General features: G+C 65.3%; 451 protein-coding genes, 6 tRNA genes and 12 pseudogenes (1 of these 469 cut by a window edge). 208 read left to right on the top strand and 261 right to left on the bottom strand.

Annotation, left to right across the window (positions count from 1 at the left end; all coding sequences use genetic code 11):
- Positions 1–152: 152 nt before the first annotated feature.
- Positions 153–1,151, bottom strand: coding sequence for an IS5-like element ISNpe2 family transposase (locus tag NATPE_RS05270; RefSeq protein WP_015298795.1), 999 nt, complete (start codon positions 1,149–1,151; stop codon positions 153–155).
- Positions 1,152–1,204: 53 nt separating this feature from the next.
- Between NATPE_RS05270 and NATPE_RS05265 the strand changes: the two genes are divergently transcribed.
- Entirely contained in the window at positions 1,205–1,429 is a 225-nt protein-coding gene (locus NATPE_RS05265) for a hypothetical protein (protein ID WP_006179800.1), read from the top strand.
- 132 nt (positions 1,430–1,561) lie between these two features.
- Here NATPE_RS05265 and NATPE_RS05260 read toward each other — a convergent pair whose 3' ends face one another.
- The gene (locus NATPE_RS05260; protein WP_006179801.1) at positions 1,562–1,801 is read right to left on the bottom strand and encodes a hypothetical protein; all 240 of its coding nucleotides are present in this window, start codon (positions 1,799–1,801) and stop codon (positions 1,562–1,564) included.
- 221 nt (positions 1,802–2,022) lie between these two features.
- Here NATPE_RS05260 and NATPE_RS05255 point away from each other — a divergent pair, with 221 nt between their 5' ends.
- The 3 genes from NATPE_RS05255 (at position 2,023) to NATPE_RS05245 (ending at position 4,002) form a co-directional block, all read left to right on the top strand.
- Positions 2,023–2,781, top strand: a complete 759-nt coding sequence (locus NATPE_RS05255) for a fumarylacetoacetate hydrolase family protein (protein WP_006179802.1) — start codon at positions 2,023–2,025, stop codon at positions 2,779–2,781.
- A 286-nt stretch (positions 2,782–3,067) separates the two neighbouring features.
- Positions 3,068–3,577 carry a YkgJ family cysteine cluster protein gene (locus tag NATPE_RS05250; RefSeq protein WP_006179803.1) on the top strand — a complete coding sequence of 170 codons (510 nt, stop codon included), beginning with the start codon at positions 3,068–3,070 and terminating at the stop codon, positions 3,575–3,577.
- Positions 3,578–3,717: 140 nt separating this feature from the next.
- Positions 3,718–4,002, top strand: coding sequence for a translation initiation factor eIF-1A (locus NATPE_RS05245; protein ID WP_076580984.1), 285 nt, complete (start codon positions 3,718–3,720; stop codon positions 4,000–4,002).
- Positions 4,003–4,109: 107 nt separating this feature from the next.
- On the opposite strand, the gene NATPE_RS22580 is transcribed toward NATPE_RS05245, so the two are convergent.
- Complete coding sequence (locus tag NATPE_RS22580) at positions 4,110–4,283, bottom strand: hypothetical protein (RefSeq protein ID WP_006179805.1); 174 nt, start codon at positions 4,281–4,283, stop codon at positions 4,110–4,112.
- Positions 4,284–4,560: 277 nt separating this feature from the next.
- Complete coding sequence (locus tag NATPE_RS05240) at positions 4,561–5,259, bottom strand: SDR family NAD(P)-dependent oxidoreductase (protein WP_006179806.1); 699 nt, start codon at positions 5,257–5,259, stop codon at positions 4,561–4,563.
- Between the two features lie 154 nt (positions 5,260–5,413).
- Between NATPE_RS05240 and NATPE_RS05235 the strand changes: the two genes are divergently transcribed.
- The 4 genes from NATPE_RS05235 to NATPE_RS22575 all read left to right on the top strand — a co-directional run bounded on the left by NATPE_RS05235 (position 5,414) and on the right by NATPE_RS22575 (position 9,077).
- Positions 5,414–6,910, top strand: coding sequence for a phytoene desaturase family protein (locus tag NATPE_RS05235; protein ID WP_015298793.1), 1,497 nt, complete (start codon positions 5,414–5,416; stop codon positions 6,908–6,910).
- Between the two features lie 112 nt (positions 6,911–7,022).
- Complete coding sequence (locus tag NATPE_RS05230) at positions 7,023–7,895, top strand: prenyltransferase (protein ID WP_015298792.1); 873 nt, start codon at positions 7,023–7,025, stop codon at positions 7,893–7,895.
- Positions 7,888–8,820, top strand: coding sequence for a bisanhydrobacterioruberin hydratase (gene cruF, locus NATPE_RS05225; RefSeq protein WP_006179809.1), 933 nt, complete (start codon positions 7,888–7,890; stop codon positions 8,818–8,820). Before NATPE_RS05230 ends, cruF begins: the two co-directional genes overlap by 8 nt.
- 95 nt (positions 8,821–8,915) lie before the next feature.
- A complete protein-coding gene (locus tag NATPE_RS22575; protein ID WP_006179810.1) occupies positions 8,916–9,077 on the top strand; it encodes a hypothetical protein in 162 nt (53 codons plus the stop codon).
- Here NATPE_RS22575 and NATPE_RS22570 read toward each other — a convergent pair whose 3' ends face one another.
- The 3 genes from NATPE_RS22570 to NATPE_RS05215 all read right to left on the bottom strand — a co-directional run bounded on the left by NATPE_RS22570 (position 9,078) and on the right by NATPE_RS05215 (position 12,146).
- A complete protein-coding gene (locus NATPE_RS22570) occupies positions 9,078–9,230 on the bottom strand; it encodes a hypothetical protein (RefSeq protein ID WP_006179811.1) in 153 nt (50 codons plus the stop codon).
- A 62-nt stretch (positions 9,231–9,292) separates the two neighbouring features.
- Entirely contained in the window at positions 9,293–10,243 is a 951-nt protein-coding gene (locus NATPE_RS05220) for a phytoene/squalene synthase family protein (protein ID WP_006179812.1), read from the bottom strand.
- Positions 10,244–10,544: 301 nt separating this feature from the next.
- On the bottom strand, positions 10,545–12,146 hold the full coding sequence (locus NATPE_RS05215; protein ID WP_006179813.1) for a bacterio-opsin activator domain-containing protein: 1,602 nt from the start codon (positions 12,144–12,146) through the stop codon (positions 10,545–10,547).
- 490 nt (positions 12,147–12,636) lie between these two features.
- On the opposite strand from NATPE_RS05215, the gene NATPE_RS22565 reads away from it, so the two are divergent.
- The 6 genes from NATPE_RS22565 (at position 12,637) to gdhB (NATPE_RS05190) (ending at position 18,511) form a co-directional block, all read left to right on the top strand.
- Positions 12,637–12,798, top strand: coding sequence for a hypothetical protein (locus NATPE_RS22565; protein ID WP_006179815.1), 162 nt, complete (start codon positions 12,637–12,639; stop codon positions 12,796–12,798).
- Positions 12,799–12,947: 149 nt separating this feature from the next.
- Entirely contained in the window at positions 12,948–13,349 is a 402-nt protein-coding gene (gene msrB, locus NATPE_RS05205; protein WP_006179816.1) for a peptide-methionine (R)-S-oxide reductase MsrB, read from the top strand.
- 244 nt (positions 13,350–13,593) lie between these two features.
- Positions 13,594–13,767 carry a DUF7556 family protein gene (locus tag NATPE_RS22560; protein WP_006179817.1) on the top strand — a complete coding sequence of 58 codons (174 nt, stop codon included), beginning with the start codon at positions 13,594–13,596 and terminating at the stop codon, positions 13,765–13,767.
- Between the two features lie 196 nt (positions 13,768–13,963).
- On the top strand, positions 13,964–16,927 hold the full coding sequence (locus NATPE_RS05195) for a bacterio-opsin activator domain-containing protein (RefSeq protein WP_006179818.1): 2,964 nt from the start codon (positions 13,964–13,966) through the stop codon (positions 16,925–16,927).
- Between the two features lie 112 nt (positions 16,928–17,039).
- Positions 17,040–17,186 carry a rubrerythrin-like domain-containing protein gene (locus NATPE_RS22120; protein WP_006179819.1) on the top strand — a complete coding sequence of 49 codons (147 nt, stop codon included), beginning with the start codon at positions 17,040–17,042 and terminating at the stop codon, positions 17,184–17,186.
- A 2-nt stretch (positions 17,187–17,188) separates the two neighbouring features.
- Positions 17,189–18,511, top strand: a complete 1,323-nt coding sequence (gene gdhB / locus NATPE_RS05190) for a glutamate dehydrogenase GdhB (protein ID WP_006179820.1) — start codon at positions 17,189–17,191, stop codon at positions 18,509–18,511.
- A 119-nt stretch (positions 18,512–18,630) separates the two neighbouring features.
- On the opposite strand, the gene NATPE_RS05185 is transcribed toward gdhB (NATPE_RS05190), so the two are convergent.
- On the bottom strand, positions 18,631–19,251 hold the full coding sequence (locus tag NATPE_RS05185) for a phosphoribosyltransferase (protein ID WP_006179821.1): 621 nt from the start codon (positions 19,249–19,251) through the stop codon (positions 18,631–18,633).
- Positions 19,252–19,357: 106 nt separating this feature from the next.
- Between NATPE_RS05185 and NATPE_RS05180 the strand changes: the two genes are divergently transcribed.
- The gene (locus tag NATPE_RS05180; RefSeq protein WP_006179822.1) at positions 19,358–20,134 is read left to right on the top strand and encodes an NAD(P)H-hydrate dehydratase; all 777 of its coding nucleotides are present in this window, start codon (positions 19,358–19,360) and stop codon (positions 20,132–20,134) included.
- Between the two features lie 17 nt (positions 20,135–20,151).
- Here the strand turns inward: NATPE_RS05180 and NATPE_RS05175 are convergent, their stop codons facing one another.
- Positions 20,152–20,790, bottom strand: coding sequence for a class I SAM-dependent methyltransferase (locus NATPE_RS05175; protein ID WP_006179823.1), 639 nt, complete (start codon positions 20,788–20,790; stop codon positions 20,152–20,154).
- A 150-nt stretch (positions 20,791–20,940) separates the two neighbouring features.
- On the opposite strand from NATPE_RS05175, the gene NATPE_RS05170 reads away from it, so the two are divergent.
- Positions 20,941–22,011 carry a pyridoxal-phosphate-dependent aminotransferase family protein gene (locus tag NATPE_RS05170; RefSeq protein WP_015298791.1) on the top strand — a complete coding sequence of 357 codons (1,071 nt, stop codon included), beginning with the start codon at positions 20,941–20,943 and terminating at the stop codon, positions 22,009–22,011.
- A gap of 213 nt (positions 22,012–22,224) precedes the next feature.
- On the top strand, positions 22,225–24,075 hold the full coding sequence (locus tag NATPE_RS05165; protein WP_006179825.1) for a carbon starvation CstA family protein: 1,851 nt from the start codon (positions 22,225–22,227) through the stop codon (positions 24,073–24,075).
- Positions 24,076–24,292: 217 nt separating this feature from the next.
- Here NATPE_RS05165 and NATPE_RS05160 read toward each other — a convergent pair whose 3' ends face one another.
- Entirely contained in the window at positions 24,293–24,901 is a 609-nt protein-coding gene (locus tag NATPE_RS05160) for a hypothetical protein (RefSeq protein WP_006179826.1), read from the bottom strand.
- Between the two features lie 198 nt (positions 24,902–25,099).
- On the opposite strand from NATPE_RS05160, the gene NATPE_RS05155 reads away from it, so the two are divergent.
- Positions 25,100–25,324 carry a hypothetical protein gene (locus NATPE_RS05155; protein WP_006179827.1) on the top strand — a complete coding sequence of 75 codons (225 nt, stop codon included), beginning with the start codon at positions 25,100–25,102 and terminating at the stop codon, positions 25,322–25,324.
- A gap of 37 nt (positions 25,325–25,361) precedes the next feature.
- Here NATPE_RS05155 and NATPE_RS05150 read toward each other — a convergent pair whose 3' ends face one another.
- Positions 25,362–25,586, bottom strand: coding sequence for a hypothetical protein (locus NATPE_RS05150; RefSeq protein WP_006179828.1), 225 nt, complete (start codon positions 25,584–25,586; stop codon positions 25,362–25,364).
- A gap of 107 nt (positions 25,587–25,693) precedes the next feature.
- Here NATPE_RS05150 and NATPE_RS05145 point away from each other — a divergent pair, with 107 nt between their 5' ends.
- Positions 25,694–26,014 carry a hypothetical protein gene (locus NATPE_RS05145; RefSeq protein WP_006179829.1) on the top strand — a complete coding sequence of 107 codons (321 nt, stop codon included), beginning with the start codon at positions 25,694–25,696 and terminating at the stop codon, positions 26,012–26,014.
- Between the two features lie 90 nt (positions 26,015–26,104).
- A complete protein-coding gene (locus tag NATPE_RS05140; RefSeq protein WP_006179830.1) occupies positions 26,105–26,308 on the top strand; it encodes a hypothetical protein in 204 nt (67 codons plus the stop codon).
- A gap of 12 nt (positions 26,309–26,320) precedes the next feature.
- Here NATPE_RS05140 and NATPE_RS05135 read toward each other — a convergent pair whose 3' ends face one another.
- The gene (locus tag NATPE_RS05135; protein WP_006179831.1) at positions 26,321–27,547 is read right to left on the bottom strand and encodes a CobW family GTP-binding protein; all 1,227 of its coding nucleotides are present in this window, start codon (positions 27,545–27,547) and stop codon (positions 26,321–26,323) included.
- Positions 27,548–27,622: 75 nt separating this feature from the next.
- Here NATPE_RS05135 and NATPE_RS05130 point away from each other — a divergent pair, with 75 nt between their 5' ends.
- The 3 genes from NATPE_RS05130 (at position 27,623) to NATPE_RS05120 (ending at position 30,191) form a co-directional block, all read left to right on the top strand.
- Complete coding sequence (locus NATPE_RS05130; protein ID WP_006179832.1) at positions 27,623–27,919, top strand: hypothetical protein; 297 nt, start codon at positions 27,623–27,625, stop codon at positions 27,917–27,919.
- Entirely contained in the window at positions 27,919–28,893 is a 975-nt protein-coding gene (locus tag NATPE_RS05125) for an ArsA family ATPase (RefSeq protein ID WP_006179833.1), read from the top strand. Before NATPE_RS05130 ends, NATPE_RS05125 begins: the two co-directional genes overlap by 1 nt.
- Positions 28,894–28,991: 98 nt before the next feature.
- Positions 28,992–30,191, top strand: coding sequence for a redox-regulated ATPase YchF (locus NATPE_RS05120; RefSeq protein ID WP_006179834.1), 1,200 nt, complete (start codon positions 28,992–28,994; stop codon positions 30,189–30,191).
- Between the two features lie 38 nt (positions 30,192–30,229).
- Here NATPE_RS05120 and NATPE_RS05115 read toward each other — a convergent pair whose 3' ends face one another.
- Both NATPE_RS05115 and NATPE_RS05110 read right to left on the bottom strand, forming a co-directional pair.
- Positions 30,230–32,170, bottom strand: a complete 1,941-nt coding sequence (locus tag NATPE_RS05115; RefSeq protein ID WP_006179835.1) for a hypothetical protein — start codon at positions 32,168–32,170, stop codon at positions 30,230–30,232.
- A 106-nt stretch (positions 32,171–32,276) separates the two neighbouring features.
- The gene (locus tag NATPE_RS05110) at positions 32,277–32,687 is read right to left on the bottom strand and encodes a hypothetical protein (RefSeq protein WP_006179836.1); all 411 of its coding nucleotides are present in this window, start codon (positions 32,685–32,687) and stop codon (positions 32,277–32,279) included.
- A gap of 118 nt (positions 32,688–32,805) precedes the next feature.
- Here NATPE_RS05110 and NATPE_RS05105 point away from each other — a divergent pair, with 118 nt between their 5' ends.
- A complete protein-coding gene (locus tag NATPE_RS05105) occupies positions 32,806–34,488 on the top strand; it encodes a spermidine synthase (RefSeq protein WP_006179837.1) in 1,683 nt (560 codons plus the stop codon).
- A 49-nt stretch (positions 34,489–34,537) separates the two neighbouring features.
- Here the strand turns inward: NATPE_RS05105 and NATPE_RS05100 are convergent, their stop codons facing one another.
- The gene (locus tag NATPE_RS05100) at positions 34,538–35,332 is read right to left on the bottom strand and encodes a helix-turn-helix transcriptional regulator (RefSeq protein ID WP_006179838.1); all 795 of its coding nucleotides are present in this window, start codon (positions 35,330–35,332) and stop codon (positions 34,538–34,540) included.
- A gap of 237 nt (positions 35,333–35,569) precedes the next feature.
- On the opposite strand from NATPE_RS05100, the gene NATPE_RS05095 reads away from it, so the two are divergent.
- Entirely contained in the window at positions 35,570–36,550 is a 981-nt protein-coding gene (locus NATPE_RS05095) for a DMT family transporter (protein ID WP_006179839.1), read from the top strand.
- Between the two features lie 3 nt (positions 36,551–36,553).
- Here NATPE_RS05095 and pth2 read toward each other — a convergent pair whose 3' ends face one another.
- Both pth2 and NATPE_RS05085 read right to left on the bottom strand, forming a co-directional pair.
- Positions 36,554–36,892, bottom strand: coding sequence for a peptidyl-tRNA hydrolase Pth2 (pth2, locus tag NATPE_RS05090; RefSeq protein ID WP_006179840.1), 339 nt, complete (start codon positions 36,890–36,892; stop codon positions 36,554–36,556).
- A 68-nt stretch (positions 36,893–36,960) separates the two neighbouring features.
- Positions 36,961–37,776, bottom strand: coding sequence for a hypothetical protein (locus NATPE_RS05085; RefSeq protein ID WP_006179841.1), 816 nt, complete (start codon positions 37,774–37,776; stop codon positions 36,961–36,963).
- Between the two features lie 203 nt (positions 37,777–37,979).
- Here NATPE_RS05085 and dcd point away from each other — a divergent pair, with 203 nt between their 5' ends.
- From dcd to NATPE_RS05070, 3 genes are all read left to right on the top strand, one after another.
- Positions 37,980–38,594: a dCTP deaminase gene (dcd, locus tag NATPE_RS05080; RefSeq protein ID WP_006179842.1), complete on the top strand. Its 615-nt coding sequence runs from the start codon at positions 37,980–37,982 to the stop codon at positions 38,592–38,594.
- A gap of 158 nt (positions 38,595–38,752) precedes the next feature.
- Complete coding sequence (locus NATPE_RS05075; RefSeq protein WP_015298790.1) at positions 38,753–39,064, top strand: hypothetical protein; 312 nt, start codon at positions 38,753–38,755, stop codon at positions 39,062–39,064.
- Between the two features lie 75 nt (positions 39,065–39,139).
- A complete protein-coding gene (locus tag NATPE_RS05070) occupies positions 39,140–39,934 on the top strand; it encodes an alpha/beta fold hydrolase (protein WP_006179844.1) in 795 nt (264 codons plus the stop codon).
- Here NATPE_RS05070 and NATPE_RS05065 read toward each other — a convergent pair whose 3' ends face one another.
- Complete coding sequence (locus NATPE_RS05065; RefSeq protein WP_006179845.1) at positions 39,935–41,221, bottom strand: YihY/virulence factor BrkB family protein; 1,287 nt, start codon at positions 41,219–41,221, stop codon at positions 39,935–39,937.
- 221 nt (positions 41,222–41,442) lie between these two features.
- Here NATPE_RS05065 and NATPE_RS05060 point away from each other — a divergent pair, with 221 nt between their 5' ends.
- On the top strand, positions 41,443–41,643 hold the full coding sequence (locus NATPE_RS05060; RefSeq protein WP_006179846.1) for a hypothetical protein: 201 nt from the start codon (positions 41,443–41,445) through the stop codon (positions 41,641–41,643).
- A 38-nt stretch (positions 41,644–41,681) separates the two neighbouring features.
- Here the strand turns inward: NATPE_RS05060 and NATPE_RS05055 are convergent, their stop codons facing one another.
- Positions 41,682–42,797, bottom strand: a complete 1,116-nt coding sequence (locus tag NATPE_RS05055) for a tRNA (guanine(26)-N(2))-dimethyltransferase (protein ID WP_006179847.1) — start codon at positions 42,795–42,797, stop codon at positions 41,682–41,684.
- Positions 42,798–42,918: 121 nt separating this feature from the next.
- Here NATPE_RS05055 and NATPE_RS05050 point away from each other — a divergent pair, with 121 nt between their 5' ends.
- Positions 42,919–43,275, top strand: a complete 357-nt coding sequence (locus NATPE_RS05050; RefSeq protein WP_006179848.1) for a hypothetical protein — start codon at positions 42,919–42,921, stop codon at positions 43,273–43,275.
- Positions 43,276–43,398: 123 nt separating this feature from the next.
- Here NATPE_RS05050 and NATPE_RS05045 read toward each other — a convergent pair whose 3' ends face one another.
- The 6 genes from NATPE_RS05045 to NATPE_RS05020 form a co-directional block, all read right to left on the bottom strand.
- Positions 43,399–44,598 carry a Cdc6/Cdc18 family protein gene (locus NATPE_RS05045; protein ID WP_006179849.1) on the bottom strand — a complete coding sequence of 400 codons (1,200 nt, stop codon included), beginning with the start codon at positions 44,596–44,598 and terminating at the stop codon, positions 43,399–43,401.
- Between the two features lie 1,283 nt (positions 44,599–45,881).
- Positions 45,882–46,544: an imidazole glycerol phosphate synthase subunit HisH gene (gene hisH, locus NATPE_RS05040; RefSeq protein ID WP_015298787.1), complete on the bottom strand. Its 663-nt coding sequence runs from the start codon at positions 46,542–46,544 to the stop codon at positions 45,882–45,884.
- A 95-nt stretch (positions 46,545–46,639) separates the two neighbouring features.
- Positions 46,640–47,068: a hypothetical protein gene (locus tag NATPE_RS05035; RefSeq protein WP_006179851.1), complete on the bottom strand. Its 429-nt coding sequence runs from the start codon at positions 47,066–47,068 to the stop codon at positions 46,640–46,642.
- 115 nt (positions 47,069–47,183) lie between these two features.
- Positions 47,184–47,771 carry a uracil-DNA glycosylase gene (locus tag NATPE_RS05030; RefSeq protein ID WP_006179852.1) on the bottom strand — a complete coding sequence of 196 codons (588 nt, stop codon included), beginning with the start codon at positions 47,769–47,771 and terminating at the stop codon, positions 47,184–47,186.
- A gap of 109 nt (positions 47,772–47,880) precedes the next feature.
- Positions 47,881–48,471: an endonuclease dU gene (locus tag NATPE_RS05025; RefSeq protein ID WP_006179853.1), complete on the bottom strand. Its 591-nt coding sequence runs from the start codon at positions 48,469–48,471 to the stop codon at positions 47,881–47,883.
- Positions 48,472–48,474: 3 nt separating this feature from the next.
- Complete coding sequence (locus tag NATPE_RS05020) at positions 48,475–48,651, bottom strand: DUF5786 family protein (RefSeq protein ID WP_006179854.1); 177 nt, start codon at positions 48,649–48,651, stop codon at positions 48,475–48,477.
- A gap of 197 nt (positions 48,652–48,848) precedes the next feature.
- On the opposite strand from NATPE_RS05020, the gene NATPE_RS05015 reads away from it, so the two are divergent.
- Together NATPE_RS05015 and NATPE_RS05010 are read left to right on the top strand one after the other, a co-directional pair.
- Positions 48,849–49,466 carry an MBL fold metallo-hydrolase gene (locus NATPE_RS05015; RefSeq protein WP_006179855.1) on the top strand — a complete coding sequence of 206 codons (618 nt, stop codon included), beginning with the start codon at positions 48,849–48,851 and terminating at the stop codon, positions 49,464–49,466.
- Positions 49,467–49,807: 341 nt separating this feature from the next.
- Positions 49,808–50,653 carry a bacteriorhodopsin gene (locus tag NATPE_RS05010; protein WP_006179856.1) on the top strand — a complete coding sequence of 282 codons (846 nt, stop codon included), beginning with the start codon at positions 49,808–49,810 and terminating at the stop codon, positions 50,651–50,653.
- Positions 50,654–50,801: 148 nt separating this feature from the next.
- Here the strand turns inward: NATPE_RS05010 and NATPE_RS05005 are convergent, their stop codons facing one another.
- On the bottom strand, positions 50,802–50,951 hold the full coding sequence (locus tag NATPE_RS05005) for a 50S ribosomal protein L40e (protein ID WP_006179857.1): 150 nt from the start codon (positions 50,949–50,951) through the stop codon (positions 50,802–50,804).
- Between the two features lie 117 nt (positions 50,952–51,068).
- On the opposite strand from NATPE_RS05005, the gene NATPE_RS05000 reads away from it, so the two are divergent.
- Complete coding sequence (locus NATPE_RS05000) at positions 51,069–51,986, top strand: hypothetical protein (protein WP_006179858.1); 918 nt, start codon at positions 51,069–51,071, stop codon at positions 51,984–51,986.
- An 18-nt stretch (positions 51,987–52,004) separates the two neighbouring features.
- Here NATPE_RS05000 and NATPE_RS04995 read toward each other — a convergent pair whose 3' ends face one another.
- Positions 52,005–52,511 carry a DUF367 family protein gene (locus NATPE_RS04995; protein WP_006179859.1) on the bottom strand — a complete coding sequence of 169 codons (507 nt, stop codon included), beginning with the start codon at positions 52,509–52,511 and terminating at the stop codon, positions 52,005–52,007.
- A gap of 184 nt (positions 52,512–52,695) precedes the next feature.
- On the opposite strand from NATPE_RS04995, the gene NATPE_RS04990 reads away from it, so the two are divergent.
- From NATPE_RS04990 to NATPE_RS04980, 3 genes are all read left to right on the top strand, one after another.
- Complete coding sequence (locus NATPE_RS04990) at positions 52,696–53,598, top strand: redoxin domain-containing protein (RefSeq protein ID WP_006179860.1); 903 nt, start codon at positions 52,696–52,698, stop codon at positions 53,596–53,598.
- Positions 53,599–53,641: 43 nt separating this feature from the next.
- Positions 53,642–53,965 (top strand): nuclear transport factor 2 family protein, encoded by a 324-nt coding sequence (locus NATPE_RS04985; RefSeq protein ID WP_006179861.1) that lies wholly within the window; start codon positions 53,642–53,644, stop codon positions 53,963–53,965.
- 94 nt (positions 53,966–54,059) lie between these two features.
- Positions 54,060–55,589, top strand: a complete 1,530-nt coding sequence (locus NATPE_RS04980; protein WP_006179862.1) for a stage II sporulation protein M — start codon at positions 54,060–54,062, stop codon at positions 55,587–55,589.
- 101 nt (positions 55,590–55,690) lie between these two features.
- Here the strand turns inward: NATPE_RS04980 and NATPE_RS04975 are convergent, their stop codons facing one another.
- The gene (locus NATPE_RS04975) at positions 55,691–57,064 is read right to left on the bottom strand and encodes an MFS transporter (protein WP_006179863.1); all 1,374 of its coding nucleotides are present in this window, start codon (positions 57,062–57,064) and stop codon (positions 55,691–55,693) included.
- A gap of 147 nt (positions 57,065–57,211) precedes the next feature.
- Here NATPE_RS04975 and NATPE_RS04970 point away from each other — a divergent pair, with 147 nt between their 5' ends.
- Entirely contained in the window at positions 57,212–57,901 is a 690-nt protein-coding gene (locus tag NATPE_RS04970) for a DUF502 domain-containing protein (RefSeq protein ID WP_006179864.1), read from the top strand.
- Positions 57,902–58,210: 309 nt separating this feature from the next.
- Here the strand turns inward: NATPE_RS04970 and NATPE_RS04965 are convergent, their stop codons facing one another.
- From NATPE_RS04965 to NATPE_RS04940, 6 genes are all read right to left on the bottom strand, one after another.
- Complete coding sequence (locus NATPE_RS04965; protein ID WP_006179865.1) at positions 58,211–59,149, bottom strand: branched-chain amino acid transaminase; 939 nt, start codon at positions 59,147–59,149, stop codon at positions 58,211–58,213.
- Between the two features lie 141 nt (positions 59,150–59,290).
- A complete protein-coding gene (gene ribB, locus NATPE_RS04960; protein WP_006179866.1) occupies positions 59,291–60,010 on the bottom strand; it encodes a 3,4-dihydroxy-2-butanone-4-phosphate synthase in 720 nt (239 codons plus the stop codon).
- Entirely contained in the window at positions 60,007–60,714 is a 708-nt protein-coding gene (locus NATPE_RS04955; RefSeq protein ID WP_006179867.1) for a DUF120 domain-containing protein, read from the bottom strand. Before NATPE_RS04955 ends, ribB begins: the two co-directional genes overlap by 4 nt.
- A gap of 144 nt (positions 60,715–60,858) precedes the next feature.
- Positions 60,859–61,662 carry a DICT sensory domain-containing protein gene (locus NATPE_RS04950; RefSeq protein WP_006179868.1) on the bottom strand — a complete coding sequence of 268 codons (804 nt, stop codon included), beginning with the start codon at positions 61,660–61,662 and terminating at the stop codon, positions 60,859–60,861.
- Positions 61,663–61,911: 249 nt separating this feature from the next.
- A complete protein-coding gene (gene twy1 / locus NATPE_RS04945) occupies positions 61,912–62,940 on the bottom strand; it encodes a 4-demethylwyosine synthase TYW1 (protein WP_006179869.1) in 1,029 nt (342 codons plus the stop codon).
- Between the two features lie 63 nt (positions 62,941–63,003).
- On the bottom strand, positions 63,004–63,339 hold the full coding sequence (locus NATPE_RS04940; RefSeq protein ID WP_006179870.1) for a hypothetical protein: 336 nt from the start codon (positions 63,337–63,339) through the stop codon (positions 63,004–63,006).
- Positions 63,340–63,477: 138 nt separating this feature from the next.
- On the opposite strand from NATPE_RS04940, the gene NATPE_RS04935 reads away from it, so the two are divergent.
- A complete protein-coding gene (locus NATPE_RS04935) occupies positions 63,478–63,840 on the top strand; it encodes a hypothetical protein (protein WP_172637285.1) in 363 nt (120 codons plus the stop codon).
- 29 nt (positions 63,841–63,869) lie between these two features.
- Positions 63,870–64,790, top strand: a complete 921-nt coding sequence (locus NATPE_RS04930) for a hypothetical protein (protein ID WP_006179872.1) — start codon at positions 63,870–63,872, stop codon at positions 64,788–64,790.
- 41 nt (positions 64,791–64,831) lie between these two features.
- Here NATPE_RS04930 and NATPE_RS04925 read toward each other — a convergent pair whose 3' ends face one another.
- The 3 genes from NATPE_RS04925 to glpK all read right to left on the bottom strand — a co-directional run bounded on the left by NATPE_RS04925 (position 64,832) and on the right by glpK (position 68,269).
- Positions 64,832–65,512, bottom strand: coding sequence for an HAD-IIB family hydrolase (locus tag NATPE_RS04925; RefSeq protein ID WP_006179873.1), 681 nt, complete (start codon positions 65,510–65,512; stop codon positions 64,832–64,834).
- Between the two features lie 136 nt (positions 65,513–65,648).
- Complete coding sequence (locus tag NATPE_RS04920; RefSeq protein WP_006179874.1) at positions 65,649–66,725, bottom strand: hypothetical protein; 1,077 nt, start codon at positions 66,723–66,725, stop codon at positions 65,649–65,651.
- A gap of 2 nt (positions 66,726–66,727) precedes the next feature.
- The gene (glpK, locus tag NATPE_RS04915) at positions 66,728–68,269 is read right to left on the bottom strand and encodes a glycerol kinase GlpK (RefSeq protein WP_006179875.1); all 1,542 of its coding nucleotides are present in this window, start codon (positions 68,267–68,269) and stop codon (positions 66,728–66,730) included.
- 240 nt (positions 68,270–68,509) lie between these two features.
- Here glpK and glpA point away from each other — a divergent pair, with 240 nt between their 5' ends.
- Genes glpA through NATPE_RS04895 form a run of 4 tightly spaced genes read left to right on the top strand, consistent with a single transcriptional unit; the run spans position 68,510 to position 74,056 of the window.
- Positions 68,510–70,210 (top strand): anaerobic glycerol-3-phosphate dehydrogenase subunit GlpA, encoded by a 1,701-nt coding sequence (gene glpA, locus NATPE_RS04910; RefSeq protein WP_006179876.1) that lies wholly within the window; start codon positions 68,510–68,512, stop codon positions 70,208–70,210.
- A complete protein-coding gene (gene glpB / locus NATPE_RS04905) occupies positions 70,211–71,515 on the top strand; it encodes a glycerol-3-phosphate dehydrogenase subunit GlpB (RefSeq protein ID WP_006179877.1) in 1,305 nt (434 codons plus the stop codon).
- 40 nt (positions 71,516–71,555) lie between these two features.
- Complete coding sequence (locus tag NATPE_RS04900) at positions 71,556–72,896, top strand: anaerobic glycerol-3-phosphate dehydrogenase subunit C (protein ID WP_006179878.1); 1,341 nt, start codon at positions 71,556–71,558, stop codon at positions 72,894–72,896.
- Complete coding sequence (locus tag NATPE_RS04895) at positions 72,896–74,056, top strand: Cdc6/Cdc18 family protein (RefSeq protein ID WP_006179879.1); 1,161 nt, start codon at positions 72,896–72,898, stop codon at positions 74,054–74,056. Before NATPE_RS04900 ends, NATPE_RS04895 begins: the two co-directional genes overlap by 1 nt.
- Before the next feature lie 8 nt (positions 74,057–74,064).
- Here the strand turns inward: NATPE_RS04895 and NATPE_RS04890 are convergent, their stop codons facing one another.
- Together NATPE_RS04890 and NATPE_RS04885 are read right to left on the bottom strand one after the other, a co-directional pair.
- Positions 74,065–75,006: a DUF368 domain-containing protein gene (locus NATPE_RS04890; RefSeq protein ID WP_006179880.1), complete on the bottom strand. Its 942-nt coding sequence runs from the start codon at positions 75,004–75,006 to the stop codon at positions 74,065–74,067.
- A 66-nt stretch (positions 75,007–75,072) separates the two neighbouring features.
- Entirely contained in the window at positions 75,073–78,012 is a 2,940-nt protein-coding gene (locus NATPE_RS04885) for an oligosaccharyl transferase, archaeosortase A system-associated (RefSeq protein WP_015298785.1), read from the bottom strand.
- A 173-nt stretch (positions 78,013–78,185) separates the two neighbouring features.
- On the opposite strand from NATPE_RS04885, the gene aglG reads away from it, so the two are divergent.
- A complete protein-coding gene (gene aglG / locus NATPE_RS04880; RefSeq protein ID WP_006179882.1) occupies positions 78,186–79,145 on the top strand; it encodes a glucosyl-dolichyl phosphate glucuronosyltransferase in 960 nt (319 codons plus the stop codon).
- Between the two features lie 15 nt (positions 79,146–79,160).
- On the opposite strand, the gene NATPE_RS04875 is transcribed toward aglG, so the two are convergent.
- The 3 genes from NATPE_RS04875 to NATPE_RS22945 form a co-directional block, all read right to left on the bottom strand.
- Positions 79,161–80,327 (bottom strand): glycosyltransferase, encoded by a 1,167-nt coding sequence (locus tag NATPE_RS04875; RefSeq protein ID WP_006179883.1) that lies wholly within the window; start codon positions 80,325–80,327, stop codon positions 79,161–79,163.
- Between the two features lie 73 nt (positions 80,328–80,400).
- Positions 80,401–81,531 (bottom strand): glycosyltransferase family 4 protein, encoded by a 1,131-nt coding sequence (locus NATPE_RS04870; protein WP_006179884.1) that lies wholly within the window; start codon positions 81,529–81,531, stop codon positions 80,401–80,403.
- On the bottom strand, positions 81,532–81,837 hold the full coding sequence (locus NATPE_RS22945; RefSeq protein ID WP_241432724.1) for an FkbM family methyltransferase: 306 nt from the start codon (positions 81,835–81,837) through the stop codon (positions 81,532–81,534). It lies immediately after the preceding gene.
- Between the two features lie 1,115 nt (positions 81,838–82,952).
- Between NATPE_RS22945 and NATPE_RS21015 the strand changes: the two genes are divergently transcribed.
- The 10 genes from NATPE_RS21015 to aglJ all read left to right on the top strand — a co-directional run bounded on the left by NATPE_RS21015 (position 82,953) and on the right by aglJ (position 97,025).
- A complete protein-coding gene (locus tag NATPE_RS21015; RefSeq protein ID WP_006179886.1) occupies positions 82,953–83,852 on the top strand; it encodes an alkaline phosphatase family protein in 900 nt (299 codons plus the stop codon).
- 1 nt (position 83,853) lies between these two features.
- On the top strand, positions 83,854–85,062 hold the full coding sequence (locus tag NATPE_RS21010) for a glycosyltransferase family 61 protein (RefSeq protein WP_015298783.1): 1,209 nt from the start codon (positions 83,854–83,856) through the stop codon (positions 85,060–85,062).
- Positions 85,063–85,644: 582 nt separating this feature from the next.
- A complete protein-coding gene (locus tag NATPE_RS04860) occupies positions 85,645–86,637 on the top strand; it encodes an IS5-like element ISNpe16 family transposase (protein ID WP_015298782.1) in 993 nt (330 codons plus the stop codon).
- Positions 86,638–87,816: 1,179 nt separating this feature from the next.
- Complete coding sequence (locus NATPE_RS21005) at positions 87,817–88,902, top strand: glycosyltransferase family 61 protein (protein ID WP_157557349.1); 1,086 nt, start codon at positions 87,817–87,819, stop codon at positions 88,900–88,902.
- Positions 88,903–88,979: 77 nt separating this feature from the next.
- Positions 88,980–90,428, top strand: coding sequence for a sulfatase (locus NATPE_RS21000; protein ID WP_006179888.1), 1,449 nt, complete (start codon positions 88,980–88,982; stop codon positions 90,426–90,428).
- A gap of 331 nt (positions 90,429–90,759) precedes the next feature.
- Positions 90,760–91,695 (top strand): UDP-glucuronic acid decarboxylase family protein, encoded by a 936-nt coding sequence (locus NATPE_RS20995; RefSeq protein WP_015298780.1) that lies wholly within the window; start codon positions 90,760–90,762, stop codon positions 91,693–91,695.
- A gap of 36 nt (positions 91,696–91,731) precedes the next feature.
- Positions 91,732–93,183: a flippase gene (locus NATPE_RS04845; RefSeq protein ID WP_006179890.1), complete on the top strand. Its 1,452-nt coding sequence runs from the start codon at positions 91,732–91,734 to the stop codon at positions 93,181–93,183.
- Positions 93,184–93,689: 506 nt separating this feature from the next.
- Positions 93,690–94,421: a UTP--glucose-1-phosphate uridylyltransferase AglF gene (gene aglF / locus NATPE_RS04840; RefSeq protein WP_015298779.1), complete on the top strand. Its 732-nt coding sequence runs from the start codon at positions 93,690–93,692 to the stop codon at positions 94,419–94,421.
- Between the two features lie 75 nt (positions 94,422–94,496).
- Positions 94,497–95,786: a UDP-glucose 6-dehydrogenase AglM gene (gene aglM / locus NATPE_RS04835; RefSeq protein ID WP_006179892.1), complete on the top strand. Its 1,290-nt coding sequence runs from the start codon at positions 94,497–94,499 to the stop codon at positions 95,784–95,786.
- Positions 95,787–96,017: 231 nt separating this feature from the next.
- Positions 96,018–97,025 carry an S-layer glycoprotein N-glycosyltransferase AglJ gene (aglJ, locus tag NATPE_RS04830; protein ID WP_006179893.1) on the top strand — a complete coding sequence of 336 codons (1,008 nt, stop codon included), beginning with the start codon at positions 96,018–96,020 and terminating at the stop codon, positions 97,023–97,025.
- A gap of 94 nt (positions 97,026–97,119) precedes the next feature.
- Here aglJ and NATPE_RS04825 read toward each other — a convergent pair whose 3' ends face one another.
- Positions 97,120–97,449, bottom strand: coding sequence for a DUF5789 family protein (locus NATPE_RS04825; protein ID WP_006179894.1), 330 nt, complete (start codon positions 97,447–97,449; stop codon positions 97,120–97,122).
- A 149-nt stretch (positions 97,450–97,598) separates the two neighbouring features.
- On the opposite strand from NATPE_RS04825, the gene NATPE_RS04820 reads away from it, so the two are divergent.
- Both NATPE_RS04820 and NATPE_RS23200 read left to right on the top strand, forming a co-directional pair.
- Positions 97,599–97,808: a ribbon-helix-helix domain-containing protein gene (locus NATPE_RS04820; RefSeq protein WP_006179895.1), complete on the top strand. Its 210-nt coding sequence runs from the start codon at positions 97,599–97,601 to the stop codon at positions 97,806–97,808.
- A 126-nt stretch (positions 97,809–97,934) separates the two neighbouring features.
- Complete coding sequence (locus NATPE_RS23200; RefSeq protein WP_275040160.1) at positions 97,935–98,066, top strand: hypothetical protein; 132 nt, start codon at positions 97,935–97,937, stop codon at positions 98,064–98,066.
- Between the two features lie 69 nt (positions 98,067–98,135).
- Here the strand turns inward: NATPE_RS23200 and NATPE_RS04815 are convergent, their stop codons facing one another.
- Together NATPE_RS04815 and NATPE_RS04810 are read right to left on the bottom strand one after the other, a co-directional pair.
- Positions 98,136–98,558, bottom strand: coding sequence for a hypothetical protein (locus NATPE_RS04815; RefSeq protein WP_006179896.1), 423 nt, complete (start codon positions 98,556–98,558; stop codon positions 98,136–98,138).
- Positions 98,559–98,611: 53 nt separating this feature from the next.
- Complete coding sequence (locus NATPE_RS04810; protein WP_006179897.1) at positions 98,612–99,295, bottom strand: hypothetical protein; 684 nt, start codon at positions 99,293–99,295, stop codon at positions 98,612–98,614.
- Between the two features lie 123 nt (positions 99,296–99,418).
- On the opposite strand from NATPE_RS04810, the gene NATPE_RS04805 reads away from it, so the two are divergent.
- A complete protein-coding gene (locus tag NATPE_RS04805) occupies positions 99,419–100,105 on the top strand; it encodes a VOC family protein (RefSeq protein ID WP_006179898.1) in 687 nt (228 codons plus the stop codon).
- A 31-nt stretch (positions 100,106–100,136) separates the two neighbouring features.
- Here NATPE_RS04805 and NATPE_RS04800 read toward each other — a convergent pair whose 3' ends face one another.
- Positions 100,137–100,427, bottom strand: a complete 291-nt coding sequence (locus tag NATPE_RS04800; protein WP_006179899.1) for a DUF5779 family protein — start codon at positions 100,425–100,427, stop codon at positions 100,137–100,139.
- Between the two features lie 536 nt (positions 100,428–100,963).
- Positions 100,964–101,419, bottom strand: coding sequence for a ferritin-like domain-containing protein (locus tag NATPE_RS04790; protein ID WP_006179902.1), 456 nt, complete (start codon positions 101,417–101,419; stop codon positions 100,964–100,966).
- Between the two features lie 411 nt (positions 101,420–101,830).
- Here NATPE_RS04790 and NATPE_RS04785 point away from each other — a divergent pair, with 411 nt between their 5' ends.
- The 11 genes from NATPE_RS04785 to NATPE_RS04735 all read left to right on the top strand — a co-directional run bounded on the left by NATPE_RS04785 (position 101,831) and on the right by NATPE_RS04735 (position 113,968).
- A complete protein-coding gene (locus NATPE_RS04785) occupies positions 101,831–103,087 on the top strand; it encodes a LeuA family protein (protein ID WP_169331127.1) in 1,257 nt (418 codons plus the stop codon).
- Positions 103,088–103,404: 317 nt separating this feature from the next.
- Positions 103,405–105,219 carry a biosynthetic-type acetolactate synthase large subunit gene (gene ilvB, locus NATPE_RS04780; protein WP_006179904.1) on the top strand — a complete coding sequence of 605 codons (1,815 nt, stop codon included), beginning with the start codon at positions 103,405–103,407 and terminating at the stop codon, positions 105,217–105,219.
- On the top strand, positions 105,216–105,875 hold the full coding sequence (ilvN, locus tag NATPE_RS04775) for an acetolactate synthase small subunit (protein WP_006179905.1): 660 nt from the start codon (positions 105,216–105,218) through the stop codon (positions 105,873–105,875). The genes ilvB and ilvN overlap by 4 nt, the downstream gene beginning before the upstream one ends.
- Positions 105,868–106,914, top strand: a complete 1,047-nt coding sequence (gene ilvC / locus NATPE_RS04770; protein WP_006179906.1) for a ketol-acid reductoisomerase — start codon at positions 105,868–105,870, stop codon at positions 106,912–106,914. Before ilvN ends, ilvC begins: the two co-directional genes overlap by 8 nt.
- 10 nt (positions 106,915–106,924) lie before the next feature.
- Entirely contained in the window at positions 106,925–107,203 is a 279-nt protein-coding gene (locus NATPE_RS04765) for a hypothetical protein (RefSeq protein WP_015298776.1), read from the top strand.
- Positions 107,200–108,624, top strand: coding sequence for a 3-isopropylmalate dehydratase large subunit (leuC, locus tag NATPE_RS04760; protein WP_006179907.1), 1,425 nt, complete (start codon positions 107,200–107,202; stop codon positions 108,622–108,624). Before NATPE_RS04765 ends, leuC begins: the two co-directional genes overlap by 4 nt.
- Entirely contained in the window at positions 108,624–109,259 is a 636-nt protein-coding gene (gene leuD, locus NATPE_RS04755; RefSeq protein ID WP_006179908.1) for a 3-isopropylmalate dehydratase small subunit, read from the top strand. The genes leuC and leuD overlap by 1 nt, the downstream gene beginning before the upstream one ends.
- Before the next feature lie 174 nt (positions 109,260–109,433).
- Complete coding sequence (locus tag NATPE_RS04750; RefSeq protein ID WP_006179909.1) at positions 109,434–110,348, top strand: DMT family transporter; 915 nt, start codon at positions 109,434–109,436, stop codon at positions 110,346–110,348.
- Between the two features lie 92 nt (positions 110,349–110,440).
- Entirely contained in the window at positions 110,441–111,421 is a 981-nt protein-coding gene (gene leuB / locus NATPE_RS04745) for a 3-isopropylmalate dehydrogenase (RefSeq protein ID WP_006179910.1), read from the top strand.
- Positions 111,422–111,469: 48 nt separating this feature from the next.
- Complete coding sequence (locus NATPE_RS04740; RefSeq protein WP_006179911.1) at positions 111,470–112,729, top strand: MFS transporter; 1,260 nt, start codon at positions 111,470–111,472, stop codon at positions 112,727–112,729.
- 153 nt (positions 112,730–112,882) lie between these two features.
- On the top strand, positions 112,883–113,968 hold the full coding sequence (locus NATPE_RS04735) for an alpha/beta fold hydrolase (RefSeq protein ID WP_006179912.1): 1,086 nt from the start codon (positions 112,883–112,885) through the stop codon (positions 113,966–113,968).
- A 21-nt stretch (positions 113,969–113,989) separates the two neighbouring features.
- Here NATPE_RS04735 and NATPE_RS04730 read toward each other — a convergent pair whose 3' ends face one another.
- The 3 genes from NATPE_RS04730 to NATPE_RS04720 form a co-directional block, all read right to left on the bottom strand.
- Positions 113,990–114,826: a hypothetical protein gene (locus NATPE_RS04730; RefSeq protein WP_006179913.1), complete on the bottom strand. Its 837-nt coding sequence runs from the start codon at positions 114,824–114,826 to the stop codon at positions 113,990–113,992.
- Between the two features lie 59 nt (positions 114,827–114,885).
- Entirely contained in the window at positions 114,886–115,674 is a 789-nt protein-coding gene (gene dph5, locus NATPE_RS04725) for a diphthine synthase (RefSeq protein ID WP_006179914.1), read from the bottom strand.
- Positions 115,675–115,746: 72 nt separating this feature from the next.
- Positions 115,747–116,163, bottom strand: coding sequence for a Rieske (2Fe-2S) protein (locus NATPE_RS04720; RefSeq protein WP_006179915.1), 417 nt, complete (start codon positions 116,161–116,163; stop codon positions 115,747–115,749).
- Between the two features lie 143 nt (positions 116,164–116,306).
- On the opposite strand from NATPE_RS04720, the gene NATPE_RS04715 reads away from it, so the two are divergent.
- Together NATPE_RS04715 and NATPE_RS04710 are read left to right on the top strand one after the other, a co-directional pair.
- Entirely contained in the window at positions 116,307–117,296 is a 990-nt protein-coding gene (locus NATPE_RS04715) for a class I SAM-dependent methyltransferase (protein WP_006179916.1), read from the top strand.
- Between the two features lie 92 nt (positions 117,297–117,388).
- A tRNA-Thr gene (locus tag NATPE_RS04710) sits at positions 117,389–117,462 on the top strand.
- Positions 117,463–117,719: 257 nt separating this feature from the next.
- Here NATPE_RS04710 and NATPE_RS04705 read toward each other — a convergent pair.
- On the bottom strand, positions 117,720–119,006 hold the full coding sequence (locus NATPE_RS04705) for a polysaccharide deacetylase family protein (protein WP_006179917.1): 1,287 nt from the start codon (positions 119,004–119,006) through the stop codon (positions 117,720–117,722).
- Positions 119,007–119,287: 281 nt separating this feature from the next.
- Positions 119,288–119,635 (bottom strand): hypothetical protein, encoded by a 348-nt coding sequence (locus tag NATPE_RS04700; RefSeq protein ID WP_015298774.1) that lies wholly within the window; start codon positions 119,633–119,635, stop codon positions 119,288–119,290.
- A 105-nt stretch (positions 119,636–119,740) separates the two neighbouring features.
- Between NATPE_RS04700 and NATPE_RS04695 the strand changes: the two genes are divergently transcribed.
- On the top strand, positions 119,741–121,495 hold the full coding sequence (locus tag NATPE_RS04695) for a transposase (RefSeq protein WP_081597626.1): 1,755 nt from the start codon (positions 119,741–119,743) through the stop codon (positions 121,493–121,495).
- A 318-nt stretch (positions 121,496–121,813) separates the two neighbouring features.
- Here NATPE_RS04695 and NATPE_RS04690 read toward each other — a convergent pair whose 3' ends face one another.
- From NATPE_RS04690 to NATPE_RS04680, 3 genes are read right to left on the bottom strand one after another with little or no spacing between them, the layout of a single operon-like run.
- Positions 121,814–122,518, bottom strand: a complete 705-nt coding sequence (locus tag NATPE_RS04690) for an energy-coupling factor transporter transmembrane component T family protein (RefSeq protein WP_006179920.1) — start codon at positions 122,516–122,518, stop codon at positions 121,814–121,816.
- A 49-nt stretch (positions 122,519–122,567) separates the two neighbouring features.
- A complete protein-coding gene (locus NATPE_RS04685; protein WP_006179921.1) occupies positions 122,568–123,272 on the bottom strand; it encodes an energy-coupling factor ABC transporter ATP-binding protein in 705 nt (234 codons plus the stop codon).
- 19 nt (positions 123,273–123,291) lie between these two features.
- Complete coding sequence (locus NATPE_RS04680; RefSeq protein WP_006179922.1) at positions 123,292–123,876, bottom strand: biotin transporter BioY; 585 nt, start codon at positions 123,874–123,876, stop codon at positions 123,292–123,294.
- Positions 123,877–124,286: 410 nt separating this feature from the next.
- On the opposite strand from NATPE_RS04680, the gene NATPE_RS04675 reads away from it, so the two are divergent.
- Complete coding sequence (locus NATPE_RS04675; RefSeq protein WP_006179923.1) at positions 124,287–128,555, top strand: DUF7282 domain-containing protein; 4,269 nt, start codon at positions 124,287–124,289, stop codon at positions 128,553–128,555.
- Positions 128,556–128,638: 83 nt separating this feature from the next.
- On the opposite strand, the gene NATPE_RS04670 is transcribed toward NATPE_RS04675, so the two are convergent.
- Positions 128,639–128,929: a DUF7545 family protein gene (locus NATPE_RS04670; RefSeq protein ID WP_006179924.1), complete on the bottom strand. Its 291-nt coding sequence runs from the start codon at positions 128,927–128,929 to the stop codon at positions 128,639–128,641.
- Positions 128,930–129,053: 124 nt separating this feature from the next.
- Here NATPE_RS04670 and NATPE_RS22555 point away from each other — a divergent pair, with 124 nt between their 5' ends.
- Complete coding sequence (locus NATPE_RS22555) at positions 129,054–129,197, top strand: DUF7557 family protein (protein ID WP_006179925.1); 144 nt, start codon at positions 129,054–129,056, stop codon at positions 129,195–129,197.
- Positions 129,198–129,221: 24 nt separating this feature from the next.
- Here the strand turns inward: NATPE_RS22555 and NATPE_RS04665 are convergent, their stop codons facing one another.
- Complete coding sequence (locus tag NATPE_RS04665) at positions 129,222–129,689, bottom strand: DUF5799 family protein (protein ID WP_006179926.1); 468 nt, start codon at positions 129,687–129,689, stop codon at positions 129,222–129,224.
- A 156-nt stretch (positions 129,690–129,845) separates the two neighbouring features.
- Here NATPE_RS04665 and NATPE_RS04660 point away from each other — a divergent pair, with 156 nt between their 5' ends.
- Positions 129,846–130,322 carry a universal stress protein gene (locus NATPE_RS04660; RefSeq protein ID WP_006179927.1) on the top strand — a complete coding sequence of 159 codons (477 nt, stop codon included), beginning with the start codon at positions 129,846–129,848 and terminating at the stop codon, positions 130,320–130,322.
- Between the two features lie 57 nt (positions 130,323–130,379).
- Here the strand turns inward: NATPE_RS04660 and NATPE_RS04655 are convergent, their stop codons facing one another.
- The 5 genes from NATPE_RS04655 to NATPE_RS04635 form a co-directional block, all read right to left on the bottom strand.
- Positions 130,380–131,318: a biotin--[acetyl-CoA-carboxylase] ligase gene (locus tag NATPE_RS04655; protein ID WP_006179928.1), complete on the bottom strand. Its 939-nt coding sequence runs from the start codon at positions 131,316–131,318 to the stop codon at positions 130,380–130,382.
- Positions 131,319–131,415: 97 nt separating this feature from the next.
- Entirely contained in the window at positions 131,416–132,411 is a 996-nt protein-coding gene (locus NATPE_RS04650) for a tyrosine--tRNA ligase (RefSeq protein WP_006179929.1), read from the bottom strand.
- Positions 132,412–132,637: 226 nt separating this feature from the next.
- Positions 132,638–133,417 carry a 4-phosphopantoate--beta-alanine ligase gene (locus tag NATPE_RS04645; protein ID WP_006179930.1) on the bottom strand — a complete coding sequence of 260 codons (780 nt, stop codon included), beginning with the start codon at positions 133,415–133,417 and terminating at the stop codon, positions 132,638–132,640.
- Positions 133,418–133,539: 122 nt separating this feature from the next.
- Positions 133,540–136,443 (bottom strand): YegP family protein, encoded by a 2,904-nt coding sequence (locus NATPE_RS04640; protein ID WP_006179931.1) that lies wholly within the window; start codon positions 136,441–136,443, stop codon positions 133,540–133,542.
- 449 nt (positions 136,444–136,892) lie between these two features.
- Positions 136,893–137,720 (bottom strand): pantoate kinase, encoded by an 828-nt coding sequence (locus NATPE_RS04635; protein WP_006179932.1) that lies wholly within the window; start codon positions 137,718–137,720, stop codon positions 136,893–136,895.
- Positions 137,721–138,044: 324 nt separating this feature from the next.
- Between NATPE_RS04635 and NATPE_RS04630 the strand changes: the two are divergent.
- Positions 138,045–138,877: pseudogene (locus tag NATPE_RS04630) on the top strand (alpha/beta fold hydrolase).
- 346 nt (positions 138,878–139,223) lie between these two features.
- Here NATPE_RS04630 and aspS read toward each other — a convergent pair.
- Entirely contained in the window at positions 139,224–140,528 is a 1,305-nt protein-coding gene (gene aspS / locus NATPE_RS04625) for an aspartate--tRNA(Asn) ligase (RefSeq protein WP_006179935.1), read from the bottom strand.
- Between the two features lie 86 nt (positions 140,529–140,614).
- Here aspS and NATPE_RS04620 point away from each other — a divergent pair, with 86 nt between their 5' ends.
- Complete coding sequence (locus NATPE_RS04620; protein ID WP_006179936.1) at positions 140,615–141,424, top strand: SIR2 family NAD-dependent protein deacylase; 810 nt, start codon at positions 140,615–140,617, stop codon at positions 141,422–141,424.
- A gap of 17 nt (positions 141,425–141,441) precedes the next feature.
- On the opposite strand, the gene NATPE_RS04615 is transcribed toward NATPE_RS04620, so the two are convergent.
- The 6 genes from NATPE_RS04615 to NATPE_RS04600 form a co-directional block, all read right to left on the bottom strand.
- Positions 141,442–142,092 (bottom strand): helix-turn-helix domain-containing protein, encoded by a 651-nt coding sequence (locus tag NATPE_RS04615; RefSeq protein ID WP_006179937.1) that lies wholly within the window; start codon positions 142,090–142,092, stop codon positions 141,442–141,444.
- 73 nt (positions 142,093–142,165) lie between these two features.
- Complete coding sequence (locus NATPE_RS04610) at positions 142,166–142,867, bottom strand: phosphoglycerol geranylgeranyltransferase (protein ID WP_006179938.1); 702 nt, start codon at positions 142,865–142,867, stop codon at positions 142,166–142,168.
- A gap of 235 nt (positions 142,868–143,102) precedes the next feature.
- A complete protein-coding gene (locus NATPE_RS22550; protein ID WP_006179939.1) occupies positions 143,103–143,276 on the bottom strand; it encodes a hypothetical protein in 174 nt (57 codons plus the stop codon).
- 134 nt (positions 143,277–143,410) lie between these two features.
- Positions 143,411–144,604, bottom strand: coding sequence for a threonine synthase (locus NATPE_RS04605; protein ID WP_006179940.1), 1,194 nt, complete (start codon positions 144,602–144,604; stop codon positions 143,411–143,413).
- Positions 144,605–144,734: 130 nt separating this feature from the next.
- On the bottom strand, positions 144,735–144,911 hold the full coding sequence (locus NATPE_RS20990; protein ID WP_006179941.1) for a 50S ribosomal protein L37e: 177 nt from the start codon (positions 144,909–144,911) through the stop codon (positions 144,735–144,737).
- Positions 144,908–145,132 (bottom strand): LSM domain-containing protein, encoded by a 225-nt coding sequence (locus NATPE_RS04600; protein ID WP_006179942.1) that lies wholly within the window; start codon positions 145,130–145,132, stop codon positions 144,908–144,910. The genes NATPE_RS20990 and NATPE_RS04600 overlap by 4 nt, the downstream gene beginning before the upstream one ends.
- A 260-nt stretch (positions 145,133–145,392) precedes the next feature.
- Between NATPE_RS04600 and NATPE_RS04595 the strand changes: the two genes are divergently transcribed.
- A complete protein-coding gene (locus NATPE_RS04595; protein ID WP_006179943.1) occupies positions 145,393–145,689 on the top strand; it encodes a hypothetical protein in 297 nt (98 codons plus the stop codon).
- Between the two features lie 98 nt (positions 145,690–145,787).
- Positions 145,788–146,744 (top strand): zinc-dependent metalloprotease, encoded by a 957-nt coding sequence (locus tag NATPE_RS04590; protein ID WP_006179944.1) that lies wholly within the window; start codon positions 145,788–145,790, stop codon positions 146,742–146,744.
- Positions 146,745–146,787: 43 nt separating this feature from the next.
- Here NATPE_RS04590 and NATPE_RS04585 read toward each other — a convergent pair whose 3' ends face one another.
- Together NATPE_RS04585 and NATPE_RS04580 are read right to left on the bottom strand one after the other, a co-directional pair.
- Positions 146,788–147,003: a hypothetical protein gene (locus NATPE_RS04585; RefSeq protein ID WP_006179945.1), complete on the bottom strand. Its 216-nt coding sequence runs from the start codon at positions 147,001–147,003 to the stop codon at positions 146,788–146,790.
- Positions 147,000–147,398 carry a nuclear transport factor 2 family protein gene (locus NATPE_RS04580; RefSeq protein WP_006179946.1) on the bottom strand — a complete coding sequence of 133 codons (399 nt, stop codon included), beginning with the start codon at positions 147,396–147,398 and terminating at the stop codon, positions 147,000–147,002. Before NATPE_RS04580 ends, NATPE_RS04585 begins: the two co-directional genes overlap by 4 nt.
- Before the next feature lie 103 nt (positions 147,399–147,501).
- On the opposite strand from NATPE_RS04580, the gene NATPE_RS04575 reads away from it, so the two are divergent.
- Together NATPE_RS04575 and NATPE_RS04570 are read left to right on the top strand one after the other, a co-directional pair.
- Positions 147,502–147,729, top strand: a complete 228-nt coding sequence (locus tag NATPE_RS04575) for a DUF7557 family protein (RefSeq protein ID WP_006179947.1) — start codon at positions 147,502–147,504, stop codon at positions 147,727–147,729.
- Complete coding sequence (locus NATPE_RS04570; protein WP_006179948.1) at positions 147,730–148,134, top strand: PIN domain-containing protein; 405 nt, start codon at positions 147,730–147,732, stop codon at positions 148,132–148,134. It begins immediately after the preceding gene.
- A 30-nt stretch (positions 148,135–148,164) separates the two neighbouring features.
- Here NATPE_RS04570 and NATPE_RS04565 read toward each other — a convergent pair whose 3' ends face one another.
- Positions 148,165–148,716, bottom strand: a complete 552-nt coding sequence (locus NATPE_RS04565) for a hypothetical protein (RefSeq protein WP_006179953.1) — start codon at positions 148,714–148,716, stop codon at positions 148,165–148,167.
- 148 nt (positions 148,717–148,864) lie between these two features.
- On the opposite strand from NATPE_RS04565, the gene NATPE_RS04560 reads away from it, so the two are divergent.
- Positions 148,865–149,104, top strand: coding sequence for a hypothetical protein (locus tag NATPE_RS04560; RefSeq protein WP_006179955.1), 240 nt, complete (start codon positions 148,865–148,867; stop codon positions 149,102–149,104).
- Here the strand turns inward: NATPE_RS04560 and NATPE_RS04555 are convergent.
- On the bottom strand, positions 149,101–149,673 hold the full coding sequence (locus tag NATPE_RS04555) for an SPW repeat domain-containing protein (protein WP_006179956.1): 573 nt from the start codon (positions 149,671–149,673) through the stop codon (positions 149,101–149,103). The genes NATPE_RS04560 and NATPE_RS04555 overlap by 4 nt on opposite strands.
- Positions 149,674–149,860: 187 nt before the next feature.
- Here NATPE_RS04555 and NATPE_RS04550 point away from each other — a divergent pair, with 187 nt between their 5' ends.
- The gene (locus tag NATPE_RS04550) at positions 149,861–152,638 is read left to right on the top strand and encodes an AAA domain-containing protein (RefSeq protein ID WP_015298771.1); all 2,778 of its coding nucleotides are present in this window, start codon (positions 149,861–149,863) and stop codon (positions 152,636–152,638) included.
- Positions 152,639–152,744: 106 nt separating this feature from the next.
- Positions 152,745–153,056, top strand: a complete 312-nt coding sequence (locus NATPE_RS04545) for a HalOD1 output domain-containing protein (protein ID WP_006179958.1) — start codon at positions 152,745–152,747, stop codon at positions 153,054–153,056.
- Positions 153,057–153,089: 33 nt separating this feature from the next.
- On the opposite strand, the gene NATPE_RS04540 is transcribed toward NATPE_RS04545, so the two are convergent.
- A complete protein-coding gene (locus tag NATPE_RS04540) occupies positions 153,090–153,803 on the bottom strand; it encodes a helix-turn-helix domain-containing protein (RefSeq protein WP_006179959.1) in 714 nt (237 codons plus the stop codon).
- 238 nt (positions 153,804–154,041) lie between these two features.
- Between NATPE_RS04540 and NATPE_RS04535 the strand changes: the two genes are divergently transcribed.
- Together NATPE_RS04535 and NATPE_RS04530 are read left to right on the top strand one after the other, a co-directional pair.
- Entirely contained in the window at positions 154,042–154,815 is a 774-nt protein-coding gene (locus NATPE_RS04535) for a phosphatase PAP2 family protein (protein WP_006179960.1), read from the top strand.
- Between the two features lie 141 nt (positions 154,816–154,956).
- Positions 154,957–156,126, top strand: a complete 1,170-nt coding sequence (locus NATPE_RS04530) for an ion channel (protein WP_006179961.1) — start codon at positions 154,957–154,959, stop codon at positions 156,124–156,126.
- Here the strand turns inward: NATPE_RS04530 and NATPE_RS04525 are convergent.
- Positions 156,090–157,103, bottom strand: coding sequence for an AIR synthase family protein (locus tag NATPE_RS04525; RefSeq protein WP_006179962.1), 1,014 nt, complete (start codon positions 157,101–157,103; stop codon positions 156,090–156,092). The genes NATPE_RS04530 and NATPE_RS04525 overlap by 37 nt on opposite strands.
- Positions 157,104–157,311: 208 nt before the next feature.
- Positions 157,312–157,998, bottom strand: coding sequence for a helix-turn-helix domain-containing protein (locus NATPE_RS04520; protein ID WP_006179963.1), 687 nt, complete (start codon positions 157,996–157,998; stop codon positions 157,312–157,314).
- A 120-nt stretch (positions 157,999–158,118) separates the two neighbouring features.
- On the opposite strand from NATPE_RS04520, the gene NATPE_RS04515 reads away from it, so the two are divergent.
- The gene (locus NATPE_RS04515; RefSeq protein WP_006179964.1) at positions 158,119–158,913 is read left to right on the top strand and encodes an alpha/beta fold hydrolase; all 795 of its coding nucleotides are present in this window, start codon (positions 158,119–158,121) and stop codon (positions 158,911–158,913) included.
- 55 nt (positions 158,914–158,968) lie between these two features.
- On the opposite strand, the gene NATPE_RS04510 is transcribed toward NATPE_RS04515, so the two are convergent.
- From NATPE_RS04510 to NATPE_RS04500, 3 genes and pseudogenes are all read right to left on the bottom strand, one after another.
- On the bottom strand, positions 158,969–159,970 hold the full coding sequence (locus NATPE_RS04510; RefSeq protein WP_006179965.1) for a TIGR04024 family LLM class F420-dependent oxidoreductase: 1,002 nt from the start codon (positions 159,968–159,970) through the stop codon (positions 158,969–158,971).
- 130 nt (positions 159,971–160,100) lie between these two features.
- A pseudogene (locus NATPE_RS04505) lies at positions 160,101–160,786 on the bottom strand (ferritin-like domain-containing protein).
- 290 nt (positions 160,787–161,076) lie between these two features.
- Entirely contained in the window at positions 161,077–161,856 is a 780-nt protein-coding gene (locus tag NATPE_RS04500; protein WP_006179967.1) for an SDR family NAD(P)-dependent oxidoreductase, read from the bottom strand.
- Positions 161,857–162,124: 268 nt separating this feature from the next.
- Here NATPE_RS04500 and NATPE_RS04495 point away from each other — a divergent pair, with 268 nt between their 5' ends.
- From NATPE_RS04495 to NATPE_RS04480, 4 genes are all read left to right on the top strand, one after another.
- Positions 162,125–162,856 carry an HAD family hydrolase gene (locus tag NATPE_RS04495; RefSeq protein ID WP_006179968.1) on the top strand — a complete coding sequence of 244 codons (732 nt, stop codon included), beginning with the start codon at positions 162,125–162,127 and terminating at the stop codon, positions 162,854–162,856.
- Between the two features lie 274 nt (positions 162,857–163,130).
- On the top strand, positions 163,131–164,192 hold the full coding sequence (locus tag NATPE_RS04490; RefSeq protein WP_006179969.1) for a phosphotransferase family protein: 1,062 nt from the start codon (positions 163,131–163,133) through the stop codon (positions 164,190–164,192).
- Between the two features lie 309 nt (positions 164,193–164,501).
- The gene (locus NATPE_RS04485; protein WP_015298770.1) at positions 164,502–166,454 is read left to right on the top strand and encodes a 3-hydroxyacyl-CoA dehydrogenase/enoyl-CoA hydratase family protein; all 1,953 of its coding nucleotides are present in this window, start codon (positions 164,502–164,504) and stop codon (positions 166,452–166,454) included.
- Between the two features lies 1 nt (position 166,455).
- Positions 166,456–166,911: a PaaI family thioesterase gene (locus NATPE_RS04480; protein WP_006179971.1), complete on the top strand. Its 456-nt coding sequence runs from the start codon at positions 166,456–166,458 to the stop codon at positions 166,909–166,911.
- A 115-nt stretch (positions 166,912–167,026) separates the two neighbouring features.
- On the opposite strand, the gene NATPE_RS04475 is transcribed toward NATPE_RS04480, so the two are convergent.
- The 3 genes from NATPE_RS04475 to NATPE_RS04465 all read right to left on the bottom strand — a co-directional run bounded on the left by NATPE_RS04475 (position 167,027) and on the right by NATPE_RS04465 (position 171,469).
- Positions 167,027–167,548 carry an Lrp/AsnC family transcriptional regulator gene (locus NATPE_RS04475; RefSeq protein WP_006179972.1) on the bottom strand — a complete coding sequence of 174 codons (522 nt, stop codon included), beginning with the start codon at positions 167,546–167,548 and terminating at the stop codon, positions 167,027–167,029.
- A gap of 30 nt (positions 167,549–167,578) precedes the next feature.
- Entirely contained in the window at positions 167,579–168,433 is an 855-nt protein-coding gene (locus NATPE_RS04470) for an alpha/beta fold hydrolase (RefSeq protein ID WP_006179973.1), read from the bottom strand.
- 213 nt (positions 168,434–168,646) lie between these two features.
- On the bottom strand, positions 168,647–171,469 hold the full coding sequence (locus tag NATPE_RS04465) for an ATP-dependent helicase (RefSeq protein ID WP_006179974.1): 2,823 nt from the start codon (positions 171,467–171,469) through the stop codon (positions 168,647–168,649).
- Positions 171,470–171,634: 165 nt separating this feature from the next.
- Here NATPE_RS04465 and NATPE_RS04460 point away from each other — a divergent pair, with 165 nt between their 5' ends.
- Entirely contained in the window at positions 171,635–172,918 is a 1,284-nt protein-coding gene (locus tag NATPE_RS04460; RefSeq protein WP_006179975.1) for a zinc metalloprotease, read from the top strand.
- A gap of 59 nt (positions 172,919–172,977) precedes the next feature.
- On the opposite strand, the gene NATPE_RS04455 is transcribed toward NATPE_RS04460, so the two are convergent.
- The 4 genes and pseudogenes from NATPE_RS04455 to NATPE_RS04440 form a co-directional block, all read right to left on the bottom strand.
- Positions 172,978–173,253 (bottom strand): HalOD1 output domain-containing protein, encoded by a 276-nt coding sequence (locus tag NATPE_RS04455; protein ID WP_015298769.1) that lies wholly within the window; start codon positions 173,251–173,253, stop codon positions 172,978–172,980.
- Between the two features lie 357 nt (positions 173,254–173,610).
- A pseudogene (locus NATPE_RS04450) lies at positions 173,611–174,006 on the bottom strand (type IV pilin); the annotation flags it as partial.
- Between the two features lie 598 nt (positions 174,007–174,604).
- Positions 174,605–175,066 (bottom strand): type IV pilin, encoded by a 462-nt coding sequence (locus tag NATPE_RS04445; protein ID WP_006179978.1) that lies wholly within the window; start codon positions 175,064–175,066, stop codon positions 174,605–174,607.
- A gap of 3 nt (positions 175,067–175,069) precedes the next feature.
- Entirely contained in the window at positions 175,070–175,483 is a 414-nt protein-coding gene (locus NATPE_RS04440) for a type IV pilin (protein ID WP_006179979.1), read from the bottom strand.
- A gap of 609 nt (positions 175,484–176,092) precedes the next feature.
- On the opposite strand from NATPE_RS04440, the gene NATPE_RS20985 reads away from it, so the two are divergent.
- Entirely contained in the window at positions 176,093–176,308 is a 216-nt protein-coding gene (locus tag NATPE_RS20985) for a hypothetical protein (RefSeq protein ID WP_081597625.1), read from the top strand.
- 72 nt (positions 176,309–176,380) lie between these two features.
- On the opposite strand, the gene NATPE_RS20980 is transcribed toward NATPE_RS20985, so the two are convergent.
- From NATPE_RS20980 to NATPE_RS04415, 6 genes and pseudogenes are all read right to left on the bottom strand, one after another.
- Positions 176,381–176,824 carry a hypothetical protein gene (locus NATPE_RS20980; protein WP_006179981.1) on the bottom strand — a complete coding sequence of 148 codons (444 nt, stop codon included), beginning with the start codon at positions 176,822–176,824 and terminating at the stop codon, positions 176,381–176,383.
- 42 nt (positions 176,825–176,866) lie between these two features.
- Positions 176,867–177,147, bottom strand: a pseudogene (locus NATPE_RS22940) (DUF7563 family protein).
- Between the two features lie 208 nt (positions 177,148–177,355).
- Positions 177,356–177,426: transfer RNA gene (locus NATPE_RS04430), tRNA-Pro, on the bottom strand.
- 71 nt (positions 177,427–177,497) lie between these two features.
- Positions 177,498–178,403: an RNA-guided pseudouridylation complex pseudouridine synthase subunit Cbf5 gene (locus NATPE_RS04425; RefSeq protein WP_006179982.1), complete on the bottom strand. Its 906-nt coding sequence runs from the start codon at positions 178,401–178,403 to the stop codon at positions 177,498–177,500.
- A complete protein-coding gene (cmk, locus tag NATPE_RS04420) occupies positions 178,400–178,978 on the bottom strand; it encodes a (d)CMP kinase (RefSeq protein ID WP_006179983.1) in 579 nt (192 codons plus the stop codon). The genes NATPE_RS04425 and cmk overlap by 4 nt, the downstream gene beginning before the upstream one ends.
- A gap of 101 nt (positions 178,979–179,079) precedes the next feature.
- Positions 179,080–180,018 (bottom strand): DUF106 domain-containing protein, encoded by a 939-nt coding sequence (locus NATPE_RS04415; protein WP_006179984.1) that lies wholly within the window; start codon positions 180,016–180,018, stop codon positions 179,080–179,082.
- A gap of 209 nt (positions 180,019–180,227) precedes the next feature.
- Here NATPE_RS04415 and NATPE_RS04410 point away from each other — a divergent pair, with 209 nt between their 5' ends.
- On the top strand, positions 180,228–181,778 hold the full coding sequence (locus NATPE_RS04410; protein WP_006179985.1) for a DUF7289 family protein: 1,551 nt from the start codon (positions 180,228–180,230) through the stop codon (positions 181,776–181,778).
- A gap of 13 nt (positions 181,779–181,791) precedes the next feature.
- On the opposite strand, the gene NATPE_RS04405 is transcribed toward NATPE_RS04410, so the two are convergent.
- Complete coding sequence (locus tag NATPE_RS04405) at positions 181,792–182,427, bottom strand: adenylate kinase (protein ID WP_006179986.1); 636 nt, start codon at positions 182,425–182,427, stop codon at positions 181,792–181,794.
- Positions 182,428–182,486: 59 nt separating this feature from the next.
- Between NATPE_RS04405 and NATPE_RS04400 the strand changes: the two genes are divergently transcribed.
- From NATPE_RS04400 to NATPE_RS04385, 4 genes are all read left to right on the top strand, one after another.
- Positions 182,487–182,921 (top strand): hypothetical protein, encoded by a 435-nt coding sequence (locus NATPE_RS04400; RefSeq protein WP_006179987.1) that lies wholly within the window; start codon positions 182,487–182,489, stop codon positions 182,919–182,921.
- A 327-nt stretch (positions 182,922–183,248) separates the two neighbouring features.
- Positions 183,249–184,238, top strand: a complete 990-nt coding sequence (coxB, locus tag NATPE_RS04395) for a cytochrome c oxidase subunit II (RefSeq protein ID WP_006179988.1) — start codon at positions 183,249–183,251, stop codon at positions 184,236–184,238.
- Entirely contained in the window at positions 184,238–186,718 is a 2,481-nt protein-coding gene (locus NATPE_RS04390) for a cbb3-type cytochrome c oxidase subunit I (protein ID WP_006179989.1), read from the top strand. The genes coxB and NATPE_RS04390 overlap by 1 nt, the downstream gene beginning before the upstream one ends.
- A gap of 157 nt (positions 186,719–186,875) precedes the next feature.
- The gene (locus NATPE_RS04385) at positions 186,876–187,220 is read left to right on the top strand and encodes a 2Fe-2S iron-sulfur cluster-binding protein (RefSeq protein ID WP_006179990.1); all 345 of its coding nucleotides are present in this window, start codon (positions 186,876–186,878) and stop codon (positions 187,218–187,220) included.
- Positions 187,221–187,251: 31 nt separating this feature from the next.
- Here NATPE_RS04385 and NATPE_RS04380 read toward each other — a convergent pair whose 3' ends face one another.
- The 3 genes from NATPE_RS04380 to NATPE_RS04370 form a co-directional block, all read right to left on the bottom strand.
- On the bottom strand, positions 187,252–188,865 hold the full coding sequence (locus tag NATPE_RS04380; protein ID WP_006179991.1) for a S8 family serine peptidase: 1,614 nt from the start codon (positions 188,863–188,865) through the stop codon (positions 187,252–187,254).
- A gap of 69 nt (positions 188,866–188,934) precedes the next feature.
- On the bottom strand, positions 188,935–189,219 hold the full coding sequence (locus tag NATPE_RS04375) for a DUF7410 domain-containing protein (protein ID WP_006179992.1): 285 nt from the start codon (positions 189,217–189,219) through the stop codon (positions 188,935–188,937).
- Positions 189,220–189,317: 98 nt separating this feature from the next.
- The gene (locus tag NATPE_RS04370; RefSeq protein WP_006179993.1) at positions 189,318–190,718 is read right to left on the bottom strand and encodes a hypothetical protein; all 1,401 of its coding nucleotides are present in this window, start codon (positions 190,716–190,718) and stop codon (positions 189,318–189,320) included.
- Positions 190,719–190,867: 149 nt separating this feature from the next.
- On the opposite strand from NATPE_RS04370, the gene NATPE_RS04365 reads away from it, so the two are divergent.
- Positions 190,868–191,134, top strand: coding sequence for a cytochrome C oxidase subunit IV family protein (locus tag NATPE_RS04365; RefSeq protein ID WP_006179994.1), 267 nt, complete (start codon positions 190,868–190,870; stop codon positions 191,132–191,134).
- A 677-nt stretch (positions 191,135–191,811) separates the two neighbouring features.
- Here the strand turns inward: NATPE_RS04365 and secY are convergent.
- Genes secY through NATPE_RS04240 form a run of 25 tightly spaced genes read right to left on the bottom strand, consistent with a single transcriptional unit; the run spans position 191,812 to position 206,286 of the window.
- Positions 191,812–193,272 carry a preprotein translocase subunit SecY gene (gene secY, locus NATPE_RS04360; RefSeq protein WP_015298766.1) on the bottom strand — a complete coding sequence of 487 codons (1,461 nt, stop codon included), beginning with the start codon at positions 193,270–193,272 and terminating at the stop codon, positions 191,812–191,814.
- A gap of 3 nt (positions 193,273–193,275) precedes the next feature.
- Positions 193,276–193,755 carry an uL15m family ribosomal protein gene (locus NATPE_RS04355; protein ID WP_006179996.1) on the bottom strand — a complete coding sequence of 160 codons (480 nt, stop codon included), beginning with the start codon at positions 193,753–193,755 and terminating at the stop codon, positions 193,276–193,278.
- A 2-nt stretch (positions 193,756–193,757) separates the two neighbouring features.
- Entirely contained in the window at positions 193,758–194,225 is a 468-nt protein-coding gene (locus NATPE_RS04350) for a 50S ribosomal protein L30 (RefSeq protein WP_006179997.1), read from the bottom strand.
- Positions 194,225–194,881 carry a 30S ribosomal protein S5 gene (locus NATPE_RS04345; protein ID WP_006179999.1) on the bottom strand — a complete coding sequence of 219 codons (657 nt, stop codon included), beginning with the start codon at positions 194,879–194,881 and terminating at the stop codon, positions 194,225–194,227. Before NATPE_RS04345 ends, NATPE_RS04350 begins: the two co-directional genes overlap by 1 nt.
- Positions 194,878–195,426: a 50S ribosomal protein L18 gene (locus NATPE_RS04340; protein WP_006180000.1), complete on the bottom strand. Its 549-nt coding sequence runs from the start codon at positions 195,424–195,426 to the stop codon at positions 194,878–194,880. Before NATPE_RS04340 ends, NATPE_RS04345 begins: the two co-directional genes overlap by 4 nt.
- The gene (locus NATPE_RS04335; RefSeq protein WP_006180001.1) at positions 195,426–195,875 is read right to left on the bottom strand and encodes a 50S ribosomal protein L19e; all 450 of its coding nucleotides are present in this window, start codon (positions 195,873–195,875) and stop codon (positions 195,426–195,428) included. The genes NATPE_RS04340 and NATPE_RS04335 overlap by 1 nt, the downstream gene beginning before the upstream one ends.
- Positions 195,868–196,578 (bottom strand): 50S ribosomal protein L32e, encoded by a 711-nt coding sequence (locus NATPE_RS04330; RefSeq protein ID WP_006180003.1) that lies wholly within the window; start codon positions 196,576–196,578, stop codon positions 195,868–195,870. Before NATPE_RS04330 ends, NATPE_RS04335 begins: the two co-directional genes overlap by 8 nt.
- Before the next feature lie 3 nt (positions 196,579–196,581).
- Positions 196,582–197,115 (bottom strand): 50S ribosomal protein L6, encoded by a 534-nt coding sequence (locus tag NATPE_RS04325; RefSeq protein WP_006180005.1) that lies wholly within the window; start codon positions 197,113–197,115, stop codon positions 196,582–196,584.
- A gap of 2 nt (positions 197,116–197,117) precedes the next feature.
- Positions 197,118–197,510, bottom strand: coding sequence for a 30S ribosomal protein S8 (locus NATPE_RS04320; protein ID WP_006180007.1), 393 nt, complete (start codon positions 197,508–197,510; stop codon positions 197,118–197,120).
- A gap of 1 nt (position 197,511) precedes the next feature.
- Positions 197,512–197,700 (bottom strand): 30S ribosomal protein S14, encoded by a 189-nt coding sequence (locus NATPE_RS04315; RefSeq protein WP_006180008.1) that lies wholly within the window; start codon positions 197,698–197,700, stop codon positions 197,512–197,514.
- Positions 197,693–198,226, bottom strand: a complete 534-nt coding sequence (locus NATPE_RS04310; protein ID WP_006180009.1) for a 50S ribosomal protein L5 — start codon at positions 198,224–198,226, stop codon at positions 197,693–197,695. Before NATPE_RS04310 ends, NATPE_RS04315 begins: the two co-directional genes overlap by 8 nt.
- The gene (locus NATPE_RS04305) at positions 198,223–198,921 is read right to left on the bottom strand and encodes a 30S ribosomal protein S4e (RefSeq protein ID WP_006180010.1); all 699 of its coding nucleotides are present in this window, start codon (positions 198,919–198,921) and stop codon (positions 198,223–198,225) included. The genes NATPE_RS04310 and NATPE_RS04305 overlap by 4 nt, the downstream gene beginning before the upstream one ends.
- The gene (gene rplX, locus NATPE_RS04300) at positions 198,918–199,274 is read right to left on the bottom strand and encodes a 50S ribosomal protein L24 (protein WP_006180011.1); all 357 of its coding nucleotides are present in this window, start codon (positions 199,272–199,274) and stop codon (positions 198,918–198,920) included. Before rplX ends, NATPE_RS04305 begins: the two co-directional genes overlap by 4 nt.
- 2 nt (positions 199,275–199,276) lie before the next feature.
- Positions 199,277–199,675, bottom strand: a complete 399-nt coding sequence (locus NATPE_RS04295; protein WP_006180012.1) for a 50S ribosomal protein L14 — start codon at positions 199,673–199,675, stop codon at positions 199,277–199,279.
- Complete coding sequence (locus NATPE_RS04290; protein ID WP_006180013.1) at positions 199,675–200,109, bottom strand: 30S ribosomal protein S17; 435 nt, start codon at positions 200,107–200,109, stop codon at positions 199,675–199,677. The genes NATPE_RS04295 and NATPE_RS04290 overlap by 1 nt, the downstream gene beginning before the upstream one ends.
- The gene (locus tag NATPE_RS04285; RefSeq protein ID WP_006180014.1) at positions 200,100–200,558 is read right to left on the bottom strand and encodes a ribonuclease P protein component 1; all 459 of its coding nucleotides are present in this window, start codon (positions 200,556–200,558) and stop codon (positions 200,100–200,102) included. Before NATPE_RS04285 ends, NATPE_RS04290 begins: the two co-directional genes overlap by 10 nt.
- Before the next feature lie 10 nt (positions 200,559–200,568).
- On the bottom strand, positions 200,569–200,799 hold the full coding sequence (gene rpmC, locus NATPE_RS04280) for a 50S ribosomal protein L29 (RefSeq protein WP_006180015.1): 231 nt from the start codon (positions 200,797–200,799) through the stop codon (positions 200,569–200,571).
- Positions 200,799–201,749 (bottom strand): 30S ribosomal protein S3, encoded by a 951-nt coding sequence (locus NATPE_RS04275; RefSeq protein WP_006180016.1) that lies wholly within the window; start codon positions 201,747–201,749, stop codon positions 200,799–200,801. Before NATPE_RS04275 ends, rpmC begins: the two co-directional genes overlap by 1 nt.
- Positions 201,749–202,228 carry a 50S ribosomal protein L22 gene (locus NATPE_RS04270; protein WP_006180017.1) on the bottom strand — a complete coding sequence of 160 codons (480 nt, stop codon included), beginning with the start codon at positions 202,226–202,228 and terminating at the stop codon, positions 201,749–201,751. Before NATPE_RS04270 ends, NATPE_RS04275 begins: the two co-directional genes overlap by 1 nt.
- A gap of 7 nt (positions 202,229–202,235) precedes the next feature.
- The gene (locus NATPE_RS04265; RefSeq protein WP_006180018.1) at positions 202,236–202,658 is read right to left on the bottom strand and encodes a 30S ribosomal protein S19; all 423 of its coding nucleotides are present in this window, start codon (positions 202,656–202,658) and stop codon (positions 202,236–202,238) included.
- On the bottom strand, positions 202,655–203,377 hold the full coding sequence (locus NATPE_RS04260; protein ID WP_006180019.1) for a 50S ribosomal protein L2: 723 nt from the start codon (positions 203,375–203,377) through the stop codon (positions 202,655–202,657). The genes NATPE_RS04265 and NATPE_RS04260 overlap by 4 nt, the downstream gene beginning before the upstream one ends.
- A gap of 2 nt (positions 203,378–203,379) precedes the next feature.
- The gene (locus tag NATPE_RS04255) at positions 203,380–203,634 is read right to left on the bottom strand and encodes a 50S ribosomal protein L23 (RefSeq protein WP_006180020.1); all 255 of its coding nucleotides are present in this window, start codon (positions 203,632–203,634) and stop codon (positions 203,380–203,382) included.
- Positions 203,631–204,383: a 50S ribosomal protein L4 gene (gene rpl4p, locus NATPE_RS04250; protein ID WP_006180021.1), complete on the bottom strand. Its 753-nt coding sequence runs from the start codon at positions 204,381–204,383 to the stop codon at positions 203,631–203,633. Before rpl4p ends, NATPE_RS04255 begins: the two co-directional genes overlap by 4 nt.
- Before the next feature lie 3 nt (positions 204,384–204,386).
- Positions 204,387–205,406, bottom strand: a complete 1,020-nt coding sequence (locus NATPE_RS04245) for a 50S ribosomal protein L3 (protein WP_006180022.1) — start codon at positions 205,404–205,406, stop codon at positions 204,387–204,389.
- 4 nt (positions 205,407–205,410) lie between these two features.
- Positions 205,411–206,286 (bottom strand): putative RNA uridine N3 methyltransferase, encoded by an 876-nt coding sequence (locus NATPE_RS04240; RefSeq protein ID WP_006180023.1) that lies wholly within the window; start codon positions 206,284–206,286, stop codon positions 205,411–205,413.
- 312 nt (positions 206,287–206,598) lie between these two features.
- Between NATPE_RS04240 and NATPE_RS04235 the strand changes: the two genes are divergently transcribed.
- A tRNA-Gly gene (locus tag NATPE_RS04235) sits at positions 206,599–206,669 on the top strand.
- A gap of 260 nt (positions 206,670–206,929) precedes the next feature.
- Here NATPE_RS04235 and NATPE_RS04230 read toward each other — a convergent pair.
- On the bottom strand, positions 206,930–207,373 hold the full coding sequence (locus tag NATPE_RS04230; protein ID WP_006180024.1) for a DUF4112 domain-containing protein: 444 nt from the start codon (positions 207,371–207,373) through the stop codon (positions 206,930–206,932).
- Between the two features lie 434 nt (positions 207,374–207,807).
- On the opposite strand from NATPE_RS04230, the gene NATPE_RS04225 reads away from it, so the two are divergent.
- The 4 genes from NATPE_RS04225 (at position 207,808) to NATPE_RS04210 (ending at position 210,275) form a co-directional block, all read left to right on the top strand.
- A complete protein-coding gene (locus NATPE_RS04225; RefSeq protein ID WP_006180025.1) occupies positions 207,808–208,161 on the top strand; it encodes a HalOD1 output domain-containing protein in 354 nt (117 codons plus the stop codon).
- Positions 208,162–208,329: 168 nt separating this feature from the next.
- On the top strand, positions 208,330–208,644 hold the full coding sequence (locus NATPE_RS04220; RefSeq protein WP_006180026.1) for an MTH1187 family thiamine-binding protein: 315 nt from the start codon (positions 208,330–208,332) through the stop codon (positions 208,642–208,644).
- A 126-nt stretch (positions 208,645–208,770) separates the two neighbouring features.
- Positions 208,771–209,703 (top strand): methenyltetrahydromethanopterin cyclohydrolase, encoded by a 933-nt coding sequence (gene mch, locus NATPE_RS04215; RefSeq protein ID WP_006180027.1) that lies wholly within the window; start codon positions 208,771–208,773, stop codon positions 209,701–209,703.
- A 2-nt stretch (positions 209,704–209,705) separates the two neighbouring features.
- Positions 209,706–210,275, top strand: a complete 570-nt coding sequence (locus tag NATPE_RS04210) for a hypothetical protein (RefSeq protein WP_006180028.1) — start codon at positions 209,706–209,708, stop codon at positions 210,273–210,275.
- Between the two features lie 18 nt (positions 210,276–210,293).
- Here the strand turns inward: NATPE_RS04210 and NATPE_RS04205 are convergent, their stop codons facing one another.
- From NATPE_RS04205 to NATPE_RS04185, 5 genes are all read right to left on the bottom strand, one after another.
- The gene (locus tag NATPE_RS04205) at positions 210,294–211,631 is read right to left on the bottom strand and encodes a glutamate-5-semialdehyde dehydrogenase (RefSeq protein WP_006180029.1); all 1,338 of its coding nucleotides are present in this window, start codon (positions 211,629–211,631) and stop codon (positions 210,294–210,296) included.
- Positions 211,624–212,457 (bottom strand): glutamate 5-kinase, encoded by an 834-nt coding sequence (gene proB, locus NATPE_RS04200; protein ID WP_006180030.1) that lies wholly within the window; start codon positions 212,455–212,457, stop codon positions 211,624–211,626. Before proB ends, NATPE_RS04205 begins: the two co-directional genes overlap by 8 nt.
- Positions 212,450–213,238, bottom strand: coding sequence for a pyrroline-5-carboxylate reductase (proC, locus tag NATPE_RS04195; RefSeq protein ID WP_015298764.1), 789 nt, complete (start codon positions 213,236–213,238; stop codon positions 212,450–212,452). Before proC ends, proB begins: the two co-directional genes overlap by 8 nt.
- A 107-nt stretch (positions 213,239–213,345) precedes the next feature.
- Positions 213,346–214,041, bottom strand: coding sequence for a TMEM165/GDT1 family protein (locus tag NATPE_RS04190; RefSeq protein WP_006180032.1), 696 nt, complete (start codon positions 214,039–214,041; stop codon positions 213,346–213,348).
- Positions 214,042–214,218: 177 nt separating this feature from the next.
- Positions 214,219–215,820, bottom strand: coding sequence for a GTPBP1 family GTP-binding protein (locus tag NATPE_RS04185; RefSeq protein ID WP_006180033.1), 1,602 nt, complete (start codon positions 215,818–215,820; stop codon positions 214,219–214,221).
- 146 nt (positions 215,821–215,966) lie between these two features.
- Here NATPE_RS04185 and NATPE_RS04180 point away from each other — a divergent pair, with 146 nt between their 5' ends.
- The gene (locus tag NATPE_RS04180) at positions 215,967–216,146 is read left to right on the top strand and encodes a hypothetical protein (RefSeq protein ID WP_015298763.1); all 180 of its coding nucleotides are present in this window, start codon (positions 215,967–215,969) and stop codon (positions 216,144–216,146) included.
- 2 nt (positions 216,147–216,148) lie between these two features.
- Positions 216,149–216,406, top strand: coding sequence for a hypothetical protein (locus tag NATPE_RS04175; RefSeq protein WP_006180035.1), 258 nt, complete (start codon positions 216,149–216,151; stop codon positions 216,404–216,406).
- Positions 216,407–216,607: 201 nt separating this feature from the next.
- On the opposite strand, the gene NATPE_RS04165 is transcribed toward NATPE_RS04175, so the two are convergent.
- From NATPE_RS04165 to pyrF, 3 genes are all read right to left on the bottom strand, one after another.
- Positions 216,608–217,003 carry a PIN domain-containing protein gene (locus tag NATPE_RS04165; RefSeq protein ID WP_006185678.1) on the bottom strand — a complete coding sequence of 132 codons (396 nt, stop codon included), beginning with the start codon at positions 217,001–217,003 and terminating at the stop codon, positions 216,608–216,610.
- Complete coding sequence (locus NATPE_RS20975; protein WP_015298762.1) at positions 217,000–217,197, bottom strand: DUF7557 family protein; 198 nt, start codon at positions 217,195–217,197, stop codon at positions 217,000–217,002. Before NATPE_RS20975 ends, NATPE_RS04165 begins: the two co-directional genes overlap by 4 nt.
- 123 nt (positions 217,198–217,320) lie before the next feature.
- Positions 217,321–218,118, bottom strand: coding sequence for an orotidine-5'-phosphate decarboxylase (pyrF, locus tag NATPE_RS04160; protein ID WP_006180038.1), 798 nt, complete (start codon positions 218,116–218,118; stop codon positions 217,321–217,323).
- Positions 218,119–218,273: 155 nt separating this feature from the next.
- Here pyrF and NATPE_RS04155 point away from each other — a divergent pair, with 155 nt between their 5' ends.
- Positions 218,274–218,555: a hypothetical protein gene (locus NATPE_RS04155; protein ID WP_006180039.1), complete on the top strand. Its 282-nt coding sequence runs from the start codon at positions 218,274–218,276 to the stop codon at positions 218,553–218,555.
- A 104-nt stretch (positions 218,556–218,659) separates the two neighbouring features.
- On the opposite strand, the gene NATPE_RS04150 is transcribed toward NATPE_RS04155, so the two are convergent.
- Complete coding sequence (locus NATPE_RS04150; protein WP_049804847.1) at positions 218,660–219,079, bottom strand: VOC family protein; 420 nt, start codon at positions 219,077–219,079, stop codon at positions 218,660–218,662.
- Positions 219,080–219,297: 218 nt separating this feature from the next.
- A complete protein-coding gene (locus tag NATPE_RS04145) occupies positions 219,298–220,344 on the bottom strand; it encodes an NAD(P)/FAD-dependent oxidoreductase (RefSeq protein WP_006180041.1) in 1,047 nt (348 codons plus the stop codon).
- Positions 220,345–220,513: 169 nt separating this feature from the next.
- Between NATPE_RS04145 and NATPE_RS04140 the strand changes: the two genes are divergently transcribed.
- Positions 220,514–220,888, top strand: a complete 375-nt coding sequence (locus NATPE_RS04140) for a winged helix-turn-helix transcriptional regulator (RefSeq protein WP_006180042.1) — start codon at positions 220,514–220,516, stop codon at positions 220,886–220,888.
- 163 nt (positions 220,889–221,051) lie between these two features.
- Positions 221,052–222,470 (top strand): FAD-dependent oxidoreductase, encoded by a 1,419-nt coding sequence (locus tag NATPE_RS04135; RefSeq protein WP_006180043.1) that lies wholly within the window; start codon positions 221,052–221,054, stop codon positions 222,468–222,470.
- A gap of 75 nt (positions 222,471–222,545) precedes the next feature.
- On the opposite strand, the gene NATPE_RS04130 is transcribed toward NATPE_RS04135, so the two are convergent.
- Both NATPE_RS04130 and NATPE_RS04125 read right to left on the bottom strand, forming a co-directional pair.
- On the bottom strand, positions 222,546–223,229 hold the full coding sequence (locus tag NATPE_RS04130) for a haloacid dehalogenase type II (protein ID WP_006180044.1): 684 nt from the start codon (positions 223,227–223,229) through the stop codon (positions 222,546–222,548).
- Between the two features lie 54 nt (positions 223,230–223,283).
- Entirely contained in the window at positions 223,284–224,084 is an 801-nt protein-coding gene (locus tag NATPE_RS04125; protein WP_006180045.1) for a class I SAM-dependent methyltransferase, read from the bottom strand.
- A 296-nt stretch (positions 224,085–224,380) separates the two neighbouring features.
- Here NATPE_RS04125 and NATPE_RS04120 point away from each other — a divergent pair, with 296 nt between their 5' ends.
- Entirely contained in the window at positions 224,381–225,040 is a 660-nt protein-coding gene (locus tag NATPE_RS04120) for an HAD family hydrolase (RefSeq protein ID WP_006180046.1), read from the top strand.
- Between the two features lie 333 nt (positions 225,041–225,373).
- Here NATPE_RS04120 and NATPE_RS04115 read toward each other — a convergent pair whose 3' ends face one another.
- The 4 genes from NATPE_RS04115 to NATPE_RS04100 all read right to left on the bottom strand — a co-directional run bounded on the left by NATPE_RS04115 (position 225,374) and on the right by NATPE_RS04100 (position 228,640).
- On the bottom strand, positions 225,374–225,763 hold the full coding sequence (locus NATPE_RS04115) for a hypothetical protein (protein ID WP_006180047.1): 390 nt from the start codon (positions 225,761–225,763) through the stop codon (positions 225,374–225,376).
- Positions 225,764–225,787: 24 nt separating this feature from the next.
- Positions 225,788–226,246: a DUF2240 family protein gene (locus NATPE_RS04110; RefSeq protein ID WP_006180048.1), complete on the bottom strand. Its 459-nt coding sequence runs from the start codon at positions 226,244–226,246 to the stop codon at positions 225,788–225,790.
- 82 nt (positions 226,247–226,328) lie between these two features.
- Complete coding sequence (locus NATPE_RS04105) at positions 226,329–226,967, bottom strand: ribonuclease H family protein (RefSeq protein WP_006180049.1); 639 nt, start codon at positions 226,965–226,967, stop codon at positions 226,329–226,331.
- A gap of 194 nt (positions 226,968–227,161) precedes the next feature.
- On the bottom strand, positions 227,162–228,640 hold the full coding sequence (locus NATPE_RS04100) for an IS66-like element ISNpe8 family transposase (protein WP_015298760.1): 1,479 nt from the start codon (positions 228,638–228,640) through the stop codon (positions 227,162–227,164).
- Positions 228,641–228,828: 188 nt separating this feature from the next.
- Here NATPE_RS04100 and NATPE_RS04095 point away from each other — a divergent pair, with 188 nt between their 5' ends.
- The 7 genes from NATPE_RS04095 to NATPE_RS04065 all read left to right on the top strand — a co-directional run bounded on the left by NATPE_RS04095 (position 228,829) and on the right by NATPE_RS04065 (position 236,752).
- Entirely contained in the window at positions 228,829–230,424 is a 1,596-nt protein-coding gene (locus tag NATPE_RS04095; RefSeq protein ID WP_006180050.1) for an ABC transporter substrate-binding protein, read from the top strand.
- A 64-nt stretch (positions 230,425–230,488) separates the two neighbouring features.
- A complete protein-coding gene (locus NATPE_RS04090) occupies positions 230,489–231,556 on the top strand; it encodes an ABC transporter permease (RefSeq protein ID WP_049804845.1) in 1,068 nt (355 codons plus the stop codon).
- Positions 231,553–232,548, top strand: coding sequence for an ABC transporter permease (locus NATPE_RS04085; protein ID WP_006180052.1), 996 nt, complete (start codon positions 231,553–231,555; stop codon positions 232,546–232,548). Before NATPE_RS04090 ends, NATPE_RS04085 begins: the two co-directional genes overlap by 4 nt.
- Positions 232,545–233,879, top strand: coding sequence for an ABC transporter ATP-binding protein (locus tag NATPE_RS04080; protein WP_006180053.1), 1,335 nt, complete (start codon positions 232,545–232,547; stop codon positions 233,877–233,879). Before NATPE_RS04085 ends, NATPE_RS04080 begins: the two co-directional genes overlap by 4 nt.
- Entirely contained in the window at positions 233,876–235,192 is a 1,317-nt protein-coding gene (locus NATPE_RS04075; RefSeq protein WP_006180054.1) for an ABC transporter ATP-binding protein, read from the top strand. Before NATPE_RS04080 ends, NATPE_RS04075 begins: the two co-directional genes overlap by 4 nt.
- Positions 235,193–235,367: 175 nt before the next feature.
- Entirely contained in the window at positions 235,368–235,733 is a 366-nt protein-coding gene (locus NATPE_RS04070) for a DUF7344 domain-containing protein (RefSeq protein WP_006180055.1), read from the top strand.
- A gap of 95 nt (positions 235,734–235,828) precedes the next feature.
- A complete protein-coding gene (locus NATPE_RS04065) occupies positions 235,829–236,752 on the top strand; it encodes a DMT family transporter (RefSeq protein WP_006180056.1) in 924 nt (307 codons plus the stop codon).
- Between the two features lie 7 nt (positions 236,753–236,759).
- On the opposite strand, the gene NATPE_RS04060 is transcribed toward NATPE_RS04065, so the two are convergent.
- A complete protein-coding gene (locus tag NATPE_RS04060) occupies positions 236,760–237,035 on the bottom strand; it encodes a hypothetical protein (RefSeq protein WP_015298758.1) in 276 nt (91 codons plus the stop codon).
- 196 nt (positions 237,036–237,231) lie between these two features.
- Here NATPE_RS04060 and NATPE_RS04055 point away from each other — a divergent pair, with 196 nt between their 5' ends.
- The 8 genes from NATPE_RS04055 to NATPE_RS04020 all read left to right on the top strand — a co-directional run bounded on the left by NATPE_RS04055 (position 237,232) and on the right by NATPE_RS04020 (position 247,543).
- The gene (locus NATPE_RS04055; protein WP_006180059.1) at positions 237,232–237,861 is read left to right on the top strand and encodes a DUF7310 family coiled-coil domain-containing protein; all 630 of its coding nucleotides are present in this window, start codon (positions 237,232–237,234) and stop codon (positions 237,859–237,861) included.
- Positions 237,858–238,322 (top strand): DUF7311 family protein, encoded by a 465-nt coding sequence (locus NATPE_RS04050; protein ID WP_006180060.1) that lies wholly within the window; start codon positions 237,858–237,860, stop codon positions 238,320–238,322. Before NATPE_RS04055 ends, NATPE_RS04050 begins: the two co-directional genes overlap by 4 nt.
- Positions 238,323–238,353: 31 nt before the next feature.
- Entirely contained in the window at positions 238,354–240,297 is a 1,944-nt protein-coding gene (locus tag NATPE_RS04045) for an ATPase, T2SS/T4P/T4SS family (RefSeq protein WP_006180061.1), read from the top strand.
- A gap of 7 nt (positions 240,298–240,304) precedes the next feature.
- Positions 240,305–242,017 carry a hypothetical protein gene (locus NATPE_RS04040; RefSeq protein ID WP_006180062.1) on the top strand — a complete coding sequence of 571 codons (1,713 nt, stop codon included), beginning with the start codon at positions 240,305–240,307 and terminating at the stop codon, positions 242,015–242,017.
- 83 nt (positions 242,018–242,100) lie between these two features.
- The gene (locus NATPE_RS04035; RefSeq protein WP_006180063.1) at positions 242,101–242,988 is read left to right on the top strand and encodes a DUF7283 family protein; all 888 of its coding nucleotides are present in this window, start codon (positions 242,101–242,103) and stop codon (positions 242,986–242,988) included.
- Entirely contained in the window at positions 242,966–243,442 is a 477-nt protein-coding gene (locus tag NATPE_RS04030; protein ID WP_015298757.1) for a DUF7285 family protein, read from the top strand. Before NATPE_RS04035 ends, NATPE_RS04030 begins: the two co-directional genes overlap by 23 nt.
- Positions 243,439–244,488 carry a DUF7284 family protein gene (locus NATPE_RS04025; RefSeq protein WP_015298756.1) on the top strand — a complete coding sequence of 350 codons (1,050 nt, stop codon included), beginning with the start codon at positions 243,439–243,441 and terminating at the stop codon, positions 244,486–244,488. Before NATPE_RS04030 ends, NATPE_RS04025 begins: the two co-directional genes overlap by 4 nt.
- 1 nt (position 244,489) lies before the next feature.
- The gene (locus NATPE_RS04020; protein ID WP_006180066.1) at positions 244,490–247,543 is read left to right on the top strand and encodes a DUF7286 family protein; all 3,054 of its coding nucleotides are present in this window, start codon (positions 244,490–244,492) and stop codon (positions 247,541–247,543) included.
- 18 nt (positions 247,544–247,561) lie between these two features.
- Here NATPE_RS04020 and NATPE_RS20970 read toward each other — a convergent pair whose 3' ends face one another.
- Positions 247,562–248,611 carry an outer membrane protein assembly factor BamB family protein gene (locus tag NATPE_RS20970; RefSeq protein WP_157557348.1) on the bottom strand — a complete coding sequence of 350 codons (1,050 nt, stop codon included), beginning with the start codon at positions 248,609–248,611 and terminating at the stop codon, positions 247,562–247,564.
- A 360-nt stretch (positions 248,612–248,971) separates the two neighbouring features.
- On the opposite strand from NATPE_RS20970, the gene NATPE_RS04015 reads away from it, so the two are divergent.
- Positions 248,972–250,261, top strand: a complete 1,290-nt coding sequence (locus tag NATPE_RS04015) for a DUF7125 family protein (RefSeq protein WP_006180067.1) — start codon at positions 248,972–248,974, stop codon at positions 250,259–250,261.
- A 44-nt stretch (positions 250,262–250,305) separates the two neighbouring features.
- Here NATPE_RS04015 and NATPE_RS04010 read toward each other — a convergent pair whose 3' ends face one another.
- The 8 genes from NATPE_RS04010 to NATPE_RS03975 form a co-directional block, all read right to left on the bottom strand.
- Positions 250,306–251,028, bottom strand: coding sequence for a MinD/ParA family ATP-binding protein (locus tag NATPE_RS04010; RefSeq protein ID WP_006180068.1), 723 nt, complete (start codon positions 251,026–251,028; stop codon positions 250,306–250,308).
- A complete protein-coding gene (locus NATPE_RS04005; protein WP_006180069.1) occupies positions 251,025–251,387 on the bottom strand; it encodes a DUF7857 domain-containing protein in 363 nt (120 codons plus the stop codon). Before NATPE_RS04005 ends, NATPE_RS04010 begins: the two co-directional genes overlap by 4 nt.
- Positions 251,388–251,472: 85 nt before the next feature.
- The gene (locus NATPE_RS04000) at positions 251,473–252,225 is read right to left on the bottom strand and encodes a protein sorting system archaetidylserine decarboxylase (protein ID WP_006180070.1); all 753 of its coding nucleotides are present in this window, start codon (positions 252,223–252,225) and stop codon (positions 251,473–251,475) included.
- 76 nt (positions 252,226–252,301) lie between these two features.
- The gene (locus NATPE_RS03995) at positions 252,302–255,136 is read right to left on the bottom strand and encodes a DEAD/DEAH box helicase (RefSeq protein ID WP_006180071.1); all 2,835 of its coding nucleotides are present in this window, start codon (positions 255,134–255,136) and stop codon (positions 252,302–252,304) included.
- A gap of 73 nt (positions 255,137–255,209) precedes the next feature.
- Complete coding sequence (locus NATPE_RS03990; protein ID WP_006180072.1) at positions 255,210–255,854, bottom strand: hypothetical protein; 645 nt, start codon at positions 255,852–255,854, stop codon at positions 255,210–255,212.
- Positions 255,855–255,932: 78 nt separating this feature from the next.
- Positions 255,933–257,165: an ABC transporter permease gene (locus tag NATPE_RS03985; protein WP_015298754.1), complete on the bottom strand. Its 1,233-nt coding sequence runs from the start codon at positions 257,163–257,165 to the stop codon at positions 255,933–255,935.
- The gene (locus NATPE_RS03980; RefSeq protein WP_006180075.1) at positions 257,162–258,445 is read right to left on the bottom strand and encodes an ABC transporter permease; all 1,284 of its coding nucleotides are present in this window, start codon (positions 258,443–258,445) and stop codon (positions 257,162–257,164) included. The genes NATPE_RS03985 and NATPE_RS03980 overlap by 4 nt, the downstream gene beginning before the upstream one ends.
- Positions 258,435–259,196: an ABC transporter ATP-binding protein gene (locus NATPE_RS03975; protein ID WP_015298753.1), complete on the bottom strand. Its 762-nt coding sequence runs from the start codon at positions 259,194–259,196 to the stop codon at positions 258,435–258,437. The genes NATPE_RS03980 and NATPE_RS03975 overlap by 11 nt, the downstream gene beginning before the upstream one ends.
- 583 nt (positions 259,197–259,779) lie before the next feature.
- Between NATPE_RS03975 and NATPE_RS03970 the strand changes: the two genes are divergently transcribed.
- Positions 259,780–260,358, top strand: coding sequence for a FixH family protein (locus tag NATPE_RS03970; protein ID WP_006180077.1), 579 nt, complete (start codon positions 259,780–259,782; stop codon positions 260,356–260,358).
- 354 nt (positions 260,359–260,712) lie between these two features.
- On the opposite strand, the gene NATPE_RS03965 is transcribed toward NATPE_RS03970, so the two are convergent.
- Positions 260,713–260,786 (bottom strand) — tRNA-Tyr (locus NATPE_RS03965).
- Between the two features lie 124 nt (positions 260,787–260,910).
- Between NATPE_RS03965 and NATPE_RS03960 the strand changes: the two genes are divergently transcribed.
- From NATPE_RS03960 to ftsZ, 3 genes are all read left to right on the top strand, one after another.
- Entirely contained in the window at positions 260,911–261,495 is a 585-nt protein-coding gene (locus tag NATPE_RS03960) for a double zinc ribbon domain-containing protein (RefSeq protein WP_006180078.1), read from the top strand.
- A 197-nt stretch (positions 261,496–261,692) separates the two neighbouring features.
- Positions 261,693–261,872, top strand: a complete 180-nt coding sequence (locus NATPE_RS03955; protein WP_006180079.1) for a ribbon-helix-helix domain-containing protein — start codon at positions 261,693–261,695, stop codon at positions 261,870–261,872.
- Between the two features lie 2 nt (positions 261,873–261,874).
- On the top strand, positions 261,875–263,062 hold the full coding sequence (gene ftsZ / locus NATPE_RS03950) for a cell division protein FtsZ (protein ID WP_006180080.1): 1,188 nt from the start codon (positions 261,875–261,877) through the stop codon (positions 263,060–263,062).
- Positions 263,063–263,250: 188 nt separating this feature from the next.
- Here ftsZ and ncsA read toward each other — a convergent pair whose 3' ends face one another.
- Together ncsA and NATPE_RS03940 are read right to left on the bottom strand one after the other, a co-directional pair.
- Positions 263,251–264,210 carry a tRNA 2-thiolation protein NcsA gene (gene ncsA, locus NATPE_RS03945; RefSeq protein WP_006180081.1) on the bottom strand — a complete coding sequence of 320 codons (960 nt, stop codon included), beginning with the start codon at positions 264,208–264,210 and terminating at the stop codon, positions 263,251–263,253.
- 156 nt (positions 264,211–264,366) lie between these two features.
- The gene (locus NATPE_RS03940; protein WP_006180082.1) at positions 264,367–265,086 is read right to left on the bottom strand and encodes an alpha/beta fold hydrolase; all 720 of its coding nucleotides are present in this window, start codon (positions 265,084–265,086) and stop codon (positions 264,367–264,369) included.
- A gap of 156 nt (positions 265,087–265,242) precedes the next feature.
- Here NATPE_RS03940 and NATPE_RS03935 point away from each other — a divergent pair, with 156 nt between their 5' ends.
- Entirely contained in the window at positions 265,243–265,908 is a 666-nt protein-coding gene (locus tag NATPE_RS03935) for a DUF7095 family protein (protein WP_006180083.1), read from the top strand.
- 6 nt (positions 265,909–265,914) lie between these two features.
- Here the strand turns inward: NATPE_RS03935 and NATPE_RS03930 are convergent, their stop codons facing one another.
- Complete coding sequence (locus NATPE_RS03930) at positions 265,915–266,280, bottom strand: DUF7344 domain-containing protein (protein WP_006180084.1); 366 nt, start codon at positions 266,278–266,280, stop codon at positions 265,915–265,917.
- A gap of 124 nt (positions 266,281–266,404) precedes the next feature.
- On the opposite strand from NATPE_RS03930, the pseudogene NATPE_RS20965 reads away from it, so the two are divergent.
- Positions 266,405–267,031: pseudogene (locus NATPE_RS20965) on the top strand (helix-turn-helix domain-containing protein); the annotation flags it as partial.
- 93 nt (positions 267,032–267,124) lie between these two features.
- On the opposite strand, the gene NATPE_RS03920 reads toward NATPE_RS20965, so the two are convergent.
- The 4 genes from NATPE_RS03920 to NATPE_RS03905 form a co-directional block, all read right to left on the bottom strand.
- A complete protein-coding gene (locus NATPE_RS03920; protein ID WP_006180087.1) occupies positions 267,125–268,123 on the bottom strand; it encodes an arsenic resistance protein in 999 nt (332 codons plus the stop codon).
- A 97-nt stretch (positions 268,124–268,220) separates the two neighbouring features.
- Entirely contained in the window at positions 268,221–269,006 is a 786-nt protein-coding gene (locus NATPE_RS03915; protein WP_006180088.1) for an ABC transporter permease subunit, read from the bottom strand.
- On the bottom strand, positions 268,999–269,964 hold the full coding sequence (locus NATPE_RS03910) for an ABC transporter ATP-binding protein (RefSeq protein ID WP_049804848.1): 966 nt from the start codon (positions 269,962–269,964) through the stop codon (positions 268,999–269,001). Before NATPE_RS03910 ends, NATPE_RS03915 begins: the two co-directional genes overlap by 8 nt.
- Before the next feature lie 113 nt (positions 269,965–270,077).
- Positions 270,078–270,728 carry a helix-turn-helix domain-containing protein gene (locus tag NATPE_RS03905; RefSeq protein ID WP_006180090.1) on the bottom strand — a complete coding sequence of 217 codons (651 nt, stop codon included), beginning with the start codon at positions 270,726–270,728 and terminating at the stop codon, positions 270,078–270,080.
- 535 nt (positions 270,729–271,263) lie between these two features.
- Here NATPE_RS03905 and NATPE_RS03900 point away from each other — a divergent pair.
- From NATPE_RS03900 to NATPE_RS03885, 4 genes are read left to right on the top strand one after another with little or no spacing between them, the layout of a single operon-like run.
- Positions 271,264–271,875: a DUF6230 family protein gene (locus NATPE_RS03900; protein WP_006180091.1), complete on the top strand. Its 612-nt coding sequence runs from the start codon at positions 271,264–271,266 to the stop codon at positions 271,873–271,875.
- Positions 271,876–271,881: 6 nt separating this feature from the next.
- Complete coding sequence (locus NATPE_RS03895) at positions 271,882–272,469, top strand: DUF6114 domain-containing protein (RefSeq protein WP_006180092.1); 588 nt, start codon at positions 271,882–271,884, stop codon at positions 272,467–272,469.
- A gap of 37 nt (positions 272,470–272,506) precedes the next feature.
- Positions 272,507–273,451 carry a hypothetical protein gene (locus NATPE_RS03890; RefSeq protein ID WP_006180093.1) on the top strand — a complete coding sequence of 315 codons (945 nt, stop codon included), beginning with the start codon at positions 272,507–272,509 and terminating at the stop codon, positions 273,449–273,451.
- On the top strand, positions 273,448–273,909 hold the full coding sequence (locus tag NATPE_RS03885; RefSeq protein ID WP_015298752.1) for a hypothetical protein: 462 nt from the start codon (positions 273,448–273,450) through the stop codon (positions 273,907–273,909). Before NATPE_RS03890 ends, NATPE_RS03885 begins: the two co-directional genes overlap by 4 nt.
- Before the next feature lie 131 nt (positions 273,910–274,040).
- Here the strand turns inward: NATPE_RS03885 and NATPE_RS03880 are convergent, their stop codons facing one another.
- The 3 genes from NATPE_RS03880 to NATPE_RS03870 form a co-directional block, all read right to left on the bottom strand.
- On the bottom strand, positions 274,041–274,844 hold the full coding sequence (locus NATPE_RS03880) for a class I SAM-dependent methyltransferase (protein ID WP_006180095.1): 804 nt from the start codon (positions 274,842–274,844) through the stop codon (positions 274,041–274,043).
- Positions 274,845–274,903: 59 nt separating this feature from the next.
- Positions 274,904–275,773: a deoxyribonuclease IV gene (locus tag NATPE_RS03875; protein ID WP_006180096.1), complete on the bottom strand. Its 870-nt coding sequence runs from the start codon at positions 275,771–275,773 to the stop codon at positions 274,904–274,906.
- Between the two features lie 231 nt (positions 275,774–276,004).
- Positions 276,005–276,841 carry a lipoate--protein ligase family protein gene (locus NATPE_RS03870; RefSeq protein WP_006180097.1) on the bottom strand — a complete coding sequence of 279 codons (837 nt, stop codon included), beginning with the start codon at positions 276,839–276,841 and terminating at the stop codon, positions 276,005–276,007.
- A gap of 229 nt (positions 276,842–277,070) precedes the next feature.
- On the opposite strand from NATPE_RS03870, the gene NATPE_RS03865 reads away from it, so the two are divergent.
- The 3 genes from NATPE_RS03865 (at position 277,071) to NATPE_RS03855 (ending at position 279,780) form a co-directional block, all read left to right on the top strand.
- On the top strand, positions 277,071–277,979 hold the full coding sequence (locus NATPE_RS03865) for a serine/threonine-protein kinase RIO2 (protein WP_006180098.1): 909 nt from the start codon (positions 277,071–277,073) through the stop codon (positions 277,977–277,979).
- 569 nt (positions 277,980–278,548) lie between these two features.
- The gene (locus NATPE_RS03860; protein ID WP_006180099.1) at positions 278,549–279,139 is read left to right on the top strand and encodes a 50S ribosomal protein L15e; all 591 of its coding nucleotides are present in this window, start codon (positions 278,549–278,551) and stop codon (positions 279,137–279,139) included.
- Between the two features lie 206 nt (positions 279,140–279,345).
- The gene (locus NATPE_RS03855) at positions 279,346–279,780 is read left to right on the top strand and encodes a universal stress protein (RefSeq protein WP_006180100.1); all 435 of its coding nucleotides are present in this window, start codon (positions 279,346–279,348) and stop codon (positions 279,778–279,780) included.
- 110 nt (positions 279,781–279,890) lie between these two features.
- On the opposite strand, the gene glmS is transcribed toward NATPE_RS03855, so the two are convergent.
- The 3 genes from glmS to thrS all read right to left on the bottom strand — a co-directional run bounded on the left by glmS (position 279,891) and on the right by thrS (position 283,383).
- The gene (gene glmS / locus NATPE_RS03850) at positions 279,891–280,337 is read right to left on the bottom strand and encodes a methylaspartate mutase subunit S (protein ID WP_006180101.1); all 447 of its coding nucleotides are present in this window, start codon (positions 280,335–280,337) and stop codon (positions 279,891–279,893) included.
- A 192-nt stretch (positions 280,338–280,529) separates the two neighbouring features.
- A complete protein-coding gene (locus NATPE_RS03845; protein ID WP_006180102.1) occupies positions 280,530–281,270 on the bottom strand; it encodes a phosphoribosyltransferase family protein in 741 nt (246 codons plus the stop codon).
- A gap of 160 nt (positions 281,271–281,430) precedes the next feature.
- Positions 281,431–283,383, bottom strand: coding sequence for a threonine--tRNA ligase (thrS, locus tag NATPE_RS03840; protein ID WP_006180103.1), 1,953 nt, complete (start codon positions 283,381–283,383; stop codon positions 281,431–281,433).
- A gap of 368 nt (positions 283,384–283,751) precedes the next feature.
- Here thrS and NATPE_RS03835 point away from each other — a divergent pair, with 368 nt between their 5' ends.
- Both NATPE_RS03835 and NATPE_RS03830 read left to right on the top strand, forming a co-directional pair.
- Complete coding sequence (locus NATPE_RS03835) at positions 283,752–284,462, top strand: HAD family hydrolase (RefSeq protein WP_006180104.1); 711 nt, start codon at positions 283,752–283,754, stop codon at positions 284,460–284,462.
- Positions 284,459–285,100: a class II aldolase/adducin family protein gene (locus tag NATPE_RS03830; RefSeq protein WP_006180105.1), complete on the top strand. Its 642-nt coding sequence runs from the start codon at positions 284,459–284,461 to the stop codon at positions 285,098–285,100. The genes NATPE_RS03835 and NATPE_RS03830 overlap by 4 nt, the downstream gene beginning before the upstream one ends.
- 19 nt (positions 285,101–285,119) lie before the next feature.
- Here the strand turns inward: NATPE_RS03830 and pyrE are convergent, their stop codons facing one another.
- Positions 285,120–285,644, bottom strand: coding sequence for an orotate phosphoribosyltransferase (pyrE, locus tag NATPE_RS03825; protein ID WP_006180106.1), 525 nt, complete (start codon positions 285,642–285,644; stop codon positions 285,120–285,122).
- Between the two features lie 152 nt (positions 285,645–285,796).
- Between pyrE and NATPE_RS03820 the strand changes: the two genes are divergently transcribed.
- Positions 285,797–286,756, top strand: a complete 960-nt coding sequence (locus NATPE_RS03820; protein WP_015298750.1) for an alpha/beta hydrolase — start codon at positions 285,797–285,799, stop codon at positions 286,754–286,756.
- A 53-nt stretch (positions 286,757–286,809) separates the two neighbouring features.
- On the opposite strand, the gene ilvA (NATPE_RS03815) is transcribed toward NATPE_RS03820, so the two are convergent.
- Both ilvA (NATPE_RS03815) and NATPE_RS03810 read right to left on the bottom strand, forming a co-directional pair.
- Positions 286,810–288,069 carry a threonine ammonia-lyase gene (ilvA, locus tag NATPE_RS03815; protein ID WP_006180108.1) on the bottom strand — a complete coding sequence of 420 codons (1,260 nt, stop codon included), beginning with the start codon at positions 288,067–288,069 and terminating at the stop codon, positions 286,810–286,812.
- Entirely contained in the window at positions 288,066–289,406 is a 1,341-nt protein-coding gene (locus NATPE_RS03810) for an amidohydrolase (RefSeq protein ID WP_006180109.1), read from the bottom strand. The genes ilvA (NATPE_RS03815) and NATPE_RS03810 overlap by 4 nt, the downstream gene beginning before the upstream one ends.
- Before the next feature lie 98 nt (positions 289,407–289,504).
- On the opposite strand from NATPE_RS03810, the gene NATPE_RS03805 reads away from it, so the two are divergent.
- On the top strand, positions 289,505–290,479 hold the full coding sequence (locus tag NATPE_RS03805) for an NAD(P)-dependent oxidoreductase (protein WP_006180110.1): 975 nt from the start codon (positions 289,505–289,507) through the stop codon (positions 290,477–290,479).
- A gap of 4 nt (positions 290,480–290,483) precedes the next feature.
- Here NATPE_RS03805 and NATPE_RS03800 read toward each other — a convergent pair whose 3' ends face one another.
- The 3 genes from NATPE_RS03800 to NATPE_RS03790 all read right to left on the bottom strand — a co-directional run bounded on the left by NATPE_RS03800 (position 290,484) and on the right by NATPE_RS03790 (position 293,793).
- The gene (locus tag NATPE_RS03800; RefSeq protein ID WP_006180111.1) at positions 290,484–291,143 is read right to left on the bottom strand and encodes a DUF502 domain-containing protein; all 660 of its coding nucleotides are present in this window, start codon (positions 291,141–291,143) and stop codon (positions 290,484–290,486) included.
- Positions 291,144–291,240: 97 nt separating this feature from the next.
- On the bottom strand, positions 291,241–292,548 hold the full coding sequence (gene gdhB, locus NATPE_RS03795; protein WP_006180112.1) for a glutamate dehydrogenase GdhB: 1,308 nt from the start codon (positions 292,546–292,548) through the stop codon (positions 291,241–291,243).
- Between the two features lie 63 nt (positions 292,549–292,611).
- Complete coding sequence (locus NATPE_RS03790; RefSeq protein ID WP_006180113.1) at positions 292,612–293,793, bottom strand: M24 family metallopeptidase; 1,182 nt, start codon at positions 293,791–293,793, stop codon at positions 292,612–292,614.
- Positions 293,794–294,012: 219 nt separating this feature from the next.
- On the opposite strand from NATPE_RS03790, the gene NATPE_RS03785 reads away from it, so the two are divergent.
- Positions 294,013–294,558, top strand: coding sequence for a CDP-2,3-bis-(O-geranylgeranyl)-sn-glycerol synthase (locus NATPE_RS03785; RefSeq protein WP_006180114.1), 546 nt, complete (start codon positions 294,013–294,015; stop codon positions 294,556–294,558).
- Positions 294,559–294,592: 34 nt separating this feature from the next.
- Here the strand turns inward: NATPE_RS03785 and NATPE_RS03780 are convergent, their stop codons facing one another.
- From NATPE_RS03780 to NATPE_RS03745, 7 genes and pseudogenes are all read right to left on the bottom strand, one after another.
- Positions 294,593–295,954: an aminotransferase class III-fold pyridoxal phosphate-dependent enzyme gene (locus NATPE_RS03780; RefSeq protein ID WP_006180115.1), complete on the bottom strand. Its 1,362-nt coding sequence runs from the start codon at positions 295,952–295,954 to the stop codon at positions 294,593–294,595.
- A 134-nt stretch (positions 295,955–296,088) separates the two neighbouring features.
- Positions 296,089–296,778: pseudogene (locus tag NATPE_RS03775) on the bottom strand (BCCT family transporter); the annotation flags it as partial.
- Positions 296,779–296,843: 65 nt separating this feature from the next.
- Positions 296,844–298,301, bottom strand: coding sequence for an IS66 family transposase (gene tnpC, locus NATPE_RS20960; RefSeq protein ID WP_015298749.1), 1,458 nt, complete (start codon positions 298,299–298,301; stop codon positions 296,844–296,846).
- Between the two features lie 80 nt (positions 298,302–298,381).
- Positions 298,382–299,338 (bottom strand): annotated as a pseudogene (locus tag NATPE_RS03760) (BCCT family transporter); the annotation flags it as partial.
- A 456-nt stretch (positions 299,339–299,794) separates the two neighbouring features.
- The gene (locus tag NATPE_RS03755) at positions 299,795–300,442 is read right to left on the bottom strand and encodes a hypothetical protein (RefSeq protein WP_006180119.1); all 648 of its coding nucleotides are present in this window, start codon (positions 300,440–300,442) and stop codon (positions 299,795–299,797) included.
- Between the two features lie 154 nt (positions 300,443–300,596).
- Positions 300,597–300,926, bottom strand: a complete 330-nt coding sequence (locus tag NATPE_RS03750; RefSeq protein ID WP_006180120.1) for a hypothetical protein — start codon at positions 300,924–300,926, stop codon at positions 300,597–300,599.
- 98 nt (positions 300,927–301,024) lie between these two features.
- Positions 301,025–302,305 carry an amidohydrolase gene (locus NATPE_RS03745; RefSeq protein ID WP_015298748.1) on the bottom strand — a complete coding sequence of 427 codons (1,281 nt, stop codon included), beginning with the start codon at positions 302,303–302,305 and terminating at the stop codon, positions 301,025–301,027.
- Positions 302,306–302,564: 259 nt separating this feature from the next.
- On the opposite strand from NATPE_RS03745, the gene NATPE_RS03740 reads away from it, so the two are divergent.
- Both NATPE_RS03740 and NATPE_RS03735 read left to right on the top strand, forming a co-directional pair.
- Positions 302,565–303,167: a hypothetical protein gene (locus tag NATPE_RS03740; RefSeq protein ID WP_006180122.1), complete on the top strand. Its 603-nt coding sequence runs from the start codon at positions 302,565–302,567 to the stop codon at positions 303,165–303,167.
- Positions 303,168–303,187: 20 nt separating this feature from the next.
- The gene (locus NATPE_RS03735) at positions 303,188–303,640 is read left to right on the top strand and encodes a DUF4870 domain-containing protein (RefSeq protein WP_006180123.1); all 453 of its coding nucleotides are present in this window, start codon (positions 303,188–303,190) and stop codon (positions 303,638–303,640) included.
- Here NATPE_RS03735 and NATPE_RS03730 read toward each other — a convergent pair.
- The gene (locus NATPE_RS03730) at positions 303,637–304,026 is read right to left on the bottom strand and encodes a Rid family detoxifying hydrolase (RefSeq protein ID WP_006180124.1); all 390 of its coding nucleotides are present in this window, start codon (positions 304,024–304,026) and stop codon (positions 303,637–303,639) included. The two genes, NATPE_RS03735 and NATPE_RS03730, sit on opposite strands and share 4 nt — an antisense overlap.
- A gap of 21 nt (positions 304,027–304,047) precedes the next feature.
- The gene (locus NATPE_RS03725; RefSeq protein WP_006180125.1) at positions 304,048–305,430 is read right to left on the bottom strand and encodes an aspartate aminotransferase family protein; all 1,383 of its coding nucleotides are present in this window, start codon (positions 305,428–305,430) and stop codon (positions 304,048–304,050) included.
- A gap of 432 nt (positions 305,431–305,862) precedes the next feature.
- On the opposite strand from NATPE_RS03725, the pseudogene NATPE_RS03715 reads away from it, so the two are divergent.
- A pseudogene (locus tag NATPE_RS03715) lies at positions 305,863–306,141 on the top strand (amino acid permease); the annotation flags it as partial.
- A gap of 21 nt (positions 306,142–306,162) precedes the next feature.
- Here the strand turns inward: NATPE_RS03715 and NATPE_RS03710 are convergent.
- Entirely contained in the window at positions 306,163–307,161 is a 999-nt protein-coding gene (locus NATPE_RS03710; RefSeq protein ID WP_015298795.1) for an IS5-like element ISNpe2 family transposase, read from the bottom strand.
- Between NATPE_RS03710 and NATPE_RS03705 the strand changes: the two genes are divergently transcribed.
- From NATPE_RS03705 to NATPE_RS03680, 7 genes are all read left to right on the top strand, one after another.
- Complete coding sequence (locus tag NATPE_RS03705; RefSeq protein WP_006180128.1) at positions 307,151–309,235, top strand: amino acid permease; 2,085 nt, start codon at positions 307,151–307,153, stop codon at positions 309,233–309,235. The genes NATPE_RS03710 and NATPE_RS03705 overlap by 11 nt on opposite strands.
- 90 nt (positions 309,236–309,325) lie before the next feature.
- A complete protein-coding gene (locus NATPE_RS03700) occupies positions 309,326–310,198 on the top strand; it encodes a proline dehydrogenase family protein (protein ID WP_006180129.1) in 873 nt (290 codons plus the stop codon).
- A 236-nt stretch (positions 310,199–310,434) separates the two neighbouring features.
- Positions 310,435–311,394, top strand: a complete 960-nt coding sequence (locus NATPE_RS03695; protein WP_006180130.1) for a succinylglutamate desuccinylase/aspartoacylase family protein — start codon at positions 310,435–310,437, stop codon at positions 311,392–311,394.
- Between the two features lies 1 nt (position 311,395).
- Positions 311,396–312,529, top strand: a complete 1,134-nt coding sequence (locus NATPE_RS03690) for a threonine synthase (protein WP_006180131.1) — start codon at positions 311,396–311,398, stop codon at positions 312,527–312,529.
- A gap of 108 nt (positions 312,530–312,637) precedes the next feature.
- Positions 312,638–313,174 (top strand): NUDIX hydrolase, encoded by a 537-nt coding sequence (locus NATPE_RS03685; protein ID WP_006180132.1) that lies wholly within the window; start codon positions 312,638–312,640, stop codon positions 313,172–313,174.
- A 145-nt stretch (positions 313,175–313,319) separates the two neighbouring features.
- Complete coding sequence (locus NATPE_RS22115; protein WP_015298746.1) at positions 313,320–313,967, top strand: hypothetical protein; 648 nt, start codon at positions 313,320–313,322, stop codon at positions 313,965–313,967.
- Between the two features lie 641 nt (positions 313,968–314,608).
- Positions 314,609–315,610, top strand: coding sequence for an IS5-like element ISNpe18 family transposase (locus NATPE_RS03680; RefSeq protein ID WP_015298676.1), 1,002 nt, complete (start codon positions 314,609–314,611; stop codon positions 315,608–315,610).
- On the opposite strand, the gene NATPE_RS22110 is transcribed toward NATPE_RS03680, so the two are convergent.
- Positions 315,597–315,992: a hypothetical protein gene (locus NATPE_RS22110; RefSeq protein ID WP_152422582.1), complete on the bottom strand. Its 396-nt coding sequence runs from the start codon at positions 315,990–315,992 to the stop codon at positions 315,597–315,599. The two genes, NATPE_RS03680 and NATPE_RS22110, sit on opposite strands and share 14 nt — an antisense overlap.
- A 172-nt stretch (positions 315,993–316,164) precedes the next feature.
- On the opposite strand from NATPE_RS22110, the gene argS reads away from it, so the two are divergent.
- Positions 316,165–317,952, top strand: a complete 1,788-nt coding sequence (argS, locus tag NATPE_RS03675; RefSeq protein WP_015298745.1) for an arginine--tRNA ligase — start codon at positions 316,165–316,167, stop codon at positions 317,950–317,952.
- 108 nt (positions 317,953–318,060) lie between these two features.
- On the opposite strand, the gene NATPE_RS03670 is transcribed toward argS, so the two are convergent.
- Both NATPE_RS03670 and minD read right to left on the bottom strand, forming a co-directional pair.
- Positions 318,061–318,582 carry a hypothetical protein gene (locus NATPE_RS03670; protein WP_006181446.1) on the bottom strand — a complete coding sequence of 174 codons (522 nt, stop codon included), beginning with the start codon at positions 318,580–318,582 and terminating at the stop codon, positions 318,061–318,063.
- A gap of 290 nt (positions 318,583–318,872) precedes the next feature.
- Entirely contained in the window at positions 318,873–319,757 is an 885-nt protein-coding gene (minD, locus tag NATPE_RS03665; RefSeq protein ID WP_006181447.1) for a cell division ATPase MinD, read from the bottom strand.
- Between the two features lie 185 nt (positions 319,758–319,942).
- Between minD and prf1 the strand changes: the two genes are divergently transcribed.
- From prf1 to NATPE_RS03630, 7 genes are all read left to right on the top strand, one after another.
- Entirely contained in the window at positions 319,943–321,202 is a 1,260-nt protein-coding gene (gene prf1 / locus NATPE_RS03660; protein ID WP_006181448.1) for a peptide chain release factor aRF-1, read from the top strand.
- Between the two features lie 98 nt (positions 321,203–321,300).
- Complete coding sequence (locus NATPE_RS03655; protein WP_006181449.1) at positions 321,301–322,230, top strand: NAD-dependent epimerase/dehydratase family protein; 930 nt, start codon at positions 321,301–321,303, stop codon at positions 322,228–322,230.
- Between the two features lie 111 nt (positions 322,231–322,341).
- Positions 322,342–323,493, top strand: coding sequence for a lysylphosphatidylglycerol synthase transmembrane domain-containing protein (locus tag NATPE_RS03650; RefSeq protein WP_006181450.1), 1,152 nt, complete (start codon positions 322,342–322,344; stop codon positions 323,491–323,493).
- Positions 323,494–323,500: 7 nt separating this feature from the next.
- Positions 323,501–324,682, top strand: a complete 1,182-nt coding sequence (locus tag NATPE_RS03645) for a hypothetical protein (RefSeq protein ID WP_006181451.1) — start codon at positions 323,501–323,503, stop codon at positions 324,680–324,682.
- A 39-nt stretch (positions 324,683–324,721) separates the two neighbouring features.
- Positions 324,722–325,882, top strand: coding sequence for an extracellular solute-binding protein (locus tag NATPE_RS03640; protein WP_006181452.1), 1,161 nt, complete (start codon positions 324,722–324,724; stop codon positions 325,880–325,882).
- Between the two features lie 4 nt (positions 325,883–325,886).
- Positions 325,887–327,503: an ABC transporter permease gene (locus tag NATPE_RS03635; RefSeq protein ID WP_006181453.1), complete on the top strand. Its 1,617-nt coding sequence runs from the start codon at positions 325,887–325,889 to the stop codon at positions 327,501–327,503.
- A gap of 43 nt (positions 327,504–327,546) precedes the next feature.
- On the top strand, positions 327,547–329,562 hold the full coding sequence (locus tag NATPE_RS03630; protein ID WP_006181454.1) for an ArnT family glycosyltransferase: 2,016 nt from the start codon (positions 327,547–327,549) through the stop codon (positions 329,560–329,562).
- Between the two features lie 27 nt (positions 329,563–329,589).
- On the opposite strand, the gene NATPE_RS03625 is transcribed toward NATPE_RS03630, so the two are convergent.
- From NATPE_RS03625 to NATPE_RS03575, 12 genes are all read right to left on the bottom strand, one after another.
- Positions 329,590–330,336, bottom strand: a complete 747-nt coding sequence (locus NATPE_RS03625; RefSeq protein WP_006181455.1) for a dolichyl-phosphate hexose transferase — start codon at positions 330,334–330,336, stop codon at positions 329,590–329,592.
- An 87-nt stretch (positions 330,337–330,423) separates the two neighbouring features.
- On the bottom strand, positions 330,424–331,395 hold the full coding sequence (gene corA / locus NATPE_RS03620) for a magnesium/cobalt transporter CorA (RefSeq protein WP_006181456.1): 972 nt from the start codon (positions 331,393–331,395) through the stop codon (positions 330,424–330,426).
- A gap of 11 nt (positions 331,396–331,406) precedes the next feature.
- The gene (locus tag NATPE_RS22545) at positions 331,407–331,577 is read right to left on the bottom strand and encodes a hypothetical protein (RefSeq protein WP_006181457.1); all 171 of its coding nucleotides are present in this window, start codon (positions 331,575–331,577) and stop codon (positions 331,407–331,409) included.
- A gap of 85 nt (positions 331,578–331,662) precedes the next feature.
- The gene (locus NATPE_RS03615) at positions 331,663–333,297 is read right to left on the bottom strand and encodes a GMC family oxidoreductase (RefSeq protein ID WP_006181458.1); all 1,635 of its coding nucleotides are present in this window, start codon (positions 333,295–333,297) and stop codon (positions 331,663–331,665) included.
- Complete coding sequence (locus NATPE_RS03610; protein WP_006181459.1) at positions 333,294–333,812, bottom strand: gluconate 2-dehydrogenase subunit 3 family protein; 519 nt, start codon at positions 333,810–333,812, stop codon at positions 333,294–333,296. Before NATPE_RS03610 ends, NATPE_RS03615 begins: the two co-directional genes overlap by 4 nt.
- A gap of 65 nt (positions 333,813–333,877) precedes the next feature.
- Positions 333,878–334,630, bottom strand: coding sequence for an SOS response-associated peptidase (locus NATPE_RS03605; protein ID WP_006181460.1), 753 nt, complete (start codon positions 334,628–334,630; stop codon positions 333,878–333,880).
- A gap of 546 nt (positions 334,631–335,176) precedes the next feature.
- A tRNA-Ser gene (locus NATPE_RS03600) sits at positions 335,177–335,257 on the bottom strand.
- Between the two features lie 27 nt (positions 335,258–335,284).
- Entirely contained in the window at positions 335,285–335,548 is a 264-nt protein-coding gene (locus NATPE_RS03595) for a hypothetical protein (RefSeq protein WP_006181462.1), read from the bottom strand.
- A gap of 16 nt (positions 335,549–335,564) precedes the next feature.
- Complete coding sequence (locus tag NATPE_RS03590; RefSeq protein WP_006181463.1) at positions 335,565–335,945, bottom strand: Rid family detoxifying hydrolase; 381 nt, start codon at positions 335,943–335,945, stop codon at positions 335,565–335,567.
- A gap of 117 nt (positions 335,946–336,062) precedes the next feature.
- Positions 336,063–337,262: an outer membrane protein assembly factor BamB family protein gene (locus NATPE_RS03585; protein ID WP_081597624.1), complete on the bottom strand. Its 1,200-nt coding sequence runs from the start codon at positions 337,260–337,262 to the stop codon at positions 336,063–336,065.
- Between the two features lie 63 nt (positions 337,263–337,325).
- Positions 337,326–338,537 (bottom strand): threonine ammonia-lyase, encoded by a 1,212-nt coding sequence (gene ilvA, locus NATPE_RS03580; RefSeq protein WP_015298742.1) that lies wholly within the window; start codon positions 338,535–338,537, stop codon positions 337,326–337,328.
- Between the two features lie 249 nt (positions 338,538–338,786).
- Positions 338,787–339,260: a gamma-glutamylcyclotransferase family protein gene (locus tag NATPE_RS03575; RefSeq protein ID WP_006181466.1), complete on the bottom strand. Its 474-nt coding sequence runs from the start codon at positions 339,258–339,260 to the stop codon at positions 338,787–338,789.
- Between the two features lie 119 nt (positions 339,261–339,379).
- Here NATPE_RS03575 and NATPE_RS03570 point away from each other — a divergent pair, with 119 nt between their 5' ends.
- Together NATPE_RS03570 and NATPE_RS03565 are read left to right on the top strand one after the other, a co-directional pair.
- The gene (locus NATPE_RS03570) at positions 339,380–340,447 is read left to right on the top strand and encodes a DUF7490 domain-containing protein (protein ID WP_006181467.1); all 1,068 of its coding nucleotides are present in this window, start codon (positions 339,380–339,382) and stop codon (positions 340,445–340,447) included.
- Positions 340,444–340,788, top strand: coding sequence for a hypothetical protein (locus NATPE_RS03565; protein ID WP_006181468.1), 345 nt, complete (start codon positions 340,444–340,446; stop codon positions 340,786–340,788). The genes NATPE_RS03570 and NATPE_RS03565 overlap by 4 nt, the downstream gene beginning before the upstream one ends.
- A gap of 55 nt (positions 340,789–340,843) precedes the next feature.
- Here the strand turns inward: NATPE_RS03565 and citZ are convergent, their stop codons facing one another.
- Positions 340,844–341,992, bottom strand: a complete 1,149-nt coding sequence (gene citZ / locus NATPE_RS03560) for a citrate synthase (protein ID WP_006181469.1) — start codon at positions 341,990–341,992, stop codon at positions 340,844–340,846.
- Positions 341,993–342,295: 303 nt separating this feature from the next.
- On the opposite strand from citZ, the gene NATPE_RS03555 reads away from it, so the two are divergent.
- Positions 342,296–343,501: an MFS transporter gene (locus tag NATPE_RS03555; protein WP_006181470.1), complete on the top strand. Its 1,206-nt coding sequence runs from the start codon at positions 342,296–342,298 to the stop codon at positions 343,499–343,501.
- Here NATPE_RS03555 and NATPE_RS03550 read toward each other — a convergent pair.
- On the bottom strand, positions 343,498–343,875 hold the full coding sequence (locus NATPE_RS03550; protein ID WP_006181471.1) for a VOC family protein: 378 nt from the start codon (positions 343,873–343,875) through the stop codon (positions 343,498–343,500). The two genes, NATPE_RS03555 and NATPE_RS03550, sit on opposite strands and share 4 nt — an antisense overlap.
- Positions 343,876–344,036: 161 nt before the next feature.
- Between NATPE_RS03550 and NATPE_RS03545 the strand changes: the two genes are divergently transcribed.
- On the top strand, positions 344,037–344,474 hold the full coding sequence (locus NATPE_RS03545; protein WP_006181472.1) for a universal stress protein: 438 nt from the start codon (positions 344,037–344,039) through the stop codon (positions 344,472–344,474).
- Positions 344,475–344,511: 37 nt separating this feature from the next.
- Here NATPE_RS03545 and NATPE_RS03540 read toward each other — a convergent pair whose 3' ends face one another.
- From NATPE_RS03540 to NATPE_RS03520, 4 genes are all read right to left on the bottom strand, one after another.
- The gene (locus NATPE_RS03540) at positions 344,512–345,171 is read right to left on the bottom strand and encodes a helix-turn-helix domain-containing protein (protein ID WP_006181473.1); all 660 of its coding nucleotides are present in this window, start codon (positions 345,169–345,171) and stop codon (positions 344,512–344,514) included.
- Between the two features lie 111 nt (positions 345,172–345,282).
- Positions 345,283–346,545 carry a Coenzyme F420 hydrogenase/dehydrogenase, beta subunit C-terminal domain gene (locus NATPE_RS03535; protein WP_006181474.1) on the bottom strand — a complete coding sequence of 421 codons (1,263 nt, stop codon included), beginning with the start codon at positions 346,543–346,545 and terminating at the stop codon, positions 345,283–345,285.
- Positions 346,546–348,948 (bottom strand): rhodanese-like domain-containing protein, encoded by a 2,403-nt coding sequence (locus NATPE_RS03530; RefSeq protein WP_241432751.1) that lies wholly within the window; start codon positions 348,946–348,948, stop codon positions 346,546–346,548.
- 542 nt (positions 348,949–349,490) lie between these two features.
- Positions 349,491–349,853 (bottom strand): cell division protein SepF, encoded by a 363-nt coding sequence (locus tag NATPE_RS03520; protein ID WP_006181477.1) that lies wholly within the window; start codon positions 349,851–349,853, stop codon positions 349,491–349,493.
- A 214-nt stretch (positions 349,854–350,067) separates the two neighbouring features.
- On the opposite strand from NATPE_RS03520, the gene NATPE_RS03515 reads away from it, so the two are divergent.
- On the top strand, positions 350,068–350,832 hold the full coding sequence (locus NATPE_RS03515) for a DUF1028 domain-containing protein (protein WP_006181478.1): 765 nt from the start codon (positions 350,068–350,070) through the stop codon (positions 350,830–350,832).
- Positions 350,833–350,860: 28 nt separating this feature from the next.
- On the opposite strand, the gene NATPE_RS03510 is transcribed toward NATPE_RS03515, so the two are convergent.
- Both NATPE_RS03510 and NATPE_RS03505 read right to left on the bottom strand, forming a co-directional pair.
- Positions 350,861–351,310 carry a CBS domain-containing protein gene (locus NATPE_RS03510; RefSeq protein WP_006181479.1) on the bottom strand — a complete coding sequence of 150 codons (450 nt, stop codon included), beginning with the start codon at positions 351,308–351,310 and terminating at the stop codon, positions 350,861–350,863.
- A 167-nt stretch (positions 351,311–351,477) separates the two neighbouring features.
- Positions 351,478–351,957, bottom strand: coding sequence for an RNA-binding protein (locus NATPE_RS03505; protein WP_006181480.1), 480 nt, complete (start codon positions 351,955–351,957; stop codon positions 351,478–351,480).
- Between the two features lie 113 nt (positions 351,958–352,070).
- Between NATPE_RS03505 and NATPE_RS03500 the strand changes: the two genes are divergently transcribed.
- On the top strand, positions 352,071–352,364 hold the full coding sequence (locus NATPE_RS03500; protein ID WP_006181481.1) for a DUF7562 family protein: 294 nt from the start codon (positions 352,071–352,073) through the stop codon (positions 352,362–352,364).
- Positions 352,365–352,387: 23 nt separating this feature from the next.
- Here NATPE_RS03500 and NATPE_RS03495 read toward each other — a convergent pair whose 3' ends face one another.
- Positions 352,388–353,032: a helix-turn-helix domain-containing protein gene (locus tag NATPE_RS03495; RefSeq protein ID WP_015298741.1), complete on the bottom strand. Its 645-nt coding sequence runs from the start codon at positions 353,030–353,032 to the stop codon at positions 352,388–352,390.
- Positions 353,033–353,117: 85 nt separating this feature from the next.
- Between NATPE_RS03495 and NATPE_RS03490 the strand changes: the two genes are divergently transcribed.
- Together NATPE_RS03490 and NATPE_RS03485 are read left to right on the top strand one after the other, a co-directional pair.
- The gene (locus tag NATPE_RS03490) at positions 353,118–354,011 is read left to right on the top strand and encodes an alpha/beta fold hydrolase (RefSeq protein WP_006181483.1); all 894 of its coding nucleotides are present in this window, start codon (positions 353,118–353,120) and stop codon (positions 354,009–354,011) included.
- Positions 354,012–354,111: 100 nt separating this feature from the next.
- Positions 354,112–355,410, top strand: a complete 1,299-nt coding sequence (locus NATPE_RS03485) for an RNB domain-containing ribonuclease (RefSeq protein ID WP_006181484.1) — start codon at positions 354,112–354,114, stop codon at positions 355,408–355,410.
- Positions 355,411–355,603: 193 nt separating this feature from the next.
- Here NATPE_RS03485 and NATPE_RS03480 read toward each other — a convergent pair whose 3' ends face one another.
- Positions 355,604–355,891, bottom strand: a complete 288-nt coding sequence (locus tag NATPE_RS03480) for a hypothetical protein (RefSeq protein ID WP_006181485.1) — start codon at positions 355,889–355,891, stop codon at positions 355,604–355,606.
- A 359-nt stretch (positions 355,892–356,250) separates the two neighbouring features.
- On the opposite strand from NATPE_RS03480, the gene NATPE_RS22105 reads away from it, so the two are divergent.
- A complete protein-coding gene (locus NATPE_RS22105; RefSeq protein ID WP_015298740.1) occupies positions 356,251–357,192 on the top strand; it encodes a hypothetical protein in 942 nt (313 codons plus the stop codon).
- Between the two features lie 180 nt (positions 357,193–357,372).
- Positions 357,373–357,696, top strand: a pseudogene (locus NATPE_RS03475) (RNB domain-containing ribonuclease); the annotation flags it as partial.
- Positions 357,697–357,917: 221 nt separating this feature from the next.
- Here the strand turns inward: NATPE_RS03475 and NATPE_RS03470 are convergent.
- From NATPE_RS03470 to rtcA, 4 genes are all read right to left on the bottom strand, one after another.
- Positions 357,918–358,697, bottom strand: a complete 780-nt coding sequence (locus NATPE_RS03470; protein WP_006181487.1) for an alpha/beta fold hydrolase — start codon at positions 358,695–358,697, stop codon at positions 357,918–357,920.
- A 56-nt stretch (positions 358,698–358,753) separates the two neighbouring features.
- Positions 358,754–359,305: a GNAT family N-acetyltransferase gene (locus NATPE_RS03465; protein ID WP_006181488.1), complete on the bottom strand. Its 552-nt coding sequence runs from the start codon at positions 359,303–359,305 to the stop codon at positions 358,754–358,756.
- Between the two features lie 105 nt (positions 359,306–359,410).
- Complete coding sequence (kdgK1, locus tag NATPE_RS03460) at positions 359,411–360,364, bottom strand: bifunctional 2-dehydro-3-deoxygluconokinase/2-dehydro-3-deoxygalactonokinase (RefSeq protein ID WP_006181489.1); 954 nt, start codon at positions 360,362–360,364, stop codon at positions 359,411–359,413.
- Positions 360,365–360,922: 558 nt separating this feature from the next.
- Positions 360,923–361,978, bottom strand: a complete 1,056-nt coding sequence (rtcA, locus tag NATPE_RS03450) for an RNA 3'-terminal phosphate cyclase (RefSeq protein ID WP_015298739.1) — start codon at positions 361,976–361,978, stop codon at positions 360,923–360,925.
- 147 nt (positions 361,979–362,125) lie between these two features.
- On the opposite strand from rtcA, the pseudogene NATPE_RS03445 reads away from it, so the two are divergent.
- Positions 362,126–363,521 (top strand): annotated as a pseudogene (locus tag NATPE_RS03445) (MFS transporter).
- Between the two features lie 14 nt (positions 363,522–363,535).
- Here NATPE_RS03445 and NATPE_RS03440 read toward each other — a convergent pair.
- Positions 363,536–364,477 carry a DUF7351 domain-containing protein gene (locus tag NATPE_RS03440; protein ID WP_006181492.1) on the bottom strand — a complete coding sequence of 314 codons (942 nt, stop codon included), beginning with the start codon at positions 364,475–364,477 and terminating at the stop codon, positions 363,536–363,538.
- A 126-nt stretch (positions 364,478–364,603) separates the two neighbouring features.
- On the opposite strand from NATPE_RS03440, the gene NATPE_RS03435 reads away from it, so the two are divergent.
- A complete protein-coding gene (locus NATPE_RS03435) occupies positions 364,604–365,899 on the top strand; it encodes an MFS transporter (protein WP_006181493.1) in 1,296 nt (431 codons plus the stop codon).
- Positions 365,900–365,908: 9 nt separating this feature from the next.
- On the opposite strand, the gene mutL is transcribed toward NATPE_RS03435, so the two are convergent.
- From mutL to NATPE_RS03420, 3 genes are all read right to left on the bottom strand, one after another.
- Positions 365,909–368,083 (bottom strand): DNA mismatch repair endonuclease MutL, encoded by a 2,175-nt coding sequence (mutL, locus tag NATPE_RS03430; RefSeq protein WP_006181494.1) that lies wholly within the window; start codon positions 368,081–368,083, stop codon positions 365,909–365,911.
- A gap of 135 nt (positions 368,084–368,218) precedes the next feature.
- Positions 368,219–369,121, bottom strand: coding sequence for a hypothetical protein (locus NATPE_RS03425; RefSeq protein WP_015298738.1), 903 nt, complete (start codon positions 369,119–369,121; stop codon positions 368,219–368,221).
- A 111-nt stretch (positions 369,122–369,232) separates the two neighbouring features.
- Positions 369,233–370,033: an SDR family NAD(P)-dependent oxidoreductase gene (locus tag NATPE_RS03420; protein WP_006181496.1), complete on the bottom strand. Its 801-nt coding sequence runs from the start codon at positions 370,031–370,033 to the stop codon at positions 369,233–369,235.
- Positions 370,034–370,277: 244 nt separating this feature from the next.
- On the opposite strand from NATPE_RS03420, the gene NATPE_RS03415 reads away from it, so the two are divergent.
- Positions 370,278–370,484 carry a DUF7534 family protein gene (locus NATPE_RS03415; RefSeq protein ID WP_006181497.1) on the top strand — a complete coding sequence of 69 codons (207 nt, stop codon included), beginning with the start codon at positions 370,278–370,280 and terminating at the stop codon, positions 370,482–370,484.
- A gap of 383 nt (positions 370,485–370,867) precedes the next feature.
- Here the strand turns inward: NATPE_RS03415 and mutS are convergent, their stop codons facing one another.
- From mutS to NATPE_RS03380, 7 genes are all read right to left on the bottom strand, one after another.
- Positions 370,868–373,537, bottom strand: coding sequence for a DNA mismatch repair protein MutS (gene mutS, locus NATPE_RS03410; RefSeq protein WP_006181498.1), 2,670 nt, complete (start codon positions 373,535–373,537; stop codon positions 370,868–370,870).
- 76 nt (positions 373,538–373,613) lie between these two features.
- Positions 373,614–374,003: a hypothetical protein gene (locus NATPE_RS03405; RefSeq protein ID WP_006181499.1), complete on the bottom strand. Its 390-nt coding sequence runs from the start codon at positions 374,001–374,003 to the stop codon at positions 373,614–373,616.
- On the bottom strand, positions 373,987–374,235 hold the full coding sequence (locus NATPE_RS03400; protein WP_006181500.1) for a hypothetical protein: 249 nt from the start codon (positions 374,233–374,235) through the stop codon (positions 373,987–373,989). The genes NATPE_RS03405 and NATPE_RS03400 overlap by 17 nt, the downstream gene beginning before the upstream one ends.
- 50 nt (positions 374,236–374,285) lie before the next feature.
- Entirely contained in the window at positions 374,286–374,609 is a 324-nt protein-coding gene (locus NATPE_RS03395) for a hypothetical protein (protein ID WP_006181501.1), read from the bottom strand.
- A 48-nt stretch (positions 374,610–374,657) separates the two neighbouring features.
- Positions 374,658–374,903, bottom strand: a complete 246-nt coding sequence (locus tag NATPE_RS03390; protein ID WP_006181502.1) for a DUF7861 family protein — start codon at positions 374,901–374,903, stop codon at positions 374,658–374,660.
- Between the two features lie 83 nt (positions 374,904–374,986).
- Positions 374,987–375,805 carry a hypothetical protein gene (locus NATPE_RS03385; RefSeq protein ID WP_006181503.1) on the bottom strand — a complete coding sequence of 273 codons (819 nt, stop codon included), beginning with the start codon at positions 375,803–375,805 and terminating at the stop codon, positions 374,987–374,989.
- Positions 375,802–376,935: an ABC transporter ATP-binding protein gene (locus NATPE_RS03380; RefSeq protein ID WP_006181504.1), complete on the bottom strand. Its 1,134-nt coding sequence runs from the start codon at positions 376,933–376,935 to the stop codon at positions 375,802–375,804. The genes NATPE_RS03385 and NATPE_RS03380 overlap by 4 nt, the downstream gene beginning before the upstream one ends.
- Positions 376,936–377,054: 119 nt before the next feature.
- Here NATPE_RS03380 and NATPE_RS03375 point away from each other — a divergent pair, with 119 nt between their 5' ends.
- Positions 377,055–377,819 carry a universal stress protein gene (locus NATPE_RS03375; protein WP_006181505.1) on the top strand — a complete coding sequence of 255 codons (765 nt, stop codon included), beginning with the start codon at positions 377,055–377,057 and terminating at the stop codon, positions 377,817–377,819.
- Between the two features lie 29 nt (positions 377,820–377,848).
- On the opposite strand, the gene NATPE_RS03370 is transcribed toward NATPE_RS03375, so the two are convergent.
- The 5 genes from NATPE_RS03370 to NATPE_RS03350 all read right to left on the bottom strand — a co-directional run bounded on the left by NATPE_RS03370 (position 377,849) and on the right by NATPE_RS03350 (position 382,693).
- Positions 377,849–378,541 carry a universal stress protein gene (locus NATPE_RS03370; RefSeq protein ID WP_006181506.1) on the bottom strand — a complete coding sequence of 231 codons (693 nt, stop codon included), beginning with the start codon at positions 378,539–378,541 and terminating at the stop codon, positions 377,849–377,851.
- A complete protein-coding gene (locus tag NATPE_RS03365) occupies positions 378,538–379,959 on the bottom strand; it encodes an APC family permease (protein ID WP_006181507.1) in 1,422 nt (473 codons plus the stop codon). The genes NATPE_RS03370 and NATPE_RS03365 overlap by 4 nt, the downstream gene beginning before the upstream one ends.
- A gap of 74 nt (positions 379,960–380,033) precedes the next feature.
- Entirely contained in the window at positions 380,034–381,026 is a 993-nt protein-coding gene (locus NATPE_RS03360) for a TIGR03560 family F420-dependent LLM class oxidoreductase (RefSeq protein ID WP_006181508.1), read from the bottom strand.
- A complete protein-coding gene (gene thiD / locus NATPE_RS03355) occupies positions 381,023–382,384 on the bottom strand; it encodes a bifunctional hydroxymethylpyrimidine kinase/phosphomethylpyrimidine kinase (protein WP_006181509.1) in 1,362 nt (453 codons plus the stop codon). The genes NATPE_RS03360 and thiD overlap by 4 nt, the downstream gene beginning before the upstream one ends.
- 111 nt (positions 382,385–382,495) lie before the next feature.
- The gene (locus tag NATPE_RS03350; RefSeq protein ID WP_006181510.1) at positions 382,496–382,693 is read right to left on the bottom strand and encodes a hypothetical protein; all 198 of its coding nucleotides are present in this window, start codon (positions 382,691–382,693) and stop codon (positions 382,496–382,498) included.
- A 167-nt stretch (positions 382,694–382,860) separates the two neighbouring features.
- On the opposite strand from NATPE_RS03350, the gene NATPE_RS03345 reads away from it, so the two are divergent.
- Both NATPE_RS03345 and NATPE_RS03340 read left to right on the top strand, forming a co-directional pair.
- The gene (locus tag NATPE_RS03345; RefSeq protein WP_006181511.1) at positions 382,861–383,133 is read left to right on the top strand and encodes an AbrB/MazE/SpoVT family DNA-binding domain-containing protein; all 273 of its coding nucleotides are present in this window, start codon (positions 382,861–382,863) and stop codon (positions 383,131–383,133) included.
- Between the two features lie 2 nt (positions 383,134–383,135).
- Positions 383,136–383,489, top strand: a complete 354-nt coding sequence (locus NATPE_RS03340) for a type II toxin-antitoxin system PemK/MazF family toxin (RefSeq protein WP_006181512.1) — start codon at positions 383,136–383,138, stop codon at positions 383,487–383,489.
- Between the two features lie 38 nt (positions 383,490–383,527).
- Here the strand turns inward: NATPE_RS03340 and NATPE_RS03335 are convergent, their stop codons facing one another.
- Complete coding sequence (locus NATPE_RS03335) at positions 383,528–384,565, bottom strand: AIR synthase family protein (RefSeq protein ID WP_006181513.1); 1,038 nt, start codon at positions 384,563–384,565, stop codon at positions 383,528–383,530.
- A 247-nt stretch (positions 384,566–384,812) separates the two neighbouring features.
- Between NATPE_RS03335 and NATPE_RS03330 the strand changes: the two genes are divergently transcribed.
- The 5 genes from NATPE_RS03330 (at position 384,813) to NATPE_RS03310 (ending at position 390,102) form a co-directional block, all read left to right on the top strand.
- Entirely contained in the window at positions 384,813–385,403 is a 591-nt protein-coding gene (locus tag NATPE_RS03330) for a heme NO-binding domain-containing protein (protein WP_006181514.1), read from the top strand.
- Entirely contained in the window at positions 385,396–387,021 is a 1,626-nt protein-coding gene (locus NATPE_RS03325) for a methyl-accepting chemotaxis protein (RefSeq protein ID WP_006181515.1), read from the top strand. Before NATPE_RS03330 ends, NATPE_RS03325 begins: the two co-directional genes overlap by 8 nt.
- Before the next feature lie 147 nt (positions 387,022–387,168).
- The gene (locus NATPE_RS03320; protein ID WP_006181516.1) at positions 387,169–388,272 is read left to right on the top strand and encodes a putative sulfate/molybdate transporter; all 1,104 of its coding nucleotides are present in this window, start codon (positions 387,169–387,171) and stop codon (positions 388,270–388,272) included.
- Positions 388,273–388,420: 148 nt separating this feature from the next.
- Positions 388,421–388,894 carry a DUF7384 family protein gene (locus NATPE_RS03315; protein ID WP_006181518.1) on the top strand — a complete coding sequence of 158 codons (474 nt, stop codon included), beginning with the start codon at positions 388,421–388,423 and terminating at the stop codon, positions 388,892–388,894.
- A gap of 71 nt (positions 388,895–388,965) precedes the next feature.
- Complete coding sequence (locus NATPE_RS03310; protein WP_006181519.1) at positions 388,966–390,102, top strand: guanosine monophosphate reductase; 1,137 nt, start codon at positions 388,966–388,968, stop codon at positions 390,100–390,102.
- Between the two features lie 42 nt (positions 390,103–390,144).
- Here NATPE_RS03310 and NATPE_RS03305 read toward each other — a convergent pair whose 3' ends face one another.
- Positions 390,145–390,696 carry an XTP/dITP diphosphatase gene (locus tag NATPE_RS03305; RefSeq protein ID WP_006181520.1) on the bottom strand — a complete coding sequence of 184 codons (552 nt, stop codon included), beginning with the start codon at positions 390,694–390,696 and terminating at the stop codon, positions 390,145–390,147.
- A gap of 94 nt (positions 390,697–390,790) precedes the next feature.
- Positions 390,791–391,444, bottom strand: coding sequence for a helix-turn-helix domain-containing protein (locus NATPE_RS03300; RefSeq protein WP_006181521.1), 654 nt, complete (start codon positions 391,442–391,444; stop codon positions 390,791–390,793).
- A gap of 83 nt (positions 391,445–391,527) precedes the next feature.
- Here NATPE_RS03300 and NATPE_RS03295 point away from each other — a divergent pair, with 83 nt between their 5' ends.
- Positions 391,528–393,198, top strand: a complete 1,671-nt coding sequence (locus NATPE_RS03295; RefSeq protein WP_006181522.1) for an NADH-quinone oxidoreductase subunit D — start codon at positions 391,528–391,530, stop codon at positions 393,196–393,198.
- A 140-nt stretch (positions 393,199–393,338) separates the two neighbouring features.
- Here the strand turns inward: NATPE_RS03295 and NATPE_RS03290 are convergent, their stop codons facing one another.
- The 4 genes from NATPE_RS03290 to NATPE_RS03275 form a co-directional block, all read right to left on the bottom strand.
- Entirely contained in the window at positions 393,339–393,623 is a 285-nt protein-coding gene (locus NATPE_RS03290; RefSeq protein ID WP_006181523.1) for a DUF5808 domain-containing protein, read from the bottom strand.
- Between the two features lie 86 nt (positions 393,624–393,709).
- Positions 393,710–395,347, bottom strand: coding sequence for a bifunctional N(6)-L-threonylcarbamoyladenine synthase/serine/threonine protein kinase (locus tag NATPE_RS03285; protein ID WP_006181524.1), 1,638 nt, complete (start codon positions 395,345–395,347; stop codon positions 393,710–393,712).
- 124 nt (positions 395,348–395,471) lie between these two features.
- Entirely contained in the window at positions 395,472–395,606 is a 135-nt protein-coding gene (locus NATPE_RS03280; RefSeq protein ID WP_006181525.1) for a 30S ribosomal protein S27ae, read from the bottom strand.
- On the bottom strand, positions 395,607–395,927 hold the full coding sequence (locus tag NATPE_RS03275) for a 30S ribosomal protein S24e (protein ID WP_006181526.1): 321 nt from the start codon (positions 395,925–395,927) through the stop codon (positions 395,607–395,609).
- 172 nt (positions 395,928–396,099) lie between these two features.
- On the opposite strand from NATPE_RS03275, the gene NATPE_RS03270 reads away from it, so the two are divergent.
- Together NATPE_RS03270 and NATPE_RS03265 are read left to right on the top strand one after the other, a co-directional pair.
- The gene (locus NATPE_RS03270; protein WP_006181527.1) at positions 396,100–397,302 is read left to right on the top strand and encodes a PQQ-binding-like beta-propeller repeat protein; all 1,203 of its coding nucleotides are present in this window, start codon (positions 396,100–396,102) and stop codon (positions 397,300–397,302) included.
- Positions 397,295–398,152 carry a hypothetical protein gene (locus tag NATPE_RS03265; protein ID WP_006181528.1) on the top strand — a complete coding sequence of 286 codons (858 nt, stop codon included), beginning with the start codon at positions 397,295–397,297 and terminating at the stop codon, positions 398,150–398,152. Before NATPE_RS03270 ends, NATPE_RS03265 begins: the two co-directional genes overlap by 8 nt.
- Before the next feature lie 103 nt (positions 398,153–398,255).
- On the opposite strand, the gene NATPE_RS03260 is transcribed toward NATPE_RS03265, so the two are convergent.
- The 14 genes from NATPE_RS03260 to NATPE_RS03195 form a co-directional block, all read right to left on the bottom strand.
- Positions 398,256–398,978: a helix-turn-helix domain-containing protein gene (locus NATPE_RS03260; protein ID WP_006181529.1), complete on the bottom strand. Its 723-nt coding sequence runs from the start codon at positions 398,976–398,978 to the stop codon at positions 398,256–398,258.
- A gap of 147 nt (positions 398,979–399,125) precedes the next feature.
- The gene (locus tag NATPE_RS03255) at positions 399,126–400,238 is read right to left on the bottom strand and encodes a lipid II:glycine glycyltransferase FemX (protein WP_006181530.1); all 1,113 of its coding nucleotides are present in this window, start codon (positions 400,236–400,238) and stop codon (positions 399,126–399,128) included.
- Between the two features lie 323 nt (positions 400,239–400,561).
- Entirely contained in the window at positions 400,562–401,101 is a 540-nt protein-coding gene (locus NATPE_RS03250; RefSeq protein ID WP_241432752.1) for a hypothetical protein, read from the bottom strand.
- 514 nt (positions 401,102–401,615) lie between these two features.
- On the bottom strand, positions 401,616–401,813 hold the full coding sequence (locus NATPE_RS03245) for a hypothetical protein (protein ID WP_241432753.1): 198 nt from the start codon (positions 401,811–401,813) through the stop codon (positions 401,616–401,618).
- Positions 401,814–401,988: 175 nt separating this feature from the next.
- Positions 401,989–402,060: transfer RNA gene (locus tag NATPE_RS03240), tRNA-Ala, on the bottom strand.
- 199 nt (positions 402,061–402,259) lie between these two features.
- The gene (locus tag NATPE_RS03235) at positions 402,260–402,955 is read right to left on the bottom strand and encodes a rhomboid family intramembrane serine protease (RefSeq protein WP_006181533.1); all 696 of its coding nucleotides are present in this window, start codon (positions 402,953–402,955) and stop codon (positions 402,260–402,262) included.
- A gap of 158 nt (positions 402,956–403,113) precedes the next feature.
- Positions 403,114–403,422 (bottom strand): 30S ribosomal protein S10, encoded by a 309-nt coding sequence (gene rpsJ, locus NATPE_RS03230; RefSeq protein ID WP_004215311.1) that lies wholly within the window; start codon positions 403,420–403,422, stop codon positions 403,114–403,116.
- Positions 403,423–404,688 (bottom strand): translation elongation factor EF-1 subunit alpha, encoded by a 1,266-nt coding sequence (tuf, locus tag NATPE_RS03225; RefSeq protein ID WP_006181534.1) that lies wholly within the window; start codon positions 404,686–404,688, stop codon positions 403,423–403,425.
- A gap of 235 nt (positions 404,689–404,923) precedes the next feature.
- On the bottom strand, positions 404,924–405,871 hold the full coding sequence (locus tag NATPE_RS03220; protein WP_006181535.1) for a homoserine dehydrogenase: 948 nt from the start codon (positions 405,869–405,871) through the stop codon (positions 404,924–404,926).
- Positions 405,871–406,437 (bottom strand): hypothetical protein, encoded by a 567-nt coding sequence (locus NATPE_RS03215; protein ID WP_006647757.1) that lies wholly within the window; start codon positions 406,435–406,437, stop codon positions 405,871–405,873. The genes NATPE_RS03220 and NATPE_RS03215 overlap by 1 nt, the downstream gene beginning before the upstream one ends.
- A 151-nt stretch (positions 406,438–406,588) precedes the next feature.
- Positions 406,589–406,954 (bottom strand): NifU family protein, encoded by a 366-nt coding sequence (locus NATPE_RS03210; RefSeq protein WP_006181537.1) that lies wholly within the window; start codon positions 406,952–406,954, stop codon positions 406,589–406,591.
- Between the two features lie 60 nt (positions 406,955–407,014).
- Positions 407,015–408,412 (bottom strand): LVIVD repeat-containing protein, encoded by a 1,398-nt coding sequence (locus tag NATPE_RS03205; RefSeq protein ID WP_015298735.1) that lies wholly within the window; start codon positions 408,410–408,412, stop codon positions 407,015–407,017.
- Positions 408,413–408,476: 64 nt separating this feature from the next.
- A complete protein-coding gene (locus NATPE_RS03200) occupies positions 408,477–409,748 on the bottom strand; it encodes an RNA-guided endonuclease TnpB family protein (protein ID WP_006181539.1) in 1,272 nt (423 codons plus the stop codon).
- 214 nt (positions 409,749–409,962) lie between these two features.
- On the bottom strand, positions 409,963–410,940 hold the full coding sequence (locus NATPE_RS03195; protein ID WP_006181540.1) for an ROK family protein: 978 nt from the start codon (positions 410,938–410,940) through the stop codon (positions 409,963–409,965).
- A 164-nt stretch (positions 410,941–411,104) separates the two neighbouring features.
- On the opposite strand from NATPE_RS03195, the gene NATPE_RS03190 reads away from it, so the two are divergent.
- Complete coding sequence (locus NATPE_RS03190) at positions 411,105–411,527, top strand: hypothetical protein (protein WP_006181541.1); 423 nt, start codon at positions 411,105–411,107, stop codon at positions 411,525–411,527.
- A 101-nt stretch (positions 411,528–411,628) separates the two neighbouring features.
- Here NATPE_RS03190 and NATPE_RS03185 read toward each other — a convergent pair whose 3' ends face one another.
- On the bottom strand, positions 411,629–412,093 hold the full coding sequence (locus NATPE_RS03185) for a universal stress protein (RefSeq protein ID WP_015298734.1): 465 nt from the start codon (positions 412,091–412,093) through the stop codon (positions 411,629–411,631).
- A 97-nt stretch (positions 412,094–412,190) separates the two neighbouring features.
- Positions 412,191–412,652 carry a universal stress protein gene (locus NATPE_RS03180; RefSeq protein WP_006181543.1) on the bottom strand — a complete coding sequence of 154 codons (462 nt, stop codon included), beginning with the start codon at positions 412,650–412,652 and terminating at the stop codon, positions 412,191–412,193.
- 105 nt (positions 412,653–412,757) lie between these two features.
- On the opposite strand from NATPE_RS03180, the gene NATPE_RS03175 reads away from it, so the two are divergent.
- The 5 genes from NATPE_RS03175 (at position 412,758) to NATPE_RS03155 (ending at position 416,485) form a co-directional block, all read left to right on the top strand.
- Complete coding sequence (locus tag NATPE_RS03175; RefSeq protein WP_006181544.1) at positions 412,758–413,498, top strand: SDR family NAD(P)-dependent oxidoreductase; 741 nt, start codon at positions 412,758–412,760, stop codon at positions 413,496–413,498.
- A 277-nt stretch (positions 413,499–413,775) separates the two neighbouring features.
- The gene (locus NATPE_RS03170; RefSeq protein WP_006181545.1) at positions 413,776–414,468 is read left to right on the top strand and encodes a YqjF family protein; all 693 of its coding nucleotides are present in this window, start codon (positions 413,776–413,778) and stop codon (positions 414,466–414,468) included.
- A gap of 120 nt (positions 414,469–414,588) precedes the next feature.
- On the top strand, positions 414,589–415,386 hold the full coding sequence (locus NATPE_RS03165; protein ID WP_006181546.1) for a YqcI/YcgG family protein: 798 nt from the start codon (positions 414,589–414,591) through the stop codon (positions 415,384–415,386).
- Complete coding sequence (locus tag NATPE_RS03160; protein ID WP_006181547.1) at positions 415,383–415,964, top strand: cysteine hydrolase family protein; 582 nt, start codon at positions 415,383–415,385, stop codon at positions 415,962–415,964. Before NATPE_RS03165 ends, NATPE_RS03160 begins: the two co-directional genes overlap by 4 nt.
- A 116-nt stretch (positions 415,965–416,080) precedes the next feature.
- Positions 416,081–416,485, top strand: coding sequence for a hypothetical protein (locus tag NATPE_RS03155; RefSeq protein WP_006181548.1), 405 nt, complete (start codon positions 416,081–416,083; stop codon positions 416,483–416,485).
- Positions 416,486–416,517: 32 nt separating this feature from the next.
- Here NATPE_RS03155 and NATPE_RS03150 read toward each other — a convergent pair whose 3' ends face one another.
- Both NATPE_RS03150 and NATPE_RS03145 read right to left on the bottom strand, forming a co-directional pair.
- Positions 416,518–416,961, bottom strand: coding sequence for a universal stress protein (locus tag NATPE_RS03150; RefSeq protein ID WP_006181549.1), 444 nt, complete (start codon positions 416,959–416,961; stop codon positions 416,518–416,520).
- Positions 416,962–417,027: 66 nt separating this feature from the next.
- On the bottom strand, positions 417,028–417,825 hold the full coding sequence (locus tag NATPE_RS03145) for a ZIP family metal transporter (protein WP_006181550.1): 798 nt from the start codon (positions 417,823–417,825) through the stop codon (positions 417,028–417,030).
- Positions 417,826–417,983: 158 nt separating this feature from the next.
- Here NATPE_RS03145 and NATPE_RS03140 point away from each other — a divergent pair, with 158 nt between their 5' ends.
- Complete coding sequence (locus tag NATPE_RS03140) at positions 417,984–419,624, top strand: potassium channel family protein (RefSeq protein ID WP_006181551.1); 1,641 nt, start codon at positions 417,984–417,986, stop codon at positions 419,622–419,624.
- Between the two features lie 62 nt (positions 419,625–419,686).
- On the opposite strand, the gene NATPE_RS03135 is transcribed toward NATPE_RS03140, so the two are convergent.
- The 4 genes from NATPE_RS03135 to NATPE_RS22540 all read right to left on the bottom strand — a co-directional run bounded on the left by NATPE_RS03135 (position 419,687) and on the right by NATPE_RS22540 (position 422,563).
- Positions 419,687–420,937 (bottom strand): digeranylgeranylglycerophospholipid reductase, encoded by a 1,251-nt coding sequence (locus NATPE_RS03135; protein WP_006181552.1) that lies wholly within the window; start codon positions 420,935–420,937, stop codon positions 419,687–419,689.
- Positions 420,938–421,189: 252 nt separating this feature from the next.
- Complete coding sequence (locus tag NATPE_RS03130; RefSeq protein WP_006181553.1) at positions 421,190–421,606, bottom strand: universal stress protein; 417 nt, start codon at positions 421,604–421,606, stop codon at positions 421,190–421,192.
- Positions 421,607–421,715: 109 nt separating this feature from the next.
- Positions 421,716–422,408 (bottom strand): triose-phosphate isomerase, encoded by a 693-nt coding sequence (locus NATPE_RS03125; protein ID WP_006181554.1) that lies wholly within the window; start codon positions 422,406–422,408, stop codon positions 421,716–421,718.
- Between the two features lie 5 nt (positions 422,409–422,413).
- Positions 422,414–422,563 (bottom strand): DUF7557 family protein, encoded by a 150-nt coding sequence (locus NATPE_RS22540; protein ID WP_006181555.1) that lies wholly within the window; start codon positions 422,561–422,563, stop codon positions 422,414–422,416.
- Positions 422,564–422,743: 180 nt separating this feature from the next.
- Between NATPE_RS22540 and NATPE_RS03120 the strand changes: the two genes are divergently transcribed.
- Positions 422,744–422,983, top strand: coding sequence for a hypothetical protein (locus tag NATPE_RS03120; protein WP_006181556.1), 240 nt, complete (start codon positions 422,744–422,746; stop codon positions 422,981–422,983).
- Between the two features lie 27 nt (positions 422,984–423,010).
- Here NATPE_RS03120 and NATPE_RS03115 read toward each other — a convergent pair whose 3' ends face one another.
- Together NATPE_RS03115 and nirK are read right to left on the bottom strand one after the other, a co-directional pair.
- On the bottom strand, positions 423,011–423,802 hold the full coding sequence (locus tag NATPE_RS03115) for a hypothetical protein (protein WP_006181557.1): 792 nt from the start codon (positions 423,800–423,802) through the stop codon (positions 423,011–423,013).
- 215 nt (positions 423,803–424,017) lie between these two features.
- A complete protein-coding gene (nirK, locus tag NATPE_RS03110) occupies positions 424,018–425,076 on the bottom strand; it encodes a copper-containing nitrite reductase (RefSeq protein ID WP_015298733.1) in 1,059 nt (352 codons plus the stop codon).
- Between the two features lie 341 nt (positions 425,077–425,417).
- Here nirK and NATPE_RS03105 point away from each other — a divergent pair, with 341 nt between their 5' ends.
- The gene (locus NATPE_RS03105) at positions 425,418–426,596 is read left to right on the top strand and encodes an aminotransferase class V-fold PLP-dependent enzyme (RefSeq protein ID WP_006180827.1); all 1,179 of its coding nucleotides are present in this window, start codon (positions 425,418–425,420) and stop codon (positions 426,594–426,596) included.
- A 28-nt stretch (positions 426,597–426,624) separates the two neighbouring features.
- On the opposite strand, the gene NATPE_RS03100 is transcribed toward NATPE_RS03105, so the two are convergent.
- The 3 genes from NATPE_RS03100 to NATPE_RS03090 all read right to left on the bottom strand — a co-directional run bounded on the left by NATPE_RS03100 (position 426,625) and on the right by NATPE_RS03090 (position 429,032).
- Complete coding sequence (locus tag NATPE_RS03100) at positions 426,625–427,554, bottom strand: ferritin family protein (protein ID WP_006180826.1); 930 nt, start codon at positions 427,552–427,554, stop codon at positions 426,625–426,627.
- Positions 427,555–427,684: 130 nt separating this feature from the next.
- Positions 427,685–428,188: a hypothetical protein gene (locus tag NATPE_RS03095; protein WP_006180825.1), complete on the bottom strand. Its 504-nt coding sequence runs from the start codon at positions 428,186–428,188 to the stop codon at positions 427,685–427,687.
- Between the two features lie 100 nt (positions 428,189–428,288).
- Positions 428,289–429,032 (bottom strand): Lrp/AsnC family transcriptional regulator, encoded by a 744-nt coding sequence (locus tag NATPE_RS03090; RefSeq protein WP_006180824.1) that lies wholly within the window; start codon positions 429,030–429,032, stop codon positions 428,289–428,291.
- Between the two features lie 428 nt (positions 429,033–429,460).
- On the opposite strand from NATPE_RS03090, the gene NATPE_RS03085 reads away from it, so the two are divergent.
- From NATPE_RS03085 to NATPE_RS03060, 6 genes are all read left to right on the top strand, one after another.
- Entirely contained in the window at positions 429,461–429,820 is a 360-nt protein-coding gene (locus NATPE_RS03085) for a hypothetical protein (RefSeq protein WP_015298732.1), read from the top strand.
- Positions 429,813–430,286 (top strand): universal stress protein, encoded by a 474-nt coding sequence (locus NATPE_RS03080; protein WP_006180823.1) that lies wholly within the window; start codon positions 429,813–429,815, stop codon positions 430,284–430,286. The genes NATPE_RS03085 and NATPE_RS03080 overlap by 8 nt, the downstream gene beginning before the upstream one ends.
- 24 nt (positions 430,287–430,310) lie before the next feature.
- On the top strand, positions 430,311–430,997 hold the full coding sequence (locus NATPE_RS03075; protein WP_006180822.1) for a potassium channel family protein: 687 nt from the start codon (positions 430,311–430,313) through the stop codon (positions 430,995–430,997).
- A gap of 101 nt (positions 430,998–431,098) precedes the next feature.
- Positions 431,099–432,628: a potassium transporter TrkG gene (locus NATPE_RS03070; RefSeq protein ID WP_049804869.1), complete on the top strand. Its 1,530-nt coding sequence runs from the start codon at positions 431,099–431,101 to the stop codon at positions 432,626–432,628.
- Between the two features lie 118 nt (positions 432,629–432,746).
- Entirely contained in the window at positions 432,747–433,412 is a 666-nt protein-coding gene (locus tag NATPE_RS03065; RefSeq protein WP_006180820.1) for a potassium channel family protein, read from the top strand.
- Between the two features lie 2 nt (positions 433,413–433,414).
- On the top strand, positions 433,415–434,554 hold the full coding sequence (locus tag NATPE_RS03060; RefSeq protein WP_006180819.1) for a universal stress protein: 1,140 nt from the start codon (positions 433,415–433,417) through the stop codon (positions 434,552–434,554).
- A 247-nt stretch (positions 434,555–434,801) separates the two neighbouring features.
- On the opposite strand, the gene NATPE_RS03055 is transcribed toward NATPE_RS03060, so the two are convergent.
- Positions 434,802–435,008, bottom strand: a complete 207-nt coding sequence (locus tag NATPE_RS03055; protein WP_006180818.1) for a cold-shock protein — start codon at positions 435,006–435,008, stop codon at positions 434,802–434,804.
- Between the two features lie 204 nt (positions 435,009–435,212).
- Between NATPE_RS03055 and NATPE_RS03050 the strand changes: the two genes are divergently transcribed.
- Positions 435,213–435,482, top strand: coding sequence for a DUF7571 family protein (locus tag NATPE_RS03050; RefSeq protein WP_006180817.1), 270 nt, complete (start codon positions 435,213–435,215; stop codon positions 435,480–435,482).
- 132 nt (positions 435,483–435,614) lie between these two features.
- On the opposite strand, the pseudogene NATPE_RS23530 reads toward NATPE_RS03050, so the two are convergent.
- Positions 435,615–435,719: pseudogene (locus NATPE_RS23530) on the bottom strand (DUF7385 family protein); the annotation flags it as partial.
- 74 nt (positions 435,720–435,793) lie between these two features.
- Between NATPE_RS23530 and NATPE_RS03045 the strand changes: the two are divergent.
- On the top strand, positions 435,794–437,128 hold the full coding sequence (locus NATPE_RS03045) for an IS4-like element ISH32 family transposase (RefSeq protein WP_012289608.1): 1,335 nt from the start codon (positions 435,794–435,796) through the stop codon (positions 437,126–437,128).
- A gap of 217 nt (positions 437,129–437,345) precedes the next feature.
- Here the strand turns inward: NATPE_RS03045 and NATPE_RS22095 are convergent.
- Positions 437,346–437,483, bottom strand: a pseudogene (locus tag NATPE_RS22095) (DUF7385 family protein); the annotation flags it as partial.
- A 226-nt stretch (positions 437,484–437,709) separates the two neighbouring features.
- On the opposite strand from NATPE_RS22095, the gene uvrA reads away from it, so the two are divergent.
- The 3 genes from uvrA to NATPE_RS03030 all read left to right on the top strand — a co-directional run bounded on the left by uvrA (position 437,710) and on the right by NATPE_RS03030 (position 441,698).
- Positions 437,710–440,673, top strand: coding sequence for an excinuclease ABC subunit UvrA (gene uvrA, locus NATPE_RS03040; RefSeq protein WP_006180815.1), 2,964 nt, complete (start codon positions 437,710–437,712; stop codon positions 440,671–440,673).
- A 100-nt stretch (positions 440,674–440,773) separates the two neighbouring features.
- Positions 440,774–441,190 carry a hypothetical protein gene (locus tag NATPE_RS03035; RefSeq protein WP_006180814.1) on the top strand — a complete coding sequence of 139 codons (417 nt, stop codon included), beginning with the start codon at positions 440,774–440,776 and terminating at the stop codon, positions 441,188–441,190.
- A 148-nt stretch (positions 441,191–441,338) separates the two neighbouring features.
- Positions 441,339–441,698, top strand: a complete 360-nt coding sequence (locus NATPE_RS03030) for a hypothetical protein (RefSeq protein WP_006180813.1) — start codon at positions 441,339–441,341, stop codon at positions 441,696–441,698.
- 159 nt (positions 441,699–441,857) lie between these two features.
- Here NATPE_RS03030 and NATPE_RS03025 read toward each other — a convergent pair whose 3' ends face one another.
- Positions 441,858–442,262: a CBS domain-containing protein gene (locus tag NATPE_RS03025; protein ID WP_006180811.1), complete on the bottom strand. Its 405-nt coding sequence runs from the start codon at positions 442,260–442,262 to the stop codon at positions 441,858–441,860.
- Positions 442,263–442,400: 138 nt separating this feature from the next.
- Here NATPE_RS03025 and NATPE_RS03020 point away from each other — a divergent pair, with 138 nt between their 5' ends.
- The 3 genes in view from NATPE_RS03020 to NATPE_RS03010 are tightly spaced (each overlapping or abutting the next) and all read left to right on the top strand, a layout consistent with a single transcriptional unit that may run on beyond the window.
- Positions 442,401–444,659, top strand: a complete 2,259-nt coding sequence (locus tag NATPE_RS03020) for a hypothetical protein (RefSeq protein WP_006180810.1) — start codon at positions 442,401–442,403, stop codon at positions 444,657–444,659.
- Entirely contained in the window at positions 444,652–445,704 is a 1,053-nt protein-coding gene (locus NATPE_RS03015; protein WP_006180808.1) for a PD-(D/E)XK nuclease family protein, read from the top strand. Before NATPE_RS03020 ends, NATPE_RS03015 begins: the two co-directional genes overlap by 8 nt.
- Positions 445,697–446,459, top strand: partial view of a UvrD-helicase domain-containing protein gene (locus tag NATPE_RS03010; protein ID WP_006180806.1) — the 5' end (the start) only. Its footprint extends 2,996 nt past the window's final position; 763 of the gene's 3,759 nt are visible here — the first part of the coding sequence; its start codon is at positions 445,697–445,699; its stop codon lies beyond the right edge, outside the window. The genes NATPE_RS03015 and NATPE_RS03010 overlap by 8 nt, the downstream gene beginning before the upstream one ends.

Below are 446,459 nucleotides of genomic sequence, written 5' to 3'. Positions count from 1 at the left end.
CACGGCGCGACGAACCACCGACTGTTTCGAACCGAGACGTGGTTCTCAGCCTCGAGCGTCGCTCCGTCCCGCACTTTCACTTTCACTCCGCACGGATCGGTTTGATAGACAGTCGGTCCAACTGGAAGGTAGAGCGTGTCATAGAATCCAACTCATAGCTTGAGCATCTCACGTCCTGGATCGTGTCCTCGCTCGTAGTTGGTGATTGCAATGACGATCCGAAGACATAGCGCAACGAACACTTCTGTTCGTGCGTGGACGCGGCCTCGGGCGCGGACGTGCCCGAGGCCGCAGTCCTTGACTGCGTCGTTGGTTCGTTCGATTCCTGTCCGGTTGTTGAACGTCTCGTCCAAGATGGATCGTTTCAGCTGAACGTCCTCGCTGTGTTCCTCAATGCGGTCTTCGACCCTGTACTCGATGTCTTTCGGGTCGTCAGTGTTTCGCGGGTTGTACGGAGCGATTGGCACGACTCCTGCGGTCAGCAGGTAGTCGTGCCAATCGAGGATGTCGTAGGCGCTGTCTCCAAGCATCCAGATCGGTGTATCGACGGCGAGCGCGTCACCCGTGACGCGCATCGCCGTCTCTTGGTCTGCTTGTTTGGCCTGTGTGAACTCCGCTGCTATCGGGATCTTTGCACCGGTTGAAACGATCGTACAGCCGAAGCCGTAGTAGTACTCTTCGGCTGTTGGATCGTAGTTCCATGAGGCAGCGTCGTTGTACTGGATCGCCTCGATGTGCGTCGAATCGATAGAGTACGTCGAGTCGAGCAGGCCGCGGACGGCGGCCTGCTCGACGAGCCTGTCGAAGACATCGTTGATAATGTGTTCGAGATCAGTGAGAAACCGGTCAATGGTGTCTCTCGATGGCGGTTTGTCGAGTCCGCAGTAGTACCAGACAAGGCCGTGCTGGAGTTCTCGCGTGACTGGGCGTGTTCCGTAGATGTTCTTGTAGTAGCAATGGAGAAAGGCGCGAAAGAGATCAGGTGGCTGGTGAACTCGTGTTCGCCCCCGGCGAGCGGGGGCGAACACGTCGTACTCCAGTAGAAACTCGAACTCAAGATACTCAAACAGCGGAACTGTTTCCGTAGCCGCTGCATTCAAAAACTCATCGACCGAAGCAACGTCTTGCAGGGTCGCGGTTGTGCTGGACACACTTTCCGCACCCTGCTGCTTCGTACGTGACGCTTTCTATGACACGCTCAGGTATGCAACTGACAGTCGAGCGGACCGACGACCGAGCCGAGTGCAGCGAGGACGACGATGCCGCCGTCACTGCGGCCGCGGAGCCGGCCGGACGACAGCGACGCCGCATCGACGTCACCGACCTCCACGCGGCGGGGCTCGAGGCATTCGTCCGGACGAACGTCGATACCGACGCCGTCTCGCTCGAACACCGCGGCGGTCGGACCTACCTGCTGCTCGAGGACTGACCCGTCTGCGTCGCGATCCGTCACCGCTCGAGCGGCGCTGGCCGCTGTCCCGATACGTCGCTGGCGGTCGTCCCTATAAAAAAGCGATCGTTCGGGAGTCCGTTCGTCTCGCCGTGACCGGAAGAGGACCGCTCAGAGGCGCTGCAGGCGGACCTCGTCGTCGGAAATCGACTCGACGTGGTCGTCGTCGAGCGGGTAGGTATCCTCGTCGCGGTCGCCCCAACCGAGTTTCGATTTGATCGTGTCGGTCATTCCCGGATCCGGGTCGATGTGGGCGGTCCCGCCGCTGACGGACTGGACGATCCCGATCTCGTCGCCGTTGGCATTGACGACCCGTTTCCCCTCGTCGTCGTCGGTGAAGTGTGCGGACATGCAAGTCTCCCTCCGCCGGGCGGAAGGGTATAGACTGGCCCTGCATCTGCCCGGCAGTCGCGGGAACTCGCTGGCGGTGGATTCTCGGCCGGGAACTGCGCTCGAGTCCGCAGTTCCCGGCCCGGGAGCGCCGACCCGTCGGGCCTCGCCGAGTCGATCGACCCGACCCGATCCGCAATGGAACCGGTACGACTAATCGGCAGGAACCGACACCGCCGGTAATGAAACTCGCGCGGATCGCGACCGACGACGGACCGGTATCGGGACGGTACGAGGACGGCGTCGTTCACGCCGACGACGGGGTCTACGAGGTGGGGACCGACGCCGACTTCCTGCCGCCCTGCGAGCCCTCGGCGCTGTACTGTATCGGCCGAAACTTCGCGGCGACCATCGATCAGATGGAGTACGAACGCCCCGAGGAACCGGACTTCTTCATCAAGCCGCCGGCATCGCTGGTCGGCCACCGGGATCCGGTTCCCTATCCGTCGTTCAGCGACGAGGTGACCTACGCCGGCGAACTCGCGGCCGTCATCGACGAACCCTGCCGGAACCTCTCCGAGGACGAGGTCCCCGAAGTCGTCCGGGGCTACACGATCATGAACGATGTGGACGCGCTCGATCAGGGTGGGCGCACACCCAGGAAGGCCTTCGACGCCTCTGGCCCGCTGGGCCCGTGGATCGAAACCGCCGTCGACCCGACCGGGATCGACATGTACACCGACGTGGCCGGCGAGCGCCGCCAGGAGGCCAACACCGAACTGATGCTGTTCGATCCCGACGAGATCATCGCGTATCTCTCCCAACGGGTCACCTTCCGGCCCGGCGACGTGGTCTCGTTCGGCAGCCCGGCCAATCCCGGCCTCGTCGACCCCGGCGACACCGTCGAGATCACCTACGAGGGCGTCGGCACGCTCCGGAATACCGTCGTGAACTCGAGCGAGCGCGAGACCCTGCCGCTCGAGGAACCCGCTCGCCCGTAGGGACTTCGATCGTGACGAGACCCCACCGCACTGCAACCCGGTTTCTGCTCCCCTCGCGTCCCACCGCCGGGCGGGAATGAAAGGGGCTGGGGCTCTCGGGGATGTCCCGCGACGCAAGCACTGGACCGCCGTGAGCGGAGCGAACGGCGGGAAGCGCACAGCGAGCGAGACGACTCGAGAGCGCCAGGGGCTTTCAGGATCGCGGTGATCGCCACGGGCTGCTGTGTGAACTCGACCGAGGAGACGGGTAGAAAGGCACTTCACGGCGACCGCCCACCGACGACACGTGAGCGCCGACACCCGACGCGTCGAGGTCTACCCCGGCCGCGAGGTCGTCGTCGAGTTCGACCCCGACCTCACCTTCGAGTGCGTCGACGACTGCACGTGGTGTTGTCACCACGGCGTGTTGCTGTACGATCGGGACCTCCTCGAGTTGGCCCAGCGGGCGAACCTCTCGGAGACGACGACCGACTTCCGCGGCGAGAAGTTCGTCACTCGCGAGAACAAGGACCGCGACGACCACGTCGCCGAGGACGGCCACGCCTGCGCCTTCCTGCGCGAGGACGGCCTCTGTACGCTCCATCTCGAGGAGGACTGGAAACCCACCCGGTGTTCGGTCTTTCCGCTTGCCGTCCACCTCGAGGACGGCGACCTCCACGTCGACATTCGGGACTCGGCCCACGACCACTGCGAGGGACTGAACGTCAGCGAGCGGTCGGTCATCGACAACCTCGAAGCGTTCCTCCCGGAAGTGCTGTGGGACCTCGAGAACCCCGACTCGGACCGAGAACTGTAGCGGTGCCCCCACCGAACCTCCCGTAAATGTCAAACGCCCGTCAGCCATTTTCCCGTGACAGATAAATAGATGAACAGTATCGTGGGGAGAGCTACCACGACTCTCCAAGCGTTTAAAGGGCTGCCGCACGTAGTTAAACTGTGACAGAAGACTCCGGGCGACGGAACCTCCGTATGCCCAACAGCGACGAAGTATTCGCCGTCGTAACCGAACACCTCGGTGGCAATCACGTCCAACTGCGGTGTGAAGACGGCAAGGAACGGCTCGGCCGCATCCCCGGGCGCATGAAATACCGCACCTGGATCGAGCAAGACGACATCGTCGTCGCCGAGCCGTGGGACTGGCAGGACGAGAAAGCCACGATCGAGTGGCGCTACACCGGCCAGGACGCGGATCAACTGCGTCGCGAAGGCCACATCGATTGAACCACGCGACCGGGTCCGACAACTACTAGCTTTCTCTCGAGACGACGACCTCCCTAGCAACAGCGCCCGCTCGAGCCGTGAAAAATCGGACGACGAGGCCGACTGTGTTAACAGAAGTACACCCAGTAGGTGTGGCCGTCCGAACAGGTAACCGTCGTGTGGTCGCCAAACGCCGCGACCGACTGCCGTACCTTCACATCGACCTCCTCACGTGGAAGGGAGATCGTCGCGCTCTCTCCGCAGTGCGGACAGGTGACCGCTTTCGTCGCGATTGCTTGCATTGTCGTTCCCCGTGGCACAGTATGTCACGAGGTAGCATAACTGTTCGTCGCGGTCCGATCGCTCGCGGTCGACGCGTGTCGCGGCGAAACTGATCTACCGGACGGCGAACGCCGTTACGTTCGACCGTCGGTCCGTGCCTCGACGCGCATTTCGACGTACCGATCCGCCCACGTCCGGACGTGTCGCTCGAGGGACTCACGGACGGTCGGGATGAGTCCGTCCCTCGTGCCGGCCTCGAGGCCCGGACGACCCCGAACCGCCAACCGACACACCGTGTCACCGCGTCGCGCCCTTCCACTCCCGGAGTCCGACGATCTCCCCATCGATAGTCTCCGGTTCGGCCTCGGTCGCCGCCCAGACGAACATCGGCGCGACGGATTCCGGATCGCGACCGGTCCCGCCCGAGAGGTCCGTCGCGACGGTACCGGGATCCAGACAGCCGACGACGTACTCGGTGTCCGCGGCGAACCCGCGAGCCACCGCCTCCGCCGTCGCCTTCGAGATGGCGTAGGAGCCATAGCCCGCGTCCCCGTCTCGAGCGACCGCACCCGTCGGGACGAGGGCCCGCGCGCCGTCGTTCAGATGGGGTAGCGACTCGCGGATCGTCGCGTACGCGCCGCGCCCGTTCGTCCGCCAGTGGTCGTCGAACGCCGAGTACGACTCGTCGTCCATCGGCGTCTGCCCCGGTTCGCCGTGATAGACCCCCGCCGCGGGAACGACGACGTCGATCCCGCCCTCCGAGCCCGCTCGCGCGGCGGTCTCGGTCAGCCGCTCCACGTCGTACTCGTCCCGGACATCGGTCCGGTGCCCGTCGGCGGTCCCGCCCGCCCGCTCGAGGTCGTCGATGGTCGCCGCGACGTCGTCGGCGTCTCGAGCGCCGATGACGACGGTCGCTCCCTCGGTCGCGAACGCTTCGGCGACGGCACGGCCGATGCCGCGCGTGCCGCCGGTCACGACGGCTGTCGTTCCGTCCATACGTCCGCTACGCGAGCCGGACACAGGAATCCCCGGGGAACGCACGGCTGCCGGCGGACGGAAGCCGTCCATCGCTCACCCTCCCTGATAACGGGTCGGGTTCCCTACCTATGTGTGAACCACGTTTAACACGGGTCAGCTACTCATGTCGACTATGCAATCGCTGGCCGGTGAGTCGGTCGTCGTGATCGGGAGCGGGATCGGTGGGCTCTCGACGGCCTGTTATCTCGCCGATGCGGGTGCCGACGTACGCGTCATCGAAAAGAACGAACAGCTCGGCGGCCGGGCAAGCCGGCTGGAGAAAGACGGGTTCCGGTTCGATATGGGGCCCTCGTGGTATCTGATGCCCGACGTCTTCGAGCGCTTTTTCGCCGAGTTCGGCCGGACCCCGAGTGACTATTACGACCTCGAACACCTCGATCCACACTACCGGATCTTCTTCAAGGACGGCGACCGGGTCGACGTCACGCCGGACTTGGAGCGGACGAAAGCCGTCTTCGAGGAGTACGAACAGGGGGCGGGCGAGGCTCTGGAACGCTACCTCGAGAAGTCCAAGGAGAACTACGAGGTCGGGATGGAACACTTCGTCTACGAGGACCGGCCGCGGCTGCGGGACTACCTCGATCTCGACGTCGCCCGACAGGCGCGCGGCCTCTCCCTGCTGGGTTCGATGCAGGGCCACGTCGAGGGCTACTTCGACCACCCGAAGCTCCAGCAGATCATGCAGTACACGCTCGTCTTCCTCGGCGGCTCGCCGACGAACACGCCGGCGCTGTACAACCTGATGAGCCACGTCGATTTCAACCTCGGCGTCTGGTACCCCGAGGGCGGGATCGGCGCGGTCGTCGACGGGGTCACGGACCTCGGCCGGGAACTCGGCGTCGAGTACGAGACAGGTCGCCCGGCGACGGAGATCAAGGGCCGGACGGGCGGGTTCGAGGTCGAGACCGCCTCGGGACCGATCCCGGCGGATCTGGTCGTCAGCAACGCCGACTACGCCCACACCGAACAGGAACTGCTCACCCCCGAACGGCGCGGCTACGACGCCGACTACTGGGAGGACCGTACCTACGCGCCCTCCGCTTTTCTGCTCTATCTGGGTGTCGAGGGCGAGGTCGACGAACTCGCACATCACACGCTCGTGCTGCCGACCGACTGGCAGGACCACTTCGATCAGATCTTCGAGGACCCACAGTGGCCCGACGATCCCGCCTACTACCTGTGTGTCCCCTCCGAAACGGACGACACCGTCGCGCCCGAGGGCCATAGCACCCTCTTTGCCCTCGTCCCGATCGCGCCCGGCCTCGAGGACACCCCCGAGATCCGCGACGAGTACCGCGATCGGGTCCTCGACGACATCGCCGCGAACACGGGCACCGACCTCCGGGACCGGATCGTCCTCGAGGAACGGTTCACCGTTTCCGACTTCGCGAGCCGGTACAACAGCCACGACGGGACGGCACTGGGGATGGCCCACACCCTCCGCCAGACGGCGCTTTTCAGGCCCCCACACCGCTCGAAGGAAGTCGACGGACTCTACTTCGTGGGCGGCGATACCACACCCGGAATCGGCATGCCCATGTGTCTCATCAGCGGCGAACTGACCGCCGACGCGGTCCTCGACGATCACGGGACCGCACACACGCCGTGACGGCCGCTCGAGCGGTCCGGCGGATCGAACGCATCGGGCGACGCGTCCGCTCGGAGCGAGACGACCGACCGCGCCGCGGAAGTCGGTGCGGGACAGCCTCGAGAGCCGATCGATGACCTCGAAACCGACCGCAGCGGGCGAGACCGACCGCGGCGAGCAGCTGTCGTACCTGCTGTCGCTCTCGCGGCCGCGGTTCTGGCTCTATCTCGCGGGGCCGGTCGTCGTCGGCGTCGCCTACGCCGCCGACGCCCCCGACGAGCTGCTCACGCCGGCCACGGTCGCCCTGTTCGTCTACTTTCTCCTGCCGGCGAACGTCTTCCTCTACGGCATCAACGACGTCTACGACCGGGATATCGACGCCGCGAACCCGAAAAAGGAGGATCGGGAGACGCGCTATCGAGGACAGGGGTACGTCCCAGCGGCCGTCGGGCTCTGTGCGGCGCTGGCGATCCTGCTCGTCCCGCTGGTCGGGGCGGCCGCGGTGCCCTGGCTCGCGGCCTTCCTCGTCCTCGGGGCGGCCTACAGCGCCCCGCCGGCGCGGCTCAAGACGACGCCGCTGCTCGATTCGGTCTCGAACGGGCTCTACGTCACGCCCGGGATCGCCGCGTACGCGGCCGTCGCCGGGACGGCACCGCCCCTCCTCGCGATCGTCGGCGGCTGGCTCTGGGCTATGGGGATGCACACCTTCTCCGCGATCCCCGACATCGAGCCCGACCGCGAGACGGGGATCCGCACGACTGCGACGGTACTGGGCGAAACTCGGACCTACGCCTACTGTGGCGCGTGCTGGCTCGCCAGCGCGGCCGCCTTCGGCGCGATCGACGTTCGGATGGGAGTCCTCCTGCTCGTCTATCCCGTACTCGTGGTCGCAATCACGACCGCGAGCGTCGCCGTCGACCGTGCGTACTGGTGGTTCCCGGCGATCAACACCGTCGTCGGCGCAGCGTTGACCATGGGCGGACTCTGGAGGCTGCTGTATGGATAGCGGCGAACCGACCGCGCCGGGGTCAGAGGCCGAAGCTGACGCCTCGAGTCGCGACTCGAACACGGCCACCTCGAGTCCGCGTTCCGGCGATGCGACCCTCGATGATTCCACCCGGGCGACCGTCCAGCGCCGCCTCGAAGCCCTGATCCGCGAGAACCGGTTTACCATCGCGGTCGTCTTCCCCGTGATCGGTGCGGTGACGCTGGTCGCCAGCGCCGAGGGATTGCTCCCGCCGGCGCTGTCGTACAACCCGCTGCTGATCCTGTTCGGGACGCTGGTGATGCGCTCGCCGTTGGTCGTCGCCCTGTTACCGCAGGTCGACAGACGGGCGACCCTGCCACTGGCCGTCCTGATCGCCTACACCTACGGGATCGAACTGCTGGGCGTTCGGACCGGCTGGCCCTACGGGACCTTCGAATACGGGATCAGCCTCGGGCCGATGCTCGGCGGCGAGGTGCCGCTTGCCCTGCCGCTGTTTTTCGTTCCGTTAGTACTGAACGCGTACCTGCTGACGTTGCTGGCGCTTGGCGACCGGGTTGCTCGGCTCGTCCCCCGACTGCTCGGCGCGATCGCCGCCGTAGTGGCAGTCGATCTGGTCCTCGATCCGGCGGCCGTCGCCATCGGTTTCTGGTCGTACGTGCCACCCGGCGGCTACTACGGCGTTCCCCTCTCGAACTACCGGGGCTGGCTCCTCTCTGGGACCGTCGCCGTCGTCCTCGTCGAACTCGCCTTTGACCGGCGGGCGCTCGTCGACCGCGTCCGGGCCTGTGAGTTCGCGCTGGACGACCTGGTGAGTTTCGTCCTCCTGTGGGGGGCGATCAACCTCCTCTATACGAACTGGCTGGCGGCCGGGGTGGCCGGCGCGTTCTGTCTCGGCCTGCTCCGGACCGACCGCTACGACCTCGGGATGGTCCGGGGAACGTAACGGTCCGACGAACGCGACCGCGGATCCCGGCCGGCGTCGAACGCAGTCAAGTATGCCGGCCACTCGCTTTTGCTCGTGGCCCTCGTGGGCCCCGTATGGCGACCAAAGAACCCCTCGAGTGTCCCGTCTGCCGCGAGCCGCCCGGGGCCGATCGGCAACTCGAGGACCATCTGGTCGACGAACACGAAAAGCGCAAACTGGCGAAGTTCATCGTCGCCGAGACGGCGGCGCTGACGACCGACGACGTCTCGGAGTGATCAGATGAACAGGCTCGAGATGGCGTCGCCCAGTAGGAGTAGTACCACGACTGCGGCGACGGTTATCGCGAGCCAGACGCCGAGACCGATCGCCGTTGTCCGGGCCATGCGTTTGTCGTTGCCGGTGATATCGGACCCTGTGTCCGTGGACATACCGTCGGTTACGGAACCGGTCACAACGAAGGAATAGCCACCATATCGAGGGGTTTCAAAAGCTACCGCGTCGGGATACCGTCGCCGTGTTCGGGCCCGTGACGGCTGGGCTCGCGGGTCGGCACTGCCGACACCCGCTGGAACACCGCTTCCGGATCCCGGTTCCAGTGCCAGTGCCAGCGCGTCTTCGCGAGACACCACAGCTTCCGAGCCGTCGACAGCGACGGCTCGGCGGAGAGGACATCGTACTCCTGGGCGCGGATGAGCGAGTGGTGTTCCGCATAGAGGACCGCCGCCAGCAACACGGGCAGCTGGCAGTCCTCGGGGAGATACCGGATGCCGGCGACCCCTTCACGGTAGAGGTCCTCGGTTCGTTTGAGTTCGGCCTCCATCGCCGCCGCGAACGACTCGGAGTGTTCGAGGCGTTCGACCTGCGCCGGATCGACGCCGTGTTCGCGAAGCGTCTCCTGTGGGATGTAGATCCGATCCCGCTCGATGACGTCTTCCCGAACGTCCCGCAGGAAGTTCGTCATCTGGAACGCCTCGCCGAGTGTTACCGCGTGGGGGATCGCCGTCTCCTCGGCCTCGGGCTCCATGATGGCGGTCATCATCACGCCGACCGCAGCCGCCGACCCGCGCATGTACGACTCCAGGTCCGCGTAGGTCTCGTACCGGTGGGTGTCGATGTCCGTCGCCATCGCGTCGATGAAGACGTCGACCTCGTGGTCGCTGATGCCGTATCGCTCCCGAAGCTCGACGAACGCCTCGAGGACCGGACCGTCAGGCTCGCGGTCGCCCAGTGCCTGTTCCCGGAGTTCCTCGAGTTGTGCGCGCTGTTGGGCCGGGTCGACGCCCGCGGCGTCGTCGACGACCTCGTCGGCGATCCGAAAGAACGCGTAGAGGACGTGCGTGGCGTGTCGCACTCGCTCGGGGAGAAACCGCGTCGCGAGATAGAACGTCTTCCCGGTCCGCTTCTGTATCGCCTTGCCTGCGTCGATGTGTTCCTGTTGCATTCTCTGTTGCTGACCCTACCCGCCGGCGAACGGATGTATACGGTACGACAGGAGAGTATAAAGTAGCATACCCTCACTATGTTCAGAATCGTTGTCGGAGGACGGTCACGATCCCGACACAGTCCCGTCGACCGACGGGTCGGACGGATCGTCGTCGGTCAGTTCCGGCGCCACCGCGCCCACCCTGCGGTCGCTTCGGTAACTCGGTACAATATAGTCGCTCTTGAAAGTCACTGTACACCCGATCGCAGGACAGCGTTGCGATTGGTGTGGCGTCGTTCCAAGAGCTACTATCGTCCGTCTAATCGAACAGTTCCTCGAGGACCTTCCGCTGGGCGGTCCGGAGGTGCTGGTGGAACGTCGATCGGGAGATGTCCATCGAATCGGCCAGTTCCTCGCCGGAGATGTCGCGGGGCCACTCGAAGTAATTCGCGTGGTACGCCTTTCGCAACGCCAGCAACTGTCGGTCGGTCAGCGACGACTCGAGCCGCGCCGAGACGTCGTGTGGCCGTTGGCTCGGCTCCTCCTGTTCGTGGTAGCTGATCAGTTCGACCCGATCGTACCGGCGTTCGAGGAGGTCGTACGCGGAGCGAGCGGACCGGCTGTCGGGAAACTCGACGGCGAGGTCGGCGACGCCGTCGCTGACCGACAACTCCTGTACCACCGCGCCGTGTTCGTTCAGCGCCGTTACTGGGCCATCCCCGGCGGTGACCTCGAGGAGGGTCCCGCCGTCGTTTTTCGAGAGGACCGAGAGGTCGCGGACGTCCGCGTCCGGTGCGAGGACCGCCTCCTGGTCGATCTCGCGATCGGCATACAGGAGCAACTGCGGCGTCTCGTCGGCGTCGTAGGTCAGCCCGCGGTAGCTGATCGTCGCGTCGACGCGCTCGGACAGCGACGTGACGAACAGCGACGGGTCCTCGACGGCGACCTCGATCGAGACGACGGCCTCGCTCGTGAGCATCCGCCTGGCCTCGAGGGCGTTCATCGCGGTCGCGACCGTCCCGGCGAGCGACTCGAGGACCAGCGACTCCCGCTCGTCGAAGGCATCCGTTTCGTCGGCAAACACCACGAGGACGCCGTAGGTCACGTCGCCGTAGGCAAGCGGTAACGCGGCGACCGACTGGAACCGCTCGCCGGCTCCCACGGGCCACCAGCGGTCGGCGTCGTCGAACGCGTCGATATCGTCGATCACCTGCGGCTCGTGGTCGACGAACGCCCGAACCGCGGGGTGGGATTCGTCGCTCTCGAGAACGAGTTCGTCGTCCTCGAGCGGAACGTCATCGCGACTGTCCCACTCGCGAGGCGAGAGCCGCCGTCTCGTGACGTCGACCCGGCCGGTCCAGGCGAGGACGTACGGCTCGGTGTCGGTCAACCGCGTACAGACGTCGCGCTCGAGGGCCGCCCGGGTCTCCGCACCGACCGCCGCATCGGTGATCTCGGTGACGAGCCCATCGACCCGCTCGAGGACGTGTTCGACGGTTTTCCGTTCCTCACGGATTCGGCGTTCGTTCTCCTCGGCGGCGATCTCGGCCAGTTTCCGGTCGGTGATCTCGAGGTGAACCAGCGACGCCAGCCGTCGGCCCTCGTGTGAAAACTGGGTGACACGCATCAGGAACCAGCGCTGCTGATCGGGCGAGTGACACGGGTACTCCATCGAAAACGCGTCCCGGTCGCCCGCGAGGACGGCCTCGATCCCCTCGACCGCCCGCCGGGCGTGTTCGTCCTCGGCCGTCGTGGCGTTCGCGAGGTAGTCGACGCCGACGTGGTCCGTGGGGCCGTCCGCGGGACCGAACTCGCGCCAGGAACGGTTGGTCAACAGGATCTCTCCGTTCTCATCGATGAGTGCGACGGTGATCGGGAGGTCCTCGAGCGCCGACGCAGCGAGTTCGTGCCGAGTTCCCATCGGTCCGACGTACGGGATTGGCCCTCTTAACACGATTGGACGGTCGTGCGTGCTGGACCGAACCGCTTGGCCCCAGCATCTCGGCGATCTTCGCCCCACCGATGTCCGACGAGCCGACCACTGTGAGCGACGTCATCGAAGCGACAGCGACGATCGTACTCTCATCGAGACGCCTGGTTGGCTACCTGACAGTTTCGACAACGCTTTTATTACTGTTCGTGGACGGCTCCCACGGAGATCCGGCGTCCCGGACCGCCGAACCGACGACTCGAGCGCTGAACCGGGCGTCCCGCTGCACGCGGTTCGCCCGTCGACGGGCGCTCGAGGAGGTGGCCGATCCGTCGAGCCGATCTCCGAACTCGTCCACGCGTTCCCCTGTCAGACGCGGTCGCGGCCGATCGTCGCGATCGGCCGCTCGACCCGTCGGAACCGGTGAGAGATCTTCGAATGTGAACAAATACCTATGTATGGCCATGACATAGAGTAGCCCATGGCACAGGATCAAGCGACGCGCGGACGGTCACGGTGTCGCAACTGCGGCTTCGAAGCGCCCGGCGGAGACGACGACTGGCGGCGGATCGAGGTCCCGAAACTGGGCCGGATGACCCAGTGTCCGGACTGTGAGAGTACGGACGTCATCACCACCCGCTGATCGGTTTACTGTCACTGTTTCCCGTGTCCTCGCGACCGTCCTGCGGGGACACCAGTACTGATTGACAGTAGACCGTATGGGTGCCCGTCCGACGAGCGTCGGGCCGTGGCCACGAACAGACTCTTCAACGGCTCGCCCCTACTGCGGGTATGAGCAACGAACCAGCGGAAACCCCATCGGCCGACGAGGAGTGGCGCGACCGACTGAGCGACGAAGAGTACCGAATCCTCCGGGAAGCGGGAACCGAGCCGGCGTTCAGCGGCGAGTACGTCGACCACAAGGAAGACGGCACCTACGCCTGTGCCGGCTGCGGTGCCGAACTGTTCGACTCCGAGACGAAGTTCGAGTCCGGCTGTGGCTGGCCCAGCTTCTACGACACCGACAGCGACCGGGTCGAAACCCGCCTCGATACGAGCCACGGGATGCGACGGACGGAAGTGGTGTGTGCGAACTGCGGCGGCCACCTGGGTCACGTCTTCGACGACGGCCCCGAACCGACCGGCAAGCGATACTGCATCAACTCCGTCGCGCTGGATTTCGACGACGAGTGATGGCCCGACTCGAGGGAGTGCTGTGCCGGCGACTGCACATGGACGGGCCACCGGCCGTCGGTCGGACGGGCTGCGGCGGGAGCGACTGCACGGCCGACCGGTAGCGACCGCCGAGTTCCGAGGTTCAACCCGAGCGGCAAATAGGGCCGGTATCTAAACGAAATTAGTCCATTATGTCCAATATTCAACCACCAATCGATCTCCTTCCGGAACATTCATACTTCACGTGGTGGAACGGTCGACCATGACGCCCGAAGCGACACCGGTCGGACGAGAGGCGGACAGGGCGAGCGACGTCGTCGGCGCGGTCGACGAGATCGACGGTCGGCCGCATCTCGTCGTCGCCGACATCGCTCGAGACGACGCCTGGATCGCGATGGCCGAGTCGGCGGCCGTCGCCGTCGAAGACCACCGGTAGGCCGCTCGGGAGTTTTCTCACGCCGTCGCGGGCTTCGCCAGCGACCGCTCTCGCCCTCGCGACACGCCGTACGGATCGTCGACGGTAACGGCGACACGGACGTCGTCCGGCGGGACTCGAGCGGCGAACGCGTGTCGATTCCAGCGAGCGCGACCGGACCGATGGGTTCTATCGGCCGGAGGTCGTATCGGGAACGATGGCTTCCGAACGGCCGCTCGATGGCGCTCGACTCCTCGTCGTCGTACCCACCGAAGCGAGACCCGAGCCGCTGGCGAGCGTCCTCGACGACGACGCGCTCGACGCGACCGCGGTGTCGACCGCCACGGCGGCGCTCGAGCGCCTCGAAACGACGTCCGTCGACTGTCTGTTGACCGTCCAGTCGCTCCCGGATCGGAGCGGGCTTGCCCTCCTCGAGGCGGTCAGGGAGCGCGAGCCCGACCTGCCGGTCGTTCTCGCGCCGGTCGACGGCGACGAGTCGGTCGCCAGCGCGGCGATCGCCGCGGACGTCTCGGCGTACGTCCCCCTCGACGGCTCCGCCGACGGACCGGCCGAGGGCCTCCGACCGGCGATCGAACGGGCGATGTCGGCCGCTCGCGATCGCCGATGGCGGCGGGACCGCGCTCGAGCGTTCGACGCCGTCTTCGACGATCCGGAGGCGTACGGCTGGCTGCTCGCGCCGGACGGGACCGTGCGGCGGGCCAACGAGCCCGCGCTCAAGGCGATCGCCGCGACCCCGACCGACGTCCGCGGCCGCCCCTTCGCGGAACTCCCGTGGTGGGAGTCGGCCGTCGACGGGGAAGCGGTTCTCCGGGACGCGATCGACGCGGCCGCGAGCGGGGAGATCACACACCGAGAGCTGACGTGTGTCCGTGCCGACGGCGACGGCACGACCGCTCGAGACGGGAGCGACGCCGCGGCGGAGACCGACGATTCCGATCGGCGTCGAACGTTCGAGGTGACCGTCCGCCCGATCCGCGACGAGTCCGGGACCGTCATCTCGCTGTTCGCGCGGGCGGACGACGTCACCGAGCGCGCCCGCCTCGAGCGGGAGTTACGCGAGTCCGAGCAGCTGCACCGCGTAACGCTCAACAACATGACCGACACGGTCCTCATCACCGACGACGACGGGGCGTTTACCTACGTCTGTCCGAACGTCCACTTCGTCTTCGGCTACTCCGACGACGAGATCCACGAGATGGGGACCATCGACGAGCTGCTCGGACCGGACCTCTTCGACCGCGACGAACTCGAGGCGGCCGGCGTCCTGACCAACATCGAGTGTACCGCTACTGACAGGGCGGGCCGGGAACACACCCTGCTGGTCAACGTCCGGGAAGTCTCGATTCAGGGCGGGACGACCCTCTACAGTTGCCGCGACGTGACGACGCGGAAACGCCGCGAGGAGGCGCTGACGGCGCTGCACCGAACCACGCGGGAGCTGCTGTACGCCGAGACGGACCGCGAGATCGCCGATATCGTCGTCGACGACGCGGCGGACGTCCTCGATCTCGAGGCCAGCGCCGCGTACCTGTTCGATACGGACGAGAACGTCCTGCGGCCGGTCGCGTCCTCGCCGGCCATGGAGCGGTTACACGGACCGGTCCGGGACCATCGGGCGACGGAGGATAGCGTTCCCGGACGGGTCTTCGTCGACGGCGAGAGCCGGTTCTTCGCGGACGTCCACGAGTCGCCGTCGCTCTCGAATCCCGGAACCGAACTGCGAAGCGTCGCGTACGTTCCGCTCGGGGACCACGGCGTCTTCGTCGCGGGCTCGAGCGAGCCCGATGCCTTCGACGACGTCGCTCGCGAGTTGACGGACCTGCTGGCCACGACCGCCGAGGCCGCGCTCGACCGCGTCGGGCGCGAGCGAACGCTTCGCGAACGCGACCGCGAACTCGAGCGGCGCAACCGCCAGCTCACTCGGCTCAACGGGATCAACGAGATCATCAGGGACCTCGATCAGGCGCTGGTCGGCGCTGAGACCCGCGACGAGATCGAACGCGCCGTCTGCGACCGCCTCACGACCGCCGACCGGTTTTCGTTCGCCTGGATCGGGGCGGCCGACGCCGGCGACGATCGGCTCGCGGTCCGCGCCGACGGCGGCGCGACCGAGGGCGAGTCGTATCTCGACAGCGTGTCGCTCTCGCTGGCCGGGGGTACCGAACCCGCGGTCAGGACCGCGACCGACCGGGCGGTAACCGGCGTCGCGAACGTTGCCGACGGGCTCCGCGAGGAACCGTGGCGGTCGGAAGCGCTCGCCTGTGAGTTCCAGTCCGCCGTGAGCGTCCCGCTGTCATACGACGACTTCACGTACGGCGTCCTGACCGTCTACGCCGATCGGCCCGATGCGTTCGACGAGATGGTCCGGACCGTCCTCGCCGAACTCGGGGAGACGATCGCCGCCGCGATCGCCGCCGTCGAGCGCAAGCGCGCGCTCCTCTCGGACTCGAGTACGCGCCTCGAGTTCGCGGTGGGCGACGAGACGGTCCTCTTTACCCGCCTCGCCCGACGGACCGATTGCACCGTCTCGTTCGACGGCGGCGTTCGCCACCGCGAGGACGGTGCGACCGTCGTCGCGACGGTCGAGGGCGCATCGCCCGACGCCGTCGCCGCCGCGGCTACGGACCTCGTCACCGTCGAGGGGGCGCGGGTCATCGGCCGTGACGGCGCCGATGACGACGGCTCCGACGAGGACGCCGGCGGGGCGGTCCTGCTGGATCTCTCGCGGCCGGTTCTCGCACTGCAACTCGCGGACCACGGGGTACTGCTTCGCGGCGTGGAGGCGACCCCCACCGACACGCGGGTCGTCGTTGACGTCCCCAGTTCCGTCGACGCGCGGGGCGGTGCCGACGTCGTCTCGACGGTGTTCTCCGAGGTCGAACTCCGGTCGAAACGATCCGTCGAACGGACGACGCCGCGTGACTTCCACGCGAGCCTCCGCGACCGGCTTACCGACCGCCAACTCGAGGTCGTGCGGCTCGCATATTACGGCGGCTACTTCGAGTCACCCCGCGCGCAGTCCGGCGAATCGATCGCTGAGACACTCGATATCTCGCCCGCGGCGTTTTACCGGCACGTCCGGACCGTCCAGCGGAAACTCTTCGCGATCGTGTTCGACGAGATCGGACTGCCGGCAAACCCGTCTCGAGGGGTTGAATAGTGAACCCCCACTAACCGCCGACGCTAGCTATCTGACGAATAGGTTCATCCTAATATCCCTATTATTCCTAAGTGCGACGAACGCACGATCAGCCGCGCTCGTCATCTCTCACATGCAACACAAAGACGCCGAACTCGACCCCGAGACGGAATCGACCTACGAGTGTTTTGAATGCGGTACTGTCGTCCGCGCTGCCGCGCCGGACGCCTGTCCCGAGTGCGGGGCCGAAATGCGAAACCGGCGCACACCGATCGAGTAACGATGTCATCACAAAAGCGTTCTTCGCCGTCGAACCGGGAAGCAACGGCTGAATCGTCCGACCCGGAAACCGCACTCGAGACGGCACGCCGGCAACTCGATCGTGCCGCCGCCCGACTGGACGTCGACGACGCGGCCCTCGAGCGGCTGCGCCACCCCGCGTCGGTCCACGAGGTAACGGTACCCCTCGAGCGCGACGACGGATCGGTCGAGGTCTTCACCGGCTACCGGGCCAAACACGACAGCGTTCGTGGCCCCTTCAAGGGCGGGCTGCGCTATCATCCCGACGTGACCCGCGACGAGTGTGTCGGGCTCTCGATGTGGATGACCTGGAAGTGTGCGGTGATGGATCTGCCCTTCGGCGGCGCGAAAGGCGGGATCGTCGTCGACCCCAAGCGCCTGAGCGACGACGAGACCGAACGGCTCACACGGCGGTTCGCACAGGAACTGCGCGACGTGATCGGGCCGAAGACGGACATCCCCGCGCCGGACATGGGGACCGATCCGCAGACGATGGCGTGGCTGATGGACGCCTACAGTATGCAGGAAGGCGAGACCATCCCCGGCGTCGTCACCGGCAAACCCCCCGTCATCGGCGGCAGTTACGGCCGCGAGGAAGCGCCGGGACGAAGCGTCGCCATCGTCACCCGGGAGACCTGCGAGTACTACGACTACCCCCTCTCCGAGACGACCGTCGCCGTTCAGGGCTTCGGCAGCGTCGGTGCTAACGCCGCCCGCCTGCTCGCCGACTGGGGCGCGACCGTCGTCGCCGTCAGCGACGTCAACGGCGGGGTCTACGACCCCGACGGGATCGACGTCGCGGCGATCCCCTCCCACGACGAGGAGCCCGAAGCCGTCACCCGGTTCGCGGCCGGCCTCACCGAGGACGACAGTCCGCGCCGGCTCTCGAACGAAGAATTGCTCGAGCTAGACGTCGACGTTCTGGTCCCAGCCGCGATCGGCAACGTCATCACCGCCGACAACGCCGACGCCATCGCCGCGGACATCGTCGTCGAAGGTGCCAACGGCCCGACGACGTTCGCGGCCGACACCATCCTCGAGGAACGCGGGATCCACGTAATCCCGGACATCCTCGCGAACGCGGGCGGCGTCACCGTCTCCTACTTCGAGTGGCTCCAGGACATCAACCGCCGCGCGTGGGCGCTCGAGCGGGTCAACGAGGAACTCGAGACCGAGATGGTCCGGGCCTGGACCGCCCTGAAAGACGAGGTCGAACGGGCGGACGTCTCGTGGCGCGACGCCGCCTACGCCGTCGCGCTCGAACGGGTCGCCGAGGCCCACGAGGCGCGCGGCCTGTGGCCGTAACACGACCGTAGAAACGGCCCACTGTCGCCGAATCTCGAGACTCGTTGCCCCGTGATTTCGGCCCTCTATCGTTTCCGCGTGGCTCGGAATTCGTTCCGATCGATCGCTGTTTGGCCGTCTCACTCGAGGTATTCGATCGCTTCGTCGTCACTGACCTGGCCGAAGGTCCGGTAGTACTGGCCGACGGCGCGGAAATCGGCCGGCGTCTCCAGCGCGATGATCTCGTCGGCCTCCCGCTCGAGGTCGTCGATCGCGCGCGGGGAGCCGACGGGGACGGCGAGCCCGACCCACTCCGGGCCGGCCTCGCGGACCTGTCGGAGGCAGGCGGTCGCGGTCGCGCCGGTCGCGACGCCATCGTCGACGACCAGCACGCGTTTTCCCGCCAGCTCCGGCAGCCCGTCACCCTCGCGGTAGCGGTCGGCCTTCTCGCGGGCGTTCGCGGCTTCCTCGGTTCGGATCTCCTCGAGGTAGGCGTCGTCGGGATCGAGCCGCTCGAGCAGGCCGTCGTTGTACCAGACGCTGCCGTCGCTGGCGACGGCACCCAGGGCCACCTCGGGGTTTTCCGGCGCACCCAATTTACGAGCGACGACCACGTCGATGTCGGCCGCGAGCGCGTCGGCGACCGGCCGCGCGACGGGCAAGGCACCGCGAGGGATCCCGAGGACGACGTCGACGTCGAGGCCACGATCCACGAGCGCTGCGGCGAGGCGGTCGCCGGCGTCGGTTCTGTCCTCGAACATGGCTCGAGCTACGACGGCGATCCATATTAGCTTCCGGCGTCGGTGCTGGCCACAAACCGGAACTCGCCTGCCGAACGGCTACACGGGACCGCTCGGGAGGGAAGATATGGGTCGCCTCCAGCAAACGCTCTCGAACGTCAGCGACGACACTGGACGGGACAACGGCTGCGTCGGTATCGTCGGCGGCAGCGTCGCGTATCCGAACCAGCCCGCGCTGGCCGGGCGTGCGGCGCTGCGGACCGGCTCCGACCACGTCCGGGCGGTCGTCCCCGAACCGATCTACGAGGTCGTCGCGGGTCACTCACCGAACCTGCTCGTCGACCGCTACGGACACGACGCCTTCTCCGACGGCGCGATCGAACGGACGCTCGAGATGGCCGAGTGGGCCGACGCCGTCGTGATCGGCCCCGGCCTCGTCGACGCCGATCCCGACGCGGTCCGAGAGGCGGTCGACCGCATGGAGACGCCGACTGTCGTCGATGCGCTGGCGATCGAACCCGCCCTCGAGGCCGACCTCTCGAACGTGATCCTGACGCCCAGTGACTCCGAAGATGACCCGATCTATGAGGCCTACGGCTCACTCGAGGCATTTTCCGAGGAGACCGGTGCGGTCGTCACGCTCACGGGCGGGGTCGACGAGATCGTCGCCGCCGGCGAGCGGATCAAAAATGAGACCGGTACGTCGGCCATGACCGTCGCCGGCACCGGCGATACGATGGCCGGAATCACGGCCTCGCTGCTCGGGCAGGGGACCGACCGCCGGGAGGCCGCCGAGTTGGGCGCGTGGATCCTCGGCAAGACCGGCGAACTCGCGACCGCGGAGTACGGCCCCGGCGTCGTGGCGACCGACGTCATCGAGCGCATCCCCAAGGCGATCCGGTAGCCGCGAGTGCCGCTCGATCAGGACTCCCGCCGTCTTCGGAGCCGGCCCCGTACGATCGGCGTCGCCGGAAGGACACCGACCCGGGTGCGTTCGATCTCGAGGACGTCGAACGCGTCGTGGCCGACGAACCGCTCGACGGTCTCGCGGTTCAGTTGACAGCCGCCTGCAGCCCGCTCCCAGATGGGGTTCAGTCGGTCCTGTACCCGCGCGCGCCAGCCGTCGTTACGGACGTGTTCGAGAAAGCGCAGCTCCCCGCCCGGCGCCAGCACGCGGGCGACCTCGTCCAGCGCTCGGTCCGGCTCCCCGATCGTACAGAAGACCAGACTCGAGATCACGGTCTCGAACGCATCGTCGACGTACGGCAGCGACTCCGCGCGGTCGTCCCGGAGATGGGTCCGCAGGGCCGATCGGTCGGCCGTCGCCGCCGCCCGACGGCGCATGTTCGGGTCCGGCTCGACGGCATGGTACTCGAGGTCGTCGTCGCCGCCCGCGGCGACGTAGGGAATCATCGCGCCCGTCCCCGCGCCGAGGTCGAGGACCCGTCCCGAGAGATCGGCCGCGAGATACTCACGGTGAGGGCCGACCAGCAGCCGGTCCGGCATACACCGGTCATAGAGGGCCGCAAAGCAGGGGTGGTCGATTCGCCGTTCACCCATTGTGCGCGAAGAGAGACCGCTTCCCATTGTGACTCGGTCCAACCGACGAGGGCCCGACTGATACCCGTTTTCCCGCCCGCTCGAGACTCCCCGGGGGTGTTCCGGACCACTCTCGAGCGGTTTATGACCGAACGTGCCGGTAGTCCCGATATGAGCGACGACCGACTCCGCATGACGCCGGGGCCGACCGCGGTGCCGGCCGCTGTCCGCGACCGGATGGCCGAACCGACGCCCAACCCCGACGTCGAGCCCGAATTCTTCGAGTTCTATCGAGAACTGACCGACGACCTCGGGGCGATCTACGGCGACGACGATATCGTGATCCTTGGCGGCGAGGGCATCCTCGGCCTCGAGGCCGCGGTCGCCTCGCTGGTCGAACCCGGCGACCGGGTACTGTGTATCGCCAACGGCCCCTACGGCGAGGGCTTCGCGGACTTCGTCGAGAGCTACGACGGCGAGGCCGTCGTCTGTGACTCCTCGTGGCGCGATCCGATCGATCTCGCGGCCGTCGAGTCCCGCCTCGAGGAGGGCTCGTTCGACGTGGCGACGATGGTCCACTGCGAGACGCCGACCGGCGTCCTGAACGACCTCGAGCCGGTGCTGGCCCTGCTCGAGGACCACGGCGTCATCAGCGTCGTCGACGCCGTCTCCTCGCTTGGTGGCACGGCGGTACCGACCGACCGGATGGACGTTTGTCTCGGAGCCTCCCAGAAGTGTTTCAGCGCGCCGCCGGGCCTAACCGTCGCCTCGGTCAGCGACCGCGCCTGGGCGAAGATCGAATCGTTCGAGACCCGCGGCTTCTACACCGATCTCGAGCCCTGGCGCGACGCCGCCGACGAGGAGTGGTTCCCCTACACGCACCTGTCGTCGAACCTCTACGGACTCGGTGCTGCAATCGACCTGCTGCTCGAAGAGGGACTCGAGACCGTCTTCGAGCGCCACGAGCGGGCCGCACAACGGTGTCGCGAGCGAGCCGCCGACCTCGGGCTGTCGATTTACCCCGACGGCGCACAGTCGTCGCCGACGGTGACCGCACTCGAGGTCCCCGGTCGGGCCGAGGAACTGCAACGGACGCTGGCCGACGATCACGATATCGTCCTCGCGACCGGGCTCGGCGACCTTGCTGCCGACGTCCTCCGGGTCGGCCACATGGGACACAACGCCCGGGTCGACCGGGTCGAGCGAACGATGGACGCGCTCGAGGCCGTCCTCGAGGAGTGACGCGGTCGGGCCCGTTACCTGCGACACGAGGCTGCGTTACGGGACGACCCGTCACCGATCTCGCGTATCAACGTTCCACTTCGATATTTGTCTATGACTCCGACAATATCACCAGCAATATATGCTGTATAAGGTTACAGATGCGGAGTATATCGGGACGTAAACAAACAACAATTAAGATCATACATCACACTGTATTTGTCTAGAGGTACCATGACACAGGTCATATGGATCATCGCGGCAGTGCTGGTAACGTTCACTGTGGGGTACGTGGGTTATTCCCGATATTTGACGCGTTTCGTCGAACTCGACGAAGACGCGGAGACACCGGCACACAAGTACGAGGACGGACAGGAGTACGTCCCGTCGAAGAAACCGGTTCTGTTGGGACATCACTACTCGAGTATCGCCGGTGGGGCACCGATCGTGGGACCGATCACGGCCGGAGCGATCTGGGGCTGGGTGCCCGCGCTGCTGTGGATCGCCATCGGGAACCCGCTGATGGGCGCCGTCCACGACTTCGTCTCGCTGTCGGGCAGTCTGCGCCACGAGGGGAAGTCGATCGGCTACATGATCGGGGAGTACGTCGGCGAGAGCGGGAAGAACATGCTGCTGTGGTTCGCGTTCCTGACGATCATCCTCGTCGTCGCCGTCTTCGCACTGGTCGTCGGGATCGTCTTCAACGCCTATCCACAGGTCGTGACGGCGTCGCTGCTGTATATCGGGCTGGCGCTGGCCTTCGGGGTCTACCTCTACCAGTTCAACGGCCCGTTCATCCCGGGGACGATACTGTTCGTCGCCGGGGTCTTCGCGGCCGTCTGGGTCGGCCTCGAGTACCCGCTCGCGCTCTTCGCCGGCGACTATTCCTCGGGCACCATCGTGCTGTTCGGCGGTGACGGGAGCTGGGTGCCCGGTGCCGCGGCGCTCGAGGGAATCGGCGGCGGCAACACCGCCGGCTGGGTGCCGATAATTCTGGTCTACGCGGCGGTCGCGAGCGCGCTTCCGGTGTGGGTGTTGCTCCAGCCGCGTGACTACCTGTCGTCGTTCCTGCTGTACGCCGGTGTCGGTGGTGCGACCCTCGCGGTCATCGTCGGCACGTTCTTCGGGACGGCCAATCAGGACCTCGTCATCGACAGCTCGATCGCCGCGTTCGAAGGGTTCTGGGGCGCGGAAGCGGCCGGCTACGCGCCGCTGTTCCCGCTGCTTTTCATCACGATCGCCTGTGGGACGATCAGCGGGTTCCATTCGCTGGTCTCCTCGGGGACCACGGCCAAACAGCTCGACAAGGAGACCGACGCCCGCCTGATCGGCTACGGCGGCATGCTCGGTGAGGGCCTGCTGGCCGCGGTCGCGCTCTCGACGCTCGCCGTGTGGGGCGCGCCCGACGTCGGCGGCGGCATCGGTGCCGCTCTGCCGAACTTCGCCTCGGGCGGCGGCATCATCCTCACGAGTTTCGGCGTCCCCGAGACCGCCGGCGCCGTGTTCATGGCGCTGGTCCTCTGTAGCTTCCTGCTGACCTCGACCGACACGGCCGTCCGCCTCGGCCGGTACATGATGGAAGAGATCGTCGGCACGCCCGCCGGACGGACCGACACGGGCCTGAACGCGGACCCGCGATCGTTCGTCCGCGGCCGGTACACCAACCCGATCGTCCAGGCCGTCCCGGCGTACCTGCTGGTTATCTCCGGGCAGTGGGTCGTCCTCTGGCAGCTGTTCGGCGGTGCGAACCAGCTGCTGGCCGCGCTTGCCCTGCTGACCGCGACCGTCTGGCTGGCCAACTGGGACGACAGCAAACAGCTCGTCTCGACCGGCGTCCCGATGGCCGTCATGGTCACGATCACCGTCCTCGGGCTCTCGATTCTGGTGTTCTACGAGAACCTCTATCTGAACCTGATCGAGGGCGGTGCAGGAACTCTCAGCGAGCAACTCTCCGCGGTCGTGCAGATGGCGCTTGGCCTCGTTCTCATCGGCCTCGCGCTCGCGCTCGTCAGGCTGGGCTACCGGAACATCAGTCGCGTCCGTCGCGGCCCCGAGACGCCCGCCGCCGAACCCGGCGACGACTGACGTCGTCCTCGCCGATCCGTTCTTTCGCCGTGTCTCGTAGACCGACAGTACCGCGTCTCGAGTCACTCGGGACTCGCAGCCGTCTGCGACCCGTACATCCGTCGGCGACTCACACCGCCGACTGTGGGTTCGAACGATCGCTCCGAAATCGTCGCGGACGGCGGTGACTGATCTCGTGTCGTCGACGTTGCCGTCCGAGCGAAAACGGGCCCGCCGGTTACTGCCAGAACCGCTTCGCGAACCGCGAGAGAAGGCCCTCGTCGGGCGTCGTCACGTCGTCCCAGAGGGTAAACGCCTCGGCCACGTCGGCGGCCTCGCTGGCGACGTGGTCCTCCTTCTCGGGGACCACGACGACGAGGTTCACCTCGTAGTGGCCGTGATAGCCGAACTTCAGGAGAGTCCGATCGCGAAAGCCCGAAACGAACTCCCGGACGTCGTCGGAAATCTCGTCCGCGACGAGGACGAACGAGAAGTCCGTGCCGAAGTGTTCCTCGTCGGGGACGACCCGCTCGTCCGCGAGGTCGTGGCCCAGATCGACGAGTCGCTCGAGTTCCGCGACCGTCGGCCGGGACTCCCGACGGGCGAAGAGGTACTCCTCGGCCTCGTGGTCGGCGTAGGACAGCGCCGGGTGGAAGAACTGTTTCTGACTTCGGACCCGCAGCTTCCCGTAGAGGTCCCAGCGCTCGCCGCCGGCCCGGTGGTCCTTCTCGAGGTCGTAGTTGTACAGCAGTCGGTCGGACACCCGGTCGAGGTACTCGTCCTCCCAGTCGGGGACCGCCTCGCGGATTTCGGCCGGTAGTTCCGCCGGCGCCCGCTCGTCGCTCATCGCGCGGCGACGGGCCGCGGGCTGGTTCGGTCGCGATCCGGCGTCGGCTCGGTTCCGGTCGGGTCCGTGACGGGGTTTCGCATACCACTCGTTGCGCTCGGAATATCAAATACCCGTCGGTGGACGGCGAGCCGGCGCTGCGGCGCTCGAGCGGTAGGCTTTAGCCGCCGGAGCTGTTTCTTCGTGTAAGGCGTTACCATGGGGAGCAAACGGACCGAAGCCTGTGGCCGGTGTTCGATGTCGACGGTCGTCGACGTCGCCTCGAGCGACGAGGATGACGGGGACGACGCTCGCGACCCGTTCGGCGAGGACGCGATCGAGGTCGACGACGAGACACTCCGGCGCGTCTCGCCGGGCGCGTGGATCGGCCGCGTGACCGATCGGATCGACGACCTCGGCCACCGGCTCATTTACGGCCGCTGACCAGCCCCGCCGGTTCCGCGAGCGAACGGACCGACGGTCAGGACATCGTCACGAGATACGTCAGCGCGAACAGCAGTATCGCCGCCGTGGCGACATTGATAGGACTGAACTCGAGGACGTCCAGAAAGGACAGTCCCCAGACGACCGTCCAACCGAACAGCGTCGAGAGGACGGCGTTCATCACGAGCAGGACCCGCGGATCTCCCTGCGAGGATGACACGCCGGCCTCGAACCCCTCGCGGTCGGAGTCCTCGTCGTTCATACAGGGAGACGGCGGCACCGCCACTTATAGCTTCGCCGGCGCGGTCGGTCGGACGGCCCGGAAACCGCACGGTCTAGCTCTTTGCCACTCGAGTCCGAACGGCGGGTATGCAACTCCGTAATCGCGACGGCACGCCCGTCGATCCGGTCCCGTTCGGCGTCGTGGTCGGACTCGCGTTCATGGCCCTGCTGTCGTTCGGGCCGCTGTACGGACAGGCGCTGGGCCTGTCCCTCGAGGCGGCGATCTGGCTCTCGACGGCGGTGTTCGTCGTCACCGCCGCCGGCGCCTTCTACCGGCAGATCTGGACCGCCCGACCCGAGCTCGATCACGAAGTGGCGGCCGCGGTCCGCGCACAGCGGGTGTTCTATCTCATTCCGATCCTCGGGGCCCTGCTCGTCGCGCTCGCCGTGCCGCTCGTGGTCGGCTGAGATGAACGGTTCTCCCGGTTCCCGTTTACCGTCGTGCGCCTGTGGTATACAGTCGCACGATATTAGTGACCGCCGACCGAACGACCCCGTATGGGACTCATCGACTCGGTCAAAACGGCCCTCAGCTCGCCCGCGCCGAAAGAGCGGCCCGACGACGGCTCCACGGGAGCCTACTGGTGTGACGACTGCGCCGTCCGCATCAGGGACGTCGACCTCGAGGGGGAGCCGGTCTGCCCGGACTGCGGTTCGGAGATGCGCTTCGAGCGCGCGACCGGTCGCGACTGTGCGTGTTGAGACGGGGCCCGGTCACGGCTCACGGATGACGACGTCCGCCCCCTGCTCGTCGGGGAACGGCCCCTCGAGGGCGTCCTCCCACTCCGCGTCGGTGACCAATGCGTCCTCAAGGCCCTTCCGCAGCGCCGCCTCGTCGTAGTCGGTGCCGATGAACACCAGTTCTGTCCGCCGGTCGCCGTGTTCGTCGTGCCACTCGAGATCGGGACGATTCGACCGGTACATGTCCCGTTCGACCGCGGGTAAGCTGGCGATCCAAGGGCCCTGTGCGGTGGCCCGGATAGAGGGACCCGCCCCCGCGATCGACACTCGCATTTCGTTGTCCGCGAGCCACGCGGTCCCCTTCGAGCGGACGATCGACCGCGGCAACTCGCGGAGGACGGCGGCGAACCGCTCGGGGTGGAACGGCCGCCGGGCCCGGTAGACGAACGAGGAGACGCCGTAGACCTCGTCGGGGTGGTGATGGCCGTGGTGGTCGTCGTGACGGCCGTCGCCCTCGTGATCGGTGCCCTCTCTGTCGGTCGACTCGAGTGCGCGCTTCCAGCCCGGTAGGTCGGTCACCCGATCCGGGTCGAATAGGCCGGCACCGAGCAGTCGGTCGGGATCGACCGCCGCAAACTCCGTGCGGATCGTCTCCGCGTCGGGCTGGAGCGCACCGACGAGTTCTTCGGCCTCCTCGAGTTCCGCCTCGCTACAGCGATCGGCCTTGTTGAGCAACACCAGATTCGAGACCTCGACCTGCTCGACGAGCAGGTCAGAAAGGGGGCGGTCGTCCTCGTCGCCGCGGCGTTCGGGAGCGCCCTCGCCCGCGAAGGCCTCGAGGAAGGCGGGGGTGTCGAGGACGGTCACGAGGGTGTCGACGTCGTACAGCGCCGCGACCCGGGACTCGGTCGTGAACAGCCGCGCGACCGGCGCGGGCTCGGAGATGCCCGACGACTCGACGATCAGATGGTCGAACGAGCGATCGCGGGCCAACCTGACTACGGCGGTCTCGAGGTCGTCCTGCAGTTCACAGCAGATACAGCCGTTCGAGAGTTCCGCGACGCCGTCGTCGAGTTCGAGTTCCGATCCTTCGGCGACGAGATCGGCGTCGACGTTGACCTCGCCCATGTCGTTGACCAACACTGCAAGCGACCGGTCGCCGGCGTTCGACAGCAGATGGTTCAAAAGCGTCGTCTTCCCCGCCCCGAGACTGCCCGAGAGGATCGTGACAGGACGTCCGTCGTCCGTAGCCGTTCTCATAGCCGGATACCAGACGCCGGAACGTCTTGAAAGCGAGCCACGAGGGTTTTTAGCGTTCGATACACAGATACAGGCATGGACCTGGCCGACCGGATCGACGCGTTTCGCGAGACGCTCGAGGAGTGGCTCCGGGGGCTCTATCACGGGATGATCTCGCACCCGGCCTACGAGAAGATCGAGAAGGAAGCCGAGGACGCGGAGGACGCGTTCATCCTGGCGTGTTTCCCCGACGCCTTCGGCATTCCCTCGCCCGTCTCCTACTACACCGCCGAACTGCTGCCCTATCTCGAGGACGAGTTCGAGGCCTGGGAGCGGCGGCTGTGGGACCGCGGCACGTATCTCGAACGAAAGGGCCAGCAGTACCACTTCTGATGGAGCCGTTCGTCTTCTTCGGCGGCAAGGGCGGCGTTGGCAAAACGACAGTGTCGTGTGCCTACGGGCTCAAGTGCGCCCGCGACGGCCACCGCACCCTCGTCGTCTCGACCGACCCCGCCCACTCCGTCACGGACGTCTTCGACCAGCCGTTCGGGGACTCGCCGCGACCGGTCGAGGGGGTCGAGGGGTTAGAGGCCATGCAGATCGACCCCGAGGACGAAGTCACCCGACATCTCGACGAGATCCGGCAGGACCTCTCCGAACAGGTGTCGGCCTCGATGGTCAACGAGATCAACCGCCAGCTCGAGAAGGCCCACGGGACGCCGGGGGCCTACGAGTCCGCGCTGTTCGACCGGTTCATCGAGGTGATGCGCAACGCCGACGACTACGACCGGGTCGTCTTCGACACTGCGCCGTCGGGCAGCACCCTCCGCCTGCTCGGCCTGCCCGACCTGCTCGAGGACTGGATCGACCGGCTGATGTACAAGCGCCGGACCAGCATCGACCTCTTCGAGAAGGCCGCCGTCGGCAACAACGAGCCCCGCCGCGTGATGGAGGGCGACCCCGTTCTAGCGCGACTCGAGGAGCGCAAGTCCTTCTTCGAGTTCGCCGGGTCGGCGCTACACGACGATGCCGCGTTCTTCCTCGTCCTCAACCCCGACGAACTGTCGGTCAACGAAACCCGCCGCTCGATCGCCGACATCCGCGAAAAGGACCTCGCCGTCCGTGGACTCGTCGCCAACAAGCTCACGCCGTCGCCGGACCCCGACGAGAACGGCCGGGGCGCACGCTACCTCCGCGAGCGGGTCGCCACGGAAGACGAACGGCTCGAGACGATTCGATCCGAGTTCGAGCCGCCGCTGGTCGCCGAAATCGGCTGGCGAAGTTCGGAGGTCAAAGGCGACCTGCTCGACGACGTCGCCGCCGAACTCGATATCGCGACCGCGGTCGAGCCGCCGACGCACGTCTAGCCCCCGCTCGAGTCTACTGCGCGAATCTGCTACGCCCATACATACCACCCCAGCGACGGAGGGAAACCCGTTTACGCTGGCCGCGCCACGGACGGATAATGAGTACGAGTTACCGGATCGGACTGGTCGGCAAACCGTCCGTCGGCAAGTCCTCTTTCTTCAACGCCGCGACGATGAACGACGTGCCCGAGGGGGCCTACCCGTTCACGACGATCGACCCCAGCGTGGGCGAGGCCTACGTCCGCGTCGACTGTGCGGCCCCCGAATTCGACGAGGAGTGTACGCCCAACGTCGGCTACTGCGACGACGGAACCCGTTTCGTTCCGACGAAACTCGTCGACGTCGCCGGGCTCATCCCCGGCGCACACGAGGGCAACGGGCTGGGCAATCAGTTCCTTTCGGATCTGAACGAGACCGACGTCCTCGTCCACGTCGTCGACTTCTCCGGGCAAACCGACGCCGAAGGTGAACCCACCGAGGGCCACGACCCCCGTGACGACATCGACTTCCTCGAGGTGGAACTCGATCAGTGGTATCTCGACGTCCTCGAGAAGGGGATCGAACGCTACGAGTCGGGCTACACGACCGAGGACGACGCCATCGAGGAGGAACTCGCCGAGCAGATGAGCGCGTTCAAAACCAGCGACGACGAGATCAAGCGCCTGATCCGGCGGGTCGATGTCGGTTTCGAACCCGAGGCCTGGGACGACGAGGACAAACTCGAGCTGGCCCGCGAGATCCGCAAGGAGACCAAGCCGATGGTCATCGCGGCGAACAAGATGGACACACCCGAGGCACAGGAAAACTACGAGGCGATCGCGAACGATCCGGACTACGATCACCTGACGATCGTGCCCTGTAGTGCCCACGCCGAGAAGGCGCTGAAATCGGCCGACAAGGCCGGCGTCGTCGACTACCGGCCCGGCGACGACGACTTTGAAATCACGGGCGACGTCTCCGGCGACCAGGAACAGGGACTCGAGCAGATCCGAGACTTCCTCGAGCAGTTCGGTGCGACGGGCGTCCAGGCGGCACTCGAGACCGCGCTCTTCGACGTGCTGGGCGTGACGCCGGTGTTCCCCGGCGGTGCGAACGGGCTGGGCAACGAACGCGGCGAGGTGTTGCCCGACTGCTATCTGATCCCGCCGAACTCGACCGCGGAGGACTTCGCTTACAGCCTCCACTCCGATATCGGCGACGGGTTCCTGCACGCGATCGACTGTCGGAGCAATCGCCAGCTCGGGAAGGACTACGAAGTCGAGTCGCGGGACGTGATCGAAGTTATCACGACCAACTGAACCTCGGCCGAGACGCCGACCGGGGAGCGAAACCCGGCCTAGGCCGTGTGGGCGTAGCCGATGTGGTACTGTCCTTCGTAGATCAGGGACAGTCCGTGCGTCGCCGACGCGTCGACGGGGATCGTGTCGCCCTTCTCGAAGTCACCGTCGATCTCGTCCGCGAGGTCGATTTCGACGTTGTCGCCCTCGGTCCACACGCGAGCTTCGAGCGCCGATGCGTCCACCGAATCGCCGCCGACGTGTTCGACCGCGGTTCCGTCGTCGGTGAACGCGAGGTCGATCGTCGGTTGCGGGTACGCGCTGCCGACACGGACGTCGTCTTCGCCCCAGACGACCTCGACGTCGGCACCGACCGGGACGGCGTCGACCTCGATCGTCGTACCCGAGGCGACGGTGTCGGCCGCGTCGGCCCACTGCGTGTCGGCCGGCTCGCCGTCGATCAGGAGTTCGTAGGCCGAGGCGGACCGTTCGGTGTCGTCGTCCAGTTCGAGGGTCGCCGCAAGCGATTGCTCCTCGTAGTCGTACTCGAACACAACGGTTCCCGGCGGCTGGGCGCGATGGGTCGAGAGACTTTCCCGGAAACTCGGCTCGCCCCAGCAGACGGAGACCACGTCGCCCGGGTCGACGTCCGCGATCGTCGCGTCGTCACCGGACTCCATCGTCGTTCCCGTCCACGGCTGAGCGGTCGCCGTCGGCTCGGCGTCGTCCCCACGGAAGCCGTAGGTTGGCCGGTCCTCGTGGACCGCGAGCCACACCTCGTCGCCGTCGAGCGGGAACTCGTCGGCGTACTCGACGGTGAGTTCCGTCGCGTCGGGGTCGTACGCGAACTCGAACCGGAAGTGACTGAGCAGCGTCGTCGAACTCGAACTCGAGCCGTACTCGTGATCGTGAGTGAGCGTCACCGAGCAGTTCGGTTCGACGTCGTCGGTCTCGATCACGATCGTGTCGCCTTCCTCGAGGGTACCGTGCCCGTTGGTCCAGACGTCGCGATCGTACTCCTCGTCGCCGACTTCCAGCGTGAGGTCCTCGATCGGGGTCGGATCGCCGTGGCCGATCTCGATCTCGAGGAGGTCGTCGTCGAGGTCGAGATCGCGCGCGACGTGAAGCGCGCCGGGGCTGTCGTGTTCCTGGGCGGCCCGTTCGGCCGCGAGGTCGCGCTCCACGGTGATGGTGACGAGACTGCCGTCGACCTCGGTCGTCGGCTCGTTGGTCGTCGCCATATAGGCGAACTCCCCTTCGAGGCGTTCGACGAGTTCGTCGGTCACGTCGTCCGCGTCGGTAAAGGAGACCCCGAAGTCCATCGCCATCGTGTCCGGACCGAGGACGGTCATCGCCCGGACGACGTATTCGGCGGTCGCGTCGATCTCCGGCGGCTGGAAGTCGTCACCGACGCTGACGCTGTATCCGTCGGCGTCCTCGTAGCTGTCGAACGCCTCCGCGAGCAGAGGCATCGAATCGAGGAGTCGATCGGCATCGCCCGCACCCGCGGCGACGGCGTCGGAGAGGACGGCCGCCTCCTGCGCGATAACGACGGCCTCGTCCGTGACCGCGGCGACCTGCTCGCCAGCTTCGTAACGGTCGTACGCGATCCCGTCGTCGGTTTCGCGGGACTCGCCGTCGCCGTCGAGGTCGATCTCGCCGGTAAGGACCGTCACCGACTGGGTGAACTCGTCACCCGTCGCGTAGACGGTCGCCTGTTTCGCGACGGTCTCGTCGTCGATCTCGAACGCGCCGGTGGTGGCGTTTGGCCCGTAGGGTTCGTTTGCCTCGCGCCGGCGCTCGAGGTCCATCACCGACATCGTCAACTGATCGGCCGCGACCGAGGCCGGGAGCCGATCGAGGAGGGTGTCGAAACTCGGTGCATCGGCGGAATCGCGCGTACCGTTCGCGGCGGTCGAGCTGGCAGTAGTACCTGCCAATCCGAGCGCCATCGTCGTCCCGATACCACCGAGGAGGGTTCGGCGGGGATACTGCGGCATACGATCCGATTTCGTTTCCCTCTTCACAAGTAGGTTTTCATTACATTCTGTATCAGAAACAGGACAGTGATCGTCGACCCCACGACTCAGCGCCCCGTTTCGACCGCTACCCGACGGCGGTCTCGGCCGACTCGAGCAGATTCGTGAGTTCGCCCCGCCGTTTCCAGGCGGCGATCCGATCGCCGAACGGCAGGGGTGCGGCGAGTTCGACCGTCGAGCGGGCGGTGAGTCGGGTCCGTCCGTGGTCGACGGACTCGACCTCGAGCCGTGTTCCCATCGCCGAGAAGGGGCCGCGCTCGCTTTCCTGCGTGTAGTAGATCGACCCGTCGCGATCCTCGAACCGCAGCGGCAACTGGATCCCCGGGCCGCTGGCGACGACGACCGTCGCATCGCCCCGTTCCTCGACGCGTTCGACCGCGAAACTCCCCTCGGCCTCGACGATGGTCGCCGGCTCGAGCCACGCCGACAGCTCGGTCGGAGCCGCAGCGACGACTCGGGAGACCGTCACCTCGCGCATACCGGTCCGCACGCACGGAGCCGGGATAAAACGCCGGACCGGCGCTCGACTCGGGTGACTCCCGGCGAATCCGTACCGAGGCGACAAGTTCTCCTGCCGGGCCCGCTATGTCCCGGTAATGAGTCTGGGGCAGCCCTCCGCGTACCGCCCGACGAAACCCGACGTCGCGGTGTTCGTCTCCGGCGTCACCAGTATGGGTCTCGAGATCCTCGCGGGCCGGATCATCGCCCCGCAGTTCGGGAACAGCATCTACACGTGGGGGAGCATCATCACCGTCTTCCTCGCCGCACTGAGCCTGGGTTACTGGCAAGGTGGCAAACGTGCCGATACCGCCTCGAACGCGCGGATGAGCTGGATCCTGCTGGGGACGGCCGGCTACGTCGCGATCGTCGTCTATGCCAGCGATCAACTCCTGCTGTCAGCGTCGACGATGCCGCTGCCGGCCCGCTACGCCTCGCTGCCGGCTGTCCTGATCCTGTTCGGCCCGCCGACCTATCTGCTCGGTTTTATCAGTCCCTACTCGGCCGAACTCTCCGAGAAAGAAGGCACCGGCGAGGCGTCGGGCCACGTCTACGCGCTGGGCACCATCGGCAGCATCGTCGGCGCGGGCGCGACCACGTACTTCCTGATTCCGACGCTGGGAATCGACGCGATCGGGCTACTGTTCGGCTTTATTCTCGTCGGCACCGCGTTCGCGCTGACCCTGCCGCGGGTCGCTCCCCGGCCCGCGGCCGCCAGCATCGGCATCGCCCTGCTGTTGGTCGTCGCCGGCGGCCTCGGCCCCGTCGCCTTTGACCACCGCGGCGACGTCGTCTACGAGACCCAGACGGCCTATCAGGAACTCGAGGTCATCGACGACGGCGACGTGCGAACGCTGTATCTCGACGGCGCACGCCACAGCGCGATGGACCTCGAGGATCCAAACCGACACGTCTTCGAGTACACGCGGTATTTCCACTTGCCGATGCTGATGACCGACGACCCCGACGAGGTCGACGACGTGTTGTTCATCGGCGGGGGTGGCTACACCGGCCCGAAGGACTTCGAGCGGCGCTACGATGTCGACGTCGACGTCGTCGAACTCGACCCCGAGGTGACGCAGGCGGCCAAGGAGTACTTCCGTCTCGAGGAGGGCGAGAACATGACTACCCACACCGAGGACGGCCGGATCTTCCTGCAGGAGACCGACGAGACCTACGACCTGATCGTCCTCGACGCCTACCAGAAGGACCAGGTGCCGATCCACCTCACGCAACTGGAATTCATGGAACTCGTCGAGGACCGACTCTCCGACGACGGGGTCTTCCTCGCGAACGTCATCGCCGCGCCCAGCGGGGCCGGCTCGGCGTTCTACCGGGCCCAGTACAAGACGATCGACGAGGCGTTCCCCTCGACCTACAGCTTCCGGACCTCGAGTCTGGGCTCGGTCCAGAACATCGAGGTCGCCGCGACGAAGGCCGACACCGAGTTCACCGAAGACGACCTCGCGGCCCGCAACGAGCGCCGCGACCTGCCGATCGACCTGAGCGGCGAGGTCGACGCGTACATGGACGACCCGAACACCGACGACGTGCCGGTGTTGACCGAGGATCACGCGCCCGTCGACAACTTGCAGGCGTCGACGATCGGCCAGGAGTACGTCATCGAGGAGACCGGCGAGGAGGAGACGGAGCCCGAGCCCGCTTCGATCGCGGTCGGGCCGGACCCGCTCGCGGCGGCGCGGCCTGCGGCGGGGCTCGAATTCCCGACGCCGATCTCACCGAACCACGAGGCGACGGCGGCCGAGTCGGCCTCGCCGTAGGAGAGAGAGGGCCGACTCGAGCGACATCGCCTCGCGTTCTTCGCTCCCGTCAGTCGGTGAGATCCTCGACCGCGAGCGGCGTCGCGGTCCGCCAGTAATGATCCAGCGAGTCTTCGGCCCACGCCCGGACGGCGTCGTCGTCGGTATCGACGGAGGCCCGCAGGATGCCGTCCTCGTCACGCAGGAGGAGATAGACCAGGTCGTCGACGATCATGATCGCGATCGGAACGCCCTCCTCGCGGACCCTGATCTCGGCGTCCTCGGCCGTGAGCAGGGCCTCGAGCCGGTCGCGAAGCTCCGACTCCTCGGCGAGCGCCTCGATCGCGTTGCGGCCGAAGACGCCCCGAAAGCGCTGGTCGCCGCCGGTTACACGGTCGCTGACGACCTGTAGCGCCTGTCCGTTGAACGTGTGTGAAAACGTCCTGATTTCGTCGCCATCGCGGACGAACTCGAGCAGTCGCGAGAGCGGTGCGTTCGGCCGCGTCGCCGTCGGGACGGTGATCGTCGCATCCGAGAGCCGCCGGAGATCGAAGTCCATCGCATGGGTCGGCAGGTAATCGACGATGTCACGGAGCCGCCCCTCAGTCTCGAGGATCTCCTGGAGGTCGGTGAATCCCTCCGCGACGAGTCGGCCAGTCGCTGTCGCGACGTACTCGCTGCCGTCGTGTCTGACCCACGACCGGTCCTCGAAGTCCCCGAGGATTCGGCCCAGCGTCGCCTGGGAGGCCCCCGTTTCGTCGGCCAGTTCCCTTCGGGTGTGTCGCCCCGCCGAGAGCAGGTCCAGCACCGCGACGCGGTTCTCCGAGAGCGCCAGGAACTCGATCTCCTCGAGCGCCGATTCCATACGTCACCTCTCCGGGCCGAGACCAAACCGTTTTCGCACCGTGAAAGGGTTTCACGGCCCGCGCGGGTGTCGCGTCGCCGGTCCCTTTCCCGGCCCGCCCATATTTCTTGCTCTGGAATCGTTTCTGAACGAAACTATATGCTACCGGCACCTACCTGAGAGTACGATGATCTTCGCTCTTCCCGCGTCGCCCGCGTTCGGGTCGCCGCACGCGATTCCGACGGTGGTGACGGCGTCGTGGTAGCGCGTCGCACCGCGGTCTTCTTCGCCCTCTCGAGCCTGTTCTTCGGCGGCACGTTCGTCGCCGCGAAAGCCGGGCTTGCGTACTTTCCGCCCCTGCTGTTCGTCGCGTTCCGGTTCGACGTGGCCGCCGTCATCATGCTTGCCTACGTCGGGCTGACGACCCCACGGGCCGACCTGCTGCCCCGGACTCGCAGCGACGTCGGGGCCGTCCTCGCGACCGGCGTCCTCGCAATCGGGCTGACCAACGCCTTGCTGTTCGTCGGTCAGCAGTACGTCACCAGCGCGGTAGCTTCGATCATGTACAGTCTCAACCCCATCATGACGCCGATCTTCGCCGCGTTCTTCCTCTCGGACGAGCGGCTCTCCGCCCGCGGCGCGGCCGGGATGGGACTCGGCCTGCTCGGCGTCGGTCTCGTGGTCAGTCCCGACCCCGCGAACCTGCTGGGCGGTGCCGTCGGCAAGGGGATCCTCTTCGTCGGCGCGATCGCCGCCGCGCTCGGGGCCGTGCTGATCCGTCGGGCGGACAGCGACCTCTCGAGTACGGTCCGAGTCGCCTGGGGACTGCCCTTCGCCGCAGTGCTGTGTCACCTGCTGGCGTGGACGGGCGGCGAGTCGGCGGCCGCGATCGACTGGACCGTCGAAGCGGTCGCGGCACTGGGGTACGTCAGCGTCTTCGCGGGCGTCCTCGCCTACATCGCCTACTTCGGCCTGATCGACGCGGCCGGCGCGATCCGCGCGAACCTGATCTTCTACGTCGTGCCCGTCGTCTCGACGCTGGGTGGCTGGGCGCTGCTTGGTGAGACGATCGACGCGCTGGCGGTCGCCGGCTTCCTGACGATCTTCGCCGGCTTCGCGGTGCTGGGCAGCAAGTCGGTCGATCTCGAGGCGCTGCGCGATCGGGTCACCCCCGATCCGCCGCTGCCCGACGACGAACCCGCAGTCAGGGACGACCCCCGCGGCTACCGGTCGGACTGACGGTTAAAACAGCGACAGCTCGCCGGTCACGCTGTCGACGCGGTCGTCGGCCGCCGGGCCGACTGCCAGCGCGGTGACGGTCCCCGGCTCGAGTTGGGTGTGACCGGCGTCTCGGATGAGTCCGGTGGGAATCCCCTTTCGCTCGGCGATCTCGGAGAGTTCGTGAAGCTGGCGCTCGCTCTCGCCTTTCAGGACGACCTTCTTTTGGCCCCCTTCCTTCCACTGGTCTCGCAGTTGCCGGTCGGCGTTCTCGTAGGCCGACAGCGACGCGTGAGCGACCTGTGCGGCGAGCTTTCCCTGTCCCATCCCGATATCCGTGCGAGCGACGATGGCCTGTTTCATGGCCGATTCGAAGACGTCGATGCCTTTAGCGGTACCTATCGATCGCTGCGACGGACGCCGGCGAGCCGTCAGTGAACGACTTCGCTCTCGCGGAAGTACTCCCGTTCCGTTCGTCTGGCCTCGGGCCCCGCCTCGACTAGCGTCGGTTCGTCGATCGGCCCCTCGAACCGGTCGGGATCGGGCTCGACCCGTTCGATCATCGCCGAGAATACCGATCCCCGGCGGCCGCTCGCCGAGACGAAACCGCCGTACTCCCGCTCTTCCCGGGCGGTCTCGTCGGGGTCGGGGAACTCCTCGCGGATGATCTCGGCACCCGCTTCGAGATACGTCGCCGCCCGCCGCTGGGAGTAGTAACTCTCGTCGTAGTAGGTTTCGGCGTACTCCTCGTCGAGGTCGTCCGTGGAGTGTTCGGGCGACTCGTATCGGATCGCCTCGGCCGTCTTGTGCCCGCTGGCAAAGCGGATGTTGACCGTGAAACTGTCCGGATACCGGATGACCAGCGGGACGTACAGCATGTCCGTGATCGTGGCCTGCTGTTGGGCCCGCCAGGCCCCCTCGAGGTAGTACGCGGCGATCGCGCCGATGCGGTCGTCACGATCCCCGCGATGATACGCCCGCGCGACCGCCTTGTAATCGTCGCCGACGATCCGTCGGAGTCGCCGCTCGAAGCTCTCGGCGGCGTGATCGAACTGTGCTTCGTAGGCGTCTAACACCGTTACTTCGGGATCGGCGAGCAGGTCCGCCTTCCGCTCCAACGCGGCCGCGATCGTCAGCATGTTCTCGTGGAACAGCCGCTCGGCCTCGAGATCGGGGAGCGGAACCCTGACCGCCCGCTGGTGTAGCACTTCCGTGTCCCCGTTGAATCGGCCCTGCCTCCCACTCATGGACCCACCTTCATCGTACAGCGTTATAATCGGTTAGGCCGTCCATCCACGGGTTACAGGCGCTTGAATTGTATCAACATTATAAATGATGTAAACCGTTGGCTCGACCGAGGGTCGCCGGTCACCCGTGGATCGAACCGGGACCGCGCCGTGAGCGACGGCGGACCGAGGACTTTAGGGTGCCGTGTTCGCTCCCTCTCGATATGATCCTCTCCGACGCGGACATCCTCGACCGACTCGAGGCCGGCGACCTCGTCGTCGAGCCGTTAGACGACCCGGAACTGCAGATCCAGCCCGCGAGCGTCGACCTCCGACTGGGCCGGGAGTTTCTCGAGTTCCAGCGGACGAACATCCCCTGTATTCACCCCAACTCCGAGGACGAAGTCGACGATTACGTCTCCGAGACCGTCGTCGACGAGGACGACGACTTCATCCTCCACCCGGGCGATTTCGTGCTTGGGACGACTCACGAACGCGTCGAGATTCCCGCGGACCTGATCGCTCACGTCGAGGGGCGGTCCTCGCTGGGCCGACTCGCGGTCGTCGTCCACGCCACAGCCGGCCTCTGTGATCCCGGCTATCGCGGCCAGATCACCCTCGAGCTGTCGAACTTGGGCTCTGCACCCGTCGCGCTCACGCCGGGGATGCGGATCTCGCAGCTCACCTTCACCGAACTCAAGACCGAAGCCGACCGCCCCTACGGGAGCGAGCGGGGCTCGAAGTATCAAGACCAGAGCGGACCGCAGGCCTCCCGGATCGAGAGCGACGACGAGTTCGGCGGCGACCAACTCGAGCGCGGGGACGCGGACGGCGAGTGAACCCGGGGCTGGAACTCGATCCGCTCTCGAGACGTCGGCGCGCCGTTTCGATCCCGATCGACCGGCCGGCGAACCGTCTCCCGGTCGCTTCCCCCGCCGATCACCGCCCGGCCATCGCAGGCACGACCGACTTGTCCCGAGTTGCGGTAGCCGACGGTATGTGCGCCGTTTTTTCCGACGACGATATCGACAAACCCGTCGAGAACGCCACCGGCGAGACCGTCGGCGTCGTCGCGGCGGTCGCGGGCGACGTCGCTCACGTTCGGCCCGACCCGTCGGCCGTCGAGTCGATCAAATCCTCGCTCGGGTGGGAGAAAGGAGCCCGGTATCGCGTCACACTGGATCGAGACTCGGTCCGTGAGATCACCCGCGATGCGGTCCGGCTCGAGGGTGGGCTGCCGACGGAACCGGCCGCGACGCCCGACGCGGACGCCGACTCCGGAAGCGACGGCGGCCGGGGACTCGAGTAGCGGTCGTCTCGGCCGCCGTCGCCGTAATGGGCCGGGCGGACCACTAAGGTCGCTCTCGTGATACTCCCACCGGCTATGGACTGGACAGGCGAGGGACCCGACGAGACCGGCATCGACGTCGCCGGCCCGTCGGACGCCGACTCGATCGTGTTCGTACACGGCGCGATGTTCACCCGGAAGATGTGGCTCCCCCAGACACGGGCGCTTTCCGGGGAGTATCACACCGTCGCGCCCGATTTACCCGGCCACGGCACCCGCGCGGGGAAGCCGTTCCGGATGGAGCCGGCGATCGACGTCCTCGAGTCGGTCGTGGACCGCCACACCGACGGCTCCGCGACGCTCGTCGGGCTCTCGCTGGGGGGCTACGCGGCGACGGAGTACGCCTACCGGCATCCCGACGAGGTCGACGCGCTGGTGCTGTCGGGCAGTAGCGTCAACCCGGTCAATACGATGGAACTCGGCACGCGGCTGACCGGCGGGATGTCGCGACTCCTTACCAAGCCCGACATCGGGAAGCGGGCCGTCGAGAAACTCGCTGCCCGCTGGGTTCGACAGCGCGATCTCGCGCCCGATATCGAGCGCGAGATCATCGACGCCGGCTTCTATCCCAAGCAGTTCGGCGACGCGGGACCGGACATCGCCGGTCGCGATTTCCGGGCCGCACTCTCGACGTACCCGGACTCGACGCTGATACTCAACGGCGAGAACGACAAACTCATGCGCCGCGGCGAGCGCGACCACGCCGCCGCGGCCCGGGACGGCCGGGTCGAAGTGCTGGCGGGAGCCGGCCACATCTGTAACCTCCACCGACCCGAGACGTACACGGATCGGGTACGGCGGTTCGTCAGCCAGACTGCTCGCGTTCGGTAGCTATCGGCGGTCGCCGACCGCATCGCGGAGCCGACCGGGGAGTCCAAGCAGGGAGATGCCGAAGCCGAGCAGGACCATCAGGACGTAGAGACCGAGCGTCGAGGTCCAGACCACGAGCATCGCGAGGATCGCCCAGCCTCCGTTGAGGAAGTAGAACGCGCCGATCGACATCGCCGTGCCGTAGAGCAAGACGAGATACGGCCCCCAGTCGCGGGCGTGGCCGCGTCGGACCCGACGGCGGACGTAGCGTTTCAACTCGCTCTCGAGGGACTCTTTCCGAACGGTGCGCTCTTCGACGTCGGACTCGAAGTCGTCGACGCGATCGCGAAGCCGCTCGATTTCCTCGCGAAGCGCCGCCGGATCGTCGGCTCGATCGCGGGTTCGGGCGCTCGCGCTCGATTCGCGTGCGCGGTCGCTGGCGCGGTCCTCCGTGGCTCCCTCGTCGGCGCCCGTGGCGTCGTCGGTCATCGCTTCTGTCGGAATCTGTCGTCGGCCGGGACTTTGTAGCTGCCGATCCAGTTCACGGTCGGCCAGCACCGCGTTGACCACCGCCGCGAAAACGAGGATGATCGCACCGACGTACAGCCAGATGAGGACGAGAAAGACGGCCCCAAGCGCACCGTAGACCGCGTAATCGGAGAGTAACCCGGCGTATAGCGAGAACGTGCGGCTCAGAACGAACCAGCCGACTGCGGCGATGACCGTTCCAGGTGCCGCCTCGCGGATCCCGACGTTCGCGTCCGGGAAGATCACGTACAGCGGCAGGAAGGTGACGAACAGCCCCAGCACGACGAACAGTTGGCCGACGACCGCCACTGCGAACGACACCTCGAGCCCCGGCGGGAACCGAACGACCAGCTCGAGCGCCCCCAGCAGCGCGAGGCCGGCCGTGATGGCGATCGAGACGATCATCGCGTCCCAGATCGTATCGAGTAGCGACTTCTCTCCGACCGTGTCGTAGACCTGCGAGAAGGCCCGATCGAGGCCACGGAGGACGCGGCTCGAGCCCCACAGCAGGCCGAGGATGCCGGCGACGGTCGCCCCGCGACGACCCGTTTCGTCAGTGACGGCGTCGGCCAGCAGCGTCTGGGCCTGAACGGTGAGAATGTCGGTCGCGGCCGCGGAGAGCCGGTCCGCGAGCGCTTCGCCCCCCACTGACGCCGCGAGGCCGAGCGCCAGCAACATCAGCGGTACCAGCGACAGAAAGCCATAGAAGGCGACCCCGGCCGCCAGCAGCGTCAACTGTTGGTCCTTCGCGAGCCGAAGGACCCGTCCCGTCAGATCCACCCCTCGTCCCCGATCGATCACGGCCCGCCGTTCGAGGTCCCACCCAATATGTAATCGCACGACACAGGGATCCAACGGGCTGTTACGCCGGACGGCCCCGACAGTACCATCGGGCTGATCCGGGTCGGCGTCCCGTAGCGGTCGGTTTCGACCGCCGATCGGAGACCGGCGACGGCGGCTCGAGCGCGAACTTCTTTCTGTCGGGAATATAACCCCATCGCATGGAGCAACGACGCTGTCCCGACTGCGGCGTGACGATGAAAGAGACCACCGTCCGCGACACCGAGGGAATGCGCCTGTCGATCACGACCGGGAAACGTAACGGGCTGTTAGGCAAGGTAGGAGTCCAGAACACGGCGAAAGTACAGGGCGTCTGCTGTCCCGAGTGCGGACTCGTTCGCCTCTATGCCGACCTCGAGTAACGGGCTCGACGGCCGGCCGACATCTCGATCCCCGTCGATCAGTCGAGGTTCCCTTCCGTCGCCGCCCTGATCTCACCGACGGTCGCGTCGGTTTTGAACGTCGTCCCGCCGTAGTGGGCCCGGGAAGCGGCGTGGCCCGCCTCGCGCAGGTCGGCGAGGAACTCGTCCATCGCGTTGGCCGGCAGCCCCCAGTTCCGACAGAGTTTGTGCTGATCGTAGTGGGTCGGCGTGTCGAGTTCCGCCGCGAGCGTGTCACAGAGTTCCCGGGCCTCGGGCGCGGTATCGAACGTGTAGGGGATCTCGTCGCGAACCGCCCCGATGAACGACGAGTCCTGCACGGGGCCGAGCCAGACCGGGCCGGCCGCGAGGACGCGGTTCCCGTCGCAGTGGGGACAGCGCTCGAGCGGGTCGGCGATCAGCCCGGGGTCGGCCTCGCGGTAGAGGCAGTCTTCGCAGTGATAGAGGTGGCCTAACTCGTCGATCGCGGCGTCGGCCGCGGTGGCTTTGTGGGTCAGCTCGAGGTAGGTCCGGACGTAGTGGCTGGTCGCGTGGGTAAGCAGCGGTTCGACGCCGACGTCGAACCGGGCCGCGCTGCGGGCCAGCGCCGACATGAGGGTCCGGACGCCCATCTCCGCGTGATAGTCGGTGTTACGGGGGATCGCGGAGTAGGAACGCACGCCGCTGTTGAAGTGTGCGCCACACATCGGCGCGGTATCGGTCGCGGTGACACAGACCAGATCCCGGCAGTTCGCGAACGCGGCGTCGGCAAACGGCATCGGCGTCCCGTAGGGATCCAGATCGATCACGTCGAACGGCTCCTCGTGCATCAGCGCGTTGACGTTGCGGTGTTCGACCCGCCCCTCGCAGTCGTTTCGCTCGAGGTTGTCCCGGGCGAGGGAAACCGCTTCCTCGTCGACGTCACAGCAGGTCACGTCCCAGCCGTCGGCCGCGGCTCGAACTCCGCGGACGCCGCTTGCGGTCATCGCGTCGAGATACGTCTCGGCGCGATCCTCGCGCTCGCGGTAGGCCCGCAGCGTCGCGATCGTCAAGTCCCGGTTCAGCTCCTGTCGCGGGTTGTAGAAGACCGCCTCCTCGATGCCCTCGGTCTGCTCGCCGGGGACCTCGAGTTCGACCCCGCCCTCGGTGACGCGCATACCACGTCTCGTGGGTAGCGGGCGAAAAGCGGTGTGGTCTCCCGCCGGCGGCCGATGGGGAGACGGCGGGCCGGCGGCGGACAACCAAACCGATTTTACAGTTCGGCGCACAGTCACGGACGTGTCGGAGGCCAATCCCGTCGAGCGATGGCAGGCGAGTCTCGAGGAGGCCGGCGAGCTGACGCCGGAGATCGTCGGGGCGATCACGCGAGTCCACGGCGACCGCGGGGCCCGGGCCATCGAGGCGGTCGGCGAGAACCGCGTGAAGTCCTACCGGGATTTCACCATCGTCGTCGGCTACGAGGACGAGTATATCGTCGAGGACGGCGGCTGTACCTGCAAGGACAGCGAGTACAACTTAGACGCCGACGACCCCACCGAGAAGTGCTGGCACTCCCTTGCGGTCGCCATCGCTCGCCGGGTCGGCCACGTCGACTACCACGATATGTGGTACTCCGAGGTCCGCGAACTGCTCTGAGGGCGTCGGTCTCCGTTCCTACAGAACCAGACGGAGTGAGCGAATCGACGAGAAGTGTCACTCTCCTCGTCGCCACGATGGCAGCACGCTCGCGACCGATATCGTTCACCGTGATCGAGAACGCTACTCGGACTCGTTACAGGCGGCGATGATGACCTCGGGATCATCGATCAGCCGATTCTCCATGTAGTTGCCTTTCCCCTTTCCGGCCCACTTGCGCTCCTGATCGATGATCGAGAGGAACTCGAGTTCCGAGAGGATATCGCGAACCCGGCGGAGCTTCAGGTGTTCCGAGCCGTCCCGATCGCAGAGACGTTTGTAGAGGTCGTACGCCTCGTTGGTCGTCACCGGCGCGTCGTCGCCCTCCTTTTGCTGGGTCAACAGCGCCATCGCCTCGAGGACGAGTTTCGCGTGACTGGGGCTTTTGGATATCAGCTCGGCCAGTCGGCTGGTTTCCTCGCGCTCGTGTGCCTGATCGACGCAATCCTCAGTGACCGTCTCGAGGGCGTTCTCCTCGGCGATCTCACCCGCAAAGCGGAGGATATCGATCGCCTTCCGTGCGTCACCGTGTTCGCGGGCCGCGAGCGCTGCCACGCGGGGAACGACGCCGTCCTCGAGGACGCCCTCGTGAAACGCGTCGGACCGTGAGCGCAAGATTTCCCGGATCTGGGTCGCATCGTACGGCGAGAAGACGTACTCGCGTTCACAGAGGCTCGATTTGATGCGCTCGTCCAGCGAGTCCTTGTACCGGACCTTGTTCGAGATTCCGATAACGCCGACGGTACTCTCGGTGAGTTTGCCGGATTCGACCGCTCGAGAGAGTTGCATCAGGATGTCGTCGTCCTCGATCTTGTCGACTTCGTCTAAGATGATCAGGGCGACGTCGTAGCAGGTGTCGACGATGTGCCAGAGGCGACGGTAGTATTCGGCCGTACTCAGTCCCGAGTGTGGAATCGAGACGTCGGTCTTGGACTGGTCGTTGAGTTGATGGCCCGTGGACTGCACTGCCTGCGTTTCCGTCGACTCCTGGAGGCAGTCGACGTACGCGACGCCGATCGAGACGTCGTTGCCCTCCGCGCGCTCGATCGCCTGATTCGTGATGAACTTCGAACACAGTGACTTCCCGGTTCCTGTCTTCCCGTACACGAGGACGTTGTTCGGCGTGTTTCCTCGAGTCGCCGGTTTGATCGCGTTCGCGAGGTTGGTCAGTTCGTCCTCGCGGCCGATGATTCGATCGCCGTCCGGGAGGTGTGAAACCTGCAGCAGCTCCTTGTTCCGAAAGATTTCGTTCTCACTGCCGAAGTAGTCCGTCGAATCCGACATTCGGGTGCCAGCTCCTTTCGGCGTCGACTACTTAACCGTTCGGAACCGGACTGCCGCTGTATGCCTCGAGTTCCGCGGTTTGAGTCGCTAAATTCTGCGAACACACACCCCAGAGTGCCGCTGTATAGGTGAATAACCACCCCTCGGTGCCGCTGTATACGTGGGCCGATTGCGCTGGGCTGCCGTCGGAGAACTGCCACCGGACTGGGGCCGAGATCCATCGGAACCCCGGACTGCCGCTGTATAGCATGGCGGTTCCGCCGACAGAAGCGAACCGAACGGCGATGAGCCGCCAGTGGTATCCGTGGGCTCAGACGACCGTTATCGGTAGATTCGGGTTCGGTCCGGGGAACCGAACGGATACCGTCCTTCCGCTGTATCGGATAAAAAGAGTTTCCATTAGGCGTGAGTCGGTCGGTTTTCACCCCTCGGTGCCGCTGTATACGGCGGACACACACCCCGCGTTGCCGCTGTATAGCTGTGATGGTGGCTGTCGACTCGAAGTGGCGGTCCGGTGTTGACTCACAGATCGGGCTGACCGATAGACAGCGTGGCACCGTGGACAGAACTCGTACCGGCACGCAGTGACCCCGACGGAGACCGAACGACTCGGCCGAAACCGTACCGATGATAGCCGAAATCGGCACCGATGGTAGCCGAAAGTGACACCGATAATAGCCGAAAAGGAGCCGATGACAGCCAAAAGCGACGGGGAGTTTCGTCTCGAGCGACGAACCCATGTCCAATCGCCATTGGACGCTACTGTAGCCAATTCACTCAATGGACGGTCACACAGCACTAGTATATATTGTTGGTTATTCTGTTTGGTAACCGTCGGTAACGCATCTACTGTCTAGCAGTCCTACAGCGATCCGTGAACCGAAATTCAAGGGGGGCCCTCCGGAGAGGCAAAACGTCGCGGCTGATACAGCGGCAACGCGGGGTGTGTCTCTTCGCCACCTACTCATGTATTCATCTATGAGCAGACAGAAGCGTGCGGCAGCAAACGAGCGGCACATCGCGGTGAACTACTTCGTTTCGGCCGGCAACTATCGTTTCGGTCGCTGGTAGCGTCCTGGCGGGACGACTCGCCGGCGCAGACCTCCGCGAGGTCCCGCAGGATAAATCTCCACAAGATTGCAGGATCTGCAGCCCCGTCTCGCACGCCACCCCGTCTCGCGCGCTACCTTTTTCCGCTCGAGTTCGGCCGCGTCGCTCTCTCACCGATCACGCAAAAATCCGGATCAAAACCCGCTCACTCCCGATGGTCGCTCGCGCTCGCCTTACTCGTCGGCACAAATCTCTACGAAGTTCCGCAGGATCTGCAGCCCCGTCTCGCCGCTCTTCTCCGGGTGGAACTGCGTGCCGAAGACGTTCCCTGCCTCGTTCGCGACGATCGAGGGGAACTCGCGTTCGTAGTCGGTCGTCGCGACCGTCGCCGCTTCGTCGTCGGGAGCCGCGTAGTAGGAGTGAACGAAGTAGGCGTACTGGCCGTCTACCCCCTCGACGAGCGGGTGATCGCGCTCGACCGAGAGTTCGTTCCAGCCCATGTGGGGGACCTTCTGACCCTCGTCGAAGCGAACGTTGGTCCCGGGGATCAGATCCAGTCCCTGGACGGCCGACTCGCCGTCGGTCTCGCCCTCCTCACTCGAGGTCAGCAGCATCTGCATCCCAAGGCAGATGCCGAAGAGGGGGGTCCCGCGCTCGGCGACTGCGAGGAGATCCTCGCGGAGCGGGTCGGCGTTCTCGACACCTTCGCGGAACGCGCCGACACCAGGCAGGACCACCCCGTCGGCCGCCTCGAATGCGGCCGGATCGTCGGTGATCTCGACGTCGGCACCCGCACGTTCCAACCCGCGGGTGACACTGCGGAGGTTCCCGAGTCCGTAGTCGACGACGACCACGGACGCGAGGGATTGCTCGGTCGAAGACGAAACGGCGCTCATACGTTCACTCGGAGCGGCGCGTTGAAGTGAATTACCCTTCGGGCAACCGGCCGCACCTCAGGGGAGAGACGGCCACTCGAACGCCGGTCGATCACTCACAGGGTCCCCGCTCTTCCACGGCCCTCGCTACCGTGGAGACGCTGCCGTCGTCGGTACACGTAGTACCCGATCGCTGGGACCGAAAACAGGTACGCAACCGCCAGTTCCGCCCCGGCGACGTGAACGAGTCCGAGCGCGCCTACAAGCCACGGGTTCGGATTCCATCCCGGCCGGTCTCGAAGCGCGAGTGCGTCCATGAGCAGCGCGACCGCTACGACAGCGGCGAACAGGAACGACAGCCAGCCGGCGAGGACGGTCACGGCGAAAGAAACCAGTCCGGCACCGAGGGCCTCTCTGTCGGCAGCTACGACGAAGAAACGGAGTGCAGCGGTGGAAATCAGCGTCAAAAGCGGTGCGATAGGAAACAGGTACACACCGTACCGCCACACGGGATCAGCGGGGGCGAATTCAGAGGCGGAGGACATCCGTCCCAGTTCTTGACAGCCGACACTAATATACTCAGTGAACGGTATCGTCTCCGCTCGACTACTCGCCGCCTGTTCTCACGGCGAGTATTCGCCGATCTGTCATGCCGGTCGCTCAGAACCCGTCGAGCCGGGACTGTCCGCCCTCGCTCTCGCTGATCCCTGCCAATTCGGCCGCCTGCCGGATCGCGTCCTCGAACGTCTCCTCCTGACTGCGGTCGTACAGCGTCGCCGCGGGATGGACACAGAGCAACACGCGCCGCGGCATTCCGTCGATCCGGACCTCCTCGAGCGAGCCAGCCTCCTTGGTCACCGCGACGGATCGCTCGAGCAGGTGTTCGCTGGGGACTTTCCCCAGCGTGACGACGACTTCGGGGTCGACGGCCGCGATCTCGCGCTCGAGATAGCCCCGGCAGTTCTCGAGTTCCTCAGTCGTCGGGTCGCGGTTCTCCGGCGGCCGACAGCGCACGCAGTTGGTGATGCGGACGTCGATCCGGTCGAGGCCAGCGGTCCGGAGGGCGTCGTCGAGGACCGTCCCGCTGCGGCCGACGAACGGTTCGCCCTGTTCGTCCTCGTTGGCACCCGGCCCCTCGCCGACGAACAGTAAGTCGGCGTCCGTGGGACCGGTTCCGTTGACGATCCGGCTCCGCGAGTCGACCAGCGCCGGACAGCGCGTACACTCCGTGACCCGACAGTCCTCCATTTCCATACCGGTGGCTGTGACGGGCGGCTACTACGTCTTTCGGGTCGCAGTTGCCGCCGATCGTCGGCCACACCCCGGGCCACACCTCCGCTACACCCCGAGCCGCACTTCAGCCATCCTCCCGTACCAACTCGAGCGATCGGGCGTACGCGTCCGCGGCGCGAGCCGCCTCGCGCGCGACCCGGATCGGCTCCGGGCGGCCGCCCTCGGGCGTGAACCCGCGGACGACCGCCGCAGCCTCGGCCGGCTCGAGGCCGACCGCTCTGACGTAGACCGTCTCGTCGTTGACCGACACCGCGTGGCGCTCGGGCAGCGACCGGCAGGTCTCGAGTCGCGTCTCGAGGTCCGGTCCCGAGAAGGCATCCCGGAGGCCGGCCTCGAGGCCGTCGCTGGCCTCGAAGGTCACTGCGATGACCGGTCGGTCGACTGCTTCGAAAAGACGCGTGAGATCGAGCAGGTTGTACCACGCGGGGGCAACGGTGCCGAGCAGCACGTACCGGGCGTCCGGTCGGCCGAGGTCGTCGACCAGCCCGGCAACGGCGTCGGTGCCATCGGTGCCGCCGACGCGACAGGAGCCGTACGCGAACCCATCACAGACGCGGTCGGCGCGGACGACGGCACCGGCGATCGTGCTTCGGTTCCGATCGTGATCACCGCGGTACGATTCGGCGATGCCCAGCGCCCGTACCCCGGCTTTCATCTCTCACCTGTCGTCGTCTTTGATCTCCTTGAGCCGGTCGAGCAACTCGTCGCTCGAGGCACCGTTCTCGAACTCGATGGTTCCGTCGTGGCTGTTCGCTCCCGACTTCACTGCGTCATCGTCGTCAAAATCGGCGTCGACTTCCTGCTGTTCGGATTCGTCGTAGCTCCCGAATCCCATACGAGTAATCCTATGGGATACCGATTGAAAAATTCAGTGGTCACCAGTTTATGAGGGTTTCCGAACCACTGTAGCCACGCGTGAACGGGATCAGCCCCGACAGTTAGCTACCGTTATATAAGAAAGAAAGGACGATAGGACGAGGTCGTTCCGCAGCGATGACACCGTTTTTGCCGTCGGCCCTCGAGTGATCGAGTATGGAAGTCGTTCACGTCACCGAGGGCGCGGAAACGTTCACTTGTAACGCATTCCTCGCGATCGGCGAGGACGGGCACACGACGCTGGTCGACGCCGGCGCGTGGGACGGCGTCATCGACGAGGTTCGGAGCCACACCGACGATGTCGACGCCGTGGTCATGACCCACCAGCACGGCGATCACGTCGAGCGACTCGAGGCCGTCGTCGACGCCTTCGACCCCGAGGTCTACGCCTACGCGGACCATCCGACCAGGACCCACGCCCTCGAGGACGGCGACACCGTCCGGATCGGCGACGAGGAGTTCGACGTGGTCTACACGCCCGGCCACGCCGACGATCACGTTTCCGTCGTCTCGGAGTCGTCGTTGTTCTCCGGCGACGTCGTCGTCCACGACGACGGGGCCTTCGACTACGGCAGCTTCGGCCGGACCGACATGGCCGGGCAGTCCCGCGAGCGGCTCATCGAGAGCATCCGGGACCTGCTCGAGCGCATGCCCGAGGGCGTCGAACACATGTACGCTGGCCACGGTAGCGTCTTCCACGGGGATGTTCACGACGTGGTGGAAACGGCGCTCGAGCGGGCGGAGAAGCGCGAACCGAAGTATCCCGACGAGTAGGGCCGCGAGCGAACGGGCAGCGCCCGTGAGCGAGCGGTCTTTTTGATCCAGATTTTTGCCGTGAGCGGTCGGCAACGCCGACCCGAGCGGGAAAAAGGTGGGTGCGAGATGGCGCTCGAGCGGGGGAGCTACCCTGTCGAGTAGCCGGACCACGCGGTCGGGTTCGGTCCCGGCATCTGGGGGCACTCGTAGCTCCTGCAGTTACGGATCCGTGTCATGCTGGGTCGGTACGTATTGCGGGCTTGCCTCGGATCGCCGAAAAAGATCACGAAAATAAAGCATTAATCGAACAATACGACGCCTAGAACTTAGCCCGCGCAGCGATTGGCTCGGAACGCACGATGTTCGACGAACTGGTCGCGAGTGCGACAGGGGCACTGGTCCAGATGCAATCGGGACAGAGCGGGGCGGTGACACGGATCCAGAACGACGCGCTGTTGAGTGCGTCGCTATGGGTAAACGTTGCACTGGCGGGCCTGTCGGTACTGCTTTTCGTGTACATGTCCCGCAACGTTCGAGCGCATCGGGCACGGCTGATCTTCGCCGCGACGGTTCTGATCCCGTTAGTCTCGATAGCGAGTTATCTGGGGATGCTATCCGGGCTCACGGCCGGACTGGTGGAGATGCCGGCCGGCCACGCGCTCGCGGGCGAGGAAGTCCTCAGCCAGTGGGGGCGGTATCTCACGTGGACGCTGTCGACGCCGCTGATCCTGTTGGCGCTCGGGCTGCTGGCGGGGGTCGACACCGCTGACCTGTTCGTCGTCATCGCCGCCGACGTCGGGATGTGCGTGACCGGTCTCGCGGCGGCACTGATCACCTCGTCGTACGCGTTCCGATGGGTGTTCTACGCCGTCAGTTGCGCCTTCTTCCTCGTGGTCCTGTATGCACTACTCGTGGAGTGGCCGGTGGACGCCGAAGCTTCCGGAAGCGGCGAAATATTTGCCACCTTGCGGGCGTTGACCGTGGTGCTGTGGCTCGGGTACCCGATCGTCTGGGCGCTCGGGGTCGAGGGGATCGCACTCGTCGAATCGACCGCGCTTACCTCGTGGGGGTACTCGCTGCTCGACATCGGCGCGAAGTACGTCTTCGCGTACCTGCTCTTGCGCTGGGTCGCCAGCAACGAACGCGTGATCGCGGGGGTCACCCACGCCACTGCGGTCGATACCGGAACGTCCGCCGACGACTGATCACGATCCGACCTCCTTCCGTGTCGTCTTCGACCCGTCGACCGACCAGCGGACTCGGTTACGGATGTGACTCGCCGACCTGAACATCGAAAATACGCCGTAAGGTGCGGAGGCGATCCCGAAACGGTCGCCTCCGAGACCGAGCCGGTTATGCCGCGCGCGGTTCCTTCGCCTTGGGGCGAAGCTTCTCGTAGCCACACTTGCGACAGCGCTGGGCTCGCTTGGAGTTGCGAGCGTTACAGCGCATGCAGATCATCTTCTCGAGCGTCCGTTTCTCAGCGGCGTCGAAACTGGCCATACCCCGGCTTCGCCCGTGGCCCATTTAACGGCTGTGATTGGGGTCGCCGTGGGAAGGCAGCCGCAAAACGGGTTGCCGAGGCAACATTTAGGGCCGGCCAGCGTGTCCGCTCGAGTAATGGCTACGGAATCGATCCGGTGGACGATGGGCCCGCACAACAGCTGGCTCTCGCGGCTCGCCGCGTACGCCCCTTATGGGATCGGTGGTGGGCTCGGGCTCGTCGTGCTACTGAGTCTCGCTGTTTTCACGCTAGTCGGCGCGGTCACCGGATCGACGCTGGCGCTCGTCGTGGTCCTCGGGCTCGTCGGCGGTCCGATGTCCCTGCTGTACTGTTGGCTACTCGTTCAGTACGGGACGAACGGCTCCAAGTGGATCGCTCAGTACGCGGGAACCGACCGGCTCACGAAACGCGGAATCGTCGTCGCGACGGCCGTCGGTACCGTCCTCATTGCGGGCACGATCGCCACTGTACCCGAGCTAACGCTTGCGTTGTTCGTCCTCGGGTTCCTGTCGATGGTGTTTCTCGGCCCGCTGACGGCGACGGTCACGCTCGAGCGAGACGAACGATGGCTGCAACTGGGTGAGGACGACGATTTCGGCGGGCCAACGGTGATCGACCTCGAGAACGTGATCGGCGTCCGGCGGCTCTCCCTGGGGCCGCTCTCACGGTGGCAGTTCGTCGTGATCCGGCGAGTCCACGGTCCGCCGCGTTTCGTCCCGGTGCCGGATCGACATGCTGCGGCCGTCGACCGCGCCCTCGAGTGGGGGCTCGCGGCGACGCCGACGACGCCACCGAAGACGGCCGGCACGACCCGTCCGATGCGGATCGTCCTGGCGGCCATCGGGATCGGCTTCCTCGCGTTCGCCGTCGGGTTCGCCGCCCTCGTCACCCGAAGCGGCGACTCCGCTGGCGGTCGAGCGGTCGTTCCAGTCGTCCTCCTCGTATCGTTCGCCGCCGTCGCGCTCGGGTACGCCGGGTACGAGTCGTGGCTCGCACGGCGGTCGGCACCGCCGAGCGACGAGAACACCGGGTGAGCCGCCTCGCGTCGGGTGTCACTCCTCCTCGTCGGCCAGATAGTCTTCCTGGACCGCGACGACCTCGCTCGAGTCGGCACACTCGCTGTAGCGACGCAGCGGTTCCTCGTTTAACGTCAGGAAGGTCTCGCCCCAGCGGAACGGCTCGAGCAGTTCCTCGGCGCGGTCGTACTCGTCGAAAATACAGCAGGCCGCGGCCAGCGCCTCGACGGTGGTCAGCCGGAACGGCCGGCCGTAGTTGATCGGATTCGCGGCGACGAGGAAGGGCAGCGCCCGGTGGACGCCGCGCATCTGGAACGACGCCTCCTCGGCGGACTCCCACGAGCAATCGAGGGCGACCAGCGTCCCCAGCCCCTCCTCGCGGTCGGCCGGCGAGAGCGCCTGCTCGGCGTGGGGGTTGAGAACGACCCCGTAGGGCACCTGCCCCATCGACCGGTAGAGGGTCGCCTCGTCGAACTGCTCGAGGCGACGCGCGGTACACTTCTCGGGGTCGTCGTCGCCCTCGTAGTAGACGTGACACTCCACGGCCGAACACAGGTCGGCTCGGGACAAAAGGGTCGCGAACCGCGGTCGAATCGGCCGCTCCGGAAGCGAATCCGCGTCGCGTCCCTTGCTGACTCCGGTCGACGGTGCGGTCAGTGCCGCCGATCCGACTCGCTCGCTCCGTGCGATCGGTGTGCATATGGCAGTCGTAGGCCGAACGAGTGGTATGCTCGAGACGGGGGCAACCGCACCGACGTTCGACGGGCCCGCAGCGATCGACGACGAGATCCGTCACGTCACGTTCGACGAGGTGACCGCCGACAGCGGCGTCGTCCTGTTGGTCTTCTACCCGGCCGATTTCAGCCCGAGCTGTACCGAGGAACTCTGTTCACTCCGCGATCTCGACCTGTTCGGGCTCCAGAACGACGTTTCGATCGTCGGGGTTTCGACCGACTCCGCGTTTAGCCATCGGGCGTTCGCGGACCGCTACGACCTCGATTTCCCGCTCGTGTCGGACAGCGACGGCTCGATCGCGACGACCTACGGCGTCCTTTCGGACGACCAGTACGGCCACCGGCAGGCGGCCAAACGCGCCGTGTTCGTCCTCGATGGGGAACGGACTGTCCACTGCGCCTGGTCGAGCGACGACCCACAACGGCAGCCGCCCCTGGCGGAGATCCGCGAGACGATCGAAACGATCTCCGACGACGATGCGGCCGTCGAGCGCTACCGGATCGCGCACACCCACTACCGCGAGGGCGTGACGGAGTACGAGCGGGGCCGCGAGGCGTTCGCGGCCGAGGACTGGGTGACGGCAGCCGCCGCCTTCGACGCCGCCGTCGAGCCGCTTACCGACGCGCTTGAGGCGTTCGATGCCGCCAGGCGGTACGCGGACGACGAGGCCGTCGCCCGGATCGCGGAACGGGCGAACGAACAGGCGACGGATCGGCGCAACGCCGCGAAGTGGTACGCGAGCGCGGCGGACCACTACGGCCGCGGCGACGAGACGACCGGCGACGACTACCGGACGGATGCCGACCCCGTTCACGCCGCCGCGGCCGACCGAGAGGAGCCGCCCGAACCCGAAACCCTCCTCGAGACCGTCGACGGGGACGTCGCGGACGACTGATCGGAGCGTCCACTCTTTTGTCAGTCGCGACGAAACGTCGTGTATGACCCCCGCCACCCTCGTCAGGCGCTACTACGATGCCCTCGACGATCACGACTACGAGGCGCTCGAGACGGTCCTCGCTCCTCAGTTCGTCCAGCGCCGCCCCGACCGCACCTTCGACGACCGGGCTGCGTTCGTCGCGTTCATGCGTGACGAGCGGCCGAATCCGGACACCGGCCACGAACTCGCGGCCGTCATCGCCGACGGCGACCGCGTCGCGGTGCAGGGTCGCGTCGTCGACGACGGCGCGACGCTCTTCGAGTTCGCGGACGTCTTCGAACTCGCGGACGATCGGATCGTCCGTCTCGAGACGTACTCGCGATAACGCGATCCCACCGGTCGATCAGGGCCTCGAACTGCCGGCTCTACTCAGCCATCGAGAACGATCATTTAACTGAGACGCCGCCCAAGCGAAGCGTATGTCCCTGTCAGATTACGTCGCCGCCGTCGTGGCCGTCCTCCGTCGCCGGCCGGGCGATTTCCTCCCGGCCTATCTCATCGGTGCGTCGATCCCCGCGATCGTCCGCACCGTCCCGTTTCTGGCCGTCGCCGTCGCCTACCTCTTTCTCGCGACGACCGGCCGCCTCGAGACGATTCGGACTCACTTGACCGACCTCGAACAGCCGCCAACCGATCCCAACGCCGATCCCGAACAGTTCGAATCGTGGGCGGCCGGCCTCGAGCCGGTCGTCGATCAGCTGGTGACGCCGCCGCTGCTCGCGCTCGCTGCGGTGACGGTCCTTGTGAGTATCGCGCTGTTCGCGCTCGCCTCGGCCGCCGTCGCCGCGGGCCAACTCGGGGCCTGTTACGGGCGGCTTCGGGACGAGCGCGGACTCGTCGCCGCGCTCTCCGGCGCTCGTCGGTACTGGCCGCGCTTTCTCGGCCTGTTCGTCCTCGAGCTACTGTGCTGGGCGGTTATTCTCGTCGCCGTGGGGACCGTGACCGCAGTGGTTGCCGGCAGCGTCTCGCTGTTGGGCGGGTTGAGCCTGCTGGCCGTCCCCGTCGTGTTGCTGGCCGTCGGCGTCGCGATCATCGCGCTCCTCGCGATTCGCGCCGTGTTCGCGTTCGCCCCGGTCGCGGTCGTCGTCGACGACGCGGGCGTCGTCGGCTCACTACGGCACGCGGCCGGCTTCATCCGCAGACAGCCGGTCGAGGCTGGCTTCTACTACGTCATGGCTGTCGGGGCGTTCCTCGCGCTCTCGACGGTCTCCGGACTGCTCTCGCTCGTCGATGTCGTCGCGCTGGGCTCGCTGGTCACGTCGTTCGTTCTCTTCCCAACGCTGGACCTGCTGAAAACGGCCGTCTACTGTGGCTATCGCGACCGGCTCGAGCCGCCCGCGTCGCCGCCCCGCTCTCCTCGGGGCCAGTTCAGAGCCGGCCTGGGACGTGGCTGGTCGGCGCTGACCGCGTTCGTCCGCTCGCATCCGGGCACCCACGTCCTGGTCATCGTCCTCGCCGGGCTGAGTTTCTGGGCCGGCTGGCTCGTCGCCGATCCCTACGCCGGCACCGTCGAGGCCTCGATCGCCGGCCGCCTCGAGGGACATTTCCCGCCCGCGGCGGCCGTCGAACTGTTCGGCAACAACTGGCTGGTCGCGCTCTCGACGGCCTACGGCGGGCTCGCGCTCGTCGTCCCGGCGATCGTCTCGCTGCTTTTCAACGGCGTCTTCCTCGGTGCGATCGCACGCCTCGAGACGGATCCGACACAACTGGCGGCGTTCGTGGCTCCCCACGGCATCTTCGAGATTCCGGCGATCCTCGTGTCGGCGGCGCTGGGGATCGCCGTCGGAGCGGCCGGGTGGCGGACCCTCCGGGGACGGGCCAGTCGGGTCGAACTGGCGGACACTCTCGAGCGGGCGTTCTGGGTCCTGGTCGGAATCGGCATGGTACTCGCCGTTGCGGCGCTGATCGAGGGGTTCGTCAGTCCGTACTACTACCGCCTGTTCCTCTAACCGATCGAGCGGTCGAGCAACGCCGGCCGATCCATCGACCGCGGCGACCCGGCGGACTCGAGACGGGACATCCCAGGTGCAGGACTCCGTAACGGTGATCGTTACTGATAGGCCTCGAACTCCTCGCCGAACAGGAGGAAATAGCCCGTCCCGAACAGTCCGATGGCGGTCGCGACGGTAAAGGCGACGATCGGATCGCCGGCGAACAGTTCGGCACCGGTCAACGGGTTGGGAACGCCATCCCAGAGCAGCCCACCCAGCGCGGCGCTGGGAATCACGATCAGATTTCGCAACAGGTAGTACGCGCCCGTGACCCGACCGCCGGCACCTCGTTCGGCGGGGCCGACGATCAACGCCTTGTGCGCCGGCAGCCCGGCGAACCGGAGCCCGGAGAAGGCAAAGAGAACCGCGAGGACGGCCGCGTCCGGCGGCGCGTTGATCAGCAGGATCGGGAAGATCGCATAAACCGCAAAGCCGATCGCGACGACCGGCTTGAGCCCGACGCGCTCGGCCGCTCTCGCGACCGGAATCATCGTCACCAGGGCCACGAGCATCTCGATCCCCAGCAACACCCCGAAATACGACTGCGGCGAGAGATCGACCGCGCCGATCACCGGCAGCGACAGCGAGAGCCCGACCTCGAGAAAGCGCGTGACGACGATGACGAAGAAGACGTAGACCATCCCGTTGGCGAAGCGGACGAGCGTATCCGCGACCAGCAGCGGGCGTAGTTCGGCCGGCAGCGCCCGGAGGTCGGCGAGCAACTGCGTGACACCCTCGAACGCCGAACCGATGTCGTCGCCCGCGGGGTCGTAGAGCCAGTGTTGGACCAGCGTTCCCAGCGCGCCGAAGGCGACCGCGACGACCAGGATCAACTGGAAGGCGGTGACGATCCCGCCGTCGCTCGAGCCGAACGGATAAAAGAGCGCGGCAGCAAGCAGCGGGCCGACGAGGAAGGCCGTCCGGCGGAACGTCTCGGTGCTGGCGAAGCCGGCCGCCAGCCGCGACGGGGGAACGGCCTGCTTGACGATGGCGAACGTCGCCCCGAGCCCGAAGGACTTCCAGGCCTGCGCGAGGACGAGCCCGAGAAAGACCGCGACGACCGCAAGCGAGGTCGGACCGACCGAAACGTCCGCCAGCGTCGGCGCGACGAGCCAAATTCCGAAGCCGACCGTCGAACACAGCCCGAACGCGGTCAGTGCGTACCGCGAGCCGATCCGATCCGAGATCGCGCCGCCGGGATAGGGATACACCGCGCTGATTACGTTTCCGAACGAGCCGAACAGCCCCACGACCAGCCCTGAGGCCCCGAGGGCGTACAGGTACTCGCCCATGTACCGGCTCGTCATCTGAAACCCCAGACTGAAGGCGAACATCGCCACCGAGAGGACCAGCACGTCCCGCTCGAGCGAGACGAACTGCCGGAACGGATCGAGCGGATCGGCCTCCTCGGTCGACTCCCCCTCGAGGCTCATGCCGCTCAGTAGTCGGGCTACTGGCTTGAAATTTGTCCGTGACGAGGGCGTCGCCGGCTCGGACCGCCGGCACGGCACAGTCGCGTTCGACTGACAGTATCGACCGAAGGGAAGGGCTCATTAGCCAGCAGTGTGAGGGAATGGATAATGGCTTCGTGGAAGCGGGACTTCGCGAGCGGGCTGATCGTTCTCGGCCCGATCTTGGTCACGCTCTATGCGCTCTACTGGCTCTACGGACTCGTCGCCGGACTGACGCCCGGGCTCATTCTCGACGCGGCCGCGCTCGAGGCGTTTATCCCCGGCGACGGTCAACAGGCGGTCCAGACCCGCGAGCAGATCGCCCAGTTCCTCCGCGTGATCGTCGCCCTGACGGTCTTTATCATCCTGACGTTCTCGGTCGGCTATCTGATGCGGACGACGGTCGGCGGCCTCGTCGAGCGACTCGTCGACAACATCGCCAACCGCGTGCCGGTGATGCGGGTCGTCTACAACGCCTCGAAGATGGCCGCCGAGACGGCCTTCGGCGAACAGGAATCCCTGCAGAAGCCGGTCAAGATCGAGACCTGGGAGGGGCTCCGGATGACCGCGTTCAAGACCGGTAAAGTGACCGACGACGGGCGTGAGGTACTGTTCTTACCGACGTCACCCAACATCACGACAGGCTACGTCGTCGAGGTCGAGTCCGACGAGATCACCGAACTCGACGAGGACGTCGAGGACGCCCTGATCCGCGTTCTCAGCGCCGGCTTCGGCGACGCGAACCGGCGGGGGATGGATGCCGGCGTCTCGATCGACGTCATCGACGAGGCCGGGCGGACCGGGTCCGACGACGATTAAGCACCGAACTTTTCCTCGGCGGGTGCGCCTGCGGCGCACCCTCGGGAAAACTTCGATGAAAAGCACTCCTCCCTCCGTTCCGTTCACTACGCTCACTTCACATCGGTCGTCGGCCCGCTCGCTCGGCCTTCGGCCTCGCTCGCGGTCAGTAACGGGTGTTCGCCTGCCCTCCCCCGAGTCGCGCGCCTCTCGTAGTACTCGAGGCGCGCTCCCGGCCACGGCGAGTGGCTTCTCGAGGAACAGGCCACAGCGGTGGAATCATACCCCGGTAAAACCGGGTCGTCACGCGCTATACAGTCGAGAGAGCCGCTATTCGATGTCGACGAACTCGAACCACTCGTCGTACTCTTCGGAGCCCTGTTCGACGATGTCGAAGAACTGCTGTTGGATCTCCTCGGTGACGGGGCCGCGGGAGCCGTCCCCGACGACGACGTTGTCGACTTTCCGGATCGGCGTCACTTCGGCGGCTGAGCCGGTGAAGAACAGTTCGTCGGCGGTGTTGAGTTCGCCCCGCGAGATCGAGACGTCGTCGTGGACAGTGTAGCCCAGTTCCTCCGCAATCCGAATAACCGCATCGCGGGTGATCCCGTCGAGGATCGACTCCGAGAGGCCGGGCGTGTAGATCTCGTCATCGCGCACGAGGAAGACGTTCTCGCCGGGGCCTTCGGCGACGTTGCCCTCCTTGTTGAGGACGATCGCTTCCGCGTAGCCGTTCCGGCGGGCCTCCTCGCCCGCGAGCATACTGTTGACGTACAGGCCCGTGGTCTTGGCGTTGGTCGGGATCTGGCTCGAGGCGTGTTTCCGCCACGAGGAGATCATCACGTCGATGCCGTTCTCGAGGGCGTCCTCGCCGAGGTAGGCACCCCACGGCCAGGCGGCGATGGCAGTGCGGGTCGGACAGTCCTTCGGACTGACGCCCAGCGAGTTGTAGCCGTAGAAGGCAACCGGGCGGATGTAACACGACCGCAGTTCCTGGCGCTGGATGAGTTCCTTCGTCGCCGCAGTGAGTTCTTCCTTCGAGTGTTCGATGTCCATCTCGTAGGGCTTGGCCGACTGGAAGAGCCGATCGAGGTGTTCCTCCCAGCGAAAGAGCGCGGGGCCGTTCTCGGTGTCGTAACAGCGCGCGCCCTCGAAGACGCCGCTGCCGTAGTGGAGTCCGTGCGTGAGAACGTGGACCTGCGCGTCGTCCCAGTCGACGAACTCGCCGTCCATCCAGATCGTGTCGACGTCCATCTCGTCGAATCCCATGATCAGGAGTGTTACAAGCCACCGTACTAAGTGTTCGCGATTCGACCTGCGTGTGGTCCCGTCGGCGCTGTCGCCGTCATCGCTGTGTTGTCGGCAGCCAGCGATTGGTGGCCGACTCGAGACAGCGCTCGAATCGGCAGGCTATCGACAGCGCTCGAGGACTTCGCTGCCCTCGAGGTAGGCGAAGCCGTGGCGGTCGGCGTAGTCGCGGGCGTCGGCCGGGGAGAGCGCGTCGCCGGTCTCGTCGTCGAGCATCTCACAGACGACGACGGCGGGCGAGCGGCCGGCGGCGTCGGCCAGCGCGAGCCCGAGTTCGGTGTGGCCCTCACGCTGGGCCAACAGGTCCGGTGCGCCCTTGAGCAGGTGGACGTGGCCGGGGACGCGGAACTCCTCGGCGAACGCGGTCGTCTCGGGCGTGGCGGCGGCCGCGCCCAACTCCCGAATGGTCGTCGAGCGGTCGTCGTCGGTAATTCCGGTGTAGGTGTCGCGGTGGTTGACCGTCAGCGAGAACGACGAGCGGTCGTCGTAGCCGAGTTCGTGGTCGGCCGTCGCGGGATGCTCGACCGCGTCCGAGTAAAACGGGAGGTCGAACGCCTCGGCGATCTCGTAGCCCAGCGCGACGCAGATCAGCCCGCCGGCGTCGTTGCGCAGTCGGGCCACGGCCTCGGGAGTGACGGCGTCGGCGTGGTAGATCAGGTCCGTCTCGCCCTCGCGGTCGGCCGCGTCGTGGACGAGGATCGGCTCGCCCGTCCGAAGCGACTCGAGTGCGCGGTCGAACGCATCGGCGGCCGGGCCACCGGTACCCGAACCCGCCCCGGTGCCGTCGGCGTTGGACTGTGGGCCCGCGTGATGACCCGTCATTCGCGATCACCCACCGAGACGGTGACGTGATCGCCGTCCTCGAGACCGAGTTCGTCACGCAGCTTGTCGGGGGCGATCACCTCGAGCTGGTCGTCGTCGTGGTGGGTGCGTTCGGGGGCGATGGTGTAGGCGTCGTCGTAGGTCGCGCCGTCGGCGGTCTCGATCGTCGCGGGGTAACAGACGGCGGGGCCGTAGGTCCGGTCATCGGACTCCCAGCCGTCGATCGGGACGGGCTCGAGCGAGGCCATGGCGCTGCGCCGGCGGACGCTGTCCTCGCGCAGGTCGACGTTGAGCGTCCCGGGGAACGGCTCGTAGCCGAGCCGGTCCTCGAACTGGCGCTGATAGCCCGGCAGGGAGATGTAGTGGCGACCCTCGCCCATCCCGCTCGTGATAGTTCCCTCGAGCGAGATCTGTGAGTCCGTCTCGAAGATCCGGCGGTAGTCCTCGTACTCCGCGTGGAGGGCTCGCTCGCCGGTGTCGGTGATCGCGACCCACTGGCCGTCGCTGACGGTATCGCGCTCGAGCAGGTCGGCGCTCTCGAGCCGTTGGAGACGTCGCGAGGCGGTCTGGTTCGAGGCGTCGAGCCGCTCGGCGAGGCGAGAACAGGAGATCTTGACGTCGCCCTCGAGCCCGCCCTCGAGCGCGAGGAGTTTGAGCACGGCGAGTTCGTCGTGCCCGACGGCGGACTCCGTGAGTACTGACATACTCGTCCCTATTGCCCATGCGGGTAAAAGCATACCGAATGTGGCATGCGTAACGAAACTGTGACGGGGTTCACGAGCGTTTATCGCGTATTCCGGAGTTGGGGACCGAACGGAAAAACCCACCGCCTCCCATGATCGGTCGGGCTACAGTTCCCGCGCGATGTAGTCCGCGATCCGCGCGACGCGGTCGGGGTCGGTCGTCCAGAAGCCGTCCCAGACGCGGGGTTCGGTCTCGAGACAGACGAGTGCGGTGCCGACGGCGTCGGGTGCCCTGCGATCGTCGGGATCGAAGACGACGAACCATCCGTCCCGATACTCCGGCCCCGTCCCGGTGTGAACCGTCGCGTCCAGTTCCGGCGGACAGCCGTCGTCGACGCCGTAGACGTGAACGTCGACGTCGGTTTCGGCGAGTTCCGCGTAGGTCTCGTAGGTCCCGATCTCGTCATCGATGCGCGAGAGTTGCTGGAACGCGCTCTGTAACGTGCCGCTGCCGGCCGCCCAGGCCCGCTGTTCGATATACCGCGAGACGACGATCAACAGGAGTTTTTCCTTGTGTGCGAGCGGGTAGCCACGCAGTCGGAGCCGGGTGCCTTCCAGCCCCGCCAGCACGTCGGGGAAGGCGATCTCACCCATGCCGCGCGCGCCAGTGACGAACAGGTCCGAGTTGATCGCGAGGATCGCGTCGTACAACGTATGCATCGGCGAGGCCGCGACCGGCTTTCCGTCCTCGAGCAACACGGCCGTATCGCCCTCAGTTGCGAGCGCGACGTCGATTTCGGGGTCGAGATCCGATCCGATCGAACCGGCTTCGGCCCGTTCGACGGCGATCGGCTGGCCCGCGAACGCGTCGGAGAGCATCTCGGCGAGCGGCCCCGTGGAACCGTCGGCGACGATCGCGATCGTCCGATCGGGCGAACCGACGTCGTCGATAAACGATCGGAGAGTCACTGGAGAACGTTCATCCGTTCAGTACGTAAGTGTTATCGCCGCCGTCGGGTCGGATCAACGACCCCGTTCCCGCGCGGTGGCGATGCGGTCCCGGAGTCGATCGATCATTTATTACGTTTCCTTCTAGAGGAACAGATAGGATTCTATGGCCGACCACCTGACGTATCAGACGTAAAGAAAGAGCGTGTCTGGATTAGTGATCGAATCGAGGCCGCGAGCGGAGCGGCCGACACGGCTGGCGGGACGCGTCTAATCGCCCACGACCGGATCGCGCTCCCAGAACTCGCTGCCTTTCTTCAGCTTTGGGACCCACGTATCGCCGGTCTTGGCGAGCAAGGCGACGCGGGAGGCCGGCACCTCTTTGACCTCGTCGAATGCCGGCATGTATTCGCCGACCCGCTCGGCGAACTCCACGACCGCCTCGTGGTCGGGCATCGCCGAGCGGTCGAGTCGACCCTGGGAGTGGCCGACGTGCATGTACGCCTTCAGTTCGATGAAGTCCGGATCGGCCTGCTGGTAGAAGCCGGCGTACCAGTCCGGGTGGTGCATGTTCTCACCCTCGACGAGCGTCGTCCGGAGGACGGTCCGGGTCTCGTCTTTCGCGGCGAGAGCGTCCATCGTCTCGAGCAGGCGCTCCCAGGCGTCGTCCTCCATCGCGCCGACGACCTGATCGAAGGTGTGGCGTTCGGGGGCGTCGACGCTGACGTAGAGTTGCGTCGGGTCACACTCCCGCAGGACCTCGGGGCGGGTGCCGTTCGAGACGAGGAAGGTGGTGATATCGCGGTCGTGGAAGGCCTCGATGAGTTCGGGCAGGTAGGGGTAGAGCGTCGGTTCGCCGTCCAGCGAGATGGCGACGTGGCGCGGCTCCATCGCCTGGTCGAACACCTCGCCCGGGACCTCGTCGTTGCCGCCGAAGCCCGAGAGCAGTTTCTTCTGGAGCCGGATCGAGGCGTCGACGACTGCCTCGGGGTCGTCCCACTCGACGTCGTCCATCTCGTAGGCGTGGCCCTGGTGGTCGCGCCAGCAGAAGACACAGCGCTCGTTGCACTTGACCACCGGCGTCATCTGGATGCAGCGATGGGACTCGATGCCGTAGAAGATGTTCTTGTAACACTTCCCCTCGCCGCGGACGGCGTTGGCCGTCCAGCCGCAGGTCTGGGCGGCCGTGTGGTTCTCGCTGTGGTAGTCCGGACTCGAGACCTGTGCCGGCCCGCCGTCGTCGCCGTCGGCGGTGGCATCAGCACCTGCATCGCCCCCGGGGTTCGCGGAGTCGCTCATCTTGGGGGTCGTTGGACGGGACCCGTCAAAAGGTGTGTGGTGTCGGGGGCGACCGACGGCGGCCTACTCCTCGCCGGAGCGGTCGCTCGCGGAGTCGCTGCCGGGACCGTCGGGCAGCGCGTGCGGATCGGCGGGCTCGTCGCCGTGTCTGGTGTCGTCGCTCTCGAAGAGATACAGCGCCGGCCCCGCGATCACCATCACGAGCAGGCCGGGGATCGGTACGTCCGGCGGTCCCAGATAGGTGACGAGCCCACCCCCGCAGGTGACGAACACGAACCCCGCCCACAGCGCCGGCCGCGAGATCTCGAGTCGGCTCGCGTCCCGGTAGACGGCGGCCGCGGCGGCGATGACGATCGCGAACCCGACGACGGCGACGGCGATCGCCTGCAGCGAAACCATACCCGAACTTACGACAAGAAGGGGAAAAGCGTTCTGAGACCTGGTTCGAAGAGGCCATCGGGCCGCCACCCATCAGCGGACGACCGGCTTCCGTACGAAAGCCTCGCGCTCTTTCCCGTACCGATCCAAGCGATGACCATGATTGGGGCCTACACGATCGGCAAGAAAGCGGTCACGTTCGGGTACAAACGCTACGGGGTTCCGGGAGCGGTCGCCTCCGGCGGTGCGGCGCTCGCGGGCTATCTCGTCGTCCGCCGCGCGTTGCAATCGTCGACGAACGACGGGAGCGTCGACTCGGCCATCGACGCGGGTGAGATCCAGTCCGCGGTCGAGGAGAAGGGACTGGGTGCGGTGACGGACAAAGGGACGCTCGACCGGGCGATCAACGAGGACGAAGTCGGCTCGCCGTTCGACATGGGCGACGTCCAGTCATCGGCCGCGGACGAGACCGACGAGTTCGCCGAGGGGGCAGGCGAGGGCGACTCGAGCGCCGGGAACTGAACCTGACGGACCGCGAGTTCGATTTCAGCATGAACCAGCGAGACAGCACCACCGAGACCGACGAGGAGCCGGCAGACGAGCGACGCATCGCGGGGATCGACGATACCCTCGCCGAAGCGCTCGATACCGTTCGAAGCGGCGTTCGATCGGGTGCGCCGGCCGGCGCCGCTGGCTTCGCGAGTCTCCTGAGCGGCGTCCGGGCGCTGCGACGCGGCGACCGCGGCCACGGCTACCTGCGGCTCGGCGCGGGCGGGCTCCTTCTCGTGATCGCGATCGACCAACGTCGGGCGGCTCGCGACCGGACCGGCGTCGAACCGACGGCCGTCGCCAGTACGTCACCCGACATCGAGGGTCTCGAGGGGCGGGAACGAAACGCCGGTCGCGAGGACCACGCCGGCGGCGACGCGGCCAGCGAGGTCGCCAGGACATCGATCGACATCGAGGACGCGGCCTCGAGTCCCGAGTCCGGTGACGCCGCGGGCGGGCCGACTACTGCGGCCGAGTCCGGCGACGCCGAGCGCGAACCGGACGCTGCCGAAGTCGCCGAACCCGAAGCCTACGAGCAGTTGGGTGCGGCGGCGTTCGACGAACACAGCAGCGAGGTGCCGGTCCCCCAGACCGCGTTCGACCGGACGATCCTGTCGCTGGGGTCGGAGGTCTTCTGGGGGATCCGCGAGGCCGACGACGCCGTCGTCGTCTCGGGGCAGTTCGATCCGATTCGGGACGGCGACGGGCTCCGGTACGTCGCCAGTTCCGAGGTCGACGGCGAGCGGTCGCTGACGGTGCCAGACACCGTGTTGACTCACTGGGACGCGGTCGCCGGCGGCGGGCTGGCCGTCGCCTCGGGTGACGACCTCGTCTTCCTCACGACCGACTCGCTGGGCGCGGACGACCAGATACGGGTCGTTCCTGAGCAGTGGCTCGAGGACGTCCTCGAGAACGGCGAGTAACGATTGGCGATCGCGGCGCGGTCCCCGCTCCGATGACCGCGTTACGACTCGCGGACCCGCTCGAGGACCGCGAGCGTCCCGTCGGCGTGGACGGCGTCGAGGACCTCGTCGGCGGCCGCTTTCGCCAGTTCGTCGGCGTTGCCGACGGCGAAACTCCGGCCGACGGCCTCGAACGACGAGACGTCGTTGACTGAGTCGCCGACCGCTACACAGTCGGTGAGGTCGATCCCGACACGGTCGGCGATCGTCTCGAGTCCCTCGCCCTTGTTCGGATCGGTGTCCTTGACGTGGTAGGCGTAGCCGGTGTCGATCACCTCGAGGCCGTGGTCGGCGGCGATCTCGCGCAAGGGCTCGAGCGGCTGCTCCAGATTGACCGCGATCTCGGTTTCGCGCCAGCGGTTGACAGTGTCTTCCGCGCCCCAGCCCAGGTCGTAGCCCGCCGCGCGGTACTCCTCGGCGACGGCGCGAGCGGCCTCGCGATCGGCGGTGAAGAAGACGTCGTCACCGGTGTAGACGACGCCGCCGTTTTCGGCGACGACGAGTTCCGGAATTCCGACGAAATGACAGAGGGCGACAGGGTAGGGAAACGCCTTCCCGGTGGCGATGACGACCGGGGCCTCCCACTCGCGGATCGGATCGAAGACGCGGGGGTCGATGCCCCACCCCTCCGGGCGGGTGAGCGTCCCGTCGATATCCAGCACCAGCGGCGGATCAGCGGTCATACCGAGCAATGGGTAAGCCGGCCCCTAAAACGGTCGGATCGGTAGGACCGTCCGCCGCGACGGCGACTCGCGTATCGTCGTCGCTGCTCGAGCGTAACTGAGATGTCGGTCGTCGAAAACGCGAAACCCTGGCCGCTCAGAGAGAGAGATAGCCCGCGTTGGGGAGCAAGCCGACCAGATAGAGGACGCCGAGGACAAGCATGAACTCGGCGATAGCCATCGCCGGCGGGTCGACGTGTGTCCCGGAGTGGGAGTAGAACACGCGCTGGCTCACCTCGCCGAGCAGGCCGCTGATCGCGCCGAAGGCACCGGCGGCGAGCAACGCGACCAGTTCGCTGCCCATCGCGGGCATAGCGATCACCGCGCCCACGGTACCCAGCAGCGTGATGTGATGGGTGACCGGGATCTTCTCGACGCCGAGGTTGAGGAAAAGGAGGCTCATGGCCGAAATCGCGTAGCCCATGAAGTAGCTCCCGGTCTCGAGCCAGATGTAGCCCCCGAGCAGTCCGCCGACGATCCCGATGGCGGTCACGCCGGACCACTTGTACTGGTGGGGGAGCCAGGGCTCGGTCGCCAGCCGGTCGGTCTCGGTGCCGCCGTCGGCGGCCATGCGCTTTTCCTCGCGCTCGAACGGCGACATGTCGAGGACGCTCGAACCGCCGACCTTGCCCACGATCGGGTACCCGAACGCGAGTCGGGCGAGGAACGCCGTGGCGACGACCGAGAGCGCGATGTTGTCGGTCGGGAAGCCGAGCCCGCCCATGACGCGCGTGATGAGCATCCCGACCGCCCCGAAGACGGCCCCGACCGCGAGGATGTCGGGCTTGGTGCCGAACGCGTAGAGGATGTCTTTGCCGAAGTGGTAGTCCCAGTCGTTGGGTTCCATCTCGGGATACGTCCGTCCGGCGTAGGCCGTCGCGGCGACGCCGCCGGCGAAGGCGATGTGTGGGCCGGTGACCGCACCGAAGCCGATGGTCCCGGTGATACCGGTCGCGATATCGCCCGCTCCGGCGACGCCGATTTCGCTTCCGATCTCGTCCTGCAGAATCGCGATCCCCTCGCCGAGGAAGACAACGAAACCGGTGAAGACGAACGAGGGAAGGGCACCGAGGGCCGCGCCGAACGCGCCGCCGGCGAGGGCGGCGATGAGCAGGACGGCGAAGGCCTCGAGTTCCATGCCGACGATGGGGACGGTAACGAGCGGCTGCAACATCGTTAGTCCTCCTCGTCACGCGCCCAGTCGCGCGAGCGCTTGACGGCGTCGTTCCATCGTTCGTATCGTCGGTCCGCGCGGTCGGGATCCATCTCGGGCTCGAACTCGGCGTCGACCTGCCAGTTGCTCCGCAACTCGTCGGGGTCGTCCCAGTAGCCGACGGCGAGGCCGGCCGCGTAGGCCGAGCCCAGCGCCGTCGTCTCGTCGACGACGGGGCGGACGATCTCCGAGCCGATGATATCGGACTGGAGTTGACAGAGGTAGTTGTTCTTGACCGCGCCGCCGTCGACCTTCAGCGATCGCATCTCGATGCCCGAGTCGGCCTCCATCGCCTCGGCGACGTCGCGAGTCTGGTAGGCGATCGACTCGAGCGTCGCGCGAACGACGTGTTCTTTCCGGGTGCCACGGGTCATCCCGACGATGGTGCCGCGGGCCCGTTGGTCCCAGTGGGGTGCGCCCAGCCCGGTAAAGGCGGGGACGACGTAGACGCCGTCCGTTGAGTCGACGCTGCGGGCCAGTTCCGCCGTCTCGGCGGGGTCCTCGATCAGCGTCATGTCCTCGAGCCACTCGATGGCCGCGCCGGTGACGAAGATCGAGCCCTCGAGTGCGTACTGGACCGGTTCGCCCGAGCGCTGGAACCCGATCGTCGTCAGCAGCCCGTGGTCGCTCTCGACGGCCTCGTCACCGGTGTTCATCAGGAAGAAGGAGCCGGTGCCGTAGGTGTTCTTGGCGTCGCCGGCGTCGAAACAGGTCTGGCCGAACAGCGCGGCCTGCTGGTCGCCCAGCGCGCCCGCGACCGGCACCTCGGCCTCGAGGAACCCGTCGGGGTCGGTCGTGCCGTAGGTGTCGTCGTCGCTGGAGGGCCGGACCTCGGGCAACATCGCCTCGGGGATCGAGAACTCCTCGAGCAGGTCGTCGTCCCATTCGAGGTCGTGGATGTCGTACAACATCGTCCGCGAGGCGTTCGTGACCTCGGTGACGTGGTTCCCGGTCAGGTTGTAGATCAACCACGTGTCGATCGTCCCGAACAACACGTCGCCTTTCTCCGCCCGGTCGCGGATGTCCTCGGGCCGGGCGCGCTCGAGTTTGATCGGATCGGCGTTATCGAGCAGCCATTCGGCCTTCGTCGCCGAGAAGTAGGCGTCGGCCTCGAGGCCGGTCTTCTCGCGGATCGCCTCGACTTTTCCCTCCTCCTCGAGGGCCTCGACGCGATCGGTGGTTCGGCGGTCCTGCCAGACGATGGCGTTGTGGACCGGTTTCCCGCTGTCGGCGTCCCAGAGAACCGTCGTCTCCCGCTGGTTGGTCACGCCAATGGCTGCGAGCTGGGACGGGGAGATTCCCGCCTGTCCGAGCGCCTGCTGGATCACGGCCTTGGTGTTCTCCCAGATCTCCATCGGGTCGTGTTCGACCCAGCCGGGCTCGGGGTAGATCTGTTCGTGTGTCTCGTAGGCGTTCGCGACGACCTGACCCTCGTGATCGAACACGATAAACCGGGTCCCGGTCGTTCCCTGGTCGACCGCTCCGACGTACGTTGTGTCTGTCACTGGTAGTCACCTCGTACCGCCACGCGATTCGTTTACTGCCGGTCGCGTGATACCAGTAAACGACACCGACGATCGTTATAAATGTTACCAACGATTTCACGAACGATGGGGAATAGGTAGATCGAGACGGGAGGTTCGCCGCCAAATCGCCGTCAGTGACGGTGTGGCAAAAGTGAGTTACGAGTGTTGGCTCGGCGGCGATAAAATAAAGAGTGAGGTGACCGTAGGTCCGGTGAACGAATGGCACGGGACACCGAGGTCCTCGTCCTCGGCGGCGGCTCGACCGGCTGTGGGATCGCCCGCGATCTGGCGACCCGCGGTCTCGAGGTCACGCTCGTCGAACGGGGGACCCTCACGGACGGAACCACCGGTCGGATGCACGGCCTGTTACACAGCGGCGGCCGCTATGCCGTCTCCGATCAGGCCAGCGCGACCGAATGTATCGAGGAGAACGAAACGCTCCGGGAGATCGCCGGGCACTGTGTCGAGGAGACCGGCGGCCTGTTCGTCCAGCGACCCGAGGACTCGGACGACTACTTCCGGGCAAAACTCGAGGGCTGTCGCGACTGCGGGATTCCGGCACGGGTCCTCTCGGGGCGGGAGGCCCGCGAGATCGAACCCTACCTCGCCGAGGACGTCGAACGGGCGATCGAGGTGCCCGACGGCGCGGTCGACCCGTTCCGGCTCTGTGTCGCGAACGCGATCGACGCCGAGGCCCACGGCGCGCGGATCGAAACGCACGCCGAGGTGATCGACCTCCTGCGAGAGGGCGACGACGTCTACGGGGTCGAAGTCCGCCACGGTGCCGGGCCCGGCAAGCGGACCGACGCCGCGGCCGGGACCACTGAGGAGATCACCGCCGAGTACGTCGTCAACGCGACCGGCGCGTGGGCGGGCCAGATCGGCGCGATGGCCGACCTCGAGATCGAGGTCCGCCCCTCCAAGGGCGTCATGACGATCATGAACGTCCGGCAGGTCGACACCGTCATCAACCGCTGTCGGCCGAAGGGTGACGCCGACATCATCGTCCCACACGAGACGACCGCGATCCTGGGGACGACCGACGAGGAAGTCGCGGATCCGGACGACTACCCCGAGGAACAGTGGGAGGTCGAGGCGATGATCGACACGCTCTCGGAACTGGTGCCGATCCTCGCCGAATCACGGACCATCCGCTCGTTCTGGGGCGTTCGCCCGCTCTACGAGCCGCCGGGAACCGGCACACAGGATCCGACCGACATCACGCGCGATTTCTTCCTGCTCGATCACGCCGACCGCGACGGCGTCGCCGGTATGTCAAGCATCGTCGGCGGCAAGTTCACCACGTACCGGGCGATGGCCGAGGAGATCGCCGACCACGTCTGCGAGCAACTGGGCGTTACAGCCTCGTGTTCGACCGCCGACGAACCCCTGCCCGGCAGCGAGAACCTCGCACGGCTCGAGGCGGGGATGGACGACTTCGGGCTGCGCTCGCCGGTGGCCCGCCGGAGCAAGCAACGGCTGGGGAGTCGGGCGAGCGAGGTCCTCGAAACCGACGAGCCGAACCCGGTGATCTGCCAGTGTGAGGGCGTGACCCGCGCGGAGGTCCGCGACGCGATCGAGGGGTCGGGCGCGGACCTGAACGCCGTCCGTATCCGGACGCGGGCCTCGATGGGGAACTGCCAGGGCGGCTTCTGCTGTCAGAACATGGCCCACGAACTCCACCCCGAGTACGACGAGGCGACGGTCCGGGCGGCGCTCGACGAACTCTTCGCCGAGCGCTGGAAAGGGCAGCGCCACGCCCTGTGGGGCGAACAGCTCTCGCAGGCGATGCTCAACTACGCCCTGCACGCGACGACGATGAACCGCGATCGCGACCCCGCGAGCGCGAGCGAGGACGTCGAGTTCGCGGCGTTCGACGACGGCGTGGCTCGAGGGATCGAGTCCCGGGGGGACGACTGAATGGCTATCGAGGACGACGTCCTCGTCGTCGGCGGCGGGCTGGCCGGCGTGACCGCCGCACTGGCCGCGGCCGAGCGGGACGTCCGGGTTCGGCTCGTCTCCCACAAGGAGAGTACGCTCCGTCACGCCAGCGGCCTGATCGACGTACTTGGGTACACGCCGACGGGCGAGGGACCGCTCGCGGACCCGTTCGCCGCCCTCGAGACGCTCCCTGAGGGCCATCCCTACGAACGAGTCGGAACCGAGGCGGTCCGCGACGCCCTCGCCTTCTTCGACGGGATCGCGGGCGAGGCCTACGCGGGCGCACACACCGACTCGAACGCGCTCGTGCCGACCCACGGCGGGACGGTCAAACCGACCGCGCGGTACCCAGCCGCGACCGCCGCCGGGCTGGCGAGCGATGACCGCGACGCCCTGCTGGTCGGCTTCGGCACGCTGCCGGACTTCGAGGCCCCGCTGGCGGCGGCCCATCTCGAGGCTGCCGGGGTCCCCTTCGACGCCCGCGGAGTCACAGTCCGTTTTCCGGGTATCGAGCGCGACGACGCGAAAGTCACGCGCTATGCCCACCTGCTCGACCGCGACGAACCCGTCGAGACGGCGGCCGGCGAGTCCACCGCGCGCGCGGCGCTGGCCGAGACGGTCCGACCCCATCTCGAGGGCGAATCCCGCGTCGGCTTCCCGGCGATCCTCGGCGACGACAGCGCCGACGCGGTCCGAGCCGACCTCGCCGACCGGCTCGGCGTCGACGTCTTCGAGATTCCGATGGGACCGCCGAGCCTGCCCGGGCTGCGCCTCGAGGACCTGCTGTTCGATGCGCTCGAAGACGCTGGCGTCCGCGTGACGACGGGGGTTCCGGTCGTCGACTACGAGACCGCGGCCGACGGGACGGGCTCGAGCGACCCCGCGCGGATCGACCGCGTCACCGTCGACCGCAACGGGAGCGAGATCCCCCACACCGCCGACCAGTACATTCTCGCGACCGGCGGGCTCGTGGGGAAGGGCGTGCAGTCGGACCGAGAGCGCGTCGAAGAGCCGGTCTTCGACTGTCACGTCCCCCACCCCGCCGACCGGTACGACTGGTTCGTCGACGACGTCTTTGATGACCAGCCCTACGCCCGCTTCGGCCTGCCGGTCGACCGCGATCTCCGCCCGCTCGATTCGGACGACGCCCTCGAGTTCGCGAACCTCCGTGCGGCCGGCGCGGTACTCGGTGGCTACGACTTCGCGGCCGAGAAGTCCGGCAGTGGCGTCTCGCTCGCGACGGGCTACGTCGCGGGCCGGCGCGCCGCGGAGGGGTGTCGATGAACGAGACGACGGATTTCGGACGACCCATTCAGGTGATCCAATGAGCGACGCAGAACGACCGACCGACGACAGTAGCGACGAGTTCGAACCGATCGAGGTCTTTCCGGAGGCCGGCGAAACCGACCTTCGACCGGGGGCCGACGACTGCTACAAGTGTTCGACCTGCGATACCGAGTGTCCGGTCGCCGAGGTCGACGACGAGTTCCCCGGTCCGAAGTTCCAGGGACCCGAGCAGTGGCGGCTCAAACGACAGGACGATCACGACATCGACGAGTCGGTGATGAAGTGTTCGAACTGCATGCGGTGTGACAGCGCCTGTCCATCGGACGTGCCGCTCTCGCAGATGCACAACACCGCCCGCGCCGAGTACGTCGAGGAGAACATGAGCAAACTCTCCCGGGAGTACTGGCGCAACCGGATGCTCGCGAACTACCGCCGACTTGCCCCACTGGGAGCCATGTTCCCCCGGACGGCGAACTTCGTGACCGGACTCTCGGCGACCCAGTGGCTCGGCGAAAAGCTGCTCGGCATCACGAGCGAGCGGGACTTCCCCTCCTTCGCGACCGAGACCTTCCGCGAGTGGTGGACCGCACGGGGCGGCGCACAGGTCGAGAACCCCGAGAAGCGTATCGCGTACTTCCACGGCTGTTACTCGAACTACAACACCCCCGAGGTCGCGAAGGCGCTCGTCCGCGTCTACGAACACTTCGGCTACGAGATCATGGTCCCCGACCAGGACTGTTCGGGGACCCCGATGTTCGCCAATGGCATGCTCGAGGACGCCCGTCGCGCTGCCGAGACGAACGTCCGGGAACTCGCCGCAGCGATCGACGAGGGGGCCGACATCGTCGCCTCCTGTAGCTCGTGTTCGATGTCGCTGCGCCAGGAGTATCCCGAACTGTTCGATTTCGAGGACACCGAGGCCGTCGCCGCAAACACCTGGGACGCCGTCGAATACCTGCGGGTCCACGAGGACCTCGAGGCCGAACTCGAGGGAACGTCGGTCGGCGAGGAGTTCGACGACTTCGCCTACCACGCACCGTGTCACGCCCGCAATCAGGGACTCGACGGCCAGACGGTCGAACTGCTCGCCGCTATCGACGGCGTCGAGGCCCACGACGTCGGCGACTCCTGTTCGGGCATCTCCGGCACCTACGGCTGGAAGGAGGAGAACTACGAAACCTCCATGGAGATCGGCGCGGAGATGTTCGACCACATGGACGAGGCCGACGCGGAAGCAGGGTTGACGGAGTGTCCGACCTGCTCGATGCAGATGGAACACGGCACCGGCTACGAGATCACCCACACCCTCGAGGTGCTGGCTGCGGCGCTCGTCGGGGACGGGACGGGCGCGAACGCGACGGGGGCACGCGCGGAGTAATGGACCTGCAGGAACGGATCGCCAGACGGCGGTCGGCCCGGGAGGGAAGACGGCTCGTCGTCGACCGCAACGCGCTCAGCCCGGTCGTCCACCGGCCGGAGCCGATCGGCCGGGGCCCGGTCCTCGAGCAGTTGCTGGACGCCCTCGAGCCGGTCTTCGACGGCGAGTTGCCGCCCCCGGTCGCCGTCGTCGGGCCGCCCGGCTCCGGGACGTCGGCGATTACGACGGCACTGTTCGACGCCATGAACGAGGGGTTCGGCGGCTCGAGCCGTGCGATCGAGACGACGACCCGCGGCGGAACCACCGGCCCGGCGACCTGGTTCGTCACCGTCGACGGCCGCCGGGTCGGGAGCCCCTTCGCGTTCTATCGCGCGGTGCTGTCGGGGCTCTCGAGCGAGCGGGTCCCCGAGAGCGGCGTCGGGACCGACGACCTGCGTGACCGGCTTCGCGAGCGGCTGACTCGCGGCGATCGGCGCGCGGTCGTCGCAGTCGACCACCACGATGAGTCCGAGGCCCTCGGCCCGGACCGGGCCCGCGAGCTGCTTGCGCCCGTCACAGAGCGAGTCACTGTCGTCGCGGTCGGGGCGTCCGAACCGGCCGGTCACGAGGGAGCGACCGTCACCGTCCCGGCCTACCGGGATCACGAACTCGTCGACGTGATCACCGATCGCGTCTCGACGGGGCTCGCCGCGGGCGCGCTCGATCACGACGCCGTCCGCGACCTCGCAGCCTGGGCCGACGGGAACGCCCACGACGCCCTTGCGGCGCTGTTCGGTGCGGCCGTCCTCGCCAGCGAGGACGACGCCGATCGGATCGAGCGGCCCCACCTCGAACGGGCCCGTGCGGCCGTCCCCGACGACGGCGTCCACGTCGGCCGGGCGCTGGCACTTTCGGAAACCCGCCAGCGTGTGCTGTCGGCACTGGTCGCCCTCGAGCCGGACGACCGGCCGATCGACGAGATCGCGGCCGCCATCGCCGACCGGTCGTCGCTGACCGCCGGGACCGTCGAGCGGTTCCTGTACGAACTCGCGGACCGGGGCGTCGTCGAACGAATGCCCGTGGCGGTACGGTCGGGCGGCAGCGGTCGCCGGCCGAGTACGGTCGAGCCGCGGTTTCCGACGATCGCGTTCCGCGCGCTGACGACGGCCGACGGCAACTGATCGACGCGCTAGCCGGCAGGGTCGTCGTACTCGAGTCCGCTTGTGTATCGGTTCGCCAGCAGAACGGCGACGACGCCGACGGCCCCCGCCGCCACCGCAATCGGCAGTGTCGCGGTCGGTTCCGAGCCGACGTTGGTCGCTATCTCGGTCGCCGGCAGGCGCAACGCCCCGACCATCAAACTCACCAGAAAAGCAAGCGTCGCTGCCCGGTAGGACTCGAGCGCGCGTCGAACGACGTGTGCCATCGTAAACAGGCCGATCACCGTCCCGAGCAAGTACAGCGCGACGACGGTCCCCGACTCGACGACCGACCCGGCGGTCCCGCCGCCGGCCAGCCCGAGCAGGCCGTCGACGAACGCGGTCAGCGATGCAGTCATGAACTCGTACTGACCCAGTAGCAGCAGGAAGAAGGCCCCGGAGATCCCCGGGAGGATCATCGCACAGACCGCGATCGCGCCCGCGAGGACGACCATCACCGGCCCGTGTGAGACGCCGGTCGCAGTCACACCCGTGATCGCGGCGGCGATCGCGATCCCCGCGATCGAGACGGCGAGTCGCCGGCCGGTCCAGCGGCTGATCTCGCCGTACAACACGATCGCCGACGCACCGATCAGTCCGAAGAAAAAACCGTAGGTCGGCACCGGATACTCGGTTACCGCAGTGTGTAATACCCGCGACAACACCACGATCGCCGTCGCGATCCCCAGTCCGAGCGCCGCCAGAAAGCCGGCGTCGATCCGCTCGAGTTCGGCTCGTAGGGCCGCCCGCTGGGCTGGATCGTGGAGCCGCCACGCCGATCGAAACGTTCGGGGATCGATCGTCGTGATCGCCCGAATCAACCGATCGTAGATCCCGAGAATCAGTGCGATCGTCGCGCCCGAAACGCCGGGGACGACGTCGGCAGATCCCATGGAGAACCCCTTCAAGTAGACGGCGAAAAGCTCCCGCATCGTCGATGTTTGGGGCGGATCTCGCAAAAGCCTTCTTCCCGGCAGCTCCGATCGGCGACCGTCCGATCAGGTCGCCGGCTCGGCGGCGATCGGCGCGACGGCCGCCGACGTCTCGTTGTCCGTCGATCCGTCGTCAGTCGTGCCGTCGTCGGTCGATTCGCCGTCGTCCGTTCCGTCGCCAGCGGTTTCGTTCCCAGCGGTTTCGTTGCTCTCGTTGCCCGTGTCGGTCTCGATCTCCTCGAGGGAGACATCGACCGACTCGCCGTCGACGACGGCCGGCTCCGGAACCGTCGTTTCGCCGCCGTACTGGACGGTCTCGTTGCCGGACGGCGCGATCGCTCGAACGGTGTAGTTGCCCAGCGCCTCGACGCTGCTGTCGGTGTAGCCGTCCTCGACGCCGAGTTCGTCGTTCGTCGCGTACGGGACGGTCACCTCGAAGCTGCCGTCCGCGTCCACGTCGGCGGTCTGTCTGTAGGAGAACGTCCGTCCGGTGCCGGTCTCGAGCGGGACGCTGACTACGGCCGTGGCGTTGTCGGCGTCGATCGACTCGGCGTCGACGCTACCGGTGATCGTCGCGCCCGCGACGCGTTCGTAGGTCTTGACTCTCGACTCGACGTGGGCGTCCCACATCGGAACGCCGAGTTGCTGATACACCTGGTCGCTGCTTCGGGCCTGTGCGAGCTGTTGCTGAATCGCTGCCGTCTGGTTGCTCCAGCCGGTGTCGAGGTCCTGTCCGGTCGCCCGGTTGTACCGGCTAATCGGCAGGGAGTAGTGGGGGAGTCGCTGATTGCCCACCTGCATCCCGCCGACGATCGCGTAGTCGTCGCTCTCGTGGACCAGCCGATAGTGTTCCATGCCGGCCGCGTCCTGCCGATACAGCGACGCGGTCGTCGTGTTCTCGTAGACCTCGTTCCCGCTCGGAAGCTGGATCGAGCTGTTTCCAGCTTGGAACTGTTCGCTCTGAACGTACGCGCTGTAATCGGGCCCGGACCACGCCGTGATCGCACTGAACTTCCCGCCGGCCATCTGGTCGTCGATCATCACGTATCGTATCCCTTCGCCCTCCTGAGAGTCGTTGCCGACGGCTCCCTCGAGTTCCTCGGTCGATCGATTCACGACGGGTTCACCGGCGGCGATCCCATCGAGGATCAGTTCCGCTTCCGCCTCGGACTGGGCAGTCAGGAACTCGGAAGACGACCGCGCGTTCTGCTGGAACGGGTTCGAATGGGGGATCCGTTCGCCCTGGGTCGTTATCAGGTGGCCGTAGTCCCACCACGACATGACGCCGTAGGCCCCGTCGGGATACTCGTAATCACCGTCCTCTGGGGTGTAGCTCCCGTAGTAGTCGAGCTTATCGGCGTTGTTCGAACCGCCGTAGTTACCCGGTGCCGGCGTGTTCTCCGCGAGCCACTCGTTGGACTCCTCCCAGGCCATCGCGTCGGGGTGCGGTTGAGCGCCCTCGGCGTTCCCCCAGGCCGTTCCCGATGCCAGCGGCGGTAACAACGGCGCAAACAGTAACAAGACCACGAGGATGACGACGACCACCTGATAGGTCTCGATCGACCTGAGCGATTCGATGCCGCCCCTGATATCGAGATCGAACAGCCGAACCACGTCCGCGACGAACGCGGCGTTAACGACCGCGACAGCGAGAACGAGGTAGTACGCAAACCGAAGCTGTGTGGCCGCCATACTGGTCAGGAACAGCGACCAGACGATCACCAGCGTATACTCGGCGCGATACTCGCGGCCGAGAAGTGGCCGCACGACGAGCAACACGAGCCCCGCGACCATCGTGTAGAACGCGGCACCGAACTCGTCGAAGACGTGAGAGAGGAACTGATCCGGTGGCTTGGCCTCACCGATCGTGAGGTCCGTTGCCGTCCCGCCGATCGGGAGAACCCGGCGCACCGCGTTGCCGACGATCGTATCGAACAGGCCGGGCAGGACGAGCCACGCCCCCACTCCGATCACACCGAGGAGGCCGGCGATGGCGACGGGGTAGTACTGGCGCTCGAGATCACGGTTGTTCCACTCACGGGCGAGCCACGCCATGAACACGCAGCCGGCGGCCACGAGGAAAGCGGCGAGTGGCTGGAGGAGGCCTAACGACGTCGACCCCGTACTGCCGGGCCGTTCGATCAACAGGATCGACAACAGCCCCGTGACGCCAAGGCTTACTGCCCCGACGAAGGCGACGTGGTCGGGCGAAACGCCCCGGAGATAATCGACACAGAGCTGTACGGTAAAGAAGAGGCCGAAGATCCCGATCAGAAGAACCGCCGACGGCCAGACCCAGATATACAAGGTCATCGCAATCCCCGCGAGTGTGCTGTAGACGAGTGGGGACCGGAGGGTGTCCCAGTCGCGGTCGACGACGAGTTCGTAGATCGGCTTGTCCCGTTCGGCCACGCGCAACGCGACCATCATCGCCAGGACTGCGATCGCCATGAACAGCACCTCGCCGACGTGGTGGTCGAGCTGCCCCACCAACGAGCGCCGAAGGAAGGTCCCGGGAGCGAGCGCGAGGACGAGAATCGAAACGATGCCGCCGATCGTCCCGCCGAGTCGCCGCCCGGCGTAGAAGACCGGGATCGCGACGAGCGCGGCCATGACCGGAACCGCAAGCAGCGAAACCGTATACAGGGTCTCGGGTGACGGATCACCGAGGCCGACGATCATCGCTACCGTGACGATGAGTTGGTCGAACAGCGTCCCGAACTGGCCCACGTAGTTGCCGGACGGGAACCCGGTCCAGACCTCGTAGGGCATCGTGTGCGGGTAGTTTTCGGCAGTCCAGTTGATCGTTCGCCAGTGATACCACGAGTCGATACCGGACAGCGCGGGCTGTCCGCCGTCCGTGACGAACCGGTCGTACATCTGGGTTCGGACCCAGACCATAAACAGCATCACGACCCCGACGATGGGGATATGATACCAGTCTCGCCACGCCTCGAGGGTGGAGGTTTCTGCTCCTTCATCGACGTGTTCGGTGTCCATACTCATTAGGTTCCACCAGACCCAAGCCAAGAATAAGCCTTGTCATATACGCGTCGCCGTTTGATACCCCGTCTAACGACGGAGTCGGATGGACGATACTCCGGTTTTCGGACCGTTCCTCCGCCGAGCGGGTCACTGAAGGAAAAGGCTTATTCTCGCGTCTCCGAAATCGAGTCCCGATGAAGGTCTCCGTCGTCATCTGTACGTACGCGATGGACCGGTACGACGTCTTCTCGGAGTGCGTCGACAGCGTCCTCGCACAGACCTACGACCCCCTCGAGATCGTCCTCGTCGTCGACGGCAACGAGCCGGTCTTCGACCGCGTGAGAGATGACTACGGGGACCTCGAGGACGTCGTCCTCCACTGTAACGACGAGAATCACGGCATCTCCTACAGCCGGACCCGCGGAGCCGAGATCGCGACCGGCGACGTGGTCGCGTTCATCGATGACGACGCCGTCGCCGAAGAGGACTGGGTCGCGGAATTGGCTCGAGTCTACGCCGAGACCGACGCCATCGCGGTCGGCGGCCACGTCGCCTCCGACTGGGTGACCGAAAAACCCGACTTCTTCCCCGCGGAGTTCTACTGGCTTGTCGGCTGTGACGAGCGCGGAATGGGCGATCACATGGAGGAACTTCGCAACACCTACGGTTCGAACATCTCCTACCGGCGGGACGTCTTTCTCGCCGTCGGCGGCTACGACGAAAATACGGGCCGGAAAGGCGACCGCCACATCCAGGCCCACGAAGCGCCGGTCTGTATCCGGATGGCGAACGCGTACGGCAAGGGCGTGATCTACAACACCGACGCCGTCGTCCATCACAAACTGTTCGATTATCGGGGCGACTTCCAGTGGCTCGTGTTCCGAGCCTTCTGGCAGGGCTACTCGAAACGGATCATGGACCTGCTGTTACCCGAGGCGAAAGGCGACAAAAACGAGTACCTGCAACAGCTCATGCTCGAGTTCGTTCCGGATCGGCTATCCGACCTCTTGCGACGCCCGTCGAGTGCGAAGGTCAAACAGCTTATTACGATCTTCGTATTCACCGCTGCGGTCGGCTTCGGCTACCTGTATGGACTTGCGGAAGTGGATCGGGCGGAACTGACCGCCGAGCGTGACGCGCCGAGCGGCGCGTGACTACCTGCAGTCGACTCAATCGCCGGTTTCGTACGACTCGTACCAATCGGGCGTGATAGCGGCGCTCGCAACCGCGGTATCGACTGCCTCCCGCATCCCCTCGTGGAACGCATCCACGGAGAACCGGTCGGCGAAGGCGGCAATCTCAGCCGGCGACCACTCGACCCCCTCCGTCTCGAACCGGCGAATCGTCTCGGCCAGCGAGGGCCCGGCTTCGCCAGCTCGCGTGTGACAGTAGCCGTTCCTCCCGTCGACGACCTGGAACTGTGTCATTCCTTCCTCGACGCCGAGCAGCGGCGTGCCGGCCGCCAGCGCTTCGACCGGGGCGATCCCGAAGTCTTCGTCGCGGCCGTTGAACACGAAGGCCTTCGCGCCCGACAGCAGACGTCGTTTCTCGGCCTCGTCGACGTAACCGAGAAACTCGATGTTGTCGCCGGCCAATCGCTCGAGGCGCTCGCGTTCGGGACCGTCGCCGGCAACGAGCAATCGACTCTCGAGGTCGTTGAACGCTCTGACGATCCCGTCGACGTCCTTGTGCCAGTCCAACCGAGAGAGAGTCGCGTAGTACTCGCCGGTCTCCTCGTCGTCCGGATCGTACTCGTGGGTATCGACGGGCGGATAGACGACGCTGATTTTCTCGCTCGGCACACCCCAGTAGCGCTCGAGGCGGCGCTTGACGAGTTCGGAGTTGACGACGTAGCGATCGGGACGGTGGGTGTTGTGGTCGAACAGGACCCGGATCGCGTAATGAAGGAGCAGTCGGAGCCGGGGGAACCGAGCGGATTCGACCTCAGTGATCTGGTCGGACTGTCTGCGGTTCGTGTGATGGATGTAGGCGACCCAGGTCTGCTCGGTCGGAGCGACGTAAAACAGCGGCTCGTTTCCGCTCGTGACGAGGACGTCGTACTCCCGGAGCGGCTCGGCGAGCTGCCATCCCACGAGATGCGCGAGCTGTCGCGCCAGCCCGCCCCGCTCGAGGGCATGGTTCAGTAATCGGCCCCGGATGAGCTGTTCGGCCTCGATGTCGGTCGGCTCGATCGACTCGTCGCGCCAGCCGACGTAAAAGGGTGCGTCCTCGAAGACGCGGGCGAGTTCCCAGGCGAGGCGATCACCGCCACCGTTGGCGTGTTCGCCCCAGTGTGCGACCGCCAGTCCTCGGCCGCCAGGTCCGAAATCGATCATTACACCCGTCTTCTAAACCGACGGCCATATCCTTCACGGGTTGATCGGTGGCTGCGGGGGCGGCCGTTCGTCGTCAGTCACGCAGGACTCGCTCGTAGACCTCATGAAACTGCGGCACGACGACGTCGGGGTGATACCGGTCGTCGACGAACTGGCGATTCTCCCGGCCGATCCGGTCGCGGTTTGCAGCGGCGTATTCGATGCTCTCGCTCAGGCTCGCCGGATCACCGGGCGTCGCCAGCAGTTCCGACTGCGGGATGGTGTCGGCCGGGCCGCCGATATCGGTTGCGACGACGGGCAACCCGGCCTGCATCGCCTCGAGGATCGTCCTGCCGAACGGCTCCGGCCAGACGCCGGGGTGGACGAACACGTCCGCGTCAGCGTACGCCCGTGTGACTTTCTCATAGGGGACCGAACCGGTGAACTCGATTCTGTCGGCCGCGGCGGTACCCGCGGCCCGCTCCGTCAGGGCGTCCCGCTCCGGGCCGTCGCCGACGACCGTCAGTTCGACCTGCTCGGGGAGCTGGTCCATCGCATCGATCAGATACCGAACGCCTTTCGTGTCCCGAAGATAGCCGACGTACAGTAACCGGACCCGGTCGGTCTCTTCGGAGCCATCGTCCGGGACGGAAAACGACGGATCGAGCATGTTCGGGATTACCTCGTAATTGGCGCTGTCGAGGCCGTTGTTTCGGTAGACTTGCTCGACGGCACTGCTGAGTGGCAGGAACAGGTCGATGTTTTGCAGCTGATCCAGCAGGCGGGGCCGTTCGAGACGCAACAGCGTCCGCTCGTACAGTCGACGCTTGAACGAGGGGGTCACGTTCACCTCGGCCCAGTCGACGAGTGGGTACGCGTTCAGCGTCGCCACCGCGGGAACGTCGAGCGCCGCGGAGAGCCGTCCCACGGCAGGATGGAGGTGCATGTTGTACGCGTGAATTACGTCGGGGTCCGGCCCGACCGCCCTGAGCTTCCGGTAGGCGATCTCGTTCGGCAGGCTGTAGGGATACTGGGGAACGTCCGCGAGCCGGAAGACCGGAACCCCTCCAACCGTCTCCGTCGATTTGCCGTCGAACGAGTAGACGACGACTTCGTCGACGGCGTCTCGAGCGTGGAGTTGTTCGGCGAGCAAGCGAGCGCTGATCTCGCCGCCGCCGGCGTGGGTCGGCGGGTATCGTGGGGTGACGAGGGCAAGTCGTGTCATTCATTGCCCCTCATCTGTGTTCGGTTGGCTTGCCTCAACGAAATAGTTCGCGCGGCGGTCGCCGAGGTACTCGAGTTCAAAGCCCAACTCCTGAAGGAGCGTTTCCGCCTCCTTAGCACTGCCCCCGATCTCTCGTATCTTCTCCGTGTGTATCTCACAGAAGATACGACAACAGGCCGGATCGCTGAGCGTCTCGCGAAGCCCCTCGGGTTCGAGATATTCGGCTCCCCCGATATCGATTTTGCAGACGTTCGGCGGCGAGAGACCGCGTTCGTTGACGAGGTCGTCGCCGCGTCGCGTCTCGATCTCGATGGTCCCATCACCCTCGTCAGTGAATTAGTGCCCCGTCTGTCCCTCCACAGCCATCCGGCTCGTGCCGTTGGCGTCCGACAGTGCGACGTTAAAGGTCTCAACCGGACATCGTTTCGGTCGATGTTCCGATAGAGACCGTCGTAGGCGTCCGACGTGGGTTCAAAGGCGATGACGCGCCCCGAACTCAACTGGCTGCCGACTAGACAGGAGTAGATGCCGATATTCGCACCGATGTTGTAGAATACATTGTCCGCCTCGACGATCGATAAGACGCGTTCGATAAGTAATCGTTCGGAGCGGATGTCATCAACGAAGTCGTGTCGGTCCAGGTGGCGACTGGACATGTCAAACCCGGTGCTTGCATTATCGATCGTATACCGATTGCACTCGGGTTTTATCAGTTGACAAGTTGAACCGAAACGGCTGGCGAATTTCTTTCGAGTTTCGTTGGTGACCGCTCCCATGCCTTCTAAGCGGAACAGCCGATATTCCCGATGTAGGAGGGCCATAGTTACTTTATAACCTAGCTTTGCTACAAGTACCTGACGCTCCGTCCTCACCTGTTATAGCGAGCGCTTGGCCTGTTCGAAGAAATTTTTTTCTGGCGGCATCTGTGACGCTTCAAACTCCGTACGATCCGATGTCTGTAACGGATATCTCTGCCTACGAGATGATGTGGCCCCTTGGATGCATACGATTGATCTCGTGATTGAACTCCTAGAACTCACGCCTTACTGCAGTTGACAAAGAGCGATCCCCGATTAACATCTCCCTCCCAGTGTGACCAAGTACCCTACGTACTCAGATTCGCACAGGAGCCATCCTCTTAGATTAGTCGATACAATTGTTGAAGTTGATATTCCCTGAAGACGCTGAAAGTCTTATAGCCCGTCTTTCAGTGTGGTCCTTATATATTACATTTGTCATAAAAGTGAATTAATTATATAGGATAGTAAATGCAAGATTATAAATTATGGATTTATGCGGAATTCCAATATGTCACTACTAAACACCAAACCGAAGAACATAAACGTACTTCAGGTCAACGCCTCTCTATGTGGCAATTTAGCCGGGGAGAATCTTTTGGGAAGTTCCTATACGGGTTATATATGTACCCCGCCCTCAAATTCCAAAACCATATCCAATTTGGGGAAAATGTCTTCGAACGAGAATGGGATGTATTAATTGTACTGGATGCTTGTCGAGTTGATGCGCTACAGACCGTTTCTGAGGAATATGATTTTTTAGATGGAGTAGAATCAATGACCTCTGTTGGATCAACCTCGAAGGAGTGGTATCTACACACATTTGCTGATAGGGATGTGTCAGACGTGTCTCTAATAAGTGGAAATGGGTGGATAAGTCAGATGTTTGAGCAGGAGCCAGACTGGAAGTATTGGACGATTACAAAGGGCTCGTGGTGGCATGATCAGCGATTTCTAGATAGCTTGCTTGAACGGGACCTGCCACGCGACTCTGATTTTAACACCTATCTTCCCGTGGTTGGGACAACAGGGGGAGACATCGGTACGACACCGCTTCCCGAAGAAGTCACCGATGCCGCGATCTATACCGGCCGGAATCGCGACTCATCTCGAACGATTATCCACTATATGCAACCGCACGAACCATATATACACGAACGTGAGGGAGCATCTCTCCCAGAAATACATAAGGCACCATTCGACAGCCTCAAAGAGGGTGAGATAACCGTTCAAGAGATATACGATGCATACCTAGAGAACCTACGGGAGGTACTTGATTCTGTTGAGCGATTACTCGAAAACATAGATGCTTCACGGGTCGCGATCACGGCAGACCATGGTGAACTGTTCGGAGAGTGGGGTATGTACACTCATCCTGCGGCGTTTCCACATCCGAATGTGAGAAAAGTACCTTGGACAACTACAGAAGCTACGGATACTGGCGAATCGGAGGTTGAAAAACCGGAAACGAAAACAAGTTCGACACCGGAACAACGACTCAAAGATCTAGGATACCTATCATAGTATGAAAGGGATTTATAAAAAGCATATAGAGAGTATTTCAAAAAAGGCGGGTGTTCACTCAGTCGTAGAAGACTACTACAACACTCTTCTTGGGAGCATCTCTGATAAAGCGATCCTAACCCGTGAAGAATTGCGGAACCGTGCAGACAGCGTGTATACGTTTTCTTCACCAGAAACAGTCTGCGTGAGTTCAGCGGATGAATTTTCAGACCATTATACATATGGTGACTCACATCATTTTAAACAACCATTTATAGCAGAAATCAGAGGGGGTCGAGTATTGAACGGGTCAGGCATCTGTACAACAGAAAATTATCAGCCTATTCTAGACTCTGATAAATCGGTTAAATACGAACTAGTTTGGCGGATATCGCTTAGAAAGTTACTCGTTAAGAGCATCAAAAATAAACTGAACGAAGAAAACAATCGCTATGATCATAATACGGTCGTTCCATTCACATCCACAGTAAGAACAGAGAATGAGTCTGTGAACTATTTTGTATGGGTACATAATTATATAACGAAAATACAGGGTATAGAGAAATATAGTCAGATAACAGGGAGAGAGCCGAAAATTCTCCTGCCTAAAAACTCTCCCTCTTGGATGATTGAATCCCTGAGACTGTTTGGATATGATAACGATCTCGTATTTTGGAATCCGGAAGATGAGTTGAGAATACGACGGCTAGTGATACCATCAAATCGTCGAGGAGAGAAGCTGACAAATAACAGGACTATGGATCATAAAATTCTCTCTCCTATAGCATGTGAGTGGCTTCGTAAAGAAGCTGAGAAATGCCTTGAAATACCAAAGGCAGAATACCCATCAAAGGTGTTCATATCACGCGGTGACGCCAATCGGCGAGAACTCGAGAATAGAGATGAAATCCTCAATCATCTTCGCGATCGGGGATTCGTATCATATGAGTTGACAGATTTAACGTTCCAAGAACAAGTTTCGCTGTTTTCGCAGGCAGATCAAGTAGTCGGTGTACATGGTGCAGGACTCATCAATTTGATCTTTTCTTCACAATGCTCACTCACAGAAATTTTTGGAGACCAGTTTGTCCCGACGTACTTCTTACTGGCACAATCACTTGGACTCGGATATAACGCAATATTAGGGGAGTCTACTAGAGAAAAAGATACTCCCCCTCGTCATCAGAATATCAAACTTGATCCGGAGCAACTATCGATCATCCCTAGCTAGAGTAAGATAGTGGAACAATAGCAAAAACAATCACAATATTTCCTCGGCTGTATCATTTAGTTAGCGCGGTTTGAGAAAGGGAATGCTCAGTTGAGCCTGAAAAAGAGGATGCTAATTGGTCTATATCAAAAGTCGTACGACTCAGCGTAGTAACAATTGGAATCGTGTGGCGTGAGCGGACACCGCATTGACCGATAAAGATAACATTTCGTTCCAACTGTCCAGATCACTGCTTTCAAACACCTTCGATATCGGGGAAGTTCGTTGTCCAACGGTCACGGAAAACCGGCCACGATTGCCACACTAGTACAACCGCTACCGATGTATCACTGAATCACGTTGCACTCCGCGAACCGTCACCACTCATCTAACGGGCAGACACCTGCAAGCTTGCTACGCTATATCGTATCATCTCTATCGTATAGATATGTATTTATATAAATAAATAAACCTTTATATTGGAATAAATATATAGTTAGATATAGATATCGTGAAAATAAGATAATCAATGAACCAATGACGTTTTTGAGGGTGTCATAGAACAGTTCTCATACCAGAGAGCAGGGTGAACGCTGAGGTGGTATGAGCCCAGCGACCCTGCAAGATAATCCTACGGTAGAGACGTTCTTCAATGCCGTGGAGACGGAGACGCTAGCGCTGTTCGAGCATCTCTCCTTCGAGTTTCTCGAAGAATTCGACGTGTTCGCCCCGGCGGAGACGGGGCGAACACGAGACCACGAACCACCCGAGATGATGCGTGGGTTTCTGCACTGCTACTACAAGGATATCTACGGCATTCGTCCGGTTGCGCGAGAACTGAACAACACAGTCGTCTGGCTCAGCTGTGGCTTCGATCGACCGCCGTCGAGAGACGCGGTCGATCGTTTCCTCACCGATCTCGAACACGTCATCGACGAGATTTTCGACCACCTCGTCGAGCAGGCCGCCTTGCGGGGCCTGCTCGACTTGACCTACTCGATTGATTCGACAGACGTGAGAACGATGCCAGCCGATCAAGACGCGTCGAAATGCTACGATCCAACGGCTGAAGAGTACTACTACGGCTACGGCTGCACGATCGTTTCGACTGGTTCAAAGATCCCGATTGCAGCGGAATTCACCGAGAGCAAACAAGCGCCAGAAGAGACGGCGATGCGCGTCACGCGTGACGCGCTCGCCGTCGACACTCCGATCTGGATGCTTGGAGACAGCGCCTATGACACACTCGATTGGCACGACTACCTGCTGACCGCAGGAGTCGTGCCAATCGCCCCGTACAACGCACGCAACACCGACGATCCACTGGACATAGAGTACAGGGTCGAAGACCGTATCAAAGAACACAGCAAGGACGTGAAGTTGAAGCAATCGACGTTAGATGAGACGTACAACCGCCGGACAGGCGTCGAACGAACTAACGACGCAGTCAAGGACTGCGGCCTCGGGCACGTCCACGCCCGAGGCCGCGTCCATGCACGAGCACAAGTGTTCCTGTCGTTGTGTCTGCGTCTCGTTATTGCGATCACCAACTACGAACGAGGAGATAATCCGGGAAGCACGATCATCACGGTGTGACAAGAGTTCTATGACACCCTCGTTTTTGTCAACTCGCCAGGCTCGCCGTAGGTTTATTTCTCTTCGAAACCAGAATTGGACAATCAACTGGTATTCTGGAGCGAACCTATTAGAATTTAATAAAGCAACGTAGAATTCTTACCCCGAACTCCAAGCGGTAATCTTTGCATCCGACAGCTCGAGTTCCGACCGCATGTTGGCGTCGTACGACGAGGTGAGTCAGATATTAACGAGCCAACAGTTACGGTCCGTCTCGGACCACGGTTCGCCGTACGCATAGCAGTCACCACGAGCGATGACAAAACCGATCACCTTCCATCGACATCGCCCAGGATTTCGACGCGATCGTTCAGCCACATTAGTCACAGACAACCTGCTGAACGATGCCGATCGGGATATCTTAGACCATGGCTCGCTCCCAGTACTCGAAGATGTCAGTCATGACTACGACTCACCGGGATGTGTGGTGCAGTTGGATTATTGCGACTCAACTCCAGGTCGGCGACGGATAGAACTGCCTCGCGTAAGTTGGCTTCAGAGTACTAACGTAGCAAGCACGCCTCTCGATCCTGTCGCTCGTCACCGTGGAAAAATCGGCGAACCGTCGATGGCCCTCAGAGAAGGCTTTCGTCCGCTGTTTCGGACAGGGAGAGGAGACCCGGAACCGGACTGTCGGGACCGCATCGGTTCTTCCACGCCGAACTTCGGAGGGTTCACCGTCCGGCTTCACGCAACTGGTTCCCTCTTCGGGAGAAACGTGGTTCTTCGCTTGCTCAACGTTGGACAGTCAACTCAACTGCATTAATCAAAACCTGACAAAAGTGATTTTCACTCCAAAGAACCGTTGATAGTTGCCATAATTCAGAGTGAATAGCCAGGGAGTAGTAGAGAGTTGCTTGAATCTTGATAGGACTACACAAACAGTGACCCCACTAATTACTCAACAGAGAGATACCAGCGGAAGCGCTCACTAGACGTGCCGTTTCAGTCGATCTCCGATAAGGAACCAGAATACACTCAAATATGGAAGTGGAACGGATTAGTATGCTTGAACACTGGCCGAGGATAAAGCGAAGCATACATCAGGCGGGTTTCTCTTCTACCCTGTCAAGTGCTACCAGGTATATATTAAATCGGAAAATATCATGGGTTTTTGAAGACAAAATAGAAGAGGAAAGGGTGCCTGAAGAGAAATTATCCGGGGCTTCTAGCACTAAATTTTTTAATCAATATGAAGGGGTTGAAACGTACAAGTTAGACCTACCGATTCTCCCAGAAACGCCTGAAGACTATGCACAAGCTTTTCGGAAAAACTATCCAAAGAGCGTCCAAACGAAACCTCCAGCCGTATACGAAATAGAAAATACGACCATTATCTCGTCTTATGGTATTCCAGTCTGTGAATATGGATATTTACCAGAAACCGGACTGTCATCTAAAAACATACTGATCGGGTTACTATCGGCTGGGACGAATGGAATTACACCAAGTGGACGAAGTGCCTTCCAAAAAAAGAAAGAGTTTGATACGCTCCTGTCTTTAGTCGGACCGTATGACAAAAATTACTATCACTGGTTTGGTAACTATCTCCCTCGCTTAGAAGGGTTACAACACTATCCAGGGGCGGACGAAGTCACACTAATGATCCCAGCGGATCCCCCCGAGTGGTTACGAGATTCTCTCGAGTTACTTGGATTTGGAGACTATAATATCGTTGAGTGGCCTGGAAAACCAGTTCACGCAGACCGATATATTCTTTCTCGATATCGGTCAGAAGCATCTTCAGAAACTGGGAACCGGCCCCCAATTATGTCGAAGAAGAACTTCAAGTGGATATTAGATCGGATCGGGGAAAATACACCAAACAATACAAGAGAAAAAGATAGGCCTCGTATCTATATTTCGCGCGAAGATGCAACCGCTCGACGGACTCTTAATGAACAGGAGGTTATGGCCACCCTCTCAGAGTATGACTTTGAAAAATATATTCTTTCAGAATATTCTCTAGCGGAGCAAATAAGGTTGTTTTCTAATGCAGAAATAATCATCGGAGCACATGGTGCAGGACTAATTAATATGCTGTTTGCTTCTGATGCCACTGTGATCGAGCTATTAGGGCCAAAAACTTCGAGTATAAATCCTGGTCTTTTCTATACTATTTCTCAGCCACTGAATCATACATATGCTTGTATGGATGTGGAAACGGTTCACCGAGATATCCATGTGAATACGGAAAAGCTGAAAAAATTATTAAATAAAGTATGAAAGGGGCAGGCCGTATCGGTCAACCAGTGCCTGATGAGACCGAAAGTTCATTATAAGACATCTCTTAGAGACCAGATATGGAACCACCGAATATCGTCTGCGTCTCAATCGATAGTCTCCGAGCCGACTTCTGTTCTTTTCTTGACGATTCAAAACCTACAACACCTTTTTTAGAATCACTTACAGACGAATCCACTGTATATGAGAACGCAATCACCCCTTCTACATGGACTCTTCCGGTACATACTTCTGTTTTTTCAGGCCTTTATCCACCTGAACACGGGATTCTTGCAGAAGGAAATGTACTGGGAGATCATCCGACGTTTCCAGAACTACTCACCAAGAACGGATATTCCACGACAGCGTTTTTCCGAAATGGTTGGCTCAATACTGCAGGTATTCTTCGGGGCTTTGAGAGGTTAGAAAACGGAGAAAATGGAGACGATACAGATACTTCCGATCCACTGAAAGTTCGTATTGCGGAGAGCGTAGAAAAGTACTCCTCAAATAGCAAGGAACTCTTGCGATACCTTGACGACCAGTGGAAATACGTTAAGCAACATCATTTCAGGTGGAAGCTATATCGAGAGTGGTCTCGTAACTCAAGTGACATCGAGTTTTGCTCTGGTGGTGCTAAGACGATATCAGAAGCGACGGAGGCGCTTCAAGACATATCAGCTCCGTTTTGTTGGTTCCTTCATCTCAATGAGGCTCATTGGACATACACTCCACCGGCACCTTACCATCAAATGTTCACTGATCAGGGGGATTGGGCTCTATCAAAGAACGGCGCAATATGGCAGTGGAAGATCTATGGAAATCGGATCAATAGAATCAAATCTATTCTTGGACAGACGGATGTCCCAGAAAGCGAAGTTGAAATGTTTAGAAATCTCTATCGTGGTGGTATACGATATTGCGATGATCTTCTCAAACAATTAGTCAAGGCACTCCAGGAAGAGGGGAAGTGGGAGAATACAGTATTGATCGTCTTTGGAGATCACGGAGATAATTTTCGTGAAGACGGAACTTTTGGACACCACTTTTCGGTGGCTAACTCACTGATTCGTGTTCCCTTGTTAATTCGTGATCCAACAGGAAATCTACCAACAGGTAGAATTAAGCAACCAGTATCATTGATTGACCTTTATGCTACTATTCTCAGTCTTTCAGATACGCAATTCCCCGAAACAAATAGTATAAATTTACTGAAAGAAGAACGACAGTTTGCATACACCTATTATAATTCCGAACCGATTGATCATCTCTGGGAAGCAGTAGATACCCTTGATATTTCGAAGTCTGATCTCCCACCAAAGAAGCAATTCGTTCTCTATGCTTCTTCTGATGAAAAGCTCATCTGGTATCCCGAGCAAGAAAAATTCGCTGGTGATTCTAGCGACATCAAAAGATATCGAGATATTATAACCAGCCACCATGGGGATCTAAAAAGGAAGAAAACGGGTAACGAAGAACTCTCAGATAGTACGATGGAGCATCTTGAACAGATGGGGTATATGAAATAAGTGTTGTTCATTGATGACGATCGCTGATTAGGTTTTCCGACTCACCCCATTGAGGTCATGCTAAAGTACAACTTCGGCATTCAGACTACGATTAGAGACATATTTAATATATAATATCAGGTACTAATCCGATAATTATTATATACTTTTATTATATTTGTAGCCCATTAACCGATTCCATCTATGAATCATTGAATGGATTTTTATGCTTTGGTTAATAGTTTATATAAAATAATGAATAAAACAAACATTATTGTCAGACTCCATTTTGGGAGGGGAATATCAGAAGATCACCGTTACGGTTTTACTCTCGGCAAGAAACTTCCACTCAATGTCTGAAGTGACTACGATCGTCACAGGCGGGGCAGGATTCCTAGGGAGCCATCTCTGTGAAGAATTACTTGCGTCAGGGCAAGAAGTGATTTGTGTAGATAATTTTGGCAGTGGCCAAGATAGCAACGTAAGTCAGATTCGGGATCACAACCGATTTCGGATAATTGAGGCAGATATTCGAAAATTGCCAGAACTCCCACCAGCAGATCGGATTTATCATTTAGCGTCTCGAGCCTCTCCCGCAGATTTCACAGAGTTCCCCGTACAGATCGCACTCACGAACACGCAAGGGACAAAGCATCTCCTCGAGCATGCAGTTGAACATGACGCGAAAATGTTGTTCGCGAGTACGAGCGAAGTGTACGGCGATCCCGAGGTCCATCCGCAACCCGAGACATACAATGGTAACGTCAATATCCGTGGTCCGAGAGGTTGCTACGACGAATCCAAACGGTTCGGTGAGACGCTAACGGTGGCATATCATAACGAATACGACGTGGATGTTCGAACGGTAAGGATATTCAATACGTATGGGCCGCGAATGCGTCCTGATGACGGTCGAGTCGTTCCGACATTTCTTTCACAAGCCCTACAGGGGGAAGATCTCACGATATACGGAGACGGGAATCAGACCAGAACGTTCTGCTATGTAGACGATATGGTTGATGGTATACTGAAAGTAATGAATGGTGGTGGAATGAAAGGGGACGTCGTGAACCTCGGAGGACAAAACGAGATCAGTATACAGGCTTTGGCCGAAACTGTATTACAGATATGTGATTCAGATAGCGGAATCACATACGAACCACTTCCCGAAGACGATCCAACACAAAGAAAGCCAGATGTGAGCAAGGCAGAACGCCTTTTTGACTGGGATCCTACAATTGATATACAGGAAGGGCTTCAGAAGACTATAGACGATCTCGGAGAGTAACACCCTATTCGTAATCCCAAATAAGATACAATATTTATGAAAATCGGCCAGACTTCGATAATTTATTTCCTATCGCGAGTAGTAACATCAATTCTCGGCTTCATCGCGACCATTTATTTTGCGAGACTACTCGGTGCGGACCCACTGGGAACGTACTATCTTGTTCTCGGCGTCGTTTCATGGTTAGCGATCGCCGGGAAGGTTGGAGTGTCAGAAGCAGTCACGAAACGGGTCAGTGAGGGCGAAGAAAGAGAACAGTACGCTGTGGCTGGTATCCTCTTTGTCGGGATATTGTTCGTGATACTCACTATCGGTCTACTTATCTTTCGTCCATATGTTAATAGCTACATCGGTCATACATCTACAGTCTACATTTTCTTACTTCTTTTCGTTACACTCTCTTGGTCGATTATCTCATCGGTTTTGCAGGGACTCCACCTTGTCCATCTACAGGGAATCCTCTCCCCAGTGCGAACCAGTAGTAGAGCCGTGCTCCAGATCAGTGCGGTGGCTGCTGGATTAGGACTCACGGGACTATTCCTCGGTTATGCGGCTGGCTACCTGCTCGTTTTCACGATTGGTGGGTTGGTTATAATCAGAAATATAGACGCAATCTCTGTTCCACGAAAACGGCACTTTCAGAGCTTATTCGACTACGCCAAGTACGCTTGGCTTGGTGGGCTTCAGTCGAGGATGTTCAATTACACTGACGTTATAGTGCTGGGATTTTTCGTCCCGTCTGCATTGATTGGGATTTATTCGATCGCATGGAATATAGCCATGTTTCTCATTCTTTTCAGCAGTTCCATGGGCGCTACTGTCTTTCCGGAAATGAGTGAACTTTCCGCTCAACACGATCCACAAGAGGTCGCTAGGCTTGTCGAGGACGTACTCTCTTATACTGGATTCGTGCTAATACCCGGCTTCGTTGGGGGTATGCTGCTCGATGAACGCCTCCTTCGGATCTATGGTGATGAGTTCACCCAAGGGACCAGAGTGCTTCTCATTTTGATCGTTGCAGCCCTCTTTTACGCCTATCAGAACCAAATCCTCACCACCCTCAACGCTATCGATCGACCGGATCTCTCCTTTCGCATCAATGCCCTCTTCATTGTCGCCAACCTCGCACTCAACGTCGTCCTCGTTTATGTCTACGGATGGATCGGTGCCGCAGTCGCGACGGCGCTCTCGGTCACCATCAGCCTCGTGGTCGCCTACTATATGCTCAAGACCCTCATCAACTTCGCAACCCCGTATCGCGAAATCGCCCGCCAGTGGATTGCTGCGCTCCTGATGGGGGCCGTTGTCTACGGCATATTGTGGATCGAGAATACCTATCGTCTCCTGGGCCACAACGCCGCCACTGTCGTCGCCCTGACTGGCCTTGGTGCGACCGTGTACTTCCTAGTTCTGTTTGCGATTTCCGCGCAGTTTCGCGCAACCATCGATCGCAACTTGCCCGTCAAACTGCCGATTATCTCGACATGAGCCACTTCAAGTCACTCGTCCGAGATACTGCTCGCCAGAGTACAGCCAGTGGTATAGAGAAGAGGTTCAGGTGACGATCACATACCGAACCATACGAGGGATATCAACATCCGATCCGATATGTCGTCCTGTACGCCTCATCTGGACCGATAGCGATGCCGATACCACCGTATTCCGCACACTCGCACCCTTGCGACTCGAGAGATGTAGTGGGTACACCATCCCAACCGCGCGCGTCAAGCCAGTGTGCCGCGTATCCCGACGACTCGTCAACCTCGAGATATCGGTCGATGAACTCATTTACCGGCTCGGTACCACACTCCTGATGACCGTCGTCCTCATCATCGAGCGTAGCCTTCACTACCGCCCGCGATCTCACGGGAGTTTTGGACGAGAGTACGTGGCAATTCTTCGCTTAGCCGTTCACCTGCCCGTCGAGGACAATACGTAACCTTACATGAGGCGTTCCCGAAGATATATGACCAGCGGGTTGAACTATACCTGACATGCAAGCAGTTATCTTAGCTGCAGGTAAAGGAACCCGCCTCCGGCCGCTTACCGAAGACAAGCCGAAGGTTCTCGTCGAGGTTGACGGAACCCCCCTCATCGAGGACGTCATGGACAACCTCATCGAGATCGGTGCGACCGAGTTCGTCCTCGTCGTCGGCTACATGAAAGAGAAGATCATCGAGCGCTACGGCGACGAGTACCGCGGCGTTCCGATCACGTACGCCCACCAGCGCGAGCAACTCGGACTCGCTCACGCCATCCTGCAGGCGGAACCCCACGTCGACGACGACTTCATGCTCATGCTCGGAGACAACGTTTTCCGGGCGAACCTCGGGGACGTGATCAACCGCCAACGGGAGGAACGGGCCGATGCCGCCTTCCTCGTCGAAGAGGTCCCGTACGACGAGGCCTCCCGCTACGGCGTCCTCGATACCAACGAGTACGGCGAGATCGTCGAGGTAACGGAGAAACCGGATGACCCGCCGTCGAACCTCGTCATGACGGGGTTCTACACGTTCACGCCGGAGATATTCCACGCCTGCCATCTCGTCCAGCCCTCCGACCGCGGCGAGTACGAGCTACCGGACGCGATCGACTTGCTCATCCAGTCGGGACGGACGATCGATGCGATCCGGATGGACGGCTGGCGTATCGACGTCGGCTATCCGGAGGATCGAGAGAGAGCAGAAAAACGACTCGCCGAACCCGAGGACGAAGACGACCAGTAACGGGACGACCGAACGATCGATCGACCGTCGTCTCGAACCCAAAACCACTAATCGATACTGCTCGACACTCCGTTCATGCACGTCTCTATCGTCGGCAGCGGCTACGTCGGTACGACCGTCGCCGCCTGTCTCGCGGATCTCGGTCACGACGTAATCAACATCGAGGTTGACGAGGACATCGTCGCCACGATAAACGCTGGCGAGGCACCGATCCACGAGTCCGGGCTCGCCGAGCGGATCGCCGACCACGCCGGCACCCGCCTCCGCGCGACGACCAACTACGACGCAGTCCGCGAAACGGACGTCACCTTCCTCTGTCTCCCGACGCCTCAGGCCGACGACGGCAGTCTCGATCTCGCGATCATGGAGGCCGGGGCGGAGTCGCTCGGCCGCGCCCTGGCGGGCAAAGACGACGACCACCTCGTGGTTGTCAAGAGTACGGTCCTACCCGGGACCACCGAAGACGTCGTCGCACCGATCCTCGAGGCCGAGTCCGGCACCCCCATCGGCGAGGGGATCGAGGTCGCGATGAACCCCGAGTTCCTTCGGATGGGAACCGCGGTACAGGACTTCCTCGAGCCGGACAAGGTCGTCTTCGGTACGGCGAGCGACGAAACGGCGGCTATCCTCCGCGAGCTGTACTCCCCCATTCTCGAGCGCGACGGGACCGATCTGGTCGAGACCGACATCCGTGAGGCCGAACTCATCAAGTACGCGAACAACGCTTTCCTCGCGTCGAAGGTCTCGCTGGTCAACGAACTGGGCAACGTCGCCAAGGCCTACGGTGCGGACGCCTACGAAGTACTCGAGGCGGTCGGGCTCGATGATCGGATCTCCGAACGGTTCATGCGCTCCGGTCTGGGCTGGGGCGGCTCCTGTTTCCCGAAGGACGTCAACGCCCTGCGGGCCGGTGCCCGCGAACAGGGATACGAGCCGGAACTGCTCGATGCGACCGTCGCAGTCAACGACGGACAACCACGGCGACTCGTCGCCCTCCTCGCGGATCACGTCCCCCTCGAGGGTGCCCGCATCGCGGTACTCGGACTGGCGTTCAAGCCTGGCACCGACGACATACGCAAGTCCCGTGCGCTGGACGTGATCGACGCCCTGACGGCGCGCGGCGCGGACGTCGTCGCCTACGATCCCGTCGCGATCGAAAACGTTCGGCCCGACTACCCCGACATCGAGTACGCCGACTCGGCAGAAGGCGCGCTTGCAGACGCGGACGGCGCGGTCGTCGCGACCGACTGGCCCGAGTTCGACGATCTCTCGTTCGACGGAATGGCCCGCAAGGTCCTGGTCGACGGCCGCCGGATCGATGTCGACGAGGACGCACTCGAGGTCTACGAAGGGCTGACCTGGTAGCCCGCTGATCACGGGACTGGGCATCAGTCAGCAGCTGTTCCGTCCCCGTAATGCTCGCGTCGGCGATAATCGCCCGAGCGAGAGCAGGGCCGCCCACCGATCGAACAGCGCCCCGATCGCAGTCGAATCGCCCGTCGCCGTTACACGAGTCGCCACGGCGCTGGGATCAGTTAAAAGCCCGCCAGTGATCAATCAGCAACCTTTTGCAGTTACGCCGGGGAGTAGTCACCGATGGAGGATGACGTGGTACGTTCGGGTTCGGCCCTCCAGCCGGACGGCGGGGGGATCGTCGCGATGACCGACGACTCCCGCGAGATCGCCCCCGACGAGGTCTGTATCCTCATTCCCACGCTCAACGAGGCCGCCACGATCGGCGACGTGATCGAGGGCTTTTACGACGAGGGATACACGAACGTCGTCGTCATCGACGGCGACTCGAGCGACGAGACTCGCGAGATCGCCCGTGATCACGGTGCCGAGGTGATCGTCCAGTCGGGCAGCGGAAAGGGCCAGGCCGTCCGCGAGGCCCTCGAATACATCACGGTTCCGTACGTGTTGATGCTCGACGGCGACGGGACCTACGATCCGGCCGACGCCGACCGGATGATCGAACCGCTCTCCCGGGGCTACGAACACGTCATCGGTAACCGATTCGCAGACATGGACGACGACGCGATGCGGGCGCTGAACGGGTTCGGCAACCGCGTGATAAACCGCGCGTTCGGGTTCGTCCACGGCGCGAACTACGAGGACATTCTCTCGGGGTACCGAGCCTTTACCGTCGACTCCTTCGAGCGCCTGTCGCTCGACTCGGACGGCTTTACGATCGAGACCGAACTCGCCGTCGAGTGTGTCAAACACGGGATCGAAACGACCGTCGTTCCGATCAGTTACAGTGCCCGTCCCGAGGAGTCCGAAACCAACCTTCACCCGGTCAAAGACGGCGGCACTATCCTGCTCGCGCTGTACTCGCTCGCCAAGACGAACAACCCGCTGTTTTACTTCGGGAGCCTCGGCGTCACCGGCATCGTCTCCGGCGGCCTCATCGCGATGTACGTCCTCTGGGAGTGGATCCAGTACCAGCAGAGCCACGAGGTCATCGCACTGGTCTCGGCGGCCGCGATCATCCTCGGCGTGCAACTGCTCATGTTCGGCGTCCTCTCGGACATGCTCGTGACGCTGCACCGCGAGCAACGTCGCCGTCTCGAGCGGATCGCTCGAGACGAGCCCGAGGAGTAACAGCCGTTCGAGCGGCGTCGTTGACGGGCGTCGAGACGCTCCCGGCTATCGCTCTCGTGGTCGATAACGCACCGCAACGGTTCGAGCAACTCGTTCAGAAAGGCAACAGTGAACGGACCTGTGCGACGACCCCACCCGAACGGTTCCGCCGATACTCCTCGAAAGGCTCGTGGAGCGCGTTCAACAGTTCCTGCCGGGACTCGAACTGTCGGGCCGGAACCCGCTCGAGCATCTCGGACAGCGCCACGTCGTTACCGTGGACGTCGTAGGGAATGCGCTCGTGGCCGAGTGCCGCGTTGACGTCGTCTTTCGTGGCCGGAAAGCGCAACTCGGCGTCCGTGAGGCGGGCGTCGACGGCCGCGATGCCGAACTCGATGCTGTCGGGTTCCTCGTCGTCGCCGCTCGATGGTGGCCGGACTCCCATACCTGTACCTCTCGATACGGAGCCGGATATAAAAATGGCTGTGGAGACGGTCGAGGTCGACGGCGATCGGCCGGAAACGACCACGAGACGAGTCACCGACGAGCGTCGCCCGTCGACACGCCTTTGAGGACCGCGACGGAGTATGGCGTATGACCGAATACACCACTGTGTCGATCCCGAAGGACCTCGCGGACCGCGTCGAAGACACCATCGAAGGCACGAGCTTTCAGAGTACGAGCGACCTCGTCCGGTTCCTGCTTCGTAGCATCGTGATCCAACACCAGAAGGAGGGCGAACTCACCGAAGCGGAGTTCGAAGAGATCACCGAACAGCTCCGCGGACTCGGCTACCTCGAGTAGACCGTGGCTTCCCGGTCGCACCGTTTCGTGTGGATCGTCCGGCCGGGTCGGAGCCGCTTCGATCCGGCGACGGCGGGGTAGCATTTTTGCCGCTCGAGGGCGCTAGCGTCGACTGGAGGGAGACCGATGCCACACGTTCCGAACTTCCCATCCGAGGATACCGACGAGCCCGACGACAAAGGGCGCGATCGGAGTCCGAGTCGCATCATCGACCGAATCATCGATGACGGCGAGTTGCCGGTCACGACCGGGATCTGATGCTCGAGCCACCCGTCGCTTCGTTTTTCCGCCCGCTGGTGTCGACGCCGCTCGACCCGACCGCGTGTGTCAGTCCGTCAGTGACTTCCCCGGCGGCGTGGCGTCGACGATCTCGAGGGGTTTGCGGCGGCCGCTGCGGTCGAACGCCGCGAACGAGTTCTCGTCGGGCTGCCACGGCGGGACGGCCACGAAGACGATTTCCGCGAGGTCGTCGCGGCGGGTCACTGCGAGTTCGCCGACGGGATGGGAGACGAACTGCCCCTGTGTCTGGCGGGCGGGCGTCGACAGGTTCACGCCGAACACGGCGTTGACGGCGTTGCCGGGGTCCGGCAGGAAGAAGTCGGTAAAGACCGGCGTCTCCGGCGGGAGGTCGGCCGCACCCTCGAGGTCGCCGGCCGGCGAGACCGAGACGCCGGTCGTCAGCTCGTCGGGGTCCGCATCGCTGGCCAGATCCAGCAGGACGTCGACGAGACCGCGAGTGACGTAGACCACAGGCGTCCTATGGGGTGCTGCTAGTTAGATGTATTCCCCGACGTGACCCTCGTTCAGAACGGCAGCATCTCCCAGGCGGTCCCCGCGTACAGCCGCGGGGCCCGTTTTCGCGATCTCGAGAGCGCAGCCTCGAGGACGGCCGCCGCGTTCTCCATTACGCCGGCACCGTGGCCGACGAGAACGCGTTCGGGAGCGACACCGCGAAGCGCCGACCGGGGCGGTTTCAGTCGCAGGGCCGGATGGACGCCGAGCGTCTCGTCGCCGGTCAGGAAGTAGTCGACGGATCCGACCGACTCGGGGACCATGAGCGTTCCGTCGGTCGGATTATAGAGGGCCACCTCCTGCCAGAAGCGGTTGTCGACGACGGTGATCGCCCGGAGCCCGGTGTCGGAGAGTTCGTCGTCGAACCGAGCGACCGCGGCGTCGATGTCGCCGGTGACGCCGTTGAACCACTCCGGGAGGTAAACCGGAACGTCGTGGCGGTTCGCGATCGTCGCGGCGTCGCGTTTGTGTCGGTCGAGTCCGACGACGACGCCGGCCACGTCGCCGAACTCGGCCAACAGATCGTCGAGCCCCTCGGCGTCGACCGGATCGATCACCCAGACCTCACCGTCGATCTCGAGGGCGTGACTGGCCCGCTGCATCCGTTCGTCGGGGTGGGCGATCCACCCGACACCGCCGTCGAATCGATCGATCTCTCGGAACTCCGTTGCTCGTTCGTCGGCGCGAAAACCCATGTCGTGTGTTATGGGCCACCGACGCATAAACGTCGGTAAACTCCGTCTCACGCGGCCGTCGTTGTCGACGGCCAAGCGCAACACGGCGAGGCTTCTATGCGCCCGTCGCCCGTACGGTCGGCCATGCTCTCCGGGCTGGCCTGGCTGGCGCTCGAGGCCAAGTACCTCGAGCCGGCAGCGGCGTTCTACGAGAAAGCACTGGGACTGACGGTGTGCGAGCGCGGCCCCCGCGAGGTCGTCTTCGCGGCCGGCGACACCGATCTCGTCTGTCGCCGGCCCGACGGGATTCCGCGGGGCGGGCTCCATACCCACTTCGCGCTCTCGATTCCCGACGCCGAGTACGACGACTGGTGGGAGCGACTGAGCGAGGGCTACGACCTCGAGGAAGCGCAGTTCGGGCCCGCTCGATCGCTGTATCTGTACGATCCCGACGGCAACTGCGTCGAACTCGGGCAACAGGACGTGGCTGGGCCGGGCATCGACGGGCTCTTCGAGGTCGTCCTCGAGGTCCGCGACCTCGAGCGCGCCCACCGGTTCTACGAGGCCCTGGGCTTCGAAACGGTCGACGAGGGCGACGACCGCAAGCGTGTGCGGCTGCAGGGTCCGATGGCGCTGGAACTGTGGGAACCCCACCTCGGCCTCGCCGACGCCCGCGGCGGTGTCCACGTCGACCTCGGGTTCGAGACCGACGAGCCGGCCGCGGCACTCGCCGCCGTCCGGGATCGGATCGGCTCGCTCGAGCGCGAGGCGGCTGACGAGGTCGTGGTCCGGGATCCGGACGGGCACGTCCTGACGTTCACCAGCGGCTGAGTGGGCCGGCCACGTGGTCTCGAGAACAGTCTCAGAGTCGCTCGGTACTCACGTCCACGCCCGGCGGCGTCACCAGCAGGAACCCCCGGAAGTGAACCAGGTTACCACCTTCCTCCCTGACATCCCGCGCGAACCCCGCGGCCAACTCGTTGACATCGCCCTCGACGTTCAACACGAGGACGTTCCCCTTCGAGATCGTCTCGAGCCACTCCTCGGCCGGGGTTTCCCCATCGAGGACGCCCAGTACGATGCTGCCCTCGATCTCGAGTTCGTCGTCGATGTGTTCCTCGACGGTCCGGAGGTCGAGGTCGAAATCGCTCATGCGCCGTGGATGGCAGCGCGACGAGAAAAACGTTCGCCCCCAACCGTTTGCGCTGTCGTTCGAGAGAGCAAGAACTCTCACGTGATCACGCGACGGAAGTCGTCGTCTGTCTAAGGCCCGCTGTGACGAGATTGGCCGCCAACTTCGGACTGACGATCCCGATCGCCTCCTTTCCGAGTCTATTGCTGGGGAGTTGACCGAGTACGTGGTGTTCACGGTGGCACTTCTCGGATCCCTACTCCTTGTGAGCAAAGGTGAACAGATACGTCACTATCGTCATCATGATCCCCAGAGAGAGACCTGCAGCGATCGGTGACGGCTCGATCCGTAGCACTGTGGCAAGGACGGCATACCCGAGAGCGGACAACACACCGACAAAAACGGCGGATTGACCACGGGAGCGCTGTTCTAGCCAACTGTCGAGACGGTCGTATATCTCACTCATACTGCTATATCTATACGCGCTAGTGGAGAAAATATCGGGGATTGATTCCGTCCTCTGGCAGTTCGCGCGCGGAGGCGAACGGATAGGCCTATCAGTCCATCGGGAACTCCTTCTGGAACCCGCGAAACTCCGTCCGGTGGGCCTCCTCGTCGGCGAGGATCGTCACCGCTACGTCCTCCGTAACGGGATCGTTGGCCTCGGTCGCGGCCTCGATCAGCGACCGGTAGGTCTCGATGGCGTCTTCCTCTGCCTCGAGGACCCCCTCGATGACCGACTGGACGTCGGTCGTATCTTCGGGGGGCTGGAGGCTGTGCTGGTTGGCCTCGAACGACTCCGAACCCGGCGGCGACTCGTCGAGCTGTTTCAGCCGCTCGCCGAGTATTCTGGCGTGGTCGAGTTCCTCCTGAATGTCCTCCTCGAGGCTCGTCTTGACCTCCTCGGCGTGGATGCCATCGAGGACGATCGCGTTGGTCTGGTAGTTCATTACGGTCTCGAGTTCGTCGATGTACGCGCCGGTCAGCAGGTCGGTGATCTCGTCGGTCGTCATGCCGCCGGTCCCTACCACAAGAGGGTATAAAGTGTTCATCCGCGCGTCTGCCCGCCACGACGACCGCCCTCGAGGATCACCCGACGAGTCGGATAGAAGTGGACGATCACACACTTATTACGGCTGTTGTGGGCTTACATCTAACGTTCGGGGATGAACACGATACTGGCTGCCCGAACGTTCACCGCGGAGCGCGCGCCAGCGCTTGCGAGCGACGAACCGGCCCCGATCGGCTACGAAACGGGGGCGATCGCGGTTCGTTCGGGCCGATCGGACGGAATACCACATACTGTACTAGGTCATATATGTCGATAATATGCCGCAGCCGTCATGCGATTTTTCGGTTCTTCACGATCGATCGAGAACGTTCAGCCCGCCGACGGCTCCGCCCGCAGCGGTAGTTTTATATACATGGTCGCACCTCGGGTTGAGATACAATGTCTTCACAAGACAGCCCATCCTCTGACAACAGTCAGGGGGGTCGAGTTCTTCCAGGGCACGTTAGATTCCACTGACGAAATAGAGTCAGCACGTGTCTTCGATACGACCCTCCGGGACGGCGAACAGTCGCCCGGCACATCGTTTTCCTACGACGACAAACGGCAGATCGCGTCCATCTTGGACGAGATGGGAACCCACGTCATCGAAGCCGGGTTCCCCGTCAACTCCGACGCGGAGTTCGAAGCCGTTCGTGATATCGCTTCGGCAACCAGTTCGACGACCTGTGGCTTAGCCCGCGTCGTCGACGGTGACATCGAAGCGGCCCTCGATTCCGGCGTCGAGATGGTGCATACGTTCGTCTCCACCAGCGACGTCCAGATCGAGGACTCGATGCATGCCACCCGGGAGGAAGTCGTACAGCGCGCAGTCGAGTCGGTCGAACGCATCAAAGAGGCAGGCGCGACCTGCATGTTCTCGCCGATGGATGCGACCCGGACCGACGAGGAGTACCTGATCGACGTGATCGAAGCGGTCACCGAGGCAGGCACCGACTGGATCAACATCCCCGACACCTGCGGGGTCGCGACGCCGACCCGATTCCGGGCCATGATCGAGAAGGTCTGTGCCCACACGGACGCACGGGTCGACGTCCACACCCACGACGACTTCGGGCTGGCCACCGCCAACGCGCTGGCCGGCATCGAAGCCGGCGCGGCACAGGCGCAGGTCTCGGTCAACTCGATCGGCGAGCGGGCCGGCAACGCCGCCTACGAGGAGTACGTGATGGCCATCGAGTCGCTCTACCAGTGCGACACCGGGATCGACACGACGCGCATCACCGAACTCTCGAGCGTCGTCGAGGAGAAAAGCGGGATGGACACGCCGGGCAACAAGCCCGTCGTCGGTGCCAACGCCTTCTCCCACGAGAGCGGTATCCACGCCGCCGGCGTCATCGAGAACTCCGACACCTTCGAACCCGGCGTCATGACCCCCGAGATGGTCGGTGCCGAGCGCCGACTGGTCATGGGGAAACACACCGGGACCCACTCGGTCCGAGAGCGACTCGTCGAGCGCGGCTTCGAGCCCACCGACGAGCAGGTCAAGGCGGTCACCCGCCGCGTCAAGGACTACGGGGCCGAGAAGCGCCGAGTCACTGTCGACGACTTAGAGCGCTTCGCCGAAGAGGCCGGCGTCGAGCGCCGGAACGAGGAGGAGGTGCGGATCTGAGCGATGTCCTCCCCGTTTGCCACCCGCCGCGAGCAGCGGCTGTCGCGTTCGATCGGGCACACTCGTAAGGGTTATGTCCCTCGAGGGAGCTACGTAGACAGTAATGACGGTCCGCGCTTCCCTGTCGATGTCCGCCAACGCGGTCGACAGCAGCGCGTTCGGTTCGATTCGTATTGTAGGGGCAGTATAGCCCCTCATATAGTACTTCGTCGCTTCAGACCCGAATTCGCCGCATCGTTCTTCGAGCGATCAGCCACCCACCAGATGACACACTACCGTACACCACTCGATCGCCAGCAAACGGCGGGAGACAACCGATGAGCGAACGCGCAGCAAAGGTCACACCGACCGACGAAGAACAGGACGACGAGCAGATCACCGACAGCGCCGCGCCCGATGCGGCCACCGAGGAACCGGCGGCCGGCACCGAGACGACGACCGACCCCGTCACCTCGGGTGCCGAGGCCGTCGTCCGCGCGTTGGAGAACGCGGGCGTCGAGTACGCCTTCGGCGTACAGGGCGGGGCGATCATGCCCGTCTACGACGCGCTGTACGACTCCGATATCTACCACGTGACGATGGCCCACGAGCAGGGCGCGGCCCACGCGGCCGACGCCTACGGCATCGTCTCGGGCGAGCCGGGCGTCTGTCTGGCCACGTCGGGGCCGGGCGCGACCAATCTCGTGACCGGCATCGCCGACGCCGACATGGATTCGGACCCGATGCTTGCGCTGACCGGACAGGTCCCGACGGAGTTCGTCGGCAACGACGCCTTCCAAGAGACCGACACGACCGGCGTCACGACGCCGATCACGAAGGACAACACCTTCGCGAGCGGCTCCGATACCGTCGGAAACGACGTCAGCGAGGCCTTCGCACTGGCCCGTGAGGGCCGGCCGGGGCCGACCCTGGTCGACCTGCCGAAAGACGTCACCAACGGCGAAACCGACCGCGAGCCCGACGAACCGAAAGTGCCCGACACCTACGACGTTCAAGAGCGGGCCGACGAGGAGATCGTCGCGGCCGCCGCGGAACGGATCGAGAACTCCGATCGGCCCGCCCTCCTGCTGGGCGGGGGCGTCATCAAGGGCGAAGCCAGTGAGGCCTGCCGCGAGTTCGCGATCGAACACGAGATCCCGGTCATCACCACGATGCCCGGCATCGGTGCCTTCCCCGAAGACCACGAGCTATCCCTCGAGATGGCGGGGATGCACGGCACCGGCTACGCCAACATGGCGATCACCCACTGTGATACCCTGATCGGGATCGGCACCCGGTTCGACGACCGCCTGACCGGCGGCATCGAGACCTTCGCGCCCGAGGCGGAGGTCATCCACGTCGACATCGATCCCGCGGAGATCTCGAAGAACATCCACGCGGACTACCCGCTGATCGGCGACGCCGAAACCGTCGTCGAGCAGCTAGGCGAGGCGGTCGACGACTCGCCGGAAGCCAAGAAGTGGCGCGCTCAGTGCCAGCAGTGGAAGTCCGACTACTCGATGGCTTACGACGCGCCGAAGGACAAGCCGGTCCAGCCGGAGTTCGTCGTCGAGGCCCTGGACGAGGCCACCGACGACGACACCATCGTCACCACCGGCGTCGGCCAACACCAGATGTGGGCCTGCCAGTACTGGACCTACACCGAACCCCGCACCTGGGTCTCGAGTCACGGGCTCGGTGCGATGGGCTATGGCCTGCCGTCGGCGATCGGCGCACGACTGGCGGCCGACGACGACCAAGACGTCGTCTGTATCGACGGCGATGGCTCGTTCCTGATGACGATGCAGGGACTGTCGGTCGCGGTCCGCGAGGACCTCGATATCACGGTCGCCGTGCTGAACAACGAGTACATCGGGATGGTCCGACAGTGGCAGGACGCCTTCTTCGAGGGCCGACACGCCGCCTCGGACTACGGCTGGATGCCCGAGTTCGACAAGCTCGCCGAGGCCTTCGGCGCACAGGGGTACCGGATCGACGACTACGACGACGTCGCCGACACCGTCGCGGACGCCATCGCGTACGATGGCCCCTCGGTGATCGACGTCCACATCGATCCCGACGCCAACGTCTACCCGATGGTGCCCTCCGGCGGCGACAACGGCCAGTTCGCACTCACGGAGGACCAACTATGAAGAAGGGACTCGAGGGCCCACCACCGGAAGAGCGACCGTCTCCCACGGGACGGCGCAACAAGCAGGGCATCCGCATCGACCCCGAGGTCGAAGCGACCCACGAACCCCGCCGGACCGTCATCTCGGCGCTGGTCGAACACGAGCCCGGCGTCCTCTCGGACGTCTCGGGCCTGTTCTCCCGGCGCCAGTTCAACATCGAGAGCCTCACCGTCGGGCCGACCGAGGACGACGATCGCGCGCGAATGACGATCGTCGTCGAGGAGCCGGATCCGGGCATCGACCAGGTCAAGAAGCAACTGCGCAAGCTCGTGCCGGTCATCGCGGTGCGCGAACTCGAGCCCGACGCCATGCGTCGGGAACTCGCGCTGATCAAGGTCGACGCCGCCGACCCCGCACAGATCGCCGCCGTCGCGGAGATGTACGGCGGCAAGACCGTCGACTCGAGCCCGGAGACGGCGACGGTCGAGGTCACCGGTGCGCGCCAGAAGATCGAGGCCGCGATCGAGACGTTCAGTCAGTTCGGGATCCGGGAGATCTCCCGGACCGGGACGACGGCGCTGGCCCGCGGAACCGACCCGACAGGGACGGCCAGTGCAACGGCACAGCCCGCCGACGAGGCGAACCACGACGAACCCTACACAGCAGACGATGACTGACGACTTCACCACCGACATCTACTACGACGATGATGCAGACGTATCGACGCTCGACGACGAGACCGTGGCCGTGCTGGGCTACGGGAGCCAGGGCCACGCCCACGCGCTGAACCTCCACGACAGCGGGGTCGACGTGATCGTCGGCCTCCGCGAGGGCTCGTCCTCGCGCTCGGCCGCCGAGGCCGACGGGCTGACGGTCGAGACGCCGGCCGACGCGGTCGCAGCGGCCTCCTACGTGTCCGTCCTCGTGCCCGACACCGTTCAGGCGGACGTCTACGAGAACGCCATCGAACCCAACCTCGAGGCCGGCGACACGCTGCAGTTCGCCCACGGGCTGAACATCCACTACGCCCAGATCGAGCCGCCCGAAGACGTCGACGTGACGATGGTCGCGCCCAAGAGTCCGGGCCACCTCGTCCGTCGCAACTACGAGAACGACGAGGGGACGCCCGGTCTGCTCGCGGTCTATCAGGACACGACGGGCGATGCGGACGAACGGGCCCTCGCGTACGCGAAAGGGATCGGCTGTACCCGCGCCGGCGTCATCGAGACGACGTTCCGGGAGGAGGTCGAGTCCGACCTCTTCGGCGAGCAGGCCGTCCTCTGTGGCGGCGTCACCTCGCTGGTCAAACACGGCTACGAGACGCTGGTCGACGCCGGCTACTCGCCGGAGATCGCCTACTTCGAGTGTCTCAACGAACTCAAACTGATCGTCGACCTGATGTACGAAGGTGGCCACGCCGAGATGTGGGACTCCGTGTCCGACACCGCCGAATACGGCGGCCTCTCCCGTGGCGACCGCATCGTCGACGAGAACGTTCGCGAGAACATGGAGGAGACCCTCGAGGAGATCCAGAACGGCGAGTTCACCCGCGAGTGGATCCTCGAGAACCAGGCCGGTCGCCCGAGCTACAACCAGCTCCGGGAGGCCGAGAAGAACCACGAGATCGAACAGGTCGGCGAGCGACTGCGCGACCTGTTCGCGTGGGCAGAGGAAGACACCGAAGACGAGTCCGTCCAGGTGCAGGCGGACGACTGAGAGCAAACCCATGACAGCAAACGACAACACGGACACGATAGCCGAGATCAGCCACACCAACCCCTTCACCGGGGAGACGGCCGGTCACCTGTTCAACCGCGGCCCGATCGTCGCAGCGGACGGCGGGACGCCCGATGCGACCGAACCCGCCGACACTGACGAGGCCGACGAACGGACCGACAGGAAAGAGACGATGCGCGACGTCGACCACACGCCGCCAGGGGACGCCGCGGACGCGAACCGCGTCTTCGAGCGCGGCCGAACACAGCCCGTAGAGGACGAGGAATGAGCGAGGGCACACTGTACGACAAGGTCTGGGATCGACACAAAGTCACCACGCTGCCGACCGGACAGGACCAGCTGTTCGTCGGGCTCCACCTCATCCACGAGGTCACGAGCCCGCAGGCCTTCGGGATGCTCCGCGAGCGCGACCTCGAGGTCGCCTACCCCGAGCTGACCCACGCGACGGTCGACCACATCGTCCCGACGGCCGACCAGTCCCGCCCCTACGAGGAGGACGCGGCCGAGGAGATGATGGCCGAACTCGAGGAAAACGTCCGCGAGGCCGGCATCGACTTCTCGGACCCGACGACGGGAGATCAGGGGATCGTCCACGTCATCGGCCCGGAGCAGGGACTGACCCAGCCCGGCAAGACGATCGTCTGTGGGGACTCCCACACCTCGACCCACGGTGCCTTCGGCGCGCTCGCGTTCGGCATCGGGACCTCCCAGATCCGCGACGTCCTCGCGACGGGGACCGTCGCCATGGAGAAACAGAAGGTCCGCAAGATCCAGGTCGACGGCGAACTCGGCGAGGGTGTCGAAGCCAAGGACATCATCCTCGAGATCATCCGCCGACTCGGTACCGAGGGCGGCGTCGGCTACGTCTACGAGTACGCCGGCGAGGCCATCGAGAGCCTGGGCATGGAAGGGCGGATGTCCATCTGTAACATGTCCATCGAGGGCGGCGCTCGCGCGGGCTATGTCAACCCCGACGAGACCACCTACGAGTGGCTCGAGGAGACGGACTACTTCCAGGAGAATCCGGAGCGCTTCGAGGAACTCAAACCCTACTGGGAGTCGATCCGCTCCGACGAGGACGCCGACTACGACGACGTCGTCCACATCGATGCGAACGAACTCGAGCCGGTCGTCACCTGGGGCACCACGCCCGGCCAGGGAATCGGCATCACGGATCCGATCCCGGAGCCGGAATCGCTGCCCGCGGAGAAACAGGACACCGCCCGACGCGCGCAGGAACACATGCGCGTCGCGCCCGGCGAGACGATGGAGGGGTACAACATCGACGTGGCCTTCCTCGGCTCCTGTACGAACGCCCGCCTGCCGGACCTGCGACGCGCCGCCCGGATCGTCGAGGGACGGGAAGTCGCCGACGACGTCCGCGCGATGGTCGTCCCCGGCAGCCAGCGCGTCCAGAAAGCCGCCGAGGAGGAAGGGCTCAAAGACACCTTCGAGGAGGCCGGCTTCGAGTGGCGCAACGCCGGCTGTTCGATGTGTCTGGGCATGAACGAGGACCAGCTCGAGGGCGACGAGGCCTGTGCCTCCTCGTCGAACCGGAACTTCGTCGGCCGACAGGGCTCGAAGGACGGCCGGACCGTCCTGATGAACCCGCAGATGGTCGCAACGGCGGCGATCACTGGTGAAGTGACCGACGTTCGCGAGCTGCCGGAGACGGAGGTGACCGCATAATGAGCGACGAGGTCGAAATTCCGGAAGTGAACTACGTCGCCGGCTCGGGCGTCCCGATCCGGGGCAACGACATCGACACCGACCAGATCATCCCCGCCCGCTTCATGAAGGTCGTCACCTTCGACGGGCTGGGCGAGTTCGCGTTCTTCGATCTGCGGTTCGATGACGACGACAATCAGAAAGATCACCCGTTCAACGAGGACCGTTATCAGGACTCCTCGGTGATGGTCGTCAACAGCAACTTCGGCTGTGGCTCCTCCCGCGAACACGCACCCCAGGCCCTGATGCGCTGGGGCATCGACGCGATCATCGGCGAGAGCTTCGCCGAGATCTTCGCGGGCAACTGTCTTGCGCTCGGCATCCCGACAGTCACGGCCGACAGCGAGACGATCGAGGACCTCCAGGACTGGGTCGACGAGAACCCCGACGGCGAAATCGACATCGACATCGAGGCCGAAGAGGTCACCTACGGCGACGAGACCATCGACGTCACCGTCGACGACGCCCAGCGCAAAGCCCTCGTTGAGGGCGTCTGGGACACGACGGCGCTGATGAAGTCAAACGCCGGTGCGGTCCGCGAGACGGCTCGCGAACTGCCTTACGTCGACGACGCGGCGATCCCAGAAGCGGAATAACGCCGTTTTCGGGTCGTTTTTCCCGCCGTTTCACGACTCTCGGCTACTGTTCCGACCGGCGTCGTCCCGTTCGTCGCGGCCTCGGTCCACGGTTTGCGAAACAGGACACACTGAAAGCGGCAGGGGATCGCCGCTATCGCGGGATATTTCGGCTCTAGCCGACTACGGCGTGGTATGACTCGATATCTAGACGGCGCTCTTTTCGCGGTACTCGCCGTTCTCTGGGGGTTTTCCTTCCCGGCGATCTCGATCGGCCTCGAGTATCTCCCGCCGCTGCTCTTTGCGGCCGCACGGTACGACATCGCGGCGGTCCTGTTGTTGACCGCGGCCGTCATCCGGGTCGAGCGGTGGCGACCGACCGCACGGAACGACCTGCTCGCGGTCGCGGGCGGCGGCGTCTTCCTCATCGCCGGCAACGGCCTGCTCTTTCTGGGCCAGCAGACGGTGCCGAGCGGCGTCGCTGCGATCTTACAGGGGCTGGTGCCGATCATCACCGCGCTGTGGGCCATTCCGCTACTGGGCGAGCGACTCTCGCCGCTCGGGGCCGTCGGTGCGGCGATCGGCTTTCTGGGCGTCGGCCTCGTGATCCAGCCCGATCCGGCCAACCTGCTCGCCGGCGACACCGCCTCGAAGCTGCTCATCGTCGGGCAGGTCTGTAGCGTCGCGCTCGGCGGCGTGTTGATCCAGCGGGCCGGCCCGACGCTCGAGCAACTGCCGCTGGTCGGCTGGTCGATGCTCGTCGGCGGCCTCGTCTTGCACGCGGTCAGCCTCGCGGTCGGCGAGTTGCCCAGCACCGATGTGATCGGCCCCGTCTCGATGGGCGCGCTGCTCTATCTCGGGGTCTTCGCGACCGCGATCGCCTTCATGATTTACTTCCGCGTCCTCGCGGAATACGGCGCGTTCGAGGCGGCGCTGATCGGCTATCTGGTCCCGATCGTCGCGACGATCGCGAGCGTCGTCCTGCTGGGCGAGGAGATCGGGGCACTGACCGTCGCCGGCTTCGGACTGGTCGCAGTCGTCTTCGCCTTGCTCAAGCGGCGCGCGATCGCCGACGCGGTTGGGTTCTCGACGGGCGTCGGAAGCCCCTGATTGGCAAGCGGGTCGGGACAGTTGGCTCGAGCCGCGAGTGGCATGATACCGGTATCGATACCCTCTTTTCGGCCCCGCGACGATGATTGGGCATGACACACGAGATCGCCGTCATCCCGGGCGATGGGATCGGACAGGAAGTGACGCCGGCCGCCGTCGAGGTACTCGAGGCACTCAAGCCCGACTTCGAGTTCGTCGAGGCCGAGGCCGGCGACGCGGTCAAAGACGAGACCGGTGAGGCGCTGCCACAGGAGACCTACGACCTGGCGGCGTCGGCCGACGCGACGCTGTTCGGTGCGGCCGGCGACACGGCCGCGGACGTTATTCTGCCGCTCCGGGAGGCAGTCGATTCGTTCGTCAACGTCCGCCCGGCGAAGGCGTATCCCGGCATCGACGCCGTCCGCCCCGAGACGGACCTGATCTTCCTCCGGGAGAACACCGAGGGCGTCTACGCGGGCCACGAGGATCGACTGACACAGGACGTCTCGACGCTGACCCGCGTCGTCACGGAATCCGCGTCGGAACGCCTCGCCGAGTTCGCCTGTGACTACGTCGCCGGCGACGACCACGACGGGTTCTCGATCGTCCACAAGGCAAACGTCATGCGCGAGACGGACGGGCTCTTCCGCGATACGGTCAAAGGCGTCGCCGATGAGAACGGCGTCGAGACCGATCAGGTGCTGATGGACGCCTTCGCGACGCGGGTCTGTCTCGACCCCGAACAGTTCGACGTCGTCGTCTGTCCGAACCTCGCGGGCGACGTCCTCTCCGATCTCGCCGCGGGACTGGTCGGCGGTCTCGGCTTGCTCCCCTCGGCCAACATCGGTCCCGACCGCGCCCTCTTCGAACCCGTCCACGGCACCGCGCCCGACATCGCCGGCGAGGGCGTCGCCAACCCCGCAGCGACGATCATCTCTGCGGCGATGTTGCTCGAGTATCTGGGCTACGACGACGAGAGCGACCGGGTCCACACGGCCGTCGAGGCGACGCTTGAAGACGGCCCGCGAACGCCGGATCTGGGCGGTGACGCCTCGACCGAGGACGTGACTGCGGCGATCATCGATCGCCTGTAACGGGGGTCACTCGCCGTTTTTTAGTAGCACGGGATCGCCCAACACCGCATGGATCGGAACGATCGGGCCGTGACGGCCTTTGCCATGCTCGGCCACGCCATGTTCCACACCTACGAGCTGGTAATTCCGATCTTCGTGGTGATCTGGCTCGAACGGTTCTCGACGACGGCGGCGTTTCTCGGCACCGTCGTCGGCGCAAGCTACGCTCTGATCGGGGTCGGCGCGCTCCCGAGCGGGCTGCTCGCGGACCGGGTCAGCTCCAAGCGACTCATCCTCGCCTGCCTGCTCGGTATGGGCGCGGCGTTCGCGCTCGTCGCCGTCGCTCCGAGCGTCGCCGTCCTGGCGGTCGGATTGCTGCTGTGGGGGGCCGCCGCGAGCCTCTATCACCCGGCCGGGCTGGCGCTGCTCAGTCGCGGGACGAAAGCGCGGGGGACCGCCTTCGCGTATCACGGCGCAGCGGGCAACGTCGGCGTCGCGACCGGGCCCTTGCTCGCCGCGGTCATGCTGGCATTCGTCGGCTGGCGAACCGTCGCCGCCCTGCTGTTGGTGCCGGTCGTCCTCGCGGCGGCCGTCGGCTGGCGACTCGAGTTCGACGAGACCGCCGGGAGTGCGGCCCGAGACGCGGACGGCACCGCGACCGAGCGCGAGCAACCCCGCAGCCTCGCGGCGTTCGTCGCCAGTTCCCGTCGGCTGTTCACCGTCGGTTTTACCCTCGTCTTCGCGACAGGGATCCTCTACGGCGTCTACTACCGGGCGACGTTTACGTTCCTGCCGGAGATCCTCGCGGACCTGTCGCTGTTCGACCCGGTGGCGCTTGGCGGCCGCTCGTTCGAGCCGAGCCAGTACGTCTACTCCGGGCTCTTGCTCGTGGGTGGCGTCGGTCAGTACGTCGGGGGCAAACTCGTCGACCGCGCGCGACTCGAGACGGTGTTGCTGGGCGGCTACGCGGCCCTCGCCGCCGTCGCGCTCGCGTTCGTCCCGTCGACGAACGCGGGGCTCGCGCCGCTGCTGGTCGTCGGGGGTGCCCTCGGCTTTCTCACGTTCATGATCGCCCCGATCAATCAGGAGGCGATCTCGGCGTACACGCCGGCCGACGCGCGGGGTCTCTCCTTTGGCTACTCGTATACAGCGATCTTCGGCGTCGGCGCGGTCGGCTCGTCACTGGCCGGGTTCGTCCTGACGCGATCGACGCCGACCGTGCTGTTCGTCGTCGTCGCCGCCTGTGCCGCGGTCGCCGCCCTCATCGGCGGGACGCTTCGCCGTCGCTCCGGCCGGCGGTCCCCTGACGGCGTGACGGCGGACGACTGACACGGATTATTGTCACTGTTTCCCGGTGTACCCGCAGGACGAGCGTGGGGACACCGGTACTGACTGACAGTAACCCGTATGAGCCCGCCGCGACGGCAGTTCGAACCCCGTTCCGGCCAGAGAGTTATCACGGGGGCCGTGGTACCGGCGGCCATGTTGCGAGACGACACCCTCGCCGGGGTCGACTCACGGTTCGTCGAAACGGAGCGATTGGGGACCCATTACCTCGAGTCGGGGGCTACCGATCGGGCCGGTGACGGGGGCGAAACGGTCGTCTTCGTCCACGGGAACGTCTCCTCCTCGCGGTTCTTCGAGGACGTGATGGCCGACCTGCCCGGTCGCCATCGGGCGATCGCACCCGATCTGCGAGGATACGGCGACTCGGAGGCGAAACCGGTCGACGCGACGAACGGGCTCGGCGACTTCGAGCGGGACCTGCACGCGCTGCTGGGCGATCTCGACCTCGCGGAGCCGGTCGTCCTCGTCGGCTGGTCCAACGGCGGCGGGGTCGCGATGCGGTACGCGATCGACTACCCCGAGGCGGTCGCGGCCCTCGTCCTCGTCAACCCGCTGTCGCCGTACGGCTTCGGCGGGACGAAAGACGTCGAGGGAACGCCGTGTTTCGACGACTACGCCGGCTCCGGCGGCGGGATCGGGAACGACGCCTTCGTCGCCGGCCTCGCCGACCGCGACCGTGGTGTCGAGGGCCAAACCTCGCCGCGGAAGGTCCTGCGGACCTACTACGTCGATCCGACCCACGAGTTCGACGCCGAGCGCGAGGAGTCGTATCTGACCGGGATGCTCGATACTGCCACCGGCGACGGGAACTACCCCGGCTCGTCGAACCCCAGCGACAACTGGCCTGGCATCGCTCCCGGCGAAACCGGGGTGAACAACGCCATCTCGCCCAAGTACTGCGACCTCGAGGCGACCACCGAGATCGATCCCGATGAGAAGCCGCCGATCACGTGGATCCGCGGCGACTCCGATCAGATCGTCTCGAACGCCTCGCTGTTCGATCTGGGGACGCTCGGCCGAATGGGCGAACTCCCCGACTGGCCCGGTGAGGACGTCTTCCCGCCCCAGCCGATGGTCGACCAGACCCGTGCCGTCTGCGAGCGCTACGCCGACCGCGGCGGCGAGTTCGAGGAAATCGTCTTCGGCAACACCGGCCACGCACCCCATCTCGAGGTGCCGGGGGACTTCGGCGATCGGCTCGAGTCGGTGCTTCGGGGCTGAGATCGTGGCTGCGGTAGGGGATCAGGACTTCGAGTCCCGCTTCGAAATCGCGTCGGCCTCGGCCGCCGCTTCCTCCCGTTCGTCGGTCGCGCCCTCGCTGCGCATCGTCCGCAGCGTCGAGAGGCCGCGCTTGCGGGTGACGCCCTTCGAGATCCTGACGCCGTCGAAAGTGCCCTCCCAACTGTCGTCGTTCGCACCGAGATGGTCCATGTAGTACGCGAACGCCCCGAGCCACAGCAAAACGGCCGTCAGCACGAGGAAGGCAAGCGCCGAGACGAGCGCCGACGGGTCGAGGACGCCGACCGGAATCCCGGCGACGGCGTAGACGAACGCGGCGATTACCATGAGGACGGTGATCGTCGCGAACATGTCGTTGACGGCGGTCACCCGGGCGTTGTACTCGATCCACCGGCCGTAGCTGCGCAGCAGTCGCACCTCGAACCGGTCGGCGTCGGTGGCCGGATCGGCCCGTGCCGTCGCGAGTGCGGCCTCGACCGCGTCGCCGTCGATCCCGCCCCGGAGGTTCGAGGCGGTGTAGGTCACGCCCGCGAGTCCTGTCGAAATCAACAGCAGGAGCGCACTGGCGATCGTGAAGGCGTTGACGAACGGCGCGATATCGATCGTCGTCTGGACGACGATCGAACCGCCGGTGACGACGAGCCCGACCAACAGGAGGTTCGCCTTGAGGATCTCGATCGCCTTCTCGTCGATCTCCTGGATGCGTGCGACCTGATAGTCGAACGTCGACCGGAGTTCCTCACGGGCCAACTCGAGTGTCTCCCGATCGAGGTCGTCCCGCTCGCCGGCCGCCGACTCCTCGGCGTCGCGCCCATCGTCCGTGGCCGCCGGACCGCTCATGGGCCATCCTTACCCGCACCGACCGTAAATCCCCCGGCGTCCGTCCCCGGTCGTCGCAGTCAGGCGATATCGAGTGAATCCCTGTCGGCACCGGCCAGTTCCTCGAGCGCGTCTGCCTCGAGCAAGTGACACTCCCCGGGGACGACGAGCAGATGCAGCGGGTCGCCGAACTCCCGGTCGGCGAGTTCGGTCATGGTCCCGGCCTCGACGAGCGGGTCGGGGCTGCCTGCGCGTGCGACGACGACACCCACGAGATCGGGGTATTCATCGGCGAGCAACTCGGCGCCGACATCGGCGGTCATGTACTCGTCCTCGTCGGTTCGCTCGTGGCCGATCTTGATATCGAGGTAGACGACCGTATGGAGCCCGTCCGCACGGTTCGCGTCGATCGTTTCGGTCACGCTCGCGGGGAGGCCGTCGGCACCGTGGGCGTAGGGAAAGGGCAGCGTCGTCGCCTTCCCGAACCGGTAGTTCTGGAGGCCGGTCAACGCGCTGGTGGCCGTCTGAGCCGTGACGCCGTGGATAACCTGCGTCTCGATCCCGCGGTCGTGGGCCCGCAGTCGCAGGTCGACGTGGGTCGTCGAGATCATCGTATCGCCCGCGGTCAGGAAGGCCACGTCCTCGGTCGCCGCTGCCTCGAGCATGTCCTCGGGGTGTTGTTCAACGCCCGCTCGGTCACGGACTTCGATCTCGATGTCGTGGTGGGACTCGAGGTCTTCGATCGTCGTTCCGATCAGTTCGCTGGTGTAGAACTCGGCGTAAACGCGCTCGGCCGCCCGGAGGGCCTCCTGCCCCTCGACGGTGATCGACCGCTCGTCGTAGAGTCCGAGGCCGATGAAGGTGAGCATACGAGGGCGTAGTCGTAGCGTGCGGAATACGTTTTCGAGACGACGTTCCGGTCGTTTGCCGGCACGAACCGCTCAGAACCCGATATGCGAGGTCGACGACGGGCCGTCGTCCTCGTCTTCGTCATCGATCTCGCCCTCGGAGGCGAAACTGAAGCCGTCATCGGTCAGATAGACGACGCCGTCCTCGACGGTGACGTCGACGGCGGGCAAGGTCGTGTCGGCCGCCTCGCCGTTGTCGCAGTAACCTGAGCAGCTGTCGAACATGGACCCGTGTTTCGGACAGATGAGTTGGCCGTCACGCATCGCCACACCGCGCCCCGTGTCGAGCCGCTGTGCCTCGTGCGTACAGCGATTGATCCATGCCTCGACCCCCTCTTCACAGGGGACCAGAATCGCCTCGTCGGGTTCGCCGTACTGATCGCGAACAGTAAACAGCCACGACCGGTTCTCGTGGACCGTCTCGACGGTCGTGAGTCGCGTTCCGTCCATCTCGGGGAAACGGTTCGTGTGTCGAGCGGAAAACGTTCCCGATGACCGCGACATTCTATATATCGTTTATTGATTTATGGACACCCCTCGTCGATCGTCGGCGAAAACGTCAGCGTTACGGCGGCCCACCGGTCAGTTCGAGTATGGAAGTCCCGTGCGCTCGCGTCGCCCGCGAGGATGGGGAAGCGGTGCGGTCGGCGCTGGCCGACGCGGACCTGATCGACGACGACTACGAGATCGCCGTCGAGGACGGATGGCTCTACATCCCCGTCGCCGACCCCGACGCCACCGCTGCCCTGCTCGAGGGCGGCGAGATCGTCTCCCGAACGGTCAGCGAGCGCGACCAGCAGACGACACCCGCCGATCTGCTCGCGTTCGACCCCACCTACGAACGGCTCGGGAGGGCCGCGCTCATCGACGAGGACGATCCTGAGCGCGCGCGGGCGATCGCTGATGCCGTTCTCGAGTCGGATCTCCCCGTCGAGACGGTGCTGAACAAGGCCTCGAAGGTCAAGGGAGAGACGCGGGTCCGGGACTGGGAACTGCTCGCGGGCGAGAACACCGAGGTCGTCCACCGCGAGTACGGCTGTGAGTTCCTGCTTGATCTCGCCGAGGTCTACTTCTCGCCGCGACTCGCGACCGAGCGCCACCGCGTGGCAAAACAGGTGAGCAGCGGCGAGCGCGCGTTCGACATGTTCGCCGGCGTCGGCCCCTTCGTGATCCCGTTTGCTAAACGCGGGGCGACGTGTGTCGGCGTCGATCTCAATCCCGACGCGATCGAGTATCTCCGCGAGAACGCCGCCCGGAACGGGGTCGAAGAGCGGGTGACCGCCATCAACGAGGACGTTCGTGAGGTCGCGACGGAGTACGCGGACTGGGCCGACCGCCTCGTGATGAACCTCCCCCACAGCGCCGACGAGTTCCTCGAGGCGGCGGTCACCCTCGCGGGCGACGACTGCACCCTCCACTACTACGACATCCAGCACGAAGACGACCCGTTCGGGCCGGGTGAGCGGGCGATCCGCGCGGCCGCCGAACCCGAGTACGACGTCACCGTCGAGACCCGCCACACCGTCCGCTCGTATGCCCCCCACGAGCTGAACGTCTGTCTGGACGTCCGCCTCGAGCGGTGACTCGAATAACGGGCTCGAGGGCGTAACTCTCTCCCATGACCGGATCGATTCGCAACCCTTATGATCGGTATCGGTCCTATAACCGAGTGCGCGCCGGAGTAGCTCAGACTGGCAGAGCGAATCCTTCGTAAGGATTAGGTCGAGGGTTCAAATCCCTCCTCCGGCTCTTTCTGCGACGAACATCACATGCGGAGCGAAGCGAGCCGTGTCGGATTCGAATCGACGATGCGGCTGCGCCGCCGTGAGTCACGTCTCTATAGAACCACTGAAACGATTCACACACTGATCGCAACGCTGTCGTGCGGTCAGGTGTGCAGTGACTTTCAGTGGCTCTATAGCCGGTTCGGCTTGGAGCGAGCGACGCAACTGGCGGACTCCCGTCGTGTCGGACGAGTCCGGAGCGACCCGCTGACCGAGACGTGGCTATCTGTAGGGAGCGGGCGACTCCGCAGCGACCAGGCGCGACTCGAACTCCGCCACTGAACACACCTCGAGGTCTCCCTTGCGTTCTTTCTCGTGAACGTAGTCGACGATCGCCTCGAAGTCGTCGACGTGGTACTCGGCGTCGGCGAGGTCCCACATCGAGTGAAAAAGCAGCGTGAGGACGCCGTCGTGCCGGATCGTCAGATCGAGCAGCCGCCTGGCTTCGGCCGGGTCGGGGTCGCCGCGCCGCGGAGCCAGCAGTCGGTTGGGGACCCGGCCGGTCGCCGGCCACCCCGCAGCGAACCCGAGCCGATGATACTCGTCGACGAGTTCGAGCGTAGTGGCGTCGTAGTCGCTGTATGGATAGGCGAAGTACTCGGCACCGGCTTCGAACCCGTGATCGATGAGCCACTGTTTGCCCTCGCGAATGCGTGCTTCCTGGATCGCCGGCTCGAGGCTCGAGAGGGAGTCGTGGCTGTGCGCATGGCTCCCGACCGTCCACCCGCCGGCCTGTAACTCCGCGAGCTGTTCGAGGTCGAGCGCGTCGCGTCCCCCGATGGCGTCCGGATTGACGAACGTCGTCGCGGGGTAGCCGTGTGACTCGAGAATCGGTGCCGCTTGGGTGTAGTCGGTGACGCTGCCGTCGTCGAACTGGAAGAGGACGACGGGAGTGTCGGGGCGGGGCGTCCGCGCGAGGTGGTCACACCAGAGCGACAGCGACTCGCCGCCGCCCGTATAGGTGAGGATCCGGAGTTCGCTGACGGCCGAGCGATCGCAGCCACCGTCGTGATCGATCCCGAAGGGATACGACTGGAACGGCACTCCCGCACGAACCGGTGCGCGGAGGTCGAGCCGGTTGCCGTCGGTATCGAACAGCTGAATCCGAGGGTAGATGTCCGCGGTGGCGCGGAGCGCCAGCGAGAGGCCGTTGCCGGTCAGATCGACCGGTTCCGCGAACGTCCGGCGGATCGCGCCGCGCCTGTCCCGCGGTCGGACATCGATCCGCGCGGCCTGTGTCCCGCTGTAGTAGGTCGCGTCGTCAGCGGTCAGCGTTCCGCCGTCGCTGGTCCACGGCGACAGGTCTTCGAAGTCCTCGAACGGGGACGGATCGACGGCGTCGGACGCCGTGTCTTCGGCGGGGTCGTCGTCCGGGTCGACGTCGCTCGGTCCGTTCCCGTCCGGTTCGATTCCCGTCGAGTCGTTCCGGGGGCCACTCGTCGACTCACGCGAGAGACACCCCGCGACGCAACTGCCGAGTCCGGCGATCAGGAGATCACGACGGCGCATTACCGTCTCGAGCGGGCCGGCGGGTATTCGTTAAGAGCAGTGAATATCATCGTAACGGGATCTTACCGATGGATTACGTGCTGGCTGTGGTCGGTGACCGGGAGGTCAGGTAGCGGCCCGTCGGTGGATCTGTGCCCCACTGTCGACCGACGATAAACCAATTATAGCGATATCAAATCGATGATGGTGGGACCCACAACTTCGGGATCTCAAATTCTACAAACCACCATACAGCTGACACCCGTTACGATCGTCCTCAGAGAAGCTGTTTGAAAAAGAAACTATTCTTCGTCTTCCGAGGCAACAGCGCTCATAGCGTCCATTCCTTGCTGAATCGGATGCTCTTCGTAGAGCTCTTCGCTTCGCAGAAACCCATCTGAGAGGATGTTATCTTCCATACCGCTCTCGTAGATAATCCTCCAGCCGTGACCTGCTTCGTAGGTCACGGCTGTCACCCAGTCGTAGCCAATGAACATCGCGGTGTCCATAACCATCCCGTGTTCCGGATCAAATTTCGTCGTCTGAGGCATTATTGACTGGATGCTCTCGTGTCGTTCGAGTGAGTCACGCTCAGTATCCTTGAGTGGGCGGTCTGGAAGCGATTCAACAAGGGATCCATCTTGAGCCATACTCCAAGTAGCTCTTGGCGCGTAAATAACCGTTCGGCGTGGGTCCAAATGAGGTGCCCTAATGGGGAGTCTCTCCTTCGGTTTCAGTATCTGGACTGACTGTTAATGGCATCTAACATCACTCCTGCAGTTGATGACGATGCCCCCGCTTTGGCGGGGGCGATCGTCATCCACGCCAAGAAAGTCTGTGAAACAGCTGATCATCTTTGGCGTGTACTTGGAGACGTCTCGATTCCCGTGGATGGACTAACAGACACTCGACAACAGCACAAAGTCTCGTTCGGAACCGAGTCAATGGCACGAGTCTACATCTACCAGACGATCTACGACCTCGCCCAAAGCGAGGTCGCAGATCGGCTTGAGAACCGTCCAGCACTGCTGAAACAGCTAGGTTTGAACAGGGTGCCGACTCAGCAGAATCTCTCATACGCTTGGAACCAATTCAGCGAGCAAACCAAGACCACGCTTGAGGCCGCTGCGAAGGGAATAGCTCGTGAAGCCCGTGATCACGACGTTATTTCGGAGGCACTCATTCCAATTAACCTGGATGAAAAAGAAGCGAACGACGATAAATCCGATTCGACAGTGTCTCGCGCACACGTGCGCGAGCACGGGAGTAAGGTCGTCGAACTCGCTCGCCGACACGGCTTCGCCGAGTTCGACTCCGATAGAGCCGACAACAGGGTCTATGAGGATGAACAGATCCTTGATCTGTTCTCCAACGCGTGCCTCACGCAGGGGAGCGCTCATTCAGAGGGAGAAGCTGGGTGGTTCCTTGAAGAGAACGAGATCTGTGACGACTCGACGTTTCTCCGAGTAATCAAGCAGTTTGCGACGCCATCCGACGAGGAAGTAACGCGCTCCGTTCAGGAGTTGCAGATCGAGGATATCGTCGCGTTCACTGAGCTGTATCGAGAGGCTGTGATGGCCTCGTTCAACGCGGCGACCGAAAATATCCTCAAGACGATTCGTCACGAGGATCCCTTCGACGACCGCCACGTCGTGGCGGCCGTCGACTTCACACACGTTCCCTACCACGTCTGGCCGTGGATCGACAAGGACGAGAAAATCCCGAAAGCAGAGTATCCGCCGATGGTCAGCGGGTACAAAGAAGACGGTGAAATCAAGCACGGGTATACGTTCGCGACGATCACGATCGTCGGGAACGATGTCCCAATCATCCTGGGTATCGAGCCAGTCAAGGAACGCTCTGCGTGGGAACCGGAAGATGCGCCAGCCGATTCGAAGGCGGATGTAGTTGACGTACTGCTGGACACAGCCCAGCAGTACGTCGATCTCGACGAAGTGCTCCTAGACCGGGGATTCTACAGTAACGAGGTGTACGCAACGATTCACGACCGCGGGCTTGTGTACCTGACGCCAGTACCGAAGTATGAAGACGATTACGAGGCGATCAAGAAAATCAAGAGCAAAGAAGGAGTTGACGCCGCTGTCAAGAACGATGTTCCGTTCGCCATTGATGGCGAACTCCACCACACTGCAGAGTTCCTGTACGTACCAGCGACTGATGAGGAAGCTGACGGAAGCTATGCCGTGTTCGTGACCAACCGTGATCACGTCGCTCCCGAGGAGATCATGCACGTCACCAACAGCTACAGCCGACGCTGGGATATCGAAAATCAGTACAAGTCGGTGAAAGCGTTTCTTCCCAAGACGTCCTCAAAAGACTACCGTGTTCGGTTGTTCAGCTTCACGTTCGCAGCATTGTTGTACAATCTCTGGAGGCTTACCGATTACTTGGTGAAGCTCGGAACAGACCGCGAGATCAGGTCGCCGCCGGTCGTGACCGCCAGGACATTCGTCCGGGCGGTCAGTCAATCTCTCCGACAAGGTGGCTAAGCGGAAAGCACTCGGTGTCGCTCGCCTGCGGCAAGCCGTAGGACTCGCGTTCTATCTCCTAAATCGTGTGTTGAACGCTGCTCAGCACATCTTGCTTAGCGAACCAAGGATTGCGACATAGGATTCGAGAGATATCTACTCGGATTTTATTTGGTTCCTCCGAAGCTCGTTTGTAGACGCTCTACATCCCAGAAACGTGGGGACCGAGACGGTCCGAACCCGCCACTGGAGAACGGGGCGGCTCGAGGACGGTGTTTACCGCGACCGACGGCTCGAGTCGGGAAATCCTCCGTCTCGAACGGTGCGAACGGGCGAGGATCAGTAGAATGCGGACAGCGCGAGACAGAGGGCGAACGCGATGACGGGGTAGTCGAGGCGGGAAAAGGCGAGGGGCGGCAGCGTGGGGTTCCACGCGAAACACCGTGCGCGGAGCGCGAGCGAGAGGCGGTCGGCCCGGTCGAAGGCCCGTGTCAGTCCGAGCATGCCGACCGTGCTGATCCGGTCGACCGTGCCGCGTTCGGTCCCGAGCCGGGCGGCCATCGCCTCGCGGATCGTGCGGAGATCGCCCTGTAGGACGGGAAGAAACCGAAAGACGAGTGCGATCCCGATCCCGAGCAGTTGCCCGGGTTTGCCGGGAATCGTCCGCTGGATCGCCGCCCGCGAGTCCCGGACCGGCGTCGATCGGACGTACGCCGCGCTGACCAGCAGGATGAGGAGGACCCGATAACTCGCCAGCCCCGACGTGAGGGCGTCCGCGCGGTCGAACCAGGGGGAGCCGATCGTGACGCCGGCCAGCACCGGCGCGATCGCGAGGACCACGAGCGCGTACCGGTAGGCGGCGACGGTCCGGCGGAGCGAGACACGCGCCGCTGCCAGGACGACGACGGTCACCACCGATAGCACCAGCAACGCTCGAGGCGTCGGATGGGCCAGTGCAGTCGCCGCGAACCCGATCTGGACCGCCAGCTTGCTCCGTGGGTCGAGCCGGTGGGCCAGCGTCTCGTCCGGTTCATAGGTCAGCATCGGCAGCCCCCGAACGCGCGTGGTGGGAGTAACAGTTCGGTCATCGTGATCACCGGTCGGGCACCCGTACCTCGAGACCAGCGAGGTCCTCGAGCGCGTCGTCGGGCGAGCCGTCGACGGCTACCCGTCCATCCTGCATCGCGATCACCCGGTCCGCCAGTCCCAGCACGTCCCGCAGGTCGTGGGTCGCGAGCAAGACCCCAGTGCCGTCGGCCGACAGGGCCGCGAGTCGCTCGAGGACCGAACGGCGTGCGGGCTCGTCGAGACCGGTGAAGGGTTCGTCGAGGACGAGGTGGGAAGGGTCCATCGCGAGCGCGCCCGCAATGGCGACTCGGGACTGCTCGCCACCCGAGAGGGCATCGATCCGGTCGTCCGCCCGGCCCGCCATGTTGACCGCCTCGAGGGCGGCGTCGACGCGGCGATCGATCTCGGCTCGCTCGAGGCCGAGGTTCTCGGGGCCGAAGGCGACGTCCGCGCCGACGGTCGCCGAGACGAACTGGTCGCGGGGGTGTTGGAAGACCATCCCGACGCTCGAGCGCGCGGCGATCAGGTCGTCGGAAACGGGCGTGCCGTCGACCAGTACCTCGCCGTCGTCGGGCGTCAGGAGGCCGTTGCAGTGACGCAATAGCGTCGTCTTCCCGCTGCCGTTTGCTCCCGCCAGCAGGCCGAACTCGCCGTCCTCGATCGTCAGCGAGACGTCCTCGAGGACCGACACGTCCTCGAACGCGTAGGAGACCGACCGGAACTCGATCATCTGCTCGCCCTCCGGACGGTCACGTCGGATCGATGCGGCCGGCCTTGACGATCGCGATCGCGGCGACGATCTTCAGCAGGTCGCCCGGCACGAACGGGACGACGGCGAGCTGGACCGCCTCGACTGCGCCCAGTTCCAGCACGTATCCGAGCCACGCGGTCCCAAGCCCGTAGATGACGATCAGCCCCGCGAGCAACACCGCGGCGAGGACCGGCGTCGACGTGTCGGCGGGGTCCGCGAGGTCGTCGGTGCCGTGGACCGCGAGCCCGGTCAGTATCACGGCGAGGGGATAGGCCCAGAGATAGCCGCCGGTCTCACCGATCAAAACGCCGATTCCGGCGGTCCCGTTCGCGAACACCGGGATTCCGATCGTGCCGGCGGTCAGGTAGAGCCCGATCGAGACCGTCCCCCAGTACGGCCCGAGATACAGCCCCATCAGGTAGACGACGAGGACTCCGAGCGATATCGGGACCGGCGAGAGCGGGATCGGGATCGATCCCACCACGGCCGCGGCCCCCATCAGTGCCGCGAGGACGGCCGCCCGCGCGAACGAGCGGACAGCGTCGTCGTCGACTAACTCGACCGAATTCCGTTCCGTTGCCATACCCCCCGCTCTCTCGTAAACCCGGATCAATACTTCGGTTTCCGAAACCTCCAGTAAGGCCGGTGACAGAACGGCTCGAGCGGCGGTTCGAGCCGGGACGGCCCGGCCGAAACAGGGCGCTTCGTTCCAGTTCGCGTGACGGTCCCGGACACCGCTCAAGGTGGGAGAAAGCGATGAGAGAGGCTACCTACGGTGGGTTCTCGCGGACCGGGGAGCGGTAATCCCTAATTGTCCCGCCGTGCTAACCGAAACGACCGGTCGTGCTTATGGCTCGCTTCGACCCCGTGATGTGGGATGGGAGTCCGTACTGCGAGCGCCGAGCGGGGCCGTAACGGGTGGTGGGCAACCGAACGCATCGCTGACGGGACGGCGGCGGTGACTGTGGCGGCGGCGACCGGCGGGGGCAACCGATGAGCCGCCGCCGGATCGCCGCGGTCGTGGTGATCGCTGCCGCGATGATCGCCAGCGTCGTCGCCGTGCCGCTGCTCGGGGGGATCGTCGGGGACGACGCGGGAACGGAGACGGACGCCACGTCGCCACCCGGTCCCGAGGCACAGGCACAGTTTCAGAACGAGAGCGGGAATGACGCGGCGGGCGGAAACGGGTTCGATCCGATACGGCTGCCGCCGCCCGGAGCGACCGAGGAGACGGAAACCGACACGGACGCGGGCGGGACGAACACGGCGGCGGCCCAGAGCGATCGCGAGGAGGCCGTCGAAGAGGGGGTCAGCGAGGGAGTCGCCCTCGTCCAGTCACAGGGGATCGAGGTGACACAGGCACAGCGAGCGGCGGCGCTCGAGGGTGCGCGCCAGTCGGTGTCGCAGTCCCAGAACGTCGAGGCCGAACAGGTACAGGCGGCGACGGCGGGGGCCGTCCACGGCACGTTGCTCCAGCAACAGTCAGTCAACGTCACGCAGATCCAGTACGGGGTCGGCGGCGCGACCGGCGGGGCACTCTCGCAGTCGCAGTCGGCCAACGCGACCCAACTCCAGAGCGCGAGCTGGGGGGCCGCACACGGTGCGGTCGCCCAGAGTCAGCACGTCAGCGTCGAGCAGTTGCAGGTGGCCACTAGGGGTGCGGCCGCCGGCGCGGCCAGCGAAGCGGGCGCGAAAGACGTCGGCGCGGTGCCGAAGATCCAAGAGGCCGCACAGGGGGCCGCCTACGGTGTCCTGACGCAGTACCAGTCGGTCTCGGTCGAACAACGCCAGCGGGTGACCCTCGACCACGTCCAGCACGCCGCGGCCGGCGCCGCCGCCGGCGCGCTCGAGGGGAGTACGACCGCCGCCCTCGCACAGCGACAGACGGTCGACGTGCGACAGGACCAGCGGAGCGAATCGCGACGGGGCCAGCGCGTCGACGCCGAGCAGCGCCAGCGGGTGACGATCAAGCAGATCCAGAAGGCCGCGGCGGGCGCGGCGAAAGGCGCACTCGTCCAGAAACAACGGGTGTCGGTCGAGGGAACGCAGGCTGCGGCCCGGGGCGCGGGTCGGGGATCGCTGAAGCAGGTGCAGTCGACCCGGATCGAGCAGGTCCAGCGGATCTCGATCACGCAGGTACAGGAGGCCTCCTCCGGCGCTGCGAAGGGTGCGATCTCGGGGAGTCAGGACGCCAGCGTGGAGCAGATTCAGGCAGCCGCGGACGGGAGCGCCGGCGGGGTACTGATTCAGCGCCAGTCGGTGTCGGTCACGCAGGTGCAGTACGCCGCCGTCGGCGCCGCGGAGGGCGCGATCGCGTCGGCCGTGCAGCGCCAGGCGGTGACGATCGAACAGGTGCAGGCCGCCGCGTTCGGTGCGGGTCAGGGTACAGTGAGCCAGACGCAACTCGTCGACGTGACGCAGGTCCAGCGGCTCGCGTACGGCGGTGCCAGCGGGGCCCTCGTTCAGGCACAGGACGCGTCGATCACGCAGATCCAGGTGGCAGCCAGCAGTGCCGCGTCGGAGACCGCTCGCGTCGTCCAGTCCCAGCGGATCAGTATTACGCAGCTCCAGACGATAACACAGGAGGCCGCGGCCGATGCGACCGCCTACGCCGTCTCGGAGGATACCGCCGACATCACGGTGATCAGCCAGCACGTCGAGATAGAGGTCGAGCAGCGCATCGAGACGGTCGACCGGATCGAGGGAACCGCATCGATCGATTTCTCCGACCAAGAGAGCGACGGGGACGCGGTCACCATCGACGATGTCTCGCTCTCGGAGGGCGGGTTCGTCGCCGTCTACGAGGGCGTCGCCGTCGACGCCGATCCCGACGCGATCATCGGCGTCTCGAGCTACCTCGAGGCCGGTGATCACGAGAACGTGACCGTCGACCTCGAGGAGTCGCTGAACGAGAGCGGCCCGCTCGTCGCGGTCGTCCACCACGACACCGACGGGGACGAGGCGTTCGAGTACGCCGACTCCGACGGCGAGGAGGACGTGCCCTACGTCTCCGCGGGCGGCGCGCCGGTACTCGACGGCGCGTTCGTGACCGTCGCCGACGAGCCCGCCGAGCCAGCAGCGACGCTGTCGGTCGCTGATCAGACGGGCAACGGGACGACGCTGACAATCGACGAGGCGAACGCCTCCGTTCCCTACGGCCTGAATGCGGTGTACGACAACGAAACCGCCGGGAGCGAGCCGTTCGCGGCCGGTGAGAACGTGACAAACTACACGCTCGAGCTGGAGCCGCCCCTCGAGGAGAACGCCAGCGTCGCGGTAGCGGTCGTCGGCGAAGACAGCGCGACGCTCGCGAACGAGACGATCGAGTACACCGTCGCGAACGGCACCACCGAGCCCGAAGCGACGCTGTCGGTCGACGACCAGGACGGCGAGGGCGAGTCCCTCGCAATCGACGCGGCGAGCGCGACGGTGCCGTACGTCGTGACGGCCGAGTACGACGGGGAGCGGGTCGATAGCGAACTGTTCGAGGCCAACGAGACGGTCGCGGAGACGGCGATCGATCTCGAGCCGCCGCTGGAGTCGAACGCGACCGTTGATGTCTCCGTTCGGGCCGTGAGCGACGACGCGGTCCTGGCGAACGACTCGATCGAGTACACGGTCGTCGAGCCCGAGCCGGGCGAGCCGACGGCGAACCTCTCGGTGGCCGACCAGACTGGTGACGGGGAGACGCTGACAGTCACCTCGGCCAACGCCTCGGTCGAGTACGTGCTGACGGTCGCCGACGAGAACGGGGGCCGACTCGCGGAGACCGAGCGCTTCGCGGCGAACGAGACGATCGGGCCGCGGGAAATCGCCCTCGAGCCGCCCCTGGAGTCGAACGCCACGCTCGAGGTGTCGGTCGTCGCGGCCGACGACGGCACGCCGATCGAGACTGACGAGGTGGCCTACACCGTCGACGGGGCGGTCCCCGACTTCGACGTCGAGTTCACGAACTGTTCGCGGGCGGTCGTCGAGGCCGACCTCGAGGCGGGCGATACCGTCGCGGCGAGTACGGGCTTTTACACCTCCGGTGGCTTCGGAAACACCATCATCGAGGACTTCGTCACCGCCGGCGAGAACGTCGAGGCCCCCTTCGACGGGACGATCGTCTTCGAGATCGGCGACGAACGGAACGTCACGGCCGACGGCGACGAGGTGACCGTCGAGGTTCCCGACTACGGCACTTTCGGGACCTACATCTCCGGGATCAGTTCGCCCGAGGCGGCCCCGTTCGCGTCGATCGATCATCCGAACCCGGACCTCGAGGCCTGTGACGACGAGGCCCGGCCCGAACTCCCGTCGTTGTCGGTCGAGGAGACCGAGCCCACGGCGGATGGGGACGCGATCAACGTGACGTTCGGCTACGAGAACCCCAACGACGCGGCGGTCGCGGCGAACAGCGAGTTCGTCGAGGGGACGACTACCGACGAGCCCCCGAGCGGGTTCGAACCCGGCGAACACGAGTTCACCGTCGAGTGGACGCCCGAGAGCGACAACGAGCGGCTCGTCTGGCAGGCCGATTTCACGAACCACGGCTACGAGGAGCCGGTGACCGTCGCGACGCCGCCCGCCGGGGAGATCCGGGCGTCCGTGCCCGCCGCGTTCAGTGTCTCGATCGCGTCGATCACCAGTCCGGTCGAGCAGGGACAGGAGATCGCGGTCGAAAGCGAGATCGAGAACGTCGGCGGCGAGGCGGGCACGCAAGAGGTCGCGCTCGCGATCGACGGGACCGTCGTCGACACCGAATCGGTCTCGCTCGAGGCCGGCGAGAGCCGGTCGGTCGCGTTCGACACCGAAACCGGGGCGCTCGAGCCCGGCGAGTACACGCTCGCGGTGTCGAGCGACAACGACACCGCCGAGAGGACTGTGACCGTCGAGGAGAGCGGTGCGCCGGCGACGGTCGCAGTGACCGATCTTGCCGCACCCGCGAGCGGCGAGCCCGGCCAGCAGGTGACGGTGACCGCGACCGTCGAAAACCGGGGGGATCTCGAGGGGACGGAGACGGTGACCTACAGCGTCGATGGGCGGCCGCTCGCCGAGGCGACCGTGACGCTCGCGGGCGGCCAGTCGGCCGAAATCCCGTTCACGTCGCCGATACCCGAGGGCACGTCGACGCATACGGTCGCGACCGACGACGACGAGGCGTCGGTGGTGATCGAGGCGGCTGAGGAGCCGAGATCCGAGACGAACGGACCGTCAGCTAACGGACCCGCCCTCGGCGGTGAGGGGACCGGAGACGCCGGAAACGAGACTACCGGATAGAGCCCGGTCACATCGTTCTCGAGGGCGTTTCGACCGCTACGCGGTAAGCTATCGAGAGAACAGTGCCGGTGCCGCGAGTGCCGTCAGTGCTGGTGGCCGGTCGCTTCGCCGAACGTGACGCCGAACCGCTCCTCGAAGAGGTCCATTACGCGTTCCTCCTGTGCCTCGAGTTCCGGATCGGCGTCCTCGCCGTGATGGACGATGTGGTGAGCGCGGCTGGCGAAGGAAAGCAGCATGACGTCGCCGACCGTCTCGACGTCGGTCTGGTCTCCCTCGGCGACGAGGTCGACGAGTCCCGACGGAATCGTCACGTCGTCGGTCGCGCCGTCTTCGGAACTGATCGAGAAGGTCGTCGTCTCGACTTCGTCTGTCATACTCCTACGGTCGGGAACCGCACCTAAAGGTGCTGTGGCTTGCAGCGAATGCACCGCCACTGCGGCCTCCGGAGACAACCGGTCCCCCGTGGCGTTTTTGCCGATCGGCGGCGAACGACCGGGTATGCCATCCGTCGAACTCGAGGCGGAAACGATCGAACGGCTGGACGAACTACGGGTCGACGACGAGTCCTACGACGAGCTGGTGACCGAACTGATCAACATCTACGAGACCAGCGAGTACACGATGTTTCACGCCGGTGACTGAGTCACCGGTGTCCGCATTGTCGGCTCAGCGCCCGTCGGCGACGCTCTCCCGAACCGACTCCCAACGGCCCTTCGACTCGAGGTGTGACTGGAGTTCGTCCGCATACTCTTGGGTGAGCCGCTCGGCCGCTTTCCGCTGCTCGGCCTCCGAGGGGCCGCTGTCCCCGCCCATACCGAGTGCGCCCATGATCGAGTCGACGATGCCACCGTCCGACGAGTCCGATCCCCCGGGTCCGCCAGGTCCGCCGGCCATCGCACCCATGCCGGCCTGCACGTTCTCGAGTTCGGGGATGACGCCGTCGAGTTTGTCGGTGTCGGCGACGATCCGCGCTCGGTCGGGCTCGTCGGGGTGTTCGATCTCGAACTCCGTGGCGGTCATAATCAGGCTCCACTGCTGGTTGGAGAACTGCGACTCCTCGATCCGCGCCGAAAACTCCTGATCGACGGTCATCCGCTCGCCGACGATCCGGTCCGTCCACGGGTTGTCGCTCATGCCCCTCGGTTGGCGCGGCCGCTGTATCAGCGTTTCCCTCCCTCTCGCCCGCGAACGGCAGGACCGGCCGGTCGCGAACCCGTCAGTTCGGCGGATGGTCGTTCCTGTCAGAAAAACACTCATATAGTGGTCTGTTGTATGGCACCATATAGCATAATGTATGACTGCATCCTCGTCCCGACCGACGGCTCCCGGGAGGTCGAACGGGCCCTCGAGTACGCGTTCGACCTCGCACAACTGCACAACGCGACGATCCGTGCGCTCTACGTCGTGAACGCCGCCGGCTACGGCGGGCTGCCGATGGAAACCGCACTCGAGGGCGTCAGCGACGCGCTTCGGGGCGAGGGGCAAATGGCGGTCGATCGGGTCGCGGAACTCGCGCCCGACGACGTCACCGTCGAGACAGCGATTCGGGAGGGGTCACCGAGCCAGGTCATCGTCGACGAGGCCGGGCCCGAGGCCTGCGATCTGATCGTGATGGGGACACACGGCCGTGGGGGGATCGACCGGCTGCTGCTCGGTAGCGTCACGGAGCGGGTCGTCAGACGCGCCTCGGTGCCGGTCCTGACAGTACAGGTCGATCCCGTCGATCTCGAGGACCGGCCCGAGGAGCCGCGACTCACCGCCGAGTGAGGATCGGGACAAAAGTCGCTGCAGTCGTCGCTTTTCCCCCGCCGCCGCTCGAGACCGCTATACCGGACGGAGGTGTTCGCAGTCGCCTACCGAAACCGTCACCCGCCCGTCGTCAGTCTCGACGACGAGCGCGCCCGACTCGGTCACGTCGACCGCCTCCCCGACGATCTCGCCCGCGGGGCGGTCCACCCGCACCCGCTGGCCGAGCGTCAGTGCCAGTTCACGCCACGCGGGAACGATCCCCTCGAGGTCGTTGCGGTGGTCGTCGAAGGACTCGAGCAGGCGCTGGACGAACCGCCGGCGGTCGACGTCACCCGCCTCCTCACGGATGCTGGTCGCGCCCTCGGGCAGCGCGTCGGCGTCGATATTCGCGTTGATGCCGGGCCCGACGATGACCCACTCGACGCGGTCGGTCTCGCCTTCCATCTCCGTGAGAATCCCCGAAAGCTTCCGGTAGTCGCCGTCGTCGCCGACCGGGACGACCACGTCATTGGGCCACTTGATTCGAGCATCGACGCCCGCCTCGCGGGCCGCTCGCGCCGTCGCAACCGAGATCGCGAGCGTGTACAGCGGGGCCTGCGCGGGCGCGATATCGGGCCGGGTGACGACGCTCAGCCAGACGCCGCCCGGCGGCGCCGTCCACTCGCGCTCGAGACGACCGCGACTACCGGTCTGTTCGTCCGCGAGGACGACTACGTCGGTCGCGCCCTCGCCCGCGAGTTCGCGCGCCCGGTCGTTGGTACTCCCAATGGAGTCGTGATACTCGACCGAAAACGGGGCCTCGAGCCCGAACTCGACTGCGGGTGCGTTGTACGCCTCGATCTCGCCGAGATCGTAACCGTTCGGCCCGCTCTCGATCTCGAAGCCCGCCTCGCGCAGCGCCTCGATATGTTTCCAGACGGCCGCCCGCGAGACGTCGAGGGCGTCGGCCAGTTCCGGCCCCGAAACCGGGCCGTCGGCAAGCGCCTCGAGGACCGCGCGTCGCGTGTCGTTCATATCCTCGAGAGGGGGCCGCGCTCACTTCAATCGGCTGGATCGCCGGCCGTGTGACCGCGGCGACGCGGCGGCGACGAAAAACGAGAGACGACCCCGGTCAGTCCCGGAGTTCGCGTAGCTTCTCGCGACCAGGCGCGATCAGTTCGTCGAGGTAGGTCGCCAGCGTCCCCTTCGCGTCGGCGGGGTGGAGTTCGCCGGACTCGAGGTCGGCCGCCAGCGGCTCGTAGTCCTCGTAGGTCAGGTCGCCGCCGTACTCCTCGGGTCGTTCGACCACGACCTCCTCGAAGCGGGGGAAGACGTGGTACTCGAAGAGTTCGAGGACCGGGTTCTCGCGCTCGTTGCCCTCGTCGTCGGGCTCCGGATCCCGCGTTGGGGGACAGTACGCCGAATTGACCTTTTCTTCTACGTCCGCGGTCGAGTCCTCCATCGAGATCGTGGTTCCCTCGCTCGAGGACATCTTCCCCTCGCCGGTCGTGAGGTCGGCGAGGATGGGGGTGTGGATCGCCGGGCGGACCTCGTAGTCCAGTTCCGGCAGCTTCTCGCGGGCGAGCATGTGGACCTTCCGCTGGTCGAGCCCGCCAACGGCCAGATCGAGGTCGAGGTACTCGATGTCGAGCGTCTGCATCAGCGGGTAGACCAGGTGACTCACCTTGACCGTCTCGTCGCCCTGAATCTCGGCCATCGCACGCTGGGCGCGGTTCATCGTCGTCGCCTGCTCGAGGGTGTGGAGATCGCGGGTGTACTCCTCGTCGAACTGGAACGTCGAGCCGTAGACGAACTCGGTCCGCTCCTCGTCGAGGCCGTACGCGAGGAACTGGGCCTTCATCCGCTCGGCAGTCGCCTGGATCTCCTCGAGTGACCCCTTCTCGTTGAGGTAGGCGTGGGCGTCCGCCAGCAGGATCACGACCTCCATGCCGGCCTCCTGGAGGTCGATGAGCTTGTTCGCGGTCAGGAGATGCCCCAGATGGAGGACGCCGGAGGGTTCGTAGCCGACGTAGGCCCGCTTGCCTTCGGGATCCTCCGTGAGGTCCCGGACCTCCTCATCGGTGACGACCTCCTCGGCGTTTCGCGTGAGTAACTCGTAGGCGTCCATGTACGGAGGGAACCGGAGGAGGAATTTATACCTCCTGATACGGTCTACTGTCAGTCATTGCCGGTGGGACCGCGACTACCCTGCGGTCCCACCGGGAAATCGGGACACAACCCGTATGAGGGGCGATCGGGTCGATGCGCCGAACCCGAACGGCGGTTCCGATCGGCGGGTTCAGGACCGACTCGAACGATGGTGTCAGCCGGCCGTCGAGTCGGGCGAGTTTCGGTCAGAGATCGCCCGACCGGATCCGCTCTTCCGCCGCCTCGAGCGCGCGCTCGCGGTCGAAGTTCTCGATAATCGCACGGAGGGTGGCCTCATCGGTGTCGGCCAGCCCACGCGCGTGATCGGTTATGTTCGGTACCGCGCGAATGATGTTGTCGACGATCGGGACGTCGGCCACCTGCGGCGATCGCGAGAGGGGGTTGAGATCGATGACGATCTCGGTCTTGTCCATCTCGTCGAGGGCTTCCGCGCGATCGCCGTCCTCGAGGGGAACCAGCACGACGTCGGCCGCGTAGATCCCGTCGGCGTCGACCTTCGCCCGCTGGTGATCGAGGTTCGGGATCCGCGCGTCGGCCTCGAGCCCTTTCACGTCGTCCGCACCGTGGTCGCGCAGGTGATCGGCGATGGCCTCGATCCGCTCGGGCGTCCGGTTGAAGAGGTTGACCTCGAGGTCGGCACCGGTTGCGTCGGCGAGTTCAGCCATCTCGCCGGGGACCAGCGCCGCGACGTTGCCGTTGATCGAGAGGACGGGCCGGTCGGCCAGCAGGAGGTGTGCCGCGGCCGCCCGTTCGGCCGCGTCGGCGCTGGGTATCGTCTCCTCGCCGAGCAGGTAGTCGAAGGCGCTGCCTCGCCCCTCCGCGTGCATCCCCTGGAGGTGGGTGATCCCCTTCTCGACGCCCCGCTCGATGCGGTGACGAGTGAGCAGATCCTGGTATCTGGGGTGGTCTGCCGGGATCTCCTCCTCGTTTTCGACGTCGGCGGAGACGCTGTCGTAATCGGTCACGATCGATCACTGGGTTCGATCGATAAAAAACGGCCCGATCGCCCGCCGAGTCGACTCGATCGAGCGCCGCGTCCCCGCGGCGAAACGGACCGGTCAGTAGTCGGTGCGAGCCGCCGGCGCCGTCACTCCGTGAAGGTGATCCAGCCGTCGGGGGCCTGGGCCTTCACGTCGTTCATCGCCTCGCGGGCCTCGGTACGATTCTCGTAGGTCTGGGTACTCTCGGCCATCGTCGCGCCGTACTCGTCGATCAGCTGCCAGACCCAGCCGTCCTCTGCGGTGTGGAGTTCGAACGAGACGCTGTCGATCTCGAGGATGCTCGCCGACTCGATCAGGCCGCGGACGTCCGCGAGGGCGTCGCGGGCGTCGTCGGCCGTCTCGTGGGTCTCGGAGCCGGTCGCGACGGTGCGGCCGTCCTCGTCGATGAGCCGCCACTGCCAGCGGTCGTCCTCGTCGGCGACGAGTTCGAAGGAGGCGACGTCGAAGTCGACCCGGCCGGCCATCGGTGCGAGCTGACGGACCTCCTCGATCGCCTCGAGCAGGGTCTCGCGATCGGGTTCGTCGTCGACCGCCTCGGCGATGACGGTCCGGTCGCCGTCGACGAGTTCCCACGACCAGCCGTCCGCGTCGTCGACGCGGATCGCCGCGTCCTCGATCGCGAAGATCGGCGCGTCGCCCGCGTGTCGCTTGAGATCCTCGACGCCGTCCATCGCCGCCTCGCGGTCGGCGTCGGAGACGGTCGCATCGGCGATCTCCTGACGGTCGCGATCGAGCAGCCGGAAGCGCCACTCGTCGGTGCCATAGAGCTGGATCGAGACGTCGCCGATCGTGTGCCGACGGGCCGACACCGCCGCCGTCCGGACGTCCTCGAGACTGTCGACCAGTTCGTCCTGGGTCGGGTGTGCCTCGCCGTCGACGGCGACCGTTTCGCCCGACGGCAGGACGAACCGCCAGTGCCAGTCCTCGGTCGCGTACGGCTGGAAGATCGCCCGATCCATCGTCCGCACGTCCGAGTCGAGATGCTCGAGCAGGCGGTTCATCGCCTGGCGGGCGGCCCCGCGGGTCGGGTGGGTCGCGGGGTCCTCGGCGACGAGTTTGCCGGCCTCGTCGATGAGCCGCCAGCCCCACTCGTCGTCCTCGTTGACGAAGAGTTCGAACGCCGCGGTCTCGATCTCGAGCAGTTCGGCCTCGGGGGCCTGCTCTTTGAGCGTCATCATCGCCTCGGCGGCCTCGCCGCGGGAGGTGTGTTCAGCGCCGCTGTCGGCCAGGACGTTGCCGTCCTCGTCGATGAGCCGCCAGCGCCACTCGCCGGAGTCGGCCTCGTAGACCTGGAAGGCGGCGTTCTCGAACTCGATGAGTTCCGCCTCGCTGGCCTGCTGGCGGACCCGTTCGATGGCAGCAGTCGCCGACTCGGCGTCGGGATGGGGTTCGGTACTCGCGGCGACGACGTCGCGGTCGTCGGTGACGAGCCGCCAGTGCCACGGGCTCGCATCCTCGGCGTCGGGGGCGTCGACGGCCGTCCCGCCGTCGGCCGCCGGTTCGGGCTCCTCGATCGCCGCGGGGAGGTCGTCGTCGGGCGTCGAGGCGGCGCTGCCGGCGTCGACGTCTTCGGCCGGATAGACCTCGTACTCCGCGTCGTCGATTTCGACGACATCGGCGTCGGCGGCGTTGTCACCGAACCGCTCGGTCCACGTATCGACCGCGAGGCGGTCGTCGGTGCCCTCGGGACTGCGCGCGACGACGTGTTCGTTCTCGTCGACGAGCCGGTAGCGCCACTCTTCCCCGGACTCGTAGAGTTCGTAGGTCGGCTCGCCGGCGACGGTGACCGACGCCGACTCGAGTTCGGGCAACAGCGCTTCGGCGGCCTCCTCGGCGTCGCGCCGGGAGTCGAAGGCGTCGGTACTGGTCGCGAGGACGTCGTCGGCGGCGTCGACGATCCGCCAGCTCCAGCCGTCGGCCCGCTCGCGGAGTTCGACGCCGACGTTCTCGACGTCGAGGACCCGCGCCCGATCGAACCGTTCGGCGAAGGTGTGGGCGGCCTCTTCGGCTCGTTCCTGGGTCGAGTGGCCCGTCTCGCTCGAGGCCAGTGGCACGCGGTCGTCGTCGACCAGTTGCCAGTACCACTTGTCGCGGCGCTCCTCGTAGGTGAAGGCCGCCCCCTCGATCTCGATTACGTCGGCGTCCGGTCCCTCGTCTTTCAGGAAGCTCACCGACTCCTCGGCCCCGTCGCGCTCGTCGAACTCGCCGGCACAGGCACCGACGATCGAGCCGTCGTCGCGCGCGAGCGTCCACTGCCAGGTGCCGTCGCGGTCCTCGTAGAGCCGGAACGCGGAGGTCGTCAGCTCCATCAGCCCCGCGGAACTGATCTGGGATTTTACCCGCTCGATGCCCTCCGTGGCCTCCGGCCGCGTCACCGCACTCTCCGTACTCTGGGCCAGGGCCTCGAGGTGGAGGACGTGCCACTGCCAGTCGCCGTTGTCGTCACGGAAGGCGGCGAACTGGGCGCTTTCCATCGCGTCGCCGGTGAGGATCGGCGGGTCCTCGGTCTGGCCTTCCTCTTCGACGAACATGCCGCGTTGGCCGGTTAAAATAGGGACGAGGGCCGTCACCCCCGCGATGATTCCGATCCCCAACGTGTAGACGGAGATCACCTCGACGCTGTAGTCGACGCCGAGTTCCCGCCAGTTGTTCGGATACGCCCACCCGAAGAAGCCGACGCCCGCAAACGAGACGAGCAGGCCGACGAAACTCGCCTGGATCCCCCGTTTCCGCACCGGTAACATCAGTACGATCCCGAACAGACAGAGCGCGAGTCCGGTCGCAGCGGTGATCCCGGAGGCCCTGATCAGCGTGTACGGCTCCCCCTCGCCTGCGTACCCGACGACGAACGTCGCCACGCCCGCGGCCCCGATGACGTAGCCGACGATGAACAGCCAGTAACCGTAGACGTCCTTGCTCGAGTCGGGTTCCCCGACGTAGTGTTCGTACAACTGAAACAGGTTTTGGTGAATGTCAGTGCGTGAAGCCATTTCGAAACTTGGCCCGATAACTCGAACGTGCCATAATAAATTTTTGGCCAATGATTTCGGTTCTGGTATTTCCAGCGACCCGCTCGCTCACCGAACCCTGGCGGTCGATTTCCGCCGTCGAATATCCGTTCTCGAAACGACGGGATGGCAGTAACCGGTCCGAGACGAACCCTCTGTATTATGTTGGTGAAAAATAGCAGTGGAACGAACGGCGACTCGAGCGGGCCATCGGGGGCTCATCGCGGAAAGCGAGACGCATCCGGTTCGCCGTCCTGCGGTTTCTCGATATATCTATATACCAGCTGATACGAGTATGACGTACTTAAACGCGACGAGCCCCGGACCCGTCGCGTGGCTCCGGCGCTTGTCGACGGCGCGTGAACGTACTCGTCTCTCGTGGACACGACAGCACCGAAAAGTGGCACCAATCGACCGATATCGGGACCCACTCACTTCAGAACCGCACCGGCGGGGTGGGTCGCACAGACCGACGGCTCGTAGCCGGCATCGGAGAGGCCGGTCCCGAGCGCGAAGACCGTTTCGCCGAGCATCGCCATCGAGGCCTGCCCGTCGGCGTCCGACACCTCGGCGATCGTTTCGCGGACCCGATCGGTCAGCAACTCGGCGTCGCGGGCAAACAGCCGCGAGGCGTACATGAACGACAGCAGCGTCGGTTCCTCGACGACGCGGGAGAGCGCCTCCTGCCCGGCCGCGGTCAACTGTTCGGTATCGCCCGAGAGAACGTCGGCCGTCGACAGCTCCCCGAATGTGACGTACTCGACGCGCGCCCGGGCGGGGACGGCGTCGAGTTTGTTGTCCTGTGGCCCGCCCGGCTCGAGGCGGATCGGAACGCCGCCGTGGGCCTGTGCGACGACGTCGCCCAGCCCCGTCCCGGCCTGTACCTCGGCCCCGTGTGCGATCGTGACGAGTTCGTTCATCGAGAGCTTGCAGCCGAACACGCGGTTCGCGGCCAGGGCCGTTCCGAGCGCCATCGCCCCCGAGACGCCGAACCCGGACCCGATCGGCAGTTCCGAGGTCGCGTCGATCCGAGCGCTCACGTCGATCGTCTCGAGGACGGTCTCGACCGGTTCGATCTCGATCTCGACATCGTCGAGGAAGACCGTCGTCTCCGCCGCTCGTTCGACCGTCACCTCGACACCGTCCGTAAGCGTCAGTCCCGCGCCCCGTGAGCCCGCCTTCGTCGGATCGTCGTCCGGGTGCGTGCTGAAAAAGCCCGTAACGTGGCCGGGAACGAACGCCGTCGCCTCCTCACGCATTACGCCCCCGCTTTCTGCCCGAACGATATAACCTTGCAGGTTCGCGCCCGCACGCGCCGTATTCCAATCGGTCCGTCGCTCTCCCTCTGAGGTCCACTGAACGTCATTGCACAGCCGCCGTTCGAACGGTGTGGAACCCGGTTCAGTAGTAGAGCCGTGCCGACTCGAGGCGAGGGCTGTGCCCGCCCTCGAGCGAGTCGGGCTATCGGGCCCGGGCAGTGGTATCGATCGTCCGCGGAGATAGTCGTCTGTCTACCCGGTTTTGAATACGCTCTGTATGGAGAAGAAAGCTACAATCATCGGTTCGTCGAAGGATCGGCCCGCATGCCAACTGATGACATGTCCAGTGACGTTCCGGCTGCGACCGAATCGACGACCGACCGACGGACCCTCCTGAAGGCCACCGGCACGACGTTGCTCGGCGGTGCAGGACTGACCGCCGCCTCCGGCTCGGCGTCCGCGCAGTTCCTCGGCCCGGACACGATCGAGGTCGACAACGGCTGGTTCGGCTGGGACGCCGACGACGACCTGCCAGTCACGGACGAACTGCTGGTGTTCATTCACGGCTGGTTCGGCGATACCACCGTCTCGAGCCAGGCCACCGACGTCAGGGACTCGCTCGTTGCCGGGGGCTATACGCCCGACGAGACCGTCGCGATCGAGTGGCCCGCCACCACGCTCAACTACTTCGGCGCCGAAAGCGATACCGAGGACGTCGGCGAGGTCGTCGCCGGCCTCATCGAAGACTTTTCCGACGCCGGCGGCGGGAACGTCCGGCTGGTCGGTCACTCGCTGGGCGGCCGCTGTGTCTACTGGACCGCGACGAAGCTCTCGAGCGCTACGGGGTCGAGACCGTCGCCGGCCTCGGCACTGCTGCCGACGGCTCCGAGATCTGTGGCGATCCGTGGAACCCCGGTCTCAACAACGCGTGTGAAGTCCGGAACTATCACTCCCAGAACGACTCGACCGTCGGCTCTGCCTACGGCGGGTTCGGCGACACCGCACTCGGGACCGAAGGAGCCGGCTGTGATCCCGGCTCGAACTACACCGATGTCGACGTGACCGATAGCGTCGGCAGTCACCTCGCGTATCTCGGCGACGACGCCGTCGGTTCGGATCTTGCAGCGGCCATCAACAGCGGCTCCTGTAACGACTAGTGGAGCTGGCACTCACGAGTCGTCGGCTGTGACGAAGTCGTGACTCCGAGGCGACGGACCCGAGACCGTTCTCTCGCTCGAAGCGTGTTCCCGACACATCCCGCGTCACGTATCGGTACTGATCGGCGGGCGGTACCGATAGCGATCGTCTACAGCGTCGGGGAGACACGGGTCTTCGTCACCCTGTTCTTGTCGCTCGACGAACAGCGACCTCGACTACGGCGAGAGTCGCTGCCGGTCCGGCGAGACTTCGCTTCGCTCACGGGTCGTCCCTCCCCGTTCGCTACTCGAGGCCTCCTTCGGTCGGCCTCGCACCGCTCGTCTCGCTGGCTCCCAGCGTCTTCGCCTATGGGCTCAGACGCTGGCGATCTCTCGGGAACAACACCGCTTCCCGGATGTTGTCCAGCCCGAGGATCGTCATGAGCAGACGCTCGCCGCCGAGGCCGAAGCCGGCGTGGGGCGGCATGCCGTACTTGAACATCTTGGTGTAGTACTCGAACTGGTCGGGATCGAGTCCCTGCTGTTCGAAGCCCTCGATGAGCTTCTCGTGGCGGTGTTCGCGCTGACCGCCCGAGACCAGTTCCATCCGCGGGTGCATCAGGTCGAAGCCGGTCGACAGTTCGGAGTCGTCGTCGTGATCCTTGATGTAGAACGGCTTGATCTCGCTGGGCCAGTCCGTGATGAAGTAGTGGCCGCCGACGTCCTGCCCGAGGGCCTCCTCGGCGGGCGTCGAGAGGTCGTCGCCCCAGACGAGCTGCTCGTCGAGTTCGCCCGTGGCGTTGATGCGCTCGAGGGCCTCCTCGTAGCTGATCCGCGGGAAGTCACCCTCGGGAACTGCGAAGTCCTCGGCGAGGTCGAGTTCCTCGAGCTGGTCGCCGAAGTTCTCCTGCACGGACTCGTAGGCGGCTTTGACGATGCCCTCGGCGACGTCCATGGCGTCGGTATGGTCACAGAACGCGCCCTCGAAGTCGATCGAGGTGGCCTCGTTCAAGTGCCGCGGCGTGTTGTGTTCCTCCGCGCGGAAGATCGGGCCGATCTCGAAGACCCGCTCGACGTTCGAGCCCGCGACCAGCTGCTTGAACAGCTGTGGCGACTGGTTCATGAAGGCCTCCTCGCCGAAGTAGGTGATCGGGAAGAGTTCGGTGCCGCCCTCGGTCCCCGTCGCGACGATCTTCGGCGTGTTGATCTCCGTACAATCGTAGTCGCGGAACTGGTCACGGACCGCACGCAGCACGTCCGAACGGATCTCGAAGACCGTTTGGACCTCCTCCTTGCGGAGGTCGAGAGTACGGTTGTCCAGTCGGGTCGAGAGATCGGCGTCGACCTTCTCCGAGGGGTCGAGCGGCAGTTCGGGGTCGGCGGGGGCGACGACCTCGAGCGACTCGGGCGTGACCTCGACGCCCGTCGGCGCGCGGGGCTCTTCCTCGACATCGCCGGAGACCTTGATGACGCTCTCGCGGGAGACGTCGAGTCCCGTCTCGACTAACTCCTCGTCCATCTCGTCTTTCTCGAACTTGATCTGGATCTTGCCCGAGCTGTCCCGGAGAATCAGGAACGCGATGCCCCCGAGGTCGCGGATCTCGTGGACCCAGCCGGCGACGGTGACGTGGTCGCCCGGCTCGGCGTCGGCCGTGTAGGTTCTGTCCTGCATACCACTCGATTCACGCAGGCGCAACTTAAGCCCAGCCGTTCGGATCGAGGGTAACGTTTTGCCGCATCGGAAACGATACGACCCGTATGAACGACCTCGAGCGACTCGCGACCGCGGTTCGGGACGCGGACACCGCCGTCGCCTTCACCGGTGCGGGCATCTCCGCGCCGTCGGGCGTGCCGACGTTCCGGGGCGACGACGGCGTCTGGGAGCAGTTCGACCAGGGACAGTTCGCGTACGGCCGGTTCCAGCGCGATCCCGAGGGGTTCTGGGCCGATCGGGTCGACCTCCAGCGAGCGATGTTCGACGGCGATTTCGAGCCGAACGCCGCCCACGAGGCACTGGCCGCCATGGGACGGGACGGCCACCTCGAGGCGGTTCTGACCCAGAACACGGACGGCCTCCACGGCGACGCCGCGGCGGCGGTCGGCGACGGGGACGCCGGTGACGCGGACGGCGATCCCGCCGCGACGGCCGCCGACGAACCGACGGTCCTCGAGTTACACGGCAACTCCCAGCGGGTCCGCTGTACGGACTGCGGGAAACGCAAGGACGGCGATCCGATCTTCGAGCGGGCGGCCGACGGCGAGTTGCCGCCGACCTGCGAGTGCGGCGGCGTGTTCAAACCCGACGTGGTCCTCTTCGGCGAGCAGTTGCCCGGTGCGGTCCTCCAGCGTTCCCGGTCGCTCGCGCGGGAAAGCGACGCCTTCCTCGCGATCGGTTCCTCGCTGGTCGTCGAACCCGCCGCGTCGCTGCCCCGGCTTGCCGCCTCGACCGGCGGGACCGTCGGGATCGTCAACCTCGAGTCGACCCCGTGTGACGACGTCGCCGACGCGGTCGTCCGCGAGGACGTGACCGAGGCGCTTCCCCGCCTGCGGGAACTGATCGTCGAATAGTCCGGGATCGGGCGGACTTAGTCGACGACGTGAGACTCGACCAGCCGCGCCTGTCCGCGTCGCAACCGTTCGCTGACCGCCTGGTTCGAAATCTCGAGTTGGGCGGCGATCTCGGCTAAGTCCGTCTCGCGGGGGACCTCGAAGAAGCCGCGTTCGTGGGCCAGCGCCAGTGCCTCCCGCTGGCGGTCCGTCAGCGTGGGGTCGCCGGCCCGTCGCGAGCGAGCGTCGGTCTCGGCGAGTCGGCGGAGTTCGACGGAGACGCCCTCGTCGACGAGGAAGTCGTGATACCGGCCGAACGATGTCCGGTCGGGAAACCGCATCTCGACGTTCCAGCGACCGTCCGCACCCCGGCACTCGAGCAACTCGCCGCCGGCAGCGACCCACTGGCGGTACGCCCCCACGACGTTCGTCTCGCTTCGCTGTAATCGGTAGCGGTCACGGTCATCCCCGCTGGCGATCCTGTCGAACCGGGCGACCGTCGGGTCGGCGGCCAGCGCCCGCTCGAGTCGCTTTCGGTTCCGACAGCGAGTCCAGCAAAACGCGATCGGGCGTGCGGGATCGAGCGCGTACTGGCGCTCGAGGGCGACCTCGAGCGAGGGGAGGGCGTCGAGGGTCGGGCCGAGGACCAGCGACGGCGACGACGCCTCGAAGGCGACGTGGAGACTCATGCGGGGTCGTCCACCGCGAAGCGATAAAACAGTTGAGGCTACTTTCGGGTTTACCAACCGATCCGGTGTGTCGTTACGCGTCGTTGGCCGCGTCGACGGTCTCGCGGACCGCCTCGATCCCTTCGTCGTGTGCGAGGTCACCGACGACGATAACGTCGGCGTACTGGGCCATCGAGTACGCGGAGTCGTAGTCGTGGATGCCGCCCCCGTAGAACAGCGTCGACTCGTCGGTCGCCTCGCCGGCGGCCTGGACGACGCCCTCGTCGCCGAGGGTACCGGAGTACTCGACGTAGACGATCTCCTGGCCGAACATGTGTTCCGCGACGGTCGCGTAGGCGGCGACGTCGTCGGCACCCAGGTCGCAGTTGGCCTCGGTCAGCTCCGCGACGTCGGCCTCGGGGTTCATCACGATGTAGGCCTCCGTCGTCGTCCGCTCCCAATCGAGTTCGCCCTCGAGGCGGACCCACTCTTTGTGGGCTTCGGTGATCCAGAACGGCGACCCGGCGTTGAACACCGTCGGAATGAGATAGCCGTCCAACGCGTCGTCCTCGAGGACGACCTCGGGGTTGGACGGCTCCTGATAGAGAGCAACGTCGTGTTCGGCACAGGCCTCGATGACGGCGCTCATGTTCTCTTCAGTGATACCCATGGTCCCGCCGACCTCGATGGCGTCCGTTCCGGTCGCACAGAGGTCACCGTAGGTCACGCCCTCGGGCAGCTCCTTGTCCGGATCGAGCTTGAGAACGTGGTTCCAATCGTCCCAGGGGGCAGTCATACCGCGTCGTTTCCCGACAACCAGCAAAAACGCTACGGAACGACCCCGTCGCGAGGGACGCGGTCACACGGTGGGGGCAGTGGCCCGGCCGGCTCGAGTGCGTCGTTGGCCGACTCGAGCGCGCCGCGGCCCTCGGGCGCGATCGACCCTCACCTCCCGGTCGCGGGCGGGCCGACCCCGGCGCGACGATCGGGTCGTGAGCGACGGCAAGCGCGTCGATCGAGGCCGATCCGGCCTACAGCTGTTCAGCGCTGACGGCCCGCATCGAGCTGTCGTTCTCGACCTCCCAGATCCGCAGCACCAGATGTGCCTTACAGTAGTATTCGGCGGTCTCGAGGCCAGTCTCACCGTTCTCGAGGACGAGCTGGCACGTGACCCCGTTCGAACACTCTGGTGAATGTTCACACATTTGAACTCGGTTCGTCTACTCGTCTCGGAGTCAAGGCTCTGTCGGTGAAAGCGTTCGGTTCGCCGTGCCCAACTGGGCGCCCGATAGCGGTTATACCGGCTGTATTCGGGGGTATTACCCGGTACTGGGGCTGTCTAAATGCCCTGTCCCATCAGATGGCTGCGCAACACGTCGGCCTCCTTGTTGCCCGCGCCCGTCGAGACGATCACGACCGTCTCGTCGCCGTCGAACGCACCGCGGTCGGCGAGTTCCCACGCGCCGCTGGCGGCCGCCGCCGCGCTCGGGGTCGGCTCGAGGCCGGTCGTCTGGGCCACCCGCACGGCCGCCTCGAGGATGTCGGGATCGTCGGTCGCGACCGCGTCGCCGTCGGTCTCCCGGAGCGCCTCGAGGACCCACGAGCCGGCCGGCGGGTCCGGAATCTCGAGTTCGCCACAGATGGTGTCGGGGCGCTCGACGGGATCGAGGTCGTCGCGGCCGTCGGCGACGGCGTCCGCGATCGGGGCACAGCCAGAGGCCTGCGCGGCGTAGAGTGCGGGCGTCTCGTCGATCAGCCCCAGTTCCTCGAATTCGCGGGCGGCCTTGGCGAGGCCGACGATCCCCGTCCCGATCCCCGTCGGGTAACAGATCGCGTCCGGCACGTCCCACTCGAGGTCTTCGACGAGTTCGTAGAACAGCGTCTTGATCCCCTCGTGGCGATAGGGCGTCTCGAAGGCTCGCAGCGAGTACCAGTCGTCGTGTTCGGCGAGCGCCTCTTCGAACGCGCCGACGGCGTCGCCGTAGCGGCCGCCGACGACGTTCATGTCGCCGCCGTGGACGTTGACCATCGCCTTGTTCGTAAAGCCCGAGCGCGAGGGGAGGTAAGCGTGGGACTCGAGGCCGGCCCGGCCCGCGTAGGCCGCCGCGGCCTGGCCGCCGTTGCCGGTCGACGGGAGCGCGACATCGTCGGCGTCGCTTTGGGTCGCCGCCGTGACCGCAACCGACGCGCCGCGGTCGCGGACCGAGCCCGTCGGGTTCCGGCCTTCGTCTTTGAGCAGGACCCGCTCGACGCCGAGTTCGTCGGCCAGGTCGGGACAGTCGACCAGCGGCGTCGCGCCCTCTCGGGTCGTGACCGCCGTTTCGCGGGTAAACGGCAGCAGTTCGGCGTAGCGCCACTGCGAGTCGGCCGGCCGACCCTCGAGCGTCTCGCGATCGAGGTCGATCGCGTCGTAATCGTAGCGCGGGTCGAGCGGACCGTCACACTCGGGACATCGGTGGGCCTCGGCGGTAGCCTCGATGACGGTCCCGCAGTCGACGCACTCGAGCCCCGCGAAGGCGTCAGTCGTCTCCATACGCGATCCTTCGGGGCGGCGAACTAAGGGTTGTTCATCGGCGGCTCGGTCGCGACTCGGGTCGAAGGGGGAACCGACGGACCGGCGGCTCCCGGGTCGGTGTCCGAAAGGAGAGCGAGAGAGAAACCGATCAGTTGTCGCCGGACTTCGACTGCCACTCGTAGCCGCGGCGTTTGGCGGACTTGCCGAAGCCACACGACGAGCATTCCTTCTTCTTGGTGTGGTAGGACTTCTCTCCGCAGCGACGACACTTGGTGTGGGTCGTCTTGTTCTTCTTTCCTTGGCTCGGGGTTCCTGCACCAGTCATGGAGTAATCGAGACGACGTTGTCGCCGCGTATAATGGTTGTGTCTTCGGCCGGAGCCTCCTGATCGACGCCCTCGACGGGGATCGTCACGTCCTCGAGGACGAGGTTCATGTGCTGGTCGTACCCGGAGAGATCACCGACGTACTCGTCGCCGCTCTTGAGTCGTACCGTGACGCGTTCGCCGAGCGACGCCTCGAGGACGTCCAGCGGTCGTCCACTCATACGCAACACGGCTGGTGATGGACACTTAATCGTACCGGTCCCGGCTCCGACGGGGGCCGTTCAGCGGCGAATAACACGATGTTTCCCGCCCGGTCACGGGGTCCCCGTAGCTGCTACTGGCAGCGGTCTGACTACTCTCGGTACGGCTGACGATTCGACGCGGTCGGCCGGCCGGCGCTCGAACCGGTAGCCGGCTCGTACACCGCTGCTATCCCATACCTAACCAAACGGCTAAGTGTGTACTCGTGGACCGTCCGCTCATGGGAGATAAAAAGTTCACCCTCGTAGAGTTGCACATCGACACCCCCCAGATCGGCCTCGGCTCGGTCGGCGAGGCGCTGCCGATCGGATCCGCGGAATCGACGTCCGAAGCCGACCTCGAGACTGAATCCGACGAAAGCGACGAGGAGTCCAGTGGGAGCGGCAAAAGTGCCATCGGCGCGCTGGTCGCACTGGTCGTCCTGGCCGGTATCGCCGCGGCCGCCAAGAAGTTCCGCGGCGACGACGAGGAGTCCGACCTCGAGGCCGACGAGGAGCCCGACGTCATCGTCAACTGATCGCCACCTGACTGATCGGCGGCCGGCGTCGGACCGACCGGCGGTGAATCGGCCCACTGAGCCGAACGCTTTTGCGGGTCCTTCCCCTATTTGGGGTCGTGAATCTCTATCGTAGCGCCCGGGCAGTTGCCGGGGCATCCGGTGACGACGCGATCGACTGGCGATCCGCCGCGGAGGCCGCCAAGGCCGCGACCGACCCCGGCTCGCTCGCGCTCGAGGCCGGCGAACGCGGGGCCTACGCCCGCGACGTTCGCGATGCCAGAGCGGCCGTCCGCGCCGTCTCCGGGGCCGAATTCGACGTCCCCGAGACGATCGAGATCCAGAACCGCCACCACTGGATCGACGCCAACGTCGCCACCTTCGAACGGGTCATGGGTGCCCTCGAGACCCACACCGGTACCTTCCCCGGGATCGCGCGGACGATCAACACGGGGACGATGACGGTCATGCTCTCCTTTCTCGGGCGGAACGTCCTCGGTCAGTACGATCCGCTGTTGCTCGCCGACGCCCCGACCGACGACCACGCGCTGTATTTCGTCCGGCCGAACATCCTCAACGCGGCCGACCAACTCGACGTCGACGCCGATCGATTCCGCCGCTGGATCGCCTTCCACGAGGTAACCCACGCCGCCGAGTTCGGGGCCGCGCCGTGGCTCTCGGACCACCTCGAGACCCGCATGGAAGACGGGATCGCCAACCTCTCGGAGGGATCGTTCGACCGCGAGGCGTTCCGCGATCTCGACGCCGCGATGACCGTCGTCGAGGGGTACGCCGAACTCCTGATGGACCACGCCTTCGACGACGAGTACGAGGACCTGCGGCGAAAACTCGACGAGCGCCGGCAGGGCCGAGGACCGATCCAGAAGCTCTTCCGACGGCTGCTCGGCCTGGGACTGAAAGAGCGCCAGTACGAACGCGGCAAGGACTTCTTCGAACACGTCGTCGCGGTCCGGGACCTCAAGACGGCAAGTCTCGTCTGGGAGGGGCCGGAGTACCTGCCGAGCCACGACGAACTCGACGCGCCGGGGACGTGGCTCCGACGCGTCGACCGCTGACCCGAATCTCCCGTTTTCCCTCGCGTGGTGGTCGCCCGGACGTTCAGCCAGTCGTGATCCAGATCAGGTACCAGAGCAACACGCTCCCGGCGACGATGCCGCCGAGGATCGCCGCGCCGATCACGAGCGGCGACGCCTCGCCCTGAAACGCGACCAGCCCACCCGACAGGCCGACCAGCAACACGAAAGCGACCTTGAGCTGGGTGGCCGCGTCCGAGACGCCGCTCGAGCGCGGTGAGCCGCGACCCCGCCCGCTCATAGCTCGTGCGGGGCACTGACGTGCATGAGCGCGAACCGCCAGTCGGGCGCGCTCGAGTCGTCTGTCGGAACCAGCGTCCCGCTCCAGCGACTGTCGAACCGGCGTCGGTCGCTGTCCTCCGTGTCGGTCCAGACCATCGTCACCTCGTCGGCGTAGGTCGCGAACGTCTCGCGCTGATCGACGACGAGCCCCCGGCTCTCGATCGTCCAGTCGGCGGTCGTTGCGGTCTGTTCCGCGAGGGCCGCGGCGATGGCCCCGCCGCCGAATAGCGATTCGCTGATCCCGAACTTCACCGTCGAGTCGTCGGCGCGGAAGTACAGCTCGAGGGGGTCGCCGTTCCGGAGCGCGTCGTAGTAGCCGCGGACGACGGTCTCGGGGCTCGCGGTCGCTGACATGGCTGTATCCTCGGCGGCCGTTTTCAAAGAGCCATCGGACGCAGATTCGGAAGCGGTCTCGAACGAGGGAAAGCGTTTTGCATACGCATACATATTCCCATACATGGGAGACACGTCGATCCGGGTTTCGGACGAAGCGAAAGACCGACTGGATCTCCATAAACGTGAGGACGAAAGCTACGAGGACGTGATTATACGACTCACCGAAGGCGACAAGTGGGCCGGGTTCGGCGTCCTTTCGGAAACGGACACGGAAACGCGGGCGGGACTGGAGCGGATGCGAGAGGAGTTGCGGGCGGGAACGAGGGACCGCATCGAGGAGTCGAAGTAGATGCTCGTACTTGATAACAACCTTCTCAGCGATTATCTCGACGGAACCGACGACGCTCGTCGCTTCCTGCAACGGTACGAACAGGAGGCGTGGGGAGTGCCGGCGATAGTCCTCTACGAGGCGTACATGGGCGCCGTACACGGCTACATCGACGGCACCCCGGACGCGATCCGACGGGCCGTCACGTCGTCGATGGACGTACTTGACGTAACCGCACGGACGGCCGACGAGGCCGCATCGTTGCAGAGCGAACTGTTGGATCGAGGCGTCCCGGCGGACCACCCGGACGCGCTCATCGCGGCGGTCGCTCGCGAACACGGAGCGACGTTCGCGACCGCCGAGAAACACTTCTGGGACGACGAGGTACAGTCGGTTCTCTCCGTCGCGGAATACGATCCGTACTGAACGCGAACGCCTCGGCCGCGGTCCCGACCGCTACATGAAGCCCCGATCGACCTCGTCGGTCTCGATCAGGTCCTCGAGTTCGGCATCGAGTAGTTCGTCGGCTTCCTCGAAGCGGTCGGCGAGGGCCGCAAGGTCGTCGGGCCGGTCGTACTGGTCGTACTCCATCGGTCCGAACGCGGGACTCTCGAGCGCGTCCATCACGTCGTCGAACAGGTCCTGGGGCCGGGTCGGCGCGTCCGCGTGGGTTTCCAGCACCGTCTCGAGGCGCTTGCCGACCGTCTCGGCCTGTGCCTCGTCCTCGGGCGGTGACTGGACCGCAAAGCGGCCGCCCGAGTCCCGCTCGGGCATGAACGACCCGATCTCGTCGTCTATGTTCCGGGCGACGCGGGTGCCGACCCCCCGTACCTCGAAGGGGTTTTTCGCGTACGTTTTCAGGAAGAAGACGCCGGCCCGAGGATGCGCGAGGTACATGTCTTCACCGACGCCGCCGGCGCGGTCGCCGGCGACTGCGCGCCAGTCCTCCGGATCGACGTCGCGCTCCGTGACGTCCTCGAGTACGTCTTGCCACTCGCGTATCCGCATAGGCGAGGGTTGGATCGCCGGCAGAATGAACGTATCGGTTCCACCGAAAGACGCCGAGAACGGACTGTTACGCCCCGAAACGGACCGTTCCGGAACCGAAAGGAATACACTGACTCCGCCGACAGGGACGGTAACCGACGCTTTCCCTATGTCCACTCGTCGCTCACCGTCGCTCGTCGATCTGTTCCGCGCTGCACCTGCCAAGAGTTCGCTGCTGACGATCGCCCCGCTGGCGCTGGCGCTGGGCCAGCTCTGGAACGGGTACGTCAACGGCGTCTCGCCGATCGTCTCGGTCGGGTTCGCCGTCGTCATGGTCGCCTTTTCGGTCGTCGCGATGGGCCATCACGCCGCCGAACACCGGCTCCGCCGGCTCGAGGCCGAGCCCTAGATCCCCGTGCCGGAGTCGGTCGCAACCGTTCGGGCCTCGCGGGCCTCGTAGGCGTTGTACCCCGCGAGCCCGGCGATCAGGAGCCCGGTCACGAGCGTACTCCAGAACAGCCCGCCGGTCATCCCGAGCAGGGCTGCCGAGACGATCAACCAGATCCCGAGGAGCGCGACCAGCGAGGCGATCGCGGGACTGAGCGGGATGTCGTTCGTCACGCGATAGTAGTTGTAGCCGGCGGCCAGCGCGACCGCGAGTCCGACGAGGACGTCGTTGGACGCGGGAGCGCCACCGCTCTGGAAAACCAGCACCGAAAGCGCGACCCACGCGCCGAGGACGGCGACCAGCAGACTGACGACCGACGTCTTGCGCCGTCGTTCCTCGCTGGCGACCTGTGTCGACTCGTCTCGCGGATCGTGGCCGCCGGGCCGCTCCCCGTCGCCGACGCCGGTCCCCGAGTCGATGTCGGCCGACGCCGATTCCGGTCGGTTGATCGGGCCGTCGTCGGTCGGCGGCTCGTCGCCGGCCCCGGGCCCGTCACCCCGCCGACGGTCGTCGCCGTTCGGGTCACTCATAGTAACGGACGTTCGGGGCCTGATCGCAAAAACGGCCCGTCCGTTCCACTCGCGGCCGGCCGGGAACGGAGCCCGGGAACGCCGGTAAGTGAATGTTATCGTGGGCATCGTGTCCCGCGAGCGGGGAGACGAGCCGGTCGCCGCCGGGACCGATAGCGTTTTTGATCGCTCGCTCGTGACGATAGCTGTGTACGTACGCGGAACCGTCGCCGGCGAGGTCGACGTGCGAACGGTGTCGACGAGCTACGGCGAAAGCGATCTCGCGGAGGTCCCGGTCCGGCTCGCAACCGACGACGAGCCCGCCGGCGACGCTACGCCGACGCGCAGCGACGGCGGCACGGCGGCCGTCGCGGACGGCCGCGAAACGACGGTGACGCTCTGGAACAAGTGGACCGAGTCGGCCGAGTTGCTCGAGCCGGGGATGGAACTGGTCGTGACGAACGCGAAAGAAGAGGAGTATCAGGGCGAGACCCAGTACAAGACGACGGGCGAGTCCTACGTCGTCGTCGAACCATCCTTTCTCGTCAGCGTCACCTCGATCCGCAACTGGGTGGAGTGTCCCCGGCTCTACTACCTGAACAAGCTCTCCGGAGTGCCGCTGAACTATCCCGTCGTGAAAGGGACGCTCGTCCACGAGGTCTTCGGCGACCTGCTTCGCGGGCGGGACCTCGAGGAGTCGATCGACGCCCGCGTCGAGGAGCGAGGCCTCCAGTTGGGGCTGTTAGGCGAGACGCCCGACGCGGTCAAAGAGGAGATCCGGGAGAACGCCAAAGCGATCGAGGGCTGGCTCGAGCAGGGCCGGCTCACCGAGGAAGACAGTTGGCGCTCCGAGCAGTTGCTCATCAGCGAAACGTTCGGCATTCGCGGCCGGGCCGACGCCGTCCGCCGGGGCGCACCGGTCGAACTCAAGACCGGCAAGAACCTCAAGAAGGAACCGCGGTTCAAGGACAAGGTGCAGGCCGCCTGTTACGCACTCCTGCTCGAGGAACACGGCGGCGACGTCGATATCGGGACGCTCCTCTATACGAAGAACTCGGCGCTCGATCGCAACGAGGAGACCGGCGACCTGACCCCCGCAAAGGAGTTCACGATGGGCGACGGCTTGCTGAAGTACGTCGTCCGGCTCCGCAACGAGATCGCCGCAAAAGAGACGAGCGGAGAGATTCCGACCGGCTACGAGGCCGACGCGAAATGCGAGTACTGCTTCGAACAGGACACCTGCATGGTCGTCTCCGGCCGGCTGGATCAGGAGTCGAAGGCCGGCCAGATCGGGCAGGCGCTGCCGGCCGAGGAGCGCGAGTACTTCGACCGGTTTTACCGGGCGATCGAGGAGGAGCGCCGGGAGGTTCACCGCGAGTACGCCAAGCTCTGGGAACAGACCGCGGAGGAACGGGCCGACGATGACCGCGCGCTGATCGACCTCGAGTTCGTCGCAAAACGGCCGCTCGAGGGCGGGCGCTGGGAACTGCGGGCGCGCCGGACCGGCGGCGCGAACTCGAAGCTCCGCGAGGGCGACCTGGTGCTGGCCAGCGACGGGGACCCGGTTCGAGGCGACTCGGAGCTGGCGCGGATCGAGCGACTCGACGACGAGGTCGTGATCACGGCGGACGAGCCGGTCGCGGTCACCCGGCTCGACGTCTACCCCTCCGAGCTGACGACCGACCGGTTGCTCGTCGCGATGCACGACGCGCTCCTGAAAGGCGACGAGCGGCGCAAAGACGTCCTGTTCGGCCGCGCAGAGCCCGAATTTGAGGAGATCGACGAGGCCTTCATCGACAACAACGAGCGCCAGAACGAGGCCGTTCGGAAAGCCGTCGGTGCTGAGGACTGCGCGCTGATCCACGGCCCGCCGGGGACCGGGAAGACCTACACCATCGCTCGAGCCATCCGCGCGATGGTCGAACGCGGCGAGCGGGTCCTGCTGTCGGCCTTTACGAACCGCGCCGTCGACAACGCTCTGGAGGCCCTGCTCGAGCAACTCGAGGACGTCATCGACGAGGACAGCGTTGCGTCGGAGACGCAACGGAGTGGAGACGGCGAAGCCGTCGATGTCGTCCGCGTCGGCTCGGAGAGCGGGGTCAGCGACGAGATGGAGCCCTACCGGCTCGAGCGGGCGGGCGAGCCCGCCGACCGGGTCGCCGAACTCGAGGACGCGCAGGTAGTGGCGGCGACGACGGCGACCTGCGGATCGCGGATCATGAAAGAACAAGCCTTCGACGCCGCGCTGGTCGACGAGGCCGCCCAGCTGACCGAGCCCGGGACCTGCGCGGCGATCAACCTCGCCGAGCGGTTCGTGCTGGTCGGCGACCACGAGCAGCTGCCGCCCGTCGTGCGCGCCGAGAACGACCTCACCGAGTCGCTGTTCGAGCGGCTGGTCGAGCGCTATCCCGACGCCGGCGTCATGCTCGATCGCCAGTACCGGATGAACCAGCGCATTCAGGTCTTCGCCTCCACCGAGTTCTACGACGGACAGCTACGACCGGCGACGCCCGAGGTCGCCGGACGAACGCTGGACGACCTCGAGGGCGTCTCCCGGGACGCCCTGCCCGAGACCCTGTCCGATCCCGTCTCGTTCGTCGACGTCGAGGGCGACCGGAGCCAGTACACCGACAGCGAGGAGGCCGAACGAATCGCCGACCTGATCGAGCGCTACGAAGCGGCCGGTCTCGAGCGATCCGACATCGGCGTCATCGCTCCGTTCCGAGCGCAGGTCTCGGAGATCTCGAGTACGGTCCCCGACGACGTCACCGTCGACACCGTCGACCGCTTCCAGGGCTCGAGCCAGGAAGTCATCATCGTCTCGTTCACCGCGACCGGTTCGCTCGAGGGACCGATATTCGAGGACTACCGGCGGATCAACGTCGCGCTGACACGGCCCAAGCGGGCGCTGGTGTTGGTCGGCGACTCGTCGGCGCTCGCGAGCGATCCGGTCTACGAGCGCATGCTCGAGTGGGCGCGGCAGTAACGGGCCCACCGAGAGTCAGTAGGCTGATATGTTGCCCATGAGCTATAGGTATCGCTACTAACCACCTCGCCTGCGTCGGTATGAACGCGGCAGCCCGGTGATTCAGATGACTCAGCGAGACACCGCCGCGGCGGGCGACTGCCCGGCGTTCGAGCGCGACGACGAGACGTATACCGCACGGTACGACTGGGACGATGCGGACACGCCATCGTCCTCGATCGTTCGGGCGGTTGCAGCCGTCAGAGGCACTGACCCGACGACCATGCAGCCACTGTACGAGGCGGTCGAGACGACCGCCGTCGACCGGCTCTTCGATCGACGGCCGCGAGCGCGGCCGGAGCGACTCTCGCTCTCCTACGAGGGCTGTGTGGTCGCGGTCTATGGAGACGGACGGATCGTCGTCGCTCCGTCCGACTGATCGAACGGCCGGCGATCGACCGCGTCCTGGCGGTCAGTTGGCCTCGTCGTCGGCCCTGTCCTCGAAGGCCATCGCGAGGAGTTTGCGCTCGGCGGCGTGGATGTGTTGGGAGAACGTCGGCGACGCGATGCCGAGTTCGGCCGCGACGTCCTCGCCCGAACACTCGCGGGGCCAGTCGTAGTAGCCGGCTTCGAACGCGGCCTCGAGGACTTCCCGCTGGCGGTCGGTGAGTCGGGCGCGCAGTTCCTGCCGGAACGCGGTCCGGCTGAACGGCGTCGTGAGCGCGTCGGTCTCCCGCTTCGCGACGAACGTCGCTTCCGGCACGCGCTCGAGGAACGCGTCCGTAATTCCGCCGGCGTCGTCCCGCGGCGGTACTTCGGCGACGATCCGGCCGTCCCCGTCGCTGCCTCGAACCGTCCGCGGCAGCGCCCCCAGTTCGGCGAGTTCCACCGCGGGGCAGTCCTCGGCGACGAGGAACTCGAGCAACGCACCGTTTTCGCGTTCGCGGAGGGACCGAACGTCGGCGCTCTCGTGGTCGGAAGCGAGATCCGTGATCCGGGTCGGTTCGACCCCAGCAACCGTGAAGAACTCGGCGTAGCGGCCGTTCCCGCGGGGGACCATCTCCGCCAGTTCGACCCGACACTCGAGTTCGGCCGACGCCCGGATGAACGGATACGCGGGCGCAGTGATCTCGAACTCGATCTCCCGCACCCGTGGCGTTCGGTCGCGGTTTCGTGTATCGTTCATACTGGGCCACTGTCCGGCCAAATGGCACCTATTATCAAAGTGATTCCGGCGGGAGCGACCGTCCCGATCGGTGGAAACGGTCCGACGCGATCGTCAGTACGGGACCCGCGAGACGCGTCCGCCGAAACGAACGTTTAGGTAGCCGACGCGTCACGTGCCGGCCGAGATGTGACTCGAGGCCCAGAGCGAGGCGGTCCGGGGCGTCGTCCCGGTCGAGTACGCGGACCTGGTCGTCTTCGTGACCGAACTCGGCGGGACGACCGCGCTCATGGTTTTGCTCGCCGTGCTGTTCTGGTGTGTCGACCGCCGCCGCAGCGCGCTCGTGATCAGCTACGCGGTGGCCGGATTGGCGCTGTTGCTCTCGCTCAAGGCGCTGTTTGCCCTCCCCAGACCGCCGGCCGACGTCATGCCGATCCCCCTCGAGGGCGAGCGCGAGGGCTACGGCTTTCCGAGCGGGCACGCCTTCGCTGCGGCGGTCGTCTACGGCGGCCTCGTCTCTGCGTACGACCGGGCGGGTGACCCGCGGGCGCTGGCGGCCGCCGCGGCGCTCGTCGCCCTCGTCTCGCTCTCGCGGGTCGTTCTGGGGGTCCACTATCTGGGAGACGTGATCGTCGGCGCGGCGCTCGGGGTCGCCTTCGTCGCTGCCATGGACCGGGTCACGCGCGGCGATCCAACGATCGGATTCGCGATCGCGCTCGCCCTCTCGGTGCCCGCGTTCGTCATCGCCGGCGGACGGGAAGACGCCCTGCTCGGTCTCGGGGGCGCGATCGGCGGGCTGCTGGGATCGCGGCGACTGTCCGTCCTGCCGGCGCTGCGCTCCCGACTCGAGGCGGCCGTCGTCCTCGTCGTCGGCGTCGGGTTCGTCGCGCTCGTTCGGGGACTCGAGTCCATCGTCACGACGGTCGAACCGCTGTTGGTCGTCCTGTACGCGATCCTGGTCGCCGGCATCTTTCTCGTACCGGCCGCCGTGGGGCAACTCGAGATCGGCCCGCTCGAGTCGACGCGGTCGTAAATCGATCCCGTTCGGGATCGGCGTCCGCGGGACGGTTCGTACTGTCGGCAGGCAGTCACCGACGTCGGTCACGAACGCGCCCACGTCTCCGGTGTACCGGGACCGACGGGGATTTACCGCCGGTGCGGGCGTAGGAGCAGTATGCTCGAGGCGTTTCATCCGCATCGGCCCGGCGGCCGCGTCGCGATCGTGATCGTCACCGTCATCGCACTCATGTCGATCGCAACCGGGATCGGTGCGATTCTCACCCGGCCGGCCCTCGAGGGTGGCGGCTCGCTCGCCGATCTCCAGACTGCGGCGGAGTTTAGCGGGACCGTCATCGGCTTCGCGTTGCTCGTCACCGTCTGGGGAATGCGCCGTGGCTACCGGGTGGCGTATCTCGTTGCCGTGGGCCTCGTCTTTCTCTCCGGGGCACACGGCGTCGCCCAGTTCCGGGCGCTCTCTCTCCCGCTCGTCCTCCTCTCGATCGGCGGACTCGTCGTTCTCGTAACGGCGAGCCGACGGTTCACGCGTGCGAGCCACCTCAACGCGACCCAGGTCGGCGCGCTGCTTGCAATCGTCGGCGTCTGCTGCTACGGAACGGCCGGTGCGTACGCGCTCCGAAGCGGGTTCGACGGGGTCGAGGGCGTCGTCGACGCGGTGTATTTCACCGTCGTGACGGCGAGTACGGTCGGCTACGGCGATGTCCACGCGAGAACCGAGGCGGCGCGGCTGTTCGCCGTCTCGCTGGTCGTCCTCGGTCCGGCGACGCTCGCGGCCACGGCCGGCAGTCTGCTCGGTCCCGCGGTCGAGGCGCGTCTCGCGCGGGCCGGCCGACGCGCGACGGGGCAGGAGGACCGAACGGTCGGTGACGAACCCAGTGGCCGGATCCACGACGAGTCGCGGGTCGTCGTCGTCGGGGCCGGCGAGACGGTTCGGCCCGTGATCGCGGCGCTCGCCGGACGGGCATCGATCACGGTCGTGACCGACGAGGAGTCGACCGCGGTGCTACCTGACGGTGTCGAGTCGGTCGACGGCGACCCGACTGCGGAGCGGACGCTCGAGCGTGCCGCTCTCGACACCTGTGACGCGGTCCTCATCGGAGCCGGGAACCGAGACGGGGCGCGGCTGGTGGCGGCCGCCCGGTCGATGACGGACGCGAGAATCGTCGCGCTCGCCGACGGCCGGACGGTCGAATCGCTCGAGTGGGCCGGTGCGGACGCCGTCGTCGATCCCGAAACCCTGGTGATCGAGGCGACACTGGGCGCGCTGTCGGGCGGCGGTGGGACCGGGGGTCAGTCCGCGCCGTCGGCCCGCTCCCAGAGCGGGTAGAGATCGTCCTCGATCGGCTCGACGATCGATTCACCGTCGAGAACGAGTGCCGGCTCGTCCCCCTCGCATTCCCGTACCGTCCCGATTTTCGCGGCCTCGATCCCCGCGTCCGAAAGTGCCTCGAGACGGCCATCGACGGCGTCGCCGGGAACGGTCGCAACCAGCGCGCCGGAGCCGAAGATCCGCAGCGGATCGACCCCGGCGGCATCACACAGCCGCGCCGTCGCCTCGCGGACCGGGACGCCATCGCGGTCGACCTCGAGGCGAACGCCGGACGCGCGGGCCACCTCGAGCAGACCGGCCGCAACCCCGCCCTCAGTGGGATCGTGCATCGCCGTCGCGTCCGTGCGGACGAGCCGGGCCTCAGGGGCGACGCTGATCTCGTCGAGGAACGACTCGGCGCGCTCGCGCGTCTCGGCGTCGATCCCGAGGTCGTCGCCGAAGTCGGCCGCGAGGACGGCCGACCCCTCGAGCCCCGCCGCCTTGGTCAGGATCACCGCGTCACCGGGTTCGGCCCCGCCGGTCGGGACGAACCGATCCGTCGCTCCCATCGCCGTCAGCGAGAGCAGCGGCCGCTCGAGCTGGTCGACGTACTCCGAGTGGCCACCGACGATCGACGCGCCGATCTCGCCGGCGGCGGCGTGGAGGTCGTCGGCGATTTCCTCGAGGAGGGAGCCGTCGGCACCGCCCTCGGTCTCGGCGTCGCTCGGGAGCAAGACGACGGCGGTCAGCCAGCGCGGGTCCGCGCCGGAGACGGCCACGTCGTTCGAGGCGACGTAGACGCCGAGCGTGCCGACCGCCGAGGCCGCCAGCGAGATCGGGTCGGAGCTGACCACGAGCGTTCCCTCGCCGTCGGGCCAGTCGATCGCGGCGGCGTCCTCGCCGTCAGCGGGGCCCTGTAGCACCGTCTCGTCGGCCGTCTCCGTCCGCTCGAAGACGTGCGCGAGCAAGTCGTCCGGACTCACCTTGCCGGGCATAGCAGGAACTGGGTGGATGCACGGTTTGTAGCTGTCGGAGCGCCCACCGTTCGAGCGGGATCGACGGGAGGCCGGCGCGATCCGGTTCTCGGCAGTGTCAGTTTCGACCACGGAGACCGGTGTGTACCGATGGCGATGCTACCAGAACGGAAGTCCCGTCGCTCTGCCGGGCAGCGCCTCGAGCAGCGGGGAGCGATTCAGCCGTCCGCTACTCGGGAAGCGGCGGCCACGTCGTCGCGACCGTCTCCTCGATGAGATGCGTTTGCGCGCGGCGAAGCCGCTCCGATACCGACGACGCCGAGATCCCTAATTCCGTCCCGATCGCATCCAAGGACGTCCGGCGAGGGACGTCGAAATAGCCCAGCTCGTAGGCCGTTCTGAGTGCCTCACGTTGGCGATCGGAGAGGCCGTCGCCGGGCGGCTCTGGCGCCCCGTCGTGAGTGAGACGGCGCAATCGAAACCCCGCGTTTCGTTGCCAGAACGACGAGAACTCGTCGAACGCCGCTCGGGTGGCGAACCACCCCGACTGGCGCCACCCGTCGGCGGTCACTTCGATCCGTTCGATGGTTGCTTCGGCGGTAGCAAGCGCCTCGAGTCCGGCGAGGTCGTCGATGTGATCGCCGAGTTGTTCCGCCAGACTGAGCGCCGGCGTCGCCTGGTATCGTCGCGTGGAGCCGGCCGTTCCGATCGCTGCCCACTCGTCGACGTCCTCGGCGTCGGTCAAGGCCGCCTCGACCGCCGTCCGTGAACCGCCCGTCACAGTGACGATAAACAGCGGCCGCTCGCCGTGGTTGAACTGCAGCCTGAGAACGATCTTCGCCTCGGGCGCTGCTCTCGCAACCCCGACGAGCGGAAGCGCATCGCAGTGGATGTCGAACGCTGCGACGAGACCCATACCGCGTCGTTTCCCGCCGTGCAAATGGACGTGTCGAAAAGTGGTCGTATCCCCCTCTATTTAAAAGCCCCCATCACTGAGAGAACCGCTTAGCTCGGTCCGCCTCGAACGCAGTGTCGCATGCAGACGACACAGTCCGACGCTGGCATCGAGGTAACGTACGAGCGCCACGGTGACGGCCCGCCGCTGATCCTCCTTCACGGCGGAATGGCCCCGACGGAATACTGGCAGCCGGTCGTTCCACACCTGGACGGATACGCCGCGATCGTCCCGCAACGCCCGGGGTTCGGGACGTGTCTCGACGATCGGGCCGAGACCAGCGCCGACGAGGTACTGGCCCGAGAGGTCGAATACGTCCGAACGCTCGTCGACGCACTCGAGGAGGAGCCGATCCTCTTCGGTCACTCCTACGGCGCGCTCACCGCGATCGAAACCGCGACGAAAGCGGCGGTCGCGGCAGTCGTCGCGTATGAACCGGCGATCCTTCCCGACGACTACCGCGCGGACGCCGACCTCGCGGACCGGATGCAGACGCTCATCGACGCGGGGAAACGACGTGAGGCGGTAAAGCGGTACGTCGAACAGGTCCTCCACCCCGACGGGATCGACGACCTCGACGCGTGGCTCGCGGAGTGGCCGGTCTGGCCGGCGTGTACGGACCTCGCCGAGGAGGTCGTCCGGATGAACCGCGCCGTCGAGCGATACCGCCTTCCGAGCAGTCTGGCCGTTGCCGCCCCCGTACTCGTCTTGACCGGCACCGACGGCCCCGGGTTTCTCCGAGAGAGCGCTCGCGCGACCCACGATGCGCTCCCACACAGCCGCCTCGTCGAGTTCGACGGTGTGAGCCACAGTGGCCCCGCCGAGGCCCCGGACGTAATCGCTGCAGAAATCGACTCCTTCCTGCGGACGCGATAGCAGTTCGCAGCCGACGCAGCTCCGAGGGGAGCCGAAACCCCGTTTCGGAACCGGGTCAGTTCTCGGGCGCGACCGCTTTCATCGTCTCGCGGACCTGGTCCTCGTCGGCCCCGCGCGGGAAGCTGACCGCGATGGCGTCGAGCCCGTCGACATCCTCGTAGCGCTCGAGTTGCTCGCGGGCGGTCTCGGGGCTGCCGGCCGCACAGAGGTCGTCGAGGATGTTCTCGTCGACCAGCTCGAGGGCGTGTTCGCGGTCGCCGTCCTGCCACGAATCGTAGATCTCGGTGGCCTCGTCGTAGCCCTGTCGCTCGAGGGCGTCGCGGTAGAAGGTACCCATGCCGCCGACGTAGAAGCCGATGTGCTGGCGGGCGAGCGCGCGGGCCTCGTCGGGGTCCTCGAGCGCACAGGCGGTGACGCCGGCGGTGACCTGGACGTCGTCGCGGTCGCGGTCGCCCAGATCGGCCCCGCGTTCGATATCCGCGATGCGTTCTTCCATCCCGTCGGGAGTGAGCATGATGCCGTGCCAGCCGTCGGCGAACCGGCCCGCGAGTTCGACGGCCTTCGGTCCCATCCCCGTCACCTCGATCGGGGGCGAGGTTTCCGGCGGCTCACACCGGAGTCGGAACCCCGAGAGGTCGAACTCGTCGCCGTCGTAGTCGACCGTCTCGCCGGAGAGAACCTGCCGGACGATCTCGACCGTCTCGCGGGTGCGCTTGAGCGGGTTGCCGAACTCGACGCCGTGCCAGTTCTCGATCACGACGGGGCCACTCGGACCGAGCCCGAGCCGGAACCGGCCCTCGGAGAGTTCCTGCAGCGTCGCCGCCGTCTGGCCAAGCAGGGCCGGCGATCGCGAGTAGGTGTTGAGGATGCTCGAGCCGATATCGATCTCCTCGGTGCGTTCGGCCATCGCCGAGAGGACGGTCACGCCGTCCCGACCCCACGTCTCGGGGAGCCACGCGCAGTCGTAGCCGCCGTCCTCGGCGGTCCGTGCGTAGTCGACGATCGAGTCGATCGTCGGCTGTGCAGCGACCGGAAGGTGGACATCTCTGTCTGTCATCGTTGTCCACAGACGAAACCGTCCCTTTTGGGTGTATGGGAACCGGCGGCGTGGGGACGGCCGTTTACGGGTCGCCGACGCGGTCGTCCCCGGACCGATAACACCGGGCCGAAAGCGTCGCGTTCGCGCGCTATTCGACGATGAACCCACTGGCCAACTCAAGGACCTCCGAGCGAGACCGGGGTTGATCGAAGGCCATCGGGAACCCGATCTCGCCGCTCAGCTCCCGCAGGTACGAGGCGTGTCGCGCCTCGACGCTGTGGATACTCAGTGCCGGCGGAATCAGTGCCGCGTTCTCGATCGACGGCGCGGCACCCGCGTAGGCCGAGACGCCGATGTCCTCGAGCGCGGCGGCGGTGGCGACGAACTCGGCGGGGTCCTGTACGGCCGTTCCGAAGTCGAACTCCGGACTCGGAACGGGATCGCCGCCGAGCGCTTCGATCGTCTCAGCTAGGGTCTCCGCGTGCGTGATCTCGTGATCCCGAACGACACGGAGCCGATTGAGGACCGGCACCTCTTCCGGCCCCAGCTGTTCGAGGGCGGCCTCGTCGATGTTCCGGATGCCGCGGGTGTAAAACACCGCTCGAGGTACTCGAGCGTGAGCGCGTAGTTCAGGATCGCGATGTCGTTTTCGAACTCGTCCGGCACCGCCTCGGGCGGTTCGTCGACGGGTTCGTCTCTCATCGCGTCGTTCGATTCGTGATGGTCGTCGCCGCCCGCAGCCACACTGCCGGCAGCACCGGTAGCCAATACGCCTGCGAGTCCGCCGAGGACGGGTCGACGACCGAGGTCGAACCGATCCGAATTGTCCGTCATTGGTGGGTAGTACCCGGTCGACCCACTCTCGAGACGCCGCTAAATAGCGAGTAATCGTTTCCGCGTCTAACGTGGAGTTCCGACAGTCGACTTTCTTGCTTCGGTCACCCTACCCGTATAATGGAGGGGGTACACGAACCGGTCCGTCTCGGACCGAAGAAACCGCTCGTTTTCCGAGACGTGTCGTCGAAAACTCGTGTCCGTCTGCGGGTGAAGACCCCGCGTTCGGTGGTCGTCTCCCGAGCGACCAGCGATCGAACGGACCGAGCGCCGGCGCGAGCGCGTGCCGGCTACACGTCGTGGTCTTCTTCGATCTGTGGGACGCCCTGGGCCGTGATCGTCTCACCGACGATGTACGACGAGGCCGGACTGGCGAGGAACTGGGTGAGATCGGCGATCTCCTCGACGGTGCCGATCCGCCGTGCGACGTCCGTCCGGTCGATATCGTCCGCGGAGACGCCCATCTGGCTCTCGACGCCGGGCGTGGCGACGAAGCCGGGCGCGATGCAGTTGACCCGGACGTCGTCGTCGGCCCACTCGTAGGACAGCGTCGTCGTCAGGTTGATGACCGCGGCCTTGGCCGCGCCGTAGGGGCTCATCAGCGGTGAACCGCGCTGGCCCGCGACGCTGGCGAGGTTGATCACCGCACCGCCGCCGCCGTCCTTGAGATGCTCCGCGGCGGCGTGGGTGCAGTGATAGGTGCCGTTGATGTTGATGTCGACGATCGTCTCCCAGCCGTTCGGGGAGATGTCGTCGAAGTCGGCCATGAACGAGGCCCCAGCGTTGTTGACCAGTACGTCGAGTCCGCCGAACTCCTCGACGGTGGCCTCGACGAGTGCCTCGACGGCCTCGCGGTCGGTTACGTCGCACTCGACGGCCAGCGCCTGCCCGGGACTGTCGCTCTCGTTGATCCCCTCGGCGACCGGATCGACGTTGTCCTGTTCGCGCGAGCAGACGACTACGTCGACGCCGTCCGCGGCGAACCGCTCCGCGATCGACTTCCCGATCCCGCTCGAGGAGCCCGTAATAATGGCGACGTCGCCATCGACGCTGAACTGTTCGGTACTCATACGCGATCACCGGCGACTGCGTGCGTGTTGGTTTCCATTGTTAGCTCCGATTGGCTATTTGCAGTAACTGTTAATAAAGATGGGTATGAATACCGTACCGTTAAGTGAATGCGAATCGCCTGCACACATACTCATTCGACGGCGATCGGTCATCGACCGTCGCCGGGACCCAAGCTATGAGAGGAACCACGCGAGCGAGCGGCGGATTCGACCAGACGAGTACGGAGACGGACGAGAGCGAACCGATCGACGGCCAGGGGGCGCGCCGATGAGCAGTGATGGAGCCGATGGCGCGGCCGCCCGAACGGACCCCGAGTGGGAGGCCGTCTTCTGGGACATTGGTGGCGTCATCCTCGGGCTCGAGTCAGTACAGGGCGCCCACGCCGAGTTCGTCGCGCAGCTCTGTGACCGCTACGACCTCGAGACAACCGTCGACGAGGCCGTCGAGACGTGGCGGACGACCGTGGGCGACTACTTCCGCGAACGCGACGGCACGGAGTTTCGGTCCGCACGCGATGGGTATCACCGTGCCGTGGCGGCCATCGTCGGTGAGGAGGTCCCCCGCGAGGAGTGGGAACCCCTGTTCGAGGAGATCGTCGCGGCGTCGATCGAGCCGGTGCCGGGAGCCGTCGAGGCGATCGAACGGCTGGCTGACCGGGACCTCCACGTCGGCGTCGTCAGCGACGTCGACGACGCCGAGGGGAAACGGATGCTCGAGCGGTTCGGCGTCCGCGAACACTTCGATTCGATCACAACCTCCGAGGAGGTCGGCTACACCAAACCCGACCCGGCCATGTTCGAGACGGCCATCGAGAAAGCCGGCGTCGCCCCCGAGCGGTCGCTGATGATCGGCGACCGCTACGATCACGACGTGAAAGGGGCCGACGAGAGCGGCCTGCACGGCGTCGCCTTCGGTGCCGAGGCCGGCCCCGCGGTCTCCTATCGGATCGAATCGCCCGAGGAAATCCTCGAGATCGTCGACGGGACACGAGACGGGTAGCGTTCTCGAGCGGCGTATCGATTCGGAACTTCGGGCAGGACGTTCCCGACGGTCGCCCCGCCCGGTTCGGACTCGGTTGTCACCGCGTCGTCCGCGAGTCGGCATGTTGCATGGTAACTTCCAACCCGCAAACATTGTAAAAGAGAGTTCGTGGCGTAACTATTTTCGTAAAGGGGGAGATATAGTAGCACACGACAATGCCCACTACAAAGCGAACCGCCACGAACGACACCGTATCGGCCCGCGACGACGGCCATAGCACCCACCGGTTCCCATGAGCGAGAACTACTACGAACGCCTCGTCGACGAGGGCGCGCTGGTCGCGTATCTGGGGGACCACCTCGGCGAGGTCGACGAGTACGACATCGCCCGCCATCAGGAGGGCCACTCCAACGAGACGCTGTTCGTCACCTGGGGCGACCGGGAACTGGTCATCCGCCGGCCGCCGCCGGGCGAGACCGCCGATACGGCCCACGACGTCATTCGCGAATACCGCGTGACAAACGCGGTCGCCGACACCGACGTCCCGGTGCCGACGCCGGTGCTTGCCTGTGAGGACCACGACGTCATCGGCAGCGACTTCTACGTGATGGAGCAACTCGAGGGCGACGTCCTCCGGGAGGCAGAGCCGGAGCGGTTCGCCGACCCCGATCACCGCGAGCGCGTCGGCGAGGAACTCGTCGATACGCTGGCGACGATCCACGACCTCGACTACGAGGCGCTCGGCCTCGGCGAGTTCGGCCGCCCCGGGGGGTACACACAACGGCAGGTCGACCGCTGGGGCAAACAGCTCTCGTGGGCGTTCGAGGTCACGGAGGACGAACGCGAGGTTCCCGACCTCCACGAGGTCGGCGACTGGCTCCGCGACAACGTGCCCGACGAACACCCACACACGCTCGTCCACGGCGACTACAAGCTCGACAACGTGATGTTCGGGCCGGGGACGCCGCCGGAGCTGATCGGCGTCTTCGACTGGGAGATGGCCACGCTGGGCGATCCCCGAGCCGACCTCGGCTGGATGCTGTCGTACTGGCGCGACGCGAAGGATCCCGATCCGGAACTCCCGGAACTGGTCACCCGGTTCATGGAACGGGAGGGGTATCCGACCCGCCGCGAACTGGTCGACCGCTGGGAAGCCCGAACCGGCTACGAGTTCGAACACGAGCGGTTCTACCGCGCGCTCGCGGTGTACAAACTCGCCGGGCTCGGCGAGATGTTCTTCCGGCGCTACCTCGAGGGCAACAGCGACGACCCGATGTACCCGTTGATGGAAGACCGCGTGCCGGCACTGGCCGCGCGGGCCAAACGGATCATCGAGGGCGACGAACCGCTGTAGGCTCGCGTCGTCGGGCCGGGTTTCTTCGGGCGGAACACGCGTTCGCGTTCAGCGGTCGCGATAGCCATCGGACACTGCCGGCACGCCACCACGACGTCGGTCGGCCGGTCCGCGAGAAACGTCGACGCCGCAGAACGGGCGCGTGCGAGTCGGCCGGTCGACCCGTCCGCTCGGCCGCTCCCCGACCGCCGTTACCGACGGTCGCGATGAACGCGAATCGACGTACGTGATGTGCAACGGCCGACAACGGGCTTAACATTGCTAATTCGGTTCGGTGGTATTAAGACGGTTCCCGGCAATGGAACGACCATGTCACTGGACAGCATCGACCGCGTGGCAGTACTAGGCGCGGGGAACATGGGGCACGGAATCACCGAAGTGACCGCGATGGCCGGCTACGATGTCACGATGCGTGACATCAAAGACGAGTTCATCGAGGACGGCTACGAGTCGATCAAGTGGAGCGTCGAGAAACTCGAGGAAAAGGAGATGCTCGAGGACTCCGCCGAAGAGGTCCTCGGTCGGATCGACACGACGACGGATCTCGAAGAAGCGGTCGCCGACGCAGACCTCGTGATCGAGGCCGCACCCGAGGATCTGGACCTGAAACACGACATCTTCACCGACCTCGAGGAGTACACCAGCGGTGACACGCTGCTGGCGACCAACACCTCGAGCCTGCCGATCTCCGACATCGCGGAGGCCGTCGACTCCTCGGAGCGCGTCCTCGGCCTGCACTTTTTCAACCCGCCGGTCAAGATGGACCTCGTCGAGGTCATCTACGGCGAGGACACCAGCGACGAGGCGGCGGAAGCCGGCTACGAGTGGGTCGAGTCGATCGACAAGACGCCGATCTACGTCCGCAAGGACGTCCGCGGCTTCGTCGTCAACACGATCGTCGGCCCCTTCGGTGGCGAACCCGCGTTCATGGTCTCGAACGACGAGGCGACGATCCGGGAGGCCGACGCGACGATGGTCCACGAGCGGGGCTACCCGATGGGGCCGTTCGAACTCGGCGACCTCACCGGTATCGACGTCGGCTACCACGTCCGCAAGGAAGGCGACAGCCCGATCCCGCCGATCACCGAGGAGAAAGTCGAGGCCGGCGACCTCGGCCAGAAGACCGGCAAGGGCTTCTACGACTACGAGGACGGCGACGGCGCCGACTACGAACCCGAGGACGCGGGCGACTTCGACTGGCTCCGCGTCGAGGCCCGCATGATCAACCGCGCCGCGTTCCTCGTCGGTGAGGACGTCGCAACCCCCGAGGAGGTCGACATCGGCGTCCAGCTCGGGCTCGGCTTCCCCGAGGGTATCTGCCGACGCGCCGACAAGATCGGCCTCGATACGGTCCTCGAGAAGCTCGAGACCCTCTACGAGGAGACGGGCGAGGACCGCTTCGAGCCCCACCCGTACCTCGAGCAACTCGTCGCGGAGGGCAAGACCGGCGAGGAAGCCGGCGCAGGCTTTTACACCTACGACGACGACAGCCTCGGTCCCTACCACGACCTGAACTACGACCTCGAGGACGGCGTCCTCTCCGTCGAACTTGACCGTCCCTCGCGGATGAACGCGCTCTCGGACGACCTGCTCGCCGAGATCGACGACCTGTTCTCGAACGTCGACACCGACGAGGTCCGCTGTGCGACCATCGAGGGCGCGGGCGATCAGGCGTTCTGTGCCGGTGCGGACGTCTCCGGCTTCAGCGACGCCGATCCGACCGACCTGATGGACGTCACGCCGGCCTTCGAGACGGTCAACGACTTCGAACGGCCCGTGCTGGCGAAGATCGACGGCTTCTGTCTCGGCGGCGGCCTCGAACTCGCGCTGGCCTGTGACCTGCGGGTCGCGACCGAGCGCTCCTCGTTCGGCGCGCCCGAGATCAACCTCGGCCTGATCCCCGGCGGCGGCGGTACCCAGCGACTCACCCGCGTCCTCGGCGAGACCCGCGCGAAGGAACTGGTCTTCCGGGGCAACCACATCGACGCCGACCGCGCCGAGGAGTGGGGCCTCATCAACCGCTCGGTCGAGCGCGAGGACTTCGACGACACCGTCTCCGAGTTCGTCGACGACCTGGCCGGCGGCCCGCCGATCGCCCTCAAGATCGCCAAGAAAGTCATGAACGAGGGCGAGGACGCAAGCATCGCGGCCGCCGTCGCCATGGAGAGCCAGGGCTTTGGCCTGCTTTCCAGCACCGAGGACGTCCTCGAGGGCACCGCGGCGTTCGCCGAGGACCGCGAGCCCGAGTTCGAGGGCAAGTGACATGACCGACGGACCGGACGACCCGTCTGCGTGGCCCGAATGGGACTCGTTCGTCCAGAGCCACGGCTACCTGTCGTGGCTCGACATCGGGGTCGACTACCTCGAGGACGGGCGCGCGGTCCTCGTCATCGAGCAGAACGAGGACTTCGAGAACCCCATCGGTACCGAGGGGCCGGATCCGGTTCACGGCGGCATCGTCGCGACGCTGATCGATACCTCGAGCGCGTTCGCGTTGCGGAGTACGTTCGAGAACCCCAGCGAGTCCCATCTGACGACGACCGATCTCAACGTCTCGTATCTGCGGCCGGCGACCGGCGACCTCCGCGCCGAGGCGGAGGTCCTCCGGGTCGGTGGTTCGACCGGCGTTACGGACGTGACGGTGACAGGCGACGACGGCGAGGCCGCCGTCGGCCGCACCACCTATCGGCTCTTCCGGGACGGTATCGACAGCGACTAACGCGTCTCGAGCGGCCGTGTCCCGACTCCCGGAGCCGTCGTGGTGCCGGCCGTCGAGACCACTCGTGGGTTCGATTTTCCGCGTGTCGACGGACCAGTCGCTGTGAAAGCGAATCTCAGTCGCTACGATCCTCGCCAAGTTCCTCGTAGATCCGCGGATCGGTCTGGAACTTGAGGACGTTGTGGATCGCCGAGTTACGAATGTTGGCGATGACTGCGCCGTGTTCGGAGTAGCAGTCGTGGATCCACTGGGACACTTCCTGTCTGTCCCGGAACATCATGACCGTCTTCCACTGATACTCCCCGTCCGAGAGGAAGAAAAACAGGGTGTGTTTGTCCTGCTTGATGTACTCCATCGCGTCGCGCCAGTACTCGTCGAAGTGTTCGGGATTGAACTTGAATTCGAACAGCGCAAAGATGTAGTACTCCTCGTTGGGGATGATCGCCTCGCGAAAGACGCCCTCGTCGCGCATCCGCCGGATCGACTCGCTGACGGTGACGTGAGAGACGTCGATATCGTACTCCGATTCCAGTACCTGTGTCAGTTCGCGCGAGGACAACTGCGGATCTGCCGAGAGTTCGCTCAGGATCGCGATATCGCGGTCCTTGAACTCCCAGTTCGGTGGGTCGCCGCTCATGTTACCGTGAGTTTCGTTGCGGACATGATTTTATGGTTCCGCTCCCGCGAGGAACTCGCGGAGCCGCTCGGCGTACGCCTCCGATCGGTCCTCGGGGACCCAGTGGTAGGCCGCCGACAGCGGCGCGAGTTCGGCGTCGTCGATGTCATCGGCCAGTCGCTCGGCGTAGCTGTAGGGCTGCATCACGTCGTCTTCGCCCCACAGCAACAGCGTCTCGGCGTCGATCGCCCCGTACTCGATCTCGGTCGTGTGGTTCGTGTTCGTCGCGACGGCGTTACGGACCAGCGACAGGTGGCCCTCGTCGGTCAGCCACGGCGCTTTCATCCCGTCGACGAACTCGGGGTCGGACTCGCCGTAGGCTCCCTCGACGAACGCCGCGTCGAGGCGGCCCTCGAGTTCATCGCGGTCGATGTCGGCGGTCGCGGGCAGGCCCAGATTCGAGACGAACTCAACGGGCCAGGAGTCATAGCAGACGGCGTTCGAGAGGACGAGCTGATCGACGATCCCGGGGTTGTGCGCGGCGAAACGCAGCGCAACGCCGCCGCCGATGTCGTGGGCGACCAGCGCGATCTTCTCGAGACCGAGATCGTCGAGCAGGGCCTCGAGGACGCCCTCCTGGGCGCGGATCGAGCGATCGAAGCCGTCGTCCATTGCGGAGTTGCCGTAGCCGGCCATATCGAGCGCGATCGTCCGGCGGTCCTCGGCGACCGGCGGGACGACGTCACGCCAGAGATACGACCAGGTCGGGATGCCGTGGACGAAGACGACCGGCGGTTCGTCGGCGTCGGCGGGACCGGCCTCGTGGTAGGCGATCTCGAGGTCGTGGCCGTCGACCGATACCGTCGTGGCCGACTGCTCGTCGGACCAAGTCTCGTGGTCGACCATCTACCGATCACCCGGGGTCGCCGTTTGGTTGGGGTCGCGGACCGGCTCGGTACTTCCAGCGCCGTGTCGTGTGGTGGGCCCTCGCATTATCATTGGTGACATGCCACCAATTCAGTTTCCAAGATAAAGTCAGTTTGGGAGCAGACTACCGCTGTTAACTCGATCGCCGAACGACGGCGGGCACGCGGTTCCATCGACCGTCTGGGCGAATCGCTACTCCTCGTCCGATCCGGTGGTAATCCCCGCCAGCGACTCCTCGCCGATCTCTTCGAGGACCCGCTCGTGGAACGACTGCAAGGCCGCGCTCTCGTCCTCGGCGAGGACGACGTCGCTTGCCGATAGCGTGGCCAGCCCGAAGGCTCGCGGCGTCGGCGAGTCCAGTGGCTGTCTGGCGAGGTCGATCTCACCCGCGTCGATCGCCGCGACGATGGCCTCGATTTCGTCGACGTTGAGTTTGTCCTCGAGGATCTCGCGGTAGGTCTCCTCGATCACCGCGAAGTCGTCGAGGTCCTCGGCGAAGCCCAGCAGCATCTCGCTCGAGACCTGCTGTTCGCTGGCCGACTTCTCGTAGCCCTTGTAGCGTTTGAGGATCATCAGCGCGCGGGTCGCGTTGATCCGGAAGTACCGCTGGAGCAGGTCGGTCCCCGACAGCGAGGCCCGGAGATCGTCCCGGACCTGCTCGGCCTCGAGGTCGGCGAGGATCCCCTCGAGGTCGACCTTGCGGTTGAGCGGCATCGAGAGGACGAAACCGTTGTCCGCGACCGCAACGCGGACGTTGGCCGTCGCCTCCTGGGCGCAGCGGTAGGCAAGCAGTCGCGAGAAGCCGTCGTTGACCTTCCGGCCGTACATCGAGTGGACGTAGTAGTGGCGCTCGTACTCCTCGCGGTCGCGGACGACCTCGACGGCGAGGCGGTCGGGCGTGCTGACGCTCTCGATGCCGGCGTACCGACACTGGTGGTCGAACAGGCGAGCGATCGCACGCACGCTGTCGTCGTCCAGCGGGAACTCCCGGAGCCACGCCCGGACCCGCGGCGGCCCGCCAGCCGCGTAGCGCTCGAGGAGTTCTCCCTGGAAGGCCAGGATCTCGCGGCCGAGATCGTACGACAGCGGCAGGCGTTCGGAGTACCACGAGGGGACGGTCGGGCGCGCGCTCGTCCGGTCGACGTAGACTTTCGAGCCCCTGCGGTAGCGAAACTCGAAGTGATCGCCGCCGAGGACGAAGACGTCGCCCTTCTCGAGGGTGTCCAGATAGTTCTCGTCGAGTTGGCCGACCCACTCGTCACTCGCGCGCGTGTAGACATCACAGGTAAAGGAGTCCGGGATCGTCCCGATGTTGGTCATGTAGATGACCCGCGCGAGGCGGCCGCGCTTGCCGATCAGCGGTTCGCCGACGGGGAACGCCTCGTGGTGGTGTTGGCCGTCGGGCGGGTCATTCTCGTCGCGCCAGACCTTCGCGTAGACGTTTTTCTCCTCCAGACCGGCGTAGTCGGCCGTGAGATAGCGCATGAGCGACTCGTACTCGGCCTCGTCGTAGTTCCGGTAGGGATACGCGCGGCGGAGCGTCGCTTTCAGGTCGGCCTCGGGACGGATCTCGGCGATGGCCATCCCGTAGACGTGCTGGGCGGCGACATCCTGGGCGTTCTCGGGAATCGACACCGAGTCGACGAACCCTTCTTCGGCCTTTTTGAGCATGACCGCACACTCGAGGAGTTCGTCGCGGTCGAGCGCGATCACGCGGCCGGTGACGGTCTGGCCGACCCGGTGGCCCGCGCGGCCGACCCGCTGGAGGAGGGAAGCGACCGACTTGGGCGAGCCGACCTGGACCACGAGGTCGACGTGAGGCATGTCGATCCCCAACTCGAGGCTGGTCGAGGAGGTGACGACGTCGAGGTTGCCCGACTTCAGGCGGCCCTCGATGTCCTGTCGGACTTCCTTCGAGAGGCTGCCGTGATGACAGCCGGAGTTGTCCTCGTCGTAGGCGTCGAACCGCTCCCGGAGGTTATGCAGGACCCGTTCGGCCCCCGAGCGGGTGTTAGTGAACACGAGCGTATTCGTGTGGGCCTGGATATGATCGTGGAGCATCCGGTAGAACCGGTCCTGGACGACCTCGCGAGGCGTGTTGATCAGGTCGTCGGTCGGACACTCGAGTTCGATGTCGAACTCGCGGGCGAAGCGAGCGTCGACGATCTCGTAATCTCGGGAGGGGCCGCCGGGCTCCCGGCGGCCGACCAAAAACTCCGCGACCTCCTCGAGCGGTTCGATCGTCGCCGAACAGCCGATCCGGGTGATCTCGCCGTGGGCCATCGACTCGAGCCGCTCGAGGCTGACCGAGAGGTGGGTGCCGCGTTTCCCCGCGGCCAGCGAGTGGATCTCGTCGACGATGACGTACTCGACGGTGCGGAGCTTCTCGCGGAACTTCGGCGAGTTGAGCAAGATTGCAAGCGTCTCGGGGGTCGTATTGAGGATGTGGGGCGTCTCCTCGAGCATCTTCTGGCGCTCGCTGTCGTCGGTGTCGCCGTGACGGATGGCGTGGCGGATCTCGCCCATCCCCTCGCCGTCGCGTCGGTCGACGACGGACTCGATTCCCTCGAGGGGGACCGTCAGATTGCGGTGAATGTCGTTGGCCAGCGATTTGAGCGGCGAGACGTAGAGACAGTAGACCGAGTTCTCGAGGCCACCGGGAGACGCCGTCTCCCGGGCAGACGGACTTCGTCCGTCGACGTCGGACGATTCGCGGTCGCGCCGGTAGAGTTCGTCGATGATCGCGGTAAACGACGCGAGGGTCTTGCCCGACCCCGTTGGCGCACAGATCAACGTGTTCGTCCCCGCGTGGACGTTCGGGATCGCGCCCCGCTGTGGCGGCGTAAAGAAACCCCCGTTCTCGGGGACGAACTCCCCGAACTCCTCGAGCCACCACTCCTGGACGGCAGGCTCGAGCGAGTCGAAGACGTCGCGGTCGGCGATCGTCGTGGTGTCGGGATCGAAGGGCAACTCGGCGTCGGCGACCGGCAACTCGAGGCCGTCGTTCCCGTCCATGCTCGTCGTCTCAGGGGGCGGCGTGTAAGAGGGTTTGGACGGCGCAGTGAAAGTGAAACAGCTGGCAGGGACCGCGCCGACGGCAGTCGTGCCGGGAGCCGATGGCCGATGGCAGTCACGGGGGAGCCACAACACAGATATCCCCTCGTTCGTGACTGTCAGGAAATGCTATCGTCGCGAGCCCTGACCGCCTTCGTTCTCGTCATCGGCCTGCTCACCGCGGGGGTCGTGGCGGGCACGACGGTCGTCGACCTCGATGGCGACGGACGGTCGGTCGTCACGGAGGTCCGGGACGGGACCGCACCGCTCGAGGCCGACACCGACGGTGACGGTCTCGACGACGACGTGGAGAGCCGGTTGGGAACGGATCCGACTGCGGTCGATACCGACGGCGACGGGCTCGAGGACGGCACTGAGGTGAACGAGTACGGGACCGACCCGACGGCGACCGACACGGACGGCGACGGGCTGGACGACAGTGTCGAGGTCGGCGAGTACGAGACCGATCCCACGGTCGCGGATACGGACGGCGATGGCCTCACGGACGGCCTCGAGATCGAGGCCGGCACGGACCCCAACGACAGCGACACGGACGACGACCGGCTGAACGACGCTGCGGAACGCCGTGAGTACGGCACCGACCCGACCGATCCGGATACGGACGGCGACGGCCTCGAGGACGGCATGGAGCAGCGCTTACACGGGACCGATCCGACTGCGGCCGATACCGACGGCGACGGGTTGGACGACGGCGCCGAGGTCGACGAGTACGACACGGATCCGACCGATCCGGACACCGACGGCGACGGCCTCGAGGACGGGACGGAGGTCCACCGAGGGGACCGTCTCCCCGACGCGGATCCGCTTCGGACGGACGTCTACGTCGAGATAGACACCATGGAGGGAACCGACCTCTCGGAGGCGGAAGCCGATCGGATCGTCGACCGGTTCGCGGACGCCCCGCTCGACAACCCGGACGGATCGACGGGTGCGGACCTGCATCTCGTTTTCGACGAGACGGTTCCCTGGGACCGCGAGACGGACGTCGACGACCTGACGCAGTATCGGTCCCAGTACTTCGACGGCTCGGGTGCGGGGTATCACTACTTGGTGATCGTCAACGACGTCGCGGGCGGGACGGCGACGACGAACGTCATTGGAAAAGTGACGCTGGGGACCATGATGGTCGAGGCCCAACCCGAACGCCACGAGACCGGATCGACGGCGATGCACGAACTCGGTCACTCGCTCGGTCTCTCCAACGGGGACTTCGACGGAATCGACTCCGATCAGTACGCCTTTACACAGTACCCGAGCGTGATGAACTACAACGCGCCGAGCGACTACTACGGCTTCTCCACCGGCGGCGGTGACCGGGACTTCGACGACTGGGGTTATCTGGGAGAGTCCCTGTTCACACCGGACACGACGTCCGTCGCAGTGGAGTAGTCGCTACAGTCGCGTTCGGTACCTCCCGAGAACCGGTGCTGTGAGCGTCCCGTTCCGGATCAGTCCTCGTTTTCGCCCGCCGTCGATCCCGCGGTCGAGACGTCCGCGGAAATTTCTATCTCGCCCGAGTCGTCGATATGGACACGATGGCCGTGATAGGAGAACTCGACGGCGACCGGCGTCCGCGACCGGTCGTCGACCGACCGACATAGCGTGTCCAGTGCGTCAGTGTCGACGACCGCATGCAATGGCGGCTCGAGATCGATCGGATCGACACCTTCGCGCGCCGCCACCCCCTGTACAACCCGAATGCTGGTCGGAACCGTCGTGGGCATATGTCAGCGGCCAACGACGATGTAAATAAGCCCCTCGATCCTTTGCTGACACACGGCAGACGCACGTCAGACAGACATCAGATTTGTGTCGGTAGTGATCCCACTCGAGCGATTGTATCCGAACGCATCACCCGAGGTAGAAATCCCAAATACGTTTATACCCGTTCTCCTTACACGTATATAGCCCAGCGGAGCTGGTGTCACGGCCGCCCGGCACCAGTGGGCTGTCAGAGGCATTCCACCCACCGTCGAGCGGCCGTCTCTCGGGCGTCACGACGGCCGTTCGGTCACGCGTTCGGGCGTCGCAATTGTATTTTTTCGGTCGGCTCGGTCAGCGGTTCGAGAGGGCGTCGCCGCTCAGATCGTGATCTCCCGCTCGAGGACGATCGACTCCGAACGCGACGTGTACGCGACACCGGTGAATTCGATCGTGGTATCCCCCGCGGGGCCCACTTCAGCGGTGAGCCGCTCGCCGCTTTCCATGGCGGTTCGTTCGATCGCCGAGTCCGTCGTCGTGCCGTCGGTGATGTCGTCACCGTCGGTTTCGGCCGTGATCTCGACGCGGTCGCTCGAGCCGATCTCGAGGACGACTCCCGTCACCGAGCCGTCGTCGGTGCCGGGCGCGACCGCCGTTTCGATCGAGGCGCGGGTACCGCCAGCGAGCGGGTCGCCGAAGCCGACGAAAAACGTTCCGATGGCGGCTGCCAAGACGATGACGACCGCAACCATGAGAACGGTCGAGACGACCGGGCTTACCCCCGGTCGTCCGCTCGTCGTGACGGACCGTCGCCGCTAGTCATCGACCCACCCCTGGATCGAGTCGTCGCATGGCCCGCGAGCCCACCCCGGCTCGCGTCGGGCTGCGACGGTGTCGGTAGCGCGGTACGGCGTCGGCCGCCGTCGGCACCCACCAGCCGCTGTCGCCACCTGTCCCCGCGGATCGATCGTCGTGTCCCCCATTTTCCATCCACTCTGCAGCCCCCGGACGGTCCTCCTGCTCGAATCCGTGTCGGCCTCGAGCAATCGCGGTCGAACCCCCACTCGAGCGCCGTCGTTCGATCCCGTCCGCGACGGCTGCGAGTGTATCCCATCGGTGGAACCCTCATATAGGTACCAGATAGTGAGTGGGGTCCGGCCGAGCGATACGGTGCGAGCGTTTCCACACGCGATAATCAGGGTCGACCAGAACGGGTTACAGCAGCGGCTTGAACACTTGGATCATCGCACTCTCAGGATTCAGGTCTGCCCCCATCAAAAGAGCGGAATCCAATAGTCACAATACTCGCCCTCTCACCTAGACTTAACTACTATTACAAGACGGCAAGAAGTTCGGTGAAAAGAGATAGTGAACTTAGTTAGGGTTGTACGTAGTGATCACGTTGTCACTACCATCGTACACACCGATGATTTGGATTTCATCACTGTCGCTGAAGTCGCAAGATTGGTCGCCACCGTTGTTTATCGTTCCGTCATCCGTTTCTAAGACGAACGTGCCTCCGACATCTGTCCCCATGTCGTAGGGAAGGTCACCACCGTTCGAACAGTCACTACTGGAAACGGTTGTTCCCACTTGAATCTTGTCTGCTCTTTCAACAGAATTGATAGTGATAGTCACTTGATCACTGTCTTCATTAAAGTCCATTCCAGCCTGTGCGTTTGCACCTTGGCTCTGACCCAGGTCCAATACGAATGCTGCGATCACAGCTGCGAGAATAACTGTGATCGCAACCATTAGGATAACACCAATAACAGGTGATACTGCTCTCTCTTCTGAATCCCCAATGAGATTCATTTTTATTTGTTTTCCGTCCATATTTTAGCCCTCAACATCGTATTGGGTAATCACGTTCTCGTTCCCGTCCGTAGTCCCAGTAACGGTAATCGTTTCACCGCTGCAGTCATTAGAGGTGAGAGTTGCTGTGTCTCCCGCGCTAGGTGAACTCAGATCCTTAGTATCACCACACCCTTCGACAGTAATTGAATCTGCTCGTTCGACGGAATTCACCGTTGCCACTACTTCAATATCGCCAGATGCCTCCTCATTCTCGTCAAAGGACAATCCAGCTTGTGCATTTGCACCTTGGCTTTGGCCAAGGTCCAACACGAACGCCGCAATCACGGCCGCAAGAATGACCGTAATTGCGACCATAAGAATAACTCCAATGACTGGCGATACTGCTCGTTCGTCTTCGCTTCCGATTAACTTCGGTCTGAGTTGTGTTGCGTCCATAGTTTCGAATCACCGCACAGCACCGTCCTGAACGGTAGGAAAACTTATTCCCGACCCAGTGGTTGGGTCAGTTGGCGCATGGGGGCTGGGGGTCCGACCCTGCACCTACGTTTTCCCTCATCCGTTCGTCGGATGCTGATATCACTACCAGCCCATTTGGACCATATATAGGTATGGGATCGTGAGAGTCAGAGCTAGTGAAAACTATCGCGATCGATTTCATAGCTGATAATCAAGGGCCACTGGAGGGGTTACAGCACGGGCTTGAAGCCGTGCCGTCTCGCGATTAGCGCAAAACGTAGGACTCTACTAACGTTCTCAGCCGACAATTGTAATCTAAAATCATAAACAATCCCAACCAACCTATGGTGGTCCTCCAGTAACATGTTCTTCCGCTCGAGCGTAAAATTCCTATGGGTTTGCAGTAGATATAAGTTCGGGCGTATCGACAATTCGAACGGAAGCCAGTCTCCAACCGAGAATGCGATGGGGGCGCGCATCGAAATGCCCCGGGTGCTACAGACACCCGAGACTCGGCTTCCAAGGCGGTTAGCCTTCGAAAGCCATGTTCGGCTACATTCTACCGGGATATAAACGTCCCGCACGACGGTGGAATCAACCCCGAACAGTGCCCACGCCCCCGCGGAGGCGACCATGACCGACGACGCCGCCTCAAGCGCGGCCGATGACGAGCGACCGGTCCCAGACTGCCCCCGCTGCGGTCGGCCCGTCTGGCTTATGACCGTCTCCGGCCCCGGGCCGGGGATCGCCTCCCCTTGTGGCTGTCCCGTTCCGCCGGACCTCCAGCTCGAGGGGACGGACTGACGCCCGCGGGATCGGCAGTTCCCGACCGACGACAACCGTATTCGATTTTTTGAGTGCTACCGATTACCGCCACTACGAGTTTGGATTGTTCTTTTCGCCTCGTGACATCATCCAGAAGGTAAGAAGAAAACATGCGCCTATCGCACTACCTACTTGCTCGCCTGTGACCTCGGGATACACGAATATGGATAGAAGAGCGCCAATGCCGACTAAGACTACAATCGGGAAGACGACCTTTTCCCCAGGTGCCAGCCCATACCAGAACGACGTTTTCTTCTTTTCTTGTCTTGTACCCTGAGGCTTCGATTGCTGATCACATTGTGAGCAAATGATCGGGTCGCCACCAAGCTCTTGATACCGAGATGGACGGAGACGAAGGCCGCGCCCACAGTTTTCACAATCGGTATGAATTAAGCAATCAGGACAGTACGGATCAGAGCCGTACTTCTGAAAGTATCCCGTATTAACTTCGAAGGTGCGTCCACACTGATTGCACTCAACCTTCGCAACGCTCATGTGACCTCTTGTTGCTAGTACGATGTTATAAATCTACGTCGTCTACTCAGCATCAAAGACGGTCGCGGACCCGACTTCGAACGTCATCACTCGCATCGATCGCGTCTTGGCAATCTCCCAACGCTGCTCGAGCGTAAGATTATCACGCTTAAGGGTCTGAAAAGCGCCTTGAACGAACTTCGGTACGTCGTCATCACCACAGCAGTGGACCCGATCCTCGTCATCACCGAAGACACGACGGAAGCGGTCTGTAACGTGGGCCCACAGTGCTGGTACGTCGAGTGATTGACCGACGGCAACGGTGCGACCGTCACGCCGACCACCTCCGGATAACCTGCCGGATACGTGGTAATATATAGAAATATAGAATTGGATTTTCGGCCGGCCCAGGAGTACGAGCCGCTAATAGTTGAACACTTGAAAAAATTTCGAGTGGGACCACGGTCACGGCAAAGCCGTTCCCTGCTCCCACGTTTCGCTCCTCACGTCACGGCGGTCGCGTCGCTCCCTCGTTCGTTGCGTCGCGAAAAGTGGGACCGCCGAGAATTGAACTCGGGTCCTACGGACCCCATCCGCAGAGGATACCACTACCCCACGGTCCCGCACGTGAACCGATGGCCGTCTGCCGCTTAAGGGTGTCGTTTCGAGGTCGGTGCGGCATCCAGTTTCACCCCTAGACGAGGACTCGCTCGAGGTCGACGACGACGCCCTCGTCGGCGTCCGGACTCGCGACGAGTTCGCCCAGACAGACCGCCGCGTCGTCGGGCGTGTAACAGGCGACCAGCGACCCCTGCTCGATTCCGTCGTCGGCCTCGATGACGCCGGGGCCGTAGACCGGCGCCCCCTGCGCGATTTCGCGGGCGGCCGACTCCGCGACCACGACGCTGGGGATCCCCTCGAGGATCCGTTCGGCGGGATCGACGACGTCGAACAGCGGCTCGGGGTCGTCGTCTTCGACCCAGAAGGCCAGCGCATCGAGGAAGTCGTGGGCCGAGTGCAGTGTCCGGTCGTCGAACGGATCGGTGGCGGTCCGACGCAGGTGGCCCATGTGTCCGCCGGTGCCGAGTGCCAGCCCCAGATCGTGACACAGTTTGCGGACGTAGGTGCCGCTCTCACAGCGGATCCGCAACAGGAGCCGGCGGTCCTCGGCTTCGAGAACCTCGAGATCGTAGATTTCGCGCACGCGCAGGCGACGCGCGACGGCGCTTTTCCGCGGCGGCTTCTGATAGATCGGCCCCTCAAACTCGGCGACGACCGATTCCGCGTCGGCCGGCACCGGCGCGTGGCACTCGAGGACGGCGGTGTACTCCTTTGCCCCCTCGAGGAAGACCTGTGCGAGGCGGGTCGCATCGCCGAGCATGACCGGCAAGCAGCCGGTTACTTTGGGATCGAGCGTCCCCGCGTGGGCGGCGCGATCGATCGTCGCCGCCCCCTGATCGGCGAGCGTCTCCGCGACCGCATCGCGGAGCCATCCACTGACCTGATGCGAGGACGGACCGGGTGGCTTATCGAGATTGACGACGCCGAAGGTGAGCAGGTCGGCGGGCGAGCGCTCCGCCGGTGGGCCACGGAGGCTCATTCGAAGCCGTTCTCGAGTTCGACGCGTGCTTTCCCCTCGTCGCCGTTGGCCGCGTAGCGTTCGACGGCGGTGACGAGCATATCGAGGACCGCCTCGGGCTCCCAGCGGGCCGTGTTCACCGATAGATCGTAGATCGTCAGGTCCCGGATATCGATGCCGTAGTACTCCTGATAGCGCTGGGCCTCGCTGGCCTCGCGGGCCTTCGTCTCCTCGGTTGCCCGGGCCGGGTCCTTCTCCTCGCGCTCGGCGATACGTTCGCCGCGGACTCGCGCCGGTGCGTCGAGCCAGAACCGGAAGTCGGCCTGGTCGCCGGCCAGCCAGCCGGCGAGTCGCGACTCGAGGACCAGATCGTCTTCCTCAACGGCGATCTCTCGCAGTCGCCGGTCAAGATCGCGATCGATCTCGTCGTTTTCCTCGGCAAGTTTGTTGAACTCGAGGGGAGTATACCCCCGCTCGTCGGCGAGTTCGCGGAAGATGTCGCCGCCGCTGACGTGGTCGAGATCGAAGGCATCGGCGAGCAACTCCGCGGTCGTACTCTTCCCGCTACCCGGCGGGCCGGAGACGGTGAGTAACATACCTTATCTGGGGAGGGTGGCACTAATGAGACTTTTCGTCTCCGCTGTCGGCGGAATTCCGACGACGGTGGACGTTCGATCCGAAGCGCAGTGTGGCCGGCCTACGACGGGGACATGTTGATGTCCAGTGCCTTCCGGATGAGCTGGTTGCAGGCCATCGAACACAGGAAGTACCAGAAGAGCCATACTGGGATGAATCCCTGCAAGCGGTCGCCCCACGAGACCTCGCCGGCGAGCGGGATAACGACCATCTCGCTGCTGATCCCGCCGTACATCTTCCAGTACATCCACAGGAACATCGGGATCGTAAAGAGCATGATCCAGACCATCGGCCGGAACTGCTCTTTGAACATGCCGAGGTTGTCGGCCATGGCTTCCATCTGCTCTTCGCGTGCGCGCTCGATCTCGTTCTCGAGGCGTTCGATCTCGGCCTCGCTCGCGCCGCGTTCCTCGGCCTCCTTTTTCTCCTGTCGGAGGTCCTTCTGCTCTTCCTGAACGGCTTTCATCCGTTCCTGATATTTCGCCATAATCTCGGGGTTCATCAGGTTCGCCTGGAGCAGCGAGGAGTAGAGGCCGGTGATCAGTGCAACCGAGAGGATCACGGCGTAAAACGGCAACGCCGCGTCGAGCGGGCCGAGCGCGAGGTCGAGCGTACTCCCGACGACGTTGCGGATCGAGTCGAACCAGTAGCCGGGCATCAACAGCAATGCGCCGACGCCGGCGAGTTTGTCCCACTGTGACCAGCTCGATTGCTCCTCGTCGATCTCGATGTCGGCGGCCGCGCTTCCGCCGTCACCGTCGCCGTCGAGCGCCCGATCGAAGGCCTCGCGATCGGCGATTTCGAACCCGTCGTCGCCGTCGACTAGAACGCCTTTTTCGATCAATCGCCCCCACTGGCCGCTCGTCAGGTCGTCGCTGACGTCGGCCCATTGAACCTCGCCGCCGTTCCTGTCGGCTTCCTCGCGGATGGCCTCGAGGGCCGCCGCCATCGAGGAATCCTCGCGGACGAGGGCGTCGATCTTTTCGGCTGTACGCGTCATCTGCTTGGGCTAGGGCACGTCGGCTATACAAGTGTTTTTCTTCGGTACTCCCGTGAGGACGGACCGACGATCGGCCGATCGGTGAGCCATACCGACGTCGGAACACTTCCACCGGTCGACGGCTCCATTCGGCGGGTTTGGAGCGACATAAACGGTTTGATCGGTCGAACGTTTTATCATAAGGTTTCCCGAACGGGTAGAGTGTATAAATGGGCTTCCGAAGAGTTGACGGACCGGCCGATCCGTCACAGCGGGGACAAAGCGCGATACTCGCGCTTGTATTGCTGATCGGAATGGTCGCGACGATCAGCGTCGGCATTCTGCTCGTCGCCGGGGACGTTATGACCAGCACGGAACAGCAGGCCGAAAGCGAACGCGTCGAACAGGCGTTCGTCGAGTTGAGTAAACAGATGGCGACGGTATCGAAAGACGGCGATGCACCGAAGTCGATGACGTTCGATGCCGGCCAGAAGGGGGCAGTTACGAGGACTGCGACCGGTGAGATCACGATAAAAGCGAGAAACGTAAACGAGACCCTCACAATGGGATCGATCGAATACGAGGGCGACGACGGGAGCATCGTCGCCTATCAGGCCGGCGGCGTCTGGCGAGAGACAGGTAATCAGACGCGGATGATTTCACAACCGTCTATCGCCTACAGCGCTGAAGAACAAACTCTTTCGTTGCCCGTGACCACTGTCAGTGGTGAACGCGAACTCAGTTCGGGCGAAGTAGACATTCGTCACAATGGTACGGACCCGGTCCGGAACACAACCGTCGTCGAGGACGATACCGTCACGCTCGAGATCACGAGCAAGTACTATCGCGGCTGGGAGTTGTACTTCGAAGAGGAGGTCGGCGACGCATCTGTCCGGAACGTCACGCAGCTCGAGGGAGACAAGGGATACGTGAAGGTCGAACTCGGCCTGCGTGACCTCGAAGGGGCGTTCAATACTGGCGTTGCCGTTTCTGAAGAAGACGGGTACGATGTCGGCGGAAATCCGAATTCAGTCGACGGTGTCCAAAGCGGAACGTCGTACCCAGAAATCGGTGACGTTATTCGAGATCTCGTAGAGAGACATTCCGGAAACAATGAGACAAAGAACTGGTCGGATGTTGAGACTGACCTGTCGAGCGAGACATATTACGCCGACGGTGATGTTACCGTAGATGACGAAGTCGAGTTTACCCTCACAGAGGGCGACGCGACACTGATAATAAATGGAAGCCTGAATGTAAATAGTGGCGGACTATCGGTCGATTCCAATGGAACAGATAATGTTTTGAAAATATATACTACTGAAAATGTGAAAATATCGGGCGGAGAGGTCGCATCGGACGGTGGGAGTGCTAAGAACATACAACTGTACGGTACCCCCGACATGTCGTTTTTCATGGGGGGAGGGACTTTCGAAGGCGTGGTCTATGCACCGAGTAACGATTGGGATGGTACAAACGAGGTCGCTAACGGAAACTGTGACGTAGGATCGGTAGGAGATGCACAAGCCTGTTTACGTTCCAACCCGGATTTCACGGGTTCGATTGTTACTTCCTCAGTATACGTACAAGGGGGAGGTGGAAACGGGGAGGACAAAGACAAAGACAAGAATAAAGACAATAAGGGGAACCTCAACTTCAATTGGGATCCCGAACTCAAGGGATACGGACCTAGTGTGTATCCCGAAGAAGGATACGTTCTGCCGCCGAATATCACCCACCTCAACGTCGCGGTCCACACGCTAGACGTGAAAAATAAGTGACTGTCTCAGTGGGTTACGCGGTGTCTTCGATCGTCGCCTTGACTTCGTCCCAGACCGCATCGGGGGCCTGCTCGCCGTCGATCCGCTCTAAGTCGCCTTGCTCGTCGTAGTACTCGATGACCGGCTCCGTGTTCTCGTGGAAGACCGACAGTCGCTCCCGGACCGTCTCCTCGGTGTCGTCGTCGCGTTGCTCGAGTCGGTCCTCCACTTCGGGGTCCTCGGGCGGGTTGTACTCGACGTGGTAGATGTCGCCCGTCTCGGGGTCGAGTCGCCGGCCGGTCAGCCGGTGGACGAGTTCCTCTTCGCCGACGTCGAGATAGAGGACGACGTCGAGGTCGGTCATGTCTTTGAGTTCCTCGGCCTGCTCTAGGTTCCGCGGGTAGCCGTCGAGGACGAAGCCGTCGGCCTGGCTGAGTGCTTCGTCGACGATCGCGTTGACGACGTCGTCGGGGACGAGTTCGCCCTGGTCCATGTATTCGCCGGGCGTGTCGTACTCGGTGTCCATGTCGGAGATGTCCATCTCCTTGTTCGACCGCAGGGCGTCGCCGGTCGTGATGTGATCGACGCCGAACTCCTCGGTGATCTTTGCACTCTGGGTGCCCTTCCCTGCCCCGGGCGCACCGAGGATCAGGATTCGTGGCTGTGCCATACGACACCGTTTACGGGCGTCACATAAAGTCTTAAAGAATCGGGCACGTCCATCGGTGTATGACCCGCTTCGACGCCGCCGAACCCGCCGAGCGACGGAAACTGTACGTCGACGCTATCACCGCTCATCGTGATCGAAACAGCGCGTTTTGTACCTTCGAGGTCGACGAGACTGCACTCGAGGCCGACGCTGGATCGGAAGACACCACGACCGACGAGGCGACCACCGATCCGGGCGTCCCCTGGATTCAGTTCGGTGACGGGACGATCAACCTCGATTGTACCGACGCGGAACTCGAGTCGGTAAAGTCCCGCCTTGAGGCGTTCCCTGCGTTCAAGATCGACGATCTCCACCGTCCCGAGGAGGCCGAGGGAGTCAACGTCCGGATCAGCGCGAAAGCGGATCCGAACCGGATCGCACAGTTTCTCGACGACGTCTTCCTCGAGGTGTACGAGCTGCCGTCGACGGTGCGGGTCTGGGTGGTCGAAATATAAGCGCGGGAGCGAACTGAAGCGATTGCATTCCGGTTTGATCGGCTCCGTTTCGCGTCCCCACCGGCACTGGAAGCGAACACGTTCGTCAAAAGCCACATATCGAAGAGTAACATGTAGACAATACGACACGATAGCAGTCTATCGGCGACAGAAAGAAGGGTATCGGGCCCAACCCCACAGTGATGAATCGAGACAGTTGGTGGTCGTGTCGTCGCCCGAAACGGGGATCGGACGTTGCGACCGCCAGACCGTATCAGTCGGGCGGTTTCCAAATAGATAAGTGCCCTCAGCAATCATCCTCCGACATATAACCGGCATTCAAAAGAGATGAACACACTCTACAGCGCACTCATCGCACCGATGCAGCGGACCCGCGTCGACGTGTTCGAGAATATCTTCCTGGTATTCCTCGGACTCGGGACGCTCGTCGGCATCGTCGTGGTCGCATACACTTTGTACAACGCGTACAAGTACCGCGACACCGGCGAGCCTGCGGGCGACGACGAGGATCTGCCATCGGTCGGGGAGTTACCGACGGGCGGAAAGGGCGGCAAGAAACTGTTTCTCTCGTTCGGCATCAGCGCCGTCATTGTCATTTCGCTGGTGATCTGGACGTACGGGATGTTGCTGTACGTCGAGGATCCGGGCACTGACGACGCGCAGGATTCGATCGAGGTCGAAGTTACCGGAGAAGGCTTCGCCTGGTTCTACGAGTACGAGAACGGGATCGAGGCAAGTGGAACGTTGCGAGTGCCCGCGGGAGACCGTGTCTGGTTGCAGGTAACGTCGGGTGACGTCTGGCACAACTTCGGCATACCCGACCAACGGGTGAAAGCCGACGCGATCCCCGGCGAATACGACAAGACGTGGTTCCAGGCCGACGAACCCGGCGAATCCGAGATCGAGTGTTTCGAACTCTGTGGCGAGTACCACACCTCGATGGTCGGGACGCTTCAGGTCATGGAGGAAGACGAGTTCGACCAGTGGATGGACAACCAGCTGACGATGCAGTTCACCATGGTCGACGGAAACGAATCCCGAGTCACCGAGGGCTACGAGCTGACCCTCGAGCATCAGGAGAACGACTCCATCGAGGACCGTAGCTTCACGGCCGAGGAGTTCGACAACGGCACGATCGAGATCACCGACATCGAACAGGCCGGCCAATACAACGTGACGATCGAGTCGACCAACGGGCAGTTCGAGACGGTCGAAGACCAGTTCGACATGACCGGTCCGGTCGACGAGACCTACACGCTCGAGATGAACGAGAGTGAAAGCAATGCAAGCGAAACGAACGACGGAGGTGAGAACTGATGGGTGACCTTCCGCCGAAACGGTCGATCAAGCGGTGGCTGGTCACGACCAACCACAAAGACGTCGGTATCCTCTATCTGACGACGGCGATGTTCTTCCTGCTGTTCGGTGGCCTCCTTGCGCTGCTGTTTCGGGCCCACCTGTGGCAGACCGGCGGCACCGGACTGCTGACGAACGACCAGTACTACCAGGCCGTGTCCGGACACGGACTCATCATGGTCTTCTGGTTCCTCTCCCCGATCGCAAGCGGCTTCGCTAACTACTTCGTGCCGCTCCAAATCGGTGCGAAGGACCTCGCGTTCCCCCGACTGAATGCGCTGAGCTACTGGTTTTACCTGTTCTCCGGCATTCTGATGGGGGTTTCGTTCTTCCAGGGTGGCTCGTTCTCCGGCGGCTGGACGATGTATGCCCCACTGAACGTGCCAACCTATACCCCGGCGATGGAGGCGATGACCGGCGGTAACGCAATGGTCCTTGGCTTGGTCTTGTTCTGTATCTCCATCACGATCGGGACGGTGAACTTCCTGACTACGATGCACCGATCCCGTGCGGAAGGACTCGGTCTCTGGAACATGCCGATGTTCTCGTGGTCGTGGCTGCTGACCGCTTGGATGATGCTGTTTGCGTTCGCAGCACTGCTGGCGGCCGTGCTACTGCTTTCGGTCGATCGGCTGTTCCTCACGCAGTACTTCGCGACTGATCAGGGCTCGAGCCTGCTGTGGGCGCATATCTTCTGGTTCTTCGGCCATCCGGAGGTGTATATCGTCTTCTTCCCGGCTCTGGGGATCATGTTCGAGACGTTCCAGACGTTTACCGGACGCCGACTCGTCGGCCGGAAGTGGGTCATCATCGCGATGGTCCTCGTGGCCGTTCAGTCGTTCCTCGTCTGGATGCACCACATGTTCCTGTCGACGATCAACCTCCCGATCAAGACCCTGTTCATGGCGACGACGATCGGGATCTCGTTGCCTTTCGACCTGATGGTCTTCGCGCTGATCTACACGATGGTCAAGGGGCGGGTCCGCTTTACGACGCCGTTCCTGTTCTCGCTTGGTGCGCTCGTGTTGTTCATCCTCGGTGGTATCACGGGCGTGTTCCTCGGCGCCGTCGTGCTGGACTACGAGTTCCGTGGCACCTACTGGGTCGTCGCTCACTTCCACTACGTGATGGTCTCGGGCGTCACGGCACTGATGGGCGGCATCTACTACTGGTGGCCCAAGATCTCCGGGAAGATGTACTCCGAACGGCTCGGAAAGCTCAACTTCGCCGTCTATTTCATCGGGTTCAACCTGCTGTACTTCCCGATGTTCATGGCCTGGGAGACGCCGCGTCGCGTCTTCCACTACGGCGAGGGCGCACAGTTCTACCACCAACTGGCGACCGTCGGCGCGTTCGTGTTCGGGGCTTCGTTCCTGATCATGTTCTACACGCTCGGGAAGAGCCTGATCTCCGGCCCCGACGCGCCCGATAACCCGTGGACCTACTCCCGGACCGCAGAGTGGGCGATCCCGTCACCACCACCGCTCGAGAACTGGACCGACCGGCCCAGCTACGCCAGCGGCCGCCTCGAGTTCGTCGACGATACTGCCACCGCGACCGACGGCGGCGTCGCACAGGAAGCGACCAGTGCAGCGACGAGCCACGAGGAGGAACACGCCGACCACGCCAGTATCTGGCCGCTCGGTATCGGTGTCGCGACGTTTACGTTCTTCCTCGGACTCAGCGGTATCACGCCGTACGTCTTCTCGTTCGTCGAGTCGCATATCCACAGCGAGGTCGGTAACTTCGTGACGCTCGATTCGGCACCCGCACAGAACATCATCTATCCGGCCCTCATGGTTCTTGGAGTGGTGATGCTCGGGGTCTCGCTGTTCCAGTTCGGCCGCGAACAGTTCGACGCACCCGAGATGGCGGTCGCCGAACGGTGGCCCTTTGGCGGTGTCAGCAACCAGAAGATGGGCGTCTGGGTCTTCCTGGCCTCGGACGTCGTCGTCTTCGGTGCCGCCATCGGAGCGTATCTCTTCATGCGCATCCACATGGGCTGGGACGCATGGCATCTCGATGCCATCACCGAGGCCGGCCTGTTCAACACCTACGTCCTGCTGACCTCGAGTTTCACGGTCATCCTCGCACATGTGATGGCCGAGCGCGAGAACAAGAAGGGACTGCTCGGCGCACTGAGCGCGACGGTCCTGCTTGCCCTCGTGTTCATGGGCGTCAAGGCCTTCGAGTACAGCAGCAAGTTCGCTGACGGTCACTACTGGTTCAGCGGGATCGAGTACTCGTTGTACTTCGTGACGACCGGGCTCCACGCCCTGCACGTCATCCTCGGGGTTCTGGTCGCGCTGTTCATGATCTACCGTGTCGTCTCGGTGGATGCCTACCTGGAGGACCACGCACCCGTCGAGTCCTTCGGACTCTACTGGCACTTCGTCGACATCGTCTGGGTCTTCCTGTTCCCGCTGTTCTACCTGATGTAAAGCCCGCGCCGACGCGGGCTTTCGCCGTGCGGTCGTGATTTTGCGTTCGAACGGTTACGGGCAATCGTACAGTTTCGATGCTTCCTGTCGCCGATACCGATTGGCAAGTAGCTCTCGCCACCACTAGCACCACGTACCTCGGGCCCGTACTGCGAGTATGAGCGCGGCCATTCCGGTAACCGTGATCACCGACGAGAGCGAACGCGTCATCGAAGTAGCGTCCGGCACGATCCTTCGGGATGCGCTGCTCGAACACGGGTTCCCCGTTTACGGAACGGTCTCACGGGTTGCCAACTGCGGAGGACGGGGACTGTGTTCGACCTGCACTGTCGAGGTCGACCCCGCACCGGAACCGACCCACTGGCACGATGCCGCGGCGGTCCGGTTCGGCTATCCGCGGCTCTCCTGTTGTCTCACGGTCGAGGAGCCGCTGACAGTCCGTTGTCTCGACAAGCACGTGTGGGGACAGATCCTCCCGCGTCGGCCTTCGTCGAAGTCCTGACTGCGTGTCGTCGACCGACAGCCGGCCGCGGTTACCGGTCGCCCGGTCGATACCGAACCAGAACGACGAGGCCGAGACAGACCGCGAGCAACGCGACGCTCCCGATGACGGCCACAGTCGAGAACGAGTCGCCACCGGGTTCGGTATCGCTCGAGCCGTCGGTGGTCGGGCGGCTCGTTCCGCGAACGGGTGCGATCGTGTCCGCGGCAGCGCTGGCGTCGACGATGCCCGCGCCGTAGCGAGTCGCGATCGTCTCGCTGTCGGCGTCAGCGGGCACTCGAGCGGTCCGGGTGAGCGCGGCTTCGATCTCCGTCGGCGTCGCATCGGGTGCGATCGATAGCAACAGGGCGGCCGTCCCGGAGACGTGTGGCGTTGCCATGGACGTTCCCGGAAGCGACTCGTACCCGCCGCCAGGGGTGGCGCTCGTGACGGCGACACCGGGTGCGACGACGTCGGGGACGGTGTATGACGACGGGGCCGTCCAGTCAACCGAGGATCCGACCCACTCCTCGCGGGCGATGCGTTCACCGCCCGAGAACGGTGGGACGGTCCCGGTCGAATCGACCGCGCCGACGGTGAGCGTTTCGTAGACGTTGCCCGGGCTCCCCGAGGTGTCTGGCCCTTCGTTACCGACCGCGCCGACGACTACGACGCCACTCGCCCGCGCGTTTCGAACCGGATCGATCAGCTGAGCGTATCGGCCGGTCGCCCCGAAGCTCATGCTGAGGACGTCGGCGTCTCGCTCGACGGCCCACTCCATTCCGGCAACGATCTGGGCGAACGTGCCGCTCGTCTCATTCAGAACGAGCCCGTGAAGCAACTCGGCGTCGGGGGCCACGCCGATGGCGGTCCCGCTCGCGGCCCCGCCGGCGACCGTCCCGCTGACGTGGGTCCCGTGGACGGCGGTGTCGTGTGGCACCGACTCGACCCGCTGCCCGGTCGCGTCGAACTCCGCCCAGCCGCCGGGATAGGTCGGATCCGACAGGTCCTCGGTCGCGAGGTCGATATCGGGGTGGTCCGGGTCGACGCCGGTGTCCAGTACCGCGACGCGGACGCCCTCACCGCGGGCGTCGTACTCGTCCCAGACAGCGGGTGCGTTCACCTGCGCGAGCCCGTTCGTCGTTCGCGACGCGCCCGCGGTCGCTGCCGTCGTCGCGGTCGGCCCTGATGCCGTCGCGTTCGCGCGTGACGGCGGCTCGGGGACCGAGACCACGATGTTCTCGTGAACCGCCTCGACCGCGTCGAACCGGTCGAAGGTCTCGTACGCTACCCGTCCGGTGTCGACCTCGAGGACCACGGCGTTGGTCAGCCAGAAGCGCTCTTCGACGGCCAACCCCCGTCTGTCGTCGGCGTACTCGAGCAGGGGGTCCTGCGTTGCCTCGGCGTGGGCCTCGAGCCGTCGTTCGGCCTCGGCGTCGCTTACACCGTCGGGAACAGTCGGCTCGGTGAGCCTGACGACGACCTCGACAGTGGGGCCGTCGGTCGGCAACTCGTCGTCGATGACGATCGAGTCGTCCGCAGCGGCCGTTCCGGGGTCGGCGGATCCGGCCACCCCGAGGGCAAACGGGGTGCTGAGGGAGACGAGCAGAAGGAAGACGATGATGAGAGTTCCGAGGGCGTCCGGGCGAGGGAAGCCAGCGACCATGTGACCAGTACTGTGTAATCAGCGGGCAAAGAGATTCTGGATACCGAACTGGTCGGCAAACGGTACGATCTACCCGGCCCAGACGAGCGCGTAGATGAACGTAAACAGGAAGTAGACGAGAAACACCGAAATAGCGGTCTTGAAGTGGAAGGTAAACAGGTCGTACTCCTCGTCGTCGCGTTCCTCGTCGAAGGCCTCCTGCTCCGCGTCCGTACACTCCTCGGCGTGTTCGACCCCGACGTGGAAGGTGGCGTAGCGGTCGGACCGAAACGGCCGCCCGCAGTACGGACAGGTCGCTTCCGGGCCGTCCGTCGGCACCTCGTACTCCGGCTCGAGCGCGCGTTCGGTCGCCATTCGGTCGGTCGTTACGGCGGCGCGAAGAAGTGATTGCCGGTTCGGAACCCCGCACCGACCGACGGATCATCACAACGGCTCGTCGATCGGACGGGCCGTCAACTCGGGACGTAGGGCGGGCTCATCGAGCCCTGCGAGACGAGATATAGACTCGCCATCGTGAAAAAGATCATCACGATGATCAGCGGGTACTGGCTCCTGATCGACTGCAGCTTTCCGGGAAACAGGTCGAAGGAAACGGTGTGGCTGACCCACACCGCGAGGACGTGACCGAGCAGGATACCCGCGATCTCGACGTAGCCGAACCAGCCCGGCAGGGCATAGCGCGTCGGGTTCGGCGGCGGGTTCAGCGGCATCGCCACGGCGTCGACCAGCGACGGCCACAGCGAGAGCCCGAAGCCGACGTAGTGTGCGAGGTGGTAGCCGGCCGCGATGGCAAGCAACGGGGCCGCGAGTCGCAGGCCGAGATACTCCCGTGAGAGATACGTCTCGGCTCGCTCACGGGTCCGATCGATCGCGATCCAATAGACCTTCCAGAAGGCCGCGAACCCGCCCGCCAACAGCGCCAGATAGACCAGTTCCGGCGGCAGGCCGATCCCGACCAGCGCCTCGATCGTTCGGACGCCGACCGGCGTGACGATGAAGCCGCTGTAGGTCAGCTCCCAGACCAGCGCCAGCACGAAGGCCACGAGCGACCGGTCGGTCACGAGGTCGGACTCGCTCAAGCGCGCGCCCGGAAACCGCAGCTCGAGTCCGTCGTCGGTCCGCTGGATCGGGGCGACGGCCCCGTAACACCGGAACCACAGCGACAGCGGATCCCCGCGACGGAACCACGTCTCAGGGGAGAACACGGCCGCGCCCGAGAGGGTAAACAGCGAGTACATGACGATGACGAACGTCAACACCACGGGCGACGACGTCAGCGGCGCGACCACCTCGAGCCAAACGAACGCTAGCAGGGCGATTACGGCGGGCCAGGAACGGTAGGCCTCCGGGTAGGGCTCACCCGCGCTCGGCAGCGCCTCGGCGATCCGTCGCCAGGGGTTCAGCGCGGGCCAGGGGTTCCCGACCGTGTACGTGACGATCGTCAACAGCGCGCGGCCGCCGGCGAAGGTCACGAGAACCGTCGCGCTGACCAGCCCGATGTTCGGTCCGAGGACGCCGACGACGAGAATGCCGGCCAGTCCGAGGAGTCCAACGACGCCAAGCAGCAGGCCACCGGCAGACTCCAACCGCTTTGCAGACGACTCGAGGGTGCGATCGTGATACGCCCCGATGACCTCCCGGTCGGTGACGAGCATGGTCAACAGCGCCGAAGCCCCGACCGCGCCGCCGCCGGTCGCGAGGTAGAGCCACGTCGGCACGGAGACGTCGCTGCCGCCGGTGAGACCGGCGGCGACGTTGCTGGCGGCGGCGACGCCGGCACCCACAGCCAGCGTGACGAACGCGACTGCGAGGCCGATACCGAACCGGCGGACGAAAGCCGACCGTCCACTCATTGGCGGCGATTTGGGCTGGTCGTGCATCTACGTGTCGTTTCCAGTTCCCGGGTACCGCCCACGGCGAGCGGTGGCTACGTCGCGGGGGCACGTTCCGTTTGGGGTCATATGAGGAAGGTATAAGTATCCGTCGCCCACATTCACCACCAATGGCGAGCATTCGGACGTACAGCCTGATTTACGTGGCACTGCTACTGCTGGCTACGGGGAAGTTCGTTTTCTTCCACTTCCCGGACATTTTCACCTACGAGATGGCAATAATCGGGACGATGATTCTGGCGGCCATCAAGGTCTCGTTGATCGCCGGCTACTTCCAGCACCTGAAAGACGAACCCCGCTCGATCACCTACATGATGCTCACCGCGGCGTTCATGGTCGTCCTGCTGACCCTCGCTGCTGGGTACTCGATTCAGTAACCGCGCCGTCTCGTCGCAACGATCGGGCACGTCCTTTCTCCCGCCGCTCGGGCGGGATTCGTATTCGTCTTTAGCGTCGCTCGAGTAACCTCTCGACTGTCACAGCCACGTTCAAACTCGACAGCACCGATTGGTTCTGGAGCCTACGAATCCGGACAGCACCGTTTTCCACGAGGAGATGGACTGGGTGACAGAGGACCGAAATTGGTGCCACGACCGACTGAGAGCGCCGGGTACCCGTTCTCAACGTTCGGTACGGACGGCAAACGAGCGCGGTTTCACGTTGCCGAGTTGTATTACTGAGGGTCCCCGAGGCCGAGTTCGATCGTCCCGGTCCATTATCCGTCACTCGGCTCGAACCCCGGCAGCCTGACGACGGAATCCGCCACCCGCTCGGGAGTACGACCCCAACTGCGTCGCGGAGACAGTCGAGTCGGTCATCGGTTTATACTGACGCTTGCTGATTCCCTGAAAAAGCCGTCTCGACGGCGCTTCGGTGATGTACCGCTCGCGGTGGATCGTCTCGGCTAGAGAAAGAGCTACACATGCAGAATCGACCCGGCTCGACCCTATCGTTCGGTCCGGATCGGGTACGAGAAGCAGCGAGCCTCGAGAAGAGCGTCGCTATCGGACGGTGAAAACGAGGAAAGGCAGGTCGTCGGGATACGGCGAACGGTTTACTCGTTGCCGAACATCTGGCGCATCATCGGGTGCATCTCCATGAGCTGTTCCTCGGCGATCTCCTCGTACAGCTTGTACGTGATCGAGACCGCGAGCAGCAGCCCCGTCCCGGAGACGGAACCGATGGTACCGAGCATGTTCGCCCAGACGGCCAGCAGGCCGACCAGTGCGCCGCCGATGACGGTCACTTGCGGAATGTACCGCTCCATGACCTTCTCGATGACGCCGACGTTCTGTCGGAAGCCGGGGATCTGCATCCCGGAGTTCTGGATCTGCTTCGCCGTCGATTCGGGCCCCATGTCGGTCGTTTCGACCCAGAAGATGGCGAAGATCGCACCGCCGACGACCATGAACGTGACGTCGATACCGATGCGGATCAGCACTTGCCACCACTCCTGGGAGACGTTCGCCGTGAACCACATCCAGTCCTGCGGCGAGTAGATCGGCGACACGTAGTAGAAGAACCCGCCGTCGGGCTGGCCCTGCGAGTAGGTACCGAGCCAGGCGGGCATGCCGCTCCACTGCCGGTTGAGGATCTGGCCCATGAACTGGACGTTCGCCTGCACGGCGCGAACGAGGATCATCGGCAGGACGCTCGCGTAGATGAGCTTCACGGGGAAGCGACCGCGAGCGCCTTTGACGCGGGCGTGACTCAGCGGAATCTCGACGCGGACCGACTCCGCGTAGACGACGATCCCGAAGATCAGCAGCGTCGTCAGTAGTGCGATGAGCTGTCCCTCGCCGATCAGCAGCGTCTGGAGTCCGCTCGCCGAAACGAGCGATCCGACGTCGACCTGACCGGTCAGGATGCGATACCAGTCAAAGAGGAACCCGCCCTGTGCGGGCTGGACGAGCCCGGTGACCAGTCGCTGGCTCACGCCGGCGATGATGAACAGGCCGATCCCGCTCCCGACGCCCCACTTGCTGACGACCTCGTCCATGTAGAGGATGAGGATCCCCCCGACGAGGATCTGGGCGAACATCAGGAGCTGAACCTGCGTTCCCTCGAGAGCGAGGCCGCCGAGCTGCAGCGTTTGCTGGGCTGGCAGGAAGCCGCCGGCGAACACCATCGGAAGCCCGGTCAGGATCACCATCATGACCACCAGCAGCTTCTGGAGCCCCTGATAGAGGACCTGGTCCCGCGGATCGTCGGTGTCGAGTCCGAGCAAGTTCGCCCCGCCGAGCAACTGTAAGACGATGCTCGCGGTGACGATCGGGCCGATACCGACCTGCAGCACCGACCCCTGTGAGCCCGCGAGGATCGCGCGGAACTCGCCGAAGAGGTCGTTTGCCCCGCCGGACTGCAGACCGAGCAGCGTGACGTTCGTCAGGAAGAAGTACAACATGAGGATGCCGGCCGTCCACATCAGCTTCCGCTTGAAGGGGACGTGCCCCTCCGGACGGCGCACTGCTGGCATCCGCGTTAGGACCGGTTCAGCGGCTTCCTTCCATCCCATATGTTAGTCCTCGTCCCGTTTGTCGTCGGCGTCGTCCTCCTGTGCGCGCTCCGTGAGGACGGCCTCGCCGCCAGCGGCCTCGAGCTTCTCTTCCGCCGCGTCGGAGAAGGCATCAGCCGTAACGGTCAGTTCGTTGCGAACCTGTCCCGAACCGAGGACTTTCACTTTGTCGACCTCGTGGCCGTCCTCGACGATATCGCGAGCGTCGAGGGCGTAGCCACCGTCGGCCTCCTCGGCGAGGTCCTCCGCGACGTAGAGGATCGCGTCCTCGTCTAACTTCTGGACGTCGATCTCCGCGACCGTCTCGCGGATGTCGTGGGGACGCTTGAAGCCGTGTTTGCCCTTCGGTTCGTAGTTGTGGAACTCGTGTTTGCTGCGCCCGGCACGGCCGCGACCACCGCGGTGGCCCGCACCGCGTCGGTTCTTGTGGGAACCGCCGCTGTGGGTCCGCGATCCGCGCTGGCGTCGTTTTTTGCTCGTCATGGTTATCGCATCGATTCTAGCAGGTCGTTAATCTGCCCCGTTGTATGCTTTCCGAGTTGGCCGCCCTCGATGGTCGGCTTCTTGATACCCTCGTGACCCCCCCGCGGTGGGTGGAGTCGAAGCGTCGGTGACAGTCCTTCGTCACGAAGGGTCGTCTCCTCCGCCAGGAGCGCGTCGGCCAGTTCACCGAAGTCGTCGTACTCGGTGTTGTCGGCCAGCCACGCTTCGTCGACATCTGCCTGGTCGCCCTCGAGGGGTTCGGCTCGCTTTGCGAGCAGCGTCTCGAGGACGTCGGCGTCGGGTTCGCCGTGGGCGACGTAGTCGTTTACCTTCGCGATCATCCCCTCGTAGGCGTCGGTCTCGGGGACGAGCGCGCAGTGGTTGACGCTGTGGATGTTGAGCATCTCCAGCGTGTCCTGGACGTCGTCCTGTCGGTTCACTTCGCCGCGAACCTGCACGATCGCCTTCATCACTCGCTCACCTCGGCTTCCTCACGGTTGGGTCGACGGCGCGGATGCCGCGACTGGGAGGCGTTTTCGAGTGCGTTGTAGGTCGCTTTCGCGAGGTTGACCGTCGTTCGCGTGTTGCCGTGGCTCTTCGTCCAGGCGTTCTCGATGCCAGCCAGCTCGAGGACGTGACGGACGGTGTCGCTGGCGGCCAGCCCCAGCCCTTCGGGGGCGGGGATGAGTTCGACCTCGACGGAGCCGGCTTTGCCGGTCGTCCGTCGGGTCAGCGAGTGTGGCCGGTCCGAACGGTCCTCCCAGGAGCCCGAGCCGCGGGGCACCTGGATCATGTTCAGCTTCGCGATACCGATGGCCTTCTGGATGGCGGAGCCGACCTGATCGTCGCGGCCTTCCGCGTAGCCGATGAAGCCGTCGCGGTTGCCGACGGCGACGACACAGCGGAACTTCACGCGTCGCCCGGAGTCGGTCATCCGCTGGACCATGTTGATGTCCAGTACTTCGTCTTCCAGTCCGGGGAGGAGCTGGTCGACGAGTTCGGGCTCCTTCAGCGGGAGGCCCGAGTTGAGGGCGTCCTCCATCGTCTCGATGTCGCCCTCCTGAACCATTCGGCCGAGACGGGTAACCGGTTCCCATCCGCCGTCGTTGTAGTTGTTTCCACTCATTCTAGGATCTCCTCTCGTACCTCGTCGAAGTGTTCGGGGAGGTCAGTCGCGTCGAACTCGCCGCTGTAGAGCGGCTCGTCTAGCTGCTCGGCGTACTCGGCGATGTGTTCGCCGCGAGTGCGCGACCAGTCCGCCAGTACGCTGTCGTTGTGCGGGATCTCGAGGCCGGCGTCGATCGCCCCCTCCTGGACCGCAAACACCTTGTTGCCCGGCGTCGCGGTGTTGAGGCCGATGTCCAGCACTGCCTCCTCGATCCCGGCCTCGACGGCTCGCTGGCCGGCCAGCAGGCCGGTCAGATACGCCGCCGAAATGTTGCTCGTGGGTGCGTCCCAACCGTACTCCTCTAGATCGCTCGAGTGTGCGCTTGCGAGCGTCTCGTCTCCCTGAGGTCCGGGAGTGATCAGCTGCGCCGTAGTATGCTTGTTGCTCTTGCGAGCGACGAGGCGGGGCTTGCCCGATTTCAGCAGGCGCAACCTTTGGTGGTAGTCCGTCCGGACCTCACGGCGACGCCGCATCGGTACTTTGTATCGTGGTCCTGTCGCCATTATTGGTCACCGTAGTTGTCGTCGATGTAGTTCAACAGGTACCGGACGCTACGGAACTCCCCACCGCCAGCCTTCTTATAGAGCTCGCGGTACTGCGTGGGCGAGAGTTCGCCCTTGTCGCGGAGTTCACGCAGCTTCCGACGCTGTGCGCGAATCTTGTCCTGCCACTCGTCTTTCTCGTTCTGGCGTGCGCCCTTCTTGCCGCGGCGCTTGCCCTGGCCCTTCTGGTGGCCGTAGGCGCGTTTCGCGTTGCGCTCGCGGGCGCGACCGCGGGAGTTGCCCGAGGGTTCGTCGGCCTGAATGCGTCCCTCGTCGACGAGTTCGCGGATCTCGTCGCGGGTGATCGCTTCGGCGATGTCACCCTGGGCGTCGGGGTCGAGCCAGACGCGGTTTTCGCCGACGTCCAAGACGTCGGCTGCCAGTCGCTTCTGTGCGGAGAGATCAGTCATCTGCTTCCACCTCGACTTCCTCGTAGGTCGGGTTCAGGACGCGGACGCCCTGCTCCTCTGCTTGCTCCTCGATGCGTTCGCGCTTGCGCGCGCCGACCGAGGAGGCGATCCGGACCGCTTCGCGGGAGCCGTCGACGCCCTCGAGGTCGTCCGTGTTCTCGACGTAGACTTCCTCGAAGCCGCTCGGGTGCTTCCCGCGGACTTCCGTCGGCGTACGGTAGCCGGCCTGGACCTTCGGGCCCTTGCCCTTGACGCCGCGGCGCTGCTTGGACAGCGTCCCGCGGGGTCGTCGCCAGGACTCCGGCGTCCGCTTTTTCTTGTGGTAGTCCTGCCGGTTGAACTGCGGCTTGCCCTCGCTTTTCCGTCGGTTGAGGAGTCGCTCCTCCTCCTCGGAGAGATCGGGCGTCTTCTCGGTCAGCCCGCGGGGCTGCAGTTCGGTTTCGACGTCTTCGTCCGGCTCTTCCTCTTCTGCGCCTTCGTCTTCGATCTCGGCCTCGGTCTCCTCGGTGACCTCGAGGTCACCGACGTCGGCCTTGATACGGGCCGCGAGCGCGTTACCGACGCCGTCGGCCTCGGCGAGGTCGTCCTGATCGGCTTCCTTGACGTCCTGGATGGACTCGAAGCCGGCGTCGCGTAGTGCGTCTGCCTTGCTCTCGCCGACGCCGCTGATGTCCTCGAGTTCCTGGGGTTCGTCGTCTGCCATCTATCAGGCACCTCCCTTGGCGGGTTTGTTGGTGATGTAGACCCCGTCCTGGAAGATACGGGTGTCCTTGCCGCTGACCTTCGTCAGCTGCTCGATGTCGGCCGCCGTCTGTCCAACGTCTTCTTTGCTGGGGCCGGACAGGACGAGCTGCTCGTCGTCGACGGTAACCTCCGTCTCACCGTGGATAGTCGTTCGTCGCGGTGCCTTTTCGCCGAGGAAGTTCTCGATGACGACCTCCTCGCCCTCCACACGGACCTGCATCGGGAAGTGAGAGTAGAAGACCTCCATCTCGTACTCCCAGCCCTCGGTCACGCCGTGGAAGGCGTTGGTGATGTGGCTCTCGAAGGTGCCGACGGTCGAGTTCGTCTTCGCGTCCTCGGCACCGCTTTCGATGACCACCTGGTCGTCGTCTGTCTCGACGGTCACGTCGGGGTACCAGAGGCGCCGCGAAACGGTGCCTTCCGGACCTTCGACGGTCACGTCGAACCGATCGACCTCGACGGTTACGTTTTCGGGGATTTCCAGTTCAACTCGCATGGTTAGTAGACGTATGCGATCACCTGGCCCCCAATACCCTGCTCGCGTGCCTCGTAGTGGCTCATGATGCCACTGCTCGTCGTGACGACGAGCGCACCGAAGTCTCGAGCCGGGAGATAGCGCTTCTCCCACTTCTCGAAGTCTTCAGCGCCAACGGCGTAGCGGGGCTTGATAGGGCCGCACTCGTTGATCGCTCCTTTCAGTTCGACCTCGAACTGACCGGCTTTGCCGTCATCGACGTACTCGAAGCCGTCGATGTACCCGCGGTCGTAGAAGACCTCGAGTACGCTGCCGATCTCGTTCGAGGCGGGCGTTACCTCGTGGGTGAGATGACCCACACTCTCGGCGTTGTCGAGTCCCGAGAGCGCGTTGCTGAGTGGATCGTTTCCGGTCATGTTATCGATACTTCTTGAATCCCATCTCGCGGGCGATCTCGCGGAAGCACTGTCGGCAGAGATTGATGTCGTACTTGCCGACGAGTCCTTGCTCGCGACCACAGCGCTGACAGGACTCGATCTGTCCCGTCCGCTTTGCGGCGTGCTCGCCCGTGCGGTCGTTGTCCGCTTCTGTTTCGCTTTCACTCATCGTCTGCCTCCACGCTGACGTCGAAGTTCGCCCTGATGAACGCGAGCGCGTCCTCGGGGGTCAGTCGGTGCTTCGACGGGATCGACCGGGTGGCCTTGTCGCGCTTGGCGATCCGGTAGCCCGGACGCACCAGGTTGACGGTGACGTCCAGCCCGAAAATCCCGACGTTCGGGTCGTACTCCTGGCTCGGGAAGTCGGTGTGTTCCTCGACACCGAAGCTGAAGTTACCCGTGTCGTCGAACTGGGCCGGGGAGAGTTCCGTCAGCGGCAGCGCCTTCTCGAGGAACTCGTAGGCGTCGTCGTCACGAAGGGTGACCTTCGTGCCGATCGGATCGCCCTGGCGAATGCCGAAGTCGGGTTCGGTCTTTTTCGCTTGGGTCCGGACGCTTTCCTGCTCCGTGATCTCCTCGATGATGTCTTCGGCTTTACCGAGTTCGCGACCACCTTGACCGACGCCCATGTGGACGACGACCTTCTCGACGCGCGGTTCGCGCATCTCGTGGAAGTCGGCTTCGGCTTCGCTCATTCGTCATCACCCGTGAAGTTCTCGTCGATCACGACGACGTACTCCTCGACGGTCTCGAAGCCGCCGTCGTCCGTCGAGACGCCGACGCGGTTCGAGCCGCTGCCCGGCGTGACGTCGATCGCGTCGACCTCGCCGATCTTGCCACCGTGGTTGCCACGGACGGCCGTCACGAGCGCCCCCTCCTCGTAGGGGAAATGGGCGACGATCGATTTGTCGTCGTTGTCGATGACGATCGAGTCCTTTGCCTGGTACTCGTCGTCGTCGACGAGGACGTTGGTCCCGTCGTGCAGCGTGAGCTGCGTGTCGCCACCGGGAACCTGCTGTTTGCCCTCGATCTTGCCGAGGCGGCTCTGGGCCGACTCCTCGTCGATCTCGGTCAGCGCGAGCCGACCGCCCTCGTCGGGGAAGACGCGGTAGTACTCCCCGCGACCGGGGAACGCGACGATGTCGAACATGCCGATCGGGCGCTGTTCGTCGTTGATCGCGTCGCCGTTGATGAGGATCGCGTCCTCGCTCAGGGCGTACCGTGCTTCCTTCCGCGAGTCCACGTAGCCGAGTACGTCCCGCAGGAGGACGACGAGCGGCACGCCGTCTTCACCGTGGGGACCGGCGTCGGCCTTGACCGTGAAGGTCTCGGTCTTTCGCTCGACCGGCCAGGACTTCGGTACCGATAGTCGTTTCTGGTGTTTCGTCATTCGCTATCACCTTCGAGACGCGCCTCGCGACGCTCGTCCTCGAGGTCGAGGTCCGTGATCCGGACGTTCGACGGGTCCAGCGGCCGCGGCACTTCCTCGCCGTCGGCCGTCTCGACGGTCACGTCCTCGACGTGAATCGTTCCGTCCTCGAGGATCGCACGGAGGACCTCGCCTTCGTCGCCGGCGTGGTCGCCGCGCATGACCTCGACCGTGTCGCCCGCGTTGACGCGGGTTCGACGGGTGTCGTACTCCTCGCGGAGGTCGTCGGACAGCGTCGCGTGCAGCTGCTTCTGTCGCTTGTGCAGCGGCGCGCGTTCCGTCTGCGTTCGCTGTTTGTGTGGTTGCTCGGTCATATCTATACGATCATCGTCGCCGTGCTGGCGATTGCTCCGAAGCGTTCCGCGACTTCGCGGGCGATCGGCCCCTTGATCTCCGTACCACGGGGCTCTTCGTTCTCGTCGATGATGACCGCCGCGTTGTCCTCGAACTTCAGTCGGGTGCCGTCGGGCCGGCGGATCGACTTCCGCTGGCGGACGACGACGGCCTCGAGGACCTGGCGGCGCATCTCGGGGGTACCCTTGGTGACCGAGACGGTCACTTTGTCACCGATTCCCGCCTTCGGCTGGCGGTTCTTGGTGCCGTGGTAGCCCGCGACGCTGATGACCTTCAGCTCACGCGCGCCGGTGTTGTCGGCACACGTGACCAGCGAGCCCTTCTTCAGGCCCTGCGTGACGTCGGCCTTCATCGCCTCCATCACTGATCACCCTCTTCTGCGGCGGCGAGGTCCTCGTCGGAAAGCGCCGGCTCAGGCTCGGCCTGGCTGGTCAGCTCCGCGAGGTCCTCGGCGGTCGCTTCCTCGGTTACTTCGACGACCACGTGCGATTTCGTCTTCGACAGTGGTCGGGTCTCTGCGATCTTGACCGTGTCACCGACCGAGAGCGGCTCGAGCACGCCCGGTACGTGTGCCGGGATGCGCGAGCGTCGTTTCATGTGTCGGTCGTACTTCGGGACCGCCACATCGTACTCTCGCTCGACGACTACGGTCTTGTCCATGTCCGTCGAGACGACCGTCCCCTCGAGGATCTGCCCTCGAACGGAGAGTTCGCCGTAGAACGGACACTTCTCGTAGTCGTATTCCTCCGGGTTCTCTGGTTCCGGAGGGGTGTCAACGTCTAGTCCTATTGCCATGGTGAGTCACCATTTGTTTCCGTGCGTCGGGCGGGTCGTGAGAGCAAGCGCGATCCATCGACCGTAACGTAGGCTACGTCCTCGCCAGCTGCGCGGTGGTCCCTTTCGGGATCACCGCGATGGCTGCCGGCATCGCCGGCAGCCCGGTCTAGGGCGACCGATTGCTCGGCAGCCCCAGGTTGAGTATCGGCCAGTTTGGACGCAGTCCCCGATCCCTTCGCGGGATCGGCGGCGTCATCTGTGATCGCGAACTCGAACGTCGAGCCCGACTTCGGCACCATCACGACCCGAGACTCGCCGTCCGTCCGAACCTCTATCGACAGGGTCTTGGTCGTCTCGATGACGACCCGCCCCTCTATGCCCACCCGCGAGGAGTCGTCGCTCTCGACGACTCGCACGGGGAGCCCGTTGAGTTCGTGTCGCGGCAGCGTCTCGGGTGTCAGTGCCATTTGTGTCTCGTTATTCCGCGGTTGCGTCCGCTTCGTCCTCGAGGTCGCCTTCCTCGCGCTGGATCGTCTTGATCCGCGCGATGGTACGACCAAGCTCGCCGATACGGCCCGGGTTCTCCGGGGCCCCACCGGCGGCGAGGACGGACTTCTGGTTCAGCAGTTCGGTCTCGAGTTCCTCGAGTTCTTCCGCCCGCTCGGCGGGCGTCATGTCGCGGATCTCTTCGACGTGGAGGATCGCCATCAGGCGTCACCTCCCTCGTCCGCGTCGTCGTCGGCCTCTTCCATCTCCTCGACGAGTTCCTCGGCCTCGGCTTCGACGTCTTCCTCGAGTTCCTCGAGGTCTTCTTCGACATCTTCGTCGCCGGGGACTTCGACGTCGTCGAACTCCTCGTCGGCGTCGGCCTCGACTTCTTCCTCGATGACCTCCTCGACGACGTCCTCGTCGAGGTCGGCCTCGGCGTCGGCCTCGTCGGCGTCTGCAGTGTCAGCTTCGGCCTCGGCGGCCTCGGCCTCCTCGGGTTCGCCCTCGAGGAGTTCCTCGACGCCGCCTTCCTCGTTGACCTCGACGGCGTCGGGGACGATCTCTTCGGGGTCCATGTCTTCGTTGACCTCGAAGTCGTCGGGCAGCTCCGCGCCCGGCGGGATGATCTTGACGTCGACACCGATGGTGCCGAGTTTCATGACCGCGACGCCCTGGCCGTGGTCGACGACCGTCTCGGCGGGCTCGCCGTTGTGCTTGATGTAGCCGCGGTTGAACTTCTCGACGCGCGATCGGGCGCCCGTGACCTTCCCCGACAGGACGATCTCGGCACCGAGCGCGCCGGCTTCCATGATCCGGTCGATCGTCGTGTGACCGGCCTTCCGGAAGTACCAGCCACGCTCGAGTGCGTTGGCCAGTCGGTCCGCGACGATCCGTGCGTTCAGGTCGGGTTCTTCGACCTCTTGCACGTCGATCTGGGGGTCCTCGAGGTTGAACCGCTCCTCGAGGGTCGTCGTGACCTTCCGGATGTTCTCGCCGCCCTTGCCGATGACCATCCCGGGCTTTTCGGCCTTGAGGACGATCTGGGTTCCCATCGGCGTCTTGGCGACGTCCATACCACCGTAGCCCGCGCGGCCGAGTTCTTCCTGGAAGAACTCGTCGATCTGGGACCGCTGCAGGCCGTTCTCGATGAATTGATGTTCGTCAGCCATTAGCTATCGTCCTCCTCCTCGGTCTCCTGTTCTTCGACGACGATCTCGACGTCGACCTCCGGCGTGTTCCACGAGGACGCACGCCCCATCGCGCGGGGCTTGCGGCCCACGGACTCGCCGATCTTGTGGGCGGCGACGTGGACGATCTCCATGGACTCGCCGTCGAAGCCTTGATGGTCCGCGTTGGCCTCGACGTTCTCGAGCAGGTCGAGGAACTCCCCCGAGACCTTCTCGGGGTACTTGCCAGCGTCCCAGCCGTCGACGTCGGAGCGATGCCCCGCGCCGGCGTTGTGGGACTTGAACGGGACCGACTGCTTCTCGTCGATTACGTCACGGAGGTACGCTTGGGCCTCGCCGACGGTCTTGCCCTTGATCTCGCGTGCGACCTCCTTGCTGTGCTTGTGGCTCATATGACGCTCCCGAAGCATGGCTTTCGCCGTGGCGTCGGGATCCGCGTCGACTGAGTAGTTGATTCCCATACGATAATCACTTCAGTGGGACGAACTTCGACGATCGGGTCGCGCCGATGCCGGCCTGACCGTGTTCGACGGAGGTCCGTGTCAGCTGGAACTCGCCGAGGTAGTGGCCGATCATTTCGGGTTCGACGCGAACGCGCTCGAAGGCCTGTCCGTTGTAGACCTCGAAGGTCAGCCCGACGAACTCGGGCAGGATCGGCATGTCCCGAAGATGCGTTCGGATCGGGTTGTTCGCCGTTTCCTCTTCGCCCGCTTCGCGGGCCTCCTCGAGCAGTTTCTCCTTTTCGACGGAGAGACCGCGTTCGATACTTCGCCGCTGTCGTGCGGGGAGCAGTTCCACGACCTCGTCGAGCTCCATCGACTGCAGCTCCTCGAGCGTGTGACCGCGGTAGGTGAACTCACCTTCGCGGCCGGTTCGGTACTCCTGACTCATTTGTTGCCACCTCGACCGGTGCTTCGGGATGCGATGTCACCGACCTTCCGTCCCGGCGGGGCGTCCCGAGAGACGGACTTGGGTTGGCCGGGATGCTGTCGGCCGCCGCCACCGAACGGGTGGTCGACGGCGTTCATCGCGACACCGCGGACACGGGGCCACTTCGTGCCCCGGGCCTTCATCTTGTGGTACTTGTTGCCTGCCTTGACCATCGGCTTCTCCGTGCGGCCGCCACCGGCGACGACGCCGATGGTGGCACGACACTGCGGATCGAGGCGCTTGACCTCGCCGCTGGGAAGCTGAATGACCGCCGCCGACCGGTCGTGGGTGATCAGGTCGGCGTTGGTCCCCGAGGCGCGGGCGAATCGGCCGCCGTCGCCGGGGTTGGACTCGACGTTACAGACCGGAACGCCCTCCGGGATCTCGGCCAGCGGCAGCGTGTTGCCGGGCTTGATCTCGGCGGAGACGCCGACCTGCAGTTCCTCACCGACCGAGATGCCCTCGGGGGCGAGGATCAGTCGCTGGTCACCGTCTTCGAACTCGACGGCGGCGACCGGTGCGGATCGGGCCGGGTCGTGTTCGATGTCCACGACCGTCCCGCGCACGATGTCGTCGTCTTCCTCTTTCTTGTGGTCGAGCTTCGCCTTGTATCGGTGGGACGGGGCACGGAACGTCGAGGTCCCGCGGCCGCGTCGTTGGCCCTGAATGCGTCGTCCCATGTTCAGAACACCCCGATTCGCGAAGCGACTTCTTGGGCGTCGTCCTCCTCAGCGAGGCGGACGATCGCCTTCTTTTTGCCGTTCATCGTTACCTGCGTGTTGATGTTCTCGACGGAGATTTCGAACCGCTCCTCGACCTCGTCCCGAATCTCGGGCTTGGTCGCGTCCGGATTGACGACGAACTGGAGCTTGTTCTCGAAGTCCATGTCGTTCATCGCCTTCTCCGTGACCAGCGGGTGTTCGATGGCCGAACTCATCGCTCGGCCACCTCCTCGAGCGCGCTTTCGGTCCAGACGGTGAGCCGTCCGGGCTGGGCGCCGGGCGCGAGATCCTCCGCGTTGACCTCGGCGGCCGTCGTCACGTCGGCACCGGCGAGGTTCCGGGCCGCTCGGGACGGGCCGGTCTCGCTGGAGGTGACGAAGAGGATCGACGTCGGCGTCTTGTACTTGCGGCCACGGGCTTTCCCCTGACCGGAGCGGACGCTGCGTCCCTCGTCGGCGCGTTCGATGTCGTCCGCGAGGCCAGCTGCCTCGAGGAAGTCGACGACCTCGCGGGTCTTCTGGAGGTCCTCGAACTCGTCGTCGACGACGACGGGGATCTCGGCGTCTTCGTCGAACTCGTGGCCGCGCTCGGCGACGAGTTCGGCGTCGGTCGTCGCAGCGATGGCGCTGCGGACGGCCAGTTTCTTTGCTTTCGTGTTGATCGATTCGGACTGGTCCTTCTCGGCTTTCGGCGGGTGGGCCTTGCGTCCCTTGACGGCCTGGGGAACGCGGCGAGCGCGACCCTCCTGTCGTGGGACGTGGGCCATGCCGCGGCCGCTACCGAACGATTCGGCCGGCGTTCGGAGGCCGGCGAACTCGTCGGAACCGTAGTCCTGTTTTCGGTTTGCCTGGGCGGCGCGAACGGCACGAGCGATCAGGTCCGGGCGGTACTGGGTCTCGAAGACCGCCGGGAGCTCGATCGTGTCCGCGTCCGAGCCGTCCAGGTTTCGTACTGTTGCGTCCATGTGTTATCCCTGGTTGGATGCGGTGGAGACGTACCGGACCTCGGGATCGAGGCGCGGCTGGTCTCCGGGTCGGATCGCCGGGCGGAAGCGTACGAGACGCTGCTGTGGCCCGGGGAGCGAGCCCTTGATCAACGCGTGCGGGCCGTCGACTTCGCCGTAGTTGACGAAGCCGCCGTCGACCGTCGCGTCAGCGCCCTCGCCGATGTCGACGAGGCGCTTGTTCAGTTCCGTCCGCTGGTGGTAGCCGGTCTGGCCCTGCTGGGGGACCGTCGAGCGGACGCGGGAGGGGTTCCAGGGGCCGAGGTTGCCGATGCGGCGACGCCAGCCCTGCCGGGCGTGTTTGCCCTTGCGTTTCTGGACGCCCCATCGCTTGACGGGACCCTGGGTCCCTTTCCCTTTCGTGACGCCGCTTGCGTCGACGTACTCGCCGGCGCGGAACACGTCGTTCATGACGTGTTCGCCGCCGTCGGCGACAGTCTCGAGGGCGAAGTCGACGCGCTCCTCGATGGAGCCGCCGCCGACGCGCGTTTCCATCACGTCGGGTTTCTTCTTCGGTACCGAGGGAATCTCGGTGGGCACCGTATGCGTGATGACGCGGACGTCGTCGACGCGGCCCTCCGCGAGGAGGCCCCGAAGCTCGTCTTCGGCGGCGTCGACGTCGTAATCGTCACCGGGAATGTCGAGAACCCGATCGAGTTCCGGAACGAACTCGTCGGTCCAGACCTCGGTAATCGGCTTCTTCCCGTACGGTGTGTCTTCGTACGCTCGCAGCGCGACCGCGCGCATCGGCGGCGTCTCCACGATCGTCACGGGGACGGTCTCTTCCATCCCTTCGGTCGGCGAATTCGCTTTATCGTCGACCATGACGACGTGGGTCATGCCGGCCTTGTAGCCCGCGAAGCCCTGCAGCGTCGGCTGTCCGTCAGTGTCCGGCCACGAATTGAAACGCGGGACCTCGCTGGTCGCACGCTTTCGTGGGCCGAACCCGAGTGAGCCTTTGCGTGGTGTATTTGCTTGTGGCATGCTTTCACTCTCGCAGTGAGAGGGACGCGAGGGTAGCGAACAGAGCCTCCTCCGTTCGCACGACCTCGCTTCCCTGATCCGGAACCGTGTTTAGCCAGAGGTCGAACCCCGGATCGGCTGTGGGTTCGACTCCGTCATCCTCGCCGGCGGCCGCGTCCTTCGGGGCCCCGACGGCGGATGCCTCGATTTCGAGGATATCCGGCAGCCCTCGTTCGGGCGCACCGAACGCGACGGTCATCCCATCGCCCTCGATGCGTCCGGCCAGCGTCTCGAGCCGCCCGACGGTGAGTTCTTCACCGAATCGGGAGGCGGCGATGCAGACGCCGGCGTCCTCACGGCCGAGTGCTGTCGAAAGGTCCGTCCGCTCGACGGCGAGCCCCGGAAGGGGAACGTCTTCGAGTTTCGCCCGGACCGGTCGTCGCGAAGAGATCCTGACGGTCACGCGCTCTCCCTCCTCGACCGCCATTTTCGGCGGTACGTTGAGGGAGATCGGGTGTTGCAGTCCGCAATTGACCCGGACGCGCCCTTCAGGTCCGACCTCGGTCACGATCCCTTGTCTTGACGACCCCGAACCGTTCGATTCGGAGCCGGTCTGTGACACCGCGCGGAGCGGTGGCAAGACGCCCGCATACTCCAGTTCGTCCCGCATCCCCCACGCCTCGTTGCGGAGGTAGGGGGGCGTCGCGGCGTACCGCAAGACGGTTTCCACGAACCCGCCGTCGAACCGCCCCGTCTCGCCGTCCCGGTCGGGATAGACGAGCAGGCGGTCGGCCCGGAAGACCGTCGCCGCGCGGGCGACGTATCCGAGTTTGCGAGTGGCCTCGCGTTTGTCCTCGGCTTCCCGGCTGAGCGACGACGGCACGAGTATGCTGACGGTCATGCCGAAACGCTTCGGCGCCGCGTCACTAGACTGTAGCGATGTATTGCGGAGAGGGTCTTAAAAGAATAGCGGATTCGATCCCGGCTGTCAACGGCTCACACCGACGAATTCGTGCCGAACGGACACACACTCGCGTGTGACGACTAGTCACGATCGACCGACGTCCGACCCGGCCCATGTTGCCGCCTTTGGGGCGGAACTGTCGTCGCGATAACTCGAGAATCGCCATGCTGCAGCATGGCGAGGCGGGTTCGATTCGCAACCCTTATACATCCATCCGACAGTAGGTATGAGTGCAGCGAGGCGCTGCGGGCGCTGGTAGTGTAGTGGTATCACGTGACCTTGCCATGGTCACAACCTGGGTTCAAATCCCAGCCAGCGCATTTCTGTCGTACTCAACTCCGTTAGGTGACGGAGATCGTCCTGAATCTTAACGAGAGGTGTCTCAGTCCGCAAGCGAGCGGGACCGTCTCCGTGTCGTTCGAACTCCGGCCAGCACACTTCTCCAAAGCCGATGCTCGAGCGGCCGCGATACGCGATCGGGCGGGTGCGGTGAGTTCGGAACGCCGTCTCGAGTCGGCGCGGCTCCGACGGAACGTCACACGAGGAGTCGCCTGGACCGCGTTGCGAGCGTCGGCGGCCGCTAGTCGATCGTCACGACGTCGGGCCCGGTATTAGTCTCGTCGCCCTCGGCGGCGAGGTCCTGCAGGGCCAGTTTCAGGTTCCATTTGTTGGCCTTCCAGACGGCGTCGAAGGCGACCCCGAGGAGGGGGATGGAGCCGACGACGGTGTCGACGCCGACGTTCGCGATCATGCGTGCCAACGTCGACAGCGAGACACCGAGCCGTGCGGCCTCGGCGACGAGATACAGCGAGACGGCCCCCGCAACGGTGTCACCCGCGCCCGGGAGGATGCCGACGATCGGGTCGATACCGATCCTGAAGTCCGTACCCGGGACCGGCACCCCCTCGTCGAGGGCGTGTGCAACGACGCGCATTCGCGTGACCGCCGCGTCGTCGACGGCCGCAGGGAGGTCGTTGATGAGTGTCTCGAGTTCCGAACGACGCTCAGTTGTGTCGGAAGCCATGGGATCGATTGGATGCCCGCGTGGATAAGGACGCGGACGGACGTGGCAAGCGGGCAGGGATATTGATGGCATCGTACCGGCGACGGGTCGGGAGCCGATGGCCGGCAGGCGTCGCGAACGCGCGGACGGATCGCCGCGCTCGAGCGAGACGGTCGCGATCGGCGTTCGACGCCAGTCCACCGGCGGAGATCGACGAGCCTAACCGGCGCTTTCGCGGGCAACGTTCGAATTTGCCCCGAGACAGCGGATGGGAACCGGTGCTTACCCCCGCTCGAGCGGTCGTGAACGACCGTGATAGACGGATACCAGCGTATTTTCATTCAATTACTAATCCGAGGACGTATTTCACGTATGAGTACTATTGTCGCCTGCGAGTGGCTTTTATACTGTGAGTAACTACGGTCTAATACACGATTGAACGATCAGATATAGCAATGCAGACAGAAATCTCACCCGCAGCGGGCACGGACGATCTCCAGTACGACCAGCCCAACGATCGGTACGTCTTCCACCACGATCCCGACGGTACCGCGACGATCACGACGACGATCGTCCACGCGCTCGCGTCGATCGCGGAGACCGACGTCTCCCAGGGGGAGTTCTCCCTCTACGACAGCGTCGACCCGGACGCGCTCGATCGAATCTTCGGCAAGAAGGCCGACGGCACCGAACGTACTGGCGGTCACATCGCCTTCACCGCCCTCGAACACGAGGTGTACGTCTACGCGAACGGCGACGTCATCATCTACCCACCTGCGGAGACGCCCCGAACCCCGACGACGAACTGAGGTCACACGTCCCGTCCTGATCGTTTTTCCGGCGACGCTCGCTCCCCAGCGCCGCGACCGGCCGAACCGACGAGCGTCCGCGATCGAACCGACGCTCGAGTTGGCGATCAGCGGCGAAGCCGGCCGCATGGCACGGCTTTAGGGTACTCCCGATCATCACCGCTGCCCATGACGGTAGTCGCGCTCTTGAGCGTCGCACCGGTGATCGAGGACAGCATGGCCAGCGAAGTCGCGAAGGCGGTCGACGCCCTCGAGGATTTCGACGTGAGCTACGAGACGAATCCGATGGGAACGGTGATCGAGGCCGAGAGTACCGACGAACTCTTCGCGGCCGCGCAGGCGGCTCACGACGCGGTCGACGCCGACCGCGTGAGTACCGTCCTGAAGATCGACGACAAGCGCACCCGGGAGGTCGACGCCGCGGAGAAGGTCGAGGTCGTCGAGGACCACCTCGGCCGACCGGCCCGAAGCCGAAAGGAGTGAGCGATCGACGACCCGGTCGACGGTAGGTTCTCGAGGCGGAACACCCGGCACCGAGCTGACAGCCGTCAGCCGCTGGTCGGACACGAACGGACAAACGGTTTTACCCCGGAGGCTGAATCCCGCCCCATGGAAAGTCTCAATCGCATGGCGATCGAGCTGGTCGACGAGGCCCTCGACTACGCCGAGGAGTTGAACATCGGAGGCTACGACCTCGAGAACGAATCGACGGTACTGGACTTCGGCCTGGAGTTCGACGGCGGCATCGAGGCCGGCCTCCTGCTGACCGAGATCCAGACTGCCGGGATGGCGACGCCGAGCTACGAACTGGGCGAACTCGGCGAGGCGTCGATTCCCTACGTCGAACTCTCGACCGACCAGCCGGCGCTCGCGCTGCTCTGCTCGCAGAAGGCCGGCTGGGAGCTGACGACCGAGGACTTCGAGGGGCTGGGCAGCGGTCCGGCCCGGGCGCTGGTCGCCCGCGAGGAGGAGTTCCGCCGGATCGGCTACACCGACGCCTTCGATCTGACGGCGCTGGCCCTCGAGACCGAACAGGAGCCGACCGCGGCCGCGGCCGAGCAGGTCGCCGACCTCGCGGAGGTCGAGACGAGCAGCGTCTTCCTGCTTGCCTACCCGACCGCGAGCCTCGTCGGCTCGATCACCAACGCCGCCCGCGCGGCCGAACTGGCGACCTTCCGGCTCTCGGAACTGGGGTACGACCCACTCGATATCGTCTCCGCGACCGGGCGCGCGCCCGTCGCGCCCGTCGCGGGCGACGAGCGCACGGCCATCGCGCGCACGAACGACGCCATCGCCTACGGCGGCCGCGCCCACCTCACCGTCCGCGAGGACGCCGACGTCTTCGACTCGGTGCCCTCGACGGCCGCCGAGGATCACGGCCGTCCCTTCGGCGAGGTCTTCGACGACCTCGACTGGGACTTCGAGGAGGTCCCCTCGGATCTCTTCGCGCCCGCGACGGTGACGGTCGACGTGATCGGCGGGCCCACCTACGTCCACGGCGAGACCGACGAGGACCTGCTCGTCGACTCCTTCGACCTGTAGCCGTGCGGTTCAAGCCGGTCCCCGAGCCGCCCGCCGACGTCGAGACCCTCGAAACGGTCTACCGTGCCCTCCCTACGAGGGTCGACGACATCGACGACTGCTGTGCCCACCTCGTCGAGGAGACGCCGATCGAGGACCGCGAGAAAGCCGCGACGTGGCTCACCTTCCTGCGTGCGCTCGAACTCGCGGTCGAGGAGTCGGGGAGTTTTCGCCGCCTCGAGACGGACTCGAGCGGTGGCGCGGCCGATCTGGCGGCGCTCGATCGCGATCGGCTCGGCCGGGCGTTCCGGGCACGCGTGGATGGTGCCGACGCAGTCTGTGCCGCGCTCGAGGCCGCCGTGGAACGCGGTTCCACGAGCCCTGGCTCGCAAATTCGGCAAGACGCCGACGAGGCACTGACCGTCAGCGAAGTCATCGACACGCTCGGCGACGATCGAGCCGCCGAGGGGCGACGATCCCGCCGAAACCGGGTCGACCCGGAACGGGTCGAGCGACTCCTCGAGTGGGCGGTACTGCTGGGGCTCGCGGAGCGAGCGGACGACGGCTATCGGGTCGCGCTTACGCGCGAGTAGAAGAGAACCCTCGAGGCGTTACTCGTCCGAGAGCCGGCCGGGCGACCAGTCGGCGTCGAGTTCCTCGTGGGTGTACGGCTTCGCGTCCTCGCCGGCGTAGGTCGCGACGAGCTGGCCGTCGCCCTCGAGGTGGTACTTGTAGGTCGTCAGGCCCTCGAGCCCGACGGGACCGCGGGCGTGGATCTTGCCGGTGCTGATGCCGACCTCGGCACCGAGCCCGAATCGGTAGCCGTCGGCAAAGCGGGTCGAGGCGTTGTGGAAGACACTCGCCGAGTCGATGCTGCGCATGAACGTCCGCGCGCGCTCGTCGTCCTCGGTAACGATCGACTCGGTGTGTTTCGAGCCGTAGGTCGTGATGTGGTCGATCGCGGCCGCGAGCGAGTCGACGACCTTGATCGAGACGATCAGGTCGCCGTACTCGGTGTCCCAATCGTCTCCGGTCGCGGCCGTGACGTCGACGATCTCGCGCGTGGCCTCGTCGCCGCGGATCTCGACGTCGGCGGTCTCGTAGCGGTCCGCGATCGCCGGCAGGAACTCCGCGGCGACGTCTTCGTGGACCAGCAGGGTCTCGACGGCGTTACAGACGGCGGGGTACTGGACCTTGGCGTCGTAGGCGATGTCTTCGGCCATCGAGAGGTCCGCTTGGTCGTCGACGTAGACGTGACAGATCCCCTCCGTGTGGCCCAGCACGGGGATGCTCGTGTTGTCCTGGATGTAGCTGACGAACGCGGAGCTGCCCCGTGGCATCAGGAGGTCGATCGAATCGTCCATCTCGAGGAGCCGATCGACGTCCTCGCGGGCCTCGATGTGCTGGGCCCAGCCGTCGGGGATCCCGGCGTCGGCCGCGGCCTCCTCGATGGTCTCGAAGAGGATCCGGTTGGAGTGCAGCGCCTCGCTGCCGCCCTTGAGGATCACGGCGTTGCCCGATTTCAGGGCCAGCGACGCGATCTGGACGAGCGCGTCGGGCCGAGACTCGAAGACGGTGCCGACGACGCCGATCGGGACTGCGACCTTGTACAGCTCGAGGTCCTCGTCGAGTTCCCGCGCCGAGAGGGTCTTCCCGAGGGGGTCGTCCTGCTCGGCGACGCTGCGGACCATGTCGGCGATGCTCTCGATCTTCGACTCCGAGAGCTTCAGTCGGTCGACCAGTGCCTGGGTGTACTCGCCTTCCTCGAGCAGCCGCTGGCCCTCTTCGACGTCTTTCTCGTTTTCGGCGAGGATCTCGTCGGTTCGGGCCTCGATGGCGTCGGCGATCTCGTACAGCGTTGTCTGCCGCTCCTCGTCGGAGAGCTTCGCCAGCTCGAGGGCCGCGCCCTGTGCCTCCGCGACGTCGGCTTCGATGTCGGTTTCAGTCATCGCTCACACCGTTGATGGGAACGAATATGGTACCCACGGGCTTGGCAGTAGCGATCTTCTCGAGGACGTCGGGGGCGGTCGACTTCGCGATGACCGCCGGGACGCCGTGTTCGCTGACGTCGCGTGCCCCCTCGACCTTGGTCTTGATGCCGCCGAAGCCGTCGGACGTGGTCTCGCTGATGATCCCTTGAACGTCGTCGTAGTTGGTGCCGACGGCGTCGATGCGCTCGGCGTCGTCGTCTTCCTTCGGGTTGCCGGTGTAGACGCCGCCGACGTCGGTCAGCGTCACTAACAGATCGGCGTCGACGCCCATCGTCGTCGCCGCCGAGAGCATGTCGTTGTCGCCGATTCGGATCTCCTCGGTCGCGACGGCGTCGTTCTCGTTGATGATCGGGACGACGCCCCAGTCGAGCAGCGTCTCGATCGTGTTCCGCAGGTTCGTGAATCGTTCGGGGTTCTCGAGGTCGTGCTGGGTCAAGAGCAGTTGTGCGACCTTTCGGTCGTAGCGGTCGAAGCTCTCCGTATAGCGGTGCATGAGGAGGCTCTGGCCGACGGTCGAGAGGGCCTGGGACTCCTCGACGGTGCCGCTCGACTGTTCGATTCGACCCGTCCCGGCCCCGATCGAGCCCGAGGAGACGAGAATGACTTCTTTGTCCCGCTTCAGGAGGTCCTCGAGGTCGTCGACGAGCTTGTCGAGTTTCCCGTCGTCGAGATTCGAGTCCTCGTCGGTCAGGGAGTTGGTCCCGGCCTTGACGATCACCCGGTCGGCGTCGGCCGCCAGCCGGCGTGCTTCCTCGACGCCAGACTCCTCGAGTTCCTCACGCATCGTTCTCATCGCCGAACTCGGCGGCCAGTTCCGCGGATCGTTCTTCGGCCGCCCGGACCGCCGCGGTGACGTCCGCGTCGGCGTCGCTGTCCCACAGGACCTCCATGCCCTCGATGGTCGTCCCGTTGGGTGAGCAGACGGCGTCGATCAGTTCCTCGGTGCTGCGGTCCGACCGGAGAACGGTCTCGGCCGCGCCCTTGAACGTCTGGGCGGCCAGCGTCTCCGCGTCCGACTCCTCGAGGCCGCCCTCGACGCCCGCCTCGGCCATGGCCTGAATGAGATAGAAGACGAACGCGGGGCCGCTCCCGTTGACGGCGGTCGCGGTGTCCATCTGGCCCTCGTCGATTTCGGCGAATTCACCGACGTCGTCGAGCAGCTGCCGCACCTCGCCGGGGATGTCGTCGCCGGTGACGGCCGCGGCCATATCGCCCGTCTCGGCGGCGAGGTTCGGCATGATCCGGACGACGTTCGCGTCGGTCCGGGCCTCGACGTAGTCGGTCGGGACGCCCGCGGCGATAGAGAGCAGCGTCTGGTCCGGCGAGAGATCGAGATCCGAAAGCACCGCGCCCACGATGTCCGGCTTCACGGCAACGACGACGACGTCGGCGTCGGTCACCGCTTCGGAGACCTCCGAAGTCGTGTGATCGACGTAGTCGGCGACCGACTCGAGTGCGTCGGGATCGAGGTCACACGCGGTCACCGTGTGATTCCCCGATCGATGGAGGCCCTTTATCAGGGCACTCCCCATGTTGCCACAACCGATAACGCTCGTCTGTACCATCTTGCTCTAACGGAGGAACCGAGGCGGTCATACCAACTTTGGTTTCGTTCGGTCGGGAGGACCGTCGCGTGTCCGGAGCCGACGGCGATCGTCTCGTCCCGGAGCGGTCAGCCGAGCCCGAGGATGACCGTCGAGATTCCCTCGACGATCGTCTCCCAGACTGAGAACCCTGTCAGGAGCTGTAACAGCGTGTCGAGCCCGAAGAAGAGGAACAGTCCCGCACCGGCGAAGTGAGCCAGCCTGGCGTCGAAGCGGTGGGAGAACCGGTGAAAGAAGTACGCGTTGACCGCGCTCACGGGGACGATCGCGAGCATCTCGCCGGCCCAGATCGCGGGCCGGGCCCCGTACTCGAGCGCCAGTCCGATCGTGACGAGTTGGGTCTTGTCCCCGAATTCCCCGACGGCCATCAGGGCGAAAATCGGGACGAACCCCCGGAGGTACGGCGGCACGTCGTAGCCGAGCAGCGAGACGTCGACCGCGTCGGTCGTCGCCGCGCCGCCGTTTGCCGCCACCGGCCGCCGACTCGTGCCGGGTGCTGACCGGACGAGCAACGCCGCGAAGACGAGGAACAGTCCCGCCGTGATCGCCTCGAGGTAGACGGTGGGCAACACGCCCTGAATCGCCGCACCGAAGGCGATCTCTATGGCCGTCCAGCCGGCGAAGGCCGTCGCCGCGGCGGCGACGACGATTCGGGGATCGTATCTGGTCGCCAGCCCCGCGATGATGAACTGGACCTTCTCGCCGGGGAGAACCGACAGCTGCAGGACGAACGCGGCCACGAGGACCTCGAGCCAGCCGGTCATACGAGTCCCAACCACTGCGGACGCTCGACGACGACACCAGTCACGGCGTGGTTTAGCTGCGTCTAATTAATACGTTTTGCGGACGAACGGGCGCAAAACCTGCCCGATCCAAACGCCGATCGGTCTAAGCCCGGTCATTCGGCCGCTCGAGGGAGCGAACGAAACCCGAACGCCCGGTCACTCCATTGGGGTGACGTCGGTCACCGTCCCGACGCCCTTGCTGCGACCCTCGCGGAAGACGAACTTCTGGCCCTCCTCGACGAGGTACGGGCGGAACTTGAACCGGACGGTCGTCGTCCCCGAATCGCCCGGCAGCAGCCGGCCGTTCTCCGGATAGAAGGCCGCGGCCTCGCCGATCGTCTCGAGGTGGACGACGGGTTCGTACCCCTCACCGATCCGGGTGGGGTGATTCAGCACCATGACCTCGGCCTCGAACTCCCGGACAGGGTCGGGGTCGGCCTCGCGGGGCAGCAAGACCATGCCGCGCTCGATGGCGCTCTCTTTGATCCCCTTCAAGGCGATGCCGACGATCCGGCCGGCCTGCGCTTTGTCGACCCGGTGATAATGCATCTCGATCGATCGGACCTCGACTTCCTGAAAGCGGCCGTCGGCCATCGGCCCGATCAGGAGTTCGTCGCCGGCCTCGACTTCGCCGGCCATGACGGTGCCGGAGGCGACCGCGCCGACCCCCGTAACCGAGTAGCTGCGGTCGACGTACATCCGGAACTCGCCGGTGTCCTGGGAGGTCTTGGGGAGTCGATCGAACAACTCATCCAGCGTCTCGAGGCCGTCCATGGTGATCGCGCTGGTCTCGACGATCGGAACGACACGCTCGCTGATCTCGTCGACGGCGGCGTCGACGCCGTGACGGGAGACGCGAAGCGGCGACTTGTCGACCTCTCGGAGGAGCCGCTCGACCTCGCGTTCGACCTCGTCGACGCGTTGCTGGTCGACGGTGTCGGTCTTCGTGATCGCGACGATCGTCGGGAGGTCGGTGGCGAGCAAGACGCCGAGGTGTTCCCGCGTGGTGCGAGTAGGGCCATCGTCGGCGGCGACGACCAACAGCCCGTAGTCGAGTTTCTGGCCGACCAGCCCGCGGATCGTCGTTCGGAGCCACGGCTCGTGGCCGACCGTGTCGACGAACGAGACCAGCCGGTCGGCGTTCTGGACGACGTCCGCGCGGTCGGCCTTGCGATTCGGATTCCGGACCCGGACTGGCCCCTCATCGTCGAAGCCGTAGACGGCGTAGGACAGATCGGCGGAGAGGCCCCGCTCGACCTCGTGGGGCTGGACGTCGAGGAAGGCCCGCGTCGCGCCGTCCCCGTCGTCGGCTTTGCCCGTGACCAGCGAGCCGACGAGCGTACTCTTCCCGTGGTCGACGTGGCCGGCGGTCCCGACGACGACGTGTTCGTCGTCGGTCTCGAGGACGCCGCCCTCCCGGACCTGTGCGACGCCGACCAGCCCGTCGTTAATGCCCCACGTCTGGACGTCCTCGATATGGGCGTCGGCCTCCTCGGCCAGCAAGGAGAGGACGTCCATCGTCTCGGAGAAGGTGTCGGGATCGATGCCGGCGAGACCGCCGTCGTCGGTGACGCCGACGACGTAGGTCGCCTCGCCGTCGCCCGAAAGGAGACGATGTCGCAGTTGCGCGGCGAGACTCTCCCGCCGCCCACCCTCGAGGTGGACGTCCCGTGACAATCGCTCTTTGAACTCGACGTTGCCACCGTCCTGTTCGCCACGGTCCAGGGCCCGCTCGAGGAGGGCCCGGTCACGGCTCATGGCCACTGGTAGGCAGGCACACGGCAAAAGCCTTCTCGTGGTTTGGGACTGTATAGCACAGTAGGCCGCCCGATTCGGGACGGCCGACGTCTGCCAGTCGAGCGTGCCGGGCCCGGTTTCAAGCCCCTCGAGCGCGTACCGCCGGTATGAGCGTTAGCGGCCTCTGTCAGATCTGTGAGTCCCGGCCCGCACAGGAGCGGTGTTCAAACTGCGGGACACTGGCCTGCGAGGTTCACTTCGATGAGAGCATGGAGCTGTGTGCCGACTGCGCGTCGCAGGCCCAGCCGGGGCCGGGCAACGACGACGTGGAGATCAACCGGTTCTGAGCGTGACCTCGATCCGCGACCTGCTGGGCGAGGCGGTCGGCGTCGGCCAGCGGTACTACCTGCGCCTCGAGGAACGCGACGGCATCCTCGTCGCCGCCCACCCGAACGATTCGAGTCCGATGGACATCGCCGTCGTCGAGGGACTGGACCGGCTCGAGGAACGACCGCCGACGGAGCCGGTGACGGTCGAGATAGTCGATCGGGTGGTCGACGGGCGGATCGCAGGGCGAGTGGTCGCATCCGGTCCTCAAAACGCGTAACTTTTTGCCGTTCTCGTTGCTGCGCCTTCGGACTGTAGCGACACCGATACTGCTCGAGGACGGCCTCGAGATCGTCCCAGTCACTCGAGTCGAATACGGACAGTGGAACGATCGAAGCGATAGACAGTGGCCCATGTTCGACGAAGGATACGTCTCGAACGACACGGTCGGCTTTCGTCGTCTACCGTACTGATCGGTCGCTCACTCTTCGTTGTGAAGGTTCGTAACGTCCATCACGTCCTCGAGCGGCCGGATCTCGAAGTCACTATCGGCAACCACGTATTCGTCCCCGGTCGAACGTGCAGTTGCGGCGATCATGGCGTCTCGGTGGGACAGTTCGCTTCCGTCCTCGATAGCCTCATTCTGTAACCGTGAGGCTTCCAAAGCCAGCTGTTCGTTGAACTCGAGCGCCTGCACACCGCTGAATTTCTGCCGTTCTTCGGTCGGGTCGAAGTCTTGCGATCCCGCAGGCCCGTTCAGGACCTCGAACACGCAAATCGTCGACGTCCACCACGGCTGTCGCTCATCGAGATACTCGATGACAGTTCGGTCGTTCCGCAGATATTCGATGATGGTCGAACTGTCGAGAAACGTCATCGCCAGTTCTCCCGAGACTGCCTGATCGACTCCTTTGCCCGTTCTGCTTGCTCGTCCGACCATGCCCCGGCTTCGATCGGTTCTTCAGTAGCGGTGACTCGTTCTAAGAATTCGTCCCAGGTTTCGCCGTCTCGCTTCAATCGGTCCAGCCGTTCTTTGGTGGCCGAATCGACCGGAATAGACGTTCGACTCATATGAATTCATAGTGAATTCATCTTTGTAGGTGTTTCGCCGGCGCGAGGAGTGCGCCGACCACCGCTGTACCGACGACGATCGCCGGCTCAAGACCGTCGCGATCGCCTCGAGCGCGCCAGCTACTATCGGTACTGATTGAGCCGCCTCTTGAGTCGCTTCGCGGCCTGCCCGCTGGCCCTCGCGAAGTCCTCGCCGTCGTCCTCGCCGGCGAAAATAATCCCCCGCGAGGAGTTGACCAACCCGACACCGTCGGCCAGTCCGTACTCGACGGCCGCCTCGGCGTCGCCGCCCTGCGCGCCGATCCCGGGCACGAGGAAGGGCAGATCGGGCACCTGCTCGCGCAGTTCCTCGAGTTCTTCGGGCTTGGTCGCGCCGACGACGAGGCCGACGTTGTCGTTCTCGTTCCAGAGATCCGCGAGCGCGGCGACCCGCTCGTAGACGGGTTCGCCCGTCTCGAGTTCGAGGTCCTGGATGTCGGCCCCGCCCGGGTTGGAAGTCCGACAGAGGACGAAGACGCCGGCTTCTTCGTTCGAGAGAAACGGCTGCAGCGAGTCCCGGCCCATGTAGGGGTTGACGGTGATCGCGTCGGCCTTCTCGAGCAGTTGGGCGTACTGGCGGGTCGTGTTGCCGATGTCGGCCCGCTTGGCGTCCAACAGGACCGGCACGTCCTTGCCGTGGGCGTAGGCGATGGTCTCCTCCAGGGCGGCCCAGCCGTCCGGGTCCTCGTAGAAGGCGGCGTTGGGCTTGAACGCGGCGGCGTGTTCGTGTGTCGCGTCGATGATGCGGCGGTTGAACGCCCACCGGGGGAGGTCGTGGTCCTGCAGGTGGTCGGGGAGCCGCGACGGGTCGGGATCGAGCCCGACCGAGACGACGCTGTCGACCGTTCGGATGCGGTCGTGCAGGCGATCGAAGAAGTTCATGGCGGGAGTGGCCCCGCGACGGTCGAAAAGGTTGCTATCCGGTCCGCGCGGGTCGGCGGCCTCGACTCGACCGCCGCGAGCGGCGACCGCGTCACGACGCCGTTCCAAATCCTTCAGGCATCACGTACTTCGTTCGTATCCTGATCGAACACTGTATGGATAGCCGACGGAAATCACAGTCGCTCTCGAGTCGCCTCCGCGAACGGGTCCGATCGACGCTGCTGGTGCCGGGACGCTCACGGGACACGGAGACGGACGGTGGCACCGACGCGGCGGAAGCGTCGGCAGGGGACCGCGGCGGGGACCCGGACGCGCCCGGCAACCTGTTTCACTGTTCCAACTGCGGGCTCGTCTACATCGACGCCGAGAAGCGGGTCTGTTCGCAGTGTGAAACCGACGTAGAACGGGTTCGATCGACGCTCGCCTGTAACCGGTAGGCCGCGAGCGCACTGCCGGCGGTCAGACGATCGACTGTCCGTCATTGACGGTGCAACCGCGACCGCTCTGTGGTTGCACCGTGACATCGTTCCAGCGACCCGTATCAGGCCTCGAGGATCTCGATCAGGTTCCCCTCCGGATCGCGCAGGAACATGATCGTGGTGCCGCTCTCGGTCGTCCGCGGCCCGCTGATCGTCGGCACGTCGTCGGGAAGGTCGGCGGCGAAGGTTTCGAGATCGTCGACCGAGAGTCCGACGTGGGAGGCACCCGGCTGGTTGAGCCCCGCCGCCGGCGAGCCTCGGGCTTCCGGCTCGTACTCGACGAGTTCGATCCGGACGCCGTCGGCCTCGAGGTGGGCGAAATCGGCGCTTGCATCCTCGACCCCGACGGCCTCGGAAAAGGCCTCGCCACCGACGCCGAACCGATCGACGACGGTGAGACCGAGCGTATCGCGGTAGAACGCGAGCGTCTCCTCGAGATCGCTGACCGTGAGGCCGACGTGGTGGGCACTGCAGTTTGTCATGAGTCGGTCGTCCCAGCGCGAAGAAAAAACGCTTCCGTCTGCGGAGCGGGCCGCGTCCCACGTGACGGCCGTCCACTCGCGGGTGACTTCCTCCCCGAGCGGAGCGGCCGGCTCGCCGAGTCGAATCACCATCGGCAGTGGTCCTGCCGTCTCGTTCCCCGTCGGTCAGCGGGTTCAGCGACTCGAGCCGTCCGGTGGCACACCCGCTCTCACGGGATTCAATCGTCCGCCGTCGAGGCGTGATCGCTCGCCCGAGTTCGCAACGCGGCCGGCATCGCGGGAACGTCGCTCGCCGAAACCGAGCCCTCGGCCTCGAGTTCCTCGAGGGACTTCGGGAACGCCCGCAGTTCCTTGTGGATCGCGAGGCCGGCCTTCGCGCCCTGGCCCATCGCGACGGGGATCTGGTTGTGGCCGGGCGTCAGATCACCGACGGCGTAGAGCCCGTCGACGCTCGTGCGGCCGTGATCGTCGACCGCGACCGTACCGTCGTCGTTGATCGCAGCGCCGAGCGACGCCGCAAGGTCGTTGTTGTAGTCGCTGCCGTACATCGCGAAACCGCCCCGGTACTCGCGGACGCTCCCGTCCTCGAACTCGAGCGCCTCGAGCCAGCCGTCGTCGCCGTTCCGGACGCCGGTCACGTCCTCGTGGACGATATCGACGGGGTGGCCCTCGAGCAGGGTCGCGGTCTCATCGCTCCAGGTCGGCTCGTCGCCCCGCAGCAGCAGGTCGACGTCGTCGGTGAAGTTCAGCATGATCATCGCAACGTGGGCGGCACTCTCACCCGATCCCATCACGTAGACCGACTCGTCGACGAACATGTAGGCGTCACAGTGCAGGCAGTAGTGCAGGCCCCGACCGGTCCGGGGCAGCGGCGGCTCGGGCCGCTCGTCGCTGAAGCCGGTCGCGAGGACGACGCGCTCCGCGGCGGCCGGCCCTTCGGTCGTCTCGAGGGCGAACGAGTCGTCGGCCCGTTCGATGCCAGTCACGAACTCCCGCCGGTAGTCGGCCCCGTAGGACCGGAGCTGGTCGACGGCCGTCGAGAGGAACTCGTTGCCCGACACCGACTCCGGCGTGCCGATAACGTTGTGTGTCTCCTGCATCATGGCCGCGCGGCCGCCGCCGCGGTCGAAGACGGCGGTCTCGTGGCCGAGCCGCGCGGCGTACAGCGCGGTCGTCAGCCCCGCCGGGCCGCCGCCGACGACGGCGACATCGTACCGGCGGTCCGCTGCGATCGAATCGCGGGTCGTCCCGTCTGGGTCACTCATTGTAACTCGGTTACGACCGCTCACGGATAACTGTCAGCTATCGTTGAGGTAACCCGGTTACTGGTCGGTAAGTGACCCACGGCAGCCCGACTATCTGGGCCGAACGGTAACTGGTAGTAAGTCAGTAACAGGTGGTAACTATAAACGGCTCCAGCACCAATTCACATGCATGGAAGAGTCGACACGGGAACTCGAGGTCTGGTGTGCTGGCGAAGAGTGGTGCCCGATCACCTCGACTGCGACGCTGTTGGGCAAGAAATGGCATACGGTCATCATTCATCGCTTGCTCGCCAACGGCCCGCTCGGGTTCTCCGCCCTCGAGGCGGAGGTCGACGGCATCTCGAGCAAGGTCCTCTCGGACGCCCTGGAGGATTTGGAAGAGAAGCGGCTCGTGAACCGCGAGATCGTCAGCGAGAAACCGGTCCGCGTCGAGTACTCGCTGACCGACCTCGGCCAGTCGCTCGAGCCCGTCATCACGGAGATGCGCGAGTGGGGGCGCGAACACCTCGCGGCCGCGGCGGACGAATCGGAGTCGATCGCCTGATCGGACTGCTGGAACGATGTCCCGGTACAACCGCAGGCAGTCACGGTTACATCGGAAACGACCGTCGGTAGTCCTCTAGATCCGGCGTCCCTGCGGTCCGGTTCGGTGCCGGGCCGAGACAGTCCGGTCAGTAGTTATGTAGCTCCCCATTGATACGGTCGCTATGAGCGATCCGTTCGTCGTCGTCGGCGGTGACGCAGCCGGAATGTCCGCGGCGAGCAAGGCCAGACGCGAGGCACCGGACCGCGAGATCGTCGTCTTCGAGAAGGGGGAGTGGGTATCCTACGGAGCCTGTGGACTCCCCTACTACGTCAAGGGGGAGATCCAGTCGCTCGAGGACCTCGTCTCGGTCACGCCCGAGGAGTTCCGCGAGGAACGCGACATCGACCTTCGGGCGGGCCACGAGGTCGTCGCGATCGACACCGAAGCCCGGACGGTCACCGCCGAGGGCGAGGCGGGAACCGTCACGCAGTCCTACGGCGATCTCCTGCTCGCGACCGGCGCGGAAGCCGTCGTCCCATCGATCGACGGCACCGACCGCGAGGGCGTCTACACGCTCGGGTCGATGAGCGACGGGAAGGAACTCCGCGAGTACGTCGCCCGCGCCCGCGAGGGCGAGGGTTTTCAACAGCCCGACCGGGGCCCGGCCTGTCGCTTCCTCGAAGACTGTACGGGGCCGGTCGGCGTCGTCGGCGGGGGCTACATCGGGATCGAGATGGCGGAGGCGCTGGCCGAGAACGGCTTCGAGGTGACCCTCTTCCAGCGTGGCGACCGCGTGCTGAAGGGGTTCAGCGACGAGACCAGCGAGTACGTCGCCGACCACCTCCGAGAGGAGGACGTCACGCTCCGTCTCGGGGCCGAGGTCAGGGAACTTGCGGGCGGCGACCGCGTCGAGGCCGTCGTCACTGCCGACGATCGGATCGAAGTCGAGATGGTCCTGCTCGGCACCGGCGTCCGACCGCGGACGGACCTCGCCGAAGACGCCGGGATCGAACGCGGCGAGACCGGCGCGGTCGCGGCCGACGCCTACCGCGAGACGAGCGCCCCCGACGTCTACGCCGCCGGCGACTGCGCGGAGGCGACCCACGTCGTCACGGGCGAGCCGACCTACGTCCCGCTCGCGCTGACGGCCAACCGCCACGGGCGCGCGATCGGGCAGACGGTTACCGGAACCCCGACCGAAGGCGGCGGCGTGGCCGGCACGGCCGCGGTCAAGGCCTTCGACGTCGAAGCCGCCCGTACCGGGATTCTGGATCACGACGAGGCCCGCGCGGCCGGCTTCGATCCCGTCAGCGAGACGGTGACCGCGAAGTCGCGGGCTGGCTACTACCCCGAGGGCGGGAACGTCCGGATCACGCTGACCGCCGACCGCGTCTCCGGACGGGTACTGGGTGCCAGCCTCGCCAGCGAGTACGGCGAGGGCGCGGTCCACCGGAGCCACGCCGTCGTCGCCGCGCTCTCGGAAGGCGCGACCGTCGCCGACGTGGAGAACTACGACCTCGCGTACGCGCCGCCCTTTAACACCACGTGGGACCCCGTCCTCGTGGCGGCGAAGGTCCTCGGCGGGACTCTGCAGGACTGAGTCGCTCGAGTCGGTCGGCACTCGGCCCGTCTCGCCGGCGATCACGCGGGGAAAACGAGGGGACTCCCCGGAGCGTCAGCAGCCGAGTGCGTCGGCCAGGTCGTGGAACGACGTGACGGTCAGGTCCGGGTCGCCGGCGACCGGCTCCCACGGGCGGCCCTTCCGGTCGACCCATGCGCCCTGCATACCGGCGTGTTTCGCACCCATGACATCGTACCAGCCGGCGGTGACGTGGACGATCCCGTCGATCGGGGTGCCGGTCCGGGCGGCCGCGTGGCGGTAGAGTTCGGCGGCCGGCTTGAACGTCTCTACCTCGTCGGCGCTGATCGTGTCCGCGAGGAGGTCGTCGACGTCGGCGTGGGCGACCATCGAGGAGAGCATGTCGGGATCGCCGTTCGAAACGACATAACAGTCGTAACCGCCCTCCCGCAGCCGTTCGATCCCGTCGCGGACGTCGTCGAAGACCTCGAGTTCGTGATAGACTGCCAGGATCTCGTCGCGCTCGTCGGGGCCGACGTCGACGCCGTGGACGCCCAGCGCGTACTGCAAAGCGTCGCGGTTCATCTCGTAGAAGGGCTGGTAGGCGTCGAGGTAGTTCGCGACGAGCGTGTACTCGAGCGACCGGAGCCGCCAGAGCCGCGAGATCGGTTCGGGATCGGCGACCCGGTCGGCCAGCGCCCGTTCAGCCGCGTCGACGTCGACGAGCGTGCTGTACGAGTCGAACGTCACGGTCTCGACCGCGTCGGGTTCGAACGGCATGGAAGCGCCTATCCGACTGACATCGAAATAGGTTCGCCCCAACTTCGGCTCGTGCTACGCGACGACGGCCCGGACCTGCAGGTACTCGACGCGGATCGCGTTGTCACCGAACCAGTCTTCGAGCGCCCCCACGGCGTCCCGGCGGAGCGCGGCCCGGGCATCGTCGTCGTCCATCCGCCGCAGGACCGGCGAGAGCGGGCCGGACTCCTCGGCGAACTCCCGCCAGAAATGCCGCGGCGTGGCGTAGCGAAAGTCGAGCAACCGTCGCTGGAAGGACAGGTCGGCCACGTCGGCGAACTGCTCGCGGACGAAGTCGGGCTCGCCCCACTCGAGGTGGGCCCACGGATCGCTCGGCGGTGCCGTGACGTGGTCGGTCAGGACCTCGGTGAGGTCCCCGACGACACCGCTTGGCGACCACGCGGTGAAACAGACCCGGCCGCCGGCGGTCGTGACCCGCCGGAGTTCCGCCCCGGCGCGGGTCGAGTCCGGCGCGAACACGTGCCCGAAGTTCGAGAGGACGACGTCGAACGCGTCGTCGGGTACCGGGAGCGTCTCGGCGTCGCCGACGAGCCAGCCGATATCGTCGTGGCCCGCGAGTCCGGCGTTGTCACGGGCCAGCTCGAGCATCTCGGGTGCGAGATCGAGGCCGACCACGTCGGCACCGGCTCGGCGGGCGGTCAGCGCGGCGTTGCCGGTTCCACAGCCGACGTCGAGGACGCGGTTGCCCGGGTCGATGCCGGCGGCGTTGACCAGCCGTGCGATGGCCGGCAGCATGTTCGGTGCCATCGCGGGGTACCGGCCGGCCGACCAGACGTGTCTCGCCGATCGGTCGTCGGCGTCGGTCGGATCCTCCATGACCGATGGTCGGTCGCCACGCACAAAAGTCGATAGCCGCCGCGTCCGGCGTCGAACCCGATACGGATGACTGTCCACGAGAGCGTCCTCGGGACGTCGCTCGTGCAGTACTTCGATCGACTCGAGCCGATCGGAATCGTGCTGCTCGAGCGCGGGCGGGGCATCTCGGGGTTCGACGACTGAGAAGCCGCCGAAGATCCGGTGGTGACCCAGCCCAGCAGCCACGCCTCGAGGACTCGAGACGCTCGCCGACCGGAAGGGATAGCTTCAACCGGCTCGAGCCCCCTCACATATCCATGCCACGCGCGGTCGTCTTCGACCTCGACTACACGCTCGCCGTTCCCCGGCGGGATCGGACGACCATCCTCGAGGAAGCCGCGACCGCGACGGGTGCGCCCTCGCTCTCCCGCGAGGCCTACCTCGAGGCCCACCGCCGGAACCTCACCAGCGAGACGCGCGAACCCATTTTCGAGGACTTGCTCGCGGGTACCGACAGCGACGCCGATCCGGCCGCCGTCGCGACCGCGTATCGGGAGACGATTTCGGACTCGCTCGAGCCCCTGCCCGGCGTCGAGGCCATGCTCGCCGATCTCCGGGGGAGCTACCGCGTCGGCCTGCTGACCAACGGCCCCGTCCGCGCCCAGCGGGACAAACTCGAGACGCTGGGGTGGGAGGACGCCTTCGACGCCGCCCTGGTGACCGGCGAACTCGAGGCGGGCAAACCCGATCCGCGGGCCTTCGGGGCGATCACGGACGAACTCGGCGTCGCGCCCGACGAGGCGGTCTACGTCGGCGACGAGGTCGAGGCCGACGTTCGGGGCGCGACCGAGGCCGGGATGCGGGCCGTACAGGTGCTGCTGTCGGACGGGCCTGGGCCGGATCCGCGGGCCGTCGCCCACCTCGAGCAGGACGATCTCGCGGCGGCGTTACCGGGGGTTCTCGAGGGGCTCGAGTGATCTGCTTCCAGAGTCGTACTCTACCTACGAAGCTATAGTAGCTCTTGAAACGATTTACACACCGATCACAACACGGTCCTGCGATCGGGTGTGCATTGACTTTCAAGAGCTACTATAGTATTCGCGTCACCCGACCGGCGTACAGATTGAGCGAACGTATCGTTCTGCTATCGTGACAATACGGAGTTGCCACATCCTCCCCAGCCGATTCATTCGTTCTTTTCAGTCGCTCACTCATCCCTCGCGCAGTATCGTCGGGTAGCCTCGCTTTCGCTCGGCCACCTGACAGCGCGCGCCACCGCCGAGAATACGACAGTTCGCTGTGCTGGGATTCTATGCGTCGGCCTCGAGTTCTCGCCCAACTCGCTGGACCACGTCGGTCGCGCGCTTGACCGCGGCTCCGCTCTCGAGGAAGACCAGCGTCTTCGGCGGCTCGGTCGCCTTGGGTCGGACCCGAAGCTCGAGGGCCGACGCCGCGTCGGCCGCTCGGTCCTGTCCCGCCTCGAACTCGAGGCGGGCCCGGTCCTCGTGAACGAACACGCGGGCGAGACGCTCGTCGCGGTAGGTGACATCGTACGCGCGAGTGCCGTCGGCCGACGGCTCGACGTCCCGGTCGGCGTTGGTCACGGCGACGCGCTCGAGCAGGCCGTCCTCGCGGCCGTCGAGTTCGCTCGAGAGGAGTTCGGCGATGCGGCGACCGTCGGTGATCCGGTCCTCGACCATATCCAGTCGGTCGTGACGGCGGGACTAGTCCCCTTCGGTGTCGAGGACGGCCTCGCGGGCGACCGGGGCGAGGTCGTCGACGTCGATCCCCTCGCGGCGGGCGTAGACCACCGCGGCGGCCTCGATGGTCAGCCCAAGTTCACCCTGGAGAGTGTTGATCGCCCCGACGGCCTCGTGTTTCTCCATGCCCTCGGCGACCAGCGAATCGAGGACGCGTTCGAACGCCGACCGTTTCCGCAGGAGGTCCTCGTCGGGGTCGAAGTCCTCGGGGATCGTCACCTCGCCCGGCTCGAAGGTCGCTGCGAGTCCGTCGTCGGTTCGGTCCAACAGCCCCTCCTCCGTCGCAATGTCGATCAGCCGCTTGGCCTGATCGGGGGAGAACCAGTCCCGATCGAGCGAGAGTGCGACGACGAACTCGTTTTCCTCGAGCCGGCGGCTCCCGTGTTGGATGAACGGGGCCGCGACCGCGACGCGGAGACTCATCGGCGACGACTTGCTCGAGCGGCGAGAAAACGATGACGGTTACGGACGGTCCGCGCTCGCGGGCAGCGCCGGCCGCGGGCGATCAGTCGGAGGCACGGCCGCCACCGCTGTTGCGGTCGGCCCGGGACGGCGGCGGGAACTCGCCGGCGGTCGACTCCGACGTTTCGGGAAGGACACAGCGGGCGGGCTCGCGGTTGACGTGGCGGTACTGGTCGGGCGCGTTCGCGAGCGGGTGGGCGGGGTTCTGGTCGCTGTCGATGCGGGCGGCCCGCACCTCGTCGAACCCGTTGAGACGGGCACGGATGCCACGCCAGTGATACTGCGTTGCGGCCGGGACGGAGACGGGACGGGGCGATTTCCCGTCTGGATGGCGCGTCGCGAGGATGGTACTGTTGACGTTGCTGGCGAGCGCGTCGTGGTCGAGGAGGACGCCGACGGAGGCGTCTCGCGGCGCTCGAGCGGCCAGGACGTCCAATCCAAGGTGCAACGCGCGATACTCCGCGACGTTGTTGTCCGGCGGCGTATCCGCGGTCGCGATCCGTGCGACGCGGGTACCGTCGCGGGTTTCGATAACGGCACCCAGCCCGCCACCGGCCTCCCGGAAGGACCCGTCGGTGGCGACGTAGAAGTCTCGGTGGTGGGTCCGCGGGGGGTGGGCGATGTGAGGCGTGGGCGACTCGTCGAACAGATCCCGCAGTGCGGGCCGGCCGTGAGCGGCCATATCCGTAGTATGCGGTGTAGGTTTCTTAAAGTTATGCCAGTACTCGGCCGCTGTGAGCGAACCACGGACTGCATCGGGAGAATCAACAAAGGAAACGGCAGAACGAGTACAATATTGTACAAAATAGCACTGTCCTTCTCACAACTACTAACTGCGCGTTCAATAACCAGTATATATAAATAATACGTACGTGTTTACCCCGAGGTCTCAACAACCGGCACAGTCTGCTCTCGTGAGATCATTTCGTTGTCGTGGACAACCCGCGTAAGTTCCTCGTATGGGTTGCGTCCCTGCTGGCGCCACGTCGCCAGCAGGGACAAGATCGTCTCGTGAACGAACATGCCACGGTCGTTCCGGAGTGTTCCGATGATTTTCCGGAGAACAACAGGTTCACGAAGGGCGTTTTCTGCGGCATTGTTCGTCGGGGAGACCGCTGGCTCACCGACGAAGGTGAGCCAGTGGTCGAGTCCACCTTCGATCTTCCCGAGGAGTGTTGCCACTGGTTCGTCGGTCACTGACCGCTCAACGAGCGATCTGAGGCCGTCCTGACACGCTCGATGCATCTGTGCTCTCGCACGAGGATCTGGGTCGGTCTCCAGCCACGACTGGAGACCGACGAACATCTGCTTGAGATACCGGTACACCGGTTCTGCCTCCTCGTGGTCACTAGCAACGTCTTCAGCCTCCCGGAGAAGATGTGCCCAGCACCGCTGAAGCGTACTGCTGAACGCTGGATACGCCGTCCACCCATCACAGATGACCGTTCCCGCGAAGTCCTCGCCAAGGACTTCCGCGGGAACATCACTCCCACGACTCTCTCTGACCGCGTACAGCGTATGCTCGTCCGTCCGAAACGTCCAGATCCACGCTTGGTCACCGTCACGCTTGATGCCGGTTTCGTCAACGTGGACGATTTCAGCCTCCTGAATCTCTCGACGGATCTGCTCGTACTCACAGCGACCGGCGCGCGCAGCGCGCTCGGTCGCGTGCCACGCGGATGCACCTGAGAGTTCGAGTCCGTGAAGTTGCTCGAAGCGGTCCGTGATTTTCCGGTAGGGAAGGCGGTGATCGTACCGTGACAGGGCAGATTGCGCGATGACGTTCACCCCGAACTGCCCCTCATCGGGGCAGTCGGGGTGAGTCGCAACCGTCTCAGTTCCACAGGAGTCGCATTGGTAGCGGTGTCGGTTGTACTGGGTGACTTCTGGTGGCTGTGGATCCGGGACTTCCTCGACGAGTCGGGGGCTGACGCCCACCGACTCGTCGAAGTGGTCGCCACACTCGGGACAACAGTCAGAGGTGACCTCGATTTCTTCATCAGGATCGGGCGGAGAGCGCCACTCCGGGTTGTGACCGTCCTTTCGACCGGGAGTACCACCATCAGTTCGGACATCGTCGTCTTCGTCGTCCTGCGAGGTCGGGGACTCGTCGGTCCCCGACCGTCGCTTACTGGGTGGAGTGTGTGGATTCTCGTACTTCCGGAGACGTGTTTCGAGTTCTTCGATCCGCTCTTGCTGCTCTTCGATCCGCTCTTGCTGCTCTTCGATCCGTTCGTTCTGTTCCTCGATCCGCTTGTCCTTCTGGGCAATCTTCTCTTCCAGCTCGTCGATTCGCTCCTCCATCTGGAGAAACCGCGAGAGGAGTTCGTCCTTGGAGAGATCGTCCCAGCTCATCGATTCCACCTCGAAACGACGACAGCAGGGCCGACGGGATGGTCTCCGGGCAGCGGAGACCATCCCTGAGAATGTAGACTGACTCCCTGCTGACAGACCATGTATCTGTCACAGGCCACCACCTACGAGACAGTGACGAAATCAGACGGGGCTAAACACGTACAATAATACTATCGTAATGTGTGGGTATGGGAACCATGGACACTACGCGACTCGATCGACGAACGCTGCTGAAACTCACCGGTGCCGCGGGGACGACGGGTCTCGCGGCGATGAGTGGCTGTCTCGGTGATCCATCCGACGACGACGGCACCGACGAACTCACGATCACGCTCTCACAGTTCCCGGATACGGTGGATCCGCTCGATCACATCACCGGGGACTTCTTCGACGTATACGACCACATCTACGAGCCGCTGTTCGACTTCGAGCCCGGGGAAGGCATCTTCTCCCGGGTCGTCGAAGACTGGGAGGCCCAGGGCGACGGGACGACCGAACTCTCCCTGCGGGACGACGTGGTGTTCCACAACGGGGACGATCTGACCGCGGAAGACGTCGCGTGGACGATCAATCGGACCGTCGATCCGGAGATGGGCGTCCCGAGTCCGATCGGGACCTTCGGACTGGGGTCGATCGATGGTGCGAGCGCGGTCGACGAGACGACGGTGTCGGTCGAGTACTCCGCCGCACCCGGACTCGCGGAGTTCGAGTTCGGGAACTACGCCCGTGCGATGAACATGGAGTGGGCGATCGAAAACCACGACGCCGAGAACGAGGCGATCTCCGGCGCCGATCCCGAGGTCTTCAACGGGACGGGGCCCTACGAGGTCGTCGACTTCACGTCGGGCGAGGAGATCGTCCTCGAGCGGTTCGACGACTACTGGGGCGACGAGCCGCCGTTCGAGCGCGTGGTCTTCAACGCGGACGGCGAATCCAGCGGTCGGGTAAACTCGCTCGAGACGGGAGAGACGGACCTGACGATCAACGTTCTCCCGGAGGACGTCGATACGGTTCGGAGTGCCGACGACGTCGAAATCAGGCAGGTAACGAGCTTCCGGAACATCTTCTGTCCGATGAAAAACACCGTCGAACCGTTCGACAGTCTGGAGTTCCGACAGGCGATGAACTACGCCGTCGACAACGAAGAGATCGTCGACACGATCCTCAGCGGGTTCGGAGAACCGCGCGGCCAGCCCGTTGCGCCGGGGATCAACGGCTTCAACGACGAGATCGAACCCTACGAACAGGACGTCGGCATGGCCGAGAGCCTCGTCGACGAGAGCGGGTACGGCGGCGTGGAGATCGAACTGACCGCACCACAGGGCCGCTACCTCAACGACGCCGACGTCGCCGAGACGGTCGCCGACCAGATCGACCAACTCGAGAACGTCAGTTGCGACGCCAACATCGTCGACTTCGGCATCGTCTCGGACGCGAATCAGGCCGGGGTCGACCCCGACGAGTTCGAGATCCCCTTCTTCATGATCGGCTGGGGAACCATTACTGGCGACACCGACTACGGCGTCCAGGGCTTCTTTACGATCCCGGACAACCCGAACCGGACGTTCGACGACGAGGAACTCAGCGACGCGATCCTCGAGAGCCAACAGATCGAGGACCCCGACGATCGCCGGGCGCAACTCGAGGAAGTCAACCAATTGGCCCACGAGAAAGCACCGTTCCTGTTCCTCCACACCCAGGAGAGCATCTACGGCGTGAGAGAGGACATCCAGTGGGAGCCCCGCGAGGACGAGACCGTCTACATCTGGGGCATGGAGACGTAACACCGGACCACGCCTGAGAGTGAACGAGACGGTCCCCGACCCTCCAATTTAATGAGACTATCACATGTCGATGGCTAAGTTCCTCGTACGGCGATTGCTGCAGGGAATCGTCGTCATCTGGGGAGTCGTAACGATCATGTTCGGACTCCGGGCAGTTGCGCCCGGCGATCCGGCGAACCTGATGCTCGCGGAAGGGGCAACTCAGGAGTTAGTGGAACAGGTCAGACGAGAAGAAGGACTGAACGAACCGGTCTACGTCCAGTACTTCGATTACGTGCGGGAACTGATCACCGGCGACTTCGGATACTCCTGGCAGTCGAACCGGGAGGTCGAAGCGATGGTCATCGAACGGATCCCCGCGACGATCGAACTGACGATCGCCGCGACGATCGTCGCCCTCGTCATCGCGATCCCCCTGGGCGTGATTTCGGCGACGCGGCGGAACGAGCCCGCCGACTACAGTGCCACGCTGTTCTCGCTGCTTGGCATCTCGACGCCGAACTTCTGGCTCGGGCTCATGCTGATCCTCGTGTTCGGCGTCTGGTTCGGAATCCCGTACCCGACCTTTGGTCTGTCGTGGGTCTCGCTGGCAAGCATCAGCATCCCCTACCCGAGCGTCGGCTTCTACGATTTCCCGACCGGTCGTCGACCGGTCGGCTTCGGGGAGGCCGTGCTGACGCTCGTCCGGTACGGGTCGGTCTATGACCTGCTGGTCTGGCTGAAACACATCGCGCTCCCGGCGCTTACGCTCGGGACGTACTTCACCGCGCTCATCACCCGCCTCACCCGGAGCGGCATGGTCGACGAACTCGGGAAGCCCTACGTCACGGCGAGTCGAGCGAAGGGGCTCCCCTCGGTACTCGTTCGCTACAAGCACGTGCTGCGGAACACGATGATCCCGGTCATTACGGTCCTCGGGCTCCAGATGGGGACCCTGATGGGCGGTGCAGTCATCACCGAGACCGTGTTCAATTGGCCGGGCCTCGGGCTTCGCCTCATCGACGCGCTCGGAACGCGAGACTGGCCGCTCATGCAGGGGATCGTGGTGTTCATCGCCATCGCGTTCGTGACGATCAACATCGCCGTCGACGCCGTCTACAACTATCTCGATCCGCGGGTGAGCGAGCAATGATCTCGGACCGAATCAGATCGAATCTCTGGCAGACGTTCAGGAAGAGCCTGCTCCCGAAGCTCGGGTTGGTGCTGTTGGCGTCGATCGTCTTCATGGCGGTGTTCGCGCCGGTACTGGCCACCCACAATCCGACGCGGACGGGCTACTACGACGAACAGGGTGCGGAGTATCCCCCGCTCGGCCACGAATACACGACATCGGTCGCTGACGACGGCGACATCGTCGACGTGACGGTCGAGCCGACCACCGAACACGTACTCGGGACGAACAACGTCGGACAGGACGTCTATTCCCGGTTCCTCTACGGAGCGCGAGTCTCGCTGCTCGTCGGCCTCCTTGGGACGGCACTGGCAGTGGTGATCGGCGTTCCGATCGGGCTGGCTGCGGGCTACTACGGCGGCCGCGTCGACGACGGGCTGATGCGCATCGCCGACACCATGCTCGCGTTCCCGGCGCTCGTCCTCGCCCTGGCGCTGATCGGCGTCTTCGGGGAATCGCCGATATACGTCCCCGATCCGATCGTAGCGCTCGGGCTGGTCGACGGGATGCCCGACTCGATTCCGATTCCGGGGACGGTCACGATCGTCGCCGGACTCGTCACCTGGGTTTGGTTCGCGCGCGTCGCTCGCGGCGAGGCGTTGTCGATCCGCAGCGAGGAGTACGTCAAGGCCGCGCGGAGTTTCGGGACGAGTGACAGGACGATCCTGCTCAAACACGTGCTCCCGAACAGCCTCACGCCGATTATCGTCCTCGCGACGATTCAGGTCGCGGCGATCATCCTGCTCGAGGCCTCGCTGGCGTATCTCGGCTTCTCCGGGACGACGCTCTCGTGGGGCTACGAGATCGAACGCGGACAGGACGTCCTGCGGACTCGACCGTGGGTCGCTATGGTGCCGGGAATCGGGATCGTCCTGGCGGTGATCAGCGTCAACTTGCTCGGCGATTGGCTCCGCGATGCACTGGATCCGAACATCGAAGGTGAAGGCAGATGACAGAGGAAATACTTCGCGTCTCCGACCTTTCGACGCGCTACTTCACGCAGGAGGGACAGGTAAACGCGGTCTCGTCGCTCGACCTCGGAATCGAACGCGGTGAGGTCTTCGGGATCGTCGGTGAAAGCGGAAGCGGGAAGAGCGTCACCGCCCGCTCCGTCATGAACCTGATCGACCCGCCGGGCGAGATCACGGACGGCGAGATCCGCTATCGGAACCCCGATCTCGTCGAGGCGATCGCCGACGACCACCCGGACGCGATCGACGGGGAGTTCGTGAAACTGCTCGAACTCCCCGACGACGTCAGGCGGTCGCTGCGAGGGACGTCGTTTAGCATGATCTTCCAGGACCCGGAGAGCAGTTTCAACCCGACGCTTACCGTCGGCGAACAACTCGCCGAGGCCGTCGAGGTCCAGCGCCGGGCCAGCGCCAACCCGCGGTCGACCCGCGCGCGAACCGAGTCCGCGGAGTACTCGCTGGGATCGCTGTTGCTCTCCAAAGTACTCCCCTCGCGGCGATACGTTAGCGAGGAGAGCCGCGACCGGGCGATCGAACTGCTCGAGCTGGTCGGCATTCCGGATCCGGTCGAGCGAGCCGACGAGTACCCACACGAGTACTCCGGCGGCATGCTCCAGCGAGCGATGATCGCGCAGGCGCTGGCCGGCGAGCCGGACGTGCTGATCGCCGACGAGCCGACGACGGCGCTCGACGTGACGATCCAGGCCCAGATCCTCGATCTCCTCGACGAGTTGCAGGCGGAGACCGAGATGACGATCCTGCTGATCACGCACAACCTCGGCGTCATCGCCCGCATGTGCGACCGGGTCGGCGTGATGTACGCGGGAGAGATCGTCGAACGCGGGACCTTAGCGGACGTCTTCGACGAGCAGGTCCACCCCTACACGGCGGGACTGCTCGGCTCGGTTCCCGACCTCGAGGGAGATGCGGCGCGACGCGATGCGGAGAGTCGAGCGGCCGAGTCGCGAGACGATGCGGCCGGCCGGCTCCAGCCCATTCCGGGGAACGTGCCGAGCCTCCTCGACCACGAAATGGGCGATCGGTGTCACTTCGCCGATCGGTGTCCGAAAGCGATGACGGCGTGTCTCGAACACCCGCCGGAGTATCCGGCCGGCGGGAGCGATGACCACCGAGCGCGCTGTGTCCTCGCCGAAACGGAGTACGACGAGGGCGCGGCGCTCTCGGACGGCTACTTCGACGAGAGGGAACGGTCGGCCGGGGACGAACACGCGGGGCCGGAAGAGCCCGAGACCGAACCTCCCGAAGAGCGGTCACGACAGCCGGCCGAGACCACCGGAGGTGAACACCAGTGAGCGCCGACGATCCGCTCGTTCGCGTCGACGACCTCCGGAAGTACTTCTGGGAGAACGATTCGGTTCTCGATCGCCTGTTCGGGGACGAACCGGTCCCCGTTCGCGCCGTCGACGGCGTCAGCTTCGACATCCACGAGGGCGAGACGCTGGGGCTGGTCGGCGAGTCCGGCTGCGGGAAGTCGACGGCGGGGGAAACGCTGCTTCGCCTGCAGGATCCCACCGAGGGCCGGGTCGAGTTCGACGGCGAGAACGTCTACGATCTCAGCGGGGCCGCTCTCACCGACTTCCGCCGGCGCGCACAGGTCGTCTTCCAAGACCCCTTCTCGAGTCTCGATCCACGAATGACGATCGGCGATATCGTCAGACAGCCCCTCGATGTCCACGAGGTCGGGACCGACATCGAGCGGCGAGAGCGGGTTCGGGACCTGCTCGAGCGCGTCGGCCTCTCGGCCGACCAGGTCGATCGCTACCCCCACGAGTTCTCCGGCGGCCAGCGCCAGCGGATCGGGATCGCTCGCGCGCTGGCGCTCGAGCCCGAGTTCGTCGTTCTCGACGAGCCGACGTCGGCGCTCGACGTCTCCGTCCAGGCACAGGTGTTGAACCTGCTCGACGACCTGCAAGCGGAGTTCGATCTCACGTATCTCCTGATCAGTCACGACCTCTCCGTGATTCGGCACGTCTGTGACCGCGTCGCGGTGATGTATCTCGGCGAAGTCGTCGAGATCGGCCCCGTCGAGGACCTGTTCGAAGACCCGGATCACCCCTACACGCGGGCGTTGCTCGAGAGCGTCCCGCGCGCGTCGACCGACGAACGGGAGCGCGATCGGGAGACGCTCGCCGGCGACGTGCCGTCCCCCCGGGATCCGCCGAGCGGTTGCCGGTTCCGGACCCGATGTCCGATGGTGATTCCACCCGACGATCTCGAGGTCGAACGGGAGACCTATCGCGCCCTCATGACGCTCCGCCAGCGGATCGAGCAGCGGGACATCTCCCTCGAATCGGTCGGCGGAGACGATCGGTTCACGATCGAGGACGGTGGGGTGCCGGACTCTGACGTTCCCGCGTTCGTCGCGGCACTGAAAGACCGATTGCTCGCGGTCGACCTGCCGCCGCGACACGACACGATCGTCGAGGACGTCCTCGCCGAACTGGCGACCGGGGACTGGGACGCGGCCGAGGACCGACTTCGGGCGGCGTACGAAAGCGTCTGCGAGCGCGATCGCCCAGAACTGGGAGACGGATCGCATCCGGTGGCCTGTCACCTCCACGACGATACGATCGATCGAACACCGGCTCCCGACTCCCTGGACTGATGAGCGGTTCGACGAACGTAACAGTCTCGAGAAGGCATACAAACGGCGAATTCGGCATACTGAGCGAGTACAGCGTATCTGGCGACCGGTCCCGAGATCGACGCTTACTCGCCGGGGATACGGACCCAATCTGTATTGGCAGTAGGTGTAATACCACTGGGTGCCTGCTCGACGTATGAACCAGACGAACGCGAGCCGGATGGAAGCGGCCTGTTCCCTTCTCGCCGAGTCCGAACGCCGGTATCTCCTCTATCAACTGGCCGAGGACGCGACCGCGAACCTCGAGGACGTCGTCACGCAGGTCGCCGCCTGGGAACTCGATGCCCGTCCTGCGACGATCGGGAAGGAACAGCGCCAGCGGATCTACGTCTCGCTGGTCCACAACCACCTCCCGCGGCTCGCCGACTACGATATCATCGATTACGACCTCCGCAGCGGCGACGTCGTCCTCGATGACGGGTTCGACGACATCAAACCACTGCTCGAGCAGTTCAAACAGACCGAGGAGAAAGTCGAGATCCGCGAACTGCCCTCGCTCTGAGACACCGTCCCGGTGGCGGCCGATCGACCGCCGGAGTCGCCGCTGGCGTCGACTCGAACCGAAATTCATAGGCACGTTCTCACGGAACAGTCACCGTGAGCCGATATCAGACCCTCTCGCTCTTTCTGGTGCTTGCAGCGTTGTGGGGAGCAGCGTTCGTCGCGATCAGTGCCGGGCTGTCGCATCTCCCGCCGATACTGTTTGCGGCGCTTCGATACGACATCGCCGGGCTCCTGATGCTCGGCTACGCGGCCGCCGTCGCCGACTGGCGACCGCGCGACCGGGCCGGCTGGTGGCAGGTCCTCGTCGGTGCCGGGCTCCTGATCGCGGCCTACCACGCATTCCTGTTCGTCGGCCAGCTGCACACGACCGCCGCGGCCGCAGCCATCGTGGTGAGCCTCTCACCGGTCCTGAGTACCGGGTTCGCGCGGGCGCTCGTCCCCACGGACGCCCTCTCTCCCGTCGGTCTCGTCGGCGTCGTCGTCGGACTCGTCGGCGTTGCCATCGTCGTCCGCCCCGATCCGGGCAGCCTGCTCGCGGCGGACGCCGTGGCCAAGGGACTGGTCTTCTGTGCCGCGCTGGCCTTTGCCCTCGGTAGCGTCCTCACCCGCCGCATCGACGCCGACCTCGCGATCGAGACGATGGAGGCCTGGTCGATGCTCGGCGGCGCGGCCATGCTCCATCTCGTGAGCCTCGCGCTCGGCGAACCGATCGTGCCGACCGATTGGATCCATCCCGAGGCGATCGGCGCGCTCGCGTACCTCGCGGTGGGAGCAAGCGCCGTCGGCTTCCTCATCTATTTCGAACTGCTCGAGCGGCTGGGTGCCGTCGAGATCAACATGGTGTCCTACGTCGCCCCGATCGTCGCGGCCGTGGTCGGCTGGCTCTACCTCGGCGAGGTCGTTGATACCGCCGCACTGGTCGGGTTCGGCGTCATCGTCGTCGGCTTCCTCCTCGTGAAACGCCGGGCGATCCGCCGGGAGCTGGGGCAGGTCCGGTCCCGGGAGGCGAGCGAGTAGGCGGCCCCTACCGGCGATGGGCGTGGCCGACGTACAGCGATAGCAAGTTGCCGGCGAGCAGGCCGAGAAAGAGCCCGCCCTCGAGCGCCGAGGAGAGGCCGGTCGCGAGCAGGGGAAGGTAGGCCGCGGGGAGAACGATCGCCGCCCAGAATCCGACGGCGCGGATCGGCGTCGCCAGTCCCGGGACGGCGCGCTCGAGGACGCCGTGGTCCTCGTCGGGACGGCCGTCCGGCACGTTCGAGCCCGCGGATCGTCGGTCGTCGAGGGAGGGAGGACTCGCCATCGAACTCGTCGATCGATCATTGCCCGCCGCGGTGCATATACCGGGTCGACCGTTTCGTCGGTTACCCCGGATTCAGCCGGACTCGGTCGACGGAACGTTCCGTTTACCGACGGAAACGACTCGTTCATCGTCACGATGAGCGGTCGCGAACGAACCCGGACGGAGGTTTATCCGTGATCGCGGGGCAACGCTCGCCATGAGCGACATCGAACGGATCGAACAGCGGCTGTCGGCGCTCGAGCGCGCGGTCGTCGACGGCGACCCCGAGGTACCGGCGCTCGAGGACCGCGCGTCGCTCGCCGCCGACCTCGAAACGGCCGTCGAGCGCCTCGAGGCACACGACCGACGGCTCGCCGATCTCGAGGGACGCGTCGACGCGGTCGAGGGTGCCGTCGGCGGCGTCGAATCGGTTGACGACGCGGTCGAACGGCGGGCCAACGCGGCCGTGGCGGCGGTCGACCGGCTCGAGTTCCGCATTGACGGCCTCGAGCGAGCCCTCGAGGGCCGCCACGATCGAAACGGTTCGCGGTCCGGTTCCGAACCGGGTGACGAGGGGGCGGCCGAGCGAGCAGCGCCGAAATCGACGGCCGACGCTCGAGACGAACGCGAGTCGGGGAGCCCGCCCATCGCGTCGGCGGACGCGGCCGGGGAAAGCGGTGAACGCCCCGGCGTCGAACGGACCGTCGAGGCGATCGTGTCGACGGCCGACGACGGAGGCTCGAGCGGCGACCCGCTGTCGGAGAGCGAGGTGGACGGAGCGGCAGCCACGGACGAGGCGGACGGGGCGACCGGCATCCTCGGATCGCTCCGGGACAGACTCCCGTGAACCGCTACGTCGTCGCCGCCGTCCTGACGGTCGCGCTCGCCGCGCTCGCCGCACCGGCGATCGAGCGGGGCGCGACGATGAACACGAACCGGCAGGTCGAGACCGGGATCGCATCGATCGACGACGCCGCGACCGATCTCGTCGCCACCGAGGAGCCGTCGCCCGACGGCCACCCGAACCCCCGACGCGTCGTCGAGTTGACGCTCCCGCGTCGCTCGCTTACGACCGTCGCCGTCGACCACGTTCGGATCGTTCCGCGGGCCGATCGACGCGCCACCGTCGTCCGGTACGCGCTCGCGGACGGACGGGTCCGTGAGACGATCATCGACGAACGGATCGTCGGGGGCGATCCCGACGACACCGAGCCGTTCGTAGTCCGTGAGCGTGGCGAGAACAGGCTCGCGTTGACGCTTCGGACCGACGCGGACGGGAAGCCGGTCGTCGTCGCGAGCCGCCTGTGAGTTTAAATCGGATGCCGCGGCCAGCGCCGGTATGTTACAGAACCCACCCGAGCGGCTCCGCTCGGTCGTCGATCGCGTCGACGGCACGCGGCTCGGTCTCGGGGGCCTCTTCGACAACTGGGGCGACGAACCGGACACCGGGTGTACGTGTCGAACGGCCGTCGACGCGGAGACGCTCCGGATCGACGCGAGCGACTGCGACGGCTGCCTCGAGTCGTCCGTCCCCTGTCGCCGGACCGCGATCGAGGCACTCGCCGACCGCGAAGCGAACGCGATCGTCGTGCGATCGAACGGCCTCGAGCGCCGGTACGCAGACCGCGGCGTCGCCCTGCTGGGCTCGGCCGGTCGGTTCGTCGCGCTGCTTGGTCATCGCGACGACCGGCTGGCGTCGGCCGCCGCTCGGGACCCGCTCGCCGTCGGCGAGGAACTCCGGACCCGAGTCGGTCCAGTCGCGGACATCGGCGTCGAATCGGGACTCGTGGCGGCCGCCGAGCGCGCCGAGGGCTACGAGTCGGCCCTGACCGCGACCGTCGGACTCACGATCGGTCACTACTTCGTCGATCGGTCGATCGCCGACGGGGCGCGTCTCGTCGATGCGCGATCGCTGTCGACCGGCAGCGAGGCACGGATCTACGACCGCCCCGACGAGACGCCGCAGTACGCCCTCGAGATCGTCGATACGACCCTCTCCGAGAGTGACCGCCGGCTCCTCCTCGAGGGCTACGAGGCGATCGCCGAGGGGGTCGTCGAGGGGGACCGAGCGGGACCGCGGGCGATCGAACGCGCGAGCGGGGAGCCGGCCACTCCCCAACTGGCGGGCGTTCTCACGAAGCATACGGCCGGCTACGGCGTCCTCGAGGACCTGTTCGCGGACCCGCGCGTGACCGATGTCTTCGTCACCTCGCCGGTCTCGGCGAACCCGATCCGGGTCGTCGTCGACGGGGAGTCGATGCCGACGAACGTCTCGCTCACTCGAGCGGGCGCACAGGCACTTGCGTCCCGGGTTCGACGCACCAGCGGCCGGGCCTTTTCCCGGGCGAGCCCGACCGTCGACGCGACGGCCGCGCTCGAGAACGGGACCGGCATCCGAGTGGCCGGCGTCACCGAACCGGTCGCCGACGGAATCGCGTTCGCGTTCCGGGAGCGGCCGGACGAGCGGTTCACCCTCCCCGCGCTGGTCGCGAACGGAACGGTATCGGCGGCGGCCGCGGCGTTGCTCTCGGTGGCCGTCGAGCGAAACGCCGCCGCCCTGATCGCCGGCACGAGAGGGGCCGGCAAGACGACGCTGCTTGGCACGCTGCTGTACGAACTTCCGCCGGCGACGCGGACGGTCCTGATAGAGGACACGCCGGAGCTGCCCGTCGACACGTTACAGTCGGTCGGTCGCGACGTACAAGCGCTCCGGACCGGTACTGGCGACGGGCCCGAAATCGCCCCGGACGAGGCACTCAGGACCGCCCTCCGGCTGGGCGACGGCGCGCTCGTCGTCGGCGAGATCCGCGGCGAGGAGGCGGGGGTCCTCTACGAGGCGATGCGCGTCGGGGCCAACGCCAACGCCGTCCTCGGGACGATCCACGGCGACGGGGCCGATGATGTCGCCGAGCGGGTCGTGACCGACCTCGGTGTCGAACCCTCTTCGTTCGCCGCGACGGATCTGATCGTGACCGTCCAGACCCACCGGACCCCCGACGGCCGAACCCGCCGCCTCGCCGCCATCGAGGAGGTGATCGACGACGGCGACACCCACCGGTTCGAACCGCTGTACGAACTCGAGGGCGAGGACGCGGTCGCAACCGGTCGGATCGACCGCGGCGAGAGCCGGCTGGTGGACCGGCTCGCCGGACCGACCGAGTCCTACGCCGACGTGCGCCGGGCGATCGCGGCCCGGACTGACCTGCTCTCGCGGCTCGCCGGCGAGGGCCGAACGAGTCCCGACGCGGTCACGCGAGCCTACGCGGACCGGACCGACGAGTGATCGCGCGATGACGGCCGTGCCCGTCGTTCGTACGCTGGCGGCACTGTACCCGGCCGAGGTCGACGCCAGTGACGGCCTCGCGGAGTCGCTGTCGTTTACCGGTTCGCCCCACGACCCCGAGACGGTCGTCAGAGCGGGGTACGGGGCCGGAATCATCGCTGCCGTCCTCCCGCTGGGACTGTTGCTGACGCCGGCACCGCTCCCGTTCGTAGCGTTTTTCGTCCTCGTGGCCCCGATCGCGGCGATCCACACGGTTCACTCGATCCCCCATCTACGGGCGGCGTTTCGACGGACCGAAGCCCTCGGCGACACCCCGAACCTGATCGGCCGGGCGGTGTTGCGCATGCAGGTCCAGCCCGCCCTCGAGAGCGCGATCCGGTTCGCAGCCGACACCGGCTCGGGCCCGCTGTCGCGGAGTCTCGACGCACACATCGATCGCACGGTGGGCACCGCGGGGACGGGGCTGCTGGCCTTCGCCGAGGAGTGGGCCGAGTGGTTCCCGGCGTTACGCCGGTCAGCACACCTACTCGCGACCGCCCAGGACGCTCCGGAAGCCGAGCGGTTGCGGACGCTCGATCGCGCGCTGTCGGCCGTCCTCGACGGCACGCGTAGCCAGATGGCCGAGTTCACGTCGGCTATTCGTGCGCCGGCGACCGGACTGTTCGCCTTCGGGATCATGCTCCCGCTCGCGCTGGTTTCGCTGGTCCCGGCGGTGCCGATGGTCGGCTATGCCGTCAATATCTGGCTCGTCGTCCTCCTGTACAACGTCGTGCTGCCCGGTGCGCTCGTCGGGGCCAGCCTCTGGCTGCTCGTTCGCCGGCCGGTCGCGTTTCCGCCGCCGACGATCGGTCACGACCACCCCTCGCTCCCCGATCGCCTCCGACTACGGCCGCTCTGGGGCGTGGCCGCCGGCGGCAGCAGCTATCCCGTTCTCGTCGCGGTCGGTCCGACACACCTCGCGCCCGTCGCCGCCATCGGTATCGGGCTCGGGGTCGCGCTGTTGGTCACCTACCGACCGATCCTCGCGGTCAGACACCACGTCCGCGACGTCGAGGCCCACCTCACCGACGCGCTGTACGTCGTCGGCCAACAGGTCGCCGAGGGGGAGTCCGTCGAGTCCGCCGTCGAACTCGCCGGCGACCGAGTCCCCGGCGAAACCGGCGCCGTCTTCGAGCGCGCGGCCGGCCTCCAGCGGCGGCTCCAGACCGGCGTCAGGGAGGCCTTCCTCGGCGAGTACGGCGCGCTCCGATACGTTCCCAGCCCGCGCGCTCGCGGGACCGCCGCCCTGCTTGCGATCGCGGCCGACGAGGGGAAACCAGCGGGTCGCGCCATCGTCTCCATGGCCGACCACCTCGAGGAACTCGAGACCGTCGAGGCAGAGACCAAGCGGAACCTCGAACAGGTGACCGGGACCCTCGACAACACCGCGGCGTACTTCGCGCCGCTCGTGGCCGGTGCCACCGTCGGCATGGCCGACATGATGGCCAGCGACGCGCTCGTCGCGTCTGGCGAGGTCGACGCGGCCGCCTTCCCCACGGAGTCGTTGGGGATCGTCATCGGGGTCTACCTGCTACTGCTGTGTGTCATCATCACACCGCTCTCGATCGCGCTGCGTCACGGGATCGATCGCGCTCTCGTCGGCTATCACGTGGGTCGGACGCTCGTCTCCGCGATGGTGTTGTACGTCGTGACGGTGGCCCTCATCGGTGCCGTCCTCTGACCGCTCGCTCCCACTTCCGTCCGGCCCGGGTCGGCTCCCCACCGCGACTGAGGTTTAAATACGAACACGCGGCCAGCGAGGGCATGCACCTGGAAGCACCGATCGACGGCTGGTACGTCTGGCTCGCCGTCTCCATCGTCAGCGCCGCCGTCGGTACCGTTGCGCTCGGTCTACCGACCGGCCCGCCACCGGACGCGAACCGAGCAGCCAACGCCATCGAGGAGACGGCCGGCAGTCCCTACGAGGCGAGTTCGACCTACGACCACGACGCGACCGCGATCAAGGTCACCGGCCGCACCGTCGCAATGCGAAACGAACACGGCACGACGCGGGCGACGCTCACTTACGGCCACGTGGTCCCCGTCGCGGGGAACGAACGGCTCGAGAACGTCTCCGCCGGCCGTGCCGTCGAGGACGAGTACGCGGGGGCAGTCCGGGATCCGAGTCGGAACGCGATCGATGCCTTTCTGGCGGACGTCGAATCGGCATACGAGACGAACACCGACGAGTGGCAGACCGCGAACGGGCCGTTACGAACGCGGACCGTCGCGACGGGCGCGGTACCGTCCGTCAGCGCTACCGTCGACATCGAACTCGTTCCCGGCGACCAGACACACGAAGCGACCTTCGAGTACGAGTCGACCGCAGAAACCGGGATCCGGCTGCGGGCAAGCGGGAGCGACGACCGGGGACATATCGACGAGCGGGTCACGGGAACGCCAACGCGGAAGACCGAGACCGTCGCGCAGTTCGACGAGAACTCTGCGATGTCGTTCCCGATCGACCTGCGGGTCAACGCCGGCGGCACCCAACTGTGTACCGAAACCGTTCGGACCGACCGAGGAGACCAGCCCGTCAGGATCTGTCCGCCCGGCGGAAAGACCCTCGAGACGACCGGTATCGACGATCGAGGCTACGTTCGTCGCGATACGGAGGCTGATTCGTTCTATGTCACGCTCGTCGATGTCTAACCGGGGGCAGACCGACCCCCTCGCCGCACTCGTCGCCGTCTCGGCGCTTATCGCCGGGATCGGTCTCTACGGACTCTATCTCACCGATACCCTTCCCGGAACGACCGATCGAACCACCGAAACGACGGCGCTCGAGCGGATCGCCGATGACCTCGAGAGCGACGGCGTCGTTCGCGCCCACGACGGCGATCTCGCGGACGGAATCGAGACCGGATCCTTGCCACACGGCCGGAACGTCTACGTCCGACTCACGATCGTCGCCGACGGTCGTGAAACCGTCGTCGGAACCGCCGTGTTCGGAACCGACGGAACGTCGAGCCCGGACGCAATTGATGAGGCGGAACTCGACGGCCCGCCCGAGGAGGCCGGCGTGGCAGAGCGCTCGATCCCCGTGGCGACGGCTCCCGGCGACGTGCGCGGCGGGACGCTGCTCGTGGGGGTGTGGGACGGATGAGGTCGGATCGTGCGGTGAGTACGGTCATGGACGTTGCGATGGCACTGCTGCTCGTCAGTGCGAGCGTCCTGTTGCTCGGTACCCACCTGTACGGGACCACACCCGACCCCGACGGGGACCGGGCCGACCACACGGCCGCGGTACTCGGCGCGACGACCATCAGCGTCCAGTACAGCCTCGCCGACGCCGATCCAGTCGCCGAACGACCCGGCGAGTACCACCGGACCGAGTACGGGTCCGCAACCGGCCTGCTCGCGGATGCGGCCGTCGCGAACGCCCGCATCGACGGGACGCCGATCCGCCCCACGGGCGACGAGTTCGAGGCCGCCGTCGACGCCGCCATCGGGAGCGCACTGATCGGGTCCGACCGCGAGTTCTACGCCGTCGCCGAGTGGGAACCCTACGAGAACGCCTCGATCAACGGGACGGCGACCGCCGGCGAACGGCCGCCACCGACCGCGGACGTCTCGAGCGTGACGCTGACCGCCTCGAGCGGACTGCCGGCCGTCGACGCCGACGAGATCGAACGCGCGTCCCTCGAGGGCGGGACCGATTGGAACGACCGCCTTGGCGATCGAACCGACCTCGTTGCGGATTCCGACTCGGCCGGTTTCGAAGCCGCGGGTATGGTCCTCGGGGACGCGATCGTTCGGGGCTACTTCCCGCCCGAGGAGACGCAACTGGCACTCGAGAGTCAGGGCCTCTCCCGCGAACTCGCCGTCTTCCAGTACCAGCGCATGGTCGCGCCGCTCGAGTACGAGTTCTCCGGGACGACGAACCCCGCCCATCATGGCCCGCTCAAACGCGAGAAAGCGGACGCTCTCGAGGCAAACGCACAGGTTCGACGCGGGATCGCTGACGCGGACCGATTCGGCCGGGACGGGCTCGGAGAGTGGCTCGCCGAGGATCTGCAGGACGCCTTCGCCGAGGAAATCGCGACGATCGACGACGAGTACAGCGGCACCGCCCGCGACGAGCGGATCGCAGCGCTGCTCGCCGACGAGGTATCGACCGCCGAGGTAACCATCACGATTCAGACCTGGTAAGATGACCGACAGTCAACCCACAGTTTCGATCGCAGCAGACGACCGCGCCCGAGTTCCGTTCGCCCTGATCGCAGTTCTCCTGTTGATCAGCAGCATCGCCATCGTCGGCGTCCTCGGCTCCAGAGACACACCCGAGGTCGAGACCGAACAAGCAGTGGCCATCGACCGCGCCGAATCGGTCGCCGTCTCGGAGTTGCGGCGATCGGTCCTCCGAGCGACCGAGACAGCCGCAAGCGCACCCGTCACGTCGACCGACGGTGCGAGCCCGACCGTCGAAGCAGCGTTCGACGATGACGAGCCCGTCTTCGACCAATACCTCAAGCTCCTCGTCTACCGGGAGGTAGCCGAATCGTTCGCGACCACTCCGCAACAGGTCGGCCACGATACCGCCGCCGGCGTCACCATCGACCGTATCGACTGGAACGACAGCGACGATCTCGCAGCCGCGATCGACCGTATCTCGCTCGAGCGACCCGACACCGGTGTCCTTACCGTCGAAGTCGCAGACGTCGAACTCATCGGGAACGAAAGCGACGGCGAACCGATCACCGAACGCCGCGATCTGACCGTCTCGGTCGCGACCCCGCTCTACCAGCTCAAGGACCGAACCGACGAGTTCCAGCGCCAGCTCAACACCGGCTTTTTCGAAACCGACGAGTACGACGGCCTCGGTCGATATACGGCTGCCCGGCTGTTTCCCTACACCTGGGGCAAGGCCTACTACGACCGCCTCTCGAGCGGCCAGCCGGCGTTCGATAACCTGACGCCCAACGACCACACCGAGGTCATGGTCAACGACGCTATCTTCGGCCTGCAAGAGCGAACCTTCGGCACGACCGACCCCTACAGGGACCGCGCCATGCTCCAACCGACGCTGTGTATGGCCGGCGATCTCACCTCGAACGCGGGCGACATCGAGACCGAGGACTTCGTCGCTAACGACAGCGCCCTCGCCAACGAGACCGACCTCTGTAACGCCAACCTACTCGATCAAGACGGTGAGCTACCCGACCCGCCGACCGTTCAGGAGATTGCACTGACGATGCTCGAGGACAACGTCGAAACCGATGTCGAGGTTCAGGCCCATCCGTTCGCCGATCTGGGGTATATGCAGATGGCGGCTGGGATGGATATGGCGCAGATAGAGGCGGAGTTTAATCAGTCTCTTGGAGAAAGTAACCGTTTCAGTAATCAATATCTGGGCCATTATTTCTCAAATAAGTTGAATAATCAGGACGTAGCTGGAGATATTGGATCAATTACAGATGATAATAACCCAGTGGAGGGGCTAGCTCAGCTATATGAGGATGTTAGGCTAGAAAACGATGTTAATGATATTATAGAACAGGGGTATGATATTGAGGTATCTACGAGAGAGTCTGGACCACACAAGCATCGGAGTTTACCGACCCCCTCTTCTCCTACTGAATGGGCACAAGACCCGGGGAATTGGTCTGGACCTTATAATACAACATATTTTGCTAGTACATCTCAAGCTGATGCGGACGTTTCGATTGATGTCCTCACAGAAGATCAGGATACAAGTTTTGATGATCGTAATGTCGCCAAAATTGAGGTTGAATATGAGAACTCTATCGGAGTTAGTGCTGAGTGGGAACATAAAGACGAGAATCGATCCCCTCATACGGACTGGAATTGGAAAGACAATATCACATACAGCGCGAGCTATACGATCAGTACCGATCTCGTCTCTGATGACATCGATGTGGAGCGGGAAAGTCGTGGAATCGAATCCCCGTTCCAAACAGACTCCTGGGACGAAGATTATGAGTTCGTCGGGAATTTTGAGGGTGTCAAGACGAAAGCGGTCAGCGAAACCTTCAATCTCGACTCGACTACTTTCCACGCCCAGGAACGGGAACTTGAGCGAGCGCTTGAAGCCTCGAGTACTTCGATAATCACGGAACGTGACTTCGAAGAGGAGATACCCTACTCAGCGGATCCCGATATCGATGTCAGCCCACGAAACGAGGATAAACTCTACGAATGGGCGCTTTCCGAACTCAACCATACCCATTACGAAGTCCTCACGCGTGTCAAGCCACATCGAACGGACCTCTGGAATATGGTCGAACGGCCGAGTCCGCTCAGGAACGCCGAGAGCAACGTAAGAGATGTCGAACTCGAACTAGTGTATCAAAACACGTCCGAACCATACGCCAACACTGCAGATCTCCTTCGAGCGGAAGTTCGCAAACAGTACTTCGAGAATACGTACGATAACATCGACAAAGTTAGCAGATGGCACGACACGACACTTGGTGAGAGTAGCTCCATACTCAATGATCTCCTCGGTGGACTTCTCGACACAAGTAACGATCTTCTCGGCGGACCGATGGACTTCGTCGATAGGATGATGGATCCCGAAACGCGACCCGAGGAGACGCAGGGATCGCTCGAGAGTTCGCCGTTGATGGAGGACGTGAACTATCAAGTCGAAGCATCACCGACCTACCTCACCTTGGAACCCGTCAATCGAACCGACGTTCCAGCGGTGCGTCCGGACGGTGGTGAAACGCTCTCAATCGACGACAGCAACAGTACGGAACATGCGCCCATGGGTGCCGGATATTTCGATGGAATCGGCTATCCTGGATTCCCTCTCATGCCGTGGCCATCTTTATTCTACCTCCAACTTGACGCGTATTATGTTGGTGTCCAGGGAGAATACGCCCGGTTCGAGGTGCGAGCTGCCGACGGTGACCCAACGAGCGCTACTGGATTAACGTATGTCCGGCAAGATACTGAGACAACAATCGAGACACCTACGCGGGCAGCACAAGACGAGCTTACAGTTGGTTCTGTCGAACCGATCTCGTTTGAGAATGAACTTGTAGTGCCAGTCATTGTACCAAGTCCACAATTGGTAACCAAGGGTTCGCCGGGTGTTGGAGACATGTGGCGCTATGGAAATATAAATTCACCACGAGAACACTGTTCAGAAGGTTGGAAAAATGCTGGCACAAAATATGATATGAATAATAGACATGGATGCATATCAGATGACGCTCCCCAACCACTTCCAGTGAAATAGACACAAAATCTGGGCCCACTACGTTATCAAATAGATCTCTCCTGACTTAAGAGATATAAAGGCATGATCATCAGAGATAGTCGGTGGTCCAGCGATTGGTTCATTGAATTCGTCAATTTTCCACCGTCTGTCCCCTGTTTCCCTATCATATGCTAATACCTGTCTGCTGTTCGCGTGGTATACACTACTATTGGAAATAACTGGCTTATAATTTATATTCGATTGCAAACTATCTTCCCAAATCACCTCTTCCTTTTTAGTGTCAATAGCGAGTAGCCAACTGCCACCACCAGACAGAACACCATCACTTGCGACTACGTATAGAATCCCATTTGCGAGAGAAGGGCTTTGAGGAGTTTCACTTTTTGTTTTGATTGACCACTTTTGTGTGCCATCTTCAGTATCAATCGTGTACAGTCGTTTATCCGCACCGCTTATATAGATGTTTTCACCATCAGTTGCTGGATTACATTCTCCCATAGATTTTCCTTCAGGGTTTTCAAAAGTCCACTCTACAGAACCATTTTTGGCATTTACTGAGTATAAAACATGTTCCCCCGCAAAATATACACTCCCGTCGTCATATGCTGGGATACTTGTATATGGCCGCCCGAGGTTGTCATCTCTAAGATTATGAATTATTGTTTCTTCACCGTTGTCAATATCGAATTGATATAACAAAAGGTTTTCAGAAGCAATAACCGCGCCGCTATCAACTACTGGACAAACATTACTGATACCAACGCTATTTTGCCAAATGAGATTTCCGTTATTTCGATTAACTGTAGCAATTCCCTCATTCATTCCGACATATATGCGGTTATCAGAGATGGCTGGGTAGGCACCACGTATATCAGGGAAGTCGGACCGCCATTCGTTTTCTCCAGTCTCTGTATTAATCGCATATAATTGGTTGTCAGCAGCGGTGTAGAGAGTGTCACCAATAACAGCTGGACTGTCGCTAACTGTTCCATTTGATTCAAGTAGTAATTTAGCTGTAACATCCTCACTAGTCGGGCCAGTCGCCGTCGGATGATACCCCGTGTTCTGTGGATCGACGCCGTACATGGGCCACGTGTCGGCTGAAAGCGCGTCGTCGTTCTCGGGCTCGTCCTCGTTCGTTTCGGAACTATCGCTCGTACAGCCAGCGAGGACCGAAACGCCGGCAACGGTACTGGCACAACTCGCCAGCCAGGTCCGGCGAGTTCGGTTCGGTTTCCAACCCATAGTACAATACCAAAATTAACCCCATAATGTAAACTCTTTATCTTCTATCCGGGCTGTGATTTCCGAGAGGTGACACCAGCCCGTGACGGACCGACAGATGAGACGCGGATCCGGCAGCACTGAGCGAGTGACCGAAACCGACTCGAGAACGGCGAGACGGAGCGGGCGGACGTTCAAAAAGGAAGCCGCGGGACTGTCGCTATGATCGCTATCGCAGGAGCGAAAGGCGGCTGTGGAAAGACGGTGACGACGATCGGACTCGCGGAGGCGGTCGCACGGGAGACGACGACGGCGATCGCGGTCGACGCCGACCGCCAGCTGCCGAACCTCCACGTGGCCGGTGGTGTCGATCGGGAGCCGACGCTCGCAGGGCTCGAGTCCGAGTCGGCCGTCGCCGAGACGGTCGTCCAGTCGAGTCCGCGGACGGACGACGTGGGGCTGGTCGCGGCACCGGAGCCGTCCGACCGGATCGACTTCGAGACAGAGTTCGATCGGCTCGAGGGGGCGGCCGAGCGGGCGTTCGTGGATTGCCCGTCGGGTGCGGGCCCGGACGTCGTCGAAGCGCTGTCGGCCGCCGACGGGGTGATCGTGGTCACGGCGGAGACGGAACGCAGTCTCACGGCCGCCGAGACGACGATCGAGATGGCGCGCCGGCTCGAGGTGCCGATACTCGGCGCGGTGGTAAACCGGTGCGACCGCGTGCCGGAAGCGGTCGACTCGTGGACGCGGGTCCCGGTTCTGGGGCGGATTCCGGATGGGGAAGCACCGCTGACCGACGAGGCGACGCGGGAGGCCTACGAGGGGATCGCACGGACGATAGAACGGCGGCTGGCCCCGGATCGGACGCCAGTGGCGTACGACGAGGATTTGCTGCCGACGGGGATCGACGCGCTCGATCGGGCGCTCGGGGGCGGACTTGAACCGGGGTCACTCGTCGCGGTGGTCGCGGAGCCCGCCAGTCAGTCGGAGCAGCTGCTTTACGGAACGACCGCCGTCCGCGGGACGCTCTATCTGTCGACCGAGCGGTCGACGGCGAACGTCTCGCGGGCGCTCGAGGCCGCAGCGATCGAGACCGGGAACCCGACGGTGCGCCGCCTCGGTGGCGAGACCGGGCTCGACGACGCGGCGGAGTTGCTCGAGACGCTGCCGGCGGCGTCGACGCTCGTCGTCGATCCGACGAATGCGATGGAGACCGCGGACCGGGCGACGTACGTCTCCTTTCTCGACGCGCTCACGGAACGGCTGGTCGCGACGGAGAGCATCGGCCTGTTGCACTGTCTCGAGGGGCCGGCGGTGCCGGCGAATCGGACGGCAACGCTTCACGCCGCCGACGCGGTCTTCGAACTCGAGTCGGAGCCGGCAGCGGATGGGACCGACCATACACTGTCGATCTCGAAGTTCAGAGGTGACAACGCGGGGACCGAACGGATCCGGCTCGCGTTCGACGGCCGGTCGCCGGCGTCGATCGAGGCGACCGACAACCGATCCTGAGAGCCGAGTCCAGTTATCGGCTGGACGGTCGGTATCGGGTTATGCTAGTCCAGCGCGGCCGGCGATCGATCGTGAGCGTCGCTCCGATCGGTATCGTGCGTCGTACAGCGCTCGAGCCGCCGGGCGAGGGTCCGAAGGGGTTCGACCGCCGGGCAGTCGGGAGCGACGGCGGCAACGGGACGTCCGCGCCGCTGTGCGTCGGCGACGGCCGACCGCTCCTCAAGGGCGAGTACCGGGGCGCTGACGGTTCGTTCGATGCGCTCGGCGATGCCGTCGGCGACCGCTCCGGACGTCCTGTTGAGGGCGACGGCGGCGATCGGCGTCTCGAGGTCGAGTGCGACCTGTCGCGTTCGCATGGCGTCGGCGAGTGCGGGTTCGGTCGGGGTCGTGACGAGAACGGCCGCGTGGGCGCTCGCGAGTTGTCGGCCCACGTCGCGTGCCAGCCCGGCGGGGCAGTCGATCACGACGTGGCCGAACTCGCGTTCGAGCCGTCGAACGATCCGCGGGAACACCGACAGCTCGGCCGCGCGGGCACCGGCGAGCGTTCGGCCGCAGGGAAGCAGCCGAACCGGACCGCGTCGGTCGACCGCCTCGAGCGGGTCGGCGCGGTCAGCCAGGACGTCGTGCAGGCCGGGGCCGCCGCCGCGGGGAAGGTCCGGGGTCGTGAAGTCGCCGTCGACGACGACCCCGTCCAGTTCGTACGCGAGGTTCAATGCGAGCATCGACTTACCGACGCCCCCTTTCCCGCCGGTGACTGCAACGATCATCGCTCCCGTCCGACGACGGTCGGTGTCGGTTTCCACTCGGTCAGCGAAGCGAGGACGGCCGCCGGCTTCGGGGACCGGTCGCTCGAGGCCCGTCGGTGATCAGTCACGGCCAGCGGCGGTTCGACCGGCGACGCCGGGCTCGCGAAGCCGATTCCGTGACGGCGGTCGGGTTCGATCACGCCCTCCCAGACGGCGTCGGTCCATGCCGCAGTCCGATCGCCGTCCGTCGGCGGCCAGACGGGGCCGTCGAGTCGGCTCTCGAGTCGGACCCGCTGTGGGGTCGTCGCGGCGGTTTCGATCGTCGCCGACACGAGCGTTACGCCGTCGATGCGGTCGATCTCCCAGTCGAGGTCGATCACGGCCGCGTTGGCCGCTCGCTGTCGGATAAAGGTCCGCTCCCGGTCGCGGCCGAGCGGGACCGGTTCAGGCGCGGCCGCGAAGTCGTTACTCGTCTCGACCGTCTGAGCCAGAGCCCGAACCGACCTCGAGGTCGAACCCCTCGCCGAGTTCGCCGGGGCCCGACTCGAGGACGACGGTTTCGCCGGCGGTCATCGAGTCGCCGATATCGACGGCAACGTCCTCGATGTCGACGGTCGGCGGAAAGAGCAGGTCGACGCGGCTACCGAAGGCGATGTGGCCGATGCGGTCGCCGCGCTCGAGGGTGTCGCCACGCTCGGCGTAGGGGTGGATCCGACGGGCGAACGCCCCAGCGATCAGGGTCACCTCGGCGTCGGAGTCGGGTTCGTCGGGATGGGACGCCGAGCCGTCGGTCTCGACCGCAGCGGAGTCGGCGTCTGCCGCGGACGGCAGGTTTGGCGAGTCGGTCTCGAGGCGGACGTGGACGCGTTCGTTGCGGTCGGACTCCTTCGAGAAGGCGGGGCGGTTGGCACCGGAGACGTGTTCGACGTCGGTAACGCGGCCGGCAAAGGGGGCGCGGACGACGTGGACGTGCCAGACGTTCATGAAGACCCCCAGCCGGACGCGGTCGCCCTCTTCCCGGAGGACCGAGACGTTCCCGTCGGCCGGCGAGACGACGCCGGTCGGCGGTGGGGTACGGTCGGGATCGCGGAAAAAGGCGAGAGTACCGGCGCCGACCGCGAGCGCGACGAGGCTCGCGGTGACGCTGATAACGAGTGCGAACGGGGCGGCAAGTAGCGGAACGATAGCGTACTTCCAGGCCCCCGGCGCGACGTTCATGGGAGAACTGAGGCGACCGACTCGTATGGCCGTTACGGATGGCACGAGCCGGGCAGCGGATACAGAGAAGGGGATTTCAGTCCCAGAACGACTGGGTCCGGGCGTACTCTCGCTCTTTCGAGAGGATGTCGCGATAGAACTCCGCTTCGTCCTCGCGGAGTTTGTTGATGATCTGGGCGGCGTTGTGCGGCCCGACCCCGCGGGCGGCCATCGCGATTACGGCCTGCTTGCCGTGACTCTGGACGAGGCTCGCGGCCCGGAACGCGCGTTCGGTCATTCGCTGTTGTTCCTCGTCTTTTTCCTGGGCTCGGACCGCCTGGACCATCTCGTCGGCCCACGGGTTCAGCGAGGCGATCCGGGTCGAGCCACATTCCGGGCACTCGGGCTGGTCGGCCACCCGCTTGACTTTCGTTTTCACCTTCCACTCCGTACAGTGGGTACACAGCAGGATGACCCGATCGTTCTGCAGGCGCTCCCGGACCGTCTCGATGACGCTGGCGTCAGCGTTTTCGGGCGCGAGCAGTTCCTTGCCGCCTGACGACCGGCCTCCCTTCCCGATCGGCGTGTGGCCGCGGTGGGTCACCAGTTCGAGGTCGCCCGACTGGAGCCGCTCGAGGACCGCACTCGCACGTTCGATGTCGAGGTCCTCGTGGAACACCTCCCGGATCGCTTCCTCGTACATGGGGGTGTCCTCCAAGGCCGCCAGCAGGCGATCGTTCGAGAGTCGGCCCGAGCCCTGCCAGCGCTTTAACGCGCCGAACTTCGCCGAGACCTGCGCCAGCCGGAAGGCGAGCGCGTCGGAATTTTTCAGCCCGAGTTCGACGATCGCCTCGACGTGGTCCGGGTCGGTCTCCTCTATGACCTCGAGTACCTCGCTGGTCGCGATCGAGTTCGGCACCTCGAGTTCGATCCGGTAGGGGTCGGTCTCGAGGCCGACCGAGGAGCCGGCCCGCTGGCCCAGCAGCGCCGACAGCACCCGGCCGAGCGTCTCGTTGGCCGTGTGGCCGAACGGCGCGTTGATGACGATCGTCCGCCCCCGTCGCTCGAGGACCAGGCGGTCGGCCGTCGGCATCGGCGCGTCGTCGTCGACCTGTTGTGCGAGTTGCGTGCAGGCCTCGGTCAGCGTGTACTCGTCAGCGGGGTACCGATGAGCGAGTTCGCGGCCGACCGCGGCGGCGTCGGCTCCCGTCCCGAGTTGGGGCTCCGCCACGGCCCGAATTTCACCCACTTCGCCCGCGACCGCGGCGGGGACGGGTATTTCTTGCCCGATCCACGATGGAACCTCGCCCGCGGGGTCCTCGATCGGGCTGACCTTGACTCGGCCCTCCTCGTCGTCGATCTCGGCGATCCGCCACATCTCGCCGCGCTGGATGAACACCTCGCCGGGCTGGGCGAAGTTGACGACGAAGCGCTCGTCCAGGGTCCCGATCTGGCCCCCCGAGGCGATGTCGTGGACCTCGTAGGTCTCCTCGTCGGGGATCATCGAGAGGTTGGCGTAGACGTACTGCCACGTGCCGCCGGTGGTCTCGATGCGATCTTCACCCTCGTCGAACCAGAGGATTCGATTGCGGTCCAGTTCTCCCGCGATCTCGCGGATCGTCGCCTCGGGCACGTTTCGGAACGGATAGGAGCGAGTGATCGTCTCGATCGCCTCGTCGAGGTACGTGTCGCCGCGGCTCTGGACGATCGCGGGCAACTGGTTGGCGACCACGTCCAGGCTCCCCTCGTGGATCGCCGCCGGCTCGACCTCGCCGTCGCGGGCCCGGCGCGCGATCGACAGCGCCTCGAAGGTGTCGTCCGGACGGGTCGTCACGACCGTCCCGCTCGAGACCTCGTCCTGTCGATGGCCCGCGCGGCCGATCCGCTGGAGCAGGCGGGTGACCTGCCGCGGGCTCTTGTACTGGATCACGTGATCGACCTGTCCCACGTCGATGCCGAGTTCCATCGAGGACGTACACAGCAGCCCGTCTATCTCGCCGGCCTTGAAGCGGTCCTCGACGTCGATCCGGGCCTCCTTCGAGAGCGAGCCGTGGTGGACGCCGATCGGGAGGTCGAGTTCCTTGAACCGCGACCCCAGCGCCTCCGCCGTCTGCCTCGTATTGACGAAGATCAGCGTCGACTCGTGATCGGCGACCAGATCGCGGATCAGCCGGACGTGGCTGGCGGTATCGGCCTCGGTCATCAGTTCGCCGGCCAGGCGCTCGTCTTCCTCCGTAATCTCGGGTTCGCGAACCGTCACGTCGACGTTGCTCCCCACGTCGATCTCCCGGATCTCGCAGGGTCGGCCGCCCGTCAGGAACTGCCCCACTTCGCCGGGATCGCCGACCGTCGCCGAGAGCCCGATCCGCTGGAACGGGCCGGCGAGGTCGTACAGCCGCTCGAGACCGATCGCCAACTGTGCGCCCCGCTTGGAGGCGGCGAGTTCGTGGACCTCGTCGATTACGACGTGGGAGACGTCGGAAAGCGCCTCGCGCAGCCGCTCGCCGGTGAGCATCGCCTGGACCGTCTCGGGCGTCGTGATCAGCACGTCCGGCGGGTCCTCGGCCTGCTTGCGCCGCTGGTAGTCGGTGGTGTCGCCGTGGCGAACGTCGACTTCGAGGTCTAAGTACTCGTCCCACCACTCGAGGCGCTCGCGCATGTCGCGATTGAGCGCCCGCAGCGGGGTAATATAGAGCGCGCCCAACCCCTCCGGCGGTCCTTCCTCGGCGACCAGGTGATCGAAGACGGGCAACATCGCCGTCTCGGTCTTGCCGCTCCCGGTAGGCGCGATCACCAGCGTGTTCTCGCCGGCGGCGAGCGGCGGGATCGCCAGCCGCTGTGGTGCCGTCGGTTGCGAAAAGCCGCGTTCGGAGAGCGCCCCGCGGACCGTCGCTCCGAGGTGCGTAAACGCCGCGACGTCCCCGTCAGTCATCGGAATACGGTAGGGATGAGCGGCGGATAAGCACCACGTTTCCGGTGACTCCGAGGGCCCCTCGAGGGTCGTCTCACTCCTCGGGTTCGTCGGCGTCGATTTCGTCGGCGAGGTTCTCTGCGACCCCCTCGTCGACCGCCATCTCGCCGGGTTCCGCGGGTTCGTCCCCGGCATCGGGCTCGATTCGTTCGGCGATCCCCGCGTCGGAGAGATCGCCGTCGATGGAGTCGGCCGTTGCTTCGCCGTCGTCGATGGCGTCGCCGCTCGCGTCCGTCTCGGAGCCACCGGATTCGGCTTCGCTGTCGCCCTCGAGCCCGGTCACGTCGTCAGTTCCCTGTTCCTCTTCGGACGGGGTGACGCCGGGGTCGAACGCCGAGGCCTCGCTTCGAGGGCCGTCGATCGTCGTCGGCGTGACGTCGCGATCGGTGGCCTGCAGGCGGTTCCGTATCGTGTCGACCGACGAGTCGTCGGGGACGGCGTCGGCGGCGCGGTCCGTGACTCCCTCGGGGAGTACCCCCTCCATTTCCTCCTTCGCCTCGTCGACCGATTGGATCGGAACGTCGTCGCGCGGCCCGAGTAGTCGCAACACGGCGTACGTGACGGTGAGCAGGCCGATTGCGGTCAGGAGATGGCGGGCGAGCCCCCGCAGGCGTGACGCGGTCGTCGATCCCGCGCCGGCCGTCCGCTGTCGCTCGCTATCGGGTGTGCGTACTCGCATCGCGACCCGTACGGCTCCGGCCCCCAAGTGGCTTCGGCGTGGATACGCCGGCAGGGGTTGTCGGACTCGAGCCATCACTCAGGCCTCGAGGTGTTCGATACGGGCGTAGCGGCCGGCCCGCCAGCCGGCGACGACTGCGACGACAGTCCCGACGGCCAGCGCGAGCGCGAGGCCCCCGGCGTAGACCGCGGGCGGCGTCCGGAGCAACTCCTCGAAGCCCAGCACCGACGCGGAGAGCCGGTTCAGCCCGATCACGGCCGGCGGCGTCGCCGCGAGTCCGAGGAGGCCGCCGAACAGTCCGATCAGCAGCCCCTGCGTGCCGATCACCCCGGCGAGCAGCCCGCGGGAGAGCCCGATCGCCCGCAGCGCCGCGAGCTGCTCGCGTTGCTGGTGGGCGACCAGCGCGAACAGGTTGGCCGTCAGGACCGCCCCGCCGAGGACGGCCAGCCCGACCAGCGTGATCCCGCTGGCGAGGACGATCGATCGCTCCTCGAGGACGGACTGGATCTGGTTATCGCTGGTCCGAACGTCGTACTCGGGATATTCGGCATCGAGGTCGGCGGCGACGGTCTCGCGGTCGGCGTCGTCCGCCACGTCGGCGGTGATGAACGTCGCCCGATCGGTCCCGTCGGTGCCGGCCACGGCCTGGAGGTCACCGAGCGGGACCGTCACGGCCGGCGAGCCCAGATACTGCGAGTAGTAGCCGGAAATCCCGATGACCGTGAACTCGTGGGTCGCCGCCGTCTCCCGGCTGGTGCCGATATGGATCGTGTCGCCGACCGAGACGCCGAGGTCCTCGGCGACCCGCGGGTCGATCACGATCTCCTCGCGCTGGGGGTCATCGGGCGGCGGCGTCGCCGCGGTTTCCGGATCGACCTCGAACCCGTTGCCGGCCTCGAAGTCGAACCCGTCGTGGGTCTCCTGGACGCCGACCGCGGGGTGGCGCTGCAGATTCGAGGACTCGGTTCCAACGTAGACGTCGTACATCGCGATCGGCGACGCGGCGTCGACGTCCTCCCGTGTGGAGAGTTCGGCCGCCCTCGCGTGTGCCCCCGAGACCGGGTTCGTCGTCCCGCTCGCCGACGGATCGACCGGTTCCCGCGAGATCCAGATGTCCCGTCCGGCGTTGTCAAGCCCCTGCTCTCCCTTGTCGACGACGCCGACGCCGAGGCTGGCCAGGACCGTCACCGACAGCACCGCGAGCGTGACCGCGAGGACGGTCAGCGTCGTCCGGCCGGGCGCGCGTCGGAGCTGTGCAAGCGCCAGTCCCGTAACGGCCCGAAGCCGGACGATCGCCCCACGAACGCTCATCGTCCCACCTCCGCCAAGACCGACGTTCGCGCGGCCACCGCGAGCGGGTACGGCACCGCGACCAGCCCCGCGAGGAGGGCCACGGCGATCCCGTAGGGAACGAACAGCGGATGGAACTGCGCGACCGCACCGGGCGCGACGGTCGCACCGGCGACGGCGTTGACGCCGGCGATCCCCGCCGCGCCGAGCGCGACGCCAACGAGTGCCCCGACGAGCGTGGTGATCCCCGTCGAGACGGCGACGACGGCCAGCCGGCCGCCGACGGGGACCCCGACCGACTCGAGGACGGCAAGCGTCCGCCGGTCCTCGTCGACGGCCATCCCGGCGGTCGTCGCGACGAACGAGGCACAGATCGTCAGACCGACGAGCAACGCGATGGCACTCGCCGCGAACGCCAGCCCGTCGTCGAACAGCGCGGCCGGATCCGTGTGTCCGGCCACCGTCACCGACGCGTCCGGATAGGCGTCGCCGGCGGCTGACTCGGCCGCAGCGGGCTCGCCCCAGACGAGGACCCGATCGGCGAGTCCGCCGTCGTCGGCACCCGACAACGACTGCAGTTCGCTCAGGTGAACGAGCGCAACCGGTGCATCGCCGGCAGCCCCGTCGTCGGCAACGGCCGCCACGGTCACCGTCGGGGCGGACGCGGGCGTGTTCGCTCGCTCCTGCCCCGGCATCGACACCGCCACCTCGTCGCCCTCCGCGGCCTCGAGGCGCTCGGCCGCGGTCGGCGAGAGGACGATCCCGCCCGCTCGCGGGCCGTCGTAGGAGCCGTTGGCGTAATGGGGATCGCCCGCTTCTAAGGCCGCCGTCGACAGGCCAGCGACGGTCCGGGACTCCCCGTCGGGAACGACGCCGACCACCCGGACGGGCCGGGGCTCGCCCCCGTCGGACTCGAGGCGGACCGTCTCGACCAGCACGGGCGAGGCGTGATCGACCCCCGACGCCGATCGAAGCTCGCGGGCGCGGTCGTTGCTGGCTCCGAGCCGCGGCCCTTCGACGCCGTCGACTGTAGAGAGCGTACTGCCGTCCTCGGCGGTTATCCGCACGGTCGCGTCGTCCTCCCTCGCCGCACCGCCGTCGGCCAGCGCCAGCGCGACCCCCGTCACGACGAGCAGGAAGGCGACCGTCAGCGCGACGGTCGCGATCGTCGACGCGATCCGACCGCCCGTCGTTCGGGTCGCCCGCTGCCACCACCGCGTGGCCGTCAGACCGACGAGTCCCCGCCAGCGCGTCCGTCGCCGCGATCCGTCCGACGGCACGTCGTCGCCCTCATCGGACATCGTCCACCCGTCCGTCGCGCAACGAGACGATCCGGTCCGCGACCGATAGCGCCCCCTCGTCGTGGGAGGCGACGATCACCGCCCGATCGCGCCCGACGTCGGTCAACAGCTCGAGGACGGTCCGACCGGTCGCCGTGTCGAGTTCGCCGGTCGGCTCGTCGGCCACGATCACGTCGGGATCGGTCGACAACGCCCGCGCGATCGCCACGCGCTGACGTTCGCCGCCGCTGAGTTCCCCCGGCAGGTGCGTGGCCCGATCGCCGAGCCCGACCGCCTCGAGCAGCGACTCCGCCCGGTGCCGGCGATCGGAACGGGGAACCCCCGCCTGTACGAGCGGCAGGGCCACGTTCGCGCGGGCCGACAGCGACGGCAGGAGATAAAATCGCTGGAAGACGATCCCGATGTGGCGCCGTCGCAGTCGGGTCCGCTCCGCGTCCGACAGCGCCGTCAGGTCGGTGCCCGCGACCTCGACCCGGCCCGCCGTCGGGACCAGCAGCCCCGCGACGGCGTGGAGGATCGTCGACTTCCCGCTTCCGCTCGGTCCCTCGAGGCCGACGATCGTTCCCCGCGGCACGTCGACGGACACCCCCCGGAGCGCGGTCACCGTCCGGTCCCCACCCGAGCGGAACCGTCCCCCCGTCGAGCCGTACTCGTGTCTGACGTCCGCGAGGCGAACGGCGCTCGCCGATTCGCGGTCGTCCGTCCGATCCGTCACCGACGATCGCGAACCGCGTACTGACTGGTTTGACATCCTCGACGATCTCAGTGCCAGCGACGGGGTCCCGGCTCATTGTTTCGACCCGTCTACCCCAGTCAGCCCCGTGTTACAGGAATTTTTGCCGACACGAGCGGGCCACGGGGTCGCTCGAGCGGCCGGGCTCGGGAACTGTCCGGGCCGTTGGAATCGGATCCGCGATCGACCCGCATCGGCCGACGATACCGACCCGTAGGCAGGGATTGTGCGGGCGGGACCCCGCGAAAGGGTGCCGTACAGATCAGTGACGATTGACGTTTGCGGCCGCGATTCTAATCGTCGCGCTCACGGGACCTCGAGATCGTCCCATGGATGGCGGTGTGTTCGATCCACGTCGATCGCGTTTCGGTGGGCCCCGTCCTCTCCCCCCGGATTATCAGGACACTGATTCCGTCTCGTACCACCCGTCCGTACCTCGGGTCCGGAGGAGCGACACCGACTGCGTTCGTAACCAAACTGAACACATCTGCAAAACACGCGAGTCGTGTTCGGGTATTCACACCTATTTTCGAGTCCTAAACCATATTTTCGACGTATGCGCCAGATAGTACTTACATCTACTCGGTGAATCGGTTCACGAATGTCGATCAAACAGTCACTGTTCGCGCTCGTCGCACTCAGCGTGGTACTCACCGGTATTGCCACTCCGGTACTGGCACACGAAACACAGGCCGTCGACGGGTACGACGTCACCTTCGGTGGAGCGGACGAACCCCTCATCACCGACGAACGGATGTGGCTCGAGTTCGAGATCGTCGACACCGACACCGGCGCGCCAGCGGCGGGCCACGCCGAGAACCTAACCGTTGCCGTCCAGACGTCCGAGGCCGAGAAAACCCCGCTCGAACTCAGCGAAAAACACGGGGAGCCCGGCGTGTACGAAGCACCGGTCGTTTTCGCGGACCCGGGCGACTACGTCGTCCACCTCGAGGGACAGCTCGACGGAGTCGATGTCCACACTCACTTCGAAAAGACGGTCACCGATCGTGCCGAGTTGGAATACCCGGCCAGCGAATCGGAAGCCGCCGGCAACAGTACTGACTCCCAACCCAACGACGAGCAGCCCGACGAAGCCGGGTTCGGTTCCGGACGTATCGCTCTCGCCGGACTCGGTCTCGGCACCGTTATCGGTGCAGTCCTCCTGCGGAGACGACGCTAACCCGCCTCACGTTTCGCGATGGGCAGACCCGATATCCGTCTCCGAAAGCGGTCGTCAAACAGTCGGGCTCCCCCGAACGCGACCGCCGCGTTGAACTCGAGTGGAAGGGGCGCCACCGAAATGGAACGCTCTGTACGGGCGTCGATGTCGCTGCCATCGAGTGCCTTGGCATGATCGTCACGCTGACCACTCCGACGACTCCAAAATTCGCCCGCAGGCGTCCACCCGGCACTGGAACCAAGTTCCACTCCGGATTTGGCCTCCGATATTGGAAACGCGAAATCAGCAGTAAGGCCACTACGAGTGACGAAAACGCCAGTATCCGGTTCGACTGTGCTTCGGCGAGAATCCGAGTCCGCCCTCCCCGATTTGAACGGGGGGCAAGTCGATCTACAGTCGACTGCTCTACCAGTCTGAGCTAAGGGCGGGCACTCCAACGTAGCCGCCCTCGTACACATAAGGGTTATTATTCGCACCGGCTGTGTCGTGTCACGAGCGTGAACGGCAGCATGATTGATATGGGATGCGTGACAACAGGGAGGTAGTTCGAGCATGAGTAAGATCACGTTCCGCGCCGACGACGATCTCGTCGATCAGCTCGAGGCCCTCGAGATCTCCAAGAGCGAGGCGATGCGAGAGGCGCTCCGGGCGTACCTCGAGGGTGATCGCGGCGAGTCGGCGTCGGAACGTGACGGGGAGACGGCGATCGACGACCTGGTTCGCGCACGCGTGGACGAACGGCTCGACGCCCGATTGCGGGAGCTGGGGCTCGAGGCCGCGGGCTCGCGTGTGTCCGACGAGCCGCGGGACGTGACCGTCTCGGTCTCGCTGACGGGCGCTCACGGCGAGTCGGTCGACGATGTCCGACTCGAGGCCGACCGATCGCGCGACCCGGCGTCGGACGACGCCGAACACAGACAGTTGGAGCCACGCGAGGAGACGGACGCCGCCTGTACCCAGTGTGGGGAGACGCTCGAGGGCGATCACGTCTACTGTCCGAACTGCGGCGAGAAAGCCGCCCGACGGCTGTTCTGTGACTGCGGCGACGAGGTCCGCTCGGACTGGTCGTTCTGTCCGGGTTGTGGTCGTCGGACGCCAGCGGCGGACGTTCTCGAGGCGGACACTCACCAGCGCTGACCGGTGTAAGACACTGAAAGTCAGCCTCGGGGAAAGTTTTATTATCTGTGCCAAACATCGACTTAGTCGCGTAAGACGGATTGTCTTACACCCGTCGACAAGACGGGAAATCGCCCGACTTCGGGTGGTTTCGACGTAAGACACGCCGCGTCTGACAGGGGCGCGCCACCGTCTTACCCCCAACGGGGAATACAACCATGGAGCGTGTGACACTGCGAATCCCGAAACAGCAGATCGAGGAAGTAGAGCAACTGGTCGACGCGGGCGAGTTCCCGAACCGGAGCGAGGCGATCCGGTCGGCCGTTCGCGAGATGATCAACGAACAGCGGGAGGCTCCCAACGAGCAGTCCGGCAAACGCAACTGGGCCAAGGTGTAACGATGCAGGATATCGTTCAGGACGCCTTAGAGAACGCGGAGGAAGAGGCCCGGGAGATGGACGTCTCGATGGACGACGACGAGTTCGGCGATCCACGGATCGTCATCGTCGGCTGTGGCGGTGCCGGCAACAACACCATCAACCGCCTGTACAACATCGGCGTCGACGGTGCCGACACGATCGCGATCAACACGGACAAACAGCACCTCAAGATGATCGAGGCCGACACGAAGATCCTCGTCGGCAAATCCCTCACCAACGGGCTCGGTGCCGGTGGCGACCCCTCGATGGGTGAACGCGCCACCGAGATGGCCCAGGGGACGATCAAGGACGTCCTCGGCGACGCGGACCTCGTGTTCGTGACCGCCGGGATGGGCGGTGGCACCGGCACGGGTGCCGCCCCCGTCGTCTCGGAGATCGCCAAAGAGCAGGGTGCGATCGTCGTCGGCATGGTCTCGACGCCGTTCAACGTCGAACGTGCCCGCACGGTCAAAGCCGAGGAAGGCCTCGAGAAGTTGCGCGAGCAGGCCGACTCGATCATCGTGTTGGACAACAACCGGCTGCTCGATTACGTCCCGAATCTGCCGATCGGGAAGGCGTTCTCGGTGATGGATCAGATCATCGCCGAGACCGTCAAGGGGATCTCGGAGACGATCACCCAACCGTCCCTGATCAATCTGGACTACGCCGACATGTCCACGATCATGAACCAGGGCGGGGTCGCAGTCATGCTGGTCGGCGAGACCCAGGACAAGAACAAGACCGACGAGGTCGTCAAGGACGCGATGAACCATCCGCTGCTTGACGTCGACTACCGCGGCGCAAGCGGCGGGCTCGTCCACATCACCGGCGGCCCCGACCTCACGCTCAAAGAGGCCGAGGGAATCGCCGACAACATCACCGAGCGCCTCGAGGCCTCGGCGAACGTCATCTGGGGCGCGCGCATCCAGGAGTCCTACAAGGGCAAGGTCCGGGTCATGGCGATCATGACCGGCGTCCAGAGCGCGCAGGTACTCGGTCCCACCACCCAGAAACAGGCCGACAAGTCCCGCGCGAGCATCGAGGGCATCAACGAGGCCGACTTCGACGCGAGCAACAACGTCGAAGCCGGCGGCTCCGGCTTCGGTGCCCAAAGCGACGGCGGCCGCGAGAAAGTCGACCGCCAGAACGGCGTCGACGTCATCCGGTAATCGCGACGGGACCACGACCGACACACCACCACCGATCGGTTCCGTTTTTGGCCGGCTTCGCTTCCGATTCTCACGGCGAGTAACGACGGATATCGCGTCTCAGCACAACGTAGCGACTTTCGTCGCCCACAACCGCCGTTTACGGCCGTATACGGAGCGAACGCGACGGACGGATCGCCGGACTCGAGTCAGGCCAGCGACTCGAGCAGCGAACACTTCCGACAGACCTCGCGGGTCGTCGTCGAGCCACACTCGACGCACTCCTGTAGGTCGGCACCGTCGTCGCCGCTGTACTCGTCGGCGGCGATCGACGCGAGGTCCTCGTAGCCAGCCAGGATCGAGTGACGGGTACCGGGGTGGTTCTCCTCGAGATCGTACAGCAGTTGCTGGATCTCGCCGCGATAGGCCTCGCTGGCGTGGGGACACTCGGTGATGTGGGCCGGCAGGTCGTTGATGTGGGCATAGAGGGCGACCTCCTTCTCGGGAACGTCACGCAGCGGTTTCGCGCGCGGGACGAACTCCTCCTGTTCGCCCCGTTCCGAGAGGGGGCCGAGGCTGGCGTCGAAGTGTTTCGCGATCTGTTCGACGTCGCCCTCGAGGAAGTTCATGAGCGCGGTCTGGGCTTCGTCGTCGAGATTGTGGCCCGTCAAGAGGAGATCGGCTCCGAGTTCCTCGGCGTACTTCTCGAGGAGATCTCGCCGGAAGACGCCACAGTAGGCACAGGCGGCCATGTTTTCGGGGTCGTCCTCGACGACCTCGTCCATGCGGACGCCGAACTCCTCGGCGTAGCTGACGAGTTCGTGGCGGATGCCCAGTTCCTCGCTGAGTTCGACGCAGGCGTCGACGGACTCGTCGCGGTAGCCCTCGATGCCCTCGTGGATGGTCAGCCCGACGAGTTCGATGCGGGGGTCCTCGGCGAACGTCTCGTGGAGGATCTGCGTGAGAACGACGCTGTCTTTCCCGCCGGAAAGGCCGATCACCCAGGTCTCGGGATCCTCGGGCGTCGCGTCGTGTGAGACGAGATCGTCCCGTCGGACGCGCCGCCGGACCCGCTTTTCGACCGACTCGCGGAAGTGATCCGCACAGAGATGGGAGCCGGAGTAGGCGGCGTGCATGACCGCTTCCTCGTCGCATCGGGTACAGTCCATTAGCGGCCCGTTGTCGGTCGCCGCCAATCACGGTTTCGTCTGCCGGAGCGCGGCGGCCGTCTCGAGCGGTGAGCGGGCGTCCGTCCCACAGCCTTTCCTGGCAGCCGTCTCGGTCGACACACGTCGCGGCCTATCCGGATCGTTCCGTCGGCCGGATCAGACGGGAACCCGTTCCCGGTCCTCGACGGCATCGGCCCCGTCCTCGAGCGCGGCCAGCAGGGGGTCGACGTACCGGTCGCGGCCCGGCGAGGAGAATAGCTCGTGGCCGCCGTCGTAGAGGACGACATGATCGGCGGGCACCCGCTCGCCGATCGGTCGCAGGTCGATGACGGGATCGCGCAGCGAGCAGAAGACGACGGCGTCGTGATCGATCGTCAGCAGCTCCCGTTGTGCGCGGCGGGTCTCCCGAACGAAAGCCGGCGACACCCACGACGGGGTCGTCTCGAGTTGGTGATCGGTCGCCTCCTGACCCAGATCCTCGCGGTCGAAGCCGCCGGTCGGAAGACAGGGGAATGCCGTCTGGAGCTTCGAGACGGCCTTTAACACCGGTTCCGGAAATCCCTCGCCGTACCCCCACCACGGGCTCAGGTAGACGTGGTTGTCCGCGCCGTCGAGGGCCTGTGCCACCAGCGAGCCGGCGCTGTGGCCAAGCAACTGATAGCCCTCGAGGTCGCGGACGTACTCGGCGACGGGCTCGAGCCAGTCGGCTTTGAAATCGTCGATGTTCGTCGGGAGTTCGAACGCGTGGACCCGATAGTCGGCCGCGGTCAGCTGTCCGATGAGCCAGCTGACGTTCTCGTGGGTCCAGCGGTTGCCCCAGCCCATGACGAAGACGAGTTCCGCGTCGCCGTCCTCGTTGAAGATCCGGTGTCGCATGGGTTTGCGTTCGCCGCGAACCGGTAAAAAACCTGATCTCTCGAGCCACCGCTCGTGACGGTCGTGGCTGCTGACCGCAGGTCGGTCGCGGGTCCGGACGACCGACGCGGTCGCGACTGAGAAACGACTTTGCGCGTCCGGCCCCAACGGCGACCGATGAGTGGATTCGATCGGGCGAGAGCGGTCGACCGTCTCGAGGACCTCGTCGAGACCGTCGCGAACGAGCGAATGCCGGTTCCGGTCCGGGAAGTGTGGGCGTTCGGCGACGTCGCGTTGGGCCTCGATCCCGTCGAACGGCTGGACGTCTACGTGACCAAGGACGTCCTCATGCGCGACGACAGCGACAATGGGGCGGTAGACGCCGACGCGATCGCCGCCGAATACGGCGTCGAGGGGATCGGCAAGTCGGTCCGGGCCGACTGGGCCGCCGACCACCCCGAGTATCTGCGAGCCAACGCGAACGGCCACGCCGCGCCCGAGCAGTGTCTCGCCGCCCACCTCCTCGAGGAAGACGAACCGGTCCATCTCGAGGTCTGTAACGCCGCCTTCGAGGACAACGTCACCCAGCGGCTGCGCGGCGCGCGCCTGCGGGAGGACTACACGCAGTTGCTCGACCCCCGCGGCGTCTGTCTCTGGGCCGAGGGCACGCGAAGCGACGAGGCGTTCCGGAAGCTTCGGGAGGGCGAACTGGCCCTGCCGACGCTATCGGCGGCCCTCGAGATGCTCGGACTGGACGACGCCGAGGCCGAGACCGCGGCGCGGGAACTCCACGCGTGGCGAGAGCAACAGGACGGCGTGACGGTTCGGGGCGACGTGGTCTGACGGCCGTTAGCGATCGATCGAGACGTCCTGTAGCTCCGCGATCGTCGCCCGGAGTCGCTCGAGCCGGTCGGCGATCCGCTCGCGATCGGCGTGGACGACGCCGCTGTCCCGCTCGTACTCGAGCAGCCCGGCGTCTTCGAGTTTCGGCAGGTGGAGGTGGCGCAGTTCCGTCGCGACGGTCCGCCGATCGAGGTCGTCCGCCGGCGATGCCCGGTCGACGATGTAGTCGGCGATCTCCGCGTGGTCGAGACGCGTCGTCTGCGTTCGCATGGCGTACCGGCAGACGGATCGGCGGTACGGATCGCTTAACGCGGCGAGCGACCGATCGATCACCGGCTGTGCTTCGCTACTCGCCCCGTCCTGGTGAGTCATCGTCCGTCACTGGGACAGCCCGTCGGATAGTTGCGGCGCGGCAGTATTCACGCTATTTATCAGTCCCTGGCGTGCGTTCGGCCGAAACCGGGAAACGGCACGGTGTCTTACGTCGGTATCTCGGATGCTACTCGCGACGCTGCTGATCGACTACCCCATTCTTCGCGACGCGTTATCGCATGCTCCCGGCGTGACCGTCACGTGGGAGCAGTCGGACCTCACCGCGGACAACGACCACCGAATGCTCGTCTGGATCGACGGCGACGACGACGAACGGGCGGCCTTCAAGGCTGGTCTCGAGGCGGACCCGACCGTCACAGCGCCCCTGCAGACGGCCGCGTTCGACGACCGGTGGCTCTACCAACTCGAGTTGACGCCCGAGGGGGAAGAATCGAGCGTCTACCCAACCGTGATCGAGGAAGGCGGCGTCTTACAGGAGGCGTCCGTGACCCACGAAGGCTGGTTCTTTCGCGTCGCCTTCCCCAGTGACGAGGCGCTCGAGCGGTTCCACGGGTTCTTCCTCGAGCGCGGTTTTGAGGTCGACGTCCGGAAACTCCGCGACACCCGCGAATCCGCCGGCGGTGGGGACGCGGGGTCCCAGTTCGGCCTGACGAGTCGGCAGCGCGAGGCACTCGTCGCCGCCGTCGAGGCGGGCTATCTGGATATTCCGCGGTCCTGTACGCTGGCAGAACTCGGCGAGCGACTCGGCATCTCACAGAACGCGGCGTCGGAGCGGTTCCGTCGCGGCGTCGAGACGCTCGTCGAGAACACGGTGTACGACGACCGGTCGCCGTTGTCGGGGTCGGGCTGGCGAGATCCGGGACGGAAACCGTCTCGCCCACGCTCACTCCTCGGGCGTGACGCCGGGGACGGGGATCGGATCCGGGGCGTCGGGCACGAGCCACGCGGGCACGACGCGGGTGAGGACGACCATCCCGGCCAGTTCGACGAGCGTCTGGGTGACGACGACCGCCGGTGCCAGTTCGTACCTCGCCGGAAGGGCAAGCGCCAGCGGCAGAACGACCAGCGAGTTCCGGGTAACGGCGGTGAAGACGAGCGCACGGCTCGCGCCGGTGTCCAGCCGGAGCAGCCCGGCCGCGAGCCGGCCGAGCAGCGGCATGACGATCAGGAAGGCGACGTAAACGGGCACGACGGCCGCGATTTGGTCGATCGAGTCCCGTACCCGCGGGAGCTGCGAGGCGATCACGACCAACAGGGTCGCGCCCATCATCGGGACCGGCAGCCAGCCCATCGCCGACTGCCAGCGGCGGGCGGTCGGCGAGCGGATCGCCCCGATCTCGGTGAGCCACGCCAGCGCCAGCGGCGCGGCGATCAACAGGAGAAACGCCTCGAGGAAGGGGCCGGGCTCGACGACGGCCGCGATCCGCTCGCCCATGAACAGCCAGAGGTACGCGGGCAGAAACAGCAGTTGTAGGAGCATCAGCGCCGGCGTCGCGGCGGTGAGTTGTTCGGCGTCACCTCCGGCGAGGTCGGTGAACGCGATCACGTAATCGATACACGGCGTCAACAACACCATGAACGCGCCGACCAGAACGACGGGCTCGTTCGGGAGGAACCGGGTGAGCCCGTAGACGACGATCGGAACGACGAGGAAATTCAGTCCGAGCGCGCCGATCATGAACCGGCCGTTGGTGATCGCCGCGCGAAACCGGACGAACGGGATCTCGAGGAAGGTCACGTAGAGCAACACCGCCAGCACTGGCGTGATGAGTCGCTGGAAGACCGACGCCGACGCCGGCCGGCCCAGCCCGATCCCGACGGCGGCCATGACCGCGACCGCGTAGACGGCGGTCTGGTGGCGCTGCAGCCACTCCTGTGACATCGTGTGGTCTTGGGACCCGGCACGGAATAGGGTAGCGAAGAGGGACCGGCGCGGAGCCGCGTCGGGAGTGAGGCCGACCCAGAGCGACGACCGGCCCTCAGACGTCGCGACGGCGGAACCAGGCCTGGCTCGCGATCAGCAACGCGACGGTCATCGCCACCAAGATTCCCGCGCCGAGGAGGTCGTAGGTGCCCTCGAGCAGGACGGCGTTGGGATCGTAGTACCGCATCGGTGCGATCGCGCCGACGGCCTCGGCGTCGGTCCCCGACAGCAACGATTCGGAGAGAAAGAGCGCGAAGGTCACGCCCAGCGCGACCCGCTGGGCGATCGCCGCCCGGTCGACGATCACGGACGCGAGCAGGCCGATCCCGGCGCAGGCGAACAGATACGGGATCGAAAGCAGGTGGACCGCGAGGACGTCGGCGGCGGCGATCGGATGATCGATCAGTTCGGCACCGACGTAGACGACAAGCGGCGGGAAGAGGTTGGCACCGACGATCGGGACGGCCATCGCCCCGAATCGCTCGGCGACCAGCCGCCGTCGGGAGATCGGCATCGACAACAACACGTCCATCCGCCCGCGGTCGACGTCGTCGGCGATCGTCCCCGCAGTGCTGTAGGCCAGATACAGCCCCAACATAATGATCCAGCCGAAGGTGTAGAGTTCGAACGAGAGAAAGCCCGCCAGACTCGTCATCGTCTGGACCCCCATCACCTGCAGGATCGGTTCCGGATAGGCCGCCAGCAACTCATTGAGGTCGATTTCGGCCTCGAAGGAGGGGTAGACCCAGACGACCATCGCGGCGAGCACGGAGAGCCCGATCGAGAGATACACGCTGCCCCGGACCCGCCGGCGGCCGTCGTAGGCAGTCAGTTCAAACATCGTCTTCACCCCCACTCGCCGCACCGGGCCCGACGGTCAGATCCGCCCCGTTCCGTTCGCTCCCGTCGGTATCGTCGTAGAACCGCATGAAAACCTCCTCGAGCGGCGCTTCCTCGATCGACAGATCGTGCAACCGGTACTCTCGAAGGGCCCCGAGCAAGGCGTTGACGTCGCCGGTGAACGTGAACGCGTAGTCGGTCCCGTCGCTCGGCCCCGTCTCGGACTCGATGCCGTGGACCCCGTCGATCTCGAGGGCGTCGACCGGAATCGACTCCGCGGCGTGTATCCGGACGAACTTGCCGCTCCTATCCAGCAGCGATTCCACCGGCTCGACCGTGACGAGTCGGCCACCACGGATGATACCCACGCGGTCACACAGCTTTCGCACCTCGCTCAGGATGTGCGAGGAGAAAAACACCGTCAGCCCGCGCTCCCGCTCGGCCCGGAGGAACTCCTCGAACCGTCGTTGGAGGAGTGGATCCAATCCGCTTGTCGGCTCGTCCAAGATCACCAGATCGGGATCGTGCATGAACGTCGTTACCAGCCCCAGCTTCTGGACGTTTCCGCGCGAATACTCCCTGATTTCGCGGTCGAGCGGCGGATCGAACAGTTCGAGCAACTCCGCGCTTCGCTCGTCGCCCTTGAGCGATGCGTGGAGGTCGAGGACCGCCCGACCGGTCGCCGTCTCGTCGAACCCCGGATCGTCGGGGAGGTAGCCGAGTCGGCGTTTGGCCGCGAGCAGTTGCGCCTCGTCGGTCACGTCGTTGCCGAGCAACCGAGCCGTCCCCGCGGTCGGTGAGAGCAGTCCGAGCAGCGTCCGGATGGTCGTCGTTTTCCCCGCGCCGTTGGGGCCGAGATACCCGAAAATCTCCCCTTCCTCGACCGAAAACGTCACGTCGTCGTTGGCGAGTACCTCGCCGTAATCTTTCGTGAGCCCCTCGAGTTCGATTGCTGCCATACCGGCACCCTCGGCGGCCATCCCTATGTAATATGACGGTTAGTCTAGTCGCCACTCGAGCCGGACCGCGTCGGTCACGCCGGGCGGTACCGGTCGCATCGACCGCGACCGCATCAGGGGACGATCTGGGTAAGCAGCGTCGCCTCGATCCGTCGCAGGTGGCCGCCGACCGTCCCCCCGGTACAGCCAAGCGCCTCGCCGATATCCTCGTGTGTCACCGCCCGTGGAACGTCGTAGTACCCCATCTCGACGGCGGTCCGGAGGATCTCCTGTTGGCGCCCGGTCAACTGTGAGAACAGCCGATCGGTGTTCGGTTCGTACCGGCCGGTCTTGAGGAGTTTGAGCCTGATCCCGTCGGGAACGTCCGGAACGGCCTTCTGGAAACTCTTTACGTCACCGATCATCGTGACCCGGAGGCCCCCACGGCGAGTGAACTCGAGGGGCGTATCGTAGATGAACTCGAACTCCCTGAGCATGCTCAACAGCCCGACGAGCCGGTCGTCCGCCTCGAGGTGGATGTAGGCGTGGTGTTCGCCGTCGGCGCTCGAAAGCTGGTGCTGATTAGCCATCGGTGATGACGACAGGATCGACTCGAGAGCGTTTCTATCGCCCGAGAACTGATAGAGCGCGACGATCGTATCATCGACGAGGAGGTTGACGTTGTGGAGTAGTTCACGCGTCACGTCCGGGTGTTCGGCGATCCGTCGATCGAGCGGATGCAATCCCTCCTCATCGGGAATGATAACACATTTCGCGTATCTCATCGTTCGACAGCCACGACATCGTACAGGTATTTTTCAGTATCGATTGCTAGTATAGAAGTTCGATGGGACGGTCTCGAGTCGAGCCCCGGCGTGACCGTCACAGCCACCGCGCCGGCGGTATGACCACTGACGACGGCTTCGCGACGACCGACACCGCTTCGGGGGTTACGAGAGTCGGGATCGAACTCGGAGCAGGTGTCGTTGCGTTCGTCGATTCCAGTCCGTTTCGGTCGCATGCTCCGATACGAGCGGTACGCTCGAGTAGACGTTTCCCCGCGTTTCCACGGTCTTTTATGCCGGTTCGGGACGACGATGGTTCGATACGTCCCAGCCGGCAGACAGCCATCGTTGTTGTAATATTTTCCCCGAACTGGTTATAAATGCCCTCGCATACAAGGAGGAAAAATGATTGAACATCGTGTTGGGTGTGGACTTGTGACGTTCGAAATGAGGCCGCGATATCGGAGCGGAAACGGTGTGGGAGCAGCGAATAGAACGAAAGCCGCCGAACCGATCGTTCGGAGGTGCGTGTAGTATGTACCGCCGAAAGCGACTCGCGACCGGGACCGTCGCGTCGTTCCTGATCGTCGCCCTGGTCGGTCTCGTCGTCCTCTCGTCGGGGACGGCCTACGCGACGGCGATGGCTACCGCCAGCGGCAGCGGCTTTACGGTCACGGCCGACGAGATCAGATCGGACGACTTCCTCCTCTATCCCAGCATCGGGGAGGACACCGAGGGGACGACGCCGGTCGCCGTCGTCGAACAACGCGGCGTCGAGATCGACGGCATGGTACTGAGCGGCGAGAAGTCGATACCCATGATCGACGGCTCGATGGAGATTTCCTTCGCCGCTGACGGGACGGTCAAAGCGGACGAGCAGTACATCAAGCTCACCGACCTGAAGGCAGAAGAGGCGACATTCAACGGACAGGTCGTCAACGCACAGGCGACCGACAACCCGGAACAGCAGTTCCAGCAGACGGCCGGTGGCAACGCCGATCCCGAGGACGGCTACCTCACGGACATCTCCGGGGAACAGCCCGGAATGGTGCAGGAAGACGTCGAGATGGAAGCGGTGTATCTCGCCTCGAACGAGATCTCACTCCCCGGTCTCGACGTTGACGTGGAGTACCACCCCGACGGGTGATCACCCATGTCGCCCGAAAACGAGCAGGACGAGACCGATACGCTTCCCGCACGGGCCAGGAGCCGGTGGAGCAGGGTCAGCCAGTGGAGCGGGACCAGATGGGGCCGGTTCAACACCTGGCGGGCCGGACGGCCGTTCCTCGGTGGGCTCTTGCTGTGTCTGGCCGGGGTCCTGATCACCTGGGTGCCGATGCAGATCCTGCCGGATCTCGCCTTCATCGGCGGACAGATGGCGGGCTTTCTCGCGATCGGTGCCCTCTTCGGCGTGTTCGTCTTTCTGACGGGGATCTACGTGCTGGTCAAGCCGGCACACGCCGACGTCGCCGGCGTCGTCGGGACCGTCCTGGCGATCTTCTCGCTGTTCGGATCCCTCGGCGGGTTGCTGGTTGGCATGCTGCTTGGGATTCTCGGCGGGAACCTCTGTCTCGCCTGGAAGCCACGCGACGATGTCGTCGACGACGCCGTCTCGGAGCCGAGCGTCGTCGACAAGGCGGCGGCCCGGATCGACGCGGGGTTCGGTCGCCTCGTCGGACGGCTACTCCTGAGTTGCCGTGCGGGCATCGACCGAATCAAACGGTGGGGTACCGACGAGTGACGACAAGACGAATCCGACCGAGGGACCGCCACGACGCATGACACGGGCCGGTGCGATCGTCGTCGTCGTGGTCGCGGTCGCCCTCGGTGGTGTCATGGTCGGCCCGTCCCACGTGGCCGGTCAGGCCGACGAGCAAGCCATCACCGTCGACCTCGGTACGGTCGAGGGCGCGACCGTCTGCGTCCAGCAACTTTCGTCGGACACCAACCGGATCGTCGTTCGAGGCGACGACGGAAACGTCACGATTCACTTCGACGAAACCAGACGCGTCGAACTCGAGGAGACGCGATCCGCCGAGGGAGAAATCGTGTTACGAACGGGCCGACAAAACGAGGCGCTCAACGATCTCGCGGCGGGCGAAGAGTGTTTCACGGCACAGCAAACCGACGTCGTCGTTGACGCCCGCTCGGTCGAGTTGCGAAACCGCTCCGTTACCGGGTACACCGTCGAGGTCGGCCCGGAACGCGACGTCCCCGCACCCGCCCCGTTCGACCCACCGCACGACATCGGTGGGCAAAACGACGGTGGTGATCGAGAGGACGAAACCGAGAGCCGAAACAACGAGACCGACCGTTCGGCCAACGAGAGCGTTGGAGGAAATGAGAGCGTCGGAGAAGGAAACGAGAGCGTTGGAGGAGTAACCGAGAATGATGGAGGAAACGAAAGCGATAGCAGAGACAATGAAAACGACGGCCACGACGACGGTGAGATCCGAGACAACGAAACCGAAACTCGAGGGAACGAGACCGATGGGCTGGACAACGAAAGTGACGGCCTGACCAACGAAAGCGACGGGACCACGAGCGATTCGGCTGGCGATTTGCCGTCGAACGAGTCCGGTAGCGAGAGTCCGAACGGCGATGAACAGACGGCAACCCCGACCGCCCCTGAGGCCGACGAGAACGACACGGAGACGCCAGCGCGGACTGGAAATCGATCGACGGACGACGGAGTCAGTGACGAGCGGGAAAGCGAACCATGAGCGATCACGAGACGAACGACGTTGAGGAGTACGCGCCGTCGTTGGCAGCGATCGACTCGCGAATCGTCCTCGGAGCCGCCGCCGTCGGGGTGTTCGTTTCCTTTACCTCGCTTCTGGTACCGGTCTTAACGCGGATCGGTGGCGGCATCGTCGCGGGATTTATCGCCGCGTACGCCGCCGGGCGGGTCGTGACCGGCCTCGCGTACGCGGTTGTCGCGAGCGCGCTCGTCGGCGGCCTCGCAGGCTTCTTCATGGCGTTTCTCGGCGCGCTCTCCGGGCTGTACACCGAACCGCCGCTGTTCGTCCTCTCCTCGGTCGGACCGGTCAGTCCGGGGCTCTCCGGGCTCGGGCTTCCGAGCGTCGTCCTACTCGCCGCCGCCTTCTCGCTGCTGACTGCCATCGACGGCCTCGTCGGCGGGCTGGTCGGCAGCGGGCTGCGGGCGCTCTCTCCGTGGTGAGACACGACGCTCGGGACGTCCGGACTCGCAAACGCAGCCACAGTCCGTCCGGGTGACGATCCTCGCCACCGAAACGGTTCACTCGGACTCGCAACGCCTTGCGCGAAACAGTCCGTCGTGACCGGCAGTGGCTACGATCGGGGGACCCTGCCCACGGTAACGAAAAATGGGACCGCTTCCGTCCGGCGATACTCCTCCGCTTCCATCTGCTCGATGACGGTCCGTCCCATCTCCCGCCACGAGCCGCGGAGGTCGTCGTACTCCGCCTCGGTCAACGGCCCCGAGAGCATCGTCTCCCGATCGTCTGCCAGCCCCGCACCGGTCGCTTTCCGGCGAGCGTTCCGCAGCGCGCCTTCGCTGTACGGTGGTTCGACCGTCCGGACGTGATCGTACCGACGCGTCTCGAGGACTGCGAGCCCTGCATCGTCGAATTCCTCGCGGGCGTCGGCCCCGAGCGCGACGTCCGTCGGCACGCCGTCGATGTAGGCTCCGCGTGCCCGCCGCTCGAGGTCGTCCTCGGCGTCGACGCTCGAGTCGATCTCGACCGCGGCGTTGTCGGGTTCGACGGCCGCGACGAGATCCGTCGAGACGCGGGCGAACTCGGCGATTGCGGCCGCGGGATCGGGCAGGTTGATCAGCAGCGCCTGACAGACAACGAGGTCGAACGTGTCGTCCGGAAACGGCAGCCGGAAGGCGTCGCCGGCGACGACCGGGACGTGAGCGTCGGCCGCCGAAAGCAGGTCCGGGTCGGCATCGCAGCCGATCACCTCGCCCGGCGATTCCGCCGCGAGGACCCGGCTCAGTTCGCCGGTCCCACAGCCCACGTCGAGGATTCGGTCGCGGGTGTCGAGGGCCAGCGGCTCGAGGGCCTCGCGAGAGTCGGCCCACATCCCCTCGCGGGTCCGGCTGAGGTACGATTCGGAGAACTCGCGCACGGGCCACGATACCGGCGGTACGAGTAAAAACGGGTCGGTTTCTCGAGCGGCGAGAGGGGTTAGTCCTCGCGCAGTTCCTGTACTTTCTCGATGTTCCACGCGAAGCCACGGCCGTCCTCGGTCGGCGTTTCGAGGGCAAAGGGAAGGTCCCGCAGGTCGGGGTGGTTGACGATCGCTTTCATTCCGTCCTCGCCGATGTAGCCCTCGCCGATGTGGGCGTGTTCGTCCTTGTGGGTGCCCACGTCGTGTTTCGAGTCGTTGAGGTGGATGTACTCGAGGTACTCGAGGCCGACCTCGTCGTCGAAGCGGCCGACGGTCTCGTCGACCGCCTCGGGGGTCGTGAGGTCGTTGCCCGCGACGAGCGTGTGGGCGGTGTCGATACAGATCCCGATGTCGGTGTCGGTGCGATCGATGATCCCCGCCAGATGGTCGAACTCGCCGCCGAGTTTCGTCCCGCTGCCCGCGTCGGATTCGATGAGAATCTGGACGCCCTCGGGGACCTCGAGGTCGTCGATCAGGCTCGCGGCGTTGTCGAGGCCACCCTCGACGCCCGCGCCGGTGTGTGCCCCGAGGTGGACGTTGACGTAGGGAATTCCCAGTCGCTCGGCGGCATCGAGTTCCGCCTGCATGCTCTCTTTGGACTTCCGGCGGAGATCGTCCTTGGGCGTACAGAGATTGACGAGATACGAGGAGTGGATCACCCACGGCCCCTCGAGTTCCTCGTCGGTCTCTTCCCGGAACCCGTCAGCGGCCTCGTCGCCGATTTCGGGTTGTTGCCAGACTTGCGGCGAGGTGGTGAAGATCTGGCCACAGTTGCCGCCGAAAGCGAGTTGACGGTGGACGGCGTTGCGGAGATCGTCGTACGGCGGTGTTTCGTCGTCGGAAGAGACGCGCGAGCCGGAGATCGAGACGTGTGCGCCGACCTTCATCGTCATGCCTGCCGGTCAGTACCGGGCCGTGATAGGTATAACGGACCGCCCCGATTCGATCGACTGACGGTGTCGATCCGACCGGCCGCCGGACCCGCCGTGGCGCGTGCTGTGCGACGGTTTACCGGTAGCGAACCGTCGCGCGGTGTTTTCCTGTGACCTACTGTCGGCCATCGCGGTACGGCACGCGCTACCGAACCGCCCGCTCGAGCCGTGCTTGGCGTCCTTCCGTCACTGCTCGCCCGCCTCGAGGACCTTCCGATCGCGGACCCATTCGTCGGCCCCAAACTTCCGGGCGGCGAGGTCGCGGGCCGCCTCGAGTTCGCTCTCGCGCCAAGTCGATTCCTCGGCGTCGCACCACTCGCCAAGCGCGCCCGCGATCGCGTCGACAGCCGTCTCGCGATCGACCCCGACTTCGTCGCGGACGCTCGTTACCCGGTCGGTGAACGTCGACTCCGCGAGGTCGGTGTCGAAGACGCCGACGTGGGCGTGGGGCTCGAGCGCGTAGCTGATCGAGCCGTGCTGGATGACCACGTCGCGCTGGCGGTACTGGGCGTTGCCGCTGATTTTCCTCGCGTCCGCCCCCGCGCCTGCCGGCGCGACGATGTCGTGGGCAGGGTTGATATCGCGCAGATAGCAGGAAGGGTGATAGATCGCGTCCTGCTCGGCCGCGGCGAAGTCGGCGTCGACGCCCAGTCGGTCGAACGCCTCGAGGATCGGCTCGCAGAACAGTTCGTAACAGTCCATCAGATCCCCCGGGACCTCGTCGGCGGGCGCGACGATCGTGTAGGAAATGTCGGCGTAGCGGTCGTGATAGATCCCGCCGCCGCCGGTCTGACGACGGGTGACGTCGATCCCCTCCCGCTCGCAAAAGTCCCAGTCGACAGTGTCAGCGTCCTGTCGGTATCCCAGCGAGAGCGTACTCGGTGCCCACGAGTAGGTCCGTACCGTTCGCAGGCCGTCTTCGAGGGCCGTCCGCGCGGCGATTTCCTCGAGGGCCATCTGCGTTGCCCCGTCGCGGGGCTCGTCCCGGATTAGCCGCCAGTCCCGATCGGTGCGGTCGGTCATACGTGGGGCAATGGGGACGAGATGGAAATCGATTCCGACGCACCTCGATTTTCGTATATCGGTATTCGATTTATCCCGGCCGAGCGTCGGGTCGAACCACGGTGGCACCGTGGCTCCGAGCCACCTCATGCGCCGATCCCGTCCCAGTCGGCATCACCAGCCCGAGTCGCGTCGCCGACGCCGGAGCCGCGTCACGCCGTTTTTACGTACACGCCGGCTATCGGCGCTTATGGTGCGCAACGTCGCCGGGTTGCTCCCGGAACTCGAGGACGAGGACTTCTATCTCCTCTCGGGCGTCGAGCAGGGGATGCGCTTCTCCGAGTGGGTCCAGCGGGAGAAGCTCCCGAAGTTCGCCGACCTACCCGACGAGGAGGTCGAGTACCGCCTCGAGCGGTGTCTCAAGCGCGGGCTGGTCGAGCGAAAGACGATCCAGTACGAGGGCTATACACTGCAGTTCGAGGGCTACGATACCCTCGCCTTGCGGGCGCTGGTCGAACAGGATACGATCTCGGAATTCGGCTCGCCGCTTGGCGTCGGCAAGGAAAGCGACGTCTACGAGGTCCGCTCCTACAAGCCGCTGGCCCTGAAGTATCACCGCGAGGGCTATACGAACTTCCGGGAAGTACACAAGGAACGCGACTATACCTCGGACAACGACCACGTCTCGTGGATGTACACCGCCCGGAAGGCCGCCGAGCGCGAGTACGACATTCTCGAGGAACTCTACCCCGACGTGGCGGTCCCCCAGCCGATCGGGCAGAACCGCCATGCTATCGTCATGGAGAAGATGGACGGCGTCGAACTCTCCCGAACCCGCCTCGAGGACGAGCAGGTGCTGGGCGTCCTCGAATTGCTTGTCAGCGAGATGGCCGAAGCCTACGAGACGGGCTATGTCCACGCGGACATGAGCGAGTACAACGTCTTCGTCGACGAGGGCGGCGTGACGATCTTCGACTGGCCCCAGGCGGTCCCGACCGACCACGAGAACGCCAGCGAGTTCCTCCGCCGAGACCTGACCAATATCGTGGGCTACTTCCGCCGGAAGTACCCCCAGCACGTCCCCGACGACCTCGAGGCCGACGATCTCGCTCGCGAGATCGAGGCCGGCGCGTTCGACTCGCTCGAGGTCGACGTATAGCCGCACCGATACCGGAGGACTACCGGTCGGGAACGCGGTTCACGGCGGTTTGATCGGCCCGTCGAACGATTCGGTTTCCTTGTCGTCGTCTCGAGCGCACCCCAATAGAGTTGCCTCGGATGGTATGTATCGGTACCAGCCGGTCGCGGAAGAACACCCGGATAGCGAGCGGCTTCTCGCGGACGAGGATCGGCGGGCCCGACGTTCGAACCGTCCGCGGGAGCGGTCGGACGGGTCGTCGCGACGGCCGTCGTCCCCTGATCCGGTGCGACCAGCGATTCGTCTCGAGCGCGCCCCGAATAAACCGAATTTCGATATATGAAATCGAAATTCTCGTCGACAGAGAGACTACGTGATCGGTCGGCGACGCGAGGCCCGCTCTCGAGGGGCGATCGCTGCGTTCCCGGAGTTCGAAGCGCTTATACCCGAGAGCCGGGAAGGGAGGGTAGACTCGCTGGTTCGCGGGCATCAGCGGGCACCTGCACGACGCCGTGTCACAGGTCGGGATGTGATCCGCGGGGCTTGGCCCCGGTCGGGATTGAACCAGCAAACGCCCGCGGGTGAATACAATGGCAGAAAGCTTCTATTCCCACATCAAGGACGCATGGAAGGACCCCGACGACGGCAAGCTCGGGGAGCTACAGTGGCAGCGCAAACAGGAGTGGCGCGACCAGGGCGCTATCGAGCGCATCGAGCGCCCGACGCGACTGGACAAGGCACGCGAACTCGGCTACAAGGCCAAACAGGGCATCGTCGTGGTCCGGGTCTCGGTCCGCAAAGGGACTGCCCGGAAGGAACGGTTCACCGCCGGTCGGCGCTCGAAGCGCCAGGGTGTCAACCGCATCGGGCGGCGCAAGAACATCCAGCGCATCGGCGAGGAACGCGTCTCCCGGAAGTACCCCAACCTGCGCGTTCTCAACAGCTACTGGGTCGGTGAAGACGGCTCGCAGAAGTGGTTCGAAGCGATCCTCGTGGACCCGAACCACCCCGCGATCGAGAACGACGACGACCTCAGTTGGATCTGTGACGACGACCACACCAACCGCGCGTTCCGCGGACTGACCAACGCCGGCAAGGCCAACCGTGGCCTCAACAACCGTGGCAAGGGCGCGGAGAAGGTCCGTCCCTCCAACACCGGCGGTCAGGGACGCGCGAAGTAACGCGCAGTCACGACGTAAACCAACACGTTTCTTTCGCGATCGACTTCGACAGCGGCCGCGCTGCCGTGTCCACGTGAGGCCGCCTGCGTGGACGAGGTGGGACGATCTCGAGTCCCACCGAGAGCGACCGAACGGACGCTGGCGGCAACTCCCGTACCGTCGGATTCAGAGGTGGACTTATTCGGTAGGCCGATGTACCAGCGCGCATGGCAGACAACGTCCTCGTGGCGGTCGACGACTCGAACCAATCGACGGAAGCCCTCGAGTTCGCTTGTCGCGAGTATCCCGAGGCGACGATCACCGCGATTCACGTCCTCGATCCGGGCGACTTCTACGCCGTGACCGGTGTGGAGGGGACCGCGATGGCCAACTACGACGAGATACAGGACCATCACGAGGAACGGGCCGAGAACATCCTCGAGACGGCGCGAGAACAGGCCGACGACCACGGGCTCGAGATCGAGACGGACCACGTCGTCGGTGGCGTCTCGCGGTCGATCGTGGATTACGCGGCCGAACACGACATGGATCACATCGTGATCGGGAGCCACGGTCGGACCGGCGCGAGCCGCATTTTACTCGGGAGCGTTGCCGAGACGGTCGCTCGGCGGTCGCCGGTCCCAGTGACGATCGTTCGCTGATCGCGGTCGCCGCTCGCTCGAGACGAGTCGATCGAACAGTGGCCACTACCGAACGATAGCGTCGGCTCAGTGGGTCGATAGCGACAGCGGAGAAGACGTGATCGGTCGGCTTACGCCGAAATAGTCTGACTTTCCTGTTCGCTCTCGGTCGAGCGCATATCCAGATCGGCCATCAGCGCGTCGATGGCCTCCTCGGGGTCGGTCTCGGAGTCGAAGACCCGATCGAACCCCATCTCGCGGAAGAACTTGCGGGTCTCCTCGAAGTCGTCCTGTCCGACGGCGAGGTTGCCGCCGATGTAGGTCGTGACATCGAGGTCGGACTCGGCGATTCGCTGGTGGAAGCCCTCACAGTCCTGTTTGGCGTGGCCGTAGAGCGACGAGACGAGTACAGCCTCGGCATCGTTGGCGGACGCGGCTTCGACGAACTCCTCCTGGGAACTCTGAACCCCCAGATTGACGACGTCGAATCCGGCTGCCTCCAGCGCCTGTTCCAGGATGGTGATCCCGACGACGTGAGCGTCGGAACCGATCACGCCGAGGATGACTGTCTCGGTCATGTGCGTACCACCACAAACTGGAGGGACCACCATAAACCTAATGATTAATAATGTGCCAATCGTTCACACGGTTCCCCTCGGGCGGTTTCTCGAGGCGTTTTAGCGAACGCGGCGTCGAAAACAACGCTTTCACGTTTCGGTCTGGAACACTGCGCGTTCGTTCCGTCGACGGACGAAATGCAGTGCGGGCGGTCAGTCGTTCGTTACCCGGCCTGTCGTCGGGGCGACGCTCGTGAGGGCACCGACCGGCGCGTCGGTCCGACCGCGGGCGCGTTCGATTCCGTCCTCGCCGGCGGCGATGAGCGCGAAGACGCCGGCGACGTCGGCTTCGGCGGTGTGAGCGATGTCCAACAGGAGTTCCTGCGTCTCGCCCGAACGGATGAGGTCGTCGACGACCAGCACCGACTCGCCAGGGTCGATGGCCGAGGCGGGCAGGTAGTAGGTGAGTTCGATCCCCGACTGCAGTCGCTGGCGGGCCTCGATGAACTCCTCGACGGCAGTCTCCTTGCTCTTTTTCGCGTAGGCACAGCGGACCCCGTAGTAACTCGCGAGCGCCGCCGCGAGCGTGATCCCGTCGGTCGCGGCGGTGAGAACGACGTCCGGTCGATCGAAGTCGAACCCGTTGGCCACGACTGGAGCGGCCAAGTCGAGGAACGGCTGGTCGAAGACAGTCGCGCTGTTGTCGACGTACCCCTCGTCGTCGACGGCGATTCGTGCGTCGAGTTCCGCCGCCAGCGCCTCCCGGCCGAGGTCCTCGACGACCTCGCGCGCGCGATCGGTACCGGGGAGAACGTGCCCGTTGACGTAGCGGTTGAGATCGCCCGCCGGAAGCCCGGTCGTCTCGGCGAGTTCGTCGTAGGTCCGGGTCTCCTTTAACATCCGCAGTACGTCGACGGCCCGCAGCTGGAGGGCCGCCTTCTCGGCTCTGTTCATACAGATATGCATGATTCCGTAACTATGGGTATTACGATCGGCTCCGAATCGAGAAACAGGCACGAACGTGGAGTCATCCCGAGCCTGTGGCGGATAGACGTCGGCCGTCAATCGGTGGGAGAAAGTGAACCGATCCGCGTCGATGCGGTCGTCGAGGCCGTTACTGCAGGAAGTCCGGTTCCGTCCGCTGCTCGTCGCGCTCGGCCTCGAGATGGTCGCGGAACTCCTCGATCTCGACGTCGTACTCCTGGTCCTCGAAACGGTCGCGGACCGAGATGTTGCCGTCTTCTTCCTCGTTGTCGCCAACGATGATCTGGTACGGAACCCGATCGTCGTGGGCCGCGCGGATCTTCCGCTCGAGGGTGGAGTCGCGGCCGTCGACCTCGACGCGGAAGTCATCGAACTCGTTTGCCACGCGGTGGGCGTAGCCGAGGTTGTCGTCGGAGATCGGCAGCACGCGGACCTGTTCGGGCGCGAGCCACAGCGGGAATCGGCCCTCGTAGTGCTCGATGAGCATCATGAAGAACCGCTCGTAGCTGCCGTAGAGCGCGCGGTGGATCATGACCGGCCGGTGTTCCTCGTTGTCCTCGCCGACGTAGTTCAGGTCGAACCGCTCGGGCATGTTGAAGTCCAGTTGGACCGTCGGCCCGTCCCACGAGCGGCCGATGGCGTCCTCGAACGCGAAGTCGATCTTCGGCCCGTAGAACGCGCCGTCGCCCTCCTCGATCTCGTAGTCGTGGGCGCGGTTCTCGAGGACGTTCTCGAGTTGCTCCTCGGCGCGGTCCCAGATCTCGTCGCTGCCGACGGACTTCTCGGGACGGGTCGCAAGCGCCATCTCGTAGTCGAGGTCGAACGTCTCGAGGACGTCCGTGATCATGTCCATGATCTCCTCGACCTCCTGTCTGATCTGGTCGGGCCGGATGAACAGGTGGCCGTCGTCGATGGTGAAGGCCCAGACCCGCGAGAGCCCCGAGAGTTCGCCGCGCTGCTCTTTTCGATAGACCTTGCCGTTCTCGGCGTAGCGGATCGGCAGGTCCCGATAGCTCCAGGAGTGGTCCTGGAAGATGGCGGCGTGGCCGGGACAGTTCATCGGCTTCAGGCCGAACTCGTCGTCGCCGACGTCGAAGATGAACATGTCGTCCTGATAGTTCTCGTAGTGGCCCGACCGGTGCCACAGATCCGTCTTGAAGACGTGAGGCGTCTCGACGTAGTCGTAACCCGCGTCCTCGTTGAGATCCTTGACGAACGCCTCGAGTTCCGAGAGGACGGTCTTCCCGGCGGGATGATACAGCGGCAGTCCGGGGCCGGTCACGTCCTGGATCGAGAACAGGTCCATCTCGTTGCCGATGCGACGGTGGTCCCGCTTCTCGGCCTCGCGCTTGCGCTCTAAGAAGTCCTCGAGGTCGCTCTCGTCCTCGAAGGCCGTGCCGTAGATGCGGGTCTGCATGGTGTTGTCCTCGTCGCCGCGCCAGTAGGCCCCGGCGATCTCGAGCAGTTCGACGACGCCGATCTCGCCGGTCGAGTCGACGTGGGGGCCGGCACAGAGGTCCTCCCACTCGCCCTGTTTGTAGAACGTGACGGTGTCGTTCTCGTCGGCGAACTCGGAGAGCAACTCGAGCTTGTAGGGCTCGCCCGCGAGGCGCTGCTCGGCCTCGTCGATCGAGACGACCTCGCGCTCGATGTCGTAGTCCTCGTCGATGATCGCCTCGATCTCGGCCTCGAGGCCGGCGAGGTCCTCCTCGTCGACGTCGAGGTCGTCGAAGTCGTAGTAGAAGCCCTCGTCCGTCGGCGGGCCGATCGCGAGTTTGACCGTGTCCTCGTCGTACAGGCGCTCGACCGCCTGCGCGAGACAGTGGGCCGCGGAGTGGCGCATGACCTCGAGGTACTCCTCGCTCCCGTCCGTGATGATCTCGAGTTCGGCACCGTCGTAGGCCGGTTCCTCCTTGGCGACGAGGTCGCCGTCGAGTTTGCCGGCGACGGTGTCGCTGCCGAGGCCGGGGCCGATCTCGTACGCACAATCCTCGACGGTGGCGTCGGCGTCGACCTCGAGTTCGGAGCCGTCGGGCAGTACGACCGTTATCCGTTCCTGTGACTGGGAATCTGATTCTGACATGGGTGTAGCTGGTGTGGGTGTTGTAACTGCGTGGAAAACGCCGGTGGCGTGTCCGTCGACGGGCGAGCCAGTCCCACCGTCTGCTGGTCGTTCAGGGCCGACACAACAAACGGTAGGTGTGAGTTAGAAGCGGGCATGAGCCCGGCGTGTAAAACGGACACCTACCATCGTGGCTACGCGTAGTCTCGAGTGGGGTAAAAGCGTTGTGATGGTGTGCGATGTGGCCGTTCGGATCCGGAACCGAATCGGGCGGAGATGCAGGTTCCGTGGCGGTCAACGAACCTCACATTGCGCTCGCGACTGGCCGGGCACTACTATAGACCCACGGGAACCGGTACTCGTTTTTCCCTTCCCATTGACGATGGGATATGCGCGCCAAGGCCGTCCTTTTCGACTTCGACAACACGCTCTATCCCTACGCGCCGTGCAATCGGGCGGGGAAAGACGCCGCTCGAGCGGCCGCGCGGGAACTGGGCTACGAGTTCGATCGCGGGGGGTTCGAGGCGTTCTATCAGACGGGCCGGCGGGCGATAAAGCGCGAAGTGCCCGGCACGGCGGCATCTCACGATCGGTACCTCTACTTCAAACGCGCGCTCGAGCGCCACACCGGCCGACCGAAGCCGACCGAGGCGCTCGCGCTCGGCGAGGCCTACTGGAGGGCGTATATCGATGCGATGGAACTCTTGCCGGACGTCGAGGCGACCCTCGAATCGTTGCGAGACCGAGGGATCGATGTCGGGGTCGTCACGAACTTCACGGCGCGAACCCAGCTCGAGAAACTCGAGGCGGTGGGGCTCGGTGACGATCTCGACCTGCTGGTGACCTCCGAGGAGACGGGCCGCGAGAAACCCGGCTCGGTCATGTTCACGCTGGCGCTGTCGCGCCTCGATCGTCGCCCGTCCGAGGCGGTGATGGTGGGCGACAACGTCGAGGCCGATATCGTCGGGGCCAACGCGGTCGGCCTCGAGACGGTGCTGTTCAGCGCCGACGGTGACGACCCCGACGGGCCGCTCGAGGGCGACCGAGAACCGGACCATCGGATCGATTCGGTCGCGGCCCTGCCGGAGGTGGTGCTATGATCCTCGAGTCCGAACGCCAGGCGGTGGTCGAGTCCGCACCGGAACTCGCGGGGCTGACGCCCGGGCGAACGGGCAATTTGAGCGTTCGTGACAGCGAGCGCGGCGACGCCTTCGCGATCACGCCAACCGGCGTCCCCTACGATGGTTTCGGCGTCGAGGACGTCCCGGTCGTCGCGACCGACGGCGAACAGCGCAACGGCGCGATGGCCCCGAGCAGCGAGGTGCCGATGCACGCCGCGATCTACCGCCGCGAGGACGTCGGCGCGATCGTCCACACCCACTCGCCGTGGGCGACGACGCTGGCCGTCGCTCGCGAGCTGCTGCCGCCGATCCACTACATGATCGTCGCCGTCGGCAAGCGCGTCCCCGTCGCCGAGTACGCGCCCTACGGGACCGACGAACTCGCAGCGAACATCGTCCAGGCGATGGACGAGGCCGAGGCGACCGCGACGCTCGTCGAAAACCACGGCCTCGTCGTCACGGCGTCGGACATAGAGACCGCGCTCGAAAACACGCATCACGTCGAGAGCCTCGCCCGGTTGTACCTCCAGACCCGCGCGGCCGGCCTCGAGCCGACCACGCTTTCGGACGCGCAACTCGAGACGGTCCTCGAGCAGTTCGAGTCCTACGGGCAGTAGCTGTCGATCCCTGACGAGTTCACTGCGAGTCGAGCAGGTCGCTCGCGGTCACCAGCGCCTCCATCTCGACCCCGGCGTCTTCGACGTTCTCGCGGCCGCCCTCCTCTCGGTCGACGACGACCAGCGCGCGCTCGACGGTCGCGCCCGCCTCCCGCAGCGCCTCGACGGCTTCCACGAGGCTCGTCCCCGTCGTCACGATGTCCTCGACGACGACAACCTCCTCGCCGTCCTCGAGGCGGCCCTCGACGAGGTTGGCCGTCCCGTACTCTTTGCGCTGCTTGCGCGCGATGACGTAGGGGACGCCGGCCGCGACGCTGGTCGCCGCGGCGAGGGGGACGCCGCCGAGGGCGACGCCGCCGAGTTTGTCGTCGGGTGCGAGTCGCTCGGCGAAGGCCTCGCTGATGGCCTCGAGACAGTCCGGCTCGGTCTCGAAGAGGTACTTGTCGACGTAGTACTCGCTGGTGCCGCCGTGGGAGAGTTCGAACTCGCCGAACTGCACGGCGTCGGCCGCCCGCAGGGCGTCGATGAGGTCCTGGTTCGTCATGCTCGAGAGGGCGCGCCGGACCGAAATAAGCGGTGTGGAACGCAGTCGGCGGACGCTCGAGCGAGGTCAATCCCCGCGATCGCCGGGCAGCAGCGGGTTCCCGGCTGCCGCTGCAGGTAGGTTTTTGTTCTCCGAGGGAAGTGTGCCCTATAATGACATCATCCAGAGCCGACGAGCCGCATCCGGACGTGCAGGCGTTCCTCGAACTCTACGAGTCGCTGGACACCCCCGAGTTCAGCGAGATCTCGCCCGAGGAGGCCCGCCGGAACTTCGAGGAGATGCGCGTCACTGACGAGCCCGATATCGAACTCGAGTCCGTCGAAGATCACACGATCGACGGGCCACACGGCGACCTCGTCGTCCGGAGCTACGACCCCGGCACCCAGGGCGAGGACCGGCCGCTGCTCCTGTACTTCCACGGGGGTGGGTGGGTCGTCGGAAGCGTCGACACTCACGACGGCGTCTGCAGGAAACTGGCCGACGACACCGGGTACCCCGTCGTTAGCGTCGACTACGGGCTCGCACCGGACCACCCCTTCCCCGAAGGACTCCAAGACTGTTACGCCGCCCTCGAGTGGGTCGCCGAGAAAGCCGACGAACTCCGTGCTGATCCGGACAGGGTCATCGTGGGCGGCGACAGCGCCGGCGGCGGCCTCGCGGCGGGACTGTCGCTGCTCGTCCGGGATCAGGGCGGCCCCGACATTGCCTATCAGCTGCTGATCTACCCCAGCGTCGGCGACGCGCCCGCGACCGAAGCCTACGAGGAGAACAAAGAGGGCTATTTCCTCACCGAAGCGGACATGGAGTGGTTCCGGGGCCACTACTTCGAGACCGAGATCGATATGGGGAATATCTACGCTTTCCCCCTGTTCGCGGCCGACCTCTCGGGGCTACCGCCCGCGACGGTCCTCACCGCCGGCTTCGACCCGCTTCGCGACGTCGGTGCGAACTATGCCGACCGACTCGAGGACGCGGGCGTCCCCGTCGAGTACCACAACTACGACGACATGATCCACGGGTTCTTCAGCATGATCTCCGATCCCATCGACCTCGATCGCGCCCACGAGGCCTACGAGGCGGCCGTCGCGGACATGCGGGCGGAACTGGAGTAAGCGGCCGCGAACGCTCGGTTTCGCCGCCGTTCGCTCGAAGCCCTCCAGCGCCGTCACTCGAGCGAGCGCTCGACGACCGAGACGCCCTCGAGCGCCGCCAGTTCCTCGAGGACGCCCGCGAGGTGGTCGGGGCCGCTGCCCGCGAGGCCGATCGTCACGGGCGTCCGGTTGGGCTCGTCGACGGCGGTCCGGCGGGCGCGCTCGAGGACGTCGAGTTCGGCCCCTTCGGATTCGACCGTCTCGACCACGTCGCCGACCGCCGTCGGCCAGCCCGCGAGCGCGAGTCTGGCCTCGGCGTAGCGCCCGAGTTCGTGGAGGCCGGTCCGAGTCAGTTCGGCGTGGTCGGTGAGATCGACGTTGCCACCCGAGACGACGATCGCAACGCGGTCGCCCTCGAGGTCGAGATCGTCCGAGAGCGCGGCGGCAAGCGGTGTGGCCCCGGCGGCCTCGGCGACGGTCTTGGCCCGTTCGGCGAGCAGGGTCACGGCGGCGGCGATCTCCCGGTCGCTCACGCTGATCACGTCGTCGACGACCTCGCGGGCGATCTCGAAGGTCGTCTCGAGCATGCGCGCGTCGGCGATCCCCTCCGCGACGGTGTCGACCGTCTCGAGCCGGCGGATCTCGCCGGCCTCGAGCGAGGGCTTGGCGTGGGCAGCCCCCTCGGGCTGGACGCCGATCACCCGCGTCTCGGGGTCGGTGGCCTTCAGTACCGTGCCGATGCCCCCGATGAGCCCGCCCCCGCCGATCGACACGAGGACGGTGTCGATCTCGGGGAACTGCTCGCGCAACTCGAGGCCGATCGTCCCCTGTCCGGCGACGACGGCCTCGTCGTCGAAGGGGTGGACGAACGTCGCGCCCGTCTCACCGGCCCGCTCGAGGGCGTACTCGTAGGAGCGTTCGTAGATGTCGCCCTCGACGACGACCTCCGCTCCGTAGCCGCGGGTGGCCTCGATCTTCGCGGCGGGGGTGATCTCGGGGACGACGATCGTCGTCTCGATCCCGAGCAGGTCGCCCGCCAGCGCCACGCCCTGGGCATGATTACCCGCGCTCGCGGTGATGACCCCCGCCTCGCGTTCCGCGGCCGAGAGCTGTGCCATCCGGTTGTACGCCCCGCGGATCTTGAACGAGCCGGTCCGCTGGACGGTCTCGAGTTTGAGTCCGACCGACGCCGCCCCGCTCATCTCGGCGAATGTCCGGGAGGTGTCAAGCGGCGTCCGATGGACGACGTCGCCGATGCGCTCGCGGGCGGCTTCGACGTCCGCGAGCGTGACCGGGGGGTCGTCCGCCCCGCTTGCCGCGTCGCCCCCGTTCATTCACCGGCCTCCGCGCTCGCATCGTCGGCCGGCGTCGCGTCCCCCGCGTCGACCTGTGGGACCGGATGGCGGGCCTCGAGTTCCCGAATCGTCCCGACCAGCACGTCGACGCCGTGCTGGAGGCTCCGCTCGTCGACGTCGAAGGTCGGCGTGTGGTGGCTGGTGGGATGGTCGGTGCCGACGATCATGTACGTCGCCAGCCCACCGTCTTCCTGAACTCGTTCCATCAGGAAGGTCGCGTCCTCGCTCGCGCCGAAGTCGGCGGCCGGCACCACGTGGTCGACGCCCGCAATGCCGCCGGCGACCTCGCTCACCAGCGCCTGCAGTTCGGGGTCGCTGTCGGCCCGGGGCGACTCGCTGACGACCTCGACGTCGGCCCGGCAGCCGTGCATCTTCGCCGCGGACCGCATCGTCCGCTCGAGGCGGCGTTTCATGTACTCCATCAACTCGGTGGTCTCGCCGCGGGCCTCGGCTTCCATGTGGGCGCGTTCGGCGATGACGTTACTCGCGGTGCCGGCCTCGGCCTTGCCGACGTTCACCCGCGTCATCCCGTCGCTGTGGCGGGGGATCCCGTAGGCGTTGACGATCCCGGCACCCATGGCGTGCATGGCGTTTGCCCCCTCGTTCGGGGCCTTGCCCGCGTGCGCGGAGGTCCCCTCGATCGTCACGTCGACGTGACACATCGCCAGCGGCTTCTCGATCCCGGCGATCACCTCGCCCGTGGGGTGGTCGAGTCCGACGTGGACCGCGAGCAGGTAGTCCAGGTCGTCGGCGAACTCGCTTTTGGCCATCGGACAGCCGCCGCCGCCGGTCTCCTCGGCCGGTTGGAAGAAGACCACCAGTCGGCCGGCAAAGTCGCTCTCGGCGATGGCCTCGAGGACGGCCAGCCCCCAGGTCATGTGGGCGTCGTGGCCGCAGGCGTGCATCGTGCCCTCGATCTCCGAGCGAAAGCCCTCGTCGACGGGGTCGTGATCCGGGTCGGTCGATTCCTCGATGAACAGCCCGTCGATGTCGACGCGCAGCCCGATCGCCGGTCCCTCGCCGCGCTCGAGGACCGCGACGGCCCCCGTATTGCCGCCGGTCATGCGCTCTAAGAGGGCCTCGTCCGCGCCGCGCTCGCGGGCGCGCTCGACCCACGGCTCGAGGTCGGCGTCGGGGACGGCCATTCGGTCGGCGGGGTCGTAGGCGTCGGGGCCGACGGCCAGTTCGTCGACGCCGATACCCCTGATCTCCTCGACGAGGCGGGCCGTGGTGAGGAACTCGCGCCACGCGGGCTCGGGGTGGCGGTGGAAGCTGCGACGAACCGTCACGAGTCGGTCCTGGATCGGCTCGGTCATGCGAGAGGCTGACGCGCCCCAGGGACTTAATTATACACAGTGAGTGTTTACGACGACTACACAAAAAGGATAAGGGAGTCGATGACGATCGTCGGACAATGAGTCCGGAGCCGGACGTCGTCGTTCTCCGCGAGGGAACGGAAGGGCTGTCGATGGAATCGTACGCCGAGCGACTGCGCGAGCGACTGCCGGATCACACCGTCGCGCTCGCACGCACGCCGAAAGAAGAACATGAACTGATCCCGCAGGCCCGAGTCGTGACCGGGATCTCGATCGACGAGGCGCTCCTCGAGCGGGCCGACCGGCTCGAGCTGTTCGCGTGTACCTTCGCCGGCACCGATCACGTGCCGATGGATGCGCTGGCCGACCGCGGCGTGACCGTGACGAACGCCGGCGGCATCCACGCCCCCGGGATCGCCGAGCAGACGATCGGGAACATGCTCGTATTCGCCCGCCGGCTCCACGAGGGGTGGCGGCGCAAGGAAAACGGCGAGTGGCGACATTTCCAGTCCCACGAGTTCACGGACAGCACCGTCACGGTCGTCGGGCTGGGCTCGATCGGACAGGCGGTCGTCCAACGCCTCGAGGGGTTCGAGGTCGAGACGATCGGGATCCGCTACACCCCGGAGAAGGGCGGGCCGACCGACGAGGTACTCGGGTTCGACGAGGACGACGTCCACGAGGCCTTCTCGCGGAGCGACTACGTCGTGCTGGCGTGCCCGCTCAACGACCTGACCCGCGGGCTCGTCGGCGAGGCGGAACTGGCGACGCTGCCCCCGAACGCCGTGATCGTCAACGCGGCCCGCGGTGGCATCGTCGACACCGACGCGTTGCTTTCGGCGCTACAGTCCGAGGGGATCCGCGGGGCGGCACTGGACGTCACCGACCCCGAGCCGCTGCCGGCCGACCACCCGCTGTGGGACCTCGAGAACTGTCTCATTACGCCCCACACCGGCGGTCACACGCCTAAACACTGGGACCGGCTGGCCGACATCGTCGCCGGCAACCTCGAGGCCCTCGCATCCGGCGGCGAGATCGAAAACGCCGTGTTGCGGCCGGATTCGAGCGAGTGACCGGTCAGTCGTCCTCGGCGCGGTCGTCAGTCGTCTCGAACGGGACCGTCGGGGCCGCTCCGTCCGGCCGAGTCGACTCACCGAACCCGGCGCTTAGGACGTGAGCCAGCGTTTCGTCGACGCGTTCGTCGGTCTCCGTGACGCGGTCGGGATCGGCCTCGACGACGAACCCGGAGGAGATGTTCGGCGCGGTCGGAATAAAGAGGACGGGCCGTCCGTCGGGAGTCGTGTGGCCGGTCTTGAACGCGGGTACCTCGACGCCGTTCCAGTTCTCGACTCTGACCGGTTCCTGCAGCGCCTGTTCCTCGCCGAACGTGGTTTCGGCGGCGACTTTCGATGCGTTGTAGATGACGCGCAACCCCGGAACACGGTTCGCGGCGTGGTCGACGCCTCGCGTGAAGAGATCACCGACCGTCGTTCGGGTCAGAAAGCCGACGACGACCGTCACGAGACAGAACAACGCCAGCGGAACGATCGCCTGCGAGACGCCGACGGCGACCGTGCGAGTCTGCTCGTGAGCGATCAGCCCTGTTAACAGGGCGTCGGTCGGCACCGGCGGCGTAATACCGGCTATCAGCGCGTAGACGCGGTACAGGACATACAGCGTGACGAGTATCGGACCGATAACGATCAGTCCGCTCGCGAACTCGCGCTTCCACGCCATTGTCGGAGTATGTGATCGGCGGGACATGAGCGCTTCCCTTCGCAACCGCGCTCGGCCGGGAGTCGCCAGTCCGGCCCGCCGCTGGCGACCGGGCCGACTACGGCCAGAGCCCGCGCGTCTCCTTCGCTTCGGCGATCCGGGACAGCGCGACCACGTAAGCGGCGTCGCGCCACGTCAGCCCCTCGGCGTCGACGACGTCGCGGACATCGGTCCAGGCCTCGAGCATGTGGTCCTCGAGTTCCTCGTTGACCCGTTCGAGGGACCACTGGCGGCGGTTGATGTCCTGGAGCCACTCGAAGTAGGAGACGGTGACGCCGCCGGCGTTCGCGAGGATGTCAGGGATCACCGGCACGTCCCGCTCCTCGAGGATGGCGTCGGCGGCGAAGGTAGTCGGCCCGTTGGCCCCTTCGACGACGATGTCCGCGGCGATCGCGTCGGCGTTGTCGGCGGTGATGACGTTGCCGACCGCGGCCGGGATCAGGACGTCGACATCGAGTTCGAGCAGTTCCTCGTTCGTGAGCTGACGGACGCTATCGTCGCCCTCGAGGCCGTTCGCGAAGCTGGTGACCGCTTCGGGTTCCTCGTGGTGGGAGGGAATCGCCTCGACGTCGAGCCCGTCGGGGTCGTAGACCGCGCTGTTGACGTCGGAGACGGCGACGATCGACGCGCCCCACTCGTGGAGCAGGCGGGCGGCGTTGGCACCGACGCTGCCGAAGCCCTGAACGGCGACCGTGGTCTCGGAGGCCTCCCGATCGTAGTACTGGATCGCCTCGCGAGCGGCGATGGCAGTCGAGCGGCCGGGGGCCTCCTCGCGGCCGTAGGAGCCGCCGATAACCGGCGGTTTCCCGGTGACGACGCCGGGGATGGTCTCGCCCTGTTGCATCGAGTAGGCGTCCATGAACCAGGCCATCGTCTGGGCGTCGGTCCCCATGTCGGGCGCGGGGACGTCCTTCGTCGGCCCGACGGCATCGCGCAGTTCCTCGGCGAACCGGCGGGTGAGTCGCTCGGTCTCGTCGTCAGTCAAGGACTTTGGATCGACGGCGATTCCGCCTTTCCCGCCGCCGAAGGGCAGGTCCATCACCGCACACTTCCAGGTCATCCACATCGAGAGCCCGGTACACTCCTCCGCGCTGACCTCGGGGTGGTAGCGCAGGCCGCCCTTGTAGGGGCCGCGGACGTCGTCGTGCTGGGCTCGGTAACCGGTAAAGACCTCGACGGTCCCGTCATCGCGCTCTAAGGGGACCGATACCTGCTGGACCCGTGTCGGGTGTTTCAGTCGCTCGACGACGCCGGGGTCGACGTCGACGTGGGTCGCGGCCCGCTCGAGCTGGCGACGCGCGGTGACAAGCGCCGAGGCGGGTTCGTCCGTTGATTCGTTTTCCGTCGCGGGTGATGAGGTAGTCATCAATATGCTAGTCGTATCGAAGACAGTAGTATGGTTGGCGTTCCATGGTCGGTGTGGATCGCGTTACGTCGTGAATAACTCCCGTGGGAAGTCGGCCAGTGTCTCCGCGCCCGTACTCGTGACGCGGAACGTCTCGCTGATCTCCATCCCGATCTCGTCGGTCCAGATGCCGGGAATCATGTGGAAGGTCATGTCCTCCTCGAGGACGGTCTCGTCGCCGGGACGGATACTCGCGGTGTGTTCGCCCCAGTCCGGCGGGTAGCCCAGTCCCATCGAGTAGCCGATCCGGTCCTCCTTCTCGAGGCCGTACTGGGCGATGGTCTCGCGCCAGGCCTTTTCGACCGCCTCGCAGGTGACGCCGGGTTCGACGGTGTCGAGCGCGGCCTCGATCCCTTCGACGACGATGTCGGCGGTCTCCTGGAGTTCCGCGGGCGGGTCGCCGACGAACGTCGTTCGGGCAAGCGGGGAGTGATACCGATGGCGGCAACCGGAGAGTTCGATGATGACCGGATCGCCGTCCTCGAACTCGCGGTCGGTCCAGGTCAGATGCGGCGTCCCGGTGTGGTCGCCCGAGGGCATCAGCGGGACGATCGAGGGGTAGTCGCCGCCGTACTCCTCGGTGCCGGTAATGAGTTGTTCGTAGATCGCGGCCGCGGCCTCGTACTCCGGAACCCCCTCCTCGATGACGTCCAGCCCCGCCCACATCGCGTTCTCCGAAATGCGGGCGGCCTCGCGCATGTACTCGAGTTCTTGCTCGGACTTCTTGATGCGCACCCACCCCACGAGGAGCGTCGCGTCCTCGAACTCGGCCTCGGGGAGGTTTTGCTGCAGGCGGGTGTAGGACTTCGCGGTGAAGTAGGCCGCGTCCATCTCGAGGCCGATCCGGCCGTCCGCGACCTCGAGTTCCTCGAGGACGCCCGCGACGAAGTCCATCGGGTGGAGGTCGTGGGGCGAGTGGACGTGATCGTCGCTGTAGGCGCGGATGCTGTCGTCGCCGAGGTGGGTCGTCGCCCGCGCGCCGCCACCGTCCATGTCGCGGCCGATCCAGACCGGTTCGTCGCGGTCGGGCGTGACAACGACGGCTTGATGGACGTAGAACGACCAGCCGTCGTAGCCGGTCAGGTAGTTCATGTTCGCCGGATCGGCGACGACGATGGCGTCGAGATCCTCCTCGCGCAACCGCTCTTTGGTCCGTTCGACCCGTCGCTCGTATTCGGCCTCGTCGAAAATATGCTCTCGTGGCATGGTAACAGGACCTCTACGAAGAGCATCGGCGAGTAGTAATAAAATCTTTTCGTGTATAGTAGGTACAGATACTGTTTACTATGTGGGCGGCTCGGGCGGGCAGCGACGGACCGGACCGTCGGCCACAGCCGGCTCGAGGGCGAGGGAGCCGTCTCGAACCGGTCGGCCCGTCCGATCGAACCACCGCCGATTAAGACACGTCGGCTCCTTCCGGCCGATATGGCAGTACTCGAGACGCTCGTGATCGCGTTCTGGGCGATGTTGCCCGCGTACGTCCCCAACAACGCCGCGGTGTTGGCCGGCGGCGGCCGTCCGATCGACGGCGGCCGGACCTGGGGCGACAAGCGGGTACTCGGCGACGGAAAGACCTGGCGCGGGACGGCGATGGGCGTCGCGGCGGGCCTCGCGCTCGCGGCCGTCCTCACCGTCGTCGAGCCGACCGTTAGCGATTCGCTCGGCTTCGACGTACCCGCGTTCACCCCGCTCGCGGCCCTCGGCCTCGCCGGCGGCGCGATGCTCGGTGACATCCTCGCCTCCTTTCTCAAACGCCGGACGGGCCGCCAGCGCGGCGCGATGTTCCCCGGCCTCGACCAGTTGGACTTCGTCGTCGTCTCCCTGCCGCTCGTGGCGCTGCTCGACTTCGGGTGGTTTTCCACCTGGTTCACGCTCGAGGTCGTCCTCGTCGTCGTCGTCCTCACCCCGATCCTGCACGTGACGACGAACATGGCGGCGTACAAACTCGAGTTAAAGAACGAACCGTGGTAATCGAGCCGCAGTAGGGGTTGGACGACGCCGGTTTTTACGCGACCGTCGCACTCGGCCCGACGGCCTCGATCGCCTCACAGAAGATGTCGATGCCGAGTTCGATCTCGCGTTCGGTCGAGTCCAGCGGTGGCAGCAGCCGGATGGTCTTCTTGCCACAGCCCAGCGTCAGGAGGCCGCGCTCGAGGGCCGACTCGACGACGGCGTTGCGGCGTTCGGGGGTGTCGAACTCGACGGCCAGCATCAGCCCCTTCCCGCGGACGTCCTCGACGTGGTCGGGTGCGTCGTCCCGGAGGAGTTCCGTCGCCTGTTCGCCCCGTCGGGTGGCGTTGTCGAGCAGGTCGTGTTCCTGGATCGCCTCGAGCGTGAACGCACCCATCATCGAGCCGAGCAGGTCGCCGCCGCCGAAGGTCGAGCCCAGCCGGTTCTTCTGGCTGGGGAAGACCTCCGACCGGGAGATCGTCGCGCCGACGCGCAAGGCCTTCGCGCTGGCGATGACGTCGGGTTCGATCGGGTAGTGATCAGAGGCCCAGATCTCCCCGGTCCGGCCCACGCCGGCCTGGATCTCGTCGACGACCAGAGGAATGTCGTACTCGTCGGTGACGGCCGCGACTTCCTCCATGAACGTCTCGCTGGGGAACCGGTAACCGCCGACGCCCTGAATCGGCTCGAGCGTGAGGAAGGCGATCTCGTCGGGGTCGACGTGGCCGCCTTCGGGCGCGAGCATATTGCGGAGCTGCGAGCCACCGCCGGCGAAGAACCCGCAGTCGCAGCTGTCGGCGTCACAACCCCGGTCGGCGCAGAACGGTACCGTCTCGATCCCGCTGATCTCGGGGTAATGGCGCGTGTAGACGTCCTTGGACTTCGTCAGCGAGAGCGTGCCGAGGGTACGGCCGTGGAAGCTCCCCGAAAACGCGACGCCGTATTTGGCCGGTGCGCGGTAGTCGTTGGTGATCTTCATCGCGTTCTCCATGGCCTCCGCGCCGGAGTTCGAGAGGAAGACCGTGTCCATGCCGTACTGGCTCGAGACCTCGGTCAGTTTCTGCATGAGGTGACTCGAGCCGGGGAACTCGGCCTCGTCGGGATTGGGGCCGGAGCCGAAGTACATGTCCTGGCCCGCGATCTTCATCGGTTCGACGAGGTCGAACTCGCGGACTTTCTCGAGGACCTTCTCGTTGTTGTAGCCCAGCGGTGCCGCACCGATGTGACAGGTGAAATCGAGCAAGACGTTGCCGTCGACGTCCGTGACGAAGGGGCCGTCGGCCTCGCGGGTCACGTCCCAGACGAACTCGTGAGAGTACTCGCTGGGCGCGGAGTACTCCTGATGGAAGTCGACCCACTGCTGGGCGTTCGGCCCGGGAAGCGCGTCCGCATCGGGTTCCGCCGTGTCCCTATCCATACACAGTTTATGTGTACCTCGTACATTAAAACTTGTTATAGATTGGCGAGGGTGTGCGGTCACGACGGGAAAAACGCGGACAGCATGACGGCCGGCGGGTATCGCCGAACCGCGGACGGAGGGCCGCGAGACGGTCAGTCGTCGTCCGTTTCGACGGTACCGGCGGGGCCGGACGGCGAGTCGGTATCGGTCTTCCGGCTCGAGCCGATCAGGACGGTTTCGTCCTGCAGGAGGACGCGACCGTAGTTCGAGCCGAAGTCCTTGATCAGCGAGAGCATCGCGAGGAAGCAGACGAAGGCGAAGGGCGTCCCGGTGATGATCGCCGCCTGCTGGAGCGTGTTCGCGCTGCCGGTCCCGCCGAGGATCATCAGGATCGCAGCGGTCATGCCGAGGACGACACCCCAGAAGACGCGATTGATGGTCGATGGGCGCGCCTTGCCGCCGGTCGTCATCATCGAGACGGCCAGCGTCGAGGAGTCCGCGGACGTGACGAAGAACGTCGTCACGAGGATCATAAACGCCAGCATGAACAGCGATCCCAAGGGGAACGTTTCGAACAGGATGAAGCCGGAAACTTCAGGCCCAGCTTCACCGGCAATCACCGCACCGAAGTCGGCGATGCCGTTGTGGTGTGACCAGACGGACGTGCCGCCGACGATCGTGAACCACGGGATGGTCGCCGCTGAGGTCGCGACGATCCCGGTAAAGGCGACTTCGCGAACCGTTCGTCCCTTGGAGATACGGGCGATGAACAGGCCCGCGAACGGCGACCACGAGAGCGCCCACGCCCAGTAGAAGACGGTCCAGGTGTTCATCCAGTTCGTCGCCTCGGGGTTTCCTGCGCCGTAGTTGGATAGCGTGACTATAATTCACTGCTCGGTGATGCCTCTCACCCTGAGCTGAGTTCTTCTCCACCGAGGATAGACTGGAGCTGTTCGGGCGGATCTAGTCCTCGTCGTTTCCACGTGGCCAACATGGTCGTGATCGTCTCGTGAATCTGGACCCCTTCGGCTGAGCGGAGGGTCCGGAACATCTTCCGCAGCACAACTTGCTCGCGCAGAGCGCGCTCTGCGCGATTATTCGTCGAATCGACATCTGGCTCTGTAACGAACGTCAGCCAGTGCCCTAACCCGTTCCTGATCTTCTCGATCAGCTTCTTGACCTCCTGTGCCTCGTAGTCTTCCCTGATCAGGCCTTCCAGATGTAACGACGCCTCCGCCCGCTTTTGCTCGCGGGCGGAGGCGGACGGATCCTCCTCGTCGAACGCCGTTAAATCGTCGTGGAGAGCGTGTAACTCCTCAGACAACCTCTCTGCTTCCTCGTACCGTTCAGCAACGTACTCCGCCTCCCGCAACAGATGTGCCCAGCACCGCTGGAGCTTCGTGTGATAGCTCGGATACGCTGACCAACCGTCACAGCTGAGCGTTGAGTCCTCGGCGAAGTCCTCGCCGAGGACGTCCTCTAACACCTGGCTTCCACGACTCTCATCAACCCAGAACAGCACTTCTTCGTCAGTAACGAACGTCCACGCCCAGTGTTGCTCTCCGTCAACAGGAAAGCCCGTTTCATCGCAGTAGACGACGTCACTTTCCTGAATACGGGCTTTGACATCGTCATACGCGGGTCGCAGCCGGTCTGCGACCCGCTTGGTCAGGTTGTAGATCGTCCGATGAGAGATGGGTGTATCGAGCTCCCAGTCAAACAGCTCCGCCTGTTTACGGTTTGGAAGTCGCTGATGGAACCTACCGAGGGCGGTTTGGGCCATGATATTTGGCCCAAACCGCCCGGTTTCCGGGCAGTCAGGATGTTCAGCAACGACTTCGTTTCCACAGGAACAGCGGTGTTTGCCGAGTTCGTACTCGACGACAGTGGTTGGAATAGGGAGAGGTATGTCGATAATCGTCCGTGAGATGTAGCTGTCCGGGTTAGAGAGGATTTGCTCACAGTCTGGGCAATATCCCTGATCGACTCGAATAGTCTCCTCTGGTTCCGGAGGCGGTCGAGTTGTTCCTTCGTGACCTTCGTCACGTCCTGGAGAGGAGTCGCTGGCGGCGTCAGCGTCGCCGCCAGCGTCGTCCCCTTGGTCTTCGTTCTCTTCCTTGTCGCTGTCACCGTTGCCAGGTGATCCAGCCGCGCCACCCTGCTTACTGGGTGGTGTGTTTGGGTTTTCGTACCGCTTGAGGCGAGTCTCAAGTACCTCTATCTGCTGTTGCTTTACAGCGAGTTGACGACGGAGAAGGCGGTTCTCGAGCTTTTGGACTACGAGTTGCTGGCGGAGATGCGTACTGTTCTCGGTGCGGATCGCGGAATCTATCGATTCCGGCGATCCGCCAATCCCCAGCGACACACTTGGTTCACCATTGAGAGACCATTCATGAGACTGCTACGAAATCGGTCTGACGGCAAATCGCTATCCAACTACCCTGCGCCGAAGGCGCCGGCCCCAGTGAAGAGGCTCATCGAGACGAAGTCCGTGATCATCCCGCCGACGGCCTGGGTCCCGAGCAGGATCAGGAACAGCGTCGGACCGACGATGAACGTCCCCACCATGAGAACGACGAAGAGGATCATGTTGAAGTTCGAGAGCCGGCGGATCCCCTTGTCGACCCCCAGCACCATCGAGGTAGTGAACAGGAGCGTCATGAACGTCACCACGAGGAGAATACCGATGTTCCCCATACTGATCCCCCACTGGTAGTCCAGTCCGGTGATGAACTGGCTCCCGATGAAGCCGAGCGAGGTGGCCACGCCGCCGATCGTCGCGAAGACGGCGAGGATATCGACGACCTTGGCGACCGGACCGTCGAGATTATCGGCACCGATGATCGGCGTCAATGCCGAGGACACCCGCAACGGGACGTTCTCGTAGTTGTACGCGAAGTAGCCGATCGCGACCCCCATGATCGTAAACACCGCCAGCTGGGGCAGGGCCCAGTGGAACAGCGTCTGCTGGATTGCGACGGTCATTGCTGCGGCCGATCCCCCCTCGACGCCACCGAACAGGGGCGATGGGTTCGAGTAGTAGAACAGCCCCTCGGTCGGGCCCCAGAACACGACGCCAGCGGCGAACCCCGCGGAGTACAGCATCGCGAAGAACGACAGGAAGCTGTACTCCGGATCCTCGTCTCCCATCTTGATCTTTCCCCACGGGCCGATGATCAGGAACAACAGGAAGACGACGATCAGGAATACGATCAACAGCAGCGCCCAGTTGAACACACCGAGCATCTGATCGTTCAGCGTCGAGATACCGTTCTCCACCGTACTCGGACTGATGAAGAACGCCGCGATCACCCCGACGGTCAACAGCGCGCCGAACGCGAAGACCGTCGTGTCGATCTCCTCGAGGAACTCGTCGACCATCCCCTGCTCCGCGTCGCTCATCCGGCTTCACCCCCGTGAATCGAGCGACTACTCGCTGATTGCCCCGTTCTCCACCGACCATTTGCCATGCTGCGTAATGGCATACCGCGACCATTGACGCCGTATACAATAAGTGTTTCTCACTCACGAGAATAATAAACGAATTACGTTTAGTTCTACACAAGACTAAAACACACCAAGTATAGCCGCGATATGTTCAATCAGCCACCAAACTAAGTTAGAAAACAAAATACCAAACCTATTCTCGGACAGGAGATAGATGGCGGAATACCGGGTGGAATCAGAAATCGTATTCGGATCGGAAGTGGCACCAGTCGAGGGCGAAGCGCGTGCTGGACTGGAGTTGCGTGTCGTGGAGAGGTGTCACCACCCACGACGTGAGAACGAACGCGTGGGAACCGCGACCGGGTACCGGCCTCGAGTCGCCCGTCGTCGCAAACGGAATTCGATGACAGGTCAGTCGGTTAGTTCTTCGACTGCCCGCTCGCGGGCCTCGGTGCTTTCGGTTACCCGCTCGGCGAACTCGTCGACCCGGTCTTTGATCTCCGCCCGTGTTTCCGTCGGCGAAAAGTCGTCGGACATCGTCAGCAGACGGACGAACGCGCGGAGTTCCTCGTCGGTGAGCTGGGCGAACTCCTCGTGTTCCAGTTTGTCGACAACCTCGTCGACGTCGATCTGGCCGACCGGATCAACGTTGAACTCGACGTTGACCATCCGATAGTTCGAGCCGGCCAGGCGCTGTTCGGCCTTGCCGACCCCCTCCGAGAGCATATCCTTGAACGGGGTGTGATACCCCATCGTCCCGAGATGGAGGAACGCGAGCATATCGGTGATCCCCTGGGTGTAGGCGTCGCGTTCGTCGTCGTCGGGGTCGAAGACCGTCTCCCGGTCGCGTTCCTCCATGTACTCGAAGAGAATGCTGAAATCGAGAACGGCGTTGCGTACCCGCCGTCGAATGCGGTTTCGCTTCTGCTTCTTGGAGTGGTCGGTGTAGTCGGTCTTCCGACCGAGCAGGAAGTCGCGGTCGGAGGGCGTGAGAATCCCGCGCGGGCGATCCGAGTCCGCCGCCGTCCGTAGCGACTCCGGCACGTCGTCCTGGCTCATGGAAGATACACGGAGGTCGCGCGAATTAACGTTTCCCATTCCGGGAACGTGGTAGCCTTCCGACAGTTCTCGAGCGCTCGTTCCCTCGGCAGCTAGTCCGAGGGTTCGGACCCGCGGACGGTCGCGCCCGCTCGAGTCGGCCGATGGCCCGGTATCAGTCCTCGTCGTCGCCGTCCCCGTCGGAGAGCCGACGGATCGCCCGCACCCACCTGTCGTGGGCCGCCTGACCGGGATCCGCGTACGGATCGTACGCAACGTCGTCGGCCGTCCCGATGTGGGCGCGCTCGTCTCCGTCGGTCGTCCGCCGCCACAGGCCCACCGCTACCGCGATCAGCAACAACACGGTCAGGGACGCTATCAGGACGTCGACGGGTCTCTCGAGCGGGAACACGACGAAGAACAGCACGAGCGAAAGCACGACCAGTTGGGACACGTAGAAGAGCAGCCACGGGAAGTCGCTCGAGAACTCGATGGACCGATCCATTGCTCGTCTGACGTGTCGGCGCTGCGGCCGCATAATTTTTCCGGGCGGCATCCGACCCCGCCGTCGACGGGACGAATGGACTCCGCCTTCCCCGACTGCTACGGTCGCCGCCGGGAGAGTTCGATCGCCGTCTCGGCGAGCAGTGCCACCCCCACCTCGAGGCTTGTCTCGTCGATGTCGAACGTCGGCGTGTGGTGGCTCGTCGGGTGGTCGGCCCCGATCAGGACGTAGGAGGCCAGCCCGCCGTTGTTTTGCACTCGCTGCATGAGATAGGTCACGTCCTCGCTCACGCCGAACTCCTCGGTCGGGATCACCCGCTCGACGCCGTCGACGTCCCACGCGACGTTGCCCACGAGATCCCGCAGAGCGGGGTGGCTGTCGACGCGCGGGGACTCGCTGATCATCCGCGGCGTCACGTCGCAATCGTGCATCTCCGCGGCGGCATAGCAGACCCGCTCGAGTTCGGTGCGCGTATACTCCATCAGAGCGGTCGTCTCGCCGCGGACCTCCGCCTCGATGGTGACCTCCTCGGCGATGACGTTGCTCGCGGTCCCGCCCTCGATCCGGCCGACGTTGACCCGGGTCAGCCCGTCGCTGTGGCGGGGGATGCCGTAGGCGTTCTGGATGGCGGTCGCGGCCGCCTGCATGGCGTTTGCCCCCTCGTTCGGGGCCTTCCCCGCGTGGGCGCTTGCCCCCTCGAAGGTCGCGGTGAGGTGGGCCATCGCCAGCGGCTTCTCGATGCCGGCGACGATCTCGCCGGTGGGATGATCCAGCCCGACGTGCAACGCCAGCAGGTAGTCGACGTCGTCGAGGTGGCCGCTCTCGGCCATCGCCTTCCCCCCACCGGAGATCTCCTCGGCCGGCTGGAAGAACACCTTGAACGTGCCTTCGAACTCGCTTGCTTTGACCGTCTCGAGCGCCCCAAGCGCCATCGCGAGGTGGGCGTCGTGGCCGCAGGCGTGCATGTAGCCGTCGTGTTCCGACCGGAACCCCTCGGCGGCCGGCCGGTGATCGTCGGCCGTCGACTCTCGCATCGAGATCGCGTCGAGGTCGACCCGCAGCCCCAGACAGGGCCCCTCGCCTTGCTCGAGCGTCGCGACGACCCCCGTGTGTCCGTCGGCGGTCCGCTCGAGGAGGTCCGACCGAACCCCGGCCTCGCGGGCGCGCTCGCGCCACGGTTCGAGTTCCGACTCGGGCGGCACCGCCATCCGCTCGTCGGTCGCCAGCGCCTCGCGGCCGACGGCGATCTCGTCGACCCCGATCCGCTCGAGTTCCTCGACGACCCGGGCCGTCGTCCGGAACTCGCGCCAGCCGGGCTCGGGGTGGCGGTGAAACGCCCGCCGGAGATCCCGCACTCTGTTTCGCACCTCGTAGGACATTCTTGCCGGTTGTACGCCCGGCGGATACTTAACCATAGTCAATAATCGTATACTGTTTCATCACGATCGATGGCAAATCGCCGGGCGGTCGGTCCTGCGCCGAGGCGTGTCCGGAACCGGTCGAAACCACACGACTGCACGCCGTTCAAGTACTCCTTTCCATTCACCGTCCGGTCCTTGGTGGGGGCGGAGTCGCGTTTGGGAGCCAGCAAATCCGCCCCGGGGTTTACTTCGAACCCGACCGATGCCGGGACTACCCATGACGACCCTCCCGACGTGGATCGAGGACCGAATCGATCCCACGTTCGAAAAGAAACTCACGCAACGACACGTCGTCGAGGTGATGCTCGAGTCGGATCGACCGTTCTTCTCGATTCGACAGCTCCAGTCCCGCGTGCGACCGACCGTCAGCACGGAGACGGTTCGGAACCGCCTCGACGAACTCCGCGAGATCGACGTCGTCGCGGCGGAGACCTACCCCGAGACGATCACGCTGTACTACGTCAACCACCCCGAGTCGCAGTGGCCGCTCTCGCCCGAGGGAAAACGTGCCCTCGAGTACGAGACACCGCTCGAGACGCTGTCTGCCGGGGACTTCCTCCGACTTCGCAACCCCGCGGGGATCAGAACGCTGGTCCTCGCGGGCTTCCAGTTGAGTCTGGTGCTTTTCAGCGCCGGCGTCGTGTTGACCGCCCTGTCGATCGAGGCCCCGGTCAGTGCCAGTCACGGGCTCTGGGTGGCCGCCGGGAACCTCTTCGTCGCCTGTCTCGTATTGCTCGTCGCCGAACGCGCCGTTCGTAAGCGCCGCGACGGCGGAACCGCCGCTTCGGTGCCGACGGCTGATCGATCGAACCCCAACTAATAGCACACACGACAGAACACATGTCACAACCAACCGCAACGACCGAACCCGGCCCGTCGATCCTCACGGAGCGGACGCTACTGGGCATTTTCGTCCACTTCATCGCGATCCTGCCACTCGTCGGCATCGTCGCCACCGCCGTGATCTATCTGGTATCGACCCACGACTTTACCCGCGCCAACGCCCGGAACGCGCTCAACTGGCATCTGCTGGTCAGTGGCTCGTTCATCGGGACGGTCGTCCTCGTATTCGGGCTAGATGCGCTGTTCGAGTACGTCTCGGCACCGGACCTCCTCGAGACGGTCGTCTTTCTGCCGGTCTTCGTCCTGACGGTCCTCGCGATCGTCCTCGGCGCTCTCAGCGTCTTCGTCTGGATCGTCGCGATGGCAAAGGCGATCTTCGGCGAGGCCTGGGAATACCCCTTCGCGCCGGCGTTCGTCGGTGCCGACGCGGACGGTGACCAACCGAGTTAACCCAAGTACGCGGTCGCGTCCAGTTCGACACGGACGTCCTCGGGCAGTCGGGAGACCTCGACGCAGACCCGCGCGGGCGGCTCATTACTGAACCGCCCGCCGTAGGCCGCGTTGACCCGCTCGTAGTCCTCGAGATCGGTCAGGTAGACCGTGACTTTGACCACGTCGGCGAGACCGTCACCGCCGGCTTCGTCGACGACGGCCGCGATGTTATCGAGGACCCGATTCGTTTGCACCTCGATGTCGCCGTCGACGACCGCGCCCGTCCCGGGATCGACGGGGCCGTAGCCGGAGACGTACAGCGTGTCGCCGGCGCGGACCCCCTGCGAGTAGGGGTTGTCGTTGCTCGGTGCGTCGTCGGTTTCGATGGGATCGATGTCGGACATGTGGATCGTCGTGGGCTCGAGTCAGGCGGTTCGTGTCGCCTCGGCGGTGACCGCCTCGATCGCCTCGACGACGACGTCCAGTGCGGTTTCTGCCAGGTCGTGGGTCAACACCAGCGGCGGCAGGAACCGAAGGACGTTGCCGTGGCGGCCGGCCGTCCAGACGAGGACACCCTTCTCGAAGCAGTACTGCTGGATGGCGTCGACGAGGTCGCCGTCGGGCTTGCCGTCGGCGTCGACGAACTCGGCACCGATGAACAGCCCCTTGCCACGAACGTCAGCGAGGTGGGCAGTGCCCTCGCCCGCCTCGCGGAGCCGCCCCCGAATGTACTCGCCGAGATCGCGGGCGTGTGCGAGCAGGTCGTGGTCCTGAATGTACTCGATCGCGCGGGTCCCGGCCCGCATGCCGACGACGTGGCCCCGGTAGGTGCCGGCGTGGTCGCCCGAGCCCCAGGTATCGAGATCCTCGTGGTACATCGTCGCCGAGAGCGGGAAGCCGACGCCGCCGAGCGCCTTCGCGCTGGTCATCGCGTCGGGGGTGACTCCCTCCCAGTCGCTGGCCCACCACTGGCCCGTCCGACCGAGCCCGCTCTGGATCTCGTCGAAGACCAGCGTCACGTCGTTGTCGTCGGCGATATCGCGCAGCCCCTGCAGGAACCCCTCCGGGGGCGTGACGATCCCGCCCTCGCCCTGAATCGGCTCGACGATGATCCCCGCGGGGTTCGCGAGACCGCCGTAGGGGTCCTCGACGATCGCCTGGACCTCCTCGAGGGCGTGGTCGACCGCTTCCTGGGGTGCCTTGTCCTGGCGGAACGGATGGGGGTACGGCGCGTGGACGACATCGGCGAGCAGCGGCGTGTAGTCACCCTTGAACTTCTTGTTCGAGGTGACGCTCATCGCGCCGGTCGTCGCGCCGTGGTAGGCACCGCGGAACGCGATGAGGCCGTCGCCGCCGGTGTTGTACTTGGAGAGCTTGATCGACGCCTCGATGGCGTCGCTCCCCGTCGGGCCGCCGAAGACGACCTTGTTCTGGCCCTGCAAGCCGTCGGGTGCGATCTCGTCGAGTTTCTCGATCAGCTCGAGCCGTGCCTCGGTCGGGAAGTCGACCGTGTGGACGAACTTGTCTGCCTGCTCGTGGACCGCCTCGAGGACGTACGGGTTCGAGTGGCCCACGTTGAGGACGCCGATCCCCGCGAAGAGATCGATGTAGGTGTTGCCGTCGGCGTCCCGAACGGTTGCGCCCTTGCCCTCCTCGAAGGCGATCGGGATATCGTCGGGATACGCGACCGCGCTGCTGTCGATCTCACGCTGTTTCTCGAGCAAGGCCCGCGTGTTCGGGCCGGGAACGTCGTCGACGGTCGGTGCGTCCGCGAAGTGGAGTTCGTCTATCGGCGGTCCTGCCGTCATACGTAGTGGCAAGGGAACCGATTACAAATAACTTGTCCACGATATTCATGCAGACTGTATACAGATACTGAACACGGTCCGGGGTCGGTGACTCGAGATGCGACGAGACCACACCGCGATGCCGTCTTCGCGTTGCGATCGATCGACGGCGGTCGAACCCCTTCGGACCGCGAGAAGCCGGCCCACGAGAGCCGTTCGCAGGTCCTTCCCGTAATCAGGGAGTTTATCATCGGTTCCGACACAACTCCGGGCGATGAACGTCCAAACTCGAGCGCGCGGTCCGTCGAGACGGTCGGTATCGAACGCGACCAAGCGACGTAGACACCGGTCGAAACGGACCGACGAGCGCGGAGGTCCGCACTCTGTCGGCGTCGTCAACGCAGCGTCGGGCCGCGTCCTCGGACCAGCCGAGGGCGGCGGGGGTGGCCCCGTATGAGCGCCGACGAGGAACTCGCGAAGGACCTCGGCCTGCTGTCGGCGATCGCGATCGGGATCGGGACGATGATCGGAGCCGGTATCTTCGTATTGCCGGGCACCGCGGTGGCTCGCGCCGGCCCGCTCGCGGCGCTTACCTTCGTCATCGGCGGCGTCACCGCGCTGTTCACGGCGCTGTCGGCTTCCGAGCTGGGGACGGCGATGCCCAAGTCCGGCGGCGCGTACTTCTACATCAATCGCGCCCTTGGTCCGCTCTTTGGCTCGATTAGTGGCTGGGAGCGTGTCATAGAATCCAACTCATAGCTTGAGCATCTCACGTCCTGGATCGTGTCCTCGCTCGTAGTTGGTGATTGCAATGACGATCCGAAGACATAGCGCAACGAACACTTCTGTTCGTGCGTGGACGCGGCCTCGGGCGCGGACGTGCCCGAGGCCGCAGTCCTTGACTGCGTCGTTGGTTCGTTCGATTCCTGTCCGGTTGTTGAACGTCTCGTCCAAGATGGATCGTTTCAGCTGAACGTCCTCGCTGTGTTCCTCAATGCGGTCTTCGACCCTGTACTCGATGTCTTTCGGGTCGTCAGTGTTTCGCGGGTTGTACGGAGCGATTGGCACGACTCCTGCGGTCAGCAGGTAGTCGTGCCAATCGAGGATGTCGTAGGCGCTGTCTCCAAGCATCCAGATCGGTGTATCGACGGCGAGCGCGTCACCCGTGACGCGCATCGCCGTCTCTTGGTCTGCTTGTTTGGCCTGTGTGAACTCCGCTGCTATCGGGATCTTTGCACCGGTTGAAACGATCGTACAGCCGAAGCCGTAGTAGTACTCTTCGGCTGTTGGATCGTAGTTCCATGAGGCAGCGTCGTTGTACTGGATCGCCTCGATGTGCGTCGAATCGATAGAGTACGTCGAGTCGAGCAGGCCGCGGACGGCGGCCTGCTCGACGAGCCTGTCGAAGACATCGTTGATAATGTGTTCGAGATCAGTGAGAAACCGGTCAATGGTGTCTCTCGATGGCGGTTTGTCGAGTCCGCAGTAGTACCAGACAAGGCCGTGCTGGAGTTCTCGCGTGACTGGGCGTGTTCCGTAGATGTTCTTGTAGTAGCAATGGAGAAAGGCGCGAAAGAGATCAGGTGGCTGGTGAACTCGTGTTCGCCCCCGGCGAGCGGGGGCGAACACGTCGTACTCCAGTAGAAACTCGAACTCAAGATACTCAAACAGCGGAACTGTTTCCGTAGCCGCTGCATTCAAAAACTCATCGACCGAAGCAACGTCTTGCAGGGTCGCGGTTGTGCTGGACACACTTTCCGCACCCTGCTGCTTCGTACGTGACGCTTTCTATGACACGCTCGGCTGGGCCAACTGGCTCGGACTCGCCTTCGCCTCCGCGTTCTACATGTACGGGTTCGGCGAGTACGTCAACCAGCTTGTGGGCGCGCCGGCGCTCGCGCTCGGTCCCGTCACGGTGTCGGCCGCCCAGACGATCGGCCTGATCGGCGCGGCGCTGTTTATCGCCGTCAACTACATGGGCGCGAAGGAGACCGGCGGCCTCCAGATCGGGATCGTCCTCACGCTACTTGCCATTCTGGGCGCCTTCACGATCGTCGGGCTGTTGAACGCCGACCTCGAGTCGCTGCGGCCGCTTGCCCCGGAGGGAACGACCGGCGAGGTGCTGCCGGTGACCGCCATCGTCTTCGTCTCCTATCTCGGCTTCGTTCAGATCACCTCCGTCGCCGAGGAGATCAAGGACCCCGGCCGGAACCTCCCGCTGGCCGTCATCGGCTCGGTCGTCATCGTGACCGTCGTCTACGCGCTCTTCCTGCTTGTCCTACTCGCGGCGGTCCCGAACGACCTCGTCGCGAACAACGACACCGCCGTCGTCGAGGCCGCCGAACTGCTGTTCGGACAGTACGACATCTTCGGGTTCGGCCTGGGAACGCTCGGTTGGGGACTGCTCTTGCTGGGCGGTCTCCTCGCGACGGCCTCGAGCGCGAACGCCTCGATCCTCTCATCCTCGCGGATCAACTTCGCGATGGGCCGGGAGAAGATCATCTCGCCGTCGGTCAACGAGATCCATCCCCGCTTTGGCACGCCGTACAAGTCGATCCTGATCACCGGCTCGCTCATCATCGTCTTCCTGCTCTTTGGCAACCTCGAGATCCTCTCGACGGCCGGCTCGGTGTTGCACCTGATCGTCTACGGCCTGTTGAACATCGCGTTGATCGTCATGCGGGAGGCCGAACCGGCCGACTACGATCCGGACTTCGAGGTGCCGCTGTATCCGGTCGTTCCGATTATCGGGACGATCTCGTCGTTCGCCCTGATCGCCTACATCGAGCCGTTCGTCATTCTGCTGTCGGCGGCGTTGGTCGTCTTCGCGGGCGCGTGGTACCTGTTCTACGCCCGCCAGCGCGTCGAGAGCGCCGGCGTCTTCGCCGGATGGATACTCGACCGCTCCGAGGAGATGCCCGACGCCGCGGTCGCCGCAGCCGACACCGTCCGCCCCGACGCCGCCAAAGCGGCGGATGCGGGCGCGACGGGTGACGACTTCCGCGTGATGGTCCCGCTGGCCAACCCCCGGACCGAGAAGGAACTCATCACCCTTGCGGGAGCCATCGCGAAGCAACGCGGCGGCACCGTCCACGCGGTCCACATCGTGCAGGTGCCGGACCAGACGCCGCTGGCACGCGCCGAGGAGAACGAGCGCCTCGACGCCGAGTCCAAGAAACTGCTCGAGCAGGCCCGGACCGACGCCGAGACGTTCGGCGTGCCCGTCGAGACCCACACCGTTCTCTCACATCGCTCGTTCGAGGAGGTCTTCGACGCCGCTCGCGCGTTCGAGGCCGATCAGGTCGTCATGGGGTGGGGACCGACCGCCCACGGCCGGGCAGAGTCCCGCATCGACGAACTGACCCACGATCTCCCCTGTGACTTCCTCGTGTTGAAAGATCGGGGCTTCGATCCGTCCCGCATCCTCGTCCCGACCGCGGGCGGCCCCGACTCGGCGCTCAGCGCCGACGTCGTCCGACTGCTTCGCGAAGAGTTTGACTCCGAGGTGACGCTGTTGCACGTCCTCACCGACGACGAGTCCCTCGCTGAGGGCGAGCAGTTCCTCGAGGAGTGGGCCGCCGAGAACGACCTCGCCGACGCCGAGTTGCGACTCGAGGACGGCGACGTCGAGACGGCCATCACCGAGGCCGCGACGGAGGCGACGCTGGTGGTCCTCGGCGCGACCGGGAAGGGCCTGCTCTCGCGGATCGTCCGCGGCTCGCTGGTCTTAGACGTCCACGAGGACATCGAGGGGTCGGTGTTGCTGGCCGAACGGGCCCGCGAGCGCTCCATGCGCGAGCGGTTGCTGGGTCACGACGAAGAGTGAGCGGCCGGGAACCGGCACACCGCCGCTACCGCCTGTAGCGGCTCGAGAAACGGAGGAATCCTCTTGTCAGTTGCGCCCCCAGTAGGGGCTATGATCCCGCCGATCGCGAACCGGTTCGTCGCGGGGGAGTCCCCGGCCGAGGCGCTCGCACACGTCCGGCAACTGAACGGCCACGGCGTGAACGGCATCGTCAACCTGCTCGGTGAACACTACGACGAGCGGGAGCCAGCAGCCGCCGACGCCGCCGAGTACCGACGGCTCGTCGCCGACATCGCCGGCTCGCGGCTCGGGGCCTGCATCTCGGTCAAACCCTCACAGTTGGGCCTCGAGATCGACGAGTCGGTATTCCGGCGGGAGCTGGAAGAGATCGTCGCCGCCGCGACCGAGCGAGGCGTCTTCGTCTGGATCGACATGGAGGATCACACGACGACCGACGCGACGCTGGACGCCTTCGAGGCGGTCGCTCGTGAACGGGACGGCGGTGAGCGATCCTCGTCGGACCATCGATCCGACGATGGGGTCGGCGTCTGCCTGCAGGCGAACCTCCGACGGACCCGGGCCGATCTCAGGCGACTCGCCGACGTCCCCGGCAAGATCCGGCTGGTCAAGGGGGCCTACGATCCGCCCAGCGACGTGGCCTACACCGATTCCACGCGCGTTGATCAGGAGTATCGGACCCTGCTCGAGTACGCGTTCGAACACTACGACGGCGGGATCGCGGTGGGCAGCCACGATCCGGCGATGATCGAACACGCGACGGCGTTACACGACCGTTACGGCACCGACTTCGAGATCCAGATGCTGATGGGCGTCCGCGAAGCGGCCCAGTACGAGTTGGCCGAGGAGTACGACGTCTATCAGTACGTCCCCTACGGCGACCGCTGGCTGTCGTACTTCTATCGTCGGGTCGCCGAACGGCGGGAAAACCTCCGGTTCGCGCTTCGGGCCGTTCTCAGCAGCTGACCGGGACCGATATACGGCCGTTGCTCGAGACCTCGAGCCCCGGTCGGCCTCGAGCGCGACCGACGGCCGATCTCGGGGTAAACCACGGCCGGTATGGCTCGCCGAAAGGCGGGTGATTCGACCCGTCCCGTTTCCGTAGAAACCGGCAACCGGCTCGGTCGTTCGTCCCGTCGCTGCTCCCACCGCTCGAGATCAAAGGATAGTATAAAGGCGAACGGGTTCATCGTGAGGGACATATGACGACGACGCTCGGTACGGCGAGCGCGGGGCCCGGCGAGATCGATACGGGCCGTCTCGAGGTCGGCGAGACGCGGGATGGCAGTCCGTTCGGACTGCCCGTAGCCGTGGTCAACGGCGCGAAGTCGGGGAAGACCCTCTACATGCAGGCGGCAAGCGACGGCGACGAACTCAACGGCGTCGGCGTCGTCCAGCGGGTCGTGCCGCGACTGGACCCCACCGAACTCTCGGGGACGATCCTGATCGTCGGGATCGTCAACTACCACGCGTTCCAGGTCGCCGAACACCGGAACCCGATCGACGACACGAAGATGAACAGGGCCTATCCGGGCAACGAGGGGGGCACCTCGACCGAACGGATCGCAGCCGCGACCTTCGAGGCCGCCTCGCGGGCCGACCTGATCCTCGATCTCCACCAGGGCTCGACCAGCCGGATGCTCGACGAGGTCCGGGTCCGCTGTGGGAAGCGCCACCGGCTCCACGACCAGTGTCTCGAGCTGGCGAAGGCCTTCGGCTGCGGCTACGTCCTCGACCAGAAGGGACCGGACGGCCAGTTGGCCCGCGCGGCCCCCGACGAGGGGATCCCGACCGTCGACCCCGAACTCGGCGGCGCGGTCGGCTGGGACGAGGAGAGCATTCGAAAGGGCGTCGCGGGCGTGTTCAACGTTCTCAAGTACTACAACTTCCTCGAGGAGGGGACCCCGCTCGAGACCCAGACTCGAGCGAAGGGCTTCGAGCAGTACGGTGCCCCTGCCGGCGGGCTCGTGACCCGAACGAAAGACCTCGGGGACCGCGTCCGCCCCGGCGAGACGCTGTTCGAGGTGACGACTCCCTTCGGCGAGCCGAAAGCGGAGGTGACCGCCGATAGCAAAGGAATCCTCTGGCGGGCCAGACGGCTCCCGCAGGTCGCGACCGGCGAGTACGTCTGCTCGGTCGGGACCGACATCGACGAGTACTAACATGCCGGCCGATCTCACCTGCCCCGACTGCGGGACCGTCTACGAGGCCGGACCGGACGAGCCCTGGCGCTGTGGCTGTGGCCACGCCCTGGAGTTCGATGAACGACCGCACCCACAGGGCGATCCGCTCCCGTTGCATAGCCTCGACACGACCGAGGGGCTGTGGACCTTCTTCGAGTTTCTCCCGATCGAACAGCACGTCACCTTCTACGAGGGCTTTACGCCGCTGGTCGAGGCCCCCGACTGGGACGCGCAGTTCAAACTCGAGTACGTCTTCCCGACGGGGTCGTTCAAGGACCGCGGTGCGACGACCACGCTCTCGCGGGCGGTCGAACTCGGCGTCGAGAAGGTCATCGAGGACTCCTCGGGCAATGCGGGCGCGTCGATCGCGACCTACGCCGCGCGGGCGGGACTGGACGCGGACATCTACGTCCCCGCCGACGTCAAGCAGTCCAAGCTGATGGCGATCCAGCGGGCCGACGCCCGCCCGGTTCGGATCGAGGGCTCTCGGGAGGACGTCACTGCCGCCTGTCAGCGGGCCGTCGAGGGCGACGGGGAGCGCGATGCCCCCTACCAGACCGGCGACGGCTGGTACGCCAGCCACGCCTGGAACCCCGCCTTCTACGCGGGTACGATGACCTTCGCGTTCGAGGTGGCTGCCCAGCAGGGCTGGACCGTCCCCGACGCCGTCGTCCTCCCGATCGGCCACGGGACGCTCTTTTTGGGCGCGTATCGTGGCTTCTCGCTGCTGAACGAGGCCGGCATCGTCGACGGGATGCCCCGACTGCTGGGCGCGCAGGCGGCCGGCTACGCACCCATCGTCGCCGCACTCGGCGGCGACACTACCGACGCCGACGGTGAGGCGACGACCATCGCCGACGGTATCCAGATCACCGAGCCCGCGCGCGGCACCGAGATCCTCGAGGCCATCGAGGAAACCGACGGCGACGCCATCGCCCTCGGCGGGGATCCGATCGAGACCGCGCTCGATCGACTCCACCGCAACGGCTTCTACGTCGAACCCACCTGTGCGGTCGCGCCGGCGGCCCTCGAGCAGTACCGCGAGGACGGCGTCATCGACGACGGGGACGACGTCGTCGTCCCGCTGACCGGCAGTGGATTGAAGACCCTTTGATACGGTCTGCTGTACGTCATTTCCGGTGCGACCGCGACACGGCCTGCGGTCGCACCGGTAAATCGGTACAGCAAACCGTATGAGGCCTGCATACCGAGACGTCGAAGAATGGTCAGCCGACCCCCGACGTTCTGTCCCGACTGTGGTACCCGCCTCGAGCGGACGAGCGCCGACGACCGCGAGCGAAAGCGCTGTCCGGACTGCGAGGCCATCGTCTGGCACAACCCCGTCCCCTGTGCCGGCGTCGCTGTCGTCGACCGCTCCGGGCCGGACCCGGCCGTCCTCTGTGTCGAGCGCGGCGTCCCGCCGGGGGTCGGCGAGTGGACGATCCCCGGCGGCCACATGGAAGTGGGCGAGGAACCCCCGGAAGCGGTCGCCCGCGAACTCGAGGAAGAAACCGGCATCGCCGTCGATCCGGCCGACCTCGAGATCCTGGCGGCGTCGGCGATGCCGCCCCGGACTGGCAAACACGTCGTGACGGTCCACTACGTGGTCGACCGGGCCGACAGCGAGGGCGAGCCGGTCGCGGGCAGCGACGCGACGGACGCACGGTTCTGGACGCCGGCCGAGTTCGACGCCTCCGCGGAGACGTTTCGGCCGGTCCACGAGGATCGGTTCCGGGAGGCTGTCAATCAGTTCCCGTGAACGGCCAGTGTTTGTTCATTCAAGTCATAGTATACTGAACCCATCTGGTGAGTGTAGAATGTATAAAGATTAAAGTAACGGAATATTAAATAGTCTATATGCAATAAGCGAAAATAAGACTGGCTTGCTCAGCCGTAGGAAGCTCATGGCATCAGGTGGTATTGCAACTGGTAGTGCATTAGTACCAAATTCGGCAGTCGCTGCCTCTAATAGTACAAGTGAAAATGATTTAGAGAGTTGGAATTCAGGGTTCAGTGAAGAAGTCACCGTTAGGGATGGCAGAGTTACAATGACTGGTGTCTCCGCACTGTCATCGGAATCTGAACCCAAGTACTCTGCTCAGGAATTTGTGCAAGATATTAACAAGGGTGTAAAGAAGGGTTTTTGGAAGCCGGTGGAGCGTGGTGGGGACATCTGGCTTAAGCTTACCAAATCCGGATCACAATATTTCGAGGATGCGATTTCCCGAACAGAGACTTCCCAAACGAGTCGCATCGCTCTTAGTTCGAGTTCATGTGGTGTGACGAAACGAACAGATGATGAATTATATCTCAATAATAAAGATACCAGTGAAGTTGTCTATAGTCTTCGGACCGTTGGGACCACGATGGCGGTGGCAGGTGTGATCGTGGGAGCCGTCGGTGGTATATCTGTCGGTCCAGTGGGTGTGATTCCTGGTGCGATCCTGTCTATTGCCGGCCTATTAGTAAACTTAGGAGCTAGCTACGTAAGTTCGAAGAATCTAGGATGCGGTGTCGAAGTACACAACGCTAAAACTGTGAAATCACAGTAAACAGATCAATTAGTGAGGGGATATAAACACAATATTGGATATTATTTTTGTACATATTATATACACTAAGGGTCAGTATTGCCAATCCTAGTTCATCCCCTCCGGAATCCTCGCACTACAATAATTCTATTAATTTTTCATATAGAATATAAAATATCACCGAGGTATCGGCCAGCGATCCCCGTCACCGCGAAAGCGATCGTCATCACAGCTAAGGCAGTGAGTCCTGCGGTTAGTGAAAGCCCTAACCCTGCAGTCGTAGTGACATCTGTCCAAGAATCGGTGAGTCCGACATGGCCGAGCGTTTGAACACTAGCAAAAATATTCACCGCGATTATGGCGAGTACTGGAAATGCAGCTAATAAACCGCTAGCAGCACCTATGAGTGTGTGGTCAGTATCATACTTCCTTAATAAGTTAGCGTGTCATAGAATACGTCTCATACCCTCAACTTGGCGATTATACAGCTTCCAATTCGCGTGTAATCCTATGAATTTCGTCAGTCATGGGTTTTGCTCAAGGGCGAAACCGTGAACAACGCCTCCTGAGAACTATTCTATGACACGCTCGTTGTTACTATAACTGGCTGGTGGAGCGTGTCATAGAAACGTTCTCAACGAAGGCAGCAGGGTGTGGAAACTATGTCCAGCAGCGCCACAACCCTGCAAGGCGTAGCTTCGGTTGACGACTTCTTGAATGTCGCGGCTACGGAGACAGCACCGCTATTCGAGTACTTAGAGTTCGAGTTTCTGCTGGAGTACGACGTGTTCGCCCCCGCTTCGAGGGGGCGAACACGAGTCCACAAGCCCCCAGAACTCTTCAAAGGCTTCCTGCACTGCTACTACAAAGGCATCTACGGCCCACGACCAGTCACACGAGAACTCCACAATACACTCACTTGGCTCTCCTGCGGTTTCGAGAAGCCGCCCTCACGAGACACTGTTGATCGGTTTCTCACCGATCTTGAATTGGTGGTGGATGATGTCTTCGACCGCCTCGTCGAGCAGGCCGCCTGCCGGGGCCTGCTCGACTCCACATACCGCATCGATTCGACTCACGTCACTGCAATCCAGTACAACGATGAAGCGACGTGGAACTACGACTCAACGGCTGAGGAACACTACTACGGATTCGGCTGTGTGATTGTGTCGGCCGGGCCAAAGATTCCGATTGCTGCAGAGTTCACACAGCGAAAGCAGATCGATGCTGAGACGGCGATGCGCGTCACGAAGGACGCGCTCGCCGTCGATACACCGATCTGGATGCTCGGAGACAGCGCTTACGACGTGCTGGAGTGGCACGACTTCCTGCTGTCGCAGGGAGTCGTGCCGATTGCGCCGTACAACCCACGCAATACGGACGATCCGCTTGACATCGAATACAGGGTCGAGGACCGCATTGACGAACACGCCGAAGACATCAGTCTCAAACAATCAGTACTCGCCGAGACGTATGATCATCGGACGCAAGTGGAACGAACAAACGAAGCCTGCAAGGACTGCGGCCTCGGGCACGTCCGCGCCCGAGGCCGCGTACATGCACGAACACAGGTGTTCCTTGCACTGAGTCTCCGCGTGATCGTCGCAGTTACCAACTACGAAAGAGGACACAATCCCGGACGAACGAAGCTCAAAACCCTGTGATCGATTCTATGACACGCTCTAATAAGTAGCTAGACACGGTGCCAGCGATTAGTGGACCTAATAACCAAACTCCGATGATGAGTTGCTCAACTTCGACCCATAGAAAGAAGACTACAAGAGTTACCAAAAATCCAATACCTCCACTGACAGACATTGTCAACAGCCAAGAATGAGGGTCATACCGACGTAGCCAGTAACTGGAGCGATCATTTTCTCTTTGATCACGATCCGATCCATCATCGCTTTCCGAGGAAGTAGAAACTAATGTAGCCACACGTAAATTGTAACCCATAGAATAATAAACTCTTCCTTTTTCAATACCATGTATTGTATATTCAATATGGTGGGAGAAGAAAAATATCCTATTGTGGGTTTTCTTCATATCTGATTATTATGTATATTCCCACCCTACCTTTAGAGGTGTTAAAGCTTAAAACTTCTAAAAGGAGCAGTCGGAACTGTCTAGTGATAGTTCGTGTTCAAAACGAATTTTGACGCTTTCCTTTGAACCGAAACCCGACATCCCTTTACTCCGGCCCTGAATACGGGCGGGTATGTTCCTTGCCCTACGCACGGAAGTCGAGGACGCCCTTGAGGGGGCACTCGCCGCGCTCGACTTCCCGACGGACGATCTCGGGATCGAAGAACCGCCGGACGACGTCGCGAGCGTGCTGGCCTCGAGCGTCGCCTTCCGACTCGCCAGCGAGGCGGGCGCGCCGCCACCGCAGGTCGCCGGCCAGGTCGCCGACGAGATCGACGCCGACGAACTGACCTACGTCGCCGCAGTCCAGACGCAGGGCCCCTATCTCAACTTCCTGCCAAGCGACGCCTACTTCGCGGAGACGCTGTCCGAAGCGACCGCCGACGACTACGGTACCCTGCCGGACCGCGAGGAAAGCGTCGTCGTCGAACACACGAGCGCGAACCCGACGGGGCCGGTCCACGTCGGCCGCGCGCGGAACCCGATCATCGGCGACGCCGTCGCCAACCTGCTCGAGTACGCCGGCTACGACGTCGATCGGCACTACTACGTCAACGACGCCGGCCGCCAGATGGCCGTCTTCACGTGGGCCTACGAGACCTTCGACGAGTCGGACTTAGAGAGCGAGCCCGAACGCGACCGGAAAGAGTACGACCTCGTGCGCTACTACCGCAAGGGCAACCGGGTCCTCGAGAACGGGCCCGAGGACGAGGTCGCGGCCGCCGAGGCCGAGATCGAGTCGATCATGCAGGGCCTGGAGGCCGGCGACGACGAGGCCTACGAGCGCGTCAGCGAGGTCGTCGATCAGGTGCTTGGCGGGATGACCGAGTGTCTGGAGCGCCTGCCCGCCGAGTTCGACGAGTTCGTCAAGGAGACCCGGTTCATGCGGAACGGCGACACCGACGACCTCGTCTCCCGACTGAAAGACCTCGACGAGTCGGTCTACGAGGAGGATGCCTGGCAGCTCGACCTCGAGGACCACGGCATCGACAAGAACCTGGTCTTCCTGCGGTCGGACGACACCTCGCTCTACGCCACGCGGGACCTGGCCCACCACGAGTGGAAGTTCGACGAGTACGATCGGGCCGTGACGGTGCTGGGCGAGGATCACAAGCTCCAGGCCAGACAGCTCCGGACGACGCTGGAGTTGCTGGGCAACGACACCGACGGCCTCCGGCAGGTGCTGTACTCCTACGTCAACCTCCCCGAGGGGAAGATGAGTACCCGCCGCGGGACCGGCGTCGATCTGGACGACCTGCTGGACGAGGCGATCGACCGGGCCCGCGACGAGGTCGAGGACCGACTCGACGACCGCATCCGCGACGACGAACTCGACGACGACGACATCGAGCGCATCGCCCATCAGGTCGGGATCGGCGCGGTCCGGTACGACATCGTCTCGAAACAGCCGACGAAGGCGATCACCTTCGAGTGGGACCGCGCGCTGGACTTCGAGGCCCAGTCCGCGCCGTACGTCCAGTACGTCCACGCGCGCTGTTGTGGCATCCTCGAAGAGGCCGACCTCGACCCCGAGGCCGACCTCGTGGACCAGGACGTCGAACTCGAGGCGCTCGAGGCCGACCTGCTCGCGACCGACGCCGAGCGTGACCTGCTGGAGACGATCGCGCGGTTCCCGGCGGTCGTCGACGAGGCCGGCGACGACCTCGAGCCACACCAGATCGCGACCTACACCCGCGAGTTCGCCGATCGGTTCAACGGCTTCTATCGGGAGTGTCCGGTGCTGGCCGACGACGTCGATCCCGACGTTCGCGAGGCCCGACTCGCGCTGGTCGCCGCCTCGAAACACACGGTCGCGAACGCCCTGTCGATCCTGGGTGTGGCCGCGCCGCGGTCGATGTAAGCAATCGGGGTCTGCGGGGCGGTCGCAGCGGTGCCGGTCGTCGGGACGGTCCCGCGGCTGGTCGGGGTGTGGCCGAAAGAACGACGCCGTCCGCACGGACGACCGCGCTTACTCGTCGGTGGTATCGAACACGAGATCGGCGAGTTCGTCCTCGTCGATCTCGTCGTTGATGTACTTGATCGCCCACTGGACGTCGACGTAGAACGACATCACCATCGCGCCGTCCTGCTCGAGGACCCAGGTGACGCTGTTGACCTCGGCCGCGAACGCCTCGGGGTCGGTGATCGCCGCCGCGAGCGACTCCCCGATCGACTGGAGTTCCGCACGCAGTACGTCGGGGTCGGTCGTGGTCGTCGTCGCGACGACGTCGACCTCGTCGCCGTCCTTGTTGACGTCCTTGATCGATATCTTCTCGCTGTCGAGTTCCATCGCGTCCGTATCCATCCCGGGGATGTCGGACTCGTTCTCGTCGTCGGGCTCGCCGTTGTCGCCGTTCCCGCCGTTGGACGGCGACCCGTCGTCGTCATCGCCATCGTTCGAGTCGTCGTCGCCGGTTTCGTCGCTGGAACAACCGGCGAGGACCGTTGCGAGCGCAGCGCCACTGCCGAGGAGGATCTTTCGTCGCTCCATGGGCGACCCATCGGGAACAGTCGTGATTAGTAATAAGTTCGTTACCCGGTCAGTCACGAACGGCGACTAATTCGGATCGTCCCGGCGGTCGAAACCGCGTCGAGAAGGGACCACCAAACTGATCGAAACGGCGGCCATATCGGCTCGAGACCGACAGTACGTGGCGTCCGACCGCCGTGCGCTCGTGAAGAGACCGAACGGCGCTAATCGGGTCGTTCCGAACCGCGGGTCGATACCCGCGGCCGAGAGCCAGGGAATGCAGCCGTTAACCGTCGCGTTCGGGCCGCCGATCAGGGATCGGACTCGGCTTCCGTAATCGCACTCGAGACGTCGTCGTGTGCGGCTTCCCGGCCGTCGTCCTCGTCGGTCGCCGCGTCGGCGGCCGGCTCGGACGCCGCGTCCGTCACGTCGTCGGGAGCGTCCGCGTCGGCCGTCTCGGGGTCGTCGTCGGTCGGGACGGGTACCTCGAGGCCGGTCAGATCGGCCGCGAGCCGCCGGTAGGCGACTGCCGCCGGGCCGTCCGGTTCGTAGACGACCAGCGGCGTCCCGGCGTAGACGCTGTCCCGGGCCGCCGGGTCCTCGGGGATCGTTCCCAGCAGCGGGACCTCGAGACGGTCGGCGAGGTCCGCGTGGGAGACGTCGCCGTCGGGTCGGGTTCGGGTCAGAACGAGGCCCGCGACCTCGCCGCCGGAACGGTCGGTCAGCTCGACGGTCTTTTTCGTGTCGTGGACGGCGGCGGGTTCGGGCGTCGAGACGAGGACGACGGCGTCGGCCAGTCCGAGCGGCAGGACGGTTTCGTGACTGATGCCGGCCCCGACGTCGAGCAGGACGTAGTCGAAGCGCGAGCGGAGGTCGTCGACGGCCTCGCGCAGCCCTTCGGGGGAGGTCTCGGCGTACTCGTCGAGGCTCGTGCCGCTCGGCACGGCGACGATGTCGTCGGCCAGTCGATAGGTGGCGTCCTCGATCGATGCGTCGTCGGCTAACACGTCGTGAAGTGTCGTCGAGTCGGGAGAGAGGCTGACGAACCCGGCGAGGTTCGCCATCCCGAGGTCGGCGTCGACGATGGCGACGCGTGCCCCGGCGTCCGCGAGGGCCGTGCCGAGGTTGACCGTCGTCGTCGTCTTCCCGACACCGCCTTTTCCGCTCGCGATGGCATAGACAGTCTCGTGAGACATACGTGGGTACTGTCCGGACAGTGGAACGGCACCCCCTTAAATCGTCACCTCACCGCCCGCCCGGTGGGAGGGTCGGCCGACCGGTGGTCGAGCGCGGTTCGATCGAGGCGGCGTCGGACCGGGCGGTCGCCCGGTCGATCGGTGTGTCAAAGGATTCTTACCGACAGCCCGGTTTTATACGTGTAATGAGCCAGGAGGGCGAGCAGGAGCAATCCGACCGGAAAAAGTACGAGTTCCGGAAGGTCATCGAGGACCTCAAGGACTACGACGGCTCCGGAACGCAGCTCGTGACGATCTACGTTCCCGACGACAGACAGATCAGTGACGTCGTCCAACACGTCACGCAGGAACACAGCGAAGCGGCCAACATCAAGTCGAAGCAGACCCGAACGGCGGTCCAGGACGCGCTGACGAGCATCAAGGATCGTCTCAAATATTACAGTACGTACCCGCCCGAGAACGGCATGGTGCTGTTTTCCGGCGCGGTCGACTCCGGCGGCGGCCGGACCGACATGGTCACGAAAGTCCTCGAGAGTCCGCCCCAGCCGGTCGAGTCCTTCCGCTATCACTGCGACTCGGACTTCCTGACCGAGCCCCTAGAGGAGATGATGGCCGACAAGGGCCTGTACGGCCTGATCGTCCTCGACCGCCGCGAGGCTAACGTCGGCTGGCTGAAGGGCAAGCGCATCGAACCCGTCAAGTCCGCTTCCTCGCTGGTCCCCGGCAAGCAGCGAAAGGGTGGCCAGTCCGCCCAGCGATTCGCCCGCCTGCGCCTCGAGGCCATCGACAACTTCTATCAGGAGGTCGCGGGGATGGCAAACGACCTGTTCGTCCCCAAGCGCCACGAAATCGACGGCATCCTCGTGGGCGGTCCCTCGCCGACCAAAGACGAGTTCTTGGACGGCGACTACCTTCACCACGAACTCCAAGACGAAGTCCTGGGCAAGTTCGACGTCGCCTACACCGACGAGTCCGGCCTGAAGGACCTGGTCGACAACGCCGAGGACGCCTTGGCCGACGCCGAGGTAATGAAGGACAAGAAGGTGATGGAGGAGTTCTTCGAGGAACTCAACGCGGGCGATCAGGCCACTTACGGCTTCGAGCAGACCCGCCGAAACCTGATGATGGGCGCGGTCGATCGCCTGCTCATCAGCGAGGACCTCCGGAAGGACGTGATCACCTACGACTGTCCCGAGTGTGGCACGACCGAACGCGAGGTCATCGACCGGCGAAAGTCGACGCCGACCCACACCTGTACCGACTGTGGCACCGAGGTCGAAGGGGACGAGGACGACCGCGAGGACGCCATCGATCACCTCATCGATATCGCCGAACAACGGGGTACCGAGACCAAGTTCATCTCGACGGACTTCGAGAAGGGCGAACAGCTGCTGAACGCCTTCGGCGGGTTCGCGGGCCTGCTGCGGTACTCGACCGGCGTCTAAGGTCGTTGGTTTCGCCGTTCGAACGCCCTCCCGTTCGTGTGGCTCCCTACCGCGATCGAACCGCAACTCCTTACCGCTCCGTCGCTGAATCGCCGTCAATGTCACTTTCGGACCGGAACGTACTCGTCACGGGCGGAGCCGGCTTCATCGGTTCCCATCTCACCGAGCGCCTGCTCGCCGACGGCGCGTCCGTCACGGTCGTCGACAATCTGTCCAACGGCGACCGCGGCCGCGTCCCCGACGACGCCGGGTTCCTCGAGGCAGACCTCACCGAGCCCGACGCCCTCGAGGGGCATCTCGACGATGTCGACCTCGTCTTCCACCTCGCGGCGTCGAAACACGTCGACACGGACCGCCCCCACGGCCAGTTCGACGACAACACGCGAATGACCCGGAACATCCTCGAGGCGATGGCCGACGCGGGGATCACGGAGATCGCCTACACCTCCTCCTCGACGGTCTATGGAGAGGCCCCGCGGCCGACGCCCGAGGACTACGCGCCGCTCGAGCCGATCAGCGCCTACGGGGCGAGCAAGCTGGCCGACGAGGGGTTGCTTTCGGCACGAGCCCACAGCCACGACCTCTCCGTCTGGAACTTCCGCTTTGCGAACGTCGTCGGCCCGCGACTGCGCGGGGCGGTGATCCCCGACTTCATCGAGAAGTTGCGGGACGATCCCGAGACGCTGACGATCCTGGGCGACGGCCGTCAGGAGAAGTCCTATCTGTACATCGAGGACTGCCTCGACGCCATGTGCCACGTCGTCGAGAACGCCGACGGCGCGATGAACACCTACAACCTCGGCACGCGGACGACGACCTCGGTCGACCGGATCGCCGCCATCGTCGCGGACGAACTGGACCTCGAGCCCGCGTTCGAATACACCGGCGGCGACCGCGGCTGGACCGGTGACGTGCCGAAGATGCGCCTCTCGATCGAGAAGCTCGCGGCGCTGGGTTGGGAACCCCGCCGCTCGAGCGACGAGGCGGTGCGGCAAGCGACCCGAAAGATCATCGAGGAACTGCGCTGAGCGACGACCGTGCGATAGGTTTCCGCGGCAGAAAGCCGCTCGAGCGTGACCGTTCCGCCGGTCCAGCCCGGTTTTAGGTGGGCTTAAATATCTGGGCTCAAAGCGTCGCGTATGAACGACGGGGGCGAGCGAACGGGGGCGGACGCGACCGACGGCGACGCCGCGAGTGGCGGGCTCGCCGCGGCGCTGACCCGCCGCCGGCTCACGATCGGCGGGACGCTGTTCGTCCTCGCCGGCCTGTTCGTCGCCCTCCGGGACGTCGATGTCGGGACGGTCCTCGCGGAGATTTCGGCGGCCGACCCGCGCCTCCTCGTCGCCGCGGTCGCCGTCTACGCCGTCTCGTGGCCCCTTCGGGGGCGACGGTACGGCGACGTACTGGCCGCGATGGGGCGGCGGACCGGGACGGCGTTCTGTACGGCCGCCGTTTTTGTCAGCCAGACGGCGAACCTGGCGATCCCGGCGCGGGCCGGCGACGCGGTCCGCGCGTACGTGATGGAGACCAGACGGGACGTGCCCTACACCGCCGGGTTCGCGTCGCTGGCCGTCGAGCGGGTGTTCGATCTGGCGACGATCGCCGCGCTCGCGGGGCTGGCGACGGCGTGGCTCGCGGCCACCGGTGCGGCCGGCCCGCTCGAGATCGCCGCCGAGGCCGGGGGCGCACGGACCGCGCTGGCGGCCGCGGCGGCCGTGAGTACGGCGACGGTCGGCGTCGGGTTCGTCGTCGTCACCACGGCGCGGGCGGACCACGGACTGGGGCCGTGGCTGCGGGCACGGACGATGGGCCGACCGCGTCTCGAGCGGGCGCTCGAGGCCGCACTCGGGTTCGCGGCGGACGTTCAGGTCGTCGCCCGCCAGCCGAGGGCGGTCGCACGGATCGGCGCGGGAAGCCTGCTGATCTGGGCGTTCGACGTGCTGACGGCGGTCCTGGTACTCGCGGCGCTGGGAAGCGGGCTCGCGCTCGGGCCGTTGCTGGCGGTCGGGACGCTGGCGGTCAGCGTCGGGAACTTAGCGAAGGTCCTCCCGCTGTCCCAGGGCGGCGTCGGGCTCTACGAGGCCGCGTTTACGGCGCTCGTCGTCGCCCTGACGCCCGTCGGGGCGGGGACCGCGCTGGCGGCGGCGATCGTCGACCACGCGCTGAAAAACGGTGTGACACTGGTCGGCGGGGCCGGCGCGGTCGCCGCGCTGGGGCTCTCCGTCTCGGACGCGACGGCCGCGGAACCGACGCGGGAGACCGACAGTGTTTTAGGCTCGCCTAAAAGATAGTCGAGCAATGAATCAGGACATCTGTGTCATCGTCCCGACGATACGGGAGTACGAGTGCATGCGCTCGTACTTCGCGAACGCCCGCGACCACGGCTTCGACCTCGAGCGACTCCACGTCGTCCTCGTCACCGAGGATTTCTGTGAGACCGAGGAGATGGAGGCCATGCTCGAGGACGAAGGCGTTTCGGGCGAGGTCTTCGACGGCAGCCGCCGCGAGGAGTGGTACGAGGCCCACGACGTCGCCGAGTACGGCCACGTCGTGCCGGCGGCCAGCCACGCCGAGACGAGCTTCGGCCTGCTGTACATGTGGGCCCACGACGAGTTCGACTACGGCTTCTTCATCGACGACGACACGCTGCCCCACGAGGACGAGGACTTCTTCGGCACGCACATGGAGAACCTCGCGTTCGAGGGCGAGATCGAATCCGTGTCCTCTGACGAGCAGTGGGTCAACGTCCTCTACCAGAACGCCGAGGAACACGGCCTCTACCCGCGGGGGTACCCATACTCGGCGATGGATGAGACCGTCGAGACTGGAACGACCGATATCGCGGGCGGCGAGGTCGTCGCCTCACAGGGACTCTGGACCAACGTCCCCGATTTGGACGCCGTCCGCATCCTGATGGACGGCGACCTCGAGGGGCAGGCCCAGACCCGCACCTCGAGCGAGGACTTCGGCGAGGACTTCGTCGCCGCGCGGAACAACTACCTCACTGTCTGTTCGATGAACCTCGCGTTCCGCCGAGAGGTGATTCCCGCGTTCTACCAGCTCCCGATGGACGAAAACGAGTGGGACGTGGGCCGATTCGACGACATCTGGTCGGGCGTGTTCCTCAAGCGCGCCTGCGACGTGCTGGGCAAGCGGATCTACAACGGCGCGCCGCTGTGTGAACACAACAAGGCCCCCCGCAGCACCTTCGACGACCTGAACAACGAGGTGCCGGGGCTGGAACTCAACGAACACCTCTGGCGCGTGATCGACGAAACCGGCAGTGACGCTGACTCCTACGCCGCGGTCTTCGAGGCGATGGCTCGCGAACTCGCCGACGGCGACTGGGACGACTACAACAACGGCGCCTTCTTCAACCACGTCGGCGAGTACATGCTCGACTGGCTCGACTGTCTGGCGACGCTACGCCCGGGGGCCGGCCTCGAGACCGACGGCCCACGGGTCGTCGCGGACGACTGAATCGTCAACTATAAGTTTTTAGGTTAACCTAAACCGAGTATGAACGACGAGGAGGGCAATCGAGCGGTTTCACGTCGGCGGGCGTTACAGGTCGGCTCCGCGTTCGGGGCCGCATCGCTCGCGGGCTGTCTCGGGTTTTTCGACGACGGACAGAGCGCGGATATCCCGCCGCTCTCGGAGTTTCGGGGATCCGGATCGCTGGTCGACGGCCGGCCGGCACCGGGCGGCACGTCGATCGAGGACCTCCCGAACCTCTCGGGGGACCTCGCGCTCTACATCGGCGGCGGTGAAAGCGGCATCTACTACGAGTTCGTGGAGATGCTCGAGGACATCTACCCGGACTTCGAGGTCCACTCGACCGACAACAGTTCGTCGTCGCTGGCACAGACGATCGTCGAAGAGGCCGACGCCGGCGCGGCCCAGGCCGACGTTTTCTGGTCGATCGACGCCAGCTCCCTCGGGTTCGTCGCGGAGAACGACGCCTACGAGCCGCTGTCGGACGAGGCGGTCGAGGCGGTCGGGAACAGCCAGTTCGTCGGCGACGACAACGCGTGGGCCGGCGTCGCCGGACGCGCCCGTGCCGTGCCGTACAACACGAACGAACTGAGCGAGTCGGACATCCCGACCACGGTGCAGGACTTCCCCGACGCCGACGCGCTGCAGGGGACGATGGGGTGGGCACCGACCTACGGCGCGTTCAAGGCCTTCGTGACGGCCATGCGCCTGCTCCGTGGCGACGACGAGACCCGCAACTGGCTACAGAGCATGAGCGAGGCCGGAACGGAACGACGCGGCAACGAGTACGCCGTCTCCGAGGCGGTCGCCAACGGCTCGCTGTCGGCCGGGTTCGCCAACCACTACTACGCGATGCGGGTCAAAAACAATCGGCCGGACGCTCCGATCGATCTGGCCTTTACCGAGGGCGACGCCGGCGCGTTGATCAACGTCGCGGGCGCGCTGAAGGTACAGGGCACCCAGAAAGGCGAACTGGTCGATAACTTCGTCCGCCACCTGCTCTCGGCCGAGGCCCAGGAGTACTTCGCGACGATCAGTTTCGCCTATCCGATGATCTCGGGCGTCGAACCCGTCGGCGGGCTGCCGACCATCGACGAGTTGAGCCCGCCGGACATCGACCTCGCGGAACTGGCCGACATCGAGCCGACGCTCGAACTGATGGACGAAGCCGGCGTCTCCGGATAACGGAATGAGCGTCCGGGATCGAGTCGCGAAGACGGTCGAGCGAGCCGGTGACGACGACGGGAGCGGCGCCACCGGCGTCGGGCTCACCCTGCTCGCCGCGGCCATCGCGGCCGTTCTCGTTCTCCCCTTGCTCTGGCTGGTCGTCGACGCCGCCGGGCTCGGGACTCGAGCGTTCGAACTCGCCGTCGATTCCCAAACGATCGACGTACTGATCCGAAGCGTCGCTCTCGTCACGATCGTAACGGGTGCGAGTGTCCTCATCGGCGTCCCGCTCGCGGTGTTGACGGTCCAAGGCGAGATTCCGTTCCCCCGGTTCTGGACCGTCCTCATCGCGTTGCCGCTGGCCGTCCCGAGCTATCTCGGGGCCTTCGCGTTCGTCTCGGCGTTCGGTCCACAGGGTGAACTCGTCGGCTTCCTCGAACCGCTCGGCGTCGACGCCCTCCCGTCGGTCTATGGCTTCACGGGTGCTGCGTTCGTACTGACGCTGTATACTTACCCGTACGTGTTCCTGACTACGCGAGCCTCCCTGCTCTCGATGGACGGCTCGCTCGTAGAGGCCGCTCGGACGCTCAACTCGGGCCGCTGGGAGGCGTTTCGCCGGATCACCCTCCCGCAGATCCTGCCGGGGATCGCCGCCGGTGCGCTGCTTGTCGCCCTGTATGCCCTCGCGGACTTCGGCACGCCGAACATCATGCGCGTCGAGGTGTTCACGCAGTTCATCTACGCCAGATACAACGCCTTCGCCCGCGACTACGCCGCGTTGTTGTCCCTGCAGTTGCTGACGGTGACCGTGATCATCCTCGCGATCGAGTCCCGCATCGGTGCCGACGACTCCGGGGCCTACGAGAGCGGCGGCGACCGCGGTACTGCCGACCTCGAACTCGGAGCGTGGCGGTATCCGGCCCTGCTGTTGCCGATTGCGATCGCCCTGCTCGCGATCGGGCTCCCGATCGCCATCTTCACCATGTGGCTGAACACGGGCGGACCCGGCTATCAGCTCGGTCGACTGACCTTCGACTGGGAGTACGGGTTCAACTCGGCCTACGTCGCACTGCTGGCCGCCCTCGTCTCGGTGCTGGTGGCGCTGCCGATCGCGATCGGATCGGCGACCTCCGATTCGCGGGTAGCGGCGCTGGCCGACCGGGCCCCCTACATCGGATACGCCACGCCCGGGATCGTGCTGGCGATCGCGTTGCTCAGCTTCAGCCTCGACGTGCTACCGTCGATCTACAAGACCGTCCCGCTGCTGGTCTTTGCCTACGTCGTCCGGTTCATGCCCCAGGCGATCGGCTCGATCCGGACCTCGACGCTGCAGGTCGACCAGAAGTTGGTCGAGGCGGCTCGGACGCTGGGCCGATCGCGACTGAACGCCTTCCGGTCGGTGACGCTCCCGCTGATCCTGCCGGGCGTGGCCGCCGGAGCCGCGCTGGTCTTTCTCACGACGATGAAGGAACTCCCGGCGACGCTCATGTTGCGCCCGCTCGGATTCGAGACGCTCGTGACCTACATCTGGCGGGTCGAGGAGGCAGGTCTCTACGGCCAGGCGGCGGTGCCGGCGCTCGTCCTCGTGGCCATCTCGGGGCTGTCGATGGCCGTGATGCTCGCACAGGAAGGACGGTGACGACCGTGAGAACAGGGCCGGGACGACGAACACGGGGTAGGCGATGAGACGGCGACGATGGCGGGCCGCGGTCGCCGCTATCGCCCTCGTCGGTGCGATCGCGATCTGGTTGCTTGCGACGCGGACTTTCCCCCACCACTCGCTCAACCACGACGAAGGGGTCTACCTTCAGCAAGCGGCGATGTTGCTCGAGGGGCAACTGTTCGTCCGGCCGCCGGTCGAGGAGGCCTTCCGCCCCTGGTTCTTCGTCGAGGACGGCGGCCGGCTCTATCCGAAGTACTCGCCGGTGCCCGCAGCGATCTTCGCGCTCGGGAAGATTGTGGGTGGCTACCGGCTCGCGCTGGCCGGGATCGGCGCGGCCGTCCCCGCGCTCGTGGCGCTGGTTGTGCGCGAGGTCTTCGACCGGCGGACGGGCCTCGTGGCCGCCGTCGCCGTGTTGTGTTCGCCGCTGTTCCTGATCCAGACGGCGGTGTTCCTGCCCTACGCGCCGACGGCGATGCTCAATCTGGCCTTTGCATACGCCTACCTCCGGGCCGACCGGACGGGGGACCTGCGGGTCGCGGGCGCGGCCGGCGTGGCGATCGGGCTGGCCTTTTTCGCGCGGCCGTACACGGCAGTCCTGTTCGCCGCCCCGTTCATCGCCCACGCCTGCTGGACGCTGTGGCGGGACCACCGAGCGGCGCTTCCCCGTCAGGCCGCGACGGCGGCGTTCGGGCTGGCCGGCGTTTCCCTCGCGCTCGGCTACAACGCCGTCGTGACCGGATCGGCGCTTGTGTTCCCCTACGAGGCGTTCGCCCCGCTCGATGGGCTCGGGTTCGGCCGTCGGCGCATCCTCGAACACGAGATCGAGTACACCGTCGGGCTGGCGTTGCGGTCGAACGCGCTGGTATTGCGGTCGTTTGTCACCGAGTGGGTCGTCGGCGGACTGCTGGGCGCGGGGCTGGCCGCGGCCGGACTCGGGCTGACCGTCCGCCGAAATCTCTCGCCACGCGCGGCGATCCTCGCTGGACAGTTACTGACGATCTCCGTCGGCAACGTCTACTTCTGGGGGAACTTCAACGTCCTCGGCGACATCGACCGGGCCGGGACTGGACTGATCGCCACGCACGGCCCCTACTACCACTTCGATCTCCTGCTCCCGGTCGCGGCCTTCGCCGCCGTCGGCGCGCTGGCGCTGTTCGACGGCGTTCGCCGACGGGCCGATCGATCGCTGTCGCCGGAGCGCGCACGCGCGGTCGTCGTCGCGATACTGCTCGTGGGCGCGCTCGCGGTCGGCGGCGTCACGGCGACGACCTTCGACGGAAAACTCGAGCGAAACGAGGCCGTCACCGAGACCTACGAGCGGGTCTACGACCCGCTCGAGGACGGGGCGATCGAGGAGCCGGCGGTCGTCTACCTGCCGACGCCGTACGGCGACTGGCTCGGGCATCCGTTCCAGGCGCTTCGCAACGACCCCGGGTTCGACGGGGAGCGCGTCTACGCTCTCGACGAGCGGCCGTTCGACGTGGCCGACGCCTACCCCGACCGCACGCTGTATCGCCTCGCGTACCGGGGGACCTGGGCCCCACAGGCCGGATCGCCACAGGGAGCCCGACTCCAGCGGGTTGACCGGGTCGCCGGCGAGGCAGTCGCACTGAACGCGACCATCGGCGTCCCGGAAACGGCCGGCGGCGTCAGCGCGACGGTCACGACCGACGAGGAAAGCGCCACCTACGTCGCCGACGACGTCTCGAGCCCGCTGGCGACCCAGCTTGTCGTGGCCGACGGCGAGGTCCGGTTGCGCGGCGCGGCGTGGAACGCCACCGACTCGATCGCCGTCGACGAACGGGATGACGTCACGCTGACCGTGTTCGTCGATCGGGGGCCCGGCAACAGCTTCAGTTATCGGCTCGAGCTGCCGGTGGAGGCGGCCGAGAACGGAACGACACGGGCGCTGACACCCAGGGTCGAGCGGTGTACCGGGATCCGCGACTGTGGCGGCGAGGCGGCGTACCTTCCCGACAGTGCGCCCGACGGGACGTTCGTCCGGACCGAACTCACGACGCCGGACCGGGACTGATCGGAACGAAAATCGAAGCCGCGTCGACTACTGTGTCGGCCGGTGGGGGAGTTCTCGGAGCCGTTCCTCGAGTGAGACTTTGACGATCGAGCGGGCGATCTCGGCCCCGCCTTTGAACGGGTCGAGCTTGGTCTGGCCGGCGCGCTCGCGGTACTCGATCGGGTGTTCGCGGACGTCGTAGCCCCGCATCAGGGGGCGGATAAGCAGTTCCGCCGAGAGGCCGGTGTTTTCGGTCCACTCGATGTCCTCGACGACGTCGCGCCGGTAGGCCCGCATCCCGGTCGTGGTGTCGTGGACGCGGGTACCCATGAGGAGGCTCGCGACGGCGGCGAAGGCGTGGTTGCCGAGGCGGTTGAGCGCCGGCATCGCGTCGGTACCGTGGTAGAGTCGGTCGCCGCTGACGACATCGTAGCCGTCGTTGATCAGTGCGAGGAACTCCGGGAGCTGTTCCATCGGATAGGTGTCGTCGCAGTCGGTCGTGACGACGATCGGCCGGTCGGGCTCTAAGACGGCCGCACGGACGGCGATGCCGTACCCCTGTGGCTCCTGTTCGATGACCGTCGCGCCGTGGTCACGGGCGATTTCGGGGGTTCGATCCGACGAGCCGTCGACGCAGACGACCTCGGCCGTCCCGTCGGTGACCTCGTCGATGTCGGTCAGTACCGTGCCGATCGCTTCCTCCTCGTTGTACGTTCCCATGACGACGCTGACGTCTTCGAAGGTGTACTCCTCGTCCGAACCGTCGGTCGTCGCGGGCTGGGCCCCATCGCTCATTGGCGGTACTCTCTGCCCGCCGTATTTATGCGTTTAGGTTTGCCTAAAACAGTCGTGACTCGGCCCCGTTCGCCGGAGAGCGATCGCTCAGATCCAGTCCTGACGACGGAAGTAGACGAGCATCAGTCCGGCAACTGCCCCCATCCCGAGCATCGTCGCCGGATAGCCGTACGTCCAGTAGAGTTCGGGCATGGCGAGCGGCGTCTCCGCGAAGTTCATTCCGTAGATTCCGGCGACGAACGTCAGGGGGATGAAGATGGTCGCGACGACCGTCAGCGTCTTCATCACGTCGTTGGTCGACTGCGAGACGGCGTTGAGATAGATATCGCGGGAGCCGCCGGTGAGATCGCGGTAGGTCTCGATGAGATCGACGACCTGCACGAGGTGGTCGTAGACGTCGCGGAAGTACTTCTCGTTCTCGTCGGCGACCTCCGGAATGTCGCCGCGGGAGAGCGACGAGATCGCCTCCCTGGCCGGCCAGGCGACTTTCCGGAAGGCCAGCAGGTCCCGGCGGACATCGTTTAAGTCCTCCAGAATACGGGGCTCCGGCTCGTCGAGGACGCGCTCCTCGACCGCTTCGATGTCGTCCTCGATCTCGTCGAGGACGTCGAAATAGTCGTCGACGATGGCGTCCATGAGCCGATACGCGAGGAAGTCCGTGCCCCGATCAGCGACGCGGCGTTCGTTTCTCGCCCACTGCGGGGCCGACTGGTCGACGACGTCGATGTCGGTCGTCGACATCGTCACGAGCCACCCCTCGCCGATAAAGAAGCCGACGGAGTGTGTCTGGATCTCCTTTTGCAGCGCGACCTCGTCGCGCTGACTGAGGCTGACGGTCTTGAGCAGAACGAACGTGTGCGTTTCGTACTCGGCGGTCTTCGGTCGCGTCTGATCGTCGACGACATCGTCGACGGCCAGCGGATGGATGCCGAGCCGATCCTCGAGCGCCTGCAGTTCGTCCGGTTCGATCCCGGCGGCGTGAACCCACGTCTCGCCCGGCGCGGCGATCGCGGCCTCGAGTTCGTCGTACCGTCCGAAGCCGTCGTCCGAGTACACCATCGCACGCAGAGTCACGGTTCCGCCCTCGCCGCCGTCCGCGGTGCGATCGCGACGAGCGTGATACCGATCATGACCGCCGTCAAGGAAAACGCCCGACCGGCGTACGCGACGGACACGCCGACGACGTAGCCGACGACTCCGACTGCGATCAGTCCGATACCTGCGAGCCGTACGCGGTTCATACCCCTCCCATTCGGTGCGATTGAAAAGAAGCTGTGGTCGGACCGCGTTCGAGACGCTGTCCTCGTGATCGCGTCCGGTGACCGCTCACGCGGTCTCGAGGACGTGGTCGGCTGCCTTCAGCGCCAGCGCCGCGATCGTCAGCGTCGGGTTCATCGCCCCGCCGGTCGGGAAGACGCTGCTCGAGGCGATCCAGCAGTTCTCGAGGTCGTGCGTTCGCAGGTCGGGGCCGACGACGCTCTCGGTCGGTTCCGACCCCATCCGGGTCGTCCCCATGTGATGGTAAGCCGGCCCCGTCCCCTCGGGGTCGGCCTGCCAGGTTATCTCCACGCCGAGTTCCGCGAGGATTCGTTCCTGAATCTCGTTGACGCGCTCGATCGTCTCGAGCGCGCGGTCGCCGACGGTCCAGTGGACGTCGGGTACCGGGTTACCGTGATCGTCGGTCGTCGAGGGATCGAGCCCGACGTAGCTGTCCTCGCGAGGGAGCTGTTCGACGAGGGCACCCATGCCGATGTGGGTGCCGTAGTCCGACCGGAGCCGCTCGAGCAGGTCGTCGCCCCAGTCGTCGCCGGTCAGGGCCATCCCGACCGGCGAGGGGCCGTCGTAGTTGAAGAACTCGAGTTTGAAGGGAGCCTGCTCGGCGTCGGCCTCGTCGTAGAACTGGTGGGACTCGCTGGTCAGGAAGCCGACGTGGTTCTGCCGGGTGGGTTCATCGAGGACCCCGCCGGTGCCCGCAAAGAGGTGGTCCATGAAGTACCGGCCGACGAGCCCGCTCGAGTTGGCCAGCCCGTCCGGATAGTGACTGGATTCGGAGAGCAAGAGCAGGCGCGGTGTCTCGACGCCGCCGCAGGCGATCACGAAGGCGTCGGCCGACTGGCGGTGGCGCTCGCCGTCGGGCGTCGCGTAGACGGCCGCCTCGATCGCGTCGGCCGTATGCTCGAGGCGCTGGACCGGCGCGCGGTCGATCACCGTCGCGCCCTTCCGCTCGGCGCGCTCGACGTGGACGGTCGCGTCGTACTTCGCGCCCGAGGGACAGACCGGCTGGCAGGTGCCGTAGCCGACGCAGGCCCCCCGGTCGTCGTACGCTTCCGAGTTGCGCGCGTTGGGCACCGAGTGCATGGCGATCTCGAGTTCGTCGCAGGCCTCGGCGAACAGCGAGTCGCTGTAGGAGGGCGGGAAGGCCGGCATCGGATGGGGCTGCTCCCGCGGCGGGGCGAAGGGATTGTCGTCGGCCCCCGAAACGCCCAGTTCCCGCTCGGCCGCGGCGTAGTAGGGCCGCAGGTCGTCGTAGTCGATCGGCCAGTCGGTGCCGACGCCGCGGGCGCTTTCCGAGGCGAAGTCGTCCTCGTGGAGCCGCATCACCATCCCCTGCCAGTGCAGCGTCGAGCCGCCGACCCCGCGAGCGCGAGCGTGGTTCAGCGGGTAGAACCGCTCGCCGGTGGACTCGTAGGCGTCCCGCTCCGGATCGCCGTCCCAGACGTCCGGACGGTCGTAGGCCGGCCGGATCGCCCGTTCCTGCCGGGCGAGCCGGTCGTCGGGATCGAACCGCGGCCCGGCTTCGAGGATCACGACCTCGCGGCCGGCTCCGGCGAGGCGGTCAGCGACGATTCCGCCGGCCGGCCCCGCACCGATGACACAGACATCGGCATCGTCCACGGGCGTTCGGTCGATGTCGTCGGTTACCGGCGACGCCGAACCGGCCGGCGGACGGTCCCAGCTCACGCGTTCGGCCCCCGCTGGTAGCTCCCGGTCCCGCCGGCGTGGCCCTGCGGGTTCTCGAGGCCGACCAGCTCGCCGCCGGTCGGCGAAGCGTACAGCGCCAGCAGGAGGTCGTTGACGACGTAGTACCGGACCCGTTCGCTCGCCGTCCCCGACGGGTCCTCGTCGGCCTCGTCGGCTCCCACGTTCCGCAGGACCTGGTCGCGGTCGGCAATCGACAGCGCCGCGAACTCCTCGTCGAACCACACCCACGCGTTCTCGTCCAGTTCCGCGACCGCCCCCTCGAGCCCGTCGACGTGGGCCCGATCCGCGAGCCGTCCCTCGAGGAAGGCCGCGACGAACGGGTCGATCCCGGATACCTCGCTCGGATAGACGACCTCGGCGGCCGCGACCAGCGTCTCGTGGAGGCGATCGACGTCGACCGGTTCCGAACCGGGCGGGGAGACACAGCCCGCCAGCGTCCCCCCGACGCCGAGCGCCGACAGCGCGGCGACCGCGTCCCGCCTCGTCAGTTCCATGCGGAAGGATTAGGCAAGCCTAAACCATATATTCGTTGGAACGGGACGGTCGCGCGGCCGCCGCGTCACGCCGTTTCGACCGGGTCGACCAGCGACGGCTCGTCCGTCGCCGGATCGTTGACCGCCGTCGAAACCGGATACGCCGTCATCCCCTCGGCCGCCCGGGGCTCGAGCAGTTCCCGGCCGGCCTCGCCCGACAGCCACCGCTGCTCGTCGTCGGGGTCGAGAATTACGGCCATCCGGTGATGGAGGTCCGCGACGAGGTCGTTGGGTTCGGTCGTGACGATCGTAAACGTCTCGAGGGGGCCGGTCTCGGTCCCGCCCTCGAGGCCGCCGCCGAAACTGTCGAGTCCGGTCTGAGTCGCGTCCGGCTCCCAGCGCTCCCACAGCCCCGCCATCGCGAACACCCGCTCGTCCTCGAAGGTGACTCGGTAGGGACGTTTCCCGCCGTCGGATCGGGGATCCGACGAGGATCGCGAATCGCCGATTCCCTCACCACCGTCGGTCTCGACCCACTCGTAGAACCCGTCCGCAGGGACGAGACATCGCCGTCGCTCGTAGGCCTCGCGAAAGCTCGGCTTCTCGTCGACGGACTCGGCCCGCGCGTTGATCAGCCCGCCACTGTCGTCGTCGGCCCACGACGGGATCAGCCCCCACTCGAGGCGTCGAAAGGCCTCGGGTTCCTCGTTCGTGATCACCGGCAGTTCCTGGCCAGGTGCCATGTTGTACCGCGGTTCGAACCCGGAGTCGGACAGCCGGGCGTCGAACCGTGCCTCGAGGTCGTCCCCATCGACGGTGAGCGTGTAGCGACCGCACATACCCGATCCTCAGCCCGACAGCCCAAAGGGTTGTCCGGTCGCGGCTCGCCCGCCGCGGTCGCGACGGGGTGTCAGTGGCTCCCTCGAGTGGTCGTCAAAACGGGCTTAGGGACAGTAGGAAGCCGTTACTCCGACCGAACCGCCGGGTACGGACCGCGTTACGATACCCGATCCCGGTCGACCCTTCGATGGGGTCAACATGGACGATCGATACGAAATGGTGGTGTGTCAGCGCGGCGCGCTCGAACTCCGAGATCCTGACGACCCCGATTGCTGGATCGCGACCGAATCCCCTGTCGAGATCGAGCGGTAGCGCTCCGGTACCCCTACCCGTTTTCCGCCGTTCGCTCGCGACTCTCTCAGCGACGCGTCGCTCATCGGTCGATGTCAACGAAAACGCCGGGACAGGGATTTGAACAGTTGCGAGACTATCGGCCTCACTTCGCTCGGCCGCGTGCGACGTGTTCAAATCCAGTATGTGCCGTTGCGTGACTTTGGATTACTCGCGCCGCTGTGCGTCGCTCGTAGCAAATGAAATCACGAAAACGCCAGGACAGGGATTTGAACCCTGAATCCCAAAGGGAACACGCTTTCCAGGCGTGCGCCTTACCGTTCGGCCATCCTGGCTCACGCTATCCTAACCGCGTCCCTCGTTTAACCCTTACGAGATCCGTCGCCCCGCTCGCGCTCGAGCGACCACGCGGCGATCCGGGGCTCGAGCAGGTAGGCACCCAGCCCCGAGGCGAGTCCGACCCCCAGAGCCAGCGCCAGCGCGCCCGTAATGGGGACCAGCGGTGTCACGAGCAGGGCATACCCCTGGACGAGGACCAGAAACGCCAGTCCGCCGACGAGCCCCCACAGGACCGCCGACTTGGTCCGCGGCCCGATTCCCATCTTTCCGGCCGGGTAGCCGCTCACGCGACGCTCACCGGGTTCACTCGAGGTCGGCGACGGCTTCGATCTCGATCCCGACACCTTTGGGGAGGGCAGCGACCTCGACGGCGCTTCTGGCCGGCGGTTCGTCGTCGAAGTAGTCGGCGTAGGCCTCGTTCATGGCGTCGAAGTCGTCGATGTCCTCGAGGAAGACGGTCACCTTGAGGACGTCCTCGTAGCCGCCGCCGGCCTCGTCGAGGACGGCGTCGAGGTTGTACAGCGCCTGCTCGGTCTGGGCCGCGATGGGTTCGTCGTCGAGCAGTTCGCCGTCGGCAGTCATGGGGATCTGGCCGGCGGTAAACAGCAGCGAGCCGTTGTCGGTCGCCTGACTGTAGGCCCCAACTGCGGCGGGCGCGTCGTCGGTCTCGGTGATGCGTTTCATGGGTCATATGTGTTTTTGATATCCTTTAACCCTACGAGAGGAGAAACACACATTCCAATATTGGCTACTATCTATTAGTCTCTGTATTGTACTCGACAAGTACTGACTGGCTGTGCGTTAGCTCAGTTTATACAGTGTTCCGTCACTGCTAGCGAGATACAATTTACCATCAGCAGGAGCCGTCGCAAATATATTTCCATGCTCGAGTTCCGCAGTCCATCGTTCTGTTCCGTCCGGTTTAAGCGCGTACAGGATCGCCTCGGGCGGTCCGGGCTCCAGAGAGAGGATAAAATAGACCGTATTATCAGTAACACCTACAGAGTAGGTTCCATTCACGTACTCCCGTCCCGTTTCGTAGTTCCAGATGGGATCACCGTTGTCAGTATCAATCGCATACAGGGTGTCAGATGCTGCGGCATAGAGTGTGTCATTAGCGAGAACTGGATACGAGTCGATGCGGCTCTCAAGACTGGTGGTCCAACTCACAGTTCCATCAGATGCTTGGAGCGCGTACAAGTCCGAACCAAACCGGTCTGAATTCGCGCTCACGTAAACGGTTTCGTCGCCGACAGTAGGTACGCGAGTGTCCGTATTGATCGAGGATTTCCATTCGACAGCCCCATCATCAGCCGAAAGCGCATAGATCGTCCCCTCATCAGGTAGTGTCTCGAAGAATACCATTCCGTCTGAAACGGCCGCGCCGACTATCGTCTCTCCTGTATCGAATTTCCATTCTTTCGTACCGGAATCAACGTCGACAGCGTGAACTTCCCCTTGCTCTCCCGTCCCGAAGTACGCGGTTCCGTCGTTAACGGCCATTATCGAAGCTAACCGTCCATCGTCGTACTTCCACCGTTGCGTTCCATCGCTCGTATCGAATGTATAGACGTTCCCTGCATCGCCGTACTGTTCACCAGAGCCGACAATAATCGTGCTGTCAGCCACTGCAGGAACAGCATTGATCGGTTCATCGACATCGGCGTACCAGCTCTCCGTCCCGGTCTCGGTATCGACGGCATAGAGAAGACCGGCCGAGCTTCCGAAATACGCCGTTTTGTTACCGATCACTGGAGTCATAAGGCTCCCGTCAGCTTCGAACACGGGTTCTTCCTCTACGGTTGAAGATGGCGCAGTTAGATTCGGATTCTGTCCAGTATTTCTCGTATCATACTGAAACATCGGCCACGTATTAGTTCCAGACCCATTATTTTCGATGTCGGAATCGTCATTGTCGTCCGAAATACAACCAGCAATGGCTGCTATACTAGCTGATCCGGCTTTGAATATGTACTGTCGTCGGCTTCCCCCACCAATCATGTAATCTTACTATATATTCATAATATATAAATTCATTCATATACGCATACCGGCGCGAACGATTTAGGCCAGCACGTCGACTTCGTAGCCCGCGTCCCGCAGCGCCGACAGGAACGCGTCGACGTGGTCGGGACCGCGCATCTCGAGTTCGATCTCGACTTCGGTATCGCTCATCTCGACCTCGCGGGAGGTCCGGTCGTGGTGGATCGCGTAGATGTTCGCCCGGTGGGCGGTGAAGACGTCGAGGAGGTCCTCGAGCGCGCCCGGGCGGTCTTTCAGCACGGTCCGGATCTTCAGGTAGCGGCCGGTCTCGACGAGGCCGCGGACGATGACGTTGGTCAGGGTATTGAGGTCGATGTTGCCCCCACAGAGCGCGGGGACGATGACCTCGTCCTCGGCGTAGTCGAACTTCTCGAACAACACCGCGGCGAGCGCCACCGCGCCCGCGCCCTCGACCACCGTCTTCGAGCGCTCGAGCAGGTAGACCAGGGCGACGGCGATCTCGGGGTCGGAGACGGTGACGACCTCGTCGACGTACTCCTGAATGTGGGGGAAGGTCTGCTCGCCGACGCTGCGGGTCGCGATCCCGTCGGCGATGGTATCGACGCCGTCGAGCGAGACCCGCTCGCCCTTCTCGAGGGACTTCGCGGCGCTAGAGGCCCCATCGGCCTGGACGCCGATCACGCGGGCCTCGGGCTGTTGCTCCTTGATCGCAGTCGCGATTCCACTGATGAGTCCGCCGCCGCCGATCGGAACGACGACGGTTTCGACGTCGGGACAGTCGTCGATGATCTCGAGGCCGATGGTGCCCTGGCCGGCCATGACGTCCTCGTCGTCGAAGGCGTGGACGTAGGTGCGGCTTTCCTCGCGTTCGATCTCGTGGGCGCGTTCGGCGGCCTCGTTGTAGTCCTGGCCCGCGAGGACGACCTCCGCGCCGTAGCTCTTGGTCGCTTTGACTTTCGAAATCGGCGCGTGTTCGGGCATGACGATCTTCGAGTCGACGCCGGACCTGGTGGCTGCCAGCGCGACGCCCTGCGCGTGATTGCCCGCGCTGGCGGTGACGACGCCCGCATCTTTCTGGTCCTCTGAGAGAGTCGCGATCCGGTTTGTCGCCCCGCGGATCTTGAACGAGCCGGTCCGCTGGAAGTTCTCCAGTTTCAGCCGGACGTCGGCTCCGGTCATCGACGAATACGTGTGTGAGTGTTCGAGCGGCGTGTGCCGGGAGGTTTCCCGGACCCGCTCGCGTGCCTCGAGAATATCCGAGAGTTCGAGCATACCCCCGACTACGGGACGTGGAGTGTAAGGATTTCTGTCAGGGAACGGGGAGCCCGTGGGGCCCGCCCACCCCCAACAGGATGTGTTGCCAGTCGGGCAACACGACAGGGAATACAGGGAATGCACGGCGTGTGACGTGCGACTGGAGAAGGGGACCGTGACCATATAAATCTCATGCACCCGCAGTGAAAGTGAAACCACACGAGGGCGGCGGGTTAATCACCGCGTCAGACGGAAGGACGACGGGTGTCATTCGCGGTTCCGCACGACGATATCAGCCCGCGAAACGAGCCGGCGAACGCGGTCGGCGAACGGGCCGTCCCCGGGCCAAGTCACGTCGACCGCGAGTCGTGCCGGGTCGCCGACGTACACCCACGACCGCTCGGGCGTCGCGTCGGCGGCGGTCACCCGATCCGACGCGACACTCGAGCCGTCCCGCCGATCACCGTCGGCGTCAACGTTCGGGACTGCGACCCGGACGTACAGCCCGCCGTCGACACCCTCGTATCGGTCGAGTCGCTCGAGGGTCGCATCGTCGACCGCGAGCAACCGACCGTCGACGCTGCCGCCGGGAACGAGCGTCGGATACCGGCCGTCGACCCGCTGAAGTCCCTCGAGCGTCGCGTGGCCGACGAACAGCCGGGTTGCCGCCGCGGGCGTCGTCTCGAGGACGGATGCCACCCGTTCGGGGTCGGTCAGCGTCCCGTAGACGAAGACCGTCACGGGCTGCGGTTCGGCCTCGAAGGACTTGCACGTACCGCCTGGGACGGGGACGATCGTCTCGCGGGACGTTCACCTCAAATTACACAAAGCACTTATACAACTGATCGGACCGTTCGGGCATGAACCGCGAGTCCCTCCTCGCCGTCGCGACGCTCGTGGTCGTCCTCGGGGCGCTCACGACGCTCGCTCTCGCCGGCGCGGTGTCCGATCCAGCGGCGTCCGAGACGGCCAGCGACGTCGAACCCGCCGGCCACGTCTCGCTGACGGAGTTGACGATCAGCGCCGACAGCGTCACCGGCGGCACGGCGACGCTGGCGGTCGATACGTATCTCGATCACCGCGGCGGGCCAGTCGAAAACGTCACCGTCGTCCACCGAGCGATCGATACGGAGAGCGGCCTCGTCGAGGCGACGACCGAACGCGAGGTCGGCCGGCTCGACGAGGAGTCCGAACGCGTCGTCTCGAGTTCGGTCGCCGTCCCCCGGGAGAGCGGCTACGAGATCGAGACGCTGGTCTACCGGGACGGCAACCGGACCGAGTCGACGAGCCACACCGTCGAGGGCGTCGGCTCGCTGACTCCGGACTACGCCGACACCGACGTCGAGTTCCACCGGTTCGGCGGCGAGGCCGGCGGGAGTCTCGCGGACGTGCCCGCGATCGGCTACTCGATCGAGTCGACCACCGACGAGCGGGCGACGCTCGCGGTCGAGAGCTACCTTACCAACACCGGTGACGACCCCGAATCCGATCTCGAACTCGAGGTCGTCGCCCGGCAGTCGGGGTCGAACGTCGTCGCCGACGCGGCGACCGTCGACCTGTCGACGATCGAGCCAGGAAAGACCGCGTCGCCGACCGCCGAACTCACCGTCCCGGCCGAATACGACTACTACCTCGACGCGGTGCTGTGGCGGGACGGCACGATCGTCGGCACGGACCGCTCGGTCGCCAACCTCGGTCCGGGATCGCTGTCGGTCAACGAGACGGCGACGGACAGCGGGCTCGAGGTGAGCGACTTCGCCGGCGGCCCGACCGGCGCGGACGATGGCAGTGACGGGTACGGCGCGGACGACGACGCCGACGGCGAGGACGGCGAAGACGGAAGCGACGACGGCACGCCCGGCTTCGGGATCGCCGTCACCGCGGCCGCCGTCCTCGCGACGATCGCCCTCGCACGGAGGTTCCAATGACCGAGACATCGACCGACGCCGAAACGACGCTCGAGGCACCGCCGGACGACCAGTACCACGATGAAACGGACGATGCCCCGCCGACCGCCGATTCGGACGACGGGCTCGATCCGCGTTCGGCGACGATCCGGCGATACCTCGTCTGGGGCGGGCTCGCCGTCTGTTCGGTGGTCGCGGTCGTCGCGCTCGTCCGGTTCTACGGCAGCGTGACCGACGCCATCGACCTCTGGGTCGATCCCAAGTACCGGCCGCTCGTCCACGCCGCGTTCAATCTCACCCTCTTGCTGACATCGCTGATCGGGGTCTCCGTGCTGGTCCGAGAACTGAGCGATCGGTACTGAATCCGCCGAAAACGTTCGCGCGCGATCGAACCCGAACCGAAACGACTCGCGGCCGTTACCGTTCCTCGAGCGGGACGAACGCCTGATCCTGCGGGCCGGTGTAGCGGGCGCGCGGTCGGATGAGGCGGTTTTCCGCCTGGTACTCGAGGACGTGGGCGATCCAGCCGCCGACGCGGCTCATCGCGAAGATGGGCGTGTACATGTCGATCGGGATGCCAAGCTGGTAGTAGACCGAGCCGGAGTAGAAGTCGACGTTCGGGGCGATCCCCTTCTCGACGAGGCCCTTCTCCTCGGTGAGGAACTGCTCGATCGTCGTGGTGTAGTTGTACCACTTGTCCTCACCGGTCTCGGCGAGTTCCTTGCTGCGTTCCTGGAGGATCTTCGCGCGGGGGTCCTTGACGTTGTAGACACGGTGGCCGAAGCCGGGAATGCGCCGGCCTTCGGCGGTCGCCTGCTCGACCCACTCGCGGTGGTCGAGGTCGCTCTCGTCGATCTCGATGAGGACTTCCATGACGTCCTGGTTCGCACCGCCGTGAAGCGGCCCCGAGAGGGCGCTGATGCCGCCGGTGACGGCGCTGTAGATGTCGGCCATCGTCGAGCCGATGACCATCGAGGTAAACGTCGAGGCGTTGAGCCCGTGATCGGCGTGGAGGATCAGCGCCTGATCGAAGGTTTCGGCGGCGACGTCGTCCGGTTCCTCGCCGGTCAGCATGTAGAGGAAGTTCGCTGCCAGCCCCAGATCGGGGTTGGGATCGATCGGCTCCTCGCCCTGCCGGTAGCGTTCGAACGCCGCGAGTGCGGTCGGAATCTTGGCCGTGATGCGACGACCCTTCCGGAGCGTCGCGTCGAGATCCTCGGGATCGGCGTCGTCCTCGGGTTCGTAGGCCGAAAACATCGAGACGGCGGTCCGCAGCGCGGCCATCGGCCGCTCGCCGGCCGCGGCCAACCGCTCCATCGTGTCGAGGACGTCGTCGTCGACCTCGCGTTCCTCGAGCAGGGCCTCGATAAACGGCTCGAGTTCGTCCTCGGTCGGGAGATGACCGTTCCAGAGCAGATAGAGGACCTCCTCGTAGCTCGCGCCGCGAGCCAGATCCTCGATGGTGTAGCCGCGATAGATCAGCCGGCCCGCATCACCGTCGATCGAGCTGAGCTCCGATTCGGCAACCAACACGCCCTCGAGCCCTTTCTTGAGGTCGTCAGACATACTCAGGGATTTCGGACGCCAATGGAAAAGTATTATCGTTTAGTCGGTGCCGGCACTCGGCACGTCGGATGTCCGCATTTTGCCGGTATCACGAACACGTCCGGGTGGCGTTTTCGACATCGAACGAACAGACAGTCAGTCGAATGCCCCACCGATTACTATAATTGTCTTTCGTGGGGTTCGCTCGAGCGCCCGGGTCGAGCCACCGCCGGCCCCGTCAGGGTCGGCGACGCACGCAATCGATTCGGCAGGGGACACCGTCGCCGCCACGTTTTTCGAACCCCTCTGCAAAGGGTACCGCGGATGGAGCGATCGGACTGGCGGACCGTCCTGTTGGTCACGACGTGGCAGATCTCGGCAAGTATCTGTTACTATACGATCTTCGCGGCAACGCCGTTCTTCCGGACCGCCTTCGGCCTCTCCCGGTTTTCGGTCGGGGTCGTCGTCACGGCACTTACCCTCGGCTACGCCGTCTTCCTGTTGCCCCTCGGTGCCCTGACCGACCGGTTCGGCGAGCGGACGACGCTGACGCTTGGCCTGTTGGGACTCGCGACGGGGACGCTGCTGGTCGCGGGTGCGCCCACCTATGCATTGCTGCTCGCGGCGGTGTTCGTTCTCGGGTCGCTGTACGGCACCGCGATTCCGGGGACGAACAAGGCCGTCTTCGACAACATCGACCCCGGGCGCCAGAACCTCGCGATGGGGATCAAGCAGGTCGGCGTCACCGGTGGCAGCGGCATCAGCGCCCTGCTGGTCACCGGGCTCGCGGGCGCGCTGTTCTGGCAGGCTGGCTTTCTCGTCGCCGCCGCCGTTGGACTGCTCGTCGCCGTCGCCTTCTATCGGCTTTACGCGAGCGACAGCGAGGGGGACGAGCCCGGCTATCCGGACTTCCGCAAACTGCTCTCGAATCGGGCATACCGCTCGTTGATCGTTGCTGGGCTCTTTCTCGGAGCGGCCCTGTTCACGACGACGGGCTACACCGTTCTCTACGTCGAGGAGTCCGTCGGCGCGTCCGTCGCGTTCGGCGGGGTCGTCCTCGCACTCGTCCAGTTGTTCGGCAGTGTGGGTCGCGTGCTGACCGGGTGGCTGAGCGACGCCCTCCCCGGGGAGCCCCGGATCAGGATCGGCTCGCTGCTGATCGCCCAATCGATCGGCAGCGCCGTCATGTTCGTCGTCGTCGCGTCGACGACGAGCGAACGCGGCGCCGCGATCGCCTTCTCGGTCCTCGGTTTTTTCGTCCTCGGCTACACCGGCGTCTACTACTCCGTCATGGCGACGCTCGTCCGCGCCGACGAGATGGGCGGTGCGACCGCCGGCGGCCAACTCGCGTTGACGAGCGGCGCACTCGTCGCCCCGCCCGCGTTCGGCTATCTGGCCGACACGGTGGGCTACCGCACATCGTGGCTGTTTCTGGCCGCCGTCGTCACGATCGCGGCCGGATTCCTCGTCCAGGTCGTTCGGACGGAGCCGACCGTGACGAACCCCGCTGCGGCCGGCGAGTCGGACTAGGAATCGAGTTCTTCGACCAGTTCGACCACGTAACCGTCCGGGTCCTCGAGGAAGGCAACGCGGACGCCGATGTCGTCCATCGTCATCGGCTCCTCGTGGACCGGCGGATCGACCCGTTCGACGAGTCGATCAAAGACCTCGTCGACGCTGTCGACGCCGACCGCGACGTGGGCCATCGTCCCGGAATCGATCTCGGGGCCGCCCTCGGGATCGTACTTGAACTGGAACTCCGCGTTCTCGCCGCCGATGTAGACGTTCTCGACCCCGTCGTCGGTCACGAACGACCAGTTCTCCTCGAGTCCGAGGGCGTCGACGTAGAACTTCCGGGTGCGTTCGAGATCCGAGACCCACAGCGCCGTGTGAATGACGTCCATGTGGTCCGGGAGGACGCCGCCGGCCAAAGGGTTACTGGCAGGTGCCGGGACTGCCGGTTCTCGGAGGGAACCGACCAGTCACCTGCCGGACGGCGGGGCGTCGCCGTCACGCGGTGGGAACCGCCAGTACACCTTTGACGGCATGGCCCTCACGATCGGGTATGTACCACGTTCTCGTCCCGGTCGACACCGACGAACAGCGCGCAACCGCACAGCTCGAGACGCTACGCTCGCTCCCGGCCGATCCCGACGACCTGTCGGTGACGGTCCTGCACGTCCTCGAGGAGATCGACACGATCGCCGACGGAGGTGGAACGACGTTCATCGACGATCTCAACGAGTCGCTGCCCGAGATCCGTGACGTTCCCGACACCGTCACGCTGATCGAAGAACGGCTCGCGGACGACGGCATCGACGTCGAGCGGATGGAAATGGTCGGCGACCCGGCCGACGGTATCGGACAGGTCGCGGCGGAGATCGACGCCGATGCGATCCTGCTGGGCGTTCGGAAACGGTCGCCGGTCGGCAAAGCGATCTTCGGCAGCGTCAGTCAGCGGGTCATCATCGACGCCGACCGACCGGTCATCATCGCCGAATAAGGAACACGGGATTCGGTCCGAAAACGATGCCAGCAGCCTACGTTTCTTCCTCGAGGATCGCGTCCATCAGCTTCGTCTGGGCCGCCGCCAGATGTTCGGTGAAGGTCGACCGGGCGACGCCCAACTCCTCGGCGACGTCGGTCGCGTTCGCACCCTTCGGGTAGTCGAAATAGCCCATCTCGTGGGCCGTCTCGACGATCTCCTGTTGTCTGTCCGTGAGTATCTCGCGGTCGACGACGACCGGATCCGCCGAGACCTCCTCGTGGTCCTGTGTCAGTTCCTCGACGAGGACGCCGTCGAACAGCTCTCGCAGGTGATCGACGATGTCGGCGATCTCGGCCAGCTCGAGGGTCCGAAAGGACAACAGCAGGGAGCCGTCCTGCGCCCGGACCGAGGAAACGGGGGTGCCGGTCCGTTCGACGACCTCGCAGACGCAGTCGGCGGCGGCGTCGCGCTCGAACCGGTAGATGGCCTCCCGTTCGTTCGATTGGACCGGCGTCAGCTCGACGCCGGCGTCCCCGCTTTCGTCGATCGAGGCGTCGGCGGCGACGCCGAACTCCTCGACGACGGTCCCGTCGGCGGTCGCCTGTGAGGAGCGAGCGATCGAATCGATCTGCTCGTTGGCCTCCGCTGAAACAGTAGCGACCGGACAGTCCGCCGGTTCGTTGACGACGACCGTTGCACGAAAGCCCGTCATACTACCCCATACGGGACGGCGGGGGATAACCCGGCCGAGAATTCCCGCCGGATGAAAACACTTCGAGCGGCCCCAACGCGTCGCTCGAGCCCGCGGCGGACCCGCAGCCGGTCAACACCACTCCTCGTACTGGTGGACGCGAGCCGGGTTCAGCGGTTCGGGCTCGCGGTCGGTCCCGTCGTAGCTCTCGCGGTGGTGTTCGTAGGAGATGCCGATCCCGGCCTCGGGGTCGTACTCCCGCGGGAGGATCGACTCGGCGCGACGGCGGTTCCAGTCGGCCAGTTTCTCGAGCGTCCCCGGCCGGTCGATCGCGGCCGCCTCGAGGTCGGGGGCTGCCGTCTCCCAGGCCGACTCGCCGGTTTCGGTCCGGACGACGACGGTCGTCTCGCCATCCGGGCTGCCGACGTTGCCGACGCTGATGTCGGCCGCGCCACCGACGAAGTCCGCACACTCGTCACAGCCGCGCAGCCCGGCCGCGTCGAACGCGTCAACGTCGGTCTCGAGCAGCGTCTCGCCGCCCGCGTCGGTCGCGCGGAGCTGCCCGTCACTGATGTCGAGGGTATCGACGGCGTCAGGGTCGACGTCGAAGGTCTCGAGTCGCGACACCAGCCGGCTGTGCTCGAAGCTGCGGGTACACATCAGCGCGACGGTCAGCGCGATCGGGTCGGCGGGCTCGTGGTCGTAGCGATCGAGCGCGGTCGCCCCCTGAATCATACAGGGGGTGCCGACCAGCGCGAGGTCCGGGTCGTCGCCCAGATCGGCGTCAGCGAGCAACTCGTCGACTTGCCCCAGCCCCATCGTCTGGTTGTAGACGCTGCCGACGGCCGCGAGCAGTTCCTCGCGGGAGGTCGCCAGTACGGCCTCGCCGCGCAGCGGCTCGTCCTCGCGCTCGCGGGCGACGATCGCGCCGTCGATCTCACCCGCTTCGATGAGTTCGGTGAGCAGGGCCGTCACGACGCCGCCGTCCTGGCCCGCATCGGCGGCCTCATCGGTCGCTCGCGCGGCGTAGGTGACCGGCTCCGCGAGGCCGCGTTCCGCCTGGGTAAGCTCGAGGTGGCGCTCGTAGCGCAGGCCACTGCGGGGACAGAAGTCCCAGCAGCGCGAACAGCCGGTACACATCTTGACCAGCGTCGGTCTGCCCTCGTCCTCGTCGATGCCGATGGAGTCGGAGGGACAGGCCGCGACACAGGAGGCACACTGGATACAGCGGTCGGCCTCGATGACGGCCTCGTCTAAGTCGCGGAACCAGATCTTCCCGGGGGCCTCGGCGACGTCGCGGTCCTGCTCGCGCGGATCCTCGCCGACGCCCTTGACCCCCGCCTGCGGAACGCCGGGACGGGGCCCGTCGGTCGCGGCGGGATCGGTACCCGACATCTAGGTCACCTCCGTCCCGATGGCGGGCGAGTCGCGTGCCGGTCCCTCGGTAACGATCTCCCGCAGCGCCGCGTTCGAGGTCCGGTCGGTCCACTCGGTGAAGGACTCCTCGGGCTCGCTGTCGGCGTCGTAGGCACACATTGTGGCCTTGACGACATCGGGCACATCGTCGATCGGGATCTTCCCGACGAGCCAGTCGATGAACTCGTCGTTGCCGAGGTCGCCGCCCAGTCCGAGGTCGGCCGCCCGCCCGGACTCGTAGTCGTCGCGGTAGACCTCGCCGCGCAGCCCGAAATCGCCCAGCTGGGGCTGGGCACAGGAGGCCGAACAGCCCGACATGTGGATCCGGATCGCCTCGTGATCGTCGGCGATGCCGACCTGCTCGGCCCAGTCGTCCAGTTCGCGGGCCCACCTGATCGCCCTGTTTTTCGTCTCGATGATCCCGTAGTTACAGAACTCCCGGCCCGTGCAGGTGACGATTCCGCGCGTGAACGGCCCCGGATCGGGACTGTAGCGCTCGAGCAGCGGCTCCTCGAGCAATGCCTCGAGTTCGTCGTCCGCGAGATGCGGGACGAGGACGTTCTGGTTGGGCGTCAGGCGGACTTCGCCGTCGCCCAGGTCGTCGGCCAGTTCTGCCAACTCAGCGAACTCGTCGCCGCCCATCCGGCCCGTCGGAACGTTCAGCCCGACGTAGGAACGGCCGTCCGCCCCCTCGTGGACACCGACGTGGTCCCCGCGGTAGTCCATCGTGAGGGTCTCGTCGGGTTCGACGAACTCGAAGTCGGCGTAGGACTCGAGTTCCTCGCGGAACCGCTCGGGGCCGAACTCGGCGACGAGGAATCGCAGCCGGTTGACCGCGGTGTCGAGATAGCTGCCGTGGTCCATGAACAGGTCGGCCATCGCGGCCACGAGGTCGTCGACCTGGTCGGGTTCGACGAAGAGGTCGATGTCGCTGGCGACGCGGGGACCGTCCGAGAGGCCGCCGCCGACCCGCGCGACGAACCCGTCTTTTCCGTCCTTCCGGGCGGGTGTCAGCCCGAGATCCTGGATGCCCGACCGGGCGCAGTCCTCGTGACAGCCCGTGACGCTGACCTTGAACTTCCGGGGGAGGTTGGCGTAGTGGTGGTCCCCGAGGAACCGCTGGCTCACCCGCTCGACGACGGGCTCGATATCGACGGTCTCGTCGGGGTCGAGCCCGGCCGCGGGACAGCCGACGACGTTCCGGACCGAGTTGCCACAGGCCTGCATCGTCGAGAGCCCGACCGCGTCGTAGCGGTCCCAGATCTCGGCGATATCCTCGATCTCGATCCAGTGCATCTGGACGTCCTGTCGGGTCGTCACGTCGAGGTAGCCGTCGCCGAAGACCGGGTTCTGGTCGGGGCCGCCGTATTCCGCGGGTGCCGTCGCGAACTCGTCGGCGACCTCGCCGATCGTGCGGGCCTGCTCGGCGGTGAGGCGTCCGCCGGGGGCCCGTGTCCGCAACATGAAGTAGCCCCGCTGTTTCTGGTGGTAGAGCCCGATCAGCTTCAGGCGGCCGAGGACGTCCTCGCCCAGTTCGTCGACCATCGCCTCGAAGCCGCCGTTGTCGGCGTAGTACCGGACCTGTGCCTGCAGTTCGACGGGGTCCCACTCGGGCGCTTCGGTGCGCACCCAGTCAGTGAGACTCCCCTCGTAGAAGGCCACGTCCTCGTAGCCCAGGTGACGGAGGACGACGAAGGTGTGACTGAGCCGCCGGGCCGTGTTACAGTACAGCAGGATCCGTTCGTCCGGCTCGATTCCCCGCTCCGCGAGCAGGGCCTCGAGGTCGGCCTCGGGCTTGAGCCGGCCGTCCTCGAGCAGGGCCTCCCAGTCGAGGTGGACGGCCCCCGGAATGCGGGACTGCTCGTACTCGGCGGTGGTCCGAGTGTCGACGAGGACGGCGTCGCCCTCGACCGCGTCCTCGACGTCCTCGCGGTCGACCAGCGGCGCGTCCTCGCACAGCGCGGCCTCGTAGTCGGTCGGCTCGCGGTCGGGCACGTCCGTGGTCAGCGAGCGGTCGTCGCCGTCGCGCCAGGCCTCGAGGCCGCCGTCTAACAGGTAAAGACTCCCCTCGTGACCGTAGACCAGCGCGGTCACCAGAAAGCGGGCCGCGAGCGCGGGGTCGCCCCCGTAGGCGACGAGGGTGTCGTCGGGGTCGATGCCGGCCTCGGCGAGCAGGCTCGCGAAGTCGTCCGCCGCCGGCAACTTCCCGGCCGCGACGCTACTGGGGTCGCGGAACCGATCACCCGGAACACTGACTGCGCCGGGGAGATGCCCCAGCTCCTCGTAGTCGCGCCGCTCCCGGACATCGACCGCGACGACCGAGTCCGACTCCCGGTGGGCCTCGAGCCACGACGGCGAGACCACCGCAGGGCCGAAGCTCACGCGAGATCACCCACGCGGTCACGGTCGGCGTGGCCGCGGCGACCGGACCGGGCCGATCGGCCGCTCGCCGACCGTTCCTGTCGAACGTTCGATACTGTCATACTCATGGTGTACTCGTCGGTTGTGGCCGACTCCCCTTTCAGCTACGCGTCCGGGTAAACAGTACCGTCGCTCCGGAACCACGGCAGCGGGCCGTCGCCACTCCTGACAGAACTGTCACCCTTCGTATGTCCCGATTTTATTCGCCCCGTCGGATGGATCTCGCGACTCGGGAGCCCTCTCGCTCGAGTGGCCATCGGACGGCTCCGTCGCCGGAACCGGCATAAATGCCTGCTTCTTTCGGACGGATCGCCGGGTTGGACCGACCAATCGCCGGTCGTGACATCGACGCGTCCGTTCGGTCGATCGGCGGTTCGCCACGGGTACCACAGCGAGAGTCCGACCTCGAGCCAAACAGAAAGACGGTGCCGAAAAGCAGCGAGACGATACCGACCACGAAGGGGTGTTCGACGATTCGTCACGGGCGCGGTGGGGCTCGTCGCTCAGAGGTTCTGGCCGAGCTTCTCGCGGCTGATCCGGACGCCCGTCGGGGTGATGATCATCTGATCGTCGCCCTTTCGGACGATGTCGCCGTCGACCTCCTGGGCCACCTGCCGCAGTTCGTCGATGACGTGTTCGACCGTGCTGTCCTCGGTTCGGAGCCGCGTGATATCCGCGATGACGATGTCGCCGTCGTAGACGGCGTCTTTGATGTCGATCGCGTCGGCCTGACTGCCGACCTCCGCGATGTGTACCTGCATCGTCGCCTCGGCCGACCCCGCGTCGACGTCCTCGAGGTTCAGTTCGGCGTAGTCCTCGACGGTGCGGGACTGGTTCCCGCCGAGAATTTTGCTCATCAATCCCATAGGTGTGTGCGTCCGTCGCTGTCTGTATAGTTCTTACGTCAGACACGGTCGTCACAGCCGGACCGTCGTCGGTCGATTACGGTCGTTCAGTCGGGGCAGTCGGACGGTTTGATCGGTTCGTCCCGGCGGTCAGTGGGGTGGACGGTCGGACCGGCGAGCGGCCCGATTGGGCCGTCCGTGGGTTTTTAATTCCTTCACCGTAGCGATTCAAACGATGACGTTTAGCATCTGCGTTCACGAGCCCTACGAAACCGAATCCGGGGAGCGTCACCACCGATTCGGCGTTGCGGTCACGACGCGACTCCCTGGCGTCGGGACGCTCTGTCCCTTCGTCAGCGAACACGGTACCGTCGCGACCCAGAGTCTGGTCAACGTCGAACTCGGCGAGCGCGGGATCGCCTACATCGACGACGGGCTAGCGGTCGACGACGCCCTCGAGGCCCTGCTCAACGCCGACGAGGGCGCGCCCCAGCGACAGCTCCACGGGGTCGATCGGGAGACGACGTTTACGTTCTCCGGCGAGGAGTGTGGCGATTGGTACGGCCATCGCGAGGGCGAGACCTACACCGTCGCCGGCAACCTGTTGACCGGCCCGGCGGTCCTCGAGGCGGCCGCGGAGGCTTACGAGGCGACCGCCGTTCGCGACGAACTGGACCCCTCGACCGGTCCGGCCGCCGTCACTGCGGACGTCGACACCGACCCGCTCGCGAAGCGGCTGATCGACGCGCTCGCCGCCGGCGACCGCGAGGGCGGAGACAAACGCGAGGAGCTGTCGGTCCAGAGCGCAGCGGTCGTCGTCGAGACGACCGAGTCACACCCCGTCGAGCCGCCGTACAACGATCTGCGGATCGACGCGACCGAGACGCCGATCGCGGACCTTCGGGAGACCTACGACCTCGCGGTCCGGGGCTACCGGGACACCCTCGCCCGGTACGAGGACGCCTACGAGGCCGACGACCTCGCGGAAAGCGGCGAGTGAGCGCCGGTCGAGGGCGATCGGTGGGTACTCAGTCGCCCGCAGTGAGACCGGACTCGGCCGACCGATCGATCCGGAGCGGCTCGTCGTCCCACTCGATCTCGAGTCGATGCCGCGAGAGGTACGGTGCCAACGTGTGCGCGGCGAGCAGCCCGCGGTACCGACCGTCGGCCACGACGGGAAGCCGTCTGACCCCGGCGGTTCGCATCCGTTCGGCGGCCGCCGACAGCGTCGCAGCCGGGCCGATCGTCGTCACGGGGCTCGACATGAGTTCCCGAACGGCCGGCCGGGCGTCAGTTTCGGCGACCAGTGCGACGATATCCGACCCGGTGACGATACCAACGAGCGAACCGTCCTCGAGAACCGGGAGCGCGGACACGCCCGGACGTCGGAGTCGCCGCGCCGCTTCGGATACCGGGGTCGTCGGTGCGATCGTCGGGGGTGATCGGAGTGCGACCGTTTCGACCGTCGTCACTATCATGGGGCATGATATCGCACGACACTATATAGGGTCTGTGGACATACGTCTTCTAGATCCTAATATTGCTAGCACTATCGCACACTAACCGAGGAATTTGAACGGATTCGTAGCAGTGCTTTGGGTCGACGAGGAAACGCGCGCTCTCGTCGCCGCATGACCCGACCGGCTCACCCGGTGAACTCGTAGAGGTCGTCGCCGACGTGGTGCAGCGAGTCGACGACCTTCCCCTCGTCGCCGGCCATCTCAGTACCGTCGACGCGGGCGCGGCCGACGGCCAGAACCTTGCCGTGGGACTCCTCCGCGATGACGACCAGATCGTCCGGCGAGATGTCGTCGGTGGCCTCGGTGATTCCGGGCCGCATCACGTCGGCCCCGTCGCTGACGAACGAAACCGCGCCGGCGTCGACAGTGACGAGTCGCTTGTCGGGGTCGTAGGCGTTAGCGCCCCGGACTGTCAGGAACGGTTCCTCGTCGAAGTACGCAACCTGTGGCTCGCCGTCGATGAGGACGACCTCCCAGTCGGTGTCCTCGAACTCGACGCGCTCGTAGGCGTCGCCCTCGGGGGAGACGCCCAGCTGTGCCTCGAGGGTGTCCTCGAGGGCCGAGACCGCGTCGCTGCGGAGGTGGTGTCGGGATTTGACCTGCATGTCCGGGCCAACGAGCGGTCCGGAGTTAAAAGACCCGTTCCGGGTCCTCGAGCCCCCGGGCGACGCCGCGGGGCGTACCAATTGCTAAGTGGGTCCACCCCGTCGGACCGCGTATGTGGCCCGCTCGGTCGGGAACCGAGACCGTCACCTGTCTCGCCTGTGGCACCGAGTGTCCGCGCGACGAGGCCCGCGAGTACGACAAACACGGGGATCGCTGGGACCGCGCGGACAAGACCTTCGAACACCTCTGTAAGTCCTGTCACCGCGAGCTGTGTCATCACCCGCGGGACGACCTCGAGGACCTGCTGGTCGAGATCGAGGCCGGGCGGCGGGACCGGGCGGGCTTTCTCGCGAGCTACCTGACGGCGGTCGAGGAGCGATACGGGCCGCTCGAGGAGGAGTCGTAAGCGACGGTCGCCGCCGGTCGGCGCTACCCCGTGTCGATGGCGTCCGTTACGAGCGTCGCTTCCGCTTTCCGCAGTAGTTCGCCGGCCGTACTGCCGGCACAGTCCAGTTCGTCGGCAACGTCGGCGACCGAGCCGGACCGTGGAACGTCGTAGTAACCGACGGTAACGGCGGCCTCGAGCGCGGCCCGCTGGCGGTCGGTCAGTGCGGCCGCCGACGCCCGGCGGTCGAACTCGCGGACGCGTTCGATCGTTCCCTCGCCAAGGTCGGTCAGTTCGTCGTAGAAGTCGGTCAGCGCGTCGGCTCGTCCGACGGCCTCGAACGCCACCGCACCGGTGTCGTGAAACGTGACCGGCGGCAGGAACACGACCCGCGCGTCCTCGACGAGCGTGAGGATCGCCGTCTCGAACTCGTAGGTCGTCTGGTGGACGAACGCGTACGTCCCGTCGTCGCGCTCGACGAACTCGGTCGCAGTGACGCTCTCGACGGCGGCCAACAGGTCGGCGGTCGCCGCCGGGCCGCCGTCACACCACAACAGCGTCGTCACGGTCCCCATCGGCCCCCACATCAGGAGTTCCACCCGCGATACGCCGTCCGTCGCCACGAGCAGTCGATGGAGGGGGTGTGCGACCCCGTCCGGAAACGTCACGCTGAACGAAACCCGTCTCATCGTCGGCCGATGTCGCCGGGAGCTATTAAAAGACCGCATAGGTCCGGGAGAAGTCACTCCCGGATCGGGCGACAACGCTCGGTCGATGACACAGTCGCGATCGGATGCGCCGACCGAAGACGACGGCCGGGAGGGGGATCCACCGACGATCGTCACGGGGAGCGACGGGAGACGGGTCGCGTACGCCGACTACGGTGACCCCGACGGGACGCCGGTCGTGGTTCTCCACGGCACGCCCGGCTCGCGGCGCTTCGGTGCCCTGTTCGACGACCAGGCGCGGGAAAACGGTGTTCGCCTGCTCGTCCCGGACCGGCCGGGGTACGGACGCTCGTCGCCCGTTCCCAACCGGGACGTCACCGACACCGGGGCGACCGTCGCTGCGGTCCTCGAGGCCGAGGGCGTCTCCCGAGCGGGAATCATCGCGTTTTCGGGCGGCGGGCCCCACGCGCTCGCGGTCGCGGCGACGCGGGGCGACCTCGTGACGGAGATCGATATCGTCTCCGGCGCGCCGCCGCCGTCGCTCGCGGCCGATCTCCCCGCCGTTCAGCGCCTACTCGGATCGCTCGCGCGGCGGACGCCCCGCCTGCTGAGTGGGTTACTCGGCGTTCAGACGCGACTCGTTGCGCGGACGCCGCCCGCGGTCGTCCTCTCGCAGTACACCACGGCGGCCGAGCGCGCCGAGATCCCGCCGGCAATGGCGGAGCGCGTTCGACGCGACTTCCTCGAGGGAGTCGGGACACAGCGGGACGGGTTCGTCACCGAGACGCGGCTGGTGGCGACTGAGTGGGGGTTCTCGCTGTCGGATATCGATCACACGGTCCGGCTCTGGCACGGCGACGCCGACGCGAACGCACCCCTTCAGGGGGCCCGCAGCCTTCGGGAGCGGGTACCTGACGGCGAACTGACCGTCCTCGAGGACGCCGGCCACCTGACCGCACTGGCTCGCAGTCGGTCGCGGATCGTCCGGTCCCAGCGATAAGCGGAGAGACTGAGCCCGACGCGTCCCGCCGGCCGGTCGGCGGTTTGCAGCCGGGGACGATCCCGACACGACTTTCACTCTTACGTGCGTAGCCCTCGGCATGAGTGACGACGCACAGGCCGAAGCCGGGACCGTCGAAGGACAGGGTCCCGTCGAGGTCTCCGAGGAACTCGCGCGCCATCTCGAGAACAAGCGCGAGGACTTATTCGAGAAGTTCGAGTTGCGCGACGAGTTCCCCCCGGAAGTGTTGGACGAGGCCGAGGCCCGGACGGAGGGCGTGACGGCCGAGATCGAGGACGAGATCGACGATCGACAGGACCTGCGGGATCTGACGACGTGGACGACCGACCCGATCGACGCTCAAGACTTCGACGACGCGCTCTCGATCGAAGAGCGCGAGGACGAGTACGTCCTCTGGGTCCACATCGCCGACGTGACCCACTACGTCAACCCCGAGACGGCGATGTGGGACGAGGCCGTCGAACGGGGCAACACGGTCTATCTCCCCGGCTACACGGTCCACATGCTGCCGCCGGTGCTGGCCGAGACGGTCTGCTCGCTGGTTCCCAACGAGGACCGACTGGCCCACACCGTCGAGATGCACCTCGACAAGGAGAACCTGACCTACGAGAACATCGAGATCTACAAGTCCGTCATCGAGTCCGACGAGCGGCTCACCTACGCCGAGGCCGAGAGCCGGCTCGAAGAGCCCGGAGCCGACCTCCACGAGGAGAACGCGCTGGTCTACGACCTCGCAGAGCAGATGCACGAACAGCGCAAGGAAGACGGCTCGCTTGTCCTGAACCCGGCCCGCGACCGCGCCCACACCATCATCGAGGAGTGCATGCTGAAGGCCAACAAGGCCGTCACGCACGAACTCATGTGGAACCGCGGCGTCTCGGCCATGTACCGGGTCCACCCCCAGCCCAGCCCCGACGAGTGGTCCGAAGCGCTGCGGGAGATTCAGGACTTAGACGGCGTCTCGATCCCGGGCAGCACGTGGGACGACCCGCGAAAGGCCGTCAACGCGACGCTCGAGGACGCGCCCGAGCGCCAACTGGACAAGATCCAGTGGGCGGTGATGAAGGTCATGCCTCGAGCGCGGTATATGAACGACCCCTTCGGCGGCCACCACGCGCTGAACTTCGAGATCTATGGCCACTTCACGAGCCCCATCCGGCGGCTCTCGGACCTGATCAACCACTGGATCGTCTACCAGAACGACGTCCCCGAGAACCTCGTCGAACTCTGCGATCGCGCCAGCGACAAGCAGAAAGACGCCGAACAGTGCGAGCGCGAGTACAAGGACTTCCTGCAGGAGGTCGGCCTCGATCCGATGGCGGTCAACAACCGCGGGATCGAAGTCGTTGAAGACGAGCAAGCGGACAAGACGATCTGACCAGCGTTCGTTGTCAGAACCGCCTTCGTGAGCGCTCGTGTTCGGTACTGTGCGATTGTACCGGGGAGCAGGTACGCCAGCGTGTGATTCGGCTGGTTGTCATGCGATTCCCCTCTCGCGCGGCAAATTTGCTGACAAAGTATCTTCCTGCGTGCCACACCTCACCACGGACGTACTAAGAGTGTTCCATTCTTCACCGAAAGCGGCTCAACAGGGATGTGACACCCGTGGCCTCCGCAGCGATGCCAAATCCAATCACACTTACGCTTATTCCCCAGATGAGACTGGATGTCCCCGAGTTAGAAAGCGCGAGGTCCACACCACCGAAGACGAAGAACGCTGCAAGTCCCAAGTACACAACTGTGGCAACCGTCGCTAGCATCGCATCTTTCGTTGCGGAATAGACGGTAGTATAGAGTTCTTCCTGGTCGATACCAGGGGCTGCACCACCATCGGTAGCCATTTTCTCCTCAGAGCTCATACCCGTGTTAAACTCATCTGTGGCTATAAAATTTTGCTAGGAAATATGCTTTGCAATCGTCATCTCAGAACTGTGTTGCTACTTTGCCTCGGAGGTCAAATTAATAAGACCTTTACAAAATTCTCCTACTGTTTCCACTATCTCCTTGTAGCCGCTCATCAAAGCGTGCCGCTCTGTCTATGTGTTCTGGAATATCGTTACTAACCCATACTATAGGTACTATAAATATATAATATATATTATAAATAAATATCATTAATTTAATAGAAGGGGTTAAATAACTATACTGAAGTGGTTTCTATGTCTGATTACCCCCAATAAATTTAATACAAAAGAGATTCGATCAGTTGACGGAGACAATGGTTGACGGAAAGCAGAGAAATGGTAAGCGTGGCACGCCTCGTTCAATTACTCGACGAAGCATGGTAAAAGGAGTCGCCACAACTGGTGCCCTTGCATCCATCCCAGCAACAACAGGAGCCACGTCAGACTCAGATGTTCCGCAGTCAATTGATGATGAACTAGATCTGGACTTTGATCCAAAGAAGAAAGATCAAGCGGCGAAATTTGTGATGACTTCTCTAGCATCGGATAGTAAAGTCAAAGGAGATCTACAGAATAAGCACAGCGTAGGGTTAGCACGACAAGAATATAAAAACAAGATAGATAAGCGAAGGAATATTTTGGAGGAGGAGTTAACAGAACGTCAATTTGAAGCAATAGCTGAGATCGTAGCTAACATAGAACTCACTGCTGTTCCTCAGGATCAACCTATTTCGGATTCAGTTGGACCGATTGATCACAATGGTAGAATGAATGTGGAGGGCGGGGACACAGATAAGCAGGTGGTTCAAGCCAGCGCCTCGGCTGAGGATGACTATTCCTACTTTGAGGATAGTACATCAGTCTCCCCAAAAACAGGTATAGAAGCTTGCCTCCCCGATGGAAGCTGTTTTAAAACGGAAAAAGAAATCGCGGAATGGACCCACGAAGTTAGTTGGGAAGGAAACGAGGACTGGCCACCAGATGTCCGTAGCATAGATGCGGACGTCTTTGGCGATGGTAAGAGATTCACTGTTGCAAATTGGACATACGAAGGCATATCCCAAGGACCTGACAATACGGTTTATGCAGATGGCCAGTACTTCCATTCAGAAGCGGAAGGCAAATTCGGTAGACATGTATTGCTATCTGGTGGGTTCACAAAAGTAAAAAATGATTACATTTTCACTGATGTCGTCGCATCTTCGAATGGGAGATTCAATCATGTAGAAACGAGGTTAAATGGAGATACTGTTTAATATAAAATAATATTGGTTAGTAGATCAAACCGGAACGTTTCGCATTACTCCCCCTATTTTGTATTTTTGTAGTATTTGGAAAGAATATTGTTCGGGACCGATACAGTCAGGAGTAGCTGTTCGATGTCGGCGTGATCTCTTCCGTACGCACGGACGCCCTCGGTCGCCAACTCATCAAGATCCATGATGAAGGTGATGTCCCGCGCAAAGTACATGAACGACCCGTTCGGCGGCCACCACGCGCTGAACTTCGAGATCTACGGCCGCTTTACCAGCCCGATCCGCCGACTCAGCGACCTGATCAATCACCGGATCGTCTACCAGAACGGCATCCCGGAGAACCTGATCGAACTCTGTCATTGGGCCAGCGACAAGCAGAAAGACGCCGAGCAGTGCGAGCGCGAGTACAAGGACTTCCTGCAGAAGGTCGGCCTCGACCCGGTGGCGGTCAACAACCGCGGGATCGAAATCGTGGACGACGAGGAAGCGGAGAAAATGCTATAGCGGGCGATGTTTCCGCATGCAGTGGCGCGCGCTGGCTCACGGTGACCGTATAGGGAACCGCGATCCAAAGCCGTGCGAGGGATGAGCGAGCGAACGGAGTGAGTGAGCGAATCGGCTGGGGAGGGTGTGGCGATTCCCTGTTGCCAGTGTGAGCAACGTACTCGAGTTATCAGTCACCGCTACACAATCGGACTAACAGCCACCCCTGTACGAACGAGACGCTACAATCCTTCTCGCTCGAGGAAGCCCAGTACCGCCTCGGTAAACCGCTCGTCCGGAACGGTCGTCAGGTGGTCTTTCCCGTCGATGACGACGGCCTCGCCGTTCGAAAAGCCGTCCGCGAGCGGTTCCGGATCGCACGTAATATCGTCATCCAAACCGGCCACGATCACCACGGGGTGGTCGACCCCCGAGATGTCGTCCCAGTCGGCGGGCGCGGTTCGGGTCCGGGCACAGGCCGCCAGCGCCTCGAGGTCATTGTCCGCCGTCTCGGCGAAGACGCGAAACCGCTTCCCGAGCGGGTCGGTGACGTCGTCGGGGTCGTCGGCCAGCAGGCCGTCGGCGATCCGGTCGCCGGCGTCGCTGGGCTCCCTCGTCGCCGCGCCGATCCCGGCCAGCACGGCCGCGTTGAACCGCTCCGGATGGCGGTACAGCGCCTCGGTGCCGATCCGGCCCCCCATCGAGTACCCCAGGAAATCGGCCTGCTCGATCCCGAGGTGATCGAGCAGTCGGGCCACGTCAGCGGCCATCACGTCCGTCTCGTAGGCCGCTGGGTCGTGGGGTTTCTCGCTCTCGCCGTGGCCCCGGCAGTCCATCGCGATGACGCGGCGCCCGTCCTCGAGTAGCGTCTCGTACCACTCCCGATCGCGCCAGTTCTCGCCGCGGCTCGAGGCGAAGCCGTGGACGAGGACGACCGGCGGAGCGTCCCCGTCGCCCTCGGGGTGGAGATCGTCGTACGCGATACGAATGCCGTCCGAATCGAACGTCTCGCCGGTTGGCATGAGATAACAATACAGTGTCGGCAACGTAACTGTTTGGCACCCGGCGAGCGATCGACTCAGTCGGCGTCGGTAAACCGCCGCTCGTAGACGTGTTCCTCGAGGCCGTCGCCCAGGTCCGAGGGGCGGGTCCGGACGCGATCGAACCCCCGCGATTCGTAGAAGGCGATCCCGACGTCGTTGGCGGCTAGTACCGCCAGTCGGAGCCGTTCGGCGGTCCCCTCGAGGGCGGTTTCGAGCGCCTCGAGCAGGGCGGTGCCGACGCCCTCGCTCCAGACGGCTGGGTGGACGTAGAGGCGGGCGAGAAACGCCACGGAGGTGTCCTCCGGCCACGGGACCGCGTGGGCGAACCCGTGGCAGTCAGCGCCCGTCCCGGTCCCGTCCTCGCCGCCGTCGGTCGATCCTTCGGCCACGAGAAAGGCGGCATCCTCACGGTCCGTCGCCGCCGCGATCGACGACTCGAGGTCGCCGAGCGCGTACCACTCGTCGACGACGGTATCGACCCGCTGGGGGCCGAGGATGTCGTCGTAGGCGGCGTGCCAACTCTCGCGTGCGATCCCGTGGACGACCCAGACGTCGTCGACCGTCGCCGGACGAACGGTTCGACTCACGGCCGGAGGTAGGACAGCGGTCGATAAAAAGCGAGGCCCGACCCCCAGCTGTTCGTTACGGTCGCCGCGCCGTGACTTCGGACCGAGCGAACAGTTACCAACCGACTACCGTGAGATGTCCCGATCCTGCTCTTTGACGACGGCCTCGACCTCGTCGGCGGTGACCAGCGCGACGTCACCGGGGATAGTCCGTTTGAGCGAGGCCGTCGCGGCGGCGTACTCGAGGGCGGTTGGGACGTTGTCGCCGTCGAGTCGACGGGCGATGAACGCACCCGTGAAGGCGTCGCCGGTACCGATGGGATCGACGGTGTCGGTCTCGTAGGCCGCGTGGTCGTGGACGACGCTGTCGTGCCAGCCGAGCGCACCCTCTTCGCCGCGGGTGACGACGACGGTCGTGAAATCGTATTGCGAGCCGAGTTTGTGTGCCAACTGTCGCGGGTCGCCCTCGAATCCGAGGACTGTTCGCGCGTCGCGGGCGGCGATCACGAGGACGTCGATGCCGGGGAACAGCTTGGTCAGCGTCTCTCGAGCCTCGTCGGGCGACCAGAGCTTGCGACGGTAGTTGAAGTCGAAGGCGGTGGTCGTCCCGCCCTTTCGGGCCGCTTTGAGCAACTTGAGCGTCGTGTCCCGCAGCGTCGAGGAGAGCGCCGGCGTGATCCCGGTCGTGAAAAAGACCCGCGCGTTCTGAATCTTGTCGATGTCGATATCGCGGATCTTCGCCGTCGAAACCGCCGTGTTCTCCCGATCGTAGATCACGTTCGTCCCGCGGGGTTTGCCGGCGTGCTCGAGGTAGTAGGTTCCCTGTCGGCCACGGTGGCTCCAGGTCACATCGGTCTCGATGCCGTGGCCCCGGAGTTCGCTGACGACCCGGCGACCCAGCGGCGTCTCGGGCACCTTCGACAGCCAGGTCGCCGACGCGCCGAGCCGGTCGGCCGCGATGGCGACGTTGCTCTCGGCCCCGGCGGCCCGGACCTCGAACTCGTCGGCGTTCTCGAGTCGCTCGTTCCCCGGCGGCGAGAGCCGGAGCATCGTCTCACCGAAGGTGACGATGTCGCTCACCGGTCGACCCCCCGAGTTGTACGGCCGCGACGGTCGGTGTGTCCCTCGGTCATACTCCAGCCAACGAACGGCGTTGATATAAGTTATGGCGGTCTGTCAACCCAGAATCACGCTCGATCGGGCCGATGCCAGGCGTGGGTCCGAATCGTACCGATCAGGGACGTGTCTCCCCCACCGCTCCGGCACATGCCACAGCGGGTTCCGCGGTCGGCGACGTTCGATCGGAGCCCGGGTGGCACTCGAGACCGCCGTTTCGGGCCGGCCAAAAGGCTATACAGTTGCCGTAGTAACATGTTTGTGGATGGTGTCCGCAGACGGGCTCAAAACATGGTTCGACTACCAGCTTCTCTTCCTGGGGCTCGCTATCGCATTCGTCCTCGTCGCCAGCGCGGGTAGCCGACTCCTGAGGTACTTGGGACGCTCCCGCTCGCGGACGCAGGCGTCGAGCCCACAGCCCCGGCGTTCGCGCTCGCAGTCACGGGAGGTGGTGTCCTCGTGATCGGCCTGCTGATCGTGCTGGCGGGACTGCTGAACCGAGAACCGCGGTAACCCCAGAAACTATTGCCCCTCGGTCAGCGGCGACGCGACCGTTACGACCGCTGTCTCGCCGTCGCCCTCGCGGTCGATTTCGGCCCCGAACGCCTCGAGCAGCTCACACCGGGTTTCGACGTGGTCGGTCACGGACGGAATCCGTAGCCGGCCGCCCGCGAGCGCGAGGAAGCCAAGCAGTTGGTCGGCCATGTGTCGATCGACGGGGGCCGCCCCCGCGAGGAACCGGTTCGCGTCGTCGGCTGCGTCTTCGCCGACCCGCTCGGCCGGTTTCCCGCGCTCACCGAGCGCCGAGAAGCCGGCGATCCCGGTCCCGTGATCGACGCGGATCACCAGCGCGGAGCCCGGGGACGGACTGTCCACGGCGATTTCGCGCCGCGTTGTGAGTTCGAGGTCGTCTCGATCGAGCCGCTCGAGCGCCCCCTCGACCTGTCGGTGAGCGACGTCGCGGTCGGCAAGCGATTCCGACTCGGTCGAGTAGAGCTGCAGGGCCTCGAGCGACCCCCGCTCGTCGAGGGTGATCGGCTCGAGAGCGGACGGCTCGAGCCGAAGCGTAACCTCGCCGCCGCCGTCGGGGTAGAACCCGCGACGGTCGACGTCGCAGGCGGCCTCGAGGCCGAACCGCCGGAGAAGCGGGAGTTTCACGCACCGCAGGTAATCAAGCGGCGGCGACCACGCCACGTCCGTCCCGCCGGTGACCGTGACCGACAGCGGCGACTCGAGGGCCGTCGCCAGCGGCAAGAGTGCATTGCAAAGCAGCGTCGCGCTGCCGGCGGTTCCGATATCGACGGCGTACTCGCCGCCCTCGAGTCCGCCATGGCCCTCGAGTCCGGGGTCGAACGCGACGGTCTCCGCGCCGAGTTCCGCGCCCGAAACGTCGGCGTCACAGACCTCGGCCAGCGTCTCGAGGACCGCCAGATGCTGGTGGCGAAGCCCGGGCGTCGGCCGGTCGCCGCGGACGTTCTCGAGGCGAACCGGCTCGTTCGTGCGGACCGACAGCGCGAGCGCGGTCCGGACGAACTGGCCGCCGGCGTTCGCGCCGTCGAGTTCGCGCGGAGTCGTCATGGAGTCGACTGCGGACTCGAGGTACCTACCGGTGGCGGCTTCGGGCCGGCTCGAGATCGACTCGTGTTTCGGACCGGCGTTCGTCAACCGGTTCCGTCGGTTCCGGTTTGTGAAGCTTTTCCATGCTCCGCGGGGGAGTCCCAGTGCATGGGACTCTGGCACGATCCGCTTCGGCGTCGGTGGCTCCTGTGGGCGATCCTGAGCGTCCTCTTCTTGCTGGTCAACGTCAGCCGGCTCTCGACGGCGGTTCTCTCGGAGGACCTGATGGCCGCGTTCGGGACGACCGGGGCACAGCTGGGGACGCTCCACGCCGTCTTCTTCTGGGTCTACGCGGCGATGCAGATCCCGTCGGGCCTGCTGGCCGACCGGATCGGGCCCCGACTGACGGCCACCGGCGGCGCGATCGTGAATGAACGTCGGCGTCGTCTGGTTTTCCGTCGCTGAGGGCTATCTCGCGGCGACGCTGGCCCGCGGGCTGATCGGCCTCGGGGGGAGCGTGATCTTCGTCTGCGTCCTCCGATTCTGTGCGAACTGGTACCGTACCGACGAGTTCGCGACGATGAGCGGCGCGACCTTCGCCGTCGCGGGCTTCGGCGGCGTCTTCGCGACGACGCCGCTCGCGCTCGCCGTCGGCCGTTTCGGCTGGCGGTCGACGGTCGCCGGGCTCGGCGTCCTCGGCCTCGCGATGACTGGCGTCGCCTTCGCTCTCGTCCGAAACTCCCCGAGCGCCGCAGGCTTCGAGCCGCTCGAGGGCGTCCCCGGACAGGAGGTGCTGACGAACGCCCAGCTCAAATCGCATCTCGCCGCCGTCCTCCGGGACCGCTGGCTCTGGGTCATCAGCGTCATGCTGTTCTGTTCGACCGGCGTGAACATCACCCTGTTCGGGCTGTGGGGCGTTCCCTACGTCGTCCAGACCTACGACGTGACGGTGACCAGAGCCTCCACGCTGACCCTGCTTGGCGGGCTCGGACTGATGGTCGGCCCGCCCGTCGTCGGCTGGCTGGCCGACCGCCTCGAGCGGCGGATCGAACTGATGGTCGTCGGCGGGGCGTGTTACACCGCCTGTCTCGCCCTGCTCGCGGTCGTCGGGAACCCGCCGCTCCCGGTCGTCGGCGCGGTGTTTCTGCTCGCGGGGATCATGCTCGGCGCGTTCGTGCTGGGGTATTCGGTCGTTCAGGAACGCCACCCAAGCAGCGCGAGCGGGATTTCGACGGGGGCGACGAATGCCGCGGCCTTCACCGGCGCGGCGATCTTCCCGACCCTGATGGGGCGAGCGCTCGACGCCTACTGGACCGGCGACCTCGTCGGCGGCGTCCGTGTCTACACCGAGACCGGCTACCGGATCGCGTTTGGGATCGCCACCGTCGCCGGCGTGATCGCGTTCGTCTGTACGGGCTGGCTCTACTACCACGAGAAGCGGCGTACGACGACTCTCACCGATGCTCCCGCCTCGAGCGGCGAGAACCCCGACCCCGACTCGGAGGAGCGGGCCGACGGGAAGGCGGACGGCGACGACGGCGGTCGAGGCGTCGCCGGCAAATAAAGCCGAGCGTACCGCTACCGGTCCGGTTCGGCGCTCTCGACCGTCGCGGATCGGACCACGAACTCGTCGTCGACGGTGACCAGCAAGGACTCGTTCCCGATGGGGATCGAAACCGTACACCGCCACGGATCCGTCGCCGTCACCGACGCGGCGTCTCCGGAGACGCACCACTCGAGTTCCCAGAACGGCGTCGCCGAAAGCGAGCGGCCGCGCTCGGCGGCGAACCGAACGACGCGTTCGTGTCCGAGGAGGGCCAGCCCCGGTTCCGGTCGAATGCGATTGCCACACCGGCGACAGCGGAAGGTCGCGATCGGACCGTCCGCGGCGTCCGCGTCGGTGCCGTCGGAACCGGTACTGGCGTCCCCGTCGACCACCGCCGAAACCGCGACCGCCATCGGCCCTGTACAGGCCGGACAGACCCCGTCACGGGCGAGTGCCACGTGGGACCGAACGCGTCGGTCGAACGCCTCGAGAACGTCCGGTAACGAGCGGGACTCGAGCCCGCCCGGCGGAAACGGGTACCTGACGAGTCGGTCGTCGCAGCCGGTACATTCGACGACGAGCCACTCCTCGCGGTACGACGCGACGAGCGACGCCGTCCCACAGTGGGGACAGCGGCCGTCGATCCCTTCGGGGCCGAATGCGGCCCGCCGGTTGTACGTTCCCGCGAGAATCGAGGTCGCCACGGCCCAGCCCGCGTACCGGAGTTCGTAGCCGTCGTCCGTCCGCCTGACGAAGTGCCCCGTCAGCTTCCCGAGGTGGTAGTTGAACTGCGCGCTCACCTCGGCGCCCACTTGCTCGCGCAGCGTCGAGAACGACGAGGGGTACTCGTCCCCCGTTCGACTCCGCTCGAGAAGTGCCCGCAGAATGTCGACCCGGAGGTCGTGTCCGAGCAGGGAGAAGGCGTCGGCGGGCGCGAGACCGTCCGGTGTCGGTCCCGTACGATTGCCGTCCATGCCTCGAGAGTCGTCCCGACGCCGCAATAATCCTGCCGCCGCGGTGTCTATAGAAATGTGACTATCCCAACTAAAACTCGCGTTCGGGAGCGTATTTCCGAGCCCGCCCGCACGTGAGAGACGACGATGTCTCGAGTTCGCAGCGGGCGATCGGTCGCGATCGCCTACTACCTGTACCGGATGGCAGACTCGGTCGGATTTATCTGGCCGGTGTTTACCCTCTTTCTGTTGTGGAACGGCCTCACCTACGCCCAGATCGGGACGTTGAGTGCTATCTCCGCGGTTCTGGTCGTCTCGCTGGAGGTCCCGACGGGATACGTCGCCGATCGCTACGGCCGCCGCCTCGTCCTCGGGGCGGGGATGCTCTCGATGGCCGCCTCGACGGCGGGATTCGTCGTCGCCGACGCCTTCCTCGAGTTCGCGGTACTGTACGCACTCTGGGCGCTCTCGATGGCGCTCCAGAGCGGGACCGCCGACGCGTGGCTCTACGACGCGCTCGGCGGCGACAGAGTGGAGAACGAACCGTCCGAATCGCGACGGTTCACACACGTACGAGGCCGGGGCGGGGCCGTCCACCAATGGACGTCGGCCGTCACGATGATCGGCGGGGGCTTCCTCTACGTCGTCCACCCGACCGTTCCCTTCGTCGCCTCGGCGTTGCTCAACGCGGCCGGCGTGTTGGTCGTCCTCGCCATGCCGCGAAATTTGCGGTTCGAGGGGACGGCCTCGAACTCCGGGAAGACGGACGAGCGGCTCGGCGTCTTCGAATCGCTCTCCGTACTCGCCGCGCGACTCGCGGTCCCCCCGATTCGGGCGTTCGTCGCCTACGCCGCACTGTTTTTCGGCATCGTACACGCGGCCGACACGTACGTCCAGCCGATCACGGTCGACGTTCTCCGCGCACAGGTCGGTGGGCCGCTCGAGAACGTCGCCGTCGCCGGGATCGCAATCCGATCGGCGGCGCTGCTCGGGTTCGTCTACGCGGGGTTCGCGGCAGTGGCCGCCGTGGGCAGCTACTACGCCGAAGCCGTCCGTCGGCGGTTCGGACTCCGGCACGCGCTCCGGTGGCTCCCGATCTGTGTCGCCGCGTCGTTTCTCCTGCCGCTTGCCGTCCCGTTGCTCTCGGTTCCGGTCTTCTTCGGTATGAAAGGTAGCGAGGCGCTCTCGAAGCCACTCGTCGCACAGTTCCTCAACGACCGGATACCCGACGCCGGCCGGGCGACCGTCCTGAGCGGGGTTTCGATGGGCAATGCGCTCGTCCGTGCGCCGTTGCTGCCCCTGGCCGGCGTCGTCGCGGACCGGGCGACCCCGACCGGGGCCGTCGCCGCGCTCGGTGGCGGTTTCCTCGCGGTCGCCGCCGTCGGGTACCTCATCGCGTCGCCGCTCGCCGACGCCGCACCGGGGGCACCATCGGACGGCTAACCCTCTCCGTCAGCCGCCGTGGCCCGGATAGTCCCGCTCGAACCGATCCTCGATCTCGGCCTCGTCGAACCGGACGATCACGGGCCGGCCGTGCGGGCAGGCGTAGGGGTTCTCGCAGTCGTCCAACGCCTCGAGCAGGTCGACGACCGAGCCTTCGGTCAGCGACGTGTTGCCGGTAATCGACGGATAGCACGCGAGATCGCCGAGGAACTCGTCGGCCAACGCGTCGACCGTCTCGGCCCCCGCCTCGCTGTCGCCCGCGACGAACGAGGCCAACACGTCCCGCAGGCGATCGGGCTCGAGAGTCTCCTCGAGGACGGCGGGGACGGTCGTCACGGCGACGGTCCGGTCGTCGGTCCGGTCGGCGTAAAAGCCCAGCCGTGAGAGCGCGTCGCTGTACTGCGCGAAGGCCTCGGCCTCGGCGGCGGTCAACTCGAGTTCGACGGGGTCGGCCAGCGCCTGTGCGGTGGGATCGTCGGCGAAGGCCGCCTGCAGGCGCTCGTAGTTGACCCGCTCGTCGGCGGCGTGTTGGTCGATCAGGACGAGCCCGTCGTCGGTCTCACAGACCAGATAGGTGTCGTGGAGCTGTCCCAGCACCCGCAGGGGGGGCAGCGAGTCGAACGCGGTTTCCTCGCCCGTCGCGGCCTCGCCGGTCAGGGTCCGCTGCTCGGTCGCGGCGTCGAATTTGCGGTCGGCGTCGCGGTCGCGACCCCGTTCCCGACCCGCACTCGCGTCGCGGTTCCGGCGCGAATCGGGGGCGCTCGAGTCGGCCGTGGAACCACTGGCGTCGGGTTCCGTGTGGGTGACGGAATCGGCGGCGGTCGACCCGCTCGAGTCCGAGCTGGCGCTCGCGGCCCGATCGCCGGCCGCGCGGCTCGAATCAGCGACGGGGTCGCTGGCGTCCGTTTCCGTTCTCGCGTCCGCGGCCCGGTCGGTCGACGACCGCTCGCCCGGGCCGTCGTCCTCATCGCGTTCGGTCGGACTCGAGTCGCTCGCCGACGACCCCGTTTCGACACCGTCCTCGAGCGTCGCGGGTTCGCCACCGGCAGCGGCCGGATCGGTCCCGGCTCCGGTTCCGCGCGCGTCGGGCCGGACCCGCGCCTCGCCGGGGGCCGACCGACCGCGCGGGGCACGCGAGCGAAGCAGGCCGTGTTCGAGCAACGCCGATTCGACGGCGGCATCGACCTGCCGGCGGACCGCGTCGTCGTCGTCGAAACGGACCTCCCGCTTGCGCGGGTGGACGTTGACGTCGACCGCTTCGCCCGGAACCTCGAGAAAGAGGGTGACGAACGGGTAGCGGTCCCCACCCAGTTGCGTCCCGTAGGCCCCCATGATCCCCTCGCGGACGGCGTCGGCCGTGACGGCGCGACCGTTGACGTAGGTCGCGAGGTAGTCCCGGCTCGAGCGGTTGGTCTCCGGATGGGAAACGAGCCCCGAGACGGACTCGAGGGGGCCCGGCGGGAGGTCGTCGCCGTCGGCTTCGACGGGGATCATCGAGGAGGCGACCTCGCGGCCGTAGACTGCGAGGACGGCGGCCTGCAGGTCGCCCTGTCCCGTCGTCGAGAACACCTCGCGGCCGTCGTGGGTCAGCGAGACGGCCACGTCCGGATTTGCGAGCGCGTAGCGCGTGACGACGCGGTTGACGTGGGAGAACTCCGTCGCGGTCGTCTTGAGGAACTTCCGCCGAGCGGGGGTGTTGTAGAACAGGTCTTCGATTTCGACCGTCGTCCCCTCGGGACAGCCCGTCGGCTCGACGCTGGTCACGTCGCCGCCCTCGTAGACGAGTTCCGTCCCCGCACCCTCGCTCCCGCGGGGCCACGAGCGGATGGTCATTCGCGAGACCGAGCCGATCGTGTGGAGGGCCTCGCCGCGGAATCCGAGGGTGGCGACGCCGGATTCGAGGTCCTCGAGGCCGTCGATCTTGCTGGTCGTGTGTTCGCGGACGGCCGCCCGGAGGTCGGCCTCGCTCATCCCGCGGCCGTCGTCGGCGACCCGGATCAGATCGGTGCCGCCCGCCTCGACGGTGACGTCGACGCTGTCGGCGTCGGCGTCTAAGCTGTTCTCGACGAGTTCCTTCACCGCGCTGGCTGGTCGCTCGACGACCTCGCCGGCGGCGATCCGGGCGACGGTGTCCTCGTCTAACTGGCGGATCTCGGTGTCGTCCTGGGGTGGGTCGGTAGTCATTGCTGGATTCGAGTACGGCGGCGTCGGTACCGTCGGCGTTCGTCCCCGTCGTGCGCACTCGATGGGGAACCGGGTGCGCTCCCATCGGTCCTCGTCCGCGGTCCGTTCATGGTTTTGGCTCGCGTTCGAACGGCGTTAAATTGTGGTTTGGGAATCGACCGTCCCCCGCCGCGCCCGCTCGATCGCGTCGCGAACGGCCTCGGCGTCCTCGATCGCCGACCGATCACAGCGAACGGCCGGTCGCCACCGGCGCTCGAAGACGAGTCGATCCGCGGTCGTTCGCACGCCGACGATCCGGTCCCACGGGACGAACCACCTGTACGACGGGATCAGTCGGGGCTCGACGACGATGCCGTCGGGATAGGCGCGGACGTCGGCGCGGGCACCTTCGAGCCCGGTGACCGAGAACAGCGTCAGGTCGTCGCCGCCAGGAGTCGGGACCGAGAGCGTCGGTGCCCACCCGAGGACGACCAGTACGATCGAGGGGAGGAGGAACCGATATGAGAGCGTGCCGACGGCGAGCGAGGCCGCCGTTCCGACCCCGAACAGGGCGAGTCCGATGGCGGTCAGGAACGCGTGGGTCCCGGATTGATACCACGTCCAGTCGACGAGCATGTCGTCGCGGTCGTCGATCGCCGCGCCGACGTAAGCGTCGCGCGTCGTCCGCGACAGCAGCCAGCCCGACAGGACGACCGCGACCGACGCGCCGCCGAGCAGTAGCAGTCGCCAGCCCCGTGAGACCGCGCCAGTCGCCGAGAGGACGACGGCACCGCCCGCGACGAGCGACGCGGGCGCCCAACAAGCGACGGTCCGCCACCGCCAGGCACCGAGTCGGACCACGGCGTCGGCGGTGACGCGCGCAACGACGACCCCACAGAGCAAGCCGGTGGTGAACGCGGTCGGAACCAGCGCTACGAGAGCGTCGCTCGAGGCCCCCGTGGCGACCCCACCGAGCGCGACGAGGCCGACTGCGACCGCCGCGACGTACAGGCCGACGGCTGCAACCACGTCGATGCCGGGGTTCGAAGGAGTCGCCATCGGCCACATTTGGTAGCCGCCCGACATATTCGTTACCCGTCCGTCGTCAGCGTGACCCGGCTGATCCGACGGCGACGAACGGAACGAAGACGGGGTCAGCGTCGGACGCCGTCAGTCCTCGAGGCCGAGGTCCTGCGACATCGAGTTACCGGCTCGCGGGACGCCTTTGACCGTCACGGTCTCGCCGTTCATGAAGGCGGCGGCGGGGCTGGCGAGGAACTGTGCGACGTCGGCGATGTCCTCGCCGTAGCCGATGCGGCGGTCGGTCTCCTCGCGGGGCGGCATGTCCTCGCTGTCGATGCCGAGCGTCTCGGCGACGCCGGGCGTCTGGATGAGCCCGGGCGCGATGCAGTTGACGCGGATGCCGTCCTCGGCCCACTCGACTGCGAGTGTCTCAGTGAGGCGAATGATCGCCGCCTTGGACGCGCCGTAGTGGCTCTCGCCGGGCGCGGCGTGCTGGCCGTTGACGCTGGACATGTTGATGATGACCCCGCCGTCGCCCTCGCGCATGACCTCGCCGGCGAGTTGCGTGCAGTGGACGGTGCTATTGAGGTTGAGGTCGACGATGGTCTCCCAGCCGTTCGCGGAGATGTCCTCGAAGGGCGCGACGAACTCGCCGCCGGCGTTGTTGATCAGGATGTCGACGTCGCCGAACTCCGCGACCGTCTCGTCGACGAGATTTTGAACCTGCTCGCGCTCGCGGACGTTGCACTCGACCGCGAGCGCCTGGGCCGCGTCGTCGGCGTCGTTGATCTCGTCGGCCACCGGACCGACACGGTCCATCGACCGCGAACAAATGGCGACGTCCGCGCCGCCTGCGGCCAGCGTCTTCGCGATCGATTCGCCGATCCCCTGACTCGCGCCGGTGACGATGGCGGTCTTCCCCGCCACGTCGAAGTCTGCTTCGTGCATCGTGCTACCGAGTGCCCCAGTGTCTCAAAGTTCTACCGATCGCCGACGGCCTCGCCGTCGTTCGGTCGTGCGGTACCGACGGTTATCGACCACCGTGACTGTCGCGACTGGCGGGATCTCGGCGAACTGCGTTGCCCCTCGATCGGACGGAACGCGACGCCGGCACTACCACGGAACGGAGTTACGCTAACCGTTCTGTCGACTCACTAGTGAAATTTATATCGTCGGTCCGAAACGCGTCGGTATGAGTTCGTCTCCGCATCGTCGATTCGTCCGGACCTTGGCCGTCTTCGGCGCTATCGCGATCCTCCTCCCGGCGGTCGTGTCACCGCCGGATCCGTACGCCCAGTTCGTGTACGCCGCCCCGCTCCTGCTGCTCGCGCTGCTCCTGGCGGTCCTGCGATCGTACACGGACGCGTTCAAGGCGTTCGAACGGGACGGCCACCAGTAGTTTCCGGTTCGCGTTCCTCCGCCGGAGCCGGAGAACACTCCAATTCAGGGCAGGCAAGCAGTACAGACAAAATATATGGTGAAATAGTTAAAACAATCAGTCAATGAATAATAGATCGATCATCTTCCGCCTCAATCTGATTATCGTACTTTTGCTTAGCAACCTTGTACTGCTGCTTTACCTTATTCTCCCGCTGGAAGTGTTACTTATCGGGGTCGGTTTTATTTTGTTCCTCGGTCCGATGGTGGCGCTGCTAACGCTTCGACTTCGTCGATAAGTTCGCATGTCGACCTACCGATTCAGCCGCTTCGTTTTCGGAACCCATCCGAGCACCGATCGCTACCTCTCGCTCTCCGACATCGAACGCGGCGTCTGCGGCCGGGTCACTCCTCGAGTCGCTCCTGTAACTCCTGGACTTGCGAGACGAGTTCGATCGGCGGCGTCGTGTTGACGTCGATCGACTCGAGGTCCTCGAGGACGGCCTCGGTTTCGGGGTCGATCGCGGCCGCCGACTCGCCCGCCGGGCCGCCGTCGGTCGACGCCGCTTGCGACCGGTCTTGGGACTCGGTCTGCATCGTCCCGCTGCCCAGATCGAAGACCGCCTGCACCGGCTCGTTCGAGGCCCCGCCTTTCGCCTCGATTGCTTTCTCCTCGCGCAGCCGCTCGAGGACTTCCCTCGAGCGGTCGACGACGGGATCCGGGACGCCGGCGAGATCGGCGACGTGGACGCCGTAGGACCGATCCGTGGGGCCGTCGCGGACCGTCCGGAGGAAGGTGACCTCGCCGTCGCGCTCGTCGGCCGCGACGTGGACGTTGGCGACGCGGGGGAGGTTCTCCGCGAGGCCGGTCAGTTCGTGGTAGTGGGTGGCAAAGAGGGTCTTCGCTTTCACTTCGTTGTGCAGGTACTCCGTGGCGGCCCACGCGATCGAGATACCGTCGTAGGTCGCGGTGCCCCGCCCCACCTCGTCCAGGATGACCAGCGACTCCTCGGTCGCGGTGTGGAGGATGTTCGAGAGTTCGCTCATCTCGACCATGAACGTCGACCGGCCCTGTGCGAGTTCGTCGAGCGCGCCGACGCGAGTGAAGATACCGTCGACGACGCCGATCTCGGCCGCTTCGGCCGGGACGAAGCTCCCGATCTGGGCGAGCAAGACGATACACGCGACTTGGCGCATGTACGTCGACTTGCCGGACATGTTGGGGCCGGTGACGACCAGAAAGCCGCGGTCCTCGTCCATGCGGACGTCGTTGGGCACGAACTCCGTCGTCTGCTCGACGACCGGGTGGCGGCCCTGCTCGATCGTCAGGTCATCGCCCCGATGCAGCTCCGGCCGCACCCAGCGGTTCTCGGCGGCGTGGGTCGCCAGACTCGCCAGCGCGTCGATCGTCGCTAAGGCCCGGCCGACGTCCTGTAGCAGTGCCGCCCGCTCGGCCACCTCGTCGCGGAGTTCCTCGAAGAGTTCGTACTCCAGTTCGCCGCGCCGGTCCTCGAGCCGGAGGACGTCGCGTTCTTTCTCCTCGAGTTCCTCGGTCGTGAACCGCTTGGAGTTTTTCAGCGTCTTGATCTGCTCGTAGTGGTCGGGCACGCCGTCCGCGGCCGATTTGCCGACCTGGATGTAGTAGCCGTCGGTCTTGTTCCGGTCGACGGTGACGTGCGAGAGTCCGTGCTGGCGCTTCTCGCGCTCGGCGAGGGTGTCGAGCCACTCCCTGACTTCCTCGTGGCGCTCGATCACCTCGTCGAGTTCGTCGTCGTACCCTTTCCGGAGGAGTTCCCCCTGCGTCACCGTCGACGGCGGGTCCTCGGCGACGGCTTCCTCGAGGGTCTCGCGCAACTCCCGCGCGGCCGCTCGATCCGGCCGGTCGACGATCGCCGAGAGGGGGGAGTCGGCCAGTGCCGGCGTCGACTCGATCGTCTCGGCCACGGCCGGGAGGACGGCCAGCGTCTCGCGGACAGCCACCAGATCCCGCGCGTCGGCGCTGCCGTGGCTGGCCTTCGAGGCGAGGCGGGCGAGATCGTAGGCTTCGCCGAGGCGGTCCTGGATCTCGTCGCGGGCCAGCGCCGCCGTCGAGAGCGCGTCGACGCTCGCCTGTCGCTCCTCGAGGGTCTCGAGCGACCGTCTGGGCCGCTGGAGCCATTCTTTGAGCAGGCGGCCGCCGGCGCTGGTCTCGGTGTGGTCGATCGTCGCGAACAGCGAGCCGTCGCCGTCGCCTTGCATCGTCTCGGTCAACTCGAGGTTACGCTGGGTGGTCGCGTCCAGGGTGACGTGGTCGTCGCCGTGGTGGGCCTGGATGCGGGTCATCGAGGCCAGCACGCCCGCGCCGGTCTCCTCGACGTAGGAAAGCACCGCACCGGCGGCCGCGAGCGTCTGCTCGCCGACCGACAGTCGGTCGACGGTCTCGGTTCCGAACTGCTCACGGACAGTGTGGGCACCGCGTTTCGGCGCGAACGCGTCGGTCTCGTGGAGCGTCAGCGTCGCGTCGACGCGCTCGCGCAGTTTCCCGAGCAGGTCGTCGTCGGTCCGCACTTCGGGGCCGGGCAGGACCTCGACCGGATCGAATCGATAGAGTTCCGTCAGCGCCTCGTCGGGGTCGGCGGCGTCGGCGACGAGAAAGCGGCCGGTCGTCACGTCGGCGAACGCGAGGCCGTAGCCGTCACTGCTCGCCCCGCCGACCTCGCTCCCGTCGACGACCGCCGCCATGTACTGGGCATCGGCGTCGCTCGTCTCGAGCAGGGTCCCGGGGGTCACGACGCGGACGACCTCGCGGGCGTGGCCGGAGTCGGTCTCGTACTGGTCGGCGACGGCGACGCGGTAGCCGCGTTCGACGAGGGCCTTGAGGTAGGGCGTCAGGTCGTCGATCGGCACGCCGGCCATCGGATAGGAGGAACCGTGCGAGGACTTCTGTGAGACTTTGAGGTCGAGTTCCTCGCTGACGAGTTCGGCGTCCTCCCCGAAGAACTCGTAGAAATCGCCACACTGCATCGTCAGGAGGTCGGCGTCGGTGTCTTCCTTGAGCGAGAAGAACTCGCCGACGATCCCCGTCGCCTCGGTCATATCCGGTGACTGTCCCTCCACCGCAAAAACCCTGCGGGATCCGCGGTGAACGTGGCCGGGCAGCGACGGGACTGCCCTACTCGGACTCCTCGTTCGTCGGCTCGAGCGGGATGCGCTCGATCTCGAGGTCGTCGTAGTCACGTTCGCTACCAAGAACTGGCGTCTCCCACGTGTCGACCATCCCCGCGTGAAGCGAGTCGAAGTTCGTCATCCCGTGTTCGTCCTGATACTTGACCGCCTTGAGAACGGCCTGTGAGTGTTCCTCGGGTCGAACCGGGACGAGTTCGACGAGGTTGGAAATCGCTCGAACGCGATCGACGTCGTAGTCGTCGAGGAGGAGAAAGAGTTCTGCGTAGGCGAGGATCGACGTTTCTACCTCGTGTTCGTCGAGGGCAGCTTTCGCCTCGGCCTGCAACCAGTCAGAGTCCTTGAGAAGCGCTAGCAGGAAATCAGTCTCGACGTACATCGTTCGCTACCTCCTCGCGGGCCAACTCCCGGGCTTCGTCGCGCAGTTCGTCGATCGATTTGTCATCGAACGCGTCGCCGACGGCTTCTCGAAGTCCCTCGAGCGGGTCGTCGTCGATCGGGATCAGTTCGATGTGGTCGCTGTATTCGACGACGTGAAAACGCTCTCCGTGCCGCTCACGGAGGTCCTTCGAGAGATAGAGCCGTCCGCGGTCGTCAGTTTCCGTCCCCATCTTTCACACGTATACGGTTACAGTGGGTACTACTTAGACTATTCCCAATATCAGTACAGCGTTCCGCCCAGCGGCACGTCCTCGTCGGGCGAGACCAGCACGGGATACCCCTCCTCACTGGGAACGCCGACAGTCAGCGCCTCCGATTTGAATCCCGCGATCCGTACGGAGCCAAGGTTCGTCGCGCACAGCACCTGCCGGCCCTCGAGGTCGGCGGCGTCGTGATGGTGGTCCAACTGCGCCGCGGACTGGATCTCCTCGTCGCCGAGGTCGATCCACAGCTTGGTCATCTCGGGCTTCTCGGCTTCGGGGAACGGTTCGGCCTCGAGTACCTCGCCAACCTCGATCGTCACGTCGAACGGGCTCTCGACCATGCCCCACGATACCGTCGCCACCGAAAACTAGGTATCGATCCGCCGCCGTCAGCCGCCGCGGGTGCGGTACCAGACGCGGGCACCGATCGGCGACTCGTCGGCCGCGAGATCGAGTCGCCGGAGGACGAGATCCCGGATCGCGACCGTCACGACGAGTTCGACCGACTCGCCGCCCTCGGTCGTAACCTCGAAGACGGCGTGACCGTCCCGTTGGTCGATGGCGGCGATCGTCCCGACGGACCATCGCTCGAGGTCGTGTGTCGGTTTCCGCGCGTGGATCCTGTCGTGGGCCATACGAAATCGAACGGGTGCCACGGGGGAGAGTCTGGCGGGGGCGACGGTTCCGGACGCCGTCAGTCCGGCGGGCTGAAAGCGGGTCAGTAGTCCCCGAGGACGCCGAGCCGTCGCGCCCGGCGGGTCGCGTACTGGAAGATCGCGTAGCCGAGCGTGACGTAGCCGACGGCGACCCCGAGCAAGATTGCGAGATCGACCGCGGGGAACTCCCAGAGACGGACGTCGTGGATCATCGTCCGCTGGAGGAGCGCGCTGCCTTGGGCGAGCGGGAAGAATCGCAGCCAGCCGAGGTCGAACGCGGGCGCGGAGATCAGCACGATAAAGCCGAACTGGAGCAGGTTGAGCCAGTTGCCGACCCGCTTGTAGAGGACGGTCACGCCGCCGGCGGCCAGTCCGAGCCCCAGCACCGAGACGATGCTGAGCGTCGCGACGACGACGATCGTCCCCACGTTCAGTTCGAGGCTCCGCCCGGTGATGAGCAGCATCACCGCGAGCAGCACCGACGAGGTGACGAACGACCGGACGATCTTGGCGAGGCCCTTCAACAGGGCCACGGGCGCGAAGCCAAACGGCGACATCACGTGGCGCTCGAGGGTCCCCCACTGGACCTCGCTCCCGATGTCGTTCGAGATCGAGGAGTACGCCCCGACCGAGAGCGACCACAGGAAGTAGCCGACGATGATCCCCTCGATCGAGTCGGTCAAGGCCTGTCCGGCGATCGCCCGGCCGCCGTAGAACAGCAGCCCGAAGAAAAACACCGAGATGACGAGCCCGCCGACGGCGTTTGCGGGGTAGCGAACGAAGATCAGGTACTCGCGGTAGAGGACGGCCCGCGCGAGGTGGCGGTAACCGGCCGGCCGCGGCCGGTCGGTCCCGTCCTGCCGACCCGCGCCCGCGCTCATCGCCCACCTCGATCGCCGCTCGTCAGTTCGACGAAGACGTCCTCGAGGTCCGGTTCGACCGTCCGGACGCGCTCGAGGGTCACGTCGGCGTCGCGGAGCCGCTCCAGCAGTTCGTAGAGGCCATCGCTGTCGGTCACGACCTCGATCCGGTGGCCGGCGTCGCGTCGCTCGGCCTCGAGCGACTCAAAGCGCCGTCGCAGTCGCGAGACGAGCGCGGCGTCGATGTCGGCGCTCGTGATCCGAACGCAGTGGCGGTCCGTGTCGGACAGCAAGGCGTCGACGGTGTCGTCCGCGATGATTTCCCCGTCGGACATGATGAGAACGCGGTCACAGACCGTCTCGACGACGTCCATGTCGTGGCTGCTAAGGACGACGGTGAGGTCTTCCTCCGCGGCGAGGCGTCGCAGTTCCCGCTGGAGCGTCCGGGAACTCTCGATATCCAACCCGAGCGTTGGTTCGTCGAGGAAGACGACCTCGGCACCACCGGCGAGGACGCTCGCCAACGAGACCTTCTGTTTCATCCCCCGGGAGAGATCGCGGACCGGAACGTCCGCCTTCGCCTCGAGGTCGAGCTGGGCCAGCAGCCGGTCGTGGCGGTCGCGGACCGAGTTCGGGTCGACGCCGCTGATCGTAGCGAAATAGCGGAGGTTCTCCCGGACGGTCAGCCGCCAGTAGTCGTTTCGTGCTCCCTCGAGCATGGCGTCGACGGCGCTGTAGGCCGCCCGTGGTCGCTCCCGGAGGTCGATGCCGCGGATCCGGACGCTGCCCGCGTCCGGCACGACCATCCCGAGGATCGACTTGATGAGCGTCGTCTTGCCGGCACCGTTTGGCCCTAACAGGCCCACGATCGAGCCGGTCTCGATGTCGACGCTCACGTCGTCGACGGCGGTCACCGCCGTCTCGCCGGCGCCGAACCGCTTGGACAGCCCGGTGACGGAGACGGCGATATCGCGGTCAACCGTCGCCGACCGCTCGCCGCTGTCCGGGCGCGTCTCGGCCGGTGGCCGCTCCCGCTCGAACCCTCGGTCGGTCCCCACCGCGTCGTCGCCGGGCGACGCACCGGCTCCCTCACTGAACGCGGCCACGGCGTCCGTTCCGTTCGTCGTCACGCTGTTTTCTCGCGCCGTCACGGTACTGGTTTAAGTGGCCGAGCTACAAAAACGCGCGGCCGTCCGCCGAAACGGGGCTCGAGGGGGCGGTCGTCGGCCGGGATATATTACGCTGCCCGTGGGAGAGTCACTCGTCAGTCATGTCAGACCGCGCCCATCGCGTGTTGATTCCGGTCGACGTCCTCGAGGGGGAGAGCGTTCCGCGGACGCTCGTCGACGCGTTCGCGTCGATTCCGGTCGTTCTGCTGGGCTATCGCGAACTCCCGGACCAGACCGGCACGGAGCAGGCACGCGATCAGTACGGCGATCGCATGCGGGCCGAACTCGCGGAGCGACGGACGGTGTTCGAGGACGCCGGCTGTGACGTCGAGTCGCGGTTGGCGTTTACCCACTCCCGACTGAAGACGTTCGAACGCGTCGCCGTCGAGGAATCGTGCGACGCCGTCCTGGTCTGCAACCCAGCGCCTATCCTCGAGACGGTACTCGTCGCGATTCGGAGCGACGTCAACGTCGAACACATCGCCCGACTGCTCCGTACGGTCCTCGCCGACACGACGCTCGCGGTCACCCTCTTTCACGTCGCCGCCGACGAGGGAGAGCGAGACGCGGGCGCGGAACTGCTCGAGCGGGCGCGGTCGGAACTGGTGGCCGCTGGCCTCGACGACGGGCGGATCGACAGCACGGTCGTCGTCGACGACTCGCCCACGGCAGCGATTCTCGACGCCGCGGCGGATCACGACCTCCTCGTCCTCGGCGAGAGTCGGCCGTCGATCCGCCGGTACGTCTTCCGGGATCGCGTCGAACGGCTGGCCCAAGAGACGGTCGATCCGGTCCTGGTGATTCGCGGCGAGTACCTCGAGACGACGGCAGAGGACACGGAACACGGCAGCGAAAACGAGGAGTAGCGACCGTGTGGCACAGCCACACGCGGAGATCACGCGCCGTCGGAACTCCGGACGATGAGTACCGGACCGACCGACTCGGCGGCGACCCGCTCGGCGTCCTCGCCCAGCAGGAACGACCGGAGCGACGGGGCCTGCTCGCCCATGACGACGGCGTCGTGGTCCGCCGTGGCGTCCACCAGTGCCTCGAGCGGCGCGTCACTGACGGCGAGTTCGGTCTCGGCGTCGATCCCGGCCGCGGCGAGGTCCGCGGCGGCCGCCTCGAGGGAGTCCCGGCCCCCGGCCTCGTCGTCGGTCGCGAGAAAGAGCGTGACGCCGATCTCGCGGCCGCCGACCAGGTCGGCGACGAACGACCCGATGCGGTCGACGGCGACGTCGCCGGAGAGCGCCACGAGGAGCCGATCGACCGGCCCGGTCACGCCCGGAATCGCGTAGGCGTCCGCTCCGGTCTCCGCGGCGATCCGGTCGATCGTCTGTGCCCGGTCGTGGGTGAACACGAGGCGGTGGTCGGCCTCGCTGCCGGCCGCCTCGAACTCGGCGACGAGGTCCTCGAGGGCGGCGGTCGCCCGGTCCTCGTACTGGAGCCGCGCCTGATCGGGCGGCGTCTGCTCGGGCAGGACGTGATAGCCGAGTACCGTCACGTCCACGGGCGCGAGCAGCGTCGGTAGACCGGCCGGGACCGTCTCGCCCTCGAGGATCGCCAGCGGGACGAGGATGCGCGTCATTGGAGTGCCCCCCTGAGCGTGACGTCGCGAGCGTAGTAGGCGTACCACCCGGCGGTCGCGAGCATGATCCCGACGCCGAGGAGCTGTGACGCGCGCTGCATGAAGCCGATCATGGCGAAACTCGCGAGCGCGCCGAGTATCGGGACGACGGGGTAGCCGGGGACCCGGAAGTCGGGGTCGTACCACTCCGGTTCGTCGCGGCGCAGGACGAGCAGGGCCACACAGATCAGCCCGTACATGACCAGATGAAGGAAGGAAGCGACCTCCGCGAGCAGTTCCACGCGGCCGGTCGCGACCAACACGAGGATCGGCCCGCCTGCCATCCCCAGCGCGACGTGTGGCGTGCCATAGCGGAGGTTGATGTGGCTCGCCCGCCGCGGCAACAGGGCGTCCTTCGAGACGGCGTAGATCGCTCGAGACGTGCTGAGAATCGACGCGTTCGCGCTCGACATGGTCGCGAGCAGCCCGCCGAAGACGATGGCGACGGCACCGGCCGCGCCGAGGTAGTGGCGGCCGACCTCGACCATGGCCGTCTCGCCGAACTCGGCGAGTCGTTCGCTCCCGAAGGCGCTCGTCGCGACGAAGATCGTCGCCACGTAGAGGACGCCGACGATGAGGACGGAGCCGACCATCGCCAGCGGCAGGTTCCGGCCGGGGTCTTTCATCTCCCCGGCAACGGTCGCGACCTGTGCGAAGCCGAGATACGAGGTGAACACGAGCGCCGCGGTCGTCAGTATCGGCATCGTACCGAAGGGGGCGAACTGTTCGGGTGCGGATGGGTCGCCGATGAGCCCCATGGCGTCGAGGCCGCCGTACCCGAGGAAGACGACCAGGATCGACAGCAGTAACGCGACGATCCCGTTCTGGAGCTTCGCCGCGTTTTCCGTCCCGGTGACGTTCAACACCGTAAAGCCCGCGCCGAACAGCAGCGCCAGCGGGATGACGAGTCCGTCGCCGACCGCGACCCCGAGTTCGGCGAGCGTATCGACCGCGTAGTAGCCGAAGCCGACGAGGTAAAACGCCGTCGCGAACACCAGCCCGAACCACAGCGACAGTCCGACGACGGTCCCGGCGAGCGTCCCCAGACCGCGGGAGATGTAGTAGTAGCCGCCCCCGCTTTTCGGCATCGCCGTCGCGAGTTCCGACGTCGGCAACGCGACCAGCAAGGCCACGAGCGCGCCGATCGCGAACGAGCCCGCCGCGGCAGGGCCCGCCTGTCCGGCGGCGAGTCCCGGAAAGACGAAGATGCCCGCCCCGATCATCGTCCCGATCCCGATGGCGAGGCCGCCGGTGAGCCCGAGCGTCCGCTCGAGTTCGGCGTCGTCGGTGATCGTCGCCTCGTCGGTCTCGACCGTCGGCTCGAGTTGCGGTGACTCCCCGTCGACGTTGGTCCCGCCGACCGACGACGAATCGCTCATACCGGGTGCGTCTCACGCCTGCCGTATAGCTCTACTGTCGAGTACTGACCGCTGGGATGTCCACCGGCGGACAGTCACGCGGCGAGTGCCGCGGCCAGCAGCGACAGGCTCTCGTCGCCGTCGTCGACCGCGTTCGGGACCGCGAGCATGACCTCCTCGATGCCGGCGTCGGCGTAGTCGGCGAGCCGCTCGCGGATTTCGGCCGGCGTCCCGGTGGGGGCCGTCTCGAGGTAGCCCGCGAGGAAGAACTCTCGGGGCTCGCTCGGGCCGTCGGCGGGCAGGAATTCGTCGCGGAACGACTCGCGCTTTTCCTCGGCGGCCGCGGTCGTTTCCCCGACGAAGACGAACAGCTCGGCGGACTTGCGGATCTCGTCGTACCGGGCCTCGCTCTCGCAGTGATCCCGCAACACGTCGAGCTTGTCGGCGAAGCCGTCGGGCTCGAGGGTCCCGTAGTTCCAGCCGTCGGCCAGTTCGGCGGCGTACCGCAGCGTAAACTGCTCGCCCCCGCCGCCGATCCAGATCGGCGGATGCGGATCCTGTACGGGCTTCGGTTCGCAGAAGGCGTCCTCGAGATCGATCTCGAGGTGTCGGCCCTCGTGACTGTAGGTCTCGTTGGTCCACAGCCCCTGCAGGATTTCGACGGTTTCGGCCAGCCGTCGGAGCCGTTCGGCGGGCGGTTCGCGGAACTCGTAGCCGAAGCGGTCGTACTCGGCCTCGTACCAGCCCCCGCCCAGCCCCAGCTCGAGCCGGCCGTCGCTCACTTGGTCGACCCCCGCCGCCATCTTCGCCAGCAGGGCGGGATGGCGGTACGACTGACTGGTCACGAGCGTCCCTAGCCGAATCTCGTCGGTGGCCTCCGCGACTGCGCTGAGCGTCGTCCAGCACTCGTGGGTCGCTCGCCGGGGGTCACCGATCCACGACTGGAAGTGATCCTCGAGCCAGACCGCGTCGTAGCCCAGCCGCTCGGCCTCGAGTGCGGTGTCCCGGACCGTGTCGATCTCGGTGCCGTACTGGGGGAGGATGATACCGGTCTCGAGGGCGGTCGCGTCCCCGTCGGCGGGGCTCATCGGGTCACCTCGCGCTCGAGCGCCAGCGTCCGGTCGGCGAGCGTCTCGGGGTCGGCCGCGACGATCTTCACGAGCGCCTCCTTGCCGACCTCGCCGCGATCGACGACGGCGACGGGGGGCTCCTCGCGGGCCGCGAACGCCTGCCGGGCACCCCATCCCATCGTACTCCCCTCCGTCTCCCTGATCTCGGCCGGCTGGTCGCCGCGATCGTACTCGGCGATCGGCCACGCGAGGGCCTCGAGTGCGGCCTCGACGTCCGCGTCGAACCGGCAGTTCACCGCGAATCGCAGGTCGGGGACGAACTCCCGCGCGGACAGCAGGAAGCGGGCCATGTGGCTCGAGGCCCCGAACCGGACCCCGCGGTTGGGTCGAACCCCCGAGAGGGTCCGCGTGATCCGGCCCTCGACGGCGGCGGTCTCGGCGACGGACTCGGCGTAGGGCGTTGCGCCGACGACGTTCATCCCCACCTCGGGGACCAGCGCCGAGACGTCGGCCGCGACGAACCGGTCGACGATCGCCTGCACCTCCTCGGCGGTGGGCTCCCGGGCGGCGTCGTTTCGCAGCGGGTGCATGTGGTTGACCGCGCCGTGACCCTCGCCCACATCGTAGGGGTACCGAACCGCGCGGGCAAGGAAGTCCGTCGCCCCCTCGACGGCCGACTCGAGCGGTTCGCCCGTGGCCAGTCGGGCCGCGATCGCGGCGGCCAGCGCACAGCCCGAGCCGTGGGTGGCCTCGGTCCCGACGCGGGGGTGTTCGAACGTCCGGACCGTCTCCGCGGTGACGAGGGTGTCCCGGACCCGCTCGCCGGGGACGTGCCCACCCTTCACGAGGACCGCGTCGACGCCCGTCTCGAGGATCGCCTCGCCGGCCTCGCGAGCCGTCTCCTCGTCGGTGACGGCGATGTCCGTCAGCACTTCGGCCTCGTCGGCGTTGGGCGTCGCGACCGTCGCCGTACCCAGCAGTTCCTCGTAGGCCCGTTCGGCCTCGGGCTCGAGCAGCCGATCGCCCGAGGTCGCGACCATCACGGGGTCGACGACCAGCGGGAACGCGAACTCCTGTGCGTACTCGGCGACGGTCTCGATGACCTCGGTCGTCGCGAGCATCCCGGTCTTGGCCGCGCCGACCGCGAAGTCGTCGGTGACGGCCTCGAGCTGGGCGGCGATCTCCGCGGTCGGCAGGACGTGGGAAGACTCGACGCCGCGGGTGTTTTGGGCGGTGACGGCGGTGATCGCCGACGTGCCGAAGACGCCGTGGGCGGCCATCGTCGCGAGGTCGGCCTGGATCCCCGCGCCGCCGCCGGAGTCGCTGCCAGCGATCGTCAGCGCGACCGGCCGGCTCTCGGGTGCTGGTGTTCGCATACGAAACCGTATTCCCGGCTTATACTAAGCGGTGATGGTCAGCGACGCTGAGAGTCGTCCGCGGTGTGATCGACACCTCGAGGACGTCTGGTCGTCGAGAACCGCCCGCCGTCAGTCGTCGGTGAGTTCGAAGAATCCCTGTTTGTGTTCGATCACGCCCGCGTCGTGGAGCGCCGAGATTGCGCGACTGACGGCCGCCTCGCTGCAGTCGTACTCGTCGGCGACCCGCTCCCTGAGGGCCGTGTGGGTGTAGCGCTCCCCCTCGAGTTCGTCGACGATCGCCGCTTTCACTCGTTCGAGGTCGCTCATCGGTCACGACGGTGTACGGCCCCGACACGGGTACGCCTTGTCCGGAGTGGCTCGAGACTGACCCGTCGGCGGACGAGGGGGCCAGCGAGTCCCATCGAGATCGGTTTCGAACGACGACACGCGGTCCGGACGGCAGCGTTATGGGTATGGATATGATTTGAATACGTATGAGCGAGCCCGAAACACGGAAAGTCGGCGATCGCGGGCAGGTAACGCTGCCGAAGCGTCTTCGAGAGGCGTTCGATATCCACGGTGGTGACGAGGTGACGATCCGCGAAGCAGGTGACAAGATCGTCATCGAGAAACCGACGTCGCGGGCGGACCTCGCGGAGGGGTATCGACGCCGCGCCGAACACCACCGCGAACTCGCGGACGAGATGGCCGGATCCTCGCGGGAAGCGAACGCCTCACTCGGCGACGCGCCCGGCTGGGAGGAGTAACGATGCACGTCCGGCGGGGCGACATCGTCGTCGTCGAACTCGATCCGACGCGCGGCTCCGAACAGCGGGGGACCAGACCCTGTCTCGTCGTCCAGAACGACGTCGGCAACGAAAACGCCCCGACGACGATCGTCGTCCCCTTTACCACGTCCTACGGGAACGAACGCTATCCGTTCGAAGTGCTGATCCCCGCCGACGAGTGTACCCTCCGCGAGGACTCGGTCGCGCTCTGTAGTCAGGTTCGAACCGTCTCGATCGACGACCGGATCACGGACGTCGTCGGATCGGTGCCGGCCGATCGGATGGACGAGGTCGACACCGCGCTCGAGTACAGCCTTGGCTTGCGCGAGGTCTGAACGGTCGGGACCAGACGACGAGAAGGAACGAGCCGTGATTACGATCCGTCGCCGTTGGCCGCGGCGGCCAGCGCCGCATAGGCATCCCACGACGGGTCGGCGTTCGGATGCGCGAGCCGGTCGCCGTCGACTAGCACCGCACCGTCGTCGCCCTCGAGCGCCTCGACGCGGCCGATCTCGGCGACCGGCGTCCCCCGATCCGCGAGCGCCTCGCGGACGTCGGCGACGCCGTCAGGGTCGACCGAAAGCAGCAGCGACCCGCAACTGGTCGCCGCCCAGGGGTCGATCCCGAGGGCGTCACAGACCTCGCGGACGCCGGGGCGCAGCGGGACAGCGTCGCGGTCGATCGCGAACCGGGCGTCGGCCCCGTCGGCCATCTCGTTCAACGCGCCCGCGAGGCCGCCCTCGGTCACGTCGTGCATCGCCCGGACCGGCCCCGCGGCGGCCGCCGTGAGGGCGTCCCGGACGGCGTAGACCTCCTCGAGGCGGTCCTGGGCGGCCGAGATCGTCTCGGCGGGACAGTCGATTTCCTCGCCGAAGAGCGTACTCAGGAGGCCGACGGCCTCGACGGCGGGGCCGTTCGTCAGGAGGAGCCGATCGCCGGGGCGGGCCCCGTCGGGCCGAACGATGTCGCCGTGGTCGCCGACGCCCATCGCGGTGGCCGCGCCGACCCATGGGTGGGACGGGTCGGCGTAGCGCGCCGTGTGGCCGGTCACGACGGCGACGCCGAGGTCCGCACACTCCGCGTGGATCGTCTCCCAGACCGTCGCGAACTCGTCGTCGGTCATCCCCTCGGGCAGCGTGAAACAGATCGAGAGATGTGACGGGGGGACACCGCTGACGGCCACGTCCGCGAGGACGAGATCGAGGGCGAAGCGCGCGGCCCGTTCGAGGCCCAGCGCGGGCAGGATCGAGAGGGGGTCGGTCGCGGTGACCAGCGCGCGGTCGCCGATATCGAGGACGCCGAAATCGACGCCGTGGGTCGGCCCGACGGCGACGTCGTCGCGGTCGGCACCGAGGTTCGGCGCGATGTGGCGGTCGAAGAACGCGCGATCGATTTTTCCGAGGTCGCTCACGGGTGATCGATACCAGTCAGACGACTTAGACGTACTGATTCGTCGCCGTAATCGGTATCGGGCGGCGACATCGGACGCGACAGTATCGTCGGCTCGAGCTGTATGAGATGCTTTCACGGCCGATCCGGATACCCAACAGTGCAGGGTGAAAGGCTAAGCAGGTACGTTCATAAGAAGGGTTACTAATCGTGAAATCTGATATGTTCGGAGCGACCGTCGTCGGGGACGCGGGACGAGGGGAGGCGGAATGCACGGCATAATCCTCCAGACGCTCCAGTCGTTCGTCGTCGACACCTACGGCGAGGACGCCTGGTTAGCGATTCAGAACGAGGCCGACATCGAGGAGAAGGTCTATGTCCCGGTCACGGTCTATCCGGACGGCGACGTCTACGAGATCGCCCGCACTGCCGGCGATCTCACCGATCAGAGCCCGCGGACGATCCTCACCCAGTACGGGCGGTGGGTCGTCCCCGCGTTGCTCGAGACCTACGACCTCCACATCGACGACGACTGGGAGGGGCTCGAACTCATCGCGAACATCCAGCGGTTCCATACCTCACTGCGGACCCGGGACATGACGACGCTGACGACCCCGCGCATTCGGTCGGAGCGGGTCGACGAGAACCGGGTCCGGATCACCTACGATTCGGACCGGAAACTCTGTGACGTGGCTCGCGGCGCGATCCAGGGCGTCGCCGACCGCTTCGACGAGGACCTCGTCGCCGAGGAGCGGACCTGTATGCACGAGGGCGACGACGCCTGCGTCTTCGACATTCGGCGGCGAGTATCCGCCGAGGCGGACACGGCTACCGTCCGCAGCGGGGAGGCGAATGACTGACTCGCTCGAGGCGGCCGGCGCGGGCGACTCGTCGCCGATTCCCGGGGCGATCCAATCGGATCGACCGGTCGGTTTCGCCCTCGCGGTCGCCGTGGTCGGACTGGTCGTCGTCGCCGTCGCGGCGGTCGCGCTCGGCGGCCAGACCGCGGCCGTCTTCGGGGCTGGCGTCGCCGGCGTCGTCGCGACGGGCGCCACCGCGGCCGGGATCGCCGCCGCCTCGAGCGCCCGAACCGCGCCGGGCCAGCGCGACCGACTGCGTGCGGGGATCGCCGACCTGACCGAGCGAGTGACGCGCCTCGAGGCCGGCGAGTACGACGACCCCTTCGACGGCGACCGCGACGACGAGTTCGCGGCCCTCGAGTCATCGCTGGCCGGGATCCGGGAGCAGTTGGCCGAACGCGACCGGACGGACCGGTCGCTGGACGAACTCGAGCGGACCGTCCAGACCCACGCGGAGACGACGCGGGCGGTCGCCGCGGGCGATCTCACCCGTCGGTTCGAGCGGCCGGGCACCCACGAATCGCTCGACGAGTTGGCCGACAACTCCAACAGGATGCTCGCGGAGATCGAGGACACCTTCGGGACGCTGAAGTCCTTCTCCGGCGAGGTCGTCACCTACAGCCGCGAACTCACGACCAGCATGGAGGCGGTACAGGCGGAAGGCGAACGCACGAGCGAGGCGCTGACCGAGGTCGTCGCGGACAACAGGGAACAGAACGAGCAGTTGCGAACCGTAACGGCCGAGATGGAGAACTTCTCGACGACGGTCGAGGAGATCGCCGCGACCGCCTCCGAGGTCGCCGACACCGCCGACCGGACCGCACGCGTCGGCCGGCAGGGAAGCGAGGCCGCGGGCGACGCGATCACCGGCATGGCCGTGATCGACACCGAGACCGAACGGACCCTCGAGGAGATCGAGGGGCTCGAGGCCGAAGCCGAGCGGATCGACGAGCTGATCGAATCGATCAGCGAGATCGCCGAACAGACCAACATGCTGGCGCTGAACGCCAACATCGAGGCGACTCGTTCGGGCGAGGCCGGTGGCGAGGGCTTCGGCGCGGTCGCCGACGAGATTCAGACCCTCTCAGAGGAGGTCTACGACTCGGTCCAGACCGTCGAGGAACGCCTCGAGGGACTCAAAGAGCGGGCGATGGCGGCCGCCGACGAGGTCCGGACCAGCCGCGGCCGAATCGAGGACAGCGTCGCCGACGTCGAGGACGCCGCGACCGCGCTCGAGGAGGTCGCCGGACTCGCCGAGGAGACAAACGACGGCGTTCAGGAGATCTCCGCGGCGACCCAAGAGCAGGCGTCGGCGACCCAGCAGGTCGTCGTGCTGGTCGAGGACGCCGCCGAGACGAGCGCGGCGACGGCGTCGACCTCGGCGCGAGCGGCCCGCCGGGCGTCGGCCCAGGCGGAGGCGCTCTCCCACGTGGCCCGCAGCGCGACCGTCCTGACCGAGCAGGCCGGCGAGTTGAACGCACAGCTCGTGGCCTACGACACCGAGAGCGGCTACGACCTGCCGGAGCCACGGACCGCCGACGACGTCGACCCGGAGGCCGTCTCGACGGCCGACGCGACGCCGGAGACGATCGGCGACGGCGGCACCGCGTCTCGATAGCGACGACCCGACTGACGGCCGCCGACCGGCGGCTCGAGGGAGCGTCCCGACCCGTCCGATAACCACTATAGATTACGCTTACGCCGGCCCGAAAGGGAGAACAGTTACAGGCAAGAGTCAAGTTCGTCCCCGAATTACGGGGGACAGATGGCGTACTCCGTCGAGTCGCGGGCCGGTCGCGACCTCGAGTTCTCCGCGGGCGAACTCACGGGTGCGCTAGGGGATTCGGTTACGGTGTTGCCGCTGCTGGTCGCGCTTGGGGCGACGACGAGCGTCTCTCTCCCTCACGTCCTGCTTGGCTTTGGCGTCTTCCAGATCGTCTGGGGGCTCTACTACGGGCTGCCGCTGTCCGTCGAGCCGATGAAGGCCCTGGTCGGGCTGGCGATCGTCGGCGCGCTTTCCTACGCCGAACTGGCCGCGGCCGGGCTGCTCGCCGGCGGCGTCTTGCTCGTCGTCGGCCGGCTCGGGCTCGTCGGTCGGCTTCAGCAGGTCGTCGGCGAGCCCGTCATCCGCGGCGTCCAGTTCGCGGTCGCACTGCTCCTGCTCGAGGCGGCGGTCGATCTCTCGGTCGGGAACCCGCCCGTAGCGGCGACCGGGCTCGCCGTCGTCGGCCTGCTGGCGCTGGTCGGCCACGCCCGGACGAGCGCACTAGTCGTCCTCGGGCTCGGCGCGGTTGCGGCCGTCGCGACGGCGGGCGTTCCGACGCCGACCGCGCCCGCGCTCGCGGTCTTCCCTGCCGGGCGGCCGGCGCTATCCGCGGCCGCCATCGAGGGGACCGTCGCCCAGCTGGGCATGACGATCGGGAACGCCGCCATCGCGACCGCCCTGCTCTGTGGCGACCTCTACGACCGCGAGGTCTCGGCCGACGCGCTCTCACGGAGCATGGGCGTGACCTGTCTGGCGGCGGTCCCGCTGGGCGGCGTGCCGATGTGTCACGGCAGCGGCGGGCTGGCCGGCAAGTACGCCTTCGGCGCGCGGACCGGCGGCGCGAACGTCCTGCTCGGCGTCGGCTACCTCGCGCTCGCGCTGGTCGCCGCCGGGGCTGCCCTCGCGGCGTTCCCGATGGCGCTTCTGGGCGTCCTGCTGGTCGTCGTCGGTGGTCAGCTGGCTCGAGCGGCGTTCGATCCAGTCGACGACCGTCGGTCGCTCGCGCTCGTGGTGGGGGTCGGAGCCGTCGGCGCGGCCGTCAACGTCGGCGTCGCCTTCGTCGCCGGGGCTGTCGCGTTCTGGCTGCTCTCCCGTGCGGAATAAGCGCCGGGAGCCGGACGACCTTTCATCCCGTAGCGCTAACCGTCACCGATGCCACCGAGCTGGGCCGACCTGTTCGATCGCGGCGCGGAGTACGACGGTGATCTCGAGTCGATCCGAGACGAACTCGCGACGATCCGGGAGGAAGACGATGCCTGAGGAGCCCGATCCCGCCCGCGTCGTCGCGGACGCCGACGTCCTCGCGGCGGACCTGCTGGTCGGCGGATCGGCCCGCGAGGCGCTCGATCACGTCCGCCGCCACTCGTGGGTCGAACTGGTCGCGAGCGACCCGCTGCTCGCGGCGACCGAGGAGCTGGTAACGGCACTCGCCGACGCCGACCTCGCCGCCGATCACCGCGAGCGCCTCGAGGCCGAGCGGGTCGCGGTCGACCAGCCCGAGGGAGATCATCCCGCGCTGGCGTCGGCCTATCGGGGCGAGGCGGCACACCTGCTCTCCTACGACGAGCGGCTACGATCGGCAGAGGCCGGCCTGACGCTCCAGCCCCGCGTCTCGGTCAGCATCCGGCCGCCGGACGCGTTCGCGCGCCTGTTCGATCCCGAGAGTCTGTACGCGGCCGTCGAGGACGGCGAGTATCCCGGGCCGGACCGGGACCCGCGAGCGTAACCGCCGGCGACGGGCCCGCTACACGAAGAACGTGTGACTTATGCGGTGGGAGCCCCTGATTTATGAGGGGAATGACCAATCTACGTGATCTCCGGACCGGACTGAGCTACGGGGACGTTCTCCTCGTCCCACAGCGCTCACCCGTTGACAGCCGCAGTACCGTCGACCTCGAGACGCCGTTCACGCCGTCCGTCGACCTCGAGACGCCGCTGGTCTCGGCCGCGATGGATACCGTCACGGAGGCCGACCTGGCGATCGAACTCTCGCGGGCCGGCGGCATCGGCGTGTTACACCGGTTTCTGACGGCGGCCGAGCAGGCCGAGCAGGTCGAACGAGTGAAAGAGGCCGACGAGCAGGTGGCCGCCGCCGTCGGGATCAACGAGGACTACGTCAAGCGAAGCGACGCGATCGTCGACGCCGGCGTCGACGCGATCGTCGTCGACGTCGCCCACGGCCACTTGGAGCGGACGCTCGAGGCCGTCGAGCAACTGAGCGAGGCGTTCCCGGAGACGGACCTCGTCGCGGGGAACGTCGCGACGCCGGCGGGCGTCGAAGACCTCGCCGCTGCCGGCGCGGACTGTGTGAAGGTCGGGATCGGTCCCGGTTCGCACTGTACGACTCGAAAGGTCGCCGGGGCCGGCGTCCCGCAGTTGACGGCCGTCGACGACTGTGCGAGCGCCGCCGAGGACCTGGACGTGACGATCTGTGCCGACGGCGGGATCCGTACCTCCGGCGACGCGGTCAAGGCGCTGATGGCCGGGGCCGACACCGTGATGGTCGGGAGCCTGCTGGCCGGCACCGAGGAAGCGCCCGGCGCTGTCGTCGAGGTCGACGGCACCCGATACAAGCGCTCGCGGGGGATGGCGACCACCGCGGCCGCCGAGGACCGCGACGACAAGGACGTCGATGTCGACGCCGACGAGGGCGTCGAGGCCCTGACCCCCTACAAGGGACCGGTCGCCGACGTCGTCGAGGAGTTCTGCGCCGGCATCCGATCCGGGCTCTCCTACTGCGGCGGACACACCATCCCGGCCGCCCGGGACGGTGCCGAGTTCATCCGCGTCGCGCCCAGCGCGAAGGACCGCGAGGGGTACCACACGGACCACGACTGGGAGGGCGTCAGCGTCGAGAGCGAATCCAAGAGCGTCTCCGAAGCCGATCTGGCGGCCGACGACGGCTCGAGTCCGCCGGCAGAAAGCGACGACTGACGATCGAGCGTACTGATCGCCGAGCCGCGGGAGCTGCGCCCGTTACGCGTCGCGGTCGGCGTACCACTCGGTGAACGCCGCCAGCGCGCGCCCGCGGTGAGAGATCGCGTTCTTCTCTTCGGTACTCAGTTCGGCCAACGTCTGTCCGTTGTACTCGAAAATGGGATCGTAGCCGAACCCGCCCTCGCCGCGGGGCGCGACGAGCGTTCCGGCGACCGATCCCTCGAACGTCTCCGTCCCGTCCTCGTCCGCGTACGCGAGGACGGTCCGGAAGTGCGCGCGGCGGTTCTCCTCCTCGCTCGCGAGTCGCCAGAGCCGCTCGACGCCGACAGTGTCCTCGACGTACGCCGAGTACGGGCCGGGGAACCCGCCGAGGGCCTCGACGAACAGCCCGGCGTCGTCGACCAGCACCGGCTCCTCACCCCCGAGTTCGTCGAAGGCCTCGCGCGCCCCGTGGGCCGCGATTTCCTCGAGCGAGTCGCTTTGAATCTCGGTGTAGTCGTACTCGATCTGCTCGACGGGCTCGATGCCCGAGAGATAGTCCCGCGCCTCGCGCGCCTTGCCCTCGTTGCCGGTGACGAATCGAACGGTCATATCCGAGCGGGGGGCCGCGGGCCGAAAATAGGCGTCGGTTGCTCGCCCGAGCCGAGGGCGGGACCGATCGACGGCCGGGACCGACGCGCCCGGACTACAGTTCGAGTGCCTCTATCACGGTCGCTTCAGCCTTCCGGAGGTGTTCGGCGGCCGTCCCGGGCGCACAGTCGAGTTCGGCGGCGACGTCCTCGACGCCCGCCGCGCGTGGGACCTCGAAGTACCCCAGCTCGCGAGCGACCCGGAGCGTCTCCCGCTGGCGGGCGGTCAGTGCGCCGACCGCCGCGTCGGCCCCGTCGTACTCGCCGACGCGGTCGACGGCCGTCTCGATGCCGTCGGGCATCCCCTCGAGCGCCGCCCGGAGATCGGCCGATTCGCCGACGACGGAGAACCGGACCGTCCAGTCCGACCGGTACTCAAGCGGCGGCAGGACGACGAGACTGCCCGCGGTGAGGCCCTCGAGGAGCCTCGTATCGACGTCGGCCGGCAGATCGCGGACGTAGACGGTAAAGGTTCGATCGCCGGTCCGCGTGAGTTCGTAGTCGTCGACGCGGTCGGTCTCGGCGAGCGCGGCCTCGTAGACGTCGGCGTCGCCGACGACGTGAAAGATAAAAACGTTGTCGTCGTTCTCGCCAGCGAAGTTACCGTGGACCAGCCGATAGGACTCGAACGCGTCGCTCTCGGCGACGAACCGGTGCATCGGGTGGATCGTCTCGGCGTCGAACCGCAGCGTGAGCCGAACGGTCTTCACGACCGGAGGGTCCGGCCTGCGTATATAAATAGCCTAGCCCGTGACGCAGAACCGACTCGCCTCGAGCGGCCGAACGGCCGGCCATGACAGCGGACTCGACGCTCGAGTCGCGGCCGGCGGACGGCGACGATGCGGATGGGGAGACAACGCTCGAGGGCCTGCTCGGGGACGCGGTCCTCGGGCGGGACGATCACGAGAACGCGCCGGCGGTCGTGATCCGGCCCGACGAGGTACGGCAGGTGTTGGCGACGCTTCGCGACGAGGCGGGGTTCGATCACTGTGCGTGTGTGACCGCCCAGCAGTATCCGGACCGGTTCGAGACGATCTATCACCTGCGGTCCTACGCGGAGCCGACGCGGGAGGTGAGCGTGGTGGTGCCGACGCCGACCCGCGAACCGAAAAGCGAGTCGGCCGCGCCGGTTTTCGAGACGGCCAACTGGCACGAGCGGGAGGCCTACGACCTGATCGGGATCGAGTACGAGGACCACCCCGACCTGCGCCGAATCCTCCTGCCGGAGACGTGGCAGGGACATCCACTCTCGCTGGACTACGATCAGGAACAGTCACAGATCGTCACCCTCTCGGAACACGCGAACCCGATCGCGGGCGACGAACACGACACCACCTCGGAGACGATGTTTCTCAACATCGGTCCCCACCACCCTTCGACCCACGGCGTCCTCCACGTGAAGGCCGTGCTGGACGGCGAGACGGTCGTCGATGTCGATCCCGACATCGGGTACATCCACCGGTGTGAGGAACAGATGTGCCAGCAGAGTACGTATCGCCATCAGATCATGCCGTACCCGGACCGCTGGGACTGGGTGTCCTCGGGACTGTGCAACGAGTGGGCCTACGCCCGCACGATCGAGGCCCTCGCGGACATCGACGTCCCGGAGTACGCACAGGTGATCCGGACGATGGGGGCCGAACTCTCGCGGCTGGCCTCGCATTTCATCGCCATCGGCACCTACGCGCTGGACATCGTCGGCGAGTTCTGTGCCGCCTTCCAATACGCGATCCGGGACCGCGAACTCGTCCTCGACTGTCTCGAGGCACTGACCGGCCAACGGATGATGTTCAACTACTTCCGAGTGGGCGGGGTCGCCTGGGACCTGCCCGAACCCCGCGGGGAGTTCATCGCGGACGTTCGGGACGTCCTCGACGGCTTCCCGGCGAAACTCGAGGAGTATCACGACCTGCTCGTGACCAACGAGATCTTCCAGCGCCGCTGTGTCGACACCGGCGTCCTGGAACCCGAGGCCGCGAAAGACTACGGCTGCACCGGCCCCGTCGCCCGCGGCTCTGGGATCGACTACGACCTCCGGCGAGACGATCCCTACGGCTACTACGACAACCTCGAGTGGGACGTGGTCACCGAACCCGACGGCGACAACTTCGCCCGACTGCTCGTCCGACTGCGGGAGATCGAGGAGTCGGCGAAGATCGTCGATCAGTGTCTCGACCTGCTTGTGGACTGGCCCACTGACGAACGCACCGTCCAGAGCAACGTCCCCAGAACGCTCAAGCCCGAAACCGACGCCGAGAGCTACCGCGCCGTCGAGGGCGCGAAAGGCGAACTCGGGATCTACATTCGGTCGGACGGCACCGAGACGCCGGCGCGGTTCAAGATCCGCAGCCCGTGTTTCTCGAACCTCTCGGCGCTGCCCGAGATCGCACGCGGCGAGTACGTCGCCGACCTCATCGCGGCGATCGGGAGCCTCGACTGTATCATGGGCGAAGTCGATCGCTGAGCGACGGCGCAGTCGCTCGTCGCTCGGAGCGGCCGCGAAAAGGACGGTTCGCGCCGGTCATGCGGTCTGCTGTACGTCATTTCCGGTGCGACCGCGACACGGTCTACGGTCGAACCGGTAAATCGGTACAGGAAACCGTCTCAGTCGTCGGTGTCGTCGACGATGACCTCGACGGGCTCGTCGACCGACTCCTCGTCGTCCCCGGACGCGCCCTGTTCCTGCTGCCAGAGCAGCGCACCGGCGACGGCGACGACGATCCACGAGCGCCAGTTGGCGAGGTTCAGGGTGTAGCCGACCCCGAAGGGCTTCTCGACGAGCATCCCCTCGCCGGGCTGCCAGTACGACGAGAGCATGCGACTGATGCTCGGTCGTTCGAAGTTGTACGGTACCCCGAGGATCTCACCGGATGTCGACTTGTCTGCCATGCTCGGTGATACGTTGTCCCCCGATAAAGGGATTGTGTGCTGGTGCCGTCACCGAGATCGGCCGCCGGCGGCCGGACCGCCCCACCTTACGCGTCCGACTGGTACCGGCCCCGGCCTTCGACCGCTCGCAGGCGCTCGAGGACGCGCTCCTCGCCGACCTCGCGATACCCCGCACGGACCGCCTCGCGCAGCGGTTCGGGGTCGTCGGCGGTCCCGACGAGACTCTGGTCGAAGACGTGGAGGTCCATCGCGTAGTCCTCGGCGTGGTCGGTGTGGTAGCCGAGCCCGAAGTCGATGAGATACGTTCGGTCCCCGTCGACCCTGACGTTTCTCGTCGTCGGATCGCCGTGGACGAACCCCGCCCGGTGGAGCCGCGCGAGGTGCCGGCCGACGTCACGAACGCCCGCAGCCGTCAGCGCCGCGCGGAGGTCCCGCTCGCCGACGTACTCGAGTTCCAACCGAGACTCGTGGGGATCGATGTCCGACAGCACCGGCGTCGGCACCCCCTCGCGGCGGGCCAGACTCGTCAGTCGGGCCTCCAGCGTCGTCCGCTCGCGACGCAGCCGGTCGTCGAGTTCGGGGTGGCGATAGGTCTTTGCCTCGCGGCGCTTCGTGACGCGGCCGGCCGCGGGCTCGAGGTCGACCAGCGCCTCGGCACCGCGGACCTGCTGGTCGCCCGCATCGGCCGCGCCGCGACCGGCTGCGAGGTCCGGCTCATCGGAGCGCCAGGTGACGGCTACCTGATCCGGCCGGAAGTCCGGGTCGACGCGCGAATCCTCGAGCGCGAGCGTGTCGCCGGCGTCGTACATCTTCGCACCTAGCACGGCGATCATCCCCGCGTTGTCCCGCAGGAACCGCGGCTCGGGGGCGTGGAACTCGGCCCCGCGCTGGGCGCACATCTCCCCGAGCATCTCGCGCAGGCGGTCGTTCTGTCCGACGCCGCCGCCCAGGACGAGTTCGTCGCTGCCGGTCAGCGAGAGGGCGCGTTCGGAGACTTCGGTCAGCATGCCGAAGATGTTCTCCTGCAGGGAGTAACAGACGTCCTCGACGGGGACGCCATCGTCGTATGCCTGCTTGGCAGCGCTCATGATGCCCGAGAAGGAGAAATCCATCCCCTTGACGACGTAGGGCAGGTCGACGTAGTCGCCCTCCTTCGCCGCCTCCTCGACCTTCGGCCCGCCGGGGTGGGACCAGCCGACGTGACGCGTGAACTTGTCGATGGCGTTGCCGACGCCGGTGTCCATCGTCTCGCCGAGGACGCGATAGCGCCCGTTGCGGTAGGCCAGCAGGTGCGCGTTCGCGCCGCTGGCGTTCAGACAGACCGGCGCGTCGAACCCGGAGGTGTGACGACCGATCTCGAGGTGGGCGACCATGTGGTTGACGCCGACCAGCGGCACCGAAAGCGCCTGGCTCAGCGCGCGGGCGGCGGTCCCGACAACCCGCAGACAGGGGCCTAGGCCGGGCCCGCGAGAGAAGGCGACCGCGTCGACCGGCGGTTCGCTCGCGGGGCCGTCGTGGGTCTCGCGGGCGTACTCGAGGGCGCGTTCGACGACGCGGGGGACGGCCTCGTGCATGTGTTCGGCGGCTTCCCGTGGGTGAATGCCGCCGCTCTCGGGCTGGTAGGCGTCGCTCTCGATGAACACGTCGTCGCGTGCGGCGTCGAAGACGGCCGCGCTGGCGGCCCAGGCGGTGCCCTCGATACCGAGGATGCGGGTGTCAGTCACGGCTGAAAACGGGTAGTCATCGGCGGTCGAGACATCCCGCTACGGCCGGGTGACCGCGCGCTTGCGGGTCGTTTCACGTCCCGCTCGCGTTTCGATGTGCCTCGCGGTCGCTCGGCACATCGCCTTACTCCCACTCGGTGTAACTGCACTTCCCGCAGTGCTTGCGGTCGCCGTGGTCGGCGAGGAACACGTCACCGCAGCGGGGGCACTGTTCGCGCTCCGTACTCCCATCGTCGTTGTAGAGTTCGTAGCGAGCCATTTAGGCTTCCTCCGGTTCTGCCTCGGCGTCGGCCTCCTCGTCGGCACCGATCTTGTTCCGCTCGAGCATGTGGTCTTGCTCGACGTCACGGGCGTCGTCTGCGGTCTCGTAGACCTTGGCCTGTCCGACGGTCTTGCGCATCCCGAACTTGGTGTCGAGCTTGCGGATGACGACCTCGTCGGCGTCCTTGTTCAGCTTCGCGGCCAGACTGTCCCGAACCTGCAGTCGCTCGGGAGTCGCGTCCTCGTGGGAGAGTTCGAAGGTCACGTCGGTCCGATGCAACATGGGGTTCTCCGTTTCGGAGATGATGTCGACGTCCATGATATCACTCAGTTACCCTACTATCCCCGTGTAGCGCCTAAAAGGATTTCGAAGCGGCCACCGATGGGACGCGACGCGTTCCCCGACGAGTCCGAAACCGCGGCCCGGCTCCGTGGTCCGATCGGATCGAAATGTGAACGTATTTATTTATTGAACTTACAGGTTCAGTGGAATGCCCTCCAGACGACAGGCGCTCGCGAGCGGCGTTCTCGGGGTCGGCGGCCTCTTCGGCGGCTACGCGGCCGTCGACGATCGAGCCGACGCCGCGACGATCGACTGGCCGATGGCCCGCTACGACGCCGCCGGAACCGGCCACAGCCCCGACGCGGTGGGTCCGAAAGACGACCTACGGCTCGCGTGGGAGGGGCGACTCGCGGACACCGGCGGCTTCGCGGTCACGCCGCCCGTGGTCGTCGACGAGACGGTCTATGCTGGCAACGAGAACCTCACCGCGTTCGACGCCGCGGGCGGCGACGAGCGGTTCTCGTACGACAGCACGTTCCGCTCCAGTCCCGCCTACGTCTCCCCCTCGATCTACCGGACCGGAACGCTGACGGTCAGTACGGACAACGGCATCGCCGGACTGAACGCCGGCGGCGGCCTCCGGGCGTTCGGCGTCCAGTTCGGTGCGACCCGGTGGCGCGGGCCGGGGCCGTCCCCCTCGTCACCGCCCACGAACGCGCTCGAGAGCCCGCCGCCGGTCCCCGCGGACGGGACGGTGTACGTCGCCGCCCCCGACCGCGGCGAGATCGTCGCGCTCGGGGCCACCGACGGCAGCGAGCAGTGGCGGCGACGGCTCGACGCCGGCGACGAGTTCAGCGTGACCGTCCGACGGCCGGCAGTGGGAGACGGGACCGTCTTCGTCACCGGCTGGCCGTCGCAGGTCCGGGCTCTCGACGCCGAAACGGGCGACGTCGTGTGGGAGGACGAACTCGACGAGCAGATGGTACTCCCGCCGACGGCGACGGCCGACGGGGTCGTCGTCCCGACTCGAGACGGCCTCACAGTCTACGAGGCGAACGGCGACGTTCGCTGGTCGCGGGATCTCGCGGGCAACGCGACCGGCGGCGCGGCCGCCGTCGCCGACGGCCGGGTGTTCTTCGCGGACGGTACCGAGTCGCTCCACGCACGCGATCTCGAGACGGGGACCGAGGAGTGGACGCTGGCGTTCACCCGGGAAGCGGCCCCCGTCGTCGCGGACGGCGTCGTCTACGTGACCGGCGGCTACGACCTCATGATCCTCGACGCCGCGACGGGTGACCGGCGGTTCACCCGCGAAACCGACTGGTTCTTCTCGCAACCGGCGGTCGGCGACGGCGTTCTCTACGTCGTCGACGGCGACCGCGTCCTCGCGCTGGAGGGAGACCATGAGTGACGACGAGAGCGACGACGGACGGAAACGGGAGCCGACCAGCAGCGACGACTCGGCGACACCGGCAACGACCGACGAGGCGGCCTCTGAGACCGATACCGACGATACCGACACGCCGCCGACCGGGATCGCCGGCGCGATACCGCGTCTCCGGCGCGATCCGGCGCTGCTGGTGCCGTTTACCGTGGCCGGGCTCGTCCTCGCGCTCCTCGACCGGCTCCGGCGGTGGGACCCGATTCCGACGCTGGTCACCGGCGACGACGTCTCGATCGGGATCGAATACGCCGGCTACCCGACCGGCGTCCCGGACACGGCCCGCTCGCTCGGGGCGCTCATCGACCTGAAACTCCCCTACCTCGCCTGGGCGGTCGGCCTCGAGGCGCTCGCGGTGGCGGTCGTCGCGGCCGCCGGAACCGCGACCATCGCGCGAACGCTCGAGAGCGACGACGGCTGGAGCTGGCGACAGTGGGGACGGCGATGGCTGGCGTATCTCGGACTGATCGTCCTGTTCGATGCGGTCGGGCGGGCGGTCGGCTCCGTCGGCGACGTCGGGCTCGTCGTCGGCGTGATACTCGCAGTCCCCCTCTTCGCCGCGTTCGTGCGGTTCTTCCCCGCGCCCGCGTTCGTCGTCACCGGGTCGGGGCCGGCCGCCGCGCTCGCCCGGAGCGCTCGTGCGACCCGCGGGATCGGCTGGCGGCTGCTCGCGCTCGTCGTCTGTTTCGGCCTCGCGGCGTGGCTGTTAGGACTCGTTCCGTTCGTCGGAACGGCGCTGAGTACGGCTCTCGTCGGCTCGACGCTGGCCGTAACGATGGCCGCTGTCCGAGACGAGAGACCCGCTGATACTGGCGGGTGACGCGGCACCGTACCAACCGGCTCGCCGGCCGCGTCCGGTGGCGCTCGACTTCGGCGACCGGCCGAGTCTGGGACGACCGTCCCCGCTCGAGCGCGACGGTCGGCTATCGGGACGGGCCAGTCGCCGGAGGATCGGGGTGCCCGTCGGTCTCGGCCGCCCGTTCGGCGTCGCCGCTGATGAGCGACGACATGAGCCGGGCTTCGATCCGGCGGAGGTGTTGGCCGACCGTTCCCGCAGAACAGTCCAGCCGGGCGGCGATATCCCCGTAGGTGACCTGCCGGGGCTCCTCGTAGTATCCCTCCTCGACGGCGACGCGTAACACCTCCCGCTGGCGATCGGTCAGTTCGGTAAAGGGCCGTTCGGCGGACGGATCGTAGCTGCCGAGTCGCTCGATTTCGACGTCGACGATCGCCCGCGTCTCCTCGATGAGACGACGGAGTGCGTCCTCGCGGCCGATCTCCGAGACGCGGAGGCTCCGGTTTGCCGGCCCGGTGTACTCGAGCGGGTAGTCGAGCAACACCGCATGTCGGTCGTGTATCGCCCGTAACTCCCGCGTGAGGTCGCTCGGCTCGTAGTGGAGTTGAAGGATCGACCTATCGCCGGCGTCGGTCAACTGGTAGTCGACGACCGTCGGCCCCGTCTCTTCGAGTGCCCGCTCGGCGACGGCCCGATCCCCCCGCAGTACTTTCTGTGTCATGATCGTCCCGTCGTCGAGTTGCTCGACGTTCCGAACGGCATCGAACGTGACCCCAAGTTCCCGGAGACGCTCCGCACCCCGATCGAAGTACCCCCGTGGTGGCGTGATAACGTATGTCACGTATCGCATGCTATTGGATTACGAACCCATCATAAATAACAGTTATGCGTTTGAATGGATTATTTGAACGACAAACTAAGCGGGCTAAACGATCGACGGGAAGCGCCCCATCATAGGAGTCCTCGCACCGAATCGGGTGCGCTTTCGGACCCCGATTCAGGTGTAGTACGGCCAGTACAGCGACCGGCCGATCTTCACCAGTCGCCAGAGGGGACTACAGCCCCGCTCCCAGACGAGGACCGGGACGGCCCGTCCGCCGAAACTCTCCTTGAACCGGAAGACGCCGTCCGTGAAGTCCGTGGTCGTACTCCCGAAGTCGTAGGTCTCGTAGCCATGATCGATTCCCCACTGGAACACCCGATCGTAGAGCAGTTCCGACGCGTGATCGTCGAAGTACTCCCGCGGCACAGCCGCGAAAAAGCCATGAACTGCGTCCCGCTCGTCGTCGAGGATCTCGAGCATCCCGCCGGCGTACTCGCCGTCGATCCGGATCGTCAGCAGGAGGAGCCGGTCGGCCATCGGACGGAGCGCATCGAAAAAGGAGAACGGGTAGGCCGCTGCGCCGACGCGGTCCATGACCCGTTCGTACGTGCGGTGGAACCGCCGGAGGTTCCCGCGGGTGATGTCCTCCGCGACGATCTCGTAGTCGCCGTCCTCGCCGTGTTCGATCCCCCGTCGCCGAGTCCGACTCATGCCCGAACGGATCGCGTCGTGACCCTGCGTCAGATCCAGCAGGAACCGACACTCGCGCCGATACGGGCGATACCCCCGCTCCTGCAGCGGATCGTTGTACCGCAGATATCCCGCGTCCAGTCCCCGAATCTGGTGGACGATCGTCCGCCCGCCACAGTGCGACGGCACCGCATCGAGTACCCGCTCGAGCGCGTCCATCGTGTCCGTCGGCAACAGCGGTCCGCCGAAGCCAGGATAGGCCGACGAAAGCCGCTTGAACGGCGTCTTCTCGATCCCGACGACGACGTTCGGCAGACAACCGATCACGTTCCCGTCCTTTCGCACCACGAGATGTCGGGCCGGATACCCAAGCCCCGACTCGACCGCCGCGAGCCATTCGTAGCGATGAAAGACGCTCCCCCGACTCGAGCGCTCGACCAGCCCGTTCCAGCGCTCTCGGCCGACCTCCGCGACCGAATCGACGACTTCGATCTCGAGGCTCGAGTCCGCATCGACCGTGGGGCTGACGTGTTCGGACAGCACCGCCCCGACGCGACGGAGTCTCGAGCGCGCTTCGCCGCCGGTCCCTTGTGCCATTGATCGACGACAGACGGGGCACCCTATTTGGTAGTCTCTCCATTCCGTCCCGGGTCGAGGACAGTAACGACGGCCAACAGGACGATACCATGGCTCGAGCGCGACCGGATAGATGGCGGCGAGTTGCTCGTTGCAACGCGCCGGAGTACGACCGGACGGTCCGTCCCGATTACAAGGACGAGTACACCGGCCTCGTCGAGTCGACAGTGGTCCCACTTGGACCGGGAACCGACGATCGCAGTGGCTCTGTCGAATCGGTCAGCGACTGGTGCTATACACTGCCCAGCGGAAAGTAGTGGTCGGTAAAATCGACTGGGTAACGGTTATTCGATCTCGACTGACCACTCACCATCAGATTTGACTTCGATATAGCCAGCATCCTCGTACTGGAACCGAGATGGACTGGCGATGCTACTCTCGTTGAAGACGAATTGTCGGGAGTCTCCCGTCGACGAGAGGATATTGACACTGATGCGCCCTCCATCGAGGTCACCGGACGGCTGGTAGGTGCCATCGAACTCGAACGGGCCGTGGACTTCGTTTCCGCTGCCGCTGATGGAGAGCGGTGGGTTTTCCCCGCTCGTATCACGTGGCTGCCTGATCGTTACTTCCCAGGTGCCGTCGGCGACGACGCTGAGTTCGTATGCCCCTTCGTCGAGATCTCGAGCCGTTTCCCCAGTATATGCACCCGATGAGTCGGCAAACAGCGTGCCGGACCCGTCGTCACCGGGAATGAGGCGGACCCCGAAATCACCCCCTCCCTCGTGCAGAGCCTCGATGATGGTGAGGCCGCCCTCGATCGGGACGTCCGCGATAACATCGTTTCCAGTTCCGGAGAACTCCTGGTCGTCTGGCTCTGCCACCGGTTCTTCGTCCTCGTCCGTGTCGTCTCCGTCGTCGTCAGACGAGTCCCCATTGCCAGTTGCCTGATTCGAACAACCAGCGAGTGGGATCGTGAGCCCCCCCAGTGCGGCTAACCGTACGACGTGCCTTCGGTTCATCCGAGGAAGCCGATACGATCAGCTGTAGTATAAGAATTGAGTGCCTGTATACGGCCTGAAACAGTACGTTCCTATTATCAAAAGAACAGTGTGTCGTAGATCTCCAATACCAGTTGATTTTCCACAGGGGACATAGCCCCTGCAATAGAGCGAGTCGAACGAACTCAGCAGAGCGGTCGTCCCAGTCACCGAACGTGACTGTGACAGTGTTCCACCACCGACGATTCTACCGGTCGCGTTCACACTTCGTGTTCCTCGTTGGGACTACCGTCGGTCGACGCCACATCAGCGGCTCGAGGAAGTCGGCCTCGCGAAGCGTGCAGAGATGGGCGCACAGGCCGTCGTGGCACTCCCAGTCCTGCAGTCCCACTGCCGATTATTCGCTGTCCTCGATCCCGCGTTCGCAGTAGTGGACGCTCTCGCCGCCCCTGAGCGTGACCTTGGACCCGAACCGGCCGAACGACTCGATCAACGCCTCGCGTGGGTCCGCTCGAGCCCACGACTCCGTGCCGCCGTCGCGTTCAGTCAGGAAGTCGAGAGGTCCGCCGTCTGATGGTGACTGGAAGGCACTCACGCGAACCACCCCGATTTCCTTCGGTCTAATCGACGGACAGCGTCAGCCCGGTTGATTTCGGCGGAATCACTCGGATTTTGCCCGTTTGTTTCCGACAGGAGTCGAAGAGCAAACTGTTTGCTCGAGCGCTACCGATGCAACTCAGCGGATAGCTCGAAATGTCAAAACAGGGGGATGGACTCGCGGGGATTTGAACCCCGGGCCTCTTCCTTGCGAAGGAAGCGATCTACCACTGATCTACGAGCCCTCGAACGTTCATATCCGTGGTTTCTATTTGAGGCTTGTGTTTCGAAGCGGGATCGGGACACACCACCACGGTCGTGGCTCGAGCCGGATCGTCGCTCGAGAAACGAGATTGTCGTGATCGGGGGCCCCTCGGTGCGACGGCACGAAACGACGGCCGTCGCGATCCACGTCGGTCACCGGGAGACGGCCCTGCTCGGAGTTCAAATCCTCGTGGCGTCCGAGCCGTCACTCGACCCGACCGCGAGAAGGCGCGCCCGTCCGGCGACGGCACCGACGAGGAAGCCGACGAAGTGTGCCAGCAGCGCGACGCCGGGCGAGGCGGTTGCGACGGTGACCGCGACCGCGAGGCCGATGACGACAAGCGCCGACAGCCAGGGCGGGACGTCGACGAGCGAGCCCAGGCCGCTCGAGAGGCGGTTCGACGCGAGGAGATAGCCCAGCAGGGCGAAGACGGCACCGCTGGCCCCGAGGACGCCGGGCGAGGGCGCGACGGGGAGCAGCGGTACCGACGCGAGCAGTCGCGTGAGGACGATCTGGGCAGTGCCAGCGGTCGCGCCCGTCACGGCGACGAAGGCGTGAAAGCGGGCCCGCGTCGTCGCTCGCGCGACCGGCCAGCCGAAGACGATCAGAGCGAGGCCGTTCGAGACGAGGTGGCCGAGGCCGTCGTGGGCGTAGACGCTCGTGACGATCGTCCACGGGTCGGCGGCCAGCGGCGGTCTGAGGACGAAGAACGTTCCCATCACGCCGACCAGCGCGGTCAGCCCCTGGATGACGAAGACCAGGACGAAGACGGCAAGCACCTCGAGGACGGCGCTACTCGAGCGGGGTCCCGACTCCTCGCTCCCGGCGTCGGGTCGCAGGTCGATCGTCGATTGGGACGTGGAGGGACGGGCCATGAGGAGAGTCAGGACGGCGGTGGGCAAAAGTCCCGGCGCTTACTGGTGTGGTGTCGACGGTCAGTGCGGGCCCTCTCGGATACCGATCGAGACAGCGGCCGCTGGTCGAACGGGAACGGCGAAAACGTGAAACTCGCTCTCGAGTCGCGATCGGATCGTCAGTCTTCGAGGACGATCTCGATCGAGACGTCGTTCGGCACCTGAATGCGCATGAGCTGTCGGAGTGCGCGTTCGTCGGCGTCCAGATCGATCAGGCGCTTGTGGACGCGCATCTCCCAGTGCTCCCACGTCGCAGTGCCCTCGCCGTCAGGCGATTTCCGGGTCGGCACCTCGAGGGTCTTCGTCGGCAGCGGGATCGGACCGCTCAGGTTGACGCCGGTGTTGTTCGCGATCTCGCGGACGTCGTCGCAGATGTCGTCTAAGTCGTCTGGACTCGTGCCCGCGAGTCGAACGCGTGCTTGCTGCATTTATTCTTTCTCGTGGACTTCGAGGACCTTGCCGGCGGCGATGGTCTGACCCATGTCGCGGATGGCGAAGCTCCCGAGTTCGGGGATCTCGCTGGACGGTTCGATGCTGAGGGGCTTTTGCGGTCGGATGGTGACCACGGCAGCGTCGCCCGACTGGATGAAGTCGGGGTTCTCCTCGGCGACCTCGCCGCTCGAGGGGTCCATCTTCTTGTCGATCGACTCGATCGTACAGGCGACCTGAGCCGTGTGAGCGTGGAAGACCGGGGTGTAGCCGGCCGTGATCACGCTGGGGTGTTGCATGACGACGACCTGGGCCTGGAACGTCTCGGCGACGCTTGGCGGGTCGTCGGCGGGGCCACAGACGTCACCACGTCGGATGTCGTCCTTGCCGATGCCGCGGACGTTGAAGCCGACGTTGTCACCGGGCTCTGCTTTGGGCACCTCTTCGTGGTGCATCTCGATCGTCTTGACCTCGCCGCCCACGTCGCTGGGCTGGAAGGAGACGTTGTCGCCGGTGTTGAGGAGGCCGGTCTCGATACGTCCGACAGGGACGGTACCGATACCCGAAATCGTGTAGACGTCCTGGATCGGGAGTCGAAGCGGCGCGTCCGTCGGCGGCTCCGGCTCCGGCAGGTCGTTCAGGGCCTCGAGCAGGGTTTCGCCGTCGTACCACGGCGTGTTGTCGGACTTCTCGGCGATGTTGTCGCCTTCGAACGCCGAGATCGGGATGAACGAGGCGTCGTCGGTCTGGAACTGAACCTGCTTGAGCAGCTGGTTGACTTCCTCGACGACCTCGTCGAACGTCGACTCCTCGTAGTCGACGATGTCCATCTTGTTGATGCCGATGATGAGTTCGTCGATACCGAGGGTACGAGCCAGGAAGACGTGTTCCTGGGTCTGGGGCGCGACACCGTCGTCGGCGGCGACGACGAGGACCGCGTTGTCGGCCTGCGAGGCCCCGGTGATCATGTTCTTGACGAAGTCTCGGTGGCCCGGACAGTCGACGATTGTGAAGTCGTAGGCGTCCGTCGAGAACTCCTGGTGGGCGATGTCGATGGTGACACCACGCTCTCGCTCCTCGGCGAGGTTGTCCATGACGTAGGCGAACTCGAAGCCGCCCTTACCCTTCTCTTCGGCTTCTTCGCGGTGCTGTTCGATGACGTGCTCGGGTACGCTCCCCGTCTCGTAGAGGAGTCGCCCCACGAGCGTACTCTTCCCGTGGTCGACGTGACCGATGATGGCCAGGTTCTGGTGTTGGTCGCTCATTGTTGTAGCTCACGCGCAGAGGCGCTTATATCGGTCCCTTTGGCTCGTTGCGGTTAAAACCATTTCGAAAGCGTATTCGGTCCATCCCGCCGCCTTCTTGCGGTTTGGCTAGCATTCACACGACATGGACCGTTCGAACGGCCGGGGTAGCGGTCGCTCGGATACGCACGACGTCGAGGACCAACTATTCGAACGGAAGAGCCGAAAACACGGAGTGTACGGGAGAAACAGCCGGTTACAGCGGCGGGAGACGGCCGACGTCCGACAGCACCGCGGTCGCCGTCTCCGGGCCGCCCGCGCCGCGACCGCTCGAGTGCAAGGAGCCGGCGTTGCGGGTCTCGATCTGGACGATGTTTCGCGTGCCCGTGACCGCGAGCGCGCCGTTCTCGGGGATGAGCCGCGGGCCGACGCGGACGCCGTCGCGGGTCGCCTCGCCGATCAGCCGGATCGTCCGCCCGTCCTCGGCGGCGAGATCGAGCGCACTGCCGGGGATCGACTGGATGCCCTCGACGGTCGCGTCCGCGAGCGAGAACCCGCCGTCGGCAAGCACGTTCGCGAGGATGACGAACTTCAGCGCGGCGTCGGTGCCGTCGACGTCGAAGGTCGGATCGGCTTCCGCGACGCCGAGGTCTTGGGCCTCCGCGAGGACGTGTTCGTAATCGAGACCTTCCGCGGCCATGCGCGTGAGGATGAAGTTCGCGGTGCCGTTGAGGACGCCGCGGACGGCGGTGACCGACTGGGGCGTGCAGTCCTCGATCGTCGACAGCACCGGAATCGCGCCGCCGACGGTCGCCTCGAACCGGATCGAGCCCGCGCTGTCGGCCTCGAGCGCGCGAAGTTCCTCGTAGCGTTCGGCGACCGGCCCCTTGTTCGCCAGCACGGCGTGGCGGTCGGCCTCGAGCGCGCGCCGGACGTGACTGAAGCCAGGTTCGGCGTCGTCCAGCGTCGTCGGCGTCGCCTCGATGAGGACGTCGTACTCGGTCTCGAGGACGTCCTCGGGATCGGCCGGTCCGATGGCCTCGTCGCCGGCCTTGCGCTCGAGGGCCGCCTCGACAGGGATCCCGTCGGGATCGACCGCGGCGCTGGTCGAGTCGGCCAGCGCGACGACCTCGTGGCCGTACTCGCCGGCCAGATCGGCCACCGAACGGCCTACGTCGCCGGCACCGAGAATTGCGAGTCGCATCAGGCCTCACCTCCGAGCAGCGGTTCGACGACGGTCAGTTCCTTGTCCGAGCCGATCGAGCGGATGGCCGCGAGGGCCTCCTCGGAGCGGCCGGAATCGATCGCCAGCCGGGCACGGGCGCTCGAGATGCCGTCGGTGCCCTCGGGCGCGGCCAGCGAGAGATCCTGGACGACGGCGTCGGCCTCGTCCTCGATCCGTGAGAGGGTGTTCGAGAGATCGGTCTCGACGAGGTTGCCCACCAGCACGACGCTGACTTCTTCGCCGTAGTGTTCCTCGCCGGCCTGGATGACGTTGACGCCGGCACCGCGCAAGGCGTCGACGATGTCGTCGAACCGGTCGGGCGGACACTCGAGGTCGACCTCGACGGGAATGTGCCCACGCGGTGTGATGTTGCCCCGCTGGTGGTGGATGCTCAACAGATTGCCGCCGTTGTCGGCGATCGGGGCGAGCGCGCGAAGCAACTCGCCGGGTTCGTCGACCAGCTCGAGCCGGACGGTGTACGCGCGGACGCCGCCGTCGGTCTCGGCGTCGGGCTCGTCCTCGCCGGAATCGGGCGCGTCACCCATCGCCGACACCTCCTGCCTGCAGGCGTCTACTCGTCATGATATCTGATGTCCGTAACGGGCGCGTAAAAGGATATAGGACTTGCCAAAACTGTCCGACCCTGTCAACGTGGGACACAGGGGGAAGACGAAGCGTGGCCCAGTCTCCGAGCCGTCAGAGGTGGTCCTTCCCGGGGTTCGACGAGCCCCAGTCGCCGCGGCCGCCCTCGGTCCGATCGACGCCCATGATCGACTCGGGTTGGTCGGGGCCGCCGAGGCTGTCTCGAGCGTCGGGGACGCGGACGGTGACCTCGTCGATCTCCGGCCACGTGATGAGTTCAGCCTCGATGTTGCCGGTCGTCACGTCGCTGACCGAACACCCCTTGCAGCCGCCGCCGAGTTCGATGATCACCTCGCCCGTCTCGGGGTCGGCCGCCCGCACCGCGCTGGTCCCGCCGTGCATCTGAATGATCGGCATCTCCTTGGCCATCCACTGCTCGACGCGTTCCTGCAGTGACGGCTCGTCCTCGGAGTTGGTCATGTGCCGTGCTAGGCGCTCGAGCGTGGTATAAGTTGGGTCACGGCGGCGAAAACAGCCGAATTAATCCTGAACGTTTCCGTTCCCGCGTCGGCGGAGCCACTCGAGGCCGGCCGCACCCCCGACGAGGGCGGCGGCCCCGGTAAAGCCGGGAACGGAGTCATCCGCGCCGTCTGACTCGGAACCGTTCGATGGAGAGTCGGCATCGAACCCGTCGTCGACCACGGTGGTGCCGCGCTCGATCGGGAACGTGTAGAGTGCCCCGTCGAGGGACGTTCTCGGGATCGCTTCCGTACTCGACGCGACGAAGGTCTCGCCGGGCTCGAGGACCTGTGCGGTCCAGAAGGCGGTCTCGTCGGCGTCGCGCCACCACGTGAGCTCCTCGGGCTCGCTCGGGTCGGAGACGTCGTGGATCTTCACGCCGCCGCGGTACCACGACGAGTAGAGGCGGCCGTCGCGGAACTCGAAGTTGTGCGAGGTGGTCCACCGGCGGCCCGCGTAGGTCTCGTCGTCGGCCCGCGGCGGGTCGATCGAACCCCTGTGAACCGGCTCGGCAGTGTCGCTCACGTCGTAGAGGTCGATCCCGCCCGGCCGGTCGGGATCACCGCTGGTCGCCCACGCCTCCCGGCCGACGGCCATGAGGTCGCCGGTGTCGTCGACGGCGGCGTAGTGGTCGTTGCCCGGCAGTCCGTAGACGGCGTCCTCCCGGGCGACACCCTGCTGGGCCTCGAGCGTCGTGTCCGCGACGTGAGAGACGTACTCGGGAGCGGTCGGATCGCTCACGTCGACGAGATAGGTGCCGGCGTTCCAATAGGGGAGGTACGCGAGGTCGTCCTGCACGTATACGTCGTGGAGGTACCGCCCGAGGAAGGGGCGATCCCGCCAGCCGGGGTCGCGGTCCAGCAGCGACCACGAGCCGATCCGTTCGATCCCGTCGGCCACGTCGAAGATCGCGAGCGCGTTCGTGTCCGTATCGAAGTCGTTCTCGGCGACGAACAGCAGGTCGCCCTCGAGATAGCAGTTGTGGATGTGGTAGCCGGTTTCGTACTCCCCGGCCGGAATCGGGTCGGCGGGGTCGCTCACGTCGTAGCAGCGAAATCCCATCGGCTCGTAGCCGAAATTGGCCGGTCCCGCAACGACCAGTCGGTCGCCGTCGACACTCACGTCGAGTATGTTAGACAGTGGCCGATCGCCGATCTCGACCTCGCGGTCGACGAGGACCGTCGGGTCGGTGGGGTCGCTCACGTCGACGGTCGCAAACCCGGTCATGGTCGCTAGATACGCCGTTTCGCCGCCGTCGCCGACGACGGCCTCGGCGGCGGCCTCGACGGGCACCCGACCGAGCGGCTCGTAAGATCCCTGTCGTGCGGTTGCTGGCCCCATTCGAGCCGTTGTGACCGGGGCCGCGCTCGATAGCGATAAGCCGACGGCGCTGGCCCGGAGGAAGATTCGTCGCTCCATACGTATGGCCTCTCGTCCAGCTACGTGAACGCCACGGGCCCGATGGCCCGTGGCTTCCCGTGGGTTAGTCTGACACACCTACGATACCATCGGCGTGGTGGCTTCTGGCGGTGCCGTGGGTCACGGTCGGCTGGTTCACACAGCCCGATGCCTGCCGTCGCATCTTCCGCACATTGGGAAGCGTCTTGAGAGCAGGCACATTTCGATTTAATTTCCCCAATCCCTTCTTGGCGATGTTGATGGCCGCATTCCGATCAGCGTGGTCTTGGCGACCACACTCCACGCATTTGAACCGCTTCTTGTTCCTGTTTACGCGGGTCGTATGCTCGCAATCAGTGAGCGAACACGCCTGACTCGTATATTTGGGGTTGATTTTATCGGAGGGGATTCCTTGGAACGCGGCTTTGTACGTGATGAACTCCCGGAGTTTACGGAACGGAAGTGAGTGGAGACGGCAGTTCATACGGGTACCGTAGTCAATCGAGTCCCGCATGCCTTTGAGGTCTTCAAAGACAATAACGGGCTTCTCAAACCGTGACACCCACTCCACGACTTGTCGAGAGACTTTATGGAGCCGATCGTGAACGAACCGTTCCTCCTTCCGCTCGAACATCCGGTCGAACGACGACTTCCCGACGTTCTGTGTCCGCTTTCGCATCGTGAAATACCGATGGCGCTTCCCCTTGATTTCCGGGTAGTCGATGACTACCGAATCAATGATATCCTCCTCGTGGAGTGCGGCGAGAGCGACACAGTCCTCGTTAATATCCGCACCAACCACCGTTCGTGACTCCTCTTTTTCTCGAACTTTGGCCTTCGTGTGGGTGATGTTGATGTGGAGTTCGTAATTCTTGTTCCGTCTCATCGCTTCTGCCGTTCCGACACGCCACGCATCGGATTGAATGGCGTGTCGGAGTTGTTCGAGGGAGTCGGGTGAGCCACTGAGAGTGCCTTTTACCGTGTTGTACGGTTTCGTGCTGGCCCGATAGCGGATGCAGTCGTCTTCAAGGAACAGGTTGTAGCCTTCTTCGTAGTTTGACCGGAGCGGATATGCCCCATCTTTGGTGTGGCTGGGTTGGTTGTAGTCGTCGTACTCGTAGTAGTTCTCCATCGCTTCAAGCGATTTCTGTACGACGAGTTGCGCGGTGTTGTTCACGAGGTCGGCGTCAGACTCCAAATCCTGCCGAATCTCATCCCAGTCCTCACCGTTCTTTGCCCGACGGATGGTTTCGTTGTACACGCGCCGGGCTTCGAGGAAGGCGTCGGCCAGAAGTTGCTGACCACTCTCGTCGGGCTGAAGTTGGAAGACGAGTGTTTTGGTCAGCGACTTCTGCATACCTTAATTGTGGTACAGCTCCCTTGTGAAGATGTGGGATACGGGTGATAGGTTGGCTGAGTGTCGGGCTTCACCCCCGACCACGGTGGGTCGGGTACTCGCTTTCGTTTTTCTAGTACAGAAGCCCCACTCGAGCGGACGGGCGGTCACGGAACACGGGTCAGGTGGCAGCCACGGAACGCGGGTCAGGGATCGGTCGCAGACGGGCGACCGGTCACTCCCGCAGTCGCCGCCGGTCGCCGGTGCCCTCGGTGAGCGCACTCGCGAGCGCGCCCTCGACGACGACGTCGTCACCCTGATCGGTGACGCGAATCTCGGGGACGTTGGTCATCACCATCTCCGAGACGCGCTCGCGGATCGGATCGACGACCAGCTCCTCGTTGTACAGGGCGACCGCGCCGCCGAAGGAGACCACGAGCGGGGCGAAGGCGTGGATCACGTTCGTGACGCCGATCGCGTTCCAGTGGGCCAGTTGCTCGATGACGTAGTCGGCCAGTTCGTCCTCGCCCGCGAGTTCGAAGACGTCCTTCGCGGTGAAGTCGGGGCCCTCGAGCGGGAGGCTCGTCGAAATCGTCGGGTCGTCCTCGGCCAGCAGGCGGGCGTAGTCGGGGATGGCGTTGCCCGAGCAGTAGGCCTCCCAGTGACCTTCGTGACCGCAGCCACAGGTCAGTCGGCCGCGCGGATCGACGACGTAGTGGCCGACCTCGCCGGCGTTGCCGTCCCAGCCGCCCACGACCTCGCCGTCACAGCAGACGCCGGCACCGATCCCCGAGGAGATAGTCACGTAGACCATGTCGTCGGGGTTGCGATCGGCGTGAAAACGCTCGCCGATGACGCCGGCGGTGGTGTCGTTGTGGAGGAAGACGTCGTCGCTGCCGATCAGTTCCGAAATCGGCCCGGTCAGCGGGATCCGGTCGATCGAATCGGGGAGGTTCGCGGGGTCGATCACCGCCCCTTCGGCGAGGTCGAACGGTCCGATCGACCCGATTCCGGTCGCGGCGATCCGCTGAGGGTCGATCCCCGCCTCCGCACACGCCCCCCGAAGCGTTCGCAGCACGCCCTCCGTCACGTCGATACCAGTCGGCCCGCGCGGCGTCGATCGGCGGTTCGTGCCGATCCTCGTCCCGTCGGCCTCGGCGACGACCGCCCGGACGTTGGTCGCACCGAGATCGACGCCCGCATAGTAGACCATGCTGTCCTAGGGACGACCGCGACCCTACTTAACTACCCAGATTGTACTCGCCGATGAGTTGCGATCTCGATACGTCACGGCCGGCGTCGCCCGCCGTCCGGGCCGTGATCGGGGCGTACCGCCGCCGCCGACACTCGTATGTTACTCTGTGTCATAGTCCTAGTATGGCTACCGACGACCCACACCCCGACCGCGACGCCGACCCGGCCGCGGTTCCCTCCGACGCCGAACTCGAGGCCCTCCACGAGGTCGAACTCGGACTCGAGTGGATCCAGCGGGCCCAGGGCTGTCTGCTCGAGTTCCACCACGCAACGGGCCACGGGATGGACCACCTCGCCCGGAGCGAGGAGTTGCTCAGAGAGGCCGGTAACGACGATCTCGCGGACGCGATCCGAACCGAACTGCTCCCCCACGGCGTCGTCGACGAGGACCGCTGGTCCTACGACGTCCTCGAGAACTTCCAGACCACGCTGCTCGCGGAGACCCGATCGCTCGAGCGCCGGGTCCGGCGTGAGTTGGCCGACGGGAAACGACACGTCCGCGAACGCCGACAGGAACGGGAGTGGAAGCGACGGGCGGAGAAGTGATAACCGACGCTGTCGGTCGCCGAACGCCGTTCGTGAGTGGGCGTCTGTCGCGTCGCCACCGGGAGACGGAATCGGGCGGAAGCGAGACGGCGGATCGCGGCCTACTCCATCACGTCGAGGTCGCGGAAGTAGGTGACCGGGCAGGGGGCCTGCAGGATGATCTCCTGCGAGACGGAGCCAAGAACGGCCTTTTCCGCGGGCGAGCGCCGGCGGCCGCCGACGACCATGCGATCGGCGCCGACGTCGACCGCCATGTCGACGACCTCGCTACTGACCTCGCCGAGCGCGCCCCTGATCTCGTAGTCGACGCCGGCGTCCTCGAAGCGCTCCGCGAGTTGGGGCACCGGCGCGCGCTCGGCAGCGACTGCATCGGGGTCGACGTCCTCGGCGCGAGCGTCGAAGCCGAGTTCCTCGTGGATGTCCTCGTACTCGTCTTCGGTGAAGGCGTGGCCGATCACGACCGTCGCGTCGAGTGGATCGGCGATCTCGAGAACGGTCTCGGCGAGTTCCGGGGCGCGTACTGTGTCCATCGGTCCGACCGCAAGGAGTACTGTATCGATTGCCATACCGTCACAGTGGTTGGGCCACCCGCTTAAGTATTCTCGTCGTTGCAGTATTCCAGAAATACCCGACGGGACCCGGGCGCGGACGGTCGTGGCGGGACTACTCCTCGAACCCGTCGCTGCGGACGAAGGTAACGGGACAGGGGGCCGACAGCATCACTTCCTGGGCCGTCGAGCCGAAGATCGCCTTCCCCGTCGGCGACCGCCGGCGACCGCCGACGATGACCCGATCGGCACTGGCGCTCTCGGCCAGTTCGACGATCGACGGGCCGTGTTCGCCGACCGCACCCCGGATCTCGTAGTCGACGTCGTGGTTCTCGAGGACGTCCCGGATGTCGTGGATCGTGGCGTGACGTGCGGCCACCTCGTCGGGGTCGATCTCGTTGACGGTCGGATCGAAATCGAGGCGGTCGAGGACGTCGTCGTACTCGCTGCTGGTGAACACGTGCGCGAGAACGACCGTCGCGTCGGCGGGGTTCGCTACCTCGAGGGCAGCCTCGGCCAGCAGTCCGCTTCGGTCGGAATCACCGGGACCGACAGCAAGCAATACTGTCTCTAGCATGGACAGGGATTGCTCGTGCAGCGACGTAAATCCGAGGGTCACGGAAGCGGACGGTGACGGCCCCGTCCCGGGCGATTTTTCCACGTTCTCGCCGACGGGGAAGACATGGACGGACCAGACCTCACGGGGCAGACGGTACTCGTCACCGGTGCCGGCCGCGGCGTCGGCCGCGAACTCCTGTTGGCGACGGCAGACTGCGGCGCGAAGACGGCGGTCCACTACCACACGAGTGCCGACGCCGCTCGCGAGACGGCCGCCGACGCCCGCGAGCGCGGTGCCGAGGCGGCGACGACGGTACAGGCCGACGTGACCGACCCCGACAGCGTCGACGGCCTCTTCGAAACCGTCGAAGCCGAACTCGGGGATGTCGACGTACTGGTGAACAACGTCGGCGACTTCGCGCCCGCCCACTGGGAGTCCCTCGCGTTCGAGACCTGGAACCGCGTCCTCGAGACGAACCTCAACGGGACCTACCTCTGCTCGAAGCGGGCGCTGCCGGCGATGCGCGAGAACGAGTACGGTCGGATCGTCAATATCGGGTACGCCTCGAGCGAGCGGGCCATGGTGAGCCCCAAGAACTTCCCCTATTTCGTCGCGAAGACGGGAGTGTTGATGTTTACGCGGATGCTCGCGGCCGACACGGCCGACGACGGGATCACGGTCAATGCCGTCTCGCCGTACGTCGTGGAGAACTCCGACGAGTTCCCCGCGGACCTCCCGCGGGACCGGCCCGCGAGCTTCGAGGACCTGATCGCGCCGCTGTATTTCTTCCTCGATCCCGACAGTGAGTACGTCAGCGGCGAGAACATCGAGGTCGACGGTGGCTGGCTGCCGGAGACGGTCTGAGGACCGAGCAGTCGATCCGCGGCGCGATGTGCCGCGGGTCGTTTTTGATCCAGCCTTTTGCGAGGAGCGGGTCTCGAACGGCGTGAGAGACCCCGACGCAGTAAAAAGGTGGGTGGAGAACATCGATGTCGACGATGGCTGGCTACCCGAGGACGGCTGACCGTTCGAACGGGCACTCCGACTCGACCCGGCATCGAAGACCCGACGAGTCGCCGTGGAACCGGCAATTGACAAGGTTTGGCCCCTCCCTTTCACGCGTTCGGACTCTAGCACACACATGAGTCTCCCGATCGCGATGGGGTGGCGACACCTGCTCTTTGCCAACTGGCCCGTCGAGCCCGAGATCGTCGCGGCCCGACTGCCGGACGACCTCGAGGTCGAGACCTACGACGGCCGGGCGTGGCTCTCGGTCGTCCCCTACCTGAACGTCGACGTTCGTCCACGGGGTGTCCCCGCGGCCGCCGGCGTCGATCTGCCCGAACTCAACCTCCGGACCTACGTCAGCCGGGACGGCGAGCCCGGCGTCTACTTCTTCAGCCTCGACGCCGAGGGAATGCTCGGCGTTCTCGGCGCACGGCTGTTCCACCGGCTGCCGTACTACTACGCCGACGTCGAGATCTCCGGGACCGAGCGCGGTATCGCCTTTGCGAGCGAGCGCCGGCACCCGGGTGCCGCCCCGGCCGAATTCGTCGGCACCTACGCACCCGTCGGGGACGCCTTCAAGCCGGAACCCGGCTCACTCGCGGCGTTTCTCACCGAACACTACCGCTACTACACGACGGCTCGAGACGGGACGCTTCGCTACGCCGACATCGACCACGAGCCCTGGACGCTCCGGGCGGCGACGGCCGAGATCGAGCGGAACACGCTGTTCGAGGCCAACGGGTTCGACGCGCCCGCCGGGACGCCGGTCTGTTACTACAGCCGCGGCGTCGACATCGCGTCCTCGCGGAATCGGCGGTGGGAGTGAGTCGACCGCGGGGGCAGAGACCCGACACTGATCGAAGCGGACGCCCTCGAGGCGCAGTCGTTACCGGTCGACCGGAAAGAGCGGAACCTACATGTTCGTGAGACCGAACGGAGACGTACAATGAACGAACCTGGCATCCAGTCGCTGATGGACCAGGAGACGCTCGATCGGCGCGTTCGAACCGACGAAGCCCCAGAGTGGGTTGCCGACCACTGGCACTCGTTTCGCGAGGGGCTGCTGGGCGAGCGAAACGGCACCTCGTTTCCGTGTTTCTTCGGGGCCGAATCGGTCCGGGACGGCGAGCCGCTCTACACCGCAGTGCCCTCGATGAGCGATGCCGACGCGCTGTTGACGCTGCGCGATCGGCTCCTCGAGTACCTCGAGGTCTACGAGGACCACTCCGAGCGGGCGTCGCTCGTGACGTTTTTCAAGCCGCCCGCGGAGCCGTTGTCGGAACGGGAGTACCACGACGCGCTCTGGCACGTTCTGCAGACGTTGCACTGTCACGATCCCGAGCCCTGGCCCGCGGACATTCCGACCGATCCCGACGATCCCTACTGGGAGTTCTGTCTCGGCGGCGAACCCATGTTCCCGACCTGCCGGGCTCCCTTCTACGATCGGCGCAAGAGCCGGTACTGCCCGATCGGCCTCGAGATCACGTTCCAGCCGCGGGCGCTGTTCGAGTCCCTCGATGTCACCGCCGACACCGAGGCCGGCCAGCGCGCCCGCGACGTGATTCAGGACCGCCTCGAGGAGTACGACGGCGTCTGTCCCCACGCCGACATCGGCGACTGGGGCGTCGATGGCGACCGGGAGTGGCCCCAGTACATGCTCTCGTCGGACGAGGAACAGGCCCCGTCGACGTGTCCGATCACGATCACGCGAACGCACCCGAAACCCGCCGCGCGACTGCCATGACGGCGGACGGGGTCGCGATCGGAGACCGGCTCGAGAACGCCGCGCTCGTCCTCGTCGACCTCCAGCGGGGGTTCGACGACCCCTCGTGGGGCGAGCGGAACAATCCCGACGCCGAAGCCAACGCCGCGGCCCTGCTCGAGCGCTGGCGCGAGGCCGATCGCCCGGTCGTCCACGTCCGGCACGACTCGACGGAGCCCGACTCGCCGCTCCGGCGCGACGAGGCGGGGTTCGCGTTCAAGCCCGAGACCGCGCCGGTCGACGGCGAGCCGACGCTCGTCAAGTCGGTCAACAGCGCGTTCGTCGGAACGGGCCTCGAGGAGCGCCTCCGCGAGCGGGACATCGAGACGCTCGTCCTCGTCGGGCTCACGACCGACCACTGCGTCTCAACCACGACCCGGATGGCGGAGAACCTCGGCTTCGAACCGATCGTCGTCGCCGACGCCACCGCGACGTTCGGGCGGACGTTCGACGGCGACTCGTTCGGTCCCGAAACGGTCCACCGAACCGCGCTGGCCCACCTCGAGGGCGAGTTCGCCGCGGTCGTACGCACCGACGAGTTGCTCGGCGCCGGACCCTGATTCCTCGGCCGACGAGACGCGACGACCGGTCTCGATCGGACAGGAGATCGGACCCAGAGGTCCCGTGCGCGCCGATGACAAAACAGTAATAGAACGGGAGACAGTCAGGGAGACCAATGAGTGACGATCGACGACCGTTCGTGGTCGTGTTACTGGGGAGTGCGCTGGCCATGGCGGGACTCGTTCATCTCTGGCTGCTCCCGCGATATCTCCCGAACGAACCGGTATCGGCCGGGCTGGCACTGATCGCCGGCTGGGCGAGCGTAACACTGCTATGTTACGCGATCGGGCGGCTCCAGTCCGCTCCCCGGGAGTTGCCGAACATGCGGTTTGCCGACATCGGTATCGCGCTCCTGTTGGTTTCGCTGGTGATCGCGCTGGCGCTCGATGCAGTCGGACTCGCGTCCGAAGCGACCGCGCCGGTCTATGCCCTGCCGGCGCTTGGCATCTATGCCGGCCTCGCACTGATCGGCTGGTCGATCGGCCGCCGGACGGAAGCGATCAACGAGATCGTCCGCTAGTCACGCCGGCTGCTCGTCCGGTCGGGAACGGCTCACTCGACGCTCGATTCGGAGTTGGCGACGAAGACCGGCACGTCACCGAACCGGACGACGTGGTCCGTGACGCTGCCCATCGCCATCCGGTGGACGCCGCCCCGTCCGCGGGTCCCCATGACGATGAGGTCGGCGTCGACGTCGCGGGCGTACTCGAGGATCGCCTCCGCCGGCGGTCCGTCGAGGACCGCCCCGGTGGGCTCGAGGCCGGCGGCCTCGGCGGCCTCGACGACCGCATCGACGGATTCCTGCGCTCGGCCCCGCATCGCGTCTTCGGCGCTGGCGGCCTCGCCCGGGAGGCGGAGACCGCCGAGCAGACCGGTGTCGGCGACGCTGACGACGTGTACCGCCGCGTCGTGGGCGGTCGCAAGTTCGATACCGGTCTCGGCGGCGACCTCGGCGTGGTCGCTCCCGTCCGTCGGAAGCACGATCGTGTCAAACATTTCTCGGTCGTACGACAGGCGCGGTGAAATTCCTACCGGAACGTGACTTCGATCGGGGCCGACGGATCAGATGAACGCCAGCGGCACCATCACGGCCACGCCGACGGCGATCCCGGCGAGTAGTTCCCGCTTGCCGCCGCGAGGGAGCCCCTCGCCGACGTCAAGCGCCTCGGGGATGAACTCGGTGAGGACGAGGTAGATCATCGCGCCCGCGGCGAAGCCGAAGCCGTAGGGAAGGAACTCCCGAGCGTAGCGGACGAAGCCGAACGCCAGTACCGCCCCGATCGGCTGGGGGAGACTCGAGAAGACGGCCCACCAGACCATCTTCCATTCGGAGACGCCCATCGAACGCAGCGGGATCGAGATCGCGGTCCCCTCGGGTACGTTGTGGATGGAGATCGCGATCGTCATGAAGATCGCCAGTACGGGGACGGTAAAGCCGAGGAACTGCGCGCCGCCCTCGAGACCGAGGTCCGCGAAGGAGACGCCGATGGCGACCCCCTCGGGGAAGCTGTGAACCGTCAGGATTCCGAGGATGAGGACGAGTTTCTTGAAGTCGGCCTGCTCGTACTCCCGCGGATCGATCTCGGTGTCCATCAGGACATCGTGTGCGATGACGACCAGTGCGACGCCGGCGACCATTCCGATCGCGATCTCGAGGGGTGTCCCCTCCGCCAGCCCCTCCTCGACCAGTCCGAACAGCGACGCTGACACCATGATCCCCGAGGACAGCCCCCAGAGAACGACGTTACGCCGATCGCTAATGCCATCGAAAAAGAAAAACGGGAGCGCGCCGAGGCCGGTCGCCAGCGCCGTGATCAGGCCGGCGATGAACACCAGCACGAGGTTCTCCAGCGCAACCATCTACCGGATATCGGTGATAAACGTATAAATCGGCGGCGAAAGCGGCGTTCGTAACCGTGTTATCGACGGTTCGCCCCCTCATACGGTGGGCAGCGGGGGCGTTCGCTCCGAGATCGCCGACCGATACCGTCAACAGCCACCCGCCGAATGGCACGTGTATGTCACTGTGGCGATCGCGCCGGGCCGGCTCCTACCTCGCGCTGGTGGCCGGAACCACTGTCGCCGCCACGCTGCTGTACAACTACGGGATGGCGACCTTGGAGAACGACCCCCAGCCGCTCTACCGGTCGCTCGAGGTCGTCTTCCAGACCTTTACGACGACCGGCTACGGCGAGGATGCGCCCTGGTCGACGCCCCAGATGAACTTCCTGATGATCGGGCTCCAACTGACGGGAATCGGGCTGATCCTCACGGGTGTCGACATCTTCGCCGTCCCGTGGCTCCGATCGGCGCTCGCGACGACGCCCCCGACGACCGCGTCCGACCTCGAGGACCACGTCATCGTCTGCGAGTACTCGCCCCGCGGCGATGCCTTTATCGAGGAACTCGAGTCCCGCGGACAGGAGTACGTCGTCGTCGAGTCCGACGAAGGAGCGGCGAGGGAACTCCACGAGACCGACCGGCGGGTGGTCCACGGTGATCCCGAATCCATCGACGTTCTCGAGGACGCGGGGATCGAACGGGCGCGGGCAGTCGTGGCCGATGCAGCGGACGACACGAACGCGAGCATCGTCCTCTCGGCGCAGGAGGCAAACCCCGAGATCAGGGTCGTGACGCTGGTCGAGGATCAGCGCCTCGGGGAGTATCACCGGATTGCGGGGGCCGACGAGGTCCTCTCACCCCGGCAGTTGCTCGGCGAGAGCTTCGCCCACCGGGTGCCGACGGCCGTCACGACCGCGGTCGACGAGGGGGTCGAGATCGGGAACGATCTGGAACTCGTCGAACTCTCGATCGCCGAGGGGAGCGACCTCTGTGGACGGACCGCCGACGCGGTCGGGCTCCGGAACCGGTTCGGCGTCGACGGGATCGGGGCCTGGTTCAACGGGGACTTCGAGAGCCCGATTCCGCCCGATCGCGACCTCGAGACGGGGACGCGACTGCTCGTAGCGGGCGAGCCCGACCGGATCGACGAGTTGCGGGCCGAGGCCGCGTCGACGGTCCATCCCTTCGCGGCACGGCGTGTCGTGATCGCCGGCTACGGCGAGGCCGGTATGGCGGCCGGCGAGGCGCTCGCGGCGACGAACACCCGGGTAACCGTCCTCGACAGCGACGACAAGGACGGCGTCGATATCGTCGGAGACGCGCGCGATCCGGCGACGATCGACGAGGTCGGGATCGACGGTGCGTCGGCCGTGATCATCACGCTGGACGACGACACGAGCGCCATCTTTGCCACGCTGGTCGTCCGAGACCTGGACCCATCAGTCGACATCATCGTTCGGGCCAACGACGCGGAGAACGTCCAGAAACTGTACCGTGCGGGCGCGGATTACGTCCAGTCGCTGGCGACCGTCAGCGGGCGGATGCTCGCCTCGACCGTCCTCGAGGACGAGGAGGTCCTGGCCGTCGACAGACAGGTCGACGTCGTGAGACTCCCCGCCGGCGAGTTGGCCGGGCGAACGGTCGTCGACGCCGACGTCCGCTCCCGGACCGGTTGTACCGTCCTCGCCGCGGTTCGAGACGGCGAGACGATCACCGAGTTCGATCCGGCCGCGTTCGTCTTCGAGGCGGGCGACGAGGTCGTCATCGCCGGGACGGACGAGAGCGTCCGCTCGTTCGAGACGCTGTTTCTCGACTGAGAACGCGGCAAGCGGTTCGGTCGTCGCGGGTCAGTTCGGTATCGCGGGCCGGCAGCCGCCGCCTATACCAGCGATCGGAGGTCCAGATCGAGGTGCTGTTTTGCGAGTTGGACGAGCAGCGGCGCGTCCTCGAGTTCGAGCAGGCGCGCGATGGCACGGAAGTTCCCCTTGTTCGCCTTGGCCAGCGTGTCGTCGTCTAGGCGCTCGAGGTCCCGCATGAGCTTGTCGTAGCGCTCGTTGGGTGCGAGATAGAGGAGGCGAGTCATCAGCAGCCGGTTGTCGACGTTGGGCGCGACGTCGCGGTGCCAGAGGGTGTCATAGACCGCGAGGTTCTCGGCGGTGGGCTCGATGTCGTCGTGTTTGAGACAGCTGTCGGCGGCCATGGCGGCCACCCGGCCCGACTGCATGCACTTGTTGATTCCCTCGCCCCAGAGCGGGTCGACGGTCGGGACCGTGTCGCCGATGGCCATGAACCGGTCGGTGTGGAGCTGGCCGGGCTTTTGGATGTGGGCCGAGCCGCGGTGTTGCTTGCCGGCGATCTTTTCGGCCTCGCTGAATCGAGGGTCGGTCTCGAGCCAGTGTTCCATGTAGTCGTCGATGGTGTGGCCGTCCTTGGCGTAGCGGCTGTGGTGTTCGTTCTGGATGTAACAGAGGCCGACCTTGGCGGTGTCCTCGCCGGTGTGGAAGATCCACGAGTAGCCGCCGGGCGCGATCTCGTGGTCGAGCCGGAGCATCATCGCGTCCCGCAGGTCGGCGAAGCCGGGGCGGTCGATATCGATCCCCTCGAACTCGTACTCGATGCCGATGGCGTGGTTCTCGCGTTTGAGGTCGACGACGTCGAGCTTCTTCGCGAGGGGGGCGCTCGGCCCCGTCGCGTCGATGACGATGTCGCCGTACACCTCTTCGTCGCCGTTGTATCTGACGCCGGCGATCTCGCCGCCCTCCATGATCGGCGCGGTCACGCGGGCGTCGAACCGGTACTCCGCACCCGTTTCACGCCCGTCTGCAACGAGGTAACGTTTGAAGTCCGCGAACTCCAGTACCGCACCGGGCTGGTCCCGGACGTAGTGTTCGGTCGGGGACTCGAGGACGACACTGTCGGTGTACTGCATCACCACGTCGTCGGGGATACCGAACGCGGACATCATCGAGTGGAAGGTTCCCGCAGTGGACTTGTTGCTCTGGCGCGGGAACTCGTCCTCCGCTTCGGTCTCGAGGACGACGACGTCGTACCCCCTGGCAGCGATATCGCGGGCACACTGTGCGCCGGCGGGACCGGCACCGGCGATGACTACGTCGTAGCGGTCGTTCATGTAATCGGGACTGTGGCGGACCTTAATTAGTTTGTCCAGTTACGACGGGCGGTACGTAGTGGAATCCCTTGGGTACCGGGCCTGACTCGGGAGAACCGATAGACCGGTCGTACAGCATCGATACCGGGAGATACTCCGCTAATCGAACAGGTTCGGCGGAACGAATTGACGTCTCGAACGTAACGCCGTGGGCATAGTTGCCATGGGACACAGAGAGTTCTTCGAGGCCGTCCACGACGAGACGACAGGTCGCTACCGAACGATCGTCACGGGGACGGGCGCCTGTCGGGCGATCCGTTCGGCGACGCTGCCGAGCAGTACCCGCGAGAACCCGGTCCGGCCGTGACTCCCCACGACGATCCGGTCGACGCCGTTCTCGACGGCGAAGTCGACGATCGCCTCGGCCGGTTGGCCGACGATCGTTGCCGTCTCGAGCGCACAGTCGTACTCGGCCGCGCGCTCGTCGGCCTCGGCGAGCAACTCCTCGGCGGCCTCCCGCTGGCGCTCGAGCAGTCCCTCCGGACCCAGATGCGCCATCTCGCCGTAGCCGCTATCGGTCGGATCGACCGCGTGAACGACGGTGAGGTCGTCGTCGGGATGCTCCCGGCAGGCGAACTCGAGGGCCGCCCACCCCGGTTCCGAGTCATCGAGCGCGACCAGTTGGTGCATACCGGACCGTACGCCGACCACCCACTTGAGTGTCAGGCCCTGTCACATCTAGTGACGACTGAGTGTCCCGCAAACCGAACCGCCGCGAGCGAATCGACGCAGACTGCGGTCACTCAGCCGATCCGGCCGGTGGGACGGCCGTCGCGATCGATCGCAGCCACGAGTCCCGATCCGCGGCCTCGAGGGCCGCGGAGGCGGCCCCCGTCGCGTCGACGCCACACTCGAACGCGCGGGCGACGTCCGCGGCGGTGCGGACCCCGCCGCCGACGAACGTCCTCGTCGCCGGGCGTTCGTCGGCGACCGTCTCGACGAACGTTGCGATCCGCTCGGGGTCGCTCCGGATCAGCCCCGCGTCGCTGCCGATATCCGTCGGCCGCTCGAAGAGCAGACAGTCCGGCTCGGCGGCCAGCGCCATCCGGGTCGTCGCCCGGCTCTCGACGGCGACGATCGAGTCGAGGCCCAGTTCGCGACACCGGTCTACCGCACGCTCGAGGGCCGTGAACGCGACCTCGTTCTCCGGATGCGAGACGAAGACGGCGTCGGCCCCCGCGGCCGCGACCGCCTCGAGGGAGAGGTCGCCCACGCCACACTCCGCTCGTGGGGTACCCGCCTGCGCGACGACGAGCAGGTCGGTTCGCTCGGCGACGCGCCGGAGGTCGGGGGGCTGCGGAGCGACGGCGAACCGACGCCCCGTTTCGTCGGCGACGCGGTCGATCGTCTCCGCGAACGCGAGGCCGTCGTCGCCGGCCGTCCCCTCGGCGGCCTTGAAATTTACCAGAAAGAAGGGGTACTCGAGACCCATTCCCGTTACTCGGAGTAGCCCTCCTGTAAGAACGCGCCCTCGGTCTCGTACATCGAGACCAGTTCCTCGATGAGTTCCGCGGGCGATTGGCCCTCCTCGCAGTGGCTTTCGAGTCGCTCCGCCAGATCGTCGCCGATCTCGAGTGTCTGTGTCATGGGTACGTGTGGTGCGGCCGGTCCGCGTTCCGTCAGCCGTACAGTCTGCACCCAGCGGCAAATAGTCCGGGGGCACACAGCCGAAATCGACCGGATGCCGGCCGGTTCTCGCCTGCGGCCGTCTCCCGCCGGCACGGGACGGCCGGTCGTTTACCCCGATCCCCCTCGTATCCGCTCCCCGTGACAGCACCACTGACCGACGATGCGGTCGGCAAGACTGTCGTCGATGTCGAAGGGAAGGAACTGGGCATCGTCGCGAAAGTCGAGAACGGCAGGGCGTACGTCGATCCCGACCCCAGTCTGGCCGAACAGGTCCTCGCCTCGGTCGGCTGGGAGGGCGAAGACGACGAGGACTACGTCGTTACCGAGGACATGCTTCGCCGCGTCGACAACGAGGTCGTCCTGCGGGGCGAACTCTAGTCGGTGCGTTCGCACCGGCCGACAGCGTCACTCGAACGAACCGTCGTCAAGCGACTGTTCGCGCCAAGTCGTCCAGTCGTACATCCGCTCGAGTTCGCCGCCCTGCTGGCGGATTGCCACGGCGGTGTTGAACAGGAACGCGGCGACCAGCGAGGTCCCGACGAGCCACGCGGCGTCGGCGAGTGCCCCGTAGCCTGCGAGGTGGTTCGTCACCAGATCGACGAAGACGACGGCAGTGACACAGACGATCGCCGGCAGCAGGTGTCGCGTCAGGGCGGCGAATGTCGTCCCCTCGTGGACCCGCACGGCGCGGACGCCGTACAACACCGCCCACGCGGAAGTAACGATCCAGCCGACCGCGACCACCAGCCGGGTCGAGGCGGTCTGTGCGAGGAAGGCCCCCCACCACGCGGCGACGAAGCCGGCGATGACGACGTAATCCGCCCACGCCGGTAACAGCCGAGACCGGTCGCCCGCGGCCGGCTGGTCGTGGTACATCGCACGGATCGCCAACGCGATAAAGAGGAAGAAAAAGAGGATCGCTCCGTCGACGAACCGGCCGATCCACTCGGGCTCGAGCAACAGCGAGGCGACGCCTGAGACGGCGTAGACGATCGCCGCGCCGATGCCGATCAACAGATACCACTGTTCGGTGGTGGCTTCGACGGCCAGCACCTCTCGAACGTAGATGATCGCATAATAGAGCAATACGACGGCTGCAACGCCCATCGCGAGGTACGCGAACAGCCGTCCGATCGCGACCGTCGTGGCCGGATCGCTGGCATCGAACGTGATCGACGAAATAGGGGCGAACACCATCGGATGAACGTGACAGCCGAGCCAGTATAAGTATGTATCCCTGTTTCCGCCGCTCGGGAAGCCGTCGCGGACGACCGCGCAGCGTCCGACATACCGGCCAGTGACGAGTCGGTTCAGCGACCGCGGTCGCACCGCTCGAGGCGACGGCTGTCGGTCCCGGCGCGGTCAGACAAGTACCGAGGCGGCGAGAAAGGGATCAGCGGCCGAGTCCCCGCTCACGGGTCCTCGTCGTAGATGTCGCGGGTAGGCTCGCCACTGACGTCGACGACGCCGAGTGCGCCGCGGCGGGCGGCACGAGTCAGGGCGTGGTCGACGATCTTGACCGGTCCCGGCACCGGGAACTCCATTTCGGCCGCGGCGGTAGTGCCGGGTGCGACGGGAGCGGTTTCGACGTTGCGATCGGGGTCGGTCAGGAGGTCGCCGTCGCGGTAGAAGCGACTCCAGACGTTGCCGATGGCGTGCCAGGAACTCAGCAGGTTCGGGCCGCCGTTGGCGAAGTACACCCGGGCGGTTTCGCCAGTGTTGGCCTCCATGGGGACGCCGCCGTCGGGGGTGAAGCCGTAGGCCTGGCCGTTGAAGACCACGTAGGTCGGCTCTTCTTTGAGCATCGCATCGAAGTCGAAGCCGTGGTGGCCTTCCTCGCCGAGGTCACCGTCCGTGTAGATCTCGTGCTGACCGAGGTAGAACTCGTTGTCGACCTCGGGCAGACCGTCCTCGGGTTCGACGAGGATCGAGCCGAACATGCCGCTACTGATGTGCTGATCCATGTTCGGGATCGCACAGTGATAGATGAACACGCCGGCGTAATCGGCGGTGAAGCTGATCTGGGTGGGGTCGTCGCCGGGCGCGATCGTGGTCGCGTCGGCACCGCCGCCGGGGCCGTAGACCGCGTGGAAGTCCATGTTGTGGGCGGCCACGTTCAGGTCGTCGGGGACATCGAAGGTGAGGTTCACTCGGTCGCCGCGGCGAACCCGGAGCATCGGTCCAGGCACCTGCCCCTCGAAGGTCATGTAGTCGAAGGTGACCCCGGGCTCGATCTCGGCCGTGACCCGCTCGGTCCGGATCGTGACGTCGTGTTCGCGGGGCTCGTTCCAGTCGACCGGGTCCGGAATGTCCGTCGGGTCCCGCGCGATGCGGTCGACATCGACGGTTTTGGCCGCTGGCAGCCCCTCGTCCTCAGCCGCCGACTGGTCGCCGTTCCCGCTGTCGGTCTGGGTGTCGCCACCGAGGCAGCCGGCGACTGCCAACGCGCCGGTCGCTCCGATCGCCTGCATCGCCCGTCGTCGGGTGAGATTGGATTGGGTCATTGGTCTTCTCCTCACTTGCTCATACTGGGGGGATACGTTCAGGGGTGTCGACGATTCTCGGGTAGTGGTAAGAGATCTGACCCTTCCCAACATATCGTGGGTGTTTAAATACTTCGTCGGATACTGTACTGTTTCGTCCGATAGAGGGCCCCTCAACCGGATCGATACGAGACCGAACGCGGCAGCTAGTCTCGAATCCTCGAGTTCCAGATACAAGAGCAGCCACCCGGCAGTGGGGGAACCGCCAGAACGAACACGGGACGGCACGAACGGCCGGTCGATATGATCCGATCGAGCGGCGCGAGACGATGCCCGCCCTCGAGTCGGGCGTCTACTGTAACTGGGGAGCCGGCGGGCCGAGCCCTCGTCGCGTCGTCGAGGCAGCCGAGGCGGCGCTCGAACACCACGAGTACGAGGCCCCGACGGCCGAGGGGATGTATCCCGCGACGTTCGACGTCTACGACGAGGCACGAACGGCCGTCGGCGGCCTACTGGGCGCGACGCCGGACGAGATCGCGCTCACGGAGAGTACGACCGACGGGATCAACCGGGTCGCGGGCGCGTTCGACTGGGACGCCGACGACGTGGTGGTCCGGACCGATCTCGAACACTCGGCGGGGATCCTGCCGTGGCAGCGACTCGAGCGCCAGGAGGGGCTCGAGGTCCGGGTCCTCGAGACCAGCGTTGCGTCGGAGACGCAACGAGCAGACGGCGATCGCGCGGAGCAAAGCTCCGCGGACCATTCGAGCGGGCAGCGCCCGCGAGAAGAAGCCGTCGATGAGGGCGGACGGCTCGACCTCGAGGCGGTGAAGGCGGCGGCCGAGGACGCGACGCTGTTTTGCGTGAGTTCGCTCACGTGGACCCACGGGACGCGGCTGCCGGTCGCGGAAATCGTCGACATCGCCCGCGACGCCGGCGCGCTGACGCTGATCGACGCCGTCCAATCGCCCGGACAGGTACCGGTCGACGTCCGGGAGTGGGGTGCCGACTTCGTCGTCGGGGCGGGCCACAAGTGGTTGCTCGGCCCCTTCGGTGCCGGCTTTCTGTACGTTCGTGACGGCGTCGAGGACGGCCTGTCCCCCGCCGCGATCGGCTACCGCAGCGTCGAGGAGGAGAACGCGGACGACTACCGGTACGCCCCGGGCGCACGGCGATTCGAGGTCGGGACCGCCAGTCCTGCACCCTACGCCGGGCTGACCGAGGCGATCGATCTCCTCGAGGCGATCGGAATCGACGCGATCCAACGCCGGATCGAAACGCTCACCGACCGGCTCAAGGACGGGGTACCGGACGATCGACTGGTGAGTCCGCGCGAGTACGAGTCCGGGCTGGTGACGATCGACGCCGACGACCCCGCGGCGACCGTCGACCGACTCGCCGACCGGGGGATCGTCGTGCGTCCGTTGCCAACGCCGGATGCGATCCGAGCGTCGATCCACGCGTTCAACAGCGAGGCGGACGTCGACGCGCTGCTCGAGGCGCTGTAGCCCTTCCGGCAATGGCCGGTCGGGGCGGTCAGTCGGCGGCCTGTCGCTCCTCGAGGGCGGATCTAACGTCGCCGTACCGCTCGAACCGGTCGGCACCGATGTAGTCGACGGTGTCTTGCAGGTACTGGGCGAGCTGTTTGCCGATCCGTTGCTGGTCGTAGCCGTCGAAGGGCTGCTCGTCGTAGATCGGGTCGGCGAGCAGTCGATTCTCGACGTACTCCTCGATACGGGGCTCGTAGACGTCGGTGACGATATCCGGTTCGGCCACAGCCAACTGCTGTAAGACCCAGCGGCCGTTCTCGATGTGGCGGGTCTCGTCTTGTCGGACCTTGCCGATGGCTTCCTGGAACGACTCGAGGACGATGTCCCGCCCCATTGCCTCGGCTTTCAGTTCGATCATCTGATCGAAGCTGAGGTAGCCGCCGCGGGCGAGTTGTGCCTCGACGATCCCCATGTAGTTCAGGTAGGCTTCCCCGAGGGTGTAGACGAGTTCGGTCCGGTCACCGCCGTTGATCGCCGCGAGGAGGTCGTCGGCGGTGTCGTAGAGGTCGTCCGTGCTGTACCCCTGCTCCTGATAGCCGCCCTCGCGGTAGGGGGCCGTCTCCTGCGTGCCGAAGACCTCCTCGAAGTACCGGCTGAAGAGGTCGGTGTGTTTGGCCTCCTCGTAGACCTGCTGGGCCAGGTACATCTCCTCTTGGACGGTGTCGAAGGGCATCTCCTCGTTGGGCAGGGCGTCCAGCGCCATCATGTACGGCGCGAGCGTCCGGGTGACGTCCTCCTCGCCATCGTAGAAGCCCGAACACGTCGCGAGAAACCGGTGTTGTTCCGCCTCGGTGAACGACGCCCAGTCCTCTTGGTCCCGCTCGAGGTCGTACTCGTCGGGGTCCCACGTCCCCTCCCGTTTGCCCTTCCGATAGAGTTCGTACGACGTCTCGCGATCGCTATAGTCGATTGTCATGTGGTGCCACGACAACAGATACCATAATCAACGTTCCGGTCGGTTTCACCGACTGTCGTCGGGAACGAGAGCAGTCGGCCGAACCGGTACCCGGCGGCCTGGGACGCCGCAGCCGTCCGTTTCCGAACCGCTACTCGGCGGCCGAATCGGCCGACGCGGCGGCCGTCTCGAGCATCGTCTCCCGCTCGTCGAAGTAGGCCGGCGCATCGGCGTCGGCCTCGAACTCGATGACCCGGGTCAGGGCCGTCTGGCCGTCCTCGACATCCGTGGCCAACTCCTCGGCAAGATCGGTATAGTCGGCCGCCAGGTCCTGAAACGCCTGCATCCGGGCCTGTTTGGCCTCGACGAGGAGCTGTTTCTCCTCGAGTTCCGCCTGTAACTCCTCAATCGCCGTGACGTCGACCTCGCCGGCATCGGGGACATCCGCGGTCGAGGGGGTTTCGGTCGCCGGTACCTCGTCGGGCAGGGCCTCGAGGCGCGAGCGGATCTCGGCCATCTCGGCGTCGATCTCGTCGAGGAGGTCGTCGGCCTCCGCGGCCATCGTCTCGACGCTGCCCGAGAGCAGGCCGGCCTGCGTACGACAGTACTCGACGAGGTCGTCGACCGCGAGTGGGTCCGCGGCGTCGTCGCTCATAGTCTCCCTTGGGGCTGCCGGCCGAAGTCACTTTGGTCCCGACGGTGGGGCCGGGCGACGGTTCGACTCCGAAGCGTCCGCTCCGCACTCGGTCCGGATTTCACTGCGTCCCGAACACTTCCAGAGAGTCCGTTTCCAACGGGGCCTTCGAGAAGAGGGAGACGACATCGCCCGTTTGAATAACGGTCTCGCCTTTCGGCGTGAGGACATCTCCGTCCCGTTCGATCCCGACGACAAGCATTTCGTCGGCCAGCAGTTCTTCATCGACCGCCTCTTCGATAGTCGTGTCCGCGATCTCGGCCCCTTCCGAGACGGTAAATTCGACGACTTCCGCGTCTCCGGCCAGACTCATGAAATCGGTTAACGACGGTCCCTTGGGCACGTTTTCCGGGCCGAACGGGTTGTACGGCGTGTGATACTCGCCTTCGATAACGCTCTCGTCTTCGATCTCCAACCCGAGATCGGAGAGTTCGCCCGCGATTTTGTTAATCTCGTTCGTGTCCGCTCCGACGACCGTGATCCCCAAGTTCGCGGATCCCGCCATCAACTCCTGGACCGTTATGACGCCCGAAATTTCCAGGGCCGACTGGGCCAGCCGGGCACGATCCGGAATGGGGGCCGTACACCTGAAATGATAGGTGACGTACCCGTCGATGGACTTGTAATCAATATCAGCGAGATACCCGCGAAGGATCCCCTGCTCCTCGAGTTGTGCGATTCGGTTTCGAATCGTTGCCGGCGTCACCTCCATTTCGTCGGCGATATCCGATGTTGCCGTGTTCCGTGCATCCAGTGCCAAATAATAGAGGATGCGTTTGTCGATTTCATCGACGCGCTGGGTCATAGGGAAACTACGTTCAGGGCTCATAAATGTCTTCTCTGAACTCCCGCGTTCGTCCAGCGATGCTGGCTCCGAGACTCCCGCAGATCCGCACACGCGGAGTTGGTCTCCGTCTGAGTGAATCGATTCAACCGATTCGTGACGACGACCCGTCCGCGTCGTGGTCGGGCTGGTAAACCGGAGTTGGTGGGATCGGTATCCGACGCGATCCGACACTTGTTACTGGTCACACCGGTGCCACCATTTCTGCACACAAAAATTTTTCTGGCCTCAATTTCGCTATAGCGAAATAGAGACAGGTATATTTATGGTTTAGGGGAAATTTAGGACGGGATAGGAACGTGCCGTGACAGTAATCGTATCGTTCGCGGACCGCATGACCGTCCGTCGTAGTCCGTAGCCGAACGGAACGACGGAGATTCCACTCAAGTATGACAACGACTGATGCGCATTCCCCGGAGACCGTCCCTGAAGAGATCACTGCTGTCCTCGAAGACAGCAGTGATAGTCAGCTCAGGGAGATAATCCACTACGCGCAACGATGCCTCCGAGAGCAGCCGCCCCTCACTGATGCAATCGAAGCACGAAACGGGGAAGAATTCGTTCGCATAGCGGAGTACAACGCGTACACGAACGTCGTCGTCGAACGCCCGGACGAGACGGGCGAGGCACGAGGACCGTTCGCCTACCGTGTCAGGTGGGAACCTCACATCAACGACGAAGGGGGAACGTACCGGTGGCACTACCTCGGAAGAGTTTACGGCGGAGTCGAGGGGGACCGAGATGACTGAGCCACTTTTCCGACGGATCGTCGTTCCGATCGCAAACCGTGACGACGCGACAGCGACCGCTACCGCACTCCGCCCGCACGTTGCGGGGACGGATCGTACCGTAATCGTCGTCCACGTTATCGAGAAGAGTAGTGGCGCACCGGATAAGGCGTCGGTTGAGCAACGCAAGCGGTATGCGGAAGACGTCTTCGCCATCGTTTCCGACGGGTTCGACGATTCCCGAATATCGATTGAAACGGATCTTCGCTACGGAACCGACATTGCGACGGCCATCATCGACGCGGCCCACGACGGTGGCGCGAGTGCGATCGCGTTCACACCACGAGGGGGCAGTCGCTGGCGGAAACTGTTGACCGGAGACGTCTCTCACAACCTCATCGAAGACAGTGATATCCCCGTTCTCGTTCTCCCCCGACCGACCGGTGAGGGTAGCGCAAGTGAGATCAGACGGAACGCTCGAGACTAGCTACCAAAATATAAGACAAAACACATGTATATAATCATCGTCGGAGCGGGCGATATCGGATCGCCACTGATCGACATCGCTACTCGCTCCGGAAACGAGGTCGTAGTGATCGAGAAAGACGGAGCGAAAGCCGACGAGATCGCCGGCACGTACGACTGCCTGGTGCTGAATGCGGATGCGACGATAAAAGAAACGCTGAGTGAAGCCGGTGCCGACCGAGCAGATGCAGTCATCTCGACGACGGACTGGGACGCAACGAACGTCATGGTCTGTTTACTCGCAAAGGAGTTTGGCGTTCCCGCGATCACGTCCGTGGTTCACGATACGAGCCACATGAACCTCTTCCGCCAGGCGGGGGTGAACACGATCGAAAACCCACAACAGCTCATCGCGGGCTCCCTCTATCGGGCGGTGGCCAGGCCGGCTATCGTCGATTACATGCGAATCGGGGAGGAAGCGGAAGTCTTCGAAATCAGGGTCACAGCGGAGGCACCGATCGCCGGCAAGACCCTCACTGAAGCAGGCGAGAGGCAGTTCCTACCGGACGATACCCTGATCGTTGCTATCGAACGGGAGGGCGAAGACAAGCCACAGACACCACGAGGAGACACCCGAATCCGGGCGAACGACCTGCTGACGGTCTATTCTGCGACCGGTGCTGATCCAGAACTCACGGACATCTTCGGCCATTACGAAGACCAATTGGTGTAAATTATATGTCACATTCGACAGTCGGTCGCTCCGGGTTCGTGGCTGCATCGAAAACGGTCAGTAGGGACATCGGTTCCCTCCAGGTTCTCATCGGGGGACTGATGTCGGTGCCGCTACTCGTTTCACTCTTCTATCAGGAATGGTATAGCGCAGTTGCGTTTCTGATTGCGGGGATGATAACCGCCCTCAGTGGCGCAACCGTGTATAAAATATGCGAAGACGCTCCCGAACCGAAACGCCATCACGCGATGATCGTTGCGGCGCTCGGGTGGTTCGTCACTGCGGCGTTCGGCGCCCTCCCGTTTATCGTTGCCGCCCACATCACGCCACCGGCCGTACTCGAATCGTTCGTCCCGGCGGGGGAGAGCTACAGCTCAAGTCTCCGTTACTTTCGGAACCCCCTCCACGCCTTCTTCGAGAGCATGAGCGGGTATACGACCACGGGGCTGACGATGAGCATCCATGAACCCTCGGTCGGGCACGGGTTCCTCTGGTATCGGTCACAGATGCAGTGGATCGGTGGCGCGGGGATGATCGTCCTCTCGTTGGCGATTCTCAGACAGCCCCACGGGGTCGCAGGCATCTCGCTCTATCAGTCGGAAGGACGAAACGAGAAGTTACGGCCCAGTATCGCCGGTACGGCGCGTGCAATCTGGAAAATTTACGTCGGTGTTACCGCTCTGGTCGCCGTGTATCTCGCAGCGGCGACGTTCCTCATCGCCCCGAATTACGGCATCGAGAACACGATCTTCGACGCGATCAATCACGCGATGACCGGTCAGTCCACCGGCGGGTTCAGCACGCTCGACGACTCCATCGCCGGCTACGATTCCTACGCGATGGAACTCGTCCACATCCCCGCGATGATTACCGGCGCGATCTCGATCCCGGTCTACTACGGGGTGCTTTCCGAGCGTGACGTCCGGGAGTTCACTCGAGATCCACAGGTCAGGGGACTCTGTGCAATGTTCATCGTCGGTGTGGTCGGGCTGACAGCGTTCCTCGCTCGCTGGGTCGGCGTTCCCTATACCGGAGATCCGATAGCGTACCTCAGTAACGTGGTGACGAGTCAGGCGCTCCGTGACGGGCTCTTCCAGTTTATCAGTGCCCAGACGACCACCGGCTGGCAGACGTCCGCGATCGGCGACTGGAACGGCGGCGCAGTCATGGTCATCGTCCTCGGTGCCATGTTGTTCGGCGGGTCCGCAGGTGCGACGGTCGGCGGGATCAAAATCATCCGCGGCCACATCATCGCTCGTGGGATTCGGTGGGAGATCTCCCGCGTGTTCCTCCCGAAGCACGCGATCGATGATCTCCGCATCGGACAACGGAGAGTCACGGCCGATGAAGCCAACGACGAGATACGGGCCGCGATGACCTTTGCATTCATCTATCTCATCGTACTGGCCGTCTCGCTGTTCGTACTGTTGGCGGTTCTCCCATCGGACTTCACGCTTGCCGACGGGATCTTCGAAGTGGCGACTGCACAGGGTACCGTCGGGCTCTCGTCGGGGATCACTGGCCCGGATATGCCGGTTATCGCGGAACTACTGTTCATCGGTCAGATGTGGATGGGGCGCCTCGAGATCATCCCGGTCCTCGTCCTGCTTAACAGTCTCTTCAGGAGATGACATGGATGTTCAACCGGAGCGAATCCAGTACGCCCGTCCTCGACGTGCCCGGCCCGCCGACCGGTCGCGATCCCTCGGTCGTATCGCTCGTCGACTATCGCCGTCAGACACCATCACAATGTACGTAATCATCATCGGCGCGGGCCGCACCGGAAACACTGTCATCGACCTCGCAACGCGGGACGACCACGAGGTGGTCGTCATCGAACGCGAGACGGAACTAGCCGAAGCAGTGAGTACGACCTACGACTGTCTGGTCCTCAATGCAGATGCGGCATCGAAAGAGATCCTGCTCGAAGCCGGCATCGAAGAGGCGGATGCACTCATCTCGACAACGGAGAGTGATTCGGTCAATCTCATGATTACCATGTTCGGCAAGCAGTACGGGGTTGAGACGCTCGTGAGTTCGATCAACGACCCCGCCCATATGGAACTGTTCGAGGACCTCGGTGTGAGTATCGTCGAGAGTCCCCACCGACTCAACGGTCAGTATCTCTATCGGGCGGTCCAACACCCCGCAATCCAGGACTTTATGCCGATAGCGGGTGGAGCGGAAATCTTCGAAGCTACGGTCGATGCGGGCGCGCCGATCGACGGTCGCAGCCTGATCGATGCTGACAGGGACGGTCTGCTGCCCGAAGAGACGATTATCGTGGCGATCGTACGGGACGACGACCTGGTCATTCCACAGGGAGAGACCGAGATCCGAGCGGATGACGTTGTCACGATCTTCGCAAGAAACGGGGCAACGAACCGGGTCACGAATGCGTTCACGGGGCCGTAACCATGGTCGACGGTTCCGAACGAACGGCCGTTCGCATCACCGTCCCACGCCGGTCCGTCGATTCGGATGTGGATTCGTCCCTCCGTAGCGGACCGCTCATCCGGACGCCGGAGTATACCGTCGTCGTCCCCGTGACCGACGTATTGCTCGATACCGAGGCGCAGAGCAACGTCCGGCCGTTCCTCCGGACAGCAGTTGCACTCGCAGCGGACAACGACGGCCGGGTACTGTTGCTCGGCCTCGAGACCGTGCCGAACGACGCGTCACTCGAGACGGTTCGACGGTATCTCCGACGGGAACGATCGGCCAACTCCGACGCGGAAGTACCTGAGACCGTCGAAAAGCGACGCAAGCACGTCGCCCGAATAGCTGAGCGGACTCGAGACCTCGAGCCGAGCGTCCCGGTTCGGCCAATCGTTCGGGTCGTGAGCGACACCACGGACGGGATTCGTGACGTCATCGATGACGGGAGGGAGACGGCGGTTCTGTTGCTCCGGGACACCGGGTTCGGTGAGGACGGGCGACGCAGCGTGGGAACGATTGATTCGATCCTGACTGACGCCGAGTGTGACGTGTTCGTCGAAACGCCGAGCGTGCGAGGAGAAGAGACCCCGCTGTACGTCCCGGACGTCGAGGACCACACTGTCGCTTCGATCGCGGAATCCGAAGCGAAGCCGATCGATTCGATACTGTTGCCCGTCGGAGGGGGTCCACACGCCGCCCTCGCTGCGGAAGCAGCACGCGCGCTGGCACGCGCTGTCGATGCGTCAGTCACCGTCCTCCACGTGATTCCCCCTGATGCACCCACCCAGACGGCGGCTGAGGGGACAGAGATACTGAAATTCGCCGAATACGTCCTTGGCCCCGACGTGACGTCCGAAGTGGAACTCAGAGAGGCCCCCGAGACGGCCGACGAGATCGTACGGGAAGCGAAGACACACGATCTGACATCGATAGGGGCCCCGGAGCAGCAATCCCGATTGGAACAGTTGGTCTTCGAATCAGTTCAGCAGACGCTTTCGGAACTGAACGGGACAACTGTTCTCATGGCTCGAGACGCCGATCGAACCACGCGGTCGCTCTACTACCGGTGGAAGCGGGGTATCGAAGCGAGCGGAGACGAGCGCGAGTCCGTAAACTGACGGCGGCCTCTCCGAAGCGTCGACCGACCCGTAGGGGAGAGAGCGGAGAGCAAGCCGTTGGGAGACGGAGGGACTCTGCCCGGAACGGGCGGTGGCGGTATAGTAGCCGCTGGATGTCATTGCATACCTGATCGCACGACAGCAGTGCGATCAGTGTGTAAATCGTTTCAGCGACTGCTATCGCATGTAGCGCTGTGAAAAAACGCGATCGCCGTTCGTCGCGATGAGCGACAGCGGGCGGTCGTTATTACTTGCGGACGAGGTTCGTCGCGCGGGGTCCCTTGGGGGATGATTCGATGTCGAACTCGACTTCCTGACCCTCCTCGAGGTCCGGACCGCCGACGTCTTCCATGTGGAAGAACACGTCCTCGTCATCGTCTACTTCGTCGCTGTCAGTCGAAATAAAACCGTAGCCGCCCGTGTCGTTGAAGAAGTCAACCTTACCGTTTGCCATTACAACCACTCGTAGTCCCGACTCGGGGATAACACTTCCGAAAGACCCGCCGTCACGGCTCGCCGTCGGAATCGGGCGTTAGTCCGGCGTACTCGTCCGTATACCAGCGACGCGGCCGTCCCGAGAGAGCGGGCGCGACGGTGTGGCCGTCGCTCACGGAGACAAGTATTTACGCCATGGTAACATGGGCCTACAAGCATCGCTATGAAACCGTGTCACAGCTGTCAGGCGGTCATCGACGAGTATCTCCTGGATAAACAACTCGAACCCCTGCGCGACCTCACGGTCGACGACTTCAACGTCTGTGCGGACTGTGTAACCATCGTCGCGGACGCGTGCGTGGAATGCGGCAACGCGGTGTACGTCCCTCGAGGCAAATCCGCCACCCCCGACTACTGTCCGGCGTGTCGGTCCGATCTCATCGAGCAGACCGGCCACGACCCCGGGTGGAATCGCGATCTGCCCTCGGCCTGATACGGTTTACTGTAACGATTTCCCGGTGGGACCACGGCCGTCCTGCGGTCCCACCGGCAATGACTTCCAGTAGAGCGTCTGAACGGCGGCCCCAACTCGAGCGACGACGGAGCGGTCGACGGTGCCGGATCGCTATTTTTTGTGCGTGAAGATGACGCCCTTGCCGTCGGCCGACCCGACACAGAGATCAAGCTGTTTCGAGAGGTTCAGGCTCGTCGGGTTCTCCTTGCAGACGACGCATCCGTTCTAGTTTAGCAGAGTGTACCGTCGTCTGATTAGATATCGTTGTAACTACCAGTCAGAGAAATCCGGTGGATAGTGTGACTTACTCCCCACCGGATTCAGTGATTGTTGATCGGATTCAAAGAGCGTTTCCCTCCGATGAGTTGCGCGAGCGCGCTCGCGCAACGAATCTCGTCGAGCGTGAACGGAAATTCGACGCTGTTGCGCTGTTCTACACGCTTTCACTTGGCTTCGCTGCTGGGTCAGACCGATCTGTACAGGCTTTTCTCGAACGATTCGTCGAAATGTCCGACTGCGATGAACTCTCCTATGCAACCTTCCACGGGTGGTTCTCTCCACCGTTCGTTGCACTCCTTCGAGAGATTCTCGATGATGCCATCGAGAATCTCGATACCAGAAATGCCGACCTTAGCGGACGTCTCGAACGCTTTCGAGACGTCCTCATTGCCGATGGGAGCATTGTTTCTCTCTATCAAGACGCCGCGGATGTGTACGCTGCGACCGGTGACGATCAGGCCGGTCTGAAACTTCACCTAACAGAATCACTCTCAACTGGCCTTCCAACACGGTACCGAACAACTGACGCTAAAACCCAAGAACGGAGCCAGCTACCCACCGGCGAGTGGGTAGCTGGCGCACTTGTCTTGCTCGATCTCGGTTTCTACGACTTCTGGTTGTTCGACCGCATCGACCAGAATAACGGCTGGTTCGTCTCCCGTGTGAAAGACGACGCAAACTTCGAGATCGTCGAAGAGCTCCGGACGTGGCGGGGGAACAGTATCCCGCTCGAAGGAGAGTCGCTGCAGGACGTCCTTGACGACCTGCAGCGACAGGAAATCGATGTTCGCATCACCCTCTCGTTCGAGCGAAAGCGAGGGTCGTGCACCAGCACGACCCGAACGTTCCGACTGGTCGGTGTTTGGAACGAGGATACTGAAGAGTACCATCTCTATTTGACAAATCTCTCGAAAGACGACTATAGTGCGCCCGATATCGCACAGCTCTATCGGGCGCGCTGGGAAATAGAATTATTGTTCAAAGAACTGAAATCACGCTTCGGACTTGACGAAATCAACACGACCGATCCGTACATCATCGAAGCTCTGGTCATCATGGCCGCAATCTCACTGCTGATGAGCCGTGTTATCGTCGATGAACTCCGGAAACTGGACGTGAAACAACGGGAAAGCGCCGACGACGCCACAGCGTCGTCGCCGCAACTTCCTCGTCGACGATGTTCTCACGCTGTCGAACGCCATTCACACCTGATTCAGTTGTACGTGATGCTCGATTTAGGGTACGAACTTCCGGATTTAGATGAGTTGTTGCTGTGGGCTTCACGTGATCCAAATCCGCATCGACCGCGGTTACGTGAGCAGGTTGAGTCAGGCGAGTTCTGGTAACGAACTCGCCTGACGACCGGGGAAGCACCTGTGTCGATAGCGGCAGCGCTGGAACGGCGACGCACTCACGGCTGTGAGTGCGCCGCCTCGAAGGTATCACACAACAAATCAGCGACTGCCTGCTCCAGCGAACCCAGTCTCCTGAGCTAATCCGCCTCAATTCGGTATAGTCTCCGCTGAGATCCTGCTTCACTCCGTCACTAAACTAGAACAGATGGCAGACGACGAGGTCGTCGAACTGCTCGTCACAGGCCGGGCAGGCGACCGCGACCGTGTTCTGGTAGCTCTTGATCGCCTGGTTCTCCTCGCGCAGCGTCAGCGAGGCCGCGAGTTCCTCGAGATCGATCTCGTCCATACGTCCCGTTTCGACCCCGGAAGCATAAAGACGGGCGAAAGCCCCGACCCGCGGCCGTCGGACGGCCGTTCGGTTCGAGGGGGCGACCTCACGGCCCGATCTCGAATGTCAACACACACCACGGCATTGGGCTTTCAGACTCGTTAAGTTCTTGCGGCCACTGACTCAGTACAATGAATTCGACACCGTATCGCCGACCCGAACAGTCCCGATTCTCGAGCGAACGATGAGCAAGGACACCATCGACGTCCGCGGTGCGGAAGAACACAACCTCAAGGACATCGACGTGACGATCCCCCGTGAGGAGTTTACCGTCGTCACCGGCCTCTCGGGGTCGGGAAAGTCCTCGCTGGCGTTCGAGACGGTCTACGCCGAAGGGCAACGGCGGTACATCGAGAGCCTCTCGGCCTACGCCCGGAACTTCCTGGGCCAGATGGACAAGCCACAGGTCGAGACCGTCGAGGGACTCTCTCCGGCGATCTCGATCGACCAGAAAAACGCCGCGAACAACCCCCGTTCGACGGTCGGGACGGTCACGGAACTCCACGACTATCTCCGGCTCCTCTACGCACGCGTCGGCACGCCCCACTGTCCCGACTGTGGCCGCGAAGTCGGCGAGCAGAGTGCGCAAAACATGGTCGAGCGCATCCTCGAGTTGCCCGAGGGGACCAAGGCCAAGCTCGCGGCACCGGTCGTCCGCGACCAGAAGGGTGCCTTCGAGGACCTCTTCGAGGAACTCGTCTCGGAGGGCTATGCCCGCGTCGAGATCGACGGGGAGGAGTACGATCTCACGATGGACGACCCCGATCTCGACGAGAACTTCGATCACACCGTCGACGTGATCGTCGACCGCGTGAAGGTCAGCACCGAGACCCGACCGCGGATCATCGACAGCGTCGAGACGGCGCTTGCCGAGGCCGAGGGCGTCCTGAAGGTCATCCTCCCGGACGCATCCGAGGCGGTCGCCGCCGACCTCGGCGAAGAAGCCCGCCGGACCGGCGCGCTGGGTGAGGAACGCGAGGAGGACGACCGCTTCGTCGTCGAGTTCTCGAAGGACCTCGCCTGCACCCACTGCGGGATCGACGTCCCCGAGATCGAGACGCGTTCGTTCTCGTTCAACTCGCCCCACGGCGCGTGTCCCGAGTGTGAAGGGCTGGGCGAGACCAAGGAGGTCGACGAGGGCCTCGTCGTCCAAGACGAGTCCAAGCCGCTCAAGCACGTCTTCGAGGCCTGGAGCTACAACCGGTCGTACTACCAGACCCGGCTCGACGCCGTCGCCGAACACTTCGGCGTCTCCCTGTCGACGCCGTTCGAGGACCTCGACGAGGACGTCCGGCAGGCGTTCCTCTACGGGACGGACGGCGAAGTCGTCTTCAAGCGAAGCACCAAGAACGGCACCCGCCGGAAGCAAAAGCGCTTCGAAGGGGTCATCCCGAACCTCGAGCGCCGCTACATCGAGACCGACTCCGACTCGACGCGGGACCACATCGAGGACTACATGTCGGTCACGGAGTGTCCGGCCTGTGACGGTACGCGGCTCAAGCCAGCCAGCCGCGCCGTGTTGGTCGACGACACCGCAATCACGGAGATCAACGCGATGAGCATCGGGGACGCCCTCGATCACTTCGAGTCGATGGAAGCCGACCTCACTGAACGCGAGAAGGTCATCGCCGAGGAGATCTTAAAGGAGATCCGCGCGCGACTGAGCTTCATGGTCGAGGTCGGCCTCGAGTACCTCACGCTCGATCGGGAGGCGGCCACCCTGTCGGGCGGGGAGAGCCAGCGCATCCGACTCGCGACCCAGATCGGCTCCGGCCTCGTGGGCGTGTTGTACGTCCTCGACGAGCCCTCGATCGGGCTCCACCAGCGGGACAACGACCGCCTGCTCGATACGCTCGAGGAACTGCGCGACCTCGGGAACACCCTGCTGGTCGTCGAACACGACGAGGAGACGATGCGGCGGGCGGACAACGTCATCGACATGGGGCCCGGCCCCGGCAAGCGCGGCGGCGAGGTCGTCGCCAACGGCACCGTCGAGGAGGTCAAAGCGACCGAGGAATCGATCACCGGCGATTACCTCTCGGGCCGCAAGCAGATCCCGGTGCCCGACGAGCGACGCGATCCCGACGGCGCGCTGACCGTCCTCGGGGCGCGCCAGCACAACCTGACGGACCTCGACGTCGACATCCCGCTGGGCTGCTTTACTGCAATTACGGGCGTCTCGGGCTCGGGCAAATCCACGCTCATGCACGAGGTCCTCTACAAAGGGCTGGCCCGCCAGATGAACGACAACACGAGCGTGATCCCGGGCGACCACGACAGTCTCGAGGGCCTCGATCAGATCGAGACGGTCCGACTGATCGACCAGTCGCCGATCGGCCGCACGCCCCGGTCGAACCCGGCAACCTACACCGGCGTCTTCGACTACATCCGCGAGCTGTTCGCCCAGACGAAGCTGTCGAAACAGCGCGGCTACGAGAAGGGGCGGTTCTCCTTCAACGTCAAGGGCGGCCGCTGTGAGGAGTGTGGCGGGCAGGGAACCGTCAAAATCGAGATGAACTTCCTCTCGGACGTCCACGTCCCCTGCGAGGAGTGTGACGGCGCACGGTACAACGACGCCACGCTCGACGTGACCTACAAGGGGAAGACGATCGCCGACGTCCTCGAGCTGTCCGTCGAAGAGGCCTACGACTTCTTCGAGTCCTCGAGCCGGATCCGCCGCCGGCTGAAGCTGCTGAAAGACGTCGGGCTGGACTACATGAAACTCGGCCAGCCATCGACGACGCTCTCCGGTGGTGAGGCCCAGCGGATCAAGCTGGCGGAGGAGTTGGGGAAGAAAGACTCGGGCGAGACGCTGTACCTGCTCGACGAACCCACGACCGGACTCCACAGCGAGGACGAGCGCAAGCTCATCGATGTCCTCCACCGACTGACCGATGACGGCAACACCGTCGTCGTCATCGAACACGAACTCGACCTCGTGAAAAACGCCGACCACATCATCGACCTCGGCCCCGAGGGCGGCGAGAACGGCGGCGAGATCGTCGCGACCGGAACCCCCGAGGAAGTCGCGCGTCTAGACGACTCCCACACCGGGCGCTATCTGCGCGATCTCCTGCCGAAGATCGACCTCGAGGGCCCCCGCGGCGAGCGGGTCGAGCCCGTGACCGCGCCGATGGACGACGATTGACGGCGACGAGCGGTATCGGCCACCGGGTCGACACGAGGACCGCTCGCTCGGCACTCGACAGCGAACAGTATAACTGCGTTCCGTCGGAACCGCTCGAGCGATGAATCGATTGAAGACCGTCGTCCGCCGCGGGTTCACCGGCGGCGGCGTCGCGACCCTGTTGTTGGCCGGACTGTTCGTCGTCGGTGGCGAGCGGGGCGCAGTCTCGACGCTGGTTCCGGCCGGGTGGCTCGGTGCTGTCGGCGTCACGCTCTTCCTTGCAGGGACGCGAGAGCGACTCGCGATTGCCGGACGCACCGTCGGCTGGCCCCGCGTGGCCGCGGTCGGGGTCTGTCTGCTCGCCGTGGGCTGTGGCGGGTTCGGCCTCACCCAACTCGGCGCGTTCGCCGTCGGAAGCGTGCCGTGGCTGCTCACGGCCGCACTAACCGTCTTCGCGGTGGGGTATTTCGGCTGGTTCGCCCGCGAGTGCTGGACCGGCGGGCGGCTGTTGGATGCGGAGATCTTCGCGGTCGAGTGACGGGAGAGCCACAGCGGCGGGTCGTACCGGCTGTCGGTCCCGGGCCTGCCCGTTCACGATGGCGTCGCCGTCGTCGGTCCTTCGTGGCGCAACTTTCGGAGTGACGACCGGGCGTACAGCCAAGGGGACGGACGGTCAACTCCAGGACATGGGAGAGAACGAGACACACACCGACGAACCGCCGGCGACCGAGGAGGCGCGGACGGACTCGTTCGACCTCGAGGACGCCGAGCGGGTCCGGATCGGCGTCACGCGGGGCGAACTCGACCTCGAGATGGGGCCGCCGCGGGAGTATCCCGAACGGGCCGATATCTCGGTGCGGCCCGAAGCGGAGGACCGCCACCGAGTCGTGCTGAGCATCGACGCGATGGCGGGGGACCACGCGACCGGCCACGCGGACGTCGAGCTGACGCCGACAGAGGCGCGGCGGTTGCGGGAACGACTGGGCGAGGTCGTCCGCTGGATGACTGAGGACGATGCGCCCGGGGACGAGGTCGACTCGTCGTAACGGACACGGGACCCGGCTCGGCCCGTCGGGCATGGTCCGCCGACCGGCACTCGGATGACTGGTCGGCGGATGACGGCGACGAGCGGTATGAAAAGCTGTACGCCGGAGCGACGCATCGGGAGCGACGACCGGAGAGTCCGTCGGAGCCCGACCGGGGGGCTACTCGGGACTCGGCTCCTGTACCCGCGAGATGTAGCCGGCCAAGTCCGATGTCGTGACCATCCCGATGACGCCCTCGTCCTCGTCGACGACGGGGATGTGGTGGAAGCCGCGTTCGACCATCACGTCGGCGGCGTCGCGGATGCTGTCCTGTGCCCCGACAGTGACGACGTCCGTACTCATGTAGGTCGAAACCGGGGTCCGGTCCTTGGGCTTTCGCTCGGCGACGATCCGAACGAAGTCCGTCGTCGTCAGGATCCCCTCGAGCCGGTTGTCGTCGTCGACGACGACAACCGACCCGATCCCGTTGTCGAGCATCTCGCCCGCGGCGTCCTCGACGAGCGTATCCGGCGCGACCGTATAGACATCCGTTGACATGACTCGCGCGACGAAAATGTCTTCCATACCGTACGGTATTCGGTAGAGAATATAAGAATTGTTGGACTGCGGAAGGCGTACGGAGCAGCCGAGCCGTCTCCGAGCGACCGGACGGGAGAGTGGCGCACATTTAAATACGAAATCGGCCATACAGGGTGACGTGTAATGCCGTCCTCGCCAACCCTCGAGGGAACGTGCAAACTCCTCCCCGAACCCGCGCACAGCGACGCCCTCCTCGCGGCCGTCGCCGACGAGTACGCCGCCCTCGCCGCCGACCACGGCCCGCGGAACGTGCTGGTGCTGAAACGGCATCCGGCGGGCCTGGCATCGCTGACCGAGGCGCTGGCCGACGCGCCCCTCGAGCGCGCCGACGGCCCCCGCTCGCCCCGCGTCGAGTCGCTGCCGGAACACGCCTCCAAGACCATCGAGACGTACGACCCGACCCTCGACCGCCTCGAGTACGAGGAACGCATCGAACTCATCTCGCTGGTGATCGACGGCGCGAGCCGATCCGTCCCCGACTACCTCGAGCGCGCCGCCGACCACGAGGGCTTTTCCCGCGATGTGGGCCAGTTCCTGCTCGAGGCGACCCGCCAACGGATCCGCCTCGCGGACCTCGACGACCCTCACGACTGTCTGGCCTTCCTCTACGCGATGAACGACCGATTCCACGACGAACTCGCCGACCGGGGCTACGTCGAGCGGGCGGACGTGATCCCCCGGGCGGTCGACCTGCTCGAGGCCGACGCGGACGGCCTGCGATCCCGCGTGACCGCCGCCTTCGACGCCGTGCTGGCCGTCGAGTTCGAGGAGTACCGCCGGCTCGACCGCCGCTATCTCGCCGCGCTGGCGGCGGACGCCGATCTCGTCTGTCTCGGTGAACGCCACGCCAGCGTCGAGCGGACGCGGGTCGAGCCCGGAGGAGTCGCCGACATTGCGACCGAAGCCGGGCTCGCGGTCGAGTCGCTCGAGCCGCCGTCGGACGACGACGGGCCGCCACACCGGGCGATCACGCGGTTCCTCGCGACCGGCGAGGTGCCGGGGAGCGCGGGTTCCGACGAGAGCGCCGAATCGGCGGCCGCCGACGCGACGGACGCGGAGCCGGCCGGCCGGGCCCGACGGCTCCGGACCGAGACCGCTCGTGAACAGACCCGGGCGGTCGCTACCGAGATCCAGTCGCTACGCGACCGCCACGGCTGGCCGTTCGACGAGTTCGCCGTCGCCGTCCCACGGATCGAGCGCGTCCCCGAAACCAGACGGCGGCTCCGCGAGGCCGGCGTCCCGACGGCGACGATCGGCACTCCCTCGCTAGCCGAAGACCCCGCCGTCAACGAACTCTACGCGGTCGTTACCTGTCAGTGCGAGCGGGAACGGGACGGCGACGCACTCGAGCGAGCCGACGCCGATCCCGTCGACCCCGACCGGGACCGGCCCGATTCCCTGACCGCGTCGCTGGATCGGCTCCGGGCCCGGGTGCCGGCGTTCTCGGCCGACCTGCTCGCCGAGACCGCCGGCTCGAGCGTCCGGCGCTCGCTCGAGCGCTGGATCCGGCGGACGGACCTCAAAGGACGGATCGCCCGCGAGGAAGCGTGGGTCGACGCCCGCGAGGGCTACGAGGGCGTCCGTCGCGTCCTCGAAATCGCCGCGTTCGTCGAGGAGACGGACCTCGTGGGGCCGGACTGGCAGGGGCTGCGCCGGATGCTCCGGCGGACGATCCAGTACGACGCGCCGTACGTGCATTCGGTCGAGACGCGGCCGCCGACCGGCGGCGTGACCGTCTGTGCCGTCGGCGACCTCAAATACGACTCGCGGCGGGCAGTGTTCCTGCTCGATCTGACCGACGAGACCTATCCGGGCAAGCAGTTTCTCACCCAGCTGTTCCCCGGGGCGTGGCTCCGATCGATGCCGAGCTATCCCGCGGTCACCGATCCGTCGGTCGACGCCATCGCCGACACCTTCGCCACCGTCGACGCCGACGGCGTCGGCGACCGCTTCGAGACCTACCACGCACAGCGATCCCGACGCCGGCTCGCTCTCGGGGCCCGCGCCGCCGAACGCGCCCTCTATCTGTGTTCCTACGAGCGGGGGTCGGGCGGCCTCCGCCGGACCCACGACGAGTCGCGGTACTTGCAACTGATCGACGCGACGCCCGGGCTCGCCCTCGAATCCGTCGACGCGACCGCCGGGGCGGCGATCCACGGCGAGACCGACGCCGTCGAGGCGCTGCTTTCCCAGCCGCGGGGTGAACTCGAGCGGCTCCTCCGGGAGGCGAGTACGGGGGGTGAGGCCGACCTCGGCGAGACCGAGACGCTGTTCGAGGAGATCGCGGTCGTCCTCGAGGACGGCGATATCGACCCGGAACTCGCCGAGGCGGTCCGGTCGCAGTTCGAGTTCGCCGCGGGCGAGGTGGTCCGAGATGAGTGACGCCGACGCAGCGGCCGTTCCCACGCTCTCCGTCGAGGGACTCCGGACCGGCCTCCGCTGTCCCCGCCAGTACGAGTTCGCCCACGTCCACGAACTCGAGGGCGAGGCGGCGGCCGGCGACGACCGGGTCGACCTGCTGCGGACCGCGCTCTGTGATGCGCTCCGAAATGCCGATGCGGACCGCGAGGCCCTCGAGTCGATGGCCGCGGACCGGCTGGCGACGCTGTGGGCCGACCACGACGAGCGCTTTCATTCGGCGACCCAGCGCCGCCACGAGCGGCGCGTCCTCGAGGCGACGGCCGCCGCGTACGTCGATGCCGTCGGCGTCGACCACGCCGCGGGGATCGAGCGACTCGAGGCCGAAGCGACCGACGGCGAACTCGTCGGGCCGGGACTCCCGCTCTCGAGTACGGTCGAGCTATCGAGTGCGGACCGCGGGGACGAGTCGCCGTCGGCCCCCGAATCGGTGCGGATCGACGCGACGGTCGACTACGTCACCGCCGACGGCTCGTCGCTCGTCGGCGTCCGATTCGTGCCGACCGTGGCGCCGCTTGGCCTTCTCCGGTACCGATCGGACTGGGAGGGCGACGTCGCTTCCCACTTTACCGATCACTTTGACCCCGAATCGGCGGCGTTCGACCCCGCTCCCGTCGGCGCGCTCCTCGAGACCGCCGTCGTCCTCGACGGGCTCCGCGGGCTCCGCGACCGGCTCGAGTTGGGCGATCGGACCTGTCGGTACGTGCAGATTCCGCTCGCCGATCGGTCGGGGACGGCGGTGAACTGGGTCCGCGACGACGTCGAGACGAGCCTCGAGATCGTCGACCTGACCGACGGCTACGTCGATCACCACACCTTCGGGATGACCCACGAGCATCGCAACGAGACCGTCGACGACCGGCTCGCGACGGTTGCTGCCGAGCTGGTTTCGGGACCGTACGACCCCACGGCGCGGTGGGCGGCGATCGAGGACCACGCCTGCCCGACGTGTGAGTACACCGTCTGCTGTCAGGACTACATCGCTCGGGAGGTGGGATTCGATGGCTGAGGACCGCCGCAGCGGCCCCGACCGCGATCCGACGGACGGGCTCGAGTCCGGGACCGATCGCGGCACGACCCGAGCCGACGCCGGCGACGCGCCCGGCCACGCGTTTGCGGCCGGCGTCGACCCCAAGGGCAACCAGCGGGCCGTCATCGAAAGCGACGCGGCTTGTACCTCCGTCGACGCGGGGGCCGGGACCGGGAAGACGACGACGATGCTGTTGCGGATCGAACGCGCCATCGAGCGCGGCGACGTCGACCCCGAGGACGTCCTCGTGTTGACCTTCGCCAACGAGGCCGCCGCGAGCATCCGCGACGCGGTCGCCGAGCGACTCTCGCCCGACGCCGCCGCGGCGATCGACGTCTACACCTACCACTCGTTCTGTTACCGGCTCGTCCGCGAGTACGCCTACTACCTCGGCTACGCGCCCGACTTCGAGGTCGTCACCGAGCGCAAGCGCCGCCGGATCGTCGGCCGCCTGCTCGCGAGCAACGACTACGACTTCGCGGCCGCCTCGGCCCGCCCGGACGAGGGGACGGCTGACCTCGCCGACGCGGTCGACGACTTTATCGCCGCGATAAGTCGAGAGGGAATCACCCCCGAGCGACTCCGGTCGGCGCTGCCGTCGGTCCGGACTCTCGAGCTGTGTGCCGAGTTCGTCCTCTGGCTCGAGCGGACCGCCGACGCGGAGCTGTCCTTCGACAACGAGGCGCTGCGGTGGTTCAACGACGAGGACCACCTTGGGACCGCCCGCGAGTCGC

Source organism: Natrinema pellirubrum DSM 15624 (assembly GCF_000230735.2).
In the GTDB taxonomy this organism is placed as follows: Archaea; Halobacteriota; Halobacteria; order Halobacteriales; family Natrialbaceae; genus Natrinema; species Natrinema pellirubrum.
The sequence above is the reverse complement of the archived record's forward strand: the minus strand, read 5'-3'. Positions and strand labels throughout refer to the sequence as shown.

Bases quoted from the DNA above. Each gene is read 5' to 3' on its own strand.
- NATPE_RS20980 (WP_006179981.1), bottom strand. From the start codon at position 176,824: ATGAGCGTTGCGAAGGTTGAGTGCAATCAGTGTGGACGCACCTTCGAA.
- NATPE_RS05025 (WP_006179853.1), bottom strand. From the start codon at position 48,471: ATGAAAGCCGGGGTACGGGCGCTGGGCATCGCCGAATCGTACCGCGGT.
- NATPE_RS03345 (WP_006181511.1), top strand. From the start codon at position 382,861: ATGAGCGAGCCCGAAACACGGAAAGTCGGCGATCGCGGGCAGGTAACG.
- NATPE_RS03015 (WP_006180808.1), top strand. From the start codon at position 444,652: ATGAGTGACGCCGACGCAGCGGCCGTTCCCACGCTCTCCGTCGAGGGA.
- NATPE_RS03785 (WP_006180114.1), top strand. From the start codon at position 294,013: ATGGCAGTACTCGAGACGCTCGTGATCGCGTTCTGGGCGATGTTGCCC.
- NATPE_RS03605 (WP_006181460.1), bottom strand. From the start codon at position 334,630: ATGTGCGGTCGCTACACGCTCACCGTCGATGGGGACGACCTCGAGGCA.
- NATPE_RS03035 (WP_006180814.1), top strand. From the start codon at position 440,774: ATGAATCGATTGAAGACCGTCGTCCGCCGCGGGTTCACCGGCGGCGGC.
- NATPE_RS03280 (WP_006181525.1), bottom strand. From the start codon at position 395,606: ATGGCTCGCTACGAACTCTACAACGACGATGGGAGTACGGAGCGCGAA.
- NATPE_RS04875 (WP_006179883.1), bottom strand. From the start codon at position 80,327: ATGATCGATTTCGGACCTGGCGGCCGAGGACTGGCGGTCGCACACTGG.
- NATPE_RS03550 (WP_006181471.1), bottom strand. From the start codon at position 343,875: ATGGACGTCATTCACACGGCGCTGTGGGTCTCGGATCTCGAACGCACC.
- NATPE_RS04020 (WP_006180066.1), top strand. From the start codon at position 244,490: ATGACCGACAGTCAACCCACAGTTTCGATCGCAGCAGACGACCGCGCC.
- NATPE_RS04070 (WP_006180055.1), top strand. From the start codon at position 235,368: ATGAACCAGACGAACGCGAGCCGGATGGAAGCGGCCTGTTCCCTTCTC.
- mutL (WP_006181494.1), bottom strand. From the start codon at position 368,083: ATGACTACCGACCCACCCCAGGACGACACCGAGATCCGCCAGTTAGAC.
- NATPE_RS04390 (WP_006179989.1), top strand. From the start codon at position 184,238: ATGGGTGACCTTCCGCCGAAACGGTCGATCAAGCGGTGGCTGGTCACG.
- NATPE_RS03845 (WP_006180102.1), bottom strand. From the start codon at position 281,270: ATGAACAGAGCCGAGAAGGCGGCCCTCCAGCTGCGGGCCGTCGACGTA.
- NATPE_RS03995 (WP_006180071.1), bottom strand. From the start codon at position 255,136: ATGACTGACGGGGACGTCGCGGCGTTTACGCACCTCGGAGCGACGGTC.
- tuf (WP_006181534.1), bottom strand. From the start codon at position 404,688: ATGAGCGACCAACACCAGAACCTGGCCATCATCGGTCACGTCGACCAC.
- NATPE_RS05155 (WP_006179827.1), top strand. From the start codon at position 25,100: ATGGGGAGCAAACGGACCGAAGCCTGTGGCCGGTGTTCGATGTCGACG.
- NATPE_RS04180 (WP_015298763.1), top strand. From the start codon at position 215,967: ATGAGCGTTAGCGGCCTCTGTCAGATCTGTGAGTCCCGGCCCGCACAG.
- NATPE_RS04265 (WP_006180018.1), bottom strand. From the start codon at position 202,658: ATGAGTCAGGAGTACCGAACCGGCCGCGAAGGTGAGTTCACCTACCGC.
- NATPE_RS22545 (WP_006181457.1), bottom strand. From the start codon at position 331,577: ATGAACCGCGTACGGCTCGCAGGTATCGGACTGATCGCAGTCGGAGTC.
- NATPE_RS04675 (WP_006179923.1), top strand. From the start codon at position 124,287: ATGAGCCGCCGCCGGATCGCCGCGGTCGTGGTGATCGCTGCCGCGATG.
- NATPE_RS04320 (WP_006180007.1), bottom strand. From the start codon at position 197,510: ATGACCGGAAACGATCCACTCAGCAACGCGCTCTCGGGACTCGACAAC.
- coxB (WP_006179988.1), top strand. From the start codon at position 183,249: ATGAACACACTCTACAGCGCACTCATCGCACCGATGCAGCGGACCCGC.
- NATPE_RS05110 (WP_006179836.1), bottom strand. From the start codon at position 32,687: ATGCGCGAGGTGACGGTCTCCCGAGTCGTCGCTGCGGCTCCGACCGAG.
- NATPE_RS04485 (WP_015298770.1), top strand. From the start codon at position 164,502: ATGTCACTGGACAGCATCGACCGCGTGGCAGTACTAGGCGCGGGGAAC.
- NATPE_RS04655 (WP_006179928.1), bottom strand. From the start codon at position 131,318: ATGAACGACACGCGACGCGCGGTCCTCGAGGCGCTTGCCGACGGCCCG.
- NATPE_RS03115 (WP_006181557.1), bottom strand. From the start codon at position 423,802: ATGGTGTTCGCCCCTATTTCGTCGATCACGTTCGATGCCAGCGATCCG.
- NATPE_RS04085 (WP_006180052.1), top strand. From the start codon at position 231,553: ATGATCTCGGACCGAATCAGATCGAATCTCTGGCAGACGTTCAGGAAG.
- cruF (WP_006179809.1), top strand. From the start codon at position 7,888: ATGGATAGCGGCGAACCGACCGCGCCGGGGTCAGAGGCCGAAGCTGAC.
- NATPE_RS03890 (WP_006180093.1), top strand. From the start codon at position 272,507: ATGACACGGGCCGGTGCGATCGTCGTCGTCGTGGTCGCGGTCGCCCTC.
- minD (WP_006181447.1), bottom strand. From the start codon at position 319,757: ATGTCTCACGAGACTGTCTATGCCATCGCGAGCGGAAAAGGCGGTGTC.
- NATPE_RS04045 (WP_006180061.1), top strand. From the start codon at position 238,354: ATGTTACAGAACCCACCCGAGCGGCTCCGCTCGGTCGTCGATCGCGTC.
- NATPE_RS21015 (WP_006179886.1), top strand. From the start codon at position 82,953: ATGTACCCCGCCCTCAAATTCCAAAACCATATCCAATTTGGGGAAAAT.
- NATPE_RS03480 (WP_006181485.1), bottom strand. From the start codon at position 355,891: ATGAGCTCTGAGGAGAAAATGGCTACCGATGGTGGTGCAGCCCCTGGT.
- NATPE_RS03030 (WP_006180813.1), top strand. From the start codon at position 441,339: ATGGGAGAGAACGAGACACACACCGACGAACCGCCGGCGACCGAGGAG.
- thrS (WP_006180103.1), bottom strand. From the start codon at position 283,383: ATGTCAGAATCAGATTCCCAGTCACAGGAACGGATAACGGTCGTACTG.
- citZ (WP_006181469.1), bottom strand. From the start codon at position 341,992: ATGTCTGACGACCTCAAGAAAGGGCTCGAGGGCGTGTTGGTTGCCGAA.
- NATPE_RS05145 (WP_006179829.1), top strand. From the start codon at position 25,694: ATGCAACTCCGTAATCGCGACGGCACGCCCGTCGATCCGGTCCCGTTC.
- NATPE_RS04800 (WP_006179899.1), bottom strand. From the start codon at position 100,427: ATGAGCGATTTCGACCTCGACCTCCGGACCGTCGAGGAACACATCGAC.
- ilvA (WP_006180108.1), bottom strand. From the start codon at position 288,069: ATGAACGGGGGCGACGCGGCAAGCGGGGCGGACGACCCCCCGGTCACG.
- NATPE_RS05165 (WP_006179825.1), top strand. From the start codon at position 22,225: ATGACACAGGTCATATGGATCATCGCGGCAGTGCTGGTAACGTTCACT.
- proC (WP_015298764.1), bottom strand. From the start codon at position 213,238: ATGGTACAGACGAGCGTTATCGGTTGTGGCAACATGGGGAGTGCCCTG.
- NATPE_RS03145 (WP_006181550.1), bottom strand. From the start codon at position 417,825: ATGGTTGCGCTGGAGAACCTCGTGCTGGTGTTCATCGCCGGCCTGATC.
- NATPE_RS04860 (WP_015298782.1), top strand. From the start codon at position 85,645: ATGAGCCCAGCGACCCTGCAAGATAATCCTACGGTAGAGACGTTCTTC.
- NATPE_RS03730 (WP_006180124.1), bottom strand. From the start codon at position 304,026: ATGTCCGACATCGATCCCATCGAAACCGACGACGCACCGAGCAACGAC.
- NATPE_RS04010 (WP_006180068.1), bottom strand. From the start codon at position 251,028: ATGATCGTTGCAGTCACCGGCGGGAAAGGGGGCGTCGGTAAGTCGATG.
- NATPE_RS04805 (WP_006179898.1), top strand. From the start codon at position 99,419: ATGCTCTCCGGGCTGGCCTGGCTGGCGCTCGAGGCCAAGTACCTCGAG.
- NATPE_RS03920 (WP_006180087.1), bottom strand. From the start codon at position 268,123: ATGTCACAGGAGTGGCTGCAGCGCCACCAGACCGCCGTCTACGCGGTC.
- NATPE_RS04230 (WP_006180024.1), bottom strand. From the start codon at position 207,373: ATGGCTTCCGACACAACTGAGCGTCGTTCGGAACTCGAGACACTCATC.
- NATPE_RS04095 (WP_006180050.1), top strand. From the start codon at position 228,829: ATGGGAACCATGGACACTACGCGACTCGATCGACGAACGCTGCTGAAA.
- uvrA (WP_006180815.1), top strand. From the start codon at position 437,710: ATGAGCAAGGACACCATCGACGTCCGCGGTGCGGAAGAACACAACCTC.
- NATPE_RS04245 (WP_006180022.1), bottom strand. From the start codon at position 205,406: ATGCCACAAGCAAATACACCACGCAAAGGCTCACTCGGGTTCGGCCCA.
- NATPE_RS04260 (WP_006180019.1), bottom strand. From the start codon at position 203,377: ATGGGACGACGCATTCAGGGCCAACGACGCGGCCGCGGGACCTCGACG.
- NATPE_RS04190 (WP_006180032.1), bottom strand. From the start codon at position 214,041: ATGACCGGCTGGCTCGAGGTCCTCGTGGCCGCGTTCGTCCTGCAGCTG.
- NATPE_RS03910 (WP_049804848.1), bottom strand. From the start codon at position 269,964: ATGGCAGCAATCGAACTCGAGGGGCTCACGAAAGATTACGGCGAGGTA.
- aglG (WP_006179882.1), top strand. From the start codon at position 78,186: ATGAAGGTCTCCGTCGTCATCTGTACGTACGCGATGGACCGGTACGAC.
- NATPE_RS04275 (WP_006180016.1), bottom strand. From the start codon at position 201,749: ATGGCTGACGAACATCAATTCATCGAGAACGGCCTGCAGCGGTCCCAG.
- NATPE_RS03440 (WP_006181492.1), bottom strand. From the start codon at position 364,477: ATGGACGGCAATCGTACGGGACCGACACCGGACGGTCTCGCGCCCGCC.
- NATPE_RS04410 (WP_006179985.1), top strand. From the start codon at position 180,228: ATGGGCTTCCGAAGAGTTGACGGACCGGCCGATCCGTCACAGCGGGGA.
- NATPE_RS04735 (WP_006179912.1), top strand. From the start codon at position 112,883: ATGTTGCGAGACGACACCCTCGCCGGGGTCGACTCACGGTTCGTCGAA.
- NATPE_RS03745 (WP_015298748.1), bottom strand. From the start codon at position 302,305: ATGTCCTACGAGGTGCGAAACAGAGTGCGGGATCTCCGGCGGGCGTTT.
- NATPE_RS03350 (WP_006181510.1), bottom strand. From the start codon at position 382,693: ATGAGCGACCTCGAACGAGTGAAAGCGGCGATCGTCGACGAACTCGAG.
- NATPE_RS03875 (WP_006180096.1), bottom strand. From the start codon at position 275,773: ATGAAGGTCGGCGCACACGTCTCGATCTCCGGCTCGCGCGTCTCTTCC.
- NATPE_RS04985 (WP_006179861.1), top strand. From the start codon at position 53,642: ATGACCCCCGCCACCCTCGTCAGGCGCTACTACGATGCCCTCGACGAT.
- NATPE_RS04315 (WP_006180008.1), bottom strand. From the start codon at position 197,700: ATGAGTGAAAGCGAAACAGAAGCGGACAACGACCGCACGGGCGAGCAC.
- NATPE_RS03205 (WP_015298735.1), bottom strand. From the start codon at position 408,412: ATGGAGCGACGAATCTTCCTCCGGGCCAGCGCCGTCGGCTTATCGCTA.
- NATPE_RS05085 (WP_006179841.1), bottom strand. From the start codon at position 37,776: ATGAGTGGGAGGCAGGGCCGATTCAACGGGGACACGGAAGTGCTACAC.
- NATPE_RS04650 (WP_006179929.1), bottom strand. From the start codon at position 132,411: ATGGACGCCTACGAGTTACTCACGCGAAACGCCGAGGAGGTCGTCACC.
- mutS (WP_006181498.1), bottom strand. From the start codon at position 373,537: ATGACCGAGGCGACGGGGATCGTCGGCGAGTTCTTCTCGCTCAAGGAA.
- NATPE_RS03590 (WP_006181463.1), bottom strand. From the start codon at position 335,945: ATGAAACGCATCACCGAGACCGACGACGCGCCCGCCGCAGTTGGGGCC.
- NATPE_RS05150 (WP_006179828.1), bottom strand. From the start codon at position 25,586: ATGAACGACGAGGACTCCGACCGCGAGGGGTTCGAGGCCGGCGTGTCA.
- NATPE_RS04885 (WP_015298785.1), bottom strand. From the start codon at position 78,012: ATGAGTATGGACACCGAACACGTCGATGAAGGAGCAGAAACCTCCACC.
- NATPE_RS05075 (WP_015298790.1), top strand. From the start codon at position 38,753: ATGTGCGCCGTTTTTTCCGACGACGATATCGACAAACCCGTCGAGAAC.
- NATPE_RS04530 (WP_006179961.1), top strand. From the start codon at position 154,957: ATGCTCGAGGCGTTTCATCCGCATCGGCCCGGCGGCCGCGTCGCGATC.
- gdhB (WP_006180112.1), bottom strand. From the start codon at position 292,548: ATGACTACCTCATCACCCGCGACGGAAAACGAATCAACGGACGAACCC.
- rplX (WP_006180011.1), bottom strand. From the start codon at position 199,274: ATGACCGAGCAACCACACAAACAGCGAACGCAGACGGAACGCGCGCCG.
- NATPE_RS21000 (WP_006179888.1), top strand. From the start codon at position 88,980: ATGGAACCACCGAATATCGTCTGCGTCTCAATCGATAGTCTCCGAGCC.
- NATPE_RS04870 (WP_006179884.1), bottom strand. From the start codon at position 81,531: ATGACACGACTTGCCCTCGTCACCCCACGATACCCGCCGACCCACGCC.
- NATPE_RS04130 (WP_006180044.1), bottom strand. From the start codon at position 223,229: ATGCCGTTCGAACCCGACGCGGTCGAGACCGTGACGTTCGACTCGTAC.
- NATPE_RS03050 (WP_006180817.1), top strand. From the start codon at position 435,213: ATGAAACCGTGTCACAGCTGTCAGGCGGTCATCGACGAGTATCTCCTG.
- NATPE_RS03275 (WP_006181526.1), bottom strand. From the start codon at position 395,927: ATGGACGTCGACATCATCTCCGAAACGGAGAACCCCATGTTGCATCGG.
- NATPE_RS03780 (WP_006180115.1), bottom strand. From the start codon at position 295,954: ATGGATAGGGACACGGCGGAACCCGATGCGGACGCGCTTCCCGGGCCG.
- NATPE_RS04455 (WP_015298769.1), bottom strand. From the start codon at position 173,253: ATGCCCACGACGGTTCCGACCAGCATTCGGGTTGTACAGGGGGTGGCG.
- NATPE_RS03540 (WP_006181473.1), bottom strand. From the start codon at position 345,171: ATGACGGGCTTTCGTGCAACGGTCGTCGTCAACGAACCGGCGGACTGT.
- NATPE_RS05185 (WP_006179821.1), bottom strand. From the start codon at position 19,251: ATGTTCGAGGACAGAACCGACGCCGGCGACCGCCTCGCCGCAGCGCTC.
- NATPE_RS04480 (WP_006179971.1), top strand. From the start codon at position 166,456: ATGACCGACGGACCGGACGACCCGTCTGCGTGGCCCGAATGGGACTCG.
- secY (WP_015298766.1), bottom strand. From the start codon at position 193,272: ATGGGATGGAAGGAAGCCGCTGAACCGGTCCTAACGCGGATGCCAGCA.
- NATPE_RS04335 (WP_006180001.1), bottom strand. From the start codon at position 195,875: ATGACTGATCTCTCCGCACAGAAGCGACTGGCAGCCGACGTCTTGGAC.
- NATPE_RS04980 (WP_006179862.1), top strand. From the start codon at position 54,060: ATGTCCCTGTCAGATTACGTCGCCGCCGTCGTGGCCGTCCTCCGTCGC.
- NATPE_RS04520 (WP_006179963.1), bottom strand. From the start codon at position 157,998: ATGGGTCTCGTCGCAGCGTTCGACATCCACTGCGATGCGCTTCCGCTC.
- NATPE_RS03125 (WP_006181554.1), bottom strand. From the start codon at position 422,408: ATGGGTCTCGAGTACCCCTTCTTTCTGGTAAATTTCAAGGCCGCCGAG.
- NATPE_RS04150 (WP_049804847.1), bottom strand. From the start codon at position 219,079: ATGACAAACTGCAGTGCCCACCACGTCGGCCTCACGGTCAGCGATCTC.
- NATPE_RS03915 (WP_006180088.1), bottom strand. From the start codon at position 269,006: ATGTTTGAACTGACTGCCTACGACGGCCGCCGGCGGGTCCGGGGCAGC.
- NATPE_RS03505 (WP_006181480.1), bottom strand. From the start codon at position 351,957: ATGCAGGTCAAATCCCGACACCACCTCCGCAGCGACGCGGTCTCGGCC.
- NATPE_RS04965 (WP_006179865.1), bottom strand. From the start codon at position 59,149: ATGGGATTCGACGAGATGGACGTCGACACGATCTGGATGGACGGCGAG.
- NATPE_RS03150 (WP_006181549.1), bottom strand. From the start codon at position 416,961: ATGTTTGACACGATCGTGCTTCCGACGGACGGGAGCGACCACGCCGAG.
- NATPE_RS03420 (WP_006181496.1), bottom strand. From the start codon at position 370,033: ATGCACGAAGCAGACTTCGACGTGGCGGGGAAGACCGCCATCGTCACC.
- cmk (WP_006179983.1), bottom strand. From the start codon at position 178,978: ATGTTACTCACCGTCTCCGGCCCGCCGGGTAGCGGGAAGAGTACGACC.
- NATPE_RS04785 (WP_169331127.1), top strand. From the start codon at position 101,831: ATGGTCGCACCTCGGGTTGAGATACAATGTCTTCACAAGACAGCCCAT.
- NATPE_RS04620 (WP_006179936.1), top strand. From the start codon at position 140,615: ATGAACGACCTCGAGCGACTCGCGACCGCGGTTCGGGACGCGGACACC.
- NATPE_RS04110 (WP_006180048.1), bottom strand. From the start codon at position 226,246: ATGAGTCTCCGCGTCGCGGTCGCGGCCCCGTTCATCCAACACGGGAGC.
- NATPE_RS05115 (WP_006179835.1), bottom strand. From the start codon at position 32,170: ATGCCGCAGTATCCCCGCCGAACCCTCCTCGGTGGTATCGGGACGACG.
- NATPE_RS03070 (WP_049804869.1), top strand. From the start codon at position 431,099: ATGTCGGTGCCGCTACTCGTTTCACTCTTCTATCAGGAATGGTATAGC.
- NATPE_RS03680 (WP_015298676.1), top strand. From the start codon at position 314,609: ATGTCCAGCAGCGCCACAACCCTGCAAGGCGTAGCTTCGGTTGACGAC.
- NATPE_RS03485 (WP_006181484.1), top strand. From the start codon at position 354,112: ATGAGTGACGACGCACAGGCCGAAGCCGGGACCGTCGAAGGACAGGGT.
- NATPE_RS04015 (WP_006180067.1), top strand. From the start codon at position 248,972: ATGATCGCTATCGCAGGAGCGAAAGGCGGCTGTGGAAAGACGGTGACG.
- NATPE_RS04525 (WP_006179962.1), bottom strand. From the start codon at position 157,103: ATGCCCGGCAAGGTGAGTCCGGACGACTTGCTCGCGCACGTCTTCGAG.
- NATPE_RS04330 (WP_006180003.1), bottom strand. From the start codon at position 196,578: ATGGCAGACGACGAACCCCAGGAACTCGAGGACATCAGCGGCGTCGGC.
- NATPE_RS04440 (WP_006179979.1), bottom strand. From the start codon at position 175,483: ATGGACGCAACACAACTCAGACCGAAGTTAATCGGAAGCGAAGACGAA.
- NATPE_RS03740 (WP_006180122.1), top strand. From the start codon at position 302,565: ATGACGACCCTCCCGACGTGGATCGAGGACCGAATCGATCCCACGTTC.
- NATPE_RS03585 (WP_081597624.1), bottom strand. From the start codon at position 337,262: ATGATTGGTGGGGGAAGCCGACGACAGTACATATTCAAAGCCGGATCA.
- NATPE_RS04285 (WP_006180014.1), bottom strand. From the start codon at position 200,558: ATGGCACTGACACCCGAGACGCTGCCGCGACACGAACTCAACGGGCTC.
- NATPE_RS22555 (WP_006179925.1), top strand. From the start codon at position 129,054: ATGCCATCCGTCGAACTCGAGGCGGAAACGATCGAACGGCTGGACGAA.
- NATPE_RS04100 (WP_015298760.1), bottom strand. From the start codon at position 228,640: ATGAGCTGGGACGATCTCTCCAAGGACGAACTCCTCTCGCGGTTTCTC.
- NATPE_RS03670 (WP_006181446.1), bottom strand. From the start codon at position 318,582: ATGGAGCGACGAAAGATCCTCCTCGGCAGTGGCGCTGCGCTCGCAACG.
- leuB (WP_006179910.1), top strand. From the start codon at position 110,441: ATGACACACGAGATCGCCGTCATCCCGGGCGATGGGATCGGACAGGAA.
- NATPE_RS04820 (WP_006179895.1), top strand. From the start codon at position 97,599: ATGACCGAATACACCACTGTGTCGATCCCGAAGGACCTCGCGGACCGC.
- NATPE_RS04750 (WP_006179909.1), top strand. From the start codon at position 109,434: ATGACTCGATATCTAGACGGCGCTCTTTTCGCGGTACTCGCCGTTCTC.
- NATPE_RS04030 (WP_015298757.1), top strand. From the start codon at position 242,966: ATGTCACGCTCGTCGATGTCTAACCGGGGGCAGACCGACCCCCTCGCC.
- NATPE_RS04565 (WP_006179953.1), bottom strand. From the start codon at position 148,716: ATGCGGATACGCGAGTGGCAAGACGTACTCGAGGACGTCACGGAGCGC.
- NATPE_RS04990 (WP_006179860.1), top strand. From the start codon at position 52,696: ATGCTCGAGACGGGGGCAACCGCACCGACGTTCGACGGGCCCGCAGCG.
- NATPE_RS23200 (WP_275040160.1), top strand. From the start codon at position 97,935: ATGCCACACGTTCCGAACTTCCCATCCGAGGATACCGACGAGCCCGAC.
- NATPE_RS22570 (WP_006179811.1), bottom strand. From the start codon at position 9,230: ATGTCCACGGACACAGGGTCCGATATCACCGGCAACGACAAACGCATG.
- NATPE_RS20990 (WP_006179941.1), bottom strand. From the start codon at position 144,911: ATGACTGGTGCAGGAACCCCGAGCCAAGGAAAGAAGAACAAGACGACC.
- NATPE_RS04940 (WP_006179870.1), bottom strand. From the start codon at position 63,339: ATGGTTTCGCTGCAGGCGATCGCCGTCGCCGTCGTCGGGTTCGCGATC.
- NATPE_RS04575 (WP_006179947.1), top strand. From the start codon at position 147,502: ATGGGAGACACGTCGATCCGGGTTTCGGACGAAGCGAAAGACCGACTG.
- NATPE_RS22580 (WP_006179805.1), bottom strand. From the start codon at position 4,283: ATGCAAGCAATCGCGACGAAAGCGGTCACCTGTCCGCACTGCGGAGAG.
- NATPE_RS04240 (WP_006180023.1), bottom strand. From the start codon at position 206,286: ATGACCGTCAGCATACTCGTGCCGTCGTCGCTCAGCCGGGAAGCCGAG.
- NATPE_RS20970 (WP_157557348.1), bottom strand. From the start codon at position 248,611: ATGTACGGCGTCGATCCACAGAACACGGGGTATCATCCGACGGCGACT.
- NATPE_RS03195 (WP_006181540.1), bottom strand. From the start codon at position 410,940: ATGGTCTACTATGCGGGCGTCGATCTCGGTGCGACCAACGTCCGGGCG.
- NATPE_RS03960 (WP_006180078.1), top strand. From the start codon at position 260,911: ATGAGTAAGATCACGTTCCGCGCCGACGACGATCTCGTCGATCAGCTC.
- NATPE_RS03545 (WP_006181472.1), top strand. From the start codon at position 344,037: ATGTACCACGTTCTCGTCCCGGTCGACACCGACGAACAGCGCGCAACC.
- NATPE_RS04350 (WP_006179997.1), bottom strand. From the start codon at position 194,225: ATGAAGGCGATCGTGCAGGTTCGCGGCGAAGTGAACCGACAGGACGAC.
- NATPE_RS04465 (WP_006179974.1), bottom strand. From the start codon at position 171,469: ATGGACGGGAACGACGGCCTCGAGTTGCCGGTCGCCGACGCCGAGTTG.
- NATPE_RS03635 (WP_006181453.1), top strand. From the start codon at position 325,887: ATGAGCGTCCGGGATCGAGTCGCGAAGACGGTCGAGCGAGCCGGTGAC.
- NATPE_RS04105 (WP_006180049.1), bottom strand. From the start codon at position 226,967: ATGGCCGCTCACGGCCGGCCCGCACTGCGGGATCTGTTCGACGAGTCG.
- NATPE_RS03750 (WP_006180120.1), bottom strand. From the start codon at position 300,926: ATGGATCGGTCCATCGAGTTCTCGAGCGACTTCCCGTGGCTGCTCTTC.
- ncsA (WP_006180081.1), bottom strand. From the start codon at position 264,210: ATGGACTGTACCCGATGCGACGAGGAAGCGGTCATGCACGCCGCCTAC.
- NATPE_RS05120 (WP_006179834.1), top strand. From the start codon at position 28,992: ATGAGTACGAGTTACCGGATCGGACTGGTCGGCAAACCGTCCGTCGGC.
- NATPE_RS05135 (WP_006179831.1), bottom strand. From the start codon at position 27,547: ATGAGAACGGCTACGGACGACGGACGTCCTGTCACGATCCTCTCGGGC.
- prf1 (WP_006181448.1), top strand. From the start codon at position 319,943: ATGAGCCAGGAGGGCGAGCAGGAGCAATCCGACCGGAAAAAGTACGAG.
- NATPE_RS03155 (WP_006181548.1), top strand. From the start codon at position 416,081: ATGAGTGACGATCGACGACCGTTCGTGGTCGTGTTACTGGGGAGTGCG.
- NATPE_RS04290 (WP_006180013.1), bottom strand. From the start codon at position 200,109: ATGGCAATAGGACTAGACGTTGACACCCCTCCGGAACCAGAGAACCCG.
- leuD (WP_006179908.1), top strand. From the start codon at position 108,624: ATGAGCGACGAGGTCGAAATTCCGGAAGTGAACTACGTCGCCGGCTCG.
- twy1 (WP_006179869.1), bottom strand. From the start codon at position 62,940: ATGAGCGACTCCGCGAACCCCGGGGGCGATGCAGGTGCTGATGCCACC.
- ribB (WP_006179866.1), bottom strand. From the start codon at position 60,010: ATGACGGGTCATCACGCGGGCCCACAGTCCAACGCCGACGGCACCGGG.
- NATPE_RS04765 (WP_015298776.1), top strand. From the start codon at position 106,925: ATGACAGCAAACGACAACACGGACACGATAGCCGAGATCAGCCACACC.
- NATPE_RS04295 (WP_006180012.1), bottom strand. From the start codon at position 199,675: ATGGAGGCGATGAAGGCCGACGTCACGCAGGGCCTGAAGAAGGGCTCG.
- NATPE_RS04365 (WP_006179994.1), top strand. From the start codon at position 190,868: ATGGCGAGCATTCGGACGTACAGCCTGATTTACGTGGCACTGCTACTG.
- NATPE_RS04140 (WP_006180042.1), top strand. From the start codon at position 220,514: ATGGAAGAGTCGACACGGGAACTCGAGGTCTGGTGTGCTGGCGAAGAG.
- NATPE_RS05260 (WP_006179801.1), bottom strand. From the start codon at position 1,801: ATGTCCGCACACTTCACCGACGACGACGAGGGGAAACGGGTCGTCAAT.
- NATPE_RS03755 (WP_006180119.1), bottom strand. From the start codon at position 300,442: ATGAGCCAGGACGACGTGCCGGAGTCGCTACGGACGGCGGCGGACTCG.
- NATPE_RS03295 (WP_006181522.1), top strand. From the start codon at position 391,528: ATGACAGCGGACTCGACGCTCGAGTCGCGGCCGGCGGACGGCGACGAT.
- NATPE_RS05030 (WP_006179852.1), bottom strand. From the start codon at position 47,771: ATGGAGGACTGTCGGGTCACGGAGTGTACGCGCTGTCCGGCGCTGGTC.
- NATPE_RS04125 (WP_006180045.1), bottom strand. From the start codon at position 224,084: ATGGAGGATCCGACCGACGCCGACGACCGATCGGCGAGACACGTCTGG.
- NATPE_RS03170 (WP_006181545.1), top strand. From the start codon at position 413,776: ATGAGTCTCCCGATCGCGATGGGGTGGCGACACCTGCTCTTTGCCAAC.
- rpl4p (WP_006180021.1), bottom strand. From the start codon at position 204,383: ATGGACGCAACAGTACGAAACCTGGACGGCTCGGACGCGGACACGATC.
- NATPE_RS04060 (WP_015298758.1), bottom strand. From the start codon at position 237,035: ATGGCGAGTCCTCCCTCCCTCGACGACCGACGATCCGCGGGCTCGAAC.
- NATPE_RS22540 (WP_006181555.1), bottom strand. From the start codon at position 422,563: ATGACACAGACACTCGAGATCGGCGACGATCTGGCGGAGCGACTCGAA.
- NATPE_RS04500 (WP_006179967.1), bottom strand. From the start codon at position 161,856: ATGAGTACCGAACAGTTCAGCGTCGATGGCGACGTCGCCATTATTACG.
- NATPE_RS04545 (WP_006179958.1), top strand. From the start codon at position 152,745: ATGACTCAGCGAGACACCGCCGCGGCGGGCGACTGCCCGGCGTTCGAG.
- NATPE_RS03075 (WP_006180822.1), top strand. From the start codon at position 430,311: ATGTATATAATCATCGTCGGAGCGGGCGATATCGGATCGCCACTGATC.
- NATPE_RS03395 (WP_006181501.1), bottom strand. From the start codon at position 374,609: ATGGTCGAGAGCCCGTTCGACGTGACGATCGAGGTTGGCGAGGTACTC.
- NATPE_RS03370 (WP_006181506.1), bottom strand. From the start codon at position 378,541: ATGACGCGCATCCTCGTCCCGCTGGCGATCCTCGAGGGCGAGACGGTC.
- dph5 (WP_006179914.1), bottom strand. From the start codon at position 115,674: ATGCTCACCTTCATCGGCCTCGGACTCTACGACGAGCGGTCGATCACC.
- NATPE_RS04540 (WP_006179959.1), bottom strand. From the start codon at position 153,803: ATGAACGATACACGAAACCGCGACCGAACGCCACGGGTGCGGGAGATC.
- NATPE_RS03500 (WP_006181481.1), top strand. From the start codon at position 352,071: ATGTGGCCCGCTCGGTCGGGAACCGAGACCGTCACCTGTCTCGCCTGT.
- NATPE_RS05100 (WP_006179838.1), bottom strand. From the start codon at position 35,332: ATGGAATCGGCGCTCGAGGAGATCGAGTTCCTGGCGCTCTCGGAGAAC.
- NATPE_RS04490 (WP_006179969.1), top strand. From the start codon at position 163,131: ATGAGCGAGAACTACTACGAACGCCTCGTCGACGAGGGCGCGCTGGTC.
- NATPE_RS04255 (WP_006180020.1), bottom strand. From the start codon at position 203,634: ATGAGTTCGGCCATCGAACACCCGCTGGTCACGGAGAAGGCGATGAAC.
- NATPE_RS05105 (WP_006179837.1), top strand. From the start codon at position 32,806: ATGAGTCTGGGGCAGCCCTCCGCGTACCGCCCGACGAAACCCGACGTC.
- NATPE_RS03990 (WP_006180072.1), bottom strand. From the start codon at position 255,854: ATGCGAGTACGCACACCCGATAGCGAGCGACAGCGGACGGCCGGCGCG.
- NATPE_RS04935 (WP_172637285.1), top strand. From the start codon at position 63,478: ATGATTGGGGCCTACACGATCGGCAAGAAAGCGGTCACGTTCGGGTAC.
- NATPE_RS04660 (WP_006179927.1), top strand. From the start codon at position 129,846: ATGTATGACTGCATCCTCGTCCCGACCGACGGCTCCCGGGAGGTCGAA.
- ilvB (WP_006179904.1), top strand. From the start codon at position 103,405: ATGAGCGAACGCGCAGCAAAGGTCACACCGACCGACGAAGAACAGGAC.
- NATPE_RS04325 (WP_006180005.1), bottom strand. From the start codon at position 197,115: ATGCGAGTTGAACTGGAAATCCCCGAAAACGTAACCGTCGAGGTCGAT.
- NATPE_RS05020 (WP_006179854.1), bottom strand. From the start codon at position 48,651: ATGGGATTCGGGAGCTACGACGAATCCGAACAGCAGGAAGTCGACGCC.
- NATPE_RS03385 (WP_006181503.1), bottom strand. From the start codon at position 375,805: ATGAGCGCGGGCGCGGGTCGGCAGGACGGGACCGACCGGCCGCGGCCG.
- NATPE_RS04355 (WP_006179996.1), bottom strand. From the start codon at position 193,755: ATGACGAGCAAAAAACGACGCCAGCGCGGATCGCGGACCCACAGCGGC.
- NATPE_RS04185 (WP_006180033.1), bottom strand. From the start codon at position 215,820: ATGAGCCGTGACCGGGCCCTCCTCGAGCGGGCCCTGGACCGTGGCGAA.
- NATPE_RS05170 (WP_015298791.1), top strand. From the start codon at position 20,941: ATGAGCGACGACCGACTCCGCATGACGCCGGGGCCGACCGCGGTGCCG.
- NATPE_RS03655 (WP_006181449.1), top strand. From the start codon at position 321,301: ATGTCACTTTCGGACCGGAACGTACTCGTCACGGGCGGAGCCGGCTTC.
- NATPE_RS05220 (WP_006179812.1), bottom strand. From the start codon at position 10,243: ATGCAACAGGAACACATCGACGCAGGCAAGGCGATACAGAAGCGGACC.
- NATPE_RS03220 (WP_006181535.1), bottom strand. From the start codon at position 405,871: ATGCGACTCGCAATTCTCGGTGCCGGCGACGTAGGCCGTTCGGTGGCC.
- NATPE_RS03100 (WP_006180826.1), bottom strand. From the start codon at position 427,554: ATGACAATCGACTATAGCGATCGCGAGACGTCGTACGAACTCTATCGG.
- NATPE_RS03640 (WP_006181452.1), top strand. From the start codon at position 324,722: ATGAACGACGAGGAGGGCAATCGAGCGGTTTCACGTCGGCGGGCGTTA.
- NATPE_RS03735 (WP_006180123.1), top strand. From the start codon at position 303,188: ATGTCACAACCAACCGCAACGACCGAACCCGGCCCGTCGATCCTCACG.
- NATPE_RS22550 (WP_006179939.1), bottom strand. From the start codon at position 143,276: ATGTGTGAACATTCACCAGAGTGTTCGAACGGGGTCACGTGCCAGCTC.
- NATPE_RS04220 (WP_006180026.1), top strand. From the start codon at position 208,330: ATGACGGTAGTCGCGCTCTTGAGCGTCGCACCGGTGATCGAGGACAGC.
- NATPE_RS05125 (WP_006179833.1), top strand. From the start codon at position 27,919: ATGGAGCCGTTCGTCTTCTTCGGCGGCAAGGGCGGCGTTGGCAAAACG.
- aspS (WP_006179935.1), bottom strand. From the start codon at position 140,528: ATGCAGGACAGAACCTACACGGCCGACGCCGAGCCGGGCGACCACGTC.
- NATPE_RS03935 (WP_006180083.1), top strand. From the start codon at position 265,243: ATGAGTGGATTCGATCGGGCGAGAGCGGTCGACCGTCTCGAGGACCTC.
- NATPE_RS03135 (WP_006181552.1), bottom strand. From the start codon at position 420,937: ATGAACGACCGCTACGACGTAGTCATCGCCGGTGCCGGTCCCGCCGGC.
- NATPE_RS22560 (WP_006179817.1), top strand. From the start codon at position 13,594: ATGACGCCCGAAGCGACACCGGTCGGACGAGAGGCGGACAGGGCGAGC.
- NATPE_RS03200 (WP_006181539.1), bottom strand. From the start codon at position 409,748: ATGCAGAAGTCGCTGACCAAAACACTCGTCTTCCAACTTCAGCCCGAC.
- NATPE_RS03360 (WP_006181508.1), bottom strand. From the start codon at position 381,026: ATGAGCCCCGCCGACGGGGACGCGACCGCCCTCGAGACCGGTATCATC.
- NATPE_RS04225 (WP_006180025.1), top strand. From the start codon at position 207,808: ATGCAGACAGAAATCTCACCCGCAGCGGGCACGGACGATCTCCAGTAC.
- NATPE_RS05195 (WP_006179818.1), top strand. From the start codon at position 13,964: ATGGCTTCCGAACGGCCGCTCGATGGCGCTCGACTCCTCGTCGTCGTA.
- NATPE_RS03520 (WP_006181477.1), bottom strand. From the start codon at position 349,853: ATGGGATTGATGAGCAAAATTCTCGGCGGGAACCAGTCCCGCACCGTC.
- NATPE_RS04555 (WP_006179956.1), bottom strand. From the start codon at position 149,673: ATGAGTGACCCGAACGGCGACGACCGTCGGCGGGGTGACGGGCCCGGG.
- NATPE_RS03310 (WP_006181519.1), top strand. From the start codon at position 388,966: ATGACCAATCTACGTGATCTCCGGACCGGACTGAGCTACGGGGACGTT.
- rtcA (WP_015298739.1), bottom strand. From the start codon at position 361,978: ATGACGACTCCGCGCGAACTCGACGGCGCGAACGCCGGCGGCCAGTTC.
- NATPE_RS03685 (WP_006180132.1), top strand. From the start codon at position 312,638: ATGGTCAGCCGACCCCCGACGTTCTGTCCCGACTGTGGTACCCGCCTC.
- NATPE_RS03515 (WP_006181478.1), top strand. From the start codon at position 350,068: ATGACGTTTAGCATCTGCGTTCACGAGCCCTACGAAACCGAATCCGGG.
- NATPE_RS03425 (WP_015298738.1), bottom strand. From the start codon at position 369,121: ATGGCGACTCCTTCGAACCCCGGCATCGACGTGGTTGCAGCCGTCGGC.
- NATPE_RS03985 (WP_015298754.1), bottom strand. From the start codon at position 257,165: ATGAGCGTTCGTGGGGCGATCGTCCGGCTTCGGGCCGTTACGGGACTG.
- NATPE_RS04695 (WP_081597626.1), top strand. From the start codon at position 119,741: ATGGCATCTAACATCACTCCTGCAGTTGATGACGATGCCCCCGCTTTG.
- NATPE_RS04305 (WP_006180010.1), bottom strand. From the start codon at position 198,921: ATGACGAAACACCAGAAACGACTATCGGTACCGAAGTCCTGGCCGGTC.
- NATPE_RS04720 (WP_006179915.1), bottom strand. From the start codon at position 116,163: ATGGACGGAACGCGACTCACGACCGTCGAGACGGTCCACGAGAACCGG.
- NATPE_RS03805 (WP_006180110.1), top strand. From the start codon at position 289,505: ATGAGTCCGGAGCCGGACGTCGTCGTTCTCCGCGAGGGAACGGAAGGG.
- NATPE_RS05255 (WP_006179802.1), top strand. From the start codon at position 2,023: ATGAAACTCGCGCGGATCGCGACCGACGACGGACCGGTATCGGGACGG.
- NATPE_RS03885 (WP_015298752.1), top strand. From the start codon at position 273,448: ATGAGCGATCACGAGACGAACGACGTTGAGGAGTACGCGCCGTCGTTG.
- NATPE_RS03175 (WP_006181544.1), top strand. From the start codon at position 412,758: ATGGACGGACCAGACCTCACGGGGCAGACGGTACTCGTCACCGGTGCC.
- NATPE_RS03955 (WP_006180079.1), top strand. From the start codon at position 261,693: ATGGAGCGTGTGACACTGCGAATCCCGAAACAGCAGATCGAGGAAGTA.
- NATPE_RS03435 (WP_006181493.1), top strand. From the start codon at position 364,604: ATGTCTCGAGTTCGCAGCGGGCGATCGGTCGCGATCGCCTACTACCTG.
- NATPE_RS04310 (WP_006180009.1), bottom strand. From the start codon at position 198,226: ATGAGCGAAGCCGAAGCCGACTTCCACGAGATGCGCGAACCGCGCGTC.
- NATPE_RS04120 (WP_006180046.1), top strand. From the start codon at position 224,381: ATGCCACGCGCGGTCGTCTTCGACCTCGACTACACGCTCGCCGTTCCC.
- NATPE_RS22575 (WP_006179810.1), top strand. From the start codon at position 8,916: ATGGCGACCAAAGAACCCCTCGAGTGTCCCGTCTGCCGCGAGCCGCCC.
- NATPE_RS03865 (WP_006180098.1), top strand. From the start codon at position 277,071: ATGGTGCGCAACGTCGCCGGGTTGCTCCCGGAACTCGAGGACGAGGAC.
- NATPE_RS03820 (WP_015298750.1), top strand. From the start codon at position 285,797: ATGACATCATCCAGAGCCGACGAGCCGCATCCGGACGTGCAGGCGTTC.
- NATPE_RS03215 (WP_006647757.1), bottom strand. From the start codon at position 406,437: ATGGGTGACGCGCCCGATTCCGGCGAGGACGAGCCCGACGCCGAGACC.
- NATPE_RS04680 (WP_006179922.1), bottom strand. From the start codon at position 123,876: ATGGCAACGGAACGGAATTCGGTCGAGTTAGTCGACGACGACGCTGTC.
- NATPE_RS04790 (WP_006179902.1), bottom strand. From the start codon at position 101,419: ATGACGACCGACGAGATCACCGACCTGCTGACCGGCGCGTACATCGAC.
- NATPE_RS04445 (WP_006179978.1), bottom strand. From the start codon at position 175,066: ATGGACGGAAAACAAATAAAAATGAATCTCATTGGGGATTCAGAAGAG.
- NATPE_RS21010 (WP_015298783.1), top strand. From the start codon at position 83,854: ATGAAAGGGATTTATAAAAAGCATATAGAGAGTATTTCAAAAAAGGCG.
- gdhB (WP_006179820.1), top strand. From the start codon at position 17,189: ATGTCATCACAAAAGCGTTCTTCGCCGTCGAACCGGGAAGCAACGGCT.
- NATPE_RS05265 (WP_006179800.1), top strand. From the start codon at position 1,205: ATGCAACTGACAGTCGAGCGGACCGACGACCGAGCCGAGTGCAGCGAG.
- NATPE_RS03260 (WP_006181529.1), bottom strand. From the start codon at position 398,978: ATGCGATACGTGACATACGTTATCACGCCACCACGGGGGTACTTCGAT.
- ilvN (WP_006179905.1), top strand. From the start codon at position 105,216: ATGAAGAAGGGACTCGAGGGCCCACCACCGGAAGAGCGACCGTCTCCC.
- NATPE_RS04495 (WP_006179968.1), top strand. From the start codon at position 162,125: ATGAGCAGTGATGGAGCCGATGGCGCGGCCGCCCGAACGGACCCCGAG.
- NATPE_RS04510 (WP_006179965.1), bottom strand. From the start codon at position 159,970: ATGACAGACAGAGATGTCCACCTTCCGGTCGCTGCACAGCCGACGATC.
- ftsZ (WP_006180080.1), top strand. From the start codon at position 261,875: ATGCAGGATATCGTTCAGGACGCCTTAGAGAACGCGGAGGAAGAGGCC.
- NATPE_RS04155 (WP_006180039.1), top strand. From the start codon at position 218,274: ATGGATAGCCGACGGAAATCACAGTCGCTCTCGAGTCGCCTCCGCGAA.
- ilvA (WP_015298742.1), bottom strand. From the start codon at position 338,537: ATGCTCGAACTCTCGGATATTCTCGAGGCACGCGAGCGGGTCCGGGAA.
- NATPE_RS04845 (WP_006179890.1), top strand. From the start codon at position 91,732: ATGAAAATCGGCCAGACTTCGATAATTTATTTCCTATCGCGAGTAGTA.
- NATPE_RS04690 (WP_006179920.1), bottom strand. From the start codon at position 122,518: ATGCTGACCTATGAACCGGACGAGACGCTGGCCCACCGGCTCGACCCA.
- NATPE_RS04370 (WP_006179993.1), bottom strand. From the start codon at position 190,718: ATGAGTGGACGGTCGGCTTTCGTCCGCCGGTTCGGTATCGGCCTCGCA.
- NATPE_RS05045 (WP_006179849.1), bottom strand. From the start codon at position 44,598: ATGTCGGATTCGACGGACTACTTCGGCAGTGAGAACGAAATCTTTCGG.
- NATPE_RS05015 (WP_006179855.1), top strand. From the start codon at position 48,849: ATGGAAGTCGTTCACGTCACCGAGGGCGCGGAAACGTTCACTTGTAAC.
- NATPE_RS03055 (WP_006180818.1), bottom strand. From the start codon at position 435,008: ATGGCAAACGGTAAGGTTGACTTCTTCAACGACACGGGCGGCTACGGT.
- NATPE_RS04375 (WP_006179992.1), bottom strand. From the start codon at position 189,219: ATGGCGACCGAACGCGCGCTCGAGCCGGAGTACGAGGTGCCGACGGAC.
- NATPE_RS05235 (WP_015298793.1), top strand. From the start codon at position 5,414: ATGCAATCGCTGGCCGGTGAGTCGGTCGTCGTGATCGGGAGCGGGATC.
- NATPE_RS05010 (WP_006179856.1), top strand. From the start codon at position 49,808: ATGTTCGACGAACTGGTCGCGAGTGCGACAGGGGCACTGGTCCAGATG.
- nirK (WP_015298733.1), bottom strand. From the start codon at position 425,076: ATGCAGGCGATCGGAGCGACCGGCGCGTTGGCAGTCGCCGGCTGCCTC.
- aglJ (WP_006179893.1), top strand. From the start codon at position 96,018: ATGGAGGATGACGTGGTACGTTCGGGTTCGGCCCTCCAGCCGGACGGC.
- NATPE_RS04895 (WP_006179879.1), top strand. From the start codon at position 72,896: ATGGACCTGCAGGAACGGATCGCCAGACGGCGGTCGGCCCGGGAGGGA.
- NATPE_RS03855 (WP_006180100.1), top strand. From the start codon at position 279,346: ATGGCAGACAACGTCCTCGTGGCGGTCGACGACTCGAACCAATCGACG.
- NATPE_RS03320 (WP_006181516.1), top strand. From the start codon at position 387,169: ATGGCGTACTCCGTCGAGTCGCGGGCCGGTCGCGACCTCGAGTTCTCC.
- NATPE_RS03830 (WP_006180105.1), top strand. From the start codon at position 284,459: ATGATCCTCGAGTCCGAACGCCAGGCGGTGGTCGAGTCCGCACCGGAA.
- NATPE_RS05060 (WP_006179846.1), top strand. From the start codon at position 41,443: ATGGAGCAACGACGCTGTCCCGACTGCGGCGTGACGATGAAAGAGACC.
- argS (WP_015298745.1), top strand. From the start codon at position 316,165: ATGTTCCTTGCCCTACGCACGGAAGTCGAGGACGCCCTTGAGGGGGCA.
- NATPE_RS03980 (WP_006180075.1), bottom strand. From the start codon at position 258,445: ATGTCCGATGAGGGCGACGACGTGCCGTCGGACGGATCGCGGCGACGG.
- NATPE_RS03870 (WP_006180097.1), bottom strand. From the start codon at position 276,841: ATGACCGACCGCACCGATCGGGACTGGCGGCTAATCCGGGACGAGCCC.
- NATPE_RS03305 (WP_006181520.1), bottom strand. From the start codon at position 390,696: ATGACCGTTCGATTCGTCACCGGCAACGAGGGCAAGGCGCGCGAGGCG.
- ilvC (WP_006179906.1), top strand. From the start codon at position 105,868: ATGACTGACGACTTCACCACCGACATCTACTACGACGATGATGCAGAC.
- NATPE_RS04055 (WP_006180059.1), top strand. From the start codon at position 237,232: ATGAGCGACATCGAACGGATCGAACAGCGGCTGTCGGCGCTCGAGCGC.
- NATPE_RS03470 (WP_006181487.1), bottom strand. From the start codon at position 358,697: ATGCCAACCGGCGAGACGTTCGATTCGGACGGCATTCGTATCGCGTAC.
- NATPE_RS04425 (WP_006179982.1), bottom strand. From the start codon at position 178,403: ATGAGCCTCCGTGGCCCACCGGCGGAGCGCTCGCCCGCCGACCTGCTC.
- NATPE_RS03270 (WP_006181527.1), top strand. From the start codon at position 396,100: ATGCCCTCCAGACGACAGGCGCTCGCGAGCGGCGTTCTCGGGGTCGGC.
- corA (WP_006181456.1), bottom strand. From the start codon at position 331,395: ATGGTGTACTCGGACGACGGCTTCGGACGGTACGACGAACTCGAGGCC.
- NATPE_RS03690 (WP_006180131.1), top strand. From the start codon at position 311,396: ATGCCGGCCGATCTCACCTGCCCCGACTGCGGGACCGTCTACGAGGCC.
- NATPE_RS04000 (WP_006180070.1), bottom strand. From the start codon at position 252,225: ATGAACGTCGCGCCGGGGGCCTGGAAGTACGCTATCGTTCCGCTACTT.
- NATPE_RS04090 (WP_049804845.1), top strand. From the start codon at position 230,489: ATGTCGATGGCTAAGTTCCTCGTACGGCGATTGCTGCAGGGAATCGTC.
- NATPE_RS04605 (WP_006179940.1), bottom strand. From the start codon at position 144,604: ATGGAGACGACTGACGCCTTCGCGGGGCTCGAGTGCGTCGACTGCGGG.
- glpA (WP_006179876.1), top strand. From the start codon at position 68,510: ATGGCACGGGACACCGAGGTCCTCGTCCTCGGCGGCGGCTCGACCGGC.
- NATPE_RS05035 (WP_006179851.1), bottom strand. From the start codon at position 47,068: ATGTCCTCCGCCTCTGAATTCGCCCCCGCTGATCCCGTGTGGCGGTAC.
- NATPE_RS04515 (WP_006179964.1), top strand. From the start codon at position 158,119: ATGCAGACGACACAGTCCGACGCTGGCATCGAGGTAACGTACGAGCGC.
- NATPE_RS04460 (WP_006179975.1), top strand. From the start codon at position 171,635: ATGCTATCGTCGCGAGCCCTGACCGCCTTCGTTCTCGTCATCGGCCTG.
- NATPE_RS03235 (WP_006181533.1), bottom strand. From the start codon at position 402,955: ATGGCCCGTCCCTCCACGTCCCAATCGACGATCGACCTGCGACCCGAC.
- NATPE_RS04635 (WP_006179932.1), bottom strand. From the start codon at position 137,720: ATGCGTGAGGAGGCGACGGCGTTCGTTCCCGGCCACGTTACGGGCTTT.
- aglM (WP_006179892.1), top strand. From the start codon at position 94,497: ATGCACGTCTCTATCGTCGGCAGCGGCTACGTCGGTACGACCGTCGCC.
- NATPE_RS03900 (WP_006180091.1), top strand. From the start codon at position 271,264: ATGTACCGCCGAAAGCGACTCGCGACCGGGACCGTCGCGTCGTTCCTG.
- NATPE_RS05140 (WP_006179830.1), top strand. From the start codon at position 26,105: ATGGGACTCATCGACTCGGTCAAAACGGCCCTCAGCTCGCCCGCGCCG.
- NATPE_RS04580 (WP_006179946.1), bottom strand. From the start codon at position 147,398: ATGTCAGCGACCGCGAGCCCCGAGACCGTCGTCCGCGGCTACTACGAC.
- NATPE_RS05240 (WP_006179806.1), bottom strand. From the start codon at position 5,259: ATGGACGGAACGACAGCCGTCGTGACCGGCGGCACGCGCGGCATCGGC.
- NATPE_RS03700 (WP_006180129.1), top strand. From the start codon at position 309,326: ATGATCCCGCCGATCGCGAACCGGTTCGTCGCGGGGGAGTCCCCGGCC.
- NATPE_RS03555 (WP_006181470.1), top strand. From the start codon at position 342,296: ATGGAGCGATCGGACTGGCGGACCGTCCTGTTGGTCACGACGTGGCAG.
- NATPE_RS04615 (WP_006179937.1), bottom strand. From the start codon at position 142,092: ATGAGTCTCCACGTCGCCTTCGAGGCGTCGTCGCCGTCGCTGGTCCTC.
- proB (WP_006180030.1), bottom strand. From the start codon at position 212,457: ATGCGTGAGGAACTCGAGGAGTCTGGCGTCGAGGAAGCACGCCGGCTG.
- NATPE_RS04040 (WP_006180062.1), top strand. From the start codon at position 240,305: ATGACGGCCGTGCCCGTCGTTCGTACGCTGGCGGCACTGTACCCGGCC.
- NATPE_RS04165 (WP_006185678.1), bottom strand. From the start codon at position 217,003: ATGACGTTTCTCGACAGTTCGACCATCATCGAATATCTGCGGAACGAC.
- NATPE_RS03535 (WP_006181474.1), bottom strand. From the start codon at position 346,545: ATGTCGGGTACCGATCCCGCCGCGACCGACGGGCCCCGTCCCGGCGTT.
- NATPE_RS03800 (WP_006180111.1), bottom strand. From the start codon at position 291,143: ATGGCGTGGAAGCGCGAGTTCGCGAGCGGACTGATCGTTATCGGTCCG.
- NATPE_RS03160 (WP_006181547.1), top strand. From the start codon at position 415,383: ATGACGGCGGACGGGGTCGCGATCGGAGACCGGCTCGAGAACGCCGCG.
- NATPE_RS04730 (WP_006179913.1), bottom strand. From the start codon at position 114,826: ATGAGCGGTCCGGCGGCCACGGACGATGGGCGCGACGCCGAGGAGTCG.
- NATPE_RS04930 (WP_006179872.1), top strand. From the start codon at position 63,870: ATGAACCAGCGAGACAGCACCACCGAGACCGACGAGGAGCCGGCAGAC.
- NATPE_RS03725 (WP_006180125.1), bottom strand. From the start codon at position 305,430: ATGACGGCAGGACCGCCGATAGACGAACTCCACTTCGCGGACGCACCG.
- NATPE_RS03025 (WP_006180811.1), bottom strand. From the start codon at position 442,262: ATGGAAGACATTTTCGTCGCGCGAGTCATGTCAACGGATGTCTATACG.
- dcd (WP_006179842.1), top strand. From the start codon at position 37,980: ATGATCCTCTCCGACGCGGACATCCTCGACCGACTCGAGGCCGGCGAC.
- NATPE_RS22565 (WP_006179815.1), top strand. From the start codon at position 12,637: ATGGCACAGGATCAAGCGACGCGCGGACGGTCACGGTGTCGCAACTGC.
- NATPE_RS05005 (WP_006179857.1), bottom strand. From the start codon at position 50,951: ATGGCCAGTTTCGACGCCGCTGAGAAACGGACGCTCGAGAAGATGATC.
- NATPE_RS03790 (WP_006180113.1), bottom strand. From the start codon at position 293,793: ATGCCACGAGAGCATATTTTCGACGAGGCCGAATACGAGCGACGGGTC.
- NATPE_RS03130 (WP_006181553.1), bottom strand. From the start codon at position 421,606: ATGCACCAACTGGTCGCGCTCGATGACTCGGAACCGGGGTGGGCGGCC.
- NATPE_RS22110 (WP_152422582.1), bottom strand. From the start codon at position 315,992: ATGAAGAAAACCCACAATAGGATATTTTTCTTCTCCCACCATATTGAA.
- NATPE_RS04560 (WP_006179955.1), top strand. From the start codon at position 148,865: ATGTCCACTCGTCGCTCACCGTCGCTCGTCGATCTGTTCCGCGCTGCA.
- NATPE_RS04340 (WP_006180000.1), bottom strand. From the start codon at position 195,426: ATGGCGACAGGACCACGATACAAAGTACCGATGCGGCGTCGCCGTGAG.
- NATPE_RS03190 (WP_006181541.1), top strand. From the start codon at position 411,105: ATGGCTACCGACGACCCACACCCCGACCGCGACGCCGACCCGGCCGCG.
- NATPE_RS22115 (WP_015298746.1), top strand. From the start codon at position 313,320: ATGGCATCAGGTGGTATTGCAACTGGTAGTGCATTAGTACCAAATTCG.
- NATPE_RS03570 (WP_006181467.1), top strand. From the start codon at position 339,380: ATGAACCGCGAGTCCCTCCTCGCCGTCGCGACGCTCGTGGTCGTCCTC.
- NATPE_RS04740 (WP_006179911.1), top strand. From the start codon at position 111,470: ATGGATCGGAACGATCGGGCCGTGACGGCCTTTGCCATGCTCGGCCAC.
- NATPE_RS20995 (WP_015298780.1), top strand. From the start codon at position 90,760: ATGTCTGAAGTGACTACGATCGTCACAGGCGGGGCAGGATTCCTAGGG.
- NATPE_RS04415 (WP_006179984.1), bottom strand. From the start codon at position 180,018: ATGACGCGTACAGCCGAAAAGATCGACGCCCTCGTCCGCGAGGATTCC.
- NATPE_RS04115 (WP_006180047.1), bottom strand. From the start codon at position 225,763: ATGGTCGAGGACCGGATCACCGACGGTCGCCGCATCGCCGAACTCCTC.
- NATPE_RS04345 (WP_006179999.1), bottom strand. From the start codon at position 194,881: ATGAGTGGAAACAACTACAACGACGGCGGATGGGAACCGGTTACCCGT.
- NATPE_RS03975 (WP_015298753.1), bottom strand. From the start codon at position 259,196: ATGTCAAACCAGTCAGTACGCGGTTCGCGATCGTCGGTGACGGATCGG.
- NATPE_RS03140 (WP_006181551.1), top strand. From the start codon at position 417,984: ATGTCACTGTGGCGATCGCGCCGGGCCGGCTCCTACCTCGCGCTGGTG.
- NATPE_RS03565 (WP_006181468.1), top strand. From the start codon at position 340,444: ATGACCGAGACATCGACCGACGCCGAAACGACGCTCGAGGCACCGCCG.
- NATPE_RS03265 (WP_006181528.1), top strand. From the start codon at position 397,295: ATGAGTGACGACGAGAGCGACGACGGACGGAAACGGGAGCCGACCAGC.
- NATPE_RS03610 (WP_006181459.1), bottom strand. From the start codon at position 333,812: ATGGAACTGACGAGGCGGGACGCGGTCGCCGCGCTGTCGGCGCTCGGC.
- NATPE_RS04810 (WP_006179897.1), bottom strand. From the start codon at position 99,295: ATGGGTTTTCGCGCCGACGAACGAGCAACGGAGTTCCGAGAGATCGAT.
- NATPE_RS04955 (WP_006179867.1), bottom strand. From the start codon at position 60,714: ATGTCAGTACTCACGGAGTCCGCCGTCGGGCACGACGAACTCGCCGTG.
- rpsJ (WP_004215311.1), bottom strand. From the start codon at position 403,422: ATGCAGCAAGCACGCGTTCGACTCGCGGGCACGAGTCCAGACGACTTA.
- NATPE_RS05055 (WP_006179847.1), bottom strand. From the start codon at position 42,797: ATGCGCGTCACCGAGGGCGGGGTCGAACTCGAGGTCCCCGGCGAGCAG.
- NATPE_RS22105 (WP_015298740.1), top strand. From the start codon at position 356,251: ATGGTTGACGGAAAGCAGAGAAATGGTAAGCGTGGCACGCCTCGTTCA.
- NATPE_RS04035 (WP_006180063.1), top strand. From the start codon at position 242,101: ATGCACCTGGAAGCACCGATCGACGGCTGGTACGTCTGGCTCGCCGTC.
- pyrF (WP_006180038.1), bottom strand. From the start codon at position 218,118: ATGAACTTCTTCGATCGCCTGCACGACCGCATCCGAACGGTCGACAGC.
- NATPE_RS03185 (WP_015298734.1), bottom strand. From the start codon at position 412,093: ATGGCAATCGATACAGTACTCCTTGCGGTCGGACCGATGGACACAGTA.
- NATPE_RS05130 (WP_006179832.1), top strand. From the start codon at position 27,623: ATGGACCTGGCCGACCGGATCGACGCGTTTCGCGAGACGCTCGAGGAG.
- NATPE_RS04400 (WP_006179987.1), top strand. From the start codon at position 182,487: ATGACCCGCTTCGACGCCGCCGAACCCGCCGAGCGACGGAAACTGTAC.
- NATPE_RS03400 (WP_006181500.1), bottom strand. From the start codon at position 374,235: ATGGGGACGGAAACTGACGACCGCGGACGGCTCTATCTCTCGAAGGAC.
- NATPE_RS03165 (WP_006181546.1), top strand. From the start codon at position 414,589: ATGAACGAACCTGGCATCCAGTCGCTGATGGACCAGGAGACGCTCGAT.
- NATPE_RS03810 (WP_006180109.1), bottom strand. From the start codon at position 289,406: ATGACCGAGCCGATCCAGGACCGACTCGTGACGGTTCGTCGCAGCTTC.
- NATPE_RS05000 (WP_006179858.1), top strand. From the start codon at position 51,069: ATGGCTACGGAATCGATCCGGTGGACGATGGGCCCGCACAACAGCTGG.
- NATPE_RS04025 (WP_015298756.1), top strand. From the start codon at position 243,439: ATGAGGTCGGATCGTGCGGTGAGTACGGTCATGGACGTTGCGATGGCA.
- NATPE_RS03255 (WP_006181530.1), bottom strand. From the start codon at position 400,238: ATGGCACAAGGGACCGGCGGCGAAGCGCGCTCGAGACTCCGTCGCGTC.
- NATPE_RS03930 (WP_006180084.1), bottom strand. From the start codon at position 266,280: ATGACTCACCAGGACGGGGCGAGTAGCGAAGCACAGCCGGTGATCGAT.
- pth2 (WP_006179840.1), bottom strand. From the start codon at position 36,892: ATGAAACAGGCCATCGTCGCTCGCACGGATATCGGGATGGGACAGGGA.
- NATPE_RS03060 (WP_006180819.1), top strand. From the start codon at position 433,415: ATGGTCGACGGTTCCGAACGAACGGCCGTTCGCATCACCGTCCCACGC.
- NATPE_RS03645 (WP_006181451.1), top strand. From the start codon at position 323,501: ATGAATCAGGACATCTGTGTCATCGTCCCGACGATACGGGAGTACGAG.
- NATPE_RS03020 (WP_006180810.1), top strand. From the start codon at position 442,401: ATGCCGTCCTCGCCAACCCTCGAGGGAACGTGCAAACTCCTCCCCGAA.
- NATPE_RS03405 (WP_006181499.1), bottom strand. From the start codon at position 374,003: ATGTACGTCGAGACTGATTTCCTGCTAGCGCTTCTCAAGGACTCTGAC.
- NATPE_RS03325 (WP_006181515.1), top strand. From the start codon at position 385,396: ATGACTGACTCGCTCGAGGCGGCCGGCGCGGGCGACTCGTCGCCGATT.
- pyrE (WP_006180106.1), bottom strand. From the start codon at position 285,644: ATGACGAACCAGGACCTCATCGACGCCCTGCGGGCGGCCGACGCCGTG.
- NATPE_RS04570 (WP_006179948.1), top strand. From the start codon at position 147,730: ATGCTCGTACTTGATAACAACCTTCTCAGCGATTATCTCGACGGAACC.
- NATPE_RS04685 (WP_006179921.1), bottom strand. From the start codon at position 123,272: ATGATCGAGTTCCGGTCGGTCTCCTACGCGTTCGAGGACGTGTCGGTC.
- NATPE_RS03895 (WP_006180092.1), top strand. From the start codon at position 271,882: ATGTCGCCCGAAAACGAGCAGGACGAGACCGATACGCTTCCCGCACGG.
- NATPE_RS03365 (WP_006181507.1), bottom strand. From the start codon at position 379,959: ATGAGCGATTCGTCGTCGGTCGGCGGGACCAACGTCGACGGGGAGTCA.
- NATPE_RS04640 (WP_006179931.1), bottom strand. From the start codon at position 136,443: ATGGCTTCACGCACTGACATTCACCAAAACCTGTTTCAGTTGTACGAA.
- NATPE_RS05160 (WP_006179826.1), bottom strand. From the start codon at position 24,901: ATGAGCGACGAGCGGGCGCCGGCGGAACTACCGGCCGAAATCCGCGAG.
- NATPE_RS03415 (WP_006181497.1), top strand. From the start codon at position 370,278: ATGAGTTCGTCTCCGCATCGTCGATTCGTCCGGACCTTGGCCGTCTTC.
- NATPE_RS04705 (WP_006179917.1), bottom strand. From the start codon at position 119,006: ATGCGCCGTCGTGATCTCCTGATCGCCGGACTCGGCAGTTGCGTCGCG.
- NATPE_RS20975 (WP_015298762.1), bottom strand. From the start codon at position 217,197: ATGAGTCGAACGTCTATTCCGGTCGATTCGGCCACCAAAGAACGGCTG.
- NATPE_RS05230 (WP_015298792.1), top strand. From the start codon at position 7,023: ATGACCTCGAAACCGACCGCAGCGGGCGAGACCGACCGCGGCGAGCAG.
- NATPE_RS03340 (WP_006181512.1), top strand. From the start codon at position 383,136: ATGCACGTCCGGCGGGGCGACATCGTCGTCGTCGAACTCGATCCGACG.
- NATPE_RS03180 (WP_006181543.1), bottom strand. From the start codon at position 412,652: ATGCTAGAGACAGTATTGCTTGCTGTCGGTCCCGGTGATTCCGACCGA.
- NATPE_RS04970 (WP_006179864.1), top strand. From the start codon at position 57,212: ATGGCTTCGTGGAAGCGGGACTTCGCGAGCGGGCTGATCGTTCTCGGC.
- NATPE_RS03940 (WP_006180082.1), bottom strand. From the start codon at position 265,086: ATGCGACACCGGATCTTCAACGAGGACGGCGACGCGGAACTCGTCTTC.
- NATPE_RS03315 (WP_006181518.1), top strand. From the start codon at position 388,421: ATGCCTGAGGAGCCCGATCCCGCCCGCGTCGTCGCGGACGCCGACGTC.
- glpB (WP_006179877.1), top strand. From the start codon at position 70,211: ATGGCTATCGAGGACGACGTCCTCGTCGTCGGCGGCGGGCTGGCCGGC.
- NATPE_RS04920 (WP_006179874.1), bottom strand. From the start codon at position 66,725: ATGTTGCAGCCGCTCGTTACCGTCCCCATCGTCGGCATGGAACTCGAG.
- NATPE_RS03090 (WP_006180824.1), bottom strand. From the start codon at position 429,032: ATGACCCAGCGCGTCGATGAAATCGACAAACGCATCCTCTATTATTTG.
- NATPE_RS04475 (WP_006179972.1), bottom strand. From the start codon at position 167,548: ATGAGCGGCGACCCACCGAACTGGGAGTTCAAGGACCGCGATATCGCG.
- NATPE_RS03375 (WP_006181505.1), top strand. From the start codon at position 377,055: ATGTCAGACCGCGCCCATCGCGTGTTGATTCCGGTCGACGTCCTCGAG.
- NATPE_RS04600 (WP_006179942.1), bottom strand. From the start codon at position 145,132: ATGAGTGGACGACCGCTGGACGTCCTCGAGGCGTCGCTCGGCGAACGC.
- NATPE_RS05175 (WP_006179823.1), bottom strand. From the start codon at position 20,790: ATGGGTGAACGGCGAATCGACCACCCCTGCTTTGCGGCCCTCTATGAC.
- NATPE_RS04470 (WP_006179973.1), bottom strand. From the start codon at position 168,433: ATGGTCGACCACGAGACTTGGTCCGACGAGCAGTCGGCCACGACGGTA.
- NATPE_RS04825 (WP_006179894.1), bottom strand. From the start codon at position 97,449: ATGGGAGTCCGGCCACCATCGAGCGGCGACGACGAGGAACCCGACAGC.
- NATPE_RS03080 (WP_006180823.1), top strand. From the start codon at position 429,813: ATGACTGAGCCACTTTTCCGACGGATCGTCGTTCCGATCGCAAACCGT.
- NATPE_RS03210 (WP_006181537.1), bottom strand. From the start codon at position 406,954: ATGACCAACTCCGAGGACGAGCCGTCACTGCAGGAACGCGTCGAGCAG.
- msrB (WP_006179816.1), top strand. From the start codon at position 12,948: ATGAGCAACGAACCAGCGGAAACCCCATCGGCCGACGAGGAGTGGCGC.
- NATPE_RS05215 (WP_006179813.1), bottom strand. From the start codon at position 12,146: ATGGGAACTCGGCACGAACTCGCTGCGTCGGCGCTCGAGGACCTCCCG.
- NATPE_RS22120 (WP_006179819.1), top strand. From the start codon at position 17,040: ATGCAACACAAAGACGCCGAACTCGACCCCGAGACGGAATCGACCTAC.
- NATPE_RS05070 (WP_006179844.1), top strand. From the start codon at position 39,140: ATGGACTGGACAGGCGAGGGACCCGACGAGACCGGCATCGACGTCGCC.
- NATPE_RS03290 (WP_006181523.1), bottom strand. From the start codon at position 393,623: ATGGCAGACAAGTCGACATCCGGTGAGATCCTCGGGGTACCGTACAAC.
- NATPE_RS03630 (WP_006181454.1), top strand. From the start codon at position 327,547: ATGAGACGGCGACGATGGCGGGCCGCGGTCGCCGCTATCGCCCTCGTC.
- NATPE_RS04975 (WP_006179863.1), bottom strand. From the start codon at position 57,064: ATGAGCCTCGAGGGGGAGTCGACCGAGGAGGCCGATCCGCTCGATCCG.
- leuC (WP_006179907.1), top strand. From the start codon at position 107,200: ATGAGCGAGGGCACACTGTACGACAAGGTCTGGGATCGACACAAAGTC.
- NATPE_RS04890 (WP_006179880.1), bottom strand. From the start codon at position 75,006: ATGCGGGAGCTTTTCGCCGTCTACTTGAAGGGGTTCTCCATGGGATCT.
- glmS (WP_006180101.1), bottom strand. From the start codon at position 280,337: ATGACCGAGACAGTCATCCTCGGCGTGATCGGTTCCGACGCTCACGTC.
- NATPE_RS03085 (WP_015298732.1), top strand. From the start codon at position 429,461: ATGACAACGACTGATGCGCATTCCCCGGAGACCGTCCCTGAAGAGATC.
- NATPE_RS04610 (WP_006179938.1), bottom strand. From the start codon at position 142,867: ATGACTGCCCCCTGGGACGATTGGAACCACGTTCTCAAGCTCGATCCG.
- NATPE_RS05180 (WP_006179822.1), top strand. From the start codon at position 19,358: ATGGGTCGCCTCCAGCAAACGCTCTCGAACGTCAGCGACGACACTGGA.
- NATPE_RS03905 (WP_006180090.1), bottom strand. From the start codon at position 270,728: ATGAGATACGCGAAATGTGTTATCATTCCCGATGAGGAGGGATTGCAT.
- NATPE_RS03330 (WP_006181514.1), top strand. From the start codon at position 384,813: ATGCACGGCATAATCCTCCAGACGCTCCAGTCGTTCGTCGTCGACACC.
- aglF (WP_015298779.1), top strand. From the start codon at position 93,690: ATGCAAGCAGTTATCTTAGCTGCAGGTAAAGGAACCCGCCTCCGGCCG.
- mch (WP_006180027.1), top strand. From the start codon at position 208,771: ATGGAAAGTCTCAATCGCATGGCGATCGAGCTGGTCGACGAGGCCCTC.
- NATPE_RS03860 (WP_006180099.1), top strand. From the start codon at position 278,549: ATGGCAGAAAGCTTCTATTCCCACATCAAGGACGCATGGAAGGACCCC.
- NATPE_RS03495 (WP_015298741.1), bottom strand. From the start codon at position 353,032: ATGAGACGGGTTTCGTTCAGCGTGACGTTTCCGGACGGGGTCGCACAC.
- hisH (WP_015298787.1), bottom strand. From the start codon at position 46,544: ATGAGCGCCGTTTCGTCTTCGACCGAGCAATCCCTCGCGTCCGTGGTC.
- NATPE_RS04670 (WP_006179924.1), bottom strand. From the start codon at position 128,929: ATGACAGACGAAGTCGAGACGACGACCTTCTCGATCAGTTCCGAAGAC.
- NATPE_RS04665 (WP_006179926.1), bottom strand. From the start codon at position 129,689: ATGAGCGACAACCCGTGGACGGACCGGATCGTCGGCGAGCGGATGACC.
- NATPE_RS03105 (WP_006180827.1), top strand. From the start codon at position 425,418: ATGCCCGCCCTCGAGTCGGGCGTCTACTGTAACTGGGGAGCCGGCGGG.
- NATPE_RS03625 (WP_006181455.1), bottom strand. From the start codon at position 330,336: ATGAGCGATGGGGCCCAGCCCGCGACGACCGACGGTTCGGACGAGGAG.
- NATPE_RS04405 (WP_006179986.1), bottom strand. From the start codon at position 182,427: ATGGCACAGCCACGAATCCTGATCCTCGGTGCGCCCGGGGCAGGGAAG.
- NATPE_RS04385 (WP_006179990.1), top strand. From the start codon at position 186,876: ATGAGCGCGGCCATTCCGGTAACCGTGATCACCGACGAGAGCGAACGC.
- NATPE_RS03510 (WP_006181479.1), bottom strand. From the start codon at position 351,310: ATGATAGTGACGACGGTCGAAACGGTCGCACTCCGATCACCCCCGACG.
- NATPE_RS04595 (WP_006179943.1), top strand. From the start codon at position 145,393: ATGGGAGATAAAAAGTTCACCCTCGTAGAGTTGCACATCGACACCCCC.
- NATPE_RS03695 (WP_006180130.1), top strand. From the start codon at position 310,435: ATGACGACGACGCTCGGTACGGCGAGCGCGGGGCCCGGCGAGATCGAT.
- NATPE_RS03065 (WP_006180820.1), top strand. From the start codon at position 432,747: ATGTACGTAATCATCATCGGCGCGGGCCGCACCGGAAACACTGTCATC.
- NATPE_RS03970 (WP_006180077.1), top strand. From the start codon at position 259,780: ATGTCGATCAAACAGTCACTGTTCGCGCTCGTCGCACTCAGCGTGGTA.
- NATPE_RS03390 (WP_006181502.1), bottom strand. From the start codon at position 374,903: ATGGCCCACGACAGGATCCACGCGCGGAAACCGACACACGACCTCGAG.
- NATPE_RS04900 (WP_006179878.1), top strand. From the start codon at position 71,556: ATGAGCGACGCAGAACGACCGACCGACGACAGTAGCGACGAGTTCGAA.
- NATPE_RS03835 (WP_006180104.1), top strand. From the start codon at position 283,752: ATGCGCGCCAAGGCCGTCCTTTTCGACTTCGACAACACGCTCTATCCC.
- NATPE_RS04380 (WP_006179991.1), bottom strand. From the start codon at position 188,865: ATGGTCGCTGGCTTCCCTCGCCCGGACGCCCTCGGAACTCTCATCATC.
- NATPE_RS04145 (WP_006180041.1), bottom strand. From the start codon at position 220,344: ATGAGTGACCCAGACGGGACGACCCGCGATTCGATCGCAGCGGACCGC.
- NATPE_RS04270 (WP_006180017.1), bottom strand. From the start codon at position 202,228: ATGGGAATCAACTACTCAGTCGACGCGGATCCCGACGCCACGGCGAAA.
- rpmC (WP_006180015.1), bottom strand. From the start codon at position 200,799: ATGGCGATCCTCCACGTCGAAGAGATCCGCGACATGACGCCCGCCGAG.
- NATPE_RS03650 (WP_006181450.1), top strand. From the start codon at position 322,342: ATGAACGACGGGGGCGAGCGAACGGGGGCGGACGCGACCGACGGCGAC.
- NATPE_RS04585 (WP_006179945.1), bottom strand. From the start codon at position 147,003: ATGAGCGGGCGGGGTCGCGGCTCACCGCGCTCGAGCGGCGTCTCGGAC.
- NATPE_RS04205 (WP_006180029.1), bottom strand. From the start codon at position 211,631: ATGACTGAAACCGACATCGAAGCCGACGTCGCGGAGGCACAGGGCGCG.
- NATPE_RS04925 (WP_006179873.1), bottom strand. From the start codon at position 65,512: ATGACCGCTGATCCGCCGCTGGTGCTGGATATCGACGGGACGCTCACC.
- NATPE_RS04715 (WP_006179916.1), top strand. From the start codon at position 116,307: ATGGAAGTCCCGTGCGCTCGCGTCGCCCGCGAGGATGGGGAAGCGGTG.
- NATPE_RS04700 (WP_015298774.1), bottom strand. From the start codon at position 119,635: ATGGCTCAAGATGGATCCCTTGTTGAATCGCTTCCAGACCGCCCACTC.
- NATPE_RS04080 (WP_006180053.1), top strand. From the start codon at position 232,545: ATGACAGAGGAAATACTTCGCGTCTCCGACCTTTCGACGCGCTACTTC.
- NATPE_RS03095 (WP_006180825.1), bottom strand. From the start codon at position 428,188: ATGAGCGACGACGCCGCGGACCCACTCGCGGTCGACGACCTCGTCGAG.
- NATPE_RS04135 (WP_006180043.1), top strand. From the start codon at position 221,052: ATGAGCGATCCGTTCGTCGTCGTCGGCGGTGACGCAGCCGGAATGTCC.
- thiD (WP_006181509.1), bottom strand. From the start codon at position 382,384: ATGCGAACACCAGCACCCGAGAGCCGGCCGGTCGCGCTGACGATCGCT.
- NATPE_RS03490 (WP_006181483.1), top strand. From the start codon at position 353,118: ATGACACAGTCGCGATCGGATGCGCCGACCGAAGACGACGGCCGGGAG.